The organism is Zobellia uliginosa (assembly GCF_900156625.1).
Taxonomy (GTDB): Bacteria; Bacteroidota; Bacteroidia; order Flavobacteriales; family Flavobacteriaceae; genus Zobellia; species Zobellia uliginosa.
On sequence record NZ_FTOB01000003.1, the window covers coordinates 57,672 to 519,044 of the forward strand.

Below are 461,373 nucleotides of genomic sequence, written 5' to 3' on the forward strand. Positions count from 1 at the left end.
ACTCTGTTCCTTTATGATCAAGTTTACCTTGGGGTATTTGTTGATAAAAGCTTTCAGAAACATGGGCAGCAAGGTCGGCATAATGGTAGGGATGATTCCCAAAGTATAATCACCCCCAATAAACCCTTTTTCTTGGTCGACTACATCTTTGATCCTACTGGCTTCGTTTACAATGTTTTTGGCCTGGGCCACTATTTTTTCCCCTACTTCCGTAATGGAAATCGGTTTTTTGCTCCTGTCAAAAATTAAGACGTCGAGTTCGTCTTCCAATTTTTGAACCTGCATGCTTAATGTCGGTTGGGTAACAAAGCTTTTTTCTGCTGCTAATGTGAAATTCTTGTACTCGGCAACGGCCAGTACGTATTGTAGTTGAGTAATTGTCATTTGCTATAAGTTCGAGTGATAAAAATATAAAAACTATCAATGATAACAATCATGATAAGGAGGCTATTATTCCGTACCTTTATACTATAATTAAAACAACAGAAACCATGAAACTAAATAGTATAGGATTAAGTGAAAAAGACTCAAAATCATTGAGCCAAGACTTGAACGAATTGTTGGCTAATTTTCAGCGTTATTACCAAAATTTAAGAGGTATCCATTGGAATATAAAAGGAAAACGCTTTTTTGAACTTCATCCAAAGTTCGAAGAGCTTTACAACGAGGCCAACCTTAATGTAGACGAAATTGCCGAGCGTATATTGACTCTAGGGGGAGTACCTTTGCATACCTTCGAGGATTATATTGAAAGTTCAAAAGTCCCGGTAGGAAAAAATATTACCAAGGATGAAGAAGCTATTCGTTTGATCGTAGATTCCCTAAAAGAACTTTTGGTCATTGAAAGACGCATTTTAGACGCTTCCGATAAATCTGGTGATGAAGGAACCAACTCTATGATGAGTGATTTTATCACAGGTCAAGAAAAGACGGTTTGGATGATGAAAGCCTGGTTGGCCGAAGAAATATAGTATAGGTATTTATAGCCTTGGAAATCCCCAATGGAACTAGGTTCCGCTGGGGATTTTTTTTCTTTTCCTCCTATGTGTAGGGGCTAAAAACGAGGTAAGTCTAGGTGCGGTATACAAGCCTTTCGTCCATTTTGTTTCCCGTGAATTCGGTTTTAAGTATAACCAGCTGTTATTTCACGTGTAAACTTTTAATTGAATATGCTTGCTTATGTTTATATTCGAACCACATTTAATCGATAGGGCAATGAAGATTTTATTTATTGGGGGAACGGGGAACATAAGCACGGCCTCGAGCCGTTTGGCGCTTGAAAAGGGGATAGATCTATATCATCTGAACCGAGGGACCAAGAAAGGTGGATTGGCGGGTGTTCAGACGATTTATGGCGATATAAACAAACCGGAAGAACTGTCTGAATTGCAAAAGCACAGTTGGGACGTGGTGGTGAATTGGATCGCTTTTACCCCAGAGGATATTGAACGTGACATTGCATTGTTTCATGGTAAAACGAAGCAATATATTTTCATTAGCTCTGCATCTTGTTACCAAACACCTTTGCAGTATCCGCTAATAACCGAATCTACACCGCTTTGCAATAACTTGTGGGATTACTCACAGAATAAGATCCGATGTGAAGACCGCCTGATGCAAGCCTATAGGGAGAAAGGATTTCCTGTAACCGTCGTACGCCCCTCTTTGACCTATGACACCGTAATCCCCATTGCTATCGGTGGTTTTAGGGAGTATACCACTGCCGACCGCATCATTAAGGGGAAGGAAATTATTGTTCACGGAGACGGTACGTCTTTATGGACAGTGACCCATGCCGACGATTTTGCCAAGGGCTTCGTAGGTCTGTTGGGCCTCACCACGGCCATAGGGCATGCCTTTCACATTACTTCCGACGAAATACTCAGTTGGAACATGATCTATAAGATTTTTGCCGATGCGCTTGGTTTTGAGGCTCGGGTAGTGCACATTGCTTCAGATTTTATCTGTAAGATAGAACCTTCGTTTACGGGAACTTTATTGGCGGATAAGGGGGAAAGCGTCATTTTTGACAATAGCAAGATCAAGACTTTTGTCCCTGGTTTTAAGGCGACCATTCCTTTTTCCGAAGGAATAAAAAGAACCCTAAAGTGGTTTGATGAAAACCCCGAACACAAAATTGTCAATGAAGACAAAAACCGTCAAATAGAACGGATACTCCAAGCCTATAAATCGCTTTAATCCGCTTTTTGCCCCTTCTTGATAGCCTTGGCAATGGCTATACTCATCGGGTTTTTGGTGTCTTCAAGCTCGGCAATGATTTTCGGGTGGTCTTGTTTGCGGTTGCGCGACAGTTTGTACTGTGCTTGAATATCGGTTATCTCGATCTCAAAGCCTACAACGCCTTTCACTTGTTTTAGTGTGTGGGGCGACATTTTCTTCAGGGAAATAGGCTCTTTCGAATGGGCTTCGTATTTGTCGACCAAGCGGTGCATGGAGGCCATGACTTCTTCTTCGCTCAATATGCTCAATTTCCCATAGACATGAACCGCTATATAGTCCCAAGTAGGTACTTCTTCATTCTTGTACCAAGATGAGGAAATATAGGAGTGCGGACCGTTAAAAATGCAGAGTACTTCTTCGTTTTTGTCAAACTCGTGCCATTGCGGGTTGGCTTTGGCAATGTGGGCCGTGAGTACTTCCTTCCCTTCTTTGTTTACCTCTAGTTCTAAGGGAATGTGTGTTGCCCATGGCTTGTTTTGATATTGGCTCACTAGAATACCGAAGCTGTTCGCTTTCAGGAAAGCCTTGATTTCCGAAAGGTCGTCGTTACGGTGATGGTCGGGTATGAACATAGGGTGATTTTGTTTTTTGTTGTTGTAAAATTGCACTTTAAGAAATTGTTAAAAGCGAATTTTTGGGCGAAATTTAATAGGAATGAAATGATATTTTTTGCGAACATTCCCGTAAATTTAAGTTCATTAAAAAAACTAAATATATGCCATTTATAACGAACAAAAAAGGAAAGGAAGCCGTAGATATTTTTTATGAAGATTACGGTGCGGGGCAGCCTGTAATACTTATCCATGGGTGGCCTTTGAGTCACAAGGCATGGGAAAGGCAAGTAACTAAAATCGTTGAAGAGGGCTATCGTTGTATAGCTTACGATAGAAGGGGGTTTGGGGCTTCGTCCGCTCCATGGGGCGAATATGATTATAGCGCATTGGCGAGCGATTTACACGCCCTTATCGAAACCTTGGGGCTAGCAAATGTAGTACTGGTCGGATTCTCTATGGGAGGAGGCGAAGTCGTGCGTTATTTCACCGATTACGGGGCCGATAAAATTGCGAAGGCGGCTTTGATAAGTTCAATAATACCCTTGGTCAAGAAGAAAGACGATAACCCCAATGGCGTACCCGAGGAAGCGCTGAACGGTATCGCGGAAGTACTGCGGAAAGATCGCGTTGGTTTCTTGAAGAATTTCCATAAAGGATTTTATAACTATGAGGACAATACGGATAAAATGAGTGAGGCACAGCTTGATTATGATTTTAGCATCGCGTCACATGCTTCCCCAAGGGCTACGATCCAAGCTGCCTTGTCGTGGATGCATACCGATTTTAGGGCTGAGTTGAAAAATGTTACGGTGCCCACGCTTATCGTACATGGAGATGCCGATGCAACGGTACCTCAGGCAACATCGGCGGATCAGGCCGCAAAAGGGATCAAGAATAACCAATACGAAGTTATCAAAGGTGGACCCCATGGTTTAAACCTGACCCATGCCAACGAGTTGAACGAAATTCTGGTTTCTTTCTTAAAGAAGTAAGGGAAGATTTTTAATGGAAAAAGCCCGAACCTGATGGGGGTCCGGGCTTTTTTTAGTGCGCTTGTACGGGCTATTTTTTAAGGCTTGCCATTATTGGCAGATGATCGGAAATGTGTTTGTTGTTTTCCATACGGTCGTCAATGTGAATGTACGATAGTACGGTGAGCCCTTCAGTAAAGATATAGTCGATTCGTCGGTCAAGTATGCGCGAATGGTCAAAGCCGCTAAAGGTTCCGGTAGGGCCATAAAACGGTTCAAGTGAGGCTTCTTGGCCGTCTGTCATTTCTTTTTTCAAAAACTGGATCGGTTTTGTATCAGGTTCTAAATTGAAATCGCCCGTAAGGACCACGGGGATTTTATCCGTATTGATTTCCTTGATTTTTTTAACGATAAGCGCGGCCGATTTTTCACGGGCCTCGGTACCGATGTGGTCAAAATGGGTGTTGAATACCCATAAGCGTTGTTTGTTCGCCTTGTTTTCGAACAATCCGTAGCTGCAGATCCGTTCCATGGCGGCATCCCATCCTACACTGATCTTATCGGGGCTGGGAGATAGCCAAAAGGTGTTGGATCGGATGAGTTTGAATTTTTTACTGTTGTAAAGAATAGGCGAAAATTCGCCTTTCTTCTTTCCGTCGTCCCGGCCTACCCCAATGGAATTGTAATCTTCCAAGGCGTCATCCAAATAAGTCAATTGGTGGTACAGTACCTCTTGCATACCGATAAATTCTGGGGCATAATGCTTTAAAAGCTTCACCATGTCCGCTTTGCGGTCGTTCCAATTGTTAAGGGTGTCGTTTACGTTGTCAAATTTAATGTTGTAGCTCATTACCTTGAGTTCTTGGGCTTGCGATGTGTGCAGGGCAAGAAAAAGAAACAAAAGGAAAATAGTTCTTAAGGCCATTTGATATAGTGGTATTGGTATATAAGGGCAATTTAAGTATTTCCCATTTTATATTTCTTAAGAAAAAGCTATTAAACGATTATTTTCTGGCTCCTGTGAAGCCTGGAAAAGAAGAACCGCAAGAAGAAAAAGACGCCTATTGGAATCGAGATCTTCTTGCGGTAATTCTAATGGTCCAAAATGATGAACGACGGTAGTTTAATCGTCTCTACGCGGTCTACTTGAATTGTTGCGATTGTTCGCACTCCTGTTGTTCGAGTTGCCCGAGCGATTTCTATTTCTGTTTCTATTTCTATTGTTGTTCCTTGAGCGGTTCGGGTTAGGTCTCTGCTGAGGTCTTTTTTTCTCTTCGGTCCTTGGTTCGTCATCCCCATCGATAAATTGGTGTTCCGGCATACGCGGCACCTGTTGTTTGATGAGTTTTTCGATATCTTTTAAATACGGACGCTCTTCCCTATCGCAAAATGAAAGGGCTATACCACTGGCGCTGGCCCTTCCTGTTCTTCCGATACGGTGTACGTAGGTTTCGGGTACGTTTGGTAGGTCGTAATTGATGACCAAGGAAAGGTCTTCCACATCTATTCCCCTTGCGGCAATATCCGTGGCGATCAATACGCGTAGTTTGCCGTCTTTAAAATCGCCTAAAGCCTTTTGTCTGGCGGTCTGTGATTTGTTGCCATGTATGGCGGCCGACTTGATATCGGCCTGCGATAGTTTTTTGACTATTTTATTGGCGCCGTGTTTGGTACGTGAAAATACCAGAACCGAATCCGAAGGTCTTTCGTTGATCAGATGGATCAATAATTTAGGTTTGTTCAACTTGCTTACAAAAAAGAGACCTTGGTCAACTTTCTCGGCAGTCGCCTGTTGCGGTTTTATGGTCACCCTTTCAAATGCGCCCAAAAGTGTTTTTGATAATTCCACGATGCTGGTCGGCATGGTAGCCGAAAAGAAAAGGGACTGTCTTTGCTTGGGAAGCTTCGCGATAATTTTTTTGATATCGTGAATAAAGCCCATGTCGAGCATTTGGTCGGCTTCGTCCAAAACTACAAACTCGATATCCCTTAGGGAGATGATGTTTTGGTTCATTAGGTCTAACAACCTTCCGGGGGTGGCAATAAGCGCATCAACACCGTTGCGTAGGGCATTGACCTGTCGCTGCTGTTTTACCCCGCCAAAAATGACTGTATTTTTAACATGTGTATACTTGCTGTATGCGGTAAAATTATCGGCTATTTGAATGGCAAGTTCCCTAGTCGGGGTTACAATGAGCGTTCGTATACGCCGCTTGCCTTTGGTCTGCCCTTGGTTGTTGTGCAAATGGTGTATGATCGGAATACTGAAGGCCGCTGTCTTTCCGGTTCCTGTCTGTGCTACGCCTAAAAGGTCTTTTTTGTTTAGTAAAATGGGAATGGCTTGTTCCTGAATGGGGGTTGGATTTGTATATCCTTGTTCCTCAATAGCTTTGAGTATAGGCAAAGCAATACCTAAATCTTTAAATGTCATGTATGTTTAATAAGTGGCAAAGATACGGCGAATGTTTGGATAACCGTATAGGCTGGTTATAGACCTGCTGTGGCGGCTTCCGCACAGCGTTCCCCGTCCATTGCGGCCGAAACGATGCCCCCTGCATAACCACCGCCTTCACCACAGGGAAATAGGCCTTCGATCTCGGGATGCTCCAATTTTTCATTTCTGGGGATGTTTACAGGTGACGAAGTACGCGATTCCACCCCTACGATATTGGCCTCGTTCGTATAATAGCCCTTCATTTTGGCACCAAAAGCCTTAAAACCTTGACGAAGCCTTCCGCCTATGAGTTTGGGCAGTAAGGAGTGGAGGGGGGCGGAATTCAATCCGGGTTGGTAGGAGGTAGGGTTGAGGTCCGTCGATAGCTTTCCTTCTACAAAATCGCTCAAACGCTGGGCGGGTGCGGTTTGCGTCCTCCCGCCTGCGGTAAAAGCCAATCGCTCTAGGTCTTTCTGGTATTCCAATCCTTTTAAGACCCCAAAATGTTCGTATTTATAAAGGTCTTCATCGGCATTGATTTCCACAACAATGCCCGAATTGGCAAATTTGTTGTTTCGTTTGGAGGGAGACATACCGTTTACGACCACTTCTCCCGGGGCGGTTGCCGCGGGAACGATAAATCCGCCGGGACACATACAGAAAGAATACACTCCACGGTTCTTCACTTGTTCTACTAGGCTATAGGCCGCTGCAGGAAGCAGTTCGTTGCGCTGTCCGGAACAATGGTATTGAATGGAATCGATGATTTGCTGTGGGTGCTCTACGCGAACCCCCATGGCGAAAGATTTGGCCTTAAGGCTGATTTTTTTGTCGTTCAACAAATAATAGATGTCACGGGCCGAATGTCCTGTGGCCAAAATCACCCGGTTTACCTTCATTTCATTTCCATTTTGTAGTTGAAGGCTTTCGATCTTATTGTCCTTTACGGTAAAATTGGTCAGTCTGGTGTTGAAATGTACTTCGCCGCCATGTTCGATTATGGTTTCTCGAATATTCTGTACGATTTTAGGAAGCTTATTGGTGCCGATATGTGGGTGCGCATCGATTAGAATTTGGTCGGTGGCCCCATGGTGTACCAAGCTTTCGAAAATTCGGCGTACGTCACCCCTCTTCAGGCTTCGGGTGTATAGCTTTCCGTCGGAATAGGTGCCGGCACCACCTTCGCCAAAACAATAGTTGGAATCTTCGTTTACCCTATGGTCTTGATTAATCGCCTTTAGGTCTCGCCGTCGGTCTTGAACGTTGTTTCCTCGTTCGAGAACAACAGGTTTGTATCCTAGCTCCAGGCAACGCAGTGCGGCCCACATACCTGCAGGACCGAAGCCTATGATATGCACTTCTTTGGCCTTGGAAACGTCTAGGTATTTGAATTCGTAGTCGGGCGTTTTTGAAGGTTTCTCGTTAATGTAGACCTCCATCTTGTAGTTGAAGTAAATAGACGGTTTTCGGGCGTCGATGGATTTTCGCAGCACTTTAATGGTGATGTTCTTCTCATCTTCGCTCAAATACTTGGCGGTTTTTTTTAAGAGGATGTTGGGCTGGCTTTCCTCTTTTAGCGATACCCGTAACTGAATTCTTCTGACCATGGTGCAAAGCTACTGCGCTTTATGATATAAAAAAATGCATCCCACGAATTGTAGGATGCATTCTTTGTAAAATCGACCGAAGCGGATTATGCCAAGACCGATTTTTTCTCTCGGCACTCCCTGGCTGCGGCCACCATTTCTATAAGGGCCTCCCTGGTCTCTGGCCAGTGCCTTGTTTTTAATCCGCAATCGGGATTGATCCAAAGTTGCTCCGTTGGAATCTGTTTGGCGGCTTTTTCCATCAAAGCGACCATCTCGGCACGTTCCGGAACCCGGGGTGAGTGGATGTCGTATACGCCAGGTCCGATCTCGTTCGGGTATTTAAAGGTCGCGAACACGTCCAATAGTTCCATTTGAGACCTCGAACACTCAATGGTGATCACGTCGGCGTCCATATCGGCTATGTTCGAGATGATATCGTTGAACTCGGAGTAGCACATGTGGGTGTGTATCTGCGTTTCGTCATTGACCCCGCTGGCGGAAATCCTAAAGGCTTTAATGGCCCAATCCAAATAGGTGTTCCAATCTTCTTTTCGCAACGGAAGTCCTTCGCGGATAGCAGGCTCATCGATTTGTATAACTTTCAGTCCGGCCTTTTCCAAATCTACTACTTCGTCCCGTATGGCCAAGGCAATCTGTGTACAGGTTTCGGAACGCGGTTGGTCGTTTCGGACAAAGGACCATTGTAAGATGGTAACAGGGCCGGTCAACATCCCTTTTACGGGCTTTTTGGTCAATGATTGTGCAAAAGCCGACCATTTAACGGTCATAGGGGCTTCCCTCGATACATCACCGTAAATGATGGGAGGTTTGACACATCTACTGCCATAACTCTGTACCCAGCCAAAGCTGGTAAAGGCAAAGCCGTTTAATTGCTCCCCAAAGTACTCTACCATGTCGTTTCGCTCGAATTCCCCGTGGACCAGTACGTCAAGGCCTGTACGCTCTTGGAATTCAATGGTCTCTTGGGTTTCTTTTTCAAGAAGGGTATTGTACTCTTCGGCAGAAAGGTTCCCTTTTTTAAAATTCGCCCTCCAACTACGCACCTCTTTGGTCTGGGGAAAGGAGCCGATGGTGGTTGTGGGGAAAAGCGGGAGGTCTAGGGCTTCTTTCTGAAGTCTTTGTCGAACCGGGAAAGGGCTTTTTCTTTGGTCGTCTTTCTGGGTCAAGGAGCTTACCCTTTGCTTTACTTTTTGGTTGTGGATAAGGCCTGCCGTTTTTTTGTAGGCATGTACCTCGCTATTTTTTCGGAGCTTTTCAAGGTTCTCGGAAAGGTTCTCCTTATTGGCCAGGGATTTGAGCGTGGCGACTTCCTCCAATTTTTGCTTGGCGAAGGCCAGCCATTGCTTGATTTCCCCGCTTAGATTCTCTTCCTTGGTCTCTAGGTCAAGGTCGCAAGGTGAATGCAACAATGAACATGAAGGCGCAATGAGGATACGGTCGCCTCCCAGGTGGTCAACCGCTTTTTGAATCAGTTTTAAAGATTCTTCAAAGTTGTTTTTCCAAACATTACGACCGTCGACTACCCCAAGGGATAAATGGGTGTAACTATTTAGTTTATTTGACTCTAGAATATCGTCGAGTTGTAGAGGGCAGCGTACAAGATCTAGGTGTAAGGTGTGCACGGGTAGGGCTAATGCAGTATCGATATTCGCTCCGAAACAATCAAAATAGTTAGCTACGGTTATTTTTAGATTAGGGAATTTCGATACGAAATTGGCGTACGTTTGATGTATGGCCCTTTGTTCTTTTTCCGAAAGATCAAGCGCTAGATAGGGCTCGTCAAATTGAACGTATTCGGCTTCAATGTCCGATAATTGCTGAAGTATGTTTTCGTAGGCCGGTAATAGGCGCTCTAGTAAATCTATTCGGTGAAAACCGTCCTCCTTTTCTTTTCCTAACAACAGAAAGGAAACAGGGCCTATCAATACGGGTTTCGTCTTGATGTCTAAGGATAAGGCTTCTTTGTATTCATTGATGATTTTACCTGCAGATACCTTGAAAACTTGCTCCTTGGTAAATTCGGGTACAATGTAGTGGTAGTTGGTATCGAACCATTTGGTCATTTCCATGGCGGTAATGTCAATGCCGTCTTTTTGAATTCCTCGCGCCATAGCGAAATAGAGGTCGTAACTTGAGAAAGAAGGGTTGTTGGCCAGGGCTTGGTAACGTTCGGGAATACATCCCAAGGTCGTGCTAAGGTCCAATACCTGATCGTAAAGAGAAAAGTCGTTGCTCGGGATAAGGTCTATGCCTTGTTCCTTCTGTAGGAGCCAATTTTCCTTTCTGATGGCTTTAGCGGTATCCAGTAGGGCTTCTATGGTGGTGTTTCCTGACCAATACTGCTCTAGGGCTTTTTTTAATTCTCTTTTACTTCCAATTCTGGGGTAACCGAGGTTGGTAGTTTTCATGCTATATTTTTTGAATTATTATCTGTGCAAAGCTATTGATTAGGGTAATTTATCCATAATTACATATTATATTTAGTGTATTTAACTGTAAATAGGTATTTTTAAAGATTAAATAAAAAGTGAAGCCTCGATATTGGGCTTTTAAAAGAGGATTTATCTATGGAAAATTTGGATCAGATCGATTTAGAGTTGTTAAAACAGCTTCAAAAAAACTCGAATATTACTACAAAAGAGTTGGCCGCCATGGTGAATTTGTCGCCAACACCTGTTTATGAGCGGGTGCGAAAACTGGAAAAGGAGGGCTATATCAAAAAGTATATGGCATTGCTCGATGAGGAAAAGCTGGGGAGGGGACTCATTGTTTTTTGTGATATTACCTTAAAACAGCATACCAAGGAGATCGGTAATAAGTTCGTAGAGGATATCCGTTCCATAAAGGAGGTAATGGAATGTTATAACATTTCAGGCGATTATGACTTTAAGCTCAAGGTGCTGGTCAGGGATATGAAAGATTATCAGGACTTCGTAATCAATACACTTGGTGCGGTCGAGAATATCGGTAGTGCCCATAGTACATTTGTTATCGGTACCATCAAACAAGAGTATGGTGTTCCGTTTTAGTGGGGCGAGATCGCAGTTTAGTGTGGTTTATCTACAATTGGGTAGTATTCATTTTAAAAATAGGGTGTAGCAAGGCATCTTTGTGTCAATATTGGCAAGACAGGTACTTTTTAGAAAACCATAAAAATGGAAGGTAACAGGATTTTAAAGGAGCTTTTTCGGGGTTTTATTATTGGGAATATCATCTTCTTTGGGTTTGGTGCGTATTACTATTTTACCGATGAACAAAGGTTTGACATGATCTTTCAAGACGTTTGGAGGGAGTATTTTACCAATCTCGTGTTTTCGGTAGTCTTGTACGTTGTAAATATGTATTGGTTCTATTTTCTTTTGAAAAAGTTCGAAAGAAATATATATACGGTCAAACGTATGCCTATTGGTGTGCTGGGTAATGCGATAATATCGTGTTTTGGGGTCTTTGTGGCTACTTTTATCGTTAGGGTAACACTTTATGATAAATCCGTTCAAGAGGCCTTATTGCATCATTCCATAGATAATTACCAGCGCTCCACGGCAATTGCCTTGGTGGTGGCTTTAGTCTTTTATGCAATCTACTATTACCGTTATAGGCAGGAAAACAAGGTCAAGGAGCAAAAAATAATAGCCAATACGGCATCGGCAAAATTCGACGCCTTAAAGAATCAATTAGACCCCCATTTTCTGTTTAACAGCTTAAATGTATTGTCTAGTTTAATAGAAGAAGATCCTTATCAGGCACAAAAGTTTACCTCTTCCCTTTCAAAGGTTTACCGGTATGTACTTGAACAAAAAAGTAAAGACTTGGTACTTGTGGATGAGGAGCTTCAGTTTGCAAAAACCTATGTTCGACTTTTGAAAATGCGGTTTGAAGATAGTATCGTTTTTGATATCCCTGAAGCGGCTTTGAATCCTGAATCGAAGATTGTTCCGCTTTCGCTTCAGTTGCTTTTGGAGAATGCGGTAAAGCACAATGTGGTGACCGCTGGTAGACCTTTGCACTTAAGGGTTTTTGAACAAGAGGGGGCGCTTGTTGTGGTGAACAACCTTCAAGAAAAGCAAGTGGTGAAGAAAAGTAGTGGTGTGGGCCTGCATAATATTCGCGAGAGATATGCGCTTCTGACCGATAGAAGGGTTCAAATCGATAAGACCGCTACCGAGTTCAGGGTGAGCCTACCTGTTCTTTTAAAACAAATTTCAAGCATGGAAATGCAGCAAGAGTATATTGATGATAAGCGCTACGAAAAAGCTAAAAAACGTGTGGAGGCTATTAAAGGCTTTTATGGAAACCTTATGGCATATTGTATTGTGGTGCCCTTCTTGGCTTTTTTGAATTATAGGACCACGAGTTTTCCGTGGGTGATATTTCCTATTTTCGGTTGGGGCTTTGGGGTGGCTATGCATGCCATGGAGGCCTTTGGGGCCAATCCGCTTTGGGGTAAGCGATGGGAGGAGAAAAAGATGCGGGAGTATATGGACGATGATAATTTTTAAACGGACTTTTATCGTCCTTTGTGAGGTTCAACTAAAGGTTTACAGTTCGGTCATAAAAAATTACAGTTCAGAAAGTAGTATTTTTAAAAGGAGGGTCTTTTGGCGAAATTTGAACTTGTAATCAATAACCAAAAAAATATAAATCATGGAAAGGGAAAGTAAGTATATCAGGGCAAAAGAAAGAGTGGAGCGAGAGAAAAAATTCTATAACGGGGTGATTTCTTACGTATTGACCATAAGCTTTTTGGCGGCTATAAATTACTACACCAATGGCTTTGCGTATGCTTGGTTTCTTTGGGCTGCCTTCGGTTGGGGGATAGGTATCGTTATTAGTGCGGTAAAGACCTTTGGTGGTAGTCCGTTTTTTGGACGTGATTGGGAGGAGCGCAAGATAAAACAATTCATGCAAGAGGACGAACAGGGAGGAAAGTGGCAATAATTTTTATTTCGGTTGGATTTAATATAAAAAAACACAAAAATGGAATCATCATCATTAGATAGGAGGAGTAAGCGAGTCAGGGCTAAAAAAAGAATAGAACAGCTAAAAGGGTTTTATATTCATTTGGCAGTTTTTGTAATCGTAAATATTATGGTTATAACGGGAGCTGTTGTAGGTAATATGGGCAATGGTGAAAGTTTTGTGGAAGCATTCTTTAATTTTGGAACCTTCTCTACTTTTTTCTTTTGGGGAATAGGGGTTGTTTTTCATGGGGTTAAGGTGTTTTCGTATAATCCTTTCTTCAGTAAGGCTTGGGAAGAACGTCAGATTCAAAAGTATATGGATGCGGATAGGGATGAAATGAAGAAGTACTCGTAATCCATTATTTTAATCAACCCACAACCAAATATGAAAACCATAGTTATAGAAGATGAAAAGCCGTCGGCAAGGCGATTATCACGTATGTTGTTTGATTTGAACGTAGAGGTTTCGCAGATGTTGCATTCTGTGGAGGAATCTGTTGAGTGGTTTCAAAACAACCCACATCCCGATTTGATTTTCCTGGATATTCAGCTTTCAGACGGACTCTCGTTTGAGATTTTTGATGCCGTGGAGGTGAAGAGTGCCATTATATTTACTACGGCTTACGATGAGTACGCTTTGCAGGCCTTTAAGCTGAATAGTATCGATTATTTGTTGAAGCCTATCGATGATGAGGAATTGGAGGCAGCCGTAAAAAAATACAGGTCTTTTAAACCTGAGGCGCGGCCTATGACGCTCAATTTTGATGATATAAAAAGTCTTTTGGTGAATCCGTTGGAGCGTGAATACAAAAAGAGATTTACGGCAAGGGTGGGGCAGCACCTTAAAATTATAAATGCGGATGAAGTGGAGGGTTTTTACAGTGAAAACAAAGGAACTTATGCCGCTACTTCAGATGGTAGAAACTACCTTTTGGATACCACTTTGGAAAATTTGGAAAACGAGTTGGAACCCAAAACTTTCTTTCGGGTGAGCCGTAAATTTTACATCAATATTAATCATATTAAAGACATCGTTTCGTACGCCAATTCACGTCTTCAAATCAAATTAAATCATTATAATGGGCAAGAAATTATAGTAAGTCGGGAACGTGTACGGGACTTTAAGCTGTGGTTGGAGTAAAGTAGTTTAATAACCTGATTTTAAGCGCAATTAAATCTGTTATAGATTTTTCTTATAGTGGCTTTTTGAGGTAATTTCCCCTATTTTTCTACCCGATTTTCATCAAAGGAAGAAGGGAGTAACTTCGGAATCAATTTTATGAAAATCGGTAGTAAAACGGCCCCGCCTGGGAGGATAAAAATAGCCAAGGAAGGAATGCTTTTGAAGATGTCGATAAGTTGGTTTTGAACTTTTTTCTTTTCTTCGTCACTAAGGTCCTTCACTGTAGATTTAGAAAGTAGGAATACCAATTCCTTGCTTTCGGCCAATTCCTTTTGTAGTCGTTTGCTATTTCGTAAAATAAGCTTGTTGACCATTTTTGACATGCTTTCATAAAACTGAAGCGCTAAATTCGTGTCTTTGAGAAAGGGAATGGTTTTAGCGTTTTTGCTAAAAAAGACCTTGATTTCGTCAAGGGCTTTTGCAATCTCGTCGGGTTCGAAACCAAGATCTTTTCCAAGGCCGAAAATGAATTCCGATTCTTGGTATTCCAGTGATTTGTCTTCCCATACGGTTAAGCATCCTACATCTAAGAAATACCTATTTTCCATGACCGAGCTATTGTTCAGGAGTTTTTCGCGATAGCTACCGTCAAAATTTTGCACGTCACTCTTGATAAAGGTCAGGGAAGAAGCAAAAAGTTGGGCAAGGCGTTCGTCGCTTTTGTTCATTTCCTTCGAGCTCAACGCGTGATAGGTAATGTTTATGGCGAGGTATTCGATGAGTTGGGCGTGTTGGCGTATATCTTCAGTATGGCTTAGGTATCGTTTGAAGAGCAGTACATCGATAAACAATAAGGAATTGGTGATGACCCTGTTGAAGGTCTTACTGATTAGGTTGTCTTCTAAAGAGACCCTCGAGTCCATGAGTTTTTCCAGCTGGGCGGAAGTCTTTGAGCCTGTTAGGATCTTGTTGAAGAAGGAAATGTGGTTCGCCTTTAAATCCGTGTAGAAATCAAAGACCTGTTTTAGAAAGGTATCGAAACCCTTATCGGTTTTCGTCTCTTCAAGAACGAAAGTGCCGTATAGGGCGTTCAGTAGGTTGATTTTGGCCTTTTCATCGTCGGAAAGTTGATGCTCCGCATCGATGAAAGAAGGAATTTCAATGTTTATACCATATACAAATCCTGTTTGTTTTAAACTTAAATAAAGTTCGTCAAAATCGGAATACAGTTCCTTATGGTCCTTTACAAGGGAGCCGAATTTATTGATCCAACCGGAAGCCGAGGGGTTCATAGTCTTATCGTTTCAAAACACCAAATTACATCAAAATGAGCAAATGAAAAGGGCATAGCAGGCTTAATTCTAAATGAAGGGGCAACTTTTAGTAGATGTTGAATTTATGGGGTTATACTTGTCAAATTGTTGATCATAAGTGGGTTATGGGCTTGTGCCGTGTTTCCTTTAGTGTAAATTATACGGTTAAAAATGAAAGGCGGGGGGCGGGGTGTAATTTATAATCTATTTTTCTGCGGGTAAAAGGCGCTAAAATGGGATGTTGTTCGTTCATGTAATTCAAATGACCGATTGGCAGTCGATGGTAAAATCAATTTGTTCTTGCTTGATGAACTTATTTCTATTTTATTCAGATTTTAAAAAAGCAAATTTTTGTGCTTTTTTTAACTTTAGCGTAGGAAATTACAAAATAAATAACTAAATTTATCTTCCAAATTATAACATATGCTATTCTATGATATGTTGGTATTGTAGAATTTAGAGTAATTTAACCTAAATAAATCCCCGAAAAACCCAAACCGTTATGGAATACATTCTCTTCTTTATTTGGCTTTCTTTTATGTCCATCTTATTATACAGAGTTATATCGGCTCGGAAAGCGCTAAGAAAATTACTTAAAGCGGAGAAATAAATATCTGCGATTACAATTGAATTACCTTCTGCGGTAAGCCTGTATTACCGTATCGTATCTTGCGCCATTCAGCAGTGTCGCTAATGATGCCCTGCCACGGCCCTGGTCGCCCTAAGCCCAACTTCTAAGCATGGCCATCAAACCTTGGATCAACGTCTTCATAAGTAGTCTGTGGGCTAATTGCTAAGTATTTGGGGAAATGTACTATAGCAGTGTATCCGTTGCGCTAAAGCCTTCTTTTGTCTGTGTGGTAAAAAAAATAGCCGCCTGTACTTGAATCTCCTTTCAAAACGGGAAAGGAATCGCAATAGATACTATCCGTTGATGATAGGGATCTTAGTACTGAAAGTCCCGACTCCCAATCACTTTATTATTTAAAAGCAATTGCCGTGCATTACTTTTTTAAGCCAGTAATTTATGCATATGGAACAGCGCTTGCGGTTTTCCGGGGCTAAATTGCCCTGTGTATAATCATTGCCGGCCAAGATCTATTTATAGCGGGCGATTTAAAGCGTATAATGGCCCATATCAACAAAATTTTAATGCTGGCACTGTGCCTTGTCCATAGCGGTCAATTAATGGCGCAAAAGCAAGCGCAAGGTAGTCAAGATTCCATTGTCAAAAACCTTAAGGTTTCCGCATTTCCCGTAGCGTTTTACACCCCCGAAACGGCATTTGGTTTTGGGGGAATCGGTATCGCCAATTTTTGGCTGAAGGGGGAACAAAGGGAAACCCGGCCTTCATCGGTACAACTGGGGTTGAGTTATACGACCAAAAGTCAGCTGTTGCTCTATATGCCCTTTGAATTCTATAAGAAAAATGAGCGCTGGCGTTTGTTGGGGGAACTGGGTTTTTATAAGTATTTCTACAATTTTTATGGGGTAGGGATAGATAGTAGGGAGGAAGATGAGGAAACCTATGAGGTTACTTTTCCCAGGGCACGCTTGGCGCTGATGCGTGATGTATGGCCAAATTTCTACGTCGGGATAGGCTATGAATTCGATAGCTTCAGTAGTTTGAAAATTGAGGAAGGTGGAATTTTGGAAGCCTCCGATGTGCCGGGAAAACGAGACGGAACCCTATCGAACATTGGTATTCGCGTTTTTTATGATACACGTGACAATGTATTCTTTCCGACGGAGGGGGTATATATTCAAGGTAATTTGTTTACCTCAAGCAAGATCTTGGGGGCAAGTTTTAAATATTCGAAGTTCGAGCTCGACAGTCGCTATTACCAAAAGGTCGGTAAAAAACAGGTTATAGCCGCTAACCTATTCTTGGGAGGCAGTAGTAAAAATACCCCATTTTACGATTTGTTCTATTTGGGGTCAAAACGGACACGTGGAATCAATAACCGTCGCTTTCAAGATACTTCGGAACTGAGTATGGTTTTGGAATATAGGTTTCCTATAGCAGGAAGGTTCGGGGGAGCCGTCTTTGGTTCTTCGGGTACTGTGACTCCTACTTTAAATGAGGCCTTCTCTTCAGCATATAAAAATGCCGGTGGTGTTGGAATACGGTATATAATCAACAAAAGGGATGGGGTGCGTATTCGCGCCGACTACGGTATGTCTGGCGAGGGCGGTAATTTTTACTTTACCATTAAGGAAGCTTTTTAAGAATATCGTCCCCTGTATAGGGTGTTTAAGGAATAAAAAAAGCCACTTTTACAGTGGCTTTTTTGATGGGGTATTACCTCGTTTATTTGGTGATTCCTGCACAAGCTATCCGTGAACCGGCATCGCCACTTGGTTGCGATGTAAAGTCATCTTGACCTTTGTGTACGATTACTGAGCGACCTATAATCTTCTTGTTGTCGTCGTTACAATCAATACACCACTCGTCCGTAGCAAAGGTAACGGTCGCCTGACCTTCCTGGTCGGCCGTAAAATTGCCTATATCACCTTTGTGGTAGCCTTTTTCAGAACCCCATTTGCCGTGGGCTTCCTTCGTAGGGTTCCAATGTCCGCCTGCCGACTTTCCGTCTTGCGATGAGCAATCGGCATTTTCGTGTAGGTGAATGGCGTGGGGGCCTTCGTCCAACCCGGTGAAGATGGCTTTCATTTTCACTTCACCGCCACTCTGTACAAATGAAATCGTACCGCTGACCCTACTGTTGCTTTTTGAGCTCATGTTGACCGTGAGGGTGTCGTTTACCTGGACCTTTGTTTTTACAAGCTTTTCTTCTGTTGTGTCTAGGCTTTTGCCCGAGTTGTCTGGGCTTCCGTTCGTATCTTTTTTGGCTTCTTTACAATTGAGCATGGTCAGGGCCATTACTATGGCCAAACTGAATTTTATATGTTTCATTGTGACTAAATTTTATGATTCCATCCGAAATTAACCAGAAAATAACCGTTTTTCGGCTGTGTATTCATATGCGGCATCATTCTTATCTATAGTGTCAAAAATGAAAAGGACATAAAAAAAATCCACTTTCCGTATAATCGGGAAAGTGGATTTTTTTAATCGTATTGCGTTAAGGGAGTTTGTTTTTCCCTCTAGGGCGTCTAGTTTTTTTGAAGTAACACTTCGGCGTGAACGGCTACTTCGCTCCAAGTTTTGCTAACCCCGTCTTTGCCGGTATGTAGGGCTTCGCAGGCTTTGTTGATAGAAGCTACGGCGTCAAGGGCGTCCCAGTTCTCAAGGTTCATAACGCCGTCAAAGGCCAAGGCGGTATCAGAAACGGCTTTATGTGTAAGGGCAATGTTTTCGGTCTTGCCGTTCAGGGTTACGTCAATAGAACACTTGTTATCGGCAGATACTTTAAAGACACCTGAAATAAGTTCGGTGTTTTCCATAGCGCCAAAGAAGAATTCCAAAATTTTAGGGTCACGGGTTCCAGTGGCATCATTAGTGAACAAGCTGCTCACCGGAATACTGAATTCAGTACCGTTTAAAGCTTCCAGGGCCGAAGCACCCTCACCGGCTTTAGTAATGTTTATTTTGGTGAACTTACCGCCAACAGGTAATTTTTCGGTAGTCTTATATGCCGTGAAGCTAACCTTTGTAGAGTCTTGTACTAGGTTATAGGTTTCCGTAGCGGCTTGTGCCTCGGTACTTTGTTCAGTGTTTTCCTTTTTGGCGTCTTTACAGCTAAAAGCACCAACTAACAATAGCCCAAGGGCTAAAAGTGTAATTTTTTTCATGTTCACTGTGAATTTTTAGGTTTGACATCAAAGTTAAACATTCTTACAGCTAAACCAAGGTGAGATCAAGACGATTTTAACACATAAGGGCCATTGTTCTTGTAGTTTGTTGGGGCGAAAGCTGAGATTTTTTAGTCAATAAGCTTGGTGATGACCTGTATTTGGCTGTGCAAAGTCTTGTGAACGGGACATTTGTCGGCAATTTGCAGAATACGCTTCTTTTGCTTTTCGTCTAGAGGGCCCGTTAACTTTATTTCCCGTTCAAAGGTGTCTATTTTAGAATCGTCCGATTCGCAATCCTGACAATCGGCCACATGGCTTCTGTTGTGGGAGGTGTGTACCTCTATATTGTCTATCACCCAAGCTTTTCTTTTAGCGTACATCTGAACGGTCATGGCCGTACAGGCCGAAAGACCGGCAGAAACAAGTTCGTACGGTGAGGGACCAAAATCATTTCCGCCGACATCTACGGGCTCGTCTGCGGTAAGGAAGTGATTGCCTACTTTCATTTGGGTCGAAAAACCATCGTCGTGGTCTAGGCTGGCCACAACCTGGTGTTTCGTCTTCGGTTCCTCTTTACGTGTCGTGTCGAGATCCAAATAACGTTTGGCCCATCCTGAAATGACCTCGCCCGCATAGAAAGAGTCCCTTTTGTTCGATAACAGGTGGTCGGCACCATCTAATGAAATAAAGCTTTTGGGGTGTCGTGCGGCCACATAGATTTCTTCGGCATTTTTAATTTCAACGGTGGTATCTTGTGGGGAATGCAATATCAGTATGGGTTTGCGGAGCTGTCCCAATGTTTGTGACAGCGGTTTGTGCTGCAGGTCGTCTAAAAATTGTTTTTTTATGGTGAAGTCCCTTCCGTTTAAGTTGACGACGGCTTTTCCGCTCTTTTCGATTTCGGGAATACCCTCTTGTAAAAGATGTTCTATATGGATAGGATTGGAAGGGGCACCTATGGTGGCCAAGGCTTTTATGGAGTCGATTCTATCGGCGGCAAATATTATGGCGGCCCCACCAAAGGAATGCCCGACCAATAGTGTTGGGGCTTGGTAATTTTTTTCAAGGTAATCGGAGGCGGCGATCAAATCTTCAACGTTTCCGGAAAAATTGGTGTTTTCAAAATCGCCGTCGCTTTCGCCTAAACCCGTAAAATCAAAACGAAGCACGCCAAAACCGTTTGACGTCAGGGCTTTACTGATATTGCGCACGGCCGTTAGGTTCTTGGTACAGGTAAAGCAGTGGGCGAATATGGCAAAATTATGTGGGTGTCTATTGGCGGGTAGTTCCAGTCTTCCTACTAAATCTTGCCCGTCCTTATTCTTAAAACGTACTTTTTGAAGGCTCATCTGTGCTTTTTTTTAGTGTGATTGGACCGCTAGCGATTCTTAGCTGCCACTATCGTTCTTTTTGAATATACCCCTTAAGTCGGGGTTGTAGGTCACACCTATCTGTAGCCTGTCGAAATTTGCGGTAGAAAAGTGGTTTTTTAAATATCCGGCCTGTACACTCAGGTTGTGGGTAACATTAATGCCAAGGGCCGCATACAAACGGTTTTGACCAAAAACTTCATCTTGTAGGTTCAAGAAAATCTCATCGTAAAAATTCAGGAAAAACACGTCGGTAAGGGGTAGTGTTACCTGTAGTCGGTACCTTGCCCGGTGCTGTGTATCAGTAGCGTCGCCAAAATCTAGAAAGCGTTGTTCAAGTCTATAGCGATGTTCGAACAAAAATTCCCAAACCTTATTTTTAAGGATCAATTGCTCAAAAATACGGTGCTCTTTAGTGTTGGTTTCATCGGGGAATTCCTCAAAACTGCCATCGGTGGTAATATAGCCATAGCCCATAGTGGCAATGGCGTTTGGGTTGAGGTGGTAATTGAGCCCGGTTCGGAGCAAAAGCTGATTAAAGTTGTCGGCCTGTTCAAAATAGCGCAATTGACCTTCGGTATGAATGCTAAATCGGTCGGAAATTTTATTGGTGCCAAAATACATATGCCATGTGCCGAGACTGTTTTCCCCGGTCTCTTGGGCATTGGCAAAAATTGAACATAGAAAAATAAGACTGAGTAGACTTCGCTTCATAAAAAATGAGGGATTTGGTTTAAAGAAAATAAGTTGGATCGTCAGTGACGAAAACCTTAAATATACCAAAAACTTTACATCATAATTCTTAAAAAGCTGTTAACCCATAGAGTTGAAAAAGACTTTACTGTTTTTAGTATGGGGAATAAAAAAAGTCCTGCTTTCGAATGACTATCAAACATTGAAAACAGGACTATGAAGAACAAAAATTAATCTATAAATTAATGTTCATGTAAACTGAAACCCTATTGCGGAGTTCAACCTTATCGTCGTTTAGGTTTTGGCTGATAGGCAACATACCCGTCAGGCCCAATGAATATCTGTTGTAACTGGCTTCAATGCTAAGTTTTCCTAAGAAAACATCACCTTTGGTATGTGCTACCTCAATGCCTAATTCCCTGTTACTGGCGTAAATTTCCTCGGAAACCCCAACTATGGGGGTTAGGGCAACATCGGAGATGTAATAGGTTTTAAAGGCGTTGATGCCTAAATTCAACTGGTTCCCAAATTGGTAGTCTTTTGGGTTCTTGGTTTTTATGGTGTAGTTGGCCATAGTGCTAATGCCCCAGTTCCTATAGGTGAAACCGTAATTCATGGCCAACACGTAATCCCAACTGCCGTTTCCCAATTGAAAACTTGGGTTTACACTACCTTCGTTATTGGCTTTGTCATATTTCCCGGTAGGCATTTTAATACCACCGCCCAGTTGAAAGTAGTGTTCGGGTTTTATGGAAACGATGCTGTCGGGTGTGGCCGCAATTAGATTGTAGAATCCGAGAACGCTAATATCGCCGAGGCCGCTGATGGTCTGTTCGGTATTGTCGGGTAGGCTTCTATTGTGAAATTGAAAGGGTACGATAACGTTCGCGATTATCCTTTTGCTAATCGGAAGGTTGGCCCAGGCCTGTATGGTGTTGAAGTTTTCGGTAATCCAAGGGGAATCGGCAAAAATTCCGTCACGTGATCGGTACTCTTGACCGATATAGCGCAGTCCGAAAAAATTATTGTTCAATCCCGTACCGTAGCCCATGCTTCCTCCGCTACTGCCACAGCCACAGGTGTCGCAGAAATCGAAATATTCACCATCATAATGAATGTGCGTAGCGCATCCGCTTGGGGTCGGGCCGTCAATGTTCGGCTTATCGTTGCCGTAAGAAAGGCCGGTGTAAAAGCCAATGCATACGAGCGTAAAAAAACGATACAGGTTTCTAGTATTCAGCAAATCGTTCGTCATTTATATAAGTTTCATCCGTTAATGTCCCTAAAAAGGCCAGCAGTACATTTTTTTCATTATCAGTTAAGGGAATGCCTAAACTACCCTCTTGTTTCAAAATGGGATCTAAAGTGGGGGAGTCTACGACCGACTCACTGTAAAAGTCAAGTACGGCTTCTAGTGAGCCGAACCTTCCATCGTGCATATAAGGGGCGGTAAGGGCCACGTTTCTTAAACTGGGTACTTTGAACTTGTATCGGTCGTCAGGGTAGCCGCTCACTTCTTCACGGCCTATGTCGTTGAGTGTTGGGTTGGGAGCTAATCCGTTATTTCTAAAAGCGTCATCGCTAAAAAGGTCAGTGGCATGGCAAGAGGCACATTTGTTCTGGAAAACGGAGAGTCCTTCAAGTTCTTCTTCGGTAAATGTTCCGCCTTCTTCTTGCCGTACGTACTTATCGTACTTCGAATCGGCCGAAATCATCATCACCATAAATTGGGAGAGGGCCTTGAAAAAGTTCTCGGTGTTCACTTCCTCATCTTCAAAGGCCAGGGCGAAGAGTTCTTGGTATTCGTCATCGCTCTTGATTTTAGCGATTACATTGCCTACCGTTTCGCCCATTTCAACCTCATTGGTAATGGGTATAATTGGAAATAGGTCTAAATGGCTTGTGGCGCCATCCCAGGTAAATTCTTTCATAAATGCCGCATTCTGTATTGCGGGAGTGTTTCTAACCCCTTCGAGGTCGTCTATACCGTGGCTGAATTGGTGGCCATGGTGTGTGAAAGCGGTACGTTGTTCATGGCAAAATCCGCATGAGATAAACCCATTGCTTGACAGTCGGCCATCGTAGAAGAGCTTTTTGCCCAGCTCAAAACCTACGGTAGTCGGAGGATTTGCCCCTAAGTCATAGATCGGCTCCGGAAAATTCGAGGGCACAGTAAATTCCAAGGGTTCGTTAACGGTCTGGTAGTCATCTGAGGACGAATCACAAGACCACAGCGCCAAGGTTACAAGTACTGCAAGTATACTGGATTTTTGCATCTTAACTTTAGTTGTGATAACCGGCCTTTATTGGGCCGGTTATCAATTACTGTACTTTTGGCTTAGTGTCCCCCTCCGTTATGAATGTGGTCTACTTCGAACATTTCTGAAGTATTCACGGCGATTTGAGGCGATTTTTCGGCATCGACCATAATCACCTGCTTTTCGGTAAGTGAAATACTGTTGGTGGCTCCTGCCAATATTTTTGAAGCGTCTATCTTTAAGTGGATATTCGAGTCGATTTCATCACTTACACGAACGTTCATCGGTAGTTGTAAAACGACTTCCTTGTAGTTGTCAAGTTCTGACCCGTGGCTACCCATATGAATCTTAAATTCCGTAGCTTCGGTAATGCTCTCCGATGTAAAGGTGCCTTCAAAGTTCAAGAATTTATAACCTGCTTGCCATGACCACATCATATTGTTCTCTTCGGCCTCGACGAGGAAATCGCCTTGTCCTTCAGAACCTTGAAGATATTTTTCTTGATCGACACCAACACCGAATTTCAAGGTTGTGTATTCACCGGCAGGGATATCGTCAAGTTCTATTTGGTCTTCCTCTTTTTCTTGGCTGATGATAAAATAACTACTGTCTTTGTCGTAAGTGTACTCTTCACCGTCTTTGTTAACAAACCTTACGTTGCTGATGATGTAGTTAAAACGGTTGATGGTGATCTTTTCACCATTGGCATTGGCCGCGTTTTCGACGCCTAACACTAGGTCGTTACCATTGTAACCGTTATCGAATTTTATAGAAATTTCACCGCTTCCTGTTAGGGCATCGTCATCGTTCATGTCGTCATCACTTGAACAAGAGGTCATAAAAAGGGCGAATAGGGCCGAAAGGGCCAATAAAGAATGTTTCATGGGTAAATATTTTTATGGGGAGGTAGACCTAGCAGCTTATGTTGATGCTATGTGTTCTAGGCATACCAGAACCCATCCGTATGTTATAATTTTATTTGAGCGACAAGGCTTTGTATCCTTAAAAAGGAAAAAACTGTCTATTTAATAAAGGGAAAATGCCCGCCCTGTTCGATTTAGGACACAGTTCGGCGTAGCTATCTTCTAAGGAAAGGTATTATGCGCACTCGGGAGGCTCCGACAGGTCGGATGTTAAAAGAAGCGAAATTAAATTCGAATCAATTTTGTAGTTTTTGATCGAAGGAATATCGGTATCCAAACCAAATTCTATTTGTAATAGGGATTGAAAGAAAACAACTGGCTGTATTTCTACTTTCGCCTGTTTTTCCCCAAAAGGGTTTTTACTATTTTCTTCGGATTCTTTGGCGAGTTGTTTGGCCAAGTAACATTTACCGTCACAATGAAGCATCGGTTTGTCACGGTTCTCGCAAAGTACGTTTTTGATATAGTCGTAGTTGGCGATATATTCCGCCACTGGCCAAAGTGGTTTGACCATCATTATAAACGCCACGAAAAGCACTACGTACTGTTTCATGCGGCAAAAATACTTTCTTTTTCCTTTAGACAAAATAGAATTCGCCAAAAAGAATCGTTTTTGTGGTTACGGTAATACCATATAGAGGCCTTCGTACGAGATATTTTACTTTTTTACAAAAATACCAAAGAGCTCCTTATCCGCTCTTGGGCCTATCGAGTTGTAGCATCGGGTAAAAGTAGTTGTCTTGAAGAAAGGGCTTAGGTAGGTAAGGTATAATTCTTTTGAGCCGCCAAAAGGACGTTTTTCCATATCTCCTGTCAGTGGAATATCGAACCAAAGGCCTACCAGCTTTCCCTTGGGTTTTAAAAGTTTGGCTATTTGTTGCGCATAGGCATTGCGGTTTTTGTCGGTAGGAGGGAAAGAACAGAAAAAGGTTTGCTCAAGAATAAGATCGTATTGCCCTTGGTGCTCAAAGAAGTTTTCCTGTAGCAATTGTGCTTTGGGGAAATCGGGATTTCTCTTGAGAAAATGTTCTAAAGGTATTTCCGAGACGTCCATCACAAAAACATTCCTAAAACCTTCTTTCCAAAGGTATTCGGCTTCATAGGCATTTCCGGCCCCGGGTATTAAAATAGAAAGGTTTTTGTCGGTAAGTTGGTCAACGTAGGCCTTTATGGGGGTAGAGGGGGAGCCGATATCCCATCCCGTATTGTGTTCTTTATACCGTTGCGTCCAATATTCATGTTGGTCGTCCATCGTAATTTTTGCTTTAAAAAGTAATCTGAATTTTCAAGTTAGTATAAAATCCCGGTCAAACTGTATTAATATTTTCCCAAAATTGTATTTCTAACACTTCCTTTTGGGCGATTAGAAAGCTAATCCTTACATTTAAAACTTGTTTCAAACTAAACCAAATAAGTCAAGCATTTCATTTATGAAGAAAACAGTATCCATTTTAGTCCTTATAGTAGGACTAATCCTTGCCGCTTGTGGTGATGGAAGCCAAAAAAGAGAGGGCAAACCCAAAGTTTTGGTTTTTTCAAAAACCTCGGGCTGGCACCACAAATCGATACCAGCCGGTATTGCCGCTATTCAAAAGTTGGGCGCAGAAAACGGCTTTCAGGTCGATACCACTATAAATTCGGAACTTTTTAATGAAGATAATTTAAAGCAGTATTCCGCAATTATCTTTTTGAGTACCACACTGAATGTGCTGGATGCCAAGCAAGAAGCTTCTTTTGAGCGTTATATACAGGCCGGTGGTGGTTTTGTAGGCATACACGCTGCAGCCGATACCGAGTACGACTGGGGCTGGTACACCAAACTGGTGGGGGCTCAATTTGCAAGTCACCCGAAAGGGACACCAGAGGCCGATTTTATCGTTACCGATAAAAACTTTGCGGCAACGGAATTTTTTACCGACTCTGTTTGGCATAGAAGCGATGAAATCTACAATTACAACAAGATCAATCCTGATGTGCACGTCGTAATGACCGTAGATGAATCTACCTATGAAGGTGGTACCAACGGCGATTACCATCCGTTCGCTTGGTACCATGAGTTTGATGGGGGACGGGCCTTTTATACAGGTGCGGGCCATACCGATGAAACTTTTTCAGAAGAACTTTTCTTGAAACATTTACTGGGAGGAATCAATTATGCCATCGGTGAAAACAAAGTATTGGACTATTCAAAGGCCACTACACAGATACCACCTGATGTAGACCGTTTTACAAAAAAACAATTGAGTGTTGGCGAGTTTTTTGAGCCTACTGAAATGGCCGTATTACCTAATAACGATGTGTTGATCGCGCAACGTCGCGGTCAGGTACTCCTGTATAACGATGCTACCCAAGAACTCAAGGAAGTGGCTTCGTTGGATGTCTACTATAAAACCTTGAACACCCCGGGGGTCAATGCGGAAGAAGGGTTAATGGGATTGCAGAAAGACCCTGATTTTGCTACGAACCATTGGATCTACCTTTATTATTCCCCTACGGGAGACAAGTGGGTGAACCGCCTGTCTCGTTTTCAATACAAAGACGGGGTTTTTGACCTGGCTTCGGAGCAGGTTATTTTGGAAGTGGATTCACAGCGTGAAATCTGCTGCCACACGGGAGGCTCCATCGCCTTTGGTCCTGATAAATTGCTCTACCTTTCAACGGGAGACAATTCTACTCCGTTCAACGAGAAAGGGGTAAAATATGTGAACAATGGTTATGCGCCTTTAAACGATATTCCGGGGCATGAGCAATATGATGCCCGTAGGTCTTCAGGTAACACTAACGACCTAAGAGGGAAAATCATTCGTATCAAAGTGAACGAAGACGGTAGTTATGATATTCCTGAAGGCAATTTGTTTGCTAAGGGAACAGAAAAAACAAGGCCTGAAATCTATACGATGGGGCATAGAAACCCATATCGTATTTCGGTAGACCAGAAAAACAGTACCTTGTACTGGGGCGAGGTCGGACCTGATGCGCGTAATGATCAGTTTGAAAAACGAGGGCCAAAGGGTTACGATGAAATGAACCGTGCAACGGAAGCCGGTAACTTTGGTTGGCCTTTGTTCGTTGCCGATAACAAACCTTATGTAGATTACGATTACGAAACCGGTGAAAGCGGCATTACTTTTGATCCCCAAAAACCTATTAACGATTCTAAGAACAATACGGGGCTCCGAGAGCTTCCTCCGGCAAAAGAGGCCTATATCTACTACCCTTATGTCGATTCCAAAGAATTTCCGGAAGTAGGGTCGGGAGGAAGAAATGCCATGGCCGGACCTACCTATTATTCCGATATGTATCCTAATGGAGGAGGACTCCCAAGTTATTTCGATGGAAAAACCATTATTTATGATTGGATGCGTGGATGGATGAAAGCTGTTACCTTCTTTGAAGACGGGACCTTATATAAAATGGAGCCTTTTGCTTCCGATATTAAGGTAAATAGCCTGATCGATATGGAAATGGGCCCGAATGGTAGGGTCTACTTGTTGGAATACGGTAGTGGTTGGTTTACCCAAAACGAGAATTCCGGTTTGAGTTATATCGAGTACAATGGTGGTAACCGTCCACCGATTATTGACCATATGGTCGTAGATCATACTTCGGGGAAATTACCGCTTACGATCAATGCCAAGGTAGAGGCAAGAGATCGTGAAGACGATGCTATTTCCTATGTGTGGGATTTTGGCAATGGTGAGAGCAAGGAAACTACTGAACCACAAATTAGCCACACCTACGACACGGCGGGTGATTATAGGATTTCCGTGGAAGTGAAAGACGATAAGGGCGATGCCGTAAAAAGCGATATGATTACCATAGTGGCCGGAAATTCAAGACCGGAAGTGACCATTGCTTTAGAAGGAAACGCCGAGTTTTTTGAGAAAGGGATTCCCGTGAAATATGAGGTGAAGGCCAAGGATGCCGATGGAGATACCATAGACCCCAAAAACATTTTTGTTTCAGTCGATTATTTGGAAAGTTTTGATGAGCAGAATATGTCACTAGGGCATCAGCAGGTTTCCGCAGCCGTAACAGGAAAGGCCCTTACACAGGGAATGGACTGTAAAACGTGCCATAAAGAGAACGGTCCGTCTATTGGCCCGAATTATAGGGCCGTGGCAGATAAGTATAAGAAGGACAAAAAAGCCAAGGCCTACCTGCAGAAAAAAATCGTCTCAGGCGGCGGCGGTGTTTGGGGTGAAGTAGTAATGCCTGCACATCCTAATATCACCAAAGATGAAACCCGACAGATCGTGGAGTACATCATGTCTTTGGCCGATACTTCGGTAAAGGAGAAGTCGCTTCCCGCTTCGGGTAGTATTGTACCGAAACCGACCAAAGATGACAAGGTGATGGTCATCACGGCAAGTTATACCGATAACGGCCAAGAAGGGGCCATACCGCTTACCGGTGTACAAACTGTAGTATTGAAAGAAAAGGAAGCAGCGGATACGTCTAAGTAAAACGTCTTTCCTTAAAAATAGAAAAGCGGCCTACATTTATGTGGGCCGCTTTTTTTATGGGGAGCAAGCAAATTACGCTAGGGTAAAACTTGCTGGTCTACGTAATAATTCCGGTCTACTTCTAATGTCGATAGGTCTCCATTCAGCTTTTGCTTTTTCCACTTTCCGGTAGGTTTGAGGATATGTGCCTTGCCATCAATCCAGATTTTTAAAGGCATATTAAATCCTGTGATGACGTTCGTATATCGGTATTTTATCTCGTTTCCATCTACCCCGTACTCGAACACGGGAATCTTTGCCGTACGTAAATATTGGTCGAACACCTTTGAAAGGTCCATTTTTGCGTGACGGGAAATATAATCTTCAATTTGATCGGTAGTTACCGTTTGATGGTAGAACTCACGGTTTAGCCCCCTAAGGGTCTCTCGCCATTTTTCATCGTCGTTTACTAGCTGTCTTATCGTATGTAGAAGGTTGGCCCCTTTATAGTACATATCTTTTGACCCCTCTACGTTTACGTTGTACGGGCCAATGATCGGTTTGTCGTTTTGAATGCTTGTACGGGTACCGATTACATAATCGGCAGCAGCCTCTTTTCCATAGTAAAAGTCGACGAACAAATTTTCCGAATAGGCGGTAAACCCTTCATGTACCCACATATCGGCCACATCTTTGTAGGTAATGTTGTTGGCGAACCACTCGTGTCCGGCTTCATGAATGATAATAAAATCGAATTTTAGCCCCCATCCGGTTCCTGAAAGGTCTCTTCCTAAATAACCTTTCATATATTGATTTCCATAGGTGACCGAACTTTGGTGTTCCATACCGAGGTAAGGTACTTCTACCAGTTTAAAACTGTCTTCGTAAAAAGGGTAGGGGCCGAACCAATGTTCAAAGGCCTTCATCATTTTTGGGGCGTCTTTAAAATGTTCCTTGGCCTTTTCAAGATTATCGCGTAGCACGTAATAATCCATGTCTAATATGCCTTTTTCCCCATTGTACTTTTCTCCAAAGTGTACATAGTCCCCTATATTGATATTTACGCCATAGTTGTTAATGGGGTTCGATACGAACCAGTGGTAGGTATTGGTGTCTTTGTCGACTTTTCTCAACCTGCCGTTGGAGACATCCATTAATCCTTTTGGGGCCTTTACGCTGATAAGCATACTGTCTACCTCGTCGTACATATGGTCTTTGTTGGGCCACCACACGCTGGCTCCCAGGCCTTGGTTCGAGGTGGCTACGAAGTCTTTGCCCTTATTGTCTTTTTTCCAAGAGAATCCGCCGTCCCAGGGGGCTCTTACCGCTTCTTTGGGGTGACCGGAATAGTATACCTTGATTTCATTGAAATCTCCCTTTTTCTGGTTCTTTTTCAGATGTACGAAATGGGCATTGCCATTATGGGCTACCTGTAGTTCTTGGCCGTCTTGGGTTACCTTTTCTATGGTCATGGGAGGTTGTAGGTCAACCTGCATGACTTGGTTTTTCTTTAAGACTTTATAGCGAATGGTATTGCTACCTGAAATGAACTTTTTGTCGGGGTCTACTGCCACGTCAAGATGGTAATAGTTAAGGTCCCACCATTCGCGTTCCGGGGTAATGCTTCCCCTCAGGCTGTCTTGTTCTGTAAATTGTTGGGCATAGGTTGCGGCGGCAACCATCATCATTGTTAAAATTGTTATCCGCTTCATTGGTATTGGGTATATGGAAATAGAAACAGGTGCAAGATAGCGGTTTCCCCTTTTAGGTTCCGCTCTTATGTAAAATCTAAAGAAAGGCATGCTTTGATAGAACGTTTTTCTTTAAAGAATGTATTACCTCTTTTTCCTGCTTTTTTTGTTTTGTATTTTGTCTCCTCGCTTTTGGGGTTTCTTGTATTTCTTTTTTAGTTTTCTCTCGTAGCTTTTTAGCTCCGGCTTTTTCTTGCGGTTCTTGGCCGATTTTTCATGAAAGGAGGCCCCGGCCTTGTGCGTTTGGTCATCGTCCAATTCATTGTTGGGGTCTATGGGCTTAACGTCTTCTTCGGGAGTGAGTTTTGAACTTATCTCCACTTCCTTTGGAAATTCATTGAAGGGGATGGCGTAATTCATCAACTCTTCAATGGCTTCTTTTAAAACCGTCTCTTTTTCATTATAAAGGAGGATAGATTTTCCCTTTTCCCCGGCCCTACCGGTCCTTCCTATACGGTGGATATAGTTTTCAGGATAATAAGGGGTGTCAAAACTGATTACGGTGCTAATTTTTTCTATATCGATTCCGCGGGATATAACATCGGTAGCAATTAGGATCCTGCTTTTACCGCTTTCGAATTTTTCTATAGACTTGGTACGATGGTTTTGCTCCTTACCTGAATGGATGACCGAGATTTCAGATTCAACATCGAGTACTTCAAATAACCTATCGGCATCGACCTTGCTTGCAACAAAAATCAAGACCTTGTTATATTCTTCACGGTCTTCCAACAAATGGTTCAACAGGTTGGCCTTGGTATAAAAATTAGGGGCCGCATAAGACTCTTGTTGTATGGTCTCTAAAGGTGTACCACTGATGGAGATGGTTTTTTTAACGGGGTTGATCAGAAAATCGTCCGTTAATTCGTCTACGTAGGTCGTCATGGTAGCCGAAAAAAGAATGTTCTGCCGTTTCCTAGGAAGGTATTCAAAGATGTTCTTTAACTGTGTTTTGTAGCCAAAGTCGAGCATAATGTCAACTTCATCGATTACTAGTTTTTTAACCGATTTGAGGCGTAAGACATTGGCCAGAACCAAGTCGTACAACCTTTGGGGTGTACCTACGATGATGTCTTGCCCCTCTGCAACGGCTCTTTTTTGACGGTTAATGTTGTTAGAGCCTCCGAAGACACCAAGGGTCCTTACGCTAAGGTAGGGTGTTAGCTTTTCTATTTCTTCTACGATTTGAATTACAAGTTCGCGGGTCGGTGCCAAAATGACCACCCGAGGATGTAATTGGTCCGAAAATTTCAAATCCTGTAAGATGGGCAGCAAGTATGCCATTGTTTTTCCGGTTCCGGTTTGTGCAATTCCCACAAAATCGGAGCCGCTAAGAATGGTTGAATACGACGCTTGTTGAATAGGGGTCGGCTTTTCAAACCCTAAATCAACAATGGCTTTTTTTAATTGTTTTTTAATCTTAAAATCATCGAAATTGTCCATTGTGTAAAAGTAATTAAGAAAAATCCTATTTGCGCGTGTATTTGTACTAATTATATGAATTATTGGGGAGATTGAAAGAATGGCGATATCGTTTTACCGATATGTTATCGAACACTCCTGTGCTTTCTTCCGAGCAAGCCCAAGAGTCCGATGAAAGGGCCCAAGGCCAAAAGGGTAAAGAGGTAGGTAATCTCAAAGGTTTCCGCTAGGGAGGAAAGCAGTTGTATGCTGAAAATGCTAATCGCAAAACCGATGCAATTCACGAGGGTCAATGCCGTACCCTTTAATTCGGGAGGAACCGAGGTAGCCACCAGGTTCGAAAATTGAGGGGAATCTGCGGTAACGGCCATTCCCCAAAAACACCATCCGGCCAAAAACAATCCCGTGGGAAGGGTAAAGAGTAGGGGAGAAAGCAGGCAAAAGAGGCCGGAAAAAAGTAGTGAAACCACCGCCACTTTTCGACTTCTACTACGCAAGGATAGCCATCCTCCAAATACGCAGGAAAATCCACCTAGGGCAATGATAATTCCTGTGGATAAGGGAACGGATAACTCCGAGGCCCACATTGTGTTATAGGTTTGAAGGGCAAGTGGGGTAAAGGCCCAAAAGGCGTAAAGTTCCCACATATGTCCAAAATAACCAAAAGCAGCCTGTCTAAAACCGTGCAATTTAAAAAGCAAGGGGCCCGCCCCTAGCGAAAGCTTGGAGCTGGGTTTACGGAAGGGTCCGTTGGGGACAAATGCCCATAGTACTATGCCTCCCGTAATGGCAAGGGCGGAGGTGATTTTTATGACCAAGGTAAAATCCTTGCCCAAAATAGTGCCGCTCACAAAATAGGGGAAGGCGGTTCCCAAGACAAGGGCGCCTACCAAATAGCCCAAGGCCTTTCCCAATCCTTTTTGGTAATAATCCGCCGCTATTTTCATGCCCACGGGATAGATGCCCGCAAGAAAAAATCCCGTGCCGAAACGGGCAAGGAGCAAGGTCCATTTCGATAAGGTTTCAGAGAGCAGTATAAAGTTGCAAAGCGCGGCTAAAAGGGAACAGATGAGAAACACTCGAGAGGGCGAAAATCGGTCGGAAATCATGAAAAGGCCAAAGACCAATGTGCCGATGATAAAGCCTAATTGTACCGAAGAGAGCACGTAGCCAATAATTTCAGGTCCTAATCCCGTTTTAAACGTTAGTTCATCTACAATGGCATTGCCGGCAAACCATAAAGAGGTACAGGCAAATTGCGAGAGGATGATAATGGGGAGTATGTGGGTGCGCGGCTTCAATCGGATTTATCGAAGAAAGGTAAGCTTGGCAATTTTGCCGTTTTCAACCTCGTAAATGGCAACGGCCCAAAAGGTTTTGCCGTTAGCGGTAACCTTCTCTTTGTCTATAATTTTATTGCCGATGATAATGCGATTCTTGATCTTGCAATGTAGGTCGGGGGTCGACTCAAAGAAAGCTTTGTACCGTTCCTTTAAAGCATCCTTGCCTACAAGGTTCGGTTCGTTCGGAAAATTGAATATTTGTATGTCTTCGGAATAGGTGTTCAAAAAGGCCTTTAAATTCCTGTCGTTATAGGCGTCCAATTGATTCTGTACAATGGCTTCGGGACTTTGTTCTACAACAAGGGACAAGTGGCTACCGTTGGGGCTTACGGCAATACGGCTAATGTTGTTCAATCCCTTTTTGTCCAACCGTAAAAAACGTTTCCATTCTTTGTTTTTCTCGGGGTCGATCTCCATCAAAGTCTTGTTGTCGGCCGCGATGATATGCCCGTTGGCAAGCCAACAGATATCATCGATATTCTTGAACATGGTGGTGATGGTCTTGATTTGGCCCGTTTTTGGGTTCAATGATTTTACTTTCCAAGGGTCACTGTTCTTACTGATAAAACTGATGAGGTTTTTGCCGGGAATTTTATGCAGCGAACGCCCCACGTTATGATAAAGGGTGTCATGGCTACTGTCCTTGACCTTCGAAACGACCAAACCTAGGCCTTCATTGCCCAGGGCAGCGGAAACGATGGTGGTCTCGTCGAACCAAACATGATAGCCTATTTTTAGGTCTTTGAGTATTTCGGTAGAAGAGCCGTCCCAAATGCTGTATTCATAGAGACGTTGGAGGCCCGTGGTATCCAAACGAATTGCCGAAAAGGAATTCTTTCCCGGAATTTTCAAGGGGGAGTATTCACTTCCTTGCGGCGTGTCGGAGATATAGGTGAGCGTATTTGTTTTTATGTCGTACTTGGCAATATCGGTCTGCCCCTTGCGGGTAGATGAGAACAATATCGTATTCTCGTTATAGAACGAAGGTTGGTTATCGTAGCCCTCATTGTTCGAAATGTTTCTGGGCTTGACCATTTCGGTCTTGCCGTTTACCGTTTTGATGTCCAACAGGTATACTTCCGTATTCTCTTGGGGCAGAACCTTGTTCAGGGAAAACAGCAAGACTAAAATGGAAAGGTATTTTATGCTCATTGGGTGGGGCGGCTTTTACAGTTGGGCAAATTTTTGCAGGAGGCCCCTAACTTTTTGGGTATTCTCTACATAATATTTGGCCGCTGTTTTTTGAATGCCCACTTTTACGGTGACCGTGCTTTCCGGTAATTCTTGAAACATAAACTCGTCCGTCCAGTCATCCCCGATGGCAAAGACAAAATCGTATTCGTCCTCACCTAGGATTCGGACCGAAGCCCGCCCCTTGTTTACGTTACTGCTCTTTACCTCCACCACTTTATTTCCGTTGAGGAGGCTAAGGTCGTCCGTGCCGATAAGGCTGGTCAAGGTTGTGGAAAGCTCCATGGCGCGTTTGCTACCAAAATCGGGATCGGTTTTTCTGTAGTGCCAGGCCAAGCTATAGTTCTTTTCTTCGATAAAGCTTCCCGGTGTACGGTCAACAAAGGATTCCAGTACGGGGCGTACTTTTTCCATCCAGTCGTTCTTGACGTTTTCCAGCATTCTAAAGGGTTCCCCATTTTGCGAGATCCATACGCCGTGCTCAACGATCATATTGTATTTTTTGGGCAAGAACCATTTGGTAAAGGTGTCTTTGTCCCTACCGCTTATTAAGTAAAGAACCGTATTGGGTTGCTCGTTCAATATATCCAACAGTTCGTATAATTGTTCGTCCGGACCTGCTTTTTGTGGATCGTTGTGAAAACCGGCGAGCGTTCCGTCATAATCGAGGAAGAGCAATCTCTTTTTCGCTTTGGAATATTTTACGGATATAGATTCCAATAACTTATCGGTCAGTTTACGCGAAACATTGGCGGCATCGCGTTCCTTTTGCGATTTCAGCGAGGTCATAAAGTCGTTGGCCCACTTTTCTACATTGTAGCGTGCCAATCTCTTTTGTAGTATTGCATTTCGGGCTTTTTGTTCTTCTAGCGGCATGTTTATCGCTTCGTGCAAGGCATCGGCCGTTTGCTCAAAGTTATTGGGGTTGACCAGTAGGGATTCGTTCATTTCGTTGGCCGATCCCGCCATTTCGCTGAGGATCAAAACACCGGTTTTGTCGGTTCTGGTAGCGATATACTCTTTGGCCACCAAATTCATACCGTCGCGTAGCGGCGTAAGCCAGGCAATATCACTGGAAGTATAAAGATCGATAAGGTTTTCAAAGGGCATGGATCGGTAGAAGTACCAGATGGGGGTCCAGCTTACGGTTGAAAACTCACCGTTAATACGGCCTACAAGCTCGTCTATCTCCCTCTTTAGCAATTGGTACTGTGGTACATTGGAACGTGAGGGGACGGCCAATATGATCAGCCTTACCTTTTCTTTATACTGTGGATACTTGTTTAGGAAGTACTCAAAGGCATTCAATCGTTTGGCAATTCCCTTACTGTAGTCCAAACGGTCTATGGATAAAAAGAACTTGGCTTCGGGGTCGGTCTTTTTATGTGTATTTAGACGTTGCTGTAATTCCGATTGTTCATCTTCGGCGCGGTTGTAGTGTATTTTGGCCGCATCGCTGAACTTCTTGTAATCGATACCCATAGGGAAGGAGTCTACTTTGATCAGACGGTCTCCCATAGAAATATCGTTAAAGCTCACTTCCAGCCCTAACAAACGCCTTACGGAGCTAAGAAAGTGCCTTTCGTAGTCGTAGGTATGGAAGCCGATAAGGTCAGAGCCTAAAACGCCTTCCAACAGTTCTTCACGCCAAGGTAGTGTCCTGAAAATCTCGAACGAAGGAAACGGGATGTGCAAAAAGAAGCCTATGGAAACATTGGGCCGTTCTTTGCGGACCATTTGCGGTACCAACATGAGTTGGTAGTCGTGTACCCAAATGGTATCGCCGTCTTCCGCTTTTGCCAAAATGGCGTCGGCAAATTTCTGGTTTACCTTCTTATAGGTATTCCAATAGTCCAGTTGAAACTCGGAGTACTCCAAAAAGTAGTGGAACAAAGGCCAGATAGTTCGGTTACTGAATCCGTAGTAAAAGCCGTCTACTTCTTTCTCGGTAAGCTTTACCTTGGAAGAACCATGTGCGGCAAGGGCCTCATCGATCTTAGGTTCCAACTCCGGTGCAATATCCTCTTCCGTGAGGCCACTCCACCCGATCCACAAGCTGTCTCCGCTCGAATGCACAGATTTCATACCTGTAGCTAAACCGCCAACACTCGGTATTGCGGTAATGGTTCCGTTGCTGATTTGCAACTGAACGGGTAGTCTATTTGAGATTATGATAGTTTTGCCCATAAATCGGATATTTTGCGGTGTTTTATATTTTATTTCTCTAAATTTCGTGAAAAAGAAGGGTAATTACAATACGAACCCTGATTGAATTAACAATTTTATCGAATGGATAGTTTAGACTACGGAATAATAGGAAATTGTCGAAGTGCAGCGTTAATATCGAAGACGGGTAGTGTTGATTGGTGCTGTTTGCCAGAATTTGATTCACCTTCGGTATTTGCGAAACTTTTGGACGAGGAAATCGGAGGGAGTTTTGAGTTTTTGGTCGATGAAAAATATACTATAGAACAACGATATGAACCACGTACCTGTATTTTAATAACTACGTTTACCGATGGTGATAATTGTTTTGAAGTCCATGATTTCATGCCACGTTATCATAAGGAAGACGGTAGTTATGTGGCTCCGCCCGAATTTATTAGATACATTAGATTGGTGGAAGGAAAGCCAAAGTTCAAGGTGCGTTACGACCCTAAATTGGAATATGCCCAAGGGGAGACCCAAAGTTTTATAAAAGAAGATTTTATTGCCAGCCTTACCCATGAGGTCAAGTTCGATACGGTTTTCCTCTATACATCCTTTGATAAGGAAGATGTACTTGAAGGAAGGGAACTGAGCTTGACGGAAGATGGCTTTTTCTTGATGGGATATAACGAAAAAATATTTCCTACCACAACGGCCAAGGCCTATTTAGAACTTGAAAGCACAAAGGTGTATTGGTTGAACTGGTCCGCCAGAACACCCACCTATAAGAAGTTCAACGATGAAATCTCAAGAAGTGCCCTAACCTTGAAACTGTTGAGTTACGACAAAACCGGGGCCGTATTGGCTGCCGCTACGACCTCTTTGCCCGAGACGATAGGCGAGGTAAGGAACTGGGATTACCGTTTTTGCTGGATTCGCGATGCTTCCATGGTAATAAAGGTAGTGTCTGAGTTGGGGCATAAGAACATAGCCAGGCGCTATTTGAAGTTTATTATCGACTTGATTCCCGATAAGGCGGAGAAACTGCAGATCATGTACGGGATCAACAAGGAGAAAAAATTGACCGAGGAAACCTTAGGGCATTTAAGCGGTTACAAGGGGTCAAAACCGGTACGTATCGGAAATGCCGCATATCACCAAAAACAGAACGATATTTATGGAATCCTTATGGATGTGATCTACGAGCAGATGGTAAAGTTTAGCGTAGATATCGAAAACGGTGAAGACTTGTGGTCGATTACCAAGGGAATCGTTTGGATCGTTGGAAACCACTGGCATGAGGCCGATAAGGGGATATGGGAATTCCGTACCGAAGACCGGCATTTTACCTTCTCGAAAGTACTGTGTTGGACGGCTTTGGATAGGGCCATAAAGGTGGCGGAAATGTTAGGAAAGCACCATAAAATAGAAAAATGGAAGCCCTTGAGGGAGGAAATCTGGAACGATATCTACGAAAATGCCTGGAACGAGGAAGTAGGTGCATACACCCAATCTTACGGATCCAAACATTTGGATGCCTCCGTGCTATTGATGGAATCTTACGGTTGCGTTGATGCCTCCGACGAGCGTTATAAGAGCACGGTAAGGGCCATTGGTAAGGAGTTGAGCAATGATGGATTGTTGTATCGTTACAAGAATGAGGACGATTTTGGACTGCCTTCATCTTCGTTTACGGTCTGTACTTTTTGGTACGTGAACAGCTTGTTCAAAATTGGGGAACACGACCAGGCGCTTGAGCTATTCGAAAAATTACTCGGGTATAGTAACCATTTGGGACTCTTCAGTGAAGATTTGGATTTTAAGACCAAAAGGTTGCTGGGAAACTTCCCGCAAGCTTATTCCCATTTGGCATTGATCGAATGTGCGGTTAACTTTTCAAAAAAGGACTCCAAAGAGGATATCAAGGAATCTATGCGTGCGTAAGTCCTTTTTTATCAAAGAAATCCTATAATAAAAAAACACCCCGATCGGGGTGTTTTTTATTTCTCATCCATTCATGAACACTAGTCGAAAGTGTACCCGTTATCAGCGGCGATTCGATCTGCGATCTGTGTACGCAAGGCGGTCACATTGGGATTGTTCGTGTATTTGGTGAAACGTTTCAAGCCCATAAGCATCATACGTTGCTCGTCACCTTCGGCAAAAGAGACAATGGCCTCTTTCCCTTTTTGGATTATGGTTTCGGTAGCATTGTATAGGTACAATTTAGACATGGCGATTTGGGTTTTTTGAGAATCTTCCCCAGAGCGTTTCGCGTTTTTCTCGGTTCTCAAGATGGTACTTTCGGCCATGTATACTTCAATCAATATATCGGCGGCGGCAAGCATCAATTGTTGGTGTTTTTCCAATTCAGGACCAAATTTTTGAACGGCACTTCCGGCAACCATTAAGAAGACCTTTTTCAATCTCTTGATCAAATCTTTTTCTTCGGCAAACAATTCTGAAAAATCGGGGGTTTCAAACGATGGGATTCCCATTAATTCTTCCCCTACAGCCGTAGCCGGACCTAATAGGTCTACATGGCCTTTCATTGCTTTTTTAACCAACATGCCAACGGCCAACATCCTGTTGATTTCGTTGGTTCCTTCATAAATACGGGCGATACGGGCATCTCTCCATGCCTTTTCCATTGGGGCATCGGCACTAAAGCCCATTCCTCCGAAGATCTGAATGCCTTCATCGGTGGTGTTTTGAACATCTTCGGAAACGGCTACCTTTAAGATAGAACATTCGATGGCGTATTCTTCAACACCCTTTAATTCGGCCTCTTGATGCGAATTGCCTTCGGCTTCACGAATGGCAATACGGTCTTCAATGTTCTTGGCGGCACGATAACTGGCCGATTCACCGGCGTAGGCATTGGTCGCCATATTGGCAATCTTGGCTTTGATCGCACCAAAATTGATGATCGGAGTCTTAAATTGAATGCGCTCATTGGCATAGGTCACCGCCTCTTTGATTACCCTTCTTTGGGCATCTAAGCAAGCTGCGGCCAATTTAATACGGCCTATGTTCAAGGCGTTCATCGCAATCTTGAACCCGTTGCCCCTTTCAGAGAGCATATTTTCTACCGGTACTTTGGTGTCGTTAAAGAACACCTGACGGGTAGAGGAGGAGTGAATCCCCAATTTCTTTTCTTCATCACCGAACGAGATACCGTTTTCAGGGTCGTTTTCAACAATGAAACCGGTAATGTTCTTATCGTCTTCTATACGGGCAAAAACAATGAACAGGTTACAGAAACCGGCATTCGAAATCCACATTTTCTGTCCGGTAATGCTATAGTATTTTCCATCCTCGGAAAGTACCGCTTTTGTTTTACCCGAATTGGCGTCAGATCCCGCGCCAGGTTCGGTCAAACAATAGGCGCCGAACCATTCGCCAGAGGCCAACTTCGGAACATATTTCTGTTTTTGCTCTTCGGTTCCGTAAAGGGTAATTGGCATAGTACCAATACCTGTATGTGCACCGAAAGCGGTACTAAAAGAACCTGTAGCCCCCGAAATATAGTCACAGACCAACATGGTAGAAACAAAGCCCATGCCCATTCCTCCATAAGATTCGGGTACGGCAACACTTAAGAGTCCGAGTTCGCCCGCCTTGCGCATACACGCTTCGGTGTAGGCGTAATCTTTCTTTTCAAAGCGTTCCCAATGCGCCCATAGCTCGCGGTCAACGAACTCCTTGGTGCTTTCTCGCATCATTTTCTGCTCTTCGTTCAAGTCTTCTAAAGTGAAGATGTCTTCGCAATTGGTCTCTTTTACCAAAAACTGACCACCACGTAGAATTTCTTTGCTCATAGTTTTTTGCTTAATGTTAGTTTTCTTGTGTTAGTTCAAAAATTCGTAGATACCGGCAGCGCCTTGACCTGTACCTACACACATGGTTACCATGCCGTACTTGCCTTGCATATTCCGTTTTCTCATCTCATCGAATAGTTGCACCGATAATTTGCCACCGGTACAGCCTAATGGGTGTCCTAGGGCAATAGCACCTCCGTTTACGTTTACGATGTCTTGGTTCAATCCGAGTTCGCGTATTACGGCAAGTGATTGTGAAGCGAAGGCCTCGTTCAACTCGATTAGCTCTATATCATCTTGTTTTAGGCCAGCCTGTTTTAAAGCTTTTGGAATGGCGGCAACAGGACCGATACCCATAATTCTCGGGGGCACACCGGCCGCGGCATAATTCACCAAACGGGCGATAGGCTCAAGATTAAGTTCCTTGACCATATCTTCGCTCATTACCAATACAAATGCGGCACCATCGCTCATCTGCGAAGAGTTACCTGCAGTAACGCTACCACCGGCCGCAAAAACGGGGCGTAATTTGTTCAGTACCTCTATTGAAGTTCCTTTTCTAGGGCCCTCATCTTTGGTCACGGTGTATTTTCTAGTGGCTTTTTTTCCATTTTCATCAATGTAGGTTTGCTCTACTTCAATAGGAACGATCTGATCTTGAAAACGGTCTTCCGCCTGGGCCTTTAAAGCCTTCATGTGCGAATTGTAAGCAAACTCATCTTGGTCTTCACGAGATACTTTGTACTCGTTGGCTACAGCTTCGGCAGTGTTTCCCATGCCCCAGTAGTAATCTTCGTGGCCTTCACTTACCAAATCGTAGTTCAATTCGGTTTTATATCCCGTCATGGGTACGGAACTCATACTTTCAGCCCCACCGGCTATAATACAATCGGCCATTCCCGCCTGGATTTTTGCAGTGGCAATACCTATGGTTTCTATGCCTGAAGAACAAAAACGGTTTACCGTAACCCCGGGAACATCAACAATGTCCAGTCCCATTAAAGAAATCAATCGGGCCATGTTCAGGCCTTGTGACCCTTCTGGCATGGCGTTACCAACGATGACGTCATCGATCCGTTTTTTATCAAAATCGGGCAATTCTTTCATCATGTATTCAATGGTCTCCGCGGCGAGCTCATCGGTTCGCTTAAACCTAAAAACACCTTTCGGAGCTTTTCCGACAGCCGTTCTGTATGCTTTAACTATATATGCAGTTTTCATGTGTTTAATTTCTTAAAGGTTTACCTGTCTTTAACATGTGTTGGATGCGCTCGAGCGTTTTACGTTCGGTACAAAGCGATAAGAAAGCCTCACGCTCTAAATCCAATAAATACTGTTCGTTTACCAAGGTAGGCTCCGATAGATCGCCACCGGCCATGACATAGGCCAATTTATTTGCGATTTTCTTGTCGTGCTCACTGATGTAGTGGCTAGCTTCCATAGAATCCGTGCCCACTAAGAACATACCCAAGGCTTGTTTGCCAAGTACTTTGATATCTTTTCGTTTTACGGGTTGTGTATATCCGGCTTCGGCCATCAGTTTGGCATGTGCCTTAGCTGTCGCAATCTGGCGGTCTTTGTTCACCACTACGATATCTTTTCCATGTTGAAGAATACCTAAATCATAGGCTTCGTAAGCCGAAGTAGAAACTTTGGCCATACCGATGGTCAAGAAATACTCTTGCAAAACGTTTAGTTCAACATCGTTCTTTTTGAAGGTATCCTGTGCTCTAACGGCAAACTCTTTTGAGCCACCGCCACCAGGGATAACACCAACACCAAATTCTACAAGACCGATATAGGTTTCGGCCGCGGCTACGACCTTATCGGCGTGAAGTGAAAGCTCACATCCACCACCAAGGGTCATGCCGTGTGGGGCAGAGACCGTAGGGATGGCCGAGTAGCGCATACGCATCATCGTATCTTGGAACATTTTAATAGCCATGTTAAGCTCGTCATATTCTTGCTCAACGGCCATCATAAAAATCATACCGATATTGGCACCTACGGAGAAGTTTGCCGCTTGGTTACCGACAACCAAACCTTGGAAATCTTTCTCGGCAAGGTCAATGGCCTTGTTCAGACCGGCGAGGACGTCACCGCCGATGGTGTTCATTTTCGACTGAAACTCGACATTTAGAATGCCATCGCCCAAATCTTCGATAACAACACCACTGTTTTTAAATACCTCTTTGGTCTTTCTGATATTATCTAAAATGATAAAGGCATCTTGTCCCGGAATCTTTTCCATGGACTTTTTAGGGATGTCATAGAAATAAGAAGCCCCATCTTTCACCGAATAGAATGAGTCGTGTCCGGAAGCTTTCATTTCTTTTACCCAAGCAGCAGCTTCCAGGCCCTCGGCTTGAACGAATTCCAATCCTTTATCCAAACCAACGGCATCCCAAATTTGGAAAGGTCCGTGTTCCCATCCGAAGCCGGCTTTCATGGCATCGTCAATCTTGTAAAGTTCATCGGTTATTTCAGGAATCCTGTGCGATACGTAAGCGAATAATTGACCGAAGCTCTTTCGGTAAAACTCGCCGGCCTTATCTTTTCCTCCAACTAATACGGCAAAACGGTCGACCACCTTATCAATGGTTTTGGTAAGCTCTAGCGTGGCGAACTTGGCGCTTTTCTTTGAACGGTAGTCCATTGTGTCCAAGTCCAAGGTCAAGATTTCCGTCTTTCCGTCTTTATCTTTTGATTTCTTGTAGAACCCTTGTCCGGTTTTGCTTCCCAACCATTTGTTTTCCATCATGGTGTCGATGAAGTCGGGGAGTTTAAAAAGTTCTAACCTTTCATCGTCTTTACAGTTTTCGTGAATACCGTTGGCCACGTGTACCAAGGTATCGAGTCCGACCACATCAACGGTTCTAAAGGTGGCCGACTTGGGTCTGCCGATAACGGGACCGGTAAGTTTGTCAACCTCTTCAATGGTCATGCCCATGTCTTTCACTGTGTGAAAAAGGCTTTGAATACTAAAAATCCCGATGCGGTTACCAATAAAGGCAGGGGTATCTTTGGCTACAACAGAAGTCTTTCCTAAGAATTTCTCCCCGTATCCGTTCAAAAAGTCAAGGACTTCTTGGGATGTTTTGGGACCCGGAATGATTTCAAAAAGTTTTAAGTACCGTGCCGGATTGAAGAAATGCGTTCCGCAGAAATGCTTTTGGAAGTCATCGCTACGGCCTTCAGACATGAATTTGATCGGGATGCCCGAAGTGTTAGAGGTAATCAAGGTGCCGGGAGTACGGTGTTTTTCGAGATTTTCGAAAACCTTTTTCTTGATATCAAGACGCTCGACCACAACTTCTATGATCCAGTCTACCTTACTCACCTTGGCAATATCGTCTTCAAGGTTTCCCGTGGTGATACGTGAGGCGAATTTTTGATGATAGATGGGTGAAGGTTTAGATTTCAAGGCTGCCGTTAATGAATCGTTTACCAATCGATTGCGTACGGCCTTGTCTTCAAGGGTTAATCCTTTTGCTTTTTCCTTATCGTTCAATTCTCTAGGAACGATATCGAGCAATAACACTTCTACTCCGATATTGGCGAAATGGCAAGCAATGCCACTCCCCATGATTCCGGATCCAATGACTGCTACTTTTTTAATATGCTTGTTCACGATGTAGTTATTGGGTTATTAATTAATCTGTTTTTGGATCAAGTGTACCTTGACCGCCTATTGGGTTATCGTTAGAATAAATTGTTTTTTCCGCTATGAGTTCATTTATGGTTTCCATAACTTCAAAAAAGGTATTTATCTTTTCTTCGGATAAACTGTTTCTGACCGATTCGTTAAATTTTAAGACCACGTTTTTTGAATCGTTTCTTTTTTCAAGACCGAAGTCCGTCAAATAGATAAGAACACCGCGCCCGTCATTAGGGTTGGGTTTTCGTTCAATAAGGCCTTGTTCTTCCATCCTCTTTAGAATACGCGATAAGCTCGTAGCCTCCATGCCCATTTTGGGCCCCAAGGCTGTGGAGGGAGTGCCGGTCTTTGGATCAACACTCAATAGGGTAAAACCCACGGCCATGGTAGAATCGAATTTTTTGGCTTCTTCATTGTACATACGGGCTACCGCTTGCCATGTGGCACGCAACGCGTAGTCTATTGTAATATCTTTCATACATAAGGTGGGTTGTCGGTTATCAAATATACAAAAATATATTATGCATGCATAATATATTTTTGATTTTTTAAACCAATTAAATAACCTTCCTACGAAGAAATTACCTTATTCGTAAAGGGATAGGGGCCTTTTTGGGAAAAGAATATTTTCGGGCGCAAATCTATAGCGCCCGAAGGGAGTGCCTATGAACGCCCATAGATGTCGTTATAGAGATCCATGTATTTTTCTTTTACAATTTTACGTCGGAGTTTTAGGGTAGGGGTAAGATGACCTTCATTAATACTCCAAACATCGGGGGTTAGGCGAAATTGCTTCACTTTCTCCCACTTGGCAAATTTTTCGTTAGCCAGGTCGACCTCTTGTTGGTAGCGTGCCAAGACCTGTTCGTTCTTAATAATCTCGGAATTGCTTGAAGCCGTTATGTTGTGTTTAGAGGCCCATTCGTGTAAAAAGTCGAAATCGGGCTGAATAAGGGCCGCTGGCATTTTTTCTCCCTCACCGACTACCATGATCTGTTCGATAAAACGAGATTGCTTAAAGCGGTTCTCTAAGAGTTGGGGCGCAACGTACTTGCCACCCGAAGTCTTGAACATTTCTTTTTTACGGTCGGTAATCTTTAAAAAGCCGTCACTATCCAACTCTCCGATATCGCCGGTGTGAAAATAGCCGTCTATAATCACCTCTTCGGTTTTTTGTGGGTCTTTGTAATAGCCCAACATGACCTGTGGGCCTTTTATACAGATTTCCCCGTCACTGGCAATCTTTACTTCGGTACGGTCTATAGGTTTTCCGACCGTTCCTATACGAAAACCTCCATCGCGCATGTCGTTTACCGAAATGACCGGTGATGTTTCTGAAAGGCCGTAACCTTCCATAAGTCCGAATTCAGCAGCGTTGAAGATACGTGATAAACGGGGCTGTAAGGCCGCACTTCCTGAAGCGATCAAGCTTAGGTTGCCGCCTAGGCCTTCCTTCCATTTGCTGAAAATTAATTTTCTGGCGAGGGACAATTGCTGTTCGTACCACCAACCGTTCTTGCCATAGGGCTCATATTTTAACCCTAGGTTTACCGCCCAAAAGAACAAGGCTTTTTTAAGGCCTGATAGTTCGGCGCCCTTGGCGTATATTTTATCGTACACTTTCTCTAGAAGCCTAGGTACGGCCGTCATTACATGAGGTTGTGTTTCTTTAAGGTTCTCACTGATCTTATCGAGTGACTCCGCATAGTATATGGTTACGCCCCTGAATTGGTACAAATAGATCAACATGCGCTCGTACACATGGCATAAAGGCAAGAAACTAAGGGCCTTGGTCTTACCGTCTTCTATGGGAAAACGTTTTGAGCTTTCCAGGGCGTTGCTGACCAGGTTATTATGTGATAACATCACCCCTTTGGGTTTTCCGGTGGTTCCCGAAGTATAGATAAGGGTAGCCAAATCGTCTGACTTGACCTGATTTTTTAATTGTTCTACTTCCTCCTGATTTGAGGTGTCGGCCCCGAGTTCAAGTACTTTCTTCCAATTATCGCATTCGCCGATTTCATCAAAGGAATAAATATGTTCAAGACTCGGTACTTGGTCTTTTACCGAACTCACCTTTTTGTAGACCTCTTCGCAAGACACAAAACAAAATTTAGCCTCCGAATGGTTCAAGACATAAGCATATTCTTCTTCCGAAATTGTGGGGTAAATAGGAACGTTTTGCGCACCTAGTTGAAGAATGCCGATATCCATGATATTCCATTCCGTTCGGTTCGTCATCGATATGACGGCAATTTTATCATTAGGACGTACCCCCATTCGCAGTAGGGCACGGCTCATGGCGTTGGCTTGGTCTATATATTCTTGGGTCGATGTGGAAACCCACTTGCCATCCTTTTTGGAGACGAGTGATTTTTCCAGATTGAATTTTTCCAACTGATAGTAGGGGAAATCAAAAAGTCGGCTAATTTCTTGCATAGTATATATCTAAAAGGTCCTTGCAAATTAGGGAAAGAACACGGGATTTTAAAACAGCTTTCATAAAATTGATATTGATTTTATGAGAAATCACTATTTCACTTACTAAGAACGTTCTTTTTGATCGATAATTTTATAAGACCGCAATAAAAAGAAAATGAAATAGTTATATCTTTTTACAAAGCCTTGAAGTAAGAAAAAACATACGCTTTTAAAATAATTCTTACTCCTTCCATTTTTATACTCAAAGTATGCCCTAAAACTACTTCTTATGAAATTCTTTTTACAAAAATTAACGTATCTGATGATATTATCGAGTGTCATAGGGCAATCACAGTCCACTCCGTTCGATTGTGATTTCAATGCGTATTTATTTCAATATAATGATATTTACGCACTAGACCTAGCTTCCGGTAGTTCATATTTGGTATCGGAAAATATTACGCCCGGGAATGTTAATGCGGTAGCCTATAATAGTACCGATGGTTATATCTGGGGGTATTTGTCAACCCCTTCACAATCTATTGTTCGCATAGGGAAGGATTTCAAGGTAGAGCAATATACGATTCCTGAATTGCCTACGGGGAACAAATATGTAGGCGATATTTCAACGGAAGGTATCTATTACTTTAAGGCGGGAGGCTCTTCTTATTATAAAATCGATTTAAACCCTGAATCTGAAACATACCTCGAATATTTAGGGCAGTTCTCCCTGAGCCAAGGTCTTTCAATAGCCGACTGGGCCTTTAATGCCCAAGATAGTAAGCTTTATACGGTAGAGCGGGGAACGAATGTACTGTACCGAATTTCAGCAGAAACGGGAGTAGTGGAACCTTTGGGGGAAGTCCCGATTTTAGAAGGACTGAATTATACCTTTGGTGCCGTTTATTTTGATGTAGATGGCAATTTTTATATTTCGGCCAACCAAACCGGGGCTGTTTATAAAATCGATAGGGTTCAAGACATTGTTTCCGGTGCCATCAAATCCAATATTTTTGCCTTTGGCCCTGCGGCCTCAAGTAATGATGGGGCAAGGTGCCCTACGGCCCCTGTACCCCAGGAAGATTGTATCAACGGGGTAGATGATGATGGGGACGGACTTGTAGATTGCGATGACCCTTCGTGTTCGGGAGTAGCTTCTTGTCCGACCATAAACCTTACGTCGGGAGCCAATGACGGGGGACTCGAAAGCAATGACCGGCTATCTTCCCTTATCGGAAAGCGGAATTACAACCGGGCCAAAACCAATTATAAGTTTGATAAGCTTAGCGCCAAAAGGGTGATGAAAGGTTCAACCTATGCCAAAACGGGAAAATTTGCGGCAGACGCTATTCCTTTGGAGCAATTGGTTCCCTTAGATGTGGTCGGTGAAACCAGTACCATAGAGTCTTCCCCGGCCGATCTTTTAGACCTTACGAATGCTTCCGATATCTACTCGGTAGATTATTTAAGGAAGGACGAGAATATAGGTGCATTGATGGTCATCAAGACCGATAACGAGGTGTACGAACACAGTAAGTTTATTTGTGATAGGTTCCTTGGGGCCCAATTGTTATCGGTTTCTACCATACAGTTAAGGGAGAAAGACTTTATTAAGTCGATCATCAAACAACCCGATGGAAATACCGAATTTGCATTGACCTTTTCGGTGCGATTGGATGCCAACGAGCAATTTGTGGTAGAATCGCATTGGAATATTGATGCCTATGCCGAGAACTCGGCCTATTATAATTTTCAGATATGGTCCAATACGGTAGATGATCTTTTATTGCTTGCAGATGAGATTTTGAACCTTTTGGAAGTACATAGTCCAATTTCTGAATTTAAGGCTTCTACACCACCACCGGTTTTTGTAAAATCGGCTAAGTATGCCAAAGGAGAGGTGGTGCTTAATTTGGTGAACAACAATAAAACGGAGAAAATACAATTGGAAGGAGGCCTTAAAAAGACGGAAACCAGTGATACGGAGAACATAACCCTAAGTGCGCCAATAGAAGGCTACTTAGATTCAGTGGCTTTAAGTACGGGGAATATTTTTGATTTCGGCTTTAGGGTAAGTATCGCCAATGGTACTCCCGATGACCTATTTGTGGCCGATGCCCCATGGGGGTTAGATGCTTCGTCGGAAGGTACTACGGTAGATAACTATGAAGTAAAACCTGTACATGCACCTTATATCGAAGATGGCTATCCGGTAGAACGAAATGTTGAGCTGAGTGGAAAAACATCTAGTTATATTGGGGTATATCGTGCATTGAGTCCACGGTTTACACCGGTAAATTTATCGGATTACGGCAAGTTGACATTTGACGCAAGTGGAACAGGGGTCTTGGAAGTAAAATTACTAAAAGGCGATGGGGCATCGTATGTGGCCCAAGTGAATTTAACGGCCGAGACCAAAACTTACGATGTGCTGTATACCGATTTTAAAAGTACCACCAATGCGACAACCGATTTCTCGAGTTTGAAAGTCATTAATTTTAATCTACTGTCCGAAGATGGAAGTCTGGAAAGCAAGCAAATGAGCCTATCGAATATTTCCTTTAATAACAATGAGGAAGAAAGAATTTTTATTTCCGAAGACACTTCGGAGTCTCTTGTGCTTCCCAACCCCATGCAAGCAGAATCCCATCTCTATTTTTACGAGGAAGATGCGGGAAGCTATACGTTGGAACTCTTCAATATGGCCGGTAAAAAGATCTCATCGCATGATATGGGCGGGGATACCAAGGCAGGACAGAATAGTATTGTCTTGAAAAGGGGGAATTTGACTTCGGGACTCTATTTTTATAAGATCACGAGCAGCAATGATAAAATATGGAGCAATAAATTGATGGTGAAATAAGACGTTTTAGGCTTTTACGGGGTTTTAGAGATGTAGTTTTATGCTCTTGTGACCAGTCAACCTAAATATATAAAACCACGATCCTTAGTTTTGGCTTCAAAGGCATTGTAATATTTTGGACTTTAGATATCCAACTAAACTATAAAAAAAGCAGCGTGCCCTTTTAAGTACACGCTGCCATAAGATTTGAATAAGTGTGTTTTAGAGGGCTATTTGTTTTCCAAAATCCATTTTCGTGCATTTACAAAAGCCTCTAACCATGGTGATACCATATCGGTAGAACCTTCTGGATAATACGCCCAGTTCCAAGGGAAGATAGAGCGTTCGATATGGGGCATGGTCACCAAATGGCGGCCAGTCGTATCACAAAGCATGGCCGTGTTGAAATCACTTCCGTTCGGATTGGCAGGATAGCCTTCGTAACCGTATTTGGCAACGATCTCATACTGATCCTCATTATGCGGAAGGCTGAATTTGCCTTCGCCATGTGAGATCCAAACGCCTAAGGTGCTTCCGGCCAGACTTGAAAGCATTACCGAGTTGTTCTCTTGTATTTTAACCGAAGTAAAATTACTCTCGTGCTTGTGCGAATCGTTATAGGTCATTCTGCCATGGGTCTCGTGTTCAGGATTGATCAAATCCAATTCCATAAACAACTGACAGCCGTTACAGATACCGATGGATAAGGTATCAGGCCTTGCAAAGAAGTTTTTAAGGGCGGCATTGGCCTTTTCGTTGTACTTAAAAGCACCTGCCCAACCCTTGGCGCTTCCCAAAACGTCGGAGTTGGAAAATCCACCAACGGCACCGATAAATTGAATGTCCTCAAGGGTTTCGCGGCCCGAGATCAGGTCGGTCATATGAACGTCCTTAACATCAAAACCGGCCAAATACATGGCATTGGCCATTTCGCGTTCAGAATTACTTCCCTTTTCGCGAAGGATGGCTGCTTTGGGTCGTTGTGCAGTCTTTGCAGGAAGCGTACTTAAATCAAGGTTTTCAGGGAATTTATACTGAAGCGGTTGGTTTTTATAGTTGTCATATCGGTCTTTGGCCAAATTGCCGGCCGTTTGCTTGCTGTCTAACAAATAGGAAGTCTTAAACCAAGTATCCCTTAACGATGCTATGTTCAAGCCCATTTCCATTCCTCCATTCTTGATTTTCAAAACGGTATCGGAAACTACGCTTCCTATTTTCTTGAAATCTATGTTGAGGTTCGCTAATTTTTCCTCTACCGAAGCATTTTTCGCTTGAAAAACAATTCCGGAGTTTTCGGAGAAAAGTAGTTTGATCGTATCTTCCTCACCTAAGCTTGAAAGGTCTAGTTCCGCGGCCAAATTATTGTCGGCGAAGCACATTTCCAATAAGGTAGTGATCAATCCGCCTGAAGCTACATCGTGTCCTGCAACGATTCCCCCTTCTTTTATCAGGTCTTGAATAGCGTTGAAAACGGTCTTAAAATAAGAAGCGTCCTTAATACTTGGGGCTTCGTTACCGATGGTATTGCGAATCTGGGCGAAGGATGAGCCTCCTAGTTTATACGAATCTTTAGATAGGTTGATGTAGTAGACCGAACCGCCATTTTTTTGGAATACGGGCTCTACTACTTGGGTGATATCATTACAATTTCCGGCTGCGGAAATAACGACCGTACCGGGCGCAATGACATCCCCATCTTTATATTTTTGCTTCATTGAAAGCGAGTCCTTTCCTGTAGGCACATTGATGCCCAAGGCGATGGTGAATTCGGAAACGGCTTCAACGGCCTTGTACAATCGGGCATCTTCGCCTTCGTTCTTACAGGGCCACATCCAGTTGGCGGATAGGGAAACGGATTTTAAATTGTCTTTTAACGGAGCCCAGACGATATTGGTCAAGGCTTCCGCAATACTGTTAAGGCTCCCTGCGGCCGGATCGATAAGTCCGGAAATAGGCGAGTGGCCGATACTGGTGGCAATTCCCTCTTTTCCTTTGAAGTCGAGGGCCATAACACCGCAATTGTTCATAGGGAGTTGTAAGGGGCCGGCACATTGTTGCTTGGCAACACGTCCACCAACACAACGGTCAACTTTGTTCGTTAGCCAGTCTTTACAGGCAACGGCTTCCAGTTGTAATAGTTGTTCCAAATAATCGTGGAAGAACTCTAAAGAGTACTCGGGATCGGTGTAGTTTCTTTGAACGGTAGTGTCGGTCAATACGGTCTTTGGGGAACTTCCGAACATATCCTCTAAATTCATATCCATAGGTTTTTCACCTGTGGTGGCCGATTCGAAAGTAAATTTATGGTCGCCGCTTACATCGCCAACCTCGTACATAGGTGAGCGCTCGCGTTCGGCGATACGATGTAATAAATCGACATCTTTTTGGCCGATGACCAAGCCCATACGTTCTTGGGATTCGTTACCGATGATTTCCTTGGCCGAGAGGGTAGGGTCTCCTACGGGAAGTTTGTCCAAATCGATTTTTCCACCCGTATCTTCTATCAATTCGGAAAGGCAGTTGAGGTGTCCGCCCGCACCGTGGTCATGAATTGAGACAATCGGATTCATATCATTTTCTACCATACCTCTGACAGCGTTTGAGGCCCTTTTCTGCATTTCGGGATTCGAACGTTGTATGGCGTTTAACTCGATAGCGGAGCTAAATGCACCGGTATCGGCACTTGAAACGGCTGCACCGCCCATACCGATACGGTAGTTATCGCCTCCTAAGATGACGATCTTGTCCCCTTCCTTCGGGGTGTCTTTTAGAGCTTGTTCCGCTTTTCCGTAACCAATACCACCGGCTTGCATAATTACCTTATCAAAACCTAGTTTTCTGCTATTCTTTGCGTTGCCGTCTTTCGATTCGTCATGTTCAAAAGTCAATACCGAACCTGTAATAAGGGGCTGGCCGAACTTATTTCCAAAGTCTGAAGCACCATTAGATGCTTTGATAAGGATGTCCATTGGAGTCTGGTAGAGCCATTCCCTTTCCGGAAAGGCTTTTTCCCATGGGCGGTCTTGTTCCAAACGCGAATAGGCGGTCATGTAGACGGCCGTACCGGCCAAGGGCAATGAACCTTTACCACCGGCCAAACGATCTCGGATTTCACCTCCGGAGCCTGTGGCGGCCCCGTTAAAGGGCTCTACGGTAGTCGGGAAGTTGTGTGTTTCCGCTTTTAGGGAAATTACCGAATCGAACTCCTTTTCTTGGTAAAAATCGGGTTTATCGGCACTTTTGGGGGCAAATTGGGTCACTTTTGGCCCTTTTACAAAAGCCACATTGTCTTTATAGGCCGAAACGATATCGTTCGGATGCTCTTGTGATGTTTTTTTGATCAGCTTAAAGAGCGAAACGGGTTTTTCCTCTCCGTCGATAACGAAGCTTCCGTTGAATATTTTGTGTCTACAGTGTTCTGAATTTACCTGACTGAAGCCGAAAACCTCGGAATCGGTCAATTTTCTATCGATTTTTTTCGAGAGGTTCTCTAGGTAGATCACTTCTTCATCACTAAGGGCCAAGCCTTCCTTTTGGTTGTATTCGGCAATATCGTCTATCTCTAGAATCGCTTCGGGAACCACATCGATTTGAAAGATGCTTTGTGAGAGTCTCTCATACTTTTCCGAAAGCATTGGGTCGAAATCGGTAAACTCTTCGCTAACCGCTTTGAACTCTTCTATCCTTATAATGCCCTCGATGCCCATGTTTTGGGTGATTTCGGTAGCATTGGTGCTCCAAGGCGTAATCATGGCCGCCCTAGGGCCAACAAAAAAGGCGTCGATAGACGCCGTGTTTATTTTAGGTAGGTTGCCGAACAACCATGTCAATTTATTTGTGTTTTCCTGCGAAAGTTCGTTTACCGTTTGAACGGCAAAGACTTTAGTGGCTGCATCCCCGAAGAAGTGAATCATTGAGCTTGTGAATTGATAGGTTTTGAGAAAAGGCAAATTTACAGCTTTTCGCGCAATGATTACACAAGAAAAGTTAACAGTATTTTCAGGAATTGTTGATTACTTCTTTTCTAGCAATGCCATGTAAAAACCATCAAACCCACTTTTGGAGGCATATATCTTTTTCTCCTTGACCAAACTGAAGTCTTTTCCTTCTTCCGAAGCTAGAAAAGATTGTACCTGGTCATTGTTTTCTTGAGGAAGGATAGAGCAGGTGGCATACACCATTTTTCCGCCCGGTTTAACGATTTTACTATAGTTGCGAATGATTTCGTACTGCGTTTTCGTAATCTTTTCAAGAAACTCGGGTTGCATTTTCCATTTGCTATCCGGATTTCTACGAAGCACGCCAAGACCGGTACAAGGGGCATCTATCAAAACGCGATCGGCACTGCCGTATAGTTTTTTATAGACCTTGGTAGAATCGATTTCACGGGTTTCGATATTATGGGCATTGTTTCTTCTGGCACGTCTTTTTAGTTCCTTGAGCTTGCTGCCATAGATGTCCAAAGAGATAAGTTGCCCCTTGTTTTCCATAAGGGCGGCCAAGTGAAGCGATTTCCCACCGGCACCGGCGCAGGTGTCGACCACACGTTGTCCTGGTTTTACATCCAAGAATGCGGCCACCAACTGAGAAGAGGCATCTTGTACCTCAAAATATCCTTTTTTGAACGACTCGGTAACGAAAACATTGGCGCGTTCGGGTAATCGTAGGGCATCGGCGTAGCCTTTGATAGGTTCGACAACGATACCTTCATCCAATAAGGCCTTGCGAAGGGGCTCTTTTTTGATCTTTAAGGTATTGGTCCTCAAAATTACTTCGGCCTGTTGGTTGAGTGCGGCACTTTCTTCGTTCCATAGCTTTTCCCCTAAAGCCTTAAGACAGATCTCATCGATCCAGTCAGGAAGGGACTCGCGGTATTTCCTGATTTTCGAAAGTTCGTCAAAACGTCCTTTGATACGACGTTCAGGTGTAGGTTCAAGTTGCTTCCAATCTGGAAGTTTTATTCCTTTTAAAACCGCCCATACGGCCCACATTCTAAAAAGGTCGGGTCTACTGAAGGGAGCCTTTACTTCGGCAATTTCGGTGTATAAACGTTTGTAGCGGACCATTTCATAAGTGGTCTCGGCAATAAAACCGCGATCCCGGGCACCCCAACGTTTATCGAACTTTAGTACTTTTTGTACCACCTTATCGGCATATTCCCCTTCGTTAAAAATCAAGTTCAAGGCATCGATTACCGCGAAAACCAAGTTTCTATGTAGCTTCATTACAAAAAATTAAGGCTGCAAAGGTATTGTTTTGCCATTGGATTACCTGTATTTTTGAGAAACTTTGTACGTATGCGCACTCTATTTCCTTTTTTACTTGTTGTTCTCTTGGTTTCATGTTCCGAAAAACAGAAGGCCCCGTCATTTACATCGGTCGATGTTCAAACGGTATATGAAGATTCAGTAAGTATCCGGGCCATAGAGCTTATGGGCAATAGCTTGGGCTATGCGGGGAATAACGGCGTATTTGGCAGTATAGATCTGGCTACGGGCAAGGTGATGGAAAGCGTTCAGGAATATCGAGATAGCCTACCCGAGTTTCGCTCTATAGCGCATACTTCCTCCGATTTTTTCATGCTTTCGATAGCGAATCCGGCCTTGCTGTACAAAACGGGCGATAAGGGGCGTATGCAATTGGTATACAAAGAAGAGGACGAAAACGTGTTTTACGATGCCATGAGTTTTTGGAACGACAAGGAGGGGATTGCCATTGGAGACAGTATGAACGGATGTCTGAGTATTCTGATCACAAGGGACGGGGGAAATACATGGAAAAAAATACCCTGTTCCGAATTACCGGAAGGAGTGGAAGGTGAAGGGGCCTTTGCGGCCAGCAATACGAATATTAAGGTTTTGGGGGATAAGGCGTGGGTAGCCACCACCAAGGGCCGCATTTATTTTTCAGCTGATAAGGGCAAGACATGGCAAATACAAAAGACCCCGATTAGTAGCGAAGCGCCGACCCAAGGTATTTTTTCCATTGATTTTTACAGTGAAAAGCTAGGGGTGGCTATTGGGGGCGATTTCACCCGGCCTGAAATCAACAAGGCGAACAAGGCCATTACCGAAGACGGTGGTAAAACCTGGCAGTTGATTGCCGACGGTCAAAACCCCCAATACAAAAGTTGTATACAATTTGTGCCGGGCTCAGAAGGCAATGGCCTTGTGGCTATCGGTTTTACCGGAATATCCTACTCGAACGATAGGGGGCTAACTTGGAAGTCGTTATCGGACGAACCCTTTTATACCCTCCGTTTTTTCGATTCCAATACAGCCTATGCTGCAGGTAAGCACAGAATCGCCAAACTCGTTTTTAAATAGGTTTAGAAAATTTAGGGTCTGTTTTTGTTGCTTTCACTGCGCTTTTGGTGGTACTTTCTGATCAGCTGTCTTTTAAACTCTTCTTCGGAACGTAAGAGTAAAAGGGTTTTCTTGGCCGTAATTACCCCTGCCGCTTTTTTGATGAAGTCCTTTCTAATGTCTTCCTCTTTTTGCTCGAATTCAAGAAACAGTTCAACAACGGCACTCGCCTCTTTTTCCGAAAGTTTTTCCGGGTTTTTTACTTTTGGGTAAACTTGGGTGTGCTCTTTCTCCCTGAGTTTTCCTCGATTGTTCTCGTACTCGTTATAAATGGGCCAAAAGGCTTGTGCTTCCTTACTGCTCAAGTTCAACCGTTCGGTCAGGAAAGCTATTTTCAACGATTTGATCTTGTCGTAATCATGTGGTTTCTGGGCGTAAAATTGCGCAGATACAAATAGGAGGAGCACGACTATTATGTATTTTAATCTATTCATCATATTCAAGATTTAATTCATCAATATAATCTGTATTTTCATCAAGGTAGTCGATCACGTAATCTTCGCTAAAACTACTCTCGAACATGTCGGTGATTTCTAGTTCGCTTATGGGCACGACCTCTGCTATTTCATAGCTGCTAAGGTCTAGTTCATTTTGGTCGAAATAGTATTCAATATCTGCTTGGGCCAGGTCATCAAAATCTACCTCGTTGGTTTTGTTCAGGTTCAGTACCAATGCTACGACCAAAACTGCGGCGGCGGCCGCTATGGCGTAATAGTATTTTTTATAGGATTTTAAAGGGGTGACCTTGCCTGATTCTTCTTCGTTTAATTTTTGCTGAAGCTTATTACCCAAAGTATCAAAGTAGCCCTCAGGAAGCTTAAAGCCTTCCGTTTCGGGTATGCCCGAGCGCTTTTCGGAAAGCTTTTCAAAAAGTCTTTCATCGAACTTTTCAAAATACCCTTCAGGGGTCTTAAACGGATTTTTTTTATCGAATGGCTTCATATGCTATGCTTCTAAAGATATTCTTTTTGTTCTTTTAGGTAAGCTTCTATCTTCTTGGTGGCCAAGTGGTAAGAAGCTTTTAGTCCCCCGACCGATGTTTCAAGTATCTCTGAAATCTCTTCGTATTTCAGTTCTTGAAAGTATTTCATGTTGAACACTAGTTTTTGTTTTTCGGGCAGTGTTGCAATGGCCCGTTGTAATTTTAATTGAATTTCTTCCCCTTCAAAATATACGTCTGCTTTCAGGTTTGCGACTAGGCGGTCTTGTAATTCGCTGTCACCGACACCCATCATTCTTGATTTATTCTTGAGAAAGGAGAGGGCTTCATTGGTCGCTATCCTGTACATCCAAGAATATAACTTACTATCGCCCTTAAAATTTGAAATGTTTTTGTAAACCTTGATAAAGGTATTCTGCAGAATATCATCGGTATCGTCGTGGTTCAACACAATTCTACGTATGTGCCAGTACAACCTTTCTTTGTAGGTATCTACAAGCACCCCAAAGGCGCTGGCCTGGGTTTCTGCTCGCTGTAACTGATTTACTAAGGTTTCCTCTGCAATCAAATGTTTCGGGCTTAAAATGTATAGTTAAGACTATAAATTTAAGAAAAGGTTTAATGGCCTAGCCCAAAGATTGCATTTGCACCAGTTTTTTATAGGTACCATCTTTTGCAAGAAGCTCGTCGTGTGAGCCTTGTTCCACGATTACGCCTTTTTGAAGAACGACGATGGTATTGGCGTTTTGAATGGTCGATAACCTATGGGCTATGACTATGGATGTTCTGTTGCGCATCATTTTTTCGAGTGCATCCTGTACCAAGCGTTCGCTCTCGGTATCGAGGGCCGAGGTGGCCTCGTCGAGTATCATGATGGGCGGATTCTTTAGTACGGCCCTGGCTATGGATAGACGCTGCTTTTGGCCGCCACTCAACTTGTTTCCGCTATCGCCTATATTGGTGTCGTAGCCATGGGGAAGCTCGACAATGAATTCGTGGGCATTGGCAATTTTTGCCGCTTCAATGATCTCTTCTTGGGTAGCGTTTTCCTTACCTAAGGCAATATTGTGGGCTACCGTATCATTAAATAAAATGGAATCTTGGGTAACGAGCCCCATAAGGCCACGCAATGATTTTTTAGAGATATCCTTGATATTGTGCCCATCGATTGAAATGGAACCTTCGTTCACGTCGTAGAAGCGGGTAATGAGATTGGCAATAGTACTTTTGCCACTTCCTGACTGTCCTACCAAGGCTACTGTGTCGCCTTTGGGAACGGAAAGGTTGAAGTTTTTTAGTACGTATTCATCTTCATATTTAAAGGAAATATCTTCAAGACTTATACCGCTGTCAAAACTAGGTTTGTTTACGGCATCGATTTTGTCTACAATTGGGTTCTCGGTCTCTAAAATCTCTAAGACCCTTTCGGCGGCAGCATTCCCTTTCTTTACGCCGTAGGAAGCTTTACTGATAGCTTTTGCGGGCGTCAAGATGTTATATGCCAGCCCCATATAGGCAATGAATGAAGAGGGGTCTAAGGTTTTGTCGACCAAGACCATTTTTCCACCGAACCATAGAAGTACGCCTATGACCAAAATACCCAAAAACTCACCGGTGGGCGAGGCTAGGTTTTGTCGGTTTAAAAGGGAATTCGAAAAGCGAAAGAACCTATTGGTCGATTTTTCAAAAACACGTGAAAAGTAAGATTCCGAGTTAAAAGCCTTTATAACACGGAGTCCGCCCAAGGTTTCCTCAACAATGGAAAGGAATTCGCCTTGTTCCTTTTGTACACGGTCCGATTTTTTTTTCAATGATTTACCAATCCTTGAAATGATGGTACCTGCAATAGGTATGAACACAAAAACAAAAATGGTCAGCTTGGTGCTGATACCGAACATGATAACGATGGTAAACAATATGGTCAGGGGTTCTCGTACGATCAGTTCCAAGACCGAAAGAAAGGAATGTTGAATCTCAAGAACGTCTGAGGTGATACGGGCAATAACGTCACCCTTTCTTTTTTCGGAATAAAAAGAGATGGGCAACTCAACAATTTTTTTGTACATCTTGTTGCGAATGTCCTTCAGTACGCCGTTCCTTAGAAAGGTAATGAAGTACATGGCCAAATAGTTGAAAAAATTCTTTAGAAGGAAAAGCACGAGTACCAGACCAATGACCAATATCAGTCCTTTCATCTCATCATCGCCCGAATATTCGTTAACCCTGAAATTGATGTAGGCCTGGAGATAATCCTTTAAACTGCCCATACCTGTATACACAGGTTCTTGCAAAACCCTGTTTTCAGGCTTGAACAAGACATCGAGCATTGGAATCAGTGCCGCAAACGAAAGGGCACTGAACAATGCGTAGAGGATGTTAAAAAAAATATTTAGATATCCGTATTTGCTATAAGGCTTTGCAAAACGAAGAATTTTTTTGAAATATTCCATTAACCGAGATTAAGCTCTGTAAGAATGTTTTGGATTTTATCATCCAATTCTTTTGAGACTTTTTTGAAATCTTCCGCTTTTTCCAACTTCGTATTCGTGCTGATGTAAAACTTTACCTTAGGTTCGGTTCCACTTGGCCTTGCGGCTATACGTGTGCCATCTTCGGTTTCGTAGATCAGTACGTTCGACTTTGGAATATCGATTGCCTTTTCTTCACCCGTAAGTACGTTCTTGGCAATGGAAGTGTTGTAATCTTCGATCCATTTTACCTTTGAACCGGCCACGGAAGAAACGGGGTTTTCCTTGAAATCCTTCAGCATTTGTTTGATTTCCTCGGCACCGCTCATCCCTTTTTTGGTAATGGAGATCAGTTTTTCCTTATAGAAACCATAATCGACATAACAACCGATTAATTCTTTGTAGAACGAACTACCATTGGCCTTGGCCTGGGCAGCAATCTCACATGCCAATAGGGTGGAGGTTACGGCATCTTTGTCACGTACAAAATCGCCTACCATATAACCAAAACTTTCTTCTCCGCCACCGATAAAATTCGACTCGGGGAAATCTTTTATCATCTTTCCGATCCATTTAAAACCGGTTAGGGCGGTCTTGAACTCTACGCCATATGCTTTGGCCATGGCTTCCATCATAGGGGTTGAAACAATGGTAGTAGCTATAAATTCATTACCCTTAAAGCCTTTTTGTTTTTGTTGTTCCAAAAGGAACTTGGTCATCAGGATCATGGCTTGGTTGCCGTTGACGATTTCCATTTTTCCGTCAAGGTTTCGAATTGCAATACCTAAACGGTCGCTATCGGGGTCTGTACCGACTACCATGTCCGCACCGATTTCTTCCGCTTTGGCAACGGCCATAGAGAGCGCTTCGGGCTCTTCTGGGTTCGGTGATTTTACGGTAGGGAAGTTTCCGTCGGGCTTGGCCTGTTCCTCTATAATGGTCACGTTCTTATAACCGGCCCTTTTTAAGACTTCGGGAATAGCGGTGATGGATGTACCGTGTAGCGAGGTGAAAACAATTTTAAAATCGTCTTTACCGGCAGCGTTAAAATTTCCGTTGGCAACGGACTCCTTAATGAAAGCCTCGTCTACGTCTTTATCTATAAGCTCAATGAGCGCATTGTTTGCCTCAAAATTGATGTCCTCAAAAGAAAGGGAATTGATTTCGGCAATTATCTCGCCGTCCTGTGGCGGTACAATTTGCCCCCCGTCGGTCCAATATACCTTGTATCCGTTGTATTCGGGCGGGTTGTGCGATGCGGTCAAAACGATACCCGCATGGCAGCCTAAATGCCTAACGGCAAAGGAAAGTTCGGGGGTCGTGCGAAGTTCCGAAAAAAGGAAGACCTTAATACCGTTTGCAGAAAGCACTTCGGCCACGGTTCTTGCCAAGGTGTCGCTATTGTGACGGCAATCGAAGGCAATAACCACTTTGATATCTTCGTCGGTATAGGTCTTTTTTAAGTAGTTGCTAAGGCCCTGGGTACTTTTGCCCAAGGTGTATTTGTTTATTCTGTTGGTTCCGACTCCCATAACTCCGCGCATGCCACCGGTTCCGAATTCCATATGCTTGTAAAAACGGTCTTTCAGTTCATCGGTATCGTTGTCGATTAGGTTTTGGACCTCTTTTTTTACTTCTGGGTCAAAAAAATCGGTCAACCAAGATTTGGCGGTATTGAGAATGGCGTCCATAGTAGTGTCTATATTAGGTATGTTAATTAGTGCATAAAATTACGAAGAATATTCATTTGCTTTTTGCTCTGGGTCTATTTCTTCGGAAATGGTATAACGAGTCTCGTTTTTTCGTGATCTTATTAAAATTTCGCCTAAAAATCCGGCCAAAAATAATTGGGTGCCAATTATCATTGCGGTAAGTGCAATAAAAAATTGGGGGCGATCGGTAATGAGTCGACCGTAGGGGTTGATAAAAAGTTTATCGATACCGAGATAAATGGCGAAGCCAAAACCGATTATGAACATAAGAACGCCCAAGGCCCCGAACAAATGCATGGGTTGGCGTCCGAATTTAGAGACGAACCATATGGTCAAGAGGTCTAAAAAACCGTTTATAAAGCGTTCCATGCCAAATTTGGTCTTGCCATATTTTCGGGCCTGATGCTTAACGATTTTTTCGCCTATGTTGCCATAACCTGCATTTTTGGCCAAAACGGGAATATAGCGGTGCATTTCGCCAGAAACCTCAATACTTTTGATGACTTTTTGGTCAAAAGCCTTTAAACCGCAATTGAAATCGTGCAATTTTACGCCTGAGGTCTGTCTAGCCGCCCAGTTGAACAGTTTGGAAGGCATATTCTTGAAAAGAACCGAATCGTATCGTTTTTTCTTCCAGCCCGAAACCAAATCGAACTTGTCTTCTTTTATCAATCGGTACAGTTCCGGAATTTCTTCGGGATTGTCTTGCAGGTCGGCATCCATGGTAATGACCACATTGCCTTTAGCTGCTTTAAAACCGGCGTGAAGCGCCTGTGATTTTCCGAAATTCGTATTGAACCGTATGCCCTTTATGTTAGGGTTCGAACGGGAGAGCTCCGTAATGGTCTTCCAAGATCCATCGGTACTGCCATCGTCGATAAAAAGAATCTCATAGGTGAATTGATTGGAGCGCATGACTTTTACGATCCAATCATGGAGTTCTTCTAAAGATTCTTCTTCGTTAAGTAAGGGTATAATTATGGATAGATCCATTCACAGTTTCTATAAATCAGACCAAAAATACAATTTTGATCTAGAAGTCATCCAAACTTTTCAGGTATAAGCCTTCTTTATCGTCCCTTAGTGGGGACATATATAGAATATCTAAAAATAAAAATAAGATAACTATCTGTATTTTAGTGTGCTATGTGTGTTTTTAGAGTTGTGGCTACATATTCTGAAAAGGCTGCCTAATACGTAGGTTTTTCTTTCCTTAGAATAAGACCCACCACAAGCCCTACGACCAAGCCGATGATAATGTTCATGATCAGAATGATAGGGTAGGTCATCCAAGCGAACTGTTTTTGCATCTCGATACCTTGGTTAAGCTGCTCTTCGGTCAGCTTCGGGTTGTTGTCCAAGGCCTGTTGTTTTCCGATCTCGTACATATGGTCCATAAAATCGGGCTCTACATAATTTGAAAAAACATAAAAATAGAGTAGTCCCATAATTGCAGCTATAAGGGCAACGCCGGCCCCTACCTTTAAAGCTTCCGAGATGGTTAGAAAGCCTGAATTGGCTTTTCTGAACTGATAGATGCCCAATACGATACCTGCCACCAAAATCAATGTTTGGGTACCTTGAACGGCAATGCCGCGCTCATAGTGCATATCCATAGTGTATAGCATAATACCGAAGGCTATGCCGATAACACCTACCATTAGACCGTGATTAAGGGCAAACTTTCCTGTTTTAGCTTGTATTTCTTCCATTTTAGTATATTTAGGTTGTTGTTGTTGTTGTTGTACGGTTATATATGTGATTTAAACCATCTTTTTGTTACATTGTAGGTGATTAAAATCTTAATTTGGATTGAAATATAGGGTTTTGAGTATTTTTGATAAAAGATGTAATCATCTTAAAAACAATTGTTTATGTGTTGTTCTCGACAAAGATAGGATAGAAAAGGAAAATGTTCCTTCTATTCCGTAAACAAAATGGGCATTTTCTTCAACGGTTCCCCCGACCGTAAATCTTCAATGTGTTATTCTGTAGCCCTAAATAGGGTAAAATGGAGCCGAATTCCGTGAAGGGCCCTTTTATGGGCGTCACTTCGCTATAAATCGCTCTATCGGCATTACTGTTCGAACAGTCTCTTTTGATGGGGCGGTACGGCCCGTAATACCAATAAAGACGAATGCCTTAACGAGACACCATAGGGCCGGCGATAGGCGTAGGGCATACCAAGCTTGGGGATGTCGCCGAACCGACCTGATAAGGGCAAAGGGAGTTGGGAAAGAGGTAGCGGTCTGCTTTTTTGTGGTACGGGTAGAAGAAAAATGAGTAAGAATTAGAGTTCAAATATGCATTAACGTTGTAAATTTTAAAAATGAAAACAAGATTATTATTCCCATTACTATTGATAATTATAAATATGGGGTGTATCCAAGACGATGGGGAAGAAGAACAATCGGAATGTGCCAAGGAATGGATCGAATACTTGGAAAATATGGAAGAAAGCTACGATCAACAAATTGCGGAAATCAGAAATCCCGACGGTACCTATTATACCTTGGAACAGTGTGAGGCCCAATTGCGACTTGCCAATGAGTTTTTGGCTCTCGCGGAAGGAAACGAAGAAGACTTTAACACCGATTCCCGTTGTAGGGATAAGGAAAAATTTGATATCAACAATATTTTTGAGAGGCTGATATTGGAATATGAGGCGGATGTGGCTATCACCTATGATTGTGGGTAAAGCGGAGGTTTTAAGCCATATTGGTTGTTTGTCTTGGGGTGGAGGCATCTTCGGTCCAAGGTTTGTTGGTGTTTTTGGGATTCGGAAGCGGTACAGTTGCTAAGCTGTTGGCGCAAACCCGTATACCTTGCCCTTTTTGTTATCGCAAAGGTCGGCGCGCCCTTATTTGGTGGCCTTAATTTTTTTTGGGTACTAATTGGTTCTTTTTTTAGCAATAAGATTGTAGATTAAGGAAAATTAATTAAATTTGCACCCTTAAAATGAGTGCCTGTTGGAATGGGTGCGTAAAATTTTAATTAGAATGAAAAAAGGAATACACCCAGAAAATTATAGATTAGTCGCTTTTAAAGACATGTCAAATGACGAGGTTTTTTTGACTAAATCTACAGCAAACACCAAAGAAACATTAGAAGTTGACGGTGTTGAATACCCTTTGGTAAAATTGGAAATCTCAAGAACATCTCACCCTTTCTATACTGGTAAGGCGAAATTCTTGGATACTGCCGGACGTATTGATAAGTTCAAAAGTAAATACGAAAAGTTCAAGAAGAAACCTGCTGCAGCCAAAGAAGAAAAAGCTGATAAAGAAGAAAAGTAATTTCTTGTACACGATATTTTTAGAAAAGCCTCCACAATTGTCGGAGGCTTTTTTTGTTTATAGCATAGGCCAATTACAATTGTGGTCTATCTGACGAGAGAAACAGAATGTCTATTTTTGCAGAAACATAACCAGCAATGAACTATATACTTTTTGATGGTACCGTAAGGGAAAACCTGCTGCCGTTCACTTTTACAAGGCCGGTTGCCGATATACGAATAGGGATATTGACCATACGTGAAAAATGGGAAAAGTACCTTGGTAATACCACTACCACGATTACTGAAGAGTATCTGTCGGAAAAGTACCCGATGGTCGAAATGGAAGAGAACGTATTGATAAATGCTTCTTTTTTGCCCAATGAAAAGTTGGTCGGCCTGATTCAAGACCTAAAGGAAAACGAAGCTATTTTTAAAGGGGAGGAAGTTATAGCTTTCTTTACCAGGGAAACACAGGAAGAGGTAGATTTTACCTCGTACCGACATATCGATTTTGAGGATGATGTTATGCAGGTGGTGAATACTTGGGATATCTTCTCAAAAAATGGGGAAGCCCTACAGGCCGATTTTGATTTGGTCACCGCAGGAAGAAAAAGTGCACCTATACCGAAGAGTAATACCCTGATCCATCCAGAGCGTATCTTTATGGAGGAAGGGGCGCAGGTAGAGCACAGTATTTTAAACGCCACTGACGGTCCCATTTATTTGGGCAAAGATTCACAGGTGTGGGAAGGCAACTTGATTCGGGGTGCCTTTGCGCTGTGTAATAATGCAGTGGTGAAAATGGGGGCCAAGATTTATGGCGCAACAACCATAGGTCCCTACGGGAAGGTGTGCGGCGAAATCAGCAACTCGGTAATATTTGGCTACTCAAGTAAAGGTCATGAAGGTTACTTGGGTAATGCGGTATTGGGGGAATGGTGTAATATTGGCGCCGATTCGAACAACTCGAATCTTAAGAACAATTACGCTAAGGTCCGTTTATGGAATTACGCCTCTGAAAGTTTTGAACAGACCGGATTGCAATTTTGCGGCCTAATGATGGGAGACCATAGTAAAACGGCCATAAACACAATGTTCAATACCGGTACGGTAATCGGGGTGAACTGTAACATTTACGTGCCGGGATTTCCTCGTAATTTCGTGCCAAGTTTTAGTTGGGGCGGGGCTTCGGGCTTTTCTACCTATAGCACGACCAAAGCTTTTGATGCGGCCAAAGTGATGATGGCGAGAAGAAATGTGGAGTTTGATGATAAGGAGGCCCGTATTTTGGAACATGTCTTTGAGCTGACTAAAAAATGGCGTAACTATTAGTTTGATTAAGGCTAGGTGTCTTTTAAAAGGATAGGGGATCGACCTCTTTGGGGAATGTTACGGGGTCGATTCAAGTTTGTATATTTGTGACCTTAAAAAAAGCGTCAATTGAATACGAATGCAGAAAGGGAAAAGGGTATGAAAAAGAAAGTTGCTTTTTATACATTGGGTTGTAAACTCAATTTTTCCGAAACTTCAACTATTGCCAGAGGGTTTCAGGATGAGGGTTTCGAACGTGTAGATTTTGCCGAATCGGCCGATATGTATGTGATAAATACCTGTTCGGTAACCGAAAACGCCGACAAAAGGTTCAAGACCATTGTAAAACAGGCCCAGAAAGTAAACCCTGATGCCTTTGTGGCGGCTATCGGCTGCTATGCACAGCTGAAACCGGAGGAATTGGCCGCTGTAGATGGCGTGGACTTGGTGTTGGGGGCAACCGAAAAATTTAAGATTACCGACTATATCAACGACCTTACCAAAAACGATTTTGGCGAAGTGCATTCCTGTGAGATCCACGAAGCCGATTTTTATGTGGGTAGCTATGCCATCGGAGACCGTACACGTGCTTTTTTAAAGGTACAGGACGGATGTGACTATAAGTGTACCTATTGCACGATTCCCTTGGCTAGGGGCATCTCTAGAAGCGATACCTTGCAGAACGTTTTGGACAATGCGGCTGAAATATCGGCAAAAGGCATTAAGGAAATTGTACTGACCGGTGTGAATATCGGTGATTACGGTAAAGGTGAGTTTGGGAACAAGAAGCACGAGCATACGTTTTTAGACTTGGTAAAGGCCTTGGATAGGGTAGAGGGCATACACCGTCTGCGGATATCTTCTATTGAGCCGAACCTGCTAAAGAACGAAACTATAGACTTTGTATCGCAGAGCGACTCCTTCGTTCCTCATTTTCATATTCCCTTACAGAGTGGGAGTGATGCTATTTTAAAGCTGATGCGTCGTAGGTATATGAGTGACCTATATGTAGATAGGGTCAGAAAGATCAAGGAGGTTATGCCGCATGCGTGTATCGGTGTCGATGTTATTGTCGGGTTTCCGGGGGAAACTGACGAACACTTTCTTGAAACTTACCATTTTTTAAACGAGCTCGATATATCGTATTTGCACGTTTTTACCTATTCTGAACGTGATAATACGGCTGCGGCAGATATGGCTGGTGTTGTACCGAAACAGGTTAGGAACAAGCGTAGTAAGATGTTACGTGGACTTTCGGTAAAGAAACGAAGGGCTTTTTATGAAAGTCAGTTGGGGCGTACACATCAGGTATTGTTCGAAGGCGAGAATAAAGAAGGATACATTCATGGTTTTACGGCCAACTACGTCAAGGTAAAATCGCCGTGGAACCCAGAATTGGTAAATACCCTTCACGAGGTAGTCTTGACCGATATAGATACCGATGGTCTAGTGCGTTTTGAATTCGCTAAAAGTACAGCGGAAGTATAAGGATAAAAAAAATCCCGCTTCGTGCGGGATTCATCTTCAAAAAAACTCTGAAATTCGATTAGATTCTAATACCTACGGGTAGCATCTCTTTGTATTGTCTGTTTTTACGTAAAAAACCGGCAATTTGAGGACTTGTAGGAACCACTCTCTGGTTTTGCTCTTGAATGTGGTGAAGAACGGATTTGATAAAATCTTCTTTGAAACCTTCTTTAGTGATTTCTTCAGGCACTACTAATTTTGTTAGAAATACTTTGCGTTCTTGCGAAGAATATTCGATCTTGGCTAAATGACCTTCAACCTTGGTTTCGAATTGGCGCAAGAAACTGTTGTCAATAATTTCTACTTCATTCATATAGTTTGATTTTAGATGACGGCAAGAGGTAAGAAAATTACGGTGTTCTCAAATCGCAATTTTATATACTTTTGCTCAGATTTGTATAAACAATGGATTAACCCCAAAGTCGACAGCAAAAGTAGTGAAAAAAATGTTAATTTCCTAACAATTCCTATGCTTATTCAAAATGCGCAGTACTAAGGTTCATGTCTATTTTATGCCGGGAATGGCGGCAAACCCTTCCATTTTCAAACATATCCGATTGCCCGAAGATACCTTTGAGCAACATCTGCTGGAGTGGTTCGTACCCGAACGGGATATGTCACTTTCCGACTATGCCAAAAAAATGAATGAATATGTATTTCATGACAATGCCGTTTTGGTCGGTGTATCATTTGGGGGAATGCTCGCACAGGAAATGGCGAGGTTCAAATCGTTTAGAAAGGTCGTGTTGGTATCAAGTGTAAAAGAGGCCTCAGAGCTACCGAAGCGCATGATATTCGCTAAGTATACAAAGGTGCATAAACTTTTGCCCACCGGGCTTGTCAACAATATTGAGCTTCTGGCGAAATACGCTTTCGGCGAGACGGTAACCAAGCGGTTGGCGCTTTATGAAGAATACCTTTCCATCCGTGATAAATACTATATCGACTGGTCTATTGATCAAATCGTCAATTGGAAGCCGGTCGAGCCCGTGCCCAACCTTGTTCATATTCATGGTGATAAAGATGCTGTTTTTCCTATTGAAAAAATAAAGCATTGCATTACGGTGAAAAGTGGCACGCATACGATGATCATTCACAGGGCTCGGTGGTTTAATGAGCATCTACCTACAATTATTTTGGAATAAACGAGTTGTAGTATTAGATTCATCTCTACCTGAAGATCTCCCGTTTGAATTTGATTATAAGCGTTGTTGTAATCACTGTCTTTTAGTGGGGTTATGGCAAAGCAAAAGTTAAACCTCAATAAGTAAGGGGTCAGGGTAGAAAAATTCAAAAAGAGTTTACTAACTTTGAATAAACCGAACAATACCAAAAAATGAAGATTTTAAAGAATGTATTGATGCTCTTGGGCGTCTTTTTTGTCGTAAGTACTTTGATATTTGCCGTACAAAATAATGTGGAACCGAGTAAAGGCGATGCCGATGTTGCCGAAAACGAGATTGAAGTAAACGATAAGAACGTTGCTGAATCGTATCGTATTTCGGCCATAGATATTCCTGAAGACTTGAACTTTGCAGGTGAAATGGTGCCTCAGGAAGATCCTGAGATCATGGAGCGTGTCGACCGTGAGTTTTTGGTGAACACCTATTGGCAGTCGAATGCCGTACTGTTGATCAAAAGGGCGAATAAATATTTTCCGATTATCGAGCCTATTTTGGCGAAAAACGGAATCCCCGACGATTTTAAATATTTGGCGGTTGCCGAAAGCGGATTGCAAAATGTGGTGTCACATGCCGGTGCTGCCGGTTTTTGGCAGATTATGAAGGCTACCGGAAGGGAATACGGCCTAGAGGTGAACAGTAACGTAGACGAACGCTATAACCTCGAAAAAGCTACGGAGGTGGCTTGTACCTACTTAAAAAGACATTACAATAAATACGGTAGCTGGACCTTGACTGCGGCTTCGTATAACGCTGGTGCCGGTGCTATAAACAAATACTTGGGCATTCAGCAGGTAAGTGATTATTACGATTTGTTACTTGGGCAGGAAACGGGAAGATATGTGTTCCGTATTATGGCCATAAAGGAAATATTGAGCCATCCTGAGAAATACGGCTTCGATATTGATGAGGAAGATATGTACAAGCCGGTTCCGACCTTTAAAGTTGAAATCGACGAGCCTGTATTGAGTTTTGCCGATTTTGCGCAGCAATATGAGATCAACTACAAAATTTTAAAGAGACACAATCCTTGGCTTAGAGAAGCGCATTTGAACAATAGTTCGCGTAAAAAATACACTATAGAAATACCGAACAAAGGGTACTATAGGGTAGGTAAGTAGGTAAACATCTTCGATGCGGTTATATTAAATAGGTTTAGAGCCTGTTTTATCGCACAACATAAACCATCTTTATGGAATAACGGGCCCGAATCGCCTTGATGGTTCGGGCCGTATTCAAAATGATGGATTCTATCCTTGCTTTTATAAATGAAAACCTATGGTTGGTGCTTTTAGCGGTCAACTACGGTCTCGTCATTGCCCTTTCCTTTTTTATTCTTTTAAAGAACAAGAATCCCGTTAAGACCCTTTCTTTCTTGTTCGCCCTTGCCGTACTCCCTTTTTTGGGCTTGGTGGTTTATTACTTATTCGGGCAAGACTATAGGAAATCTAAAATTTTCGAAAAAAAATACTTTCTCGACAATGAGCGGATCAAAGATTGGCGGGCCAATTTTAAATTGGACGAAGAGGAGCGTGACGATTTTGGGGAAACCTATGGCGAGGGCATCTTTAAGGTCTATAAGCTTTTGAAAAACAATCAGAAAGCGGTTCTAACCTTTGACAACGATGTAGAGTTGTTGATCAATGGGGAAGAAAAGTTCAAGCGATTGCGAGACGATTTGCGGAATGCAAGCGTGTGTATTCATATGGAATATTTTGTGTTGTTTTCCGATGTTTTGGGAAATGAAATCATGAATATCCTTATGAATAAAGCCCGTGAGGGCGTAAAGGTTAGGTTGGTGTACGACGATGTAGGAAGCAATATTGCCAATAGTATGAAGCGGAAAATGACCAAGGCAGGGGTGGAGCACTATGCTTTTATGCCGGTTCTGTTTTCGAACTCCACGGGAAAGCTAAATTATAGGGATCATAGGAAAATAATCGTCATAGACGGAATTATAGGGTATGTAGGGGGAATCAATATGGCGAAGCGTTATGACAATTCGTATGACAACCCAAGGTACTGGCGTGATACCCATTTAAGGCTGAGGGGCGGGGCCGTAGGCTCGCTACAATCGTCTTTTTTGTTGAATTGGAACTTTGCCTCGAACAATGAGATCGAAATTGAAAAGGCTTTCTTTCCGAAGGAAAAGCCACAAACCGAAAGACCGGTCGCGGTGCAGATTGCGGCAAGCGGACCCGATACCGATTGGGCCAATATTATGGAGGCTATTTTTTCGGCTATTAGTTCCGCTAAAGAACGCATCTATATCACTTCGCCTTATTTTATGCCTAACGACGCCATATTGACGGCCTTGGCTACAGGGGCAAGGAGTGGCCTCGATGTGCGTGTCATCATTCCGTACGAGTCGGATTCGTGGGCGGCACAATATGCTTCGGATTCGTATATCGCATACTGTCTTGAGTCGGGAATAAAAATCTACCGCTATCACAAGGGCTTTATACACGCAAAGACTATGGTCATAGATGATAGCTTCTCTACTGTGGGTACCGCCAATCTTGATTATCGCAGCTTCTCGATCAATTTTGAGATAAACGCCATGCTTTACAGCAAGGAAATCAATCGTCAGCTCACAGAGGTTTTCTTTGACGATTTGAAAGCGTGTGAAGGGGTTGATTTGGTACGCTGGAACAATCGCGGACTGGTGCGTAAACTGAAAGAATCGTTCAGTAGGCTATGGGCACCTTTACTTTAGTCGCAGTTTAAAAAAAGCCTTGGCCTTAAGTGTTTCCTTCGGCTAAATTTTCTTCATCTGCTGCTGCATCATCTTTATTTGCTCGGTAAGCATATTGCTCTTATCGAGTTTTTTGGCTTCTTGGAGCAGGGTAGTAGCTTCGCGTTTTCTCCGTTTTTGCATGGCGATACCTGCTAGGCTTAATTTGGCCATGGCGATATCGTAATCCATTGTGAGTCCTAATTTCAAGGCCTTTTTAAAGTACTTTTCGGCCTGTGTCAGGTTCTTTTGCGAGTGAATGATACCGTGTAGGTAATTGAAGTAACCTTGTTGTTTGGTGATTAGGGCCGCCTCTGGATTTTTGATTTTACTTAACCATTTTTCCGTACCCTCAAGGTCTTGCTTCCTCATTTTTAAAAAGGCCAAGAGAATGATTTCGTTTCTAAAATAGAGAAATATAAAAATGAGGGATAAAAGAATGAGAAAGATTCCGTTGCCAATGTTGCCCTCGATGAATTGATATACGGCGTATGCGATTATAAGTCCTGCTATGACCAGCTTAATGTTTTTGTTGAACATGTTTTAATTATTGATCGGTTCGTTTAAATTATCTATCAGTTCGTAGGTAATGGAAGATTGTATGGTCGTGGGGATTTCTTGGTCGCCCATTTGGGTCATGGTCGAAGACCCGTTTGAGAGTCCCTTCACGGTCATTTTCTTTACAAACCCAGTAGAGGTATCCGTAATTATCTGTGTTTTTTGTGAGCCGTCTAGCTTCATGGTCGTGGCCAATTCGGTAACGTCCATATGCACCTCGGCAATTCCGTCTATAGTGGTCGTGTCAGCGGTGAGTCCTTTTAGGGTCCATGTGTTTTGGCTCTCTAATTTTCCGGTGTACTTGTTTTTCCAGGTATCGCCTATACGCACTTTTTTCTTCGGGTAGATATAGGTCATCTGTTCGTAGCTTTTGGAAAGGGCTTCCGAGCCAAATTCTTTCTCCAAGGATTTTTTCATCATTTTCAATGAAAATTCGTCCGTAAGTCCTGAAGCCTCCGCCATTTTCACTACAAGGCTGTCTCCTCCCTTTACTTCGATGATATTGCCTGTTTTAGCCAAAAGAATGTTGACCGGTCTGTTGAGCAGACTGTTGAATATTTGCGATTGCATATCGTCGGGGTTGACTTCCTTGGCCCGTACGTTTAATAATTCCCCTTGTATACTCGATTTCATATTGAGGTTGAGATCTTTGAATTTCAAGGCGATTTTATAAGTGGAATCCCTTACTTCCAGTACTTTGAACTCAAGGATGCCGTTGATTTTATTGGTCATTACATGACTGGCCCCGTCGAGCTCTTGGGTGATGATCTGCTCGGCGTTTTGTTTTATGGTGAAGACGGCATTTTTCTCCAGTTTGTACTCGAGCTTTGTCTGGGCTAAGGAGATGGTACTTGACAGAACAATAAAAATAATGCCAAAAAAGTTTCTCATAGATTGATTTTAGTGCTAAAATCCGATTTTGGCAAAAGTAATAAAAACCTATCGCTAGGCGGCAGGCATTCAATAAAAATATTTTTCTAAATGTATTTGCTAGAGAGAAAACTCTTTGTATATTTGCGCCCAGTTTTAGCGAGCGGTTTCGCAAACTAGTATCACAAAACGAAAAGGATAATACAATGCCCGGACAGAAAAGAACATATCAGCCTTCGAAAAGAAAAAGAAGAAATAAACACGGATTTAGGGAGCGTATGGCGTCCGTAAACGGAAGAAAAGTTTTAGCTCGTAGAAGAGCTAAAGGAAGAAAAAAACTTTCTGTATCCTCTGAGCCGAGACATAAAAAATAATGATATTATTTTTTCAAGAAATATATAGGTGTTACTTTTTATAAGTAACACCTTTTTTTATGTCAGGTTTGTCCTGATATTTGTAACAATTTTTTGCCAAAGCCTTAAAGAATACAACTAATGCCCAAAAGAAAAGATTTAAAGTCAATACTACTGATCGGTTCCGGTCCCATTGTAATAGGTCAAGCCTGTGAGTTTGATTACTCAGGTTCACAAGCTTTGCGAAGTCTACGTGAAGATGGTATAGAGACCGTTTTGATAAATAGCAATCCTGCTACCATTATGACGGACCCCACTATGGCGGATCACGTTTATCTAAAGCCCTTAACCACCAAATCGATAGTTGAGATTTTAAAGGAACATCCTCAAATCGATGCGGTATTGCCGACTATGGGAGGGCAAACGGCCTTGAATTTGTGTATTGAAGCTGATGAAAAGGGTATTTGGAAAGATTTTGGCGTAGAGATCATAGGGGTCGATATCAACGCGATCAACATTACGGAAGACCGTGAGAAGTTTCGTGAACTGATGCTGAAAATCGGTGTTGGGATGGCGCCCCAAGCTACGGCGACCTCATTCCTGAAAGGGAAGGAGATTGCCCAAGAATTTGGTTTTCCATTGGTCATTAGGGCATCGTATACCTTGGGTGGAGCGGGAGCTTCAATAGTTTACAAACCTGAAGATTTTGATGAGCTCTTAAGTCGCGGACTCGAAATATCGCCCATTCATGAGGTAATGATCGATAAGGCCCTTATGGGGTGGAAAGAGTATGAGCTTGAGTTGCTGCGTGATAAAAACGATAACGTTGTCATTATATGTACCATTGAGAATATGGACCCTATGGGTATACATACCGGTGACTCCATAACCGTGGCACCCGCAATGACGCTTTCTGACCGGACTTTCCAAAAGATGCGGGATATGGCCATTCATATGATGCGCAGCATCGGTGACTTTGCAGGAGGTTGTAACGTTCAGTTTGCGGTTAGCCCAGATGAAGAAGAAGATATTATTGCCATAGAGATCAACCCAAGGGTTTCGCGTTCTTCGGCCTTGGCTTCAAAGGCAACGGGGTATCCTATTGCCAAGATAGCCTCTAAACTGGCTATAGGTTACAATTTGGACGAGTTGGACAACCAGATTACAAAATCTACATCGGCATTGTTCGAACCGACCCTCGATTATGTTATCGTAAAGATCCCGAGATGGAATTTTGATAAGTTTGAAGGTTCAGACCGTACATTAGGACTTCAAATGAAGTCGGTAGGTGAGGTAATGGGTATTGGGCGCTCTTTTCAAGAAGCCTTGCATAAGGCGACCCAATCCTTGGAAATAAAAAGAAACGGTCTAGGTGCCGATGGTAAAGGCTACACCAATTATGACCAGATCATTCAAAAATTGACGATTCCTAGTTGGGACCGGGTTTTCGTGATTTACGATGCCATTCAGTTGGGTATTCCATTGGGTAGGATACACGAGATTACCAAAATAGATATGTGGTTCTTGAAGCAGTACGAAGAACTTTACCTATTGGAAAAGGAAATATCTACCTACACCATTGCTACCTTGACCAAGGAATTGATGCTGGAAGCCAAGCAAAAAGGTTTTGCCGATAGGCAAATTGCCCATATGCTCGACTGCTACGAGAGCGAGGTGCATAAAAAGCGAACCGAGGAAATGAATATCAACAGGGTGTATAAATTGGTCGATACCTGTGCCGCCGAATTTAAGGCGATGACCCCATATTACTATTCTACTTTTGAAGAAGAAATAGAAAAGCCCGACGGAACCCGATACGTCGAGAACGACAGTATTGTTACCGATCGTAAGAAGATTGTGGTACTTGGTTCTGGTCCTAACCGAATAGGACAGGGTATAGAATTCGATTATTGTTGTGTTCACGGTGTACTTGCGGCTGCTGAATGTGGTTACGAGACCATCATGATCAATTGTAACCCCGAGACGGTTTCTACCGATTTTGATACGGCCGATAAACTTTACTTTGAGCCGGTGTTCTGGGAGCATATCTACGATATTATCCGTCATGAGAAGCCCGAAGGCGTTATTGTGCAGTTAGGGGGGCAGACCGCATTAAAACTTGCGGAGAAATTGGAGAAATACGGTATTAAGATTATCGGTACCAGTTTCAAGGCGTTGGACCTTGCGGAAGACCGCGGTAGTTTCTCCGAGCTTTTAAAAGCCAACGATATTCCGTTTCCACAGTTCGGGGTTGCCGAAACTGCCGACGAAGCCTTGGCCCTGGCCGATGAACTTAACTTTCCTTTATTGGTAAGACCTTCGTACGTTTTGGGTGGTCAAGGCATGAAAATTGTCATAAACAAGGAAGAGCTAGAGGAGCATGTAGTTGATCTTCTTAGAAAAATACCGAATAACAAATTGTTGTTAGACCATTATTTGGATGGTGCGATAGAGGCGGAGGCCGATGCCATTTGTGATGGGGAAGATGTCTATATTATTGGTATTATGGAGCATATTGAGCCCTGCGGTATTCACTCGGGCGACTCTAACGCAACACTGCCTCCGTTCAATCTGGGCGAGTTTGTTATGCAGCAGATAAAAGACCATACCAAGAAAATTGCCTTGGCCTTGAACACCGTAGGTTTGATCAATATCCAATTTGCCGTAAAAGACGACATGGTCTATATCATAGAAGCAAATCCACGTGCTTCTAGAACCGTTCCTTTTATCGCAAAAGCTTATAGGGAGCCTTATGTGAATTATGCTACCAAGGTCATGTTAGGGGATAAAAAGGTCAAGGACTTTGATTTTAACCCACAGCTTAAAGGTTTTGCCATTAAGCAACCGGTCTTTTCCTTTAATAAGTTCCCGAATGTAAACAAAAACCTAGGGCCTGAAATGAAGAGTACGGGCGAGAGCATTCTCTTTATCGACAGCCTTAAAGATGATCAATTCTACGATCTTTACGGTCGAAGAAAAATGTACTTGAGCAAGTAAAATTGCCTTAATAAAAATGTAAAAGGTCGTGGTAATTGTTTTGCTACGGCCTTTTTTATAATTTACCTTGGGCGTAACGTCTCCTGATTTCCTTTTTGTCGAATTTGCCCACGCTGGTCCTTGGTATTTGACCGATGAATAAATATTTTTCGGGGATTTGGTAATTGGCGAAGTCGCGACTTAAAAATTCTTTCAACTCGTAATTTGTTATCCTGTCGTTTCTATCTTGGAGGACGATAACGGCCAAGGGTCTTTCCGACCATTTTTCATCGGGTATGGCAATTACGGCCGCTTCCTTTATTTTCGGGTGGGCCATCAAGGTCGTTTCCAAAGCAACGCTAGAGATCCATTCGCCTCCACTTTTGATCAGGTCTTTTGTTCGGTCGGTAATATGCATATAACCATCTTGGTCGACAGTACTTACGTCCCCGGTTCTAAACCACCCATCATTGGTGAAGTTGTCTCGGTTCTTTGTTTTAAAATAAGAACTGATGACCCAAGCCCCCTTAACCTGTAGTTCGCCCATTGTTTTGCCGTCTCTTGGGGCGATGTTTCCGTTGTTGTCTACAATACGCATTTCAATACCGGGAAACTCTATACCCTGTTTGGCCCGAACGTTCACTTTTTTGTCTTCACTTAGGTCTTGATGATGGGGCTGTAGCCGACTTACGGTACCTAGGGGCGATGTTTCCGTCATTCCCCAGGCATGTACTCCTCTAATGCCAAAATCCTTCTCCATGGCCTTTATTAGGCTTGCAGGAAGCGCAGATCCCCCGACCAGATATTCTTCCAAATCTAATTTGGGCCGTGGGGGATTTTTCTTCATGCTCTCATAGATCCCCATCCAGATTGTGGGTACACCATTGGCCTTGGTGACCTTTTCCTTTTGTAAAATTTTGATCAATGCCTCGGGTTGTAGGTTTGATGAGGGTAAGACCATATCAGATCCCGTAAGAAGGCATAGGTATGGATATCCCCAGGCCATGACGTGAAATTGGGGAACAATGAGGAGTACAATATCGGAGTTGCTGTAGTTGGCGGCATTGGGCGTAGAGATGGTCAGGGCATGTAGGTAGGTAGACCTATGGGTGTAGAGTACACCTTTGGGCAGCCCTGTTGTTCCACTGGTATAGCACATGCCGCTCGCGTCGTTTTCGTTTAGGGTAGGCCATTGAAATTCTTCCAATTGTCCTGCTAACATATCCTCGTAATGCAAAACATCGGGCAATGTGGTGTTGAAGTTTTTTGGTGCGTTTAGAATAACAAAATGTTCTACGGTTTCCAGTTTGCCGGCAATTTTTTCAAGTAAGGGTACAAGTGTGGCATCTACAAAAATAACCTTGTCTTCCGCATGGTTAATTATGAATTCGGTCTGTTGTGACGAAAGCCTGATGTTGATGGTGTGGCAAATGGCCCCAATACCGGGTACGCCGTAGTATAGTTCCACATGTTGGTAATGGTTCCAGGCAAAGGTGCCGACCATATCGCCTTTTTTTATCCCAAGGGTATTGGTGAGTGCATTGGCCAATTGCATGCAGCGTTTGTGAAGGTCGCCAAAGGTGTATTCATGCCTGGAGGCGTCGGGCAAATGACTGATGATTTTTTTGTGCTTAAAAGCACTGTTCCCGTATTCAAGAATAGTAGTCGTGGTGAGCGGGTAGTCCATTATTAATCCTTCCATAGGCTATCGGGGTTAAATCGTTGGGTCGGTTTTCCTAAAGTTACTGATTTTTTGCTATGTAGGGAAAGAAGAAGGGGACGGGGGTCAATTGTACCAAACGGCATAACGTTTCCTACGCAGTTCAAGGGCCAGGCTTTCTTCCATTTTTAGGGCGGCCGCCCGTGTGGTCAATGGTTTGATATGGTTGTACAGGCTGGGCCTTAGGTAGGATCCGTATTTCCTTACGATGTTCGAGGCGAGGCGGTGTCCTTTTTTATTTACATAACCCGTTTTGTGCTGTAGGAAACGTTCTTTCGGGGTTTTGCTGGTCATTCCTACATATAAACATTCTAAAACCCCGTTGAATTGTGGATTGGCTTCGCGAAAGCGCCGATTTTCCGTGAACACCTTTTTTGAGAGTTCTATTACGTAAACATGATATTGGGGTCTGGCCATTTCGAACGAAATTTTATTGGGAAAGATTGATTTCTTCCTTCGGAAGGTGCTTAAAGATCGTCTCTAGGAATTCGGGAAGGTTGTAGGGTTTGTGAATAATGTCGTCAATACCTGAATTGAGTATTTCTTTTTTGCTCTCGTCCAACTCTACGGCGGTTAACGCAATTATCGGAATGTCTTTATCGAATTCGCGTATCAATTGGGTGGCTTCCATCCCGTTCATCTTCGGCATGTGTATGTCCATGAGTATCAAATCGTAGTCATTGGCTTTGCTCATGGCTACCGCTTGGGCGCCATCATCGGCCAGACTTGATTCGATATGGTGTTTTTCCAAGGTTTTTTGCGTTACTTTTTGGTTGATTCTATTGTCGTCGACAATAAGCACTTTATTGGTCCGTCTATTTTCCTTAGGGCGACTTCCTTTAGGTAAATTGACGATAGGGCTTTCAATTGCCTTTTGGCTCTCATTGTATTTTTTGAGTTTTAGGCGGAAACTGAATTGCGACCCTTTGCCCGGGGTGCTGTCTAGTTCGATTTTGCTTTGGTAGAGCTTCAATATTTTTTTAACGATGGTAAGGCCGAGCCCCGTACCCGTATAACTGAGGTTTTTGTTTTCGATTTGGGTGAATTCATTGAAAATGTCCTTTTGCATATCCAATGGAATTCCTAGGCCGTCATCCTTTATCACAAATTGGGTGTAGTAGGTCTCGTCATCTATGGCTTCGACAAGAATAAGCTTTAACCAAATGTTACCGTTTTCTGTAAACTTTATAGCGTTCCCTACTAAGTTTATGAGCACTTGTGATAACCTTATGGGGTCTCCAATAAGATGGTTCGGCAGTTTGTCGTCAATGTGTAAATGTAGGGTGTTGTTGTTTTGTTGCAGGCTAGATTCGAAGGAACGTACAATGTTTTTTATGAGCGTGTCTAGTTCGTAGGGTATTTTTGATAAGGTAATGGCTTCGGCATCCATCTTGCTTAATAAAAGCACATCGTTGATCAAGGCTAGGAGGTAATCGGCCGAGAATTTTAGGGAATCGAGATCGTCTGCATAATCTTTGAGCTTTTCGTCTTCTTTTAAAATTCTTGATATACCTATAACTCCGTATAAGGGGGTGCGAAGTTCGTGGCTGACCGTTGAAAGAAACTTGGTCTTGATCGTCGAAAGTTTCTCGGCCTTGGCATGGGCGATACTCAATTGTTTGTTCTTTGCTCGGAGGTTGTTGATGTATTTTCTTCGGGTCTTGAAAAATACGATAATGATGAGCAGGGTGATGATGAGGATAACAACGGCAATAATAAGTACAGTGGTCAGTGTTTTTGATTTTGAGATCAATTGTTCTGAGTATACTTTTTCCTTTAGGGCCGATTCAAGGTCTTTTTGGGCCTGTTCCAAATTGAATTTGGCCCTAGCCTTTTCGGTCTCCTCCACTTTTTTAAGGGTGTACGCCTTTTGCTTGAACTGGTTGTGTTTGTCTAGGTTGGTAAAGGCTTTTCGATAGTCGTCCGTTTCGCTGTAGAGTTTGGCCAAATTGTCGTAGGCCTCAATGGCCAAATCGGTATTGTTGTTCGCGTCGGCGGTAAGGGCGATGTTCTCTAGTTTTTGTGCGGCGGCGTCGTACTCTTTCTTTATTAGGTAATACTTGCCGTATAAAAGCTCTATGTATAGTTTGTCTAGGGAATCGACTTTCTTGGTTGAAAGGGCTTCCGCTTTTTGAAGATAGGTATGGGCCTCGTTTATTTGTTTGTTGTCGAGGTAGGTCCAGATGAGGTTTACATAAGTGAGGTAGACTTCATCGTAGTCTTGGTTCTTTTCGTTTATTTCAATGCTTTCCTTAAAGAAGCGGACCGCTTTTTCGTAGGTGGCCTTATTGTCGGAATATAAAATGCCTAAATTCAAGGTTCCCCATGCTATAAGACTATCGGCGTGTGTTGCCCGGGCCAGTTCCAGTGCCTTTTCGGAATAAATCCTTCCCTGCACGCTATCGTCCGTCTCGGAGTAGATTCCACCGAGTATATCATAGCCTAAAAACTCGTAGTATTTATAATTGAATTCCTTTCCTTTTTCTACTAGGGCCGAAGCGTATTTTATGGCTTCTTTATAGTTGTATTCGTCGTAGGCGTCATTCGATCGGTTGACATACAATTCTAGGGTATCTTTTTTCCAATCCGTGGCCTCTTGGGCTATTCCATTAGTATACAGCGCAAGGAAAAAAATGAATACTAGTGGTTTTGATATCCTCATGGTCACATTGGGGCCGGTATAGGGTTGTACGGTCGGCCTTTTCGGCAAGCTAAGATAAGAATTTGCTTTACAAATTATCGGCAAGCGGCCAATAGATCGATAGACGGTATGGGCGCCAAAAAAAATAGGGCGATTAAAAACGGCTTATTCGCTTTCCATGTTTACGCCTTCCGTGGTAAAGGAGAAAGCTTGCGCTCCCAGTCCGCCGACCATAACGGCTTGAAACAAGGGGTTGAGTGGGCGCTTGGCGTACCAATCGATAATAAAGTTGGCACCGCTGCCACCGGAATTGTCCTGTTGTTCTATAACGTAATCGATAGATTCCATAGGGCGAAGGTATATCGTTTGGTCTATATAGCTCCTTACAAGGTCGCCCCCGGTATTGTAGTAATCTATTTTTGAAATGAAGAGGCTGTCCTTAAGGCTGGTGTTCCTGATACTTAAGGTAGCGGTCAATAAGGTTCTGGAGTCTCTGGTCTGATTGTAGATATCAGAGTAAATGGGTACGTAAACCTGTTTTAAAAGAGGATCGACGGTGCTGCCGTCGACCCTTCTGTTTAATGTATGTTCATCGAGTACCGGTACCGGTTTTTCCTCCGCGGGTCGTTTGCACGATATGGACAACAAAACAAGAATAAGCACACCTGCAATTGATTTTAGACTGTTTTCAATAGCGTAAAAATATGTGCCGTAGCGGTATTTTCCTATCATTTCAGTATTCTAGTTTTGTGGTATCCATATTTTAGGAGGCCTTTTTAGGCTACTCCCATTCGGTATGGAAAATACCTTCCTGGTCAAGGCGTTCATAAGTGTGGGATCCGAAGAAATCACGTTGCGCCTGTATAAGGTTCAAAGGCAATCGACTTGAGGTATAGGCATCGAAATAGGTCAATGAGTTTGTCAGTCCCGGCATCGGGATACCGTTTTTGGCGGCATGTGCAACCAAGGTTCTGGCCGAAGTTACCGTACCCTTGATTTTCTCGACGAAATTCGGGGAAAGCAATAAATTCGGTAAGTCTTTATCGGCTTCAAATGCCTCGGTGATGTCGGCCAAAAGACCGGCTCGGATGATACAGCCCGCACGCCAGATTTTGGCAATGGTGGCAATATCTAGATTGTATTGGTATTCTCTTGAGGCATCGGCCAATTGGTGCAAGCCCTGGGCATAGGTGATGATGAAAGAGAAGTAAAGGGCCTCTTCGGCCAGCTTTGCCAATGCTTCTTTATCTAAAGTTTCTACTTCTGGGCGACCATATAGTTTTTCGGCTTCGGTTCTTTCAGATTTGAGTGCCGAAATTTCACGCATACTTACGGCAATGTCAATCGAAGGAACGGGTATACCTAAGTCCATCGCATTTTGACTCGTCCATTTCCCTGTTCCTTTTTGTTTCGCTTTGTCTAAAATCTGATCTACGAGATGACCTTTATCTGCGCCAAGTTCATCTTTTTGTTCCAGAATTTTAGAGGTGATTTCCACTAGAAAAGACTGCAAGCGACCTTGGTTCCATTCAGAGAAGGTATTGTGCATTTCTTCATTGGAAAAGTTCCCCGCTTTTTTAAGCAGGTCATAAACTTCGGAAGTGAGTTGCATCAATCCATATTCTATACCATTGTGAACCATTTTTACGTAGTTTCCCGATGATTTTGGACCTAAATAGGCTACACAAGGCTCTCCTTTATATTTTGCGGATACCGCTTCAAAAATAGGTTTAATGTGTTGGTAGGCCGATTTTGATCCGCCGGGCATGATGCTGGGGCCTAGTCGGGCACCTTTGGCACCACCTGAAACTCCCGCGCCAAAGAAATTGATGGCCCTGTCATGAAGGTAAGCTTCACGTCGGTCGGTATCGGTAAAGAAGGAATTCCCTCCATCGATAATGATATCACCTCGGTCTATATGCGGCAAGAGACTTTCGATGACCGAGTCTACGATTTTTCCGGCCGGAACCAAAAGCATGATTTTTCTGGGTTGTTTCAGGGCTTGAACGAAGGTCTTTATATCGGTGGATGCATTCACCTTGGCCTCGTGGCCGCCTTCCTCCTTTAATGCCGCTACTTTTTCCTGATCCAGGTCGTAGCCAAACGCAGAGAATCCGTTATCGGCAACGTTTAAAATGAAGTTACGTCCCATAACACCGAGACCTATCAATCCAAAATCATATTTTCCTTCCATTTTCTATATTTAAAATTACACGATCGGCCCTAAAATTGTCATATTCGGGCAATACGACCAAAATTAAGCGAAATAATTGAAATGTAAGATTTTCTTAGGGTAAACTCGTTGGTATTGCTGCATCTTTTCGATACTTTTAGCCTTTCAAATCGTATAAGGATACCATCTCATTATGAATAAAACAGAAAACCAGATTCTTGTGATATTTGGCGCCTCTGGCGACCTTACTGCAAGAAAACTCGTACCTGCACTTTTTAATCTTTATTTAGCGGGTCAACTTCCCGAAAATTTTGTGGTATTGGGTGCCAGTAGAAGTGATATGACCGATAACGCGTTTAGAAATAAAGTGGTTTTGGAAAGTACATATCTAAAGACAAAGATAAAAGAGCATAGCGACGACTATATAAAAGCATTCGCCAACAAATTTTTCTACGAAGATTTGGGTGGTAGCTATGATACGGATTATGGTCGCCTACGAAAAAGGGTAGAAGACCTTAAGAACAAGTATCAGACTTCGGGCAATATCATCTATTACCTTTCTACACCTCCGACCCTGTATGAAACAATAGCACAGCGCTTGGCAGATGCGGGAATGAGTACACAGAACAACGGTTGGAAACGTATGATCGTTGAAAAGCCTTTCGGGTATAGCCTTGAGACCGCAAAACAGCTGAACCAGGGGCTACAACAGTTCTTTGAAGAGCACCAGATTTACCGTATTGACCATTATTTGGGCAAAGAAACCGTTCAGAACCTATTGGTGACACGATTTGCCAATAGCATTTTTGAACCCCTCTGGAACCGTAACTATATCCACCACGTAGAAATTACCAATGCCGAGAGTGTCGGTGTTGAAAAACGGGGAGGGTATTACGACAAGTCGGGCGCGTTGCGTGACATGTTCCAGAACCATTTGCTCCAAATTGTTTCCTTGATCGTAATGGAGCCGCCGATCAGCGATGCTCCCGAAGATATTAGGAACGAAAAAGTAAAGGCGCTCAAGTCGCTTAGGGTCATGAAAGACGAAAAAGAGTTGTTCGATAATACCATAAGGGCGCAGTACACCAGTTCGGTTATTGACGGAGAACCCGTAAAAGGCTACCGTGAGGAAGAAGGGGTCGATAAAAATTCAACTACCGAAACCTATGCGGCCATCAAGTTTTTTGTAGATAACTGGAGATGGAAAGATACGCCTTTCTACGTGCGTACCGCCAAGAGAATGCCGACGAAGGTTACCGAAGTGGTCATACATTTTAAAACACCACATCATCAGGTGTTTCAAGAATCGGGATTGGACAACAAGGACAATAAACTGGTCATAAGAATACAGCCTGACGAAGGTATTTTAATAAAATTCGGGGTAAAAGTGCCCGGTCAAGGTTTTAAGGTCGAACGTGCCAACCTTGACTTCTACTATTCCAGTTTGGCGGAAACCCATGTGATGGAGGCTTATGAACGCCTGCTTCTAGATGCTATGCAGGGTGACGCTACCTTGTATGCCAGGGCCGATGAGGTTGAAGCGGCCTGGGAATTCGTAGATCCGATCTTAAAGTATTGGGAAAGTGGTAAAGATGTACGCATGTACGGTTATGCCGCAGGCGTCTGGGGACCCGAGAATTCAAATGAGCTGATAGACGGTATAGGCGAATGGAGAAACCCGGGAGCGAGTTTGACCGATGATCCGGGTTTTTGTGTCATATGCTAGGAAGAGCTTATGGTCATAGCCCCAAAGCTTTGCTTATAAATTGTAAAAAACAACTATGGATTTAAAGATATATCAAGATAAAAACGAGGTTGCCAAAGCCTTTTCGGCCTATTTTGCCGAGCAAGTGAACCAAAACGATATTTTTCATGTAGCCCTTTCGGGCGGAAGTACCCCAAAAATAGTTTTTGATGAACTGGCCGATAGGTTTGGTGGACAAATCGATTGGTCTAAGGTGCATTTGTACTGGGGAGACGAGCGTTGTGTGCCCCCGACCGACAATGAAAGCAATTATAAGATGACGGTAGAACACCTGTTGTCTAAAATTGAAATTCCTGAAGGAAACATCCATCGGGTTCATGGGGAAGATGAGCCCCAGGCCGAAGCGGAACGATATGCAAGGGAATTGAAGTCGGAGCTTCCGGCCAAAAATGGTTTCCCTCAATTTGATTTAGTGGTTTTAGGTATGGGCGATGATGGCCATACCGCTTCTATCTTCCCCCATGAAATAGAACTTTGGGATTCAGAACACCTATGTGAGGTGGCCGTACATCCTGAATCGGGACAAAGGCGGATCACTATAACGGGCAATCTGATCAATCACGCAAAGACGGTTGCCTTTTTGGTAACCGGAGAAGGAAAAAAGGAAAAAGTAGGCGAAATTCTCGGTACCGATGGTGGTTCCGTCACTTATCCGGCCCACTTGGTAGCCCCAACGTCTGGTAATCTATTGTGGTTCTTGGATCAAGCGGCGGCCGATAGGCTTACCTAAGGTCGAGCTTTACGTTTTCATTGGCCAAGAGGTCGAGGTGCTCCTCGATTTTAAATTGGGATGAATCGAATTGGGTATCCCTTGAGAAAGCCTCTTCTTTTCTTTGTTTGCTCCGGGCGAATCGTCTAACGCCCTGTTCGTTCTCTAGCAATAGACCGGGCACGGGTACGCTTTTTCCGTTTTCGTCCTTGGCTACCATGGTAAAGTATGAAGAGTTGCAATGGCGCTTGGTGCCGGAGGTGATGTTTTGCGATTCTACCCGAACCCCTACGACCATAGAGGTCTTCCCGGTATAGTTTATGGAAGCGCGCAAGGTTAAGAGCTCACCGACTTCTACCGGATGTAGGAAATCGACCCGATTGACCGATGCGGTCACACAATACCTTTGAGAGTGTTTTGAGGCACAGGCAAAGGCAATCTGGTCCATTAGGTTTAGAATGTGTCCACCGTGGACCTTCCCGCCAAAATTAGAGTGGGAGGGAAGCATTAGTTCGGTTATTGAAACTCTTGAATCGTTAGCGCTCTTGAATTTTTCCATTAGTTTCTAAAATGTGGTGATTGTTCTTTTTCTACCTTGGTTACAAAATATTTGCTATCTCCGAGCCAAAGAAAAGTGGCAAAGCGTTCAACATAATGCAACTTTACGTATTGTCCTTGGTACTGTTGAAGCTGTTCGATCACTTCTTTGTCTTTGTCCAATATGGAAAATGAAAAAATCTGGGCACCTGATATACCTTGACTGATCTCTCCTTCCCAAGTTTTGATGATAACGCCTTTGTGGCTGATTTTGATAAGCTCGCCCGAACGTATTCCGTTACTATAAGGTACGAAGTAAATAAATACGTACACAATGGCGAATAGAACAACAATAATGCCCAAGCTTATAAAGAGCGACTTTTTCATGTTTCTAGTTTTAGGTCGCTTTCAAAGTCATCTTCTTGAGCGCGTTTAAGTATGGGTTCGGGAATCGATTTTTTTGCTTTCGCTCCCATTTTTTTCAATTTTTCAATACTGATGACAATATTTCCACGGCCTTCGACCAGTTTGTTCATGGCGCCTTTGTACTCCGATTTGGCCTCGTCCATTTTCTTGCCCACCTTGGTCAGGTCGTTTACGAAACCTTCGAATTTATCATATAGGGCCCCGGCTTGTCGAGCTATTTCCAAGGCGTTACGCTGTTGTTTTTCATTGTTCCACATACTGTCAATGGTACGCAATGTAGCCAATAAGGTCGATGGGGTAACGATGACGATATTTTGTTCGAAGGCCTTGCTGTAAAGGGTACTGTCATTGTTGATGGCAATGGCAAAAGCGGGTTCTATGGGTACGAACATGAGTACGAAATCCGGACTCTCCATGGCGTAAAGGTCTTCGTATTTTTTGGAGGAAAGCTGGTCGACGTGCCTTTTTAGGGAATTGATATGGTCTTTTAGGAATTTATCGCGTAAATCGTCTTCGGCGTTTACAAACCGCTCGTAATCCGTTAATGATACTTTGGAGTCAACCACCATTTTCTTGCCATCGGGAAGGTGTATGATCACATCGGGAAGCACCCTCGAACCATCTTCCCTGGTAAAACTTTGTTGAACGGTATATTCGCGGTCTTTTTCCAATCCTGATTTTTCAAGCACGCGTTCCAGTACCAATTCGCCCCAATTACCTTGCATCTTACTGTCGCCTTTCAAGGCTTTGGTAAGGTTTTCGGCCTCTTGGGTGATTTTTAGGTTTTGGCTCTGAAGATTTAAAAGTTGTTCCTTTAATGCGGAATGTATGCTGATATTTTCTTTTTGGCTTTCTTCTACCTTCTTCTCAAAAAGCTGTATTTTCTCATTGAGGGGCGTCAAAATATCCTTAATGTTCTTCTCGTTGCGTTCGGTGAATTTCAGGCTTTTTTCCTCTAAAATTTTATTGGCGAGGTTCTCGAATTCTTTGGTGAATTTTTCCTGTAGTTTTTCAACCTCTTCTTTTTGCTCCCTGTTTTTCAGCTGAAGATTCTCCAGATCGGCCTGGTAGCGGACAATTTGGTTGCCTAATTGTTCCTTTTCATCCTGTAAACGGGTTTTGTGCGCTTCGCTATCTTTCAAACGCGCCTCCAATACATTGAGGTTGGCGTGCAGTTGTTGCTCCCGTTCTTCAAGGGCGCTCTGGCTCGACTTCGTCTTTAGGTTCTGAATATAATTTCCTAAAAAATAGCCTATGGCAAGGCATATTAATCCGATTAATAAGTAAATAAGGTAAACGTTCATTTCTCTAGTAAAATGTTCAGGGTAAAGATACAAGATTGGTGTTAAAAAGGAACACTGCCCTTGGGTTACTTTTTTATTCTAAAAGATCCCGTTTTGGGGTCGAAAACAACAGTGTCGGAAGGAAACAAAGATTCAAAGGCCTTTTGAGTGATAAGTTCGCAAGGTTGTCCGAAATGGTTCGACTTGCCGTCTAAGAGAAGCATTTTGTCGCAAAGTTGAATCGCCATCTCAATTTCATGAGTGGTAAAAACCACTGTTTTTTTGGTGGTGTGCGCTATGGTGCGCAGTAATTTTAATATTTGCACCTTATGGTAAAGGTCTAAATGGGTCGTAGGCTCGTCTAAGAGTATGATATCGGTGTCTTGGGCCAAGGCCCTGGCGATCATGGCCCTTTGCAACTGTCCGTCGCTTAGTTCAAAACATTTTTTGTCTTTTAAGTCGCTCAACTCTAGCGCTTCAAAGGCCTCGCTTATTTTATTTTTGTCGATATCGGTCAGTTTCCCCAGCCAATTGGTGTAGGGTTGCCTACCCAGTGCTACCAATTCTAGAACGGACAAATTTTTAGAGGCAATAGGCTCCGTTAAGACCATGCTTATTTCAGACGATAGCTCTAAGGGGGCATAGGCCTCCAAAGGTTTTTTTTTGATGATCAATTGTCCTGAAAGAAGGGGTTGGGCGTTGCCCAGGGTCCGTAACAAGGTAGACTTGCCAATACCGTTGATCCCCACGATGGCGGTTAACTCGCCCGGTACCAAGGCAAAGTTGATGCCTTTTGCTATTACATGGGTTCCGTAACCAATGGCAAGGTCTTTCGAGAGAAGCGTAGTATGTTTGGTTTTATAGGCGACGACAGTAGGTGTTAAAGTTGTTTCTTGATGTATTTGGGCAATTTAGAGATGTTTCTGATCTTGATGTTCTTGTAGTACACTTCGCAGGCCTCCGATTGAAATTGGATCTTTCCTTTGGTCAGTGCGCTTGCCACACCATCTTGGTCATATTCCTTTGCATTTTCGAGCACCATTACCACCTTTCCGTTAACAATATGGTAGGCCTTGTCGTTTATGCAGATAAGTTCTAGGCGGCTCCATTCGCCATGGGGGTTTTCAAAATTATCCATTCTCCTGCAGCGTCCGTTGGCCCCTGTCTTAAAAGTATGTACTTCTCCCTTAGGATCGTAGAACCAAAATTCTTTTCCGTTTTCCTTGCGTTTTGAAGCCTTGATATCCATACTTACACCTGCCAAAGGGAAAAAGTCGCCACAATCGGTTTCTTGTACCTGCATTTCCGGGGCCTTCATCCAAACGTTCCAGAATTGCCCGTGTGGTTCTTGGGCATGGTAAAGAACGCCACTGTCCCTTTTATCTTTAAGGCGGGGTTCGTATTTTTTGGTGCCCCATTTGATATCAAAGACCAAGTGGTAGTTTTCGTATTCTTTTTTGGTGCTTAAGCCCCCGTAGATCTGGCCGCTTACATTGAGAATGGTCTCCCCGTTTTCTTGGCTCGTGGTAAAGACATTCAAGGGATCGTTGTTGAGTCCGATCGGTGTTCCGTGCATTCCATCGCCTTTTTCGTAGCCTTCAAGGTCGAGCGATGTGTGCGGTACCCCTATAAAAACGTCCCAGTTCGATAGGTCTTTATCGAGAAGCGCCTCCCAACCTTTGTCATTTTTTTGCGCATTTAGGTGAATGGCAACACTGCTTAAAAGAAGAAAAAGAAAAGTCAATTTACTTTGCATAGGGTTGGCTTTAATATAAATAGTTTATAAAAAATAGGTTTAAAAATAATTGATGGACGTAAATCTATCTAATTGCACTTCTTTGGGGTATAACATATGGTCATATCTGTATAATTTAAAGTTTATTATGTTGTGTTTTGGGTTAAAACACCATTTTTCTTTTCCTTAACAACAACCAGATTACCACTGGGGCACCAAAAATACTGGTAATGGCATTTATGGGCAAAACATTGGCATTGTTCGGCAGTTGGGCTATAGTGTCGCAAACCAGCATTAAAATGGCACCATAGGCCAATACGGCGGGAACCAAGATGCGATGCTCCGTAGTATTGAAAACCTGACGGGTCAAATGGGGCACCGCCAAGCCGATAAATGCAATGGGCCCGGCAAAAGCGGTAATGCCACCGGCCAAGAGTCCGGTTGCTACAATGATCTTGAACCGAGAACTCACCAAATTGATACCAAGGCTACGGGCGTAATTTTCACCTAGCAAGAAGGCGTTTAAGGGTTTAATGGAAAGCACACTTAGAAATATGCCCAAACAGACCAGGGTAAGTAACAGCAGCAATTGGTGCCAAGAAAGGTTCCCTACGCTACCAAAAGACCAGTAGACGAATTGTTGTAGTTTTTCAGCTTGGGTAAAATAAGACAAGACACTTACAATGGCTGCGGTAATGCTACCGAACATAAGGCCTATGATCAAAAGGGCCATACTATCCTTTACCTTACGGGCAATAAGGAGAACACAGAACAGCACTAAAAAACTCCCCATGCTAGAGGCAAGGGCGAGCGAAACATCGTTGATAAGGGTAATGCCGAGCCACGAAGTAAAAGTGGCCGAGCCCATTATTAAGATAGCCGCACCCAAACTGGCGCCGGAACTGATACCTAGTACGAACGGGCCTGCCAAAGGGTTTCTGAACAAGGTTTGCATCAGCAATCCGCTCAAGGCGAGTCCGCTACCTACCAATAGGGCCGTAAAGGCCTTGGGGAGTCTATAGTTCCAAATGATGTACTCCCAGGCCGTGTTTTCCAAGCTTCCTCCAAAAATGGAATGTAAGGTTTTGGAAACGGGAATGGAAACCGATCCTAAACAGATGTTGGTAATAAAGGTAATTACCAAAACAAGCAGTAGGAGTAAAAAGGAAGTGCGATATGTTTTTTCGACTTGCACTTATTCAAGAGGTTTAAAAAAGAAAGGTTCGTAATCGGGAAGCAATTCCGGATGGAAAATATGGATAAGGTCTTTTAAGACCAAATCGGGTTTCATCGGTGCCATTTCGTAATATAGGAGTCCCCCTGTACTACCCTTTGCCAAGGTGTTCGAGAATATGGTTTTATTCTTAAAGGCCTTGAATTGGGTATAGTGGGCGTTGGCTTTTTCCATTTCAGAATAGGACGTGATCATAGAGGGGTTGAGCCAGTAGTCGGCCTGTTGTGATTTGGCCAAAACGGCTTCTAGGCTCAGTGAAATCCCTCCGGTTCCGGTGTCATCTTTGTAGAGGTAATCGGCTTTAGCATCTTCTAGAAATTGGGCCATCCAACTTTTTCCCCCTGCTACGTGCCAAACATCTTTATAGAGCCCCCCGGTAAGTACGGTAGGCTTCGTTTCGACCTGGGCTACAAGGGCCTTGGTTTTTTGATATGAACTTTCGATTGCGCTAAAAATACTGTCGGCCTTGGTCTCAAGTTGGAAAAAAGGCGCGAAAAATTTAATCCATTCCGCCTTTCCGAGAGGGGACTCCTCCGTCCAATCCCCGTTGAGGACCACGGGAATATTGGAATGGGCTATGGTTTCATAGGCCTTGTTCCTATTGTTCATGCCAAAGCCTATAACGACTTCAGGGTTAAGGCTGATGGTGATTTCGGTATTGATACTTTCGTTATTCCCCAATTCTTTTACGCTAGCATCCAATATCCGTTTACGGGTATATTCCGAAGAAATCAAATCCGTATTCGGAAAGCCCACCAGCCGGTCGGCCACCCCTAGGGCCTCAAGTGAGGGAATATGGGTCGTGGAGGTCACAACCAAACGTTCTATCGGAACGGCCACGATAGCATCGTATGCCTCGCTATTCAAGGTGAGGGAGGCCATCTTTTCTTTGTCGACCAAGGCGTATTTAAAGGTTTTTTCCGAACCGGGCCATGGCGATGATACGGCAATAACGGTAAACCCTTCGGCTGCTTTTTCAATGGAAAAGCCAGTAGCATGCGTAATCTTGGTTATGGTCGGTAAGCTAGTGGTAATCGGTGTGCTTTCTTTCTTTTCCCTTTTACAGGAAAGAACCAAGGCGCATAGGGCAATGAAAACAATTTTCTTCAATTTTTTTGTCTTATGGGTCTCAAGAATAGGTGAAATGTATCAATGGCCTAAAGGTACAGTCTTTCTTTTCCAAGAAAAAAAGACAAATGAAATTTTATTTGTTTTCTGTCTATCAATTGATTGTGGGGAACTAAAAGAGAAAGGGCCAGTTTATAAGGGAAATTCGTCTGGGCGGTGTCAATAGTTCGCTATATTTGACTTTCAAAAAAATGATATGAAAAAAATCTTATTGGTTTTGGTCTTGGCCGTATTCGCTTCCTGTAGTGACGATGAAAAAGTGGATTATGTAGCAAAAAATGAACAAGAAATCAAGGAATACGTTGAAGAGAACAATCTTGACGCCAAGAGAAGCGCTAGCGGTCTCTACTATGTGGTAGAAGAAGAGGGTACAGGTTTTCGGCCTACGGCAACCTCAAATGTCACCGTGGCTTATAAGGGCTACTTTACCGATAAGGAAGTTTTTGATGAAAGTGAAGCGGAAGGCATCACATTCAACCTATCACAGGTTATTGCCGGATGGACGGAAGGCATCACCTATTTCAAGGAAGGCGGTAACGGCCTGCTATTGGTGCCTGCGGCCTTGGGTTACGGAAATTCAGATAGAAGGGGTATACCCGGCGGGTCTGTACTTATTTTTGAAGTCAAGCTTATTGCCGTAGAGTAATTTCACAAAAAAAGGTTTTTCTTTTACAGCTTCAAAACCGAAACATTTTTCAGGTGCAATCTTTTCACAAATTATGTACCTTCGCCCCGAATTTAGGTTCGATAGGGTCGTTATGGTCCTGTTGATTAAAAGGGAATCCGGTGAAAATCCGGAACTGTTCCCGCAACTGTAAGTTCATGCCGAGCTACGCTTGGTGCCTCTTAAGAGGGTGTTGCTTTCTTCAAAACCACTGTCAGCCATAAAGATGGGAAGGTAAAACAACATTGAACAAGTCAGGAGACCTGCCGGATTCAAACAACTAATGTTAAACTTTCGGGATAAAGGTTTACGTATGGGTACAGACATACTATTCGCTCGAACAGAGATTACAAAATGAACAAAAATTTTTATGGAGTTTGTGCTGCCCTAGTGGCAAGCACCAGTATGATTGCGCAAAATGTAGAAGGCGATTCTACAAAAGTGAGACAACTAGATGAGGTTGTGGTCAGTGATTCTAAATTTGACTTGAAACGCGAAAATTCAGGTAAAACGGTGATAAAGATTACCGCAGAAGAATTAGAGCGTTACCAAGGTAAGAACATCACTGAAATTATCAATAACCAGAGCGGTATTGAAATATCGGGAAGCCGTAGCCCAGAAGGTTCTGTTTTTGGCGTTTATGCCCGAGGAGGAAGAGGGCGTCAAGTACTTGTTATAGTCGATGGGGTTCGAGTTCTAGATCCATCGTCCTTTTCCGAGGTGTACGATTTGCGTTTACTCTCTGCCGCTAGTGTAGAATCTATAGAGATCATTAAAGGTGCCTCTAGTACGCTTTATGGTACCAATGCCGCCACTGCAGTTATAAATATTATCACTAAAAAAGCTTCGGCAAAACCTATTTCCCTGAGTGTACAGTCAAGTGTAGGTACAAATCAAACCCAAGATGACCAAAATTACAATGTGTCGAGGTCGTCTAACAGTGCTCAAATAAGCGGTACATTGGATAAATTCAATTACTCAGGTAGTTTTTCGAACCGATATGCGGAAGGTATTTCAGCAAATATAACACCTGCGAATGAAGAAGATCCTTTTTCAAACATTTCAACAAATTTGCGTTTGGGCTATGATTTTTCCGAGAAACTGAAGATTTCGGTTTATGGGAACCAAACAAAGGTGAATACAAATTTTGATAACTCTTACGGTCCAACGGATGCGCCAAATCAGTTTATAAGTAAGCAGGAAAGAGCAGGGCTTGCGGCCACTTATGATTATGGTAGGGGTTCTTTACAGGCAAATGCAGGATATAGTAGTTATGATTCTGAAAATATAACGGATTTTCCGTCTACGTATAAGGGTAACAACTATGTGGTAGATGTGTATCATAAATACAATTTCAATGATCAATTTCACAGTGTTGTCGGTTTGAATTATTTAGCTGATGAAACCCATTTTTTAGCCAAGGAAAAATTTGAGATTACCGATCCATATGCGAACGTAGTCTATGTATCCGATTTTGGATTGAACGTGAATGCCGGTGCGCGTTTAAACAACCATACGGAGTACGGAACCAACTTTGTGTATAATATCAATCCATCTTTTACCTTTAAAATGGACGGCAGCTACCTTAAGGTCTTAACATCGTATGCTACTTCATATATTACTCCGAGTTTAACTCAACTATTCGGAATCTACGGGGCAAACCCTGATCTAGAACCCGAGGATGACCGAACGATCGAGGGAGGTTTGGAATTTGCCAGTGAAGGCAATTTTAGAGCGAGTGCCCTTTATTTTAATAGGAAAGAGGAGAACTTTGTGTTTTATGATTTCGCAACAAGTGGATACAAAAATGCCCTGAACACTATTGATGCACAAGGAGTGGAAATAGAGCTTAGTTGGAAGGCTACCGACAAATTAAATTTCGATGCCAATTATACATTTACGGAAAGAAAGGGAGACAATGCCATTCGTATTCCCAAACATAAGGTAAATGCGAATTTGGGCTATGCGTTTTCAGATAGAGCTTTTGCCTCGTTGAACTATAGCCTTACAGGAAGTAGAACAGATTCTGATTTTAATACTTTTCCATCTACTATTGTACCTTTGGACAGTTTTTCCTTGGTAGATTTATACCTCTCGCACGAATGTATAGAAAACCGGTTAAAGGTATTTTTAAACGTCAATAATATTTTAAATCAAGAATATACCGAAGCCCTTGGTTTTACGACCAAAGGAAGGAATGTTATGATCGGTTTTAGTCTCAATCTCTAAAAAAAGAAACGTGCTCAAAGTTTGTTCCTTTATGCCTGCCGTTACCCAAATGCTCTATGATATGGGGTTGCAAGAACACTTGCATGGTATTACGTTTGAATGCCCCCCTATGGCATTGCAAGAGAAAAAACCGATAGTGCGTTGCATTTTGGAAGGGAAGAACTATACAAGCCAAGAAATCGATACCTTTTTCTCGGAAAGCAAAAAGGAAGGGGAGAAGCTTTACTATGTAGACGAAAAGACCCTTGCCGAAATCGCTCCCGACATTATCTTTACACAAGACATGTGTGATGTTTGTCAGATCGATACGGAATGTACGGCCGCTGCTGTTGCAAACCTTGAGAAACAACCGGAACTTATTTCAATTAGTCCTTCTAGTTTTAATGATGTCTTCGAAAATGCCATTACCATTGCCCAGGCATTGAATAAAGAGGAGGTGGCCTATGAATATTTGGCCCAACTGAATGGGCGTATAGATCATATTGTAGATCAACTTAGGGCCGCTAAAGTACTTACGAAAAGAGTATTGTTGTTGGAATGGATAGAGCCTATTTATAATTGTGGACATTGGATTCCCCACCAAATCGGTTTTGCCGGTGGGGTAGACATGCTCTCTAATCCTTCGGGGAATAGTGGTGTGCTTTCATGGGATAAAATAAAGCAGTACGACCCAGAGGTAATTATAGTAGCGCCTTGTGGGTTCAGTATTAAAAGAACCTTAAAGGAGATGCATATATTGCTTTTAAAAGAAGGCTGGCCCAACTTAAAGGCAGTCAAAGACCAAAAAGTATATGTAGCCGATTTTGATTTGTTTACGCAATCATCCGCTGCCACCTTGGTCGATGGCATAGAGTTATTGGCAGGGTTGTTTCATCCGGAAGCAATATCTATTCCTTCGCGATTAAAGCGAAAGTGTCAAAAGTTTTACGAGTTCTGAGAAATTATAAATTCATAAAAAAAGCGGCCTGTTTATAAAACGGGCCGCTTTTTTTTGTTTGCATTGAATGTTTTTAGACTACCAAACTATAGGTGGGTCGCTAACGTACATGTTATCTTTTAAGGGCGAGAACATTTTTGAATTGATCATGGTCTCTATAGGAAGTTCAACGGTATGGCCGCCTTTGGCCGGGGATCCCGTTATCTGTTCTATGGCCTTGGCAAGCAGTGGTTCGTTCAGGTCGCCTAATACACCCAAATTTGCTAAATCTTCGGGTAAGACTATGTCGGGTACCAAGCCACTGGTGTAAGCTGAAAACCCTTTCGAGTTTTCATTTCTACCTAATAAGGGTTGTATGGCCCAGTTGTTTTTAGGGTTTATTTTGTTGGTTCGTTCTTGGTTATAGACGTAGTTGTTTCCTCTGTCGTCTACCATAGTTACCGAGAACTCGTTTTTTCCTCGGGTTTTGTCCCCAATTTGAACCACGTCGATATAAGGTGTCAGGCCGTTGATCACTAATTCGCTCGCCGAGGCTGTGCCAGTGGTGGTCAATATATAGACTTTGTTGAGGTTTAGGGTGTTTATGGCAGTGCCCTTGCTGGTTTTTTCCGCAAAAAAACGTCTTAGTTCGGTATCATTGTCGTCTAGTATTTTTTGATACTTTTCGTTATATCTCGCCTTTAGAAAGACTTCCTCGGTGTTGGTGCCATATATCATACTTGATAAAAGAACGGCGGTATTGACAGAGCCTCCAGGGTTATATCGAAGGTCAAGTATCAGTTCGTTTACCCCATTCGATTTAAACCGACCGAAGACTTGGTTCAATTCTTCGTCATATTCATTGGTAAACCCGGTATAGACCAGATAGCCGATTTTTTTGTCCTGTATTTCAATGATTTCGTCTAGAAGTATAGGGTTTTCGCGAAGGCCTACCTCTTTGGTCAATTGTATTTGCGTTCCGTTCGGTTCAGCATTTTCACCTTCAATATCGGCCATGTCCAAAGAATAGGTGTCACTATCCCCAAAGAGAAGGGTTTTGTAGTTTTGGTCGGTCAAGGTGGTGCCATTTACTCCCGTAAAGATATCTCCACGTTTGATATTTTTGGTTGACGCGTTTGAATTGGGAATAATATACTGCACATAGCCATAGATCTCACTACTGTTCTTCTTTTGCCTTACCAGTCCGAATATGACTCCGTTACTTTTAGAAATACCGGCCAATGATTGTACAAGTTCTACGTAATTATCTGAAAAAAAGCTAAAACGGTCTTCCGAAAACAATAGTTTATCGTCGAAAAACTTTCCAGGGTCCGATTCAGATGCAAGAAATTGGGTATAGGCTAGCGATCCCTCCTCTGTATTTGGAAATTTCGTATCGGATAGGTTTTCTACATCCGATTGCCAGAAATACCAAAAGTTCATGGCTTTCCACATAAAGTCTTGTACATGTACCCCTGCATTGGGATCGGGATCCACGGTATCGGGTATAGTGAAGTCGTCATCGGTTTTAGAGCAGGAAACGATAAGAAATACAGATAGGAGCAGTCCTAAATTCAATTTTTTCATCATAATAAGGCAACAAATAGTGTTTTACGGGCGAACGACCGCATTCACCCTTATATCACAACGTAAAATTAGTGTGCTTTATTTGTATTATTTTGATTTTAACGGTTTTATCAAACCATCCATCAGCATTTTGCCCGCGCCGGGCTTGAACATTTTTGAACTGGAAACGAAATCGACGGATATAAGAGGTTCGAAACTTCGTTTTGCGGTTTCTCCTGAAATCACCGATAGGGCAAGGGCCAGAAGGGGTTCATCGGCATTGCCTAAAACGCCTAGATTGCCTGCGTCCTCATCTAATTCATAGTCAGGAACCAGACCATTGGTGTAATCTAAAAAGCCATCGGCATTTTCATTGCGGCCCAATAACGGCTGTATACCCCATTGATTATCGGGGTTTATTCTATCTTCGAAATCTTCATTGTAGAAATAGTTGTTTTCGGGGTCATCGACGAAGGTATTCGAGAATTCGTTTTTTCCAACGGTGTTCTCTCCAATGTGGACCACGTCAACATAGGGTGCAAGTCCGTTCATTACCAATTCACTGGCCGAAGCCGTGGCTCTTGTTGCTATGACAAATACACGCTTTAAGTTTAGGGTGTTGAGTGGGGTTTTGCTGTCAAAGGTCGTGTCCACAAAATTTTCTTCTCCATCGCCAGGGTCGAATGTTTCCATAATCTTTTGGTTGTAACGGGCCTTGAGAAAAAGTTCATCGGTGTTGGTACCGTAAACGGCACTGGCAATTTGTATTGCCGATGTAACTCGTCCACCGGGATTATACCTGAAATCGAGGACAAGTTCATCTATATTCTCAGCTTTAAGGTTTCCGAAGACCTCGTTCAGTTCATCGTCATAACCGGCTATAAAGGAGTTGTACATAATGTAGCCGACTTTTACGCCATTATGTTCGATAACTGTAGATAAATAAATAGGGTTCTCTGTTAGGCCCTCTTCCTTGGTCAGGGTGACTTTTATATTGTTTGGCGTGATGGTCTTGTCCACAATATCTGCCATTCCCAAGGTGTAACTATCCTCGTTGAACAAGTGGAAGTTGTTGTCCGTTGCAGAGTTGTAAAAAAGTTGTTCTCCATCTATGGTAATAAAAATATCGCCTCTTTTCATGCCTTTTTTATCCGCATCTGAATCTTTTACAACATATTGTACATATCCAAAAACATCACTATTGTCACCAAAAAAAGAAAGACCGAATTCAAGGCCGTTGCTTTTTGATATCCCTTGAAAGCTATTTACCAAATCGTGATAGTCTTCCCTTAAGAAACTGAAACGATCATCTTCGAACAATAGGCCATTGAAAAAGGCTTCGGGGTCAGGTTCAGAAGCTAAAAAAGAAATATAATCCGGGTCATCAAGACTTTCAAATTTGCTGTCGGCCAGATTCGGAACATCTTCTTGCCAGAAGTAAAATGAATTCATTACTTGGTACATGAAATTTTGTACGGGGTAATCGTTTGCCGTTTTTTGGGTTTCATCTCCATTGTCATCGGGGAAAATATTGTCATCGTTTTTGCAACTGGTAAAGAATAGCCCTGCGGACAACAATAATAAGAGGTACTTTTTCATAGCTTTTTTGTTGTAAAGTAAAACTACCGAATCAATTACCGTTCCAAAAAAGGTATGATAATATAATGGGGGAGTTTATTTTAAATCGTTTAAGTTAGTATACGTAAACAGTTAGTAAAAAGTTGTAGTAATAGCTTACAAAGTGAAAATTAAAAAATATTTGTAACATAACCAGAAGTGTCTCGTCTTGATTATGAAGACCTCAATATAAAGTGTTCAATAGTAACCCGACCAAAACAATGCAACAGGCAGATTTTTTAAAGATTGTCGGTCCTTTTCAGGATAAGCTCTATCGTTTGGCAAAACGTTTGCTGGTTTCTAGGGAAGAGGCTGAGGACGCTACCCAGGAGATTCTGTTGAAGCTATGGGCGAAGAAAAAGAATATGGGGCAGTACAAGAACGTTGAGGCTTTTGCGGTGACCATGACAAAGAACTTCTGTTTAGACCGTCTAAAATCGAAACAGGCCGGAAACTTGAAACTGGTTCATACCAATTATAAGGAGGGCGGTAGTTCGTTACAGAAAAAAGTAGAGGCCAAAGATAGCGTCTCTTGGGTACAGAAAATTATGGAAGATTTACCGGAGCAGCAAAAAATGGTCTTGCAGTTGCGCGATGTTGAAGAATATGATTACGATGAAATTGCCGATATGTTAGAGATGAAGCCAACGGCAGTACGGGTGGCCCTATCTCGGGCGAGAAAGACCGTTAGGGAAAAATTAATGCAAAAACACAGTTATGGAATTGGATAACGTAAAAAAATTGCTCGAAAGATACTTTGAAGCCGATACCACGGTAGCCGAAGAAGAGTTATTGAGAGACTATTTCTCTAAAGAGAACATACCTGACGACCTAAAGCCATACGCTCCTTTGTTCGGTTTTATCGCCAAGGCCAAAAAAGAAAGGTTTGCAAAACCCCTTGATTTGGGCCCTGAAAAGAAACTAGGAGGGAGTAGCCTGTATAAATGGTTGTCGATAGCGGCGGCGGTAGTGCTGATGTTCGGTGTTTATTTTGGGAAAACCTATTATGATGAAAAGGAAGTGGAACAGCAACAGGCCCAATATGCCTATAACGAAACCAAAAAAGCCTTAGACCTATTGGCCCAAAATATGGAAAGGGGCACGGAGAAGATGGCCTATTTGAACGAATTCGTTGAGGCGAAAGATAAAATTTACAATAAGAATTAAAATAAAAACCCGAAAGATGAAAAAAATATTAATAGTACTAATAGTAGCAGTGTTGCCGATTATGGGCTTTTCACAGTCCCTGTTCGATAAGTATGAAGACTTGGACAAAGTCAGTGCCGTGGTCGTGAACCGAAGTATGTTCAACCTGTTGAGTAAAATAGACGTTGAGGTAGATGACCCCGAGGCAAAAGACTTTATGGATATAGCCAAAAGCCTTAATAACCTAAAAGTGTTCATTACCGAAGACAAGGCGATTTCTGCAGATATGAAACTATCGGTAGAGAAATACCTTAAATCGGCCAAGTTGGAAGAACTTATGCGGGTAAAGGATAAAGATGCCAACGTAAAGTTTTACATCCGTAGCGGTAAAGATGACGACCATGTGAGCGAGCTCTTGATGTTCGTGACCGGTATGAAGAACGATATAGATGTAAACGGAAGAAAATTCGAAACGGTATTGTTATCCCTTACCGGCGATATCGACTTGAACAAGATAGGTTCTTTGACGAAAAAAATGAACCTGCCCGAAGAATTGAACGAAGCGGGCAAAAACAGATAATAAATCAATCATCATCAATCAATCATCAAAAACGATCATTAATCTTAAAACGAACAATCATGAAAAAACTAAGTGTATTTCTAGTACTGGCGGTATTACCGTTTCTGGGCAGCTCTCAATCTATTTTCGATAAGTACGATAATATGAAAGATGTAGGCTCTGTCACCATAAACAAGGGTATGATTCGATTGGCGGGCAATATTGCCGCCTTTGACGAAAGCGACCAAGATGCCCAAGATTTTGCCGATATCGCCCAAGGCTTAGAGGGGATTAGGGTATTTATTACGGAAGATGCCCGGATCTCCGAAGATATGGGGAAAACCGTAAAAAAATACTTGAAATCATCTTCATTGGAGGAGTTGATGAAGGTGAGGGATAAAGATGCCACGGTCAAATTTTATATTAAACAAGGTAGGGACGAAGACCATGTAAGTGAGCTTTTATTGTTCGTATCCGATATCAATAGCGATGAACTGGGCATCGATCATAGAAAATTCGAAAGCGTTTTGGTATCAATGACAGGCGATATCGACCTGAACAAAATCGGGGCCCTGACCAAAAAGATGGATCTTCCGAAAGAACTAAACGAGGTAGGGGAAAAGTAGTCGGGAAGCATCTGCTAAGGGAATACCTAAATACAATTCAATATTCTAAAATATGTATATGAGAAAAATAACATGGGTCATGGCGGTACTGCTCCTGGGAATTACGAGTGCTTGCACTTCTACGCCTAGCCTGCAACAGTATTATGTTGCTAATTCGGAAAATCCCAATTTTTTGACCTTGGATCTACCGGTAGGCTTGTTGAACATTCAGAAAGCCCAATTGACCGAAGAACAAAAGGAGGGATTAGGTTCCTTAAAAAAGCTGAACGTACTGGCCTTTAAAAAAACCGATGCCAATGCGGCCGATTTTCAGAAAGAGAAGGCGGTGATAAAGTCCATCTTAAAAAATGAAGACTTTACCGAGCTTATGAAAATGAACACCGAATTCGGTAAGGCAACCATAAAATACCTTGGTGATGACGATGCCATTGATGAGGTGGTTATTTATGGGGATAATGAAGACAAAGGTTTTTTGGTCGTTCGCGTTTTGGGTAAAAATATGAACCCCGCTAGAATGGTCCAGTTCGTACAGGTCTTGGAAAAGTCTGATTATCAAGGGGGAGAACTTTCAAAGATAGCCGAATTTATGAAGTGAAAAAGCAAACAGATTCAACTAAAAAAAACAAACCAAAGTCCATGGTTTGTTTTTTTTTGACAAAATTTAAAATTTTAAGTGACTTTTAGAAAAATGGAGTGTCTTACAGAATATAGCACTAACCTAAGATAAAGAGAAACTATTATGGAACAAGCGGAAGTATGGATGAACAAAGGCATTGATTTTGCCGTCGAATACGGGCCAAAGGTATTGGGCGCAATATTAATTTACCTAATCGGCTCGTGGGTCATTAAGAAGATTATGGGAGTGCTGAGAAAAGGTATGGCCCGTAAAAGTTATGACGAGTCGTTGCAACAGTTTTTGTTGAGCTTGGTCCAATGGACCATGACTATTTTCTTGATCATCATGGTAATTTCCAAATTGGGAGTTGAAACCACCAGTTTTGCCGCTATTATAGCCGCTGCCGGTTTGGCCATAGGTCTTGCCTTGCAAGGCTCATTGTCGAATTTTGCGGGAGGGGTTTTGCTTATTATATTCAAACCTTATCGTATAGGGGATTTGATCGAGGCGCAAGGTTTATTGGGTGTTGTGAAAGAAATAGAAATTTTCACGACCAAAATAGTAACGCCTGACAATAAATTGGCCATTATACCCAACGGGGCAATGGCTAACGGAAATATCGTCAACTACACCGCAGAAGGTAAAATGAGGGTCGATACGACCATAGGGGTAGGTTACGGGGAAGATATAAAAATGGCAAAAGAGGTTTTACTCAATGTACTTACCTCAGACCCCAAGGTTTTAAAAGATCCGGCACCATCGGTGAACGTTTCGGAATTGGCCGACAGTTCGGTAAACTTTGCGGTACGTCCGTTCTGTAAGCCAGAAGATTACTGGGATGTATATTTCGGAACCTTGGAAAACTGTAAGCTTGCTCTTGATAAGGCTGGAATTGAAATTCCTTACCCACATCAGGTTGAAATACAAAGAAAAGGATAATCGCTACTTAAACACTAACCATTATCCCCCCAAAAAGGCCGCAATTTGCGGCCTTTTTTTGTTAGGGGATTTATTGAATTTTTAAATTCCGGTATAGTTGCTCGGTGTAATTACCTTAAGCTCTTGTTTGATTTCTTCAGAAACCTCAAGTGTATCGATAAAATCGGCAATGGAATTCTGGTCTATTTTGGCATTGGTACGGGTGAGCCCCTTTAATGCTTCGTAAGGGTTGGGGTAGCCTTCCCTTCGTAAGATCGTCTGAATAGCTTCGGCTACTACGGCCCAGTTGTTTTCAAGGTCTTGCTCGAATTTCTCTTTGTTCAACAAGAGTTTGTTCAATCCTTTTAATGTAGACTGAAATGCGATTACCGTATGGGCAAAGGGCATTCCGGCGTTCCTAAGAACCGTACTGTCGGTCAGGTCGCGTTGCAATCGAGATACCGGTAATTTGGCCGATAGGTGCTCAAAGAGGGCATTTGCTATACCTAAGTTACCTTCGGAATTTTCAAAATCTATGGGGTTTACCTTGTGCGGCATGGCCGATGATCCAACTTCACCTTTTTTGATGCGTTGTTTAAAATAATCCATTGAAACATAGGTCCAGAAATCCCGGTCTAAATCAAGAATTATGGTATTGATCCGTTTTAAGGTATCGAACAGGGCGGCCATATGGTCGTAGTGTTCAATTTGTGTGGTAGGGAAGGAGTGGTGCAGCCCTAGTTTTTCTTGTACAAACCGAGTTCCAAAAGCTTTCCAGTCAATGGAAGGATAGGCGACCTTGTGTGCGTTGTAATTTCCTGTAGCACCTCCAAATTTGGCGGCACAGGAGATATCGTTCAAGAGGTTGAACTGTTCTTTTAAGCGTACGGCAAAAACCTCTATTTCCTTACCGAGCCGGGTTGGTGATGCCGGTTGTCCGTGTGTTCGTGCCAACATGGGGATGTCGGCCCATTCTTTGGACAACTCCTCGATTTTGTTCAACAAGGCGGTGTATTCGGGTACGTATACTTCATTTGTAGCCTCTTTGATAGAGAGTGGAATGGCCGTGTTATTGATGTCTTGGGAGGTGAGTCCGAAGTGAATGAACTCTTTATGGGCCGATAGGCCTAATTTATCAAAAGCACTCTTGATAAAGTATTCCACCGCTTTTACGTCGTGATTGGTGGTTTTTTCTATTTCTTTGATTTCTTGTGCGTCGGCCGTATCAAAATTGATATAGATTTCGCGTAGCGCCTCAAATTTGCCGTGGTCGAACCCAGAAAGTTGGGGTAATGGAATTTCGCACAGGGCTATAAAATATTCGATTTCAACCCGTACTCTGTACTTGATTAGGGCTTCCTCCGAAAAAAATGGTGCCAATGGTTCTGTTTTACTTCTGTAGCGCCCATCTATAGGCGAAATAGCGTTCAAAGCGTTTAGCGACATAATGTTGTATAAGGTTGATTTTCGAAAAAAAGCAAAGATACCTTATGAGGGCTAGTTTTAAAAGGTTTTTAGGTGTCTTGTGCTAAAAAGTTGTAGTTAAAAAGTTAATAACTCGGTTTTTGGGCCGACAACTTCTTTAACTTGGCCAAAATTTCCCTCGCCCTGGCTTGATATGCGGCACTTCCCTCTGGGTAATTTTGTTCTAAGGTCATTTTCAGTTCGGGGTGGATCCACGGATATCTCTGGCCGAGTAGCCATAATGAGGTCATGGAATAGGCTTTGGCCGCTACTTTGTGCTCTCCTATCAACCAATCGAAACATGCTGCGGTTACGCGTTCAAGTTGCGTTTCGGTCATAATCGTCTGCAGTTCGTTTTTTTGTCTTGAAAAATAGGTTTTGGTCAAAAATTCACAAATTTTGGCAAGAGGCCGTACGGCGGACTCAAAATGTACCCTGCCAAGATTGGCGGTAAACATATCTAAATGGGGGTAAAGAAAGGGAAGGTTTTCTTTAGCCGTAAATTCCAAGACCCAGCAGGCCCTATTGGATATAGGGTCGTCTATCTCAAAGGCAATATTGAGCAAAGGCTTTACCAATTGCGGATTTGTAGTGACCAAAAGTGCCATTTCACCCCGTTTTTCGCGTGAGTGGTTTACGTAGTCTAGGGATCGATACAGCTCCTTTTCTGTCATTTGAGATTGTGGGTGTTAGTGTAATTAAATCGATTCGATAAGGTTGCGCACCAAATCGGGAACACCTTCTACCGCGGTTTTGGCTATAACGGTAAGATGGTTGTAGTGGTTTTCGGGAACACTGGGTCTTGGGTCGACAAAATAAATAGGAACATGCTCCTGTGCATAGTCGATAAGGCTCGCTGCAGGATATACTTGCATTGATGTACCGATAATGATAAGGATGTCGGCATTTTGGGTAGCAATGGCCGCTTGTTCCAAAAGGGGAACGGCTTCGCCGAACCAAACGATATGCGGTCGCAACTGATGACCTTTTTCACAGCGGTCCCCTAAATTGAGGTCCTTGGTCCAATCGAGGACGTGGTTTTCATTTCCGGTACTTCGTACTTTGAGTAATTCCCCGTGAAGGTGAATTATGTTTGAGCTGCCTGCCCTTTCGTGAAGATCATCTACGTTCTGGGTAACGATGGTAACATCGAATAGTTTTTCAAGATCGACCAAGGCCTTATGGGCCAGGTTGGGCTTTACCTGTTGAAGTTGTCGTCGCCTTTGGTTGTAGAAATTGAGAACGAGTTCCGGATTCTTGGCAAAACCCTGGGGCGAAGCGACTTCCATAACGTCGTGCCCTTCCCATAGTCCACCTGCATCCCTAAAGGTATTTATGCCGCTTTCCGCACTCATTCCGGCGCCGGTCAAAATCGTAATTCTTTTCTTCATCGTTATAAAAATAGAGTTTTTATTATATTCGATATATGGTTAAAGAAGAACTTCTCGAATATCTGGAAAATTTTATTTCAGAGGAACGAAAACAACGGTTTTTGGAAATATTGGAAGACCGTACAAAATTACTAACGGTAGCTATTGAAGATGTGTACCAATTGCACAATACCAGTGCCGTCATCCGCAGTTGTGAGGTGTTCGGCATTCAGGAGGCGCATGTAATAGAATCTAGGTACGGTAAGCGATTAGACGACAAAATCGCTATGGGCGCCCAGCAGTGGGTAGATGTACACAGGTATAAGAGCACGAACGAGTGTATACAAAAGCTGAAAGCGGACGGGTACAAGGTCATTGCGACTACCCCCCACAACGATTCCCATTTTTTAGAAGATTTTGAAATAGAGGGAAAGACGGCATTTTTGTTCGGTACGGAGCGCACAGGCTTGAGTCAAGAGGCTATGGAGCAGAGTGACGGTTTTTTAAAGATACCGATGTTGGGCTTTACCGAAAGTTTGAATATATCGGTTTCTGCGGCCATTATTTTACAGCACTTGGCCGTAAAGCTAAGGGCTACTGACCTCCCGTGGCAGTTGAGCGATGCGGAAAAATTGCAAAAACGACTTGACTGGACGAAAAAATCGATTAAAAGTATTGATGATATTTTGAAGCGGTACGAAGTGGAGGGATAGATAAATACATATAGTATGGGATGAGTTTTTCCTGGTTTGGGGGACAATAGTCTTTTTTTATATTGTTTTTTTGGTATATTATGTCTTATAACCAATGAATTATATGTGAGATGTATATCATGCTTTATATTGTTGTAGGTGTTGCTGTATTAATTTTGATATTGGCACTTGTAGCTCCCAAAACCTACGAAGTGAACAGAACCATTGAAATTGCCAAACCGCGACAAGAGGTTTTCGAGTATTTGAAATCTCTTAAAAAGATGGACGAATGGTCTCCTTGGGCCAAGAAAGACCCAAATATGGAGAAAAAATTTATGGGAAACGATGGAGAGGTAGGTTGTACCAATTATTGGAAGGGAAACAAAGAAGTAGGGGAAGGAGAGCAGGAAGTGGTCCGTATGGTTGATGGGGAACGAATAGAGTCTGAATTGCGCTTTTTAAAACCGTTTAAGTCTACTTCCGATTGTTATCTACAGCTCGATGATACCACTGATGGAAATACCTCGGTAACTTGGGGTTTTTCGGGGAATCACAAGTTTCCTATGAATATTATGATGATTTTTATGAGCATGGATAAAGCTGTGGGTAAAGATTTTGAAGAGGGCCTACAAAACATAAAGACCAATCTTGAAGCTTAGCTTCTTATATCACTCAGTTGTAAAAAAAAAGCCCCTGATCAAAGGGGCTTTTTTTATAAGGCTTATTCTTTGTGTTCTAAAAGTGCGATGTTATAGTCGTTTTCAAGAATCACCTTTCCGTTTTGTACCACGACTTCGGTATCGGAATAGGCGTCGTATAATTTGGTTCCATCTCCGAAAAAGCCTTTGACCCAAAGCGATTTTTTGCCTTTGGGGAGGTCGAGCCCGATAACCACTTTATCCTTTATATCGCCTTCGGCATAACTGCGGCTAAAAACATAAGGGCTTTTACCCAGTCTTTTATGAATGCCTGCCCCAACGGCCAAATGCTTCCTTCTGAACGTACCCAATTTCTTCCAATGTTCAAAGATTTCTTTGGTTTTGGGCAGAGTGTCGAGCTCTTCCCAATTCATGAACGAACGCAATGAAGCATCGCCTTGTACGGGATTGTCCTCGGTACCTGTTACGGTGAGGCTACGGGCGGTTTCGTCTCCGTAATAAATTTGGGAGGCCCCAGGTGTAAGCATTAAGATATTCGCGGCCCTGATAGGGTCTTTGCGTTCAATGTCGTATGGATGTCCATCATCATGGGAGGTCAGGTAGTTGACCACACTTTTTCCGTTTAGTTGTGAGCGTAGTATTTTGTCGTATTTGCGGAAAATCGATTCATAATCCTTCTTGGCATCTTCCTTCAGTTCAAAGTTGATAAGGCTTTTGAATCCATGGGCAAAGTAATCTACTTTTTTGTCTTTGAAATCGAATTCCCTTCCGTTGGAAATCCCGTAGTTATAAACTTCGCCTACCATATAGAAGGGCTGGTCGTCCAGCACTTTATCGGGATGCATTTTTTTCCAATTCTCAAAGGCAAAGGAAGCTTCTTTATAGAGTTCCGACCAAGCGTTTTCGTTTACGTGCTTTACGGTGTCTACCCTAAAACCGTCTATACCGAGGTGGTTTACGTAATCGGTGAGCCATTTGATGATGTAGTAACGGGGTGCCCTTGGGTATCCCGTACGTTCAAAGAAAAGTTGTAGTTCGTCTAGTTCTTGGCTAAGTCGGCCTTCTTCCTTCCATTTGGCCAAAAGGGCATCGGGGAGTTCGACCGCTTCGTTCGATTCGGTTCTAACATCGGGTAGATTTTCTACCAGTGTACACTCGACCGTGGTTTCATAAGAGGTAAAGTCACATGTGGGGGAGGTTCGTATCCATTCTTCGGGCCACGCCTCGTCTTCGTCGGTAACGGGGCCTGTATGGTTGAGTACCACATCCATCAACACACGAATACCGTGCTTATGGGCTGTTTTCACCATTTTTTCCAAATCTTTTCGCGTGCCGAAATTGGGGTCAAGGGCCGTCCAATCCTTGGTCCAGTAGCCATGATAGGCATAGGTGTTACCAGTGCCTTCATCGGTACTTCCGTGAACTTGTTCTACTACGGGCGTAAACCAAATGGCATTGATGCCAAGGTCGGAAAAATAACCTTCCTCTATTTTTTTGGTGATGCCTTGTATATCACCGCCCATAAACCCTCTTAAGGGTCCCGTAGGTTCCGTTCTGTCGTAGTTTAGGTCGTTTTCGGTAGTCCCGTTATTGAACCTGTCCGTCAATAAAAAATAGATATTGGCCGCTTCCCAGGTGAATGGAAGATTCTTTGTAGGTTCAACATGGGTAGCAATCGAATCGGTCTTAACGGGTACCTCTTCTATAATTTCTTTTCGCTCTTCCTTACAAGCGATAAAAATCGAAAGAACAACAACCGCGTAGAGCAGTCTTTTCATATGAAATCTATTTTCCCTAAAGCTATAAAATGCTATGGGAAATAGAAAATTTATTTTTTACGATTTAACACCTTGAATTCTTCGTAGCAGCTGCTTATTGCGTCAAGGATCTGTAGGTCGTTGGCCGTGGTGATAAACGATTTTGAATAGTTGCAGTTGTTGAGGATGTCTTGTATGTCAACCTTCTCTATTTGAAGGAGTTCGGTAAGGATTTCCCGGTCGAATTTCGAAGCCAAAAGATCACGGATTTGGTCATCTTCCTTCATTTTTCTCAACTTTCGCATTTGATTGGGCTGCTTTCCAAAGAGATTACGAAGTAAATCGGCGGGGTTTAAAATGGCTCCCAAGACCTTGGTCACGGCACTCGGATTCTTATTTCCGCCCTCGTAACCTACCGAAAGTCCCGAAATACTATATTGGTATGCGTTGTTTATAGGGGCGTTCTTGACATCGATTTCAAGGTAGCCGGTAAGCTGATAGGGCTTGACGATTACTTCCTCAAGAGCGTATGCCAGCTCGGTAAGGGCAATTTTTGTATTCTTGAACTTGTACATGTCATTGGTAACCCTGATTTTTTGGGACTTAAATCCGAGAAATGAAAAATAAAGGGTGTCGTTGACGGAAGCGGTAATGGTAAATTGACCTTCGCTATTGGTAATGGTACCCACCACCTTGTTAAGGTTTACAACGTGGACACTCTCCATGGGGGCGTCGGTTTGTGCGTTAACAACGATGGCTGTTATATCTCTTACTTCGGTTTCTTCGTCGTCTTGCGCAAAAATGGAAAGGGTTGAAAACAAGAAGAAAAAGAATACAATGGGTTTCATTACTTTAAGCATAGTTTAAATGTACTAAACAAAACAAAAAAATACGCCGAAGCGTATTTTTTAATATACAATTAACTTTAAATATAAGTTGTTAGGCGCCTAAAAGAAGTCGCTTCTGCTTTTTGAGCTTCTTCTTTTGCCCGAATGGCTAGGTTTTCTTTTAGAGGTACTTCTGTCCCTGCCTCTAGATCTACCACCTCGATCGTTATCGCGATCTCTTTTTCTGCCTCGGTCATTTCTTCCTCTGCCGCCGCTTCCACCGGGGTTTTTAGATACTTCAACGTTTATGAACCTGCCTTCTAATTTAAAGTCGGTAAAAAACTGAAGGATTTGCTCGGTGTGTTCCGCTTCGGTATTAAAGAAAGAAAAGGAGTCTTTCGTGTCAACTTTGTAAACATCTTCTTTACCTAGGTTCAAGGTGTCTCGAAGGAAGTCTTTTAATGACATCCAGTCGTAACCGTCTTTTTCACCTACATTGATAAAGTAACGTACCGAACCATTAGATGGGGCGTGCGTGTTTCTTTCGCCTCTTTCCCTTCTGCGATCGTCAGAACCAGATGAATTTAGGTCTTTGGTTTTGTTATAATAATTAGAGAAACGTGTGAACTCTACCGACACGATCTTTTTGATAAGCTCGTTGCGGTCAATTCCTTCTAGAACGTCGTTAATGGCCGGAAGGTAGTTCTCTACGTCTTTGTTTATCTTGGTTTCCTTTATTTTGTTCGCCAAGTGATAAAGTTGTATTTCACAAATCTCTATACCTGTTGGAATTTTCTTAGAGATAAAATCTTGTTGGATCTTTTTCTCTATGGCGTGGATCTTACGCATTTCACTTCGGGTTACGATAACCATTGAAATACCAGATTTACCGGCTCTGCCCGTACGGCCACTACGGTGGGTATAGGTCTCAATTTCGTCGGGAAGTTGATAGTTGATAACATGGGTAATGTCATCGACATCAATACCACGTGCCGCTACATCGGTAGCGACCAACATTTGTATTTGCTTCTTACGGAAGGAGTTCATTACCAAATCTCGTTGGTTTTGGCTTAAGTCGCCATGTAATGCTCCTGCATTGTACCCATCTTCGATTAACTTTTCGGCCACACGTTGTGTGTCTCTTTTCGTTCTACAGAAAACTACCGAGAAAATATCAGGGTTGGCATCTGCAAGTCGTTTAAGGGCGGGGTATCTATCTCTTCCGCCAACTACGTAATATTCGTGCTGTACGTTTGAGGTTCCTGCATTTTTGGCTCCTACCGTAATTTCAATAGGGCTATGCATGAATTTTTTGGCGATCGTTGCTACTTCCCTAGGCATAGTAGCTGAAAACAACCAGGTAGATTTATCTTTAGGAGTATTCGAAAGAATGTCCTTTATGTCTTCAAAAAAGCCCATGTTGAGCATTTCATCGGCCTCATCGAGAACACAGTAGTCGATTTTCGTAATATCGACTAGACCACGGCTGATCATATCTTTCATTCTGCCGGGAGTTGCCACAACGATCTGTGCGCCACGTTTGATTTGTCGGGCCTGATCGGTGATGCTGGCCCCACCATAAATGGCAACGGTGTTCAAACCTTTTACAAATTTAGAGTAAGCCTGAATCTCGTTGGTGATCTGCAAACAAAGTTCGCGGGTAGGGGAGAGTACCAACCCTTGGGTAGTTCTGCTGTTGCTGTCGAGTTTCTGGATTAAAGGAAAACCAAAGGCGGCCGTTTTACCGGTTCCTGTTTGTGCAAGCGCCACGAGGTCCGTTTCACTTTCCAATAAAATTGGGATTGCTTTTTCCTGTACTTCGGAAGGGCTTTCAAAACCCATGTCGTTCACAGCGTCCAATAGGGGCTGACTTAGCCCTAATGCTTCAAATTTTGTCATAAAAAAGGTATACTTAAATCGCTAATAGGTGTGTTGCATAGAGCGATTATCGTATATAACCTTTAGTACTCGGAGCAACACCTGCCATACCGGCGGCGTTAAAATTAAGGTGCAAAGGTACGTTTAATTATCGAGATAGCGATTATCGGAGGAAATCTAATAATTTTTGAATGGCTAGGCCCCTGTGGCTGATACGGTTTTTGGTTTCCAAGGGAATTTCGGCAAAGGTCTTTTGGTATCCCTTGGGTTGAAATATAGGGTCATAGCCAAAACCGCCATCCCCCGTTTTTTGCAGGGTTATATGGCCTTCTACTATGCCTTCGAACATGTATTTTTTTTCGTTTAGGTTTAGGGCTATTGCTGTTTTGAAGTGTGCCGCACGGTTAGGGTGGTCTTTTAACTTGGTCAAAAGTTTGTTCATGTTGTCGTCGGCATTTTTGCCTTCACCGGAATATCTTGCGGAGAAGACCCCGGGTTCACCGTTTAACGCGTCTACTAAAAGGCCGGTATCGTCTGCAAAGCACGGTAAGCCGTAATTTTCGGTAACGTAATCGGCTTTTAGTTGGGCGTTTTCCTCTAAAGTGCTTCCGGTTTCGGGTATTTCGTCAAAACAGCCGATATCGGTCAATGAAACCAGTTCGATATGTGGGGGTACGAGTGCCTTTACCTCGTCGAGTTTGTTCTTGTTGTGCGTTGCGAAAACCAGTTTCATGTAATATTGAAATTTGAGATTGTTTTTAGTAGGATGCTTTTAGTGGGGGCAAAAATAGTAATTTTGAAAAGCTATAAATAGGTTATTATGGAGTTGAAGATACCTCCCGCGGTTGTTTTTTTGGTTTTTGCCGGTTTAATGTATTTGCTGGCTTCATTTTTGCCTTTCGGGTATTTTGATTTTTTTGGACGATATTATCTGATGGGGGTATTGTTGTTCTTTGCTGCTATAGTTGCGGCTTGGGCCCTTTTTCAATTCTTTCGGCTGCGCACTACTGTAGATCCTACGGCGCCTTCAAAGGCAAGTCGGTTGGTTCAGGGAGGTATTTTTGCCTATTCTAGAAATCCGATGTACTTGGCTTTGTTGATGGTGTTACTGGGTTGGGGTATTTGGTTGGGGAATGCGTTCAATACCTTGTTGGCGGCCGGTTTTGTAGCCTATATGAACCGATTTCAGATCATTCCTGAAGAAACGGCCCTTTTAGAGAGCTTTGGTAAGGAGTACAGGCAGTATTGTCTCAATGTTCGGAGGTGGTTTTAATATATAAGCGATATGACTTATAATTAAAAATATTAGCTTTTTGACTAATATTTTAATATATTAGCGTTTTAGCTTATATAATTATGGTAGCGATAATTACTGGAGACATCATTAATTCAGAAAACCACAACTCGTCGGAGTGGTTGGGCATTCTCAAGGCTTACCTGTCGAGACTAGGTAGTTCGCCCGTCGATTGGGAGGTCTATAGGGGCGATGAGTTTCAGTTGAAAATAGCCAAGGAAGATGCCTTGCGTGCGGCTATACATATAAAGGCCTTGATAAAAACGGTTAAGGGCTTGGATGTTCGTATGGGCATTGGTCTGGGCAGTGAGACCTTTAAGGGAATCGGAGTGAGTGAGTCTAACGGTCCGGCCTATCATAGGTCGGGTAGAACTTTTGAGTCGCTTAAAGAAGAGAAGCTTAATTTGACCATTGCTACCGGAAATGGTTTTATTGACGAGACCTTAAATCTCATGTTAAAGTTGGCGCTGCATTTTATGGATGACTGGAGCCCCGTATCGGCAGAGATTATAGTGTTGGCTTTAGATTATCCTGATGCCTCGCAAAGTGAAATTGCCGAAAGGCTACATATTCAGCAGTCGGCGGTAAGCCAACGTCAAAAACGGGCTCGTCTGGATTTGGTGCAGGAATTACTTGAGTATTATTCAAAAACCTTAAAAGAATTAAGTTAGATGGTTCTGTTCACTAAACTTTTACTGGCCCACTTGATCGGCGATTTTTTGTTGCAACCGAGTCGCTGGGTAATTCATAAGGAAGCAAATAAGGAAAAGTCGAGATACCTTTACTTACATGTTTTGCTTCACTTTGCGTTGATCATGCTGTTGGTGTGGGATTTGCAATATTGGAAAATAGCCTTGGTCATTGCGACTTCACATTATGTTATCGACTTGGCCAAATTGTACGTTGCGCCCAGGTTCAGGCTTCAAAGTGTTCCGTTCTTTTTAGATCAGGTACTTCATATCTTGGTGCTGTATTGCTGTGTGTATTACGGAAATCTGACCGAACACACCATGGCTCTTTTTCAAGGGTTGGATTGGCCTTTGGTCACCGCGATCGTATTTGTCAGTTCTCCTGCCGCGATTATCATGGGGAAGTTGTTGGAGGCCATGTCGGACAAAATTGAATTGGATCATAAATCATTGCCTAACGCCGGAAAGTATATCGGCATAATAGAGCGGTTGTTCGTTCTTATGTTCATTATTATGGGAAGGTGGGAAGCTATAGGTCTTCTGATAGGGGCTAAATCGGTTTTCAGGTTCAATGATTTAAAGGAAAGCAATAACCGTAAACTTACCGAGTATATTTTGATAGGAACCTTGTTAAGTTTCGGACTTGCCATAATTACAGGAATCATTTATGTCAATGCGTAAATTAAGGATGCGACTGCTTCTGCCTTTCGTTTTTTTGTTGTCAATGGCCACGGCGCGGTGCCAGACTAAATTTTTTACTTCTTTTGACGATACAAAAATCGCTTATACCGATGAGGGTGAGGGAAAGGTGGTTTTGCTTATTCATGGCTTTATCAATACCAAGGAATCTTGGCAGGAAACCAAACTAAAGAAACAGTTGCTGCAAGAAGGGTTTAGGGTCGTTGCCCTCGATCTTCGGGGTAATGGGGAGTCGGATAAGCCCCAGGTCAAAGAAGCTTACGATTTTGATGCCGAGGTAATGGATGTTATGTTTCTTATGCAGCACTTGCGACAAAAAAAATATATGGCCATTGGGTACTCTCGGGGCAGTATTGTTTTGGCAAAACTTTTGTTGCGCGACAAGCGGGTGAAAAAGGCGGTTTTAGGAGGTATGGGTATCGATTTTACCGACTACATGTGGCCTAGGAAAATTAAATTTATGAAAGCCTTTGCCGGAAGGGTCACCGAAGAAACGAAAGAGGCCGTAGCCTATGCGAAATCGGTAGGTGCCGACTTTAGAAGTCTCTATCTGCAACAGCGTTACCAACCGTACACCAGAAAAAGCCATTTGGCCTATGTGAAGGCCAAAGTACTGGTTATTGCGGGGGATGAGGATGTTGATAATGGTAGTCCCGAAGAACTGCATAAGGCGATTCCCAAAAGTGAATTTGTCATTGTGGAAGGTGATCATAACGCCACCTATAAAACAAAGGCCTTTTCCGAAGCCGTGGTCTCATTTTTAGATTAAACCGGCTTTCTTGCTTGGTTTCGACCGTGTTTTTTCTTTCATGGGAACATGAAATTCCCTATCAAAAAAAGCTAGATTAGTTATAGGAGTAACTTTTAGGCATTTTAGTGGACTTCGGACAGAAATAATCTTTATTTTTGTCCCTTAATTTTTTAGCAAAGCCATGGTAGAGACAGGTAGGAAATACATATTCGATTTTGATAGTACCTTAACAAGGGTCGAAGCTTTAGATGTGCTGGCCGAAATGACCTTGGAAGGCAAGTCGGATCGAGACGAAATCGTTCGTCGTATTCAGGAGATTACAAATTTGGGAATTGATGGCGATATATCGTTTACCGAATCATTGGAGCAACGTATAAAGTTGTTGAACGCCCATAAAGACGATTTAGGCCCCCTAGTAGAAGAGCTACGTCATAAGATATCGAAGTCTATTGCTGCCAATAAAGATTTTTTCGAGAAATTTTCAGATGATATTTATGTGATTTCTTGTGGATTCAAAGAGTTTATCGATCCTATCGTTAAAGAGTACAATATTCCGTCAGAAAGGGTTTATGCCAATACCTTTGAATTTGATGAAGAAGGGAATATTGTAGGGTTTGATTCAAAAAACGTATTTTCGCAGCATAACGGAAAAATTGAATGTCTTAAGCAAATGAACCTTGAAGGTGAGGTTCAGGTTATTGGTGACGGCTATAGCGATTATGTGATGCGCGAAGCCGGAATTGCCGATAAATTCTTTGCTTATACCGAAAATGTACATCGCGAAAAAGCAGCCCAGAACGCTGACTATATAACTCCTAATATGGATGAATTTTTATTTGTGAACGATTTGCCACGTAATATATCATACCCAAAGAACAGAATCAAGATATTGCTTCTTGAAAATGTCCACCCAGCCGCTTTTAAGAATTTATCTGAAGAAGGATTTTCGGTAGAACTTGTTAAACACAGTATACCGGAAGACGAACTGATAGAGAGAATAAAGGGGGTGCATGTACTGGGTATTCGCTCTAAAACACAAGTGACCCAAAAGGTATTGGATGCGGCCGACAAACTTATGGTAGTCGGTGCGTTTTGTATCGGTACTACCCAGATAGATTTGCAGTACGCCAAGAAAAAGGGGGTGGTAGTGTTCAATGCGCCGTATAGCAACACCCGTTCCGTGGTCGAGTTGGCCATTGGTGAGATCATCATGTTAATGCGAAGTGTTTTTGCCAGAAGTAGTGAGATCCACAGCGGACAATGGCAAAAAACGGCCGAAGGGTCAAGGGAAGTACGCGGTAAGAATCTAGGAATTGTCGGCTATGGTAATATAGGGAAACAACTTTCTATTTTGGCGGAAGCCGTAGGTATGCGTGTTTATTATTACGACGTTGACGATAAACTGTCAATGGGTAATGCTAAGAAATGCAATACCTTAGAAGATTTATTGAATGTTTCCGATGTAGTTACCCTACATATCGATGATAACAAGGCCAATAAGAATTTTATCGGCGAGCGTGAAATAAGCCAGATGAGAAATGGTGCCATGCTCATTAACTTGTCAAGAGGCTTTGTTGTCGATATCGATGCCTTGGCCAATGCCTTGAAATCAGGTAAACTTGCCGGTGCCGCTATAGATGTATACCCAGAAGAGCCTCGTAGCAACGGTGAATTTTATACGCCGCTTCAAGGTTTGAAAAATGTAATACTTACGCCCCATGTTGGTGGTAGTACCGAAGAAGCGCAACGCGATATTGCCGATTTCGTTCCGAACAAGATTATGGATTATATCAATTCAGGTAATACTGTTGATGCAGTGAACTTCCCGAATATCCGTTTGCCAAAACAACGGAACGCACACCGTTTCTTGCATATACACAAGAATGTACCGGGTATCATGGCTAATATTAATGAGGTATTGGCTAAATACGGCTTGAATATCTCTGGTCAATATTTGTCAACGGATAGCGAGGTAGGCTACGTGATTACCGATTTGGATAAAGAATACAATAAAGATGTTATCAAAGCACTTAAAAAAGTAGAGAACACTATCAAGTTTAGGGTTTTATACTAGTCGACGATACAAATGTGATATAAAAAACGGCTCTCTTTTACGAGGGCCGTTTTTATTTTTTATTGGTGGTGGTAGGGTTCGTTCCGTAAAATGGTGAAGGCTCGATAGACTTGCTCGACCACGAACAGGCGTACCATCTGGTGAGAAAAAGTCATTTTAGACAGGCTTATTTTTCCCTTGGCCTTGGCGTAAACTTCAGGACTGAAGCCATAAGGACCACCGATTACGAATACGAGCTGTTTTAGGCCTGAATTCATTTTCTTTTGTAAATAGGTAGAAAATTCTATCGAAGAATATTGTTTTCCATTTTCGTCCAAAAGAATCAGCGCATCGGTCGGGCCGAGCTTTTTTAAGATCAGCTCGCCTTCTTTTTCTTTTTGTTGGGCTTCCGAGAGGTTTTTTGCGTTTTTTATGTCGGGTATGATATCAAGTTCAAATTTTACATAGTGCTTTAGTCTGTTCTCGTACTCCGATATGAGCTGTAATAGGGACTTACTATCCGTTTTTCCTATTGCTATAAGTTTTATGGTCATGGGGCAAATATAATTTGAAATAATAAATTTCAAGAATAGGATGTGTGGCAATACAAATAAATAAGCCTTGGGGCAAGGTCAATAAACCCCGAACAATTTACTAATTTAGCTTTAAGTAAAATTCCAAGCATGATTTCCGAAGAACAGTTTCAAAAAGAAATAGATAATATTATAGCAAATGCCATTCGAGAAGATGTGGGCGATGGTGACCATAGCTCCTTGGCCTGTATTCCCGATACGGCTACGGGGAAGGCGAAGTTGTTGGTGAAAGATGAAGGCATTATTGCGGGTGTGGATTTTGCCAAGCAGGTTTTTAAGTACGTAGATGCCGATATGGAGGTGGAAACACTGATAAATGATGGTTCGCCGGTGAAATATGGGGATATTGTCTTTTATGTTTCCGGAAGGTCCCAAAGTATTTTGAAAGCAGAGCGCTTGGTTTTGAACGCCATGCAGCGCATGAGTGCTATTGCCACCAAAACAAATTCCTTTGTTAAGTTATTGGAAGGTACGGGTACTAAAATTTTGGATACCCGAAAGACTACGCCGGGTATTCGTGCATTGGAGAAATGGGCCGTTAAGATAGGCGGGGGTGAAAACCATAGGTTTGCCCTTTACGATATGATTATGCTCAAGGATAACCATATTGATTTTGCCGGGGGAATTGCCAAGGCCATTCAAAAAACGAAAGACTATTTGCGGGAAACCGGCCGAGATCTAAAAATAATAGTAGAGGCACGCGATTTGGATGAAATAAAACAAATTCTAGAGGCCGGAGGGGTATATCGCATTCTTATCGATAACTTTAATTATGAAGATACACGCAAGGCCGTTGCTATGATAGGTGATAGCTGTTTGACCGAGTCGTCTGGAGGTATAAATGAAGATACCCTTCGTAAGTATGCCGAGTGTGGGGTAAACTATATTTCTTCTGGAGCGCTTACCCATTCGGTGTTTAATAAGGATTTAAGCTTAAAAGCGGTATAAATGTCGCAAGAGATAGAAGAGAAAATCGACAAAATCCCTATAATCAATTGGTTGGCGCTCTTTTTTAAGGGGGTCAAGCTACCTGGATTTGAAGGGCTATCTCTGTACGACTTATTGGAAATGTATATCCATGGCATCATTCAAGGTGCCATTTCAACACGGGCCAGTTCTATTGCATTTAGCCTGTTTTTGGCGTTATTTCCCTTGTTGATATTTCTAATTACCCTAATCCCTTTTATCTTGCCCTATGTGAGTGTGGGTAATGAAAATTTCGATTCCCAGTTCTTGCTCTTTTTGGAATCTTTTTTGCCCTCGGCTACGAGTGACTATTTTGGGGAGATTTACCAGCAGATCAAAGATCAAAAACAGGGAGGACTCTTATCTTCCGCTTTTTTCTTCTCCATTTTTTTAATGGCCAATGGGGTCAATGCCATCTTTGGGGGCTTTGAGAATTCATACCATGTAGAGTTGACACGAAATTTCTTCCGTCAGTATATCTATGCCCTTATGGTGGGGTTGATTTTGTCGATATTACTGATCGTTGGGGCTGTGGTCTATGGTTATTTCGAATTGTATATAATTGATTACCTTAGTGTATGGGCGGCTAAAACTAGGGGGTACGACCTCACCCAGAACGATATTGTCGGTGCGAAAATAGGTAAAGTGCTGTTTTTTGTTCTGTTGTCGTATTTTACCACGGCTATATTGTATTATTTCGGGACTACCGAGGGTAGGCACGCCCGATTTTTTTCGGTTGGGGCGCTTATGACCACTTTGTTGTTCATGTTGACCTCCTATCTATTTGGGGTTTATGTTGAAAAATTTGCCAGATACAACGAATTATATGGAGCTTTGGGAGGTTTGTTGATTCTTATGGTATATATCTGGTTAAATTCCAATATATTGCTGCTGGGGTTCGAGCTTAATGCTTCGTTGAACTCGTTAAGAAAAACATATACTAAGAAATGAGTACGAACGCAATTTTAAGTTTTTTTATATTTTTTATCATGCTATGCCCAATGGGGCGGTCACAAGGGGTTTTCGGTAAATGGAAGACTATTGATGACCGTACGGGCAAGCCAAAGGCGATCATAGAGATTTATGAAGAGGATGGGAAGATGCACGGAAAAGTGATTGAAATAGTGGAAGAGGGGAAGGAGAATTTTGTGTGTACCAAATGCGAAGGGGACCTAAAAGATAAGCCTGTATTGGGCATGACTATAATTGAAGGGGCGGAGCACCATGGAAACGGTGTCTATAAAGGGGATAGGTTATTTGACCCCCAGCAGGCCATGACCTTCAGATGTAAAATCTGGCTTAACCCCGATAATCCTGATGAACTCAAAGTAAGGGGCTACTTGGCCTTTATTTATCGCACCCAGACTTGGATTCGTGTCGACGAGTAGAATTCCAAATAGAGTATGCAGCATTTTATCGATGTAATCTTACCGATTCCTTTAGAGAAACTTTTTACCTATGCCGTTTCCGAAGAAGAGGCGGAATTTTTACGCCCCGGTATGCGGGTGGGGGTTCCCTTTGGTAAATCTAAAATTTATACGGGTTTAGTGCACCAGGTGCATACCGATGCACCAAAGCTTTATGAGGCGAAGGAAATCGATCGTATACTTGATGAGCATCCTATTGTAAATGCGGTTCAACTTAAACACTGGCAGTGGATCGCGGATTACTATATGTGTACTATTGGTGAGGTGTTCCGAAGTGCGGTGCCCGGTGCATTTTTATTGGAGAGCGAAACCCTTATTCTTCGCAATGATAAGGAAGAGGTAGATGAGTCTACTTTGCAGGATGATGAATTCTTGGTGTACGAGGCCTTGCAGCATCAATCGGTGTTAAAGGTGCAAGAGGTAAGTGCTATTGTCGACCGAAAGAATATCTTGCCCGTATTGAACCGGCTTATAGCAAAGAATGTCGTTCTTTTGAAAGAGGAAATGTACGAGCAGTACAAGCCTAAACTCGTACGGTACGTAAAGTTGGGGAAAGAATATCTCGAAGAAGCGAAATTGGAAGCCCTTTTGGCTGATCTGTCGCGGGCCCCTAAGCAAAGCCAGGTCGTGTTGTCCCTCTTTCAGTTGCAGGCTACCAGTAAGAAACCGATCAAGGTCACTGAACTCGAAAACGTAAGTGGGGGCTCAAAATCGGTTATAAAGTCGCTTGTCAACAAAGGTGTTTTAGAAGAGTATTTTATAAGGACTGACCGCGTTAACTATGAAGGGGGCGAGGGCGGTGAGCTCAAGGCTTTGAACGAATACCAGCAAAAGGCCTTTGATGATATTTCCCAAAGTTTTAAAGAGGATAAGGTTACCCTGTTGCACGGGGTTACATCTTCGGGGAAAACCGAGGTCTATGTACGGTTGATAGAGGAGTGTGTTCAAAGAGGGCAACAGGCCCTGTATCTCTTGCCGGAAATAGCGTTGACAACCCAGTTGATTTCACGTTTACAAGAATATTTTGGCGAACTGGTCTCGGTCTTTCATTCTAAGTATAGTGTTCAAGAGCGGGTGGAAGTGTATAATAATGTCCTGTTAAAGGAAAACAAGGCCCAGATTGTGATTGGGGCGCGTTCGGCGTTGTTCTTGCCTTTCTCCGATTTGGGCCTGATCATTGTAGATGAAGAGCACGAGAGTTCGTTCAAGCAGTTTGATCCCGCACCGAGATACCACGCAAGGGATGCGGCCGTAGTTCTGGCCAAACTGCACAAGTCCAATATTTTATTGGGGTCCGCTACGCCCAGTATAGAGAGTTTTTACAATGCGAAAATCGGGAAGTACGGCTATGCCGAGATCAGTCGGCGTTATGGCAATGTGCTTATGCCCGATATAGAATTGGTGGATTTAAAGGAGCAGAGCCGAAAACGCCGGATGAAGGGCCATTTTTCGGAGCGGTTGTTTCTCGGTATACAAGAAGCCCTTGAGGCTGGGGAGCAGGTTATACTGTTCCAGAACAGAAGAGGGTATGCGCCTATAGTGGAATGTACTACCTGTGGTCATTCCCCACAGTGTCCTAACTGTGATGTCAGCTTAACGTATCACCAGTATAAAAAGCAATTGAGGTGTCATTATTGCGGCTACCATATGGCACTCCAAGAGAGTTGTCAGGCGTGTGGAAGCCCTACGTTGGACACAAAGGGCTTTGGGACCGAACAGGTGGAGAAAGAGCTGGAAACCTTGTTCCCTGACGCCAAGACGTGGCGTATGGACTTAGATACGACCCGGGGCAAGCATGGTTATGAAAAAATCATTACTGCTTTTGAGCAGCGGGAAATGGATATTCTTGTAGGTACCCAAATGTTGACGAAGGGCTTGGATTTTAGAAACGTGAGCTTGGTGGGTATTATGAATGCCGACTCATTGTTGAATTTTCCAGATTACCGGGCTCATGAGCGTTGCTTTCAACTGTTGACCCAAGTGGCGGGTCGTGCAGGGCGAACCAAGAAAAGGGGCAAGGTTTTGATACAGAGTTATAATCCCTACCATCAGATACTTCAGCAAGTGTCTACCCATGATTATGGGACCATGTTCAAAGAACAGTTGTACGAACGTGAGCAATATAAATATCCGCCCAACAATCGGGTTATTCGCATTACTTTTAAACATAAGGAATACAATAGGCTGAACGAGGCCACCGAGTGGTTTGCCAAAGCGTTGCGAACCACATTGGGGGGTAATGTACTCGGTCCTGAATACCCACCGGTGGCACGGGTGCGCAATCTGTATTTGAAGAATGTGCTGATAAAGATACCGCATGCCCAATCGGCGGTAAAGACCAAGGCGGCTATCAAAAGAATTGAGAAGTCCTTTCATTCCGTCGGTCAATACCGCAGTGTACGGGTAATATACAATGTGGACCATATTTAATGGGATAGCAAAAAAAATCCCGAACATTGAAAACTGTTCGGGACTGATATTTTAAAAAGTAGAAGTGCTAGACATTGCTCAGTGCTTCTGCCAATTCGGTCTTCTTGTTCCTACTAAGAGGAATGGACCTTCCACTAACTTCAACGTTTTTACTGTTGAATTTTTCTATTTTCTCTAAATTCACAATATACGATTTGTGAATACGAAGGAATTTGTCTTCCGGTAATTGTTGCTCAAATGATTTCATGGTAGACAAAATAACGATGTTCGCTTCGTCGGTCACCAATTTTATATAGTCGCCAAGGGCTTCTATCCATTTGATATCGTTCAAGATTACCTTACGCTTCTTAAGGTTGCTTTTGACAAAAATATGTTCTTCGTCTTCCTGTACCTGGTTCATTTGCTCGTATTTGGCAACAGCTCTTTTTACGGAGGCATCAAATCGGGCAAGTGTAATAGGTTTGTGCGAATAATCGGTTACATCGTAATCGAATGCCTTTAGGGCGTAATCGGGTTTACCGGTGATCAAAATTACTTGCGGACTGTTTTCTAGCGATTCGAGTAGGTCGAATCCACTAATAATAGGCATTTCAACATCAAGAAAAATAAGATCGATCTCGTTGTTCTTAATACCATTTTTGGCTTCGATCGCATTACTGTATTCGGCCACCATAGCAAGGTTGGGATGGCTGTTTACCAGTTTCGCGACCGCCATTCGCTGCATGGACGAATCGTCTACGATAATACTTCTTAATTTCATAAATTGGGTCGATTTGTGGGGTTAAATCATCGACAAAATACTAAAAAATCGGTCGAAAATACAACATTGTTGTAAACTTGGCCTCCTTTTTTGTGTTATTTGCAATGACATTAGGTTAAGATTTGGTTATGTAAGATTTTAGGTTTATCAATCTATAACGAAGAAATTTCCATTTTCTTGTAAAGTCTCATAAATATTCTTATTTTTGCGATCCTAAAAAATATACATTTATGAACCATTACGAAACTGTTTTCATTTTGAATCCCGTGCTTTCTGATGATCAGATAGCGGAAACAGTTAAGAAATTTGAGGATTTCTTAATTAAGAATGGCGCCAAAATGGTCTCCAAAGAAAATTGGGGGCTTAAAAAATTGGCCTATGCCATACAGCACAAAAAGAGTGGGTTTTACCACTTGTTCGAATTTACCGCTCCTGGTGAAGTCATTACTCCTTACGAACAAGAGTTCAAAAGGGATGAGCGTATCATGCGCTTCTTGACGGTTAAACTGGACAAGCACGCTATTGAGTGGGCTGAGAAAAGAAGAACAAGGTTAAAAGCTAAAGCTTAAGGAATTATGGCAACATTACAACAACAGGCAAAAGGAAAAAAAGACGGTGAAATCCGTTATTTGACCCCATTGAACATTGAGACCAATACTAAAAAGAAGTATTGCCGTTTCAAGAAATCAGGTATTAAATATATCGATTACAAAGACGCGGACTTTTTAATGAAGTTGGTAAACGAGCAAGGTAAATTGTTACCTAGAAGACTTACCGGTACTTCTTTGAAATACCAACGCAAAGTGGCTCAAGCGGTCAAAAGAGCACGTCATTTGGCTTTGATGCCGTACGTAGGCGATCTATTAAAATAAATTTAAGGCAAGATGGAACTTATACTAAAACAAGACGTAGAGCATTTAGGCTTTAAAGATGATATCGTAGACGTAAAGAATGGCTACGGAAGAAATTACCTTATTCCAAGAGGTTTGGCTACTATGGCTACACCTTCTGCAAAAAAGGTATTGGAAGAGAACTTGAAACAAAGAGCTCACAAAGAGAAGAAAATTGTTGACGCGGCCACTAAAACTGCTGAAGCGCTTAAGGCTCTAGAGATGAAGATTTCTGCCAAGACTGGTGCAGCCGACAAATTGTTCGGTTCTGTTACTACCATTGATCTTGCTGAAGCCCTTGAAAAAGAAGGTCACAGTATTGATAAGAAATTTATCAGCATTCAAGGTGGTGCCGTTAAGCGTACTGGTCCTTATAATGCACAAATAAGATTGCACAGGGAAGTAATTGTAGATTTCCCTTTCGAGGTGGTTGCCGACAAGAAATAACGGTTAATAACACCATGATAACTTCAAAGAGCTATGCCTGCATAGCTCTTTTTTTTTGTCCTATTTTTGTAAGACTAACACAAACAGATGATTATGTCTTACAAACTTCATTTTAGCTTTTTGCTGCTCTTCTCGTTTTTTACGGCAGTGTCTCAGGTGACCACTTCGAATATGTCAGGTTCGGTAGTCGATGATCAAAATCAACCCTTACTGGGGGCCAATGTTGTAGCGGTGCATACCCCTACAGGCACCAAATACGGGGCAATTACCAATGAGGACGGCCTTTTTAAAATTTTGAACCTTAGGGTGGGTGGGCCCTATACGGTAACCGTTTCATACATAGGTTTTAAAGAACAGACCTTAAACGATATATTTTTAAGTCTAGGGAAAACCTTTACTTTAGATGTCAGCCTAATGACCGAAAGTCAAGCTTTGGACGAGGTTGTAGTCATCTCAGACCGCGGAGGTACCTTCGGAAGCGACCGTACCGGTTCGGAAACCAGTGTCGGTAGAAGGGAACTTACCAAATTACCCACCATTTCAAGGTCGGCAGAAGATTTTACACGATTGGAGCCCAGTGCATCGGGTACTCCGGGTACGGGAGGCTTGTCTTTTGGAGGTCGTAACGACCAGTACAACAACTTTTCCTTAGATGGGTCTTTTTTCGGAAACCCTTTTGGTCTTGATGCGCCCGGACCAGGTGGGCAAACCAGTTCACAGCCTATTTCCTTGGATGCCATCGATCAAATTCAAGTGTCTTTGGCTCCTTACGACGTTACCCAATCAGGTTTTACCGGGGCTACCGTCAATGCGGTGACCAAGAGTGGAACCAATGAGTTTCACGGCTCTGTTTACGGTTTCTTTAGAAACGAGAGTCTAACGGGAAGCAAAATCAGGGGGGAAGAAGTGGTGAAGCCCGACCTAAAACAAAACCAATATGGTGTAAGTATCGGCGGGCCCGTTATAAAGAACAAACTCTTTTTCTTTGCCAACTTTGAGCGCGATCAACGCGATGATTTAGGGACTAACGGTTGGGTACCCAATACGGGTTCGGGGGCCATTAACGAATCTAGGGTGCTTGAAAGTGATTTGATATCCGTACAATCTGCACTTGCAGGATTGGGGTATGATACCGGTAGATATGAAGGTTTTACTTATGGAGCCGAATCTACAAAGGGGATATTGAAATTAGATTGGAACATAAGCGAGGATCATCGCTTGGCGGTGATTTACAACTTTTTGAATTCTTCCAAAGAGAAACCTGCCCACCCTACTGCCTTAGGTGTTCGCGGACCTAGTGCCCAAGTGTTGCAGTTTGAAAATTCGGGCTATGAAATCAACAACAACCTTCAGTCTTTTCAGTTGGAGCTCAATTCCACTTTTGGGGATAATGCTACAAACAAACTTCAGGTAGGTTATTCGCATTTTGACGATTTTAGAAACCCGTTTTCTGCACCAATTCCTGCGATTACGATTCAAGATGGGGCGGGAAGCAATTATATTATTGCAGGACATGAACCCTTTTCTATAAACAATACGTTAGATCAAAAGGTATTTCAGCTTACGAACAACTTCAACTACTTTGTGGGAAACCATACCTTGACCGCAGGGGTTTCGTTCGAGAAATTTCAATTTGACAACTCATTTAACCTTGGGGCTTACGGATATGATGAAAACGGTGACTTTGTTCAAGAAGTAGGGGCTTTTGCATCCTACCCTAGTTTAGCTGCCTTTCAAACCGATATAACCGACGGTACCTTGGCTGCGGCTTTGGCCAATGCGCAGAATATCTTTACGAATAGCAATGCCGCAGGTGTTGGTAATGCGGGTGGTTGGGCCTTGGCCGAAACCAATGTGGGGCAATTGTCTTTTTATGTACAGGATGATTGGAGTATTACACCAGATTTTAAACTGACCTATGGTGTGCGTTTTGATAAGCCCTTGTATTTTGATACGGATGACAAGATCCAAGAGAATATTGCAAGGAAGCCTTTTACCTTTGATCCTACGATTTCATATTTTAATCCACAAACCGATCAAGAAACTTTATTGGACTCGGAGACATTGCCGAACAATGATTTCCTGATTTCTCCAAGAGTAGGTTTTAACTGGGATGTCAATGGAAGTCAAACCACCCAGATTCGAGGGGGTAGTGGGGTTTTTACCGGTCGTTTCCCATTCGTTTGGTTAGGAAACCAAGTTCAGGGATTGGATTCGTTTTTTTACCAGATTGTTGATCCTGATTTCAAATGGCCACAAGTATGGCGTACCAATATAGGTGCGGACCATAGGTTTGATAGTGGCCTAATTTTGACGGCTGATATTTCGTACACCAAAGACCTTAACGGAGCCCATGTTCAGAACTGGGGATTGCGAAACCCTTCCGCAACCTTAGACGCACCTGGCGATAACAGACCGGTTTATGCGGCTGCCGACAAAGGAAACAATGCCTATGTGTTCACCAATTCCGATAAAGGCAGAATCTGGAATGCCTCATTAAAGGCCCAGAAAACATGGGATAACGGACTTTTTGCGAGTGTTGCCTATAACTATCTGAACGCGCAAGATGTGAATTCCATAGAGGCTGAAATTACAGGCGATGCCTTTGATTTCAACCCTAACCTAGGCGATGCCAACCAAGATGTATTGTCTTATTCGAAGTACGGTGATACCCATAGGGTTATCGGTGCTGCGGCGAAGCAGTTTAATTATGGCGGCAATAACAAGTGGTCTACTACTATTTCTACTTTCTTTGAATATGCCCAAGGAGGTAGGTTCAATTATACCTATGCGGGTAACATCAATAATGATAGTTCGTTTCAGAACAATGACTTGATCTACATTCCAACGGCTGCCGAAGTACAACAAATGCAATTTTCCGGTGCCGGGCAAGCTGAGGCTTTTGAGCGTTTTATTCAACAAGATGATTACATGAGCGATAATAGAGGGCAGTATTTTGATCGTTATGCCGCCCTTGCTCCATGGCGAGGAAAGTGGGATGTGAAATTCTTGCAAGACTACCGTTTCAACGTATCTGAAGATAAAGTGCATACCATTCAGTTCAGTATAGATATCTTAAACTTCGGTAATTTGTTGAACAGTGATTGGGGTGTAATTCAGCAACCGAACAGTCTCAACCCGCTATCCGTATCGGTAGATGCCAACAACGTGCCTACATATACGTTCAATGAACAACTTACCGAGTCCTTTGGGTATGACTCAAGTTTGTTCTCTAGATGGCAGATGCAATTCGGTTTGCGTTATATTTTCTAAATAAGCTTAAGATTTATAAGATTTAGGCCGTACGTTTCGTACGGCCTTTTTATTTTTGCAGCATGAAATACATGAGGCTTACCAAGCAGCAATTAGAAGAGCTGCATCAAGAGTTTATCAACTTTTTGGCAACACAATCGATTACTGCCGATGAATGGCGAGATATTAAAACGAACCGACCCCAAGTGGCCGAGGATGAAATTGATGTCTTTAGCGATTTGGTCTGGGAAGGCGTGTTGACCAAAGTGGAGTATTTGGAGAATATTTCCGAAAAACAGATGCATCTTTTTCATTTGACGGAAAAGGAAATGAAACTACTGTCGGTCAAGGTCATGAACCCTGAAATCGATTTGACCACTAGTATCGGTTTTTCTTGGTTCAAGAAAAACTGGCAGTCCGATTTTGTGGAATACCTGACCGCATCAAAGGCCTATTCCGAAGATAGGAACTTAGATAAGTTCAAGCTGATACAGCAAGGGGCCGTTATTACCAAGGGGGAACTTTACCAATGGTTCGATAACATTATTGCCTCCTAGGTGAATGAACCAATTATTGAAGGAAGACAATTTTAAAGGAAAGGGCATTGCTATTATCCGCATAAAAGGACACTCCTCTTTCTAAAATTTTATATTTGCACCACAACTACATCCAATGGCACAAAAACCGAGCATACCTAAGGGAACAAGGGATTTTACCCCTTCCGAAGTCATCAAACGGAATTATATTTTTGACATCGTAAAAAAACATTTTCAGACCTTTGGTTTTCAGCCTATTGAAACGCCTTCTTTTGAAAATTCAGATACCCTTATGGGGAAATACGGCGATGAAGGGGATCGATTGATTTTCAAGATCCTGAATTCAGGGGATTATCTTAGTAAGGTCGATGATGTTACCTTTAGTTCTAAAAATTCAGGTACATTAACGCCCAAGATTTCTGAAAAAGCCCTTCGATACGACCTTACCGTACCTTTTGCCCGTTATGTAGTCATGCACCAGAATGAAATTGATTTTCCTTTTAAGCGGTACCAAATTCAGCCGGTCTGGCGTGCCGATAGGCCCCAAAAAGGCCGTTTTCGAGAGTTTTACCAATGCGATGCCGATGTGGTCGGGTCTGATTCCCTATTGCAGGAAATAGAACTGGTACAGCTGTACGATGCCGTTTTTACCGAATTGAAGTTAGAGGGGGTCAATATCAAATTGAACAATAGAAAAATTCTTTCGGGTATCGCCGAGGTAATCGGGGCTCAGCATCTTTTGATCGACTTTACCGTGGCTTTGGATAAGCTTGATAAAATAGGCGAAGAAGGCGTGAAGAAGGAAATGGCGGAAAGGGGACTCACTCCCGAGGCCATAGCCAAGGTAGAGCCACTTTTCTCGCTTTCAGGAAGTAACCTCGATCAACTTCAGGCCTTAAAAGAACTCTTGAAAGATTCGGATACCGGAAGCAAAGGGGTGGAAGAACTTACCTTTATTGTCCGAACTATTGAGGAAATGGGCTTGCAGTCGGCCCAACTTTCCATTGATGTAACCTTGGCACGCGGACTAAATTATTATACAGGCGCTATTTTTGAAGTGGGCGCCCCACAGGGTGTTCGTATGGGGTCTATTGGTGGCGGTGGCCGCTACGACGACCTTACCGGTATTTTTGGTTTAAAGAATGTGAGCGGCGTGGGTATTTCCTTTGGACTCGACCGTATTTATTTGGTTTTGGAGGAATTGGGACTTTTCCCCGAGAGCATCGACCGGTCGTTGCAGGTTCTTTGCTTGAATTTTGGGGACAAGGAAGCCCTGGCCGCATTAAAACTGGTATCCGCCCTACGAAAAAAAGGAGTGAAGGCCGATGTGTATCCATCCAAGGCAAAAATCCAGAAACAATTTAAATACGCCAATAACCGCAACGTACCCTATGTGATATTGATAGGTGAAAAAGAGCTGGAGGAAAATTCTTTTGTGGTCAAGCGTATGGAAAGCGGTGATCAGCAAACCTATGCCCTTGATGCCGTAGGTGATTTTATAGCGGCCCTATAAGCGCTTCTTGATTTCCTTGATAACGGTTTTGTAGTATTCAATGCCGTGGGGAACGTATTTGCCCAAGTTGGCAAGTCCCCAGGTTTCCTGTGAAAATTGGATCAAGGAAATCAGCTTGAGGTCTTCTACTTCGCTCTCTTGCTTCTTAAGATGGTGGAGGGGTTCTTTGAGTTCGCATAAAAACGTATGGTGAAACTCATGATCCATGAGCTCATCGGAAGGTTTTTGCATGGATTTAAATACACCTATTTTTTCGAGTGCTTCCGGTTGTACGGTAAGTCCGATTTCTTCTTGAATTTCCCGAATTGCCGAAACCTCAATAGCTTCACCTGCTCCTATATGGCCCGCGACGGAGACATCCCATAGCAAGGGGTGTATGTCCTTGGTTCTGGCCCGTTGTTGCAGGAGAAGGCGTCCGTTGGCGGTGTAGAGCCAAATATGAACGGTGGGGTGAAACCATCCTTTGCGATGGGCCTCCGATTTCATAGCCGTTTTGCCCGTAGGCTTTCCTTCGGAATCAAGAATATCTATTAATTCGTCCATAACCAAAAAAATAAACCCTCCTTGAAAAGGAGGGCTGTAGTTTGTTTAATCGAAATAGCTGAAAGTTTCCCCGTCTTTAATATTCAATAGGGTTTCGTAAATCAACCTAATTACGTTTTCGACATCGTCTTTGTGAACCATTTCTACCGTGGTGTGCATATAACGCAATGGCAAAGAGATCAAGGCCGAGGCTACGCCGCCGTTACTGTAGGCAAAAGCATCGGTATCGGTTCCGGTAGCCCTAGAGGCGGCCATACGTTGAAAAGGAATTTTGTTGGCTTCCGCGGTTTCCAAGATGCGTTCGCGCAATTTGTTCTGTACGGCAGGGGCGTAAGAAATAACGGGACCTGCGCCGATTTCGGTATGACCTTGGGTCTTTTTGTCGATCATCGGGGTAGTGGTGTCGTGGCAGACATCCGTAATGATAGCTACGTTCGGTTTTATGGTCTGCGTAATCATTTCTGCACCACGAAGGCCTATTTCTTCCTGAACGGCATTGGTAATGTAAAGGCCGAAAGGTAGTTTTTTCTTGTTCTCGTGAAGTAGGCGGGCCACTTCGGCGACCATAAAACCACCGGCACGGTTGTCGATGGCGCGGCAGACGAATTTGTCGCCATTAAGTATTTGGAATTCGTCAGGGTAGGTAATGACGCATCCTACATGAACGCCCATTTTTTCTACTTCCTCTTTGTCCTTGGCCCCTATGTCGATAAAGATATTATCTAGTTTCGGAGGGGTCTCCTTTCCTTTGTCGCGTGTGTGAATGGCAGGCCATCCGAAGACACCTTTGACCATTCCGTTCTTAGTGTGGATGTTTACCCATTTTGATGGGGCTATCTGATGGTCGCTTCCACCGTTTCTGATAACATAGAGCAAACCATTGTCGGTAATGTAGTTTACATACCAAGAGATTTCATCGGAATGCCCTTCGATGACCACCTTGAATTTAGCATCAGGATTGATGACGCCGACCGCCGTACCGTAAGTGTCGGTAATAAATGTGTCGACATAGGGTTTTAGGTAATCCATCCATAATTTTTGACCTTCCCATTCGTAGCCTGTAGGGGCCGCGTTATTCAGGTATTTTTCAAAAAAATCGAGTGATTTTTTGGTAAGTATTTTCTTTGTAGCCATTAAGTTTATATTTAAATACGAATTTACTAATATTCACTTTTAATTAATAATAAGCGGTCTTAATTATCGTTAATTTTGTAGGGCTTTTGTTTATAGCGTGCCATGAAAAATACGATTCTAACTTTATTTTTGATTAACCTCGTTTTTTTGGGGCATACCCAAGTGGAAGAACAGCCGTTAGACTCGGTTGCCGAAAAGATGATTATACTGGAAGGTGATTCTATTTTTCGGAATTCCATCGATCTTGATGAAGTATATCTGTTCGGGAAACTAAAATTCTCTTCTTATCAAGATAAACTGCGGTATTATATATTGCGGAGAAAAACCATAAAAGTATACCCGTACGCCAAATTGGCCGCCGAACGTTTGGTTGAACTTAACGATAGTATCACCAAAATCAAAAAAAGGAGACATCAGAAGCGGTACACCAAAGAAGTCCAGAAGTTTATTGAAGAGGAGTTTTCTGAAGAACTAAAAAAGCTCACCCGTACCGAAGGTCAAATCTTGGTCAAATTGATATACCGCCAAACCGGGGAAACGGCATTCGACTTGGTCAAGGAGCTGAGAAGCGGTTGGCGCGCATTTTGGTACAATACTACCGCTAGTATGTTCAGTATAAGCCTAAAGGAAAGGTTTCAACCCGATAAGGTACATGAAGATTATTTGATAGAAGATATCCTGCAGCGTGCCTTTTCCGATTTTAGGCTTGAACGGCAAGAATCGGTACTGGATTATGACTATGCTCAGCTGAGCAACAAATGGGGAAATGTGGGCAACAAGCATTAGGTGCTCATTTCTTCGTTTTCTTCCCGAAAAGCGATTCCATAATAAGTTTGAGGCTGTAAAAAGCCATGGCTATTGCGGCAATTGCAAAAATAAATCCTAATATAAGAACAGGCCAGTACAAAGGGTGTCCTTGGTTTTTAAATGCTTGGTATATAACACCGGGGGCCAGAAACATCAAAGCAATGGTGTAGGCGATGTGTTTAATGCCCTTTACTAGTAATTCTTTGTCCGTTCTCTTTTGAGACATGTTTAAGGGGGCTTCTTTAGGTTTTGTAAATTATTTTATTCAATAGTTATGGTATTGGTAAAGGTCTGGCATACGGCAAAGTAGCCCAGTGCAAAATTATCTTGGTCGACAATTGAGGCAAGGTCGTCCAGTTCTGAAAGGTCTTCAATTCCCGTGACGTTCACAATATTGCCGCGAACCGTGGCCGAAGGTGTTTGAAAAGGGCCTTGGTCACCGCCCGATTGAACGATCAATTGGTTCATATAATTGTAGAAGGACTGATCCACCCCCATAATGCTGACCTCTATATTCATACCTTCGGTTGCATTGTCATCATAAAAATAAGAGAATTCAAAGGTACGGCCAGGGTAAAAAGTGTCTTCCGTGACCAGATATTCGTTGAAATCAAAGTCGAATAGATAAAAATCGGTACGATCGGGCTGGTCTTTAAAAGCTACGATAATTTCGGTCTCGTCCCCTGAAAAAAGTGTGGCATCACCCTGTACCAGCTTGTCGATAGGTACTGTAGGGACGTAGGTGGTGCGCGCTGCATACTGTTGGCCTTGGTATTCCATATAAAGAATAAGTTCGCCCGAGGTCATAAAATCAACAGTGGTATCACCTTGGTAAATGCCACTGCCATTATACGTATTAAAAAGATTTATGGTTTCTCGGGTCTCTACATTGGTAAGGCTGATCAGGTCGAGTTCTATGGGCTCTATAGATTCAAAAAAATTGCTGGAGGCACTTACCCGTACTTCGGCCGTATAGGAGGTAGAGGCTTCTGTAGTATTGATACGCATTAGGGCGTCGACACTCAATCGGGCTTTGTCGGTGGGAAGATCTACTTCGATCACATCTTCACAGGCCGTGAAAAAAGGAAGCATACAAAGTATAAAAATCAGTTTTTTCATGGACTAAAATTTGAAATTATAGGTTACGGCAGGCACTACACCAAAGATAGAGGTACGTACGGCTTCATTGACGCCGGTATCTTGATTACGGCTAAAGCTTATGGAGGCTGCATTTCTTCGGTTGTACACGTTGTAAATGCTAAACACCCATTCGCCTTGCCATTTTCTGTTCTTGTTTTTTCGTGGGGTAAGGGTAGCGGAAACGTCCATACGGTTGTAAGAGGGTAATCTTTCTTCGTTCCTTGGTCCATAGTAAGGTATGGTCAGCCCTTGAAAGCTAAATTGGCCGATGGGGTAGTTGGTAGGTTGCCCCGTTTGAAATACAAAATTGGTGTTGAAGTTCCATTTATCATTCAGGTCATAACTGGCATAGACCGATATGTCGTGGGTTTTGTCATACGGGGTATTGTACCAGGCCCCGGAATTGATGCCCGATTCGGTAAAGGAAGTGCCGTCAGGCAACTGAACCGTCCTTCCAGGGGTTCTTTGTTCCGATTTCGATAGGGTATAGGCGAGCCAACCCTGAAACCTGCCTTCGTTCTTTCGGAGTAAAAACTCCAAACCATAGGCCCTTGCTTCCCCGTTAAGAATAACTTGCTCAATGGCATCGTTGGCAATTAAATTGGCCCCGTCGATATAATCGATTCGATTTTGTATATCCTTATAAAACAGTTCCGTTTCTACGGAATAATCACCTTCCTTTAAATTTTTAAAATAGCCTATGGCATATTGATCCAAAAGCTGGGGTTTTATAAATGGTCCGCTAGGGGTCCATACATCCAAGGGAGTAGGGGAGCTGGTATTTGAAAGAAGGTGTAGGTATTGGGCGAGGCGGGTGTAGCTTGCCTTGAAAGAACTGTTGTTGTTAAGGGTGTAAGCTAGTGAAATACGGGGTTCGAGGTTGTTGAAGGTAGCCAGGCTGCCACTTTTTTCAACACTGTAACTATCGATGGGCCGAGCTTCTTGGTACACGTTTAAAACCGGGTCGAAGTTGACCGGATTATCATTAAAGTATACGTTGACTTCATCTTGGCCCAAACGGACAAAATTACTGAACCGTAGGCCGTAGTTTAGGCTTAGGTTTTTGGTAAGGTCATGCTCAATATCGATATAGGCGGCAAACTCGTTGGCGTATTTTTGGGTAAGCTGTTCTTCTACAATACCCGAATCGGCATTACTAGGCTGTATTTTTCCGGGGTTAAATCGGTAATAAATATTGTTGATTCCGTAATTGACTTGAAATTTGTCGTTGACATAATGTTTCAAATCGTATTTAATATTAAAATTTTCTATACCTGAATTCCAATCGAACCCGACAAAATCGAGCTTTAGGCCGTAATAATAGTTAGAATAGATCAATGAAAGGTTAGAGAATAGTTTATCGGAAAACAAGTGGTTCCATCTGAAATTCCCCACGGCGTTTCCATAAGTATTTACAAAGCTATCGCTAATGCCGAACACATCGCGACCAAAATAACCCGAAAGGAAAATGCTGTTGTTGTCGTTGACGTTATAACTCAGTTTGGTGTTCAGGTCGTAGAAGTAGGCTGAATTGTCTACGTCAAAAAGTGGGAGGAAAAGGTGGGCGTAAGAAGCCCGGCCTCCTATGAGAAAGGCGGCCTTGTCCTTTGCGATAGGGCCTTCTACCAATAAGCGACTTGCCACGGCGCCTATACCTCCGTTGACTTTTATCTTTTTACTGTTGCCTTCTTTTTGGAAAATGTCAAGCACGGAAGAAAGCCTTCCTCCGTAGCGCGCGGGTATTCCCCCTTTGTAAAGCTTGATGTCTTTTATGGCATCGGGATTAAAGACGGAGAAGAACCCGAATAAATGCGATGAGTTAAAGATGGTGGCCTCGTCCAACAAAATTAAATTCTGGTCAACGGCGCCGCCACGGACATTAAAACCTGAGGCTCCTTCGCCGGCATTGGTGACACCCGGAAGCAATAGAATCGATTTAATGACATCGGCTTCGCCCAAGATAACGGGAATCTTTTTTATGGTACCTACCGATAATGAGTTTACGCTCATCTGGGGTTTGCGAATATCCATTTTTTCAACATCTTCGGTAACGATTACCTCTTGCAGTTGTTCGGCGCTTTCCTTTAAGGAAAAGTTCATTTTGCGGTCACTGTCGAGGGTAATGGTCTCCACTATATCCTGAAAGCCTAGATAGCTTACTTGTAACTTGTATTTACCTTCGGGCAATGTAATGGAATAAAAACCATATTCATTGGTGGTGACACCGGTCCGGAGCTCGGGAAAAACTACGGTAACCCCGATGAGGGTTTCGTTACTGGAAGCTTCCGAAATGGTTCCGCTTAAGGTGTATCGTTGTTGGGCGAAGGTTGAAAAGGAAAATAGTAATAAAACCGAGAAAACCACTTTGTTGAATGGGAGCATTTAAAGCACAATTTTTGATAAATGTAACCAGAAAAATAGCTGTAAGGAAAATGTTAACAGTATTTTAAAAAGAAAAGGCCCCTATTAACGTAGGGGCCTTTGTCAGATGCTATGCTATTGAAATTACACCGTTTCCAATATAGCATTAAAAGTTTTACTAGGCCTCATGGCTTCTTCTACAAGAATGTCATCAGGCTTGTAATAGCCCCCGATGTTTTGAGGACTTCCCTGTGCCTGCATCAACTCATCAATAATCTTGGATTCTTCCGCTTGGATGCTTTCGAACACTTTTTTGAAAGTTGCTTGCAATTCTGGGTCTTCCGATTGATTGGCCAAGGCTTCGGCCCAGTACATGGCTAAAAAGAAGTGGCTTCCCCTTGTATCGATTTCCTTGACCTTTCTTGAAGGCGATTTATCGTTAACCAAGAATTTTTCGGTGGCGCTATCTAGGGCATCACCTAAAATTCGGGCTTTTTTATTTTTGTTCTTTTCCCCGTAAAACTCTAGGGAAACTCCTAGTGCAAGGAATTCCCCGAGCGAATCCCATCGTAAATGGCCTTCTTCCAAAAATTGCTCTACGTGTTTTGGGGCAGATCCACCGGCACCGGTCTCAAAAAGTCCGCCACCGTTCATAAGTGGTACTATAGAAAGCATTTTGGCGCTGGTACCTACTTCCAATATAGGGAAAAGGTCGGTTAAGTAATCCCTAAGTACGTTTCCGGAAACGGAAATGGTATCCTTGCCTTCCTTCATGCGTGCCAAGGTAAACTCGGTAGCTTTTTTAGGTGAAAGAATGCGAATATCCAAACCGGTAGTATCGTGGTCGGGAAGGTAGGCTTTTACTTTTTTGATCAATTCTACATCATGGGCACGATTTTCATCTAACCAGAAAACGGCAGGGTCGTTAGTGGCTCGGGCCCTTGATACCGCCAACTTGATCCAATCTTGGATAGGGGCATCTTTCACTTGGCACATACGCCAGATGTCACCCTCTTCTACGGTGTGCTGTTCTAGAACTTCACCTGAATGGAGGTCTACAACATTCACCACACCTGAGGCGCCAATTTCAAAAGTTTTGTCGTGAGACCCGTATTCTTCGGCTTTTTGTGCCATTAGACCTACATTGGGCACAGTACCCATGGTAGTGGGGTCAAAAGCTCCGTGTTTCTTGCAAAAATCTATGGTTGCAGCGTATATTTCCGCATAGCTACTGTCAGGTATAACCGCTTTGGTGTCTTGCAGCTTGCCTTCGGCATTCCACATTTTCCCTGAATTACGGATCATGGCCGGCATAGAGGCATCGATGATAATATCGCTGGGAACGTGAAGGTTGGTAATGCCTTTATCGGAATTTACCATAGCTAGGTCGGGACCCTCGGTTATGGTTTTTTCTATATCTTTTTCAATGGCTTCCCTTTGGTCTTCAGGTAATTCATTAAGCTTAACGAACAAGTTTTCGAGTCCGTCATTGGCACTAACACCTAACGATTTAAAGGTGTCTTCGTATTTTTTGAACACATCGGCAAAGAAAACCTCTACGGCATGGCCAAAAATGACAGGGTCGGAGACTTTCATCATAGTGGCCTTCATGTGGAGCGAAAACAAAACACCTTTATCTTTGGCATCTTGGATTTGCTCTTTAAGGAAGGTAACCAAGGCTTTTTTGCTCATTATGGTAGCATCGATGATCTCACCTTCTAAAAGGCTTAGTTTATCTTTAAGGACAACCGTACCGCCATCGTTCTTTACCAATTCGATTCGTATATCGGTGGCTTTTGGAAGGGTCAATGATTTTTCATTGGCCTTAAAGTCCCCGTGTTCCATTGTGGCCACATGGGTTTTTGAATCAGGACTCCAAGCTCCCATGGAGTGGGGGTTCTGCTTGGCGTAGTTTTTCACGGCTCTTGGGGCCCTACGATCAGAGTTTCCTTCTCGGAGTACGGGGTTTACCGCACTACCTTTGATTTTGTCGTATCTCGACTTTATGTCTTTTTCAGTGTCGTTTGAAGGCTCGTCCGGATAATTTGGCAAGGCGTATCCTTTGTCTTGAAGTTCTTTGATAGCCTCGTTCAATTGAGGAACGGAAGCACTAATGTTAGGAAGTTTGATAATGTTCGCTTCCGGGCTTTTTGCTAGGGCTCCCAACTCTTCCAAGTCGTTCGCTATTCGTTGTTCTTCCTTTAAGAAATCGGGAAATGCCGCTATAATTCTTCCGGCCAAAGAAATATCTTTGGTCTCTATGCCAATATCGGCGGTTTTGGTAAAAGCTTTTACAATTGGAAGAAAAGATAGTGTAGCCAAAGCTGGCGCTTCGTCAGTTTTTGTGTAAAATATTTTGGACATGTAAGGAAAGGTTTAATTTAAAGCGGAGCAAATATACGATTTTATGTATTCTTGCGAGCAAAAGATAGGCGCTTGTTGTGGTCTGTACCTCTCTTAATTGTATTTTAACAAAAAGATTGAGAATTATGTAAGAAAAAGGCAAAACAAAAGCCATATCATTGTACGTGTACATTGATATGGCTTTTTAGAAATTGGTATTGCAAATTTTCTTCCCTGTTCTTTCGACAGATCGGCAACCATTGATTGCGTTCGCTTCACAATTTCAACGTTTGGGGGCTAATTGTACTACGGTATGCGACCAAGCTACAATTAAAACACCCTTCTTGTTATTTACTCGCATGCCATCCTAAGTTTGGATCAGTGTCTTCCCTTCTGGATTATTACGATCACATTATCCTTGGTCAAAAGGCGACAGCCCTTTGAAGATATGCTCGTTTTGCTTATTGAACGTCTTTCAGTCTACGCCGATCGAATGTTCAAATATTCACAAAACCTAAACAACAATATAAAGAACGCTAACTCTATAACAATTTTAAAACCTCTCATTCGACAGAGCTGCTTTATTATTGTTTTATAAATTTAGTAAAAAATATTGCTCTAGCCTAAACATTTAACATATTTAAAATCAACATGTTATGAACTTAAGCTATTAACAATTGTTCATAACGAAAAAATCCCGCTATTGCGGGATTTTCAAAACATATGTCTTTTGGTTTAAGAACGAATCTCTTTGATACGTGCTTTTTTACCGGTAAGGCCTCTAAAGTAGAAGATACGAGCTCTACGTACTTTACCTCTTTTGTTAACTTCAATCTTCTGTAAGGCCGGCATATTGATAGGGAAGATACGCTCAACACCTATAGTACCTGACATTTTACGGATTGTAAAGGTTTCGGTAGAACCAGAACCTCTTCTTTGAATTACGACGCCTCTAAAAAACTGCGTACGTGTTTTTTCACCTTCCTTAATTTCGTAGTATACCGTAATGGTATCACCAGCTGAAAATTCAGGAAATTCTTTTTTTGGAACAAACTCGTCTTCTACGAATTTTAATAATGCTTCCATGATATGGTTTTAATGATTATGTTATGGTCAACATTCACGATTTTCGTCAGAGGTTGATTTAACAGGCTGCAAAAATAGTCTATAAATTAGAATTTGCAATATATTTTACTGATTTTTTGTGGTGTAGGAAAGAATGGCCTTATTTCAGTAAATCGGGGCGTAGTTTCTCCGTTCTTTTTTGGGCCTGGTCTTCGCGCCATTTTTCTATTTTGGGAAAGTTGCCGCTCAGTAGGATGTCGGGTACTTTCATTCCTTTGTATTCCGATGGTCTGGTGTAAACCGGTGGCGCTAGAAGGTCGTCTTGAAAGGTATCGGTTAGGGCAGAGGTTTCGTTGTTGAGTACGCCAGGTATAAGCCGAATGACCGCATCGCAAAGTATGGCGGCCCCCAGTTCGCCCCCTGAAAGGACATAATCGCCTATTGAGATTTCCCGAGTGATAAAAGCGTCGCGTACCCTTTGGTCCACACCTTTATAATGGCCACATAAAATGATTACATTGTTCAATAGCGATAATCCGTTGGCCATACGCTGGTTTAAAGTCTCCCCATCTGGGGTCATATAAATAACCTCGTCATAATCTCTTTCCGACTTCAGTTGGGAAATGCACTTGTCTATAGGTTCGATCATAAGCACCATACCTGCTCCACCCCCAAATTGATAATCATCTACCTGGTTGTAACTCTTGTCGGTATAGTCCCTTAAATTGTGCATGTGTACTTCCACTAGGCCTTTTTCAACGGCCCGTTTCATAATGGATGCGGCAAAGGGACTTTCGAGTAATTCTGGTAAAACGGTTATGATGTCTATGCGCATTTTTATTTCTGAAATGAATTAGTGGGCAAAAGTAGTGAAAAGAGGGCGAATTTTTTTATCCAAACACCCTATGCCGTTTTTGAATCGGTTGACTCGAGCGATTCCCCAAGCTCGGTGTTTGGTGTCTTTAGTGGTGAAAGCTCAATAGGGCTTCCCACGGAAAAAGGCATTTCTTATTGACGGGGTAGTTGGAACTGCGCCCGCGAAAATCACTTGGTATATCCCATAAAAAAAGCTCCGTGAGGAGCTTTTTTTATTTCTGTTTTTTGTACTTGTTGATTTCGTCTTGCAGTTGCCTGCTTATTTTTTGTTCTCTTTCGAGAGCGCGACGTCTGTGGTCTTCGTATTCCGTTTCTAGCTCGGCCAAATTGGTCTTGGCTTCTTGGGTTAGGTAGTTGCTGTTCCTGAACTTATAGATAAAGAAAAGCAACAAGGCCAAAAGCGAAGCGATAACAGTCCAAAGAATACCGTTATAAGTACTTTTTGATACCATAATGCCTAAAAACGACATACTGTCTTTTTCTTCGGTTACCGCTGCAAGGTTATTGGTTGTCTCTTCCAATTTCTTGTTAAGTGAACCGATAGTAGATTCGTGCCCTGCAATGGTAGCTTTTAATTCAGCGGCCCGTTTATTGTAACCACTAAGGGTATCCAACACGTTTTGACGTAGTTTGTCTAAGGAAATGGTACGAACAACTTCGTATTTTTTTCCGTCAGCCCTATAATTGCCCGACTTTGTGAATATATATTCAAACTGACTGTCTATGGGGCCTTTTTCAAGCGACAGCTCATCTTTCGCCCCGGCTTCTTCTTCCTGGGCGAATTGTAGGTTGAACGCCATTAAAGCGGTAATAAGTAAAAGTATTCTAAAACCTTTCATGTTGAAGTGAATCTTTGAATTAATGATTTAGAGGCGACTAAAGTAATCCAATAATATCAATTAATAAAAAAAATCAAGGATAAGGTTGGTATTCATTGAGAAATACTCCGATAATTAGGTGAAACGATACCCTTGTAACTGTTTTAAAATCAATAATAGGTGTAGCGTCTGACCTTGGCTATATACTTGGCCAAGCGAATCACTTGATGTGAGTATCCATATTCGTTATCATACCACACATATAATATGATGTTTTTTCCGTTTGCACTTACGATGGTGGCGTTGCTGTCGTAAATCGAAGGGGCGTTGGTGCCGACCACATCCGATGAAACCAGTTCTTTGCTCAGGGAGTACTTGATCTGTTCTACCAAATCGCCTTCGAGGGCATATTTTTTTAGAATGGTATTAATGCCTTCAACCGAAGTCTTGTTCTTGACCTCAAGGTTCAATATGGCCAGGGAACCATTGGGAACCGGTACACGTATGGCATTTGAGGTTAATTTGCCCTTTAATTGGGGTAGGGCCTTTGCCACGGCTTGGCCGGCGCCTGTTTCCGTAATGACCATATTTAATGCCGCGGCTCTACCGCGTCGATGCTTTTTGTGCATATTGTCGACCAAGTTTTGGTCGTTGGTGTAAGCGTGTATGGTCTCTAAGTGTCCTTTTACGATGCCCAGACTGTCTTCGATGATGCTGAGTATGGGGGTGATGGCATTGGTTGTGCACGATGCCGCCGAAAAAATCTCTATAGCGTCGGGGTCGTACATTTTATGGTTGACACCGTGTACAATATTGGGGACTTCCTTGCCCGGTGCGGTCAACAATACTTGAGACGCCCCTTCGGCCTTTAAATGGCGAGAAAGTTCTTCTTTGTTCCTGAAGGCTCCCGTATTGTCAATGATTAGGGCGTTGTTGATGCCGTATTTCGTATAGTCTATTGATTCGGGACGGTCGGCCCTGATCATATATACCGTAGTGCCGTTGATGATAAGGGCCTTGTTTTTGGCGTCGACTTCAACGGTGCCTGAAAATTTACCATGGATCGAATCGATACGGAGCAAATTCGCCCTTTTTTCCAATAGGGCCTCGTCTTGGGCGTCGCGGGTGACAATGGCCCTAAGTCGTAGTTGGTTGCCTTGGCCTGTTTTGGCCATCAGTTCACGGGCCAAAATTCGGCCTATCCTACCAAAACCGTATAGCACAATGTCTTTGGGCTTAAAGGGAATGGCTTCGTCGGCATCTTTAAGCTTGTTGTAAACAAAGGCTTTGATGTCGTCAAAATCATTGTTGTCGGAATGGTACTCGTAAGTCAATTTGCCAATATCAAGTTTGGCAGGAGGGAGCTTGATGTCGTTTATGGCCCGCAAGATTTCCGTAGAGTCGAAAATCGAGATCGGTTTTTGCACAAACTCCCCGGCGTATTCGTGCAAATTGATAATGTCGCTCACATTTTTGTCGATGACCTGGTTTTTGAAAAGCACGATTTCTATGGTCTTGTCATACCAAAGGTCGCTGACAAGTTTAATGAATTCCGTAGTAGCCTTTCTTCTGTCCGCTTGAAAGGCCAATTCTTTTTCATAAGAGGCGTTTGATTTCATTTGTCGGGTTGAGTTATATTTTTGATGTAAAACTAGTTATTTTGTGTCATTTGGAACGAATTAAAACAAAAAAACGCCCTCAAAAAGGGCGTTTGTAAATTGAATATTCTAATGGATTATTGAAATATGAGGCGTTCCCTTTCTCCTTTTTCATTAACCATGGTAATACTTGTCCTTCCGTATCTCGAAATACTTCCAAATAGGGCGCGGGCTTCTTCGATATCGTTGATTTCATTGTCGTTTACCGATAATAGCACCTTGTTTTCAAGGCCGTTTCCTCTATAGGTTTCAGGTACACCGACTACTTTTACCCCTTTTTTGGTTTTGAATTTCTTCATGTCCTCCTTGGTCAAGTTTTTGACTTCAAGGCCCATGACGGGAACAATTACCGTTTGTCTTTTCTTAAGTACCACCGGTACCGTAAATATATCACCATCTCTGTCAATAGTAAGTTCTACGGTGTCTTCAGGACGTTTTGCGGATAGGTAACCTGTGAGGTCGGCAAATTTACGCACCTTGATTTCATCTATTTTTTTAATGATGTCTCCTTCTTGAAGTTCGGCTTCCTCGGCGCCGGTTCCTTCTTCTACGCCTGATACATAAACCCCTTCTATTTCGTTAAGACCGTTTTCGATGGCGTAAGGCGTATTTACGTTTAAGGCGGAAATACCTAGTATGCCTTTTTGAACGTTGCCGTATTCTAGAATATCGTCGACAACCTTTTTTGCAATATTGCTGGGTACCGCAAATGAATATCCAACATAACTTCCAGTTTGTGAGGTGATCGCGGTATTGATTCCAACAAGGTCCCCATTGGTGTTCACTAGGGCGCCCCCACTGTTACCTGGGTTTACTGCGGCATCGGTTTGAATAAACGATTGATTTCTTCCCAAGTCACGGGCCTTGGCGCTAACGATACCTGCGGTAACCGTAGATGTAAGGTTGAAGGGGTTGCCAACGGCCAAAACCCATTCCCCGATCTTTACATGGTCGGAATCCCCAAAAGCCAAGTAAGGCAGGTTTTTTCCGGCATCTATTTTGATCAGGGCAATGTCTGAATTAGGGTCGGTTCCCACTAGCTCGGCGTCGTAGGTCTTGTTGTTGTTCAGGGTCACCTGTAACTTGGTAGCTTTGCTAATAACGTGATTATTGGTTACGATATATCCGTCTTGAGAGATGATTACACCTGACCCCGTGCCTACTTGTGGTCTTTGGTTTCCTCCGCTCCCGTAGAAAAAATCCATAAAACTATGGGGAGTCCTGTCTATGGTTACGTTCTTGACGTGAACTACGGCGTTTACCGTGGTTTCGGCCGCTACCGTAAAATCGACTTCATTGATCCCGGAGCCCTTCGGCGAGGTAGGGGTTAAACTTGTATTGAAAACCGACTCCCCTTCATTTTGGGAAATAACGGCGTAATTGGTGTTCTCAAAAAATAGTTTGTAGCTGCCCAAGGTAATTGCTCCAGCAATCAGGGCGATAAAAAAGGTACTGGCAATTTTCTTCATTTTATTGTGTTTTAATCTTTTGATATGTTAAAATTAGTCGTTTTTAAAGAGTATTAAATTTGCTTTAACTACTTTTTAACTGCCAAATAAATCTTAATCCAAAGAAATACAGGCTTATAACTACTGCATTGTCCTGTTCATTTCAAAGACGATAAAACCCTATATTTGTGCCTTTAAATATACGTATGACACTCGAATTTTTCAAATATCAGGGCACAGGAAACGATTTTGTAATGATAGACAACCGACAGTTGTTATTTCCCAAAAATGATACCAAACTCGTAGCGCGTTTGTGTGATCGAAAGTTTGGCATAGGGGCGGACGGTCTTATCTTATTAGAGAATGACGAATTGACAGATTTCCGGATGGTCTACTATAATGCCGATGGAAACGAAGGAAGTCTTTGTGGTAACGGAGGTCGTTGTACGGTGGCTTTTGCGAAGTTTCTGGGGGTTATCGATAAAGAGACCTTGTTCAATGCGGCCGATGGTAAGCATCGGGCAACAGTTGAAGACGGTATCGTTAGCTTGCAAATGCAAGATGTTTCTGAAATAAAGGAAAAACCTGACTACGTCTTTTTAGATACCGGCTCACCGCATCACGTGCAGATGGTTGACGATATTAAGGATTTTCAGGTCTTTAAGGAAGGGAAGAAATTAAGGTATGGCCTTTACGGGCAAATCGGTAGCAATATCAATTTTGTAGAGGGGTTAAATGATGCCGGTTTTGCCGTAAGAACCTACGAACGGGGCGTTGAAGACGAGACCTTGTCGTGTGGTACGGGCGTTACCGCCGTGGCTATTGCCATGCATCGTGCGGGAAAGGTTTCTACCGATACCGTTAAGATACAGACACAAGGGGGCGAACTTCGGGTGAAGCTTGAAGAACGCAATGGAGTATATCAAAACATTCACTTGATCGGTCCTGCCGAGCAGGTGTTCAAAGGGGAGATAGAATGTTGAGTCTTGTAGGGAAACATGTGATTTTAAGGGCCCTAGAGCCGGGAGACCTTGATTTTCTGTACGAATTGGAGAATAATCCGGAAATTTGGGAAATCAGCGGAACGGTTACCCCGTACTCAAAACACGTCTTAAAACTTTATTTAGATAATGCCTATCGCGATATATACGACGTAAAACAGTTGCGTCTCTGTATCTGCAACCAAGACGACTTGGCCATAGGGTTTATAGACCTCTTCGATTTTGACCCCAAAAATGCCAGGGCCGGCGTAGGTATCGTCGTTCTGAATAAAGGGGATAGGGATAAGGGAGTAGGTTCAGAGGCCTTACAGTTGCTTTGTGACTATGCCTTCGGAACTTTGGCTCTGCATCAGTTGTACGCCAATGTAATGGAAGGGAACGATGCTAGTATCCATTTGTTCAAAAAAATGGGATTTGAAGAAGTAGGCCTGAAAAAAGATTGGATTTTTTCCGAAGGAGGATATAAAAATGAAATTTTGTTCCAAAAAATAAACGCTTAATGTATATCAGACGAATTCTTTTGATCATAGTACTTGCCGGTCTCGTTGGCGGGGGAGTTTTTGCATATAAGGTCTATAACGCCGTATTTAGCCCGAATACAAGCTTCAATAATGAAAAGGCTTATGTGTTCGTTCCGTCGGATGCCAGTTTTGATGATGTAAAGGGGTTGGTGGAGCCTCTTTTGAAAGATCCCGAATCATTTGAACAAATAGCTATCCGCAAAGGGTACGCGGCCAATGTAAAAGGGGGGAAGTATGCTATTGTAAAAGGAATGAACAACAATGACATCGTAAATTCCTTACGAAGCAAAAACGTTCCGGTAAGGGTAGCCTTTAACAATCAGGAAACCATTGCCGATTTGGCGGGAAGAATAGCCATGCAGATCGAGCCCGATAGTTTGACCTTGTTGAAAGCTTTTACGGATGAGGCGTTTTTAAAAGCGAACGGTTTTGAAGAAGCAACACGCCTGGCTATGTATATCCCTAACAGCTATGAGTTCTTTTGGAATTCTTCTGCAGAAGAATTTCGTGATCGTATGCTTAAGGAATATAGGCGCTTTTGGACGGAAGAACGCTTGGCCAAGGCCAAAAAAATGGGACTTTCGCCTGAAGAAGTCATAACATTGGCTTCGGTAGTACACAAGGAAACCGCAAAAGTAGACGAGCGACCCCGTGTGGCAGGGGTGTACCTGAACCGATTGCAAAGGGGAATTTTATTACAGGCCGATCCTACCGTAATATATGCGTTAAAAAAGCACACGGGTAATTTTAAGGCGGTTATCAAGAGGGTTTTGTATAAAGACCTTGAGTTGGATTCCCCTTACAATACCTATAAATATGCGGGTCTACCTCCCGGTCCCATTGCTATGCCCGATATTTCCGCCATCGATGCCGTACTCAATCCTGAAAAGCACGACTATCTGTATTTTGTAGCGAACGTAGAGAATTTCGGTTACCATAAGTTTGCAAAAACTCTGGCCCAACACAACCGAAATAAGGCGCAATATGTCCAGTGGATCAATTCACAAAAGATAAAAAGGTAGGTATTTTGTCCATTGTTTATGACTTGTTAACTAAATATATGTTTTTTTAACAAAGCCTTCTAGGTTCAAACTTTAATTCAGGCTTATCTTTGCCCTTCGAAATCTAAGCAGGTTATTTTTTTCGTAAGTCTTAGGAAATTTAATGTATGAGAAAGTGGCTAAGTTTTACAAGCCCCCTGATCATTACCTTTATTTTATTGAGTTTCGGTTTTGAACCTAAAGAGGTGAAAGTACCCGAAACCCTTAAAGTAACTCAACCTACTGAGGTTTTGTTCCCCAAAAACAAAACCGTTAATAGTTCGATATTATTGGCTCCGCCCTTTTTGGGGAGTTCGTATATCGGATTTAAAGAAGCTCTTGCGTTCAAAGAATCGCAAGGGAATTATTTTACAACGAATACTCTAGGGTATTTGGGAAAATACCAATTCGGTATCGGTACCTTACAGCTTATGGGTGTTTATAACGCAACACGTTTCTTGAACGATCCTGTGTTGCAAGAGCGGGCTTTTCACACAAATATAGCCCGTAACAAATGGATTCTGCGAAGAGATATCGCACGTTTCGTTGGAAAACGAATAGGTGGGGTAGAGATAACAGAATTGGGAATGTTGGCCGCGGCGCATTTGGCCGGAGCAGGAAACGTTAAGAAGTACTTGCGTTCTTGGGGGGCTTTTGACGTGTCGGACAGTTATGGTACGACCATAGCGGAATACATGAAAAAGTTTTCAGGCTATGATATTTCCCATGTTTCCCCTAAACGTAACCCTAAAGTATAACATCTTTTATATAAGATCTAATGTACATATGAAGATGAGCAGGCCCCAATAGTAATATTGGGGTTTGTTTTTTTATAGCTCATAGGTATGTGTTTTTTATAAAAGCGGCTTCCGGTGCCATGCTGTGCGTCGATGTTTGGGGGAAGTTGAACCTATAGGCCTGTATGGTAGTGAATCGATGTGGGGAACTTATTCTTCCGCTGCTTGCTTTGTTGTTTCAAGCTTTAATAGTTCGGTATAAGGATTTCCTTCTAGTCCCAAGAGTTCGGCGAATGCGGGTTCTGTTTTTAATCCCCCTGATTTGAGCCTTCTTATTTTGGCTCTAAATTCAGGGCCTTTTGAGTTTAAGATTTTGTCTTCAATTACCATATGTCGGTAGGCATTCTGTTTTGTGGTCGGTATGTTCTGTCCGAAAATCTCAATTTCAAAACTATCGGTCTTGAACTTTGCGGTTGTAGACAGAATTTGCTTCTCTTTGTGTGATTGCAACTCAAAATCGGTTTTCTTCCCAAATAGGGATAAAAGTTCTGCGGAAAATTCTCTATGGTCTTTGCATTCGCAAATAATGTCTAAATCGCTTTCGGGCAAGTCGATATCAATAGGGATCGTTCCTGTCAAGATGGGGTTGTACTTTTTAAGCTTTTCAAAAATATTCAGTTCCTTGAGTTCTTTGTAGGCTTGGTTTTGCCTTTTGTTGCCAAGTTTCAGGTATTCGATATTTTTAAAATTGTTCATTGATTAAGCGAGTATTGGCTCGTGGCCTACAATTGTAGAATGAATGCTAAGGGTGTTGTCTTTTTATTCAAATCTAAGAAATATTCCTCTCTATTATGGTATGGCGTATTGCCTTGGACTTCTGTGGTATTATTAAAAACAATACAGGAAGGAAGGCTTATCCTTGGATAATAAAAATAGCCGGCCGCTTGTGAAGGGATGCTACTTTAGTCCGTTTCCAGTCGGCCACGGGCTTGGTGAGGATGTATTCCGTAGGAAGGGTGACGTCACAAGCGATGCATAGTTTTGTATTGGGATGTAGTGTTTTGAGCAACTCGGCAAAAAGCTTGTCGTTTCTATAGGGAGTTTCTATAAATAGCTGTGATTGTCCGTGGTCTTTAGAGAGTTTTTCCAATCGTTTAATGGTGCTTTTGCGTTCTGGGGCATCTATGGGCAAATAACCGTTAAAGGCAAAGTTCTGACCGTTCATGCCACTGGCCATAAGGGCTAGTACGATAGATGAGGGGCCGACCAAGGGTACTACCTGAATATTTTTTTCGTGAGCGATCTTTACGACTTCCGCTCCCGGGTCAGCAATGCCGGGGCAGCCTGCTTCTGATAAGATTCCGGTATGGAAGCCATCTAGGCAGGGCTGTAAAAAGCTGGGTATTTCCTCAATCTGGGTGTATTTGTTCAATACGGATAAATGAAGACCTGGCTGTGATTTCCTAGGGCTGATCTTTTTAATGAATCGCCGGGCTGTTTTTTCGTTTTCAACAATGTAATGGTCAATTTGTTCGATTGCCTGTTTTATGGAAATAGGTAAGACCTCTAAGGGTTCGTTATCTCCAAGCGTAGTGGGTATTAGATATAACTTTCCCTGGTTCTCGATTCTGTTGGCCATAATTGTGATTGCATTAGAGTTTTTTGGCGATAGACGTACAAGCTTTGTCTATAAGGTGAAATACCTTGTCAAATCCATTGTCGTCCCAATATGGGTCGGGCACTTCAATGACGGGCAATTCTACTTCCGTAAGCAATAATTTCACTTTTTCGGCGTCCTCTTGGGTATCGGCCAAGTTTAAAATGTTATTGAGGTTGCTACGGTCCATAGCATAAATTACGTCAAATTTTTTAAAGTCCGATTTCTGGAATTGACGACAGCGCTGATTTTCGATGTTCAGTCCGTATTTTCGGGCAACCGCTATGGATCTAGGGTCGGGGGCGTTACCGATGTGGTAACCTCCGGTCCCTGCGGAATCGACAAAGACCTTTTCAGGGTCGACTTTGCTTTGAAGAATACCTTCGGCCAATGGCGACCTGCAAATATTGCCAAGGCAGACCATTAAAACTTTGGTTTCCATAAGGGATTAAGAGAATTTCTTGGTAAGGTCTTCGATGTATTTTCTGAACTGCTTGTCGGTTTCAGCCAAATTATCTACCGTTTTACAGGCATGTAGTACGGTAGCGTGGTCTCTTTTTCCGATTTGCGAGCCAATACTGGCCAATGAGGCTTTAGTGAATTTCTTTGCAAAGAACATGGCAAGCTGTCTTGCTTGTACGATATGGCGCTTTCGCGTTTTCGACTGAAGCGTGGCGACATCCATTTCGAAATAATCGGAAACTACTTTTTGAATGTAGTCTATGGATACTTCGCGCTTGGTGTTCTTTACAAACTTTTCGACTACCTGTTGAGCCAGTTCTAGGGTCACTTCCTTTTTGTTAAAAGAAGATTGGGCTATTAAGGATATAATGGCGCCTTCCAATTCGCGAATATTGCTCTTGATATGTTTGGCTACATAGTCGATAATATCATCGGGCATTTCAACACCGTCTCTATACAGTTTGTTCTTTAGTATGGAAATCCGTGTTTCGTAATCGGGATTCTGAAGCTCTGCCGATAGGCCCCACTTGAAACGGGACAATAGGCGTTGTTCAATATCCTGCATGTCTACGGGTGCCTTGTCGGAGGTTAGGATAACCTGCTTCCCGTTTTGGTGCAAATGGTTGAAAATATGGAAGAAAACATCTTGTGTTCCCGATTTTCCGCTCAAGAACTGAACGTCGTCGATAATAAGCACGTCTATCAATTGGTAGAAGTGGATAAAATCGTTTCGGGTATTCTTCTTTACCGATTCAATATATTGTTGTGTGAACTTTTCCGCTGAAATATACAGTACGGTACGCTCAGGGTATTTGTCTTTGATCTCAACTCCAATGGCATGGGCCAAGTGGGTTTTTCCTAAACCTACTCCACCGAAGACCAATAAGGGGTTAAAAGAGGTTCCTCCAGGTTTGTTGGCGACGGCCATACCGGCAGATCGGGCCAAACGGTTGGAGTCTCCTTCCAAAAAGTTGTCAAAATTATAGTTGGGGTTGAGCTGCGATTCAATTTTAATATTTCGAATCCCTGGAATTACAAAAGGGTTCTTTAGCTCTGGGTTTTTTGATTTTATCGGAACGTCCATTTCCTGAGGCGTCATGTTCGCCCTGTTGGAACTGGGTATCTTTTCGGTGAAAGGTTCCTTGTTGCCATAGGTGTTTTCCATTCTAATGATGTACACCAATTTTGCGGTCTCACCTAATTCTTTGGTAAGGGCAACTTTTAACAACTTGACATAGTGTTCTTCTAACCATTCGTAAAAGAATTTGCTAGGTACCTGAATGCTCAGTGCATTGTCAGATAACTTAACCGGTTTGATAGGTTCAAACCAAGTTTTGAATGCCTGCGGTTGAATGTTGTCTTTGATAAAGGTCAAACAATTGTTCCATACGGAAATAGCAGTAACACCCATTTTAAAGTTTATCTTATTTTTGTTGGTTAGTGATTTCGTAAGTCGGTAGAAAGTCTAGAGGATAATCCGTACTTTCTCGGTAGGCAAATATGTGAACAAAAAAACTAAAAAAAAAATCTAACCCTATTGAATTTACCCTTTTTTTTTTGCATGTTCAAAAGCAATAAATCGAAATCTTTTAAAGATATAATTTTTACATGATAATATATGTATTTTAACAAAATTTCTTTCCGAGTACGTTATGCGGAGACGGATCAAATGGGAGTGGTGTATCACGGGAATTACGCGCAATACTTGGAGATGGGAAGGGTCGAGTGGTTGCGGGATACTGGAATTTCCTACAAAAGAATGGAAGAAAACGGCATTATGTTGCCAGTTGTTTCTTTGTCATTGAACTACAGAAAATCGGCCTTTTATGATGAGCTGATCAGCGTTGAAACCAGGCTCAAAAAAACGCCCTCCGTCAAGATAGAATTTGACTATAAAATTTACAATGAGCAGCAGGAAATCCTTGTTGAGGCAAGTACTGTTTTGGCATTTATGGATATGCGAACGAAACGCCCTATTCGGTGTCCGAAATACCTCTTGGAACTCATAGAAAAAAGAGAGAAAAAGTAAGCTATTTTTTCTCGGTTTTGTAAAATTCCGGTGTGTCGAATTAACCGTTCGGTATGGGTGGGCCCTACTAAACAATGAGCTTGTAGTCTTATGTTAGTTCAACTCCGTAAATTCCTACAAAAATCTCTTTTACTTGTGCGACATCTTGCTTTCTGACCGAAAGGATCAGTTCGCATTGCATTTCCATTTGTTGGGAGACGATCTGCAGATTTTTTTGTTTTATGACCCTCATGACCATGTCCATTTGTGCGTATTCAAAGTTGAGTTTAAACTGTTCCTGCTCTATTTTTTCTATAATATCGGCGTTCTCCAATGCCATTTTTGCCGCTGTTCTATAGGCACTTATCAATCCGCCTACACCCAACTTGGTGCCTCCGAAAATACGGGCAACGGCGACCAAGGTATTGGTTACCTCAAAAGATTGTATTTGTCCGTATATGGGCATGCCGGCAGAATTATTGGGCTCTCCGTCATCATTGGCGCGATAGCTCAATTGTTCAACGCCTAATTGCCAGGCATAACAGACGTGGTTGGCCGTGTGATGCTTTTTCTTTAGGGATTCAATTATGGGCTTTACCTCTGCTTCGGTTTCTATGGGATAGGCATAAGCGTAAAACTTACTTTTCTTTTCTTTGAACATGACTTCCTCTGAGGGTTTGTCGAGGGTCTTGTATGTATCGTTTGTATTTTCCATTAGCCAAAAGCTACTAATATGATGCTGGTTATGGCCAAGGCAATACCGCTCCAGTTCTTGGGACTTATTTTTTCCTTGAACAAAATAATTCCCAAAAGGGTGGTGAACATGACTATGGCCACATTGTTTATTGTAAATATCGATGCACTGTTGAGTGTGTCGTTTTGTAAGGCTTTTAATAAAAAGAAAATTGAAAAATAATTGACGACCCCTAGGCTTATGCCGCCCAATAAGGTGTCCAGATTGAATTTAGAACGAAGGTCCGCCATCTTGTAAATGGTAACCAAAAGCCCTATGCAGGCTGCCGAACCGAAAACGGTCGCCGAAAAAAGGGGGTAGTCTTCTTCTTTTATATGTACTTCTTGAATGTATTTTAAACTGGTGTCGATAATGCCCGAACCCAAGAATACCAAAGCAGGAAGGAGTAGGGCTGTTTTTTTGAACTTTCTTACCGGTTCTTTTATAGAGGTAAAATAGACGGCGGCAAGGGCCAGTACTATTCCGACAACTTTAAGTGGCCCTAGTTCTTCGCCATAAACGAAAATGCCAAAGATTACGGGTAGTACAAAAGACATTTTAGTGGCTACTGAGGTAACGGAAACCCCTACTTTTTGAGAAGCGGCGGCCATTAGGTTAAAGACGGCTATAAATAGGATGCCTAAGATAAACGTGCCCAAGAACCAAGGTTTTTGTGGTATTTCAGATAGGTTGGTCTCACCGTGGTAGCGCGTAAGCCCCACTCCACAGGCTACAAAATAATTGATAATAATGGCAAATAGTGTATCGACCTTGAAGCGGGTGTATAGCTTAAAGATAATAAAGATGAGGCTTGAGGCCAGTATGCTCAGGGCAAGGGAGGTCATCTTAAAGTTTCGGTTTCAATTGTACGATATCTTCTTTTCCTACTTGAATGTTCCAGCAGTTAATCCCTATTTTTTCGGCGGCATCGGTATTTTCCTTGGTGTCGTCTATAAAAAAGGTCTCTTCGGCCTTAAGTCCGTTTTCGTCTAAGACGAACTGGTAAATCTCGGCATTCGGTTTTCTCAACTTGATTTCGTGGGATAGGTAAAACTGCTCAAAGGCATTTTTAAACCGGAGGTATCTGTCCGAACCCATTTTTTGCTCTACATGCGTAATGTGCAGGGCGTTGGTATTGCTCAATAGAAAAAGGCGGTATTCGCCTTCTTTGGCCAGTTGTTCTATAAATTCTAGGCGTTCTTCCGGAAAATCGAGTAACATCGAATTCCATATGTTCTTGATTTCCGAAGCACTTGCCTTGGGGTATTGGGCCTGAAGTTGGCCAATAAATTCGTCCGTAGATATGCCTCCGACCTCATACATATTGTTTAGCTCGACCATTTCAGGAGTCAGGTCTATGGATCCACCAAACCTTTCCATCTCGCGGAATACAATGCCCTTATCTAAATTGATGAATACATCGCCAAAGTCAAAAATAATGTTCTTAATCATTGCTGTATACTTTTAAGGTGTCGCTGTCGATGCGTTTTGTGTCGATAATTTTACCCATAAACTTAGGTGCAGGGAGCCCTGTTTTAAAATGCGTGTTGCCGATAAAGATGCGGGCCTCGTCCCATAAACCCGAATCGATAAAGGTCTGTAAGGTTTGGCTGCCGCCTTCTATTAAAACGCTAGTGATGTTTTCTAGGTAGAGGATGTGGCATATCTGTTCGACTATACTTCCGTTAAAATCAAGATGCCGATACTTTAGGTTTTCTTTCGATTCAATAGTTTTGGACCTATCGGTTAAAACCAAGGTGGGCGTACTTCCGTCCATTAGGTGAAAAGCCTTGTCGATTTTTAGGTTTCGGTCGATTACGATACGTATTGGATTTTTGCCTGTGTATGAACGGACGTCTAGTTTCGGATTGTCTTCCAAGGCTGTATTTGTTCCTACCAATATGCTTTGCTCTTCGCTTCGCCATTTATGGACCAGCTGGCGCGAATAGGGGTTTGTAATCCAATAGGGTTCGGGCTTGGTGTTGCGCGCTTCTTTTTTTGGGGCGATAAAACCATCGGCTGTCTGGGCCCATTTCAGTATAATATAAGGGCGTTTTTTTTCTTGAAAGCTCAGGAAGCGACGATGGTGTCTACGGCATTCTTTTTCCAAACACCCGCTAATGACGTCGATGCCTGCTTTTTTTAGTTTTTCTATACCCTTTCCGGCCACTTTCGAATGGGGGTCTATTAGTCCGATAACGACCTTTGGGATGCTGTGTTTAACGATCAGGTCGGCGCAGGGCGGGGTTTTTCCGTGATGTGAGCAGGGTTCAAGGGTCACGTAAATGGTAGCTTGCTTAAGAAGGGCTTTGTCCTTAACCGAATTTATGGCGTTTACTTCGGCATGTGGTCCTCCGTAGGGACTGGTATAGCCTTCGCCTATAATTTGACCCTTGTATACAACTACGGCGCCTACCATAGGGTTCGGTGCGGTCGTTCCCAGGCCGTTCTTCGCTATTTCCAAACAGCGGAGCATATAGCTTTCATCCTTTGAAAAAGTATTTTTTGCTAGGGGGGTGTTGTTTGACATGGGCTTTATTCGTGGAATTTTAGACACTTAACATACGCACATTTCTACGTATCTTCACGCTGTAAAAATAGAATTTTATTTATTGGTAATGGGGGCAGCGATTATTCGGAACATTAGAAAAGAGGACAACGAACAGGTGGCGGTATTGATTCGTAAGGTTTTAGTGGATTTAGGAGCTCCTAAGGTAGGTACGGCTTATGCCGATGTTACCTTGGATAGTATGTTTGAGAATTACGATCGCCCAAGGGCCGCGTATTTTGTGGTAGAGGAAAATGATAAGATATTAGGCTGTGCCGGGGTGGCCCAATTGGATAATTGTGACGATAATATCTGTGAACTTCAGAAAATGTACTTTTTAGAGGAGGCCCGAGGGCGCGGAATCGGTTCAGAAATGTTGCGGATTTGTTTGGAAAAGGCCCGGGAATTCAATTTTAAAAAAGTCTATCTTGAAACCATGCCCTATATGAAGGCGGCCCAAAAGCTTTACGAGAAAATGGGATTTGAATATATCGACAAACCCATGGGCGATACGGGGCATTATTCATGTCCTGTATATATGCTCGCTAAATTGTAATGTTGATGTAAGAAAGGAATGGTCTTAAAAGAAATAAAGCATATTTACCACAAAGAGTTGGACGGGCTATATCCCAAAGAGGAAGTAGATAGCTTCTTTTATTTGTTGATCGAACATTATCTTCAGTTGCAGCGCTTCGTCCTGGCCGTACAGCCGAATTTGACTTTGACAAAGGAAGAGGAGCAACCTCTTTTTGAAGCTTTGTCCGAACTCAGGCTGCAACGTCCGGTCCAATATATTATGGGAAAGACAAGTTTTATGGATCTCGATTTCGAGGTTGATGAAAACGTGCTTATTCCTAGGCCTGAAACCGAAGAATTGGTGCGTTGGGTCGTAGATGAGGCAAAACTGGGGCTGCCTAATGAAAAACGAAAACTACGGATTTTGGATATCGGAACGGGTAGCGGGTGTATAGCTGTTTCCTTGGCCAAACTATTGCCCGAAGCCGAGGTGTATGCCTTGGATGTTTCGGGGGAAGCCTTGGAGATAGCTAAACGGAATGCTAGGTCGAACTCGGTAGAGATCGGGTTTATCCATGCCGATATCTTGAATTATGACGGACGGCCCGGGGGATTTGATATTATAGTTTCTAATCCGCCCTATGTGAGGGAGCTTGAAAAAAAGGAGATGCACAAAAACGTTTTGGAGCACGAACCGGATCTGGCTTTATTTGTCTCCGATGAAAACCCGCTGGTTTTTTATAGTGCCATAAGCAAGTTTGCCCAACACAACCTTGTGGAAAAGGGGAAGCTTTTTTTTGAAATCAACCAATATTTGGCAAAAGAAACGGCAGCACTTTTGCGGCAGCATAATTTTTTGGAAATTGAGGTCCGAAAAGATATATTCGGAAACGACCGTATGGCAAAGGGAGTCTTGGGGTGATGGCGTCCCGAAAATCCTAGCAAAGCACAAATAAGATTATAGAAACACTGAGGTATACAATGCAGATAAAAGAACAAATAGAGGCCCTTCGGCAAGAATTGCGAGAGCATAACCACAATTATTATGTGCTTGATAATCCGACTATATCCGATTATGAGTTTGATACCAAATTAAAGGAGTTACAGGCGCTTGAGGCCCAACATCCCGAATTTTATGATGCAAGTTCACCGACCTTGCGCGTAGGGGGCGCGGTTACCAAAAATTTTGAGACCGTAGTACATAACGAGCGTATGTATTCGCTCGACAACTCTTATTCAAAGGAAGATCTTGAGGATTGGGAAAAGCGTATGCAGCGCATCTTGGGCGATACTCAAGTGGAATTTGTGTGTGAACTGAAGTACGACGGGGCATCTATAAGTATTACCTATGAGGAAGGTAAATTGGTGAGGGCGGTAACACGTGGCGATGGTTTTCAGGGCGATGATGTAACTACCAATGTAAAGACCATAAAGTCGGTACCGCTTCAATTAAAGGGCGATTACCCTTCCAAGTTCGATATTCGCGGAGAAATTGTTTTGCCTTTTGAAGGTTTCGCGCAAATGAATGCCGAACGTGTCGAGAATGGGGAAGACCCTTATATGAACCCAAGAAATACGGCTTCGGGAAGTTTGAAGCTACAAGATAGTGCAGTCGTCGCCCAAAGGCCTTTAGATTGCCTGTTGTACAGCATTGTAGGGCAAGACACCGGAATATCTTCGCAGTGGGAGATGCTCGAAAAAGCAAGGGAGTGGGGGTTTAAGGTTCCTGAAGTGGCCCAACTTTGCCGTTCAACGGATGAAGTGATGGCCTTTGTAAATCAATGGGATTCCCAGCGCCACGATCTGCCCTATGAAACCGATGGGGTAGTGGTGAAGGTCAATAGTATCCAGCATCAAGAAGAGTTGGGCTTTACCTCAAAATCCCCTCGTTGGGCCATGGCCTATAAATTTAAGGCCGAACAGGTTTCTACCCTATTGAACGAAATCACCTATCAGGTCGGCCGAACAGGCTCCATTACGCCTGTGGCCAATCTAGAGCCCGTACTTTTGGCGGGCACTACCGTAAAAAGGGCTTCGTTGCACAATGCCGACCAGATTGCCAAATTCGATATTCGGGAAGGGGATACGGTTTTTGTGGAAAAAGGTGGGGAAATCATCCCTAAGATCGTGGGGGTCGATTTTACCAAAAGACCACAAGATTCAAAACCAACGGAATATATTACCCATTGTCCCGAGTGTCATGAGAAGCTGGTGAGAACCGAAGGCGATGCCAAACACTACTGTGTAAACTACTATGGTTGCCCTCCTCAGATTACGGGGCGAATTCAACATTTTATTTCCCGAAAGGCCATGGATATTGAAGGGCTGGGGAGTGAAACGGTAGAACTGCTGTATAAGGAAGGTCTGATCGAAAATTATGCGGACTTGTATACCTTGACCAAAGAGCAGGTCTTGCCGTTGGAACGAATGGCCGAGAAATCTGCCGAGAATTTGGTCAAAGGTGTGGCCGATTCGGTAAAGATTCCCTTTGAACGCGTTCTTTTTGCCTTGGGGATTCGTTTTGTAGGGGAGACCGTGGCCAAGAAATTGGCAAGGGCGTATAAAAATATAGATGCCTTAATGGAAGCCTCTGTAGAAAGTTTGGTTTCCGTAGACGAGATCGGCGAACGTATCGCAAATTCAGTGGTGGAGTTTTTTAGTAATGAGGCCAACCGTGAAATTATAGACCGATTGAAGGCTTACGGATTGCAGTTTTCCCTTTCCGAAGAACAGTTGGAAAACCAGACGGATAAATTAAAAGGACTCACCATTGTGGTTTCCGGGGTGTTCGAGACGGTCAGTCGAGACGAACTTAAGAAGATAATTGAAGCTAATGGGGGCAAGGTCGGGTCGAGCATATCGTCAAAGACCGCTTATTTGGTCGCGGGCGACAAAATGGGGCCTAGTAAACGCACGAAAGCGGAATCTTTGAACGTGCCCATCGTTAGCGAAGGGGAGTTCTTGAATATGGTGCAATAGCTTTTGGTTTTCTTGCTCTTCCGTATTCCTTAGGAAACAATAGTTTGTTCTTTTGTGCCTAATGTTCGATAACTGCAGAAGTGAATCGTTAGAAGTAAAACCGTACCGAATATGTATTCGGCAAAATAAGTGTTGTTTCCCAGTCCCAGATACGGATAGTAGATAAAACAAAACGCAAAGTTGGCGGCCGTAACGCATGTGAACAGGAGAAGCGTCCGCCAATTTTTTAAAAATCCGACATAAGCATTTTTCATAAACAGAGGCTTGATGTCTTTGCCGAAAAGCTGCATGAACATGGGCCAAATAAAGAGGAGGGGTAAGGCGAATAGGCGTGATTCCCTTGCAAATGCCGTCAAAAAAACAATAGGTGTATTGATGGCGAGGGTCAAAAGAAAGGCGGAAACAAATTTGTTCTGCCAATGAAGCCTATCCTTTCTGTGTTGATAGAAATAGGTGAAATAAAGAAACGGCCCTAGGGTAATCAAAATAGATACGACCGATTCTACACTGTTTTGTACACTCTCTATATTTTCGAGAAAACACGAATACCGGCTCGCCATTTCAATGTGGGTGGCGTGGAGCAGCCTTTGTTGGTATATGAAAATAACGATATAGCAACCGTAGAGAAAAATGGGAAGCAATAGGTATAGGCCGTTTTTTTTGAATCGTTCGATTAAGGGTCGGGGCGGGGTATTTTCCGTTCCCGGGAAGAACAGCACAAGTGCGGGCCATAGCAAAATACTGGTTTCACGGGCGACAAGGGCTAAGGTGAACAGGGCTACGAATGCAAACCATTTACGGCGGACAAAAGCTATAATGGCTGTTAAAAGGAAGCAGTATTGTAAAGGTTCGTCATACGTGAAAACAGGGGGGAAAAAGGCGAACAAGACCGAAAACGATGCAAAAAACACCAGCATATTTATTATCCCCTGCTTTTTTGTGGCCTTAAGAATAAGGGAGAGTCTATAGGTCAAGGCACCACTAAGGCCTAGAAATAAAAAATTGACCAAAATAAATGCGTGACCGGCCTTGAACTTGAATATGGACTGAGCGGTTTCGATTAGCAAAGTAGTCAAAGGTCGTCGGGCAAAAGGTGCGATTTCTTTGTGGTAATTGATCTGTGAACGTAAAAAAACGTGTGAGATGCGGGTGTTGTTCTCGTTGAGCATACTGTCTACGTTAGGTAGCATATGAATGCCAAAAATGACTACCGCACAAAGTAGTGCCAATACGTAGGGCAGTGGTCTCCAGAGAACTAAGCTTCGTAATCGTTGAACCATTAAAGCGCTGGTTAATTTCAATCGAAAATAGGTATTTTTGTATAGGAATGAACAAATGATATCAAAAATTGATGGCGACACTTAAGAGTTACGAAGAATTTAAAAAAACATGGGGCGGTTCTAACCCGCCGTCCGATTTGTCGGAGGCATTGAAAGCTATGTGGTTTGCAGCGAACGACAACTGGGAGGCTTCCCATGATATTGCCCAAGAAATGTACAACGAAACGGGAAGTTGGATTCATGCGTACCTACATAGGGTGGAAGGTGATAAATTCAATGCGGGGTATTGGTATCGTAAAGCGGGAAGGTCTTATCCCCAAAGTTCCTTGGAGCAGGAGCATCAAGAAATAACCGAGTATTTGTTGGGACGCTAGTTAAACCAGATCCTTTTTAAAGCAGACGCTGTTTTCCATACCTATGTATTGACCATAATTGGGTATGGTTTTGTAATTGTTCTTGGTGTAAAGGGCGATGGCTTCCGGTTGACGTTTGCCCGTTTCTAGAATACAGCTTTTATACCCCAGTTCACTAGCCCATTTTTCCAATTCCTTTAAAAGCAAGGTGGCAAGACCCTGGCCCCGTGTTTTGGGGGAAACGTACATTCGTTTGACTTCCGCCGAATCGGTATCGAATTCTTTAATGGCCCCACATCCAACGGCCGTATTGTCTAAATAGGCTATAACGACTTGGTTTAGGTGTTCTATGCCATTGTATTGATGGTAAAAATCGTGTTCGTCACCGTCCGTATGGCTCAAATAGGTGTCCAATTGGGCAACTAGCCCTGAAAAGTGTTCGTTTTTGTGGGTGGTACGTTCTATTCTTAGCATGGTTAAACGGTAATGGATACGCCTGAGGCCTTGCTGTTTTTCTTACTGTCAAAATAAAAATCGATCCTCCCTAGGTTAATGCCAAAACAGCCGACTTGGTTGACCAGTACGTTTCGGCCCAATTTGTTCTGCACAACGCTAGGCTTATCTAAGAAGGTATGGGTGTGGCCGCCAATGATTAGATCGGTATGTTCAAGCGCTTTTGCCATGGCTAGGTCGTGCGGCTTTTGCTTGTTTTTGTATTTGTAGCCCAAATGTGATAGGCAGACGATAAGGTCGCAGTTTTCTTCGCTCTTTAAAGTGCGTTCCGTGTCTTGGGCGATTTCAATGGGGTTGAGATATTGGGTTTCTTTGTATAGTGCTTTGTTGACCAGGCCGTTCAGTTCTATCCCTAGTCCGTACACCCCGATTCTTATTCCGTCGACCGTATAGGTTTTATAAGGTTTGACGTAACCGTCCATTACAGTGTTTTTAAAATCGTAATTCGCGTTCACCATTTCAAAATCGGCATTTGGCATTTGGGCCAGTAAACCTTCGATGCCATTATCGAAGTCGTGGTTTCCAATGGTGGCGGCATCGTATTTGAGTATGCTCATAAGTTTGAACTCCAATTCCCCGCCATAAAAATTGAAATAGGGGGTACCTTGAAAAATATCGCCAGCATCAAAAAGTAGGGTGTTCGGATTTTCCTTCCTTATACTCTCGACCAAGGTGGCCCGCCTTGCCAAGCCCCCTAGGTTCGGAAATTCCGAATGATCGGAAGGGAAAGGGTCTATATGGCTGTGAACGTCGTTCGTATGTAAAATGGTGATGTGTTTTTTTACATCGCCAAGGCAAGAGCTTAAAGAAATGCCGCCCAGGCCTACAAGTGCACTGGAAGCCGTAGTGTTTTTAATGAATTTTCGTCTGTTCATAAGACTGTATCTTTTCAAAGGCAATATCCGATGGTACTGCGTATGTTTTTGTTCTGTTACTCGCTTAGTTTGATAAACCTGTCGTCGACCACGGGTCTAAGGGTGTCTACTTTTTTAAAGTAGTCGATCATGGCGTTTCGGATCAGGTAGTCGGTGTTCGTAATATTCAAGGCTTCCTTAAAAAAGAACATGCTGTCTCCTCCGTTTACTAAATAATTAGAGGTGGCAACGTAGTAGGTTTTGTTCGCGTCCAAGGGTTTTCCCTGTATGTTGATCGATTGTATTTCGTTTTGTGGATCAAGGGTCAGTTGAAGTCCTGATACAGGATGGGCGAGACCTGAATCCCTTAAGTACGAGGCTAATTTCAAGATGGAAGCGCCCTTGAGTTCGGCTACTACGATGGTATTCTCAAAAGGCATGACCTCATAAGCGGTTCGGGAAGAGACATTTCCTTTGGAAATCAAGGAACGAATACCCCCGTGGTTCAATAATACAAAATCGATAGGGTGTCCCTTTCGCGATTTAAATATAGGGTCGGCTTCCGATAATACAATGTCGGCCATAAGGTTTCCTGCCGTGGTGTTCAGTGTCCCGTCCGTTTTAGAGATGGGGTAAGGAGCATAGGCGAGGGTGCTGTCAAGTACTTGGTCAACCCGTTCGCGATAGGGTTTTACAAAAGACTCGATAGAGGCCTTGGAGGTCAGCGAACTGTCTATGGAAATCTGTTTTCCTTCAATACCTTTAAGTGTGGGATGTTGTTCGTTACAAGAGTGGAAAATCGAGAATGTTGCAAATACAACAAAATGTTTTATTTTTAAAACCATATTTCGTTTTATCTTAGCGCCATATTATGCGTGGAGATTCTTTACATTTGTAGAACCCATTCCAGATTTTGCATACCAGAATGGTTACAAAATGTAAAAGTACATGTTTAAGGGAATAAAAGATAAGTTCAAATACAAATCGGGCGTTAAATTTTTAAAACAGGAGTTGGCCAAAGACCCGCCTGTAATCGAAAGAAGTAAAGGTATTACTTCAGTAGGCTGTATCGTGGATCTCGACAGCTTCGATGATGCGAACCAGTTTTATGGCTTCGTTGAAGATTATAATTTACGGCCGAATGCGGTAAAGATTATTGGCTATAAAAGTTATTACGACAAGAATTCGCCATATGCTACACCAGTGTTTTCCGATAAGGATCTTGGGTGGGGCGGGGCCATAGAAAACAGCTATGCCCTTGAATTTTTGAGTAGGGAGTACGATTTGCTCGTAAACTATTATACCAGTGATAATTTATTGCTACAGTTGATGAGCGTAAAAACAAGGGCCCGATTCCGTGTAGGTTTTAAAGATGTGGATCTCATGTACAATGATTTGATAATGGATTCGCCATTGAAAGATTTTAAGACCTTTAAATCGGAGCTTAAAAAATACCTTGGCGTATTAAACGAAATTGAATAATGAAGCAATTGATTGGTACAGGTGTGGCGTTGATCACTCCGTTCAAAACAGATTTTTCGGTAGACGTTGATGCGTTACATCGTATCGTGAACTATTGTGTGGACGGTGGCGTTGACTATTTGGTGGTATTGGGTACCACCGGTGAATCGGTTACACTGACCAAAGAAGAAAAACAATTGGTAATCGATACCGTAACCATTGCCAACGCAGGCAGATTGCCTTTGGTGGTCGGTGTCGGGGGGAATAATACGGTTGCCGTAATCGAAGATTTACAGAAACTCGACCTCACCAATTTCGATGCCGTACTTTCGGTATCGCCGTATTACAATAGACCGACCCAAGAAGGCATATATCAACACTTCAAGGCAATTGCGCAAGCTTCCCCTAAGCCTATTATACTTTATAATGTGCCGGGCAGAACGGGTAGTAATGTGTTGCCGGAAACCGTTGCGCGCTTGGCCGATGTAGAAAACATTGTTGCGATCAAAGAGGCATCTGGAAATATGGTACAGGTGCAAGAATTGATCCAGGCCTGTCCTAAGGATTTTCATGTAATCTCGGGAGATGACTTTACCGCATTGGCGACAGTCTTGGCAGGTGGATCGGGCGTTATCTCGGTTTTGGGACAAGGGCTTCCTAGGGAGTTTTCGAACATGATACGCTCCGGATTGAACCGAAACGTTGATGAGGCCTACAGGCAACATTATGAACTTCAAGAAGGGATGGGATTGATTTTTCAAGAGGGAAATCCGGCCGGTATCAAAGCTATTTTTGAAGTATTGGGGCTTTCGGGCGCCAGTGTTCGTCTACCTTTGATAGAGGCTTCCGACGGTCTTAAAAAGAACATCGCCAACTTTGTAAAACCTTTTAAGGTTTTTGCCTAGCGGTGTTAAATCTTCCCCAAAAGCATTGGTACAAGGGTTTCAGAATGCTATTTTAGCTACTTTATTTTTTGTTTTTTATATCCATCGGGAATCCGTAATTTTGCAAAATGCTTTTTAAAATGAGGTTATTAGCCCCTATCTTATTACTTGCCTTGGTATTTCAATCTTGTAGCGAATACCAAAAGGTTCTTAAAAATGAAGAAGTAAAGCCCAAATATGATTTGGCTCAGAAGTTCTATGAGCAAGGTGATATGAAAAGGGCCAATCGTCTTTTTGAACAAATCGCACCTAAGTATGTGGGCAAGCCACAGGGGGAGCGGGTCATGTTCTTCTTGGCGGACACCTACTTTCAGAGAAAGGATTACAATATGGCGGGCTATCAGTTCGAACGGTTTGTAAAGTCTTATCCCAAAAGTGATAAGGTGGCCGAAGCTTCCTTTTTAGGGGCAAAGAGTTATTTTATGCTTTCACCAAGCTATTCCTTGGATCAAACGGATACCGATAAGGCCTTGGCCAAATTGCAGCTTTTTATCAACGCCTATCCCGATTCGGAATATTTTGCGGAAGCCAATGTTATGGCCAAGGAGCTGACCACGAAAAAGGAGCATAAGGCCTATGAAATAGCCAAGCAGTTCAATAAACTAGGGCAGTTCGATTATTCGTTTCTGACCCCTGCAGTAGCGGCCTTCGATAATTTTATCTCCGATTTTCCGGGGTCTATTTATAGGGAGGATGCCTTGTATTACCGATTTGAATCGGCTTCGCGTTATGCCTTAAATAGCTTTAGGAGATTCCAGGAAGAACGATTACGGGATGCCGTAGCGGACTACAATGCCTTGAAGAAGCATTTTCCTGATACAAAATACGGCGAAGAAGCCGATAAAATACTTGAAAAAGTAAATTCAGAATTAAAGGGTTTTTCCCAAGAGAAAGAAGCAAAATAAATTAGTTTGACTATGAATATGAACGATCTAAAAAATTCGAAAGCTCCCGTTTCTACGGTAACGATCAATAAAAATGAGTTTGATAAGCCGACGGGTAATATCTATGAGGCAATTTCGATTGCAGCTAAGAGAGCGGTACAGATCAATTCCGAAATCAAAAAGGAACTTCTAGAGAAATTGGAAGAGTTCGCTACCTATAGCGATAGTTTGGAAGAGGTTTTTGAGAATAAAGAACAGATAGAGGTGTCTAAATTCTACGAAAAACTACCAAAACCACATGCCTTGGCCGTTGAAGAGTGGTTGAACGACAAAATATATCACAGAAATACGGAGAAAGACCAGTAGTATATGCTAGGCGGAAAGAACATCCTTTTAGGCATTACCGGAGGGATTGCCGCTTATAAAACTACCTTTCTTGTACGTTTACTGATTAAAGCTGGCGCCAATGTCAAAGTTATTTTGACGGAGAGCGCCAGCTCTTTTGTTTCCCCACTTACCCTGGCAACGCTTTCCAAAAATCCGGTACTTTCCTCTTTTGTACACGAAGGTGAAGGGGAGACCGATTGGAACAACCATGTGGAACTCGGGCTGTGGGCGGACCTGATGCTGGTGGCGCCCGCTACGGCAAATACATTGTCGAAAATGGCTTCAGGTACTTGCGATAATTTGTTGTTGGCCTCGTACTTGTCGGCCAAATGCCCTGTGTTTTTTGCCCCGGCGATGGACTTGGATATGTACAGGCATCCGTCTACAAAAAACGCTTTTGAAAAATTACGGTCTTTCGGTAATATTATGATTCCCGCAACTTCGGGCGAATTGGCAAGCGGTCTTCATGGTGAAGGACGTATGGCCGAACCTGAAGATATTATAGGGTTCGTTAAGACCTATCTGCAAAAAGGGCTTCCGCTTAGCGGGAAAAAGGTCCTGATTACTGCCGGACCCACCTATGAAGCCATTGATCCCGTCCGTTTTATCGGAAATCATGCATCGGGACAAATGGGCTATGAGTTGGCAAAGGTGGCTGCAAATTTAGGGGCACACGTTATTTTGGTCTCTGGGCCATCCTATCTTTCCATTTCACACGAGCTTGTCGATTTAAAAAAAGTTACCTCTGCGGAAGAAATGTACAATGAGGTACATATGCATTACAAAGAAATGGATATTGCCATTTGTGCCGCTGCGGTAGCCGATTACAGGCCTAAAACGGTGGCAGGCCAGAAAATCAAGAAAAAGGAAACCGAATTTTCGGTAGAACTGGTCAAGACCAAAGATATCTTGCTGTCACTGGGTAACCAGAAGGAAAATCAGTTTTTGGTCGGTTTTGCTTTAGAGACGGAAAACGAGCTTGAAAACGCCAAGACCAAGCTTAAAAAGAAAAATTTAGACGCCATTGTTCTTAACTCTCTGAACGATAAGGGTGCCGGTTTTGGAAAACCTACGAACAAAATTACTTTCATAGATAAGAATTCTGGAATTAAGCCGTTTGAACTAAAGACAAAGGCAGAGGTGGCCAAAGACATTTTTGACGAAATCTTGAAAAGATACCATGCGTAATTTCTTATTTATACTTGCTTGTTCATTTGTGATGATGTCGGTCTCGGCACAAGAGATGAACTGTGTGGTGACCATAAACGCGGATCAGGTCTCCCAAACCAATCAGCAGGTCTTTAAAACGCTTGAGCGCTCGTTGAACGACTTTGTAAACAAAAACAAATGGACGAACCGAAAGTATAAGGAAAATGAGCGTGTGAGCGCCCAAATGTTCATTACGATCACTAAGTACGAGTCGAATCGCTTTGAAGGCAATATTCAGATTCAATCGTCCCGGCCTGTTTTTAATACCTCTTACGAAACTCCCGTTTTTAATTATAAAGACAATCAATTGAACTTTGAATACATAGAATTTCAACCTTTGGTGTTCAATGAAAATGTATTCGAATCTAATTTGGTAGGTGTGGTTTCGTATTATATCTACATTATTTTAGGCTTAGATGCCGATACTTTTTCTTTGGAAGGCGGTACCGAGTATTTTAGAAAGGCGCAGCAGATAACTACCCAGGCGCAAGGCAGTAGCTATGCGGGCTGGGATCAAAACAGTGATCGTAGCCGTTTTGAGCTGGTAGACAACCTTTTGTCCAATACCTATCGTGAATACCGTATCGCCATGTATAACTATCACCGTAAAGGACTTGATATTCTAGGGGATAACAATAGTACGGGGAAACAGGTGATTGCAGGTACCATGAAGCTTTTTGAGACCATGATCAAACGCAGGCCCAACGCCTTTTTGATACAGACCTTCTTTGATGCCAAGTCAGATGAGATCCAAAACATCTTTTCAGATGGTCCTAAAGTCGATATCGTTCAGTTGAAAGAGACTTTGAACAGAATTGCCCCTTTATATTCCAGTACTTGGAACGATATTAAATACTAGTTCTTTCGGTACGAAATTATCATTTATCTTTACGGCACAAATCGAATAAAAAACTGTGCTAGTACACCTTTCTATAAAAAATTACGCTTTAATAGATGACCTGAACGTGGCCTTTACCAAAGGGTTCACTTGTATTACTGGTGAAACCGGTGCCGGTAAGTCTATTTTGTTGGGTGGTTTGTCCTTGGTATTGGGCAAGCGCGCCGATTTATCCTCTTTGAGGAATAAGGAGAAAAAATGTGTTATCGAAGCTGAATTTCAAATCGATAAGTATAATTTGAAGTCCTTTTTTCAGGAGAATGATCTAGATTACGAGGAATTGACCATTATCAGAAGGGAAATCCAGCCTAGTGGGAAATCACGGGCCTTTATCAACGATTCTCCCGTTACTTTGGATGTTCTTACGCGATTGGGAAGCAACCTGATAGATGTGCATTCGCAACACCAGACCTTGCAATTGACCGATAACGACTTTCAATTGAAGGTTATCGATGCCCTTGCTGGAAACAAAGACTTGCTCGCTGATTATGGAGGGAAGCTCCGTTTGTTCAAATCGACCTCAAAGGAACTTTCCGAATTGATTGAATTTCAAAAAGAAGCGAATAAAGAGCACGATTACAATAGTTTTTTGCTGCAGGAACTTCAGGCCGCTCCCTTGAAGCCAGGGCTCCAAGAAGAACTGGAAGAGCAGTTTGAGCAATTGAACAACGTAGAGAACATTCTTGAGCTTATTGCTTCGGGCCATCAGTTGCTCAATGACGAACAAGTGGGTATCGTTAGTTTGCTTACCGAACTCAAACAGGTGATGAGTCGCCTTTCGGGCTATGGTAGTCAATATGCCGACCTGAACGAACGGGTGCAATCGGTTTTTATAGAGGTTGACGATATAGCCTCTGAACTTCAGAGCTATCAAGAAGATACCGAAGCCAACCCGCAATTACTCGAAGAAACGAACGCGAAGCTGCAACAGCTTTACGATTTACAGAAAAAACATGGGGTTCAAGAGGTTTCCGAATTGTTGAAAATTAGGGAAGGGCTCGCAGAGAAGGTCAGTGTTACCGAAAATCTTGAGGCGGACATAGAAAAGAAGGAAAAAGAGCTTGAGGTGCATAAAACGGCATTGCAAAAGGCGGCCAACGCACTGACGGCCAAACGGAAAAAGGTGATACCGGAGCTAAAAAAACAACTTGAAGATTCGCTCAAAGCCCTAGGTATGGCCAGCGCTACTTTTAAAATAGAACTTTTTAAGTCGAATGACTTTAAGTCAAATGGAGCGGACGGACTTACCTTTTTGTTCTCCGCGAACAAGGGGGGTGATTACGGGGAGCTGAAAAAAGTGGCCTCAGGGGGAGAGCTTTCCCGTATTATGCTTACCATTAAATCTATTTTGGCGAAATACGAAAACTTGCCCACCATTATGTTCGATGAGATCGATACTGGGGTTTCTGGTGAAATCTCTGGAAAAATGGGCGATATTATGCAAGAAATGAGCCGAAGCATGCAGGTGTTCTCCATTACGCATTTGCCACAGGTGGCCTCTAAGGGCGATCATCACTTTAAGGTGTACAAGCAAGAAGAGGGCGCGGTTACCAAAACCAATATGAAGGAATTGGACCAAGAAGAAAGGGTAGTGGAGCTGGCGGAAATGTTAGGGGGTAAAGAGCTTTCCGATTCGGCCATGGCCCATGCAAGACAACTTTTGAACTAGAATCCGATTTGGCGTATGCCTCCTAGGCTTCCTATTTCGATTCTTAGGTCGATTTTGTCCCTTTAAATGTTTTTTTCTTTACATGGCAACTATTTGTTGCCAACTTTTTAAATATCTTTGGGCCTTTAATAAGAACAACCAACAGAATCTAGCACAATGTCGTATAATTTACTAAAAGGTAAGAAAGGAATCATTTTTGGAGCTTTGGATGAAAATTCAATAGCGTGGAAAACTGCAGAGCGAATCCATGAAGAGGGAGGGACTTTTGTTCTGACCAATGCGCCGGTAGCTATGCGTTTGGGGCAGATCAAGGATTTGGCAGCAAAGACAGGTTCTGAGATTATCCCTGCCGATGCAACGAGTGAAGAGGACCTTGATAACCTGGTCACCAAGTCTATGGAGATTCTAGGTGGAAAAATCGATTTTGTATTGCACGCTATCGGGATGTCTATCAATGTTAGAAAAGGCCGTTCTTATACCGATGAAAAATATGACTTTACCACCAAGGGGTGGGATGTTTCGGCACTTTCGTTCCATAAGGTATTGCAAAGCCTGTATAAGGCTGACGCCATGAAGGAATGGGGAAGCATCGTAGCCTTGACCTATATGGCGGCACAACGCGTTTTTCCAGATTATAATGATATGGCCGACAATAAGGCTTACTTGGAATCGGTGGCACGTAGTTTTGGTTATTTCTTCGGAAAGGAAAAAAATGTCCGTGTAAATACCATATCGCAATCGCCAACTCCTACAACGGCCGGTCAAGGCGTTAAAGGTTTTGACGGTTTTATCAGTTACGCGGAAAAAATGTCTCCTTTGGGTAACGCCACCGCTTTGGAGTGTGCCGATTATACCGTAACCCTCTTTTCGGACCTAACCAGAAAAGTTACAATGCAAAACTTGTTTCACGATGGCGGTTTCTCGAACACGGGCGTAAGCCAAGAGGTTATCGAACGTTTTACAGAGTAGAAACAACGGTTCCGTTTCGTATATGATTGAATTCTGACGAGAATATTTGTTTTCGGCATATGTTTGGGCATTTTATATTATCGGTTAGGTAATGTAAATGTCTTAGGAATCCCGTATAAAAGCTCATGGATTTATCTTTCTCGTTTATAGTTCCTGTTTATAATAGACCCGATGAAATAGCGGAGTTATTGGAAAGCCTGACGCATCAGACCTATTCCGATGATTTTGAGGTGTTGATCGTAGAAGATGGGTCGACCCTTTCGTCGGAAGAGGTGATAGGGAGGTATATGGACAAGTTGTCCATTTCCTATTATAAGAAGCCCAATTCGGGGCCAGGGGATTCAAGAAATTACGGAATGGCCCGCGCCAAGGGCAATTATTTTCTTATCGTAGATTCTGATTGTATGATTCCACCGCAGTACTTGGAAGCGGTGCATATGGCCCTGAAGAAGGACTTTGTACATTGTTTCGGAGGGCCCGATGCGGCCCATGAATCGTTCGGGCTTTTGCAGAAGGCCATTAATTACGCCATGACCTCGGTACTTACTACCGGGGGAATCCGTGGAAATAAAAAGGCACTGGACAAGTTTCAGCCGCGTAGTTTTAATATGGGGATTTCTAAAATCGCCTTTGAAACTGTGGGCGGATTCGGAAAAATTCACCCTGGTGAAGATCCTGATTTTACCTTTCGGGTGTGGAACAAGGGCTTTGATACCCGATTGATTCCAGAAGCTTTTGTGTATCATAAGCGACGAATCGACTGGAACAAGTTTTTCGTTCAAGTAAAAAAATTCGGTAGTGTTCGTCCTATTTTAAACCAATGGCATCCGAAGACCTCGAAAATGACCTATTGGTTCCCTACGTTTTTCTGCTTGGGTTTTTTGGCATCACTTCTTTTGTTTGCAATGGGGATTCGTTTGCCCATCTATTTATATGTGGTTTATTTTTTGCTCATCTTTATAGATTCACTCTTGAAAAACAGAAACTTAGCGGTAGCTTTGCTTTCCTTGGTCGCCGTGAGTATCCAATTTATGGGGTACGGCTATGGTTTTTTAAAATCAAGCATCTTCCTTAACTTTAGCAAAAAGGAACCAGAGATATTATTTCCACATTTATTCTTTAAGTAATTGTTAGACCTAATAACAGATAAGATAAAAAAGGCCCTCAAGAAGAGGAAGGTAAAGATGTTTTTAATGTTTTTATTCTTCTCTACTTTGATATGGCTTATCAATAATCTTTCCCGTAGCTATGTGAGTACGGCCAAGTTTAATTTAGAGTACGTGAACCTGCCGGAAGGATACCTCTTTAGGGGGGCGACGGACAATGAGTTAAAGGTGAGGCTGAAAGCGGGTGGTTTTCAGTTCTTGGGTTTTAATTTTAGGAGGAGTACCATAGCTATTGACCTTTCAGAGGCCCAGCGTAAAGATTCGATGTTTTATGTGCCTCAAAGCGTGTATAAAAAACAGGTAGAGAGGCAATTAAGTGGTTCTATGTCATTGGTAGATATAGAGACCGATACCCTTTTTGTGGGAATGCTGGCCGTAATTTCAAAGAGGGTGCCCGTACGTCCGAACGTGGAAATGAATTTGGCCCGTAATTATCTCTTGGACGGAAAAATAGAAACAAAACCAGACTCTATAACCCTCGTTGGGCCTTCCGACGAGATAGATAGTATAAGGGTGGTCCGTACCAAGAAATTGACCCTGCCCGATGTAGATTCCGATTTTTCCGAATCGGTGGAAATCTATAAATCGGAAAAACTCAAGAATACCGAGTACTCCCATGGTGAAGTAGAGCTTACGGCCAAGATTGCGCGCTTCTCTGAAAAGGTATTCGAGGTACCGATAAAAATGGTGCATTTTCCCGATAATGTAGAGGTGAAGACATTTCCCGATAAGGTCTCGGTTTTGTGCAAGGCCAAACTGGAACGTTTGAAGAAACTCGAAGCCGATGATTTTGAGGTGATTGCCGATTATCGCCAGCTGGAAGAAGGTGAAGGTCATGGGCTAAAACTACAATTGCGAAAAAAGCCTAGTGGATTGCACAGTGTAAAACTACAAAAGGACACGGTTGAATACATATTGAACAAGAAATGAGAATTGTAGGTTTGACAGGAGGGATTGGTAGTGGTAAGACTACGGTCGCTAAAATGTTTGAAGAATTGGGGGTGCCGGTCTATAATTCAGATACCAGGGCCAAAGAGCTTATGCAAAGCTCCCAAGACTTGGTGGCAGCCATAAAGGAGCTTTTGGGTGAGGAAGCTTATCGAGAAGATGGGGCGTTGGATAGGGCCTTTATATCTAGTCGGGTTTTTGATAACCAAGAGTTGTTGAGTAAGCTGAACGCAATTGTTCATCCGGCGGTTCGAAAAGATTTCATACATTGGGCCGATGAACAAACCGCAGATTACGTCATTCAAGAAGCGGCCATCATATTTGAAATCGGAACCCAAGATTTCTATGATTGCATTATTCTAGTGGTCGCCCCTAAGGAAACCAGAATCGAAAGGGTTGTGCAACGCGATGCGGGCATTACCGTAAAAAGTGTAGAGGCCCGAATGAAAAACCAATGGGAAGACGATAGAAAAATAGAGGCTTCCGACTACATCATCGAAAACCTAAACATTGAACAAACCAAGGTCCAAGTATTGGATGTTCATCGCGATTTGCTCAATAAAATCTAGGCCTCACGCAGTTTTAACATTTTTGTTAAGGTTTGGTTAAACGTACTATCTGTGAGTTGTTAAATCTTTAATTTTACTTTTAAATGAATAAGAGGCTATTTATTCTTTTGGTGGCGCTGATGAGTCTCTCCCTGATTGGAATTATTTCCGTTCAGTTCTTGTGGATAAAACAGTCTGTCGAAGATAAGGAGGAACAATTCTCCAATACCGTTTCAGAAGTGCTGAACACGGTATCCGATAAAATTGCGGAAAGGGAAACCAAAGATTATTTTGAGCGTTACCTCAACATTAAGGATAGTGTGGGTGAGCCCAAAAGTTCTCATTTGAGAAATATCTTTTTTATAGATAGGGATATAAACTCCAACGAGATTCGGTTTTATTCCCATGGTATTTTAGAGGAGAATTACAATATAGCATCTACGTTCTTTGATAATGGTAATGCAAGTGATACGGCCACAATAAAGGGGTTTACCAGTAAACGTACCCAAACGATATTTAAAGAGGATTTTGGGCTTGATGGCAAGGGGTATAAACTCAATGCGAAACAGAAACTAGAAAAAATCGGAGGGCTTTCGTCAATAGAAAAGGCCCAGTTTGAAGACGTTTTTAGTGAATATGCCAAAAAGGTGCCGATTCATAAAAGGGTTTCCAAGCAAGAAATTCAACTGTTACTGGATCGGGAACTCAAAAATAGGAATCTTGATCTCGATTACGAGTATGGGGTATATAGTAGAGGGCTTCCTACAAAGGTGAAGTCGCGAAAATTCAAGTTCGCAAAGGACATGCTCTATGAAACACCTATTTTTAAAGATAGTGAGGGGGCTAGTAATTTCTCCTTGTTGATAGCATTTCCGAAGAAAAAGAAATTCTTGATACAGTCCATAATAAAGATGGCACTGCTATCCTTACTTTTTACTTTGGTAATCGTAATCGCATATTCGGGAGCTATTTACCAATTGATACGTCAAAAGCAGATATCCGAAATAAAATCGGATTTTATCAATAATATGACGCATGAGTTTAAAACACCCATTGCAACGATAAACTTGGCCGTGGAGGCTATTCGTAACCCAAAGATAATCGGGAATCCGGAAAAGGTGGACCGCTATCTGACCATGATCCGTGAAGAGAACAAACGAATGCATGCCCAAGTGGAAAATGTATTGCGTATCTCAAAATTGGAAAAGAACCAATTGGATATCAGTAAGGATAGGGTAGATGTTCACGACATAATACAAGATGCTATCGCCCATGTCGAGCTCATAGTGGCCGACCGTGGAGGCTATATCGAAACCCATCTAGATGCCACCCGTACAGAGGTATTGGCCAGTGAAATGCATTTTACCAACGTTATTGTCAATATTCTTGACAATGCAATTAAATATTCGACAGAGGCGCCTCGAATAGATATATATACCGAGGTGGCCAAGAATTTTATTGTGATAAAAGTAAAAGATCAAGGTGCCGGAATGAGCAAGGCAGTGGTCAAAAAGGTGTTTGAAAAATTTTACCGCGAACACACGGGCGATTTACATAATGTCAAGGGGCACGGCCTAGGTTTGGCATATGTTAAAAAAATCGTTGACGATCACCAAGGTGAAGTCTATGCGGAAAGTGAAAAAGGAAAGGGAAGTACATTTTATATAAAATTGCCTTTAATCTAACTCAACAAGTTATGGAAACAGTAAATAAGAAAATACTCTTAGTGGAGGATGATCCCAATTTCGGAATTGTGCTGAAGGACTATTTATCGATGAACGATTTTGATGTCACTTTGGCCAAAAATGGTATGGAGGGGTTTGAGAAGTTTAAAAAGGATAATTATGACATTTGTATTTTGGATGTGATGATGCCCTATAAGGATGGTTTTACCTTGGCCAAGGAGATTCGTGAAAAGAACGAAAATGTTCCTATCGTTTTTCTTACCGCTAAGACCATGAAGGAAGATGTTCTTAAAGGATATAAAGCCGGGGCCGATGATTATCTGAACAAGCCGTTCGATTCGGAAGTTCTTTTGATGAAAATCAGGGCCATACTTCAACGAAAGGCCTCTAATACCTTGGCGGATAGTAAGAAGTTTGAATTCACTATTGGTAATTTCCATTTGAATTCAAAATTGCGTTTCTTGAAATACAAGGATGAGGAAGCAATTAAACTTTCTCCGAAAGAAAATGAATTGCTTCGTCTTTTGGCCTTGCACGAAAATGATTTTATGCCCCGTGAATTGGCACTTACCAAAATATGGAGAGACGATAACTACTTTACATCAAGAAGTATGGACGTGTATATCGCCAAGCTTAGAAAATACCTTAAACGAGACGATACTGTTGAAATTTTGAACATTCACGGTGAAGGCTTCCGGTTGGTAGTCAAAGAAGGAGAATAAAATAGAAATACAATAATAGATATGAAAAGCCCTGCTATGATTATAGCGGGGCTTTTTTGTTGTTTAGCTGGGCGATGACCTCTTCCGTGATTTCGTCGGGTGTAAGCATTATAGATACCGTAATCGCGTCATCGGGCACCTCTAAGGTGTCGAATTGTGATTGTAGTAGTTCGGGAGGCATAAAATGGTTTTGACGCTGCTTGAGCCGTGCCATGATTTCGTCAAAGGAGCCTTTCAGGTAAACGAAATAAAGTTTCTTTTTCAAGCCCTTCTGTAGAATGGAACGGTATTTTGTTTTGAGGGCCGAACAGGCAATGATGGCACCTTTTTCACTGTTCTCAAGGGCCAATAGGTTGAGCCGTTCTAACCAGCCTTGACGGTCATTGTCGTCTAAGGGAATACCTTCGGCCATTTTCTTTACGTTTTCCTTGGGGTGAAAATCGTCCCCGTCAAAGAAATTGATACGGAGTTTCTCGGCCAATAGTAGGCCTATGGTGCTTTTGCCCGAGCCTGAAACGCCCATAACGAATATGATCGGATTTCTATCGTTCATCTAGTTTGTTTTTTAAGGTCGCTATAGCATCTTTGAACGCAGCGTCGTGTGATACCCAAAGGGTTTCTTCGTTTCGCTTGAACCAAGTAAGTTGGCGTTTGGCAAACCTGCGTGTATTTTTTTTGATTTCATCGAGGGCAAAGCTTAGGTCGTCGGTCGTAGCCTTCCCTTCGGCTTCTTTTTGAAAATAGGTGAAAAGTTCACGATAGCCTACAGTCTGCAAGGCGTTAAGGTGTCGATGCTCTATAAGTTGCCTGGCTTCTTCGATAAGGCCGTCGGCAACCATAAGGTCGACACGCTTGTTGATGCGTTCGTATATCAGTTTTCGGTCGGCTTCAATTCCAATGCTTAGGGTTTCGAACGGGCGTTTTTTCTTGTTCTGGGAAAGGAAGGAAGAGTAGGGGGTTTCTGTTCCAATACAAATTTCCAAAGCCCGAATGAGCCGATGTGGATTGTTAAGGTCTACCTTTTCGTAATAGTTCGGATCTCTTTTATGTAGTTCGGCCTGTAGGGATTCGATACCTTTTTCGCTCAATTCTCGATTTAGTTGCTCGCGTATTTTCGGGTCGACTTTAGGAAAGTCGTCGAGCCCTTCGGTCACGGCCTTGGTGTATAGTCCGCTTCCACCGACCATCACGACAATATCATGGGTTTTAAACAGGAGGTCGAGCAACTGCAGTGCGTCACGTTCAAAATCACCTACCGAATACGAATCGAAAATACTGATATGTTGAATAAAGTGATGTTGGGCTCCGGCCAGTTCTTCGGTGGTGGGTACGGCCGTGCCGATTTTCATTTCCTTAAAAAATTGTCTGGAATCGGCGGATATTATCTCGGTCTTAAAATGTTGGGCGAGGGCAATGGCAAGTTTGGTCTTGCCAATAGCGGTTGGGCCGACAACGGATAAAAGTATCTTTTTCATTAGAGCTCGCTTCCACAATTATAACAATGACTGGCATCGTCCCTATGCCCTTCTTTGGCGCAGTTTCTGCAGGCTTGGGTGTTGACGTGCACAAAATTGTTCTCTCCATTAGGTTGCTGACTTTTCGACCTTTTTCCAAATTCAACGGTTACGATTCCCGTGGGAACGGCAATCACGCCGTAACCGACGAGCATGATCAGGGTAGCTATAAACTGGCCCTGGGGCGTTATAGGGGCAATGTCGCCATAACCTACGGTGGTCAAGGTAACGATAGTCCAATAAATACTAGTTGGGATACTGGTGAAACCGGCCTCGTCACCTTCTATAAGATACATGACCGTGCCTAGAATGACCGATAAAATAAGTACGGCAAAAAGGAAAACCGTGATTTTGGCCCTGCTGGCCTTTAGGGCATTTTTAAGTTGGGAGGCTTCGCCAAGGAAGCGTACCAGTTTTAAGATTCTAAAAACCCTTAAAAGGCGCAAAGACCTGATGGCCAGAAGTACCTGCGAACCGGCAAAAATATAGGAAAGATATAAAGGTATGGTCGATAATAGGTCGATAATGCCGTAAAAACTAAAAATATATTGCTTGGGTTGTTTTATACTGACGATCCGGGCAATGTACTCGATGGTGAAGAGTACGGTAACGATCCATTCGAGTATAAAGAGTATTTTATGGTATTCGGCATCTATCCATTTAACACTTTCGAGCATGACCAAAAGCACGCTGATGATGATGAGTATGAACAACAAAATGTCGAACCCTTTTCCCAAAGGGGTGTCGGCTTCATAAATAATTTCATGAACCTTGTTTTTCCAGCCTTTATCGGGTTTTTGTTCTTTCAACTTTTATTTATCGCTTAGTTCTATGATTTTCAATCCGCGTTTTTTGCGAATATAGTTTTCAATGATATGTGCTGTGTTCTCGTTCCCCTCCATAGGGGCTATGATTGATTCTAAGATATGAATATTATTGATTTGATAATTAAGGTCGTAGTAACCAAAACCTTTGAAATCACCATTTTTGATTAATACCGCACTGTATTCGCCAATCTCCCTCCCCTTATCTATGATCACCACATTTTTGTGGTCTAGCGAGTATTTCTGTACGGCATCGTTTACCCTTTGATTGTATGTTTCTACCGCTTCTTTTTTGATGCAGGCTCCCAAACATTCGCCGGTATCGTAGTTCGAGCAATTCTTTTGGGCTTCGGAAATACCGTTTAGCTTATCGCATAGTTGATAATCTCGTGTAAGCTTATATATAAAATTGGCGGCACCCGCATGACTGTTGAATGTTGTGAACGCACCGTTTCTTTCGGTGGTTTTTTTAATTTTTAAGGTTAGGTAACCGGCCTCGTTCTTTTCGACATAGACACCATGGCTGAAAATTATAGGTTTGAGGCGTTGGTTGTATTTGGGACGGTTGCGTTTAAGCTCTTCGTTTTCTTTGAGCATGGCGACCAATTCATTTCCCGTTTTCTCGAACGACACTTTTTTTGTCGCCTTTTGCAGCTGTCGCGAACGACCGCCACTTTTGGTAAAGTGTTGATTGACCCGTTTTTTGATGTTAGAGCTTTTCCCCAAGAACAAAATTTCCCCGTCTTTATCGTGCATATAGTACACTCCCGTTTCAGAGGGCAGGGCATCTACGATGTCTAACTGTCTATCGGAAAGTTCGCCCTCCGTTTCTTTCCGGATGACACTCTTTAAAATGGTTTTATCAAGATCTTTTGAGAGTAACACCTTGAAGAGTTTTAGGGTGGCAAGGGCATCGCCATTGGCCCTGTGGCGATCGCTAACGGCTATTCCAAGTGATCTCACCAGTTTGCCTAGGCTATGCGATTCGGCTTCAGGAATGAGCTTTTTCGACAATTCTACCGTACAGAGTGTTTTACGCTCAAAGTTGTAGCCTAGCCTTCTGAATTCCGTTCGTAGTATTCTATAGTCGAATTGGGCATTGTGCGCTACCAAAACGGTGTCTTCCGTTATTTCAACAATGCGTTTGGCCACCTCATGGAATTTGGGCGCGGTCTGCAACATTTTGTTATTTATACCCGTGAGTTTGACCACAAAGGGCTGAATGTCTTTTTCGGGGTTTACCAAGCTGATAAACTTGTCTACCACCTTATGTCCGTCAAATTTGTGAATGGCAATTTCGGTGATGCCTTCTTCATTGTATTTTCCTCCAGTGGTCTCAATATCTAAAATGGTATACATCTATGCGTTTTTGTACGATGGCTTTGGCCTTATGTGGGTTGAAAATTGAAAAATCAGTAATTTCTCTTACCAAAGATACTACTTCCGATGCGTACCATGGTACTCCCTTCTTCGATGGCAATTTTATAATCGCCGCTCATGCCCATGGATAAGATTTTAATCTGTTCGTTTTCGGTCTGTATAGCGTCGAATATCGACTTCAAATGTTTGAATTCCCTTCTTATTTGGGTTTCGTTATCGGTGAAGGTCGCCATGCCCATTAAACCGACAACGTTTACGTGCTGTAATTGTCGGTATTTGTCCGACTTTAATAAGGTATTTAGCTCCTCTTCGTCAAGTCCGAATTTGGTATCCTCTTCGGCAATGTGGATCTGTAAAAGGCAATCGATACTTCGATTTAACTTTTCGGCCCTTTTGTTGATTTCGACCAGTAGCCTAAAGCTGTCGACCCCGTGCACCAAATCGACGAATTCGGCCATGTATTTGACCTTGTTGCGTTGCAAGTGTCCGATCATATGCCATTTAATGTCCTTGGGCAGGCGCTCCCACTTGCCGACCATTTCCTGTACCTTGTTTTCGCCAAAAATGCGCTGTCCGGCCTCATAGGCTTCTATCAAGTCCTCATCGGGTTTTGTCTTGGAAACGGCAACGAGGGTTACGTGGTCGGGTAATGTACTCTTAATTGCTAAAAGTTGATCTTTTATCATCTGTTCGTTGATGCTTTGTTGATTTTTATAAGATGCCAGTACAGGTGTCTTTATCGTAAAAACTGATCGGAAACCTTTTCGGCCTTCCGCGATTCACTATAGTCATAGAAGCCTTCGCCTGATTTTACGCCCAGTTTTTTGGCCGTCACCATATTCACCAAAAGGGGGCAGGGGGCGTATTTTGGGTTTTTAAAACCATCGTACATCACGTTTAAAATCGACAGACATACATCGAGACCTATGAAGTCGGCCAATTGGAGCGGCCCCATAGGATGGGCCATACCGAGTTTCATGACCGTGTCTATCTCGGCAACCCCCGCAACACCGTTGTAAAGTGTTTCTATAGCCTCGTTTATCATGGGCATTAAAATTCTATTGGCCACAAAACCGGGGTAGTCGTTGACTTCGGTCGGGGTCTTGCCCAGTTGGGTCGACAAGGTCATGATCTGTTCCGTGGTTTCATCGGAGGTGTTGTAGCCTCTAATTATTTCGACCAATTGCATAATGGGCACCGGGTTCATAAAGTGCATACCGATTACCTTGTCGGGCCTGCCGGTAGCAGCTGCAATCTGGGTTATCGATATAGAGGAAGTGTTCGTTGCCAAAATGGTGTTATCGGAACAAAGGGTATCTAGCTCCTTAAAGATGCTAAGTTTGGTGTCTAAATGTTCCGAAGCGGCCTCTATTACTACGTCTACTTTGGTTACCCCTTCTTTGATCGAGGTAAAGGTGGCGATGTTTTGTAGGGTGGACGCCTTGTCGCTTTGGGTTATTTTTTCCTTGGCCAACATGCGGTCCAAGTTCTTGGTAATGGTCTGTATTCCTTTATCAAGGGCCTTTTGGGAAATGTCTATAAGGTTTACTTTGTGGCCTTTCTGGGCAAATACATGGGCAATACCATTTCCCATGGTGCCGGCGCCTATAACAGCTATCTTTTGCATGCGTATGGGTTTAAAGTAATTAAAAGGAAGTGATAATTTGCAGGGCTACTTTTAGTGCTTGTGTGCCTTGTCTAAGACTTACAACAGGGGTGCTGTCGTTGACGATGGCATCGGCGAAACTTTCCAGTTCGTCCAATATGGCATTGTTCGTCCCCACTTCCGGGTTTTCAAAATAAATTTGTTTCTTTTCGCCTTCGGCATTTTGGAGTACCATATCAAAGTCGCCCACTTTTTCGGGAGCGTCTTTCATTTTAACGACCTCTACCTTTTTCTCAAGAAAATCTACGGAGATATAGGCATCTTTTTGAAAGAATCGGGATTTGCGCATATTCTTCAACGAAATTCTACTGGCCGTTAAATTGGCTACACATCCGTTCTCGAATTCTATTCGCGCATTGGCGATATCGGGAGACTTACTGATTACCGAAACCCCACTGGCATTGATCTGTTTTACTTCCGAATTGACCACACTGAGTATGGCATCAATATCGTGGATCATAAGATCGAGAACTACGGGTACGTCGGTCCCCCTGGGGTTGAACTCCGCCAAACGGTGGCTTTCAATGAACATAGGGGTGTTGATTTGGTGCTTTACGGCCGAAAAAGCGGGGTTAAAACGCTCTACATGGCCTACCTGGCCTTTTATCTGGTGCTTTTTCTCCAGTTCGAGCAGCTCGGCCGCTTCTTCGTAGGTATTGGTAATGGGTTTTTCTATAAAGATGTGCTTCCCTTTTTCAATAGCCTTTTTTGCACAATCAAAGTGGGATAAGGTAGGGGTTACGATATCCACAACATCTACGGCTTCTATAAGCTTGTTGATATTGTCAAAGTAGGTGTAACCGAACTCGTCGGCCACCTTTTTTCCGTTTATGGCATCTGCGTCGTAAAAACCGACCAATTCATATTTTGTCGATTCGTTTAACAGACGTAAATGTATTTTTCCTAAATGACCTGCGCCTAATACGCCAACTCTAAGCATAAATTTCAATTTGTTCAAAAATAAGGATAGTTTCGGAGTTTTTTCGATTTGACCCGTGAAGATTGAGCTTTAATACTTTAAAAAAACAAGGACTGACATTTAGTCGGTAGACTTGTGAATTGAAGTTTTACAAGTTAACTTTACCTTCCAAAACCAGACCATTGAAAGATACTTTAAAACATAGGGGAATGCGTAACAAGCTGGCCGATACATTGGTAGCTAAGGGCATTTCGAACAATAATGTGCTGAATGCCATACGTACCATTCCTAGGCATTTGTTTATGGATAGCAGTTTTGAAGGACATGCCTACCAAGACAAGGCTTTTCCCATTGCTGCCGACCAAACTATTTCGCAACCGTATACCGTGGCTTTTCAGTCGCAGTTGCTTGAGGTAAGACCAGATCAAAAGATTCTTGAAATCGGGACCGGAAGCGGATATCAAACCGCGGTACTGTTGCTTTTGAAGGCGAGGGTATATACCATCGAGCGTCAATTGGAGCTTTTTAAGAAAACCAAGATTTTCTTTGGAAAAATGGGCTATCGCCCTAAAAAGATGATTTTCGGTGATGGTTATAAAGGCTTGCCGGATCAGGCGCCTTACGATGGGATTATCGTAACCGCCGGTGCCCCGGAAGTGCCAAAAGCCCTTATGAGCCAATTGAAAATAGGAGGTAGGCTGGTGATACCCGTAGGAACCGACGAACAAATTATGACCCTTTTTGTGCGAAAGTCAGAAAAAGAATTTGAAAAGACGGAATACGGATCCTTCCGCTTTGTGCCGTTGCTGGAAGACAAGAACTAAGGCAATAGACTTTTAGCTGTTGAAGCTTTTCTTAATTCTTGAAAGGTTCCGTTGATTGTCACGGTCTTTCAAGGTTTCGCGCTTATCATAAAGTTTTTTACCCTTGGCCAATGCTATTTTTAATTTGGCCAAACCCCTGTCGTTAATAAAGAGGTTGGTAGGCACAATGGTAAAACCCGAGGTGGTTACTTCCTTACGTAGTTTTCTTAGCTCGCGCTTACCCATCAATAATTTGCGTTCGGCCTTCGGCTTATGGTTAAAGTGCGATGCATGGGAATATTCGTCAATTTGCATGTTGATGACGAAAAGTTCACCGCGCTCGTTGAACTCACAAAAACTTTGGGCAATTGAAGCCTTTCCTTCCCTAATGGATTTTATTTCCGTTCCGGCCAAAACAATTCCGGTTACATAGGTGTCTATGAACTCGTATTCAAACTTGGCCTTTTTATTCTTTATGTTGATGTTCTTTTGAACCATGGCACAAAAATAGTGAAGTTCCTTAAAATAACACCCAATTTATGGCCATAGAAACAAGATGTATACGGATTTAAGCTTGCGGCCGCCCGATCATTGTCGGTTCTAAAAGTGGTTACCGTTCTTTTGGGCAGTTGCAATTGATGTGGAGCCGTTGGGAAGTTGCTTGTCCGTTAACGAGTTGCACGATAAAAAGACTGCCGTTGTCACTGTCGTCCATTTCGTAATAAAGGTCTTCCCCAATCATCTTGTTTACAAATTCCGGGGTAGTATTACTGTGGCCGACCACTAAAACTTTTTTACCGAGGTTATCGGTCTTGAATTGTTCTATGTCAACATTCTGTGGTTCGTAGTAGGTGACATCGAGTTCTTTTTTTACCGAAGTGGGCGCCGCCGTCATTGAGGTTCGCTCGTAATCAGTGGTGTATATGGCGTCTAAATCTACGTCGTCGAGAATTTCGGCCCAGTGCATGGCCCTGCCGAGGCCTCGCTGGTTGAGTTCGGGATCTACATTTTCTGGGTCGGAACGGTCTTTTTCGGCATGCCGTATAAAATAAAATGTAGACACCACGTCTTTGGTGATGTTTTCTTGCGTAACTTTTTGCTCGTCTTTACAACTGGTAAAGATTAAAGGTATACATAGAATTATGTATAATGATTTGATCCATTGCATAGTTGGTAATCTATTTTGGTTGAAAACTCTTGCATTATTGTTAACTAAATTAATGCAAAAAAAGTATGTATGAATGCTTGATTTTGTTTTTTTGTAACTATGCTCAGACTTATACTCTCAATTCTTCTGTTTTCGTTCTTTTTGGTTCTTCAGGGGCAAGATGCACGTCTACCTGCCGACCTAAGGCAGCATAACCTTACCACGTATAATGCAAGTCTGTTCAATCCGGTGTTTTCACTAGATAGAAACAATGCCAATTCCTTGGCTTATTGGGTGCGTTGGCAGTGGCAGGCCATTGATGGAAACCCCACGACACAGTTTTTGAACTATACGCGAAAATTGAACAATAAGTCTACCGTAGGTGCAGCATTCTTTCAGCAAAACACGGGTATTTATTTTGATACGGGCGGGGTGGTCAACTATGCGCAGAGCTTTGACCTGAACGAATCGGTAAAACTGGGAGTGGGTGTCAATATTTTTGGCTTTCAACAATCCTTGGCCGACGATCGGTTTACGGTCGATCCTGATTTTCCCTTACCACAATCTTCTTCGTCCGCCGATGATTTTATCCTACAGGTGGCACCGGGCATCAGTCTTAGCGTAGAGCGACTGACTTTGGGGTTTGCCTCAGAAAACCTGATCGATTATAATTTTACGGAAAGGGAAGCGAACACGGAAAAAGAGGACAAAGTCTTTATGGGGCTTGTTTCTTACGATTTCCCTTTGACCTTGGGGACGGCTATGAATGCCTTTTTAAGACCGTCGATGTATTTGCGTACCATTCCGGGCGAACCTAACCAAATAGGATTTAATGCACTTTTGAATACGAATAAATATTGGGGCCAATTGGGCTACAATAATTTTTATGGATACGGAGTAGGGGTGGGTGCTACTTTTTTTAAGCATTTGTCATTAGGGGCCTTGGTTGAATTCGGTGCCGATTCATCTATAAGTTCCGAATCTTCCTTTGAGCTTATGGCCGCTTACTTTTTTGGTAAGCCCGAAGAGCGACATACAATGGTGGGTTATGTGGCTCCGGAAGAAAACGAATTGGAGCGAATAGAATCTGCCGAGGAAGCGGTTCAAGACGATGACGTGGAGGAAGAGGTGGAAGAGGCCGAAGAATTGGCCGAAATATCCAAGGCGGTCGAGAAAGAGGCCAAGCGGGAAGAAAAAAGACGCCGCAAGCTTGAGAAAATGGCGCAGGATTCCGTAATAAAAGCCGAAAAGGAAGCTGCATTGGCACTCAAGAAAGAGCAGAAACGCCTTAAGAAAGAAGTAGAGGAACAGATAGAGAAAGAAGAGGCCTTGGCGAAGGCAGGGGAAAAAGAGGAAAAGACCCAAGGAGGTAAGCGAGATGCAAAGGCCCAAGAGGCGGAACAAATTAGAAAACTGGACTCTATTAATCAGGCGAAGCGGGAAGCGGCAATTGCGGCCGCCCGGAAACTAGCGGAAGAAAAACGAAAAGCCGAAGCGGCAAAGGCAGCGAAGCAGAAAGCCGAAGAAGAGGCAAAACTGGCCCAGCAGAAAGAAGTAGTGACGCCACGAAAAGGTGAGAAGTATGAAGAGGTACAAACGGAAGAGGGATTGGCACCGGGCTATTATTTGATAGCAAATGTATTCGGGACCAAAAAGTACTTCGAGGCCTTTATGGCAGATATGAAAAGCAAAGGATTACAGCCTAAGTCTTTTGTGCGTAGCAAAAACAAATACAACTACGTATACCTAGGTCGTTATGATACCATGGGGCAAGCCAGACAGGCCAGGGATGGCAAGTTCGATGGTAAGTATACCGGTAATACATGGATTTTTAGGGTGGTAGGGGAGTAAGTGGCCCAAAATCACATCCTGCACGAAAAGATGTTTTTATACTATAGGCTTGGGTAGAATGATCGAGTCTGTGAAAGCGAAGCGGACTTAGTTTTTAAGCTCCTTTTTTATTAAGACCTCGAGGTAGGCGATGGTGTTGACCAGATATTTTTTGTCACCGGTCATAGTGGCCATGGCAATAGCTCCTTGTATCATAGTAAAAAGTTGCTTGGCAAATTGGAGAGGGGGCACTGGAAGCTTGATTTCGTTATTCTTGACCCCGTTCTCGAAAACCAGGGCAATTTTACCTTCCACCTCTTTAATGGCTTCCTTGTTCGCTGCGGCCAGTAGCCTATTGTTGTATTGGGCGTCTACGCCGGTATTCAGTATCGGGCAGCCTCCCATGCTCAAGGTAAACGAATCGTAATTTCTGTAGAAATCCGTTAGTTTGAATATTTTGTCCAAAGCCTTGCTTTCCGAAGCCAATACTTCGTCTATTTTGGAGAGTAACAAGTTGCTGTTGTACTGGAAAGCGGAAAGGGCCAAAGCCTCTTTGTTTTCAAAATTACCATATATGGCGCCCTTGGTCAATCCGGTAGCTTCCGTAAGGTCGCTCATGCTTGTGCCGATATAACCATGTTTGTTGAATACGGAGGCAACGGTCTTAATAATAAAGGCGGTGGTTCTTTCTGCTTTGGTCGACATGGTAGTTCTGTTTTATACGAAGATAAAAAAATTATATACTGCATGGTATATACCTTAAAAAAAAAGCATCCCTTTTACAGGATGCCTTTTTTAGTGGAATATGTATTGAAAAATCGGTAAAATTATTTCACCAATTCGTCTTGATTTCTAAAAACCAGTGCATCGTTAAATGAATCGATAAGCACGATACTGTCGGCTTTTATGGTGCCGCTCAAGAGTTCTTTGGAAAGGTTGTTCAGCACTTCCCGTTGTATTACCCTCTTGATCGGACGGGCTCCGTACTGTGGGTCGTAGCCCTTGTTGGCCAAGTAATTGATAGCCTCTTCCGTAGCATCGATGGTAATATGTTGCTTCGCAATGGTTTTCTTTAAACTGTTTAACTGTAGTCTAACAATTTTGGAAATATCCTCGCGACTAAGCGGTGAAAACATGATGATGTCATCGATACGGTTAAGGAACTCTGGGCGTATGGTTTTGCGTAAGAGTCCTAGTACCTCCACACGTGCGGCTTCCGCAGCGCTAAAGGGGTCTTTATTGTTCTCGTATTTTTCCTGAATAATACTGCTGCCCATATTACTGGTCATGATGATGATCGTATTCTTGAAATCGGCAACACGTCCTTTATTGTCCGTAAGCCTTCCTTCATCCAACACTTGTAATAAAATATTGAAGGTATCGGGATGGGCCTTTTCTATTTCATCGAGCAAAACCACGGAATACGGTCTTCTACGAACCGCTTCCGTAAGCTGGCCGCCTTCATCGTAGCCGACATATCCTGGAGGTGCACCGACCAATCTACTTACCGAGTGGCGTTCTTGATATTCGCTCATATCGATACGCGTCATGGCGCCTTCATCATCAAAAAGATAGGAAGCCAGGGTTTTGGCCAATTCGGTCTTACCGACCCCTGTCGTACCAAGGAACAGGAACGAACCGATAGGCTTGTTGGCATCTTGTAATCCGGCGCGACTTCTTCTAATGGCGTCGGATACGGCCATAATGGCTTCTTCTTGGCCTACGACCCTTTTGTGTAGTACATCTTCTAGTTTCAAGAGTTTTTCGCGTTCACTCTGTAGCATTTTGGTAACGGGTATACCGGTCCATTTGGCCACGACTTCCGCGATGTCTTCGTTCGTTACCTCTTCTTTGATCATGGTGTCGCCCAACTGTTGCTCATCGAGCGCTTTTTGGAGTTCTTCCAGTTTTTCTTGGGCTTCTTTGATCTTTCCGTACCTGAGTTCGGCTACTTTGCCGTAATCTCCGTTTCGTTCGGCGCGTTCGGCCTCATTTTTGAATTCCTCTATGTCTTGTTTCGTTTTTTGGATTTCATCAACGACCGATTTTTCACTTTCCCACTTGGCAAAGAGTTCGTTTCGGTCTTCCTTGAGGTTTGCCAAATCAACGTTCAATAATTTGAGTTTAGCCTTGTCGTTTTCCCTTTTAATGGCTTCGATCTCAATCTCCAATTGCATGATCTTACGGTCAAGAACATCTAGTTCTTCCGGTTTGGAGTTGATTTCCATCCGTAATTTAGATGCGGCCTCGTCCATGAGATCGATCGCTTTATCGGGAAGGAAGCGATTGGTGATATAGCGTTGCGAAAGCTCGACCGCGGCAATGACCGCTTCATCTTTGATACGGACCTTATGGTGGGCCTCGTATTTTTCCTTAATACCGCGCAGAATGGAAATGGCACTCTCGGTATCGGGCTCGTTTACCACTACTTTTTGAAAACGCCTTTCAAGGGCCTTGTCTTTTTCGAAATACTTTTGGTATTCATCAAGGGTCGTGGCTCCTATGGCCCGGAGTTCCCCACGGGCCAATGCCGGTTTTAAAATGTTGGCGGCATCCATGGCTCCTTGTCCGCCACCGGCTCCTACCAAGGTGTGTATCTCGTCAATGAACAATACGATATCGCCATCTGAGGAAGTAACTTCTTTGATGACCGATTTTAAACGTTCCTCAAACTCACCTTTGTATTTGGCCCCTGCAATAAGGGCTCCCATATCTAGGGAATAGATAATTTTATCTTTTAAATTTTCAGGAACATCGCCTTGAACGATCCTATGGGCCAAGCCTTCTGCGATGGCAGTTTTACCAGTACCCGGTTCGCCTACCAAAATAGGGTTGTTCTTTGTTCTTCTCGATAAGATCTGGAGTATACGTCGAATTTCTTCGTCACGTCCGATTACCGGGTCCAATTTACCGCTATCGGCCAATTCGTTAAGGTTTCGGGCATATTTATCAAGTGAGTTGTAGGTGTCTTCGGCACTTTGCGAGGTTACCTTTCCGCCTTTGCGCAACTCTTCTATTGCCGCTTTTAAGTCTTTCTCGGTGGCTCCTTGGTCTTTTAATATGCGCGAAATTTTACTGCTCGATTTTAGGATGGCCAATAATAGGTGTTCAATGGAAACGAATTCGTCATCCATCTTCTTGGCAATGATACTGGCTTCGTTCAGGGTTTTACCTGCTTCGCGCGACAACATAAGGTCGCCTCCCGAAACTTTTGGAAAACTCTCTAGCTCCTTTGCTAAAATTTGTTGAAGCAAGGCTATGTTAATGTTCAGTTTTTTTAAAATGAAGGGAAGTACATTTTCGTCGACTTCCCAAATGGCTTTGAACAAGTGTTCGTTTTCAATTTGTTGGTGGCCCAAACCCTGTGCAATCTGCTGGGCTTGCTGAATGGCCTCCTGTGATTTAGTGGTGTAATTATTAAAGTTCATCTTATATTGTTTTCTGTAGTTATTGTGTATTTTTGAGGTTGATAGGTCAACAATCCTACCAATACCGAGTAGCGGACAAAATGTCTTGTTTTACTCGAAAATACAGGACATTTAGACAGTTGTAAGTTTTCGGTCAATGCTAAGACTTACCATATAAAAATACGAAATGGGTCTCTTTAATTCGATATTTGGAAGTAAAAATGAAGGTGAAAAGAAGGAAGAAAGAAAAATCCCCTGGGTTCCCCTTAGTTCGGTGGATCAATTGAGTGAGATCGAGCAGAAATCCTTGAGAAGGCCACAGGTGATATTCAAGCATTCAACCACTTGCGGAATTAGCCGCATGGTCTTGAACATGTTTACCAAAAGCTACGCATTGGAAGACGGCCAAATGGATTTTTACTTTTTAGACCTGCATCGTCACCGTCAAGTTTCGGATGAAACGGGCTATAAGTTTCAGGTGATGCACCAATCCCCACAACTGTTGGTGATAAAGAACGGGGCCGTTGTAGCCCATGATTCGCATGGGTCGATCAATGACATCGATTTAGAAAAATACCTTTAAACCAAGTTCATATAGTGAATTGGCCTAAAGGCATTTTTTAGATGAGACTACTGTTTTTAGCCTTTCTTTTTGGTTTCGAACGGAGGTAAAAGTTTGGTCCTGACCTCTCCAAATCCTATACGTACTTTATTGTTGGAGCAATGCCCCCTCATTATAACGGTGTCGTTGTCTTGAATGAACTTACGCTCAGAACCGTCGTTGAGCTTTACGGGTCTGCTACCTTGCCATGATAGTTCGAGCATGGATCCGTATGAGTCGGGAGTCGGTCCCGATATGGTTCCGCTGCCCATCATGTCGCCACTGTTCACTTTGCATCCGTTTATGGTATGGTGGGCCAATTGTTGGGCCATTGTCCAATACATGTATTTAAAGTTCGAATTGGAAATGGTGGTTTCGCTACCATCTTCGGTGGCGATACCTACTTCCAAGTTGATATCATAACTATATCTTTCTTTTTGCTGTAAATAGGGGAGTGGCTCCGGGTTTTGTTTCGGACTTTCAACGCGAAAGGGTTGAAGCGCGTCTAAGGTAACGATCCACGGTGATATCGATGATGCGAAATTTTTCGATAGAAATGGGCCTAGGGGCACGTATTCCCATTTTTGGATGTCACGTGCACTCCAATCATTAAAGAGAACCATCCCGAAAATATATTCCTCGGCCTCATCTACGGAAACGGGTTCGCCCAAGGCGTTGGTATCGGTGGTAATAAAGGCCATTTCCAGTTCGAAATCTACGAGGCGCGAAGGCCCGAATACAGGGGTTTCTTCCCCTTTGGGGAGGGTTTGTCCCTGTGGCCTTCGAATTGGTGTTCCGCTCGGTACAATGGTCGAGCTTCTTCCGTGGTAACCTACGGGTATGTGTAGCCAATTCGGCATTAGGGCATTATCTGGGTCGCGGAACATGGTGCCTACATTGGTGGCGTGCTCCTTGCTTGAATAGAAATCGGTATAATCCCCTACCTGTACAGGTAACTGCATCTCAATCTCGTCCATGGAGAACAAGACGATTTTTTTATGTGCTTCATTGTTCTTTAGGGTTTCATTGTTGATATCGAATATTTCACTGATGCGGTTCCTTACTAAACGCCATGTTTTCTGTCCGTCGGATATAAAATCGTTCAGGGTGTCCTGTAGAAAAATATCGTCGGTCAAGGGGATGTTCTCAAAATATCCGAGTTGGTGCAAAGCGCCTAAATCTATGGCGTGGTCACCTATTCGGGTACCTATGGTAATGATATCGTCTCGCGTTAGAAAGACCCCGAACGGTATGTTCTGAATAGGGAAATCGGAATGTTCGGGCACTGGAAGCCAGGTTTGTCTTGATGGGTCGTTAGCATGTATAGGCATAGCGATTTTGTTAATTTATATTTAATAAATTCTTGATCAAATATATTATTTTATGAGTTTTAACAAGAGTCAATTCGTACTTTTGCATCTCATTTAACAGAATATTTGCTTATGCAACGCGACAATCGGATTTTTGAACTTATAGCAGAGGAAAAAGAACGCCAAATAAATGGTATTGAGTTGATAGCCTCTGAGAATTTTACCAGCCCTCAAGTTATGGAGGCCGCTGGATCTGTGCTTACCAATAAATACGCCGAGGGTTACCCCGGAAAACGTTATTATGGTGGGTGTGAAGTAGTTGATCAAATAGAGCAACTTGCTATCGACAGGGCCAAAGAATTATTTGGGGCCGCGTATGCAAATGTTCAGCCCCATTCGGGTTCACAGGCGAACGCATCGGTTTACCATGCCTGCTTGAAGCCTGGCGACACAATCTTAGGCTTTGATCTATCCCACGGTGGACATTTGACCCATGGTTCTCCGGTGAATTTTTCAGGAAGATTGTACAATCCTGTGTTTTACGGGGTCGATAAGGAAACCGGAACCCTTGATTACGATGTTATTCAAGAAATAGCAACAAGGGAAAAACCGAAAATGATTATTGCCGGGGCTTCTGCCTATTCCCGTGATATGGATTTTAAAAGATTCAGGGAAATAGCCGACAGTGTAGGCGCTTTATTGTTGGCTGATATTTCCCACCCTGCGGGTCTTATAGCCAAGGGCATATTGAGTGACCCTATTCCACACTGTCATATCGTTACGACAACGACCCACAAAACCTTAAGGGGCCCAAGGGGCGGTCTTATTTTGATGGGGGAAGATTTTGACAATCCTTTCGGTATTAAATTGAAGAACGGTAGTCTTAGAAAGATGTCGGCTCTTTTGGACTTGGCGGTTTTTCCAGGAAATCAAGGAGGTCCGTTGGAGCATATTATAGCTGCTAAAGCTATTGCTTTTGGCGAGGCACTTTCAGACGAGTTTTTGCAGTATATGATTCAAGTAAAGAAAAACGCTGCTGCAATGGCCGCCGCTTTCGTTGCTAAAGGTTACAATATTATTTCGGGGGGTACCGATAACCACATGATGCTTATCGACCTCAGAAATAAGGATATTACAGGTAAGGATGCTGAAAAAGTATTGGTGAAGGCCGATATTACCGCCAATAAAAACATGGTTCCTTTCGATGATAAATCACCGTTTGTAACATCGGGTATCCGATTTGGTACGGCAGCGATTACAACAAGAGGGTTGAAAGAAGCCGATATGGCTACCATCGTTGATTTGGTAGATGAAGTATTGACCAACGCCGAAGATGATGCCAAAATAGCCGCCGTTAAGAAAAAGGTAAATGCCTTGATGAACGGTAGGGAGCTTTTTAACGCTTAGTTTGGCGGGTTAATTTTCTAGAATAAAAAAATCTATATAATCCCATCCCCCATCTACGTAATTAAATTATGTAGCTATGGGGGAATTGATTATTGTGGGGAATGGGTGATTATATATATTGTTGTATATGGAAAAGACTTGTTCTTACTTAATGGTTGAGCATGAATAGGTCTCCGTTTTCTATGGTAGTGCTTTTTAAATCGTAGATGACCGCATCATCTTCTGAATCAAAATAAAGTCCCCAATACTTGAAATAGTCTTTCTTTGTATTGTTGTCCGTTTCAATATTCATAATTAGAATATCGTTCTGTTCATTGTGTTTTTCCTCGAAAACGGGAACGTAGATTTCGTAAGGTATTTCGGTTAGTCCCTTGCTGAAATGAACGTAATGTTTACAGATGGCCGCTATAACATCGTTTAGTTGCTCGGGGATGCTATTGTCGTAAATTTTGTTTATGACTATGGCCGTGTCATTTAAGAAAAAAGTAAATTCTTCTATGTCTACCTGAGTTCCGCTTTTGGTAATAAGTTCATTTATCAATTTGATAAACGAGGTTTTGCTTGGTTTGAAACTTCCCCATGTACCTCATATTGAAATGAAATAACATTTCGGCCAAGGAGATGTTGCAATTGAGTTCTATAGCCAAACTCGTCTTAAGATTTCTGTCGGTACAGTTTAGAATTGTAGCCTCGGCAAAGAAGAGTTTCTCCAAGCTATTTACAAAAGATTCCATCCCCTCAATTCGTGAATTGGGAGTATAACCGTTGGAATGGTCATTCCTAAAACTATCTAAATATAGTGGCATATGCGCGGGGTTCTTCAACTTCAAAAACAAAGATAGTTTTCAGTGAAGATTGGCATATAAAGAAAAACCCCATAAAAACTGGGGGATTTTTCAAAATCATTAAGGTTAGATATTGCACTCGGATTATTCCTACGAAACGGGGTCAATGTTTTTGGGGAATGTCATTAAATGAACCCGCGTTTTCGCGCTTCTTCAATAAGGGCAAAGTCATTGCCGTTTTCAACGTTGAAAATGATTTTCAACTGTCTTTTTCTGTTTTCAACGGTGGTACTGGAGGCAGCCACTAATGAAGAGATGTCCTTGGTCTTTGTTCCAATAGATAATTGATACAATATTTTTTTGTCACGTTCGTCAATTTGATCTTCGTTGGCCATTTTGCGACGTATGGCTTGCAGGGCGGCGGCGGTGTAATAGGGAGGTTTTTCGATAACCGTTTTTACCATATCCTGTAGGGTTTTCTCATCTACTTCCGACTTTACCATGTAGCCGTCGGGGTTGACCGTTTTTAAAACGTTGTTGATGTGATAACTATCGCTAAAGGAGGATAGGAATACGACCTTTGAGGTCGGTGATATCTTTTTGGCAAGGAGTCCTAAATCGATACCGCCCCTTTCTTCCTTGGCGCTCTCCGGGAACATTTGAATATCCAATAAGATAATATCGTAGGGCATGCGCGAGGCGGAACTTTCTATTTCGGCCTTGCCCTCTTCGTAACTGGGGGCAATGTTCACAACAACATTGTAGGCGTCAAATTCACAACCTTCAATGGTGTATTTGTAACCTAAGGCAATCATTTCATGGTCATCTACGGCAAGTACTCTAATTAAATCACTCATGGTATTTCTGGGTCAATTCTAATCTAAAGCGATGGGGTTGTTGCTTTTTCCTGTGGTTTGCTTTTGGGGCTGTTCGGTAAAGGAACTTCTAAAAGTACCGTCGTACCTTTGCCCGGGGCGCTTTTGATGTGATATGTTCCTTTAATCTTTTCTATTCTCGATGCAATATTTCGAAGACCGATTCCCTTTTTTCTCGAGTTGGTTTTAAAACCTTTTCCGTCGTCCTCGATACTCACTTTGAATCCGTCTTCCGTTCTACTAAGTTCTACAATTACATTTTTACATTGGGCATGTTTAACAGAATTTTGTAAACTTTCTTGAATCATTCGGTAAACGTTGATTTTTATATTGCCCGCTAGGCTGTCCCAGTCAAATGATTCGTTGTAGATAAACTTGTATTCGAATTTTCCTGTCTTTTGAACGGTTTTCAATAAGTCTTGTAGGGAATGGATAAAATTAGGGATGTTCAGGTAGGCTGCGTGATTAAGTTCGTGGGATATGGCGCGAATCTCTTTCTCTACATCCTGTAAGGCATCAATGGCTCTTTTTCGTTCCGTGGTGGCATGTTCGTCGTTCTTTTTGTTGAGTCCGGTAAGTACCATTCGGGCTCCAAGCATTTTGCCTAAAACGCCATCGTGGAGTTCTTCGGAAATACGTTTTTGTTCAATCTTTTTACCTTCTTCCAGTTTTTGTTTCTGGGCAAGCATTAAATTGAAAATTTCTTGGTTGGCCGCTTGCTGTTCTTGTTGGAATCTTAGTTTTTGGTTTTTTACCCTTTGAACTAAAATAATATATGACATAAGTCCTAGTAAAAGAATGGAAACCGCAACACCTGTCCATAGTTGTTTTTGGCGGGCAAGTAATTGGTTTTCAGCAATAAATTCGTCGGTTTCAAAGCGTATACGGGCAAATTTATTTCGGGCAAGGCGCTCTACCTGTTGTAGGCTATCGTTTAATGAAATGTACTTTTGGTTATAATAGCTTGCTTTTTGAGGTTCTAATTTTGCCAGTAATTGTAGGCTTTTTAAGAAGCGATCATTGCTGTGTGCGATCTGGGAGTAGCCAAGGGCCTTTTTGGCCTGTGATACCGCTTTGACCGTATCTTTAAGTTTGAGATAGTACTCTGCAAAATAGTAATGACTGCGTGAAACATCTTGAATGGCCCCTATACTGTCTTGTAGATGGATGACCGTTTCGAAGTCTTGTAAAACCTTGGTGTTAGGGTCGGTTTTAAACTTGCAATAGGCCAAATTATTGAGGGCTATGGCATATAGGGTAGGCCTGTCGTCAAGGAGGGTCGGGCTTTTTAAAACTTCTTGAAAAAAGGGTATGGCTTTTTCGTAATTCCCTTGCTCAAGATAGACTACACCGATATTGTTTTTTACGCTAAGATCGTAGTTGTTGTTCTCTTCTATTAGTTTTTGGTAGGCGAAGGCCGTATTGTAATAGTCTATGGCCCTGTCATAATCTTTCAGTTCTTTGGTGACGGAACCTAGGTTGTTGTAGCAGTTGTAAAGCCGTTTGTATTTTTTCATCGGCTTCAAGATTTCAATGGCTTTTATCGTGTTGATCTCACTACCGGTATAATCTTTTATATCGGCTTGGGTAACGGCCATATTGTAAAGCATTCGCGCCGATTCATAATCCATGTGAAGCGCATCATAGAGTTTTTGGGCTTCCAGAAAATGGTGGTATGCATTGTCGGCTTTGGCTTTTTTTCTGTAGAAATGGGCTAGGTCCCAATGTGCTTCGGCTAGTTTGAGACTGTCGTTTAACGCTTTGGCCAGGTCAAGGGTCTTTTGGTTGGTATTTATAAAGTTGGTAGAATCGAGAAGTTCTAAATAGCGAAGTGATATTCTCGAGTAGAGCTTGATCTTAAGGGAGTCGTTCTTTATCTGTGAGGCTCTTTTTTTTGCTTTATCGAGAAAAGTTTTTTGTTCTGTTTGGGAAAATTCTGAATTTGTCGAGTTGTCGATCAGGGCATCTATGGAATCGGCCTGCATGGAAATATCGATGCCGTCCGCGGGGTTCTTATTCTTGTTACAGGCAAGGAATAGGAGTGTCAACAGGCTAAAAGCCAGGGATTTAATATGTTTAAGCGGACTGTGTTTGATAGACAGCATGCGAATGGTAAATTCAGGTTAAAAAAAAAGCCTTAAAACTTAATTTAAGGCTAATATAATCTATTCTGATTTTATACTAAGAACCACGTCTGTCTGTCTCAACGTCGTCACCATCTGTAGATGCATCGATATGCAAGTCATAAAGGGCGTCTGTTTCGTCAACTTTTGTTTCTGATTCACATGAAGTGAATAATCCAACGCTCATTACTAATACTGCGAAAATACTTGCTACTTTTTTCATAATAAATCTAGTTTTAGGGGGTTATCTTTTTTCTATACAGCTAAACTAGTGTGGTTTATGGTTAAAATGATCGGGTTTTAAATTGTTGTAGTCAATGAAGGGTTTCTACGAGTAAATGAAGCTGTTTTAAGAGGATTTGATCAATTAAGGGTAGGAATGGTGTTTTTTGACAACAATTTCTTCAAGATATCTATGTTTTCGCGGTAAGATTTTGAGAAGGGCAGCTGTTTCTTGTTATGTTTTAATGTGCAATAAGATTTACCATAGCTGATACGCGAAATAAAATTGGTGTTTACTATAAAACTCTGATGGATTCTGACAAAGTTTTTAGGTAGTTGATTTTCAAAGGTCTTTAACGTTTTGTAGGCATTGTTTATTGTTCCGTCCTTCATGACGAACTCCGTGGAATTGTTGTCGGCCTGTAAGTAAAGAATGTCGTCGGTATTGATATATTGAAAATCGCGATAAGACTTAAGACAGAGTGTTTGGGGTTCTGTCTTGGCCGGCATCTGCTTCTTAAGGCGTAATAAGGATTTTCTAATGTCAAATTCGTTATAGGGAAGTATCCAGTAATCGAAGAAACCATTTTTAATGGCGTCGTAAGCGTGTTCCTTGCTTTTTGAGATACCTATTATAAGGGGAAGCTGGTTCATGTACTGATGAAGTTCCATAACCATATGAAACGATTCGGAAGCAGTATCATTAAGATTGATGAAAACGATGTCGGGGGAGTATTTTAAAATTACGTTTGTACCTTCTACACTATTTTGCGCCAATGCTGCACAGGTGAAATCACCATAGTCCTCCAAATAATGCTGTAGTTGCAAGTTTGAAGTGGCATCAGAATCTATTATGGCATAAGTATAGTCCAAGTCGCGTAATTTTAGTGCAAATTACTCATGGTAGGTCACATGGAGCTAAAGATATCCCCCATAATAATTGGGGTTTTTATTCGTAAATACTTGGTATTGAATATATTTGAAGGAAAAAACCTTCAATTTGTAGGTTGTTTTTGGTTAATTGTAGGTTGAATAATTTTTAATTGCTGATAACCAATGTGTTGTTTCTTTCGGTGCGGTTGAAAAGGAGCTTTGACATACGAAGGCCTACGTTCTTTTTTCTTATCGACAGGTGTTGCCGATTTATTGGTTAAACGCTATCTATATGAGGTAGTTAGGTTTATTGTGCCGTGTATTCGTAAGCCCCGATATCGGGAGTGGCTGTGCGGTCAGCCCCTAAAATATCCGTAGGTATTGAAAGGGCCGTTGTTTTGTCACCTTTGTCCAATGCTGGAGCGTTAGGTCCTAGTTGGAAATCGTTGTTTCCCGCATTTTCAAAAAGGATGGCTTGGGTCCATACCGTGTTTCGGTATGTTTCAGCATTCTTAAAATCGTAAAGCTCTTTGTTCTTGGTCGGAATTTGGTCTTCATTACCGTTGAAAAGGCAGCTGTTGAAGTAATAATTATAGGTGTATGAGTCGTTTTTGTCGAGCGAAAGTTCAAAATTCCCGTTGCCAGCTATGATGCAGTTTTCAAAATCCGCTTTAAAAAGATCCTTTCCCGTGGTATTCCCTTCCGCATCAAGTTCATAATTGTTGATAGTCAAGGCGGCACTGTTTCTGAATCCTTTCGTCCAGTAATTTGCTATAGTGGTGTGAATAAAGGTGTAGCTTCCTCCTAAACTACAATAGAGAGAACTATTTCCTGCACTGCCCAAAACCAGGTTTTTGCCGTTTATAGTGGCCGTCTTTCCCCAGAGATTCACCTGTAGGCTGTTGTAGATTTGGGTATTCTGTATATCTAGGGTGGGTGAGGGGAGCGCTGGTTTTCCTTCCACAAAAATGCCTATGGTCGCGTTTTTAAGGGTAAGGTACTTTATGGTATTGTTGTTACTGCCCTTGGTGATGCGTATGCCCGACCATTGTCCGCTTACATTTGAATATTCAGGTTCTAGGCGATCGCCTTCAAAAATCACTTCATTTTCCAGGTTTTCCAGATCGGAACTTAGGGAGCCATTAATAGCCAATGAAGCTTCCGCGGGTATAACCAAGCCTGAATTCTGATGAAAGTGTACTCTTGCACCGGCATCGATACTAAGTTGTTGGTCTTTCGGAACGGAGGCAAAGCCGTAGATGACATAAGGCTTTTCGTTGGTGAAGTTCAACTGGTCGTTTTGAAGTTCAAAGCCAGGGGCGCGTATTTCCGTTCCTTCCGCATCATAACCAATGGGCACGGTTTCGCTGCTTCCGTCGGAAAGGCTACGGGGAAATAGGAAAACGGCATCTTGAACAAGGGTGACCAAAGGAATTTTTTGGGCCTGGTCGTTTTTTCCAAATTGAAGTATGTCGGTATAGAGCAGTTGGCCGGTATTCTTTTCCTCGATTTTGGCGGTGGTTTCGATAAACACATAGAGGCTGTCTTTGGCCAAAAGGGGAATATCGCTAAAGGCCTTTCCGGCCACACCATCGACATTAAGCCTGTAGAAACTGGCATCGCCTTGTTCCAGTCCGATAAACGGAATGGAGATATCTTCCTTACTGCGGTTGTATACCTTTAAGCTATAAGTGCTACTCCCAATATTGGCAAAAACGGTGTCGAGAAATACGGTATCCTTTGAAAACCCAAGATTACCCGTGCTGCTGGTGTACTCAAAATCTTTCCGGCACGAGGCGAAAGAAACAAAGAGAATCAGCAATGCTATGATAATCGAATGTCTTCCCATGGTTATAAGGTAATGCATTTAAGGCGGTACAAAAAGAAGCCGTTAGAATATGAAATCGTTGGTTTTAGTTTGGTTCAGGGGAAAAGACTTCTTTTATTTTCTTTGATATCCGTGCCGGTTTTAGGGTGTCGGCATTTAAAAGGCACCATTCGGTACTTGACTTTAATAACAGCTCTCCGGTTTTCTTATTGTGCATTTCTACGATTCGAACGGAAATGGCCCCCCTACTTTTTTGGATGTAGGTTTCCATTTCAATGACATCGCCCAATACTGCGGCATTCTTATAGGTGATATGGTGTGTCATGACCACCCATATGATTCCTCTTCGCATTTCTTCGGGCGCAACGGTCATCCAGTGCTCTTTGGAAATATCTTGCATCCACTGTACGTAGCGTACGTTGTTGACGTGATTGAGTTCGTCGAGGTCGTCTTTTTGTACGGTTATGGTCTTTCGGTAACGCTGCATTTATTTCTTTTGGATTTTCACCTCGAACATCTTGTCCCATTCTTTTCCGGTAACAAAAAATGTTTTTCTCTCCGGGTGATAGGCGATACCGTTAAGCACATTGTCGGTATCGCTCCAAGTGGAATGGTGGCTTACCTTGCTGCTCAGTCCCCCAAAATTGATAACTCCCTCGATAGCCCCACTGGTGGCGTCGATGATCATTACACTGGGTTTTTGGTATACATTGGCGTATATTTTACCATCTACATATTCCAGTTCATTGGCACTGTCGTTTATAGATTTGTTGGTAACGGTTTCGATATGGCCTTCTTCGGCAAGGGTCTGAGGGTTCAAGAACCAAATTTTTTCGGTTCCATCACTTTTATATAGTTTTTTACCGTCGTTCGTTAATCCCCAACCTTCTTTGCTTTGTCCGAATTGAAAATTGTCGAGTTTGTCAAAAGTCTTTAGGTCGTAGATAAAGCCCACACCACTACGCCAGGTAAGCATGTAGATTTTATCGTTTAGAATGGTTATGCCTTCGCCAAAGTAAGTTTGGTCTAGGTCTACTTGTTGCAAGACTTCGCCCGTTTTAAAGTCTACCTTGCGTAGCGATGACCTTCCTTTTTTACCGGTACTTTCATAAAGGGTGTCGTTGTGAAATTCAAGCCCTTGGGTATACGCCTTGTTGTCGTGGGGGTATTCGGCAATAATTTCATAGGTGTATATTTCGGGCGACTTGGCGGCCAAAAGTTTAAAATTTTTGGTAATCTCAACAGAGGTGTCTTCGTAGGAGATAACCGCTTTTAGGGTCTTGTCGCCCAAATGGGGCATGGTAAGGGCGATCTTGCCATCGTTTATGGGCAATTCTTTGCCGTCTATGGAATAGCTTACTTTATCTATGGTTTTGTTTTTTTTGTTGTTGATGGCAACGGCTACGCGTTGGTTCTGTTGAAAGCTTTTGCTGTTTCCGTCAAGCTGTATTTCAAAAAGCGAAGCAGGGGATTTTTCGCCTCCGCAGGCCATAAAAAGCATTAAAAACAGGCAAAGGGGAAAAAACTTTAGACTCGTCATGGTGTGTTGAATTAGATTGTGTTCCTGTATATGTGTGAAATTCAGGGAACAAAAATAGCGAACTCAGAGCAAAATGTAGAAATTAAAATTAGAATGTAAAACGATTGCGAAAGAAACAAAAGGTTGTATATTTGCAGTCGGCAAGTCCTACACGACCAGCTCCTGTAGAATCCCCCAGGGTGGGAACGCAGCAAGGGTATACGGTCGTAGCGGTGCGATGTAGGTAGCTTGCCGTTTTTTTATGCCCTAAATTCAAGGTAGAATTAGCGGATTTGGCAGTTATACCTTCAGATTCTTTCCACAGATTTAGTTTCCTTCACACTATTATTATTTGTTATTTTGCATCCATTATGGAGCAAAAAGTAGTATTGATAACAGGAGGTTCTTCAGGTATAGGAAAGTCTATAGGGGTATACCTCAAATCAAAAGGGTTCAAAGTTTACGGAACCACAAGAAATTTAGCCAAGCATAAAAATTTTGAAGTGTTTGACCTGCTCGAACTTGACGTGTCCGACCAAAATAGTATTGTAGCGGCGGTAGACCATGTCACCTCAAAAGAGAATAGACTTGACGTATTGGTCAACAATGCCGGGGTGGGAATTACGGGACCCTTGGAAGAAACCCCCACCGAGGAAGTTCAAAAAGCTTTTGATACCAATGTTTACGGCCCTCTTCGTATGGTGCAGGCCGTATTGCCCCAAATGCGCAGACAAAAAGGGGGGACGATTATAAATATTACGTCTATAGCCGGTTATATGGGTTTACCTTATAGAGGTGTGTATTCCGCTACCAAAGCGGCACTTTCAATGCTTACGGAAGCCCTTCGGATGGAGACCAAGGCCTTTGGTATTAAGATAACAACCTTGGCCCCTGGTGATTTTGCTACGAATATTGCGGCAGGCCGCTACCATTCCCCACTTTTGGAAGACTCTCCTTATAAGGAGCCATACGGTAATACCCTGAAAATGATGAACGATGATGTGTCAAATGGGGGCGATCCGATAGCCGTAGCCAAGCAGGTCTATGAAATTGTGGAAAACTCCAAACCTAGGGTGCATTATAAAGTAGGGTCGCCACTGCAGAAATTTTCAGTGGTCTTAAAGAGCTTGTTGCCAGATAAAGTATACGAGAAACTCTTGCTAAACCATTATAAGTTGTAATTTCGTGGCTCGGAAGAAAAGCTTCCGAAAAGTAAAACGTTAGATTGAATTTTTTAAACCTAATAAACTCCAGCAGATGAAATTTTTTATAGACACGGCCAATTTGGATCAGATACGGGAAGCGCAAGAACTCGGTGTTCTTGATGGTGTAACTACCAACCCGTCGTTAATGGCCAAAGAAGGCATTACAGGAAGAAATAATATATTAAAACACTATGTAGACATCTGCAATATCGTTGATGGGGATGTATCTGCAGAGGTTATAGCCACAACTTTTGACGAGATGGTCAAAGAAGGTGAAGAATTGGCTGAACTACATGATCAGATCGTAGTAAAAATACCAATGATAAAAGACGGTGTTAAGGCATTAAAGTATTTTTCCGATAAAGGTATCAAGACGAACTGTACGTTGGTATTCTCTGCAGGACAGGCTTTGTTGGCCGCTAAAGCGGGGGCAACTTACGTTTCTCCATTTATCGGAAGGTTGGACGACATTTCTACCGATGGGCTTAACCTTATAGCGGAAATAAGACATATATACGATAACTATGCCTTTGAAACCCAAATTTTGGCGGCTTCTATCCGTCATACCATGCACGTGATTGATTGTGCAAAGGTTGGAGCGGATGTGATGACAAGTGGATTATCTTCGATTACAGGTCTTTTAAAACACCCATTGACAGATAGTGGTCTAGAGAAATTCTTAGCGGACTACAACAAAGGAAACTAGGGTCGAGCCTTCGTTTAAAACGATTGAAATAAAAAGAGGAATACCGAACGGGTATTCCTCTTTTTTTATGGGGTAAAGCTTGTATTAGAAGGAAGTGTAAACGTTGGCAAAGGCATCAACAATGACCTTGTCGTCGGTAATGATGCATTTGTTGAGCGGGTATACGATCAACGATTTCGTGAGTTCTTCAAAATCCGACGAGCGGTATTGTTTGGATTGGTCAAGCCCCGAGGTCTCCAAGATGCCTTTCCAGTTGCTCTCGTCAGTTTTTATGTTTATACCTACAAATGAGTATTTCGGTTTTTTTGCCGATAGTTGGGCTATCCTTCTTTTGATACTTTCAAAATGCATTCTATCGGTCGCCGACCAAAAGTAGAAAACGGTTTTTTTGTTCTGGGCCGCAATTTCTTGTAGGGTTACTACCCTTCCGTCGGTACTCGTCACCTCTACGTTCGGTATTTGTTTTTTAGGCTGAATGTTCTTGATGCCTTGATAAAGTGCATCAATTTCATCCATATGCCTGTTGTTCTGGCTCAGTTTCCTAAAATCGGAAATGAACTCGTCATTTTTCTCTTCTGAATCATGAACCTTTAAAAGGTAGTCAAAGGCAACATATCTGAACAGATTGTCCTTGAGTTCCTTTTCCTCCACGAGACTGTCGATAATTTGAAGTTTGTGCTTGTTGAAGTGGAGCTGATTTCGGACTACATTGTTTTTTATGCTACAGGCGTGTGAGCAGGACATAAAAGATAAGTTGCCCACATGGTTGATCATAAAGTTGTAGTAAGGCCTTAGATAGGTTAAATCTTTGTCGTTAAAGGTAAGTTCCTTTCTATAGGCGTAGAAGTTAGGGGGGAGATCTTTAAAAATATTTTCCCCGGTAAATTTCTTGTGCTTGAACGGATACTCCTCTTTATAAGTGTTGTAATTGTAGTTGACACTGGCATTGGCGATCTTCAGCTCTTTTTCCGAGAACTTGCTTTCGCTTTTCAACTCTTCCAGTACATCAAATTTAAGTTGCTTTAAAGAATCTATCTTTCTTTCAAAATCGATCGGGTTCAAACGGTACATTGAACGTACCGCCCGAGCTTCTTCCTCATGGGCGAGGAATACTTCGAGAAGAAAATTGTTAAGGGCTTCGCCGCTTCCGGAAAACACCAATGATTCGTCAAAATCGGTAGTGTTCAATCGCACCAAAAGGCTATCTCCCTTTTCGAGATATACGTATTGTAGTTCGGGGTCGTGATTGAAGTGATAGAGGCCTTCGCTAATTGAGTCTAGGGTAAATGCAAATCTGTTATCCTCGTCCAACTCCGCAGAGTCTATGACGACATCCCCTTTGAGCAATACAATGTAATTGCTCGTAGGATTAACGATTTCACCTGCAAAAAATATACTGGAGGAATTTTTCTCGGCACCACAACTAACTAAAACGAGAAGAAATAGATAGAGTAAATTTCTATTCATATAAGAGAGAACTTGGTGAGTAACACCCAAAATTAAGCAACACTTTGGCAGTTTGCTGTTAATAGCGAGTTAAAAATAAGTGCCTTGCGTTAATGTGAACGATGAAACCAATGCTTTTTAAGTTTATTGGTCTAGGCGATTAAAATTCTGTATTTTTGCACGAATTTTAAAAAGAAATCTATGCTGTCGGTATCAAATTTATCTGTACAATTCGGAAAAAGGGTCTTGTTCGATGAAGTGAATGTAAGCTTTACCCAAGGCAACTGTTATGGGGTAATCGGGGCAAATGGAGCGGGAAAATCTACCTTCCTTAAAATCTTGTCGGGACAGATAGACCCTACCTCGGGTCATGTACATTTAGAGCCTGGCAAACGTATGTCGATTTTGGAGCAAAACCACAACGCCTATGATGAGTTTACGGTTTTGGAGTCGGTGGTAATGGGGAACAAGCCACTTTTTCGCATTAAGCAAGAAATCGATGCCCTGTATGCGGATTATACCGATGAAAATGCCGACAAGATAGGGGAGTTGCAAGTTCAATTTGAAGAAATGAACGGATGGAACGCCGATAGCGATGCAGCGGCACTTCTATCGAACTTGGGAATCCCTGAAGAATTGCATTATACTTCAATGGCCGATATCGACTCCAAGCTTAAGGTAAGGGTTCTTTTGGCCCAGGCCCTCTTCGGTAACCCCGATGTCTTGATTATGGATGAGCCTACCAACGACCTTGATTATGAAACTATAAACTGGCTCGAGAATTTCTTGGCCGATTATGAGAATACGGTAATCGTTGTTTCTCACGATAGACACTTCTTAGACTCGGTCTGTACCAATATCGCCGATATCGACTTCGGGAAGTTGAACCTGTATTCGGGTAACTATACGTTCTGGTACGAAAGTAGCCAATTGGCAGCGCGCCAAAGGGCACAACAAAATAAGAAGGCAGAAGAAAAAGCCAAGGAACTTCAAGAGTTTATTGCACGCTTTAGTGCCAACGTTGCAAAAAGTAAGCAGGCCACTTCAAGAAAGAAAATGTTATCTAAACTTAAGGTGGAAGATATCAAGCCTTCAAGTAGAAGATACCCGGCCATTATTTTTGAAAGGGAACGGGAGGCCGGAGACCAAATATTAAATGTAGAGGGGCTTTCCGCTATGTCGGAAGACGGTGATCTACTTTTTGAGAATGTGAACCTAAATTTGGCAAAAGGGGATAAGGTGGCCATAATTTCCAGGGACTCTAGGGCAACTACCGCATTCTATGAAATTATCAATGGCAACAAGAAGGCGGAAAAAGGTGCGTTCCAATGGGGCGTCACCACTACACAGTCTTATTTACCTGCCGATAACTCAAGTTTTTTTAACGAAAATATTAGCCTAGTAGATTGGTTGCGTCAGTGGGCCAAGACCGAAGAAGAACGCGAAGAGGTATATATTCGCGGGTTCTTGGGGAAAATGCTTTTCAGCGGTGAAGAAGCCCTAAAACAATGTACCGTGCTCTCCGGAGGTGAAAAAGTACGTTGTATGCTCAGCCGAATGATGATGCTAAGGGCCAACGTCCTTATGTTGGACGAGCCTACCAATCACTTAGATTTAGAGAGTATTACCGCATTTAACAATTCATTGAAAAACTTCAAAGGGACCGTTCTGTTTACTACCCATGACCACCATTTTGCACAGACGGTTGCCGATAGAATTATAGAGTTGACTCCAAAAGGCAACATTGACAGATATTTGTCGTTTGATGAATATATGTCCGACAAGGCATTGCGGGAGCAACGTAACAAAATGTATGTTGAAACCGTATAATTTTTGTTAAACCTAATAGTCTAGAACGTAGTAGTGAGCGTTTTTAGGTTCAAGACCCAAACTTGAATCCTAAAGATGCTCGCTACGCTTGGTTGATATCTTGTCAACTAGAATCGGTCTAGGGTATTTAAAAATTGCAACAGATGAAAACCTACAATTTAATCTATGCCTGTATGGCGATGCTCGTCGTTATCGCTTGCTCTAAAACCGATAGTGATTCCCTCGGGGAGAAAGAAAAGGAGGAGGAAAAAAACATCCAATCCGATTACACATTACTAGTCAACAACAACGGAACGCTAGAGGCTACCTTGCTCAATCTTGAAGACAATGGGTTGGCCCTGAGCGGTAAAGAGAGTAAATTCAATTCGGTAAGCCAGCCTAATTTAAGTTATGAAAATGACCAGGTGCTTACCATGTATCATAAAAAGAGTGATTGCAGTGGTGAAATCACAGTTTATGATTTTAAGGACGATACCAGTGAAGCGTATGGGGTTTTTACCGACTTGGGCGCTTGTAGCCTTACGGCCAAGGCTGTTTCACGTAAGGGAAATACCATTTATATAGCTTATGAGTTGCATGTTTCACCTTCTGAGGAAGATGATGAATTTTATATTCGGGCCCTTGATGTTTCGGGGGCAACGCCTACACATGTCGATATAACTTTGGATAAAAGGCCTTTGCAATTGGCTTTAGCCCATAACCGTTTGTTCGTACTGACGCTAGATGAGGAGGTAACCGATGAGTATGCTATTTCGGTAGTGGATTCAAGTAGCAATACGGAAATATATGATACTTTGGTAGGTTTTGATGTACGGAGAATGTTCACAGGGCCAGATGATAATATTATTATTGGCTACGATGATCTTCATAGTACCATAAACAGTACTACCTTTGAAATAAAATATACAAATTATGGTCCAGGAAAAGAACCGAATTTCACAGGATCTTCTTCCTTGCACTTCGATAGTAGTGGTAAGATGTATTATGAAATGACCCCTACCGATCACAGTGATTTTCCCGTGATTCCTGCAGTTTATGATTTTAAGGAAAACCTTACGGTCATGTATGCCTTCGAAAATTTTATAACAGAGACCCAGTTGAACTTTGAGTATGAAATTGAAAAGACGACCATGGTAAGCTATGACGAAGAGAACAATGTGCTACTGATCGGATACAAAAAGAAGACTGGTGAAGACAAGGGAGGCTTGATGCGTTTAAACCCTGCTCCAAAACCTCAGGTGCTCAACAATATTGATGTTGACGGTATACCTACCAAGATCTTTATAAAATAGACGCTTTCGTCAATAAAAAAAAAGGGCATTTCGGTTAACCGAAATGCCCTTTTTTTATGCCACATATTATAGTTTATGGTCAGGCGTTAAAGTATTTACTGTTCCAAATGGCATGATTAAAATTTTTTCCAAGGGCAAATCCATAAAAAATTACAATGGCGGCTAAACACTTGAAAATGAAAAAGAAAATAATAAAAAATTGGGCGGTCGAACTATTTTTGGAAAACAATCCGTCCGGCACCAATAAAGCCACCAAGTAACTCAAGGTGACCACGAGCAAGGTCAAGTTTATTATATTTTTAAACGGCCACATGGCTATTTTTCGAAGCGGATGCAAATCTCCTCCCCAATGGTGTAAAAGATAGTAATAGTCGTTACCGATAGGGGCAAAAAGCAAGGGGTCATCTTTGTCGTCAAGTTTGAAGAGCTTAGATGGCGCTATAATTTTATAAGCTTTGAGCTCTATACCGTGTGCTTCTTCCAGTCTTTTGATCTTGGCAATGGCTTCGGCGGGAATTTCCCCTTTAAAAAAATCGGAGTTCAAAAAACGAAGCCTATAATCGATACATATCTTTTTGATGTCGGATAGATGATAAATCTTATCCGCGTCGAGTAAATCAATTTTAAAGGCATTGTTCGTTTTGGTTGTAATCTCAATGCTGAGATTATTGCTGATCCTTTCTCGCGAAGCTGCGTCTTTTTCGAGAATGCGGTAGAGCGCGGAAGCGTAATCGGTCGTGCCGTTTCGCTGTTTTTCCTCAATCAGCACGCTTTCAATATTGACTCTCTTGTTCAGCATATTTTATGGCAACTGCCTCAAATTTAGATAATTCGAACTCTAAAACACGATTTCAATACTTAAGTATTTGTTAATTTTTTGTTAAAAATATATCGGAAAGGGGGTAAAACGGATATGATAATTGTCATAAAGTTGTAACTTGTCGACGAATTTGAACCGTTAATCGACCGTTTTAACAACTCCCCAACTTTTTTATGAAATATCCTACGATTTTAGTTTGTCTGTTTTTTTCTGTTTGTTTTTCACTCTCGGCACAAGAAGCTACAACCACTAAAAAACCTTTGGTAGGATCTTCCAGTGAGTCGATTGTGAACTCTACGGCAAATTCAAAAAATCATCAAACCTTGTTGGCGGTAATGAGGGCTACCGATTTAGAGGAGTTATTAGATCAATCGGGACCTTTTACGGTTTTTGCCCCTTCCGACCGTGCGTTTGAAAATCTATCGGGTAAATCGGTCAAGGACCTTCTTGATCCCAAAAACAAAAAAGAACTTAAGGATTTATTGACTTACCATATTGTAGCCGGTTACATTTCGGCTTCTAAGATATTGAAGGCTATGTGTAGGGGGAAGGGCAAGGCTACTTTTACTACGGTGCAAGGAGATACGATTACGGCAACGATGAAAGGTATAGATATTGTCTTGACCGATAGCTTCGGAAACAAGGCGACTATAGTTGTGGCCGATTCCAATCAGAAAAATGGGGTGATACACGAAATCGATAGTGTGATATTACCCGGAAAAATATAAGACTTCCTTCTTCTTTTAAAAAAAATCTTTCTTAAATCCTTCCGGATAAATTGTTTTTGCTAGCGTAGTTCAGCTCCCAATTCGGTTTGATATCTTTTTTGCAATTTGCCCATAATGCGATCGATTTGTTTGTCGGTCAATGTACGCTGACTGTCTTGCAAGGTAAAGCTTACCGCATATGACTTTTTGCCTTTTGGAAGTTTGTCGCCTACATATACATCAAAGAGATTGATGTCTTTCAATAACTTCTTCTCGGTCTTTCTGCCTAAATCGTATACTTGTTTAAAGGAAACGGAGTCATCTAGCAATAGGGCAAAGTCGCGTTTTACCTCTGGGTATTTGGGTATTTCGCGGTAGGTGATGCTATTTTTTTGGGCCAGGGCGATTACGTTGTCCCAATTGAAGTCGGCATAAAGAACCTCTTGTTTGAGGTTCATCTTCTTAAGGATTGATTTTTTGATCAATCCGAAAGAAACGATTTCCTTGGTGTTGACGACCAAACTGAGTCCTTCTGAGAAGGCACTGTTCGATGTTGGCTCAGAGCTGGTATCGGTAATTCCCAAACGGGCCAAGATATTCAAGACTATCGATTTTAAATAAAAGAAATCGATGGCTTTTACTTCCCTTGACCAATTGCTCTCGTTGCGGTTGCCGGTCAGGTAAAGACAAAGGTGTTTGTCTTCTATATACTTGGTGTCTTGCTGTTCGTACGATTTTCCGAACTCAAAAAGTTTTAAGTTTTGTTTTTTTCTGTTGTTGTTATAAAGTACGGTCTCCAGACCGGTATATAACATTGAACGACGCATTACCGAAAGGTCGTTGCTCAACGGGTTTAGCATTTGAACACTTTTTTCATCTACCTCTGACTCATCAATAAGTTGAGCGTTGGCCGGTGCGGTCAAACTGTTCGTCATGATCTCATAGAAGCCCTTAGAGGCCAATAAATCACCTATAACGGTTTGTAGTCTATGGTCGTCGAATTTTGAAACGGGTGCCGTGGAAGCGTTTAACTTGGTGCCAAAATCTATATTGTTGTAACCGTAAACACGTAAAATTTCTTCAATAACATCTACTTCCCTTTGTACATCTACGCGGTATGAAGGTATTGAAAGTCCGAGTCCGGCTTCGGTAACACTTTTTACCTTGATGTCCAATGAGGTCAATATCGATTTGATCGTATCTTGTGGGATTTCCTGTCCGACCAAGGAATAGGTTTTTCTAAAGGTCAAGAAAACTTGATGTTCGTCGAAACGCTTTGGATAAAAATCGATAATGTCGGAAGTAATATCCCCTCCTGCAATTTCTTTAATCAATAATGCGGCACGTTTTAGGGCGTACTCTACATTCTCTATATCGATGCCTCTTTCGAACCTAAACGAAGCGTCGGTGTTCAAGCCGTGTCTTTTCGCGGTCTTGCGAATGGAAACAGGGTTGAAATAGGCACTTTCAAGAAATATGGAGTTTGTTTTTTCGGTAACACCAGTATTTATTCCTCCGAAAACTCCTGCTATACACATGGGTTTTTCAGAATCGCAGATCATCAGGTCGTCTTCGTGCAAGGTACGTTCTTCCCCGTCTAGGGTCATAAATTTAGTCCCTGCTGGTAAGGTTTTTACAATCACTTTTTTACCGTGAATACGATCGGCATCAAAAGCATGTAAGGGTTGACCGAGTTCGTGCAAGACATAATTGGTGGCATCGACCACATTGTTGGTGGGGTTGATACCGATGGCCTGTAGTCTGTTCTGTAGCCATTTTGGCGATGGCTTTATCGTGAGGTTGCTTAAGGTAATACCGGCATAACGGGGTACCAGTTTGCTATCTACCACATCAACTTGCAGTTTTAGCGAACGGTTGTCCACATTAAATTGGCTAATTGAAGGGGTAATCAATTCCTTATTGATCTCTTTTTGTATAAGTCCCGCTTTGAGGTCCCTTGCTACGCCATAATGGCTCATGGCGTCTGCACGGTTAGGGGTGAGGCCTATTTCAAAGACTTCGTCTTGTTCGATATCAAAGATTTCGGAGCAAGGGGTACCCGGTTTTAGTTTGCTGTCGAGTACAAGAATGCCTTCATGGCTAGAGCCTAGTCCGAGCTCGTCTTCGGCACATATCATACCATGGCTTTCTTCTCCCCTGATTTTTCCTTTGCCTATTTTCCACACTTTTCCTTCCGGGGTATATAATTTCGTTCCGACCGTGGCAACAGGTACTTTCTGGCCTTTGTCTACATTGTGCGCTCCACAAACGATTTGCACCGGAGATTCGGCACCTATGTCTACCGTGGTTACTTTTAATTTATCGGCATTGGGGTGTTTGGTACAGCTGAGGACATGCCCCACGACAATACCCTTAAGTCCGCCTTTTATGGATTCAAAAGGTGTAATTCCTTCAACTTCAAGGCCTAGGTCGGTTAGAAGCTCAGCTGTTTTTTGGGAATCCCAATCAAGTTTTAAAAATTGTTTTAACCAGTTATATGAAATCTGCATCGGCTAGTTTTAGAGCGGGTAAAGATAAAACAATGCATTAAGACATTCAATATGCATGGCAACTGAATTAATTATTTTTTTGTTGTAAGTTTTGGGCATATATAACGATTCTAACAGAAAAGACGAAAGAATGAAGAAATTGCTATGTATGGTTTCGCTTTTGAGCGCCCTTATTTCCTGTAAGGACGAAAGAAGACCTGAATTGTCGGAAGGGATATGGCAAGGAAAACTCAGCGTGATGGAGGGTGAAAAATTGCCTTTTAATTTTTTGGTAGAAAGGGAAGACGGTGCGTATAAGATGCAGATTTATAATGCCAGTGAAGTCATCGTTGTTGATGAGATCGAGCTTAAGGGCGATTCGATACGGATACATCCCCCTGTTTTTGAGGGATATATTTCGGGAAAGTTTACGCCAGGGCGAATTGAAGGCGATTTTAGAATTGAGAGTTTAGATAGGGTAGTGCCTTTTGAGGCTGATTTTGGGGAAACGGAACGTTTTTCTGCCGAAAAAAACGCGAACGTAAATGTTTCCGGTATTTGGGAAACGGAATTCACGCCTGAGGATCTTGAGGTGTATATGGGAAAAGGCATATTCGTCCAAGAAGGGAATAAAGTAAGCGGAACTTTTAGAACGACAACAGGTGATTATCGTTATTTGGAAGGTGTAGTAACTGGTGATTCCTTAAAGTTGTCGGCATTTGACGGGGCCCATGCCTTTTTGTTCACGGCCCGGGTAACCGATAGTACCTTGAACGGGGCGTTCTATTCGGGAAATCATTCCAAGGAAACTTTTGTGGGGAAGCGTAACGAGGGCTTTGAGCTGCCGCCTGCCGATTCGCTTACCTTTTTAAAGGAAGGGTATGATAAATTTTCATTTTCATTTCCCGATATCGATGGTACAATGGTGTCTTCCGAAGATGAACGATTTAAGAACAAGGTGGTAATGGTGCAAATTTTAGGCTCTTGGTGTCCAAACTGTTTGGACGAGACCAAATTTTACGTCAATTACTTAAGGGACCATAGCCCCAAAAACCTTGAAGTAGTAGGTTTGGCCTTTGAATACGCCAAGACGAAGGAAGGGGCCATCAAAAGTATTGAAAGGCTCAAGCAGCGTATAGGGGTAAATTATCCTATTCTATTGGCGCAGTACGGAAGCTCCGATAAAGATATGGCGCAGAAAAAACTACCGATGCTCAATCGGTTGTTGTCATATCCGACTACGATATTTATCGATAAGGAAGGTAAGGTACGCTATATACATACCGGGTTTAACGGACCCGCCACCGGTGAAAAATACATAGAGTTTCAAAAAGAGTTCGATGCACTTTTGCAAAAACTGCTAAGGGAATAAAGGTGTTTAGATAATCGTAGATTTCCCTAGGCCGATGTTCTCATCGTTAATGCTTGGGTTGTCGTCAGATTCAACAATGTTTTCCGAAATAAAATCGCCTACGTAGTCCGTACCATATTTGCTGCTTCCCAAAACATCGGTTGTCACCACTTTTTTGACAAAAGATTTATGTACGGCGGCCACGATGGCATTTGCTTCTTCGTCAAGTCCAAAGTGCTGTAACAACATGGCGGAGCTGAGAATTGAGGCAACCGGATTGGCGATGTTCTTTCCTTTGGCCTGGGGGTACGATCCGTGAAAAGGTTCGAACATGGCATTTTCCAAGCCTACCGAAGCGGAAGGAAGAAGGCCTACCGAGCCAAGGATGACACTTCCTTGGTCGGAAAGGATGTCACCGAACATATTGTCGGTCAGTATAACATCAAATTGACGCGGATTCAGCATCATTTGCACCGCGGCATTGTCGATAAACAGACATTCAAAGGATATATCAGGATAGCTCTGGGCTATATTGGTAACGGTTTTACGCCAAAGTCGCGATGACTCGAGTACGTTGGCCTTGTCGACAAGGGTTACTTTTTTACGTCTTTTTTTTGCTGCTTTAAAGGCTAAATGGGCAATTCGGCTTATCTCGCTTTCCGAATAGGAGCAGAGGTCAGAGGCCGTTGTCCCATCTTCGCTTAGTGTTTTTTTTCCAAAATAAATGCCCCCTGTAAGTTCCCGAAAAATAACGAGATCCGTATGATCCACAATATTTCGCTTGAGGGGTGAATTCTCTAAAAATGCAGGAAACATTTTAATGGGCCTGATACTGGCAAAAAGCCCTAGTTCTTTGCGCAACCTTAATAGTCCTTGTTCGGGCCTAACCTTGGCTTCTGGGTTATTGTCATAGTCCAAAGCACCGATGGCACCGAATAAAATGGCATCGGCCTCTTGGCAGAGGGCCAATGTTTCGTCTGGTAACGGTCTTCCAGACCCTGTCATGGCGATAGCGCCAAAGGGAGCTTCAACGAATTCAAACCTATGGTTAAAGGTTTCTTCGATTGCTTTTAGGCATTTTACCGATTGGGCCAATACTTCGGGGCCAATGCCATCGCCGCCAAGAAGGGCAATTTTTAGCTGCATCTAGAGATATTTTAAGTATACCAAGTTCATTTCCATTGAATTTGATTCAATAGCAGAAGGCTAAGATTAAAAATTTTAATGACATTACGGTCAAAAAAACGATTAAAATGAAAACGGTATAAAATCTCGAATATTCTCTAAGAAATACTGTTTAAGGAAATTTTGCTGGCCTCTATAATTTTCGGAATGTCTTGGTCAGAAATTTCCTTGTTTTTGTCGGCAAATTTTAAGAATTCTTGATACACCTCGTCAAGTTGAAGCTTCGTAAGCTCGAATCCGACCAATTTGGCCCTATAGGCCAAAGCGGCCCTACCGCTTCTGGCGGTAAGCACAATAGATGATTCGTTTACCCCAACATCCGCCGGATCGATAATCTCATAGGTTTCCCTATTCTTGATTACGCCGTCTTGGTGTATTCCGGAGCTATGGGCAAATGCGTTGGCACCAACAATGGCCTTGTTGGGCTGTACCATCATTCCCATTTTTTGGGAGACCATTTGGCTTGTGTCGAAAAGTAACTTACTGTTGATATTGGTATCAAGACCTAGGCTAGGGTGTTGCCTTAAGATCATGACAACCTCTTCTAATGACGTATTCCCGGCTCTTTCTCCAATACCGTTTATAGTACATTCGATTTGACGTGCGCCGTTGATGACACCCGCAATTGAATTTGCCGTGGCCAGACCGAGGTCGTTATGGCAATGACATGAAAGTACGGCCTTGTGGATTCCGGTTACGTTTTCCTTTAGGTATTTTATTTTGGCACCGTATTCTTCGGGCAAGCAATATCCCGTTGTATCAGGTATGTTGAGAACGGTGGCTCCAGCTTTTACTACGGCTTCGCACACCCTGGCCAAAAATTCGTTGTCCGTACGTCCCGCGTCTTCCGCATAGAACTCTACGTCTTCAACAAAGGTCTTGGCATAGCTTACCGCATCTATGGCCCGTTCGATGATGGCCTCTCGGTTCGAGTTGAACTTGAACTTGATATGTGAGTCAGAAGTTCCGATACCCGTATGTATACGTGCTTTTTTTGCTGGTTTCAAGGCTTCAGCCGCTACTTCTATATCTTTTCTTACCGCACGGGTCAATCCACATACCGTGGCATTTTTTACCAGTTCGGCTATTTGGGTAACAGATTTAAAATCTCCAGGACTCGATATAGGAAAACCGGCCTCAATAATATCTACTCCCAAATCGTCCAATCGTTCTGCGATGACCAACTTTTGTTCGGCGTCTAGTTTGCAGCCGGGCACTTGTTCCCCATCACGAAGCGTTGTGTCAAAAATCTGTACCTTATCTTTACTCATTATATTTGTGTAGTTTAGCTAACTTAGAAACTTTTTGCAACTTTGTTCGATGTACAAATATCATATTTTGTACCGTTATTTCAATATTTTTTGATAACCTTAGCCTTAATCTTTTGGGTAGGTCGTAAAACGAAAAGTGCTATTCAGTGCAATACGAATATATGACCAATAGTACAGACTGCCTAGTACCCATAAGAAATAGTACAACGTTAAGTCGGTTTTTAGTGTATGTAAGAACTTAACATAGAGCAAATTAAATAATATTTTTTACGATGACAAATGCGCACAGAGATGCCTTGTTCGTTCTGGTAAAGTCGCTTTCGAAATCAGAAAAGCGACAGTTTAAATTATATGTGGGTCGCTTGGGGGTGAATACCGATGCCAAATTTTTGGCACTGTTCAATCTCATGGATAAAATGAAGAAGTACGATGAGAAGACAATTTTAGAGAGTGGTATCGTTAAAAAAGCACAATTATCAAACTTAAAAGCACATCTTTATAAGCAGATTTTAGTGAGTCTAAGGCTTAACCCGGTGAACCAGAACATACGTGTTCAAATTCGGGAGCAATTGGACTTTGCTACGATTTTGTATCAAAAGGGACTATATAAGCAGAGCTTAAAAATTCTTGATAAGGCCAAATCTACGGCCATAGAGAACGAAGAGAAGAATATTGCCTATGAAATAGTGGAGCTTGAAAAAATAATCGAGACCCAATACATCACCCGCAGCATTCCCGATCGCGCCGATGAACTGGCCGTTCAGGCCAAGGAATTATCGGCACAGAATGTAATGACCAGTAAGTTGTCGAACCTCTCGTTGCAATTGTACGGTATTATGTTAAAGGTGGGATACGTTCGCAGCGATGAAGATTATGTGAAGGTAAACAAGTACTTTGAGACCCATTTGCCGAAATATAAATTGAAAGACCTTGGTTTTAGGGAAAAACTCTGGCTTTATAAGGCGCATCTTTGGCATAGTTTCTTGATTCAAGATTTTCTTTCGTCTTATAAGTATGCAAGTAAATGGGTAGACCTGTTCTATGAGCATGAAGAACAAATAAGGTTGAACCCCGTTTTTTTCTTGAAGGGAAACCACTATTTGTTGGAGTCTATTTTTTATGTGAAATACAGTTCGCACTTTAAGGAAGTCCTTGAGCGCTTGGAAGCGGTTGTAGAGAGCAAAAGCTTCCCGAAAAACGACAATATAGCGTCTTTGTCCTTTCTCTATATCAATGCGAATAAATTGAACCTTCATTTCTTGGAGGGTACGTTTAGCAAGGGCCTATATCTAGTGAAAATTGTAGAGTACGGTATAAATAAGCACAAAGACCGTATAGATGCCCACCATATTATGGTGTTGTACTATAAAATTGCGTGTCTGTATTTTGGAATAGGGGATAATAAGACCTGTATTCAATACCTCAAGAAAATTATCAATAACAAAAACCTGAAAATGCGTGAAGACCTTATGTGTTTTGCCAGGGTTTTAAGTCTGGTAGCGCATTATGAAGCGGGCATGGACTATCATCTTGAGGTGCAGTTAAAGAGTACCTATAAGTTTTTGTTGAAGATGGACGACCTTCATGCCGTTCAAAAGGAAATGATCAAATTTTTGAGGAACTTGGGTAATATTTTTCCCAGTGACCTCAGAAACGAATTTCAAAAATTACATACCGAGCTTAAGAAATACGAAGATCACCCCTACGAAAAAAGAGCGTTTTTGTATCTGGACATCATCTCGTGGTTAGAGAGCCATCTAGAGAACAGGCCCGTGGCAGATATTATTCGAGAAAAGGCCATGGCCGTAAAAAGGTAGCATTTGGCAGCAAGCTCGTCTTTTAGCATAAAGAATTTTTTAGAGATCAACTTGGCCATGCTGCTTCTGAGTACCTCGGGGCCTTTTGGTAAATTTATAGATTTGCCGGTTCCCGTGACCATTGGTATTCGGGCATTTATAACGCTTACTTTATTATTTCTCTACTGTCGGTTCAAGGGAATTTCATTCGGTCTTAGCAGTAAGGATAGAAGCCCTATAATTATAAGTGGTATTCTTATGGGAGGGCATTGGTTGGCCTACTTTGTGGCCTTGCAAATGTCCAACGTTGCCATAGGGATGTTGTCTTTGTTTACCTATCCCGTTATTACGGCTTTTTTAGAACCTTTGTTTCTAAAGACCCGATTTCAAAAAATGCATTTGGTGTTGGGGGGCTTGGTTCTATGTGGAATTTATTTTTTGGTGCCCGATTTCAGTTTTAGAAACAGCTATACCATAGCTATCGGTTTCGGGGTGTTTTCGGCACTTTGCTATGCTGTTCGCAATCTTATATTAAAGACGAAGGTCGATCGGTACCAAGGTTCTGTGCTGATGGTGTATCAGATGGTCATTATCTGTCTTATGCTGATTCCCGCCTTTTTTTACTACGATTTGGAAGCGGTGCCCGATCAGTGGGTCGGATTGCTGGGGCTGGCGGTAATAACTACCGTTTTCGGACATACGATGTTCATCAACTGTTTTAAATATTTCTCCATTACCACGATAAGTATTTTAAGCAGCGTTCAACCGGTCTATGGTATTCTGATCGGTGCCTTGGTGCTTTCTGAGATTCCGGCATGGTCTACACTTGCCGGCGGATGCTTGATATTGGCTTCGGTCATTGTAGAAAGTGTGCGGTCTTACCGTTAAAAATCGTCGTTTATCTTGCTATATTCCATAAGGTTTAGGGATAATGCAGTGGAATGCTTTGTCTGCTTGAAAATTTGTTAGTTTTTCTTGTTATTGGTTGCAAAAATCAACCTTTTTGGTAATTTTGGGAGTCAGTCTTTTCGAAAATTGCCTAGAAGCAACACACTCAAAACTGCCATTTGAAATATAATTAAGGGCTCTGGCTACGGAGCGGTTTAACAAAGTTTGTCTACCTACTGCATTGCCTGCCATGTCCTCTACCTAAAACCGTTATCGAATAACCTAAATACAACCACCGATGAAGAAAAAACGAATTCCTGTTTTTATTGTAATAGGAAGTTTACTCCTATTAAGTTTTCAAGTGATCAACAACCAACTACACTTATTGCAGTCTCCGGGAGCCGTAATCGAAGATTACGTGGAGCCTGATTACGAGCTGGGTTCGGGGCATATAGATTCTTTACTTCCCTTGCCGGAGGTGAAAGATGGTGAAAGGACGCCTTTTGACCTATGGCGGTATGGGGGGAAGGATAAAACTTCCTTTATGCAGCCCGACCTGCCAATGGAGTGGGAAGAATGGCTTGAATTCCATAAAAAACAAAAGCCCGAGCTTATGGCCGATATTAGGGATTATATGAATTCGCGCTATAATTTCACGAATGAATCCTACGAAGGGAAATTCATGTCCGGGGGAAGAAAACCTATTATGAAAGGTCCTGTATCAAGATTACCAAAAGGTATCGGGTCATTCGAAGAACTTGCCAAACTATCTCCGGAAGAAATTAAGGAAAGGGACTTGTTTCCTTTTAAGCCTTTGGCACATCCATTGGCTTCAACGGCCCACATGGTTTTTCCCGATGCTTGGAACAAGGTACACCCCGAACACGTGCGTATCGATTTAGACCACGATTATCCTGATGCGTATTTGCCCGAATTTCCCGCGCCGATGTTTTTGACCACCCATAAGGAACTGGGAGATGTAACCAATGGGCGCGAGGTTACCTTTGCCAATTATTACGAAATATTTAACGGACTCTTGACCCCGGAACAAATGGAGGGCTTAAAGGAACTGTTAAGACCTACCCCTACAGGTTGGTTCAATCATACGACCCACAGGGTTACCGCTGAGCCAAGTGCCGGTGTATCTTGTTTTTCATGCCACGTAAACGGTCATACCAATGGGGCTTTTGAATTGGCGCCAGACAGCAGGCCGCAATTGTCACGTCTTCGGGTAGGTACCCCTTCCATGCGTGGAAATTACAATATGATGCAATTTGCCTCAAAACGATCGATACGAAGCATGGACCATTTTGCGGAAGTAGAGGAATATTTTGATGGCGATCCCGGAATGATGCAACATATTGGTCCGCGTGCGCACCAAAAAGTAGTAGCAAATCGGATGGGGGATTTCAACGCCTTGTTAGATTTTCCACCTGCCCCAAAATTGGATGCCATGAACCGGTTGATTCCTGAAAAAGCGACCAAACAAGAACTTTTGGGCGAAAAATTGTTTCATGGAAAGGCCAAATGTGTGAGCTGCCATAGTGGTCCGGCCTTTGTAGATGATTATTTACACGATTTAAAGGTAGAGCGTTTTTACAAGGGACGACCTGAAGGTCCGATCAAAACATTCGCTTTAAGGGGGATAAAGGATTCGCCCCCATATTTGCACGACGACCGTCTTCCGACCTTGGACGATACGGTAGAGTTTTTTAATCTGGTTCTGGAACTTGACCTGAGTAAGGAAGAGAAGAAGGCGCTAACCGCATATATGATGTGTCTCTAAGCTCATACAATTGCCCCTGGGTACGTGTGGGGTTCTCCCTTACCTTTGCCTGTGAGGGGAAGCCATACGTATTTGGGAGCCTTGTCCCTTTCTTTAAAAGAATTGTAGCGGAGTCTTTATTTCTTTTCTTCCCGCGGGTTGATTCCTGGGGGTAAACTACCTCCTTGATATTGGTTGATGAGTCCTTCCCCCAGTTTTTGGAACTCTTCGTTCTGGGCCATTTGACGCACTTTTACAGGGTCGAAATCCCCATTGAAATATAAAAAGGAAGCGTTTTGGTTATTGTTGTTGTAAATCAATATTTCCTTTACGGCATTTCTTTTCTCCCGTATGCTCACCACGTTTCGTTTGAGTTCATCGTTCTTGCGGTAGACTTCGATAAAAGAATTGCCGGTAATGCCGTTCATCTGTTTGTTCAAGAATTCTGTTTTGGCCGCGGTCGTACTGGGAAATGACATATAGCGCAAATCTTTCGTAGTGCCTATAAGCGATTTCATCTCGGGAGAAATGCCACCAATAAGCGAAAGCATAAATCGGGGTACCCGCACGGCGGTAACATGGTCGTCTTCTTTATGGGCGTTGTAAAAACTGTCGATTGAATTGTAGGTGCTGCAAGATACGAGCAGTACAAGACTGCAAATAATTAGTGTTCTTTTGATCATGGTCTTGTGTTTATACAGTTAAATATACTGTTTCTAACAACAAGCGTTCCAAATCGGGTCTACTGGTGGTTTGGCCACGATTTCTACAGGTTCTTTTCGCACCGGGTGGATAAAGGAGAGTCGTCGTGCGTGCAGGTGTATGCTTGCGTCGGCATTGCTCCGGTCAAAGCCGTACTTTAGGTCTCCTTTTATGGGGCAGCCAATGGCGGCCAACTGCGCCCTTATTTGATGATGGCGGCCTGTGTGTAAGTCGATTTCAAGAAGGTAGTAGCGGTCTAGCTTTTTTATCACCTTATAGTCTAGAATGGCTTTTTTGCTATCCGGAACTTCTTTGATATGGGCGTAGGACTTATTCTGTTTATTGTTGCGTTTGAGGTAATGGGTAAGAGTGTCCTCGTTTTTTTTGGGTTTATTTTTGACAATGGCCCAATAGGTCTTTTTCGCCGCTTTTTCGGCAAAAAGTTTATTGAGGCGGGGTAGGGCCTTTGAGGTTTTTGCAAAAACCACTATACCGGAGGTGGGGCGGTCAAGCCTGTGGGCTACGCCTAGGTAGACGTTTCCCGGTTTGTCGTATTTTTCCTTGATGTATAGTTTAACGACCTCGCTTAACGGCATGTCTCCCGTTTTATCGCCCTGAACAATATCGCCCGGTCTTTTGTTGATGGCAACGATATGGTTGTCTTCAAACAATACCAAAAGGTTGTTTGGGTCGGAAAGGAGTTTACGGGCCACTAGAGCTATAAATTAAGGTTGGATAAATCCGGTATGGATACGGATGTTGGATAGCTATTAATACTGTTCTTCGTCGTTCGGGAAATCCCTGTTTTTTACGTCCTGTACATATTGTGAAATGGCACTGCCCATTTCTTCGTATAGGTTCATATAGCGCCGTAAGAACCTAGGGTTGAATTCATGGGTCATTCCCAATAGGTCATGAATGACCAAAACTTGTCCATCGGCATGCTTTCCCCCACCGATACCGATAGTGGGTATTGAAATACTCTCCGAGACTTTTTTGGTCAAGGCGGCCGGAATCTTTTCGAGCACGATGGCAAAACACCCGAGTTTTTCAAGAAGTTTGGCGTCTTCCATCAATTTTTCGGCCTCTGCCTCTTCCTTGGCACGGACGGTATAGGTTCCGAATTTATAGATAGATTGTGGGGTGAGTCCTAGGTGCCCCATTACCGGGATACCGGCTTTCAATATTTTTTTTACCGATTCCTTGATTTCGATTCCTCCTTCGAGTTTTACGGCATGGGCCCCACTTTCCTTCATAATACGGATGGCCGAACGGAGGGCTTCCTTAGGGTCGCTTTGATAGCTTCCGAAAGGAATGTCTACCACGACCAATGCCCTTTCCACGGCACGTATGACCGAGGTGGCATGATAGATCATTTGGTCAAGGGTTATAGGAAGGGTGGTTTCATGGCCGGCCATTACATTACTGGCAGAATCCCCTACCAGAATAACATCAACATTGGCAGAATCTACAATCTTGGCCATAGAGTAATCATATGCGGTAAGCATTGATATTTTTTCGTTGTGTTTTTTCATGTCTACAAGAGACTTGACCGTTACTCTTTTGTATTCTTTTTTTGCCGTTGACATATGTATTTTGTTTTGGAGGGATAAATGTAAGGAAAATGTTGGGTTTCCGAGATATGTAGGCCCCTTTGCTTATCGGTCGTTCAATCCGTAACGGGGTTAAAGTACTCGTGCTAAAGCGAATATTTATTAAATTTGATAAAATTGATACCAATGAAAAAACTACCCTCACTGCTTTTTTGCCTCCTTACCTTTGGGGGATATGCCCAGGAAAATGAAGAAATGGCTGTTAAAAATACGATCGAAGCTTTTTTTAAAGGGTTTCACCGTCAAGATTCGGTCCAAATAAAAAAGACGCTAGCCGGTAATGTGGTCATGCAAACCATTGCCAAGGATGAAATGGGAAATCCCGTAGTAAAGACACAGGCTTCTTCCGATTTCTTGAAGTCTATTGTCGCGATTCCCGAAACCACAAAATTTGAAGAGGTCATCAACAGTTATTCCATTCAGATAGATGGCCCAATGGCCCATGCCTGGACGCCTTATACCTTCAATTTAGATGGGTCGTTTCACCATTGCGGGGTGAATTCTTTTCAGTTGGTGAAAGATGCCGACAAGGGGTGGCAAATCGTTTACGTTATCGATACCCGACGAAAAGGGGGATGTAAATAGCTATTTAAAAAAGACGAATTGTATAAAACCCGTCTTTTTTAGTTTTTTAATTAAACCTTCCAACCGTCACGGTAGGTTCTACCAACAAATTGGTTGGCTTCTTCCAAATTGGTAATCCGCATGTTCTCGCCGTCCCATAATAATTTCTTTCTTGCGAAGAAATCCATATTACCCTTACTATCCTCTTTCCGCAACAAATAACTGCGAATGGCCAAATTTCCCATAAGAACGGTTTCCGTCATTGGGCCCGCATAATCGAACGAAGAGGTCAGGGCTTTATGTTCATCGCTGTTGAAGCCTGCTTTACACGCATCGACCCATTTTCGTTGGTGACCGTACTCGGGTTCTTCGTTTGTCTCGGTTTCAGGACCGAATTCGGTCGTGCCGTCGTTCAGGTATAGTTTCGGGGTGAGGGGGCTACTATCGTTGATGTTGGTGGAAATAATTCCTTTTTCACCAATGATGAGTACACCATTATAGCTTCCGGGGCCTCCAATGTCGTTGTTGGCCGGTATGATATCAGGATGCGAAGGTCTGATACCGCCGTCGCTCCAGGTCATTTCAATCGGCCTCTTTGTTTTTTCGGTGGCGCCAAAGTGAAGGGTTATAAAGGAGGAGGCAGGGCAACCTTCAGGGTGGTAATCGGCGTTCCACATTTGTGAATAGACCGAACCTATACTACATTCGGCATCTGTAGGGTATTTTAGGCCTAGGGTACGAAAGGGAATATCGATCAGGTGACACCCTACATCGCCAAGGGCTCCCGTTCCGTAATCCCACCAGCCCCTCCAGCTAAATGGGTGCAAGTTCGGGGTGTAGGGCCTTTCGGGTGCAGGTCCGAGCCAAAGGTTCCAATCCAAGCTGTCGGGTTTAAGACTGGGGTCTGGCGCTTGCATGGCGCTTCCTTGTGGCCATACGGGGCGGTTGGTCCATACCTGAACTTTCGAAACGGCGCCAATGGCGTCGTTATCGATCCATTTTTGAACCATGCCCAAAAGTGGGTTAGAGCCGCCCTGGTTTCCCATTTGGCTCACAATTTTATGGTCTCGGGCCATCTGTGTGAGTATGCGTGCCTCACGAATATTGTGGGTCATGGGTTTCTGTACATAGACATGTATGCCCCTTTCCATAGCATAGGCAGCTGCAGGGCCATGAACGTGGTCGGGAGTGGAAATGGTAACGGCATCGATACCTTTTTCCTTATCTAGCATTTCACGGTAATCGGCATATAATTTTGCCTTGGGAAAATTCTCTACGGACTTCTTGGCAGAGCCCATGAAATCTACATCGCATAGGGCCGTTACTTTTTCACGCCCGTTTACGGAAGCGTTGAAGATGTCACTGGAGCCTTTACCTCCGGCACCAATGGCAGCTAGGTTTAAGCGGTCACTGGGGGCTAGGTAGCCCGGGCCGCCCAAAACGTATCTGGGTACGATAAAGATAGAGGAAGCTATGGCCCCCTTTTTTAGAAAAGACCTTCTTGAGTTGGTTGGTGGCTTGTTTTTTTTGTGGGCCATTGGGTTTGGTTTTTAGTTGAATTTGTGAACGGTCTCTAAAGTTAATTAAATTTTAATGATAGCAATTAAAAGTTAGAATCGATATAGTATTATGATTCGCTAAATAAATCATGAACTAAATGTTAGGTATTTTCTATATTTATCGCTTTGAAAAATTTAACAATATGAAAATGGGATTGAAATTATTTGGGGCAACACTAGGCCTGTTGTTATCGGCGATTACAGTGGGCAATGCCCAAGAAGCAAAATCGTTGGAAGGCAAATGGGATATGGTTATAGAAAAAGATGGTAAGCAATTGCCTTCTTGGTTAGAGATAAGGCATTCGGGTACGAATACCTTGGTCGGTAGTTTTGTCTATGCCTTCGGTAGTGCAAGGCCTATTGCAGAGGTTAAGGTGAAAAATGACATTTTCAATTTTACCATACCAAAGCAATGGGAACCAGAAGGTACCGATATGGTGTTTACGGGGAGGCTGCAAGGAGAAGAACTTAAGGGAACGATGATTTATACTGATGGACAACCCTATAGTTGGTCTGCGGTAAGGGCCCCAAAATTGGAGTATGTTGAGAAAGCGAAATGGGGAAAACCAAAAGACCTTTTCAATGGAAAGGATTTAAGTGGTTGGACGGCCATGGGCGAAAACCAATGGATAGTTGAAAATGGGGTGCTGAGGAGTCCGAAATCGGGAGCGAACTTGGTGTCGAATGAAAAGTTCAAAGACTTTAAACTGCATGTGGAGTTTAAGGTGCCGCCTGGAAGCAATAGTGGAGTGTATCTAAGAGGTCGTTATGAAGTTCAGATTACCGATGATAAGGGTTCTGATCCGTCAAACGTATTGTTTGGGGGAATTTACGGCTTTTTAACACCGAACGAAATGGCGGCCAACGATGCGAGCGAATGGCAAACCTACGATATAACCTTGATCGGGCGTCGTGTAACCATAGTCGCTAATGGAAAAACCATAATCAACGATCAAAATATACCAGGTATTACCGGTGGGGCCTTAGACAGTAATGAAGGCGAACCGGGGCCGTTTTTGATTCAAGGGGATCACGGCCCAATTATGTTTCGAAAATTTGAAGTTACTCCAAGGGTAGAGAAGTAAGCTTGGTCATGTATTTTTACAAACGCCCACTGTTGTGTACAGCGGGCGTTTTTTTGTGGGATTACCAATGAATATCGGACGGGCGGTACAAAGGTTGACGCTCGGTTTGGGCAAAGGAGTTTATGTAGAATACACTAGCTTGGTGAATGGCTTCGTCAAAGGTAAAGTTACATTTGGCCTCTATTTCCGAAGGAGCGACTTCGTAGGTTTTGAACGCTTCTAGATCGAGAAAGGATAGTCGGGTCAAATCTTGGGTGAGTATAAACGATTTGGTCTTTAGTTGGCCGTTTTCTTCATAAAGAATGGTCTTGTAAAACTCGGTAGGAATTTTGTATCCCCTGTATTCTCGGTCGTCTTTATGAAAAATGCAACCGCCGATAATGCTGACACGTGATCGGTCCATTTCCGTTTGGTCGTATAAAGAGTTTTCCAACTCGCCCCAAACACCTCCTTTTCCACTTTGGTTAAAGTCATCCATCTGGGGAGCGATATTGGTAAAGACAAACGAATCGGAATTGGCTTTTTTGGCCTCCTCATGGTCACCCCATACCAAATCGACCCTTCTGGCAATATGGCCTCGGTCTAAAGGGTTATTCTTGTACAGGCGGTTGCCGGCCTGCGATTCTGAAGGAATTCTCGAATCTTCAAAAAATCCTGCTCCCTTTCGGGCGATACGTTTCAGGTTGCTTCCGTCGATATTCCATGCTACCCAAATAGCGAATTGGGTACGACTACTTAGTGCTAGAGAAAAGTGGGTGTAGTCGATGATTTCGCTCCCGTTCAGTTGGAAGGCGTCGCTTAATCGGTTCAATCGCGGAGCGTGTATGCTTGTACTTAAAAAATCGGTATCAAATGCCATAGGAAAATAGGGTTAGAAAAGTTTAGTGCCTCAAAAATGTAAAAGTTCGAGAAGAAAGTCTTGGTCAATAGGTTTAAGATAGGGTTATTTTTTAGTGGTTTAGGTTAATGCCTTTGTTGGTAATCTCTTCGCTAATGGCATCCCATAGTTGAATTCGTTTTGTTAGGGCTTCTTTTGCGACCTTAAGGGTTTCTTGCCATTTTCGTTGGTCGTTCCCACAAAGTTCGGCCACCATTTTAAGTGACAATGGCCCGTGTTCGTCGCCGTCGAGTTCAATGTGTCTTTCAAGATAGTAGACAAATTTGTTGTACCGTTTGTTATCGGCATCGGCGCTTTTTAAGACTTCCATGAACATATCGGGGATAACATCTTCTCGACCAAAGGTAAATGCGGCGGCTACCAAATGTGGCTTTCCACTAGCTATGGTGTCAAAGGAAAAGCGTACAAAGTCGGCTACTTTTTGGGGAATATCGATGGCCGTCAAAGCCGAATCTACGGTGGCTCCTTTTTCTAAAAGTGCGATAAAGCCATTGATACGGACGGTGTCGGCCCCGAGTTGACGCATGGCTTCGAGGTACATTTCAAAATGGCTTTTAGCTTCGTTCAGTTCGTTGATATCACTTTCTTCCCCATGTACGATTTCATTGATAAACCGCGCCAGAACCGGGTTTTTACTAGGTGTCCAGGGAATGGAAACTTTGGTCAGTGAAATCTGAAGGGATTTTAAGAGCGACATAAAATCCCAAACCGCAAAAACATGATTTTCTGTAAAAATCCTAATATCTTCTATTTGGTTTAAATTCGTGTAAAGCGGGTGGTTTTGAAGTCGATTTCTTAATTCCGCTATTTCGGTTTCTATCTTTACAATCTCTTTCATGGCTTTTGGGTCACTAAGAATAGGGTTGCGACCCCGTTCTTTAGTATTAATGGTTAGGTGTGTTATACTATAGAAACTGTAGTATAATATGACATTTTTTTGAAAACGAATAATTTATAGCTAAATTTTTGCGGAAGGACCGTTCTGCTATTCTAGTGAGAAACGTATTTTAAACCGATAATGGACCCGATAAGCGTAACAATGAAGAATATCCTCCAGAAATTGGCGGGGTCTTTAAAAAAAAAGATTCCGAGTAGTACGGTTCCGACCGCCCCGATGCCTGTCCATACGGCGTAGGCTGTGCCCAGAGGTAAGGTTTGAACGGCCTTTATTAAAAGGAGAAAGCTAATAGCGGAACATATAAGAAAACCACCGTACCAGAGGTACATATCGGTTCCTGTAGTTTCTTTTGCCTTAGATAGACAAAAGGCAAAGGCTACTTCAAACAATCCTGCAATAATTAAAACCAACCAGTTCATTTCTTTTGTTTTTATCGCTGCAAATATGGGCAAGGTAATCGGTATTATTTTTTACAAATGATAAAAACGACATCATTTTATTTCGGCACGTATTCTACTAAGGCTTACCTGGGTTATGCCGAGGTAGGAGGCAATGTGTCCCAATTGCACCCTCTGGATGAGATGGGGCGTGTTCTTTAATAGTTCGCGGTACCGTTGTTTGGCGGTTCTGAACTGGCTTGAAATCAAACGCTCTTCAGTGGTCTTTAGGTTTTGTTCGGCAAACTTTCTGCCCCAGTTGGCGATGTGTATATCCTGAAGGTATAACTGTTGCAGTTTTGTAGTTTGCAGGCGGTACAATTCACAGTCTTCCAAGAGTTCTATACTTTCGATCCCTCTTTTATTTTCTACATAGCTCTTCATTGAGATAATGGTTTCGCCGGCAGTTCCGAACCAAAAGGTAATATCGTTGCCTTCATGATTGACATAGGCGCGAACGATTCCTTTTTTTATAAAGTAGACCGATGTTTCAAGCGTATCGGCATGAATAAGGATGTGTCCCTTCGGATAGGTTACGGGTACGGTGTTTTCAATGATCTTTGTTCTTGAGGCTTCCGGAAGTTTACTTATGCTATCAATGATGCTTTCGATATCCATCTGCAATTATTTGTTGAACTCTATCGTTCGTAGGTAGTTGTTGTAAAATGGTTGGTTTTTTTTGTGCTAACAATCGCTCATGTTGATTCCAATGGCCAGGCCGCCTTCGGAGGTCTCTTTATATTTTGAGCTCATGTCTTTTGCCGTGGCCCACATGGTCTCTACCACTTTGTCGAGCGGGACTTTGGCGTCTTTAGGGTCGGAGCCCAAGGCCAGTTCTGCGGCATTGATTGCCTTTATAGCACCCATACTATTGCGTTCAATACAAGGTATTTGTACGAGTCCGCCTATGGGATCACAGGTGAGCCCCAAATGATGTTCCATGGCAATTTCTGCGGCCATCAATACCTGTTCGGGCGTACCGCCCAATAGTTCGGTAAGTGCGCCTGCCGCCATGGCGCTCGATACCCCAATTTCGGCTTGGCATCCGCCCATGGCGGCCGAGATGGTAGCTCCTTTTTTAAAGATACTCCCGATTTCGCCGGCAACGAAAAGAAATTTTTTAATGTGTTCAAAATCGGCTTCATGGTTTTCGATAACCATATAGTACATAAGCACGGCAGGTATAACCCCGGCACTACCATTGGTAGGGGCCGTCACTACACGACCCAGGGAGGCGTTTACTTCGTTTACGGCGAGGGCAAAACAACTGACCCATTGTAAGATCTGGCGGAATTTCACTTCGGTATTCCGTATAGTGGTCAGCCAAGTTTGGGGAGAGTTGTAATCTTTGGAGCCGCCGAGAAGATTTTTGTTGAGGTCAAAGGCCCGACGGGTTACATTGAGTCCTCCCGGTAACTTCCCTTGGGTGTGGCATCCTATATACATGCATTCGAGCATGGTGTCCCAAATATGTTTTAACTCTTTGTCTATTTCGGCGTCGTTGCGTAAAGAGCGTTCGTTCTCCAGTACTATGGCGGAAATGTTTTTGTGCTCCCTTCTGCAATAGTCGAGGAGCTCGGTTCCTTTTTGGATGGGAAATGGAAAGGTGCCGAAAGTGGCTATATTGCGTTTGGCGTTCTTTCGCTCTTTTACGACTACAAAACCACCGCCGATGGAGTAGTAGGTGTTCTTTTTGGACTTGTTCGATGTCAATAGCGCTTCGAACTGTAATCCATTGGCGTGAAACGGCAAAAACTTTTTATGGAATAAGATGTCGGTTTCAGGGTTGAAGCAGATCGGTTTGCTGCTTCCAAAGTTCAGTATATGTGTTTGCTGTATATCGGCTACGATCGAATGAATATCCTCTATAGGGATTTCTACCGGGTCGGTTCCCGAAAGGCCTAGCATCACGGCGAAGTCGGTGGCATGCCCCTTTCCGGTCAAGGAGAGCGAGCCGTACATGTGTACTTTAATGGCGGTGACCTCGTCGAAAAGTTTTGAAGCCTTGAGCTCTGCAATCCATCGTTCGGCCGCGCGCCACGGACCGAGGGTGTGAGAGCTAGAAGGTCCAACACCGATCTTAAGCATGTCGAAAATACTGATAGACTCCATAAGGCGTATTCATATTTTATGGTATAAAGATAGAGAAAGCCCGCTATAGGCAAAGTCAAAAAACCGGCCTATTTCGTTTTGGTGAGGAATAAGTTTTTTGGGGATAAGGCTTTTTGAAAAGTGTCGGCCTTGGGTTCGTTTTTACAAAGAGAATATGTCGCAATTTGTCTTGTTTTGGGCGATTATGGTCCTTATATGGCCGATTTTGTGAATGTCATAATAGTGAAAATGACATCATGTCATGTTGCGGTGGCTTGGCATATTGTTTGTCAATCAGTAATCGATTATAAAAATTAGCACTAATATTTAAAACATATAGCATGAGTAAAATTATAGGTATTGACTTGGGTACTACCAACTCCTGTGTTTCCGTAATGGAAGGTAGCGAACCGGTAGTGATTCCCAATGCTGAAGGAAAAAGAACAACCCCTTCTGTTATTGCGTTTGTAGATGGTGGGGAAATCAAGGTAGGGGATCCGGCAAAGCGACAGGCGGTAACCAACCCGAACAAAACCATATATTCCATTAAACGTTTTATGGGAAATAAATTTTCCGAATCTAGCAAAGAAGCGGAAAGAGTTCCTTATAAAGTAGTAAAAGGGGATAACGATACGCCACGTGTCGATATTGATGGCCGTATGTATACGCCACAAGAACTATCTGCCATGATTCTTCAGAAAATGAAGAAAACAGCGGAAGACTACCTAGGACAAGACGTTAGTCGTGCGGTAATTACAGTACCTGCATATTTTAACGATGCACAGCGTCAAGCTACAAAAGAAGCTGGCGAGATTGCAGGTCTTACCGTAGAAAGAATTATAAACGAGCCTACCGCAGCCTCTTTGGCGTATGGTATGGACAAGAAAGATACCGACCAAAAAATCGTTGTTTTTGATTTTGGTGGTGGTACACATGATGTTTCTATACTAGAATTGGGAGATGGTGTTTTTGAAGTGCTATCTACCGATGGGGATACCCACTTGGGTGGTGATGATGTCGATCAAAAAATAATCGATTGGTTGGCCGATGAATTCAATAAGGAAGAAAGCATCGATTTGCGTAAAGATGCCATGGCATTGCAAAGATTGCGTGAAGCTGCTGAAAAGGCAAAAATAGAATTGTCATCCTCGGCCCAGACTGAAATCAATTTGCCATATGTAACGGCTACCGCTACAGGTCCGAAACACTTGGTGCGTACTTTGACCAGGGCCAAGTTCGAACAATTGATAGAAGATTTGGTAAAACGTACCATTGCACCTTGTGAGAGTGCGTTAAAATCTGCCGGACTTTCTAAAAGTGATATCAATGAGATTATCTTGGTAGGTGGTTCTACAAGAATACCTGCCGTACAGGAAGCTGTTGAGAAATTCTTTGGAAAAAAACCTTCAAAAGGTGTGAACCCCGATGAGGTTGTAGCTATCGGTGCCGCTATCCAGGGTGGGGTACTTACCGGAGACGTTAAAGATGTATTGTTGTTAGACGTTACACCTTTGTCTTTGGGTATCGAAACCATGGGAAGTGTAATGACCAAGTTGATCGAGGCGAATACTACGATTCCAACCAAGAAATCGCAAGTGTTCTCCACCGCGGCAGACAACCAGCCTTCGGTAGAAATTCACGTATTGCAAGGTGAGCGCCCAATGGCAGCCGATAACAAGACCATAGGACGTTTTCACTTAGACGGTATTCCACCCGCACCAAGAGGTACACCTCAAATTGAAGTAACTTTCGATATTGATGCGAACGGAATCATTAAAGTTTCTGCAACGGATAAAGCCACGAACAAAACGCAAGATATTAGAATTGAAGCGTCTTCAGGTTTGACCGAAGAAGAAATCAAAAAGATGAAAGCCGAAGCTGAAGCTAATGCCGAAGCCGATAAAAAGGCAAAAGAGATAGCCGATAAGCTCAATGAGGCCGACGGTATGATCTTTCAGACAGAAAAGCAGTTGAAAGAGTTTGGTGATAAATTGTCAGATGACAAGAAAAAACCAATTGAAGATGCTTTGACCGAGTTGAAAGCGGCTTACGAATCTAAAGATTTGGCCGTAATAGCCCCTGCTTTGGATAAGATCAACGAAGCTTGGAAAGTAGCTTCCGAAGAAATGTACAAGGCTCAGGCCGAAGGACAACAAAACGGAGCAGCTCCTGAAGGTGATGCCGCTTCTGCAGAGGGAGCCAAAGAAGGCGACAACGTAGAAGACGTAGACTTCGAAGAAGTAAAATAAGTAAAGACGCTAGGCGTCGATAATTTTAAGCCCGTTCGGTACACTGTCGAACGGGCTTTTTACTTTTTGTCGATTTGGTATGGGTTTTATTTTTAGTTGACATAATATCAAGTAGTTTTGCAGTATGATTCAGAAAATCGCGACCTTGTTTTTTGCCTTGGTAATTTGTACGAATGGATTTGCCCAAGATATCGAGACTTTTAAAGTATCGGATTTTAATCTCAAGGGAAATGTAAAGTCGTGCGAAGTAATTACCGACTATGGCAAGGAGGAATATTATTTTGATAAGGAGGGCCGTTTGACCAAATCCATTACGCGGTATAACGATAGCGATTACGAAACAACCTACTATAAGTATGTTCATGATTTTCTAAAGGAAAGAAGGGTTGAAAACTACATGGACGGTAAGTTTGACAGAGCCACCTCCATAGCTAGCTTTTATGAAGTGGATACCTTGGAAAATCGACGACTTACGGAAAAAATCGTGTCTTACGATAAAGAATTGCTGGAAAAGAATGTCTATGTATACAATGCGGAAAATCGGCTCGTAAAGATCATCCGTACCAATACCCTTGGTATAGATGAGACCGATTTTGAATATCTACAAGAAAACGAAACAACTATAGTCAATCAAAGCGTAAACGGAAGGCCCTCAAAAACCAAGACCATATCTAAAATACGGGAACAGGGGCAGGAGTTGAAAAAAGTGGAAGAGCAAAATTATATAGAAGGACTTCCTACATCAAAAACAACCGACATCTACGATAGCAATGGTCGTTTGACGATGCATAAGGAAGCATTGTACGACGCTTCTACCGAAACCTGGATCGTGCAGGATGAAAAACACTATCAATACGGAGAAGATGGGGTTTTATCAACGGTAAAGACCAAAAAGCGCTTTGGGGACTCGACCGAAAATTATATCTATCAGTTTGATGGTACGACGGCCAATAATTGGGTCAAGGAAATCGTAACACCTCAAAATGTCTATACGACAAGACGCATCACCTACTATCAGGAACCGGTAGAACAACCGAAGACACCGGACTAGGGTAGTCCGGAGGAATGTTCTAGCAAGACGAATCCGCTACTATTTTCCATTCCCCATTTATTTTTTTGAAAATGATCATAAAAGTGCCATGGGCATCACCTGCTTCCCGGGTCAGAAAATATTCCCCCATAACATAGTAGGCCTCCTCGTTTATTTCGGTAACCTGTGCGATTCTAAACCGAAGTTCACCGGTATGGGCTTTTGTGGGATAGCCTTTTTTATAGTTGTCCAAGGTGGTTTGCCATCCTTTTGTAATTTTTCCTCCACTAAAATAGGTAAGGTCTTCCGATTTCCAATAGCCCTGCATAAAGCCTTCCAGGTCATGGGCCGACCAAGCTTCCTCCTGCTGCTTCATGATATCCTTAATGATATCGATATCGTTGTTCTGGGTATAAATGCCATTAAAGGCAAGGGTAAGGGCAAAGGTTAAAAATAGCGTGAATTTTTTCATGGTCGTAACGGTAATTGTTTTTCGGTGGAAAGATAGCATAAAAAAGGCCCCGACAAAATATCGGAGCCCTTCGCTTAAAAATATAAACACTATGGGTTAATCCCTAGAAAGAATGCTTAAGATATACCAGAACAATAACATAAGGCTGGCGAACAGGGCCAGTGATGCCGCTACGTGCTGGTTTGAACGATAGTTGTGAACGAGGTTCGAGGTCTGGTACAGGATCGAGCCAGAGGCCAAGACTACCATAGCTACGCTAAACCAAAGGCCAAGGTTAAAACCGAACAAGGTTCCGGCTATGATCAGACCTAGGGCAATGGCGAAGCCGACCGCCAAGATCGATTTGAGAAACGAAAAGTCCTTTTTCGTCAAAAAGACAATGGCCGAAAGGCCCGTAAACAAGGAAAGCGTCATAATCGCAGCTTGGTTGAGAATCGTCAATGCACCGTCTTCCGCAACCATAACGGCGATAAAGATCAAAGGTATGAATATAAAGGCTTCGGCAATTACATACAGTACCAAGCCTAGGTAGTGTATGTTCGTGTTCTCACTTTTTAGGGCCAAACGTTCCGCATAGTTGGTTATGAACATAAACGCCGCTAGCATGATCAACCAACTGTAGCCGCCGGTTAGTGAAAGGGCGAAATTCAATACAGGTGGTATTTGAAAGAACAGGGTTTCGACCAGAACGAAAAGAAGTACTGCGCCTGCTAAGTGCATATAGGTTTTTCTGTAAAAAGAAGCTCTTTCCACTTCGGTAAGCGTACTTACCACTTGGTTGTTTGGTGTAAGATGATTCTCCATAATTGTAAAGTTTTTTTGTCGGGATGACAAATAAAAAAATAAAAAGTTAAGCGGACTTCTTTTTTTGATGAACGGTCATTTTTATCGATTTTGTTAAAAACACTTAAAATTGTTGGCTAGACCTATGTAGAGTTATATCTCAAAACCGACAAATATTGTTAAACCCGAAGTAGTTGGTACATTTGACCTGATTTTACAGTCGGTTAATTTGAAGGAAACCTTAATTTTGTGGCTGTCAAAAAAATAACAACTATTTTCGTAAAATAAGAATCAAATAACCTAATTAGTTAAAATGAAAAAAGTAGTCACTTTCGGGGAAATCATGTTGCGTTTAGCCCCTCCAGGATTTTTAAGATTTTCACAAGCAAACAGCTTTGATGTTGTTTACGGAGGAGGAGAGAGCAATGTTGCCGTTTCTTTGGCCAATTATGGGGTTCCCGTAGATTTTGTTACACGTTTGCCAAAAAACGATATCGGTGAATGTGCTCTTATGGAAATGCGCAAACGCGGTGTTGGTACCGATAAGATAATTTATGGAGGTGACCGATTGGGGATATATTTTCTTGAGACCGGAGCTGTAAGCCGAGGAAGTAAAGTTGTTTATGACCGTGCCCATTCGGCCATCGCCGAAATCGAAAAGGGAATGATCGACTGGAATGCCGTTTTTGAAGGTGTAGAGTGGTTTCATTGGACGGGTATCACGCCTGCCATATCACAAGGCGCTGCCGATGTATGCTTGGAAGCTGTAAAAGCGGCGAGCGATAGGGGTATTACTATATCTACCGATTTAAATTACAGGGCCAAGCTTTGGAATTATGGTGGTGATAGAGAGGCCATCATGACCGAATTGACATCGTACTGTGATATCATCCTAGGGAATGAAGAAGATGCGGAAAAGCATTTTGGTATTCACCCGGAAGGATTGGATGTGCATAAAGATGGTGCCGATGTTAAGGCGGAGGCTTTCTTGTCGGTTTGTAAGCAAATGATGAAGAAATTTCCAAAAGCCAAAAAGGTTATTACCACTTTAAGAGGTTCTATTTCTGCATCGCACAATACTTGGGCGGGTGTATTATGGGATGGTTCCAAAATGTATGAAACCCGTCAATATCAAATTACCGATATTGTTGATAGAGTAGGTGGGGGAGATTCTTTTATGGGCGGATTGATCTACGGATTGTTGAAATACCCGGAAGATGATCAAAATGCATTGGATTTTGCCGTTGCCGCTTCTTGTTTAAAGCATACGATCAAAGGTGATGCCAACTTGGTAACCGTTGATGAGGTGGAAAAATTGATGGGCGGAGATGCTTCCGGCCGAGTTGCAAGATAAGAACATTAACTACAAACAATAAATATGGCTCAGTATTCAAGAATAGAGGTGGCTTCCGTAATGAAAGAAAACGGAATGGTGCCTTTGTTTTATCACCCCGATGTAGAGTTGGGTAAAAAAGTTTTAAAGGCATGTTATGACGGAGGTTCGCGTTTGATGGAGTTCACTGCTCGTGGCGATTTTGCTTATGAAGTCTTTTTAGAACTAAACAAATACGCAATAAAAGAACTTCCAGGTATGGTTATGGGTGTTGGTTCTATAACCGATGCAGCTGCTGCAAGTTTGTTTATGCAGATGGGGGCGAACTTTATTGTTACCCCTTCACTTCGTGAAGATATAGCTATAGCCTGTAACCGAAGAAAGGTACTTTGGTCTCCAGGTTGTGGATCCTTGGCCGAGATAAACCGTGCCGAGGAAATGGGGTGCGAGATAATCAAACTTTTCCCAGGTTCTACTTATGGTCCAGGATATGTAAAGGCGATAAAGGGGCCACAGCCATGGACTAGTGTTATGCCAACAGGAGGGGTTAGTACCGACGAGGCCAATTTAAAAGGTTGGTTCGATGCCGGCGTAACTTGCGTTGGTATGGGATCGCAATTGATCAGTAAAGATATTCTGGCCAACAAAGATTTTGCTGGCCTAGAAAATCGTGTAAGGGATACTTTGGCTTTGATCAAAAAGCTTAGAGGTTAGATATTATTCGAAAAACGCCTTTCGAATACCAAATTCCAATCCCCGTAATTCGGCCAATCCGCGCAAGCGACCTATAGCCGAATAACCGGGATTGGTTTTTTTATGGAGGTCATCGAGCATTTGGTGTCCGTGATCGGGTCTCACGGGAATAAGGAAATCTTCTCGTCCCGCTTCCTTTCTTCTCTTTTCTTCGGAAAGGATAAGCTTTACCAAGTCGTACATAGGTACGTTACCTTCTAAATGGTTGGCTTCGTAGAAATTACCCTTGCCGTCGCGTTGTGTGCTTCTCAAGTGAAGGAAATGGACACGGTCGGCGAACCTTTTGAACATTTGAGGAAGGTTGTTGTCGGCCCTCGCTCCGAGTGAACCCGTACAGAAAGTGATACCGTTGTTTATAGAATCTACCTTATCGAAGATATAGGCGTAATCTTCTTTCGTTCGCATGATACGCGGCAAGCCTAAAATAGAAAATGGAGGGTCATCGGGGTGGATGCACATTAATATTCCGTTTTCTTCAGCGGTCGACATTATGGCGTTCAAGAAATAAACGAGATTGTCGCGCATATCATCTTCACCCATGCCCTTATATGTGTCTAAGGTTGCCTGAAAAGGGCTGAGATCAAAACCCGTTTTGGGTATATGATAGTTTTCGGAAGATCCGGGTAAACCCGCAATAATGGTTTTTACCAGTTTATAGATGTCATCCTCCGACATTGCGTTGTAATAGGCTTTGGCAGCTTCGATTTGGGTTTCGGAAAAGTTGTTTTCCGCTCCAGGTCTTTTTAAGATAAAGAGGTCAAAAGCGGCAAGGGCCGTAGCATCGAACAACAAGGCTTTAGAGCCATCTTCTACTTCGTAGTCAAGGCTTGTTCTGGTCCAGTCAAGTACAGGCATGAAATTGTAGCATACTACCTTTATATTGCACTGGGCGAGGTTCTTTAGGCTTTGTTTGTAATTTTCGATAAGTTGTTCAAAGCCATCCTGTTGGGTCTTGATGCTTTCGTGAATGGGTAGTGATTCTACCACTGACCATACCAGGCCGTTTTCTTCGATAAGGTTCTTGCGTTCTTGGATATCATCCACCGACCATATTTCGCCGTTCGCAATGTGGTGAAGGGCGGTTACGATTCCTGTAGCTCCGGCTTGTTTTATGTCTTGAAGGCTAACAGGGTCGTTTGGCCCGTACCATCTCCATGTTTGTTCCATATATGTGAAGTTGATTTAGTGTAATTGAACTGTAACGAACTATTTGATTAAAAATCGAAAGGCTGGGCCTAAACCCCGCTAAAAGCACTAAAGCCACCGTCAACGGGAAGAACTATGCCTGTAATGAAGCGTGCGGCATCACTACATAAAAAGTGTATGGCGCCATTCAGTTCGTCTATTTCACCAAAGCGGCCCATAGGTGTGTTGTTGATTATGTTTTTTCCACGTTGGGTAAAAGACCCGTCTTCATTGGTGAGAAGTGCCTTGTTCTGTTTGCCTATAAAAAATCCGGGAGCAATCGCATTGACACGGAGGCCGTTGCCAAATTTGGTAGCCATTTCAACGGCCATCCACTTGGTAAAGTTTTCCATAGCCGCCTTAGAGGCCGAGTAACCGGCAACGCGGGTAATGACCCTATCTGCCGCCATGGAAGAGTAATTTATGATAACCCCTTGTTTTTGTTCAGACATGACCTTTCCAAATATTAAAGAGGGGATAAGGGTGCCGTTTAAGTTCAGTTCGGTCACTTTTTTAAAATCTTCAACGGAAATATCAAAGATGGTCTGGTCTGGGGCAACGGTAGCTCCGGGAAGATTGCCTCCGGCAATGTTCAAAAGAATATCTATTTTTCCGAAATCCGATAGAATTTCATTCTTGACCTTGTTTAGGCTGTCCTCGTTAAGGATATCTGCTTCGTAAGCCTTAACGTGTCCGCCCACGTTTTTGATTTCATCTAATAAAGATTGGACCGAAGATTTTTTTCTCGTCAACAGTGCCAAAGTTGCACCAGACCCTGCTAGGCTAGTGGCTATGCTGCCTGCCAAGGCTCCACTCGCTCCGGTAATAACCGCTACCTTATTCTCAATACCGAACATTTTACTCATTTTTTATGATTGAAGGCCCAAGATAAAACAATCTAAAGGAAAATAGCGCGAATAACATTCATTTGTCGTGAAAGACACCCGTTATTGTGTGATTAAGATGGGTATTCTTACGAATATAGATTCCTTATGGGTCTGTTAGACCCTTACTTTCTTTTTTTTGGAGGGACTGTGTGTTGTGCTAAAAAAAAGGATTCTAGTGTGGTATAATGGGAGTATAAGCCACTTTGTGTAAAAAGAACACTTATTTGGGCCTTCAGAACCATTTGTGATAGTTATCTGAACATTTGTTGCGTGCTAACGGCTTAATAAACATCACTTTTGATAAAACTTAAACAAATGTTAAATAACTCAATTAAACTTCATTACTTATGAATGGAACTCACTTAAAATTTAAGAACTGGCAACCCCATATTTATATGTCGGGATTGCTTTGGCTTTTGGTTATAGCCTTTGGTCATGCCCAAGAGATAAGTGTTAGCGGAACGGTTTCAGACGACTCAGGGCTGCCTTTGGCAGGAGCTAATGTTCTTGTAAAGGGAACCACTAGCGGTACTCAAACCGATTTTGACGGGAATTATACGATATCGGCTGAAAGTGGCGCTACCCTGGTATTTAGTTATATCGGTTTTACCACAAAGGAAGTAGCGATTGATGGGCAAAATGTTGTAAATGTTGTCCTTTCCGAAGATGCAAGTCAATTGGAAGAGGTCGTTGTTATCGGTTATGGTACTCAGAAAAAATCTGACCTTACAGGCTCTGTAAGTACGGTTGATAGCGAGGAAATAAACAAATTTACATATAATGACGCGGCTCAGGCCATACAAGGGCGTACAGCCGGTGTTCGAGTAGAGGCCAATGGAGGCTCGCCTGGGGCAAATGCTTTAGTTACCATTCGTGGTTCAAGCACATTGTCGGATGCAGGTCCTTTATATGTTATAGATGGAATGCTTACGGGCGATATGACATCTTTAAACCCGGGAGATATTGAGTCTATATCTGTATTGAAAGATGCTTCGGCGAGTGCTATTTACGGTTCAAGGGCCGCAAATGGTGTTATTATCGTGACTACCAAGAAGGGTACACGCGATGGTGGTATAAAAGTTGATTTAGACTACAGTTATGGTCTTCAATCTTCGGTTAAGAATATTGATTGGGCCAATGCTAGGGATTATGCAACTATTGTGAATAGGGCTAGGGATAATGATGGGAACGATAGGTTTCCTGCCAATGACACTCAGTTTAATCCTAATATTGATAGTGATATTCAAAAGGAATCTTTACGTACTGCGGGTGTGATGAATGCAAATGCAAGAATATATGGGGGTACGGAACATAGTACCTATAGTTTGTCGTTTAACCATTATGATCAAGAGGGGATCGTTAAACAATCCGATTATAAAAGAACTACTGCCCGCGTTAATGCAACGCTAAAGAAAGGAAGGTTTAAATTAGAGAATACCATTGGTTTAACCCGTTCAGTGGACAATCCAAACCCTTACTTTAATAAAGAAAGGGATTTAATACCTACTATAGCAATATATGATTCTGAAGGTAATTTCAGTGCAACTGACCAGCCTTTAGATGTTGCGGTAGGAGCGTTTTATGGTGTGGGAAATGTTAGTAATTCTTTAGGGTTGGCCACGGTTGAAGATAGAACGGTTACCAGAAACTCTGTTCTTGGAAATGTCGCTGGATCTTTTGAAATTTTTGATGGTCTTACTTATAAACTGAATTTAGGTTTGGATTATTATGCTGATAATAATTATAGATTTACACCAACTTATGTTTTTAATACAGCAACATTTGGAAACAACCAATTTGCTGAATTAGCAGAAACAAATACTAATTTTCTTTCAACATTAATAGAGCATACTTTAACCTATAGTAAAGAATTTAACAAACACAATGTTAATTTGGTTGGGGGTTATACCGATCAAGTTTCAAATACACGTTCCCTAGGGGCGTTGGCTAGAAAATTCCCTTCGAATGATGTTCGTGTAGCTTCGGCGGCAGAGGATAAGGTCAACTTTCCTTCCCAAGATTTAACAAAGACGATTCAGAGTTATTTTGGAAGGTTGAGTTATGCTTATGATAGTAGGTATTTGTTGACCGCTACTATTCGTAGAGATGGGTCATCATTATTTAAGAAGGACTTGAGATGGGGTACTTTTCCATCATTTGCAATAGGTTGGAATTTAGGTAATGAGAGCTTTATGGAAGACTTTACGGCTATTACCGATATTAAGATTAGGGCAAGTTATGGTGAAGTAGGTTCGGATAACGTTCCAATATATTCTTTAAGTCCAGAATTAAACCTTAACAGTGAGTATCCAATTGGTGATAGTCAAGAAAGAGCTACAGGTTATTCAATAACTAAAGGTATTAATGATGATATTACTTGGGAAACCAGTAAAACTACCGATATAGGTCTTGAATTCAGGGCTTTGGACCAAAAGTTGAGTATTACTATGGATTACTTTCAGAAAAAATCCGAAGATGTTCTCGTTGAGCTTGGTTTGCCACTTTACACTGGTTTTGGAAACAGGGTTCCTTTTAACACGGCAAGTATAGAAAATGAGGGGTTTGAGTTTTTAGCGAATTATTCAGATAGTTTAAGCGAGGATTTTTCATTCAGTATAAGTGGAAACTTTACAACCCTTAATAATGAAGTTACGGCTTTGGGTGATGCCACACCTATAATTGAAGGAGGTTTTACTTCCAATGGCTTAAAGGGCACTAAAACAGATGTGGGACAACCTGTTTCTTCATTTTTTGGATATGTCGTAGATGGAATTTATCAAACAGATGCCGAAGCTTTGGCAGCGAATGACAACAATAACCCACAGGCAGGTGATTTAAGATTTAAGGATATTGCTGGGCCTAATGGCTCAGGGCCTGATGGTATCATAGATGATAACGACCAGACGTTTTTGGGGAGTCCAGCACCTAATTTCGAATATGGGTTGAACATTTCCGCATCGTACAAAAATTTAGACCTAAGTCTTTTCTTTAATGGCGTTTCAGGAAATAAAATTTTGAACGGAAATATCTATAGAGGATATTTTGATACGGAAGGCCCTTACTTAACTGATGCGTTAAATGCATGGACACCGACTAATACAAATACTAACATTCCAAGAAATACACAGTCAGACCCAGGGTTTAATAGAAGACCTTCTGATTTTTACTTAGAAAACGGGGCTTATTTTAGATTAAAGAACATGCAAATAGGATATACAGTTCCATCTGAAATATCTGAGCGCATGATGATGACAAAGCTTAGGATATACGGTTCTGCTACTAACTTGTTCACGCTTACTGATTACACAGGGTATTATCCTGAAGTAGGGCGAAACACAAGATCTTCTAGAAGAATATTTAGTTCGGGTGTCGATGAAAGTGCATACCCAACGGCGAGAACCATTCAATTGGGTGTGCAAATTTCTTTCTAACTCCAAATAAAGAAAAAATGAAAAATAAAAATATATCAAAAAGTCTATTGGTAACGCTGGTATTGCTACTGGTTATATCATATAGTTGTCGAAAAGACATATTAGAACAAGAAAATCCGAATGCTGTAACACCACAATCTTTCTGGAAAACGGAAGATGATGCGGAAAAGGGAATCATTGGTGCATATAGCCCATTTACCCATATTTGGTATTATACCCGTTTTGAAATTTTCCTTTCGGATTATAGAGATGATGTTGTAAATGCATTTGCAACATCGGAACGTACTGCCGCAGGTTCTTTTAATGGAATTCCTCAAAGTAATGGGGCCTTTTGGGTGTGGAGTGCCATGTTCCAAGGGGTGACGCGTGCTAATGAAGTATTGGCAAATGTTCCAAATATAGAAATGGATGAAACTGCCAAAAGCAATATTTTGGGTGAAGCTTACTTCATTAGGGCATATAATTATTTCAATCTAGTGAACGGTTGGCTAAATGTTCCTTTGATCACAGAACCTATCTCGGACTTGGAAGCTCCTAACTCTGTTCCTCAAGCAGATCCTGCGGATGTTTGGGCTCAGATTGAGTCTGATTTAATAGAGGCTCAGAAAATGGCTCCAGAGTCATGGTCTTCTGATATGAAGGGGAGAATTACATCAGGAACTGCTACAGGTTTCTTAGGTAAGGTTTATTTATACCAAAAGAAATATGCCGAAGCTAAAGCAGAATTTGCCAAGATAATGGATGGTCGATACGAGCTAATGGATAATTATGCCGATAACTTTACAGAAGCTTCCGAGAACAATAAAGAGTCACTGTTCGAAATTCAGTTGGTAAATGACGGAAATACAGGCTGGGGCGGTGATGCGGCAGGTGCAGGTAAAGGAGCTGCCTTCCATCCTGATATTGCCCCAAAAGGGTTTACGGGTCAAGATGGTATGCGTATCAATAATTGGGTTCTTGATTTATTTTTAGATGAAAGAACGGTTAATGGTGAAATAGACCCAAGAACCTATACTACATTGTTCTTTAATACCGATGAATTTACTATTTATGAGGGAGACACATTGGTATCGCAAACCTATGGAAACAAGAGTTACCAAGAAGTGTTTCCAGGTTCAGATTTGGTATGGGGTAATAAATGGTTGGATATAGCCTTTGATGATAAGACCGGGTCTCAAGATAACGGATGGCATCAGTCAGGTAACAACTTAAGATTGTTGCGCTATGCGGATATACTCTTGATGTATGCTGAGGCCGAGTTTATGCTTAATGGCTCAACCACAGATGCACTAGATGCAATAAATGAAGTACGTGCCAGGGTAGATATGCCTCCGTTAGCAAGTATTACCATGCAAGATATAGAAGATGAAAGGGTGAAAGAACTATCTTTAGAACGTACTAGATATTTTGACATTCTCAGATGGGGCAAAGTTGAAGAGTATATAGTAAACAAACCGGAACTGAAATCAGAAAGTGCTGGAACAGGTTCTTATAGGCCGGGAAGGGAGTATATTGCAATTCCTCAAAACGAAATAGATGCCAATCCGGTTTTCAAACAAAACCCAGGATACTAAACTGTTTTAGTTTATTTTATAAAAGGAACCATTGTAAGATGGTTCCTTTTTAGTTAAATTGAATGATATAATTTATTCAGATTGAAAAAAATACTATTTATTTTAATCGTAGTCGTGCTCTCTTCTTGTAACGAACAAGAAAAAGAAATGGAACTGATTTCTCCTTCTGATTCGGGTATTACATTTGTCAATGCGATCGATGAAACCAAAGAACTGAATTATTTCAGCTTTCCTTATATCTACATAGGGGGCGGCGTAGGTGTTGGTGATTTTGACAATGACGGGTTCAATGATGTTTTTTTTGCGGGAAATCTGGTTTCTTCAAAAATATATAGAAACAAAGGGGAATTTGAATTTGAGGACCTCTCTGCCGATTCTGGTATAGAGGGGGATTATTGGGCAAATGGCGTTTCCGTCATAGATATAAACCAAGATGGGCTACTTGATATTTATGTTTCTGTTGGTGGCTTTGCCAAAGCGGATAAAAGAAAGAACAAACTTTTTGTAAACAACGGAAATTTCTCTTTTACCGAACAAGCGGCAGAATATGGTATTGCGGATTCAGGGTACACAACGCAATCGGCTTTTTTTGATTTTGATTTAGATGGAGATTTAGATCTTTATGTAATGACCCATGCTAACGAACCGCCTAAAGATATTGATAAGCTCTATACAAAAAAGGATGGCTCAGGCCCCAGTACAGACAGACTGTATGAAAATAAAGGAATAGGAAAGAATGGTCACCCGGTATTTGAAAATGTCTCAAAGAAGGCCGGAATCCAAATAGAAGGGTATGGGCTCGGCTTGGCTATATCCGATATCGACCAAGATGGTTGGCCAGATGTTTATGTGGCAAATGATTTTATCGCGAACGATCTATTGTATATCAATAATCAAGATGGCACCTTTACTAATAGATTACCTGAATATTTTCAACATACTTCAAGAAATGGCATGGGCGTTGACGTTTCCGATATAAACAATGACGGATTGCCCGATGTTTTGGTAATGGATATGCTTCCTGAAATTAACAAGAGGCAAAAGACTATGACGGCCAATATGAATCATGAATATTTCAAACAAACTTTGCGAGAGGGTTTTTCGCCGCAGTTCATTAGAAATACATTGCAGTTAAATAGAGGAAAAGACGAAAAAGGTAACCCTTCCTTTAGTGAAATAGGAAGATATGCAGGGTTGCATCAGACTGATTGGAGTTGGTCTCCCTTAATAGCGGACTTTGATAATGATGGACAGAAAGATGTTTTTATTACAAATGGTTTTAGAAGAGACATTACCAATCATGATTTTACCGAATACTCTAGTCAGGTAGATATATTTGGAAAGGGAACAGGTAAATTATCCGAAGATAGAATAATAGAAAGGTTAAAGGCTCTTGATAGTATTTTTTTACCTAACTATATGTTTTCCAACAGCGGAAAATTAAAGTTTGTTGATAAGACAAAGTCATGGGGAATGGCACAGGCCTCCTTGTCTAACGGAGCTGCTTGTGCAGATTTTGATAATGATGGCGACTTAGATTTGATAGTAAATAATATAAATGCACCGGCATTTCTGTATCGAAATAACGCGGGGAAGAATAACAAAAATCACTTCGTAAAAATTAGATTAAAGGGCCCAAAAGGAAATGTAAATGGAGTAGGAGCCAAGCTCACGGCATACATCGGCGGAAATAAAACACAATACTATGAATACAATCCGGTAAAAGGCTATATGTCTTCGGCGAACTCTAATATTCACTTCGGTCTAGGGGAAGCCTCGGCTATTGATTCGCTTAAGATTGAATGGTTAGGTGGTGCAAAACAAGTGCTCAGAGAGGTAAGGGTAGACTCCTTGTATACTTTTGACAGCAAACAAGCCAGCCTTGATGTAGAAAGTTCAGGTATATCCAATGTAAAATTTCCTTTCAAGGAAATATCCAAATCGGGTATGCTTGATTTTCGTCATGTTGAAAATGATAATAGCGATTTTAGGGGGGAACCTTTATTAATGCATTTATACGATTTTAACGGCCCGGGAATGGCTACGGGGGATATAAACGGTGATGGAAGAAAAGATGTATATGTAGGAGGGGGACGAAATCAACAAGGTGTGATTTTTTTACAACGAATGAACGGTGATTTCGATTCCGTACCTGTGCCAGGTTCAGAAAAATATGAAGATTTGGGGGCCTTGTTGTTTGATGCAGATGGTGATGATGATTTGGATCTGTATGTCGTTAGTGGAGGTAGTTCGGTGAAATATTTTGGAAAGGGGCATTACCAAGATCGTCTATATTTTAATAATGGCAATGGTGAATTTGTGCATAGGCCGGAAGCGCTTCCTGAAATTAAGGCGAGTGGTTCTTGTGTGGTTGCAGCAGATTATGACGCCGATGGCGACCTAGATTTATTCGTAGGTGGCATGATAGTACCCGGTAATTTTCCTTCTACACCCAATAGTTACTTGTTGGAGAATGATAAAGGGAAATTTACCGATGTCACGGAAAGTAAGGCAAAAGGGTTAGGTAAAGTGGGCTTGGTAAGTTCGGCGATTTGGACCGATTATGATGCCGATAACGACCTAGATTTAATGGTGGCCGGAGAGTGGATGCCGATTACTGTTTTTGAAAATCAACAGGATGGATTAAAGAAGGTGGAGGAAACCGGACTGGAGAAGTATTATGGCTTTTGGAATAGTTTGGTCGGAGGTGATTTTGACCATGATGGAGATATCGATTATATTGCCGGGAACCAAGGCGAGAATACGGCTTTTAAAGTTTCAGGCACGGAGCCGATGCGTGTCTATGCCAAGGATTTTGATTCTAATTCAAGTATAGACCCTATAATTACGCGCTATATTAGCGGAAAAGAGGTGCCACTGGCCCCTCGAGGAGAACTCGCCAAACAACTCGTAGCTATCAATAGAATCTTTCCGACTTATGATGAATATGCCGAAGCGGAAATTGGTGATTTGCTTCAAGCGCTTGATACTACGGGTATGAGTGTTATTAAGGTGAATTACCTTAGCTCTAGTTTTATAGAAAACCTTGGGGGGGTAAATTTTCAGTAAACCCATTGCCGCAGGAAGCACAATTTTCTCCATTGTTTGGAATCGATATAAGTGATTATGACGATGATGGATACAATGATGTTATAGGAGTGGGGAATTACTATCCCACTGAAGTGATTTCCGGGTGGTATGACGCGGGAAAAGGTGTAATTTTAAAATCTGACCGGAAAGGTGGGTTTATTTCCGTTCCGTATAGTGAATCAGGTTTTAAAGTAGAGAAAGATGCAAGGGCGTTGGTAAGTGTTGTTTTGAATGATTCCACCAAGCTTTGGGCCGCTACGGTAAATTCTGGGAAACTAAAAAGTTATATCCAAAAAAAGCATACACCTATTCTTGAGTTTGGCCCTTCCGAAGTAAGGGCGAAGATACACTATGATAACGGTGACGTTGCCACAAAGGAATATTATTTTGGATCGGGCTATTTGTCTCAGACTTCAAATGCAATTCAAGTTCATAAATCTATGCAAAAGGTTGTATTTTACGATAAGGAAGGTAATAGAAGGGAAGTGGTTTTCAATCCTAAGGAATAAGATGATGAAGGTATAGAATGATTAGAATGAGAGTGTTTTTTCGATATAGTATTGCCGTTGCGACTATGTTAGTCATGGTCTTGGGAAATGCCCAAAACCACATAAGCTTTAAGCATATAACAACTAGTGACGGTCTTTCGCAAAGCGATATTAATGCGGTTTATCAAGATAAACAGGGCTTTATGTGGTTCGCTACGCATGACGGACTCAATAAATACGACGGTTATAAATTCACCGTTTATAACCCCAGTCCTATTAAACCGAACAGCATCAGTAGCAACTTGATTTCGGCAATAAGCGGCGATGACGAAGGAAACCTCTGGGTGGGAACGACCGGAAGCGGACTTAATTTCTACAATGCTTCTACAGGCGATTTCACGACCTATACCCATAACGAAGAAGAAATATCAAGTATCATTGGTAATCATATTACCGCATTGTACAAAGACAGCAAAAATCGTTTGTGGATCGGAGAGAAGGATGGCCTTGATATGGTAGACCTTTCCGTTCCTACAGATCAACTCAAGTTCCAACACTATAATTCGGAACAAGACCCCTTTATTATCGGTTGGGACGGTAGCTCCATCTATTCAATTTATGAAGACAAGAACGGCCAGCTTTTGGTCGGTGGGGCCACAGGTCTGTTCAAACTGAAAAAAGATCCCAACGGTAATGATTATTTCGGAAAAATCAATGAATCTTTAGGGCTTCCGGATTGTATCGTAAGGGGTATCATGGAGGATAATTTGGGCCGGCTGATAATAGCGACAAACGTAGGCTTATTTTGCCAGATCAAAGGAAATGGAATGAAGTTGGCGAAAATACATGACGGCAATGTAAATAATATTTTAGTTGATAATAACAATCATCTTTGGGCGGGTTCCGATGAAGGGCTTTTTTATTTTGAAAATTCCTCACTCGAAAAATTGCCCTACTTTGTTAAGGGGTTTACCTATGACTCTAGGGATTCGGGCAGTATCAGTAAGAACATCATTAAATCCTTGTACCTTGATAAAACCGGCATCATTTGGATAGGAACCAATGGCGGGGGCATAAACATTTTTGATCCGGGAAGAAAACAATTTTTGCATGTAAGGAATACCCCCGATCCCCAAAGCCTGAGTTATGACAAGATCCGCGCCATGTATGAAGACAGTAATGGCACGGTATGGGTCGGTACGGAAGGCGGTGGCTTGAACATGTTACCTAAAAAAGATGATGATGGAAATTACGACAAGTTTAGGCACTTTAGCTCTAATTCAAGAACTTTTGCTATCACCGAGACCGTTCTCGACAACAAGAAGACCTTATTTATAGGGTCGGAAAATACTCCTGGACTGTATTTGTTGAATATTGATGACCCGAACCGTATTGAAGCAACTGACCTGCGTACCCAAGGCTTTCCGCATGGGGTGTTCAGCTTATTGAACGATTCCGATGAAAATATATGGATAGGCACCTATACTTCCGGAGTGCACCGATGGGTCAAAAGGGAAGATGGAAAGGGCTATGACAAGACTACCTTTAAAAGCTATCCAAAAAAAGCCTATGTTTTGCCCAGTAACATTGTCAGGTACATTTTAGAGGATAAGTTCGGTAATATTTGGTTTGCCACGGGCGATGGGTTAAGTGTCGTTAAGGCTATTGAACGGTATAAAAAACATCCTAAATTCGAAACCTATAAAAACAATTCTGAAGACCCCCAGTCCCTTAGTCACAACTATATTCTCTCGTTGTATGAAAGTACTGTGGGTGAATTGTGGATAGGAACCTTTGGTGGTGGTCTGAATAAATTTGTTCCCGGGCAAAATGGTGAGGCAGATAGTTTTGTTTCCTATTCCGTACAAGATGGACTTCCGAACGATGTAATCAAGGGAATTCTGGAAGACAGGGAAGGGAACCTATGGCTTTCGACCAATATGGGCTTGTCTAAATTCAATCCGGAAAAAGAAACTTTTAAAAACTATAATGAAAACGACGGCCTTCAGGATAATGAATTTCAAGAACTGGCTTGTGTAAAGCGATCCGATGGTGAGATGCTATTTGGTGGTATCAATGGCTTTAATGCCTTCTATCCCGAAGAGATCAGGGACAACGAACACTTGGCCGAAACCGTCATTACCGATATGCTGGTTTCAAACGAGTCCGTAAAAGTTGGGGCCGAACTTGATGGTAGGGTCATACTCGATAAAAGCATCAATAAGGTCAAAAATATAGAACTGAGCTATCGACAGAACAATTTTTCTTTTGAGTTTGCCGCATTGCACTATGCGGCACCTTCAAAAAACAAATTCGCCTATATGTTAGAGGGCTTTGATCCCGATTGGGTGCAGACTACTTCGAACAAGCGTTTCGCTACATATACCAACTTAGAGCCTGGTGACTACGTCTTTAAGGTCAAGGCTTCCAATAATGACGGTCTTTGGGATGAAACACCTTCGGAAATACAGATTACCATTACCCCGCCCATTTGGCAAACTTCAGCGGCCTATTTGTTTTATGGTGCATTGGTGTTGGGTATGTTATGGTTGTTTTGGAGGTACACTTTTATTAGAACGAGTGAAAAGCACCAATTGGAACTCGATCATTTGGAAAAGCAGAAATCGGAAGAAATGCAGCGGGTAAAACTCGAGTTTTTTACCAATATTTCCCATGAGTTCCGAACCCCCCTCACCTTGATCAAAGGCCCGTTGGAGTATTTGCGAAAAGATGGGGACAAAGTAAGCCAGACCAAGGTGCAGGAGCAGTACAATATTATGTACAAAAACACCAACTATTTATTAAAACTGGTCAATCAACTATTAGACTTTAGAAAGATAGACCAAGGCAAAATGCATTTGGTAGTCCGAAATAGCAATATTGTAGAGTTTATTCAAGAGGTAGGCCAACCATTTCAGTTTTTGGCCCATAAGCAAAATATCGAGTTTACGATTCAGGCGAACCAAGAATCACTTCAGACTTGGTTCGACCACGATGCCTTAGAGAAAATAATGAACAACCTACTTTCCAATGCGTTTAAATACACCCCTGATGGTGGCCGGATTACAGTGGAAATATCTACGGAAGGCGAAGCTAAGAATGACCAAGGTGAAAATGTAATTATAAAAGTACGCGATTCGGGTTATGGTATTGCCGAAAACAGGGTGAACACCATATTCGAACGCTTTAATACCCAAGATAAAAAAGACAGAAGAAACCTTCAGGGGGCGGGTATAGGCCTATCTTTCACCAAGAACCTGATCGAATTGCACCAAGGTTCAATTGTTGTTAAGAGCAAACCCAACAAGGGTACGGATTTTATTGTGAAGCTTCCCATTGACAAAGCGGTCTATATGAATATTCCCGAGGTAAGCATCAAAGAGGTTTCTGAAAGCGACTTTTTAGTGCGCTCTTCCGAGACCGAATCTTTCGCCATTGGTATCAATGATGAAATTCTAGATGCCGATGTGTCAAAGTCAAGGCCTAAGCAGCCTATTCTATTGGTGGTAGACGATAACGCCGATATACGAACCTTGGTAAAACAGGGGCTCGAGAGCGACTATGTTATCTATGAGGCGGAAAACGGCAAACAGGCGCTTAAAGTAGCCAAGAATATTATGCCTAATATTATCTTGACCGATATTTTAATGCCTATAATGGACGGTACGGAGTTTTGTAAATTACTGAAAAACAATAAGGAAACAAGTCATATTCCCGTGGTGATGTTAACGGCAAAGGCATCGCAAGAAAGCGAAATAGAAAACTTGAAGATTGGAGTGGAAGGCTATATCAGAAAACCTTTTGATATGGAGCTCCTTCAACTTACCCTAGGGAATATCTTGAAGCATCGTGAACAACTTCGCAAACAATTCACCCGTAATATAACCTTACAACCTACCGAAATTGCGGTAACCTCGGTCGATGAAACTTTTTTGCAAACGGCTATTGAAATTGTTGAGAAACACATGATGAATACAGATTTCAACGTAGAGATGCTAGTAAAGGAAATGGGGTACAGCCGCAGTAACCTCTACATGAAATTCAAAGAGATAACGGGCTTGTCTTCAAGTGAATTCATTCGTAACATACGTTTAAAACGTGCGGTTCAACTATTTGAACAAAGCGATCTTTCCGTAAAGGAAATTATGTATAAAACCGGGTTCAATACCGCCTCGTATTTTTCAAAATGCTTTAAAAAACAATTCGGTGTTATACCTAGTGAGTATGTAGCCCAACTCAAAAACAAAAAAAATACCACTTCTTAAAAACTTTAGTATGACCTATAGAATGTTTACACAGCTCTTGAGTTCCGTTTGTTTAATCTTGATGCTGTCTTGCGGGCAGAAAAAGAAATCCGATTCTGCTTCTGAAGCTACCAGATCCAAAGAAAAACCGAACGTCATTATTGTTTTTGCCGATGACCAAGGTTATGGCGATTTGGCCTCGCACGGAAATCCGTATATCAAAACCCCAAATCTCGATGCTTTTGCCAAAGAGTCCCTTGAATTGACCAACTTTCACGTGGGTACCACCTGTGCACCAAGTAGGGCGGGACTTATGACGGGTAGAAATGGCAATAGAAACAACGCCTGGCACACCATAGCGGGTTGTTCCATTTTACTGGAAGACGAAAAAACTATGGCAGAAGTCTTTAAGGAAGGTGGGTATAGTACCGCCATGTTCGGTAAGTGGCATTTGGGCGATAATTATCCTTTCCGTCCCCATGATAGAGGGTTTGAACACGCCTTGTATAATGGCGGCGGCGGGGTACAACAAACCTCGGATTATTGGAACAATACTTATTTTGACGATACCTATTTTAGAAATGGCAAGCCCGTAAAATTGGAAGGATATTGTACGGATGTCTGGTTTAACGAGGCCATCAAACATATACAGCGCACCGAAGATGAACCTTTCTTTCTATACCTTCCGTTGAATGCTGCCCATTCTCCCTTTAACGTACCCGAGTCGTACGCAAAAATGTATGAAAACGAACCCTTGGCCGATTACCAAAAACGGTTTTATGGAATGATTTCCAATATAGATGAGAACTTTGGTAAATTAGTAAGGTTTTTGAAGGATAGGAAACTATTCGATAATACTATTGTAATTTACACCACCGACAATGGTACGGCGGCCGGAATCAAAACCGATAAAGACGGAAATGTTACTGGCTACAATGCAGGCTTGAAGGGTACCAAGGGTAGCCATTATGACGGAGGGCATAAAGTGCCGTTTTTTATTAGTTGGCCTGACGGCAATATCAAAAAGGGCTCGGTGAACAACGAGTTGGTGGCGAATGTAGATTTATTGCCTACTTTGGCACATATGAGCGGTATTCCCTTTGAAGCCGATAAACCTTTGGATGGAGCCAATGTGGCCCCTGTTTTATTGGAGGGAAAAAAGGAAGCTGAACGAATGCTGGTCATAGACACCCAACGGGGCCAGTGGCCCATAAAGGGGAAAAATAGTTGCGTGATGACCACGGAATGGCGTTTGATAGATGGTAGCGAGCTCTATAATATTATTGAGGATCCCGGACAAAAAAACGACATAGCCGAGGAGCATCCCGAGGTAGTAAAGAAAATGAAGGCGTATTACGATCAATGGTGGTCGAGCATAGAACCGGAAATGCGTTATGCGGAGATTCCGTTGGGTGACCCGAAGGCTAATCCGGTTACGATTACGGTCCATGATATGCATACCGATGATAATATACCTTGGAACCAAGTTCAGATTCGCCAAGGGGAGTTCGCTCCTGATGGTTATTATAGCATAAAGGTGATGGAAGACGGACTTTACCAGTTTAAACTGTACCGATACGCACCGGAATCGAACTTGGCATTGAACGCTGCGGCAGATCGGATATCGCAATCGTATTCTATGGATGAGTTGCCTGCGGGGAGAAGTTTGCACTTTGAAAGTGCCGCGGTACAGCTTGGTGATTTTGAGGTTAAGGCAGATGTAGATATGGATGCTCCTTTTGTTTTGTTGGAAGGAAAGCTAGGGAAAGGCAGCTATAAACTACAAAGCAATTTCTTTACGGAAGAAGGCGCCAAAATGCCCGCTTATTATATTGAGATCAATAAAAAAAGTACTTTATGAAACCAGACCGAAACAGCAGTAAATCAAACTCAAGGCCTAAAGTACAATTATCGCGAAGGGCTTTTATTTCAAAGACGGCCTTGGTTGCCAGTGCCATCAGCATAGTGCCAAGGCACGTACTGGGAAAGGGCTTTGTTCCTCCGAGCGATAAGGTTAACCTAGGATATATAGGATTGGGGAAGCAGAGTATAACCTTGTCCAATGCCTTTATGGTACATACCGACCAAGCCCAGATCGTTGCCGGTTCTGATGTGTGGACAACCAAGAACAATTGGTTCAAGGCCCATGTAAGTAGCTTATATGCCGAAAAACGAAATCAAGGCCACTACAAGGGCATAACGACCACCGGCAATTACCTTGAAATTTTAGAGAGGGACGATATCGATGCCGTTATTGTCGCGACCCCTGACCACTGGCATGCGATTCAAGCTATAGGGGCCATGAAAGCCGGTAAGCATGTGTATTGTGAAAAACCATTGACCTTGAAGATCCAAGAGGGTATTGATATGGTGGAAACCGTAAAAAAGACCGGAAAGGTTTTGCAGACCGGAAGCATGCAACGCTCATGGGCCACTTTTCAAAAAGCGACCGAAATAGTGCAAAACGGTCACTTGGGCGATATTAAAAAAGTACTCGTAAACGTAGGGGATCCTGCGGTTCCTTTTAATATGTCACCAGAGCCTGTGCCTGCTGAAGTAGATTGGAACCAATGGTGTGGTCCAGCACCTTTGTTACCTTACAACCAAAGGTTGTCCCCTCCTGAAAGTAAAGCTTTTTTTCCCGATTGGCGCCTGTTCAATGAGACCGGCGGAGGAATTTTGACCGATTGGGGCGCCCATATGTTCGATATAGCGCAATGGGGATTGGGAATGGACCGTAGTGGTCCGGTAAAATTTGTACCTCCTGCCGATAAAAATGCCGTAAGAGGTATGCGAATGTTCTATGAAAATGGAATAGAAATGGTACATGAAGACTTCGGTAGGGGATGGGGCGTACGCTTTATAGGAAGCAAAGGCAATCTCGATATAAGTAGAAGCTACCTCGAAACCGATCCACCAAGTATTCTAAAATCGCAAACAAGCAAAAAAGAGGATATGAAATCAAGGGGAAACCACTATCAAAATTGGATAGATGCCATAAAAAACGGAACCCCGTTGATTGCCGATGTAGAAATTGGCCACCGCTCCGCAACCGTTGGCAATATCTGCAATATAGCCTATCAATTAGGTCGGACCCTTGAATGGAATCCTTCAAAGGAAAAATTCATAGGGGATAAGGAGGCCAATAAAATGAAAAGCCGAAAGAATAGAAAATACTAAGGACTAACTTCCGGGGCGTCTTTTTCGAAAGGCTCCGGGGGTAATCCCGTTCTTGGCCTTGAACATTCTTGATAGATATGAAACGGTGCCCATTCCCGTCTTTTCCGCTATCTCGGCCAAGGTGTTATTGGTGGTCAACAACAAGGTTTCCGACCGTTCTATACGAATGGTCTGGATATACTTGCTGGGCCTAATCCCGAATTTTTGCTGAAAGACCCGTGAAAAATGGTCGGAACTCAAATTACTGTGTTTGGCTATTTGGGCAACGGTAAGGGGTTCGTGTAGGTGTTCTTTAATGTAGTTCAGTACCTCATGAAAATCGTTTTTGATATTCAGCTTAGAGCTTTTGCTATTCTGTATGAAGGGAGAGAGCAAGAGTTGTAAAAGCGATTGGGTTTGAATAAACGATTTTGCCGACAACAGGTCGTTGAGCTTTTCCGTATCGGATACAAATTTGCGGTTGTCGTATATCTTAGGGTCGTCTTCTATCAAATACCGTTTAGGGTGTAGGGTCAAGAGCGTCTTAAAATAACCCAAATCTTGATCGCTGGCTTCAATTTCGTACCTGAAATCCTTTATGTCGTATATCGACAGGCGATCACCGACTTCCTCAAGAAAATGAATGTAGTACATCTCCAAATGGTCGTTACATCGATAGCGGCTATACGTAAAGCTCGGAATCAGGTAAAGGTGGCCCGATTTTAAGTCGAACTCTTCATAACTATGGAACATTTTTCCTGAACCTTTGGTAATATAATACAGTCGGGAAAAAGGACTTATGACATTGTCGTAATCCCACGACGTATCGAGTTTGGCGTATCCCCCATGTAGAAAAGTTAGTTTTAAAGACTGTAGGATTTTATTCATAGGCCAAATGCACTTTGTCGGATATTAAATACTATTTGTGGGATGATAAAGATAGCAATAATGCTTTTAATCACTGGTTTTAAGGTGTTTTGGTGAAAAATATAAGGTTTTGGTGGTTTTTGGCACCTTGAACGAAAAGTCGGAAATGTACAACTCATAGCCTGATTTATACAAGAATTCAGCATGGCAAATGATATAAATTTGGCAAAAACATAAATTTTGTCCTAAATAATGTTCAGATTAACAAATTATATCGTTTTTTCTTTAGCAATAATGCTATTTTCATGCGGAGGGCCTGATCTTCCTGAAGATGTAGAAGTTGCCCTTGAAAAGCTTCCGAAGAATATTGATTTCAACCAACATGTGAAACCGATCCTTTCGGACAAATGCTTTTTGTGCCATGGTCCCGACAAGGGAAAAATCAAGGGAGGCTTGCAGTTGCACGATCCTGAGTTGGCCTATGCCGAATCTACGAATACACCTGGGCTTTTTTCCATTGTACCCGGTAAACCGGGGAAAAGTGAGGTGGTAAGGCGTATTTTGACCGAAGATCCCGATTTGATTATGCCAGAGCTGTCATCGCATTTGTCCTTGACCGCATATGAGAAGGCTATGTTGATAAGATGGATAGATGAAGGTGCCGAGTACAAAGATCATTGGGCCTTTCTTAAGCCTGAGGTAAATGAAATACCCAAAGTGACCAAAACCGACTTTGTCCGTAATCCTATCGATAATTTCGTTCTGGCCACTTTAGAAGAAAAAAATATTTCCCCATCAAAACGGGCCGATAAGGAGGTTTTGTTGAGAAGGGCTTCCTTAGACCTGACAGGATTGCCACCTACTATAGAAGAAATAGAGGCTTTTATGAAGGATAGTTCCCCCGATGCCTTTGAAAAACAGATAGACCGCTTGTTGGCCTCTCCGCATTATGGGGAGAAAATGACCTTGGATTGGATGGATGTTGCCCGTTACGCCGATACCCATGGGTACAGTAACGATAGATATAGGGATACTTCCCCGTGGAGGGATTGGGTCATAAAGGCGTTCAATTCAAATATGCCTTATGATGAGTTTTTGACTTGGCAAATTGCTGGGGACCTTTTTCCGAATGCTACAAGGGAACAAAGGTTGGCGACTACCTTCAATAGATTGCATCCCCAAAACTTGGAAGGGGGAATCATCGATGAGGAGTTTAGGTCGGAATATGTGGCCGATAGAACGGCAACGGTCAGTCAGGGGGTGTTAGGACTGTCTTATGCTTGTGCCAAATGCCATGATCACAAATATGACCCTATTTCCCAAAGGGACTATTTTGAAATGTACAGTTTTTTCAACAATGTTGATGAAACAGGGCTAATACCTTGGGATTTGGCGACTCCGGTTCCGGCTATGTTATTGCCTACCAAAGAACAGGAAGGTGTACTGGCCTATTTAGAGAAAATTGTAGAAGAATCGGAAGAGAAGGTCGATAGTACCGTCAAGACCGAGAGCGATAAGTTCAAAGACTGGTTGGCGAGCAATGCCTTTCAAAAGATTCCGGTGCAGAACCGACCCAAGGGATTGATCGCCGCATTTGATTTTGATGATCAGCGGCTGGTCAACAAAATAGGGGGGAATGGAAAAAATAAAATTCGAATGCGCCAGCAATTTGTCGATAATGAAAAGCCCGTATATAAAGAAGGTGCTTCGGGCAAAGGGCTGTTTATGGATGGCGATACTTGGTTGGACCTTGATAAGATCGGAATATATAAGCGTAATGAGCCTTTTAGTGTCTCCATTAAGGTTTTTGTGCCGCAAGACCTCGAAGAAGGTGTAATCTTCCATAAGATGCAAGGCCCCGAACTGCACAGTTTTAGGGGCTACCACCTGAAGATCAAAGAGAATAGGTTAGAAGCCTTGTTCGCCCATGTCTGGCCCGATAATTCAATGGTCGTTGAATCGTTAAAAGAAATTCCAAAAGAGCAATGGGTACAACTTACCTTAACCTACGACGGATCAAGTAAGGCCAAAGGAATAGGTCTTTATATGGATGGTGAGAAATTGGAGACCAAGACCACTTTTGACAACCTGTACAAAGACATCGTTTTCAATAATATGAAAAACTATATCTATAAGGAAACCGTAGAACCCGGACTTAGGATCGGTGCGATATGGCGTGGAAAAGGTATAGGTAATGCCGTTGTCGATGATATCATGGTCTTTGATAGGGAGATAAGCGATATTGAAGTAATGCAGATCAGTTCTGGCGATAAGCTTAAAAACTTGGTAGCAAAGTCGAACGACCAACTTGGCGATAAGGAAAAAGAACAGCTTCAAGCGTATTATTTGTTCAATCATTCCTCGGGTTACAATCAAGTTTTGGCGGAATTGAAGAAAGACCGAGGTGCCTTGGTAGACAGTATTGAGCCGATAAAACAGATAATGGTCATGAAAGAGCGAAAAACGCCTAGACAGACCTATATCTTGGATCGGGGCAACTACGATTCGCCTACGGATTCGGTATTTCCAAATATGCCTGAAAAAATATTCCCAATGAACGATAGCCTACCTAAAAATAGATTGGGCCTGGCCAAATGGATTACCGATAAAAATAATCCCTTGACGGCAAGGGTAGCGGTTAACAGATACTGGCAAAACCTGTTCGGAAGAGGCTTGGTAAAGACTTCTGAAGATTTTGGTAACCAAGGGGAATTGCCCAGTCACCCTAAACTATTGGATTGGTTGGCCATTCAATTTATGGAGTCTGATTGGGATGTTAAAGCGCTTCATAAGACGATAATGCTGTCCGCTACCTATCAACAGAGTTCCGCCATTAGCGAAGAACTTGCAAAGGTAGATATGGAAAACCAATGGTTGGCCCGGGGGCCATCAGTACGGCTGTCCGGCGAAATGCTAAGGGATAATGCACTTTTCGCTTCCGGATTGTTGAACCGGACCATTGGAGGAAAAAGTGTTAAACCCTACCAGCCGGAAGGCCTCTGGAAAGTTAGCGGTGGCACTTATGTACAAGATGGGGAAGAAGGACTGTACAGGCGTAGTATGTATACCATTTGGAAACGAACGGTGCCAAACCCGACCATTTCGACCTTCGATGCCCCGACCCGTGATTTGTGTACCAGTAGAAGGCAGAAAACGAATACGCCATTACAGGCCCTCGTAATACTGAACGATCCTACCTACATAGAGGCGTCGCGCGTTCTAGGGAAGCAAATGGCCGAAGCCGACGATGTGAATGCAGGAATAGCCTTGGCCTTTAAAAAATTGACGGGAAGAAGTGTTACGGATAAGGAACTGGGCTTGCTCGCTTCCCTACAGAGTTCGGAGTACCGGAAATTCAGTGAAAACCCCAAAAAGACCAAAGGTTGGTTGCAAACCGGGGCGTTCAAGATATCGGAAGATGATGACCACGCTTTGGTAGCCGCCAACGCCGTGGTAGCCAGTACCATTATGAATTCCGATGCCACTATAACCAAAAGATAATTTAACAACACCTAATATAGAAGAGTATGTGTAGTAATCATCAACATAGCAAATTGACCTCTACCAATGAAGATTTAAAGACCATTGAAAGGCAGTTAGATCGACGGCACTTCTTGAAAAAGACATCCCTCGGTATCGGGGCAATGGCTTTGGGCAGTTTGTTGGGGACCGAAAAAATGTTCGGAAACCTGGGCAAGGACAGTTCTCCGGAAGAAGTCCTAAAGGCTTATAACAAGAACCGATTAGGCCTTCCGCACCATACCCCCAAGGCAAAGCGCATAATTTATTTGTTTCAAAGTGGGGGGCCTTCCCAAATGGACCTTTTCGACTATAAACCCAAATTGGTAGATATGTTCGGTAAAGAACTCCCGAAGTCGGTTATTGGAGGTCAGAGACTTACCGGAATGAGCGGTAGCCAGAGCACCCTGCCCATAGCACCCTCATCGTTTACGTTCAAGCAATACGGAGAGTCAAGGGCGTGGGTCAGTGATGCCATGCCGTACTTGTCGGAAGTGGTCGATGATTTGTGTTTTATAAAAAGTATGCAGACCGACCAAATCAATCATACGCCTGCCATTACCTTTATGCAAACCGGAAATCAATTACCGGGTAGACCGGCCATCGGTTCTTGGTTAAGCTATGGTTTGGGCTCCGATAACGAAAACCTACCGACCTTTATCGCCCTGGTTTCCAAGAATGGAAAAGGACAACCTTTGAAGGCCAGTCTGTGGGGCAATGGATTTTTGCCAACGGAACATCAAGGGGTTCAGTTTAGGTCGGGTAAAGATCCGGTTCTCTATTTGAGCGATCCTGAAAATTACGATGGTAACGATAGAAGGGAGATGCTCGATTACCTAAAACATTTGAACGAATTGCAGGGCGATGCTTATGGCGATCCCGAAATTCAATCGAGAATGACACAGTATGAAATGGCTTTCAAAATGCAGACCTCCATTCCCGAGGTGACCGACCTGTCGAAAGAACCGGAGTATATTTTTGATATGTACGGTGAAGATAGTAGGGATCCAGGTACCTATGCGGCCAACTGTTTGATGGCGCGAAAACTATTGGAAAAAGGAGTAAGGTTCGTGCAATTGTATCACCAAGGTTGGGATCAGCACAATTACTGCCCGGGCGGAGTAAAAAGCCAGTCTAAAAAAACGGATCAGGCCACGGCTGCCCTGATCAAAGATTTGAAACAACGGGGTATGTTCGAAGATACCCTAGTGGTATGGGGAGGTGAATTTGGTCGAACCGTTTACTCACAAGGCCAGCTCACAAGTACCAACTACGGACGAGACCATCACCCGAAGGCATTTACGATGTGGATGGCCGGGGCAGGGGTGAAACCGGGCTTTACTTATGGGGCTACCGATGATTTTAGCTACAATGTAACCGCAGACCCGGTACATGTCCACGATTTTCATGCTACATTGATGCATTTGTTCGGTATAGACCACGAAAGGCTGACCTTCAAGCATCAAGGTAGACGCTATCGCCTGACCGATGTACACGGTCATGTCGTCAAAGATTTATTGACATAGATTTTATTATATTTATTATAGTTTCAACATATAGACAACCTTATTTAACCACGCATTTTACATGAGCAATAGAAGGAGTTTCTTAAAAAAAACCGCTTTGGGCGCTACGGCCTTATCGACCACATCATCTTTCGGATTCAATATTTTAAAGAAAACGGTATTGGAAGATCAAATCATAGGTCATGGTGATTTTAAGTATAAAGTGGTAAAAGACTGGGCACAAATGTCAGTCGCCCATAATCCTATCTTGAACTGTCATGAAATGCAGATGGATAGTAAGGGGAGGTTGATCATGTTGGGAGACCATACGGATAATAATATTCTGGTCTTTGACAAATCGGGAAAACTTCTTGATTATTGGGGTACACGTTATCCCGGAGGACACGGGCTTACCCTTCACGATGAAGGGGGAGAGGACATGTTGTATATTGTAGACTGCGGATGGTTTGTAGACCGTTCTGGAAAATGGAGCAAACAGGCCGGTACGGTAAGTAAGACCACGGTAGATGGAAGGCTCTTGTTTACCTTGCCCGATCCACATACCATAGGGGCCTATACCCAAGAGCAAGAATACCTGCCCACGGAAACAGCGGTCGGACCCAATGGGGATATCTATGTGGCCGATGGTTATGGCTCCGATTTTATCCTTCAATATAACCATAAGGGTGAATTTATTAGAAAGTGGGGAGGTCACGATAATAAGGACAAAAATTATAACCTTCACAACGCACATGGCGTGGCGGTAGATTACCGAAACAAGAAAAATCCGGTATTGGTGGTTACTTCTAGGTCGGATAAGAGTTTTAAATTTTTCACTTTGGATGGCAAGTTTATAAAAACGGTAGAATTACCAGGAGCCTATGTCTGTCGACCGGTACTCGACGATGATAATATTTATGCGGGAGTTTGCTGGTCGGAAAATAAAGCGGGTAAGCGCTTTAGTAATTCTGGTTTTGTGACCATTATGGACGGCGAAAACAAAGTGGTTTCCAACCCGGGAGGTGATGCACCCGAGTATAAAAATGGCAAATTACAGCAAATGTACCAGTCTGAAAAGGCCGTGTTCAACCATGGTCACGATGTCTTTGTCGACGAAGACAAGAACTTATATGTATGCCAATGGAATGCCAATAGAACCCCACCTATAAAACTAGAAAGGGTCTAAACAAATATTCTACTTCGGTTTTCTCGGTAGACCATAAAACATTTGTAGTTGATAATTGATCATTTATTTTATCTTAGACCGCTAAATATGTGTAATTTTCGGATTGAAGTCTATGACTTTGATCAAACTCATATTAACATAACCAAAAAGTTAAATGCGCTGCAAAAAAAACAATGTGCTGTACGCCCTGTTACTGTTGATAGCGTTTTCTTCCTGTAAAGAGGAGAAGGCGGTAGTCACCGAAAAAAAACCGAATATTATCTACATTATGGCCGATGACCATACCACCCAAGGTTTTGGTATTTACGGTAGTCGATTGGCCAGTTTAAATCCTACGCCCACCTTGGATAAGATTGCCAAGGAAGGGATGATCTTTGACAATTGCTTTGTTAGCAATTCGATATGCACCCCTAGTCGCGCCGCCATTATGACCGGTCAGAATTCCCAATTGAACGGGGTTCTCGATTTAGATGGTCGTCTTGAGCCTGCCCGTCAATTTCTGCCTATTGAAATGAAGAAATTGGGCTACCAAACGGCAATCGTAGGGAAGTGGCATTTAAAGGAAGAGCCTGCTGCTTTTGACTATTATCAAGTTTTGCCAGGGCAAGGAAAGTATTTCGATCCTGAATTTAGGGTTAGAGGTGATAAGCCATGGCCCAATAACACGGTTAAAACAAAGGGACACTCGTCTGACATGGTCACCGATATTACCTTAGATTGGTTGAAGACCAAGAGAGATCCGAACAAACCCTTCTTTTTGGTGCATCAGTTTAAGGCTCCCCATGACGATTTTGAGAACGCTCCACGTTATGAAGAGTATTTGGCCGATACTTTTATTCCTGAACCGGAAAGTCTTTATGAAAGAGGTAACAATGGTTCTATAGCCACTCGTGGCAATAACGATTCCTTAACTCGAATAATAGGTTCGTCCGTATCCCATAGAAACTTGATCCGTAACCAGGCGATGAACATTTATGTAGATAGTTCTATTCACCGGGCTTACCGTGATGCCGATAAAATTCGTCCTGAAGAGTACGTAAAGTGGGAGATGGACGATGAAGAGCGAAAATATACCAGTAAGGTTTACCAAGATTATGTGAAGAAGTATTTGCGCTGCGTAAAAGGGGTTGATGATAACGTAAAACGTTTAATGGACTACTTGGAGGCTGAAGGACTTATGGACAATACTATTATCGTATATACGGGCGATCAAGGTTTTATGCTCGGGGAACATGATTTTATTGATAAAAGATGGATGTACGAAGAGTCTATGCGTATGCCTTTCTTTGTGAGATATCCTGAGAAGATTAAAGCAGGAAGCCGAACGGATGCCATTATCAACAATACCGATTTTGCACCGACCCTAATTGAATTGGCAGGGGGAAGTACGCCTGACTATATGCAGGGAAAAAGCTTTAAAACCATATTGGAAACAGGGAAAGAGCCCGAAGATTGGCAAAAGTCGACCTATTATCGGTACTGGATGCATATGGCCCACCGCCATCAGAACCCGGCCCACTTTGGGGTGCGTACCAAAGAGTACAAGTTGATATTCTTCTATGGAAAATACTATGTTGATACGAGTGACCCGAATGCCGAGTGGGACAGGAAAAACTGGGGCAACGATTTTGATACGGATACCCCCGCGGCATGGGAGTTTTACGACTTGAAGAAAGACCCTAAAGAGATGAACAACGCCTACAAAGACCCTGCTTATGCAGAGGTTATTGCAGACTTAAAGAAAGAATTGTTGAGGCTTCGTGAAGATTTGAACGAAACGGACGAGAAATATCCACATATTCAAAAAGTTATCGATGCCCATTGGAACGATTGATTAAGACTAGGGTTTAGATTAAAAAAGTCTGAGCGTAGCGGAAAATCCTATTTAGGTTTTCTACTACGCTCAGCTTGTTTTTATAAGGTTTCTGTTTAGAGTTTAAAGATACGCTCTAGTTCGATCCACTTTTCTCCATTTTTGGCCCATGGTAGGCTTTGTTGGTACTTCCACATCAACTGTTCCCATTCTTGTACGTCTGGGTTGTTGGCGTCCATTTCGGCTTTCCTTTGGGCATCGAAGGTTTCGTCGACCTCCATGATCATGAACATACGGTTACCGGTCAAGAAAATCTGCATATCGACAATACCGGCATCTTTAATACTCTTTGTAATGGCCGGCCGGGCATTGCCCTCGGCGTGGTATTCTTTGTATTCGGCAATAAGTTGAGGGTCGTCTTTGAGATCGCAAGAGTAACAATAACGTTTTGTTTTCATTTTAGGCAATTTTTGATTGGGTTACTTTAAAGGCATACATTCCGTAGAAGGCAACAAAAAGTAGGCATATCATTGGCAATAGGAAGGAAAAATGAATTTCGGTGATGTTTCCGGCTATTTTATCGCCAAAAACTTCTTGGCCGTTTACGGTATCCCCAAAATCCATTATACTAGCTTGAAGCTTTGGTAAAAAAGCCCCTCCTACAATCGCCATAATAAGTCCTGATGAGGCCAATTTGGCTTCTTCTCCCATATCTTTAAGTGCGAGACCGTAAATGGTAGGAAACATAATCGACATGAATACCGATACCAAAACCAAAAAGACCAAGCTTAGGATGCCTGTGGTCATAATAATACCTCCGCACATCAAGGCAGCGGCAACCCCAAAATAAGCCAACATCTTGGCAGGGTTTATTTTTTTCATCAAGGCCGTTCCGATAAAACGTGTGGTTACAAAAGAAACCATGGCGGTAATATTCCACCAAGTGGCGTCTACACCTAAATTTTGTGATTCGTTCAGGTATTCTACCAATTGGAAAATAGCCGTCCAACACATAATTTGGGCGCCTACATAGAACATTTGCGCTATTACCCCCAATAAAAAGGTCTTACTTTTAAAAATACGGTTTACCGATTCTTTAACGGATAGATGGTCGCCCATGACCATGGCGGGAATTTTGGTTTTCCAGATAACAAAAAAGACCAAGGCCACAAAGAGCCCTACGGCTATGTAGGGCCCACTAATGATATTTAGGTCAAAAGCTTTGATTTCCGCAGCTTTTTCTGCCCCTAAGGCAACAATTTCGGAACTATCGGCATAATCGGCCGAAAGAATGCGGTCGAGCACCACGAATTTGGCAATGAGCATTCCTGTCAACGAACCGATGGGGTTGAACGATTGGGCCAAATTTAATCTTTGGGTCGCCGTTTCCTTATCGCCCATGGAGAGTATCAAGGGGTTGGATGTGGTTTCCAAGAAGCCCAATCCACAAGTAATTACGAATAACGAGATCAGAAAGTAAGTGTATGATCCGTTTTCCGCCGCCGGATAGAATAAAATGGCACCAAGGGCATAAAGGGCCAAACCAAGCAGGAGGCCTGATTTGTAACTGAACCTTCGAATGAACAATGCGGCGGGAATAGCCATAACACCGTAACCGAAATAAAATGCAAATTGCACATTGTAGGCCTCTTCGTTAGAGAGGATCATTACCTTTTTAAAGGCGGCTACCATTGGATTCGTCAAATCGTTGGCAAAACCCCAAAGCGCAAAAATGGAGGTTGCCGCAATAAAGGGTACTAGCAAGTTTTTGGGAACTACAGGTATCTTGGTGTTTTTTGTCATGGTTGTATTTTTAAAGTTGGGTTGTTTAATCTTCGGTCAGTAAGGAACGGTCTAAATGCACATAGCCGCCATCTACAAAAATAAATTGGCCTGTGGTATGCGATGACCTGCTGGAAATGGTAAATAAGCAAGTATCGGCTATTTCATCGGTACTCGTCATTCGGTTTTCCAATGGGATTTTCTTGACGATAGACTGCAATTTTTCTTCACCATTGGGCAAGGTTTTTATCCAAGTATCGTATGAAGGGGTCCAGCTTTCTGCAATAATGATGGCGTTTGAACGAATTCCGTGTTTGACCAGGTCAACGGCCCATTCGCGTGTGAGTCCGAGTACCCCGCCTTTGGAAGCCGCGTAGCCAGAGGTTCTTCCTTGGCCGGTAAGGGCCACCTTGGAACCTATGTTCAGAATGTTTCCTTTCGATTTTATCAATAGGGGCAAGGCATGTTTGACAATAAGGAAATAGCTTACCATATTGAGCTTAAGCGAATCCATAAACTCTTCATAGCTGGCATCAAGGCCAACACCGTCGTTTACTCCCACATTGTTGATGACCGCATCGATACGACCATATTTTTGGGCGATAGTATTTACGGAATTTTCAATTTGTTGTGGGTCGGTAACATCGGTCTGGCAGAAAATGGCATCGATACCTTTGGCTTGAATTTTTTCTATATAACCGAAGCCTCTGGCATTACGGTCGATTACCGCAGGGATGGCGCCTTCTTCGGCCAAACGTTGTAATATGGTCTCACCAATACTGCCTTCCTTTCCAGCAGCTCCACTGATTACCACTACCTTTCCTTTTAAATTTAAATCCATTTGTTCTTTATTTTTTATTACTGCCGAGAATACATTTTATCGGGTCTTTAATAGTAGGTGTCCCGTTTGTACCGTTTGGGCAATGGGGTTTATAAGTTATAGAATGCCTCTGCGTTCGCACCCATGATCATTTGCTGGTCTTGTTCGCCAAGGGTTGAAATAAAATCGGTTACCACACCCTTTACTTGGCCGTAATTACCGGCGACCAGGCATACGGGCCAGTCAGACCCGAACATAACACGTTCGCTACCGAAGGCTTCAAGTACCAAATGCATATAGGGGTGCAGTTGCTCGGGAGTCCATGAGTTATAATCGGCTTCCGTAATCATGCCCGATAGTTTACAGCATACGTTTTCTTGTTTTCCTATTTCCTTCATCAATGAGGCCCAACCATCGTAAAAGCCGTCTTTGATGTAAGGCTTCGCGATATGGTCAATAACAAATCTCTGGTTCGGGAACTTTCTGACGAACTCCAATACGGCCCCTAATTGATGGGGGAATACCAGAATATCGTAAGTGTAATCGTATTTTTCCAACAATGAAATTCCCCTTATAAAATTAGGTCGGAGTAAAAAATTATGATCGGCCTCACCTTGTACCACATGCCTCCACCCTTTTAAGAATTTATCGGCACTGTACTTTTCCAAGACGGAATCGATATGCTCTGATCGAAGGTCTGCCCATCCGACAACCCCTTTGATAAAGTCGTTCTGCTTGGCCAGTTCCAATAAAAAATCGGTTTCTTCAAGGGTTTGGTCGGCCTGCACGGCAACGCAGCCATCAATTCCATTTTCCTGATATACCTTTTTTAGGTCGTCAGGAAGAAAATCTTTGCGAATAGACGACATTTCGTCATCGATCCAGGAGTGTTTGACCGGTTCGTAATTCCAAAAATGTTGGTGACTATCTATTGTCATTTTTCACTTTTTTTAAACAAGGTTCAGGTTATAGCTTTCTCAAGCAAGAAACAATTCCCTCGGCTTCTATATTTTGTATGTTCTCGGCAATACAGTTTGTCAAACCCTGTATTTGGGTTAGGTCTTCTCCCCAAATAGCATCGTTTTTAAGTACGGTTTCAACAAAATCGCTAAGGTTGGAAGTGCCGTCATCCACTTTTTTCCATGCCGAAGCGAAGAAAGCAAGAACCGCCTTATCGTCGTTAAGATTGATTGTTTCTCCCCTAAATTCCCCCTTGTAAAAACGGAGCAAAGCCGAAAGTCCGAATACGATACGCCTTGGCAATTGGCCTTGGGTATTGTAATAGTCCTTTAAGGTAGGTAAGAGGCGGGCAACGAACTTTGACGTACTGTTTAAGGAAATACTGATGAGCTGGTGTTTCAACAGTGGGTTTCTGAAACGATCGAGTACGTCGGCAACAAACTTGTTCTTTACCTCATTGGGAAAGTCAAGCGTTTGGGCAGCTTCCTCTAAAAGAAGGCTTTCCGTAAAATGGCTTACATCTTCGTCTTCCATAGCCTCTTTTACAAAACGGATACCGGCCAAGTAGCCTACTGGAACCATTGAGGTATGGGCACCGTTCAAGATGCGTACTTTCATCTCGCGATAGGGGGCGAGGTCTTTCACAAACTCTACATTGAGGTCGGTTTCGGCAAAGGGAAGTTCTTTTTGTACCGCTTCATCGGCCTGAATTACCCAACTGTGGTAATATTCCCCGGCCACCAAAAGTTCATCGTTATAGCCTAACTCTTTTTCAATTTCATCGGCGCGGTCCGTAGGGTAGCCCGAAACGATGCGGTCTACCAAGGTACTGCAGAAATGGTTGGCCGTATGGATCCAATTTTTAAAATCATTATCTAGGTTCCAATGGTCGGCATATTGCAGCACGGTCTTTTTTAAGGCGGTTCCGTTGTCTTCGATCAATTCGCAAGGTAGTAGAATACAGCCTTTATCTACGTCTCCCTTAAAATGTTTAAACCGATGGTAAAGCCAAACGGTCAACTTGGCGGGAAATTCCCTAGGAGGGTTGACATCGAATTTATCGTCGGCATTGAATTTGATTCCGGCTTCCGTGGTGTTTGAAACCACAAAGCGCAAATCTTCGTTTTCCGCTAGTTTTAAATAGCTGGCCCATTCGTTATAGGAATGGATTACACTTTGAACCTCGGTAACCAGTGTTTTCTCGGCCACCAGTTTTCCGTTCTTTATACCGTCTAGAACGACCGTAAAAAGGCCGTCTTGGTCATTTAATTCAGAATAATCGCCTCCAGCGGTAGGTTTTACGATGGCTATGTCGCCGTTGAAATCGGTTTCTTGGTTGAGGACGTGTACCATCCAATCAACGAAGGCCCGTAAAAAATTGCCACCCCCAAATTGCATGACCTTGATAGGACGTTGAATTCTGTTAGGTGTGGTCGTATGGTTTAAAATGTGCATTAATTAGCTTTTTGTTAAATTGGTGTTAGTTGCGATGATCAGAGAGAAATACCCCTTTTCCAAGGAATAAAGTCCTCTTGGCCCAATCGTACGGCGGCGGGAACAATTTCCCCACTCGCTACCTTGATGATATAGTTAAGCAGTTCTTCGCCTTTGGTTTCTATGGTATCCTCGCCCGTAATGACCGTTCCGGTATTAAAATCGATAATGTCTTTCATACGTTCGCTTAGGGCGTTGTTGCTCGACAATTTGATTACGGGGGCAATTGGGTTTCCTGTTGGGGTGCCTAGGCCTGTAGTAAAGCAAATGACATTACAGCCCGATCCCGCAAGGCCCGTGGTGCTTTCCACATCGTTCCCCGGTGTACATAGCAGGTTGAGTCCTTTTTTCTTTACGGGCTCGGTATAGTCAAGTACATCGGTTACGGGACTGGTCCCTCCTTTTTTCGCGGCACCGGCAGATTTCATGGCATCGGTAATGAGTCCGTCCTTTATATTTCCTGGCGAGGGATTGTTTTCGAATCCAGAACCAACCGATACGGCCTTTTCTGAATAAGCCCGCATTAATTTTGCGAACTTTTCTGCATTTTCCTCGGTTTGGCAGCGGTTGATCAATTCTTGTTCGACCCCGTTCAGTTCAGGAAATTCTGAAAGAACCGTAGTCGCGCCTAAGCCGACCAATAGGTCGGAGGCGTACCCCAAAGAGGGGTTTGCCGAGATGCCTGAAAAACCATCGGATCCGCCACATTCCAGGCCTAAGACCAGTTGGCTTACGGGAGCTGGTTTTCTCTTCGTTTTATTGGCTTCGATCAGGCCTAAAAAGGTCTTTTTTACGGCCTCTTCTATAAACTGTCGCTCGCCCTCACTTTTTTGCTGTTCTAGTACATAAAGCGGTTTTTTGAAATTGGGGTCGCGTTTGGCGATGGCCTCTTCAAGCAACTTAAATTGGGCATTCTGGCAACCAAGGCTTAAAATGGTTGCGCCCGCCGTGTTAGGGTGGGTGATGTAACCGGCCAAAAGGTTGCAAAGCGTTTCGGAATCTTGGCGTATGCCGCCGCATCCACCGTCATGGTTTAAAAACTTGATGCCGTCAACATTCGGGAAGGTTCGGTTTTGCTTAATTTCTTCCGGAGTCTTGATGATATCCGAAGCCAAGAGTTCGTTTTCGGAAGCCCCGTTTTTATATTGGTCGACAAGAATTTCGGTATCGACCACAAAATCGGTAGCCGTATGGTAGCCCAGTGATTTCAAAAGGGCGGATTTCATGACATCGACATTTCGGTTTTCACAAAAAACCAAGGGAATGACCAGCCAATGATTGGCCGTACCTACACTGCCATCGGCTCTGTGATATCCGTTGAAGGTAGCATCTTTCCATTTGCTGACATCCGGGGCCTTCCAGCTTAGTTTCTCTTGGCCCACTTCGTACTCCGAAGAGGCATGGACCACATTTTCGGTGGTTATGGTTTCGCCTTTGGCAATAGGTTTGGTGGCTTTGCCGACCAAGGAACCGTACATGAAAATGCTATCACCGGGGTTGAGGCTGCAAATGGTGAATTTATGTTTGGCCTTGACCTTGTCGGTCAATTGAAAGCGGTCGTTGTTATGTTCTATATCAGAACCTTTGGGAAGGTCCGTAAGTGCGGCCAGAACGTTATCTTCTGGGTGTATTTGCAAAAATTGCTTTGACATTGTTCTTTACTTTTGTCGGTGCTTAAATGCGATTCGTTTATTCGAAATCAACGGTAGCCTTGATCACTCCGTTCGCCGGGTCTAGCCAGCCATCGAAATTGGCGATCATTTCGGTGTAAGGAACATTGTGTGTAATAAAGGAATCGATGGGAAACTCACCTTTTTCCAAAACGGAAATTACATGTTCAAAGTCTTCCAAAGTGGCATTTCTACTGCACATAATGGTCGTTTCCTTAGCGTGGATCTTAGGGTGGGTAAATACCAATTCTCCCTTAGAGAGCCCTACCAATATATATCTTCCTCCATGCGACATGTAATCGGGACCGGCTTCAAGGGCTCCTTTATGGCCTGTGGCATCAAAAACCGCCGTGGCTAGATCGCCTTTGGTGATTTCCGAAACTTGGTCTACGGCATCTTTTCCTCCTAAAACCACATAATCGACACCGATATCGTTTTTAGCGTAATCTAGGCGTTGTTGGTTCATATCTATGGCAATTACTTTGGCCCCCGCAATTTGTGCGAGCTTCATGATGCCGATTCCTATAGGCCCACAACCCACTACAACTATGGTTTCGCCAGGTTTTATACCGGCACGTCGAATGGCGTGTGCCCCGATCGCCAAAGGTTCGACCACGGCCATTTGGTCGTCGGTCAACTGTTGTGCGGGGATTAGTAGGTGGGCAGGTACGGTAATTTTTTCTTGCATCCCTCCATCGGTGTGAACTCCCAAAACTTGGATATTCGTGCAACAGTTGGTCTTTCCGTTTCTGCAGGCGATACAGGTGCCGCAACTTACATAGGGCATGACGACCACGTTGTCGCCCGCTTTGATACCTTGAGGATTCTCATCTATTTCAACTACTTGCGTAGCCAATTCGTGACCTAGAATTCTCGGGTAGGTAAAAAATGCCTGGTTGCCCGCATAAGCATGTAGGTCGGTACCACAAATACCTACCTTTTTCACTTTCAATATGGCTTCGCCGGATTTTCTTATCGGTTCTTCTTTTTCTTTAAGAATGAACTCGCCCGGTTTTTCACATACAATGTACTTCATGTATTTAATCTGTTTTTGGTCACATTTATATTAAAACAATCTCTTTCCTTATAGTAGTATCCCGAAATAAGGGAAATACCCTATTCACTGTGGTGTATTACTGAAAAAGAGCGCACCGTGACTGGTGCGCTCCTAAAATTAAAAAAACTAACTCAACTAACTTCTTTATTACAGTGCTATAACGATATTTCCAGTACGTGTGCAAATTCTCCCGTCTTCGACCCTAGGTCCGAAATGTTGAGGCCATCGTCATTTACTTCAAACTCTATTTTGCTGTCGCTACCTAAGAGTTTTACACTTTTGATATTCAGATTTTTACCGTGTTCGCTGGATTTCCCCAATGATTCTATGTTGACTTTATTGCCTTCTGGCCATTCCATCATGATCGCATACAGTTTGTCGCCCTTCTTTGTAAAGCGAATATCCTGACCAGTAAATCCTTTGTTTTGTCCTTCGCTGTGATGGCCCTTTTTGACTTCTGTGGGGCCTTCGCCGAAAGTGCTCTAGTATTCCGTATCGTAAATCGCTTCACCGTTTACGTTTAACCAATCTCCGATTTGGAACAATATTTCTTTTTGGTCTTCTGGAATGGTACCGTCTGCTTTCGGACCTACATTAAGTAAAAGGTTTCCGTTCTTGGATACGATATCGACCAGGTCGTCAACAAGGCTGTTGGCCGTACGTGACTCCCAGTTGGTAACGTAACACCAAGAATTCTTTCCGATAGAGGTATCGGTCTGCCAAGGGAGCTTTCGAATACCGGGAAGCTTTCCGCGTTCCAAATCGTAGATTACGGTACCTTCAGGAAAGGCCTCATGATCAAAGTTCTTGTCATTTATTACCACTTCTTTGCCCCATTCCAATCCTTTGTTGTAATAGTATGCCGCAATTTTTGGACGGTATTCCTTGTAATCGGGAATATCGAGGTAGAAATCGAACCAAAGGATGTCCGGTTGATAGTTGTCGATAAGGTCGACCGTTCTGTCCCACCACATTTTCTTGAATTCTTCCGATACGGGCTCGGTCAGGTCTTTTCCTTTGGGGGAATAGAGGTCGGCGTATTCGGGGTCGGTGGTGTCAAATTTGTCTTTCTTATTATAAAATGACCAGTTGAAGGCATAGTGGGATGAAGCCCCCATAATCATACCCTGGGCGCGGCCTTCTTTAAAAAGCTCGCCTAAAACGTCTCGTTTAGGCCCCATGTCAACGGCATTCCATCGGGTTGTATTCGATTTGTACATGGCAAAACCATCATGATGGTCGGCAACGGGAATTACATATTTGGCCCCTGATTTCTTGAAAATATCGATCCATTCCTTGGCATCGAATTTTTCGGCCTTGAACATCGGTATAAAATCTTTGTAACCAAATTCTTTTTGGTCTCCGTATGTCTTTTTATGGTGTAGATATGTTGCGTTAGGTCCTTTTTTTCCCAATTTCAACTGGGCACTGAAGGTGGCGGTATCCATATACATCTGGCGTGGGTACCATTCCGATCCATAGGCAGGTACCGAATAGGCCCCCCAGTGAATGAAAATACCAAATTTGCTGTCGTTGAACCATTCGGGGTCTTTATAGTGTTTTTTAATAGATTCCCAATTCGGTTCAAATTTGACCGCAGTTTCTTGGGGAATGTCCCCTTCTTTTTTCTTTTCGGCTTTCGACCCACATGAGGTGAGTAGGATGCCCGTCATTAAAAGTGTAAAAATTCTATACATTAGAATACTTTAAAAGGTTGGTATACGCAATAAATAATTGATGCGATTAATGAGTGGCTAAATTGCAACTTAATGATAAAAATGATAGAGCGAATTGGTCAAATAAGTATAACAAATGGTTATTTAGTTGATTTGTAGTCTTTTTGTCAGATCAAAAAAACACGTTTTTTTTACTAGACTTTCGCATACTTTCGTTGATAGGCAAGGGGAGAGCAGCCCATAAACTTCTTGAACTGCCTGTGAAAGAAAGGTAATGATTCATAACCGCAGGCAAAAGCAATATGGGAGACCGAGTCATGGGTGTCAAGAAGCATCCTTGCGGAAATATTGATGCGGTATTCGTTTAAAAAGGTAAAGAAAGGACGCCCCATCATTTTGGTGAAAAATCTAGAAAACGATTGTTCCGACATATTGACCAGGTCGGCCAATTCCTTTAAATAGATTTTTCGGTTATAATGCATTCCTACAAAATCGTGGATATCCGCCATTCGGTTACCGTATTCCGAAGGTAGGTCGTCTATAAAGCTTGCGCTCGATAAGGTAGTGTAATCGCAATCGGCCAATTTTACCAATAATGTGAGCAATTGAATATATAGGTCGTGCCCTCCTAATTGGGGACATTGTTTTAATTGGGATATAAGCGGGGCGGTTGCCCCTTTGTCGAATAAAATTCCCTTGGAGGCGGTTCTTAATAATTGAAAGAGCTTGGCCAATTCGGGTACTTTAGGAAAAACGCCAAGGTTCCATTGGACCACTATCGATTTTGATAGTCCTGTTTGTTCGGTATTGTTTTTCCAGCAATGGGGAAGGTTTGAACGGAGTAGCACCAATTCACCAGGTTCATACGGACCTACGTAATCACCCACGAATTTTGTCCCTACACTTTCCTCTATATAGGTCAACTCATGTTGCGGATGAAAGTGCCAAGGAGTCTCAAAATTCTTTTTAGAATGATAAAAACTCGTAATGGTCCGTTGTTCGTCTAAATGTATGGGCTCTAATATGGGTTGCATCCAAAGAACTTTTACAAGGGCGAGATGCCGTTTGAAGTGATTTATTTTATCCTAAAATATGTAAAAATTGAATATGAATAACAAAATAAGGTACTTATTTGCTAAAAAAGGCAACTGATGATGAGTTTGGAATATTGATTTTTGTACCAATCCAGAAAGTCCATTATTAAACTAATACTGTTGGAATGAAAAAAAGTGAGCTTCCAGACCCGTTTGAAAAAGCGAGGGAATCAAAAGGTTACGGGGAAATGAACGATCAAGATGATCCTGTGACCATGCTTTTGAGACATAAAGACGTTCGTAAAAGTGCGCATAATTATAAAACGTTTCAATCTGGGGCGGTTCCGGGGCGAATCGTAATTCCTTCAGAAGTGAATATACGTGACACCCGCCAAATACCTTTTGAAGTCGATCCTCCGGTTCATGGAGTATACAGGGCTATTGTAGAGCCTTGGTTCAAAAGACCCTTACAAGCGGAATACCAAGAGCGATTAAGGTCTCAGATTTCGGAAATCGTAGAAGAGGCTTTACAAAAAGGGAGTGTAGAGGTCGTAACCGATTTTGCCCTACGCTTGCAGTCAAGGGCCTTGACCTTACTCTTAAATACACCGTTTTCGGAATCGGAGACCTGGATTTCTTGGGGAACCCATGTATTTCGAAGTGAAGGGGAGGCGCTAGACGGCGATAAAGCCAATATTCTTTACCATTATATAGATGAACAGATCGACCGGGCCAGTGAAGATCCTGGAGAAGACATGTATTCCGTACTTTTAAATTCTGAGTTCGAAGGTCGGAAATTGACCAAGGAAGAAGTAAAGGGGGTAATGGTGTTGACTTTTGCAGGAGGACGGGATACCGTCATCAATGCGGTTACCAATTCTATTGCGTACTTGGCCGAACATCCCGAAGCGTTGGAACGATTGCGAAAAGAACCTGAGATTACCGGTAGGGCGGTGGAGGAAATGATCCGTTATTTTTCGCCCCTTACACAAATGGGGCGCGTGGTAACCGAAGATGCCCATGTATGTGAACATGCGGTAAAGGCCGATAGTAGAATTTCGCTGTGTTGGGCTTCGGCCAACAGGGATGCCGCTGTTTTTGAGAATCCGAACGAAATCGTGCTGGATCGGAAGGTCAATCCACATGTAGGCTTCGGTTTTAGCCACCATAATTGTTTAGGGGCGACCCACGCTAGGCAGATATTGAAAATCTTGCTTCAGACCTTGGCACAAAAAGTAGCTTCGTTCGAAATATTGGACTACAAGGAAAATATAGAGGATTTAGACCACTTTCAGCGTAAAGTAGGTTTTCATAATATTCAAATAAAATTCAACCCTTTAACAAAATAAATTTATGGCAAAAATCACTTTTATCACCAGTGACGACGAAACGATAACTTTAGAAGGAACCTCGGGTTCGGTAATGGCCTTGGCCGTTGAGAACGGGGTGCCCGGAATAGATGGCGATTGCGGCGGGGTTTGTTCGTGTGCTACCTGTCATGTACACGTGACGCCCGAAGACATGGTGAAAACAGGGAGTGCCAGTGAGATAGAGACCGATATGCTTGAGCTAGATGACAATGCTGACGAGTACAGTAGGTTGTGTTGTCAAATAGAGATCAGTGATGCCATAGATGGCGTGGTCCTAAAAGTTGCCAAATAAAGAGGTGATGTCAGATATCCCGAATAATGAACCGAGTTGCGTAGTAATCGGTGCTAGTCATGCCGGAGTAAATTTTGCCTTTGCCTTACGGCGGGAAGGTTGGAACGGATCGATATGTTTGATAGACGCCGATTCCGTTTTGCCCTACCATCGGCCGCCCTTGTCTAAAGCTTATTTGACCAGCGATGAAGGTATAGAGAAAAACCTTCTAAAGTCAAAGGAAAGCTATATAAAGGACCGTATTGAGCTAAAGCTTGGGGTTTGGGTCGAAGCCATAGATCGAGAAAGCAAAACAATTATTCTGGCCGACGGAACAACGATGGCCTATGACAAACTTGTTTTAGCTACGGGGGCACGGCCGATTATGCCACCTATACCCGGTTTGGATACGGCAAAGAATCTTTTTCCGCTTCGATCTGCCGCCGACGTGGCCAATATCAAAAAGACGGTAGCCGAAAACGAATCGCTTCAAGTTGTTGTTATCGGTGGAGGGTATATTGGACTTGAGACGGCTGCGTCACTAAAAAAACTTGGTGCATCCGTTACCGTTTTGGAGCGCGAATCACGCATATTGGCCAGGGTTACCGCTCCGGAAATGTCCGCTTTTTTTCAAAAATTGCATCATGATAACCACGTTTCGGTCCTTACCGAAAAGAACGTAACTTCTATAGAACCGGCATCGACCGGGAATACCGTAGTTTGCTCCGATGGAAGTAGTTACCCAGCTGATATGGTCATAGTGGGGGTAGGGATACACGTAAATAAAGAATTGGCCGAAAAGGCAGGTTTGACCATTGAAAATGGCATTCGGGTCAATGAAATGGCACAGACTAGCGATGCATCTATCTATGCTATAGGTGATTGTACATTTCATTATAATCCACATTACGACCGCTATATAAGGTTGGAATCGGTACAAAATGCCGTTGATCAAGCGAAAATTGCGGCGGCGGCCATTGCGGGTAAAAAATGTTCTTACGATAGCCTACCTTGGTTTTGGTCTGATCAATACGATGTGAAGTTACAAATGGTAGGCCTGTCCGATGGTTATGATGAGGTAGTTGTGCGCGAAGAGGCGGATAGGCCAAATTGTTTTTCGGTCTGGTATTTTCAGGGAGACACCCTTTTGTCCGTTGATGCGGTAAACAATGCCAAAGCCTATGTTTATGGAACAAAGTTTATTAAAGGAGGGGAGAAAATTGATAAATCTAAATTGGGCGACCCAAGGGCCGAATTCAAACCGGCAAATCTAGTAGCTCAATAACAAAATATAAAAGTAGCTTAGAACTACGTAAAAAGAATAAGAAATGTCTATTCAATCAAAGAGTGCAGTAGCTAAAGGAGATGGTAGTTTTACCATTACCCATGTAACCGTTGCAGAGCCAAAGGCAGACGAGCTAATCGTAAAAATAAAGGCAGCCGGTCTTTGTCATACGGATTATGATTCCCTTAGCTGGGGAAAACCTATTGTTATGGGACACGAAGGGGCCGGGGTTGTAGAAAAGGTCGGTCCTGATATCAAAGATCTAAAAAAAGGAGACCAAGTTCTCTTGAATTGGGCAACACCCTGTATGCACTGTTTTCAATGTCAGGAAGGCAATCAGCATATATGCGAGAACAATTCTCCCGTAGTGGTCGGAGGAAACGGTCATACTCCGGGACATGCGCATTTGGAAGGAAGCCAATGGGAAGGAAAGCCTATAGAGCGATCCTTCAACCTAGGTACCTTAAGCGAGTACGCTTTGGTCAAAGAATCTGCCGTGGTAAAAATCGAGGAGGAAAACCTGAATTTTTCAGCAGCGAGTATTATCAGTTGTGGTGTAATGACAGGTTATGGTTCTGTGGTCAACTCGGCAAAATTGGCTGCAGGTAGCTCAGCTGTAATATTGGGTTGTGGTGGAGTCGGACTTAATGTGATCAATGCTTGTGAGATTTCAGGTGCAGGTAGGATCATTGCCGTGGATATCAATCCCAATAAACTTGAATTGGCGAAACAATTTGGGGCTACGGATATTATTTTGGCCGATAAAACCGATGTAGGTTTGGCGAATGTTGCCGAACGGGTAAAGGAAATGCTTGGCGGTAGTGGAGCTGATTATGCCTTTGAATGCACCGCTATTCCTGCTTTGGGAGCAGCGCCCTTGGCTATGGTGCGTAATGCCGGAACGGCCGTTCAGGTAAGTGGTATTGAAGAAGATATCACTATAGATATGCGCCTTTTTGAGTGGGATAAAATCTACATCAATCCCCTTTATGGAAAATGTAGGCCTCAAATAGATTTTCCAAAACTCATGCAATTGTATAAAAAGGGCGACCTTAAATTGGATGAAATGATTACCAAAGAATACAAATTAGACGATTTGCAACAGGCATTAGACGATATGTTGGCCGGTAAAAATGCAAAAGGAGTTGTAGTTTTTGATTAAAATAAAACATGTTTAGAACCACCGAAATTTCAGATGCCGCTTTCGAAAGTGCCAATCTTCGTTTTATTACCGTAAAAACCGAAAAACTAAGGGGGAGAGGGGATATTTGTGTTTTTGTACCTCCAATGGCCGACTTGGAAGATTTGCCGCTGGTTATTTTGTTACATGGGGTCTATGGCAGTGCCTGGGTCTGGTCTCAAAAAGCCGGGGTGCACATTTCCGCACTTCAAATGATGGAAAAGGGCGAGATTCCCCCCATGGTAATCGCCATGCCTTCAGACGGACTTTGGGGAGATGGTTCGGGGTATCTTCCGCATCATCAAAAAGATTTTGAAAGTTGGATCGTTGACGATGTGCCCAATGCCGTTATCGAGAATGTTCCATCCGTCAGTAAAAAATCGGAATTGTTTATTTCCGGACTCTCCATGGGCGGCTTCGGGGCCTTGCGGTTGGGAGTGAAATATCACGACAGGTTCAAGGCTATTTCGGCACATTCGTCCATTACCGATATTGCGCAAATGGAACTCTTTGTAGAAGAACCCCTCGATAGCTATGTGCAGGAAGACCTTTCCGAAAATACAGTCTGGGGGCTCATAGAAAAAAACAAGGCCTGGTTGCCCAACCTACGGTTCGATTGTGGCACCGAAGATGATCTTATCCCTTATAATAGGACGCTTCACAAAAACCTAGAGGCAAATCGTATTCCACATTTATACGAAGAGTTCAAAGGGGCACACGAGTGGACTTACTGGAGTGAGCACGTTAAGGACAGTCTTCGGTTTTTTTCAAGGTTCTGTTAGTTTTTTAACGAATCCATTCCATTTATTGACTTTTGCGCCGATTGAATCGGTCTATTTTATTATTTACTACCTTTCGGATACATCAAATTGAAAATTCCAACAGGTATGAAGCACGTGCTCTATTCCGTTATAGCCTTAAGTATATTGGTCTTTAGCGGTTGTAAAAACGAAGAAAAAAAAGTTGAAAAACCGCTAGGAACGCAGGTCGCTAAACCCAATGTACTCTTTATTTTGGCCGATGATTACGGTTATCATGACCTGAGTTTTACGGGTAGTAAATTTTATGAAACGCCCAATATTGATAGAATCGCCAAAGAGGGTATGGCCTTTACCAACGGATATGCGGCAAGTAGGGTGTGCAGTCCTTCCAGGGCGAGTATTATGTTAGGAACCTTTACGGCCCGACACGGAATAACCGATTGGATAGGGGCGAAGGCAGGAACGGAATGGCGCAAGACCGGCCGCTTTAATAAATTGCTGCCGGCGGATTATGAGCATAAGTTGCCGGCCGAGGTCGTCACTTTGCCAGAGGCTATGAAAGCGGCTGGATACAAAACGTTTTTTGCGGGAAAATGGCATTTGGGAGAAAAAGGCTCTTGGCCTGAAGATCACGGTTTTGATATCAATATAGGAGGATGGGATGCCGGAAGTCCGAAGGGGGGATATTTCTCGCCATACGATAATCCAAATCTCGAAAACCGAAAAGATGGCGAAAACCTGAGCATGCGTTTGGCCGAGGAGACCGTTACCTTTTTAAAGGAGAACGATCCGAACAAAACCGGAAAACCCGTCTTTGCCTATCTTTCCTTTTACGCCGTTCACGGACCTATACAGACAACAAAGAAAAAGTGGGCGAAATATAGAAAAAAAGCGGTAGGCAACGGGGTGGCGGACTCGGGCTATAAAATGGCGAAATATCTTCCGATACGTCAGGTGCAAGACAATCCTGTCTATGCCGGTTTGGTAGAGACAATGGATGACGCCGTAGGTAAGGTTTTGAATACCTTAGATTCACTTGGTTTGGATAAAAATACCTTGGTTGTTTTTACTTCCGATAACGGAGGGGTGTCCGCAGGAGATTCGTTTTCAACTTCCAACCTACCATTGAGAGGAGGAAAGGGCTATCAGTTTGAGGGAGGTATACGTGAGCCTTATTTTATAAAAGCACCTTGGTTGCTAAAGGGGGGGGCATCTACTTCAGAGCCCGTAACCGGTGCCGATTTATATCCGACCATACTCGATGTGGTGGGTGTCGACCTGAAACCGGAACAACATTTGGACGGAAAAAGTCTCTTACCTATTTTAAAGGGAGGTCATATGGAGGAAAGGGCACTGTTTTGGCACTATCCGCATTACGGAAACCAAGGAGGGGAGCCCTCCTCGATTATACGTAAGGGCGACTGGAAATTGATCCATTACTATGAAGATGGCCGGGAAGAACTGTACAATCTCAAAAACGACCTTCAAGAATTATCGGATGTTGCTTCGGAGAATCAAGATTTAACAAAGCGGTTGAGCGAGCAATTGTTTGCTTATTTAGATGATGTAGGGGCCCGATACCCCGAGAAGGATCCTGACTATGCTCCTAAAAAGGAAGAGGCCTATCTCAAAAAAATTGAAGAAGTAAAAATGCCCGCCCTTGAAAAACAAAGACGCGACTTTTTATCCGCTGATTTTGACCCTAAGGATAATTGGTGGGGGAGTAATCTGACAAAGGATTAGATAAAGATACTTTGTGGTTTTGTTTGTCAATAAATAAGCGAGTTAAAAAAAGGAGGTGAAATTCACCTCCTTTTTTTGTTTAAAATGAAACGAAATCGAGTATTGAAATTACCGCAATATATTGCCGTGAACATGATTCGGTTGACAAAGAGGAAAAGTGTCTTGTATCAGTTGAACCATAGGTATAACCCCGGCCGAAACAACTGAAATACAAAATCCAGTGCTTTCGGCTCGTCAATACCCTAATATTCAAAGAGTATCTTCGGAAAAATAAGACCGCCAAAATATAAGCCTTCCTAGAAAAATGCCGACCCTTGGTATTTCTTCTATGAACGAACAGAGCATTCTATTGATGTCATGCGTGCATTACGCGATGAGCTTAAGGAATCGGCTATGCTTAGGTGTACTACTCGGCTCTACGGGAACCATTTTGGAACAGGTTCCTTCTTCTTACCCTGTTAAACTCTTTGTTGAGCCCGGTACCCAATTCCATTTACATACTTCTGTGGGGGGTAAATGTATATAGGCTCATATACCTCTAGGGGAAGCTAAGATGGCTTTATAAGCGAATCCCTTGACCAAGTGCGAAAAACACGATAACTAAAAAACAGGTTTAAAAGTGTGTTAAAAAGTTAGAGAAGAGGGGAATGCCGCAGATAATAGTGAGGATATAGAAGGGATTAATTGTGTGCGGCACCAATATTTAATGAATATGCTTATCCGGTAGCCGCACTATAGATTGCGGTGCCATATGGCAATCTTCCGGTTTCAGAATCCGATAATAAGGAAAAGATCGTCTTTAACTATGTGATGAAAATTTCTATAAAACTTGGTTCTGTGACCCAGTCTCTATAAAACTATTTTCCGATTTGTAAAATACTTACACTGAACTTATTGTGCAAGTGTGTTCTCATTTAATATGCTTTAATGTCAAAAAAAACGATCATTTCTGTGGGGTAAAACCTTCATGTACCTTATAATCAAGTTTTTGAAAAAACTCCGAAATCGGTTTTTTATATAAGGGAAGTTAAAGAAATCTTAAAAAAATAGTAGCGAAATATATCGATATATCAAATATTTATATATTTTTGGTTCAAATATGAAACTAGTTTCGTATTTGAACCATTTGTTTTTTGGAATTATCATCCGAAGTTTTGGAAATAGATGTTCATACGGAAAGCTGATTTTGCTAATGGCCTTGAACTTAAAGGAAGGCAAGAAGGAACACTGGATTTAATTAGACCTAAAAAGAGTACTGTGTCGGTATAGATATAGTATAAGCTACGATAACTCAATTGACTTTGGGTGAAAACTAACACTCAATTAACTTAAATCAAACAAAAATGAAGCTTTTGAAATTTTTGAGAATGGGAGTTTTTTCTGCCATTTTTTTCTTGTTTTCGAGCCATATTCAGGCGCAAACAATGGTGACGGGAACCGTTTCCGATGAACAAGGCCCTATTCCCGGGGCCAACATTATGATTAAAGGGACCTCAAACGGGGTAACGACCGATTTTGATGGAAACTTTAGTATTGAAGCATCCCCAGAGGATGTACTTGTTATTTCTTATCTTGGTTATGGCACCCAAAACATTAAGGTGGGTAATCAAACCGCATTGAACATCACTCTACTTACCGATCAACAACAATTAGATGAAGTTGTGGTTATTGGTTATGGAACAAGAAGTAAGGATGCCCTTACCAGTGCAGTATCTACGGTTGATAAAAATTATCTTGAACAACAACCGGTTTCAAATGTAAGTAAAGCCCTTCAGGGTAGTGCTTCGGGGGTGACGACAATTAGTGCCTCTACTCCAGGAGGTGATGCCGAGGTACGAATACGGGGTATGGGGACTATAAATAATAACGGTCCACTATGGGTTGTTGATGGTGTTCAAGGTGCACAATCTCCTCCTCCAGGACAAATTGAATCAATTCAAATCTTAAAAGATGCATCCTCTACGGCTATTTATGGTGCAAGAGGAGCCAATGGTGTTATTTTGGTTACCACGAAAACCGGTAAGAAGAATCAAGCAGTGAAGCTGGATATCAGTGTGAAAACGGGCATGAGTTTTTCGGATGCTAAATATGATATCATGACGGATCCTCAATTGATAGGAGAGATGTTGTGGTTGGAGTTAAAGAACGATGGCCTGCCACAAACTAATGCCCATTTCGGAAATGGGGCAACACCGGTTCTTAATGAGTACTTATATCCAAACGGAGGGGTTTCAGGTGCGGCCAATGTTAATCCTGCCTTGTATGACCAAGTAAATTACCCCATTACCAAATCAAATCCGCAGGGAACGGATTGGTTAGATGAAATATATCAACACGGTTTGATTCAGAATTACGATTTGTCATTGATGGGGGGCTCTGAAAAAACCTCCTATTCCTTTCAGGCAGGTTTTCTTGAAGAGAATGGTATACTTAAGAATACGTCATTTAATAGAATTTCTTTCCGGTCCAACGTTGATTCAAATCCTTTTGAATGGTTAAATATTGGTCAGCGTTTAGGGGTTACTTACGGAGAAACCAAAGGCTGGGGCGGCAACAATTCACATAACAACTTATTTAATCAAATTTATTTGGCTAGTCCATTGGTTCCTGTGAAGGATATTGCAGGAAACTGGGCTGGTGGTGTTGTTGGTGGTGCTAATATTAATGACGGCCCTAATCCTGTAGGTTTTTTAGATAGACTTAAAGATAATAGTAATAAAAAATACAACATTACCGGAAATGTTTATGCAGCGATTGAACCTATTAAAAACGTAACAATCAAGACTTTGTTAGGTTATGATGTAGATTTGTTTAATAATTTCTCACCTTCTTTTGCTGCTTGGGAACAAGATACAGGTGCTAAATCTACTACTCTTACCGAAAGTAGCGCCAATGAAACACGTTGGAACTGGACCAATACATTTAACTATAAGAATACATTTGGAGAAGACCATAGCGTAGATTTTCTTTTTGGTATGGAATCTTCAAGAATAGCATATAGAAATATTTCTGCATCTAGACAGGAGTACCTTTCTAATGATATCAATTTTTTAGTCTTGGATGCAGGTGCTAGTAACCAGTTGAACAATGGTAGCGGATTTGCGTCTACATTATTTTCCTATTTCTCTAGAATTAATTACGACTATGCAAAAAAGTATATTTTAGACTTGACTGTACGGCGTGATGGTTCATCTCGTTTTGGTGCTGAAAATAGATATGGAATCTTTCCAGCTGCATCTTTAGGTTGGGTGGCGTCAAAAGAGAATTTTTTGAGTGGTACTGAAGACTGGCTGAGTTATTTAAAATTTAGAGCAAGTTGGGGGCAATCGGGTAATGATCAAATCGGGAATTACAATAGTTTCACTACATATGAGTCGGACCCTGGATCATCTTATTATGCTATTGGTGGGTCGGATAATACGATTACTCAAGGGTATCAGTCTTTGGCAATTGGTAATCCAAATGCTAAATGGGAAACTACCACCTCTACTAATATAGCTTTTGATGCCACTTTATTTAGAAAATTGGATTTGTCTGTGGATTTTTGGAAAAAGGATACTGAGGATATGTTGTTTGCCGTGGCAATTCCGCAAGTTGTGGGTGATGTTATTGAACCTTCGGTAAACGTAGGGGGTATGTCAAATAAGGGGGTAGATATATCGCTTTCGTACCGTACTTCAGCATTGGATGATTGGTTTACCCTTAATATGTCGACCACGTTTACGGCTTATAAAAATGAGGTCACCAAACTTTCTGATAATGGGAATGAGTTTATACAGGGGTTTCCAACACGTCAGCAAATCTATACTAGAACGGAAGTGGGAAGATCTTTTCCTGAGTATTATGGTTACGTAGTTGATGGTATTTTTCAAACGCAAAGTGAAGCGGATGCACATGCTACTAATGGTACTTATAATGAACCGGGTAATTTGAAAGTAAGAGATGTAAATGGCGATGGGGAGATTACTCCAGAAGATCGTACTTATATAGGTAACCCCCATCCGGATTTTACGGCAGGTTTCCGTTTAGGTATGGGATTTGGAAATATTGATGTTTCGGCAACACTTTATGCTAGTGTGGGGAATGATTTGGCGAATTACACAAGTAGATTTACCAAATACGGACTTTTTGAAGGGCCAAATAGTCCGGAAAGATTATATAATTCATGGGGTAGTCCTTACCTAGAGGATAATAATGATGCTACTTTACCTAAAGCATCTACTTCAACCGGATTTGAGCAAAATGCTTCAACGCTTTATATAGAGGATGGCTCTTTTTTACGTATTCAAAACCTACAGGTGGGGTATACCCTTCCTGATGAAATAATAGAAAAGCTGCACCTTAAACATATGAAATTGTATGTAATTGGCTCAAATTTATTCACCTTTACCAACTATTCAGGGCTAGATCCTGAAATTAGTGCTAAGAGAGAAAATGGCGTTCCACAAGAAATTGACCGAGGGGTTGATGTGGGTACTTGGCCAATATCTAAACAAATCATGTTGGGATTGAATATCTCATTGTAATTTTAAAAAAATAGAAAAGATGAAAAATAAATTTTTCGCAAATAGTTTTGCCATCTCAATTTTGGTTTTGATAACCTCTTGTAGTGATGATTTTCTTAATGAGGAGCCTGTGGGTACCGTAAACGAATTAACCCTCGCCAATGAGGAAGGGGTAAATGGATTGCTTATAGGTGCATATTCATTAATTGATGGATACTCTAGTAACGGTAGTCCAAATGGTGGTACAGGAGAAGCTTCTGGAACCAATTGGATTTGGGGAGACGTTCCTTCTGATGATATGCATAGAGGGGATACCAATGGAGGTTGGTCGCAAATTAATGATATCGAACGATATGAAGTGAGGTCTGATAATGAATGGTTAAGTGGTGCCTGGGGTATTAATTTTGATGGGGTAGCACGCTCTAATGATGTTCTTCGTGTTTTAGCAACGGCCGGAGAAGTAATATCGGCAGAAAAGGCTGACCAAATTGAAGCCGAAGCTAAATTCTTAAGAGCATGGTTTCATTTTCAACTAAGAATTAAATTTGAAAAAGTACCCTATATAACCGAGGATGTTGATCCAGCTTTGGTTAAAAACGATCGGGAGATTTGGGATGATATAGAGGATGATCTTCAATTTGGGATTGACCATCTAGATCCGGCACCATCAGAAGTTGGTAGGGCATCACAATGGGCGGCAAAGGCATTAAAAGCACGAGTTCATTTGTTTCAGAGCGAATTTGCGGAAGCAAAACCACTTCTAGATAACATTATTGAAGAGGGACCTTTTCAGTTAGAGCCTCATTTTTACAATAATTTTGATGAAGAACATCAAAATAATGGGGAGAGTATTTTTGAAATCCAATATTCTGTAAATGATGGGGCAGGTGTGCATAATAGCGGCGTTGATCACCAGACTTTGTATCCAAATGTTGATGGGCTGGGGTACTCTTATAGTGCACCAAGTTTTGATCTTTTCAATGCGTATAAGGTAGAAGATGATGGTCTTCCAATGTTAGATAGTTTTCAGGATGACCTTCTTTTGGAGGATTACCAAATTTCAGATACGGAAGAATTTACACCAACTAATCATTTATTAGATCCTAGGGTTGATTGGACTATTGGAAGAAGAGGTATCCCATTTTTAGATTGGGGGCCAATGAGTGGAAGCGATTGGATGTCTGATCAATTGAACATGGGACCTTTCATGAATAAGAAAAACATGTTCTATAAGCGTAATAAAGGTGTTATTTCAACTGAGTCCGGTTATTGGGCACGAGGTGTAAATGGTAACAATTTCAGGTTGCTAAGGCTTGGTCACGTACTACTATGGAGAGCAGAGGTCGCAGTAGAGGAAAACGATTTGCCTACAGCTCTTGCATTGGTAAATCAGATAAGACAGAGGGCAGCTGACGATATTGTAATGGGTAAAGTATCAAATACTACTTTTGAAGAAGGTAATCCTATCATAGTAGATTACTCCCAACCTGCCGCAAACTATAAGTTAGGGCTCTACGATTCTTTTCCTAGTGTAGAATATGCTCGGATGGCCGTAAGACACGAAATGAGATTAGAATTTGCACTCGAAGGAATGCGTTTCTATGATCTAGTGAGATGGGGAATAGCTGATAGTACTTTAAACAATTATTTGGCTAGCGAATTGAAGGACAATAAGCTACCATGGTTGTCTGGCAGTTCTTTTACTTCTGGTAAAAACAATTATTGGCCAATACCACAAGTACAATTAGACCTTCAGCCTGGGGTCCTGACACAAAATTCATCACTGTAATAAGTTTGAATATTAAATAGTAAATTTTTTGAGGAGTACTACTGAAAAAAGGAAATCTTGAGACAAAGTATTTCGGAAGTTTCTTCAATAAGTTCAGATAAACGGGAGGTTCTTTTAAGAGCCTCCCGTCTTATTGAGAAGAACATTTCAGACGATACCTATGGGTAGCTAATCTATCGTTCTATATGAATACGAGTCGCTCTACTTTTTTAAGAGGTTAAAAACAGTCACTAGATGTGTCCTTAAGGATTTTACTAAAAAAATAAGGCTTCAGAGGGCCAAGGAATTACGCTGTAGAGGAGAACTTCAGATAACCAAAGTGTGCTATAAGGTAAGTCAAATTGAAAAAGGAAAGGCAATTGACTGCTTCCTCACTCCATTTTATTGAAAATTGGGGTTTGTTTATTTAGTGAAAAAATCCATTTTTATAAAGCCCCGAAAATTTTACATGGACGAGTTTCTTAGGTCCATTTGGACAAGAATCAAATCGTATGTACGCTTGCCTATTTTTTAGATGAAATATGCTAATGAAACGGGTTTTCTTTATCTTGAAATGCAAGAGACTGCTCTAAACATAACTTTGATCAAAGGCGATATTCACTTTCTTATTTTCTTGCACTGGAGCTACACAATTGTCAGTTGTCTATTATTTGATATGAATTTATTTTACGTATTAAGTAGTTGATTTTTAGTTATTTGAGATTTAAATTTTAACATTTAAAATTAATGTTGTCTAGTTTTTGTCTAGGAACGATTGTGCAAAAAACTTACACATATTATATACATTCACCCTATGTTTTTTGGTGATTTAGCAAAAAAGGGGTGGTGATATTCCTAAGGTGATAATTTGGGGCCTATTGTTTTGTCATTAAAAGATTTAACTCAGAACTACACAATTAAAATGTAATCAATTATGAAAAACCGAATTTTAAACCTTTTAAAGGGAAGTGTTCTTATGGGGCTTTTCTTAACATTGCTGGGCTTTCAAGAAATACAGGCCCAACAAAGAATAACCGGTACGGTCAATGATGCCCTTGGTCCGGTTCCGGGAGCGAACATTGTTGTTCAGGGCACGACCAATGGGGTGACCACAGATTTCGATGGTAACTATAGCATTGAGGCATCTTCTGGAGATGTATTGGTATTTACCTATTTAGGATATGCAACCCAAACGATTACCGTGGGAAACCAAACCACTATAAACGTGACTCTAGTTGAAGATGCCAGTAAATTAGAGGAAGTGGTTGTTATAGGTTATGGAACGGCTAAAAAGAGTGATGTGGTCGGATCTGTATCCCAGGTGACATCAAAATCTTTTGAAAACCAGCCGTTGACAAGAACTGAAGACGCCTTGCAAGGTAGGGCATCAGGGGTTAAGGTAACCCGCAATTCAGGACAGCCTGGGGGGGAAATCAAAGTTCGTATTAGAGGTGTCAATTCCATTACGGGGAATAATAGTCCTTTGGTTGTTGTTGATGGGGTTATTGGAGGTGATTTAAGTTCAATAAACCCAAATGATATTGCATCTATGGAGGTGTTAAAAGATGCGTCTGCAACTGCAATTTACGGTTCGAGAGGTTCAAATGGTGTAATCTTGGTTTCTACGAAAAAAGGAAAAGGAAAAGGAAAAATTAGCGTAGATTATTTTATTTCAAGTGATCATGTACGTAAATACATCCCTACCCTTGGAGCCGCCGATTTTGCGAGAATAGAAAATTCTAGTAGAGCTAGGGTAAATTCCCCTGCTGTTTATACTAATGAGGAAATAGCTGCTTTAGAGGCAAATGGAGGGACAAACTATCAAAAGGAACTACTAGGGCAGAACGGATTGACACAAAACTTACAGCTTTCGGCTAGCGGGGCTTCCGAAGACGGTAAGATCAACTATTTTTTATCGGGTAACTATGTGAACCAAAAAGGGATGGTTATTGAAACAGGCTATGAAAAATACTCCGTACGTGCTAATGTAAACGCCGAAATAAACGATAGGTTAAACGTTGGGGTAAAAATATCAGCTGTTAGGGCCAAGACCGAAAACAATCTAGATCAATTCAACTTATTTGAAGGTAGGAAGATTTTTCAGGCATTGACTTGGGACCCCACCACTCCGATTTATAATGAAAATGGAGGCTACAATCTATATTCGACGAAAAGTGTTGCCAGTGGTACTTACAATCCTATCGCTGATATGTTGGAATCTGACTTGCAAAATGTAAATGATCGAATAGATGTTAATTTTAATACGGATTACAGCATAACAGATAAGCTTAAATATTCATTGATCGTAGGTGCAAATTCAATAAATACTGCCCAGCAAAACTATATTGTTAGCCAAACTTTGCCCGATGCAACTTACAGTGGGGCTAAAACTACTAGCTTTCAAGTCAGTAATATTTTAACTTGGGCCAATACCTATGGTAAGCACGATATCTCCGCAACTGGTTTATATGAGTTCTCTCAAAATGAATATAGTCAGAATGGATATAAATCAACGGACTATATTGTTCCCGGTAATTATTATTTGGCTGAATTAGGCCAGTCCTTTAATGCATGGAATAACTATAACAAGTCGGATATTCAATCGCTTATGGCTAGGGCGGCCTACGTTTATGATAAAAGCTTATTCCTTACTGCCACTGTTAGAATGGATCAATCTTCACGATTTAGAAAAGCTCAGAATACTGGCTATTTCCCATCTGTAGCTTTAAAGTATAGCTTTAAGCAAATGGATTTTCTTAGTAATGGTGATTTTTTAACGGATTTTGCCATCAGAGGGGGATGGGGACAAGTAGGGAACCAAAATATAGCTCCATATGCAACATATCCTAGCTCGCAAATTGGAGGGACTGATGCATCGTACCCCTACAGTGGAGGAACTCCTTCACCAGGGGCTATTCCTGACGGATACGGAAATGAAGATTTGACCTGGGAAACAACGACGCAAATTAACGCGGGACTTGATTTTGCTTTTTGGAACGGAAGAGCAAGTTTATCAATCGACGGATATAAAAAGAATACAACGGATTTGTTATTGGATGTTCCTGTTCCAGGTACCAATGGAGGAGGGGTAATTCCTCAAAATATTGGTGAAGTTGAAAATTACGGGGTAGACTTTTCTTTAGGGGGAGGTATCGTAAGTACCGATAATTTTAATTGGGATTCAAACTTTAATTTTTCCTACGTACAAAACAAAGTGGTTGATTTAGGAGGTGTAGACTTTATACAAGGTTCTTTTGAAGCAACCGATGGTACACAGCAATACTGGAACATTATAGAAAAAGGACGGTCTTTAGGGCAGTTCTTGGGAGCTACGTTTTTGGGAACATGGAAAACAGCTGAAGCTACTGAGGCTGCGGAGTTTGGTAGAGCCCCGGGCGACCCGAAATACTTAAGGGATGAATCTGGTGATATAGTATATAGACCTATCGGTAATGGTACGCCAACAACATTTTGGGGTTTCAACAATACATTTACTTATAAAAATTGGGACTTGAACTTGTTCATTCAAGGGGTTCATGGTTTTGATGTATACAATACAATGCGGGGTACCATTAACGGTCCTGCCAAGAGTTTTATGTCTCCTGATCAACTCAATCAATGGACGCCCGAAAATGAAACGGATATCCCGGCTGGTGGCCAAAGTATAATCGGTTCTTCCAGATTTGTTGAGGATGGAAGTTTTATACGTCTACAAAACTTGGCCATTGGGTATACCCTTCGCGATATCGGAGCGATTGAATCATTGAGAATTTATGCCAGTGGGCAGAATTTATTTTTGATTACCGATTATCAAGGTTATGATCCAGAACTTACATCTGTCGCGGCAGATCCTGCAGAGCGAGGCAATGGAGATGTTGCGGCCGGTATCGATGCAGGAGCCTTTCCAAACCCATTGACTATTTCCTTAGGTTTAAAATTCAATTTTTAATAAATCAAAATTGATCAAAATTATGTATACAAAAAATAAGTTGATAAAATATTTAAGTAGCGGTATTGGAATGGTATCGGTGGTTTTTGCTCTATCATTGCAAAGCTGCGCAAACTTAGAAGAGCACCCTTCGGATTCACAATTGGCACCTGGGCAATTTTCATCATTGGAAGATTTTGATTTGGCCGTGACAGGGGTCTATGGTAAATTACGGACGGCCGCCCAATGGACCACATTTAACGTTTTTGGTTGGGCCGGAGATGATATTACCACGCACAAGGCATTGAATAAAGCTCCATTTAGGGAGTATGACCAAATGAATGTTTCTGGAGACAATCCTCGATCATTGAGTAATTGGAACGATGTTTATTCTATGATTCGTGCCGTTAATGCGGTTATCGAGAGTGCAGAAGGTCTTAATGTAACAGATCAAGAGAGATATAACAGACTTTTGGGAGAAGCCCATTTTTTAAGAGGTACACTTTTCTTACATATGTCTAGAATTCACGGTAGAATTCCTTTGCCTCTAACATCGGCACCTGATTTTGAGATAGGATTGGCTACACAAGAAGAAGTATATCAGCAAGTTGAAAGTGATCTGTTATTAGCGGAAAGCTTGCTTCCGAACATGTACCCGGGCCTAGAGATACCCGAAGGTGCGGCTCGTCCCAATAAAGGAAGTGCACAAGCCATTTTATCGCGTCTTTATATGAATTGGGCCGGTTTTCCTTTAAAGGATAGCTCTAAGTATACCGATGCGGCCAATGTTGCAAAGAAAGTTATTGACAACCATTCTTCCTATGGTTTTGAGTTGCTAAATGACTTGAACGATTTATGGAAAGTAGCCAATAGGTTTAATAAAGAGTCTGTGTGGACAATAGTGTATAGTAATGCGGCAGGTTTGGGAAACAGAAAATATGGTATTTTAGGATACCCTGCCGATGTAGAGGGAGGTTGGTCGGAAACTTTTGCTGAAGTTCGATTCTTCGAAGACTTTCCGGAAGGACCAAGAAAAGAAGCAACGTATAGAACAGATTTAGATTGGAAGAACTTTACCGATCAGGTGCAACCGGTATTTACAAAAGTAGCCGGACCTTTAGGAGACCTTCCTAGTCAATGGTCAACGGATAGAAACGACTTTTATATGCGGTATGCAGAGGTACTTCTAAATTATGCCGAAGCTTCGGGTCGATCGGGCAATGCTACCGCCGATGCATGGGAAGCATTGAATATGATTCGAAGAAGAGCTGCCGGGAAACCATTTGATTCACCCGACCCTTCTGTAGATGTTACTTCTGGAGATTTAGCGGAATTGGCATTCACCGAGAGGAAGTGGGAATTTGCAGGGGAATATTTACGGTATAATGATTTGGTTAGAATGGAAAGGGTTGAAGAAGCGTTGAAAAATGAAGCCCGTACACCATTGGATTCAAATATCCCAATTGCGAACCCGGTTTTGGGCTCATTATCTCCTGATAATTATTATGCTCCTATTCCTCAGATAGAAATTGATTTAAACCCCAATCTGGCAAATTAAAAAGTTGAGTTAGTTGTTAAGTATGACGGTAAGGTTTTAAAAAAAAAGCCTTGCCGTTATCTTTGTTTAGAAGGGCTTCGTTAAATGGGCCTTGAGCGAACCTCAAGGTGTATATCGCTGAAAATCTTTGTACTTTAATACAATTAAAAATTAATACCGAAAACTTATGAGGTGTTATCCTAAGATGTGGGGGCTGGTAGTGGCGATACTGCTATGCTCTTGTAAGCAAACAGAAAAGAAATCTGCGGCAAATCAAGAAACTGTTGAAAAGTCGTCTAGGCTTTTTCGGGAAGTGCCGGCAGAACTTTCGGGTATCGAATTTGTAAATCGGCTCGAAGAGACCTTAGAATCCAATTATTATCAATACATGTATACCTATATCGGTGGTGGTGTAGCAGTCGGTGATGTAAATAACGACGGGTATGATGATATTTATTTTACCTCGAATTCATCCGATGATAGATTATACCTCAATAAGGGGGATCTGCAATTCGAAGATGTTACTAAGGCCGCTGGTATAGAACTAAGTCCCGGTTTCAATACAGGGGTCACCATGGTAGATGTAAATGGTGATGGACTCTTGGATATTTATGTTTCAAGGGGCGGATGGAAAGATGAGGATGGAAAATTCAAAAATTTATTATACATAAACAACGGGTCTTCGGAAGGCGGTGTTGTTACTTTTACGGAAAAGGCTGAAGAATTAGGGCTGGCCGACCCCAATAGAACCATTCAGGCCACTTTTTTCGATTTTGATAAGGACAATGACCTCGATGTCTATATTTCCAATACCCCTGATATAACTAGCCGATCAGAAATACTTGACCTGAATAAAGTTCAAAACGACCCTAAAAGTCTAGAGTTGAAGGGAAGTGACCGCCTATATGAAAATGATGGTACAGGCCATTTTAGCGATATATCAAAAAAGGCAGGGCTGCTTTATGATATCGGTTTCGGATTGAACCCCCAAGTGGGCGATCTTAATAATGACGGCTGGGACGATATTTATATATGTAACGACTTCAATGTGCCCGATTTGGTTTATGTCAACAATGGTGACGGCACTTTTACCGAATCGCGTGATAAGCTTTTTAAGCATATGTCTTTCAATAGCATGGGCAGCGATATGGCTGATATGAACAACGATGGCCTTCTCGATGTGATGACCTTGGATATGAATCCCCAAGATTACGTAAGGTCTAAAACAACAATGGCCATGACCTCTATATCCGATTTTGAAGGTATGGTCGAAAACGGGTACCACTATCAGTATATGCATAATATGCTACAGATCAATAACGGTAACGGAACCTTTAGCGAAATCGGTAATATGGCAGGTATGGCCAATACGGATTGGAGCTGGGCCTTATTGTCGGCCGATTTCGACCTAGATGGATTTAACGATATTTTTGTGACCAACGGTGTTTATCGCGACGTCATTGATCGCGACAAGAACAATGAAATCTTAGAAATCTTAAGGCGGAACAAAAGAAAACCTACGGATGAAGATTTTCTAAAGTTCGCAAAAATGCTTCCTCAGCAAAAGCTAAAAAATTTCTTTTTTCGAAATAAAGGAGACTTAACGTTCGAGGATACGAGTGAGACATGGGTAGATAGTGAACCTTCTTTCTCCAATGGTGCCGCGTACGCGGATTTTGACAATGACGGAGATTTGGACGTTGTGGTGAATAATATAAATGACACCGCTACATTACTCGAGAATAGGGCTGTTGACAACTCCCAAAAATACTATTTGGAACTGAATTTGGAAGCTGCCGGCAAGAACACATTTGGTATAGGGGCCGTTGTTCATCTCTACTTTGAGGATGGTACCAAACAAATGCGCCAGGTAATCCCTACTAGGGGATTTTTGTCTTCGGTGCCTAATTCGTTATACTTTGGCCTTGGGAATCATCAATCGGTTCAACGCATGGAAATTATATGGCCTGATCGAAAGGTTCAAGAACTCGAAGATGTTCAGGCAAATCAATCTATACGTGTTGATTATGGTATGGCCCAAGCTAGAAGCGAAGAGCAAGAGGAGGCGGAGACCTTGTTCTCTGAACTGGCCTTCGATGTGAGGCATACCGATCCTTATTACAATGACTATAAACTACAGATATTATTGCCCCATAAACTTTCGCAATTAGGGCCTGCCTTGGCAAAAGGTGATTTTAACGGAGATGGTCAAGACGATGTCTTCATAGGTGGGGGCAAGGGACAGCCTGGGCAACTGCTATTGGGGCAATCGACTTCTTTTAAGAAGATAAGTATTCCTGTTTTGGTGGAAGATAAGGGGTATGAAGATATTGGTGCTGCTTTTTTCGATGCCGATGGCGATGGGGATGAGGACCTTTATGTAGTAAGTGGAAGCTATGAATTTAACGAGAACCCGAGAATGTTGGTCGATAGACTTTATCTTAACGATGGAGGTGGCAATTTAACAAAAGGGCTAGATGCCATTCCTGAAGTAGGGATTTCGGGGTCTATAGTGCTTCCTTCCGATTATGATGGTGACGGAGATATCGATCTGTTCATAGGGGGCAGATTAATAACGGGTAAATATCCGTACCCTGCCAGTAGTTTGCTCTTGGTAAATGAGGCGGGTAAATTTAGTATACAAAACGATGACCTGGCACCTGAATTTCGAGGATTGGGACTCGTAACCGATGCGAAATGGATTGATATCGATAATGATAATGACACCGATTTGGTCTTGACAGGGGAGTGGATGGGTATTCAGGTATTTCTCAATACAAATAACAAACTCGAGCGCAGTGATGCCTATCCTCAATTAGCCGATGCCGTTGGCTGGTGGAATGAACTTTTGATCGAAGATATCGACGGGGACGGCGATAAGGATATTGTTGCGGGAAACTTGGGGCTCAATTCAAAGTTTCACGCTTCTTATGAAAAACCATTTGAAATCTATACCTCCGACTTTGATATGAACGGTTCCGAAGATGTTATTTTGGCAAAAGAGTATCAAGGGAAGCAGGTGCCGGTTAGGGGGAAAAGCTGTATGACACAGCAATTACCGCACCTAGCCCGAAAAATACCTACATATACAGACTTTGCCAATAAAGATTTGAAAGGTATCGTAGGCGAAGGCCTTCAGACGGCACTGCATTATAAGGCAACCGAGTTACGGTCGGGCATATTTGTGAACAATAGCGGTGTGTTTAGTTTTCAGCCCTTCGTAAATCGGGTACAAACGGCGCCGATTAACAGTATTTTGTTTGAAGATTTTGATGGAGATGGGATCGGTGACCTTGTCTTGGCAGGAAATAATTATCGATCTGAAGTTGAAACGACCCGCTCAGATGCTGGTATCGGAACCTTTCTGAAAGGAAATGGTAAAGGAACTTTTGTTTTGGTGTCTAATTTGCAATCGGGTTTCTTTGCGGACAAAGATGTTCGTAATATAGCCGCGTTGAACACAAAAAGCGGTAAATTTATTCTAGTTGCAAATAATGACGGTTATCACAACTTGTTTAAATTAAATCAGGATATAGAATAAACTATGGTTTTGCAGGTCAGACATTTGGTGTCTTTTATGATAGTTATCCTTTGTTCGGTTCCAATTAGTAGATTAGATGCGCAGCAACTATCTGATACCCTGAAAGGCTTGCAGGGCGAAGCGTTTTTTGAGAAAGCGAGAAAATTGAGACGTGACCATCCTGAAGAGGCATTGGTCCTGCTACAAGAAAAACATGAAGAATTCTTAAAAAAGGGGGATACGGTCAATGCGGTAAAGGCTCTTTTGGAGATGCCCTATATTTATGGGCAGCATGTTGACTACACAAAATCGTACGATACACTTTGGTACGCCCTTTTTTTGGCCGATAGAGCAGATGATGATGCATTAAAGGCTTCCGTTTATAATTGGCTAGGTAGACTCTACAGTTTCTTCAAACGAAAAGATGAGGCCCTAGAGTATTTGCAGACTTCCCTTGAGATCAATCGCAGGTTAATCGATAAGGGGAAACTGAAAAAAGCTAATTTGGTTGAAAATTACTACTTGATTAGCGCCACTCATAGGGTGTTGAATCAACCTCATTTGGCCAAGGTATACCTCGATAGCTGCTTCCTAAATTACGAGCCAATTGAGAGACAGCTTCCTATGGCCTATTTACATTTTGAAAAAGCCTATCAATTGTATTTGGATAATGAAAACGAAGAGGCATTACAGTTATTGGAAAACGTACAACCGTGGTTTGTAAAGAACAGGCCTTCTTATTTGGTGTTGGTGTATTCGGATATGGGCGATGTCTACGCCAATATGTCCAATTACAAGCAGAGCGAAGCCTATTATAAGAAAGCCTTGGCGATTTCTGCAGAATACAATAGTCATGTCGATTTTTCTTCCTTGGTACATGAGAAACTGGCCGATTTGTACGAGAGTCATGGCGAGTATGAAAATGCCTATAAGAATCAAAAAAAAGCAAAGGCTATTGATGCTCAGTTCTTTGACAGTAGAACGGTAATCAATCAGAGCTTGTTGGAAATAAAGGACGAGTTTCGGATTGAGAAGGAAAAGCAAGAAAGGCTTGTGCAAAAACAACGTTTGGAGAAATTGGAACAGGCCGATAAAATATCGATGTTGCAGCGTATTATTTTATTGGGCTCCTTGGTTTTTATGGCTATACTTGGTCTTATTTATTTCAGGTCGATTCGAACTAGGCATTTGACAGAAAAGCAAATGTTGCGGAGAAATAAGCAACTCGAAATTAAGAAGGGGAAGGAACTTCTTGACTTGAAGAATAAAGAGTTGGCCGTATCGGCGCTTCAAATGGTCGAAAAGGATGAGTTTTTGAAGGAAATAGCGGAAAGGTTAAAAGAAGCGGAAGGAATCTCCGATAAACCAGAGGTCAAACAGGTTTTAAAATCCATTTCCCATAATCGAAGCGATAATTGGGATGAATTCCGCCTTCGTTTTACTGCGGTAAACGAAGATTTTTACAATAAGATTACCACAATGTATCCTAGGCTAAGTCAAGCCGATCAAAAGTTGTGTGCCTTGATCAAACTGAACTTTTCAAGTAAGGAAATGGCTAGGCTTTTGGGGATTTCTGTAGAATCGGTGCATACCACGAGATACAGGTTGCGCAAAAAAATGAAATTAGATCGATCGGTCAATCTCGAAGAATATATTTCGTCCCTTTAGAAGATGTGTTGAAAGGGAGTCCTTCAATGGATGCGAGTGCAAATTTTTGCGAAAATATGCGTAAGATTGTTAAATTGCGCACTTAATATTTAAAAATGAAGAAACCGAAGGCTGAATTAAAGTCCACTTACAATGTTCCAAACTTAGAGAGGGGACTTTCTATTATTGAGTTGTTGGCTACTCGAACTAATGGTATGACCCTGGCCGAAATAACAGAAACCCTTTCCATTACAAAATCTAGCGCTTTTCGGATTGTCAGCACCCTGATATTCAAGAATTATCTTCAGAAAAACGAGACCACCAAAAAAATAACCCTTTCTAGAAAAATGTTGACCCTAGGCATTTCTTCTATGAACGAACAGAGCATTGTAGAGCATTCTATAGATGTTATGCGCGCACTGCGTGATGAGCTTAAGGAATCGGTCATGCTAGGTGTACTACTCGGCTCTACGGGAACTATTTTGGAGCAAGTGCCTTCGTCATATCCAGTTAAACTCTTCGTTGAACCCGGTACCCAGTTTGACCTGCATAGTTCGGTAGGGGGTAAATGTATACTGGCCTATATACCGAATGAAGAGGCCGATATGGCTTTGAACGGAAAACCCCTGACCAAGTTCACTGAAAATACCATTACATCAAGGAAACAGTTTAAAAAGGTGTTGAAAGAAGTTAGGGAAAAGGGCTATGCGGTAGATAATAGTGAAGATATTGAAGGGATCAATTGTGTGGGGGCCCCCATATTTAATGAGTACGGTTATCCCGTAGCGGCACTTTGGATTACGGCTCCTTACGGGCGACTTCCGGCATCGCAATTTGAAAGTAAAGGTAAGATTGTTGTGAAATACGCCCTTGAAATTTCTACCAAACTGGGGTATTTGAACCATTGAGTTTTTTAAAATGTAGAAAAAAGGGAGCAAATAAGATATCACCTTTGAGGTGAAAGATGAAAAGAGAGGCCCGTTTGGCGGGTCTTTTTTTGTGGTCTATAAATATCTATGGGCAAGACTCTGCTAATCGTCTGATATTTAGAAATCAGGGTTTTAATTTTTTTAGGGGGCATTGTGAGCTATATCTTAAAAAAAGATGGTCAAAATATGAGGATGTGTCAAATTTTTACATATTTTTGATTCAAATAAGAAACTAGTTTCATATTTGAATCAAAAAAACACCATATGGATGCGACAATTGTTATAGGGGAAGATGCTCCTGGTGACGTTGAGAGCCAGAATGGAGTATTGGAAAACAGTGAACGACACCTTAAAGTTGATTGCGATAAAGATGCGCGAGTGTACGATAGGGTCTTTGAAAAGGGATTGAACATGCCGGCTATTTTGCTAGATGTATTACATTCCTTGGGAGCAAAAATCAAGGAGCTTGAGTCTGATGCAGATCGAAATATTTCAAAACGCCTTAAAGTTTTAAAGGGGAAGGCAAGCGAAATAATTTCGACGGGTGATGTGGGTGACAAGGAGAAATTCGAGCACCCCAAACCAATGGTAGACCTCTCAGTGTTAAACGCTACGGATAGAGCGTTTGTTGAAAGGGTTATTGGTTTTGTTGAGGAAAATATTTCGGATAACACCTATTGGGTAGATGATCTTTCTTTCGACATGAATACCAGTCGTTCGACTTTTTTTAGGAAATTAAAAAAAATAACAGGCCATGCACCAAAGGATTTTATGAGAAATTTAAGGCTGATGAAGGCGGGAGAACTGCTTTCCAGTGAGGAATTCCGTATTGCCGAGGTCAGTTATCAAGTCGGTTTTAGTGATCCCAATTATTTTAGTAAGTGTTTTAGGAAGTTCTATGGAACTTCCCCATCCGATTATATAGAAATGAATCGGGCCAGTTAGTTTAGTAGTGTAGACATGTATATTTAAATTTTAGATCAAGTAATCCATAACCATGAACAAATACTCCCAATTTTTAATTTTTGCTGCGGTGCTGGTGTCGGCCTGCAATTCTCCCAAAACTACAAATGAAATGAAATCTACAGCTAATAGCGAAGAGAAGGTGACATTTACGGCTGAACAAATTGACCACCTCGGTATTACCGATACGAACCATTTGAGCGCTGCATCAAAAAGAGCCTTGAAATGGCCTACGGACTTAGGTAATGAGTGGTTTATTCAGTTTGGTCCCTTGCAGCCTTTAAAAGGGATTTGGCTTATGAGGAAGGTGTTGTGCGCCGTGATCCAAGTGCTATAATCAAAGAGAACGGAAAATATTACGTGTGGTATTCTAAAAGTACCGGGCCAACACAAGGTTTTGGTGGGGATATTGAAAAAGATAAAGTGTTTCCATGGGATCGATGTGATATTTGGTATGCCACCTCTGAAGATGGTTGGACGTGGAAAGAAGAAGGTCCGGCCGTAACAAGAGGTGAAAAAGGGGCTTATGATGATCGCTCCGTTTTTACCGTTGAGATCATGAAGTGGGAAGATAAGTATTACCTCTGCTATCAAACGGTAAAATCACCCTATAATGTCCGTGTTAAAAACCAAGTAGGTTTGGCTTGGGCAGATTCTCCCGATGGTCCATGGACTAAAAGTGAAGAACCCATTTTAAGTCCGGCCGATAACGGCGTGTGGAAGGGTGAAGAGCAAGATCGTTTTGCCGTGATTAAGAAGGGTGATTTTGATAGCCATAAGGTGCATGATCCATGTATTATACCTTATAAAGGAAAATTCTATCTCTATTACAAAGGAGAGCAGATGGGCGAAGAGATAACTTTCGGCGGAAGGCAGATACGTCATGGTGTTGCCATAGCGGATAATCCCAAAGGCCCTTACGTGAAATCTCCATATAACCCTATTAGCAATAGTGGTCATGAAATATGTGTTTGGCCTTATAACGGAGGTATTGCTTCGCTGATCACTACAGATGGTCCTGAGAAAAACACGATCCAATGGGCTCCCGACGGAATTAACTTTGAAATTAAATCGGTCATACCAGGGGTCAATGCCCATGCTATCGGACTGAACCGAACAGCGGATGTTGAAAAAGAACCGACCGAGATTTTACGGTGGGGGTTGACGCATATATACAATAATGGTGATTACCAGAGTATCATGCGTTTTTCTTCCGAAAGAAAAACACGTCATGTGGCTAAAGGAGTAAAAAAATAATAGGAAAATAAGTTTGATGAAAGCAACTGTTTACAAAGGAAACAAAACCTTTTCTGTAATCGAGAAGGAAATTGAAGCACCGGAAAAAGGTGATGTTAGAATTAAAGTGGCCTATTCAGGGGTGTGTGGCACCGATGTGCATATTTATCATGGTATGATGGACAAGCGGGTGGCTATGCCCCAGACCATTGGTCATGAAATGTCGGGAATCATCGACGCCGTTGGCGAAGGGGTTGAAGGCTATGCAGTTGGTGATAAGGTTGTAGTCCGTCCCTTGGACGACCGTTTGGTGAAGGCTTCCGATAAAGGTTTTAACCATATTTGTGAGGATTTAAAATTCATAGGTATCGATAGTCCGGGTTCCATGCAACAGTATTGGAACGTACCCGCCTTTGTCCTTCATAAACTAAAGGCGGAGACCGATTTAAAATTGGCTGCTTTGATCGAGCCCTTGTCGGTTGCTACCCACGATGTTCGTAGAAGTGGTTTGGTGGCTGGCGAGACGGCCGTGGTTTTGGGCGGTGGCCCTATAGGTCTTTTGGTGGCCATGGTAGCTAAGGAAGTAGGGGCGAATGTCATCGTTTCCGAAGTGAACGAAAAGCGTATAGCTAAGGCCCAGTCAATGGGGTTGCAGGCTGTAAACCCTACAAAGGTAGACTTGGTAGAGTATGTAAAGGAGCAAACCGATAACCGTCGTGCCGATGTGGTTTTTGAAGTAGCTGGGGTGCAGCCCGCTTTGGATATCATGTGTGAGGTTGCCGGTATTCGCGGGCGAATCTTGATGGTGGCCATTCATGGGGAAAAGAAACCGGTAGACCTTTTTAAGTTTTTCTGGAAAGAATTGAGCCTGATCGGGGCTAGGGTATACGAAAAAGAGGATTATGAAAAATCAATCGATTTGATTACCAAAAACGAACTGCCCTTCGAGGATATGATTACCGATGTACAGCCATTGACTAATATTCAGCAAGTATTTGAAAACATAGATAATAATCCTGATGGTATGAAAGTACTTATGGATTGTCAACAATAATTAAAGGGAAACAACGCATAGAAAATGAGCATATTGAATCAATTTAGCCTAAAAGGAAAAACAGCTTTGGTAACGGGTTGTAAAAGAGGTATAGGAAAGGCCATGGCGGTAGCATTGGCCGAAGCGGGAGCCGATATCATCGGGGTTAGCGCCTCTTTGGAGAAGCATGGTAGTATGGTGGGGCAGGAAGTTGAGGCCACGGGAAGAAAATTTAAGGCATACACTTGCGATTTTAGCAATAGGGAAGCTTTATATGAATTTATAAAGGAAGTGAAAAACGATTTTCCTAAAATCGATATCCTAGTGAATAATGCGGGTACCATTCTTAGGGCGCCTGCGGTCGAGCATTCCGATGAGTATTGGGATAAGGTAATCGAAATCAATCAAACGGCGCAATTTGTCCTTACCCGCGAAATCGGTAAGGAGATGGTGGCCCGAGGGGAAGGTAAAATTATTTTTACGGCTTCGTTGTTGACATTCCAAGGTGGTATTACAGTGCCCGGTTATGCGGCTAGTAAAGGGGCGATTGGCCAGATGACCATGGCTTTTGCCAATGAATGGGCCGCTAAGGGTGTGAACGTAAATGCCATAGCACCAGGTTATATCAGTACGGATAATACCGAGGCCTTAAGGAACGATCCCGAAAGATCGGCTTCTATTTTGTCTCGAATACCGGCTGGTAGATGGGGTAAACCCGAAGATTTTGCGGGACCTATAGTCTTTTTAAGTTCAGATGCAGCGGCTTATATGCACGGTGTTACCATGTTGGTAGACGGTGGCTGGATGGGAAGATAATGGTACCGGGAAGAATAATCCATAAAAAATACAGGAAAATGAAATTGCCAAGGCAGGTGCTCTTGTTCTTTGTGTCTTTCACTATGCTCTTTAGTGGCTGGGCCCAAGATAAACCGAACATTGTTTTTATATTATCCGACGACGCCGGTTATGCCGATTTCGGATTTCATGGGAGTAAAGAATTCAAGACGCCCGAACTGGACAAATTTGCCAAAAATGCCGTACGCTTTTCACAGGCCTATGTGTCTGCGGCTGTATGTGGTCCGTCAAGGGCGGGACTCCTAACCGGAAAGTATCAGCAGAAATTTGGATTTGAAGAGAACAACGTTCCTGGTTTGATGAGTAAAAACGGTCTTACGGGTGACGATATGGGCTTGCCCCTTGATCAAAAGACCATTGCCGACTACCTAAAGGAACAGGGGTATAAAACAGCTTTGTTCGGAAAGTGGCATCAGGGGAATGCAGATCGGTTTCACCCGACCAAACGTGGTTTTGACGAATTTTATGGTTTTCGCGGAGGTGCAAGAAGTTATATGCCCTACGGTGCCGATAACGAACTTAAGAGGAGCGAAGATAGGTTAGAACGTGGTTTTGAAGGTTTTCAAGAACACAAAGGCTACCTAACGGAGGAATTGGCCGATGAGGCCATTGCATTCATGGAGAGAAACCAGAAGAATCCGTTTTTTGTTTACTTGGCTTTCAACGCGGTACATACCCCAATGGAAGCAAAGGAAGAAGACCTTGAAAAGGTCAAAGGTTTAACCGGAAAAAGAAAGACGTTAGCGGCAATGACCATTGCCATGGATAGGGCTTGCGGTAAAGTTTTGGATCGAATCAAGGCATTGGGCCTCGATAAGAATACACTAATTGTTTTTACTAACGATAACGGTGGACCATCGGATGCGAACGAATCTTCGAACCTTCCTTTGAGCGGCACCAAGGCTAACCACTTAGAAGGGGGGATTCGAGTTCCTTTTCTAATGTCGTGGCCGGGTAAATTAAAGCCGAATACGGTTTATGAAAACCCGATTAGTACCTTAGACCTATTACCGACTTTTGTTACGGCCGCCGGTGGTAATATCAATGTTATCGACGGATTGGACGGGGTAGACCTCCTGCCTTACCTGCAAGGAAAAAAGCAGGGAAAGCCACATGAGACACTGTATTGGAAAAAAGAAGCTAGGGGTGCCATTAGGCATAACGACTGGAAGTTGGTACGATTTCCCGATCGCCCTGCGGAACTCTATAATATAAAGGAAGATATATCTGAAACGAATGATTTAGCTTTTAAATACCCTCAAAAAGTCCGTGAACTTTATCAAATGCTCTTCGATTGGGAACTTACCCTAGAGCGCCCTCTTTGGCAATTGGAAAGAAGGTTTGAAGGTCTTGCGGCCAAACGAATGGATGCATATAGAAAACACTAATTAATTAACGAAAAATGTCAGCAATTAAAGAATACCAACTATTTATCGACGGAAAATGGGTTACCTCTACCTCAGGTGAGACCATAGATATTGTAAACCCATCTACCGAAGAGGTGGTTGCAAGAGTTCAGAACGGTACGGTCGATGAGGCCCAACTAGCGCTACAGGCAGCGGACAAAGCCCAAAAGGAATGGAAAAAATTACCGGCCCGTTCGCGTGCCGAACTTTTATATAAATTGGCCGATGAGATTAAGGCCAATTCCGATTTCTTGGCCGAGCTCTTGGTCAAGGAGCAAGGGAAACTGCTAAAAGTGGCTAAGGGAGAAGTGGCGGTAACCGCTTCTTTTATTGAATACGCTTGTGAAGGGGCTAGAAGAATCGAGGGGGATATTGTGCCTTCCGACAACCCCAATGAGCAAATTTGGATCCAGAAAATACCTCGTGGCGTAGTGGTTGCCATTACCGCTTGGAACTTCCCGTTGGCATTGGCCGGTCGTAAATTAGGACCAGCCTTGGTTGCCGGTAATACCATTGTTATAAAACCGACTTCCGAAACGCCTTTGGCTACTTTGGAATTGGGTAATCTTGCGAAAAAAGTAGGTATCCCAGATGGGGTTATCAATATATTGACCGGTCCGGGTAGGGCCATGGGTAATGCACTTGTTGAAAGTCCTATTACCAAAATGGTAACAATGACGGGTTCTACGCCCGTTGGTCAGTCTATTGCCAGGGCTGCGGCACAAAACCTTACGCACGTTCAGTTGGAACTTGGAGGGAAAGCTCCTTTTATTGTTTTTGAAGACGCCGATATCGATGCCGCTGTAGACGCTGCCCTACATTCGCGTTTTGATAACTGTGGACAGGTGTGTACCTGTAATGAAAGAATGTACGTTCATGAAGGCATTTACGATGCCTTTATGGAAAAATTCATAGCCAAGACAAAGGCTATTAAGGTAGGTGATCCAATGTTGGAGGATACCGATATGGGACCTAAAGTGAATGCCGCCGAACTAAAGCATATGGAGCATTTGGTTGCCGTAAGCCTAGAAGAGGGAGCCACTTTGGCTACAGGGGGCAAAAAACCTGAAGGCAGTGCTTTTGAAAAAGGATTTTGGTTTGAGCCTACCGTTTTGACCAATGTAACCCAAAATATGACCATTGTTCATGAAGAATCTTTTGGACCTATTCTTCCCGTCTTGAAATTCAAGACTTTTGAAGAAGTGGTCGGTTATGCCAATGATTGTGAATACGGACTTGCGGCTATGGTCTTTACCAATGATATGAATACCATCATGAAGTGTAATGATGAGTTGGAGTATGGTGAAATTTACGTTAACCGTGGTCATGGTGAACAACACCAAGGGTTCCATAACGGATATAAGCTAAGTGGCTCGGGAGGTGAAGATGGTAAGTACGGCTTTGAGCAGTACATGGAGAAAAAGACGTTTTATATTAGACACAAGGCATAAATGGGGACAAGTATAAAATCGGTTGACTGTAAGTTGTTCAGGGTTCCCTTGCCGGAAGTTATGAACGATGCCAAACATGGTGACCATACGCATTTTGAACTGGTCACTTCTACTATCACTTTGGAAGACGGTAGTACGGGCACTGGATATACCTATACGGGAGGAAAAGGCGGGAATGCCATTAAGGCCATGGTCGATTACGATATAGCACCGGCCTTGATAGGTAAGGACGGTTCCGATATAGATGGGATTTACGATTTTCTTGAATGGCACATGCACTATGTAGGTAGGGGAGGTATAGTTTCCTTTGCCGTTTCTACGATAGATATTGCACTGTGGGATATTCGTTGTAAGAAGGCCGAAAAACCACTTTGGCAAATGGCCGGTGGTGCAGGTAATACCTGTAAAGCTTATTGTGGGGGAATTGATTTACAGTTTCCTATTCCAAAACTTTTGAAGAATATGGAGGGCTATTTGGCGGCGGGTTTCAACGCGGTCAAGATTAAGATCGGAAGGGAAAACCTCGATGAGGACATAGAGCGTATTAAAGCGGTACGTGAGTTCATCGGGCCCGATGTAACCTTCATGGTCGATGCCAACTACTCAATGACCGTTGATAAGGCTATTGAGGCGATTAACCGTTTTAGGGAATACGATATCACTTGGTTCGAAGAGCCTATTATTCCTGATAATTATATGGGTTTCTCACAAATTGCCGATGCTACAGGTTTTCCTTTGGCTATGGGCGAAAATCTGCATACCATCCATGAATTTGAATATGCCATGGATCAGGCAAAATTATCCTTTGTTCAGCCAGATGCTTCAAATTGTGGTGGAATCACAGGTTGGTTGGCCGCCGCACGGTTGGCCGATAAGTATAATATTCCAGCCTGTTCGCACGGAATGCAGGAACTACATGTGAGTTTGGTATCCGCCCAACCGAATTCAGGTTGGCTAGAGGTACATAGTTTTCCTATTGACCAATACACCAAAAGACCGTTGGTGGTAGAGAACCATCTTGCCGTAGCACCAGATACGCCAGGGGTAGGAGTGGAGTTCGATTGGGAAAAACTGTCAGCTTTTCAATCGAAATAAATAATTCTGACTAGAACATTCAAAAACGCTTACGATAATGAAAACGACACAGACAGATTTCGGTGTATTGAGCGGTGAAAACATTTACCGCTATACTTTAGAGAACGATAATGGGCTTAGTGTAAAGATTTCCAACTATGGGGCTACCATTACCTCTATTCTTATACCGCAAAAGACAGGGGAAACGGATGAAATCGTTTGTGGTTTTGATACGTTCGAGAGCTATTTCTCCGAGGCCTATCAAGTCAATGCCCCATATTTTGGGGGAACGGTTGGCCGCTATTGCTCCCAAATAAAAGATGCCCGATTTTCTTTGAACGGAAAGGAATACCAATTGGCAAAAATAGTTGGCGATAATAACCTGCACGGAGGAAAAATCGGTTTCGATAAAAAAATATGGAAGGTAAAGGCGTTTTCGCCTGAAGTTGCCAGTGTTCAAATGGAGCTTGAGAGCGAACATTTGGAAGAGGGCTTTCCGGGAAATGTTACGGTTCAGGTGACCTTCACATTGACCAATGACAACGAACTTAAAATACGGTATGGGGCTATCACCGACCAAGACACGCCTTTTACGATTACGAATCACACCTATTTTAATCTTTCGGGCTTTGCCGACAATGTTGAGGGTCACACCGTAATGGTAAATGCCGACACCAAACAGCTCTGGGATGAAACGGGAGCTGCCACAGGGGAAAATGTCTCTGTTGCGGGCAAGGTCGATGACCTGCGCTCTCCAATGACCATAAAGGAAGTACACGAAGCCATGGGCGATGGCTTTGAACATTTTTACCTCTTTGAGGATAAGGGGTTTGAATTGGATAAAGTGGCGGAAATAAGTGAACCTAAAAGTGGTCGTTCTATGGAAGTTTTCACTACGGAACCCGGAATGTTGCTCTACACCGGAAAATATACTTCTGATGAGCTCAAAAGAGAATCGGGATTGCAATACGGCAAATATCGGGGCTTTTGCTGTGAAACCCACCGCTACCCGAATGGCCCCAATATTTCAGACGCTCCGAAGACTATCTTAAAAGCGGGCGAGAATTACGATAGTACGACGATTTTTAAATTCAACTGGTAAACCAAACACGGCTTGGTATGCCCGACCTGGTATACTTGGCCCCAATTAAATATTAAAGTTATGACCGAAGGTGTATTATTGGCGATTTTCGCCGGATTGATGTTGGGCCTTTATGCCCTTCCCGAAAAATTTACAAAAGGTTTCAAGTATGAGAATACATGGAGTCTCTTCTTTCTTTTGACCATGTTCGTCGTACCGATTATTGCTTCGGTAACCCTTATTCAGGGTTTTGGGGAAATTTTCGGAAATATGCCGACCGATATTTGGGTGAAAATGGGCCTTACCAGTTTCCTTTGGGGAATTGGCGTTATGATGTGGAGTAAGGCTATTAACCATATTGGTCTCTCCCTTGGTTTTTCCATCTTTATCGGGACGATAATTTTGGTAGGTTCCTTATTGCCCTTTATTGAAGACGGACTTCCTCCCTCGAATGTATTGACCTTTATTTTACTCGGTATTCTAGTAGTATTGTTAGGGGTTATCTTAAATGGTAAAGCAGGACTTACCCGAGAAAAGGACGAAGCTAAAACAGCGGCCGAAGGTACGCCGGCCAAAGGTTCAATGGTGACCGGTATTATGATCGCCGTTGTTGGGGGGTTATTGGCCACGGGCTTTAGCTATGCCAATGCCGCTGGTCGGCCTTATTTGCACGAAGCCAGTGTGGCCCAGGGCAACGCCGATTGGATAACGGCCGTAGCGGTAATGTTCCCGATCTTTATTAGTGGGGGTATCGTTATGACCGCCTATTTTCTATGGCAATTGAACGCTAAAAACGCATGGGGGGAATTCAAGACTCCGGCTTTCGGAAAAAACCTGTTTTTGATATTGATCATGGCGGTTTTTCATTATGCCGCATCCGCCCTTTTTGCCTATGCGGCATTTAAGTTGGGGGCATCGGGGAATACGGTAGGATATGCCATTTTCAATACGGCTTCCGTAGCTACCGCCATCGTTAGTGGTATCGTGACAAAAGAATGGGTAAGTGCCTCGCCCAAGGCTAGAAATCTCCTGTACGGAGGTCTTGGTTGTATGGTGGTAGGGATTATAATTGTAGCATATGCCAATGGTCTAGGGTAATGATGGTTCCGTTTTTGACAAGTAAAAATATTGTTCTTTAGTAGTTGAGTCCGGTTGTTGTTCCTATTCAATCGGGCTTTTTTTTATTCGAAGCTTTAAAATAAAGATTTGACCTATGAAAAAACACTTTTTATACGTAGTAATTACAGCCGTGTTGCTCTCTTCATGTGGGCGCGAGCTGTCAAATGACTCGCAGTTTGATATTGTGACCGATTTTAATTTCGATTGGGAGTTTCGTTTGGTCGATTCAACGGGGCAAAACGATGATTGGAAAAATATTAGGCTTCCCCATGATTGGAGTGTAGAGGCTTCTTTTGATTCTATAAACGGGGAAGGGGCTACGGGATACCTTCCCGGAGGTGTGGGAATATATCGTAAAAAATTCCCGCTTCAACTGAAATCGGATGAAAAGGCCTATATCTTGTTCGATGGCGTTTATAACAATTCCGAGGTTTCCCTAAACGGTAAGGATGTAGGGGAGCACCCCTATGGATACTCTCCGTTTTATTACGATATCTCGCCTTATTTGAATTCGGAAAAAGATAGCAACCTGATAGAGGTAAAGGTAGATAGAACCCGTTATGTCGATAGTCGCTGGTACACCGGTTCGGGTATTTACCGAGATGTAAAGCTTTTGGTCAAGAACAAATTGCACATACCCATTTGGGGCGTATTCGTAACTACTCCTAAAATAGAGGAAAAACAAGCGGAAGTATCGGTGTCCGTTCAAATTCAGAATGATTTTTCTGAAGATAAAAAAGCGGAACTCCGAATGGAGATTTATAATAGGGACGGACAAAAGGTCAACGGTCATACGCAACCTATTGAAGTTAGTGGAAATGACCAAGGTCTTCAATTATATTCTGTATCCATTGAAAACCCGATTTTGTGGGATGTCGATAATCCTTACCTCTACAAAGTGGTAAGTTCTATTCTCTATGAAGGAAAGGTTATAGACCAACAAGAAACTGCCTTTGGTGTACGGTCTATCCGTTTTGACCCTGATCAAGGTTTTTTCCTTAACGGTAAAAATCGAAAAATAAAAGGGGTTTGTTTACACCACGATGGTGGACTGGTAGGGGCAGCCGTACCCGACGACGTCTGGAGAAGGCGTCTACAGAAGTTAAAAGAAGCGGGGTGTAACGCCATCAGAATCGCTCACAACCCTGGCTCACAAGCGCTTTTAGACCTGTGTGACGAAATGGGTTTTTTGGTGCAGGACGAATTCTTTGATGAATGGGACAATCCGAAGGATAAAAGAAAAAACATGAACGAGCAGAGTGTAGACTATATCACAAGAGGCTATACCGAGCATTTTCAAGAGTGGGCGGAAAAGGACTTAAAGAATACGGTTTTGGCCCATAGAAACCACCCGAGTATCATTCAATGGAGTATCGGGAACGAAATAGAATGGACCTATCCGCGGAATGCCGAAGCTACCGGTTTTTTCAATAATATGGAGTGGCAGGGCAATTACTTCTTTTCAGAACCGCCGTATTCGGTAGATCAAATAAAAGAGAAACTAAATACCTTGCCCAAGGAAAAATATGATATTGGGGAAACCGCTAAAAAATTAGCGAAATGGACCAGGGAATTGGATACTACGCGATATGTAACGGCCAATTGTATTCTGCCCTCCGCAAGTCATCTCTCAGGCTATGCCGATGTACTTGACGTAGTGGGCTATAGTTATCGTAGGGTGATTTATGATTATGGCCACAAGAATTATCCGAACAAAGTCATTATGGGCACTGAAAACCTACCGCAATGGCACGAATGGAAAGCGGTGATGGAGCGCCCGTTTATTTCTGGACTCTTCCTTTGGACGGGAATCGATTATATGGGGGAGTCTAATGGAGCTTGGCCCAAAAAGGGTACCCAAAGCGGCTTGTTGGATCAGGCCGGTTTTGAAAAGACTTCGTATCACATGATGAAAACCTTATGGAACGACGAACCCCATTTGCACCTAACCACACAGTCTCTAGACAAATCGATATATAAATTGAACGAGGCCGGAGACCCCGTGGAGAAGAAAGAGAACGGGTGGGAGAAGGCCTTGTGGTTTTGGCATGAAAGTAATGAATATTGGAATTACGATGCTAAGGAAGCGACCGTTGTAGAAGTCTATTCCAATTGCGACGAAGTGGAACTCTTTTTAAACGATGCTTCACTAGGAAGAAAAAAGCTTGCGGATTTTGATGACCGTATTTACAAATGGTCTGTACCATTTGTTGCCGGTGAACTTAGGGCAGAGGGGTATATCGACGGAAAAAAGGTAGATGCGGGTGCACAAATAAAAACGACCACAGCACCTTATGCCGTTCAACTTTCGGTAGATAAGGACCAATTATCGGCCAATGCCTATGATGTGGCCCATATAGTGGCCCAAATTGTAGATGAAGAAGGGAACCCCGTAAGACATAGCAACGCTGAAATTTCTTTCTCCATTACCGGTGATGTAAGATTATTGGGGGTCGATAATGGTTCGGCCAGGAATGTTCAAGATTATCGATCGACCAAGATCGTAACCGATAAGGGGCGTTGTCTGCTTATCGTACAATCAAATTTCAACGCAGGCGACGTAAGGATAGCGGCAGAATCCGAAGGGTTAAAAACAGGTGATTTGCTGTTGAAAATAAAGGCAATGGACTAGTAAGTGGAAATTATAGGAAAAGCCCGGTTTCTCAGGGAATTGGGCTTTTCTTGTTTTAGGCATTAGGTACTGATCAATTAAGGAGTCTCCATGAAGACCTTTCATGGGATTTCGATCTGTTGTCCTTTCTTTTTATAACGAATTCGTTAGTGGACAGTATGTTTTAAAACTAACTTATTTTACGCTAAATAGTATTAATTGTTATCTTGACACTTTTAAATTTGAGTGTCGGATTTTTAGACCGTTTGTTTCTGAACAAATAAAGAGAAGTACTTAAATATCAACCTAAAAAATACAACCGACTCAATGACCGATTTACACCTAACTGAAAAATCTTCACGGAAGCGCTACAATATACTGGCCATGGTTTTTATCACTGTGGTAATCAATTATTTAGATAGGAGTAATATCTCGGTAGCGGCTTTTGCCATGAAGGAAGATATTGGCCTGAGCAATGTGCAAATGGGCTATGTTTTTTCGGCCTTTGGCTGGACTTATGCTTGTCTTCAGATTCCAGGAGGCATTATCGCCGACAAGTTTCCCACACGCATATTGTACTCGTTAATAATGGCATTGTGGTCCGTAGCTACCTTGATTCAGGGTATGGTGAGTTCTTTTGCGGCCTTGATAGGTCTGCGGGCCAGTATTGGGGTGTTTGAAGCGCCTTCCTACCCAACGAACAATTTAGTGGTGACCAAATGGTTTCCTGAAAATGAAAGAGCCTCTGCAATAGCGGTATATACCTCTGGCCAATTTCTAGGTTTGGCCTTCTTGACCCCGGTACTTGTAGCCATACAGAGTTATTTTGGTTGGCGCGGACTTTTTATCATTTCGGGGATCATCGGTCTGGTATGGGCGGCAATCTGGTATTTTTTCTACCGAGACCCGAAAGACTACAAGTCTATCAGTAAAAAAGAACTTGAGTACATCGAAAAAGGTGGAGGTTTGATCGGTAAGAACGATGTAAAAAAAGAGGAGAGGAAAAAATTTGACTGGAACGATTTCAAACAGGCTTTTATCTATAGAAAACTCTGGGGGCTTTACATCGGTCAATTCTGCTTGGGAGCTACGACCATATTCTTTCTGACTTGGTTTCCGACCTATTTGGTGGAGTTTAGGGGATTGGACTTCTTAAAATCGGGATTCTTGGCTTCCATTCCTTTTTTAGCGGCATTCTTTGGGGTGCTCCTATCGGGTTTTACCTCTGATTATTTGATTAAAAAAGGCTATTCCGTAGAAATTTCACGAAAAACCCCGATCATCATAGGAATGTTGCTCTCTACCTGTATCATAGGCGCCAATTATACCGAGAGCACCTTCTTTATTATACTATTTTTGGCCATAGCGTTTTTCGGTAACGGATTGGCCAGTATTGCATGGGTTTTTATTTCGCTTATGGCTCCTAAAAAACTTATTGGGTTGACCGGTGGGGCCTTTAATTTTATCGGGGGACTCGCAGGTATAGTCGTACCCATTGTTATAGGATACTTGGTAGAGGATGGTGATTTTAGTCCTGCACTTTTCTTTATCGGGGGCATAGCGTTGCTCGGATTCATATCGTATACCTTTATCGTAGGTAAGGTAGAGCGTATCGTTCCAAAATCATACCAATAAGAATATAGTAAATCGCATTTTATGAAAATATCAGCAGTAAAAACATTTCCCATCAATGTCGGCTTTGGAAGTCAGTTGGTCGTTAAGGTTGAAACCGATTCTGGAATCTATGGTTGGGGCGCTTCCGGACTTTCAGGTAGGGAATTGGCCGTGGTCGGTGCAATCGATCATTTTAGGGGTTTTCTTATCGGGAAAGATGCTCGGAACATTGACGCTCTTTGGCAAGAAATGTACCGTGGTCAATATTTCGAAGGGGGAAGGGTACTTACAGCGGCCATTTCGGCTATTGATATTGCCCTTTACGATATTAAGGGAAAGGCTTTGGGCGTTCCGGTATATGAACTTTTGGGAGGCAAGCATCGCGATAATGTTGATTGCTTTGCTTCGATTCGGTTCAGGACAAAAGAAGAGCTTTTCGAGTATTCCAAGATATGTATCAAGGAAGGTTGGAAGATGCTACGATTGGCTCCAGCAGAATTTGAGGCTGAAGGGGATAAGGAACTTTTTGAGCCTTGCGAATCTATTGATACCCTTGCCGAATGGCTGACTGACCTTAGAAAAGAAGTAGGCACGGCAATCACTATCGGTATTGATTACCATACGAGGCTTACACCGCCACAGACCTATTCATTTATGAAACGGATGCCTCCTGGAACTTTGGATTTTATAGAAGAACCTATTCGCGATGAAAATCCCGAAGCTTATGAAAACCTAAGGAAAATGGTGGATATTCCCTTTGCTATTGGGGAAGAGTTCTCTAGCAAATGGCAGTTTTTGCCTTTTATAGAGCGAAACTTGACACAATATGCCCGTATAGATATTTGTAATGTAGGCGGAATTACCGAGGCCAAAAAAGTAGCGAGCATGGCCGAAGCCCATTATATTGACCTCATGCCCCACAATCCGTTAGGGCCAATCTGTACGGCAGCTACCATTCATTTAGCGGCCGCATGTCCTAATTTTGGATGGTTGGAGGAAGTCAATACCCCTGCACAATACATGGGTACCGATGCGCCTGAGTTTTATCCTGTACGGCCCATATTGGATGGTCCGAAATATCCGGTATTGGATACTCCGGGACTTGGGGTGGAGTTCAATGAAGCCTTGGCTTTGGAACGCACTTTTAAACCGGTTGATATCCCTAGGTTACACCGTAAGGACGGTTCGTTCACCAACTGGTAATAGAACGTACTATTCAACGAATTCCATTAGGCCAAAACGGTTGGCTTGATGTACATTTTTGGAAATGTCATAAATAGGAAAAATCGTTGAAGTAGACCGTCTGTTGCCCTTGGCGTCATTACGGTCTTGTCGAATAGCGAGGAAGGCCCATTTGTTTCCGGCTTCGATCGCAACCACTTTACCAAGCTCACCAAAGTTTGAATAGGGGATGGCCATTTCCATGGTCCATCCCTTATCGATATCGGAATTATCGTTTATTGTTCCATCATAGATGACCTCAACCTCAAAGTCGGGGTTGAAAGTTTTGTAAACCACATCTCTTCCCTCTACATAGTCATTAAAAAATATGAAGTCGTTTACGGCCTTGTTCAGATTTAGCTCATACCCAAAATGGGTATCTAAACTATCGGGTGCGGTAATAAAGAATATCTCGGCACAATCATCGAAATAGGGTTGACCGTCCCTTTTGGTTTCCCTAGCGGTGATGTACCGGTCTTCCATTTCAAAGAATACATAGAACTTATCTTTCCCCCAGAGCATCCTAAAGGTCGATTTTTGTTGGTCCGTTGGTTTGTCTATCCTATAAAAATAATCCAGCGTTCGAGCTTCGGTTTTAGACCAGGCCGCCTCATTCATTTTTCCATCGATTACCATGGTCTCCTTCACTTTTGAAACCTTAAAAATGGGTTGTTCCCCCAATGAAAGTTTCTTTTCATCCTGCGCAAATAATGAAGAGGATAGGAAAACTAGGACGATAAAAAATCGAGGGTTGCTGAAGGTATATTTTGATTGGTTCATATTAGTCTTGCATCATAATTTTGGCCCACAGATGGTTTGGGAAAATGTCTAGGGCTTTTTGCAATTCTTTTTTTGATTCATCGGTACGGCCAAGTCCTGCATTGCCCAATGCTTCCAAATAATAGGAGTTGGCAATGAATTTATTGTTCGTAGCTGAGGCCTCTTCTACAGCGACCAGGGTATTGCCCGTACCTCTTTCACGCATGGCATGTCCTTTTGTAATTAGGCTTTGGAACATTTTTTGGGCCCTTGACGAATCTCCCAACTTTTCTTGGGACTTTGCCTGAAAGAAGACCAAGTCGCTCATACCTCTTCCATTTTGGGCATTGGCACTTTTTTGATAGCTGGATTTTGCTTTTTTTGCATCGCCCAATTGTTCATAGGCTTCACCCATATAATAATATATCATGGCATTCTTTTCGTCATGGGTGGGTTTGCCCACTTCAAGGTTTTCGGGATAAAGCAGTGCGCGCTCTAAATGTGGGATGGCTTCTTGCGGCTTTTTCTTGGCAATCAATTGTTTTGCTTTTAAAGTATGTGCATCTACATAGTGCCAATAGGTTTCCCTACCGCCTTCCCAAGTCCTAAAATGATGGGAGTCAAGAAATGAAATGGCCTTATCGTAGTCACCTGCTAGATTAAGTAATTCCACATAGGTTTTTGGGGCGTCTACATCTTGTCTTACTATGTCAAGATTGTTTTCTAAAATTTCAAGGTTTTTTCTGAAATCGGCATCTGACTCATTGTAGTATTTGGAAAGTTCGGAATACCAAAGCGGGTTGGAGTTATCGAGTGAAATGGCCTTGGTCATGTAGTCAATAGCTTGCGAGGGATTCTTTTGATGATAGAATGCACCAAATGCTAGATTACGCCAAACCATCGGAATACTAATGTCTATACCTGCTGCCTTTTCCCAATAGATAAGGGCGTCATCCGGTCTTTTGTCATAAAGTAGATTGCCTAAAAGATAAAAGGTGGTGGCGTTATTGACATCAATCTTTAATGCGGTGTTTAGAACTGTTTCGGTTTCTGTGCGATACGGAAATGCATAATCTAGGGATGTATTTTTTGCTTGGACCAAGGCTTCTTTTGCTTTGCTAGAATCACCTGCTTCTGTATAAAACCAAGCTTTGTAATAGGGGACAAGGGGACTGGATATATCTTTTAAATCTGATAATAGGGAAATTCCATCTTCAATTAAACCTGCATTCATATAATGGGTGGCAATCTCTAAATAATTGTTTTCAGGGTCTTGCATGTTGTTTCTCCATGCCCTCATTGAGGTGTTTCCTTTTGCTAATTCCATCTCATAAAGGATTGAGAAATCAAGGGGGTCATAAGCAATCTGCTTCTCTAAGAGGTTTACAGCCTCGTTCTGGCGGTTTAGTTTACGGAGTAAAGCGGCCTTCAACACTACAATTCTGCCATCGCGGTTATTTGTTGAATAGGCTTCTTGGGCGTATTCCAGTGCTTTTACATAATTTTTTTTAGAGCTTTCTATTTGCGCCAATTTAAAATTAGCGGCCGAAAACCATTGATAATACCAAGTAGCCCTGGCAAAATTGGCATAGGCTTCTTCTTTATGGCCCAATGCCTGATGTGCTAGTCCTAGGTAATAGAAGATTTCACCTTCTTTGGGTTGATAGTATTTTACTTTTAATTTGTCCGCCGCAGTTTGTAGGAACGATAAGGCGTCTTCATATTTGCTTTGTGTTATTCTGCGTATGCCCAAAGCTATATTTGTACGGTAATCGGTTGGGGATTTTTCCAAAGCTGCCAAATAATAATCGTCGGGTTCGATACCCGGTCTTCTCAATTGCTCTACGAAACGTCCCGTCAGGTAAAGGTCTTCAACCGTTTTCAATTCCTTTGGCTTCTTTACTTTTTCTTGGGGCTCGGGTAATACAGGATTTTTAGCTTTATACGGTGAATAGGATATAAGTTCATTACCTTCCTTATCTTGAATAAGGGCGCTAAGTTGGTTTTCGTCTAAGGCTTTTCGGTTTTTGTAAGTGGATGTAAAAGGATGGGCCGGATCGATATCTATTGTTTTTTCCTCTAAAACAGCATCGCCATTTTTTAAGATTACTTTCGCTCCCTTAAATTCTTTCGTAGTGTTGAATCCGTAAAATACCGTTTTTAGATTTCGCATTTGAAGCGTAACGGAAGCATCGGTATTTGAATTTTTAACGACCTCTAGATCGCGAACGGGATACCAGTAATTTTTTGCGTCTTTAACGGAGTGGGGGAGAATCCAGTTATAATCGGGTTGATTGTTGGAAAACGTGCCCGTCATTAATTCAACATAGGCTTTTCCGTCATCGGTTAGTTTTCGTCTTGCATTTTGTCCTTGTAATCCTGGCCCAAATTGCCAAAGTTTTGAGGCATTGTTCTCAAAAGGGTCGCCAACGTGAACCGTTCCTGCTTTTTGTCCGTAATCATATCCTCCTATAAATCCTTCTTTTATGTCCCACATAAAAAACGAAACCGGGTTAGGATGGTTTTTCCACCAAGTAAGGTCTACACCTTCTTCATAACGGGTCCGGCCATAATCATCGGTTTTATTTGATAAAGGCCATTTGATAAAACTGCTGTTGTTGTGGTATACCCCGATTTCTTGACTTGGAGGCCAGAACGTGCGAAAATCATCATTTGCCGTAATGGCTACATTGGCCCAAAACAGAAAGGTAGTGGTAACATCACTGGTGTTATTGATTCTGTAATCAACCTCGATATACGAACGCCCAGGTCTTAAGGTCATGCCTACAACACCCCGCATGTCCCTGGTTTTTTCGGTTTCACCGACCCAAACTGTGGCGCTTCCATCTTCATTGTTTATCATTCTATAATCACTGGGAAGCATGGTAGTCGTACGGTGGTGATGTGGAAAACACCATTCAATACCTCCGGATACCCAAGCACCCAATGTGCCGATTAAATCGGGTTTGATGACGCTATTGGTGTGAAACAATTCGTGTCCGTTGGTTTTATCGATTGCCGAAAAAAGGCGGCCTCCAAAGGCAGGCAATACCTTTACACGGATGTATTCATTCTCTAGGTAAACCATGTCATAGGTGACGTCGACCAAAGAATCACCCAATTTGGTTTGTGAGGCGTACGGATAGACTTTGCCCTGAGCCCCTTGAACCCCTCTACCGGTATAGAAAATAGGACTTACCTCGTCGGTACCGATTTTATAGGTTGGAATGGTTTCTTGACCTTCGTAAACTTTTACTTGGCCCTGAAGTTGGAAAATGAGGGAAAAGAGTGCAAATGATAAAAGAAAACAATTTTGGTTTGGCATAATTTGTTTGTATAATAATGTTCTTCTTAAAAATAAGAAGTATTGTTATTATACAGTATAACAAATGGTCTGCGGAGTATAATAAAATGTAAAAAAGGGACTTAGTATATATTTTGTGTATTGATTCCTTCACTTTTTTTCTTGGTCCTAGCGGTTTTGACCGCTATTTTCTTCAGCATCCATTCCGGATAATCTGTGGCATCTTCGGCGTCGTAGATGCGTATATGTTGATCTTCGGGTGGCTTTTTGAGTTCGTCGGGATCACATTTCAGAATTTGTGCCGCGGTATCGACCCCTGAATGTGAGACCCCTGCCACGCCATGCGAAAGAATACTGGCGCCACATAAATAAAGGTTTTCTATTTCACTTTTTGCCTTGTAGGCAAAGGGACCAATATGTTTCAGGCTTTTCTCGGTCCCGTAAATATTGCCATCGGTGGTGTTGACGTAATATTTATTGGTCAAAGGGGTTCCCAAGTCTTTTTGAACGATGTGCTTACTGATACCCGGTATCGCCTTTTCTAAACCGTTGATCATTTTTTGCATCAACAATTCTTTAAAATCCAAGTAGGCTTGAGAGCGCTCTAGGCCTTCGTTTTTGAACTTTTCAAATGCTTTGAAATCGACCAAGGTGATGGCCTCTATACTATGGTGTTTTCCGTCATAACTTGAAGGGTCTTTTAAAGTGGTACAGCTAATGAACATGCCCTCAAAGGCATCACCTTTTGAGATGTCGGAGTCCAACATACTATCGTAAAAATCGTCGGTGTCCTTATTGGGCATCATCCAAATATTACCGGAGTCGAGGCCAGCTTTCCGCAAATCCATATCAACGATCAAAAACAGCATCAATGAGGTACTGGAGTATTTAGTGTTGGCCAGTTTTTTTTGAAATTTGGTGCTCAGGTTTTCCCTTCCGACCAAATCATTATAGGTAATACCTACATCTGCATTTGATACAATGGTATCGGCATAAAGTTCTTGGCCGTTTTCCAACCGTACCCCAACTGCCTTTTTACGCTTACTTCCTTCCAAGATGATTTTTTTGACGGCCGTACTCGTACGTAGTTCCCCACCATGTTTTTTAAGGGTGTTGGTCATGGCCTTTATAAGGGCACCACCTCCGCCCATAGGGTAGTAGCCGCCCTGAAAGTAGTGGTACATCAACGCACTGTGCATGACAAAGGGAACTTTTTTGGGTTGAACACCATGGTCACCGCATTGAATGTTTAAAATATTCCGTAATAGCGGATTTTTTATGTGCCATCCGATAACCCTTCTCACACTGAACATTCCGTATTTTCCAAAATGTTTGGTTTTGAACGGAATGGTGAGTTTTTGCCAGAACCCTTTAAAATAGGGGAGGGAGTAAAGCTCTTCACTTACTTTTCGGGTGAGGTGAAGGTAGTTGTAAATCTGTTTTTTTTCTTTTGGAAACCGAGCGGAAAGCCGCTTGATCAGTAAGTCGAGATTGGCAGGGAAATCGAATCGCTCTTCGCCGATACGCACATGTTCGTATGCATCGGGATTCATTTTAAAGAATACCAGCTCGTTGGCAATGCCCAAGCCCCTGTATAGATCGTTGGTAGCCTCACCTTCGGCCATGAGCCCAACATAATGGACGCCAGGGGTAAACCGGTGTCCGTTGAGGTAGAAACTGTGGCACCAGCCTCCAGGAACGTCGTGTTGTTCGAGAACGACCACCTTTTTTCCGGCCCTTGCCAAGCAAATGGCCGTTGCAAGTCCGCCCGCTCCGGAACCGATTATTATCGAATCGTAGGTATGCGAGGCATCTTTGGTTCGTGTTGCACTGGAATCCTTGGTTGTGTTTTGCATTGGCAAGTTTAAAGGGTGAAATTCAAAATAGAATGACATATCCTAAGATATGTATAAAAAACGAAAGCATTTTCACGCTTTAAACGGGCTTCGGACCCAGAAAATATGCCTTGCTATTTTTTCAAGGCCTGAGCTATGGCTTTTTCTACCATAGGTTCCATTACTTTGTAACCTTCCACGGTAGGGTGTACACCGTCATTGGCATACTTTTTTGGTAGGCCGTTGCGTTCATCTGCCATTGCGGAAAAATAGTCAAGATAGATATGTCCTTTTTCATCGGCATATGCCTTGATCATTTTGTTTAGGTCCACTATTTTTTGCGCAGGTTCCATTCCCGGTTTCCACGGATAATCGAAGGCGGGTAGGGTGGAAGACAGTATCACCTTGATATCATTGGCCGTGGCTATTTCGGCCATTGACTTTATGTTGTTCATGATCATGTCAAGGGTAGAAGGCCCCGTGTTTCCTGCAATATCATTGGTGCCGGCCAACAAGACCACTACTTTGGGCTGAAGGTCGATTACATCTTGTCTAAAACGAAGGAGCATCTGTGGCGTGGTCTGTCCGCTGATTCCTCGGTTCACATAAGGTTTGTTCGCAAAGAACTCCGGTCGCGAATTAATCCAACCTATGGTGATGGAGTTTCCCATAAAAACGACCCGGTTTTCATTTGGGGCCGGTTTGGCCAATTTGGCGTTTTCTGCTTGAAAATTGGCTAAATTCGGCCAATCTTGTCCTTTTATCCCATTGATTATTCCTAGTCCCATTAAAAAAGCAAGTAAAAGTGATTTTTGTTTCATTGTCTTCGGTAGGTTATTTTTTCTGATTGTTGAACTGCTTTTTGTCCTCTAAGCTCAAGGGCACCTCTTCGGTAAACTTTCTTTCTGAGGGTTTTTGCATATAGAGGTATACGACCAAGAAAATCGCGACGACCAAAAACAAGGCATTGCCACTTAGATTATAGGCAAATATGGAAAGAAAGGCCGGCCCTTCTAACAGGGCGTATTTTGTAATGGATGCGGACTGATATTTTCCGAGTTTTAAGGATAGGCTATCATTTTTGTCAATGTTCTGTAATTGCTTTTTAAACAAGAACTGGCTCAAGAAATACCCTAAGGCCCCAACTACGGGAACCACGTAAATGTATATATCGTTCGGGTCTGCATTGGCTATAAAACTACCGTTGTTGAGATAGGTTACCACGCCAAAGACGGCAATGCCGCCAACCAATGCAAGGTGAATAATAGATAGGGTTTTGAGGGATGCAGAAGGATTCGGGTCCATTAATGTAAGTTAAACTGCTTATAAAGGTAGCTAATCAACGGGAAAGATAAAAAATTAATTAGGCGGTCGCTACCCCACAATGAACCAATAGGTGTAATAAGGAATGCTAAAGTTGACCACTATAGATAGGGCATAGATAATGATTTCAATACTTTTATTGTTTTGGTGCTGTTCGTTAATTTTTTGCTTAAGCATCGCCCCTTCTTTATCACTTAGTTTTTTAAAATCGATCCCATTTTTGTAGACCTCCCCTAAATCTTTAAATTTTCGCTTTTTAAGAAGGGGCCTGTTTTGTTTTAAACTGCTTATGACTTGAGCCATGAACCTTCACTAGCCATAATTTGATTATAGGTATCCGTTCGAGTCCATAAGTAAGTAGATACTTCCTTGCTATTGAAGTTAGGTGATGGAATAGGGGGAACCTAATTTATATGTATTTTAGGAGAGGAAATTATAAAAGGGACACAAAATGAAAAAAATATCAAGAAGAAGTTTTAATACAAAGTTGTCGCAAGGCATTGCCGGAACCGCGATTTTAGGAAGTGTTGGATTGGGGTATGGGTTTTCGCCTAAAAAGGAAAAAAAGAAATTGGGCATTGCCTTGGTGGGGTTAGGAAGCTATAGTGGTGGACAGCTGGCTCCCGGCCTACAAGATGCGGAACATTGTTATTTGGCGGGTATTGTTACGGGAACCCCGGCAAAGGAAAAGGAATGGATGGCAAAGTACAACATTCCTAGAAAGAATGTGTACAACTATGAGAACTTCGATTCGATCGCCAAAAACCCCGATATTGATATCGTTTACGTAGTACTTCCCAACAGTATGCACGCAGAGTTCTGCATTCGTGCGGCAAAAGCGGGCAAGCACGTTATTTGCGAGAAACCCATGGCTGTTAGCGTAGCGGAATGTGATGCTATCATTAATGCGTGTAAGGAGGCAGGTGTAAAACTGTCCGTGGGCTACCGTATGCAGTCGGATCCCTACACCAATGAAATCAAGCGCTTGGTAAAGGAAAAACCTTATGGTAGCGTACGTTATGTGTCTTCGGATGCGGGCTATATTTCACGGGGCAATCCTGATCAATGGCGGTTGAACCACGCCCTTTCCGGTGGCGGTGCTTTAATGAATATGGGGGTCTACTCCATACAGAGCAATATTTACGGTACGGGGCAAAACCCTATTTCAGTGGCAGCACAGGAATTTAGTTCAAAACCGGAGTATTTTAAAGATACCGATGAAACCATTACGGCCCAGATGGAATTCCCGGAAGGGGTAGTGGGCAATTTGTTCACTTCGCATAATGCCAATGCCAACCGACTTTTCGTTTCGTTCGAAAAAGGATGGGCAGAACTAAACCCTTGCCACAGTTACGGACCTTTGAGCGGACGCACATCGGATGGTAAGGAAATAAAATATCCACACCAGAGCCAGCAAAAATTGCAGATGGACGATTTTGCAAAACACATAATGCTAGGGACGACCAACTACGCGCCAGGTGAAATGGGCAAGCGCGATATGATAATTGTAGAGGCCATTTATAAATCCATTAAAGAAGGCGGGAAAAAGATTCCTCTCGATTTGGGCGATATGGGTATCGTACGCCGATAAGTTTGCTTCTACACATAGAATTTGAAAGGGACGTTTTTGAAGACGTCCCTTTTTTTGATTGACTGTTTACCTCTAATCTGATTTTTTCTCCAAAATGACGCTGTTATTTAGAATTAAAATAGATGGTAACGTTAAGCTAACGATTTAACATAATGATGAACTTTAGTTTAAGGTAACACCATGGTCAGTTAACAATATTTGGGTTTTGCTAAGATATTTTTGTTCCAAATTATTGTAACAAATAACCAAAAGAACAAAATGAAAACAGTATCTAAAATGTTATTACTGGCAGGTTTGGTGGCAACCACTTCCTGTGAAAAACTTGAAAACTATCTCGGCCATGGCGATCAGGGCCAAGAAGAAGGGAGCATCTTCGAGAACAAATCCGAGCTTGAGCCTTTAGTGGCCATTAATTCTAACTTTAACTTTGTCAAGGCCTATTCTTTAATTAGCTCGACCGATGTTTTGGATGACGGTTTTCGATTGGTGGGAGCCCAAGATGGTGCCGGCTTCTTGAAAGACGGTGATGGGTACATGTATGTAGTGAATGCTGAGGATAACTATGCGGTGAGCCGTATTCACTTAGATAAAAACCTCAATCCGATGGGTGGGGATTGGTTATTGAACTCCGGCGTTGCCGATTTTGCCCGTCAATGTTCCGGTACCATGTGGGAAGCCGATATTCACGGTGGACCAAGGGATATATTCCTTTCCGCTTCAGAGAGCTTTCATTACGATGTTAAGGGAATAGATCCCCATGTTGCCGTTCCTACGCCGACCGCAGATTTTGGTCTCGATGCACTGGGCGAGTTCTCATGGGAGAATGCGGTGCCCTTACCAAGGGATACGTACAAAGGGAAAACGGTAATCATTGGTGGTGATGATGATTCATCGGGTTCGGAAGGACAGGTTACACTTTACTATTCTGAAAATGGCGATGCCGACTTCAATAACGGTAAAATTTACGTCTTGAAATTTAAGGAAGTAGCTTCTGGTTCTACCGATGCCAATGGAAACCCGATTGCTCCAATGGCAGTTGAAGAAGGTGTGATCTATAATGAAGGTCAGTTGGCTTTCGGGGAAACCTATGAAGTGGAATTTGTTGAAATCGAAAATGGTGCCGATTTGACCAAGAACGAAATGGAAGATGCTTGTGTTGCAGTAGGCGCTTCCGCTTTCATGCGTGTTGAAGATGTAGATTACCAAAAAGGCTCTGTAGACAACGCAAGAAACGTATTCTTTGCCGTAACAGGAAGAGGTCCGGGCAGGGGTACTTATAACGACTGGGGTACCGCTTACAGATTAGAGCTTGATGAAGATTCTCCTTTAACGGGTAAATTGACCCAAATCGTAAGTGGTAACACCGATACGAACAATATGGACGGAAACATTTCTAGACTTCAGAGTCCGGATAACATCACCGTTACCGAGAATTTCGTTTACCTTCAAGAAGACCCTAACTCTTTTGATAGGGGGCATGCCGCTGCAATCTACCAAACCGATTTAAACGGTAAAAATGCTAAAGTCGTATTGGAATTGGTGGTCAGAAATGACCTTGATCCCTCAGGAAGCACTGGTTTCAGTGGAGAGTTCGGTGCCTTGGTCGACATATCCGACAAGGTAGGAGTTGACGATACCTTCCTGTTGAACCTTCAGCCCCACTACTGGCAGAATGACGACTTCAAGAGTAAAGACGGCCACGATATGGAATCCGATAGACCTGATGCCATTGCCGCCGGTGCTAGGGAGGATAACCAGGGTGGACAAATCGTTATCTTAAAAGGTTTGCCTAGATAAGACCTTGTTATATGATCTTGAAAGACCTCCATGGATAGCATGGGGGTCTTTCCCTATTTATAATTTTCTTTCAATTTACTGAGTTATGTATAAATCGATTTTCCTTCTTGCATTGCTATTAGCTTCTTTCTCCTGTAAAAATCAAAATGAGCAATTGGCTACGGTTCTTAAGACCGATAATGTCGATTGGGGCCATGCCCAAAAATACTATCATAAAAATATGACCGAGGCCGTTGAGTTAATCGATGCCTTGAGTAAAGTGGATGCGGAGAGTGATGAGGCCAAACGAATCTTTACGGACCTCCGTATAGCCTTTAAAAAAGCGGAACCCTATGCTTCTTACCTCAACCCTGAAGTCGGACATCGTGCCAATGGCCCTGCCCTGCCTGTATTTGTAGAAGACACGGAACGCGTGCTAAACCCTATAGGGCTTCAAAAAATAGAGGAGTCTATTTACGAAGGAGGGGAAGACCCCGCAATTTTTGTGCGGGAGACCCATCTGACCAAAGGCCTATTGGTAAACCTGATGCAAAACGTGGGGGAACGGAAATTAAATGCCGAAAGATTTTTTATCGCTATACACCAACAACTCTTGCGGATCATAAGTATGGGTGTTTCTGGATTTGATACTCCCGTGAGTCAATTGGGACTTTCCGAAACCGTAGTGTCGCTCGAGAGTTTAAAAGAAGTGTACGAGCATAGTCTAGGTGAACTTATAAAAGGAAAAAATGCGGAATTGGATACGGAGTTCCAGCTTAACATAGCACGGGCGGTCGCTTTTATTGAAAAGAATGGCGATTTCAATGCCTTTGACCGCTATACCTTTATTCGAGAGTATATGAACCCTATTACCCGAAATTGGGTGGCTATACGAAAGGAGAGCGGACTATGGGAAGGGGTGAACAACAAACCTTTTAATTTTGATGCCCCCACCTTTTTTGAAAAAGACGCTTTTAACCTAGAATACTTCACTCCCCCGATCAATAGGAATCCGTCCGAAAAACAGATTGCCTTGGGCAAGAAATTGTTTTTAGACCCCAACCTTTCGCAGTCGGGCACGATGGCCTGTGTTACCTGCCATATGCCGAATCAGGCCTATACCGATGGAAAAACGGTCAGTATCGGGAATAATGGGAGTCCCTTGCAACGCAATGCCCCCACCTTGATCAATTCGGCCTTTCAAAAAAGCTTTTTTTGGGACGGACGTGCCGAGAATATTTTGGACCAAATATCATCGGTCTTTAATAATGAACAAGAATTCAATACCGGGGTACACGAGTTTTCCACCGATATTCTAAAAGATACCACCTACCACGTTTTGTTCGAAGATGCCTTTGGTAGAATTTCCAATAGAAATGCAGATATTATAAAGGCAATTTCATCGTACATCTCTACTTTGAACGGTTTTGATTCTAAGTTCGATAAAAACATGAGGGGCGAAGAAGATTCCTTTACTCCCGAGGAAAAGTTGGGTATGAACCTGTTTATGGGAAAGGCCCTTTGTGCTACTTGTCATTTTGTTCCCTTGACCAATGGTACGGTACCTCCCTTCTATGCAGAAACAGAAAAAGAGGTTATTGGGGTTCCGGAAACCAAAGCGAACACAACTTTAGACGATGATTTAGGTTTCTATTGGCGCTACAATAAAGAAGAACATTTGGGCATGTTCAAGACCCCAACGGTACGGAATACGGAATTTACCGCACCTTACATGCACAATGGGGCTTACGATACCCTAGAAGAGGTAATGGATTTCTATAACAAAGGCGGTGGCCGTGGCATGGGATTCGACTTACCGCACCAAACTTTGCCGTTTGATGAGCTGAACCTGACCGAAAAAGAGCAACAAGCACTCATTACATTTTTGAAAACCTTGTCCGATACGAATGTTGAGAAAGAGGAAATACCTCAATTGGCCAATGCTGCTTCCTAGGGGCTCGGGTCCGTCCCTAAAATTTAAACTTTAGCTAACCTAGAATTAAAGAAAAGCACGGATTGCAATTTATATAAAGAAGTACTTTGTAGCCCGGATACAAAACCGCATGAAAATGATGATTACAAGAGGATTTCTTAAAAAATTGGCGATGCTGCTCATGGGAATATCAATGGCCATAGGATGTTCAAAAGGAAATGATGTCGTCGAAGATGTTGAGAAGGAAATTAGCAAAGAGGAAGGGCAGGCCGATGGAGCCGAGGGGGAGACTCCTGGGGAAGAGGCAGCTGATGATGAAGCCTTAGTGAGTGCAGCCGAGTTTATTCAATCGGAAGATAGTTTGACCATTGCCGCCGAAGCCTTAAAAACGATAGATGATGCCCTTGTGGAAAAACTTTCGGATGAAAACGGAAAGCTTACGTTTTTTGTACCGAGCAATAAAGCCTTTACCGAATTTTTAGCTTCTTTAAAGGCGTATACCGATGTACTTGATTTTGACGAAGACCTGGAAAAGGAAATTCTGGCACAAGTGCTCAAGTACCATGCGGTTATAGACGGCGCTAATTTTTCTACCGAACTGTCCAACGGTTCCATCCTACAGACCTTACAATCCGAAGAAATTAAAATTACGGTGGATGGCGATGTGTACATTATTGATACGACAGAGATACACGCCCAAATCACTACGGCCGATATCGAAGTGGCAAACGGGGTCCTCCACATTATTGATAAGGTTTTGATTCCGGAGGCCGTGCTGGAGGCCTTGTTCCCGAAATCTTCCTTAATCGATTTGGTAAATGAAAGCGATGACTTGTCAATGTTCGCGAATGCCATTGCGGAAGCCGGATTGGAAACTAGGTTCAATGATGGCGATTACACCGTTTTCGCTCCAACAAATACTGCAATCGAGACCCTGTTCAAAGTGCTTGGGGATGACTATAACTCTTTTCAAGACTTTTCTAGTATTCTAGAAAAACAGGCTTTAAAAGAAATTATTCTAGGTCATGCGGTAGAGCAAGTAATAGTTCGTAATGATCTAAACGTAGGGGAGTTACCTACGCTGATTTCTGGTGATTCAATAGAGGTGGTAGAAGGGGCAGGTGGCATGGCGCTACAAGATGCTTCTGATGACCAAGCCCATTTTGTGGAGTTCGATATTGAAGCTTCCAACGGGATCATACATACCATAGACAAGATTCTTATTCCCCAAAAGGCATTATTGTTGCTCAATTAGGTTATTTTTCTCTTTGGGGAATAAAAAATACCTTGTAACTCGGAAACATCGGTTTACGGAAAAACGAGGGTGGCCTTGGTCAAAAAGGAGAAATTAAAGCGACAGTTTTTGTACGGGTTATCAGACTTTAGGCTCCTGGTTTAAACGAATCGTCTTAACTTAGCATATTCGATAAGGAAGAAAACCAAACGGCATTGAACAAGATCCCCAGTATAGCATTTGAAGGGCAAGAGCACATAAGGGACTTTGATGTTTTGAGCATGGCTGAACTGTGCGCTAAAATAGACAAAGGTTTAGACCATAATCCGTTGCAGCCGCACCGTATTACTTTCTTTGCCCTGCTGTTGGTGACCGAGGGGAGTGGTTACCATAAAATTGACCTTAAAACCTATCCGGTAAAAAAAGGGAGTGTCTTAAAAATAGCCAAAGGACAAGTACATGCCTTTCAGGAGGATATCGACTACCAAGGCGCCTTGGTTATCTTTACCGAAAATTTCATCTTAAAATATTTCTCAAAGTTCTCCATTGAGTATATTTCCCATCTCTACAACTACCACCTTTCCGAACCCTTGGTAGAAAACACTCGATCGGAACCCTTCCTAGAACAATTAGAGGAGGAATTCAAACGCGGGCCCAATGCGGCCCAACAGAACATTCTTGCCAAAATTCTTGAACTGTACTTGCTAAGACTGGAGCGCGATGATACCTCCACTTCCCTTGTAAGGCAAAATCAGCCTCATTACCCCCTGTTTCTTGAATTTAAGAATTTGGTGGAAAAACGGTATGTGAAGACGCGAAATGTAAAGGATTATGCAGAAATGTTGCACGTTTCTACCACACATTTGAATCAGGTCGTAAAAGAGTTTACCTTGAATACGGCCAAACATTTTATTGACGGATTTGTGATTCTCGAAACAAAAAGAGCCATTGCGAGTACCAATTCGAGCCTAAAAGAAATTGCTTATGCCATGGGTTTTGATGAGGTAACGAACTTTACCAAATTCTTTAAAAAGCACAGCGGCATTACCCCCAAACAGTTCAAGGCCGAATTTTAACGGCCCAATTCGCATATTTACCATTCTTTTCAGAATATTTACCTACCTGAAGATACCGTACTGTATCAATTTTGTACCCAACTTAAAATCTTGAAAAAATGAAAACAAAATTAGCTAGCTGTATTGGTCTTGCCTTGTTTAGTGTCGGACTTAGTTTTGGTCAGGATAAGGCCACGGGAGTAAACAACTATCAGTTCGGACAGCCAGAGCATTATTTGGACGGTTACTCCATGAACTTTCAGTATCAGAATGGGGCGGCCATACACATGGAATTTTATGATGGAATGGCCAAGTACGAATGGGTGGCCGGACCTTCAAAAGGAAACGGAAACAGAGATATTGCTTACAAGTCCCTTAAAATAGGCGATAACCTTTACTTGGTAAGCTGGCATGAAACAGGTTTAAAAGATTATTTGACCCTGGTATTCGACTTTGATAAAATGCTCATGCATAATTCAATTATTATCGGCTATCAGAACAAACCTGAAAGAAGGCTAAAAACAATTTCACAAAGTGGTATTATCGATCATTTGACGATAGCCGAATAAGTAGGTTATCATCATTATATTGTCATATTTACCATTTTTAGTTGTGGATTTACCTTTAACGGAGCTTCTTGTTTTTTGAATTTTGTAAAAGAAAAAGATACGATTATGAGTCAAGTAGCAATATGCCCTACATGTGGCAGCAAATCAAAGATAAAGGAAAAAGAAGGTGTTGTTACCTACCAGGCCGTACAAGACGAAGAGGCCTTCAAAAAGATCGGCCAGATGAAAAGGGCCATGGAAAAATTCAAGGCAAAAGCCGATAATCTAGAGAAAGAGCTAGAAGTGCTAAAAGCAAAATTGTAATTTAAAGCAAATACGACAATCATGACAATAGCAGTAACCTCCGCAAGTGGACAATTAGGGGCTTCGGTCGTGCGCCAGTTGATAAATGAGATTGGAAAAGAAAATGTAGTAGGAATTGCCCGAACTCCCGAAAAGGCCGCACATCTTGGTGTAGAAATCAGAAAAGGCGATTATAATAGCCGTCAAGATTTTGATGCCGCCTTAAAGGGTATCGATACGGTTCTACTGGTTTCTGGGATGGATGACCCCGAAAAAAGGATCCAACAACACAGAAATGTTATAGAGGCCGCCAAACAGAACGGAGTTCAAAAAATAGTCTATACGAGCATTGTGGGCGATGAAACGAACACGGCTTTTAGTCCGATAGTAAAAAGTAATCGCCAGACCGAAGTGGATATCAAGGAGTCAGGACTCGAATGGGCTATCGGTAGAAACGGCATTTATATAGAACCTGATTTAGAGTATATAGACCATTATGCGAAAGATGGCGAGATTCGTAACTGTGCCGGTGAAGGAAAGTGTGGCTATACCAGTAGGGGGGAATTAGGTTATGCCTATGCCCAAATGCTTTTGGGTAATGAGCACAACGGCCATGTCTATAACCTAGTGGGCGAGGCGATTACCCAGGCAACCTTGGCCGACCTCATTAACGAGGTATATGGCTTGAACCTAAAATTTAATTCCGTGTCCGTGGCGGAATATGCAGCGGAAAGAAAGAAAGCCTTAGGTGATTTTATGGGTACCATAATAGCAGGTATATATGAAGGAATCCGCAACGGGGTCAATGATGTTCCATCTCACTATGAAATGGCGGCAGGCAGACCACATAGGGCACATATAGATATTATAAGGGATTTTAAAAAAGCATAGGTTGCCCTAGTTTATTTAACGATGCCGAAATCGTATACGACAATTTCGGAATAGGTTTCGCCTGGTTTTAAGAGTGTGGATGGAAAATTGGGATGGTTCATGGCATCCGGGTGGTGCTGGGTCTCAAGACAGATGGCGGCATGTGGCTTGTAAGCAATGCCATATTTCCCGGTAATATGATCCAATCCGTTGCTGGCGTATAAGGTAATGCCCGGTTGTGTGGTGAAAACTTCCAATTTTCGTCCCGAATTGGGTTCTATGACCTCGGCGGCTTTTTTCATTTCCCCTTCCTTTTTATTCAATACATAGCAGTGGTGATAACCGTTAAGGGGAATGTCGTGAATTTTATCGCCTAATCGGGTCATGGTCTTGAGGTCCCAGGCCGTTCCTTTTAGCGAAGGTAATTTTCCGGTAGGGGTAATGTCTTCATCGAACTCCGTATAGGTGTCGGCATCGATCATCACCCTATGGTCGTATATCAAATCTTTGGCCCCGTTCAAGTTGAAATAGCTGTGGTTGGTCATATTGACATGGGTGTCTTTGTCAGTCTGCGCTTGAAAGTTTACGTAAATGGCATTGTCATCGTTTAAAAGATAAGTGGCATAAACATCAAGATTCCCAGGAAAACCGAAAGAACCGTCGGGGGAGAAATAATGGAAACGTATGCCTTCTCCATTCTCGTTCGATACGGTTTCCGCATCCCAAACGGCATCCCTAAACTCGTTTCCTCCATGTAGGGAGGTGCCATCTTCGTTGGCGGTAAGTTTATAAACGGAATCGTTCATGACGAATTGGGCATTTTTAATTCTATTGGCATAGCGGCCAACGGTAGTCCCAAAGCTCGGATGGCCCGCGAGATACGCCTCCAAATTATCAAAGCCTAGAACTACATCGTCTAGTTTTCCGTCTTTGTCCGGAACGAAGAGTGACGTAATGATGCACCCTAAGTTGGTAATCTGCATTTTCATACCATTGGAATTGGTAATGGTGTAGAGCGAAACTTCCTTGCCCTTGACCTCGCCCCAGTGTTCTTTTTGTATCGATTTCTTCTTCGTTGTGCAGTTCGTCATCATGAGCACGGCCAATAGGTAAAGTATCTTCTTCAAAATCTGAAATTTAAAATCGGATCAAATTACAAAAAAGAAAAAAGGGACATAAAGTAAAAACAGGTCAAACTTCAAGGGTCTGACCTGTTTTGTAAAGTAGAAATAGCTATGGCTTTATAAGCTACAGACTCAATATTTGACGTACCATTTGATTGGTAAACCCCCATTCGTTATCGTACCATGCCAATACTTTTAGTAAATCGCCGTCTACAACCTTGGTTAGCGATAGATCGGCTATGGATCCGTAGGGACTTTTGATAATATCGCTGGAAACCAAAGGCGCATAGGTGGTCTGCAATACTTTTTTATAACGGTCCGTTTGTGCTTCTTCCTCCAAAATTTTGTTTACCTCTTCAGCACTTACCGGTTTCTCCGTTACGATGGTAATGTCGGAAATCGATCCCACGGCAACGGGTACGCGAACCGCCATACCATCAAACTTACCGGCGTATTCGGGCAATGCCTTGGTCGTGGCAACGGCAGCCCCTGTTGTTGTGGGTATAAGGTTGTTGATGCCTGAACGCCCCATTCTAAAATTACCTTTGTTCGGCGAGTCGACCATGGCGTTAGAACTGGTATCGGCGTGAATCGTGGTCATAATCGCCTTTTTGATTCCGATACGCCTCCCTATGATCTCTATTATGGGGCTAATGTTGTTCGTGGTACAACTGGCGCACGAAAAGATGCTGGTTTTGCCGTCGTCGGAATTGACCCCGTGAACTACGGTAGGAATTTCGGGGCTCTTCGAAGGGCCCGACAAGACTACGGTTTTTGCCCCTGCTTCAATATGCCTGTCCGCATCCTTATACTTGGTGAAAATACCGGTACTTTCGATTACCACATCAATATCCAACTCCTTCCATGGTAGGTCTTCAGGATTTCTTTCGTTCAGGAAGCGAATGGCTTTTCCGTCTACGATTAACTGTCCTTCCTCAAAATCGACGGATTTCTCGAACTTTCCATGTACACTGTCGTATTCCAATAAATAGGCGATGTTTTCAATGGATGCAATATCGTTGACCGCAACTACTTCCAGCTCAGGGGTATCTAATATGACCTTTAATGCGGTTCGGCCTATTCGACCCATTCCGTTAATTGCTATTCTTTTCATAGTGTGATTTTTAAACTGATGGTTTTAGGTTATGTCAAAAAGCGACTTATTACAATTATCGTTTACTGCTTTCTTGGTCGTAGCCAAAAGGAGGAACCGACATTTGGTACGTTAAAATGCTGTTAAGGCATAAAGGAACGGTAGGCGATTTCAATACGCCTGCTATGATAAGGAAAGTGTTCCCATGTAAGTGGTCTTATCCAATATTTGGGGTGCTATATAGGTTGGGGGCTAGCTTTTGCAATCGAATCTGAACAATTTTCTCTTGTATCGGCCTATTATTTATTCCAGCGAAATATAGGTGTGTCTTCAATCTAGAAAATTGTCGCATGACCGAAACTAAAATTAAGAAGGGGTCACTGCTTTGTGAAAAAATCGAATTGGGAAAATAACAGGACATACTAGTAAGAATTAATAGGTGGCAAATTGGTTACTTCATCCGATTTTTTGGCTCTTAAACTAAGAAAAGTGCAGTTTGTCGATAATTTTAACATAAAAAAATCGCTTTTTGGGCAAAACCTATGAATTTTTACTAAGTGCAGATATAAGAGTTTTAGTGAACTTTGTCGAAGATATTAACCCCTAATCGAATTTATTATGAAAAATGCGCTATTTTACAATGTGCTTTTCGCCGGCTTCTTTTCGTGCTGCTGCAGTTCAGTTACTGCTCAGTATTCGACTAGAGACAATGCTGCCGAAACTCTCCAGGCTACCAACAAAAGGATGGAAAATTACCAATACCTTAGAAGTCAGGGTTACCAAGATAAAGAAATTTTTGAAGACTTGGGCAACGCTAACTTCTTGAATAAAAATTATGATACCGCCTTGTTTTGGTATGATAAATTAAAAGAAGTCAGTAAGTCTGGCAGCTTGAGTAAAAACTATCAAAAGCGTTATGACTACGCTTTGGCCAAATATCATAATATCGGTTCAGCTACCAGTTCCGATAACAATGACTGGGTCGCTCAAATTGCTTCGGATTATAAAGTAAAATCTAAAACATCTAAAAATATACTCGATCAGCCTTTGACCGAAAGGTATAGGGAGCTAGATTTTCAACGAAAGGATGGAAAATTCATTGTAGATGACCAAACCATAGTTGAAAACGAACTTAGGGCCTTTTTAGGAGACGGGAACGTAGACCACAATGGCTATAAGATGCCAGTGGCCGTTTCGCCCGATGGTAAGACCGCCTATTTTAGTAAAAAAGTAATGGTTAAGCCTTTGTACGGCCTGTTTTCCAAAGAAGAGGAAGTACACAAAATATTCAAGGCAGAAAAAGTACGTGGCAAATGGAAGAACATTCAGGAAGTGGCCGTTGCCCCGAAACACGCATCGGCAATGCACCCTTCCATATCTTCCGATGGTAAGCGTTTGTTTTTCGCCTCTAACATGCCAGGTACCTTTGGCGAGTACGATATATATGTATCGGCCATTCGTAAAGACGGAAGCATGGGCGTTGCCAAAAACCTTGGTCAAAAAGTAAATACAAAGAAAGATGACCTTTACCCAAATGTGGTCGGAACAAATACCTTGTTCTTTGCCTCCGAAGGAAGAAAAGGTCAGGGCGGACTCGATGTCTACATGACCCAAGTAGGTCAGAAGCATGTTGGCCTAGCGGTTAACCTAGGTAGCCCGATAAACAGTAGCGAAGATGATTTTGCTATATCGTTTACCTCTGAAAACGGAAAAGGATATGTGATGTCTAACCGAGGCAATCGTAATGCCGAGGTACAAAAAGTGGCCTTCACTTATGCCAATAAAAGACCGACTGAAGACAACAGCGACTATCGTACGCTCGAAGCCTTCAATACGGATTCAGAACTGCGCTTTACTTCAAATTTATTTGAAGAAGATTAATTAAAGGATGGGGTTTAAGATACACCGGCGATTACCGTCGCCGGTTTATAACCCAAATCCTAGGTAGTCTAAACATTCTTAGAATTTACGGGCATCTACCACTTGAGTCCCGTTTTTCGACCCAACAAGAATAGATAGTGTTACCCTTAGTTTACAATAATCCCAAATTTTCACTACCATGAGCTACAAAAAAAATAATATCCGCAAAATTTACCTGCTCCTTCTATTATGTGCCATCTTCGGTACAGCGTCTAACTACGGACAAGAAGCCGCGGTGACCGAGATCAACTCTAAGAGCACCTATCACAACCAGTTGTTCTTCAATAGATTTTTGATCAATCCTACCTTTTCTTTGGTAAGGGAAAACAAATCATATATCAATATTTTGCATAGAAACCAGTATGCTACGTTTGAAGACAATAACCAGAACTACTTCCTGGGCTTCAGTAATAGAATAAACGACCGTACTGCATTAGGAATCAGTGTTTATAGTCAATGGTCAGGTGTCGTTCAAGAATTTGGCTTTAATGCAAACTATGCAACGGCAGTAAAATTAGGTGAAGAGAGTAAATTGACTTTTGGTACCAATATTACCTATTACACCGAAGGTTTGGATCAAAACCGGGTGGTAGTGGCCGATACCGACAATAAAATTTCAGATGCCAAAAAAGAGAGCAAGGTAGCCGTTCAACCGGGCGTGACCCTATCTTTAGGAGGATTCGACTTTGGCCTTTATGCTACCGAACTTTTTAAATATAACCAGACCACCAATGAATTTTTAACGAACCTAAGTACCAAGAGCGTAAAGGCTTCGGTACAGTATACCCATCAATTTATGGCCAATAGGGGACTTTTTGCCCACGCACGTTTGATGCCAATGGTACAAGTCGGAAAGAACAAGGAAGGCGGATTGGGATACGTAGGTTCTATATTGTTAGACTTACCCGATTACGGTTGGTTCCAAACGAACTTTGACGATGATTACGGACTTTCTTTGGGCCTAGGCTTTAACTTGAGTAAGCGTATGTCATTGGGGTACTTGTTAGAAAAAGACTTGATGACCGATGATGCCGACCTAGGATGGAACCACGAAGTATCTTTGGCCTATACCTTTGATAACCATGGCTCTAGTATGGATGCATTTGCCGACAGCTCTGAAGATGCCAAAGTTGACCGCATCGTAAGAAACTACGAAGAACAGATTTTAAGATTGACTGCCGAGAACCAAAAAAGCCTGGCCCATAACAGTACTAGAGGGGAAAGGGAAGTGCAAAAAAGTTTCTCTCCCGAAATGGAAGGCGATATCAACAGTATGGCCTACGAGAACCGCTTGATCTTAGATGAGCTGATCATCAGACAAGACTCTATAGATGCCGCTCGTGATGCCGCATTTGAAAAGCAACTGAAGTCTTTGGTAGATGTGCTTAAGAAAGAAATAAAAGAAAGCTTGAACAACGATGTTGAAGAAAAGCCAAGAACACCGGTAAATACAGCAAATACGGCTTTGGCCAGCAATGTTAAAAAGACACGATACAATCCAAATGACGGAACGAAAATAGAAGAGCCCAAAAGGTTCAATAGCTTAGATAGCTATGTAGCCATGAAAGAGAACATGTCTACAGCTTCAGCCGGCACTAAGGAAAGCCTACGGACAAATACGGTAGAACAAGTTGCGGAAACTGAGGCACAACCCATTGTAGCCAAGGAGGAAAGTACAAAACAAGTGAAAGACTACGTAAAGCTTCCGATCAAGATTCTTAACCAGTCCGATATCGTTGGTGTAAAAGCAGGATACTATGTAATAGCCAATGTATATAAGAACGAAAAGTACTTGAACGCCTTTATGGAGACCTTAAAACAACAAGGTTTAGATGCCAGACAGTTTTACAACAAAGAGAACGGACTGCACTATGTATACCTGGCCGATTATAATTTCAAGGAAGAAGCCCAAATGGCATATGTATCTAACTTGAACGGAAAGTACCAAGATGAAAAATGGATTATGCAAGTAGATGATCACTCAGCTATAGTGAACAATATATACGAAGACTAATAACAATATTAACTTATGGTTAGTGGGACCTGATTTTTTGGTAGAAAATTAGGCTAAAACAGCGGGGGAGGCCCCGCTGTTTTATTTGTTTTATAAGGGTATTGTTAAAGGCATTTTATAGAATATCCGCATCATATTCTTCGATAACTGGTATTAAAAAGCGGATGTAATGCACCTGAATAGGGTGCTTAGTTGCATTTTGGCGAAAATGTGGGGGTGGGCAATATTCACGATGGAAATAATGCTTAAGTTTGAGTATAACCATACCAAATTAACCTATTTATTAACCCCAAATCCACAAGCCATGTACCATTATTACCTACGACATTATTACAAGAACAGCACACTTGAACCCTTCAACAAAGTGCATTGTCCCTGCCTCTGATAGAGACAAATTTTCAAAGCGATCATTTTAGGTTTTAAAGCTTTACCTACAGCGTTAAAACTTATCGATTCACCCAGCGTATAGCGCATTTATCCGTTTCGTTCCATAACCGAGACCCGGCAGAGTACTGCCTTAACCATAGGTTTTTGTTCAAAACAAAAAAACGGATATACAATCTCTTGATTTATGAATCAACGGGAAAGAGCCTTTCTACGCCGAATTTGAAAATAAAAATCGTTTTACCGAACGATAAATTAGTTAAGAGTAACCCCAAATTTAACCAGGTATTTTATTGATGTTCAATAAGATGCTAAAAATCCCACTACCATGGAAACTAACATTTTAAAAATTATCGTTATCGATAATGATTTATCATCGCATGAATCTTACCAGAAGTATTTTGAGTCTTATACCGAGTATTCCCTAAAGGGAATCTATGTTTCGGTCAAGGATGCCTTGGCGGAATATGACACCATTTCGCCCGACATTGTTTTTTCAGAAGTAGCACTTGACGAAATAGACGGTATAGAGGGTATTAAACTCTTTAGAAAAAAAGACCCGAAGGTGAAGATTATCATGCTCAGTGCCCAAAACAACTTTGACTTGGTCAAAAAAGCGTTCAAAAATACCGCAAACGGCTACCTATCCAAACCGGTGAGTGAACGTACGCTTTACAACGCCCTTGATTCGATCAAGTCAGATGGTGCGACGATGAGCAATGATATCATCAGACAGATTATTTCAAAGTTTCAGCGAAAATCGATCGAGATTTTCTCGGAAAGAGAAAACCAAGTAATCGATTACCTATCCCAAGGCGCGACTTATAAGACTATAGCCGAAAAACTTTTCGTTACGGCCAGTGCCATTAATTTTCACGTGCAGAATATCTATTTAAAATTAGATGTCAATTCAAAGTCGGAAGCACTTAGAAAACTGCAAGAGTTGGAATATGCCAACTCATTGGCCTAAGCGCTTAAAGATTGTTTGCTTTCCTGGAGGTTCTGTAGGTGGACCTCCATCCTCCGAAGAAAAGCTTTACGTTACGTAAAGCTTTTTTGTTTTTATACGAATGAAATCTATCGATTGAGTTTACTTTTGTGGCATGGGTGAATGGTATCACTATGCTTTGTTGATCGGGGTAGGTTTTGTAGTTGGCTTTATCAACACGGTAGCAGGTGGCGGCTCTTTGCTTGCACTTCCCGTTCTTATCTTCTTAGGCTTACCACCGGCCATAGCTAATGGTACGAATCGGGTGGCCGTTGTTGTACAGACCGCCTTGGCCACGGCAGGCTTTAAGAGCAAGGGCGTGTCTACCTATCCTTTTAACGCGTATTTGGGGCTGGCCGCATTTCTGGGTGCGATTATCGGGGCCTATATTGCCGTCGATATTAGGGGCGAAACCTTTAATCGGATCCTAGCGGCCATAATGTTGGTCGTAGTCTTGATCATTATTTTTAAACCTGATGTCCGTATAAGCGATTTTGAAGAGAAGCTTAGCGGAAAACCCTTTTATATTGCTATCATTGCCTTTTTCTTTTTTGGAATTTACGGTGGGTTCATTAATGCCGGGCTGGGTTTTATAATTATCCTATTTTTGCATTACGTAAACCATATGACCTTGGTCAGGGCAAATGCGACTAAAGTGGCGGTAGTGTTTATTTATACTTTATCTGCCTTGGCGGTTTTTGTATTGAACGATAAGGTCAATTGGAAAGTCGGGCTAATTTTGGCCATTGGTAATGGCTCCGGAGCATGGGTGGCCAGTAGGTTTTCCGTAAAAAGGGGCGATGGCTTTATCAAAGGCTTTTTGGTCGTTATGGTGGTGGCTATGTCTATTAAACTATGGTTTTTCAATTAAAGGATAACAAAGCATAATTTTTCACATCGGTGAAAACATAAATAAAGTGAGTTTGGATTCTATTAAAAATTTAGAATGGCGTTACGCCGTAAAGAAGTTCGATTCGGGAAAAATACTTCCGCAAGAAAAAATTGAACGGTTAAAACAGGCGTTCAACCTCACGGCAACTTCCTACGGTTTACAGCCCATTACTTTGGTGGTCATTCGCAATAAAGAACTACAGAAAGAATTGGTCGAGCACTCCTTTGGCCAACAACAAGTGGTACAGGCTTCGCATGTATTGGTTATTTGTATTCAAAGTGATATCGATGAGGCCTATATAAGTCGCTATTTTGAGCAGATCAAAAAAATCAGGGGTACAAGTCCAGATATTTTAGATCCCTTCAAAAAGGCCCTAGTGGCCGACTTTTCTAAAAAGGAAGTGCACGAAATAGAGCAATGGTCTAAAAATCAGGCCTACTTGGCCTTGGGCAATTTGTTGACTATTTGCGCCATGGAGAAAATAGACTCGTGCCCTATGGAAGGCTTCGTTCCCTCAGCCTACGATACGGTTTTGAATTTGAAGGAAAAAGGGCTCACCTCGGTTTTGGTGCTTCCGGTAGGCTATAGGGCCGATGACGATATGTTTTCCGAATTTAAAAAAGTCAGAAAAAATATAGAGGAAAGCATTATTGAAATAAACTGATATTTCACCTAACACCTAACACCTAACACCTAACACCTAACACCTAACACCTAACAACTAGAATAACATATGCCAGGATTTGAATTATTCGGAGACAAGGAACGCCAACAGCTAAACGACGTATTGGATTCAGGGGTACTGATGCGATACGGTTTTGACGGTATGCGCAATGGCCACTGGAAGGCCCTTGAGCTTGAAAAGGTACTTGCCCAAAAAATGCAGGTAAAACACGCCCAATTGGTAAGCAGCGGTACGGCAGCTTTAACGGTCGCCTTGGCCAGTGCCGGTGTAGGTGCGGGCGATGAGGTTATTATGCCCACATTTACCTTTGTGGCCAGTTTTGAGTCTATTTTAGCCATTGGCGCCGTGCCTATTTTGGTCGATGTCGACGATACCCTGGCCTTAGACCCACAAGCCGTGGAAAATGCCGTAACGGAGCGTACCAAGGTGGTCATGCCGGTGCACATGTGCGGTTCTATGGCCGACCTAAAGGCTTTAAAGGCCATTTGTGAAAAACACCGGCTCTTGTTGTTGGAAGATGCCTGTCAGGCCATAGGGGGTACGTTTGAAAACAAACCCTTGGGCAGTTATGGCGACTTGGGCTGTTTTTCCTTCGATTATGTAAAGACCGTTACCTGTGGTGAAGGTGGTGCGGTAATAACCAATAACGACCTTTATAAGACCAATGCCGACCATTATTCGGATCACGGACATGATCACGTTGGGAAGGATAGGGGAGCGGAGAGCCATCCTTTCTTAGGATATAATTTTAGAATATCGGAACTGCATGCTGCGGTAGGTCTGGCCCAAATTGCAAGGTTAGATGAGTTTTTGGCCATTCAGAAAAAAAATTACACCATTTTACGGGAGGCTATAAAAGATTTACCGAACGTAAGCTTTAGAAGGGTTCCTGAGGGAGGGGAAGAGAGTTATGCCTTTTTGAACTTCTTTATGCCCGATGCCGAAAAAGCTAAAAAAGCACATACCGAATTGGGTAAGGCCGGGGTCGATGCCTGTTTTTACTGGTACGACAATAATTGGCATTATTACCGTGAATGGGAGCACCTGATAGAAAAACGTTCCTTGGGTAGGCTGCCCAAAGAAGTCTATGAACAATTGCCAGACTACTCCAAATCTGATTTTTCGGCTAGCGATAAATGGGTGGGCCGTACGGTTTCTTGCCTTGTAAAATTAGGATGGTCGGAAAGCGAGTGCAAGGAGCGAGCGGCCAAAATGGTCAGCGTAATTTCTGGTATTTAGCAATTTTATTTCGATGATTTTGGTCGGTTATAGCTATATTTAGTTTTTTATAGAACTATACTGAATCAAAACAAAATGTAATCTCATTATGAATTCAAAATTATCACTAGTATGTGCTCTGGCCTGTTTGTTCTCCATACAGCTTTCGGCACAAAAGCACTCCAGTACCCCTCCCGAAGTTTCTCCTATGCCCATGAAGCCTCAGATGACCGAAATCTGGGAACCGGAAGTTCCGGTGGTAACCCCGGGTGAAAAGCTAGGGGATGCCCCTTCCGATGCCATTATTTTGTTTGATGGAAGCAATCTTGACCAGTGGGTAAGCCAAAAAGATAATACCAAGCCTGCCCCTTGGAAAATAGTGGACAATGACTACTTTGAAGTCGTACCGGGTACCGGGGGAATAAGCACAAAAATGAAATTTGGCGATTGCCAGTTGCATATAGAGTTCAGTGCTCCCGACAAGGTAGAGGGAGAAAGCCAAGGACGTGGCAATAGCGGTGTATTTTTACAGAACAGGTACGAACTCCAAATTTTGGATTCATATAACAACAGAACCTACCGTAACGGTCAGGCAGGAAGTATTTATAAAGACCATGCACCCTTGGTCAACGCCATGCGCAGCCCCTTGGAGTGGAATACCTATGACATAATCTACAGGGCTCCACGTTTTAAAAAAGATGGTAGGTTAGATTCTAAAGCTACGATTACCGTACTTCATAATGGGGTTCTAGTTCAAAACCACAGTGTTATCAATGGAAATACCTATTATATCGGTCTACATAATTATCCTTCCGCACATGGTGATGATGTTATTTCATTACAAGACCATGGCAATAAGACACAGTTTAGAAATATCTGGTTGAGAAAATTGTAAACCGCGTATTTCTTATTGATGCCCACTGAAGAATGGGCGTCGTTTTAAAACTTTAAGAACCTCTGGGATTCGTAAGAACCCAGAGGTTTTTTTGTTGTATTCAATTTGATTTTAAGGAGGGGGTAAGCGTCGTTAAGCCATCAATTTAAAAAAACAGGCTGAAATTGATTTGGCGGTTTTTAGAATAAAAAAAAGGGAATATCGGTGTTTTTGCCCTCTTTCTTTACGATATCTTAAATTAATTATTAGTATTTAACATACTTGGCAGCCCTTGTAAAATAGGGGGATGGGAAATCTATCCATGTTTTTGGAGAATATGTCCATAAGGATCGGTGGCAAGAGTCTTAGGTTTGGTATAATGTTCAACTAACTAAATTAAAATGAAAAAACTCAGACTTTTAATGGCATTCCTCCTTTTAGGGGTGACAACAGTTTCATGGGCGCAAACACAGATTTCCGGTGTTGTGGTCGATGAAGCTAATATACCTTTGCCAGGTGCCAGTGTTTTAGTAAAGGGTACGAACAATGGTGTTGTATCTGATTTTGACGGAAATTTTGTCATATCGGTCGGTGCTTCCGATAAAGCTTTAGTGGTTTCATATATAGGATATGAAGACAAGGAAGTTGCTTTGACGGGAACCTCGACCTATACCGTTCAACTGAGTGAATCCTCTATGGGACTTGATGAAGTTGTGGTAATTGGGTATGGTTCGGTAAAGAAGACCGATTTGACCGGTGCCGTTGCATCTATTGGAACGGAGCAATTGACGGAACAACGTAAAACCGATTTGGGACAGGCTGTACGGGGTACGGTAGCAGGTGTAGATGTAAGAAGGCTGAACTCAAAACCAGGGTCGCCCTTATCTATCCGGATTAGGGGTAATACGGTGATTACCAACAGCAACCAGGCGAATAAAGATGGTCAGAGCGACAATGTAACGGAAGATTTATCAAGGCCCTTATATGTAGTCGACGGTATTTTTCTAGATAACATTAACTTGCTTAACCCGGCCGATATCCAGCAAATGGATATCTTAAAGGATGCTTCTGCAACCGCCATTTATGGTTCAAGGGGAGCTAACGGGGTGGTAATTATTACCACAAAAAACGGAATAGAAGGTAAGACCCAATTTTCATACGATGCCTCATTCGGTATCAGTACGGCGACCAATCTTCCCGATACCATGTCGGGAAGCGAATATGTCGATTTTATCGACGATAGCTTGCGGGCTGAACAATGGAAAACAGATTGGTTGAATAACCCTTCGTCAAACCTTTCGGCCGCGGATTTCAATAATTATACCCTTAACCGGTCTACCGAGTTTTTTAATAACGGGGAAACCGACAACATAGCCAACGGAAGATATTTTGATTGGGTAGATTACATTACTAGGGCGGCAATGCAGACCAGCCATACCGTTTCTATGTCGGGAGGAGAGAATGGATTGGTGTACAGTGGATCCATTGGTTATTTAAAAGATGAGGGCGTAGTGGGTAATGATCAAGCTTATGAGCGCTATACCGCGTCAGTGTCTTTGTCAAAAAAAATAAACCGATTGACCATAGGTCTACGCGCTTATCTATCGTATTCGGAACAAGAATCAGGCAGTAGGGAGCTTTTTAGAAGTGCCTATAGATTGCCCGTTACCGTAGATCCTTATGATGATAATGGGGAATTGATATTGGTTCCCGACGATGAAGACCCAAGGTTTATGAACCCCTATTACGAGGTGAACGGGGCTTGGAAGGTCAACCAAAGGATATTGAACGTAATATCGAACTTCTACTTGCAATATGCGGCTAGCGATCAGGTAACCTTGAAAACAACTTTTTCTCCTAACTTATCTACTACAAGAAACGGGGAGCATAGGGGCTTGCTTACCAAAGCGGCAAGGAACGACCCTTCTAGAACAAGGGCTTACTTCGGAACGGATTGGAACAATTCTTATACTTGGGACAATACGGCGGACTTTAACTTCGATATAACCGATAAGCAAAAATTGAGTACTACCTTGATCGCTTCGGTCTATTATGATCAACTCGAAGGTAATAATATAGAGACGAGAAATGTTCCTGATTTCCACGGCTTCTATAATACAGGTTCAGGTACCGATATTCGTGAGAATAGCTCGTACTACCAAAAAGAGACCACGGCTTCATTTGCCGGTCGTTTAAACTATAACATTAACGACAAGTACTTGTTTACCTTTACCGGAAGATATGATGGGGCCTCTAAATTGGCCGAGGGCAACAAATGGAACTTCTTTCCATCTGCAGCATTCGCATGGCGGGCAAGTGAAGAGAAATTTCTACAGAGCGCCGATTGGCTGTCTAACCTAAAACTAAGGTTGAGTTATGGTAAATCGGGTAACTACAATACCGTAGGACCGTATCAGTCTTTTGCCTTCCTTGAAGGGGCCAATTACCTCTATGGTGATAATTTGACCAACGGGAATATCGTCAGCGGCTTCTCCAATAACAAGTTGACTTGGGAAGAGTCTGAAGAAATCAACTTCGGACTCGATTTTGGAATGCTCAACAATAGGGTCAATTTTTCATTGGAATTGTACGACAAAAAGACCGAAGGGGCTATTTTTTCTAGAGACCTCTTAATGTTGACCGGTTTTGATAGTGCGGTGGGGAACTTCGGTTCAATGAAAAACAGTGGGGTAGAGTTTACCTTGAACACCAAAAACATTCAAACCGAAAACTTTAGTTGGAACACCAGTTTGAACTTTGCCAAAAACAAAAACGAAATATTAAAACTGGAAGGGGATTTAGAATTACAGGTTTTTGGTACACATAGTGCCTTGATCGTAGGAGAACCTTCTGACGCCATTTATTCATATGAGAAATTGGGTATTTGGCAAATAGATGAAGCCGCAGAAGCCGCGACGTATGGAGCGGTACCCGGTGAGTACAAATTCAAGGACCAAAATAACGACGGGGCCATCGATGCCGTAAACGATAAGGTCGTTATTGGTACAACGGCTCCCGATTGGACAGGGGGTATGACCAATACCTTTAAATATAAAAACCTTGATATGTCGGTTATGATGTATACGAGACAGGGAGTTTTTGGTCATTCCGAATTTCACCAACATCACGATATAAACGCCAGTGAGACTGCATTTAATAAAATAAGTACTTCGTATTGGACCCCCGACAACCCCGATGCGGAAAACCCCTTGCCTGGTGTTACGCCAAATGTAGGTGAGTACTGGTTTGAAGATATGTCCTTTGTTAAGATAGGGAATATCGGAGTAGGATATAATTTTCCAAGTGAGCTATTGGATAGGTTAAAAATGTCAAGTGCAAGATTGTCGGTCGACGTTCAAAACCCTTTCACTTTTACCGATTATGAAGGGCCAGACCCTGAAACAGGCCTGCAAAACTCATACAACATGAGCTTTCAGACACGTACTACCTTGATAGGTTTAAAAGTTGCATTCTAAAGATAAAATTTTAAGAAAATGAATAGATATATAAAGAACATCGGAAGGTTGCTATTGGGTTTGGCCCTAAGCTTTACCACATATTCCTGTAACGACTACTTAGAGGAAGAGAACTACACCAACCTAACAGGTGAGGACTTTATTTCGGAAGATAACGCGGATAGATTGGTGGTTGGTATTTACGACGCCCTAAGACCGGTATACAAGGGGTATGATGTAGCTATGTTGGGAACGGATATTTTTACCACCCAAGGAAATGTCAGTACCGATTTAAGTTCGTTGAACGTTTATTTTAACCTCAACAGTAGTAGCGGTAGCTTTTCTTCCGAATGGGGTAGAAATTACAGTGTGATCAGTAAGGCCAATATAGTCGTCAACCGCTTTACCAATGAAATCTCTTGGGTCGACTCTAACCTATCTGTCCGTGATAATGGTATTGCCCAGGCAAAAGGTTTAAGGGCCTTGGCCTATTTCAATCTAGTGCAACAGTTTGGCGGAGTTGTAATTTCCTTGGAAGAAATTACGGAAATTAGTTCCGATTATACCCGTTCGACCGAAGAAGAGACCTATACCCAGATCATTACCGATCTAGAGGAGGCGATTCCTGATTTAGAGGCCTATCCTGAAACCGGTCGGTTTTCGAAAAGGGCGGCCCAGCATTTATTGGCAAAGGTATACCTGACAAGGGCTTATACCTCCTTTGCCGGTTCCGATGATTTTGAAAAAGCCGCGGCCTTGGCGGAAAGTGCGATTGATGGCTATGATATCAAGTCACAAACGTACGCCCAGGTATTCGACTATGACAACCAGGTAAATGATGAAGTGTTGTTTGCCATACAATACGGTGCAGGTGGTGATTACGAAGACCGTAACAACAACAAGCACTCCATATTAATGTACAGTGTAGACCAATTGCCGGGAATGAATAGGCAAAACCCATATGGTTTCAGGGATGGTAATGCAATGCCTACCGAGTTTTTCTATTCCTTGTTTGATGATAACGATACTAGGGAAGAAGCAACCATTCATAGGACCTTGTTCGCCAATGTCGTAGATTCTGTGGGTACCGATATAATTGCCGTGGGCGATACGGTAGCTTATTTTCCTAAGAATGCATTGACCGCCGATCAGTTGGCCGATAAGTTAGACCGATATTATGTCTATCAGCCCGATCAGTATTACTACAACGATGCTCCCGTAGATGTGCCAGGGGTCAACTACCTTTATACGAAAAATCAGAACACCACGAACTTCCCTATTTTTAAAAAATTCGACGATGTCGGCTTTGATGAGGCGGAAGGCGGTTATAGGGACACTTTTGTATTCAGGGTGGCCGAATCGCATTTGATTGCGGCTGAAGCCTACCTAGGTGCGGGTAATCCGGCTATGGCCGTTAACCATATGAACATCGTTAGGGAGCGTGCTACGGGCGTAGCGAATCACTATGCCTCCGTGACCATAGACGATATCTTGGATGAAAGGGCCTTGGAACTTGCCGGGGAAACCAATAGATGGAACGATTTAAAAAGAACGGGCAAACTAGAGGAGCGTATAAAGCTTTACAATCCCCATGTGATCGATCATGGTTCTTTTGACCCATCGGTGCATTTGTTGAGACCTATTCCTGCTACCGAAATTATTCTGTCCGATAACAATATTGAACAAAACCCTGGTTATTAATTGAAATTTTGAGTTGGTTAAATATGGACGGGAGTGGTATTCCTGTCCATATTTTTTGAAATGCCCCCTAATACTAAGACCAGTATATAATTCATAAAATGAAGACAACGTTACGATTTAGCCGAATCCTCATAGTACTTGCGGTTCTGGGTGTGCTCTTGTTTTATTCCTTCTCCAAAGAAAAGACAACTTCCTGTTTTTTAGTGATAGGTAAAGGGGCAAGTGAAACGGAACGCAATGCGGTTGACGATTTTAAACAAGATTTAGAGAAAACCGTATCGGCAAAAGTCCATATCGTTTCCGATGTCAACGACCTTACCGATAAGGGAACCGTAATCGTATTGGGAACTCCGGCTTCAAATGATCTTATTGCCGCGCTGAACGAGGAGGGTAAAATTAACATAACAAAGGAAACACCAGGTCCTAGGGGAGGTATATGGGCGAAAACAAGCTTACAGGGAGAAGAGGAGGTCATCGTTATTGCGGGGTCCGATGTACAGGGCCTTCAATATGCGGTTTACGACTATTCAAACGAAATGCTGGGTATCGATCCCTTGCAATATTGGACCGGTAAGGAAGTTACACCTAAATCGATAAATGACCTCTTTAATTTTACGGATAGAAAAATAGCACCTCCTAAAGTACCCTTGCTTTGCTACTTTGAAAACGATGTGGATGAGTTGGCCAATTATAGGGGGCAATTGTTACAATACGATTGGGAGAGCTATACCGAAATGATCAATTCACTGGTACGGCTAAGGTACAATGCCATCCAACTCTTTGATATGCTCGGGCGACCCGAATTTTTTATTCGTCCGGAATATAAAGAACTTACCGATTACAAGCTAGATATCGCCTATGTAGAAAAGATGATAGACTACGCACAGAAAAAAGGGATGAAGGTGGCCATAGATTTTGCCCTTGGTTATCAAATACACCCTATGTCGGCCGATAAAGCTACTTGTTGGGCCGATTATAAGGAAGACTGGTTGACCGCATGGCGTTATTATTTAGAGGAGACCCCATTGCGTAAAACCGATATTTTTATTTTACGCCCCAGACACCAAGTGTGGGATTGGGAGTACGAAAGTAGTTGCGGGGAAGATAAGGTAGCGGTGTTTAATGAGGTATATAAAGCGTTTGGTGATTTGGTCGATGCCTATAAACCCAATGCCGATAAGGTCTTGGTTTGTTATTCCGATGGAATGGAAATGTGGAATGATGGCTTCCGACCTCCTAAAGATTGGATCGTGGCATGGTCCGACCATGGGTTTGGCGATTTTGCATATTATCCCGATACCACCGATGGTTACGATTTCGGCACTTATATGCATGCGGGGTTTTGGCTGAACCATACCGTTCATAACCCTTATCCCGAAAAAGTGGAATCGGTAATGAATGAGATGTTCTCAGGATACGATGCCGATAAGTTTTGTTTGGTAAACGGACAGAATTTCAGACCCTTTCTGCTAAACATCGAAGCCTATGCCGAGGTGTGTAATTCCCCTAAAAGTTTTGAGGCCGATGCTTTTTACAAAGAATGGACAGAAGGCTATTTTGATGGTGAAAGTGCCGAACATGCAGTAGCATCGATGAAATATTTACACAGGGCACAAAAGGAAAGAATAGGCTATGTACAGCACCTTTGGGAAATAAGGGAGGCCATATCCTATTTATCCGATAGCCCTATACAACGTCCCGGAAAATCACCTGTAGGGCATGACTATAAAAGGGTCGAGAACGATTTGGAGCGTGTCAGGTTCATACGGCAAGAAATAAATAGGGCCGTTCAAGAAGCCGAAACAGGATTGAAGAAAGCCAAGAGGAACAAAAACTTCTACCACGACTATATCTATCTTCCTGCATGCCTTTATCAAGATTTAATCGATTTTGAACGCACCTTGCACGACATGTCCATCCTTAAAAAACAGTTCGAAGACACGGATGACGATAAGTTTTTGAACGATGTCCGGGCCTTGTTGCCAAAAGCAAAAGAACAACTGGAGGTCATTTATCATAACCGAAAAACCGGTGACAAAGAAGCAAAATGGAAGAATTGGTACAACCCTGAAATAAGAAGGCCGAACAATGGCTTCCCAACTTTTGAAATGTTAGACCAAATCACCTCAAACCTTAATACAAAAAGCTAAAGAAACTCTTTATATGAATTTATTTTCAAAAGTTTCCCTATACGGAATTTGCATCTCATTAGCGGTTGCACTCTCATCTTGTGGGGCTGAAAGCCAAGGCCCTCAAACAGTTGAAATAGTTGAGCCTGTAGATCTGGTCTACCCTCAGCTCGATACTGAAAATTCAAGATGGTTCTTCTTTTCGTCGGCGAGTAGGCCGTTCGGAATGGTCAACTTGAGTCCCGATACCGAAGTGGATGGTGCTTGGGGAAGTGGGTATAGGTACAAGGTAGACACCGTACAGGGGTTTAGCCATATCCATGCATGGCAACTTTCGGGTTTATCGGTTATGCCGGTAACCATAGATGATACAAATAGAAAGGCGATATTCACCGAGTTTCGATCTAAGTTTGACCATGACAAGGAAAAGGTCTCCCCGGGCTATCATTATCTGGAACTGGAAAAATACGATATCAATGTTGAGCTCACCAGTACAACACGTGTGGGATTGCATAAGTATGCCTTTCCTAAAAAAGGAAAAAGACGGGCCGTACTTTTTAATTTAAACAGAATGTTGGGCCCTAATAAAAACACTGATGGACGACTTGAAATTGCGGGGAACGGTTCCTTGGTAGGGGAATTGCTTATCAATGAAACAAGTAGAAGGCCCAAACCCGTAAAACTCTTTTTTGCCATAGACTTCAAGTCCGGGGTCGATTCATTGGAACGTGACGAAACCACGGGGAATTATTTGGTCTTTCTAAAGGATGATGTTGATGAAGTTCTTATGAAAGCCGGTATTTCGTATACCTCCATCGCCAATGCCAGGGCGAATATTGATGCCGAATTGCCGCATTGGGACTTCTATAAGGTTGTTCAAGACTCTAGAAAAGAATGGAATGGTCTACTGGGACGAATAGAAGTCGAAGGCAGTACCGAAACTGCCCGAAAAAGGTTTTACACGGATTTGTGGCATGGACTTCAGGGCCGAAGGATCATCAGCGATGTCAATGGGGCCTACCCCGATAATACAGGGGAGGAGTTTAGGGTAGGACAATTACCTCTCGATGTGAGAGGAAAGCCTAAATTCAATCATTACAATTCCGATTCCTTTTGGGGTGCGCAATGGACGATCAACACACTTTGGGGCTTGGTATATCCCGAAATCATGGAAGAATTTGTGCATTCGCTCCTACAATATTATAAAGATGGGGGAATGGTGCCAAGGGGGCCATCCGGAGGAAATTACACCTATGTAATGACGGGTGCTTCGTCTACACCGTTTATCGTAAGTGCCATCCAAAAAGGTCTGGTCACCGAAGATTTAGAAGGTATTTACCAGGCTTTAAAGAAAAACCATATGCTAGGTGGTATTATGGGCAAAGCAGGATATGAGCACCATACAACGATAGGTGGCGGACTCAAGTATTACTTAGAGAAGGGATATGTACCGCACCCTATTCCAGAGGGGAGATTCGGAGGCCACCAAGATGGGGCGAGCATGACCATGGAGTATGCCTATCAAGATTGGACCTTGGCCCAATTGGCGAAAAAGCTAGGGTACCTTGAGGACTATACCTATTTTATGAAGCGTTCCAATAACTATAAAAATGTATTCGACGCTTCCATAGGATGGATGCGACCTAAAGATGTTTCGGGCAAGTGGCGTGAAAATTACGATCCGTACGAGCATGAAAACGGGTTTATTGAATCGAACGGAGCGCAATCCACATGGTTCGTACCCCATGATCAAGAAGGACTTGCCTCCTTAATGGGAGGGAAGGAAGCTGCTGTTAAAAAATTGAATATGCAATTCGAACAGGCCGAGAAGTTAGGCTTTACGGCAGGCAGTTCACATTCGCAGGAACTGCATCCCGAATATCGCAATATCCCCATCAACTACGGGAACCAACCTTCCATACAAACGGCCTTTGTATTCAATAAGCTAGATAGGCCCGACCTGACCCAATACTGGTCAAGAAAGGTGGCACAAACCGTTTTTGGAGGATTGTCACCGGCTACCGGCTATAACGGGGATGAAGATCAAGGCCTGATGGGCAGTTTGGCCGTGCTCATGAAAATTGGGTTGTTTCAAATGAATGGGGGAACCGAGGAGAACCCGAAATATGAATTCGGGAGTCCTAGTTTCGATAAAGTGGTGATTAATCTTGCCAACGGTAATAAGCTGACTATAAATGCCAAAGGGGCCAGTTCGGGAAAGGTCTATGTAAACGGCATTCAACTGAACGGGGAAGAATACAATGCATACAGTGTTTCCCACGACCTCATCGAGAAAGGGGCCGTATTGGATTTTAACATGGTCGGGCATAGGCCCGAGCTAGATTAATGACATATGGGCTAGCAGTTCTTCTTTAATGTCATAAATTGTAGTCACAATTCAAATAAATAATGGGCTATCGATTAACATGTATCTTCTGGATTATAGTCTCGCTATGGGGGCTGCATGGGCAATCGTTAAAATTTGAACATTATAACGATGCTAGTGGTCTTTCCCATAATTCGGTTAGGCATATTGTTCAAGACAACAATGGGTTTTTATGGTTCGGTACCTTTTCCGGCCTGAACCGCTTTGATGGATATGAGTTTAAATCGTATACCAGTGCATCGCCATCGGAAAACACCATTCCGAATGACGATATTACGGCCTTGGAATTTGATCAAGAGGCAAACCAACTTTGGATCGGAACGCGAAACGGGCTCGCTCGATTTGATTTGAATACCTATAGGTTCAAAGTATTTTTGCCCGACCCTGCAAACGTAGGCTCGTTACAGGATAGGGAAATCAGGTCGGTTCATATCGATTCGTTCAAAAGGGTGTGGGTCGGAACCAAAGACCAAGGGCTTTTTCTATACGATTCCCATAATGAAAGCTTTAGCAAGGTGCCCCTGGACGGATTTACCTATATCAAGGAGGTGTTTGAAGACTCAAAAGGACATATATGGATAGGGAGTTATGGGGCCGTAGGCATCGCCAGGATTTCTTTGGACAACCTAGGCTCGATCGTTCAGGTGAAGCAATATTCCCTGTTACCGGAGAACTTAAAGGAATCCAACCCTTATATAAATTTCATTTATGAAGATCATAAGGCCGATCTTTTTGTAGGCAGTAGAAATGGCCTGTTTAAGCTGAACGCCAGCGAAGACCGTTTTGAAGACCTTCCTATAGAAGATATCGGGGTGCGTGACAAACTTGGGCCTTACTTTATTTCAATAGCCAAAGCCCCTAACGGGAAATACTGGCTCGGAACCTTAGGGGGGATTGTTCAAGTCGACGAATTGGAAGATTTGCGCAAGCAAAAGTACCAATGGTATTTTTCCGAGTTGTCAGATGATGATTCCCTAGTCGATAACTTGGTCTCCGCCTTGTATTTTGATGCTTCGGGAGTGCTTTGGGTCGGAACGGAAGAAGGCCTTGATAAATACGATCCTTACGAAAACCAGTTTACCTATAATACTTCGATCAGTCGTTATATCGATAATCAAGTTCCGCGCATACGTGATTTTTCAAAAACTTTTGACGGAAAAATAATCGTAGCTACACGTCATAATGGTCTCTTTGTTTCCGAAGGCAGTCGTTATATTCCGCTGTATCAAACCCCGAAAGATATTGCAAGTATGTTTTCTATAGATGGCAAAGTCTTTTACTGTGGTCTATGGGACGGGAAAATTCTTATTTATGATTACGTAAGAAAAACCAATAAGGTGGTCGATGTGGGCTTTGAACAAGCACCGGTTTTGGCTTTTGAGCCCTTGGGAGATCGGCATATGGTTATTGGGTCACATGGGGAAGGAGCCGTGGTCTTGGATGTAAAAACCAAACAGGTCGATACGTCTTTCGGTAATTTGCTGCCTGGCCTAGATATCAACGCCATCAAAGAGAGCGATGAAAAAATTTGGTTTGCGACCCAAATGGGGGCCTATTGTTATGAGAAGCCGTCTATGAAGGTCAAGGCGTTTGAGGCCCGGTCGGAAGACCATATCGGGGTACCCCATAATAATGTGAGCGATATAGCCATAGATGCTTCCGGTAAAGTTTGGGCGGCTACCCGAAAAGGACTTTGTTACTACGATACTTCCCTTGATGATTTTGTTCCCATTACCGATATCGATGGCCTAAAAGACCGTTGGATCACCAATTTTGTGGCCCAAAAAGATGGTTTTTTGTGGCTTAATATGAACAATAATAATTTGGGGAAGCTTGATATTGCCTCAAAGGAATTGAAATTGTACCATACCGAAAGTGGGAACCGACTTGATATATTCAGTACACGGGGTTTCTATTATGCCGATGAGACCCATATGTACCTAGGAGGGAAGGATGGCGTAATCACCTTTTCCCCAAAAGGACTTTCGGTGAACGAATACGCGCCCCAACCCATAATCTCAAGTATTCGGGTGCAAAACAAGGCGGTAGAGGTCGGTTCGGTAGTCAATGGCCAAGAAATACTAAAATCCGATATTAACTCAGACCGAAAGTTGGTGCTTGAAAATTCGAACAAAAATTTCTCGCTTACCTTTTCGAGCCCCTCTTACGTTAACGGAAGGCAAAACAGATACAGTTATATTCTCGAAGGCTTCGATGAAAATTGGAATACCGTAGATGTCAGGCAACGCACCGTTCAATATACCAATCTTTTTTCAGGAGATTATGTGTTCAAGTTAAAGGCCATGAACAGTCATGGGGTATGGAGCGATGTCTCTTCGTACCAGATTGAAATCCTTCCGCCATTTTGGTTTACGTATAAAGCATTTTTTCTGATGCTTTTGGTACTGGCCTTGGCCTTCTACCTTATCCGTAAACAGATAAGGGCACGAATAGTGCTCAAGCAACAATGGTTGATGGAGAGGGTAAAACGTGAACGCGATGAGAAACTCAACAATGAAAAGCTGCGTTTCTTTACGAATATATCGCATGAACTACGAACTCCGCTGACCTTGATTCTCGGTCCCGCAAAACAACTGATAGAAGAAGGAAAGGACTCGGGTAATTATTTTCAGCAGAGCCGGTATAACCTGATTCATCAAAACGCAAATCGATTACTGAATCTAGTGAACCAAGTGTTGGATTTTAGAAGGGCGCAGTCCGGTGAATTGCGCTTGAAGGTGACCAAGACCGATATTCTTCTTTATACCAAAAACACCTTTCGCTCTTTTGAGGAACTGGCGGACGACAAAAAAATAAACTTCAACCTTATCTGTGAACACCAAAGCATCGAGGGGTATATCGATAGGGACAAGTTTGATAAAATGCTTTACAACCTTTTGTCCAATGCCTTAAAATTCACCCAGAATTATGGGCATGTAGACCTTTTTATCGAAGTAAAGGAAGAAAAAGGCGGGGCGCACCTTCTGGTTGAAGTCAGTGATGACGGTATCGGCATCCCTAAAGAAAGCCAAAAGAAGGTTTTTTCTAGATTTTATCAAGCCCCGAACAGTACCAGCCTTAATACGGGATCGGGCATAGGCCTTTCTTTGGTAAAGGCCTTGGTAGAATTGCATAAGGGTGAAATAACGATTGAAAGTGAGCTTAACAAAGGCAGTGTGTTTACCTTAAATCTTCCTATAGACCGAAAGGCCTACGATGACGATGAAGTATTCGATTACGAAAAAAGCCAAGTCGTGGAAGAGTCGCCACAGCTTATCACCGCTAAAAAAATCATCCAAAGTACCCATTTAAAAGAGCGGATATTGATCATAGAGGACAATGCCGAATTGCGGAACTATTTGGTCGATTACCTGTCAGATTACTACAAGGTCTTTGAGGCGGAAAATGGGGAGAAGGGCTTAGAGGTGTGCTTAAACGTTAAGCCGGCCATTTGTATTGCCGATATTATGATGCCGGTCAAGAACGGACTCGAATTTTGTAAAGCCTTGAAGAACGATGCCGATATAAGCCATATTCCCGTCATTCTTCTAACGGCCCTGTCGGATAACGATGATAAGATCAAGGGGTATAGCTCGGGAGCCGATGGGTATTTGGTCAAGCCTTTTGACCCCTCACTTTTAAAGACGAGAATTGAAAACATCATCAATTCTAGAAAAGAATTGAAAAACAGGTTTTCCGAAGAAATCGAAAGTCAGGCGAATACCTTGACCCATTCGCCCATAGATCAATCTTTTATGGAAAAATTGACGGAGCTGATACAAGAGAATATGGGCAATAGTGACCTGAATACTTCCTTGCTTTGTCAGGCATTGGGTATGAGTTCGTCCAAATTGTATAGAAAGATCAAGGAACTTACCGATTTGGCCCCCAATGAGTTTATACGGACCATTCGACTGAAAAAATCGGCCCAATTGCTACGGACCAAAAAGTACAACGTATCGGAGGTCACCAATCTTATAGGCTTTAGCGACCCCCTATATTTTAGCCGCTGCTTTAAAAAGCAGTTTGGATATCCGCCCAGTCAGTTGATAAAATAAAACGAAGGAGAGGGGTTTCTAATACCCGACATATTCTACGATCTCAAGACCGTAGCCTACGATGCCCACACGTTTAGTTTGGGGCGAGTTCGATAAGATTCTCATTTTGGCGATGTCCAAATCGTGTAGAATTTGTGCGCCGATACCAAAGTCGCGGGCATCCATATCTATTTTTGGCGCTTTTCGAATTCCTTTTTTCTGTAGCTCTTTCAGTTCGGCCAATCGGGACAATAGGTTGAGCGATTCCGAATCTTGGTTTATAAATACAATGGCGCCCTTTCCTTCCTTATTGATGGCATTGAACATATCTTCGAGCTTGGCATCGGGATTATTTGTCAGCGTGCCCAAGATATCGTTGTTGACCAAGGTGGAGTTGATTCGGGTGAGTACCTTTTCATCTTTGTTCCAAGAGCCTTTGGTCAATGCAATATGTACGTGGTTGTTCGTAGTCTGTTGGTAGGCGCGTAATCGGAATTTTCCGAAACGGGTATCGATATCAAAATCTTCTTTTTTGGCGATGAGGCTATCATGTTCCATTCGGTAGGCCACCAAATCCTCAATGGAAACGATCTTCAGGTCGAACTTTTTGGCAACCTCCAAGAGTTGGGGTAGGCGGGCCATGCTTCCGTCTTCGTTCATGATCTCTACAATGTAACCCGCAGGTTTGAGTCCGGCCAGCCTTGCAAAGTCAATGGCAGCTTCCGTGTGCCCCGTTCTTCTTAGAACGCCCCCTTCCTTGGCCACAAGGGGAAAAATGTGTCCTGGGCGTGCCAGATCGTGTGGTTTGGTGTCTTCCTTGGTCAGGGCAAGGACCGTTTTGGCCCTGTCCGCTGCCGAAATACCCGTGGTAACTCCGCCACCGCGCAAATCTACTGACACCGTAAAGGCGGTTTCCATAGGGTCGGTATTGTTGTTGACCATCATATGTAGGCCTAACTCCTTGCACCTACCTTCGGTAAGCGGGGCACAAATCAGTCCCCTGCCGTGGGTTGCCATAAAATTCACCGTTTCGGGCGTTGCCAATTCCGCAGCGGCCAAAAAGTCACCTTCATTCTCCCTGTTTTCATCATCTACAACGATAATGACATTGCCTTTTCGAATTTCTTCAATGGCTTCCTCTATAGTGTTCAATTGACTTTTCTTATCCATGTCGGTACTTATTCTTCTTCTTCGGATTGGTCTTTTTTTGAAAAAAGACGTTTGATGCGATCAAAGGCATTTCCGAGATTCATCATACCCCTGTCCGCCGTTGCACGCTGTGTTAGATAAACTCCCAATGGAAGCATGATCATTGATGGTAACCAAGCTCCTATAATGGGATGAATATTTCCTTTATAACTATAGTTTTCGGCAAATACACCTAAAAAGTAATATACTAAGAACAGTAAAATGGCTACTACCATGGGTAGGCCGATACCCCCTTTTCGTATAATAGCACCCAATGGCGCACCTACGAAAAATAAGATAATACAGGAAAGGGCCAAGGCGTACTTATCGTGTAAGGAAAAAACATGTCGCCTATGTATTTCATAGCGCTTGTCGAGTTCCTGTTTTTTACCTTCGATAGAAGTCATGATATTCGACACTGAATTCTTTGCCGAATTCATCACTTGGATCTTTTGCCAATCTTTAAAGAAATCGATAATATTTACGGGAGGCTGCTCTTTTTCGGCCATTTCCGTAGTGGTTTCTAAATCGTCTTCTTTTACCTCTGGCCTTATGTTCGGGGTCGCTTTCTTTTGGGTAGTATCGCTAGCCGCTTGCTTTGGCTTCAAGAGTTTTTCCTTTTTGACAGCTATGGTATCTATCGGGCTAAGGGGAATAAAGGCCCCCATTCGGTAGACAATGTTTTTCGAAAAGGCCTGAACGATTCTTCGGTTATCGGTTTCCAATGAGTCCATATCCTTTAGCAATCGTGAAACGTTTTTCATCTTTTCTCGATTCGATACGCTTTCCTCTTCAAGGTCTTGTTCCATTTCAGGAATTTCGATATTCATTCGATAGACTTCGAAATTGGTTTTGGTAAAGGGATATTTTCTTTTTTCGGTGCTTTTGGTTTTATCCATGTCCCTGTAATCGTGACCGTCACGCAGTACCAATTGGATCAGTTCGGAATCTTGGCTACTGATAAGCTCGCCCGTTTTGGCCTTGATGACCGTTACGTTTACATTGGAGGCCGACTTTTCGTGGATAATTACGTTCTTCAGAAAACGGTCTTTTTCACCGTATTTTTCATCGACCTTGATGCTCATTCCCTCAAAATCGCTAAACACCCCTTTTTCAATAGCGGCAGCGGGCTTTACCTTGGCAATATTACGCCGCATATTGTAAATTTTCTGTTCGGAAGCCGGTATAACGCTATTGGCAAAATAGAAGGTGACCCCACCTAATATGGCCATAAAGATAATGAGGCTGAGCATGGAACGTTGAAGTGAAATACCCGAGGCCTTCATCGCGGCGAACTCGTAGTTCTCCGCCAAGGTTCCAAAAGTAAGTATAGAGGCCAAAAGAACGGTCAAGGGCAAAACCTTTTCCGTTAGGCTGGGCATCATGTAAAAGAAAAACTTGCCTATGATGGCAATATCTAGACCTTTTCCCGCAAAATCGTCAATGAACAACCATATCGTTTGAAATATGAAGATGAACATCAATATTACGAACGAACTCAAAAAATTATAAAGGAACCGCGATAAAATATATCGGTCTAGAATTCTCAATGTGGCAATATTAATTTCTTACTATGTAGTACCCGTCATTTTTGTACTTCGCCTCATCAAAAGTAAACAAGGTTTTTGACAAAGGCTGGTCCGTTTTGAAAGAATTAACGGTAAAGGTCGAGGTCGTTCCATTTTTACCGGTTTCTATCAGTTTGTAAATATGTTTTGTTTCGGCATCGATACCCAATAAAATAGTCTTTATTTCTGAATTGGTGTCGATAGGGGTAAGTTTTACATACTGTATTTTCCTGCCATTGACATTTTGTAAAATGTCCATTCCGTAATTGTGGCCTTCCCTGTAAAAGGTCAGCATTTTTGCCGGTGTCAGTGCATTTTCATCTTCGGATTTATCGTCAATGGTCACCTCTTCGTTCTCCGGTATAATGGTGTACACCTTAGAACCGTCGAACAATTGGGTGGTGCCAAAGATATTGGCAAGATATTTGTCGCCCTGTAGGGTTACCTCCCCACGTGTTTCTTGGTTGATGCCGGCTTCTGAATTGTTCAGTACGTATTTGAAATCTACGTATATATTGTCGTAACTTTTTACTTTGTTGTACACATCGTCCAATAGTGCCTTTGCTTTTTCCGAATTTTGGGCAAAGGTTAAATTTGATAGTAATACCAAGGCAAATAGCAAAAAAATCTTTTTCATTTTACGTTTTAAGTTAATCACTCGTGTTACGAGCGTTCGTTGCTTAATAATTGATCTAATGCGGTAAGGTCGGGCACCAAAACCTGTCGTGCCTTACTTCCTTCAAACGGACCTACAATGCCGGCTGCCTCTAACTGGTCTACGATACGGCCGGCGCGGTTATAACCCAATTTTAGTTTTCGTTGGATCAATGAGGCCGAACCCTGCTGTGCCGTTACGATGACCTCGGCAGCTTCGCGGAACATCGCGTCGCGGTCGGCAATATCATAATCAATACTTGTGCCAGAATCTTCCCCAGAGTACTCGGGTAATTCATGGGCGTTCGGGTAAGCTCTCTGAGCCCCTATGTATTCGGTAATCTTGGCCACTTCGGGTGTATCTACAAAAGCACATTGAATACGGGTAACATCGTTACCTTGGGTGTACAACATGTCACCACGACCGATCAACTGATCAGCACCTTGGGCATCCAATATCGTTCTTGAGTCGATTTTAGAGGTTACCCTAAAGGCTATACGGGCAGGGAAGTTTGCTTTGATAATACCCGTTATTACGTTGACCGAAGGTCTTTGGGTGGCAATAATAAGGTGTATACCGATGGCTCGGGCCAACTGTGCCAAGCGGGCAATAGGCGTTTCTACTTCCTTCCCGGCGGTCATGATCAAATCGGCGAATTCGTCAATGACCAAAACGATATAAGGCAAGTACTTATGTCCGTCGTTGGGGTTCAACTTACGGGCCTTGAACTTGGCGTTGTATTCCTTGAGGTTACGTACCATGGCAACTTTCAACAGTTCATACCTGTTGTCCATTTCGATACAAAGGGAATTCAAGGTATTGATTACCTTGGCGTTGTCGGTGATGATCGCCTCTTCCGAATCGGGTAACTTGGCCAAAAAGTGGCGCTCTATTTTGTTGTAGATGGAAAGTTCTACTTTTTTCGGATCCACCAATATAAACTTTACCTCGGCTGGATGCTTTTTGTACAGGAGGGACGTCAGTACGGCGTTTAAACCTACCGATTTACCTTGTCCCGTAGCACCGGCCATCAGCAAGTGGGGCATTTTTGCCAAGTCGACCACAAAGGTTTCGTTGCTAATGGTCTTACCGAAGGCTATAGGCAGTTCCATTTCAGCCTTTTGGAATTTGCTGGAAGCGATGACGGACCGCATGGAAACGATGGTCGCATTTTTGTTCGGGACTTCAATTCCGATGGTTCCTTTTCCGGGAATAGGCGCGATAATACGTATCCCTAGGGCAGCCAATGAAAGGGCTATGTCGTCTTCTAGGTTTTTAATTTTTGAAATTCGAACCCCGGCCTCGGGAACAATTTCGTAAAGTGTAACGGTAGGACCAATGGTAGCCTTGATCTGGGAGATTCCTATTTTGTAGTTTTTAAGGGTATCTACAATCTTGTTCTTGTTTTCTTCCAGTTCTTCTTGGTTGATGGTAATTCCGCCCGTAACCCCATGTTGGTCTAAGAGTTCTATGGTAGGGAACTTGTAATTGCCCAATTCTAGGGTGGGGTCGAACTCACCGAAATCTTCGACCAATTTATCGGCAATATTCGAGGTTTCTTCTTTTTCCTCCACAATTTTCTCGACTTCCATGGCGAGGTCTTCCTCGGTTTCTTCTTCTACGGGAACGGTCACTTCAAAATCGTCAATGGGCTCCACTTCGGTTTTTAGGGGAGGAATATCTTTCTTATGGGTATAGGTGTCGAGCACTATGGGCTCTTCTTTTTCCACTTTTGTTATCGGTTCCTTTGCAGGGGCGGGAGCAGTGGTCGGATCGGCCTCCCTAGTTGATTTTAATTCCGATTTTAAACTGGAGGTCTTTTTCCTAAAGGCACTGGCGACCCCTTCTGGCGTAAGTTTAAAGAAACGGACCAAAATAAAGATCAGCCCGAAGGTAAGGATGAGTACCACGCCTATCTTACCCGTGTAGTCTTGTAGGAAATCGTTCATTTCATACCCTATCAATCCCCCTAAAAGAGGTTTGGTCTCGGCAAAAAAGCCAAGGGCAATGGAAATCCATATCATAAAAATGAGTCCCCATATCCACTTTTTCAAAAGGCCTTTTCTGTCAAGGCTTAAAAAAAGGTAGAGACCCGTTATGCATAGCATTACGGTAAGTATCAATGAAGCGACGCCAAAACCTTTGTAAACAAAAAAGTGGCTTACGCTGGCCCCGAATTTGTTCAGCAGGTTCTTGGCCTGTTCGTTTCGGTTGGCAAATTCAGAAAGCAAACTTTGGTCGTCTTGCCAAGTAAAATAATAAGATACGAACGAGAAGAACAGGGCCATGCTGAACAGTATCAGAAGGCTTCCTAATATAATCTTGTTCTGTTTCGATAGCCCGAGGCTTACCTTTTTAGAACTTGTCTTCTTTTTTGTTGTCGTTGTTTTCTTTTTGGCCATTACTTTTTCTCCACTGGGTGCAAAAATACGTATTACGAAGTTTTCGACGTAAGGATTGCGAAAAGTCTTTTCGATTTTATAAAATGCCCGCTTGTTTAAAACCTATGGGTTATTCCTTTTCTGTACTGTTCTCGGCGTCTAAACGACCATCGAGGATGCGGTTCATGTAATCTTGAATAAACCCTTTGGTCATCTCTTCCATCTTTTTGGTCTTAAACGGGTTTTTCTTGGCAATGTTGTTTATAAGGCCTTTATCCTTTATATCGTAAAGCCCCAAAGTGTTTTCGTCGTTACGGACTACAATAAGGCTGTCTCTCATAAAAAGGAAATTGGTACTGGTGTTCGATAGGGCATAGGGTTTCTGGATCGTATCGGAAATCAAGCTTCGGCCCCAACTTCTAAACGGTTTTTGATAGCCGGTAAGTGATACTAGGGTAGGGTATATGTCTATTTGTTGTGCCAGATCGCGGTTTACGCCCTTGTATTTTCCGTTCGGGTCAAAGATTAGAATGGGTACGCCATAACGATTTACTATTTTTTGATACTCTTCATAATAGATCTGGTTGCCGTGATCGGCGGTTATCACAAAAATGGTATTCTTGTACCAAGCTTCGTTTTCTATTTTCTTGAAGAACTGTTTTAGTGCGTAATCGGTATATCCCACACATTTGTGTATGTCTAAAGTCCCTTCTGGAAACTTTCCGTTATATTTTTCGGGAATCTGATAAGGGGCGTGTGAAGAGACCGTAAAAATGGTAGAGAAAAAAGGCTCTTGTTTTTCTGAGAGTACATCTGCGGTATATTGAAGGAAGGGCTCGTCCCAAATTCCCCAGATACCATCGAAATCCTCATCGTTGTTGTATTCGGTCTTTCCGTAATAATGGTCGTAGCCAAGCACATTGCCAAAGCCTAGGAAGCCCATGGAGCCATTAGGGGCACCATGAAAGAAAGAGGTATCGTAGCCCATTTCGTTAACGGCCGAGATAATCGATTTTATTTCCCTATTGGCATATGGGGAAGAGGTATAGGCTATTTTAAACGAAGGGATGCCCGCAAGGATTGACGACATGGCGTGAATCGATTTTCTTCCGTTTGCAAAGGCATTGGGAAAAATCAGACTATGCTGTGCAAGCGAATCGATAAAAGGGGTATAGCCTACATAGTTTTCTATGTTCATATCCTTATTGAACGATCCTAAATATTCACGGCCAAAACTTTCCAATATAAAAAGAACGATATTGGGTTTGTTGGGAACGCTATCCTTATACTGTTTTATAGGGTGAAAGGTAGAATCGATAACGGCTTGGGGTACGCCCTCCATCTTCTTAAAGTCGGAAGATTTGATCGTTCTGATAAAGGCGAACGGTGTATTGAGAACAATATTGGCATGTTCGGGTGCCTTCACATGTCTACTGGCATCTACCATATTGATAGGTCTAGTGCTGTGTTTAAAGTCGCCACGTATGCCTCCTACAACAAGGGCGGCGGTAACCAAAAGGGCGACTGTTGAGCTTAAAAAGTAGGGCAGTTTTTTGGAAGGGACCGCTTCTCGAACCTTAACACCTTTGTACAGTTTGGTCCAGGCAAAGGCACATATAAAGAAAATGAGGAAGACGTGCCAGTAATCGGATAGGAAGGACATAAGTAGCTCTTCTTTGTTCTTTTCGTTCTCAAGCGATTCAAAAGAGGCGAATGTACTTCGGGTAAAGGTATAGTTATAATATATGAAGTCAACGAAATTGGTAGCAAAGGCTATCAGGTTGGTAGTCATATAGATCCATAGCAGCGTTTTTTGATACGTTTTGGAAGTGTTCACCCATAAGGGGAGAAGGCTAAGGGCAATGAACAGGAGGTTTACGTACAATATCGCGGTGGTATCGAACGCAATTCCCCAAAAACACAAGGCTAAAAAATCGCCAATGCCCCCTAGTTTAAATAGGTCTTGATTGTACAGGTAAAATAAAAGTCGTGCTACAAAATAAAATATGTAGGCCAGAAATATGCGATATAAGGTTACGGCATATTCGTTCAGTCGATATATGTTCTTAAAATCTAACAATTAAAATGTCTTTGTCTAGCGAATAACACCCTATATCATTTGACAGGGGGGCGACTAGAATATTTTCGGTATGTAAATAATGCAGCCTATGATAATGGCCCCAATGGAGACCAGCATTACTGCTCCTGCAGAGATATCTTTTATAAAACCTATTCTTTTATCAAAATCGGGGTGGATGAAGTCGCATATTTTTTCTATCGCGGTATTGGCTCCTTCAATTCCTACGACCAACGAAACCGCAAAGATTTGAAACATCCATTCCGTAGGGGATATATTAAAGTAAAATCCGGCAATGGTTACGGCAATGGCCAAGCATACCTGGATTTTTATACTTGCTTCGGTACGAATCAAAAGAAGGGCCCCGCGTAAAGCGAAACCCACACTTTTTATTCGGTTTACAACAAACGACTCTTCCTTAGGCATCTGCTAAAGCTTCAAGAGCCGCTTTGTAATTCGGTTCGTCTACGGTTTCACCGACCTGTTCGGTATAGATAACCTCGCCCGACTCGTCGATCACCACTACAGATCTTGAGAGCAGTGCCGCCAATGGGCCGTCTGAAAACGTAAGTCCATACGCCTGGCCAAAGCTGCCATCGCGAAAATCGGAGAGCATAATAACGTTGTCAATGCCTTCGGCACCACAAAAACGGGCTTGGGCAAATGGTAAATCTTTTGAGATACATAAAACTACGGTATTCTCAAGTTCTGCCGCTTCTTGGTTGAACTGTCGTACAGATTGCGCGCAAGTGCCTGTGTCGACACTTGGGAATATGTTTAAAACCACCTTCTTGCCCGTAAAGTCCGAAAGTGACGCGGAAGAAAGGTCATTTTTTGTCAAGGTAAAAACAGGGGCTTTGCTTCCGGTGGCGGGAAGGTTTCCCAATGTGTGTATTTCGTTTCCTTTTAAGGTTACTGTAGCCATGATATGTTCTGTTTATATTGGGCGTGAAATTAAAAAAATAATACCTAAATATAGAGGTGTACGAAAGAAATCTCCTTACAAAGAAGAAGAAGGGCGAAGCAAAAAAGTGAAACAACTATTTTGATTCTCTTGAAAATCAAAGGTTATTTCACTTTTTCGGTAAAAGGTAAAGCTGCTTTTTGCAGGGTCTATTTGTTGATAGCCCCCATAACACGCTGCATAAATTCATTGAGCGCCTCTTTTTTTGGTTTGCCTTCTTTTATGCTTTTGTGCACTTCGATGGCTCCGTACATGTTCGATATCAATTCGCCGATTACATCTAGTTCTTCGTCTTTGAGCGAAGGTACCTCGGTCAAGGCCTCTAGTGTTTCTATGGTCTCGATAACAAAATCTTCGTCGTTCTCTTCGATAAAGTTTGTCAAATGCTTAATTACTGGCAACTTCACTGATCAATTCTTTTAGAACATCGTATTTGTTCGTTTGTACTTGGTTTTTTAATTCCCCATCGGTAAAAGTAGCGAATGTAGGCAGGTTGTCTACGTTGGCCAGTTTTCGGCTTTCGGGAAATTTTTCAGCGTCAGCGATTACAAACGTCAAATCTTCGTGTGACGCCGCCTCTTTTTTGAATTTGGGCTTCATGATACGGCAATTACCGCACCAGCCGGCAGAATATTGTACTACTACGTTCTTTTTTTCCGCAATGATTTCTTGCAGATTGTCTTGTTCTAATTCTAGCACCATAATCCTAGGTTTTAAAATTCGTAAATGATTTAGACTTGTAATAAAACCGCTTGTACCTGTATACCGTCGATACAAGCGGTTTTCTTTAGGTTTGTAAGGCCTAGCTTAATTAGAGTGTGTAGAAAGGTATTCGGCAACACCTTTTCTGTCGGCGGTCATTGCGTCTTTACCTTCTTCCCAGTTGGCTGGGCAAACTTCACCTTTTTCCTGTACGTGGGTATAGGCATCGATAAGACGTAAATATTCGTTTACGTTTCGGCCCAACGGCATGTGGTTGATCCCTTCGTGGAACACGGTACCTTCCTCGTCGATAAGGTAAGTGGCACGGTAGGTTACGTTATCGCCTTCAACGGTAATAACACCTGTTTCTTCATCGTATTGCTCGTTGGTAATGTCAAGAATGCCCAAGGTAGAGGCAAGGTTACGGTTGCTGTCTGCCAATAACGGGTATGTAACCCCTTCGATACCACCATTGTCCTTACTTGTGCTCAACCAAGCAAAGTGCACTTCTGCAGTATCGCAAGAAGCACCGATTACCAGGGTGTTTCTTTTTTCGAACTCATCTAAAGCCGCTTGAAAAGCGTGCAATTCGGTAGGGCAAACAAATGTAAAGTCTTTAGGATACCAGAAAAGAACAACTTTTTTGTTGTTTTTTTGAGCTTCCTCTAGAACGTTCAATTTGAATGTGTCGCCTAGTTCGTTCATTGCGTTAACACTCAAGTTTGGAAATTTTTTACCTGCAAAAGCCATAGTCAAATATTTTTTTAGTTTCAATTTACTACAAAATTACAGGAATATCGCAGTGAAAAAAGCGGAAGGGCATCTAAAAAATCAATACTGTGATAGCTATTATGTATGCAGGGAAGGTACCTGGGCTTTTGGTGAGATTGTGATAATTTTAAAGCCTTTGAATTAATGAATTGGCAATAAGTGTGCGTATATTTTTTCGTTTTGTTAATTTTAAATATAATGGGAGGTCAAAGTTTTTTTGGAAAGCGGACTATTTTGTAACCAACTGTTTGATTTTGATATGGAAAGCGGCGAAAATCAAGGTTACAATGGGGCTTAACCAATTGAACATGGCGAATAGGGCGTATTCTGCCGTACCTACTCCCAAGACCCCGCTATGATATGCTCCACAAGTGTTCCAAGGAACCAATACGGAAGTTACCGTACCTGAATCTTCAAGGGTTCGACTTAGGTTTTCGGGGGCCAAATTTTTGTCGGCATAGGCCTTGCTGAACATTTTTCCGGGAACTACGATGGCAAGGTATTGATCGGATGCGGTAATATTCAGGGCTAGACAGCTTCCTACCGTACTGGCGAACAATCCGAAGGTCGTTTTGGCCATGTCCAAAAGTGATTTTGTAATACGGTCGAGGGCGCCTATGCCGTCCATTATCCCTCCAAAAACCATAGCGCATACGATCAGCCATATCGTGCCGAGCATACCTGCCATTCCTTTTGCGGAAAATAAGTCCTTGAGGGTTTCGTTATCGGTCGGAACCGAAGTTTCCACGGTAATGGCATTCATAATGCCTTTGTAGCCCGACTTGATGGTTAATTCTTTGGCTCCGGTAATGCCGGCTACAACTTCGGGTTGAAAAATCAAGGCGAAAAGTGCGCCCAAAAGTGAGCCGATCAAAAGGGCGGCAAGTGGCGGTGTTTTTTTTATGATCAACACAACTACTATAATCGGGACCAAAAAGAGCCAAGGACTAATATTGAACGATGAATCAATGGAAGTCAAGATAGAATCGATGTCGGCAGACCCTGTGGTTTCGGCGGTAAAGCCTAAAATAATAAAGAAGATCAAGGTTACGCTTATGGTGGGCACCGTAGTATATAACATGTATTTGATGTGTTCAAAAAGTTCCCCTCCTGCCATGGCCGGGGCCAGGTTGGTAGTGTCGCTCAAAGGCGAGAGTTTGTCTCCGAAATAGGCGCCTGATAGTACAGCGCCTGCGGTCATGCCCAGGGAAATGCCGAGGGCGTCCCCAATGCCGATCAGGGCTATACCTACGGTGGCCGAAGTGGTCCAGCTGCTTCCGGTGGCGACCGATATTATGGCACATATTACCACGCAGGCCGCTAAAAATATAGTGGGGTTCAAAATCTGGAGTCCGTAATAGATCATAGCGGGAATGATACCGCTTATCAACCATGAGCCGGCCAAGGCCCCTACCATAAGTAGAATGAGGAGGGCTCCGCTGGTAGACTTGAGGTTTTCGGCGACCTCTGCCATCATTTGTTTGTAAGAGACCTTGTTGAACACCCCCACGACGGCGGCTACGGCGCCACCAAGCAAAAGTATAAACTGATTGGAGCCACTTAGGGCATCGTCTCCGTAAACGTAAACGTTGTAGGCTAGCATTGCAACAAGGGCAAGTACAGGGGTTAAGGCTTCCCAGATGTTTAGTTCCTTATTTTTTACGATGTTTTCGTTTTCCCTGTGCTCTCCAGAATTTTGTTCTGTCATCAATTACGGTTTAGCTATGAGGTAATATTACGATTTTGGAGTCGTTTGTGCAACTTTTGTATTAATCGTCAAAGGATACCTCAAACCGGAAAATAGTGTTAATTTTGTATTTCAAACACAAAGAAAATTTTATGAGTTCATACGATGTGGCCATTATTGGCTCAGGACCAGGAGGGTATGTTGCTGCCATTCGTTGCGCGCAGTTGGGCATGAAAACCGCAATTATCGAAAAGTATAGCACGTTGGGCGGTACTTGCTTGAATGTAGGCTGTATACCGTCAAAAGCTTTGTTGGATTCTTCGCACCATTACGAAGATGCGATAAAGCATTTTGAAGAGCACGGTATAGATATACCCGGTGAGATAAAAGTTAACCTTGAGCAGATGATCGCAAGAAAGGCCGCCGTGGTAAAACAGACTTGCGATGGTGTGAAGTTCTTGATGGGCAAGAACAAAATCGATGTTTTTGAAGGATTTGGAAGCTTTAAGGACGCCACGCATATCAATATCAAGAAAAATGATGGCAGTACGGAAACTATCGAGGCCAAGAACACCATCATAGCCACCGGAAGCAAGCCTTCTACGCTTCCTTTTATCAAGATTGATAAAGAGCGTATCATAACCTCTACGGAGGCTTTGGAGTTGAAGGAAATCCCGAAACACTTAATCGTTATCGGTGGTGGGGTAATAGGTTTGGAACTTGGCCAAGTGTATAAGCGTTTGGGTGCCGAAGTTACCGTAGTGGAATATATGGATCGTATTATTCCGACCATGGATGCGGGACTTTCAAAAGAGCTAACCAAGGTTTTGAAAAAACAAAAAGTAAAACTCAATGTATCGCATAAAGTAAAATCGGTTGAAAGAAAAGGCGATGAGATCATCGTTAAGGCCGATGATAAAAAAGGACAAGAGGTAGAGTTAAAAGGCGATTATTGTCTGGTGTCGGTAGGGCGTAGGCCGTATACCGATGGACTGAATGCAGAAGCGGCGGGAGTTAAAATCGATGAACGTGGAAAAATTGAAGTAAACGACCACTTGCAAACCAGTACCTCTAATATTTACGCCATTGGCGATGTGATCAAAGGTGCGATGTTGGCGCATAAGGCCGAAGAGGAAGGAACCTTTGTTGCCGAACAATTGGCGGGGCAAAAACCTCATATCGATTACAATCTAATACCGGGTGTGGTCTATACTTGGCCCGAGGTTGCCTCTGTCGGAAAAACGGAAGAGCAATTGAAGGAAGCCGGCGTGGCGTATAAAACAGGTCAATTTCCAATGCGGGCCTTGGGACGTTCCCGTGCCAGTATGGATCTGGACGGATTTGTAAAAATCTTGGCCGATAAGGAAACCGATGAAGTTTTAGGTGTGCATATGATCGGGGCACGTGCTGCCGATTTGATTGCCGAAGCGGTTACGGCCATGGAGTTCAGGGCGTCTGCGGAAGATATCTCTAGAATGAGCCATGCGCATCCGACATTTGCGGAAGCTGTAAAAGAAGCGGCCCTTGCCGCTACCGATAACCGTGCCTTGCACGTTTAAATCTGGGTTCGATATATAAAAAGCCCCGGGTGAAAGTTCATCCGGGGCTTTTTTTATGTCTTTTTTTTAAGGGAATGTGGTCATGGTCAGTTCTTTGCCCAGCCGACCCGTCTAAGTAATCTAAAGAATAGGGTTTTGGCGGTCTGGAATCCGCTGGTCGCCAATACTTCGCCCTTTACCAAGGCAAACCTTAGCGATGTAGCTATTTTGAGCCGTATCACCTCTTTATTGGCTTCGTAGCGAAGTGCGGTAAAGGTGCATATGATCATAAAGCACAAGGCTCCTGAAATCGCTACGGCAGGTGTGAGCGAGTGGTGGAAAAACCGGTAGAGTCCCACTCCTGTTAAACTTCCGTAAAGGATAATAAAGTGAACAATGTATACCGATAAGGTGCTTTGTCCGATTTTGAGTAGGGTACTATTTTTAAGTATTCCGCGTATAAGCATAAAAATGCTAAAAACAACCAGAACATTACCGAGTCTTATGAATAAGTAATTATTGAAATAAATATCTGCAAATAGTTGTAATCCCGTTGCTTGTGAAAGTAATAAAAACAACTTGGATGAATACGAAACGAGGACCATGCCCACGGCGGCGAAAAGCGGTATGGCTACAAAATAGAGGTATTTAAAATCTTTGAACTTGGTGAATACGACCGATAGAAACGAACCGAAAACGGCGTAACCGAACCAAGGTATGATGGTGAAAACGGAACCGTTGCTCTTGGTTAAATAGTTGGCGAAGGCATCCGGTAGAAATGAAAAGCCCCACGTTTTGTATGTCGGTTCAAAAAGGAATAGCGTAAGGGTGATTCCTAGCAACACCGTTGGAAAGACAAATTTCTTTCTGTTCTGGGTGAGTAGGTATATGCCTATAATTCCTAATAAGGAAAGACCGATACAGTGCAATACGTCTACCAAATAAAACGAATCGTAAATCTTGCCTTGTAGAAGGCCAAAAAGGTTCATTCGCAGTAAATAGCCTATAAATAGGAGTTCGAGACCTCTCTTGACCCCTTTCTTGACCCTGGGGTTTTGGAGTCCGGTTTTATCTCCCTTGATGAGTAGGAAGGTGAATATAAAGCCTGAAACGGTGAAGAATACCGGAGCGGTTATGCCTCTGAAGTATTTCCAGATATTAAAAGCGACATTTGAAGTGTCCCTAAACATGGGGTCTAGCAAACCATCAATAAAATGCCCTTGTAGCATCATTAGAATGGCCCATGCCCGCATAGCATCTATAAAGTAGAGTCTTTTTGTCTTTTTATCCACGTTAAAACAATTTCACTAACACCTAAAACCTTCATTATAACTCAGAACTTCCGTTTTTAGTACAGTCGTTCTTTTTTGATATTTCTGGTCGAGCAAAAATCTTTGGTCTATATACTTGTAAAACAAGGGGTTTGGATGTTTTTGCAGCAAAATTAGATAAAATACTCGCAATTCAGTCGTATTTGCTATAATTTCGCCAAAACACCTTTTATTTAAAAATATGGCTCAAATACTGGCATTCGCGGGAAGCAATTCCTCTAAATCTATCAATTACGAATTGGTAAAGTATACGGCATCGCTCATAAAAGACCATGAGGTGCAATTGTTGAACATGGTAAACTTTCCTTTTCCGATGTTCAGTGAGGATTATGAAAGGGAGAACGGTTACTCGAATTCCCTAGTAGAGCTTAAGGAAGACCTGGTGAAGGCGGATGGGGTCATTATTTCGGTGAATGAGCACAATAGCGCCCCGTCGGCGTATTTTAAGAATCTTACCGATTGGTTGTCTCGGGTCGAACGTAAGTTTTTGGAGGATACCCCGGTTTTTTTGATGGCTACTTCCAATGGAAGAAGAGGGGGTATGAGCGCTTTGGAAACCACCAAAAATGTGTTGCCTCGTTTCGGGGCCGAAGTTGTTGCAAGCTTCTCATTGCCGTCGTTTGGGGAAACCTTCAGTAAGGAGGGGGGTATTGTTTCCGCTGATTTGGCAAAAGCACATCGCGAGGCTTTAAACCAATTTTTGGGTAAACTATAAAACCATTCTTTTGCGCACCAATAGCTCGTTTGTCGTTTCCGATATCGAAAGTTTTAAGGAGGGACTGTTGCTATGGGCCCAACAATATGACGATGTCATTTGGTTAGATGGCAACGGGCACAACAATCGTTATGGGGCTTTTGATGCGCTTCTGGCGGTAGATGCGCTCACTTTGCTTCAAACCGATAGTGAGGGGGCTTTTGAAAAGCTTAAGGAGTATCAGGTGTTGACCAATGACTATATTTTTGGGTACCTCTCCTATGATCTTAAGAATGATGTTGAGCGTTTGTCTTCAAAAAATGCGGATCAGTTGCATTTTCCTGAGCTGTATTTCTTTCAGCCTAAAAAAATTATCAAGATTATAGGGGATACCGTGAGTTTCGACTACCTCAAGATGGTCGATGATGAGATCCAATTGGATTTCAAGGCTATTTCCGAAGGTGATTGTCCCAATATAGAGGAAGGCTCCGAAACTAAGAACATACGTATCAAACTGCGTATTTTTAAGGACGAATACTTTCGTCAGGTACAGCGAATGTTGGCCCACATCCATAGAGGGGATATCTATGAAGCCAATTTTTGTCAAGAGTTCTATGCCGAAAACACCAAAATACATCCCTATAGAACTTATCAAAGACTAAATGCTATATCTAAGGCGCCGTTTGCGGCGTTTTTAAAAATGTACGATAAGTTCTTGCTGTCGGCCTCACCGGAACGCTATCTGCGTAAGGAGGGCGATAAAGTCATTTCCCAGCCCATTAAGGGTACGGCCAGGCGCTCGCAGCAAGATTCGACCGATGCCCAATTGGTCAATGAACTTCAAAACGACCCGAAGGAACGGGCCGAAAACATTATGATCGTAGATTTGGTCCGTAATGACCTCTCAAAGCACGCCATTAAGGGAAGTGTTCGGGTTGAGGAGTTGTGTAAGGTGTATACCTTTGAGCAGGTGCATCAGATGATATCTACCGTGGTGGCCGAAGTGGCCCCTGGGGCAAATCCCGTAGATTTGGTAAAAGGGACCTTTCCTATGGGAAGTATGACCGGGGCGCCAAAAGTCTCGGCCATGAAAATAATCGAGGAGCTAGAAGCTTTTAAGAGGGGCTTGTACAGTGGGGCCGTAGGATATTTTACCCCCGATGGCGATTTCGATTTTAATGTGGTGATCCGAAGTATACTGTACAATGCATCGGAGGAGTATGTTTCGTATTCGGTAGGAGGGGCGATAACGGCAAAGGCCGTGGCGGAAAAGGAGTATGAGGAATGCCTTTTAAAGGCGAAGGCCATGCGTGAAGTTTTAGAGAGTTGAAATCAACTTTCATAAAGCGTTTACATTTAAAAAGATTCTAATTGTTGCTTACCTTTGAACCGTGTTGGAAGAGTTTAAAAAACATATAGAAGGTCAATTTACGGAGTTGGTCGATAATCGCTTTTTATTGGCGTGTTCCGGGGGTGTTGATAGTGTGGTTCTTTTACATCTGTGTGCACGAGTGAATCTTGATTTTGCTGTGGCCCATTGCAATTTTAACCTGAGGGGGGCTGAAAGTGATGCCGATGAAGGTTTGGTAAGGGATTTAGCTAAAAAGTATAAGGTAAAAATTTATGTAAACCACTTCGATACAAAATCTTACTCGAGTCAAAATAAAGTATCTATTCAAATAGCTGCCCGAGAGCTTCGGTATCGTTGGTTTTCTGAAATTATGGATAGGGAAGGCATAAAGACTTTAGTGACGGCCCATCATGCCGATGACAGTTTGGAAACTTTTTTGATCAATCTTTCCCGGGGAACGGGCATAGATGGTTTGACCGGAATACCTGTAAAGTCCCATAATCTTTCCCGACCTTTACTGCATTTTACAAGGGAGTGGATTTTATCGTATGCCCGAGCAGAAAGTTTGGTCTGGCGAGAAGATGCCAGTAATGCCGATACCAAGTATTTAAGAAACAAGATCAGGCATGAGATAGTTCCCGCCCTAAAAGAATTGAATCCTGCCTTTTTGGCGAATTTCCAAAAAACCCAAAATTACCTTTCCCAGACAGCCCTTGTTTTGGAGCATCATATTTCCGATTTAAAATCACGGCTTTTTGAGGACGATGGTGGTGTAATACGTGTTTCCACGGTAAAGTTATCACGGCTGAGACCCGTTTCCACTTATCTGTACCTGCTTTTTAAACCCTATGGTTTTACGGAGTGGAACGATGTAGAAAATCTTTTATCGGCTATGAGCGGAAAGGAAGTACGGTCAAAAGACTATCGTTTGGTAAAAGATCGTGATTACCTTCGCTTGGTAGCCAAGGAAGCACCGGATGTTAATGAATTCCATATTGATGAAGGGGATGCCCTGATAAGCGAACCTGTTTCCCTAAAAATCGAAAAGGTAGATGAATATGTTAAGTCTGATCTAAATACACTTTACATAGATAAAAAAGCGTTAAAGTATCCGTTAACGATAAGGAAATGGAAAAAAGGCGACTACTTTTATCCTTTAGGAATGACAGGCAAGAAAAAGCTGTCGAAGTATTTTAAGGACGAAAAAGTAGATGTGGTTTCGAAAGAGGCACAGTGGCTTTTGTGTTCGGGCGATGCTATTGTTTGGGTTATCGGGCGTAGGGCCGATGAACGTTTTAAAGTGTCGGAACACACCAGTGATATTATAAAGATTACATTAAACCAATGAAGCATATAATTGTATTTATCTCCCTGTTTTTTAGTTTTTTGTCTTTATTCGGTCAAGATGACGACAACCCTGTAAAGTGGTCGCAAGAGGTACGCAAGATCAATGATACGGACTATGAGCTTGTTCTTAAGGGCGATATCTACGAGGGGTGGCATATTTATTCGCAATTTACTTCCGAAGGCGGTTCCTTACCGAGTGAGTTTACCTATAAAAAAGCCGGCGAAACCTATGAGCTTTTAGGGGAAACGACCGAAAGTGAAACCGTGGTGGAATACAGTGATATTTTTGAAGTCGATGAGACTTTCTTTAAGGAAAGCGCTGTTTTTACCCAGAAAATAAGATTGCTCGACCCCAGTGTCAACCAAATCGATATCAATTTCTTTTACCAAATCTGTAAAGAGGTATGTATACCTGTGGATGAGGATTTTAGTTTTGTCTTGGATGGAGGGGTTGCCGTAACGGAAAACAAAACAATAGATGAACGTAGTAAACAGCTTTCATCTGCGTTAAAGCTCGATTTGAAGAACAAGGATGCCCTGAAGGATGTCGAGGAAGATATTGGAACGGGTTCAAGTCTTTGGATGGTTTTTGGCCTTGGGTTTCTCGGAGGCTTGATCGCATTGTTGACGCCCTGTGTTTTTCCTATGATTCCCCTTACGGTTTCATTTTTTACCAAACATTCAAAACAAAAGTCGAAGGGAATCGTAAATGCCCTTTTGTATGGCTTTTTTATCGTACTGATATACTTTTTGCTCAGTCTGCCCTTTCATGTTTTCGATTCGGTAGACTCGCAAATTCTCAATACGATCGCAACGAATATTTGGTTGAACATAGCCTTCTTTTTGATTTTCGTGTTCTTTTCCTTCTCCTTTTTTGGGTATTATGAGTTGACCTTGCCGAGTTCTTGGGCGAACAAGATGGATGCTGCTTCTTCGCAAATTGGAGGGGTTATCGGTATTTTCTTTATGGCCGTTACCTTGGCTATAGTCTCCTTTTCATGTACGGGACCTATATTAGGGGGGCTCTTGGGGAGTACGGTTTTGGAGGAAGGTGATGTGGCTATGAACCTTTCCGCTGGTATGACCGGCTTTGGTGTGGCCCTGGCCTTGCCGTTTGCGCTCTTTGCCCTTTTTCCGGCATGGTTGAATTCCTTGCCAAAATCAGGAGGATGGATGACGACCGTAAAAGTGGTGTTGGGCTTCTTGGAATTGGCCTTGGCCCTTAAATTTCTTTCCAATGCGGATTTGGTCGGGAATTGGGGGATTCTAAAACGGGAAATTTTCTTGGCGATTTGGGTGGTACTGTTCGTTTTGCTTACGCTCTACCTCTTCGGTATTTTTAGGTTTCCGCACGACGGTCCTAAAACAAAACTCTCTATGGGTCGTAAGGCGGTGGGCTTAATGGCTATGGGGGTTTCCATTTATATTTTATTGGGACTCCTAGGGGTTTCCAACCTCAAGTTGTTAAGCGGTTTCCCCCCTCCTGCATTTTACAGCGTTTCGGAAACTGAAAGCGATTGCCCTTTGGGGATAAATTGTTTTAAGGACTTTGAAGAGGGCGTAGCTTATGCCAAGAAGGTAGATAAGCCTATACTGTTGGATTTTACGGGTTGGGCCTGTGTCAATTGCCGAAAGATGGAGGAGAATGTATGGGGCGAACCTGATATCTACTCTATTTTGAACGAAGACTATGTATTGATATCCCTCTATGTTGATGATCGAAAAGAACTTCCTGAGGCTGAAAAATTCGATTTTCAATATGATAGTGGACGAATCAAACACATTGAAACCGTAGGACAGAAGTGGGGTACTTTTCAAAGTGTCAATTTTAATGCAGCCTCACAGCCCTTTTACGTGTTGATGACCCCTGACCTGGAAATTCTGAACCATCCGGTGCAGTATACCGATTCGGAAACGTACCGTAAATGGCTCCAGTTCGGATTGGACCATTATAAGGAAAAATAAATAAGAGGCCCTATTTGTTACATGGGCAGTCGGGGCGATATTTCTTCACATCGTCCTTTGTCTACAATACCCTTTGGTGTCTAGGTCTAGCCTGTCAAAAGAACGATTTGAGTGTGAATTTGATGGGTAGATTTCTTTTAAGGAAGTTTTGTCGGAATTTTTTTATTCGTGGCTAATTTTTAAATTGGCGGCCAAAATCTTAATTTTTTAACAAGAAATGTTAAATTTAAAACAATTGTTGTAAGTGTTGACTGTATTTTTGTTGATGGTTTAAAAGGTGGGCTTAAGTATAACAGTTTTGAAGGCGCTGTTGTTTAGGAGGGTTTCGGGTCTTTGAAATATTTTTTCTCGCTTTTTATAATACGGAAGTGGTGTTGTGATTACCGGTAAAAACAGAAAAACCCTTCGGCGATCAATTTCAAGTGCCTTGTAAATAATTCTTATATTTCCTTAAAAAAATTGATTTTGAATGAAAATACTAAAACGGTTAGGAAGGGGGCTTCTTTTGATAATCGGCCTGCTGGCTGTGGTGCTAGGTCTATTCGCGTGGCAATTGACCCCAGATTATGATGGCGAAAAAGCACTAAAACATTTAACGGAAAACGTACAGGTCTACTACGACACTTTTGGTATACCCCATATTTATGGTGAAAATGAGATGGATGCGTTCAGGGCACTGGGCTATGTACATGCCCAAGACCGTTTGTGGCAAATGGAATTGTTGCGGCGAATTGCCAGTGGTAGGTTGGCCGAAGTTTTCGGGGAGGAATTGGTGAAGACCGACAAGTTTTTTTTGGCCCTTGGGGTAGATGATGTTTCCGCTAAGACGGTTTCTGAACTAAATCAAAATGAAATATCGGTTCAATTGTCCCAGGCCTACTTAGATGGGGTCAACGAGTTTATAGCGGAAGGGGCTACCCCAATTGAGTTTTATTTGACCGGAATAGATAAAGAGCCGTTCGAGCTCAAGGATGTTTACAATACTATGGGGTATATGGCCTTTAGTTTTGCCATGGCCCATAAAACGGATCCTTTATTGACCCAGATCAAGGATAGGTTGGGGTATGAATATATTAGGGACTTGCCGATCAATTCCGATTCCACTTCACTGCGAATTCAAAGTTCTCCCCTTGCTGCTGCCGATTCCGTTAAGCGAAATGTTGTGGATGGGGTAATGGCTTCGTTGGAAAGGCTTTCCATTCCCCTGTTTGAAGGGAGTAATAGCTGGGTACTTTCCCCGGAAAAGACCAAGAACGGCAAGGTTATTTTTGCAAATGACCCACATATTGGCTTTTCCCAACCCTCCGTTTGGTACGAAGCCCATGTGAGTACACCTGGTTACGAAAAATACGGATACCATTTGGCAGGGGTGCCTTTTCCCTTATTGGGGCACGACAGAACCTTGGCTTATGGTATGACCATGTTCGAGAACGACGATATCGATTTTTACTATGAGGAAACCCATGCTACGGATTACCAGAAGTATAGAAAAGGGAGTAGTTGGGTGAATTACGAAACGGTGTATAAGACCATCAAGGTAAAAGATGCCGAAGATGTACGGTTTTCGTATAAAAAAACACATCGTGGACCTATTCTGAACGGTTTGGCGGATCAAATAGCGGGAGACCGGCCGGTGTCTATGTGGTGGGTGTACACCGAGGCTAAAAATAAGGTTTTAAACGCCCTTTATGAGATGTCGCATGCGCGCGACCGTACCGAATTTGAAAACAGCTTAAAGGATATTCATGCCCCGGGCCTCAATATTATGTATGGTGATGTAGAAGGAAATGTAGCTTGGTGGGCCTCGGCAAAATTGTACCATATACCCGATAGTGTAAATACCAAATTCATTTTCGAGCCAAACGAAGGTTTGCCAACGCTAAAGCAATATCTCGATTTTAGTAATAATCCCCATGCGATCAATCCCGAATCGCATTATGTCTATTCGGCCAATAATCAACCCGATTCTATAGGGGGAAGGTTGTATCCCGGCTATTACCTTCCGGAAAATCGGGCCAGGCGAATTGTTCAGTTGCTGGATGCGAAAGATGATTGGGATATACGGTCGGTCAGTAAAATGATCAATGATGTAACTTCACCGGTAAATATCGAAATAGTAAAAAATCTTCTCGATAAGATCGATACGGAAGGTTTGAATGCCGAGCAACTCGAAATCGTTGGGAAGCTTAAGGAGTGGAAGGGGGATTATCCCTTGGATAGTATAGAGGCTACGGTGTATCACCGCTGGTTGTATTTGGTATTGCGCAACATTTTTCAAGATGAGTTGGGGAAGGCATTGTTCGATGCCATGCAAAACACCCATTTTTTAAAGCGGACCATAGCCCCGATTATTGTCAATGAAAATTCCATTTGGTGGGATAATATCTCTACTGAGGCCCGTGAAACCCCGTCAGACATCATTACGGAGGCGTTTAGACAGGCTTGGTTGGCCTTAAGCGTTTCGCTGGGCCAAGATAGTTCAAAATGGGAATGGCATAGGGTACACACCTTAGAGCATGCCCATCCTATAGGGCAACTCGAATCCCTTAGGCCATATTTCAATGTCGGACCCTTTCCGGTCAACGGAAGTCGCGAGGTTATAAACAATATGTATTTTCCCTACACCGAAGATGGAATTTACAAGGTCAGTTCAGGTCCATCCACAAGGCGGGTTATCGACTTTTCCGATGTGGAGAACTCCATTAGTATTCTACCTACCGGCCAAAGTGGAAATCCGTTTAGTCCTCACTACAAGGATCAGGCGGAAATGTATATCAAAGGGGAGTTTCGAAAGATGATGATGAACAAGGAGGAAATCGTGAAAACGTCTGAATCATTACTCATATTTAAACCAGCCGATATGGATTGAGGGGGAGAATATGGTTTAATCGATAAATAGTTACTCTAAACAACCAAAACAATGCTAACGAAAGTTTACGGAAGTTCGGTTTTTGGGGTTGATGCAACCACTATTACCGTTGAAGTCAATATAGACAAGGGGGTAGGTTACCACTTGGTAGGCCTTCCCGACAATGCCGTTAAAGAAAGTAATTACCGTATTGCCGCTGCCTTACTGAACAATGGGTATAAAATACCGGGCAAAAAAATCACCATAAATATGGCCCCGGCCGATTTAAGAAAGGAAGGTTCGGCTTATGACCTTACCTTGGCCATCGGTATTTTAACGGCTTCGAACCAAATAAAGTCCAATGACCTTGATAAGTATATCATTATGGGCGAACTATCGCTAGATGGGAGTCTGCAACCCATAAAGGGAGCTTTGCCCATTGCTATCAAGGCTAGGGAGGAAGGCTTTGAGGGATTTATCCTTCCCATGGAAAATGCCAAAGAAGCGGCTATAGAACCGGGGTTAAAGGTGTATGGGGTTACCAATATCAGTGAGGTCATTTCCTTCTTTGATAAAGGAACACCCTTAGAGCAAATCATAGTAGATACCAAAGAGGAGTTTTATAAGGCCTTGGATTTTCCCGAGTATGATTTTGCCGATGTCAAAGGGCAGGAAAGTATCAAGCGATGTATGGAGATTGCTGCAGCTGGAGGTCATAATATTATTTTAATAGGTCCCCCAGGAGCCGGAAAGACCATGTTGGCCAAACGTTTGCCGTCCATACTGCCGCCAATGACCTTGCATGAAGCTTTGGAAACAACAAAGATCCATAGTGTTGTGGGGAAAATAAAGAATATGGGCCTGATGAGCCAACGTCCTTTTAGGAGCCCGCATCATACGACCAGTCCTGCCGCATTAGTGGGTGGGGGAAGTTACCCGCAACCGGGTGAAATATCCTTATCGCATAATGGGGTTCTGTTTTTAGATGAACTTCCTGAGTTCGAACGTAGGGTGCTGGAGGTAATGCGTCAACCTATGGAGGATCGTGAGGTCACCATTTCACGGGCACGTTTTACCGTTACCTATCCCAGTAGCTTTATGCTGGTGGCAAGTATGAACCCGAGTCCCGGAGGGTATTTTAATGATCCCGATGCTCCCGTGACATCTTCTCCTGCTGAAATGCAACGGTATCTGGGGAAAATATCGGGCCCCTTGTTAGATCGTATCGATATCCATATCGAAGTGACCCCGGTTCCGTTTGAAAAACTATCGGAAGATAGAAAGGGGGAAAGCAGTGTAGAAATCAGAAAACGGGTGACGGCGGCCCGTGACATTCAAACCAAGCGGTTTGCCGAAATAGAAAATGTACACTACAATGCCCAGATGAATACCAAGCAAATACGGGAATTCTGTACCTTGGATGCGCCTTCCAAGGCATTGTTGAAAAATGCAATGGAGCGGCTCAATCTCTCGGCCCGGGCCTATGACAGAATTTTAAAAGTGGCGCGAACCATAGCTGATTTGGAAGGTGTGGAACAGGTAGGTGGTAACCATATTGGTGAAGCTATTCAGTATCGCAGTCTAGATAGGGAAGGTTGGCTGGGTTGATCGCTTGCCATCATATGGCCTTATAGGCTGTTAAAAGCAAGAGGCCGTAATTTTCAAATTACGGCCTCTTGCTTTTTTGATCTGTTCAAAACTTGTGTAAAAGCACTATCTTTTCATTAGTGAGATGGGGCAAGCATGTTCTGAAAATAGATGGTTAATTATTAAAATGGCTGGTTCTTATAAAGAAAAATGGCCATAACAATAATAAAAATTACATTGAATGCTACATAAACGTAAGTAAGTTTGTCTTTTGTTTTCATAAAATTGCTGGTGTTGTTCCGCAGCAAAAATATGAGTAAGTGATTGTAAAATATTAAAGAAAATCCCCACATTTTTTGGGTTATTTTATTTGTTATTTGGGATTTGAATTACATCGAGTTGTGTTAAAAGTGTCTTGTTTTATAATCGTTTGTATGTGAGTATTCTTTGAATTTTCGTATAACTTTTTGATTATCAGTAATTTTAGTGGGTACTAGCAAAGAATATCACATAAAGGGACCATAAGAAACAAAAAGCGCAAAAAATATAAACGAGGTAGTCGTTAAGGGTAGTTTTTTCCTTCATAGCAATTGTTTGATAGTAAAACGAAAACTTAAGGTTTTGTGTTTATACGGCTCGGGAAAGGGGGCTTATATTCGATGGGTGACCAAAAGATCGACAAAAGGTATGTGAGTTCTTTAAAAGGCAATGGTCGACTTATCCTTTTAACGGAATAAAGTGACTTTTGTCTCTCGGTTTATAGAGGTGAGAGCTGGGGGAGGGGGTAAAATAAAGGAGGAAATAATGCTCGAATGGCACCTTTTGTGAACACGAGAGAAATCGGTTTTTAAGAAAATCGGAAGAAAAAATTGGTGTAGCGTGCTTATAATTGATACTCCTCGTTGCCTTGGTCTTCTTTTTCGTTCTTGCTGGCGGCGAATACGTCTTTCAATATGTAGGCCACGATAATGGCTATTCCTACGGCCATAAGGGGTATGGCGTATGTTTCGTTCAATATCTTCAATAGACTTCCGGCAATAATGGCCAAGGCTCCTATGACCATGGCAAAATTCCATATGACGCGTGCCATACTGTTTTTGGCCCTGCGGTCTTCGTCCAAGAAATAAGCGGTTCCTTCCATAATAAACCATGTAATGAAAGAAATGGCAATGAGAATTTGAAAGAGTAGGGTAAAGGGAAGGTCTAATACCCTAAAAATACCGTTGAGGGTCCAGCTGACCACCATTATCAGTTTTACATAATCTATAAACTCTTTGGTTTGTTTTTTGTAAAAGCGAATTCCATATAGCACGAGAATGGCTATAAAGGCCGTTAATATGGCCTTGGGTGCGTGTGGCCAATGGAAGATACGAGACAACATGCCCAATAGCAAAATAGCAATCGAAATTCTTAAAGGAATCTTTAAGATCTTTGTAGTATGTGGCATGGTATTAAGGTTTTGGTTTATATCGCTTTGATATGTACGCGCAAGCCTTCCATTATCCCTAGAATATTAGTAACGGTTTCTTTAAGATAATATTTTATCAGGACATGGGGAATTCTTATGGTCGTAAAACCATTTTGAAAGGAATGCATGGCCTCTTCAAGGTCGTTGATGGCCTGTTCATGGGTCATCATATGGTATTCTGTGTCGATTTCTATATTGAGTTTGACCCTTGAAATGGCAATGTCGATAGACTTTTTACCGTCCCACCATTCAAGCATTGAGCTCACGCCCGCTTCTTTGAGTCCATAATACAGTTGTATGGCCTCTCGAGGGGTGTTGTTTGTCTCCATTAGTTTTTTCATCCTTGGTCGGTGTTCACTACAAAGTTCAACACCTAATTCGTCCATCGAATTTTTGTGGTCGGTGTAGCCAAGCTTTCTGTTACATTCTAAGCACTTCATTTCAGTAGGTCAATTTGGCCCCGATTAAAATGTGGGGGAGTTCGATTTGGGATAATAATAACCCGTAATTTTTTCGGATATTATACACTCTCGACATATGACACCCTAGTTTTAGATGAACTGCAATTTTTTAGATAAACGACATTAAAAAATGTTAAAACTGTTGTGAAATGAAGGGGGGAAAGGTAGTCGAATTTCTACTCTTGCCTTATTTTAGAAACCATTTTAAGGTTTTAGCCGTCTAAAAGATTATGAGTACTTTAGAAATTTCAAAGACGAAAAATGAAGCCAGGTTATATAGACTTAAATAGTGATGTGGGTGAAGGTGTAGGTCTTGAAAAAGATCTTTTGCCCTTGATCTCGTCGTGTAATGTGGCTTGTGGAGGGCATGCTGGTAATGCACAGAGTATTTCCGATATCCTAGGTCTTGCGCATATATATAATGTAAAAGTGGGGGCACATCCTTCCTATCCCGATAAATCTAATTTTGGTAGGGTTTCTATACAGATGCCCGATGTCGAGCTGATAGATAGTATCAGGGGGCAGGTATCCCTTTTGGAAGCAATGCTTCTTGAGAAGGGAAAGCCTATGCACCATATTAAGGCCCATGGGGCTTTGTATAACGATATCGCTAAAGATGTCGATTTGGCCCGTTTGTTTTTAAAGGCGGTGGAAAAATACAGGGAAACGACCTTTATATATGTACCCTATGGCTCCGAAGTGGCAAAGGAGGCCCTGCGTTTAGGGTTTATGGTGAAGTACGAGGCATTTGCCGACCGTAACTATAACGATGATTTGAGTTTGGTCTCCCGTCAGTTTGGAAACGGACTCATAACGTCTAAAGAAAAGGTTTTGGCGCACGTAGCCGAAATGGTAGTGGCCCAGCAGGTGGTTACGGTTACGGGAAGGAAGGTAAAGATACTTGCCGATACTTTTTGTGTTCATGGGGATACCCAAGGTGCATTACAAATAGTATTGTATCTTACTCAGGAATTGTCGCACCTAAATATATTGATAGAAAAGTGAAAAAGTATTCTATTTCTATACGGCCCTTTGGTAAACATGCCATTCTTCTGGAATGGCCAAGTAGGGTGGATCGTGATATATTGGAAGATATTCTTCAGTTTACCCAGTATTTGAGGGAGTGTTGCTTAAAGAGCGATCGTTGGGAGATTGTCCCGGCCTATAATTCCGTTACATTGATCTACCGGGAAGAGCCGATAGAGTTCGATGATTTTAAGGAGAAGCTTAAAAATTGGTATAACGAGGATATTAAAGTGGTCAATAGGCAGCGTGTGCTTTGGCGTTTGCCCGTATGCTATGATTTGGACTTCGGGATAGATCTAATTGAAATCGCCGAGAGGTCAGGAATGTCTATAGGTGAAATTGTAAGCTTGCATACCTCCCATGTTTATACGGTATTCGGTATAGGCTTTTTGCCGGGCTTTACGTATTTAGGGGGACTTCCCGAAATACTGGAGTTCGATAGAAGACCGCAGCCCCGTCCGAAGGTAGTGGCGGGATCCGTGGGTTTGGCCGGGAAGCAGACGGGGATATATCCTCAAGAATCGCCTGGGGGATGGAACATTATCGGAAACTGTCCGGTACCGATGTTCAACCCTAAGGAAGAAGAGCCTTGCTTTGTAAGTGTAGGTGACCAAGTGCAGTTCTATTCCGTAAGTAGGGCAGAATACGACTTGCATAAGATTGAAAGTGAAGTTGGTATTTACAAATTGGAAAAAATTCTGTTAGATGCTTAAAATACTTAAATCAGGACTTTTTACTACGTTACAGGATATGGGCCGATACGGATTTTTGGACAAAGGGGTGCCCGTTGCGGGGTGTATGGACAGTTTTTCGGCGAAAAAAATAAATCAGCTTTTAGAGAACGATAGTGCTGTGGCCGTATTGGAAATAACCATGACCGGCCCAACCTTGCTTTTTGAGGAAGCTACCTATGTCGCTATCGGGGGCGCATTATTGAGTGCTACCTTGAACAATGAACCTGTGGCCAATTATGAGGTAATCAAGGTTTCTGGGGGAGATATCCTTTCCTTTGGAAAACTTGAAAAAGGATTTCGTTGTTATTTGGCTATAAAAGGCGGTTTCAAAACACCCCTGGTGTTGGGTAGTCGTTCTTTATTTTCTTCCGTAACCAAAAAGAACCATCTTGTAGACGGTGAAGAGTTGCCTTATGGGGCCTCCCCTGATTTTAAGCCAAAGATCAGTAAATTGAAAGTTGACTCCTTTTTGGATGAACAGGTGTTGACCGTTTCAAAAGGGCCGGAGTACGACAGCCTTTCCGATAAGCAGTTGGAGATGTTGTTTTATAAGGCATTCTCCATAGCGAACGAAAACAATAGAATGGCCTATCAATTGGAGGAAAAGATTATAGGCATCAAGACTTCGATGATTACCTCGGCGACACTTCCCGGAACGGTGCAACTCACTCCTTCCGGTAAATTGATTATTTTGATGAAAGACGGGCAGACCACTGGTGGCTATCCGAGAGTTTTACAGCTTTCCGATAGGGCGATATCGGTTCTGGCCCAGAAAAAGTATGGAGATGAGGTGCGATTTCAATTGAATTAGTAAAAATAGGGGTGTATTTCTGCGGATTATTCATTGCCGTAAAACCTCATTTTGCGTAATATTGTTATGATGAAAATAAGCACACATACTATCGTGGTTGTGAGAGTCATTCCAAAAGAGGAATGATGCAGATTTTCATTGTTTGAAAAGGCCTGTATCATGTAAAATTGATACAGGCCTTTTTAATTTTAGTGGCCAGATGGGGTTTAACCCCGTGGTTATACGGTTGGTAAGGTTAATGGAAGACGAATTGAATATGATAAAAAATAATAGTTAAATGACTGTACTTTAGTGTATTGTGTAATTTTTTTAACTATTGGATTTAGATAGGGAAGCGCAATGGAAAATACTGAAATACAGAAAACGATACCTTTGAATATATAGAACATTTAGTGTAAACTGAACAATCAATTTTAAATCTCTCAATGGAACTTAACAAGTATAGCAAAAACGTAACTCAAGACCCAACTCAACCGGCTGCTCAGGCAATGTTATATGCCATCGGTTTTAAAGATGAAGACTTCAATAAACCCTTGGTCGGCATTGCCAGTACGGGCTATGAGGGCAACCCTTGTAATATGCACCTTAACGATTTGGCCAAGTTGGTCAAAGAAGGGGTCAATTCAAAAGAAACGGTCGGCCTTATCTTTAATACGATTGGAGTCAGTGATGGTATATCTATGGGTACGCCAGGGATGCGTTTTTCCTTGCCGTCAAGAGATTTGATTGCCGATTCTATGGAAACGGTGGTTCAGGGGATGTCTTATGATGGATTGGTGACCGTTGTTGGTTGTGATAAAAATATGCCAGGGGCGTTAATGGCGATGTTGCGGTTGAACCGTCCTGCTATTTTGGTCTACGGTGGAACCATTGCTTCAGGGTGCCATAATCATAAGAAACTGGACATTGTTTCGGCTTTTGAGGCATGGGGGGAGAAAGTTGCCGGAACCATGGAGGAGACCGAGTATAAATGTATTATCAAAAAATCCATTCCGGGCGCAGGTGCATGTGGTGGTATGTATACAGCCAACACTATGGCCTCGGCGATTGAAGCCCTAGGGATGTCCTTGCCTTATAACTCTTCAAACCCCGCGATAAGCGACGATAAGAAACAAGAGTGCATCGCTGCCGGTAAGCAAATGCGTGTATTGATCGAAAAGGATATCAAACCTTTGGATATCGTTACGCGAAAATCTTTGGAAAACGCTATTCGATTGGTCACTATTATGGGGGGGTCTACGAATGCGGTACTGCACTTTTTGGCTATCGCAAGAGCAGCGGATATAGAATTTACTTTACAAGATTTTCAACATATAAGTGATACTACACCTTTTATCGCCGACTTAAAACCCAGTGGTAAATTTTTAATGGAAGATGTTCACCGTGTAGGTGGTATACCTGCCGTATTGAAGTATTTATTGAAGAATGGTTTGTTGCATGGTGACTGTTTAACGGTTACTGGTAAAACCTTGGCGGAGAACCTTGAAAATGTTCCGGATTTAGAGGAAGGACAAGAAGTTATTATGCCGCTTGATAAGCCGATCAAGGCAACGGGCCATTTGCGTATGCTTTATGGAAACCTGGCCGAAAATGGTTCGGTGGCCAAGATTACGGGTAAAGAAGGCTTGTTGTTTAAAGGGACCGCTAAAGTGTTTGATAGTGAATATGCGGCCAACGATGGTATTCGTACCGGATTGGTGAAGAAAGGTGATGTAGTGGTCATACGTTACGAAGGACCTAAAGGAGGACCGGGAATGCCGGAAATGTTAAAGCCAACTGCAGCTATTATGGGTGCGGGTCTAGGTAAGGACGTAGCCCTGATTACCGATGGTCGCTTCTCAGGAGGGACGCACGGTTTTGTGGTAGGGCATATTTCCCCCGAAGCACAAGAAGGTGGAACCATAGCCTTGGTGCAAGATGGTGATATCATTACCATCGATGCCGAAACCAACTCGATAAATGTTGAAGTTTCCGATGAAGAATTGGCAAAACGCAAGGAATCTTGGGTAGCCCCTGAATTGAAGTTTAAAAAAGGAGTGTTGTACAAGTATGCCCGTTCGGTCTCATCGGCGGCGCAGGGTTGTGTAACGGATGAATTTTAATAACAAATAAGAACCTCTTGTTTTTGAGGGGTGTTTTGGCAGAGAGGTCTCTGCAGATTAGCTATTTAAGGATTAAAGGCCTATGGAAACAGTAAAAATAAAAACACAGGAAAACCCGAAGAAGGAAACTCTGAAGATCAGTGGGGCCGAAGCTATTATTCATTGTCTGCTGGCCGAAGGGGTCGATTTGCTTTATGGGTATCCTGGCGGGGCCATCATGCCGGTCTATGATGAGCTGTACAAGTTTCAGGACAAGCTTACCCATATTTTAACGCGACATGAACAGGGGGCGGCGCATGCGGCGCAGGGTTATGCCCGTGTTTCGGGTAAAGTGGGGGTGGCTATGGCTACTTCCGGACCGGGTGCGACCAACTTGGTGACAGGTTTGGCGGATGCCCAAATAGATTCTACACCCATGGTGTGTATTACAGGGCAGGTCACCCGTCATTTGCTGGGGTCCGATGCCTTTCAAGAAACTGATATCATCGGAATTTCTACTCCTGTGACCAAATGGAACTATCAGATTACCGAGGCTTCCGAAATTCCTGAAATCATGGCAAAGGCTTTCTATATTGCCAAATCGGGAAGACCAGGTCCGGTATTGGTGGATATCACTAAAAACGCCCAGATCGACGAGTTTGAATTTAGTTATGAAAAATGCACGGCGGTAAGAAGTTACGATGCAGTGCCTAAACCAAAGGTTGAAACAATTGAGGCGGCGGCCGAATTGATCAATAATGCAAAGAGACCATTTATAGTTTGGGGTCAGGGCGTTATTTTGGGAAGGGCCGAAGAGGAGCTTAAGGCCTTGGTCGAGAAATCGGGTATTCCTGCAGCTTGGACGATTATGGGGGCTTCGGCCTTAGATAGTGAGCACCCTTTGAATGTGGGTATGGTAGGGATGCACGGAAACTACGGGCCTAATATGTTGACCAACGAGTGTGATGTGCTTATAGCAATAGGTATGCGTTTTGATGATCGTGTTACGGGAAGTCTTGATACCTACGCCAAACAGGCTAAAGTCATTCACTTTGAAATAGATAAGGCGGAGATAAACAAGAATGTCCATGCCGATGTAGCGGTTTTGGGCAACTCTAAAGAGACTTTAGGGCTAATGCTTCCGTTGATCAAAGAGAATACACATGAAGCTTGGCATAACGAGTTCAAGGAAAAATATAAAATCGAATTTGATCAGATAATCAAGAACGATATTCACCCGACCAAAGAAGGTTTGACCATGGGTGAGGTAATCGAGGAGATAAACATCGCATCTGAGCAAAATGCGGTTATCGTTACCGATGTAGGTCAGCATCAAATGATAGGCTGTCGGTATGCGAAGTTCAAAAAGAGTAAAAGTAACATTACCTCCGGGGGATTGGGTACTATGGGATTTGCCCTTCCTGCGGCCATAGGGGCCAAAATGGGTGCCATGGACCGTGAAGTGGTGGCCATTATCGGAGACGGGGGCTACCAAATGACCATTCAAGAACTTGGGGTGATTTTCCAGCATAACGTTCCTGTTAAGATTGTGGTATTGAACAACGATCATTTGGGTATGGTACGTCAGTGGCAAGAGCTTTTCTTTGATAAGAGATATGCTTCTACTGTAATGGTAAACCCTGATTTTGTTAAGATTGCCGAAGGTTACAGCATCGAGGCGAAAAGGGTGGGCAAAAGGGAAGACCTTAAAACGGCCATTCAAGAAATGATCGCTTCTGATAAGCCTTATTTCCTAGAGGTTAAGGTGGAAAAGGAAGACAACGTGTTTCCGATGATTCCTTCCGGTGCCTCTGTTTCCGAAATACGATTGAAATAATAGGGGCTTGTCCTCATAGATTAGAGATATGCTCGACTCCCAAATAATGGATCAACCAAAAATCTATCAAGAGATTCAGCGAAAATCGAAGGAAGTTGGCTTTACCATGCCTTCCGATCTATATGTCGGTAGCTTGTTGAAAACATTGATGTTGTCAAAGCCCAATGGAAGATTTTTGGAAATGGGCACGGGCATTGGCTTGAGCCTATCATGGATGATAGATGGTATGGGGCCTGGTAGTCGTTTGGTTTCCGTAGACAGTGATAGTGATCTCATAGAGATCGTATCGGGCTATTTTGGGGCCGACAAACGGGTGGAGTTGGTTTGTCAAGATGGATCGGAGTGGATCCGTTCGTATGAAGGGGCGCATTTCGATTTGATTTTTGCCGATGCTTGGCCTGGAAAATACAGTGAAATAGATGAAATGCTTCGTCTTTTGACTATAGGAGGTTTTTATATTGTGGACGATATGACGGCCCAACCCAATTGGCCTGAAGGCCATGAAGATAACGTAGGGCGTTTGGTGGGGTATTTGGAAGGTCGGGATGATCTTGTTTTGACCAAGTTGAACTGGTCTACAGGCCTGATCGTTGCGGTAAAAACCAAATAGGTACAAGTCTTTGAAAAAAGTAAGGATAAGTCGGGTGGTTTATAATTGAAATGCCCAAGTTTACAACGATAAGCATGCTTTCGTATACGATTATAAAAAAGCCTTGCTAGGGATTTTAACACCAAAATCGCATAAAAAGACCCTTGATTTCGGCTGTGGTTCGAATAAGTTGACCTTAATATAGCAAAAGAAGAACGGTTTATAGGGAATAAGTGGTGTACCGATTACAAAGGTATTCGGATTATAGCGAATAAATAAAGAAGATAATAACCCTCGAGCGCAGTTGAGGGCGAATAAAATTGAATAATTTGGTTGTCGACTGCGCTCGATCAGATACTATTAAAATACGCAATGGAAAAACAATGGTTTACCATATCGGTATATTCCGAGAACAATGTAGGTTTGCTGAATAGAATTTCAGGGATTTTCTTAAAGAGACACATTAATATAGAAAGTTTAAATGTTTCTAAGTCAGAGATAGATGGCGTATCTAAATTTACCATTGTTGTGCATACCACCGAGCGATGGACGCACAATATCGTAGGTCAGATAGAAAAACAGATCGAGGTGATAAAGGCCTTTTATCATACCGACGACGAAACGATCTATCAAGAATCGGCCCTGTTTAAGATTGCATCGGACCTCTTGTTCGATGAAAGACAGATCCAAAATATCATAAAAGAGAACAACTCGCAGATCGTTACCGTGGCGCGTGACTTTTTTGTGATCGCAAAATCGGGACGTAGAAACGAAATCGATGAAATGTACGATCAGTTAAAGCCTTTCGGTATTATGCAATTTGTACGTTCGGGCCGTATTTCGGTATCTAAGGAGGAAATGCGGATTACCGCTTTGCTCAATGAATTTTATCAAGAAAAATAACAAAATTATATTCAATAATTAATTTAATAAAAAGTCTTGTTGATGTCTATGAAGTAAGATAGCTTTAGCGAGAATTTGAAAAACACGATTGAAAAATGGCAAATTACTTTAATACACTTTCTTTAAGAGATCAATTGGCCCAGTTGGGAAAATGTAGGTTTATGGAAGCTTCGGAATTCTCCGAAGGTGTATCGGCTTTAAAAGGAAAGAAAATAGTTATCGTTGGTTGTGGGGCCCAAGGTCTCAACCAAGGTCTCAACATGCGTGATTCGGGTCTTGATATTTCGTACGCGCTAAGGGATGCCGCAATTAAAGAAAAAAGACAATCGTTTTTGAACGCTACGGAAAACGGTTTTACCGTTGGTGCCTATGCGGATTTGATTCCTAGTGCCGATATGGTAATCAACCTTACTCCTGACAAACAGCATACTGCCGTTGTTGGTGCGGTAATGCCATTGATGAAAAAGGGAGCGACTTTATCGTATTCACATGGTTTCAACATTGTGGAAGAAGGTACTCAAGTACGCGAAGACCTTACTGTGATTATGGTAGCGCCCAAGAGTCCAGGTTCTGAGGTGCGTGAAGAATACAAAAGAGGTTTTGGTGTACCTACCTTGATCGCGGTTCACCCGGAGAACGATCCAGAAGGAAAGGGCTTGGAGCAGGCCAAGGCATACGCCGCTGCTACTGGAGGCCATAGGGCAGGTGTTTTGGAATCTTCCTTTGTTGCCGAGGTAAAGTCCGATTTAATGGGTGAGCAAACCATTCTTTGTGGATTGTTGCAAACAGGTAGTATTCTTTGTTTCGATAAAATGATCGAAAAGGGAATCGATTCCGGTTATGCTTCCAAATTGATCCAATACGGATGGGAGACCATTACCGAAGGAATGAAATACGGTGGTATCACCAATATGATGGATCGTTTGTCGAATCCTGCCAAAATCAAGGCTTTTGAACTTTCTGAAGAATTGAAAGACATCATGCGTCCGCTTTTCCAAAAGCATATGGATGATATTATGACCGGCCATTTCTCAAAAACCATGATGGAAGACTGGGCCAATGACGATAAAAATCTTTTGACTTGGCGTGCGGAAACCGGTGAAACGGCTTTTGAAAAAACTCCTGCAGGTGACGATAAAATATCTGAGCAAGAATTTTACGACAATGGGGTGTTAATGATCGCTATGGTAAGGGCCGGTGTTGAATTGGCTTATGAAAGCATGACGGAATCGGGTATTATCGGTGAGTCGGCTTACTATGAGTCATTGCACGAAACTCCGCTAATTGCAAACACCATTGCAAGAAAGAAATTGTTCGAGATGAATCGTGTTATTTCCGATACCGCTGAGTACGGTTGTTACCTGTTCGATCATGCCTGTAAGCCGCTATTGGCCGATTTTATGAAAAAAATCGATACCGACGTTATCGGTAAGGCTTATGGAGAAGGTAAAGACAACGGGGTTGACAATGCTAAACTCATAGCCGTGAACAAAGTACTTCGTGAGCATCCGGTCGAAATCGTAGGCGCAAGACTTCGCGCATCTATGACGGCCATGAAGCCGATTGTATAATTGATAAAACGACCCTGTCCGGTTTTTTTAGTCTTCCAAACTATAGGAAGTTAAAATTCTAGACAGGGTTTTTTAATATGACGTATTTTCCTAGTATACCGGATATCAAAAAGGCGGCTGCGACCATCGCCCAGGTGGCTTCGGAAACCCCTTTAATGCAAAGCATACGGCTGTCAAAGGCTTATGGTGCCAATGTTCTTCTTAAGCGAGAAGACCTGCATCGGGTGCGTTCCTATAAAATTCGAGGGGCATTCAATAAGATCAGTTCGCTTTCGGAAGAGGAAAGGGTAAAGGGAATTGTGTGCGCCAGTGCGGGAAACCATGCCCAAGGCGTAGCTTTTGCTTGTAATCATCTAAAAATTCAAGGTACGGTATATATGCCTTCGGTAACACCGAAGCAAAAAATAGAGCAGACCAAAATGTTCGGCGGTGAATGGGTCACCGTTGTGCTTGAAGGCGATACTTTTGACGACTCGTCTAAAAGTGCCAGGGCATTTTGTGAAAGCAGCGATAAGACCTATATCCATCCTTTTGACGACCCTAAGGTCATTGAAGGGCAGGCTACGGTAGGCTTGGAGCTCTTGGAACAGTTTAAGGAGCCTATAGATTACATTTTTGTGGCCGTGGGCGGAGGTGGACTCGCTTCGGGTTTAATAGGCGTCTTTAAAGAACTGTCGCCTAGCACCAAAATCATAGGTGTTGAGCCCGAAGGGGCGCCATCTATGAAGACTTCCATGGAAAATAACGTGAATACCGAGCTTTTAAAAATCGATAAGTTTATTGATGGTGCTGCGGTACAAAAAGTGGGGGATTTGACCTTTTCCATCTGTAAGGAAGGACTTTATGATATGGTAACCGTGCCGGAAGGTAAAGTGTGCCAGACCATTCTTGACCTGTACAATAGGGATGCCATTGTAGTCGAACCTGCCGGGGCATTGACCATAGCGGCTTTAGATGGCTTTGCTTCCGAAATAAGGGACAAGAGCGTTGTTTGCATTCTTAGTGGAAGCAATAACGATATCACCCGAACGGCGGAGATTAAGGAAAGAGCCCTTTTATACGGCCGCCTTAAACATTATTTTATTGTAAGGTTTCCACAAAGACCTGGTGCCTTAAAGGAGTTCGTAGCAGAGATTTTAGGCCCTGATGATGATATTACCCATTTTGAATATTCAAAAAAATCGAGTCGTGAAAACGCGCCGGCCATTGTTGGTATCGAGCTCAAAAGTCCTGAAGACCTAGAACCACTGGTACAGCGAATGAAGGCAAACAACTTTTATGGAGACTACCTGAATGACAAACCCGACTTGTTTCAGTATCTCGTGTAAAGGTTTCACGATTTTCGGTTGTTTTATGAAATTCGTGTAAGGGAGGCCTATTTTAGGTAACTTCGATTTTTATAATTATGTACTTTTGTAAGAATTGTACTCCTTAATTTTTTAAGTTAAAGAACTAACCTTTTTAAAATGACAACTATACCTGAAGCATATCAGATTAACAAGATAATAGACCAAAGAAAATACTTGGTAAACGGAGAGCTGAAAACGTGGGAAGGTAAGACCACAGAGGTCTTTTCTACCATATCTTCTACCGAAGCCTATAAACCCACATTATTGGGTAGTATTCCCGACATGGGCGAGCCTGAAGCCCTTGATGCCCTAGATTCCGCCATGAAGGCTTTTAATAGGGGGCAAGGCGTTTGGCCGACCATGCACGTAAAAGACCGTATTGAATGTATGGAGAACTTTGTACGGCAGATGAAGACCAAACGGGAGGAAATCGTAAAATTGCTGATGTGGGAAATCGGTAAATCGTTACCCGATAGCCAGAAAGAATTTGACCGTACCGTAGATTATATAAACGATACCATCGAGGAGTATAAGGATTTGGACCGCAATTCGGCCAAGTTTCAAAAACACGATGGTGTCTATGCCCATATTAAAAGGGGACCTGTAGGGGTTGTACTTTGTTTGGGGCCTTATAACTATCCGCTCAATGAAACCTTTGCATTGCTTATTCCTGCCATTATTATGGGGAATACCACTATTTTTAAGCCGGCAAAGCACGGGGTCTTATTGATTACGCCTTTGTTGGAGGCCTTTCAGACCAGTTTCCCTAAAGGTGTGGTAAACATCCTTTTTGGAAGGGGTAGGGCCGTTGCGGCACCCATTATGCAGACCGGTAAGGTAGATGTATTGGCCTTGATAGGAAACAGTAAATCGGCAAACGCCTTGCAAGAGCAACACCCTAAAAGCAACCGTTTGCGTTTGGTTTTAGGTTTGGAGGCTAAGAATCCGGCCATTATTCTTCCTGATGCCGACCTAGATCTGACCATCGATGAGTGTATTGCCGGAACCCTGTCTTTTAATGGTCAAAGATGTACGGCCTTAAAAGTAATCTATGTACATGAAGATATCAAGGGTGAGTTTTTGAAACGCTATTCCAAAAGGGTAGACGATTTAAAATTCGGAAATCCTTGGGAAGACGGGGTGAAATTGACACCTCTTCCAGAGCCGGGAAAACCGGCCTATATTCAAGAGTTGATTGATGACGCCCTTGAAAAAGGAGCAAAAATAAAGAACAAAAAAGGAGGTCAAAAATTCGATAATTACATCTGGCCTGCCGTGCTTTATCCGGTTAACAAGGATATGAGGGTATACCAAGAGGAACAGTTCGGACCTGTGGTACCTGTACTTTCATTCTCCGATATTGAAGAGCCCTTAAACGATATGGCGGAAAGTAATTACGGACAACAGGTGAGTTTGTTCGGAAAGGATGTATACGCACTTTCCCCCTTAATTGACTCCTTGGTTAACTTGGTGTGTAGGGTGAACTTGAACAGTTCTTGCCAACGTGGTCCCGATGTGTATCCGTTTACGGGAAGAAAAGATTCGGCCCAAGCCACTTTAAGCGTTCATGATGCTTTGCGATCCTTCTCTATTCGAACATTCGTCGCCTTTAAGGATAACGATTTGAACAATGAGACCATTCAGCAGTTATTGGAAGCCAAACTTTCGAATTTTGTCAGTACGGACTATATACTGTAATGTAGGCTTGAATTAGGGGAATGCAAGGAGTTTCATTGTATTCCTGCACATCTCTCAAGCTTTGTTAAGTTGGACTGAGAATAGGTCTAAAGTATAAGATATTACCCCTGCTTATAGGGGTAATTTTTTTTATGGGGTAATATAACATAGAAATTTGACAAAGGGGCATAGTTACGCTGTGTTTTCGTGCCCTACATTTGTAGTGTAAATAGAAGTTGTTTTTGTAATGTAAGTTTTGACGCCTTGCAAAGACAAATGTTGAATGAAAAAAATGATGTGATATGAAAGCAAACACAGCAAATAGGAGGGCGCTAATTTCTTTGGCGATAGGAGGTTTCGGTATTGGATTGACGGAGTTTGTGATTATGGGCATTCTTCCCGATGTGGCCAAAGGATTGAATATTAGTATTCCCGAAGCGGGCCATTCCATTGCCGCTTATGCCCTTGGTGTAGTGGTGGGGGCACCATTATTGGCCAAAATAGGCTCAAAATTGAATTCCAGGACCGTTTTGTTGTTATTGATGGGATGGTTTACCTTATTCAATACCTTATCCGGTTTTGCCGATAGTTATGGTACGTTGCTGGTGACCCGATTCTTATCTGGTTTGCCCCATGGTGCCTTTTTTGGTATCGGCGCCGTTGTAGCGGGTAAATTGGTCAAGGCGGGCAAGTCTGCTCAAGCAATTGCCGTAATGTTCTCAGGGTTGACGATAGCCAATGTAATCGGAGTGCCGACGGGAACCTATATCGGACACCATTATGATTGGAGCATTTCTTTCTTTATGGTAGGTGTAGTTGGGTTTTTGGCGATATCGAGTGTATTTTTCTGGATGCCTAAAATTGCCCCTGAATTGCCTAAACCGCGTTCAAAGGACAATAAGGGATTGAGAAATACGGAACTTTGGGCGCTAATCGCCCTTACAACTATCGGTACAGGAGGATTTTTTGCTTGGTACAGCTATATTGCCCCCTTGGTGACCGATGTTGCGGGTTGGGGTGAGAATATGGTGAGTTATGCCATGATATTGGCAGGGTTAGGTATGGTGGTGGGGAACTTTCTAGGGGCAAAGATGGCCGAGTGGTTCGTGCCGCTAAAAGCCGTGGCCATTAGTCTTGGTTTTATGGTAGCGCTATTGCTGGTCAATGCGGTAGTGGCAACAAACCCCAACGTCTTACTGGTTATGACCTTTTTGATAGGACTCGCATCTTTTACGGTTTCGACACCCATACAAATGGCAATAATCAACACCTCAAAAGGAAACGAAATGCTAGGGTCTTCAATGAACCAAAGTGCTTTTAATATGGGGAATGCATCTGGAGCCTATTTGGCCGGACTGCCAATTGCCTATGGTTATGGGGTGGTCTATTCGGGAGTCGTAGGTGCGGTACTGGCCGGTACCGGGGTGGCAATGGCCGTAGCCATACTCGTGTATAGAAGGCAAAGGGCCAATAAGTACCGAAAGTTGGCGTATAATAGCTAATTAAGGTAGCACGTAAAAAAATCACATTTTAAATTGAGATAAAAAAACTCCCAAGCGATTTCTTGGGAGTTTTTTTGTGGCCAATTATACCGTATTCCCTACAAGCGATACAATATATACGTTATAAATATCGGTTTTTTACTACTTTAGTGATAGTCAATACGTTAAATATGTATACTGCATACCCTCCACCCGAAGCATTGCTCCCTTTTGTTTCTTTCTTTTACGAAGTAAAATGGGAGCGAAAAGATTATGGGGAAAAGATAGAGGAATTTGTGCTTCCTAGTGGAATGGGCTTTATGGTGTTTCAATATTCAGGGAGCATTTATGGTTCTATAGGGGGTAAAAAGCCTTTTGTTCCCAAGTGTTATACTATAGGTCAACAAATTAACACCTACACGCTTACTTCAGATGACGATATTGTAGCGCTAATTGGTGTAGCCTTTAAGCCGGCAGGACTCCGTAAATTGTTTGGTTTTGATATGCATACCTTGGTAGATACTCCCTTGAGTACGGAAAGCCTTCTCAATGTGAATCTCACTGAGCTTTTACATCAGCTTGAACGGACTACAGACCCACGGGAAAGAATTTCAAGGGTAGAAAAATTATTGCTAAACAGGGTAAAAGGGGCGTGTAAAACTAGTCCTATGGTTGATTTGGGGGTAGAAATGATGTGCGAATCTTATGGGTGTATTCAAGTAAGGGAAGTAACGGACAAACTTAATGTGAGTATGCGTTATTTTCAAAAAAAATTTAAGGAGGTCGTCGGAATTCCCCCTTCGACCTTTAACCGTATCGTACGCTTTAATAATCTGTTTTCTGAAATTGATATGAATGCGCAGAACGATTATGCCAGCCTAGGTACATTGTATAATTATTATGATTTTTCACATTTTTATAAAGACTTTAAAAAGTACTGTGGCCATACACCGAACGAGTTTCATATAGAGCGATTTAAACTTATTCAAGAATTATTTGTCAGGGATTCACTTTTTATTAAAAATGCGCAAACGTATTGATGTTTTTGACTGACTTGTAGTTAGTTATATTCGTTGGAGGTCATTTAGAACGCATTTTTACATCCTTCCCTAAAACCTATTTCTTTTCTTCGTTGTCAAGTGTGAAAGACGATACAGCGTTGACAATTCCCTTGTATCACATCAATAGCAAAATGGGTCTGCAAAAGCCCTTTTGTTTTTGCCCTCTGTACGAAGGCCCTTTAGGGTTTTCGATGACATTCTAATTCAATTTTTGTAATATGGCTACGCGTGAATTTATTACTAAGGCGCCTTCCAAATTATTGGAACCTTACGTTTATTTCTATTTTCAACAAAAGATTAGTGGAGATAGGCAAAAGAATCCTCATTTGTATCGGCAGACCAGCTTACCCACAGGGTGCGTTTTTCTTGGGTTTAATTTTAATGGTTCATTGGTTTGTGACTTCAGGGATCAAGTTGGACTCATTGATTACCCCGTGTTTATAACTGGTCAACAAGACTGTATGTATGCAATGGAAATGCCTCAAGATAGCGATTTGTTTGGGGTGGTTTTAAAGCCGACGACGGCTTGTCGTTTAACGAAAATACCTATTAACGAATTACGGAATTTTGCCATTGAGGCCAACTACCACTTAGATAAAAGCCTAAAGGATCTCCATGGGAAAATGATGGGGAGCGATATTAATAGTCGTGTTTTACTTTTTGAACAATGGCTTGGTTCCCAGGTTCTAAAACAGAGACAAGATCCGGTATTCACCGATTGGGCGGTAGAGGAAATCATTAATCGGAAAGGGATCATTCATACCAATACCTTGGCCCAAACGCTAAAAGTAAGTGAACGTCATTTACAACGTGCATTTAAGGAACGTATCGGTCTTCGGCCCCATCAATATGCCACTATTGTTAAGATCAATCATATTGTAAACGATTTTAATCGTACCAAAGCCCCCTTGATCGATTTGTTATGTCAATATGAGTATTATGACAAATCACATTTTCGCAAACAATTTCGAGCGATAACACATACAACACTTTCTTCCTACATGGGCTTTCAGAATGAGGCCGCCCAGTCGTTTTTAAAGCAGATTGCATTTTAGTCGGTTTTTTACCCCCATAACAGTCTTTCTTCCAAGTATTTTGGCTTCATGAAAGCTTCAGCGGAGTAAATGACCCCGCAGATAGTATAAATGATTGTTTAATTTAAATCTATAAGCTATGCCTATTGTATCGGATTTTATTACGGTTATTGGTAATGACCATGTGTTAATTACAGATGTTGAACAGGACTTTCCTTTCGGAACAGGTGGGAGGGAAGGGAATCGGAATGCTGTTATTTTTATTATGGTTAGAAATTTAAGGGAGACCCTTCCTGTTAAAATCAATGGAAAGCATATTGGGGACTTGACTGCTTATGATCCTTCTTGGGATTTTCAAGATGCTTGGTTTACACAGATCCTAACTTTTCCTGGGTCTTATTTGAAAGTGCAAGGGAATAATGAACTTGAACTGGAATCGTCTACTACGGACAATTACTTTGTTAAAAACGTGCATTGTTTTTTTCATCAGAATGCTTAGGCCTTAGAACTTAAGGAAAACGAAATTCTTTAAAACGGGGTCTAAGCTCATCAAAACTCTTCGGAATCAGGATGAAGGTGCTTTTGTTACATTTTTTCTTGATTCCGATTAAAAAGTCTACGGTCTAAAACTTATAGGAACCAGGCAGATGGCAAATTCTACGCTTAGAAACCTTACGACCTAGCGCTGCCATTAACTAATCAAACAGAAGAGTATGAATAAAACTTGAATGGGATGAACTCAAGCCGTTTGCTAAGATTACAAATCACGAAATTAAATATAAACCTCTAAACACTATAAATTATGAAAACTACAATGAAATTTTACTTATCGATCTTTGCTCTAGGGCTATTTTTTGTTGCTTGCGATAAAAGCGATGATACTGAGGATAAAACAGATGGGGAAGATATAGAAGAAGTCACTATTGTTGAAATCTGGAAATCTACCGCTTCAATTATGGAAGAAGCTAGTGATTTTAATAATGACGGGACGAAGAATACAGATTTTAATAAAGAGGTAGAAGGTATCCCTCAGGGCACTATTACCCTTAAAAGTGACGGCACAGGAACGACATCTAGCCTAGGTGTTTTGTATATAGTGTATTCAGAAGAGGAGGATGCATACGAAACAATTTACGAGCCAGCAAAAGAATCAGAAGCTGAAGTTGAAATAGTTTGGACTAAAGATGGGGATAAAAGGATTTTAAAATATAATGCGGATACTGATCAGTCATACACACAAACTGGGGTTGTTTCCGGGACAACCCTTGAAATCTCGAGTGCATTACCAATTTTTATGCATAATACCGAAGAAGATGTATATGAGTTTTATGAGGAGAAACAAATTTCTTGGTTTTATGGAAAAGAAGATGTTCAGTAGTTTAAGATGTAACTATTGTACTCTTGACCGTCATTTTTATGATAGGAAATGGGTTTAAAGTATGGACGGCCGTGCGCAACGTATTAACAAAAAATGAGGCTAAGAAAAAAGAACTTTTAGTAATAGCCGAAAAAGAAAAATTGCATATCTCGGTTCTTAACTGGGTGTGACTAATGAAACATCGGTAGTAAAAGATGGATGCTTTGAAATTTTATAATGTAATGGAAGTTAATGTGTTAGTTCTGTTTTTTTAGAAATATTCATTTAAAACTTACTAGTGAAAAGAGTAGTGCAACTCACACCAATAATTATTGATTGAAATGTATCAAAAGAATAATTGCTTAGTTGATATCAGATCCAAGTAGCAATTCTTTTTCTTTTTTGCTTCTTATCAAAAAGGTATTAGAGACGATTTGCAATTATTAATAATAAAAACGAGAGATATGAAAAAAATAAATTTTTCACTTATATATTTTTTGATAGTGGTAAGCTATTCGTGTACCCCAAAATTTAGTATGACGATAAAGCCGACAACACTTTGCCCTAGAGAGGAATTTAAAATTGAGTGGGGGAGTAATGATATAAAAAAACTTAGGGTCGAAACAACTAGACCAACAGATCCACCGTTTTCTGGAGAGATAGCTAAGGAGGGGAAGGTTAACTTAACAGCTGAGGAATCAACAAGAATAACCATGTATGCACCAGATAATAGTAACCTAGGAGAAAAGATTATAGATGTTCAAATAATTGACGAAGATATAACTAGGACCTTAGACTTTTTATGGTCGGGTTGTGTGGTTGCCCAAGGACAAAGGGTCGGATATATCCCATTGTCTGATCTTAGTGTAAGTTCGGGAATTACAATAAAGGGAGTAGTTAATACTTCTGGAAGACATATTATTCTTAGTCATAGTGGTGTGAGTATACCGTTGGCACCAAATGAGGTGACAAATGGATTTAACTCTAATCCGTATAAAGGAGAGTGGAGCGTGAGATTGGATCCTAGACGGATACCTCCTCTTATTGATTCATTCACAATAGAGGGGTGTCCCTTGGGTGAAACCAACCCGGATCCAATAATAACCTATGTAGACCCTCCGTCTTTAACTGTGTCTATAACTATGGGGTGTTGATGAATCACCACAATCGTCCTCTTAGTTTTTTGAGTTATCGGTCAGATAAATAGAAAAGTGCTAAATCCTAAAACCTCCTTTAAAAAGGGGTGTCTAGGGATTTAGCACTTTTAAATATCAATTGTCCCGCGCTAGTCGTTGGGAAAATAGATCTACTTAAACGTTCTTGGCCAACCAATCACCAACTTCGCTTGTTTTGTACGATTTGGCGTCTTCGGAAAGGTCTTCGGTTACGATGCCTTCGGCTAAAGATTTGTTCACAACACGACGGATATCTTCGGCTTCTTCCTGTAGACCGAAATCTTCAAACATCATAGCTGCAGAAAGTACGGTAGCCAATGGGTTGGCAATGTCTTTTCCTGCGGCCTGTGGGTATGAACCGTGAATAGGTTCGTACAGTTTTGTTTTTTCGCCTACGGAAGCAGAAGGCATTAATCCCATAGAGCCTGAAATTACAGAGGCTTCATCGGTCAAAATATCTCCGAAAAGGTTTTCTGTGATGATAACGTCGTATCCTTTTGGCCATTGCACCAATCGCATGGCAACAGCATCAACAAATTCGTAAGAAACCTCAACCTCAGGATAGTCTTTTTCCATGGCCTGTACGGTTTCTCTCCATAAACGTGATGACTCTAAAACGTTGGCCTTGTCAACACAACAAAGGCGTTTAGAACGGTTCATGGCCATTTCAAAACCTTTTTTTGCCAAACGTTGAATCTCGGCGCGTGTGTAGGTCATGGTGTCAAAAGCCGTATTGCCATCGTCTTTTCTACCGCGCTCTCCAAAATATACACCACCGGTCAATTCCCTAAGGATAATCAAATCGGTACCTTCAATGCGCTCGCGCTTTAAGGGCGACTTATCGATTAAAGAAGGGAAGGTGAAAGTCGGGCGTACATTGGCAAAAAGACCCAGTTTTTGTCTCATTTTCAATAAACCTTGCTCAGGGCGAACTTTTGCGGAAGGGTCATTGTCAAACCTAGGGTGGCCTATGGCTCCAAAAAGAACGGCATCTGCACTGGCACAAACTTCATGGGTTTCATCCGGATAAGGTTCTCCAACGGCATCAATGGCCGCGGCGCCTGTCAACGCAGGTTTCCAGCTGATTTCATGCTTATATTTTGCTGCGATAGCATCGCAAACTTTTACGGCTTGGTCAATAACTTCGGGGCCGATTCCATCTCCGGCCAATAGTGCAATGTCTAGTTTCATTCTTTTTTAGCTTTACGCTACACGCCAATTACTTTGTGCTATGTATCTACTTTGGTGTGTAAGGTTAATTACATTTTATTTATCAAATTATTTAAACTTTTCCTGATCCTGTCAACGTTGTCATTAAGGTCCTCAAAAAATTGCCCTTCTATATATCCCAAATCCTTCGCTGAAACCGTAAAGTGTTCCAGTTCGTGGGCCGATAGCATAACTAAATGATATTGAGCATCTTTTCGGTCGCTTTGATCGCCGATACGGTTTGATCGGAATCCAGTCCCCGGGTAATCAATTCCTTATCGCCATTTTGCCAAGTGATTATAGTTTCACATAGGGCGTCTGAATTACTCCCCGGTGGAATCCTTACGGCATAGTCCGTTAGTTTCGGAAACTCCATGTTCTTTGAGGTGTAGAGTTTGCGAAGGGCATTCATAAATGCATCGTATTGTCCATCCCCTTGGGCATGGGCCTCTAAGAGCTCGCCATTGATTTCTAAGGAAACCGTAGTCGATGGACGTAGCCCCTTTGAATGGGTGAGTACGTAGGATCTTATGAATACTTTCTGTTGATGGTCGTCACCCTCGCCTAAAACATCGGAAATGATATAGGGCAGATCATCTTTGGTTACCCTCTCTTTTTTATCACCCAGTTCAATGATACGTTGGGTAACTTTTTTCAGCTCTTCATCGTTAAGAGTGAGTCCGAGTTCCTGTAAATTCTTCTGTATGTTGGCTTTTCCCGAGGTTTTGCCTAAGGCATATTTTCTTTTACGGCCAAAACGTTCGGGCAATAGGTCGTTAAAATACAAGTTCTTTTTACTATCCCCATCCGCATGTATTCCAGCGGTTTGTGTAAATACATTATCCCCTACAATAGGTTTGTTCGAGGGAATTCCGACCCCTGTAAAGGCCGAAACCAATTTACTGACTTTGTAGAGCGAAGACTCGTTGACCTGAATCTGAATGTTCGGTAAAAAATCGTTGATTACGGCAATGGCACTTGCCATTGGGGCATTACCGGCCCGTTCTCCCATACCGTTAACCGTTAGATGAAGACCATGGCAACCGGCTTTTACGGCTTCCATTACATTGGCGACCCCAAGGTCGTAATCGTTGTGCCCGTGGAAATCAAAATGGGCATCGGGGTAACGTGTTACGATTTCTGAAATATAGGCGTAGGTTTCCGAATAGGTGAGTACGCCCAAGGTATCGGGAAGCAAGACCCGTTTAATGGGTTGCTGTGTCAAAAAATCGAGGTATTGAAAAACGTACTCCTTTGAAGAGCGCATACCGTTACTCCAATCTTCTAAATAAACATTGGTGACAATACCGTTTTTTGAAGCCTGTTCTATAGATTTTGCAATATCGGAAAAATGTTCTTCAGGCGTTTTTTTAAGTTGATAGGTAAGGTGGTTCAACGAACCTTTGGTCAAGAGATTCTGTACTTTGGCCCCGGCCGTTTTCATCCAATCTATCGATACACCGCCATCAACGAAGGTGAGCACCTCCACTTTGTCGATACAATTCTTGTCAGAAGCCCATTGTGCGATTTGTTTGACGGCTTCGAGCTCCCCATCGGAAACCCGTGCCGAGGCAACTTCGATACGGTCAACTTTTAATTCTTCTAAAAGTAGTTTGGCCAAGGTCAGTTTCTCGGAAACGGAAAAGGATACACCAGAGGTTTGTTCGCCGTCTCGCAGCGTGGTATCCATAATTTCCAGTTTTCTTTTCATTTGCTCTAGGGTTTCTTTAGAACTGTATTAGGTTGATTTTCTAGCGATTGATGTAAAGGAAAAAACAACCTACCGAAACTCTGATGGTTCGGCAGATTGCGTTAATCTTTTAGGAGGTCTGCAACAGAAGCCTATAACGGTCTGTCAGCGGCAAATTCCTTGATTTCGTCCTGAATGTTCAAAAGGTAATCGATGTCGTCAAAACCGTTTAACATGTTCGCTTTTTTGTAAGCGTTGATGTCAAAACTTTCCGATTCCCCTGTGCTTTCAATGGTAATCGTCTGCTCAGGAAGGCTCACCTCAAAAGAGGCCTTAGGGTCGGCTTCGATGGCCTTAAAGATTTTATCTAAAAATTCGGCACTTACCTGTACGGGAAGAACACCGATGTTCAAACAGTTGTTTCTGAAAATATCGGCAAAGAAACTTGATACCACACAACGGAATCCGTAATCGTAAACGGCCCAAGCGGCGTGCTCACGGGAAGAGCCTGATCCGAAGTTTTTACCGCCGACCAAAATACGGCCGCTATAGGTTGGGTTGTTCAGTACAAAGTCTTTCTTTTCGGTACCGTCACTGTTATAACGCCAATCCCTAAAAAGGTTGTCTCCGAAACCCTTACGTTCGGTGGCTTTTAAGAATCTTGCAGGTATGATCTGATCGGTATCCACATTCTCTATGGGAAGTGGTACGGCCGATGATTTTAATATATTGAATTTATCGTATGCCATAATTTCAAATTGTAATTCTGAATTAAAAGTAAATTAGGATTAGGCGGTTTCAAGTTCCATTAAGTCCCTTGGATCGGTAACCTTTCCTGTTACTGCAGCCGCAGCGGCAACTAACGGACTGGCCAACAAAGTCCTTGAACCTGGGCCTTGTCTCCCTTCAAAGTTTCTGTTTGACGTGCTCACCGCATACTTTCCGGCAGGTACCTTGTCGTCGTTCATGGCCAAACAAGCCGAACAACCAGGCTCGCGAAGTTCAAAACCGGCTTCGTTCAAAATGGACAATAGACCTTCGTCTTTAATAGCTTTTTCTACCCTGTGTGAACCGGGAACCAACCAAGCGGTAACGTTAGGGGCTTTTTGACGGCCTTTTACCAAGGAGGTGAACAACCTGAAATCTTCAATTCTTCCGTTCGTACAGCTTCCCAAGAAAACAAAATCGATAGGTTTGCCCATCATGCTGTCTCCCTCACTGAAGTTCATGTACTGTAAGGACTTTTTGTATGTGGCAACGCCACCTTCAACAGCTTCCGCTTGCGGAATACCGTGTGTGATTCCGATGCCCATGCCAGGGTTGGTACCATAGGTAATCATCGGTTCTATGTCGGCAGCGTTGAAAGTAATCTCTTTATCAAATTCTGCGCCTTCTTCGGTAGGAAGGGATTTCCAATAGGCCATAGCCTTGTCCCATGCCTCACCGGTGGGCGTAAATTCCCTTCCTTTTACGTATTCGAATGTTTTTTCATCGGGGGCGATCATTCCTCCACGGGCACCCATTTCAATACTAAGGTTGCAGACCGTCATTCGGCCTTCCATGGTCATATCCCTGAAAACTTGTCCGGCATACTCCACAAAATAGCCTGTGGCACCTGATGTAGTCAATTGTGAAATGATGTACAAGGCCACATCTTTAGGGGTAACCCCTTTATTAAGGCTGCCCTCAACATTGATCCGCATACTCTTTGGCTTGGTCTGCATAATACACTGCGTAGCCAAAACCATTTCTACTTCCGATGTGCCGATACCAAAGGCGATGGCTCCGAAAGCTCCGTGAGTGGAGGTATGTGAATCACCACAAACGATGGTGGCGCCAGGTTGGGTGATGCCGTATTCCGGTCCTACAACGTGAACAATACCGTTTTTTTCATGCCCGAGACCCCAATATGAAATACCAAACTCATTGGAGTTCTCCTCTAACATACGCAATTGATTGGCGGAAAGCGGGTCTTCAACAGGTAGGTGTTGGTTGATGGTAGGGGTGTTATGGTCGGCCGTAGCAAACGTTTTTTCAGGATGCAGCACCTTGATGCCCCTATTTTTTATACCTAAAAAAGCAACGGGACTCGTTACTTCGTGCACCATGTGGCGGTCTATAAACAATACGTCAGGTCCGTTTTCAATGTGTTGTACCACATGCGAATCCCAAACTTTATCGAATAATGTTTTTTTTGTATTCATCTCATTTAAATTCTAAGCTCACAAATCTAACGAATGTGGGTGTTGTTAAGAAATTATTGTGGTTGAAAATTACGATGTTCAACTTATATAATTCCAGATATTTTTGTATTTCGCCAGCTGGGCGTACGTGTGTCTGATAGCCATATTTTCCGGTTTTTCAAGGCTGGGGTCGTCTTTTAATAATTGTATGGCATGGTACCTGGCCGTTTTAAGAATATCATTGTCTTTTACGATATCGGCAATCTTTAAATTCAGTACGCCACTTTGTTGGGTGCCCATGATGTCCCCAGGGCCACGTAGCTTTAGGTCGACCTCGGCAATTTCAAAGCCGTCGTTGGTATGTACCATGGTCTGTAATCGGGTTTTGGCTTCGGTAGATAATTTGTGCCCGGTCATGAGGATACAGAAACTCTGGTCGGCACCCCGGCCCACACGACCCCGCAACTGGTGGAGTTGCGATAGGCCGAATCGTTCGGCGCTCTCTATGATCATCACGGAGGCATTGGGGACGTTTACGCCTACTTCTATAACCGTAGTGGCGACCATGATCTGGGTTTCTCCCTTTACGAAGCGTTCCATTTCATAATCTTTGTCCGCCGGCTTCATTTGTCCGTGTACAATGGAAATCTGGTAATCGGGTAGGGGGAAGTCGCGCGCAATGCTTTCATACCCATCCATTAAATCTTTGTAATCTAAGGCTTCAGACTCTTGAATGAGGGGGTATACGATATAGACTTGACGCCCTTTTTTTATTTCGTCCCGTATAAATTGAAAAACCTTTAAGCGGTTGCTATCGTACCGGTGTACGGTTTTTATGGGTTTTCTTCCAGGAGGGAGCTCGTCGATTATGGAAACATCCAAGTCGCCATAAAGGCTCATGGCCAAGGTGCGGGGAATGGGCGTTGCCGTCATGATCAATATGTGGGGCGGAATCTGGTTCTTGCGCCAAAGCTTGGATCGTTGTGCAACACCGAACCTATGCTGTTCGTCTACAATGGCGAGTCCTAAATTTTTAAATTTCACCTTGTCTTCCAATAGGGCGTGGGTGCCTATTATAATGTTGAGTTCGCCGCTTTCCAGTTTTTCGTGGATCGGACGCCGGTGCGCCTGTTTTACCGAGCCCGTCAAAAGGGCACAGTTGATGCCTGTACCTTTAAGAAGGTCTACGATACCGGTATAGTGTTGGTTCGCCAAAATTTCAGTGGGGGCCATAAGGCAGGCCTGAAAACCGTTGTCAATGGCCAAAAGCATGGTCATTACGGCGACTATAGTCTTTCCGGAGCCTACATCGCCCTGTAAAAGGCGGTTCATTTGGGCATTACTTCCTAAATCGGCCCTGATTTCCTTGATGACCCGCTTTTGGGCACCCGTAAGCTCAAAAGGTAAGTGGTTTTTGTAAAAATCGTTAAAAAGAACACCCACTTGGTCAAAGTTAAAACCCTTTATTTTTTGCTTGTGCAACATGTTCTTGGCAATCAATTGAAGCTGAATGTAGAACAGCTCTTCGAACTTTAACCGGAATTGGGCCTTGGCCAATAGCTCTTGGTTCTTTGGAAAATGTATGTTGAACAGGGCTTCGCTCTTGGGGATAAGCTTTAGCCCGAACATCAATTTTTCCGAAAGGGTCTCGGTAAACCTCCCCTTGGTTTCAATGAATATTTGTTGAACCAGTTTGCTTATTACCCGGTTGGTAATTCCTTTGTTGCTAAGTTTTTCGGTTGATGGATACACGGGTTGCATCAACACCTTAAGGCCTTGCTCATGGTCTTTTAAAAGTTCCATTTCGGGGTGGGGCATAGAAAACTTGCCGTTGAACCAATTGCATTTTCCGAAAATCACATATGGGGTGTTCAGTTTTAAATTTTCCCTGATCCATTTTTGTCCCCTGAACCACACCAGTTCCATCTCGCCGGTCTCATCGACAAAATTGGCAACAAGGCGTTTGCCTTTTTTTTGCTCCACGGTTTTGATGTGTACTACCTTTCCGATAACCTGCACATCTGCATTGCTGCGCTGCAGTTGGTTTATCTTGTAGTAACGGGTTTTGTCAATATAACGGTTGGGAAAAAGATTCAGTAAATCTTGAAACGTATGTATACCCAATTCAGACTGTAAGGTTTGGGCCCGATTGGGGCCTACACCTTTTAGGTATACAATAGGTGTCTGAAGTGAATTAGCGTTCATGGGACTAAAATAGGTGATAGGTGCAATTGCGACAAACTAAAACATTAAATTTGGTCTACTATTTGTTTCTAAAAATTCATGAGATACTTTTTTTTACTTCTTTTTTTCGGTTTTGTTTCTTTTTCCTTTGGGCAGCATCAAGATAAGGTCGACTTTGTTCGTGCCGATGTATATATAGAACCCGTCCCTTTGAATAAAGAGGTCAAGGGGAGGGTGGTCTATCGATTTGACGTGCTTCAAAATGTAGACTCGGTTTTTCTCGATGCCAAGGATATGAGGTTTGAAAAAGTGGAGTTGAACGGCAAGCAGGTCGATTATATTACGACCGACAAGACGATTTCCATTCGTAAAAAGCTAAAAAAGGATACATCCCACAAGCTTACGATAGCCTATGTGGCCAAACCAAGGCAAACGGTTTACTTTTTGGGCTGGGGCGATAAAATAGAAGGGAACGAACAGGTGTGGACGCAAGGTCAGGGTAAGTACACCAGTCATTGGCTGCCTAGTTTTGACGATATGAACGAAAAGGTCGAGTTCGACTTGGCCGTTCAGGCAAATCACCCCTATGAGGTAATTGCTAACGGTAAATTGGTGTCGGTCTCTAAGGGCGACAATGGTAGGCCTGTGTGGCTTTTCGATATGGAAAACCCTATGAGTAGCTACCTCCTAGCCTTTGCCATCGGCCATTATAGCAAGCAAGAACTGAGGTCTTCAAGGGGTGTTCCCATTGTAAATTACTTCTATCCGAAGGATAGTGCAAGGGTTGGGCCTACTTATCGCCATACCCAGCGGATTTTTGATTTTTTAGAGAATGAAATAGGGGTTTCCTACCCTTGGCAGGATTACAAGCAGATTCCGGTAAGGGACTTCCTTTACGCGGGGATGGAAAATACGGGGGCTACTATTTTTTCCGATGGATATGTCATAGACGCTACGGCCTTTGTGGATAAGAACTACATCAATGTCAATGCCCACGAATTGGCGCACCAGTGGTTCGGTAATTTGGTTACTGAAAAAAACGGAAGCCATCATTGGTTGCAAGAGGGCTTTGCTACCTATTATGCCTATTTGGCCGAAAAGGAAATTTTTGGTGATGACCATTTCTATTGGAAATTATTCGACACGGCCAAGGAACTACGTGAAATGAGCGAAGGTGGTAAAGGTCAGGCCCTGGTCGACCCTAAAGCCAGTAGCGCCACTTTTTACGAAAAGGGGGCTTGGGCCTTGGTGATGCTCAGGGAGTTGGTAGGGGATAGGCCCTTTAAAAAAGGGGTTTCCGATTATTTGAACGCCCATCGATTCAAAAATGTAACAATCGACGATTTTTTAAAGGAGATGGAACAAGCGTCAACCATGAGCCTGGAGGGATTTAGGGTAAAATGGTTGGAGTCCTCCGAATTTCCATGGGATGAAGCCAAGACCTATCTCATGAATAAGAACGAAGCCCTTTCCGCCTTTCTTGGGTCGGGACACGAACTGAAGGATTTGGAAAAGGAACTACGGGCGGAAAGGCCGGTACAGTATAAAGTAGCCTTGGTAGATGAACTGGCCCAAGAGATTTTGGAACAAGATCGGTTCGCTCCTTTATTTGGGCATCCTCAGTTAAAAGTCCGCCAAAAAGCTATTCAGCTGGTCAACCAAATTTCAGATGTCCATAAGGAAAGTGCGGAAAAATTATTGGGCGATTCCAGTTATATAACCCGAGAGTTGGCCCTGTTCAAGCTTTGGTCGTCTTTTCCCGAGAGCCGTAAGGTCTATTTGGATGCGACGAAGGAAGTGGTCGGCCTGCCGAACAAGAATGTCCGCTTACTGTGGTTGTTCCTCGCCGTGGCTACCGAAGGATATGAGTCGGAAAACACCCGGAAATACTTTTCGGAATTAATCGCTTATACTTCGCCCGAATATGGTTGGGAAGTGCGTATCGGGGCTTTCCAGTATTTGCGGGAAATAGGTTTTACAGACGAGGGGCTGGCTAATCTTATAAATGCAACCAACCACCACTCTTGGCAATTTAAAAAGTATGCACGGGGCCTAATCGGGCAACTTTTGGAAGATCAAGAGTATAAAACCCGTATTGAAAAGTTGGAAGGGAAACTAAACCAAGAGGAAACGCGTTATATTAGCACCAAACTAAACTAAATCATGAGGGCATTGGTCATATCGGGCGGAGGTAGTAAAGGCGCTTTTGCAGGAGGCGTAGCGCAATACCTTATGGAGGAACTCCATCACAAGTACGACCTGTTTTTGGGAACGTCTACGGGCAGCTTGCTGATTTCGCACCTGGCCCTTCAGAAAATCGAAAAAATCAAGGAGGTGTATACCTCGGTGAACCAGCATAGTATTTTTAGCAATTGCCCCTTTACCATACAAAAGAAGCACGGGGTACACACGATCGGTATCGATCACTGGAACGTGCTGAAGAATTTTTATAAGGGAAGGAAAACCTTTGGGGAAAGCCGAAACCTTTTGAAACTGATTAAAAGGACCTTGACGGTAGAAGAGTTTGAAATTTTAAAGCAGGGGCCTAAGGAAATTATTGCTACGGTTTCCAATCTTTCCTTAAATCAAGTGGAGTATAAAAGTATAAACGACTACAGTTACGAAGAGTTCTGTGAGTGGATATGGATTTCGTGCAACTATACTCCATTTATGAGTTTGGTGCGCAAGAACGGCTGTGAATATGCCGATGGTGGCCTTGGGAATATGGTGCCGATAGAGGAAGCTATAAAACGAGGGGCCAAAGAGGTCGATGTTATTGTATTGCAGACCGAGGTGAGCCATTTGAACCGCTTGCCGTCACGTAATGCCTTTTCCTTGCTTACTACCATGTTCGAATATATGCTTGATCGTATCGAGCATCAAAATATAAGGATCGGCAAATATGTTGCCAGGCATAACGATGCCATTATCAATTTCTATTATACCCCGACCGTGCTCACCACGAATTCCCTTATTTTCGATAAGGAAAAAATGACGGTCTGGTGGGAGAGTGGCTATAATTTCGCAAAATACAAGAATACGGAACTCAACCAGATCGAACCGGAAAAAGGCGAGGTGCTCTAAAAAAAAAGACCACCGAACAAAAATATGCCCAGTGGTCTACTAGAATGAAAGGATTCTAATTGATTTATTCCCAAAGGTATTTGATCTCTTTTTTGATAAAAGAGAGTGCGGTACCTGAAGGGGATTGTTTTTCCATCGTTTCCGTTAAGATGTCTTCCCTTAGTTTGTCGGCCGATTCGGTTTCGCTCATGGCCGCTTTTCTGATCATTTGTACCGTAGCGCTTTTTGCCGCCTTGATAACGTTCCAACACTCGTCGGTCATGTAGATCTGTTGCGACAGATTGTGTTCGAACTCGGTCTCTATGCTTTTGATCAGCAAACTTTCGTAGGCATTTTTATCGGACGATTTTGGGGCCACGCGAACCACTAGGCTCGGTATGGCGATGCGCTCAAGAAAAAGGGCCATGCGTTCATAGGCTTGCAAGCGAACCGGAATAGTGCTCTTCTGCGAGTCTTTGTGCAAAAGAAAACGTCTACGTCCTTCTTCGTTCTTGGTGTGCATCTTAAAAAAGTAAAAGGCCACAACGCCAGTGACTACCGCCGGTAATAAAAAACCGAACATTTGTAAAATTCCTTCTCCAGACATGTTTTTGGTATTTGGTTAATTTGGGTATTAGAACGGAGGATTTTAGCAAAAAGTATATGACGTTTCGTATAACTTTTAGTTCTTCATGTGCTCTCTTACCATCAGGTAAAACTTGTCGAACTCAGGGTGGATGTTCACTTGTACCCCTTCTTTTAGATTTCCGTCCCGTCCAAGGGCCTTAATGCGCTCTGCGGGAATATTGAACTTACTTTGAAGCAATGTGGCCAATGCTACGGCTTGCTTGGCCGGGGTTTTAAGGTCTCCAGTCATACTAAGGCCTTCAATGGTCACCGCTGTAGTAGGGTTGGCATTTAAGATGTTCGCTATTTTTTCCACCCAAGCTTCGGCCTGTGGGGTCGGGGTCGTTCCTGTGTCGCTTCCAAAGAGGCTGGCGAGGTCAGACGAAATCACCACGGCGCCTTCCGAAACACCGATTTTGGCATTCTCGCCCATAGTCTGTTTTACGTTGGTAAGAACCACTATGGTGGTAGAATCGTTTGTGGCAATTGCATCCTTGATGGCCTTTAACTGTCTTTCCTTGGCTTCGAGGCTTTCCATGGCGCTGTTTACAATATTCGAATTTTTGTTCGATACCTCGGCAAAACTGTTTAGGTTTTTCATGAGGGTGTTGTTCGCGTCTTGAAGCTCGGTGACCTGCGATTCAAACGATTCGGCCTTGGCTACGGCTACTTTTTCGTTCTTTCTGGCGTCGAATATCTCGGCGTTAACAGAGTCTAACTGCGACTTTAATTGGTCGATTTCGGCTAAAAGATCACTTTTTCTCTGGGCTTGTAACGATATACAGGTACATGCGATAAGGCCAAGGGCAAGTAGGGATTTTTTCATGAATTACACTGATTAATTATTTTGTTAATATGATTTGGAAATACTAAATAACCGTTAACAAATGTATATTATTCTTTGGTGTTTTCACAATGCTTTCCACCTAAGTAAATACAATCGTATAGTTTTTGCATGTTCTCGAACGGTACTTTTGTCTTGTTATATCCATAGGCAGAAGCCAAACTACGACTTAGGTCGTTGTCGTCGACGTTTAGTTGGATGTCGTCCATAGTGTATTGACAAGGGTGTTCGTATCCCGAAGCATGGGTGATTTCCAAGAACTCTTTTCTAAAGGTCATAAAATATTGTGCCAGGCGGTCGGACTTTAACGGTATGTCAATGCCTTTTTGCAGCCACTTGTTCTGGGTGGCTACCCCTGCGGGGCAGCGGTTGGTGTGACACACTTGCGCCTGAATACAGCCAATGCTCATCATGGCTTCACGGGCCACGTTGATACAGTCTACGCCCATGGCAAAGGCCATGGCGGCCTTGGCGGGAAAACCGAGTTTTCCACTGCCGATAAATACGATGCGATCGGTGAGTTTGCGTTTGAGGAATACCTTGTAAAGGCTTGAAAATCCGTATACCCAAGGCAAGGATACATGGTCGGCGAATGATGGTGGAGCGGCGCCCGTTCCGCCTTCCCCGCCGTCAACGGTGATAAAGTCAGGACCTTTGCCTGTCTTTTCCATTAGATCGGCCAGTTCTTCCCATTGGTCCAATTTCCCGATGGCTCCCTTGATCCCTACGGGCAATCCGGTTTCTTCCGCGATGTCCTCAATAAGCTGTAAAAGCTCCGCTATGTTGTTGAACGCCTTATGGGTAGCGGGCGAGAGTACGTCCTTGCCGACTTCCACACCGCGTATATCGGCGAGTTCCTGAGTTATCTTGGCTCCGGGCAATACACCGCCTTTTCCAGGTTTGGCCCCCTGTGATAATTTGATTTCTATGGCTTTTATACTGGGGTTTTCCTCCACGAGTCTTTTCATTTTTTCCATGGAAAAATTGCCATCAGGCGTACGTACGCCAAAATAGCCCGTTCCAAAATGGAAAATGACATCGCCGCCCTGCTTGTGATACGATGAAAGTCCGCCTTCGCCGGTATTGTGATAGGCGCCAGACTTGGCCACCCCTTTGTTCATGGCTTCAATGGCCGCGGCCGATAATGATCCAAAACTCATTGCCGATACGTTGATGATGGATTTGGGCCGAAAAGGCTTCCGTCTGTTGTTGTAGGCACCCATGACCTTGGCGCAGGGAACAAAGGTTTTGTCGATGGCATTGATATGGCCTTCGGGTACCTTGTAGGCCATCATCTGGTTCTTTACGAAAATGTGCTGATGGGCATAGATATCGCGATCGGTACCAAAGCCTTCGTAATTGTTCTCTTTTTTGGCGGAAGCGTATATCCATCCTCTTTCGATACGGTTGAAAGGAAGTTCTTCGCGGTTATTGGCCACAAAATATTGACGCATTTCGGGCCCTATGCTTTCGAGCCAATAACGTAAATGTCCGACAATCGGAAAATTGTGTGAAATGGTGTGGGAACGTTGAAAAAAGATGTCGCGAATACTCACTAAAACAAGAATGATCAAAAGCCATCCCCACCAAGGAATGGCCTGTAAAGTGTCGAGAATTTGGCTCATAAGTAGTAACGGTATATTTAAATTGATGATTTAAGTTGAGTGTTTTAAGTTATTGCTTGTTAAGATAATCAATGCTTATTTCTGTCAAGGCTTTAACACCGAGGAGCAAACCACTATCATCAATGATGAAATCGGGGGTGTGGTGTGGAAACGATGCTGTATTTCCTGGGGTCATTCCTCCTAAAAAGAAAAAGAACCCGGGGACTTCCTTTTGGAAATATGAGAAATCTTCAGCTCCTGTAACGGCTTTTTGGGGCTGTACATTGTGTTCGCCCGCCACTCTGTTCAGGGTGGGGAGCATTTGTGTAACCAGGTCGGGGTCGTTGTAGGTGATTTCCGTTGCGTCTACAATTTCAATGGAGGCATCACCGCCATAGGCCTTGGCGATAGCGGGCACCATTTCTTCCATACGTTTGTTGATAAGGCTTTTCATGTCGTAATCAAGCGTACGTATGGTGCCGATCATTTCAGCGTCTTCCGGAATGATGTTGAAGCGAACACCGCTTGTGATCTTTCCTACCGTGATTACGGCCGCCTCGTTAGTGAGTTCGGCTTCGCGGCTGATTATGGTCTGTAGTCCGTCGATGATCTTGGCGCTGATCAATATGGGATCGACTCCCGACCAGGGGCGGGCGCCGTGGCTTTGTTTTCCTTTTACCCTGATGGTGAATTTTTGCGCTGCGGCCATGGTTCCTCCGGATTTATAACGGATGACGCCAACGGGCGTTTGGGAGTTGATGTGGAGTCCGAAAATGGCATCGACATCGGGATTTTTTAATACGCCTTCCTTGACCATGAGTAGGGCTCCGCCTTCTTCCCCAGGAGGGGGACCTTCTTCGGCAGGTTGGAAAATGAATTTTACGGTCCCCTTTATTTTGTCAGTATGTTTGGAAAGGATTTCTGCAACGCCCATGAGGATGGCCGTATGGGTATCGTGTCCGCAAGCGTGCATGACAGGGGCTTGCTCTCCTTTAAAATCGGCGGTTACGGTGGATTTAAAAGGGAGTTCGTTTCGTTCAAGAACGGGAAGGGCATCAATATCGGCCCGTAAGGCCACCACCTTGCCAGGTTTTTTTCCTCGCAGAATGCCGACAACCCCGGTATGGGCTACCCCGGTCTGCACTTCTAAGCCCAGGGCGGTCAGGTGTTCGGCTATTTTTTCGGCCGTTTTAAACTCGCGATTGGAGAGTTCGGGGTTTTGGTGGATTTCCCTTCGCCATTCGATGACCTTGCTTTCGATCGCTTTGTAGTCCTTCTCGAATTTTTGGGCCAAGGTCGGAAGGGTGAGCCCAAAATAGAACAATAGGCCTATGGATAGTTTTGTCATGCGATAAAGGGTTTGTCGATTTTATTTTTTTTCACTGTGATTTATTTTACGGAAGCTTTTTGTTATAAAAAGTCCGAAAGAGGCTATATTTCTGATTTTCTGTTTAAAATACCCCTTCTAAAGCGCAAAATTTGACATAATAAGTGAATATATCAACAAAATGGATAAATTCATTGTTAATTACTTTAACACTTTGGGGTTTTATCTTTTTAATTGTCGTATTATCTTTAGCGATACTTTAGTTCCAAACCCCTGATTTATGTCCGATAATTCCCAGTACACAGAAGACAATATCCGTTCACTCGATTGGAAAGAGCATATTCGACTGCGACCTGGTATGTATATCGGTAAGTTGGGCGATGGCTCATCTGCCGATGATGGTATATATATATTATTAAAGGAAACCATAGACAACTGTATCGATGAGTTTGTAATGGGGGCGGGTAAGACCGTAGAGATTTCCATTCAAGGTGAACGTGTAATCGTTCGCGATTACGGTCGCGGTATTCCTTTAGGTAAGGTGGTGGATGTGGTTTCAAAAATGAACACCGGTGGTAAGTACGACTCGCGTGCCTTTAAAAAGTCCGTTGGTTTGAACGGTGTAGGTACCAAGGCGGTAAATGCCCTTTCGAGTTATTTCCGTGTAGAAAGTACGAGGGACGGAAAATCAAAGTCCGCCGAATTTAAGACCGGGGAACTACAGAACGAGGAACTGCTAGAGGAAACCACTAGACGTAGGGGGACCAAGGTCACCTTTATTCCTGATGAGACCATATTCAAGAAATTCAAGTATAGAAACGAATACGTTGAGCGCATGCTCAAGAATTATGTCTATCTCAATCCGGGGTTGACCATAGTTTTCAATGGGGAAAAATTTCACTCCGAGAACGGTCTAAAGGATTTATTGGAAGACAATAACAACGCCGAAGACATTCTTTACCCGGTAATCCACCTTAAGGGGGAAGATATCGAAGTGGCCATTACGCACAGTAAGACCCAATATAGCGAGGAGTACCATTCTTTCGTAAACGGACAGCATACGACCCAGGGCGGTACGCACCAAGCGGCCTTCCGTGAGGCCTTGGTAAGGACGATTCGTGATTTTTACGGAAAGAATTACGATGCATCCGATGTTCGAAAATCGATTATTTCTGCGATTTCCATCAAGGTGATGGAGCCGGTTTTCGAAAGTCAGACCAAAACCAAGTTGGGGTCAACGGAAATGGGGGGTGATTTCCCGACCGTACGTACCTATATCAATGATTTTATAGGGACACATCTCGATAACTACCTGCATAAGAACCCTGAAACGGCCGATAAGCTTCAGCGTAAGATCATGATGGCCGAAAAGGAAAGAAAGGAACTTTCCGGTATTCGGAAGCTGGCGCGCGACCGGGCGAAAAAGGCTAGTTTGCACAATAAGAAGTTAAGGGATTGTCGCGTGCACTTGGGCGATATGAAAAACGATCGCCGTTTAGAGAGCACCTTGTTCATTACCGAGGGGGATTCCGCTTCGGGGTCCATTACCAAATCAAGGGACGTGAATACGCAGGCTGTATTCAGTCTACGAGGTAAGCCCTTGAACTCTTATGGCATGTCGAAAAAAATCGTTTATGAAAACGAGGAGTTCAATTTGTTGCAAGCGGCATTGAATATTGAGGAGTCGATGGAAGATTTGCGATATAACAATATTGTAATCGCTACGGATGCCGATGTGGATGGTATGCACATTCGCTTACTTTTGATTACCTTCTTCCTGCAATTTTTTCCAGAGTTGATAAAAGAAAATCATTTGTATATTTTGCAAACCCCATTGTTCCGTGTCAGGAACAAGAAGGAAACCATATATTGCTATAGTGAGGAAGAGCGAAAAAATGCAATTCAAAAATTGACCGGTAAAGCTGAAATAACACGCTTTAAAGGTTTGGGTGAAATATCGCCCGATGAGTTCAAGCATTTTATCGGGGGGGATATTCGCTTGGAACCCGTAATGCTCGACAAGGCTATGTCCATAGAGCAATTATTGAGTTTTTACATGGGCAAGAATACGCCCGACCGACAAGAATTCATCATAGAAAACCTTAAAGTAGAGGTTGACCTTGTGGAAGAAAATCAATTATAAACCAAAGAAATACGATTTTTTCTGAATGGAGGAAAATGACGAGCTGAACGAAGCTAACAATCAGAATTCGCCTGAAGGCCAATCGGAGCAATCCGCCGAAGAAGGCCAGGGGCAAGTCAATGATTCGGAGGTAACGGATGGAGAAGACCAGGGACAGGATGACGCGCTTACGCGGGTTACCGGAATGTACAAGGACTGGTTTTTGGATTATGCATCCTATGTAATCTTAGAGCGCGCGGTGCCGGCCATAGAAGATGGTTTTAAACCTGTGCAACGGCGTATCATGCATTCTTTAAAAGATCTTGATGATGGTCGTTACAATAAGGTGGCCAACGTGGTAGGGCATACGATGCAGTACCACCCGCATGGTGATGCCAGTATTGCCGACGCCATGGTGCAGATCGGGCAAAAAGACCTTTTGATAGATACCCAGGGTAACTGGGGGAATATTTTAACGGGTGACCGCGCAGCGGCCTCGCGATATATTGAAGCGCGATTGTCGAAATTTGCCTTAGAGGTGGTTTTTAGTCCGAAAATTACCGAATGGCAACTTTCATACGATGGTAGAAAAAAAGAACCGGTAAACCTTCCGGTAAAGTTTCCATTGCTTTTGGCGCAAGGGGCCGAAGGTATTGCAGTTGGACTTTCGACCAAGATATTGCCGCATAACTTTATCGAGTTGATAGATGCCTCTATTAAGCACTTAAAAGGTCAGCGCTTCAAGTTGTTTCCCGATTTCCCAACAGCAGGGATCATCGATGTATCCAATTACAACGACGGACTCCGTGGGGGGAAGATCCGGGTACGGGCCAAGATTGCCCAGCAATCGAAATCTACCTTGATTATAAGTGAGATACCCTATGGAACCAACACTTCTTCTTTAATCGATTCCATTCTCAAGGCAAATGAAAAAGGGAAGATAAAGGTCAAGAAAATTGAAGACAATACCGCTGCCGAGGTAGAGATATTGGTGCATCTGCCGCCAGGTATCTCGCCAGACAAAACTATTGATGCCCTATATGCCTTTACGGCTTGTGAATCTTCGATTTCTCCCTTGGGGTGTATTATTGAAGACAATAAACCCCTGTTTATAGGGGTGACCGAAATGCTGCGCCGTTCTACGGATGCTACGGTGGAATTGCTTCGACAGGAGCTAGAGATCCAACTTTCGGAACTGGAGGAGCAGTGGCATTTTGCCTCTCTGGAAAGAATATTTATAGAAAACCGTATTTACCGCGATATTGAAGAGGAAGAAACGTGGGAAGGGGTTATTTCGGCGATCGATAAGGGGCTTGCTCCGTATACAAAACATTTAAGGCGTGCGGTGACCGAGGAGGATATTGTTCGCTTGACTGAAATCCGTATTAAGCGTATTTCAAAATTTGATTTAGATAAGGCGCAGCAACACCTTGACAATCTGGAAGAAAGAATATCGGAAGTAAAACATCATTTAGAGCATCTGACGGATTATGCCATCGCTTATTTCCAAAAACTGAAGGATACCTATGGTGAGGGACGTGAGCGTAAATCCGAAATACGTCTTTTTGATGATATTGAAGCGACCAAGGTGGTCATTCGAAATACAAAACTATATGTAAACCGCGAGGAAGGCTTTGTCGGAACCTCGCTAAAGCGCGATGAGTACGTAACCGATTGTAGTGATATCGATGATATTATCGCTTTTACCCAAGATGGAAAGATGATGGTTTTTAAGGTCGATTCAAAGACCTTTGTGGGCAAGGGGATAATCTATGTTGCGGTATTTAAGAAAAAGGATAAGCGTACGGTGTACAATATGATCTATAGGGATGGCAAAGGTGGCCCTACCTATATTAAGCGCTTTAATGTGACCAGTATTACGCGGGACAAGCATTATGAGATGGGCAAGGGTAAGCCGGGTACTTTGGTACATTATTTTTCGGGCAACCCTAATGGGGAGGCCGAGGTGGTAACGGTGAACCTGCGTCATGTGGGGAGTATTAAAAAATTGAGATGGGATATTGATTTTGCCGATATCATGATCAAGGGGCGGGCCTCGAAAGGTAATATCGTAACCAAATACGCCGTAAAACGCATCGATTTAAAAGAAAAAGGACTTTCTACCCTAAAACCGCGAAAATTGTGGTTCGATGAAACGGTTCGGCGCTTGAATATGGATGAGCGCGGGGAATTCTTGGGGGAGTTCACTAGTGAGGATCGATTGTTGATCGTGAATCAGACCGGTCTTGTGAAAACCGTAATTCCTGAATTGACGCTCCATTTCGATGAAGATATCGTTGTTCTTGAGAAGTGGATTCCGAAAAAACCTTTATCGGTAGTGTACTGGGAAGGGGATAAGGGGTTGTATTATGTTAAGCGCTTTCTGATAGAGCATCCCGATAGGGAAGAAAATGTGTTGACCGATCACCCAAAATCGCATCTTGAGATATTCAGTACCGATTACAGGCCAATGATCGAGGTGATTTACGCGAAGAAGCGTGGTCAGGAAAGAAAAGAGAATTGGTCGGTGAGTCTAGAGGAGTTTATTTCCATTAAGGGTATAGGGGCCATGGGGAATCAGCTGACTAAGGAAAAGGTTTTGGAAATCAATGTTTTGGACCCTTTGCCGTATGAAGAGCCCGAGCCTCAAAAAACCGAGGATATCGAGGTGGTTGATGAGGAAAGTTTAGGAAGTAATGCCAGTACCAAGGCGGATGGGTCGACTGATCCGAAATCGGATAAAGGAGGCGATGATGATGATGTGCAGACCTCTTTGTTTGAGTAATTTTTGATGATGAAATCGTGTCAGGGAGAATTCGCTGGAATGAGGCGAGTTTTTTTGGAAAAAATAAAAAATCGAATAAATTGTTCAATATCGGCGCTTGAAAAAGCGTCGATAGAGCTTGAGCTTTTTATATTAAAATAAAATGATACTTCACGGAACCATATTTGTGTTGGCTATACTGTAATAGTCTTAAATGATGAACATAATGCAAATTAGGTCTTATTAATGTTATCTTTGGCCAAAATTGTTTGAAATATGGATTTGACGAACCCCCTAATTTATGGTGTGCCCTGCTTTATAGCATTTATTTTGCTAGAAATCACTTATAGCCACACGCACGGAGATAAAGACCTCTATGTGTGGAAAGATTTTATGGCCAGTGGTGCAATGGGTATCGGTTCGGCAATATTGGGCCCGCTTATCAAAGTGACCGTTCTTATTACGGTATTTACATATACCTATGAATTTTTTAACCCTGTAGTCGATGGGGTTCGTACCAATATAATGGGGTATGAGTCTTTCGGGTATTCATGGTATGTTTTCTTACTGTGTCAATTAGCCGATGATTTTACCTATTACTGGTTTCATCGGGCCAACCATGAAGTGAGGATATTGTGGGCCGCACATATCGTACACCATTCTTCTGATCATTTTAATTTAGGTACGGCTATTCGTAATGGGTGGTTTACGCTTTTGTACAAGCCGTTTTTCTATATGTGGATGCCGGCAATCGGTTTCCCTGTGGAGGTGGTGATTTTTGCCTTGGCCATCGAGTCTTTCTGGCAATTTCAATTGCATTCAAAGTATGTGCCTAAAATGGGGTGGGTCGAAAAGATTTTCAACACCCACACCATGCACCAGGTGCACCATTCCCAAAACGTGGAATATTTGGATAAGAATCACGGGGGATTTCTGAATATCTTTGATAAGATGTTCGGTACCTGGAAAGAGCTTGATGATGATGTGGAAGTGAAATTCGGTGTTATCCATGCGCCTAAAAGTTATAATCCCCTAGTAATCCTTACCCATGAGTTTAAGGATATATGGGCCGATGTTAAAAAGGCCAAGAAATTTTCGCATAAGCTAATGTATATTTTTGGACCTCCGGGATGGAGTCCTGACGGCAGTACGCTAACGGTAAAACAGCAGCAACGACTCTTTAAGGAGCATCGGAAAAAGAGTCCTGAAGTGGCTTATAGTCGACCGAATTAAGAAAGGCTTTATGATAAACAAAAAAACGACCCGTTTAGGTCGTTTTTTTTGTTTAAATACTCTATTGAAATTAGTTGCGTGTCACTTATTGAAGTTTTGGTTCAATCGTAAATCCGCCATGGGCAGTTGCTGTTTTGCAATGTTCGGTATTTCGATTTTGGACAATGAAGGTGTGGGGTGTCTGTCTTAAACCGGGTTTTTAAGCCTTTTTAAGGTTGTTTTTGTATCTAGGTAGGGTTGGTGTTGTTTCTTTTTTAAATCTACATGCAGAAGCCATGTGTGGAGGTGATAGGACTTTGGGAGCTTGTCTTGTGAGCTGAAATTGCTTGCGGGAAAAAGCTGCGAGTGCTTACTCTATTTTTATGGCGGTACCTCTGGAAGGTTGGCCTTGGCCTACGATATTGAATTCAAAAGTATACGAATCCTCTGTTGTGGATAGTATTTTCATGTGGATCGATTGCTCTTCCGATTTGTTTTTCGGATTCAGCTTTTTAACGATGTATTCGCAATCGTTGATCCATCGAACAGATGATGAATCCGCTTTTCCTTCGTAGTAATCGATTTCGAGGTCGCCGTAACGTTCGAACAGTGTTGTTTTTTCTTCGCCGTCAATAGTGGTGGTGAACGAGTATTTTCCGTCCTTGAAATCAGTGCAGTTTCTTTCGGGCTGGTAACACGACGCCGTTAGGAGCAGCGTAGCCATAATGGGGAGTATTTTCTGTATCATTCCTGCAAAATAAAGAAATAAAAGCCTATTTATTGTCATAAGCCTTAAAACTTCCATCGGAATAAAAGATGACGATTTTCTCAATGGTTTTTTCCGATTCGGCAACTACCTTTTGTACAATGCTTTGTGGTGGGGAAGAAGGGGTTTTGGGTTTGGGGCGGGGAGCTTCTTCCTGTTTAGGTTCTGGAGGGAAAGATCCCTTCCCGTTAAGTAGCCAATAGAGGTTTACCTCGGGAAAAGCCTTTACGACTTTTAAAACAAAATCGAGACTTGGTTTGTTTCTGCCGGATAACAGGTGTGATATGCTCGAGCGCTGTACATTGATTTTGTCCGCGAAACCCGAGGCGGACAAGCTGTAATAGCTTAAAAGATGCTCTAGGCGTTGAATGAAATCCGTCGTGTTTACCATTGTAACAATTATTAGGTTAAAAGTAGTGAATTTGATGCAAATACGGCTCCCTTTAACATTTAAACATGAAATTATGCAGGTGTGTTACTTTATATAATAGTATATAATTAACTGAATATAAGTTTGTTATGTTTTAAAATCATTTGTTGTGCAAAAAATAGGTGTTTTTCGTTTACAAATGTATAGATGAGCTAAAGCGCCCTTTAAAATGTAGTTTACAATTGTGTATTTTAATGGTTACATTTGTAAAATAATTAGGGCTTATTTTTGCGGTTAAAATATATAGGCCAAATGAGCATTACACCATCCCACTATAATACGATCAAGGAAAGTTCGGTTTACGGACGCTATGTTGTTAACGAGCAGATTTTAGATTTTTTAAGTAGCAATGAAGGTCGGCATCAAGTAAAAACTATAGGGAGTTCCGTGCAGGGTCGTCCGATAAAAAGTCTGCAAATGGGTGTGGGGCCCATAAAGGTTTTAATGTGGTCTCAGATGCACGGCAACGAATCGACCACAACGAAGGCGGTGTTGGACTTGGTCAACTTTTTGAATGAGGGGACTCCCATCGCTGAATCCATTTTAAAGAATTGTACGCTGTTGATCATTCCGATGTTGAATCCTGATGGGGCATCGGTATATACACGTGTAAATGCAAATCAGGTCGATTTGAATAGGGATGCGCAGGATAGGACGCAGCCCGAGAGTGTTGTTTTGCGAGGGGTTTTTGAAGCCTTTGGGCCAGATTACTGTTTGAATCTTCATGATCAGCGTACCATATTTAATGTGGGATTTACCGATAAGCCGGCAACGGTATCGTTTTTGGCTCCGGCCCACGACCCTGAACGCAGTATTTCAAAAACAAGGGGAGTGAGTATGCGGTTGATCGTAGCGATGAACCAACTTTTGCAAAAAATGATTCCTGGTCAGGTGGGACGATATGACGATGCCTTTAATGCGAATTGTATTGGTGATAGTTTTCAGATGTTGAACGTGCCGACCATTCTGTTCGAGTCCGGTCATTATCCGGGCGACTATGATCGAGAGCGTACAAGGGAGTATATTTTTTATGCTTTGTTGAAGGTGTTGGAGGTGATTTCGGAAAATACTATAGGTGCCTATCCGCAGCAAGACTACTTTAATATTCCTGAAAACGGAAAGTTGTTTTATGATATCCTTATTAAGAATGCCCAAGTTCTTGGAGAAAAATGGGGAGAGGGAGAGGCCATTGGTATTTTATATGTGGAAACTTTAAAAGGAAATACCTTGGAATTTGTACCTTCGCTCGCTAAATCTGGGAAACTAGACGGGTGCTTCGGCCATAAAACGTACGATTGTCTTAATGAAACCGATAGGGAGGAACTAAGGCAACAGTCTTTTTATCAGCTGATTAAAGCGTGAATTTTTTGAACATTATTTTTTAAAATCATTGAATCTTTACGTTTTTGTTAAAAAAATGCAAGTTTTAATGCGTATTATTCCTTAATTTTTTAATTTTGCCGAAAACACAACCACGATGGGAAAAGTAAAATTAGACGAAATTGATCACCAGATTCTAGACATGTTAATCGATAACACTAGAACTCCTTTTACTGATATAGCTAAAAAACTTTTGATTTCTGCAGGTACGGTACACGTACGTGTGAAGAAAATGGAAGAAGCAGGTATTATAAAAGGATCATCGCTAACCTTGGATTATGTAAAGCTAGGGTATGCCTTTATCGCTTATGTAGGAATCTTTTTGGAAAAAACGCATCAGACGAAATTCGTTCTAGAGCGATTGGAGCAAATTCCAAACGTAACTGTTGCACATATCACTACGGGTAAATTCAATATCTTTTGCAAGATTAGGGCGAAAGATACCAATCATGCCAAGAACATTATCTTTAGAATCGACGATATCGATGGAATCAGTCGTACGGAAACCATGATTTCCCTTGAAGAAAGCATAAATGATAAAAAGAGGTTGATGCATACGATTTTTAACGAATTGTAGAACTACCTATTGAGATAATCATAAATTCCCGGGTGGTCGAACTGCCCGGGAATTTTTATTTGTATCCTATGAGAACTACCGATATAGTACTGCCGAAACCGGCACCCTTTTACAAGGCTTATATTGATGTATTGGGCGATGTGGAACTTTTGGGTATGCTCGAGCGACAATTGGATAATTTTCCAAAATTTATCGAAAGCATTCCCGACGATAAAATGTCGTATGCCTATGGCCCGGATAAGTGGACGACTGCCCAAGTACTTTTGCATATCATCGATTCGGAACGCGTGTTTCAGTATCGTGCCCTTCGGTTTTCGAGAGGGGATCAAACTTCCTTACCGGGATTTGATCAAGATTTGTACGTACTCAATTCCGAAGTGGAAAAGCGTTCAAAAGAAAGTATCATAAAGGAGTATCGGACCGTGAGGGAAGCTACTATATCGCTCTATAGGAGTTTCGACCCGTCAATTCTAGGTCGTGAGGGCTTAGCCAGTAGCTTGCCGTGGAGCGTTGCTTTACTGGGCTTCGTTATCTGTGGGCATCAAAAACACCACCGTAATATTTTGCGGGAGCGTTATCTGCCATAAGTTTTCTTGAGGTAGACTTTAGTCAAGTTCTTCCGCTTCGTTTTCGGACGAATTTTCAAATTCAAAATCTCGATGTTCCGATTCGTTCAGAATGGGCGATTCCTTGTCTTCGAGTTCCTTTTCCATATTCTCTTCGAAATTGGCGATAAAATTAGAAAGGCTCTTGCTGATCTTTACGAGGTAAATAGTGTCGGAAGTCCTTATTTCTACGGCTTCAACAATCTCCCCTTTTAGGTTTTTGAAAATGATGATGTCATCGTCTCCATAGCCACTAGGGTATGTTTCAATGAGCAATGCGGCTAACTGATGGTCTAACTTTTGGTAATCTACTAATTTTCGTAACATGGTAGGTCGGTTTTTAGACCCGATGTTTTTGGGTCGATTAATTGATTTGGGTTATAAATCCGTACCTAAACTATGTAATTTTTTTAGTGAATTCGTGAAAGAGTTGTCAAAATCGAATATTAGTATATGTAGCTAGTGATCAGCGTAGTAAGCGAAGGCTCCTTCGTACAGTTCATCGGGAATGGTAATGTCTATTTCCGGTGTTCCGATGGCTGATAGAAGAACAAAATTAATGTTGCCATGTGAATTTTTCTTATCGAATTTCAAAAGTGAAAGAATCGTAGTGATGTCTTCTTTGCTGAAAACGACCTTGTCGTAATACGAAAGAAAAGTTGTCTTGATGTCCTTAAGCTCGTCTTCAGGAAAGCCGAGCAATTCTTTTGATAGGTAGGCTTCCAATATCATTCCGATGCCGATGGCCTCCCCATGTAAAAGTGTTTTGTGTGTCTTGCTTTCAAGAAAATACGATTCTATGGCGTGCCCTAGGGTGTGACCGTAGTTGAGTATTTTTCTAAGGTTTTGTTCGGTAGGGTCTTGTAGGACTACCTCGTTTTTAATGACTACGGAGTCATATATCAAATCGTCTATATGAATAAAGTCTTTTACTTTTTTAAGGGCTTCCCAGTATGTTTTGTTTTGAATAAGGCCATGCTTGAGCATTTCGGCAAAACCGCTACGTAGTTGTCTTTCTTCCAGGGTCTTTAAGAAGCTGGTGATAATCAAGACCATTTGCGGTTGGTTGATCACGCCGATTTGGTTTTTTAAGGGGCCTAGGTCGACCCCTGTTTTACCGCCCACGGAAGCGTCAACCATAGATAGTAGGGTAGTAGGTACATTTATGAAATCTATTCCTCTTTTAAAAGTCGATGCCACAAATCCCCCTAAATCAGTAAGTACCCCGCCGCCTAGGTTGATAACTAGGCTTTTTCGGTCCCCGTCGAGTTCCGATAAAGCGTTCCAAACGCCGACGCAGGTTTCGATGTTTTTGTTTTCTTCCCCAGATTCGATTTCTATAATCTCAAAATCATAATCGCCCCGTACCTGTGCTAAAAAATTGGGCAGACAATGTGTGTGCGTGTTTTCGTCTACCAAGATGAATATTTTGGAATAGGTTTTTTCCGACAAGTGGGTGTTCAGTGCGTCGTAAGCCCTTTGGTTGAAATGTACGGCGTAAGATGATGTTGTTATAGATTGCATTAAAGGTTGATTTTTTGCTTCCGCTATTGCGGTGATAATTTTAACGACCAATTCACAAAATAAAGCATATTTTTTCTCTAAAGAATACAATTTCTGTCTTTATATTTGGTCCCGCTAGAAATCATAATAAATGAAACGAATTTTTGAAGATACTGCAACGGCTTTTGCCTTGAAAACGGACTCCGAACTGGAGCGTGCCTATTTTTTGTTCCGGATGATCGCCAATGAGCCTTTGGTCAGGATCGGTACCGCAATGACGAATTTTGCGATTAAGGCCCATCTTCCTGTTGAAGGGTTGATACGGGCAACGGTTTTTGATCATTTCTGTGGAGGGGTCAGTGAAAAGGATTGTATGCCGGTAGTGGATAAGATGTACACTAAAAATGTATGTTCGGTTTTAGATTATTCGGTAGAGGGAAAGGATACGGAAGATCCTTTTGATGATGCTATGGATATGATCTTAAAAGTGTTGGACTTTGTAAAGGAAAAGGATGCTATTCCCTTTGCGGTTTTTAAGCCTACCGGATATGGTAGGTTCGCCCTTTTTCAAAAACTGTCGGAAGGAAAGTCGCTAAGCGATAAAGAGCAGGAAGAGTGGGAAAGGGTGGTGACCCGATTTGACAAGACCTGTAAAAAAGCCCATGATCTAGATGTTAGTCTGCTTATCGATGCCGAAGAAAGCTGGATGCAAGATGCCGCGGATCAGCTTGTAGAGGAAATGATGCGCAAGTACAATAAAGAAAAGGCGATAGTGTTCAATACCCTTCAGATGTATCGTTGGGATCGGTTGGACTACTTGAAGCAATTGGAAAAACGCGCCGGACAGGAAGGCTTTAAAATAGGGGTAAAAGTTGTGCGGGGCGCCTATATGGAAAAGGAGAATGAAAGGGCAGAGGAAAAAGGCTATAGGTCGCCTATCTGTCCCTCGAAAAAAGAAACCGATGAGAATTTTGATAATGCCGTCGCGTATATTGTAAACCATCTAGATGCGATTTCCATCTTTGCGGGAACGCATAATGAGGAAAGCTCGTATAAGTTGATGGCATTGATGGCTGAAAAAGGAATTACCCATAACGATAACCGTGTTTGGTTTGGGCAGTTATATGGTATGAGCGATCATATATCCTTCAACTTGGCCAATGCCGATTACAATGTGGCCAAGTACCTGCCATTTGGGCCCGTGCGCGATGTTATGCCTTATCTGATACGCCGTGCTGAAGAAAATACTTCGGTGGCCGGGCAGACGACTCGTGAGTTGTCCCTTCTAAAAAAGGAACGGCAACGAAGAAAAATATAGAGAATAAAAGACCCGGAAAGATAATTTTTTCGGGTTTTTTTATGGGTAAGAAATAGATTCTAAAAGTGCTTTTTCCTTGCAATTCCTAATTTTGAGGATGGCTTCCCTCTCTTTGATGGAACCTTCTATAATGTAGGTTTTGCATGGTGTGGTCTTGGTTTCGCTATTTGAAAAATCAACGTCGCCATTTCTTAAGATATTGAGGATGTCGAGGGTGTCGATTTTCTTTTCGGAAAACAGTCGGTTGACTTCCTCGGAATAGGACATAGGTTTCGAACGGATATCCTTTAGGGTCCTGCAATTCGGAAAATAGCAGAACTCCGTGCCAGTTTCCTCTGATTTTTTCTTTAGGAAAAAGGTTAAAAAAACTATTCCTATGGAAAGTCCTACTAGGTAAAAGCCCAAACGTTTTAAAAAATCCATTCTTTGCTGTTGCTGAAATTAGTGCCTTTGTCAATTCCTTGGTCAAATAGTTACTGTTGAAATCCGATGATCCAAAGCGAAGGCAAAAATAGCAATAAACCTTCTATCTATGACGGGCAAGTGCCATAGATGCGAAAATAAAGCTTTAAAAAATAAGGAAATTAATGTCACTGTACTGTAAATCAAACCATTCGCCTACCGATTTGTTTGTTAGTATACCGTGGTACATGTAAAGCCCGTTTCGCAATCCTTTGTCAAAGCGAAGCGAATTTTCGAGTCCTCCGTTTTCTCCCAGCTCCAATAAGTATGGGGTGAATATATTGCTGATCGATAAGGTGGCCGTTTTTGGGTATCTCGATGGGATGTTGGGTACCCCGTAGTGGATTACCCCGTACTTTTCAATGGTGGGTTTGTTGTGTGTGGTAAGTACGCTGGTTTCAAAGCAGCCACCCATATCGATGCTGACATCAATGATAACGGCTCCCTTTTTCATATGCTCTACCATACTGCTGGTAACCACGACGGGAGATCGGTCCTTTCCGCGGGTAGCGCCAATGGCGACATCACAACGTTTCAGCGACTTCAATAGGTTCTTGGGTTGAATGGTAGAGGTGTATACCGTTTGTCTAAGGTTTGATTGAATACTTCGCAGTTTGGAGATGGAATTGTCAAAAATCTTTACGTTGGCTCCAAGTCCTAAAGCTGAACGGGCGGCAAATTCACCGACGGTCCCTGCGCCGATAATGACGACCTCTACAGGGGGTACCCCGCTTATGTTTCCGAACATGAGTCCATTACCGTCGTTGGTAGCGGCCATGATCTCAGAAGCGATAAGAACCGAAGATATTCCGGCAATCTCGCTTAATGAGCGTACGGCAGGATATTTTCCGTCTTCGTCGCGTATGTATTCAAAGGCGATGGCGGTAATTCTTTTCTTGGCCATTTTTTCAAAATAGGCCTTACTCTGGGTTTTGATTTGCAGGGCGGAAATAATGGTCGCTTGCGGATTCATCATTTCGATTTCCAAGAGTGTAGGGGGCTCCACCTTCAGTAAGAGCGGGCAAGAAAAAACTTTCTTGGTATCTCGGGTTATTTCGCCTCCGGCATTCGTGTATTCTAAATCGGTGTAATTGGCGCCTTCCCCGGCTCCGGATTCGATAAGGACCCGGTGTCCGTTCGATGTAATGGCGTTAACGGCGTCAGGGGTCAGGCAAACGCGCTGTTCCTGATATTGGTTTTCTTTGGGAATGCCTATAAAAAGCTCTCCTTTTTGACGAAGAACTTCCAGAGTTTCCTCTTGTGGAAGCAGCTGTTGCTTGCTGAAAGGAGAAGGTGGTCGATCCATAGTTTTTCTTCTAATCGTATCTTAGTCGATCAGCAGTAAAAATACGATAATTTGTTGGATTTTTGGCAGTATTAGCCGATTCAACGACTTAAAAATGGGGTGATTTTAAAATTTAAATTGTAGCCAATTACTTATTTTATGCTGGGCTTGTTTTAAGGAATTGCCTTTCTCCGAATTGGGTTGTTCGACCTTATCGGTATCTGCGGTATTTTCGTCTTCATCGGCCTTATCCGCAGTTTCTGATGAGATGAATTTATCGAGCTTGGCATTTTCCTCGCGTGAGGCCTGCTTTTTCTTTAAGGCGGTAAGTTCGGCTTCCATGGCTTCTAAATCGATACCGTGTACATATTTGTCTACCAGTTTGATCCTGATGAAGTAAACTAGGGGAATTACGACCATACATACAGGCAAAAGCCAAATAATATTTTTGGTGTCTACGATGTTGTCTTCGGAATACAGTACTTCATATATCTGAAATGCGTACATGGTAGCCGGAATTAAGATAATATGGTACCACCAATGTTTGCAAGTTAGAAACCAAAGGATGAACAGATAGAAAGGGACGATTTTACTAAGTAAAAACCAGGCAAACGTATTTAGGTCTGCAAAACCATGATTGTTGATTTCCAGTCCTAGAATATTTATGGTAGCATTAGGTTCGCTTGGTAGATATTGGTGTAGTTTGAAAACAAAAGGAGAAAGTATGATAAGAAGGACCCCAATGGAGTCCATGAGGATTTTTTTACGCGCTTTTTTCCTAGTTTCTGGGTGTTCGTTTTGCATTGTTTTTCTCAAGAATGGCCATTGCTTAGTTCTTGAAACGAAAAAAAGGGTAATTTATTGATTACCCTTTGAAATATATTTATTTTTTTTTCAAGCCTGCTATTTTCTGGCTTGGGAAGGAATTTTTGTTTTGTCAACAAAGCTCTGTTTTTTGGCTTGGGAAGGGATTTTTGTTTTGTCTACAAAACTTTGCTTTTTGGCTTGTGAAGGGATTTTTGTTTTGTCCACAAAACCTTTGTTCGCTTGTGAAGGGATTTTTCTCTTATCCACTCCTTGTTCGTATACAGAATCTTCATCGGCGGTTGATGAATCACAAGATACGGCTAACAAGGTTACACATGCCAAAAGGCCAAACGCTAGTTTTTTCATTTTCAGGGGTTTTAAATTGTACATTAATTAGTTATTTCTCTCAAATGTAGGAAAAAAAATCTCTGATTGTACGTCTATAAATGTTAAAAAGAGCAATTTGTCCGATAAGATTGTATTTGGCCTAATTTAACAAGTTTTGCACAATAAATTTCAATATAGAACGATGTTTTTTGCTTTTTGTCCCTAAGCCTTACTCTTTTAGCTTAATTCGCCTTGTGTGTATGTCTATTATTTCTATCTCTATTTCGGAACTGTCTAAGGGGAGAAAGGACTCGATTTTTTCGGGCCATTCTATAAAGACATAGACGCCTTGGTTTAGGTAATCCTCCAGTCCCATGTCTAAAGCCTCGGTCTCATCGTTCAGGCGGTAAAAGTCAAAATGATAGGCTAGCAGTTGTCCGTTTTCGTTTTGGTATTCGTTCACAATGCCGAAAGTGGGACTATTGCCTGCGTCGCTTACCCCAAGGTTTTTGGCGATAGCCTTGATCAGGGTGGTTTTTCCTGCTCCCATAGGGGCGCGGAAGAGAAGGGTTTTGTTAGGGGCCTTGGCGATTACCGCTGCGGCAACCTTGTCGATTTCACTTTCCGTATAGATAGTCTCCATGATATATAAAGGTTATTTGGGGGATAAGACTATAAAGGGGATTATCATTTCTTCCAATGAGATTCCGCCATGTTGATAGGTGTTACGATAGTAGCTCACGTAATGGTTGTAGTTGTTGGGGTAGGCAAAAAACAAATCGTTTTTCGCGAATATAAACGAACTGCTCATATTGATACGCGGTAAATGGATTTCGGTCGGGTCTTTAGCGGCCAAAACGTCCTTTTCTTCGTAGGTAAGGCTTCTTCCGGTCTTATATCTAAGGTTGAGGCTCGTTTCCTTGTCTCCTATGACCTTTGAAGGTTGTTTTACGTTGATCGTTCCGTGGTCGGTGGTGATGATCAATTTCATGCCCATCTGTTGGGCCTGTTGTATTATCTCCAATAACGGAGAGTTCTTAAACCAACTCTGGGTAAGCGATCGGTAGGCTTTGTCGTTACTGGCCAGTTCTTTTATGACCTCCATTTCTGTTTTTGAATGCGAGATCATGTCCACAAAGTTGTATACGAGTACGCTTAGGTCGTTGTCTTTTTGCGATTTAAAATTTTGCGATAGGTTTTTACCTTGCTTAAGGGTGCTGATTTTATGGTACTCCCATTTTATGTCAAGTCCCAGTCGCTTGATTTGCGCTCCTAAGAAATCGGCTTCATACAGGTTTTTTCCGCCTTCTTCCGTATCGTTTTTCCACCAATCGGGGTGTTTTTTCTCCATGGCCAATGGGGTTAGGCCGGAAAAAATGGCGTTACGCGCATACTGGGTAGCGGTAGGCAAAATGCTGAAATAAGATTCTTCCTTGGTTTTCTTATAGAATGAACTTACGGTATCTTCAAAGGCGTACCACTGGTCGTAGCGTAGGTTGTCGATTACAAGGAGTAGGGTGGGGCCTTCTTTTAATTCGGGCTGGACGAGTTCCTTGAACAGACGGTGGGAGAGTACGGGGCCATCGCCGTCGAACCAGCTTTCGTAATTTCGCTCGACGAATTTTCCGAAATGGGTGTTGGCTTCGGCTTTTTGTGATTCGAGAATTTCGAACATACTGCTGTCTTCAATGTCTTCGAGTCGAAGTTCCCAATAGATCAGTCGCTTGTATAGGTCTACCCATTCTTCCACGCAATTTACCATGGAAAGGTCCATGGCAATTTTTCGGAACTCCTGTTGGTAGTTGGAGGTGGTTTTTTCTGACACCAGGCGCGAATGGTCCAAATTCTTCTTTAAGGACAAAAGAATTTGGTTCGGGTTGACGGGTTTTATAAGGTAATCGGCAATTTTGGAGCCGATGGCCTCTTCCATAATGAATTCTTCCTCGCTCTTGGTTATCATTACCACGGGAAGCGATAGATCTATTTTTTTTATCTCCGCCAAGGTTTCCAGCCCTGAGATACCGGGCATGTTTTCATCTAAAAAAACGATGTCTACTTGAGATTGCTGTAGCTCTTCCAAAGCTTCTTGGCCGCTCTGACAGGTTATGACATCGTAGTTTTTTCCTTGGAGAAATATTATATGTGGTTTGAGTAGATCGATTTCGTCATCTACCCATAATATGGTGATTTTATTCATTCAATTATAGTATTGCTTCGTTTCTTAAAGGCGAAATTTATGATTTTAAACCTGCTTATGCTATCAAAATATTAATTTACCGAGTTTATTACTTTCGCTTTTAACTAACTTTACCATCGTGAACATTGCAAAGCAACAGCCATTTTGATAAATTCTAGAAAGCTTAAAATTTTTAATGATCCAATTTACGGATTTATTACAATTCCTAACGGACTAATATTCGACTTGATCGGGCATCCTTACTTTCAGCGTTTGAGAAGGATTTCCCAAATGGGACTGTCGTATCTGGTTTATCCAGGGGCGCACCATACAAGGTTTCATCATGCCTTGGGCTCTATGCATCTTATGCAGAAGGCCTTACAGGTTTTGAAGTATAAAGGGGTCGATATTACCGAAGAAGAGGAGGAAGGCCTGTGTTGTGCCATCCTTTTGCACGACATCGGGCACGGACCTTTTTCCCATGCCATGGAACACAGTATAGTAGAGAGTACGGACCACGAGTATATTTCATTGCAGTTTATGCATGCCCTGAACGAAATCTTTGACGGTCGGCTTTCGATGGCCATTTCAATTTTTAAGGGGCAGTACGAAAAACGCTTTTTGAACCAATTGGTGTCGAGTCAACTGGATATGGATCGACTCGATTACTTGAAGCGTGACAGTTTTTATACCGGTGTAGCCGAAGGCAATATCAATTCGGAACGATTGATTACCATGCTCAACGTAGTTGGTGGCAACCTGGTAGTTGAGGAAAAAGGAATTTATTCCGTCGAGAAATTTCTGATGGCCCGTCGTTTCATGTATTGGCAGGTTTACTTACACAAAACAGGAATTGTGGCCGAACAGTTGTTGATCCGAATTCTCAAGCGGGCCAAGGAAATTATGGGGGAAGGACAGGTCATTGTATGTAGTGATGCCCTCCGTTTTTTTATGGAGCACCGAATCGAAAAGGAAAATTTTGATCTTAAAATATTGAATATTTTTTCAAAACTTGACGACGTTGATGTCTTGGGGGCTATAAAATCATGGCAAGATCACGATGATTTTATCCTTTCCAAGCTTTGTGAGATGTTAATAAATCGGTGGTTTCTCAAGGTGAAATTGAAGAATAGTCCTATAGCCGATACCGTTTTTCAAAAGCATACATCGCGTGTAAGGGAAAAATATACGCTTACGGAAAGTGAGGCGGCCTATTTTGTTTTTAAGGGGGTGATTGAAAACCGGGCCTACGACCGTCATCATCAGAACATCAATATTTTAAGAAAGAACAAGAAGCTTATTGATGTAGCAAAGGCTTCCGATCAGTTGAATCTGAAAGCGCTCTCAAAAACGGTTACCAAATATTATATCTGTTATCCCAAAGATTCTGTTTAACAATTTTTCTTACTTTTGTGCTCATGGTATTTACAGCAGGTCAAATTGCAGGTATTTTAGAAGGAGAACTACACGGAAACCCAGAGGTGACCGTTCATAAATTGGCCAAGATAGAAGAGGGCGAGGAAGGTGCATTGACCTTTTTGGCAAATCCGAAGTATACTTCACATATATATTCCACGAAGGCATCCGTCACTATAGTGAATAAGGATTTTGTCCCTGAGCACCCGCTCGAGACCATTCTTATTAAAGTGGATGATGCTTACGAGGCCTTTTCAAAAATTTTGGAGTTCTACAATCAGGTAAAGAATAACAAGACGGGAATAGAGGAACCGGTGTTTAAATCGGAGACGGCCAAATACGGTGCCGACTTCTACCTCGGTGCTTTTTCCTATCTCGGTAATAACGTTACCATTGGGGATAACGTAAAAATACACCCTAATGTATACGTTGGCGACAATGTAAGCATTGCCAACAACGTTACCATATTTGCCGGGGCCAAAATTTACTCCGAAACGGTTATAGGAAATAATTGTGTCATTAACAGTGGTGTCGTTATAGGTGCGGATGGCTTTGGATTTAGCCCGAATAAAGACGGTGAATTTCAAAAAGTGCCCCAGACCGGTAATGTTATCCTTGAAGATAACGTTGATATAGGGGCTGGTACCACAATAGATAGGGCTACTTTAGGTTCTACTATTTTGAGAAAGGGCGTCAAACTAGACAATCAGATTCAAATAGCACATAACGTAGAAATCGGTGAGCATACCGTTATTGCCGCGCAAACAGGCATTGCAGGGTCTACCAAGATAGGTAAGCATTGTATGATCGGTGGCCAGGTCGGTATCGTTGGCCATATTACGATAGGAGACAACGTTAAAATCCAGGCCCAATCGGGTATCGGTCGAAATATAAAGAGTAATGAGGTATTGCAGGGATCTCCTGCCTTGAATTACGGAGACTACAATAAGTCGTATGTTTACTTTAAGAATTTACCGAAGATTTTAAATAGAATTGACGAACTGGAAAAAAACTACAGCGATCAATACAAGAATGAAACAGAGAACCATTAAGAAAGAGGTTATTTTAAAAGGCGTGGGTCTTCACACCGGCGCAGAAGTAACCATGAAATTTGTTCCCGCAGCAGAGAATCACGGGTACGCATTCAAGAGGGTAGACCTAGAGGGTGAGCCTATTATTGAGGCCGATGCCAACTATGTGGTGAACACACAAAGAGGTACCAACTTGGAAAAGAGAGGGGTTAAAATACAGACTTCAGAGCATGTATTGGCCGCTTTGGTAGGTATGGAAATCGACAATGTACTCATTGAACTCGATGCTCCCGAACCTCCTATTATGGATGGTTCGTCAAAATTCTTTGTGGAAGCCTTGGAGGAAGCGGGTGTTGAAGAACAGAATGCGGAAAGGGAAGAATATATCGTAAAAGACGTTATCTCATACAAAGATGAGGCAACGGGTAGTGAAATTACCGTTATTCCGGCAGAGAATTACCAAGTGACTACCATGGTGGACTTTGGTACTAAAGTGCTGGGAACGCAGAATGCCACCTTGGAGCGATTGTCCGATTTTAAGGATGAAATCTCGGAGGCCCGTACCTTTAGCTTCCTTCATGAATTGGAGATGCTTTTGGAAAACGGACTTATAAAAGGTGGTGACCTGAACAATGCTATCGTATATGTTGACAAGGAAATTTCCGAGGAAACCATGCGCAAGCTTGAAAATGCTTTCAATAAAAAGAAGCTTTCGGTAAAGCCTAATGGAATATTGGATAACCTTACCTTGCATCAGCCCAATGAGGCCGCTAGGCATAAATTACTAGATGTGATCGGTGATTTGGCCTTGGCCGGTACCCGAATTCGCGGAAAGGTAATAGCGAACAAGCCAGGGCATCACGTGAATACCCAGTTCGCTAAAAAAATAGCGAAAATCATAAAACTTGAAAAGCGAAACAGCGTACCGAAGTACGACTTGGACAAGCAGCCTTTAATGGATATCCACCAGATTATGGATATGTTGCCACATAGGCCTCCATTTTTGTTGATCGACCGTATTTTGGAACTTTCCGATAGCCACGTTGTGGGGATGAAGAATGTTACCATGAATGAACCTTTCTTTGTAGGCCACTTTCCGGGAGCACCGGTGATGCCAGGGGTTCTTCAGGTTGAGGCTATGGCGCAGACGGGTGGTATTTTGGTGCTTAGTACGGTTCCGGATCCCGAGAATTATCTTACTTTGTTTATGAAGATAGACAATGTAAAGTTCAAACAAAAAGTATTACCTGGTGATACGCTTATTTTTCACTGTAGCTTGATTTCACCTATCCGTAGGGGTATTTGCCACATGCAGGCCTATGCCTATGCCAATGGAAAATTGGTTTGTGAAGCTGAAATGATGGCGCAAATCGTAAAAAAGAAATAGTATGAACCAACCCCTGGCCTATATTCACCCGGGCGCAAAAATTGCTAAAAACGTTGTGGTGGAGCCTTTTACCACAATTCATAATAATGTAACGATAGGTGATGGCACTTGGATCGGTTCTAATGTAACCATAATGGAAGGCGCACGTATTGGGAAGAATTGTAATATTTTTCCGGGAGCCGTGATTTCCGCTCCGCCCCAAGACTTAAAATATAACGGAGAAGATACCATTGTAACCATTGGGGACAACACCACCATTCGGGAGTGTGCCACCATTCATAAGGGTACCTCCGATAGACATAAGACCGTAATAGGTAAGAATTGCCTGATTATGGCATATTGCCATATAGCCCACGATTGCATTGTGGGAGATAATTGTATCTTTTCGAACAATTCAACCCTTGCCGGTCATGTTACCATCGGGGATAACGTTATTTTGGCGGGCTTGGTGGCCGTGCACCAATTTGTATCGGTAGGCCAGCATGCCTTCGTTACGGGCGGGTCATTGGTAAGAAAAGATGTGCCGCCCTTTGTGAAGGCGGCCCGTGAACCTTTATCCTACGTAGGAATCAATTCTGTAGGCTTGCGTAGACGTGGTTTTCCTTCGGAAAAAATCCGCGAAATTCAGAATATCTATCGTATTCTTTATCAAAAACACTACAACAATTCACAGGCAACTCAAATTATAGAGGCTGAAATGGAAGCAACACCCGAAAGGGACGAAATCCTTCAGTTTATAAGAGATTCCCAACGTGGAATCATGAAGGGGTATTTTAGCAATAATTAATCATAGAATTAAGACGGAAACCAAATCATCGTAGGATAAAAATGGCCTCCGTTAAGGATCGTTAATAAAACAGTAAATTAGAAATGGCATCAACATCAGATATTAGAAAAGGGCTTTGTATCCGTTATAATAACGATATATATAAAATCATTGATTTTTTACACGTAAAACCCGGGAAAGGACCGGCTTTTGTTCGTACAAAGTTGAAGAGCGTTTCGTCGGGAAAGGTATTGGACAATACTTTTTCTGCAGGCCATAAAATTGAAGATGTGCGAGTTGAGACCCGTACCTACCAATTTTTGTACGCCGAAGGTGAAACCTATCACTTTATGAATACCGATGATTATAACCAGATTACCCTTCAAGAAAGTGCGCTTGATGCTCCTGGGTTGTTAAAGGAAGGAGAAGTGGTAAAGATTCTTTTCAACACGGAGGACAGTATGCCGTTAGCGGTAGAGATGCCCGCCAGTGTTATTCTGGAAGTCACCTATACCGAACCGGGCGTAAAAGGAAATACGGCTACTAATGCCACAAAGCCCGCCAAAGTTGAAACAGGGGCAGAGGTCAACGTGCCATTGTTTATCAATGAAGGGGACAAAATCAAGATAGATACCGAAAAGGGTAGCTATATGGAGCGTGTCAAGGAGTAACGAATCTTGACAGCACGCTTTTATCAGACGCTTTTCTTTTAGTAATAACCGTATACTACCGTCAATTGAAATTTCCAAAGCCGCATTCCCTTAAAGCTGTTGCCACCCTGATTGATTGTGAATATGTGGGGGCAGATGATTTTCAAGTTTTGGGAATGAACGAAATCCACGTTGTCGAAAGCGGGGATATCGTTTTTGTAGATCATCCGAAATATTACGATAAGGCCTTGTCTTCGAAGGCTACGATAGTTCTTATCAATAAGAGAGTGGACTGCCCTGAAGGGAAGGCACTTTTGATCTCTGATGATCCTTTTCGTGATTTCAATAAACTTTCGCTTCACTTTAAACCTTTTGAGAGGGCTACGGCCCTTGTGTCGCCTTCTGCTGAAATTGGCGAACATACCGTAATTCAACCCAATGCATTTATTGGAAACAATGTCAAGATCGGAAGGAATTGTTTGATCCATGCCAATGTCTGTTTGTACGATAATTGTGTGATTGGTGATAATGTTATTATTCACTCGGGAACGGTTTTAGGGGGTGATGCCTTTTACTATAAAAACCGCCCTGAAGGGTTTGATAAACTGGTTTCCTGTGGTCGTGTCGTTATTGAAGACAATGTTGAAATCGGGGCACTTTGTACTATAGACAAGGGAGTTACGGGCGATACCACGATCAAGAGGGGGACGAAGTTGGACAATCAGGTCCATGTGGGGCACGATACCGTGATCGGTGAGAAATGTTTGATCGCTTCCCAGACCGGAATTGCGGGTTGTGTTATTATTGAGGATGAAGTGACTATTTGGGGGCAAGTAGGAACAAATAGTGGAATAACCATAGGAAAAAAAGCCGTAATCATGGGGCAGACCGGGGTTACAAAATCTGTCGTAGGAGGTAGGAGCTACTTTGGGACACCCATTGAAGAATCCCGCGAAAAGTTAAAGCAACTGGCCAATGTCAAAAAAATTCCGTCCATTCTCAAAAAATTAGAAGAATAATATGCGGTCTGAGTTCAGATTTCATTTGTAAACCTATATTTTTGTTACATTAAAATAAACTAGAGAGTATATGAGCGTTTTAGTCAATAAAGATTCCAAGATAATTGTTCAGGGCTTTACAGGTAGTGAAGGTACTTTTCATGCGGAACAAATGATCGAGTACGGTACCAATGTCGTAGGTGGTGTTACCCCTGGCAAAGGTGGTCAAGAACATTTAGGTAGACCGGTTTTTAACACGGTTGAAGAAGCCGTTGAAAAAGTAGGTGCGGATACAACCATTATTTTTGTGCCACCCGCTTTTGCTGCTGACGCTATTATGGAAGCTGCTAGTGCTGGTATTAAAGTCATTATAACCATTACCGAGGGTATACCCGTTGCCGACATGGTAAAGGCCTCTAATTACATCAAGCATATGGATTGCCGTTTGGTAGGTCCTAACTGTCCCGGTGTTATTACCCCAGGTGAAGCTAAAGTTGGTATTATGCCAGGTTTCGTTTTCAAAAAGGGAAATGTGGGTATCGTGTCTAAATCAGGTACGTTGACCTATGAAGCTGCCGATCAGGTAGTTCGTCAGGGCTTAGGTATTACTACGGCCATCGGAATAGGTGGTGACCCGATTATCGGAACCACTACAAAGGAAGCCGTTGAGCTTTTGATCAATGATCCCGAAACCGAATGTGTCGTTATGATCGGTGAGATAGGTGGACAATTGGAGGCTGATGCCGCCAAATGGTACAAAGAAAGTGGTAGCAAGAAGCCTGTAGTAGGTTTTATTGCCGGTGAAACTGCTCCCGCAGGAAGAACCATGGGCCATGCTGGTGCTATTGTAGGAGGAAGCGATGATACGGCTCAGGCTAAGAAGAAAATCATGAGGGAGCACGGAATTCACGTGGTGGATTCTCCTGCGGAAATCGGATTAAAAGTTAAGGAAGTTATGGGGTAATTCCCTTACGGATATAAGAATCCCGTTTTCGATTTCTCGGAAACGGGATTTTTTATAGCCGTTCTATAAAACAAAACTTATATTTGGAGTAGAACAAAGCAAATTTATTTAGAGCATGAAATTGTTAGAAGGAAAAAATGCGATTATCACAGGTGCGAGTAGGGGAATTGGTACCGGTATTGCCAGGGTTTTTGCCGAAAATGGGGCCAACGTAGCCTTTACGTACAGTTCAAGTGAAGGACCGGCCTTGGAACTTGAAAAAGAATTATCAGGTTTAGGGGTTAAGGTCAAGGCCTATAAAAGTAATGCGGCCAGTTTTGAGGCGGCCGAGCAACTAGTGGCTTCGGTTTTGGAAGATTTTGGTGGAATCGACATTTTGATCAACAATGCGGGTATCACTAAAGATAACTTGCTTATGCGTATGTCGGAAGCTGATTTTGATAGCGTTATAGAAATAAATTTAAAGTCCGTTTTCAATATGACCAAGGCGGTTCAGCGTACTATGTTGAAGCAAAGAAAAGGGAGTATTGTAAACATGAGTAGCGTGGTGGGTGTTAAAGGAAACGCTGGCCAGGCCAATTATGCCGCTTCAAAGGCAGGTATGATCGGTTTTACCAAATCCGTTGCTTTGGAGTTGGGCTCAAGAAATATTAGGTGCAATGCCATAGCGCCAGGTTTTATAGAAACCGAAATGACCGCTAAGCTCGATGAAAAAGTAGTTCAGGGCTGGCGAGAAGGTATTCCGCTTAAAAGGGGCGGTTCTCCTGAAGATATTGCAAATGCCTGTCTATTTTTTGCTTCAGACCTATCGGCATATGTTACGGGCCAGGTGCTGAACGTAGATGGTGGCATGCTGACATAGCTTATATGGTCCGGAGAGGCATCAATGCCCCTCCGGACATTTGGCTTTAAAAGAAACTTCTTTAATGGATACCCAGACGATTCTCTTTATGATCTTGGCCGCAATTGTTTCGCTGGCGCTGGTGTTATTTCAATATTTCTACAAAAATAAAGGTGGCGGAAAGCTTATAATAGCTTTGTCGTTTTTGCGTTTCATAGCTTTTTTTGGGTGCTTTTTATTACTTATAAATCCCAAGTTCACCCAAAATACCTATGCTATAGAGAAAGTAGACCTTGTAGTTTTGGTCGATAACTCTTCTTCAATGGCTTCCTCAAAGGAAACCGTGAATACTATTCTTGAAGCTATTGATGGCAATCAAGCCTTGGCCGAGAAGTTCAATATAGAAAAATACAGGTTCGACAGTAGATTGGGGGCTTTCGATAGTCTGGGTTTAGATGGGCAAAATACCAATATCTCTGGAGGGTTAAAAGGGCTACAGGAGATATATGCATCAAAAAAGGCCGCGGTAGTGTTGCTTTCGGACGGAAACCAGACCCTAGGCCAAGATTATGGCTTCTACGGGCAAAATACTGCTCTTCTCGTATATCCTGTCGCTATCGGCGATACCACAAAGTATGAGGATGTGTCCCTTACCCAGGTAAACGTCAATCGCTATGCGTTTTTAAAGAACAAGTATCCCATTGAGATTTATGTGTCGTATTTCGGGAAGGATGAAATAACGGTCCCGGTTACGGTTTCTGAGGGAGGAAAAAGGGTTTTTAGGGAAAATATTACCCTTTCGGGGACAAAGAACAGTGCGGTGGTCAAAACCCTTCTCGACGCAAATTCGGTCGGGGTAAAGAATCTTCAGTTAAGTGTGGGGAGCTTGGGGAATGAAAGGAATTTGGCCAACAACAAAAGGGAAACGGTCGTAGAGGTCATCGATGAGAAAACCAAGGTGGCCATTGTGTCTAGTTTGATGCATCCGGATATAGGAACACTGAAAAAATCCATTGAGAGCAACGGGCAACGTAATGTGGTCATTAAAAAACCTACGGACTCCATGAATTCGTGGGACGATGTAGATCTTTTTATCCTGTATCAGCCCAATGCCTCGTTTAAATCGGTATTTGAATACACCGAGAAGAAACGGGCGAGTAGACTGTTGGTTACCGGGCCACAGACTGATTTCAATTTCCTCAACCGCGTACAAAAGAGTTTTACAAAAAACAGTTATAATCAAGAGGAAGAGGTGTTTGCCGTACTTAACCCGGCATTCGCCTTGTTCGGTAGTGGTGGTTTTTCCTTGACCGATTTTCCGCCGCTTAAAAGTAGTTTGGGCGATGTTGTCTTGCACGGGAAAAACGATGTGTTGTTGACCCAGCGTATCAGGGGGATAGACACCGACCAACCCTTATTGGCTTTCTTTGAAACCGAACAGGCCCAGCGAGAGGCCGTGTTTTTCGGGGAGCATATATGGAAGTGGAGAATGCAGACCTTTAGGAATGATCGTAATTTTAAGAATTTCGATGATTTTATGGGGCTGGTGATACGGTATTTGGCCACCCAAAAATCAAGGGAAAGACTGACCTTGCTCTATGAAAACGTATATGAAAATGCCAGTGGAGCCAAGGTAGAGGCAACATATTTTGACAAGGCCTTTACTTTCGATGCAAACGCCCAATTGAACCTACGGTTAAAAAATAGCGATACGGGCCAAACCCTTTCTGTACCCATGCTTTTAAAAGGAATCTACTACGAGGCCGATTTGAGCAACTTAGATGCCGGAAAGTACAGTTTTACGGTTACCGTGGCCAACGAGAACATCTCTAAATCAGGTACCTTTACGGTGCTTGATTTTGATGTGGAGAAACAGTTCGTGGCTACTAACGATGAAAAACTCGCCCGTTTGGCAAAAAATACCGGTGCCCGACTTTTTTACCCAAGTCAGACCGATGATTTGCTAGGTCAACTCACTACCGATGACCGCTATTTACCAATGCAGAAAAACGAACAAAATGTCGTATCTTTGATAGATTACGAGGTGCTCTTGGCCATTATTGTTTTAGCCTTGACGGCCGATTGGTTTATAAGGAAATATAATGGATTAATTTAATTATACATAAATGGACAAGTTACCAAAAGTTGCATTACCGGCGATTTTCGCTTTTATTCTTATTATTATATTATTATCAAAATCGGCGGTCACCATTGGGTCCGGTCAGGCAGGTGTGCTTTATAAGACTTTTGGAGGTGGTGTCGTGACCGATGAACCTCCCTTGGGAGAGGGGTTTCATGTTGTAGCGCCGTGGAACAAGGTTTTTATTTATGAAGTACGGCAACAAGAGGTTCTTGAACAAATGAATGTATTGTCAAGCAATGGATTGGATATCAAACTAGAAGCATCTGCGTGGTTTGAACCTATACGGAGTGATTTGGGAAAATTGCACCAAGAAAAAGGAGAGGCTTATGTGCAAAGGGTTTTGTTGCCAACCATTAGGTCGGCCGCCCGTTCCGTGGTAGGGCGTTATACTCCCGAGCAATTGTATTCAAGTAAGAGGGATGCCATTCAGCAAGAGATTTTTGACGAGACCGAAAAAATTGTCTCGGGGCAATATATTCAGTTGAACGAAATTTTGGTTAGGGACGTTACTTTGCCACCAACGATCAAAGACGCCATTGAGCGTAAGTTAAAACAAGAGCAAGAGTCCTTGGAATATGAGTTTAGGTTGGTTACGGCTAAGAAGGAAGCGGAAAAAGTAACCATTGAAGCCCAAGGTAAGGCAGATGCCAACCGCATTCTAAGTGCTTCTTTGAATGATCAGATTTTGAAGGATAAAGGAATCGATGCTACGCTGAAATTATCGCAATCGGCAAATACAAAGGTGGTAATCGTAGGGGGTAGTGATGGTCTTCCCTTGATTTTAGGCAATAACTAATACACGGAGTTAATTATTTTTGTTTCATTTCAAACTTTTGTTTTGTGAAATGGAAAATACCTTTTACTTTTACCGCGTAATGAAAAATAGAAATACACATCATCATTTTTACACTGGCTCTCAGGCGAGGTAAAGATGTATTGTAGTATTACAAAATATTAAAAACCCGTTTGAGCAATCAAGCGGGTTTTATTTTTAGAACTCTTTTGGTCGCTTAAACCTAACAAAAGAAGAAAATGACAAAAATTAGAATTGCTATTCAGAAATCGGGTCGGTTGAACGAAGATTCCCTGCAGATTTTAAAAAATTGCGGTGTATCTATCGATAATGGTAAAGACCAGTTAAAGGCCTCGGCAAGAAATTTTCCGCTAGAAGCATTTTACCTTCGTAATGGTGATATTCCCCAATATTTAAGAGATGGGGTAGTAGATATTGCTATTATTGGCGAGAACGTACTTATTGAAAAGGGCGAGGATATAGGAATAGCCGAAAAACTTGGTTTTTCAAAATGTAAGGTGTCCTTGGCGGTACCCAAATCCGTTAAATACAAATCGGTTCAAGATTTTGAAGGTAAGCGTATTGCGACTTCCTACCCCAATACGGTCAAAAAGTATTTGAAGGAAAAAGGGGTAAATGCCGATTTGCACATTATTAACGGTTCTGTGGAGATTGCGCCTAACATCGGCCTTGCCGATGGTATCTGTGATATTGTTTCCAGTGGAAGTACGCTTTTTAAAAACAATTTAAAAGAAGTTGAAGTGATGTTGACGAGCGAAGCCGTTTTGGCGGTTTCCCCGAAAATATCGGAAGAAAGAAAAGAGATCTTAAGGAAACTTCAGTTTCGTATCAAGTCGGTTCTTCAGGCACGTCAATCGAAATATGTGCTTTTGAACGCTCCTAACGACAAGTTGGAAAAGGTATTGCAGCTCTTGCCGGGGATGCGTAGCCCTACCGTTTTGCCCTTGGCGGAAGAAGGGTGGAGTTCGGTTCATACGGTAATCAACAAAGATAAGTTCTGGGATGTGATCGATGAGCTGAAGCAGGCCGGGGCAGAGGGTATTTTGGTTTGCCCGATCGAAAAGATGGTGCTTTAACCGATTCAAGGATGGGCGATTTAAAACTAGGGTTGATTCCCTATGATAAAATGGAATCGATTCTACCCTTGATCTATAAACTGAATCAGGGGAAGTTTTCCGTAGAAGTGTTGAAAAGCCGTTTGCAGCCTATGTTGACCATGGGCGGCTATGAGTGTCTAGGGGTCTATGACCGTGATAAACTGATTGCTTGCTGTGGTATTTGGCTTTTGCAAAAGCTATACAAGGGAAAGCATATTGAACTTGATAATGTGTTCGTTGAAGAAGGGTACCGTAGTAGGGGAGTTGGGGCACTAATGATGAATTGGCTTGCCGAGTATGGAAAAAGTATAGATTGTGCCAGTTTGGAACTCAATTGCTATTTAGAAAATGAAAAGGGACTCAAGTTTTGGCAGCGCCATGGTTTTGAAGCCCTAGGATACCATATGATCAAGAATTTAGATTAAGAAAAATGAAAAAGATTTATAGTCCTGACAGGTCGGAGTGGAACCGTATATTGGAGCGCCCGACCCAGACCGTAGCCGATATAGAACAGACCGTAGAGGCTATTTTTAAGGAAGTAAGGGCGAATGGCGATGCCACTTTAAGGAAATACACCGAAAAGTTCGATGGTGTGGTACTCGAAAATATCGTGGTTTCGAAAGAGGAAATAGCAGCGGCCAACACCTTGGTTTCCGAAGATTTAAAATCGGCCATCCAGCTGGCCAAAAAAAATATAGAGGTATTCCATAGGGCCCAAAAAACTCAACGGGTGAGCGTAGAAACCGCCAATGGGGTACAGTGCTGGCAAGAAAAGAGGCCTATTCAAAAGGTAGGGCTTTATATTCCCGGGGGTACGGCGCCTTTGTTTTCAACAATTCTAATGCTTGCCGTACCAGCTACGATTGCGGGTTGTGAAGAATTGATTCTGTGTTCGCCCCCGAACAAAGAAGGGAAGATCAATCCTGCGATTCTCTATACGGCCAATTTATGTGGGGTGACGAAAATATTCAAGTCAGGGGGCATACAGGCGATTGCTTCCATGACCTTCGGTACGGAAAGCATTCCGCAGGTATATAAAATTTTTGGCCCGGGTAATCAATTCGTTACCGTGGCCAAGCAAATTGCTACCAAGCATGGGATTTCGATAGACATGCCGGCCGGGCCCAGTGAATTGTTGGTACTTGCCGATGATTCGGCCAAGGCCGCTTTTGTGGCTTCCGATTTATTGAGTCAGGCAGAGCATGGCGTGGACAGTCAGGTTATTTTGGTTTCCACTTCAAAAGATATGATCGATGCAGTTGAAAAGGAGGTTGAAAAACAACTTCAGAAGCTGCCGAGAAAAGAGATTGCCGAAAAGGCCATTGCCAATAGTAAGTTGATCTATGTGGAGGATGACCGAACGGCAAATGATTTGATCAATACCTATGGGCCAGAACATTACATCGTTTGTGTGGAAAACGAAGGTTTCTTTGTGGACAACATTAAGAATGCGGGTTCTGTCTTCATAGGAAATTATACACCGGAAAGTGCTGGTGATTACGCTTCGGGAACCAATCATACCTTGCCCACCAACGGCTATGCCAAGCAGTATAGTGGTGTGAATTTAGATAGTTTTATGAAGAGTATGACTTTTCAGAAAATCAGTGAGGCCGGAATTAAGGAAATTGGTGCCGCAATAGAGATTATGGCCGAGGCCGAAGGACTTCAGGCGCACAAAAATGCGGTTACTTTACGACTTAATAGCTTGAACAATGAATAAGGAGTTTAATATACAGAACTTGATAAGGGAGAATGTAAAAGGACTGAGTCCTTATAGTTCCGCCCGTGATGAATATGTCTCCGATGGCTCTCGGATGGTGTTTTTAGACGCTAACGAGAACCCGTTCGAGAATGGGGTGAATCGCTATCCCGACCCCCAACAACGCGGATTAAAGTCCGTTTTGGCCGAACAAAAAGGGATTACTGCCGAGAACATCCTTTTGGGAAACGGGAGTGACGAAGTATTGGATTTGATATTCAGGACTTTCTGTGAGCCTAAAATTGACAATATTATTTCCTTGCCCCCAACGTATGGGATGTATCAAGTATTGGCAGGTATCAATACTGTCGAAAACCGCGAAGTTCTTTTGACGGAAGATTTTCAACCTGATGTAGAAGCTATTTTGCAAAGGGTAGATGAACATTCGAAGCTTTTGTTTTTATGTTCGCCGAACAACCCTACGGGGAATGTTTTTAGTGAGGAAAAGATTGTTCGCTTGTTGAACGCTTTCAAGGGGCTGGTGGTTATCGATGAAGCCTATATCGATTTTGCAAAGAGCGAAAGTTGGGTTTCCCGTTTAGGGGAGTTTCCCAATCTGGTCATTACCCAAACGCTTTCAAAAGCCTATGGAATGGCAGGTATCCGTTTAGGGATTTGTATCGCATCCAAGGAAATAATAGCCGCGGTCAACAAAATAAAACCTCCCTATAACGTCAACGAACTCACACAGCAAAAAGCGCTGAAAAGGGTTCTTGATTTGGCTTCCGTAAAAAACGAAGTAACCAATATACTAAATGAAAGGGAGCGATTACTTGAAGTCTTGCGTGAAGTGTCGTTTGTAGAAAAAATATATGCTTCCGATGCCAATTTTGTACTGGCAAAAGTAGACGATGCCAATAAACGCTACAAGCAATTATTGGGAGAGGGCGTTGTGGTGCGCAACCGAACCACCCAACCGCTTTGCGAGAATACCTTGCGGTTTACGGTGGGTACGCCCGATGAGAACAAAAAATTAATAGAAGTGCTTAACAAGCTAACCTAAAGATCAAGATAGTAATACCATGGCCAAAAAAGTTTTATTTATAGATAGGGACGGTACCATAATTAAGGAGACCGTTGATGAACAGATCGATGCCTTCGAAAAGATGATTTTTTACCCTAAGGCATTTACCTTTTTAGGAAAAATAGCCAAGGAACTCGATTATGAATTGGTAATGATCACCAATCAAGATGGCTTGGGTACCGACGTCTTTCCCGAAGACACCTTTTGGCCTGTTCATAACTTTATATTGAAGTCTTTTGAAAACGAAGGTGTAGTTTTTGACAAGGTCTTTTTAGATCGCACGTTTCCGCATGAAAATGCAAACACTAGAAAGCCGGGTACCGGTTTGCTGACCGAGTATTTTTCAGAAGATTATGATCTAAGGAATTCTTTCGTTATCGGTGATCGGTTGACCGACATTGAATTGGCCAAAAATTTAGGGGCCAAGGGCATCTTTATTAATGATGATACCAATTTAGGAACGGGAGAGATCACGGTAAAACGAGATGAATTGAATTCTGTCATTGCCTTGGAAACCAATGATTGGGAGAAGATATATGAATTTTTGAAATTGGAAGCCCGGGTTTCCGAAACCCATAGAAAAACCAATGAGACCGATATATATATCCATCTAAACCTTGATGGTACCGGTAAGAGCGACATCAAAACCGGATTGGCATTCTTTGACCATATGCTGGATCAATTGGCCCGTCATGGTCAAATGGACTTGGAAATCAAGGTAGATGGTGACCTTGAGGTCGATGAGCACCATACGATAGAAGATACGGCCATTGCCCTAGGAGAGGTTTTTCATACGGCCCTAGGTTCTAAAATGGGAATTGAGCGCTATGGTTTTTGTCTTCCTATGGATGATTGCTTGGCTCAGGTCGCCATAGATTTTGGTGGTCGTAACTGGCTGGTGTGGGATGCGGAGTTCAAACGTGAAATGGTGGGAGATATGCCTACCGAAATGTTCTATCACTTCTTTAAATCCTTTACCGATGGGGCTAAAGCGAATTTGAACGTGAAAGCGGAAGGAATAAATGAACATCATAAAATAGAAGCGATTTTTAAAGCTTTTGCCAAGGCCATTAAAATGGCGGTAAAACGTGATGTGGAAAAAATGGTGCTGCCTAGTACAAAGGGGGTTCTTTAAAATGGGTAGTGGGTATAAAGTATTAAGTTTTTTAATATTCGCTTTGTACTCATTACTTGACATTCAATACGAAATAAATGAAAATAGTAATCATAAATTACGGGGCAGGGAATATTCAGAGCATCAAATTCGCTATTCAGCGTTTGGGCTACGAGGCCGTTCTCAGCCACGATGTTGCAGAAATACAATCTGCCGATAAGATAATCTTTCCAGGAGTGGGCGAGGCCAGTAGTGCCATGGCCAAACTGCGGGCAAGTGGGTTGGACAAACTCATTCCCGATTTAAAGCAGCCTGTTTTGGGCATCTGTTTGGGAATGCAGCTCATGTGTCACTCGTCAGAAGAGGGGAATACCAAAGGATTGGGTATTTTTGATGTGGATGTTGTCAAGTTTTCGAATGCGGTGAAAGTACCACAAATAGGTTGGAATCAAATCGCCAATGTAAAATCGGGACTATTTAAAGACATCGAGGAGAAAGAACACATCTATTTGGTTCATAGTTTTTATGCCCCATTGTGTGATGAAACCATAGCGGAATCGGAGTATGGTATAAAATACAGCGCCGCATTGGCCAAAGACAATTTTTATGGCACCCAGTTCCATCCGGAAAAGAGCAGTAGCGTAGGAGAGAAGATTCTTAAGAATTTTATCTGTGGTATGTAGTAAATAGGGTGAAGAGCTTAGTTGTTAAATTGTATCATATATGAATAGATGTGAAGATTTAAAAATTTGGAAAAAACGATGGACTTGGAGGAAGATGTTTATCTCTTGATAAAACAATTGCCGAATGACGAAAAATTTGCTTTGATTTCGCAAATTAAGAGAAGTAGTATTTCTATTCCGTCTAATATATCCAAGGGAGCAGGAAGAAACTCGAAAAAGGAAGTCAGGCTCTTTTTAGGTATAGCCAACGGTTCCACATCTGAATTGGAAACACAACCCATATTGGTACATCGATAAAAATTTGTAAAGAAGGACGGCGTAAAGCCCTTAATTAAAAAGTGTAATGAAATAATGAAAATGAACTATGCTTTACGGAAAAGCTTGAATTAATAAAATATAATCCCAGAACTAAACACTTCGTACTTAACACTAACCCCTAATAAATAGAATGAGAATAATCCCTGCAATAGATATTATAGACGGAAAATGTGTTCGCTTGTCAAAAGGCGATTACGATACCAAAAAAATATACAACGAGAACCCGCTGGAGGTAGCCAAGGAATTTGAGGCGCACGGAATTCAATACTTGCATTTGGTAGATTTAGACGGCGCAAAGAGCCATCATATCGTCAATCATAAAATTCTGGAGCAGATTGCATCGAAAACCTCTTTAAAAATCGATTTTGGAGGGGGGCTCAAATCGGACAAAGATTTGCAAATTGCTTTTGAGAGTGGGGCCGATCAGATTACCGGAGGAAGTATCGCCGTTAAGGATAAACACACTTTTTCGGGATGGATACAGACGTATGGGGCCGAAAAAATTATTCTGGGTGCCGATGCCAAGGATGAAAAAGTGGCCGTTTCAGGTTGGCAAGAAGAGTCTACGGAAGATTTGATTCCCTTTATAACATCCTACCAAGAAAAAGGAATCGCCTATGTTATCTGTACCGATATTTCCAAAGACGGTATGCTTGAAGGGCCTTCCTTTGATTTGTATGAGAAGATTTTAGGGCAATGCAAAGTGAGTATGAGTGATATAGGGGGAAAGGTGACCCAAGGATTGAAATTGATTGCCAGTGGTGGTATTTCTACCTTTGACGAGCTTCCCAGACTTGCGGAAATGGGTTGTGAAGGAACCATTATAGGAAAGGCCATCTATGAAAATCGGATCAGTTTAAAACAACTGGAAGATTTTATTTTAAAGATTGGCAATTAAGAATAAAGGCAATAACGATAATGAATGGAGAGGAGGGAATTTTTAAAATCCTTTTTTCAAGTTCTAATTTTAAAATATGTTAGCAAAACGAATCATCCCTTGTTTGGATATCAAGGACGGACGAACGGTAAAGGGCGTTAATTTTGTCGATTTAAGAGATGCGGGCGATCCCGTGGAGTTAGCGGAGATATACAGTAGGGAAGGAGCCGATGAGCTCGTTTTTTTAGATATTTCGGCTACCGAACAAAAAAGAAAGACCTTGGCCGAATTGGTATATCACGTAGCGGAAAAGGTGAACATTCCTTTTACCGTAGGAGGGGGTATTTCTTCAGTCGAAGATGTAGACATCCTATTGCAGAATGGTGCCGATAAGGTATCCATCAATTCTTCGGCGGTAAAAAATCCACAGTTGATCAATGACTTGGTGGCCAAGTTCGGTTCACAGTGTATTGTGGTGGCTATTGATGCCAAACAAATCGATGGGGAGTGGATAGTGCATTTGGTAGGGGGAAAAGTACCCACGGAACGTAAACTGTTCGAATGGGCCAAAGAGGTGGAAGAAAGGGGCGCCGGTGAAATCCTCTTTACTTCAATGGACCATGATGGTACCAAAGATGGTTTTGCTAACGAAGCCTTGAGTAAACTAAGCACGGAATTGAACATTCCGATAATTGCTTCGGGAGGAGCGGGCAATATGCAACATTTTACCGATACCTTTGTAGAAGGTAAGGCAGATGCGGCCCTTGCGGCCAGTGTTTTTCACTTTAAGGAAATCGGTATTAGAGATTTAAAAGAAGAATTAAAAGAACACGGTATTCCGGTACGGTTGTAGGTCTCGATTAGACCTGTTCATCAACCTTGACCCATCCGACAGATAAAAAAACATATAAAATGAAAATAGATTTCAACAAAAACGAAGACGGACTCGTACCTGCCATTATTCAAGATGCGGTTACCAAGAACGTCTTGATGCTGGGGTATATGAATCAAGAGGCTTTTGATATAACTCGAGAGACCAAGAAGGTGACCTTCTTCAGCCGTACTAAAAATAGATTGTGGACCAAAGGGGAAGAGAGTGGAAACTTTTTGATTTTGGTAGACATCAAAAACGATTGTGACAATGATACGCTCTTGGTTTCCGTGAAGCCTGAAGGGCCTACTTGTCATACAGGTACCGACACCTGCTGGAGCCAAGAGAACACGTCTAATTTCGGTTTTCTTTCACAACTGGAACAAGTTATAGAACAACGCCGTACGGCTTCCGATTCAAGCAAATCGTATGTGGCTTCCTTATTTGAAAAGGGAATCAATAAAATAGCCCAAAAAGTAGGGGAGGAAGCGGTGGAAACCGTAATAGAGGCCATGGATTCCAATGATGAGCTCTTCTTGTATGAAAGTGCCGATTTACTTTTCCACTACCTGATCCTACTTCAGGCCAAAGGATTTACCCTAAAAGATATAGAAGCGGAACTGGTAAAACGGCACAAATAGTCGTTTGCTAGTTTCTGTTTTTTAGTTGTGAGGCTCCCTTTAACCTTTTATGGTTGATGACCGCATCGCCTTTGTAGTTGAGGGTACTGGCGCCCGTGGCATCGATATCGATAGATTCGTTCGCCGTAAGGAAGGCTTCACTCGCACCCGAGAGTTCAATATTCAGGCGTTCGATTTCAAAATCGTAATTCCTAAGGTCACTGCTTCCTGAAAGGTCGGCATAGACCGATTGTACATTTCCGAAGATATCGGCCTTGGAGGCACCGTTCATATCGATCTCTAATTTGTCGGCTATAACTTCCCCGGTAAAGTGTGAGGCCCCAGATAGTTCAATCTCGCCTCTTTGAATGTCCCATGGCGTCTCTAAAGTAACGCTTGCGGCTCCCGAAAGGTCAAATTCGTGAATGTCTTTGGTAGTGATAAAAGCCTTTAGGGTAACATCTCCACGTACGGTAGTGTACTTTTTTAATTTTATGATGACCTTGTTACCTTCGCGGGCTACCACGATACGGTCGTGTAAATTGTCGTTTGCTTCTATACGGATGCGCTCTTCATCGTCTGAAAAGCTAACAAAAACATTAAAGGCATTTGAAACCTTTAATGCGTCGTAATCGGAAAGGGATAGATCTTTGGTGCTAACTTCATTGGAAGCCCTAACATGTTCGTAATCACAGGAAGTCAAAACTGCACAGGCCAAGGCCATGGCGACTATTGTTTTTCTTGTTCGCATTTTTTTTTGATTGATTTAGTACTTGCCTCTGGCAAGCGGGTTGATGAATTGTAATTGTTTAAACGTGGGTTAAACGTTCTTGCAACTGTACCACAGGAATCCACTGAAAGTTGATGGGCGACCATTCTTCTTCAGCTAAGGAATCGTTGCTGCAGTTGTTCTTCAGAAACACTTGGTTGTTTTCGCTGAACACATGCTGTGTTTCGATAACGTCATGGCAATGTGAGCAGATTCTTTTTTGAGTTGTTTTCATTGAATGTTCTTTTTGTAGCGGTTGCGGCCCATATTGAAGATGCCGACTTTGATTCCCAATCCGGCCGAGAAGCCATTGATACGGGTAGTGCGCGTTGGGGGAAGTTCTATTCTGCTTGAAAGGCGATATTTTACGCCCGCTTCCAATTGTAGATAGCGGGAGATGTTGAAGAGGGCACTTACGCCAGGTTCGGCAACGAAGACCACATCAAAATCGTCTTCGGTAAGTTCTTCCTCATAGTAATCGTCATCATAGAAGTTGTTTTCAATATAACCGACTCCCCCGGCCCCTAATAAAAGGGGGAAAGAAAGGTTTACACGTTTCTTGCTGAAGAAAATGGGTTCTAGATGAAGTCCACCATACACTCCGATCAAATCTTCGTTACGGGAAAGGCTATTGTTAAAGACATCTTGTTCAGAGTAAAGAAAAGTGGCTGCAAAACCAACCTCAAATTGTTGGTTGGCTACATAGGCGACTTTTAGTCCGCCAGTGTATGAGGGCTCGCCGTCTATTTCCCCAAGGCCAAGGTCGAGACCTAAATATACCCCGTGTACCACATTGTTACGGTCGTTGAATTCTAGGTATTCATCGGTTTCATCTTGACCAAAACTTGAAAAGGTAGCCCCTAAAGTTAATAGAAGGAGACTCATTTTAAGTGATTTCATTACTGTTCGTTTTTCGATTGATTTACCTAATAGACAACGGAAGCCCGAAAAAGTTGCATTTAAAATGGTTTTTTTTGAAAAAAAATAATTTTAGCACCCTTTCTAACCATATGTTATTGACCTTATTTCCTTTGTGAATGGTCTTTGGTGTCCCATTTATCTAAGCTCCTTAAAATACTTGCAAGTGATTCTCCCTTTCATTTGAATCGTATTCCACCCGTGGTGGCGCAACGGGAAAACTGAACGTTCAACAAGACTGTCTTTTGGCTGTTCACATACTTTTTTATGTTAAATACAATCTCGTTTGTGCTATAAAATAGAAGTTATGTACACGAATAATCATTGCCCTAAATCATTCTCATATATTGGAATTATCGCACCTAAAATAGAAGCAGCAGTTAAATTCTATTTTAACGTGATGGGGTGATATAGCATTATTCTCCTTTCCACATGGCGTAAAAGAAGTTCTACGGGCTTATTTCATTTTTGAATACCCGTGTTTGGTTTGAAGTAAAAAGTGCAAGGAGTCGGGTGTTGCATTTTAAGTGCTGAGCGCTCATTACTAATTACTCCATACTTTGTACTCATCGCTACCCACTTTGTACTGAATACTTGGTACTCATAATTCCTTCAACAAAACCACGCCTTTTTTACCTGTGATAGAAATACGTCCTTCTGGTTTCTTGCCGTAAACGGCCTTGATTTCCCGTAGCTTTTTTCCCTTATCCAGCATATGGGAGTTTACATCGTGGAATGATTTCGGCAGGCGTACCAAGCCTTCTTCGAGTACTGCTGTAAATTGATGGGGGAAGTCCGTGATGTTCAGGCTTACCTCCGATGATTCTTGCTCGATGGAGATATTGCCTTTAGGTGTTGCTATATGCTCTATGCTAAAATCCGATATTTTTAAAATAAGGTCTATGTCTTTGGTCATGTGACCTAAGCGAAGATTACTGAATCGGAGCATGCCGTATAGGGTGCTGACTTCCTCTATATCAACTTCGTCTTTATTCGAGTAGAACTCTAATGATTCCACGGAATGGATGTCGATTTCACTTCCGGCACTATTGAGTCGCATGCTTTTTGAATCATCCATATCCAATCCACCGTTTTTTAGGTCAAGGTTACCGTAATTGATGTTCTTGGCCCTGAGCTTTCCGTACTTCAAGTTGATGTCGGCCTTGTTCAGGTTGTCATTGATCCACATGTCGCCATGTTGTACATCCGCCTTTAAAACACCTATCCAATCTTCGATAAAGACGTCACCGAATTTGTTGGTGATTTCTACTTCGGCCTTTTCGGGCATATACACCTTATAGTCGATCTGCACATTGCTTCGGTCAAAATCGAAGGGATTGGCCTTGTCGAAAAGGGTCGAAAAGAACCCGGAGCTATTTTCCCCGATTTCATAGCCGACGGAAACAAAGTTCTCGCTATTGCGGAGTATAGGTCGTATGCGTTCTAAAAGCTCTTGTGCGTTGTCGTGTTTTTTATGGGTGACGGTAATGTTCACTGTAATCGACACCTCATTTTTTGTCCATCCGTAGATATTGATATTGCCGTATTTGTTGTCTAGATGTAGTTCACCGGCATTGGTGAGCCCGTAAGTCTTGGTCACCTTTTTAGATACCTTTTCCTGCGCCATGACCGGAAGGCCAAAGACCATCGCTGCAGCAAAAAGGAGCAGTTTTTTATAAAGTGTATCCATAATCATCATCTTTTAATTTTGATTCGTTGAGCTGGTGCAATAGCTTCTCAATAAGCTCTATGCGCTTTCTGTAGTTCGAAACAATGGCTTCGAGTACCAGTTCGTTATCGAGGTTGTTCTGCATTTCGAGCTTCAGTGTGTCGTATTCGGCATCGAGCTCGTCCATAAAGGATAGGAATTCGGCCTTGTCGGCCTCTGACAGTTGTTCGTTTTTATGCACCAATTGCACTTGGTAAGCGACCAATCCCTTATAGTGCATGTCAATGTCCTGTAGTTCTTTTGATACGAAGCTGTTTTCCTCGGTCGATCCGTTTAAGAACGAAAGGCCTATAAGTCCGGAAATCCCCAAGATAATCAGTACACTTGCGGCTATGCGAAGTATAGGCGATTTCCAAAGGGGAATTGTTTTTGGCTTTGATGGGGGCAATTCGGCCTCTATGTTCGCCCAGAGCTTGGCACGGTCTGCCTTATGGTCGTCGAAGGCGGCCCTGTTCTCCCTTATGTGTTTTTCAAAATTGTCCATTATAAAGTGTTTATAATTTCAACGAGTTTCTTTTTTGCCCTGTGGTATTGCGATTTTGAGGTCGAGATGGAAATGCCCAATACCTCGGCTATTTCCATATGGTCGTATCCCTCGAGCAAATACAGGTTAATAATTTGTTTATAGCCTAGGGGCAGGATATCAATTGCTTTTTTTACTTTTTGAATATCTACGGCCTCTACCGCTTCATTGTTCTCTTCTTCCGTTAAATGGTATTCGTGGTCGTCTATTGCTGTAACCGGTAAGCGTTTGACCTTTAAATGGTTAATGCTTTTGTTGATTACGATCCGTTTGAGCCAGGCCCCAAAAGTCGATTCATACTTAAACTTGTGCAGGTTTTTGAAAGCATCTACAAAACTGTCTTGCACAATGTCTTCCGCATCTTCCTTCACTCCCAAAAAACGCATGCCGATATTGTACATGGCATCCACGTAGAGCTCGTACAGTTGGTACTGTGAGTTTCTATCGCCCGACTTGCTGCTTTCAACAAGTGACCTATGCGTAAAACGGATTTCGGTTTCCAATTAATTTAAGAGGGTTGATTGAGCTCTAAATTCGGTTTCAATGATAAAGACAAGCAAATGGCTCTAAGGTTGCATTAGGGAGGGAATATTTTTTTGCTAAAGTATGAATAAACAAATCTACTTCTGTTTAGGTCCTAAAAAAACCTCTATAAACCTGGTATTTCAACGAATAATGAAAAATTGTGCAACCTTCTTGAAGTTTTCTTGTCCATTGGGGTGTTCATTAATCAAAATTAAAAGAAGTAAAATGAGAAGAAAAGTAAATTCTAGTGTTCGACAAAGGTGGTTAAATGCCTTGGGAGGTCTGTTGGTATTGCTGGTAACGACATCTGGTATAGCACAGGAAAACTTTACCATTAGTGGTAAGATAAGTGATAAGGAGGACGGAGAGACCCTTTTTGGGGCCTCTGTTTTTTTAGAGGGAACGACCATCGGTGTGGTTACCAATGAGTATGGATTCTATTCCATTACCGCTCCAAAGGGAAACTATCGATTGCTAATTTCCTATATGGGGTATTCGGAAATGTATCAAGAGGTAAGCTTGGACAAAAACCAAAAACTCGATTTTGAGATTTCTGAATATTCTACCGAGCTTGAAGAAGTGGTCGTCACTGCCGATGAACCGGAAATGGCAGTTTTGAGAAAACCCGAAATGAGCGTTTCAAAATTGAATATCGGAACCGTAAAACAGATGCCGGTGGTTTTGGGGGAAGTCGATATTTTAAAATCCTTGCAAATGCTTCCTGGGGTCACCAATAATGGTGAAGGTACGGGAGGTTTGCATGTCCGCGGGGGGGCGCAAGATCAGAACTTGGTACTTTTAGATGAGGCGATTATTTACAATACCTCGCACTTGTTCGGTTTTTTCTCGGTATTCAATGCCGATGCCATAAAGGATATCAAATTGTATAAGGGGGGCATACCCGCACGTTTCGGAGGTCGTGTATCATCGGTACTGGATGTCCGTCAAAAAGACGGGAACAATAAGAATTTCGCCTTGACCGGTGGAATCGGACTTATTTCGAGCCGACTGGCGGCAGAGGGGCCTATCTTCGGCGATAAAGGATCTTTTTTGGTAGCGGGCAGAACCTCTTATGCACACCTCTTGCTAAAGGCGGCAGGGGAAAAGAACAGTGCGAGTTTTTACGATCTGAACTTGAAGACCAACTACAGTCTGAACGATAAGAACAAATTGTATCTGTCGGGATATTTTGGTCGTGATGTGCTCAAATTCGGAAATATCTTTGATAGTAGCTATGGCAATACTTCGGGAAACTTGAGATGGAACCATATTTTTAATGACCGACTGTTTTCGAACATGTCGGCCATTATCAGTAAATATGACTACGACCTAGGGTTTACCATGGAAGATTTTGTGTGGGTGGCCTCGATTACCAATTACAATTTAAAGTATGATCTAAAATACTACTTCAGCGATAAGTTTAAACTCGATTTTGGGGCCAGTGGCCTATATTATGATTTTGACCCGGGGCAAATAAAGCCGACCAGTGATAGTTCCGATATAAACCCACTGTCATTAGACCGTAAGAAGGCCTTTGAAAGCGGACTCTATATAAACGCAGAACATAAGCTTTCAAAAAATCTAACGGCCCAATACGGATTAAGGTATAGTGCTTTCAATAGGCTAGGGGGGCAGCCCATAACCCACTACGCCAACGATTTACCCGTGGTTTACAATTCCGTTCTGGGGATTTATGAGAGTGGAAGTCCTATCGGGGAAACCTTTTATGATAAAGGCGAATCGATGAAAACTTTTGGAAATGTAGAACCGAGGGTCTCACTTGCCTATCAATTGAACGAGGCTTCGTCGGTAAAAGCGGGTTTCTCGCGTTCCGCACAATACGTCCACTTGTTGTCGAATACCGCGGCAGTGACCCCGGTAGATGTTTGGACGCCAAGCGGTGAGTATGTCGATCCCCAGCTTTCTAACCAATATGCACTGGGTTATTTTAGGAATTTTAAGGGACAGGCCTATTCCATGGAAGTGGAAACTTACTATAAGACGGTAGACAATCGTATTGATTATATCGATGGCTCCAACCTTATCGGACAGAATACGATCGAAACCGAAATTTTAAAAGGGGAAAGTAGGGCTTACGGATTGGAAGTGTTGCTCCGTAAAAACGAAGGCAAACTTACCGGATGGTTGGCGTACACCCTTTCCAAGTCGGAACAACGTACGCCTGGCGGAGCTGCAGGAGGCCTAGGCATCAACAATGGGGAGTGGTACAATACTTCCTATGATCGTACCCATGATGTTTCCGTGGCCGGGGCCTATCGGTTAAACGAAAAATGGAGTTTTGGAACCAATCTTGTTTTCCAGACCGGAAGGCCCGTAACCTATCCGAACGGCCAATATGAATACGAAGGGATTTCGGTGGCGAGTTATGCTGCTAGAAATTCAGACCGTTTGCCATCGTATCACCGTTTGGACGTTTCCGTAAACTATAAGCCGAACCGCAAACCTGAAAATCGTTGGAAAGGTGAATGGGTCCTCGGTATCTATAACGTGTACAACCGTAAGAATGCGGCTTCTGTTTCCTTTGGGCAGAACCGGGAAACCGGGGCCAATGAAGCTACCCGAACCGCCATTTTCGGTATTGTACCCTCAATTACGTATAATTTCAAATTCTAAAATATTATGAAAAAACACATAAAAATCATAAGCCTTTTATCTTTGGCGGTATTGGCCTTTTCCTGTACCGATGTCATCGATGTAGACGTACAATCGGCACCGACAAGGTTAACGGTCGAGGCTTCCCTTGATTGGGAAAAGGGGACTTTAGGAAATGAGCAGACCATACGGTTAAGAACTTCTACCGAATTTTTCGATACCACCTCCAATACGGAGGTCACAGGGGCGTCTGTAAAAGTGATAAATGATAGCAATGGGACCGAATTTATATTTGAGGACCAAAACGATGGTACATATACCACCAATGCCTTCGAGCCAATTGTGGGGCAATCGTATTCTTTGGAAATTATTTATAATGGGGAAACCTATTCGGCCCAAGAAACCCTGAACGCCGTACCCGACCTTACCATTCTAGGGCAATCGAGAGATGATGGTTTTAGTGAAGATGACCTAGAGGTCAACATGGTCTTTAAAGACCCGGAGGAAGAGGGGAATAGCTATTTTTTTAAGTTTCAAAAGCAAGATGAACTGTTGCCGGTTTTTGAAGAATTCGACGATGAGTTCGTAAACGGAAATGAAATTGACTGGTATTACGAGAGCGAGGAAGACGATGATACGGAAGAAACGGAGGCCTTTGAACCTGGTGATGTGCTTCATATAGAATTTTATGCCATTTCACAGGCCTATAGGAGCTACTTGCAAATTCTTGTCAATCAAATCGGGGGTATGGGTATGTTCGATGCTACACCTGTTGCCGTCAAAGGAAACTGTGTAAACCTTAGCAACCCCGAAAACTATGCCTATGGTTATTTTAGGGTGACCCAAGTAGTGAAGGTCGACTATACTTTCGAATAGGGTTTCCTGCCGTTTGCACGGCAAAGTTTGAAACTACAGGGCATAAAAAAACCGCAACCCTAGGGTTGCGGTTTTTATTTATACCGTTCAAACCAACTTAGTTGATCGCAGGGTCTTTCATACCCTCTTCGATCATACTGTAGAATTGATCGATTTTTGGAAGAACAACGATACGGGTTCTTCTGTTTTTCGATTTTTCGGTTTGTGAAACAGGAATGAACTCAGCTCTACCTGCTGCGGTCATACGCTTGGGATCAACATTGTAATCGTTCTGTAAAATTCGAACTACTGCAGTAGCACGTTTTACACTCAAATCCCAGTTGTCTAAAAGAACACCGCTTCTGTAAGGTACGTCATCGGTATGACCTTCTACCATGAATTCGAAATCAGGCTTGTTGTTCACTACTTGAGCAACTTTACCAAGAATTTCCTTAGCTCTTCTTGTTACGTTGTAGCTTCCGCTGCTGAAAAGCAATTTGTCGGAAATAGAAACGAAAACAACACCTTTTTCAACACTGATTTCAATGTCTTCGTCGTCTAGGTTACCCAACACTCCTTTTAAGCTCTGTACCAAAGAAAGGTTTACGGAGTCCCTTCTTGTAATGGCATCTTGAAGCTTGCGGATAGTAAGGTCTTTTTCCTTTAAACTTTCCAAAGACTTTTCAAGGTTCTCGGCACCCTTGGTAGTTAAGGTGGTCAAGTTACCCATATTGTTTATCAACTCTTGATTGTTCGCCTTCAAGAATGCATTTTGATCTTGTAGGGTTTTTAGTCTAGAACTGGCGGTTGCCTTTTCTTCTAAACAATCGTTCAATTTTACTGTGGCCGAATTCAACAGATCCTGCGCTTCTTTATGTTTTGCCTCCAAATCGGAATACTTCTTTTGAGATACACAAGAAGACAACAACATGGTCACTCCTAAACAGCCTAAAATTAATTTTTTCATAATGAGAGTTACTAAGTATTTAATGATTGTTATTTGATTTTTTTTGATAACCGTAATAAGGGACAAAATTATATAATCGCCAAATCTACCATTTGTAAAATTAGTTAATCTTTTACTAAATTGTTAAAATTACTTATATGATGTACGAAATGCTGCCATACAATGGATTTTATTAGGTAGTATTTTGGGATAAAATTAGCCTTTTCACGTTTTTTGTACATTTTTCTAAATTGGCGGTAAAAGCTGAGATGCGCTCTTAAAATGGCAAAACAGTGGTTGAATTTCAATTGAAATACAAAGCGTAAAGCCGCTACGGCATCTAGTAACAATCGTATAAAAATCAAAACGAAGGCCTGCTTTCTAGGTAGGTTTTTGGTAATGGAGAAGAGCGAGTTCCTAAAATTCAAGTAGGTTTTCTTGGGGTTCATGTTGCTCAGGGTCGACCCTCCTAAGTGATATACCTTAGCGGCGCCAACGTACAAGACTTTATGGCCTTGGTTCTTGGCCCGCCAACACAGGTCGACTTCTTCCTGATGGGCAAAGTAGCTTTCGTCAAAACCGTTTAGGTCCCAAAACACTTCTTTCTTGATGAACATACAGGCCCCTGTAGCCCAAAAAATTTCTATGGTATCGTCGTATTGGCCTTGGTCTTTTTCAAGTTCCTGAAAAATACGTCCCCTACAAAAAGGGTAGCCCAATTGGTCGATAAAACCACCTGCGGCACCGGCATACTCAAAATGGTCTTGACGCATGAGGTCTAGGATCTTGGGTTGTATGATGGCGACTTCTTGATGGTCGTTAAAGGCTTTTTCTATAGGGGCCAGCCAGCCTTCGGTAACCTCTACATCTGAGTTCAACAGGCAGTATACATCGGCGTCTATAGTTTTGAGGCCGTCGTTGTACCCTTTGGCAAATCCGCCGTTTTCGGTATTTTGAATCACCTTTACAGTGGGGTAGTTCTCGGCAATAAAGGCTACGGAAGCATCGGTAGAGGCATTGTCCACTACGTAAATATCGGCACCTTCCGAATATTGTATAACAGAGGGCAGGTATCTTTCAAGAAGCACCTCTCCGTTCCAATTAAGTATGACTATGGCTATACGCAAAACGATGGCAAATTAACGGCTAAAATCAGGAATATTCCTTAGAAACGTATATTTTTCTGATTCAAAATCCATTCTACAATAAAAATGGTCCAGTCCATTGGTCACCATAAGGTAATCGGCCTTGAGTTCAAGGTTGTATCGGGCAATCTGGTCAAAGGTGGTCTGGTCAATGGTAATTTCGGGAGCCTTGCATTCTACCAGGATACGGATACTTCCATCGGAGTTGAACACCACGACATCATATCGCTTTTTTATATTGTTTACAACCAATTGTTTTTCAACGTTTACCAAGCTCAATGGGTAGTTCTTTTCAAAGGTCAAAAAGTTCACCACGTGTTGCCTTACCCATTCCTCGGGTTGCAATACCACAAACTTTTTACGTATGCGGTCAAAAATGCGCACGTTATTTTCGCTATTTTTGAAGCGGAAATTATACTCTGGAAAATTAAGGGGTACCATTCCGCAAATTTGATGATTTTTTTTGGATGGATGAAGCAAAACGCATAGTTACCGATATTAAAAACGGCACCATTAAACCCATTTATTTTTTATTTGGGGAAGAGCCCTATTATATTGATGCCATTTCAAGTTATATTGAGAAAAACGTACTTGCCGACGAAGAAAAAGGCTTCAATCAGGTCGTGCTTTATGGAAAGGACGTGACCATAGACGATATTGTAGCCAATGCCAAACGCTACCCCATGATGGCCGAACGTCAGGTCGTGGTAGTCAAGGAGGCGCAGCATTTGGTCCGAACCATTGAAAATTTGACCACCTATGTTGAGAATCCGCAAATGACCACGGTCTTGGTCGTGTGTTACAAATACAAAAAGCTAGATAAACGAAAGAAACTCTACAAGGCCGTTCAAAAGGCCGGGGTGTTGTTTGAGAGCAAAAAACTCTATGAAAACCAGGTTTCGGATTGGATCAGGAAAAACCTGCACGGCAGGGGATATAGTATTTCCCACAAGGCCGCTATTTTGCTTACCGAATATTTGGGTACCGATTTGAGTCGCATCAACAACGAACTCCAGAAATTAGAATTGGTATTGCCTAAGGAGAGTGAGATTACCCCGGCAGATATTGAAGAGCATATCGGAATCAGTAAAGATTACAATAACTTTGAACTTAAAAAAGCCATTGGGGAAAGGAACATACTCAAGGCAACGCGTATTATCACCTATTTTGCCCAGAATCCGAAGGACAACCCTTTTGTGTTGACCATAACCTTATTGAATACGTTTTTCACCCAATTATTGCAGTATCATGGCCTAAAGGACCATTCGCCCAAGAGCGTTGCGAGTGCCCTACGTATCAACCCATATTTCGTGGGGGAATTTCAGACGGCCGCACGTAACTATCCTATGAAAAAAGTAAGTGCCGTAATCTCTGCTTTGCGCGAGATGGACATGCAGGGAAAGGGTGTTGGAGCCAACGTTCCGTCCCAAGCAGACTTACTTAAGGAG

At 42.6% G+C, this 461,373-nt stretch carries 386 protein-coding genes, 1 other RNA gene, 1 pseudogene and 1 riboswitch (2 of these 389 running past the window's edge); of the genes and pseudogenes, 205 read left to right on the forward strand and 183 right to left on the reverse strand.

The window, feature by feature from the left end; translation table 11 throughout:
• A protein-coding gene (locus BW980_RS08770) for a LysR substrate-binding domain-containing protein (RefSeq protein ID WP_076454877.1) crosses the window boundary here: on the reverse strand, window positions 1–384 show its start. 555 nt of this gene lie to the left of the window's left edge; 384 of the gene's 939 nt are visible here — the first part of the coding sequence; its start codon is at window positions 382–384; the stop codon falls past the left edge of the window.
• Between the two features lie 107 nt (window positions 385–491).
• On the opposite strand from BW980_RS08770, the gene BW980_RS08775 reads away from it, so the two are divergent.
• Together BW980_RS08775 and BW980_RS08780 are read left to right on the forward strand one after the other, a co-directional pair.
• Window positions 492–971, forward strand: a complete 480-nt coding sequence (locus BW980_RS08775) for a Dps family protein (protein WP_076455547.1) — start codon at window positions 492–494, stop codon at window positions 969–971.
• Between the two features lie 244 nt (window positions 972–1,215).
• The gene (locus BW980_RS08780; RefSeq protein ID WP_076455548.1) at window positions 1,216–2,199 is read left to right on the forward strand and encodes an NAD-dependent epimerase/dehydratase family protein; all 984 of its coding nucleotides are present in this window, start codon (window positions 1,216–1,218) and stop codon (window positions 2,197–2,199) included.
• On the opposite strand, the gene BW980_RS08785 is transcribed toward BW980_RS08780, so the two are convergent.
• A complete protein-coding gene (locus BW980_RS08785; protein ID WP_076454878.1) occupies window positions 2,196–2,813 on the reverse strand; it encodes an FMN-binding negative transcriptional regulator in 618 nt (205 codons plus the stop codon). The genes BW980_RS08780 and BW980_RS08785 overlap by 4 nt on opposite strands.
• 143 nt (window positions 2,814–2,956) lie before the next feature.
• On the opposite strand from BW980_RS08785, the gene BW980_RS08790 reads away from it, so the two are divergent.
• A complete protein-coding gene (locus tag BW980_RS08790; RefSeq protein WP_076454879.1) occupies window positions 2,957–3,787 on the forward strand; it encodes an alpha/beta fold hydrolase in 831 nt (276 codons plus the stop codon).
• Window positions 3,788–3,857: 70 nt separating this feature from the next.
• Here the strand turns inward: BW980_RS08790 and BW980_RS08795 are convergent, their stop codons facing one another.
• The 4 genes from BW980_RS08795 to metE all read right to left on the reverse strand — a co-directional run bounded on the left by BW980_RS08795 (window position 3,858) and on the right by metE (window position 10,218).
• Window positions 3,858–4,691 carry an endonuclease/exonuclease/phosphatase family protein gene (locus tag BW980_RS08795; protein WP_076454880.1) on the reverse strand — a complete coding sequence of 278 codons (834 nt, stop codon included), beginning with the start codon at window positions 4,689–4,691 and terminating at the stop codon, window positions 3,858–3,860.
• A 198-nt stretch (window positions 4,692–4,889) separates the two neighbouring features.
• Window positions 4,890–6,197, reverse strand: coding sequence for a DEAD/DEAH box helicase (locus BW980_RS08805; protein WP_076454882.1), 1,308 nt, complete (start codon window positions 6,195–6,197; stop codon window positions 4,890–4,892).
• 56 nt (window positions 6,198–6,253) lie between these two features.
• The gene (locus BW980_RS08810; protein WP_076454883.1) at window positions 6,254–7,807 is read right to left on the reverse strand and encodes an NAD(P)/FAD-dependent oxidoreductase; all 1,554 of its coding nucleotides are present in this window, start codon (window positions 7,805–7,807) and stop codon (window positions 6,254–6,256) included.
• Window positions 7,808–7,893: 86 nt separating this feature from the next.
• Window positions 7,894–10,218, reverse strand: coding sequence for a 5-methyltetrahydropteroyltriglutamate--homocysteine S-methyltransferase (gene metE / locus BW980_RS08815; protein ID WP_076454884.1), 2,325 nt, complete (start codon window positions 10,216–10,218; stop codon window positions 7,894–7,896).
• A gap of 159 nt (window positions 10,219–10,377) precedes the next feature.
• Between metE and BW980_RS08820 the strand changes: the two genes are divergently transcribed.
• The 5 genes from BW980_RS08820 to BW980_RS08840 all read left to right on the forward strand — a co-directional run bounded on the left by BW980_RS08820 (window position 10,378) and on the right by BW980_RS08840 (window position 13,912).
• Window positions 10,378–10,839, forward strand: a complete 462-nt coding sequence (locus BW980_RS08820) for an Lrp/AsnC family transcriptional regulator (RefSeq protein WP_076454885.1) — start codon at window positions 10,378–10,380, stop codon at window positions 10,837–10,839.
• Window positions 10,840–10,965: 126 nt separating this feature from the next.
• Window positions 10,966–12,309, forward strand: a complete 1,344-nt coding sequence (locus tag BW980_RS08825; protein ID WP_076454886.1) for a 2TM domain-containing protein — start codon at window positions 10,966–10,968, stop codon at window positions 12,307–12,309.
• 145 nt (window positions 12,310–12,454) lie between these two features.
• Window positions 12,455–12,748 carry a 2TM domain-containing protein gene (locus tag BW980_RS08830; RefSeq protein WP_076454887.1) on the forward strand — a complete coding sequence of 98 codons (294 nt, stop codon included), beginning with the start codon at window positions 12,455–12,457 and terminating at the stop codon, window positions 12,746–12,748.
• A 39-nt stretch (window positions 12,749–12,787) separates the two neighbouring features.
• Window positions 12,788–13,126 carry a 2TM domain-containing protein gene (locus BW980_RS08835; protein WP_076454888.1) on the forward strand — a complete coding sequence of 113 codons (339 nt, stop codon included), beginning with the start codon at window positions 12,788–12,790 and terminating at the stop codon, window positions 13,124–13,126.
• Window positions 13,127–13,156: 30 nt separating this feature from the next.
• On the forward strand, window positions 13,157–13,912 hold the full coding sequence (locus BW980_RS08840) for a LytR/AlgR family response regulator transcription factor (protein ID WP_076454889.1): 756 nt from the start codon (window positions 13,157–13,159) through the stop codon (window positions 13,910–13,912).
• Window positions 13,913–13,992: 80 nt separating this feature from the next.
• On the opposite strand, the gene BW980_RS08845 is transcribed toward BW980_RS08840, so the two are convergent.
• On the reverse strand, window positions 13,993–15,186 hold the full coding sequence (locus tag BW980_RS08845; protein ID WP_076454890.1) for an LETM1-related biofilm-associated protein: 1,194 nt from the start codon (window positions 15,184–15,186) through the stop codon (window positions 13,993–13,995).
• 1,149 nt (window positions 15,187–16,335) lie between these two features.
• Here BW980_RS08845 and BW980_RS08850 point away from each other — a divergent pair.
• Complete coding sequence (locus BW980_RS08850) at window positions 16,336–17,436, forward strand: BamA/TamA family outer membrane protein (RefSeq protein WP_076454891.1); 1,101 nt, start codon at window positions 16,336–16,338, stop codon at window positions 17,434–17,436.
• A gap of 82 nt (window positions 17,437–17,518) precedes the next feature.
• On the opposite strand, the gene BW980_RS08855 is transcribed toward BW980_RS08850, so the two are convergent.
• The 9 genes from BW980_RS08855 to BW980_RS08895 all read right to left on the reverse strand — a co-directional run bounded on the left by BW980_RS08855 (window position 17,519) and on the right by BW980_RS08895 (window position 25,462).
• Entirely contained in the window at window positions 17,519–18,124 is a 606-nt protein-coding gene (locus tag BW980_RS08855) for a superoxide dismutase family protein (protein WP_076454892.1), read from the reverse strand.
• Between the two features lie 200 nt (window positions 18,125–18,324).
• Window positions 18,325–18,963, reverse strand: a complete 639-nt coding sequence (locus tag BW980_RS08860) for a hypothetical protein (RefSeq protein WP_076454893.1) — start codon at window positions 18,961–18,963, stop codon at window positions 18,325–18,327.
• Window positions 18,964–19,094: 131 nt separating this feature from the next.
• The gene (locus tag BW980_RS08865) at window positions 19,095–20,315 is read right to left on the reverse strand and encodes a bifunctional alpha/beta hydrolase/OsmC family protein (RefSeq protein WP_076454894.1); all 1,221 of its coding nucleotides are present in this window, start codon (window positions 20,313–20,315) and stop codon (window positions 19,095–19,097) included.
• A 39-nt stretch (window positions 20,316–20,354) separates the two neighbouring features.
• Window positions 20,355–21,050, reverse strand: a complete 696-nt coding sequence (locus tag BW980_RS08870) for a DUF2490 domain-containing protein (RefSeq protein WP_076454895.1) — start codon at window positions 21,048–21,050, stop codon at window positions 20,355–20,357.
• A 214-nt stretch (window positions 21,051–21,264) separates the two neighbouring features.
• Window positions 21,265–22,284, reverse strand: coding sequence for a transporter family protein (locus tag BW980_RS08875; protein ID WP_076454896.1), 1,020 nt, complete (start codon window positions 22,282–22,284; stop codon window positions 21,265–21,267).
• On the reverse strand, window positions 22,259–23,305 hold the full coding sequence (locus BW980_RS08880; RefSeq protein ID WP_076454897.1) for a cytochrome-c peroxidase: 1,047 nt from the start codon (window positions 23,303–23,305) through the stop codon (window positions 22,259–22,261). Before BW980_RS08880 ends, BW980_RS08875 begins: the two co-directional genes overlap by 26 nt.
• 62 nt (window positions 23,306–23,367) lie before the next feature.
• On the reverse strand, window positions 23,368–24,171 hold the full coding sequence (locus tag BW980_RS08885) for an MbnP family protein (protein WP_076454898.1): 804 nt from the start codon (window positions 24,169–24,171) through the stop codon (window positions 23,368–23,370).
• A 214-nt stretch (window positions 24,172–24,385) separates the two neighbouring features.
• The gene (locus BW980_RS08890; protein WP_083690439.1) at window positions 24,386–24,763 is read right to left on the reverse strand and encodes a hypothetical protein; all 378 of its coding nucleotides are present in this window, start codon (window positions 24,761–24,763) and stop codon (window positions 24,386–24,388) included.
• 105 nt (window positions 24,764–24,868) lie between these two features.
• A complete protein-coding gene (locus BW980_RS08895; RefSeq protein WP_076454899.1) occupies window positions 24,869–25,462 on the reverse strand; it encodes a methyltransferase domain-containing protein in 594 nt (197 codons plus the stop codon).
• 178 nt (window positions 25,463–25,640) lie between these two features.
• Here BW980_RS08895 and BW980_RS08900 point away from each other — a divergent pair, with 178 nt between their 5' ends.
• Window positions 25,641–28,676: a ThuA domain-containing protein gene (locus tag BW980_RS08900; RefSeq protein ID WP_083690440.1), complete on the forward strand. Its 3,036-nt coding sequence runs from the start codon at window positions 25,641–25,643 to the stop codon at window positions 28,674–28,676.
• A 77-nt stretch (window positions 28,677–28,753) separates the two neighbouring features.
• Here BW980_RS08900 and BW980_RS08905 read toward each other — a convergent pair whose 3' ends face one another.
• From BW980_RS08905 to BW980_RS08925, 5 genes are all read right to left on the reverse strand, one after another.
• On the reverse strand, window positions 28,754–30,367 hold the full coding sequence (locus tag BW980_RS08905) for a M1 family metallopeptidase (RefSeq protein ID WP_076455550.1): 1,614 nt from the start codon (window positions 30,365–30,367) through the stop codon (window positions 28,754–28,756).
• 123 nt (window positions 30,368–30,490) lie between these two features.
• The gene (locus tag BW980_RS08910; RefSeq protein ID WP_076454900.1) at window positions 30,491–31,849 is read right to left on the reverse strand and encodes a DEAD/DEAH box helicase; all 1,359 of its coding nucleotides are present in this window, start codon (window positions 31,847–31,849) and stop codon (window positions 30,491–30,493) included.
• Window positions 31,850–31,953: 104 nt separating this feature from the next.
• Entirely contained in the window at window positions 31,954–33,129 is a 1,176-nt protein-coding gene (locus tag BW980_RS08915) for an MFS transporter (RefSeq protein WP_076454901.1), read from the reverse strand.
• Window positions 33,130–33,135: 6 nt separating this feature from the next.
• Entirely contained in the window at window positions 33,136–34,323 is a 1,188-nt protein-coding gene (locus BW980_RS22165) for a nuclear transport factor 2 family protein (RefSeq protein WP_083690441.1), read from the reverse strand.
• Between the two features lie 15 nt (window positions 34,324–34,338).
• Window positions 34,339–36,549 (reverse strand): bifunctional alpha,alpha-trehalose-phosphate synthase (UDP-forming)/trehalose-phosphatase, encoded by a 2,211-nt coding sequence (locus BW980_RS08925; RefSeq protein ID WP_076454902.1) that lies wholly within the window; start codon window positions 36,547–36,549, stop codon window positions 34,339–34,341.
• A gap of 102 nt (window positions 36,550–36,651) precedes the next feature.
• On the opposite strand from BW980_RS08925, the gene BW980_RS08930 reads away from it, so the two are divergent.
• Window positions 36,652–38,454, forward strand: a complete 1,803-nt coding sequence (locus BW980_RS08930; protein WP_076454903.1) for a glycoside hydrolase family 15 protein — start codon at window positions 36,652–36,654, stop codon at window positions 38,452–38,454.
• An 80-nt stretch (window positions 38,455–38,534) separates the two neighbouring features.
• Here BW980_RS08930 and BW980_RS08935 read toward each other — a convergent pair whose 3' ends face one another.
• From BW980_RS08935 to BW980_RS08955, 5 genes are all read right to left on the reverse strand, one after another.
• Entirely contained in the window at window positions 38,535–40,331 is a 1,797-nt protein-coding gene (locus tag BW980_RS08935) for an acyl-CoA dehydrogenase family protein (RefSeq protein WP_076454904.1), read from the reverse strand.
• A 30-nt stretch (window positions 40,332–40,361) separates the two neighbouring features.
• Complete coding sequence (locus tag BW980_RS08940) at window positions 40,362–41,552, reverse strand: acetyl-CoA C-acyltransferase (RefSeq protein ID WP_013991484.1); 1,191 nt, start codon at window positions 41,550–41,552, stop codon at window positions 40,362–40,364.
• A 4-nt stretch (window positions 41,553–41,556) separates the two neighbouring features.
• On the reverse strand, window positions 41,557–43,962 hold the full coding sequence (locus BW980_RS08945) for a 3-hydroxyacyl-CoA dehydrogenase/enoyl-CoA hydratase family protein (RefSeq protein WP_076454905.1): 2,406 nt from the start codon (window positions 43,960–43,962) through the stop codon (window positions 41,557–41,559).
• Between the two features lie 22 nt (window positions 43,963–43,984).
• On the reverse strand, window positions 43,985–44,467 hold the full coding sequence (locus BW980_RS08950) for a MarR family winged helix-turn-helix transcriptional regulator (RefSeq protein WP_076454906.1): 483 nt from the start codon (window positions 44,465–44,467) through the stop codon (window positions 43,985–43,987).
• A gap of 185 nt (window positions 44,468–44,652) precedes the next feature.
• A complete protein-coding gene (locus BW980_RS08955) occupies window positions 44,653–46,428 on the reverse strand; it encodes an AMP-dependent synthetase/ligase (RefSeq protein ID WP_076454907.1) in 1,776 nt (591 codons plus the stop codon).
• 271 nt (window positions 46,429–46,699) lie between these two features.
• Here BW980_RS08955 and BW980_RS08960 point away from each other — a divergent pair, with 271 nt between their 5' ends.
• A complete protein-coding gene (locus BW980_RS08960) occupies window positions 46,700–49,273 on the forward strand; it encodes a DUF6923 family protein (RefSeq protein WP_076454908.1) in 2,574 nt (857 codons plus the stop codon).
• Window positions 49,274–49,482: 209 nt separating this feature from the next.
• On the opposite strand, the gene purL is transcribed toward BW980_RS08960, so the two are convergent.
• Both purL and BW980_RS08970 read right to left on the reverse strand, forming a co-directional pair.
• Complete coding sequence (purL, locus tag BW980_RS08965) at window positions 49,483–53,166, reverse strand: phosphoribosylformylglycinamidine synthase (protein WP_076454909.1); 3,684 nt, start codon at window positions 53,164–53,166, stop codon at window positions 49,483–49,485.
• 99 nt (window positions 53,167–53,265) lie between these two features.
• Window positions 53,266–54,477 (reverse strand): RsmB/NOP family class I SAM-dependent RNA methyltransferase, encoded by a 1,212-nt coding sequence (locus tag BW980_RS08970; protein WP_076454910.1) that lies wholly within the window; start codon window positions 54,475–54,477, stop codon window positions 53,266–53,268.
• 72 nt (window positions 54,478–54,549) lie between these two features.
• Here BW980_RS08970 and BW980_RS08975 point away from each other — a divergent pair, with 72 nt between their 5' ends.
• Window positions 54,550–55,578 (forward strand): VPS10 domain-containing protein, encoded by a 1,029-nt coding sequence (locus BW980_RS08975; protein ID WP_076454911.1) that lies wholly within the window; start codon window positions 54,550–54,552, stop codon window positions 55,576–55,578.
• An 11-nt stretch (window positions 55,579–55,589) separates the two neighbouring features.
• On the opposite strand, the gene BW980_RS08980 is transcribed toward BW980_RS08975, so the two are convergent.
• The 7 genes from BW980_RS08980 to BW980_RS09010 form a co-directional block, all read right to left on the reverse strand.
• Complete coding sequence (locus tag BW980_RS08980; protein ID WP_076454912.1) at window positions 55,590–56,054, reverse strand: hypothetical protein; 465 nt, start codon at window positions 56,052–56,054, stop codon at window positions 55,590–55,592.
• Window positions 56,044–56,559: a hypothetical protein gene (locus BW980_RS08985; protein WP_076454913.1), complete on the reverse strand. Its 516-nt coding sequence runs from the start codon at window positions 56,557–56,559 to the stop codon at window positions 56,044–56,046. The genes BW980_RS08980 and BW980_RS08985 overlap by 11 nt, the downstream gene beginning before the upstream one ends.
• A gap of 11 nt (window positions 56,560–56,570) precedes the next feature.
• Entirely contained in the window at window positions 56,571–57,125 is a 555-nt protein-coding gene (locus tag BW980_RS08990; protein ID WP_076454914.1) for an RNA polymerase sigma factor, read from the reverse strand.
• Window positions 57,126–57,183: 58 nt separating this feature from the next.
• A complete protein-coding gene (locus tag BW980_RS08995; RefSeq protein ID WP_076454915.1) occupies window positions 57,184–59,007 on the reverse strand; it encodes an ABC transporter ATP-binding protein in 1,824 nt (607 codons plus the stop codon).
• A complete protein-coding gene (locus tag BW980_RS09000; RefSeq protein ID WP_076454916.1) occupies window positions 59,007–60,716 on the reverse strand; it encodes a phospho-sugar mutase in 1,710 nt (569 codons plus the stop codon). Before BW980_RS09000 ends, BW980_RS08995 begins: the two co-directional genes overlap by 1 nt.
• Before the next feature lie 39 nt (window positions 60,717–60,755).
• A complete protein-coding gene (locus tag BW980_RS09005) occupies window positions 60,756–61,730 on the reverse strand; it encodes a glycosyltransferase family 2 protein (protein ID WP_076454917.1) in 975 nt (324 codons plus the stop codon).
• 197 nt (window positions 61,731–61,927) lie between these two features.
• Window positions 61,928–62,449 carry a DUF4199 domain-containing protein gene (locus tag BW980_RS09010; RefSeq protein WP_076454918.1) on the reverse strand — a complete coding sequence of 174 codons (522 nt, stop codon included), beginning with the start codon at window positions 62,447–62,449 and terminating at the stop codon, window positions 61,928–61,930.
• 617 nt (window positions 62,450–63,066) lie between these two features.
• On the opposite strand from BW980_RS09010, the gene BW980_RS09015 reads away from it, so the two are divergent.
• The 4 genes from BW980_RS09015 (at window position 63,067) to mtaB (ending at window position 66,813) form a co-directional block, all read left to right on the forward strand.
• On the forward strand, window positions 63,067–63,435 hold the full coding sequence (locus BW980_RS09015; RefSeq protein WP_139327645.1) for a hypothetical protein: 369 nt from the start codon (window positions 63,067–63,069) through the stop codon (window positions 63,433–63,435).
• A 301-nt stretch (window positions 63,436–63,736) separates the two neighbouring features.
• On the forward strand, window positions 63,737–64,033 hold the full coding sequence (locus tag BW980_RS09020) for a type B 50S ribosomal protein L31 (RefSeq protein WP_013991467.1): 297 nt from the start codon (window positions 63,737–63,739) through the stop codon (window positions 64,031–64,033).
• 137 nt (window positions 64,034–64,170) lie between these two features.
• Window positions 64,171–65,346, forward strand: a complete 1,176-nt coding sequence (locus tag BW980_RS09025) for a GlmU family protein (protein WP_076454920.1) — start codon at window positions 64,171–64,173, stop codon at window positions 65,344–65,346.
• 138 nt (window positions 65,347–65,484) lie between these two features.
• Window positions 65,485–66,813, forward strand: a complete 1,329-nt coding sequence (mtaB, locus tag BW980_RS09030) for a tRNA (N(6)-L-threonylcarbamoyladenosine(37)-C(2))-methylthiotransferase MtaB (RefSeq protein WP_046287665.1) — start codon at window positions 65,485–65,487, stop codon at window positions 66,811–66,813.
• Between the two features lie 58 nt (window positions 66,814–66,871).
• On the opposite strand, the gene BW980_RS09035 is transcribed toward mtaB, so the two are convergent.
• A complete protein-coding gene (locus BW980_RS09035; RefSeq protein ID WP_013991464.1) occupies window positions 66,872–67,165 on the reverse strand; it encodes a GNAT family N-acetyltransferase in 294 nt (97 codons plus the stop codon).
• 169 nt (window positions 67,166–67,334) lie between these two features.
• Between BW980_RS09035 and BW980_RS09040 the strand changes: the two genes are divergently transcribed.
• The 3 genes from BW980_RS09040 (at window position 67,335) to cls (ending at window position 70,749) form a co-directional block, all read left to right on the forward strand.
• Entirely contained in the window at window positions 67,335–67,997 is a 663-nt protein-coding gene (locus BW980_RS09040; RefSeq protein WP_076454921.1) for an alpha/beta fold hydrolase, read from the forward strand.
• Window positions 67,998–68,188: 191 nt separating this feature from the next.
• Complete coding sequence (locus BW980_RS09045; RefSeq protein ID WP_076454922.1) at window positions 68,189–69,154, forward strand: lytic transglycosylase domain-containing protein; 966 nt, start codon at window positions 68,189–68,191, stop codon at window positions 69,152–69,154.
• A gap of 122 nt (window positions 69,155–69,276) precedes the next feature.
• Window positions 69,277–70,749 carry a cardiolipin synthase gene (gene cls / locus BW980_RS09050; RefSeq protein ID WP_083690467.1) on the forward strand — a complete coding sequence of 491 codons (1,473 nt, stop codon included), beginning with the start codon at window positions 69,277–69,279 and terminating at the stop codon, window positions 70,747–70,749.
• A gap of 42 nt (window positions 70,750–70,791) precedes the next feature.
• Here cls and BW980_RS09055 read toward each other — a convergent pair whose 3' ends face one another.
• On the reverse strand, window positions 70,792–71,307 hold the full coding sequence (locus BW980_RS09055; protein ID WP_076454923.1) for a hypothetical protein: 516 nt from the start codon (window positions 71,305–71,307) through the stop codon (window positions 70,792–70,794).
• Window positions 71,308–71,310: 3 nt separating this feature from the next.
• The gene (locus BW980_RS09060; protein WP_076454924.1) at window positions 71,311–72,216 is read right to left on the reverse strand and encodes a DUF6263 family protein; all 906 of its coding nucleotides are present in this window, start codon (window positions 72,214–72,216) and stop codon (window positions 71,311–71,313) included.
• Window positions 72,217–72,401: 185 nt separating this feature from the next.
• On the opposite strand from BW980_RS09060, the gene rpmH reads away from it, so the two are divergent.
• Both rpmH and carB read left to right on the forward strand, forming a co-directional pair.
• Window positions 72,402–72,569, forward strand: coding sequence for a 50S ribosomal protein L34 (rpmH, locus tag BW980_RS09065; protein WP_072991142.1), 168 nt, complete (start codon window positions 72,402–72,404; stop codon window positions 72,567–72,569).
• A gap of 120 nt (window positions 72,570–72,689) precedes the next feature.
• Window positions 72,690–75,545, forward strand: coding sequence for a carbamoyl-phosphate synthase large subunit (gene carB / locus BW980_RS09070; protein WP_076454925.1), 2,856 nt, complete (start codon window positions 72,690–72,692; stop codon window positions 75,543–75,545).
• A 55-nt stretch (window positions 75,546–75,600) separates the two neighbouring features.
• On the opposite strand, the gene BW980_RS09075 is transcribed toward carB, so the two are convergent.
• The 5 genes from BW980_RS09075 to gndA form a co-directional block, all read right to left on the reverse strand.
• A complete protein-coding gene (locus BW980_RS09075) occupies window positions 75,601–77,226 on the reverse strand; it encodes a long-chain fatty acid--CoA ligase (RefSeq protein ID WP_076454926.1) in 1,626 nt (541 codons plus the stop codon).
• An 84-nt stretch (window positions 77,227–77,310) separates the two neighbouring features.
• A complete protein-coding gene (locus BW980_RS09080; protein ID WP_076454927.1) occupies window positions 77,311–77,661 on the reverse strand; it encodes a ribose-5-phosphate isomerase in 351 nt (116 codons plus the stop codon).
• Between the two features lie 13 nt (window positions 77,662–77,674).
• Window positions 77,675–79,954, reverse strand: coding sequence for a tetratricopeptide repeat-containing hybrid sensor histidine kinase/response regulator (locus tag BW980_RS09085; protein ID WP_083690443.1), 2,280 nt, complete (start codon window positions 79,952–79,954; stop codon window positions 77,675–77,677).
• 96 nt (window positions 79,955–80,050) lie between these two features.
• Window positions 80,051–80,617 (reverse strand): DUF3124 domain-containing protein, encoded by a 567-nt coding sequence (locus tag BW980_RS09090; protein ID WP_083690444.1) that lies wholly within the window; start codon window positions 80,615–80,617, stop codon window positions 80,051–80,053.
• 49 nt (window positions 80,618–80,666) lie between these two features.
• Entirely contained in the window at window positions 80,667–82,079 is a 1,413-nt protein-coding gene (gndA, locus tag BW980_RS09095; RefSeq protein ID WP_076454928.1) for an NADP-dependent phosphogluconate dehydrogenase, read from the reverse strand.
• Window positions 82,080–82,251: 172 nt separating this feature from the next.
• Here gndA and zwf point away from each other — a divergent pair, with 172 nt between their 5' ends.
• Both zwf and pgl read left to right on the forward strand, forming a co-directional pair.
• On the forward strand, window positions 82,252–83,784 hold the full coding sequence (zwf, locus tag BW980_RS09100) for a glucose-6-phosphate dehydrogenase (RefSeq protein ID WP_076454929.1): 1,533 nt from the start codon (window positions 82,252–82,254) through the stop codon (window positions 83,782–83,784).
• 55 nt (window positions 83,785–83,839) lie between these two features.
• Window positions 83,840–84,553 (forward strand): 6-phosphogluconolactonase, encoded by a 714-nt coding sequence (pgl, locus tag BW980_RS09105; RefSeq protein ID WP_076454930.1) that lies wholly within the window; start codon window positions 83,840–83,842, stop codon window positions 84,551–84,553.
• On the opposite strand, the gene BW980_RS09110 is transcribed toward pgl, so the two are convergent.
• The 7 genes from BW980_RS09110 to BW980_RS09140 all read right to left on the reverse strand — a co-directional run bounded on the left by BW980_RS09110 (window position 84,546) and on the right by BW980_RS09140 (window position 90,857).
• A complete protein-coding gene (locus BW980_RS09110) occupies window positions 84,546–85,091 on the reverse strand; it encodes an acyl-CoA thioesterase (RefSeq protein ID WP_013991450.1) in 546 nt (181 codons plus the stop codon). The genes pgl and BW980_RS09110 overlap by 8 nt on opposite strands.
• Entirely contained in the window at window positions 85,091–85,456 is a 366-nt protein-coding gene (locus BW980_RS09115) for a 6-phosphogluconate dehydrogenase (protein ID WP_076454931.1), read from the reverse strand. The genes BW980_RS09110 and BW980_RS09115 overlap by 1 nt, the downstream gene beginning before the upstream one ends.
• On the reverse strand, window positions 85,453–86,799 hold the full coding sequence (gene rmuC / locus BW980_RS09120; RefSeq protein WP_076454932.1) for a DNA recombination protein RmuC: 1,347 nt from the start codon (window positions 86,797–86,799) through the stop codon (window positions 85,453–85,455). The genes BW980_RS09115 and rmuC overlap by 4 nt, the downstream gene beginning before the upstream one ends.
• A 65-nt stretch (window positions 86,800–86,864) precedes the next feature.
• Window positions 86,865–87,689 (reverse strand): ABC transporter ATP-binding protein, encoded by an 825-nt coding sequence (locus BW980_RS09125; RefSeq protein ID WP_394333496.1) that lies wholly within the window; start codon window positions 87,687–87,689, stop codon window positions 86,865–86,867.
• A complete protein-coding gene (locus tag BW980_RS09130; protein ID WP_076454934.1) occupies window positions 87,659–88,534 on the reverse strand; it encodes a 3-keto-disaccharide hydrolase in 876 nt (291 codons plus the stop codon). Before BW980_RS09130 ends, BW980_RS09125 begins: the two co-directional genes overlap by 31 nt.
• A gap of 142 nt (window positions 88,535–88,676) precedes the next feature.
• Window positions 88,677–89,708: a FecCD family ABC transporter permease gene (locus BW980_RS09135; protein WP_076454935.1), complete on the reverse strand. Its 1,032-nt coding sequence runs from the start codon at window positions 89,706–89,708 to the stop codon at window positions 88,677–88,679.
• Window positions 89,709–90,857 (reverse strand): ABC transporter substrate-binding protein, encoded by a 1,149-nt coding sequence (locus BW980_RS09140; RefSeq protein ID WP_076454936.1) that lies wholly within the window; start codon window positions 90,855–90,857, stop codon window positions 89,709–89,711.
• A gap of 214 nt (window positions 90,858–91,071) precedes the next feature.
• Between BW980_RS09140 and BW980_RS09145 the strand changes: the two genes are divergently transcribed.
• The 3 genes from BW980_RS09145 to BW980_RS09155 all read left to right on the forward strand — a co-directional run bounded on the left by BW980_RS09145 (window position 91,072) and on the right by BW980_RS09155 (window position 94,705).
• On the forward strand, window positions 91,072–91,521 hold the full coding sequence (locus BW980_RS09145; protein WP_076454937.1) for an FKBP-type peptidyl-prolyl cis-trans isomerase: 450 nt from the start codon (window positions 91,072–91,074) through the stop codon (window positions 91,519–91,521).
• An 87-nt stretch (window positions 91,522–91,608) separates the two neighbouring features.
• A riboswitch (cobalamin riboswitch) is annotated at window positions 91,609–91,824 on the forward strand.
• Between the two features lie 69 nt (window positions 91,825–91,893).
• Window positions 91,894–93,768 carry a TonB-dependent receptor plug domain-containing protein gene (locus BW980_RS09150; protein WP_076454938.1) on the forward strand — a complete coding sequence of 625 codons (1,875 nt, stop codon included), beginning with the start codon at window positions 91,894–91,896 and terminating at the stop codon, window positions 93,766–93,768.
• Between the two features lie 10 nt (window positions 93,769–93,778).
• Window positions 93,779–94,705, forward strand: coding sequence for an ABC transporter substrate-binding protein (locus BW980_RS09155; protein WP_245800018.1), 927 nt, complete (start codon window positions 93,779–93,781; stop codon window positions 94,703–94,705).
• 78 nt (window positions 94,706–94,783) lie between these two features.
• Here the strand turns inward: BW980_RS09155 and BW980_RS09160 are convergent, their stop codons facing one another.
• Both BW980_RS09160 and BW980_RS09165 read right to left on the reverse strand, forming a co-directional pair.
• Window positions 94,784–96,274 carry a S41 family peptidase gene (locus tag BW980_RS09160; RefSeq protein WP_139327646.1) on the reverse strand — a complete coding sequence of 497 codons (1,491 nt, stop codon included), beginning with the start codon at window positions 96,272–96,274 and terminating at the stop codon, window positions 94,784–94,786.
• 84 nt (window positions 96,275–96,358) lie between these two features.
• On the reverse strand, window positions 96,359–97,849 hold the full coding sequence (locus BW980_RS09165; RefSeq protein ID WP_076454941.1) for a S41 family peptidase: 1,491 nt from the start codon (window positions 97,847–97,849) through the stop codon (window positions 96,359–96,361).
• Window positions 97,850–98,088: 239 nt separating this feature from the next.
• Here BW980_RS09165 and BW980_RS09170 point away from each other — a divergent pair, with 239 nt between their 5' ends.
• The 6 genes from BW980_RS09170 (at window position 98,089) to BW980_RS09195 (ending at window position 101,753) form a co-directional block, all read left to right on the forward strand.
• Complete coding sequence (locus BW980_RS09170) at window positions 98,089–98,598, forward strand: RNA polymerase sigma factor (protein WP_076454942.1); 510 nt, start codon at window positions 98,089–98,091, stop codon at window positions 98,596–98,598.
• Window positions 98,585–99,034: a hypothetical protein gene (locus tag BW980_RS09175; protein WP_076454943.1), complete on the forward strand. Its 450-nt coding sequence runs from the start codon at window positions 98,585–98,587 to the stop codon at window positions 99,032–99,034. The genes BW980_RS09170 and BW980_RS09175 overlap by 14 nt, the downstream gene beginning before the upstream one ends.
• A gap of 16 nt (window positions 99,035–99,050) precedes the next feature.
• The gene (locus BW980_RS09180) at window positions 99,051–99,593 is read left to right on the forward strand and encodes a DUF4252 domain-containing protein (protein WP_076454944.1); all 543 of its coding nucleotides are present in this window, start codon (window positions 99,051–99,053) and stop codon (window positions 99,591–99,593) included.
• A gap of 59 nt (window positions 99,594–99,652) precedes the next feature.
• Window positions 99,653–100,198: a DUF4252 domain-containing protein gene (locus BW980_RS09185; protein WP_076454945.1), complete on the forward strand. Its 546-nt coding sequence runs from the start codon at window positions 99,653–99,655 to the stop codon at window positions 100,196–100,198.
• Window positions 100,199–100,256: 58 nt separating this feature from the next.
• Window positions 100,257–100,793: a DUF4252 domain-containing protein gene (locus BW980_RS09190; protein WP_076454946.1), complete on the forward strand. Its 537-nt coding sequence runs from the start codon at window positions 100,257–100,259 to the stop codon at window positions 100,791–100,793.
• A gap of 144 nt (window positions 100,794–100,937) precedes the next feature.
• The gene (locus BW980_RS09195; protein ID WP_076454947.1) at window positions 100,938–101,753 is read left to right on the forward strand and encodes a mechanosensitive ion channel family protein; all 816 of its coding nucleotides are present in this window, start codon (window positions 100,938–100,940) and stop codon (window positions 101,751–101,753) included.
• Between the two features lie 81 nt (window positions 101,754–101,834).
• Here BW980_RS09195 and purB read toward each other — a convergent pair whose 3' ends face one another.
• The 3 genes from purB to BW980_RS09210 form a co-directional block, all read right to left on the reverse strand.
• A complete protein-coding gene (gene purB / locus BW980_RS09200) occupies window positions 101,835–103,178 on the reverse strand; it encodes an adenylosuccinate lyase (RefSeq protein ID WP_076454948.1) in 1,344 nt (447 codons plus the stop codon).
• 104 nt (window positions 103,179–103,282) lie between these two features.
• A complete protein-coding gene (locus BW980_RS09205) occupies window positions 103,283–103,870 on the reverse strand; it encodes an adenylosuccinate lyase (protein ID WP_076454949.1) in 588 nt (195 codons plus the stop codon).
• Between the two features lie 24 nt (window positions 103,871–103,894).
• A complete protein-coding gene (locus BW980_RS09210) occupies window positions 103,895–104,587 on the reverse strand; it encodes an SIR2 family NAD-dependent protein deacylase (RefSeq protein WP_076454950.1) in 693 nt (230 codons plus the stop codon).
• Window positions 104,588–104,622: 35 nt separating this feature from the next.
• Here BW980_RS09210 and BW980_RS09215 point away from each other — a divergent pair, with 35 nt between their 5' ends.
• Window positions 104,623–105,279 carry a TrmH family RNA methyltransferase gene (locus BW980_RS09215; RefSeq protein WP_076454951.1) on the forward strand — a complete coding sequence of 219 codons (657 nt, stop codon included), beginning with the start codon at window positions 104,623–104,625 and terminating at the stop codon, window positions 105,277–105,279.
• 191 nt (window positions 105,280–105,470) lie between these two features.
• The gene (locus BW980_RS09220; RefSeq protein ID WP_317042191.1) at window positions 105,471–105,917 is read left to right on the forward strand and encodes an SRPBCC family protein; all 447 of its coding nucleotides are present in this window, start codon (window positions 105,471–105,473) and stop codon (window positions 105,915–105,917) included.
• 62 nt (window positions 105,918–105,979) lie between these two features.
• Here the strand turns inward: BW980_RS09220 and BW980_RS09225 are convergent, their stop codons facing one another.
• From BW980_RS09225 to BW980_RS09240, 4 genes are all read right to left on the reverse strand, one after another.
• Window positions 105,980–107,695 carry an alpha-amylase family glycosyl hydrolase gene (locus BW980_RS09225; RefSeq protein WP_076454953.1) on the reverse strand — a complete coding sequence of 572 codons (1,716 nt, stop codon included), beginning with the start codon at window positions 107,693–107,695 and terminating at the stop codon, window positions 105,980–105,982.
• A 50-nt stretch (window positions 107,696–107,745) separates the two neighbouring features.
• Entirely contained in the window at window positions 107,746–108,522 is a 777-nt protein-coding gene (locus tag BW980_RS09230; RefSeq protein WP_076455555.1) for a carboxypeptidase-like regulatory domain-containing protein, read from the reverse strand.
• Window positions 108,523–108,621: 99 nt separating this feature from the next.
• Complete coding sequence (locus tag BW980_RS09235) at window positions 108,622–110,400, reverse strand: DEAD/DEAH box helicase (RefSeq protein ID WP_076454954.1); 1,779 nt, start codon at window positions 110,398–110,400, stop codon at window positions 108,622–108,624.
• Window positions 110,401–110,542: 142 nt separating this feature from the next.
• Entirely contained in the window at window positions 110,543–111,112 is a 570-nt protein-coding gene (locus BW980_RS09240; protein ID WP_076454955.1) for a non-canonical purine NTP diphosphatase, read from the reverse strand.
• A gap of 87 nt (window positions 111,113–111,199) precedes the next feature.
• On the opposite strand from BW980_RS09240, the gene BW980_RS09245 reads away from it, so the two are divergent.
• The 5 genes from BW980_RS09245 to serA all read left to right on the forward strand — a co-directional run bounded on the left by BW980_RS09245 (window position 111,200) and on the right by serA (window position 115,886).
• Complete coding sequence (locus BW980_RS09245) at window positions 111,200–111,652, forward strand: methyltransferase family protein (RefSeq protein ID WP_076454956.1); 453 nt, start codon at window positions 111,200–111,202, stop codon at window positions 111,650–111,652.
• A gap of 83 nt (window positions 111,653–111,735) precedes the next feature.
• Window positions 111,736–112,344 (forward strand): SatD family protein, encoded by a 609-nt coding sequence (locus BW980_RS09250; protein ID WP_076454957.1) that lies wholly within the window; start codon window positions 111,736–111,738, stop codon window positions 112,342–112,344.
• Window positions 112,345–113,043 carry a DUF3307 domain-containing protein gene (locus BW980_RS09255; protein WP_076454958.1) on the forward strand — a complete coding sequence of 233 codons (699 nt, stop codon included), beginning with the start codon at window positions 112,345–112,347 and terminating at the stop codon, window positions 113,041–113,043. It begins immediately after the preceding gene.
• Complete coding sequence (locus BW980_RS09260) at window positions 113,030–113,830, forward strand: alpha/beta fold hydrolase (RefSeq protein ID WP_245800019.1); 801 nt, start codon at window positions 113,030–113,032, stop codon at window positions 113,828–113,830. Before BW980_RS09255 ends, BW980_RS09260 begins: the two co-directional genes overlap by 14 nt.
• A 163-nt stretch (window positions 113,831–113,993) precedes the next feature.
• The gene (gene serA / locus BW980_RS09265) at window positions 113,994–115,886 is read left to right on the forward strand and encodes a phosphoglycerate dehydrogenase (protein WP_076454960.1); all 1,893 of its coding nucleotides are present in this window, start codon (window positions 113,994–113,996) and stop codon (window positions 115,884–115,886) included.
• Window positions 115,887–115,945: 59 nt separating this feature from the next.
• Here serA and rlmH read toward each other — a convergent pair whose 3' ends face one another.
• The gene (gene rlmH / locus BW980_RS09270; protein WP_076454961.1) at window positions 115,946–116,419 is read right to left on the reverse strand and encodes a 23S rRNA (pseudouridine(1915)-N(3))-methyltransferase RlmH; all 474 of its coding nucleotides are present in this window, start codon (window positions 116,417–116,419) and stop codon (window positions 115,946–115,948) included.
• A 129-nt stretch (window positions 116,420–116,548) separates the two neighbouring features.
• On the opposite strand from rlmH, the gene nadC reads away from it, so the two are divergent.
• Genes nadC through priA form a run of 4 tightly spaced genes read left to right on the forward strand, consistent with a single transcriptional unit; the run spans window position 116,549 to window position 121,281 of the window.
• Window positions 116,549–117,406 (forward strand): carboxylating nicotinate-nucleotide diphosphorylase, encoded by an 858-nt coding sequence (gene nadC / locus BW980_RS09275; RefSeq protein WP_076454962.1) that lies wholly within the window; start codon window positions 116,549–116,551, stop codon window positions 117,404–117,406.
• Window positions 117,407–118,375 carry a YihY/virulence factor BrkB family protein gene (locus BW980_RS09280; RefSeq protein ID WP_076454963.1) on the forward strand — a complete coding sequence of 323 codons (969 nt, stop codon included), beginning with the start codon at window positions 117,407–117,409 and terminating at the stop codon, window positions 118,373–118,375.
• A complete protein-coding gene (locus BW980_RS09285) occupies window positions 118,372–118,812 on the forward strand; it encodes a DUF2147 domain-containing protein (protein ID WP_076454964.1) in 441 nt (146 codons plus the stop codon). The genes BW980_RS09280 and BW980_RS09285 overlap by 4 nt, the downstream gene beginning before the upstream one ends.
• Before the next feature lie 15 nt (window positions 118,813–118,827).
• Window positions 118,828–121,281, forward strand: a complete 2,454-nt coding sequence (gene priA, locus BW980_RS09290; protein ID WP_076454965.1) for a replication restart helicase PriA — start codon at window positions 118,828–118,830, stop codon at window positions 121,279–121,281.
• 67 nt (window positions 121,282–121,348) lie between these two features.
• On the opposite strand, the gene BW980_RS09295 is transcribed toward priA, so the two are convergent.
• The gene (locus BW980_RS09295; RefSeq protein WP_076454966.1) at window positions 121,349–122,041 is read right to left on the reverse strand and encodes a LytR/AlgR family response regulator transcription factor; all 693 of its coding nucleotides are present in this window, start codon (window positions 122,039–122,041) and stop codon (window positions 121,349–121,351) included.
• Window positions 122,042–122,271: 230 nt separating this feature from the next.
• Here BW980_RS09295 and rpsF point away from each other — a divergent pair, with 230 nt between their 5' ends.
• The 6 genes from rpsF (at window position 122,272) to hisS (ending at window position 128,679) form a co-directional block, all read left to right on the forward strand.
• Window positions 122,272–122,610 (forward strand): 30S ribosomal protein S6, encoded by a 339-nt coding sequence (rpsF, locus tag BW980_RS09300; protein WP_013991413.1) that lies wholly within the window; start codon window positions 122,272–122,274, stop codon window positions 122,608–122,610.
• A gap of 6 nt (window positions 122,611–122,616) precedes the next feature.
• Entirely contained in the window at window positions 122,617–122,913 is a 297-nt protein-coding gene (gene rpsR / locus BW980_RS09305) for a 30S ribosomal protein S18 (RefSeq protein ID WP_013991412.1), read from the forward strand.
• A 12-nt stretch (window positions 122,914–122,925) separates the two neighbouring features.
• Window positions 122,926–123,378 (forward strand): 50S ribosomal protein L9, encoded by a 453-nt coding sequence (gene rplI, locus BW980_RS09310; protein ID WP_076454967.1) that lies wholly within the window; start codon window positions 122,926–122,928, stop codon window positions 123,376–123,378.
• Window positions 123,379–123,471: 93 nt separating this feature from the next.
• The gene (locus tag BW980_RS09315) at window positions 123,472–126,651 is read left to right on the forward strand and encodes a TonB-dependent receptor (protein ID WP_076454968.1); all 3,180 of its coding nucleotides are present in this window, start codon (window positions 123,472–123,474) and stop codon (window positions 126,649–126,651) included.
• 62 nt (window positions 126,652–126,713) lie between these two features.
• Window positions 126,714–127,187 carry a DUF6495 family protein gene (locus BW980_RS09320; RefSeq protein ID WP_076454969.1) on the forward strand — a complete coding sequence of 158 codons (474 nt, stop codon included), beginning with the start codon at window positions 126,714–126,716 and terminating at the stop codon, window positions 127,185–127,187.
• A 115-nt stretch (window positions 127,188–127,302) separates the two neighbouring features.
• Entirely contained in the window at window positions 127,303–128,679 is a 1,377-nt protein-coding gene (hisS, locus tag BW980_RS09325; RefSeq protein ID WP_076454970.1) for a histidine--tRNA ligase, read from the forward strand.
• Here the strand turns inward: hisS and BW980_RS09330 are convergent.
• Window positions 128,674–129,222 carry an NUDIX hydrolase gene (locus BW980_RS09330; protein WP_076454971.1) on the reverse strand — a complete coding sequence of 183 codons (549 nt, stop codon included), beginning with the start codon at window positions 129,220–129,222 and terminating at the stop codon, window positions 128,674–128,676. The two genes, hisS and BW980_RS09330, sit on opposite strands and share 6 nt — an antisense overlap.
• 45 nt (window positions 129,223–129,267) lie before the next feature.
• Window positions 129,268–130,356, reverse strand: coding sequence for a M42 family metallopeptidase (locus tag BW980_RS09335; protein WP_076454972.1), 1,089 nt, complete (start codon window positions 130,354–130,356; stop codon window positions 129,268–129,270).
• A gap of 102 nt (window positions 130,357–130,458) precedes the next feature.
• On the opposite strand from BW980_RS09335, the gene BW980_RS09340 reads away from it, so the two are divergent.
• On the forward strand, window positions 130,459–131,142 hold the full coding sequence (locus tag BW980_RS09340) for a DUF4294 domain-containing protein (RefSeq protein WP_076454973.1): 684 nt from the start codon (window positions 130,459–130,461) through the stop codon (window positions 131,140–131,142).
• 4 nt (window positions 131,143–131,146) lie between these two features.
• Here the strand turns inward: BW980_RS09340 and BW980_RS22810 are convergent, their stop codons facing one another.
• The 9 genes from BW980_RS22810 to BW980_RS09385 form a co-directional block, all read right to left on the reverse strand.
• Window positions 131,147–131,389 (reverse strand): DUF6095 family protein, encoded by a 243-nt coding sequence (locus tag BW980_RS22810; RefSeq protein WP_076454974.1) that lies wholly within the window; start codon window positions 131,387–131,389, stop codon window positions 131,147–131,149.
• 35 nt (window positions 131,390–131,424) lie between these two features.
• A complete protein-coding gene (locus BW980_RS09350; protein WP_076454975.1) occupies window positions 131,425–132,282 on the reverse strand; it encodes a DUF4249 domain-containing protein in 858 nt (285 codons plus the stop codon).
• A 3-nt stretch (window positions 132,283–132,285) separates the two neighbouring features.
• Window positions 132,286–134,685, reverse strand: coding sequence for a TonB-dependent receptor (locus BW980_RS09355; protein WP_076454976.1), 2,400 nt, complete (start codon window positions 134,683–134,685; stop codon window positions 132,286–132,288).
• A 123-nt stretch (window positions 134,686–134,808) separates the two neighbouring features.
• A complete protein-coding gene (locus BW980_RS09360) occupies window positions 134,809–137,028 on the reverse strand; it encodes an NADP-dependent isocitrate dehydrogenase (protein ID WP_076454977.1) in 2,220 nt (739 codons plus the stop codon).
• A gap of 714 nt (window positions 137,029–137,742) precedes the next feature.
• Complete coding sequence (rplS, locus tag BW980_RS09365; protein ID WP_013991399.1) at window positions 137,743–138,093, reverse strand: 50S ribosomal protein L19; 351 nt, start codon at window positions 138,091–138,093, stop codon at window positions 137,743–137,745.
• A 139-nt stretch (window positions 138,094–138,232) separates the two neighbouring features.
• Window positions 138,233–138,907, reverse strand: coding sequence for a tRNA (guanosine(37)-N1)-methyltransferase TrmD (trmD, locus tag BW980_RS09370; RefSeq protein ID WP_076454978.1), 675 nt, complete (start codon window positions 138,905–138,907; stop codon window positions 138,233–138,235).
• A 253-nt stretch (window positions 138,908–139,160) separates the two neighbouring features.
• Window positions 139,161–139,787 carry a tRNA (guanine-N1)-methyltransferase gene (locus BW980_RS09375; RefSeq protein WP_076454979.1) on the reverse strand — a complete coding sequence of 209 codons (627 nt, stop codon included), beginning with the start codon at window positions 139,785–139,787 and terminating at the stop codon, window positions 139,161–139,163.
• 149 nt (window positions 139,788–139,936) lie between these two features.
• Window positions 139,937–141,385, reverse strand: coding sequence for a glyceraldehyde-3-phosphate dehydrogenase (locus BW980_RS09380; RefSeq protein ID WP_076454980.1), 1,449 nt, complete (start codon window positions 141,383–141,385; stop codon window positions 139,937–139,939).
• A gap of 116 nt (window positions 141,386–141,501) precedes the next feature.
• Window positions 141,502–142,893 carry a S1C family serine protease gene (locus BW980_RS09385; RefSeq protein WP_076454981.1) on the reverse strand — a complete coding sequence of 464 codons (1,392 nt, stop codon included), beginning with the start codon at window positions 142,891–142,893 and terminating at the stop codon, window positions 141,502–141,504.
• A 185-nt stretch (window positions 142,894–143,078) separates the two neighbouring features.
• Between BW980_RS09385 and dapF the strand changes: the two genes are divergently transcribed.
• The 4 genes from dapF to BW980_RS09405 all read left to right on the forward strand — a co-directional run bounded on the left by dapF (window position 143,079) and on the right by BW980_RS09405 (window position 146,192).
• Entirely contained in the window at window positions 143,079–143,855 is a 777-nt protein-coding gene (gene dapF / locus BW980_RS09390) for a diaminopimelate epimerase (protein ID WP_076454982.1), read from the forward strand.
• Window positions 143,849–144,373 carry a GNAT family N-acetyltransferase gene (locus BW980_RS09395; RefSeq protein ID WP_076454983.1) on the forward strand — a complete coding sequence of 175 codons (525 nt, stop codon included), beginning with the start codon at window positions 143,849–143,851 and terminating at the stop codon, window positions 144,371–144,373. Before dapF ends, BW980_RS09395 begins: the two co-directional genes overlap by 7 nt.
• Complete coding sequence (gene mltG / locus BW980_RS09400) at window positions 144,373–145,416, forward strand: endolytic transglycosylase MltG (RefSeq protein WP_076454984.1); 1,044 nt, start codon at window positions 144,373–144,375, stop codon at window positions 145,414–145,416. Before BW980_RS09395 ends, mltG begins: the two co-directional genes overlap by 1 nt.
• Before the next feature lie 146 nt (window positions 145,417–145,562).
• Complete coding sequence (locus BW980_RS09405; protein WP_076454985.1) at window positions 145,563–146,192, forward strand: hypothetical protein; 630 nt, start codon at window positions 145,563–145,565, stop codon at window positions 146,190–146,192.
• 189 nt (window positions 146,193–146,381) lie between these two features.
• Here BW980_RS09405 and BW980_RS09410 read toward each other — a convergent pair whose 3' ends face one another.
• From BW980_RS09410 to dnaA, 4 genes are all read right to left on the reverse strand, one after another.
• Window positions 146,382–146,927 (reverse strand): DUF4269 domain-containing protein, encoded by a 546-nt coding sequence (locus BW980_RS09410; protein ID WP_076454986.1) that lies wholly within the window; start codon window positions 146,925–146,927, stop codon window positions 146,382–146,384.
• A gap of 157 nt (window positions 146,928–147,084) precedes the next feature.
• On the reverse strand, window positions 147,085–147,810 hold the full coding sequence (locus BW980_RS09415; protein WP_076454987.1) for an SAM-dependent methyltransferase: 726 nt from the start codon (window positions 147,808–147,810) through the stop codon (window positions 147,085–147,087).
• 13 nt (window positions 147,811–147,823) lie between these two features.
• Window positions 147,824–148,270: a low molecular weight protein-tyrosine-phosphatase gene (locus BW980_RS09420; RefSeq protein WP_076454988.1), complete on the reverse strand. Its 447-nt coding sequence runs from the start codon at window positions 148,268–148,270 to the stop codon at window positions 147,824–147,826.
• Between the two features lie 6 nt (window positions 148,271–148,276).
• Entirely contained in the window at window positions 148,277–149,701 is a 1,425-nt protein-coding gene (gene dnaA, locus BW980_RS09425; protein WP_013991386.1) for a chromosomal replication initiator protein DnaA, read from the reverse strand.
• A 207-nt stretch (window positions 149,702–149,908) separates the two neighbouring features.
• Here dnaA and BW980_RS09430 point away from each other — a divergent pair, with 207 nt between their 5' ends.
• Window positions 149,909–150,319, forward strand: coding sequence for an acyl-CoA thioesterase (locus tag BW980_RS09430; RefSeq protein ID WP_076454989.1), 411 nt, complete (start codon window positions 149,909–149,911; stop codon window positions 150,317–150,319).
• An 88-nt stretch (window positions 150,320–150,407) separates the two neighbouring features.
• On the opposite strand, the gene BW980_RS09435 is transcribed toward BW980_RS09430, so the two are convergent.
• The 4 genes from BW980_RS09435 to ribD are packed head-to-tail and all read right to left on the reverse strand — an operon-like array spanning window position 150,408 to window position 153,561.
• Window positions 150,408–151,013 carry an IMPACT family protein gene (locus BW980_RS09435; RefSeq protein ID WP_076454990.1) on the reverse strand — a complete coding sequence of 202 codons (606 nt, stop codon included), beginning with the start codon at window positions 151,011–151,013 and terminating at the stop codon, window positions 150,408–150,410.
• Window positions 151,013–151,876, reverse strand: coding sequence for a DMT family transporter (locus BW980_RS09440; protein ID WP_076454991.1), 864 nt, complete (start codon window positions 151,874–151,876; stop codon window positions 151,013–151,015). Before BW980_RS09440 ends, BW980_RS09435 begins: the two co-directional genes overlap by 1 nt.
• A gap of 1 nt (window position 151,877) precedes the next feature.
• Entirely contained in the window at window positions 151,878–152,483 is a 606-nt protein-coding gene (locus tag BW980_RS09445; RefSeq protein ID WP_076454992.1) for an HAD family hydrolase, read from the reverse strand.
• Window positions 152,476–153,561 (reverse strand): bifunctional diaminohydroxyphosphoribosylaminopyrimidine deaminase/5-amino-6-(5-phosphoribosylamino)uracil reductase RibD, encoded by a 1,086-nt coding sequence (gene ribD / locus BW980_RS09450; RefSeq protein ID WP_245800020.1) that lies wholly within the window; start codon window positions 153,559–153,561, stop codon window positions 152,476–152,478. Before ribD ends, BW980_RS09445 begins: the two co-directional genes overlap by 8 nt.
• 88 nt (window positions 153,562–153,649) lie before the next feature.
• Here ribD and BW980_RS09455 point away from each other — a divergent pair, with 88 nt between their 5' ends.
• From BW980_RS09455 to ligA, 3 genes are read left to right on the forward strand one after another with little or no spacing between them, the layout of a single operon-like run.
• Window positions 153,650–154,135, forward strand: coding sequence for a GNAT family N-acetyltransferase (locus tag BW980_RS09455; RefSeq protein WP_076454993.1), 486 nt, complete (start codon window positions 153,650–153,652; stop codon window positions 154,133–154,135).
• Between the two features lie 18 nt (window positions 154,136–154,153).
• Window positions 154,154–155,017 (forward strand): peptide chain release factor N(5)-glutamine methyltransferase, encoded by an 864-nt coding sequence (prmC, locus tag BW980_RS09460; protein WP_076454994.1) that lies wholly within the window; start codon window positions 154,154–154,156, stop codon window positions 155,015–155,017.
• 59 nt (window positions 155,018–155,076) lie between these two features.
• Complete coding sequence (gene ligA / locus BW980_RS09465) at window positions 155,077–157,074, forward strand: NAD-dependent DNA ligase LigA (RefSeq protein WP_076454995.1); 1,998 nt, start codon at window positions 155,077–155,079, stop codon at window positions 157,072–157,074.
• A gap of 29 nt (window positions 157,075–157,103) precedes the next feature.
• On the opposite strand, the gene BW980_RS09470 is transcribed toward ligA, so the two are convergent.
• Complete coding sequence (locus BW980_RS09470) at window positions 157,104–158,354, reverse strand: hypothetical protein (RefSeq protein WP_139327647.1); 1,251 nt, start codon at window positions 158,352–158,354, stop codon at window positions 157,104–157,106.
• 71 nt (window positions 158,355–158,425) lie between these two features.
• On the opposite strand from BW980_RS09470, the gene BW980_RS09475 reads away from it, so the two are divergent.
• Window positions 158,426–158,728 (forward strand): hypothetical protein, encoded by a 303-nt coding sequence (locus tag BW980_RS09475; RefSeq protein WP_076454997.1) that lies wholly within the window; start codon window positions 158,426–158,428, stop codon window positions 158,726–158,728.
• Here the strand turns inward: BW980_RS09475 and BW980_RS09480 are convergent, their stop codons facing one another.
• The 3 genes from BW980_RS09480 to BW980_RS09490 are packed head-to-tail and all read right to left on the reverse strand — an operon-like array spanning window position 158,729 to window position 160,919.
• Window positions 158,729–159,181: a GNAT family N-acetyltransferase gene (locus tag BW980_RS09480; RefSeq protein WP_076454998.1), complete on the reverse strand. Its 453-nt coding sequence runs from the start codon at window positions 159,179–159,181 to the stop codon at window positions 158,729–158,731.
• Between the two features lie 2 nt (window positions 159,182–159,183).
• Window positions 159,184–160,095 (reverse strand): bifunctional metallophosphatase/5'-nucleotidase, encoded by a 912-nt coding sequence (locus BW980_RS09485; RefSeq protein WP_076454999.1) that lies wholly within the window; start codon window positions 160,093–160,095, stop codon window positions 159,184–159,186.
• A 56-nt stretch (window positions 160,096–160,151) separates the two neighbouring features.
• Window positions 160,152–160,919: a 5'-nucleotidase C-terminal domain-containing protein gene (locus BW980_RS09490; RefSeq protein ID WP_076455000.1), complete on the reverse strand. Its 768-nt coding sequence runs from the start codon at window positions 160,917–160,919 to the stop codon at window positions 160,152–160,154.
• A gap of 103 nt (window positions 160,920–161,022) precedes the next feature.
• Here BW980_RS09490 and BW980_RS09495 point away from each other — a divergent pair, with 103 nt between their 5' ends.
• From BW980_RS09495 to BW980_RS09555, 13 genes are all read left to right on the forward strand, one after another.
• Entirely contained in the window at window positions 161,023–161,556 is a 534-nt protein-coding gene (locus tag BW980_RS09495; RefSeq protein ID WP_076455001.1) for a DUF6913 domain-containing protein, read from the forward strand.
• Complete coding sequence (dapA, locus tag BW980_RS09500; RefSeq protein ID WP_076455002.1) at window positions 161,556–162,440, forward strand: 4-hydroxy-tetrahydrodipicolinate synthase; 885 nt, start codon at window positions 161,556–161,558, stop codon at window positions 162,438–162,440. The genes BW980_RS09495 and dapA overlap by 1 nt, the downstream gene beginning before the upstream one ends.
• A gap of 119 nt (window positions 162,441–162,559) precedes the next feature.
• Window positions 162,560–163,384: an outer membrane protein assembly factor BamD gene (locus BW980_RS09505; RefSeq protein WP_245800021.1), complete on the forward strand. Its 825-nt coding sequence runs from the start codon at window positions 162,560–162,562 to the stop codon at window positions 163,382–163,384.
• A 12-nt stretch (window positions 163,385–163,396) separates the two neighbouring features.
• The gene (locus tag BW980_RS09510) at window positions 163,397–163,729 is read left to right on the forward strand and encodes a DNA-directed RNA polymerase subunit omega (protein ID WP_175609873.1); all 333 of its coding nucleotides are present in this window, start codon (window positions 163,397–163,399) and stop codon (window positions 163,727–163,729) included.
• A gap of 3 nt (window positions 163,730–163,732) precedes the next feature.
• Window positions 163,733–164,938 carry a bifunctional phosphopantothenoylcysteine decarboxylase/phosphopantothenate--cysteine ligase CoaBC gene (gene coaBC, locus BW980_RS09515; protein WP_076455004.1) on the forward strand — a complete coding sequence of 402 codons (1,206 nt, stop codon included), beginning with the start codon at window positions 163,733–163,735 and terminating at the stop codon, window positions 164,936–164,938.
• The gene (gene porD / locus BW980_RS09520; protein ID WP_076455005.1) at window positions 164,931–165,818 is read left to right on the forward strand and encodes a type IX secretion system protein PorD; all 888 of its coding nucleotides are present in this window, start codon (window positions 164,931–164,933) and stop codon (window positions 165,816–165,818) included. The genes coaBC and porD overlap by 8 nt, the downstream gene beginning before the upstream one ends.
• Before the next feature lie 55 nt (window positions 165,819–165,873).
• Window positions 165,874–167,526, forward strand: coding sequence for a DNA repair protein RecN (recN, locus tag BW980_RS09525; protein ID WP_076455006.1), 1,653 nt, complete (start codon window positions 165,874–165,876; stop codon window positions 167,524–167,526).
• Between the two features lie 156 nt (window positions 167,527–167,682).
• Window positions 167,683–168,495, forward strand: a complete 813-nt coding sequence (locus tag BW980_RS09530; protein ID WP_076455007.1) for an enoyl-ACP reductase FabI — start codon at window positions 167,683–167,685, stop codon at window positions 168,493–168,495.
• A gap of 125 nt (window positions 168,496–168,620) precedes the next feature.
• A complete protein-coding gene (locus tag BW980_RS09535; protein WP_076455008.1) occupies window positions 168,621–169,622 on the forward strand; it encodes a glycosyltransferase family 2 protein in 1,002 nt (333 codons plus the stop codon).
• A 66-nt stretch (window positions 169,623–169,688) separates the two neighbouring features.
• Window positions 169,689–170,591: a CdaR family protein gene (locus BW980_RS09540; protein WP_175609874.1), complete on the forward strand. Its 903-nt coding sequence runs from the start codon at window positions 169,689–169,691 to the stop codon at window positions 170,589–170,591.
• Window positions 170,588–171,178, forward strand: coding sequence for a dephospho-CoA kinase (gene coaE, locus BW980_RS09545; protein WP_076455010.1), 591 nt, complete (start codon window positions 170,588–170,590; stop codon window positions 171,176–171,178). Before BW980_RS09540 ends, coaE begins: the two co-directional genes overlap by 4 nt.
• 83 nt (window positions 171,179–171,261) lie before the next feature.
• On the forward strand, window positions 171,262–172,842 hold the full coding sequence (locus BW980_RS09550; protein ID WP_013996081.1) for a sensor histidine kinase: 1,581 nt from the start codon (window positions 171,262–171,264) through the stop codon (window positions 172,840–172,842).
• Between the two features lie 11 nt (window positions 172,843–172,853).
• Window positions 172,854–173,564, forward strand: coding sequence for a response regulator transcription factor (locus tag BW980_RS09555; RefSeq protein WP_076455011.1), 711 nt, complete (start codon window positions 172,854–172,856; stop codon window positions 173,562–173,564).
• Window positions 173,565–173,604: 40 nt separating this feature from the next.
• On the opposite strand, the gene BW980_RS09560 is transcribed toward BW980_RS09555, so the two are convergent.
• From BW980_RS09560 to BW980_RS09590, 7 genes are read right to left on the reverse strand one after another with little or no spacing between them, the layout of a single operon-like run.
• Entirely contained in the window at window positions 173,605–174,117 is a 513-nt protein-coding gene (locus BW980_RS09560; protein WP_076455012.1) for a gluconokinase, read from the reverse strand.
• A complete protein-coding gene (miaA, locus tag BW980_RS09565; RefSeq protein WP_076455013.1) occupies window positions 174,107–175,039 on the reverse strand; it encodes a tRNA (adenosine(37)-N6)-dimethylallyltransferase MiaA in 933 nt (310 codons plus the stop codon). Before miaA ends, BW980_RS09560 begins: the two co-directional genes overlap by 11 nt.
• Window positions 175,039–175,887 (reverse strand): ion transporter, encoded by an 849-nt coding sequence (locus BW980_RS09570; RefSeq protein WP_076455014.1) that lies wholly within the window; start codon window positions 175,885–175,887, stop codon window positions 175,039–175,041. Before BW980_RS09570 ends, miaA begins: the two co-directional genes overlap by 1 nt.
• 3 nt (window positions 175,888–175,890) lie before the next feature.
• Window positions 175,891–177,261: an exonuclease domain-containing protein gene (locus BW980_RS09575; RefSeq protein ID WP_076455015.1), complete on the reverse strand. Its 1,371-nt coding sequence runs from the start codon at window positions 177,259–177,261 to the stop codon at window positions 175,891–175,893.
• A 53-nt stretch (window positions 177,262–177,314) separates the two neighbouring features.
• A complete protein-coding gene (locus BW980_RS09580; protein WP_076455016.1) occupies window positions 177,315–177,968 on the reverse strand; it encodes a YggS family pyridoxal phosphate-dependent enzyme in 654 nt (217 codons plus the stop codon).
• Window positions 177,969–178,018: 50 nt separating this feature from the next.
• Window positions 178,019–178,909 carry a 3-hydroxyacyl-CoA dehydrogenase family protein gene (locus BW980_RS09585; protein WP_076455017.1) on the reverse strand — a complete coding sequence of 297 codons (891 nt, stop codon included), beginning with the start codon at window positions 178,907–178,909 and terminating at the stop codon, window positions 178,019–178,021.
• Window positions 178,910–178,928: 19 nt separating this feature from the next.
• Entirely contained in the window at window positions 178,929–179,888 is a 960-nt protein-coding gene (locus BW980_RS09590) for a Gfo/Idh/MocA family protein (RefSeq protein ID WP_076455018.1), read from the reverse strand.
• A 161-nt stretch (window positions 179,889–180,049) separates the two neighbouring features.
• Here BW980_RS09590 and BW980_RS09595 point away from each other — a divergent pair, with 161 nt between their 5' ends.
• Window positions 180,050–180,691, forward strand: coding sequence for a protein-L-isoaspartate(D-aspartate) O-methyltransferase (locus tag BW980_RS09595; RefSeq protein ID WP_076455558.1), 642 nt, complete (start codon window positions 180,050–180,052; stop codon window positions 180,689–180,691).
• Between the two features lie 12 nt (window positions 180,692–180,703).
• On the opposite strand, the gene smpB is transcribed toward BW980_RS09595, so the two are convergent.
• Window positions 180,704–181,168 (reverse strand): SsrA-binding protein SmpB, encoded by a 465-nt coding sequence (gene smpB, locus BW980_RS09600; protein ID WP_076455019.1) that lies wholly within the window; start codon window positions 181,166–181,168, stop codon window positions 180,704–180,706.
• A gap of 112 nt (window positions 181,169–181,280) precedes the next feature.
• Window positions 181,281–181,838 (reverse strand): SixA phosphatase family protein, encoded by a 558-nt coding sequence (locus BW980_RS09605; protein WP_076455020.1) that lies wholly within the window; start codon window positions 181,836–181,838, stop codon window positions 181,281–181,283.
• 99 nt (window positions 181,839–181,937) lie between these two features.
• Here BW980_RS09605 and BW980_RS09610 point away from each other — a divergent pair, with 99 nt between their 5' ends.
• Window positions 181,938–183,668: a PorP/SprF family type IX secretion system membrane protein gene (locus BW980_RS09610; protein ID WP_076455021.1), complete on the forward strand. Its 1,731-nt coding sequence runs from the start codon at window positions 181,938–181,940 to the stop codon at window positions 183,666–183,668.
• Window positions 183,669–183,755: 87 nt separating this feature from the next.
• Here BW980_RS09610 and BW980_RS09615 read toward each other — a convergent pair whose 3' ends face one another.
• Entirely contained in the window at window positions 183,756–184,352 is a 597-nt protein-coding gene (locus BW980_RS09615) for a TetR/AcrR family transcriptional regulator (protein WP_076455022.1), read from the reverse strand.
• 122 nt (window positions 184,353–184,474) lie between these two features.
• Window positions 184,475–187,075 carry an ATP-dependent chaperone ClpB gene (gene clpB, locus BW980_RS09620; RefSeq protein WP_076455023.1) on the reverse strand — a complete coding sequence of 867 codons (2,601 nt, stop codon included), beginning with the start codon at window positions 187,073–187,075 and terminating at the stop codon, window positions 184,475–184,477.
• A 166-nt stretch (window positions 187,076–187,241) separates the two neighbouring features.
• On the opposite strand from clpB, the gene ytxJ reads away from it, so the two are divergent.
• Entirely contained in the window at window positions 187,242–187,637 is a 396-nt protein-coding gene (ytxJ, locus tag BW980_RS09625; RefSeq protein ID WP_076455024.1) for a bacillithiol system redox-active protein YtxJ, read from the forward strand.
• A gap of 56 nt (window positions 187,638–187,693) precedes the next feature.
• On the opposite strand, the gene fahA is transcribed toward ytxJ, so the two are convergent.
• Window positions 187,694–188,986, reverse strand: a complete 1,293-nt coding sequence (gene fahA / locus BW980_RS09630) for a fumarylacetoacetase (protein ID WP_076455025.1) — start codon at window positions 188,984–188,986, stop codon at window positions 187,694–187,696.
• Window positions 188,987–189,097: 111 nt separating this feature from the next.
• Here fahA and glyA point away from each other — a divergent pair, with 111 nt between their 5' ends.
• Window positions 189,098–190,372: a serine hydroxymethyltransferase gene (glyA, locus tag BW980_RS09635; RefSeq protein WP_076455026.1), complete on the forward strand. Its 1,275-nt coding sequence runs from the start codon at window positions 189,098–189,100 to the stop codon at window positions 190,370–190,372.
• Between the two features lie 148 nt (window positions 190,373–190,520).
• On the opposite strand, the gene BW980_RS09640 is transcribed toward glyA, so the two are convergent.
• The 9 genes from BW980_RS09640 to BW980_RS09675 all read right to left on the reverse strand — a co-directional run bounded on the left by BW980_RS09640 (window position 190,521) and on the right by BW980_RS09675 (window position 198,618).
• Window positions 190,521–190,913 carry a hypothetical protein gene (locus tag BW980_RS09640; protein ID WP_076455027.1) on the reverse strand — a complete coding sequence of 131 codons (393 nt, stop codon included), beginning with the start codon at window positions 190,911–190,913 and terminating at the stop codon, window positions 190,521–190,523.
• A complete protein-coding gene (locus BW980_RS09645; RefSeq protein WP_076455028.1) occupies window positions 190,903–191,178 on the reverse strand; it encodes a hypothetical protein in 276 nt (91 codons plus the stop codon). Before BW980_RS09645 ends, BW980_RS09640 begins: the two co-directional genes overlap by 11 nt.
• Window positions 191,179–191,342: 164 nt before the next feature.
• Window positions 191,343–192,014, reverse strand: coding sequence for a response regulator (locus BW980_RS09650; RefSeq protein ID WP_013996062.1), 672 nt, complete (start codon window positions 192,012–192,014; stop codon window positions 191,343–191,345).
• Window positions 192,015–192,037: 23 nt separating this feature from the next.
• The gene (locus BW980_RS09655; protein ID WP_076455029.1) at window positions 192,038–194,137 is read right to left on the reverse strand and encodes a tetratricopeptide repeat-containing sensor histidine kinase; all 2,100 of its coding nucleotides are present in this window, start codon (window positions 194,135–194,137) and stop codon (window positions 192,038–192,040) included.
• A 76-nt stretch (window positions 194,138–194,213) separates the two neighbouring features.
• A complete protein-coding gene (locus tag BW980_RS22565; protein ID WP_175609875.1) occupies window positions 194,214–194,378 on the reverse strand; it encodes a hypothetical protein in 165 nt (54 codons plus the stop codon).
• 140 nt (window positions 194,379–194,518) lie between these two features.
• A complete protein-coding gene (locus BW980_RS09660; protein WP_076455030.1) occupies window positions 194,519–195,250 on the reverse strand; it encodes a LytR/AlgR family response regulator transcription factor in 732 nt (243 codons plus the stop codon).
• A 307-nt stretch (window positions 195,251–195,557) separates the two neighbouring features.
• Complete coding sequence (locus BW980_RS09665; RefSeq protein ID WP_245800022.1) at window positions 195,558–197,117, reverse strand: choice-of-anchor Q domain-containing protein; 1,560 nt, start codon at window positions 197,115–197,117, stop codon at window positions 195,558–195,560.
• A gap of 46 nt (window positions 197,118–197,163) precedes the next feature.
• The gene (locus tag BW980_RS09670) at window positions 197,164–197,565 is read right to left on the reverse strand and encodes an acyl-CoA thioesterase (RefSeq protein ID WP_076455031.1); all 402 of its coding nucleotides are present in this window, start codon (window positions 197,563–197,565) and stop codon (window positions 197,164–197,166) included.
• Entirely contained in the window at window positions 197,566–198,618 is a 1,053-nt protein-coding gene (locus BW980_RS09675) for a glutaminyl-peptide cyclotransferase (RefSeq protein ID WP_076455032.1), read from the reverse strand.
• A gap of 138 nt (window positions 198,619–198,756) precedes the next feature.
• Here BW980_RS09675 and ffs point away from each other — a divergent pair.
• The 3 genes from ffs to fsa all read left to right on the forward strand — a co-directional run bounded on the left by ffs (window position 198,757) and on the right by fsa (window position 200,508).
• Window positions 198,757–198,855: signal recognition particle sRNA small type (ffs, locus tag BW980_RS09680), an RNA gene on the forward strand.
• 113 nt (window positions 198,856–198,968) lie between these two features.
• Window positions 198,969–199,778, forward strand: coding sequence for an SDR family oxidoreductase (locus tag BW980_RS09685; RefSeq protein ID WP_076455033.1), 810 nt, complete (start codon window positions 198,969–198,971; stop codon window positions 199,776–199,778).
• Window positions 199,779–199,854: 76 nt separating this feature from the next.
• The gene (fsa, locus tag BW980_RS09690; protein WP_013996054.1) at window positions 199,855–200,508 is read left to right on the forward strand and encodes a fructose-6-phosphate aldolase; all 654 of its coding nucleotides are present in this window, start codon (window positions 199,855–199,857) and stop codon (window positions 200,506–200,508) included.
• Between the two features lie 84 nt (window positions 200,509–200,592).
• Here fsa and BW980_RS09695 read toward each other — a convergent pair whose 3' ends face one another.
• A complete protein-coding gene (locus BW980_RS09695; protein ID WP_076455034.1) occupies window positions 200,593–201,975 on the reverse strand; it encodes a TlpA family protein disulfide reductase in 1,383 nt (460 codons plus the stop codon).
• A 180-nt stretch (window positions 201,976–202,155) separates the two neighbouring features.
• On the opposite strand from BW980_RS09695, the gene BW980_RS09700 reads away from it, so the two are divergent.
• Both BW980_RS09700 and BW980_RS09705 read left to right on the forward strand, forming a co-directional pair.
• Entirely contained in the window at window positions 202,156–203,784 is a 1,629-nt protein-coding gene (locus tag BW980_RS09700) for an ABC-F family ATP-binding cassette domain-containing protein (RefSeq protein ID WP_076455035.1), read from the forward strand.
• 143 nt (window positions 203,785–203,927) lie between these two features.
• Window positions 203,928–205,076: a hypothetical protein gene (locus BW980_RS09705; RefSeq protein ID WP_076455036.1), complete on the forward strand. Its 1,149-nt coding sequence runs from the start codon at window positions 203,928–203,930 to the stop codon at window positions 205,074–205,076.
• A 79-nt stretch (window positions 205,077–205,155) separates the two neighbouring features.
• On the opposite strand, the gene BW980_RS09710 is transcribed toward BW980_RS09705, so the two are convergent.
• Complete coding sequence (locus tag BW980_RS09710; RefSeq protein WP_076455037.1) at window positions 205,156–205,875, reverse strand: hypothetical protein; 720 nt, start codon at window positions 205,873–205,875, stop codon at window positions 205,156–205,158.
• Window positions 205,876–206,069: 194 nt separating this feature from the next.
• Here BW980_RS09710 and BW980_RS09715 point away from each other — a divergent pair, with 194 nt between their 5' ends.
• Window positions 206,070–206,624, forward strand: coding sequence for a fasciclin domain-containing protein (locus BW980_RS09715; RefSeq protein WP_076455038.1), 555 nt, complete (start codon window positions 206,070–206,072; stop codon window positions 206,622–206,624).
• A 59-nt stretch (window positions 206,625–206,683) separates the two neighbouring features.
• Here the strand turns inward: BW980_RS09715 and pheT are convergent, their stop codons facing one another.
• The gene (gene pheT / locus BW980_RS09720) at window positions 206,684–209,113 is read right to left on the reverse strand and encodes a phenylalanine--tRNA ligase subunit beta (protein WP_076455039.1); all 2,430 of its coding nucleotides are present in this window, start codon (window positions 209,111–209,113) and stop codon (window positions 206,684–206,686) included.
• Window positions 209,114–209,243: 130 nt separating this feature from the next.
• On the opposite strand from pheT, the gene BW980_RS09725 reads away from it, so the two are divergent.
• On the forward strand, window positions 209,244–210,464 hold the full coding sequence (locus tag BW980_RS09725) for a peroxiredoxin family protein (protein WP_076455560.1): 1,221 nt from the start codon (window positions 209,244–209,246) through the stop codon (window positions 210,462–210,464).
• A gap of 6 nt (window positions 210,465–210,470) precedes the next feature.
• Here BW980_RS09725 and leuB (BW980_RS09730) read toward each other — a convergent pair whose 3' ends face one another.
• Both leuB (BW980_RS09730) and BW980_RS09735 read right to left on the reverse strand, forming a co-directional pair.
• The gene (gene leuB, locus BW980_RS09730; RefSeq protein ID WP_076455040.1) at window positions 210,471–211,589 is read right to left on the reverse strand and encodes a 3-isopropylmalate dehydrogenase; all 1,119 of its coding nucleotides are present in this window, start codon (window positions 211,587–211,589) and stop codon (window positions 210,471–210,473) included.
• 137 nt (window positions 211,590–211,726) lie between these two features.
• Window positions 211,727–212,899 (reverse strand): 2-isopropylmalate synthase, encoded by a 1,173-nt coding sequence (locus BW980_RS09735; RefSeq protein WP_076455041.1) that lies wholly within the window; start codon window positions 212,897–212,899, stop codon window positions 211,727–211,729.
• A 272-nt stretch (window positions 212,900–213,171) separates the two neighbouring features.
• Here BW980_RS09735 and BW980_RS09740 point away from each other — a divergent pair, with 272 nt between their 5' ends.
• The 3 genes from BW980_RS09740 (at window position 213,172) to BW980_RS09750 (ending at window position 217,369) form a co-directional block, all read left to right on the forward strand.
• A complete protein-coding gene (locus BW980_RS09740; protein WP_076455042.1) occupies window positions 213,172–214,716 on the forward strand; it encodes a hypothetical protein in 1,545 nt (514 codons plus the stop codon).
• Between the two features lie 3 nt (window positions 214,717–214,719).
• Complete coding sequence (locus BW980_RS09745; RefSeq protein WP_245800023.1) at window positions 214,720–215,583, forward strand: DMT family transporter; 864 nt, start codon at window positions 214,720–214,722, stop codon at window positions 215,581–215,583.
• A gap of 298 nt (window positions 215,584–215,881) precedes the next feature.
• Window positions 215,882–217,369, forward strand: coding sequence for a cytochrome C (locus tag BW980_RS09750; RefSeq protein WP_076455044.1), 1,488 nt, complete (start codon window positions 215,882–215,884; stop codon window positions 217,367–217,369).
• A 116-nt stretch (window positions 217,370–217,485) separates the two neighbouring features.
• On the opposite strand, the gene BW980_RS09755 is transcribed toward BW980_RS09750, so the two are convergent.
• Genes BW980_RS09755 through panB form a run of 3 tightly spaced genes read right to left on the reverse strand, consistent with a single transcriptional unit; the run spans window position 217,486 to window position 219,639 of the window.
• Window positions 217,486–218,031 carry a DUF4252 domain-containing protein gene (locus BW980_RS09755; RefSeq protein WP_076455045.1) on the reverse strand — a complete coding sequence of 182 codons (546 nt, stop codon included), beginning with the start codon at window positions 218,029–218,031 and terminating at the stop codon, window positions 217,486–217,488.
• 33 nt (window positions 218,032–218,064) lie between these two features.
• On the reverse strand, window positions 218,065–218,763 hold the full coding sequence (locus BW980_RS09760) for an RluA family pseudouridine synthase (protein WP_076455046.1): 699 nt from the start codon (window positions 218,761–218,763) through the stop codon (window positions 218,065–218,067).
• A 57-nt stretch (window positions 218,764–218,820) separates the two neighbouring features.
• On the reverse strand, window positions 218,821–219,639 hold the full coding sequence (gene panB / locus BW980_RS09765) for a 3-methyl-2-oxobutanoate hydroxymethyltransferase (RefSeq protein ID WP_076455047.1): 819 nt from the start codon (window positions 219,637–219,639) through the stop codon (window positions 218,821–218,823).
• A gap of 150 nt (window positions 219,640–219,789) precedes the next feature.
• Between panB and BW980_RS09770 the strand changes: the two genes are divergently transcribed.
• Window positions 219,790–220,248, forward strand: a complete 459-nt coding sequence (locus tag BW980_RS09770; protein WP_076455048.1) for a 3-methyl-2-oxobutanoate hydroxymethyltransferase — start codon at window positions 219,790–219,792, stop codon at window positions 220,246–220,248.
• Between the two features lie 50 nt (window positions 220,249–220,298).
• On the opposite strand, the gene BW980_RS09775 is transcribed toward BW980_RS09770, so the two are convergent.
• Window positions 220,299–221,765 (reverse strand): Gfo/Idh/MocA family protein, encoded by a 1,467-nt coding sequence (locus BW980_RS09775; RefSeq protein WP_076455049.1) that lies wholly within the window; start codon window positions 221,763–221,765, stop codon window positions 220,299–220,301.
• A 170-nt stretch (window positions 221,766–221,935) separates the two neighbouring features.
• Between BW980_RS09775 and BW980_RS09780 the strand changes: the two genes are divergently transcribed.
• Complete coding sequence (locus BW980_RS09780) at window positions 221,936–222,871, forward strand: 3-keto-disaccharide hydrolase (RefSeq protein ID WP_076455561.1); 936 nt, start codon at window positions 221,936–221,938, stop codon at window positions 222,869–222,871.
• 61 nt (window positions 222,872–222,932) lie between these two features.
• Here BW980_RS09780 and BW980_RS09785 read toward each other — a convergent pair whose 3' ends face one another.
• The 5 genes from BW980_RS09785 to BW980_RS09805 form a co-directional block, all read right to left on the reverse strand.
• Complete coding sequence (locus BW980_RS09785) at window positions 222,933–223,730, reverse strand: DNA/RNA non-specific endonuclease (RefSeq protein WP_076455050.1); 798 nt, start codon at window positions 223,728–223,730, stop codon at window positions 222,933–222,935.
• Between the two features lie 91 nt (window positions 223,731–223,821).
• Window positions 223,822–224,607 carry a DUF3050 domain-containing protein gene (locus BW980_RS09790; protein WP_076455051.1) on the reverse strand — a complete coding sequence of 262 codons (786 nt, stop codon included), beginning with the start codon at window positions 224,605–224,607 and terminating at the stop codon, window positions 223,822–223,824.
• Window positions 224,608–224,759: 152 nt separating this feature from the next.
• Entirely contained in the window at window positions 224,760–225,086 is a 327-nt protein-coding gene (locus tag BW980_RS09795) for a DMT family transporter (RefSeq protein ID WP_076455052.1), read from the reverse strand.
• Between the two features lie 72 nt (window positions 225,087–225,158).
• The gene (locus BW980_RS09800) at window positions 225,159–225,722 is read right to left on the reverse strand and encodes a Crp/Fnr family transcriptional regulator (protein ID WP_076455053.1); all 564 of its coding nucleotides are present in this window, start codon (window positions 225,720–225,722) and stop codon (window positions 225,159–225,161) included.
• 66 nt (window positions 225,723–225,788) lie between these two features.
• Entirely contained in the window at window positions 225,789–227,216 is a 1,428-nt protein-coding gene (locus BW980_RS09805; RefSeq protein WP_076455054.1) for an L-serine ammonia-lyase, read from the reverse strand.
• Between the two features lie 320 nt (window positions 227,217–227,536).
• Here BW980_RS09805 and dnaK point away from each other — a divergent pair, with 320 nt between their 5' ends.
• Together dnaK and BW980_RS09815 are read left to right on the forward strand one after the other, a co-directional pair.
• Window positions 227,537–229,444, forward strand: a complete 1,908-nt coding sequence (dnaK, locus tag BW980_RS09810; RefSeq protein WP_076455055.1) for a molecular chaperone DnaK — start codon at window positions 227,537–227,539, stop codon at window positions 229,442–229,444.
• Between the two features lie 124 nt (window positions 229,445–229,568).
• Complete coding sequence (locus BW980_RS09815) at window positions 229,569–230,495, forward strand: hypothetical protein (protein ID WP_083690446.1); 927 nt, start codon at window positions 229,569–229,571, stop codon at window positions 230,493–230,495.
• 19 nt (window positions 230,496–230,514) lie between these two features.
• On the opposite strand, the gene BW980_RS09820 is transcribed toward BW980_RS09815, so the two are convergent.
• Together BW980_RS09820 and BW980_RS09825 are read right to left on the reverse strand one after the other, a co-directional pair.
• Complete coding sequence (locus BW980_RS09820; RefSeq protein WP_076455563.1) at window positions 230,515–230,946, reverse strand: YybH family protein; 432 nt, start codon at window positions 230,944–230,946, stop codon at window positions 230,515–230,517.
• Window positions 230,947–231,042: 96 nt separating this feature from the next.
• Window positions 231,043–231,750 (reverse strand): Bax inhibitor-1/YccA family protein, encoded by a 708-nt coding sequence (locus tag BW980_RS09825; protein ID WP_083690447.1) that lies wholly within the window; start codon window positions 231,748–231,750, stop codon window positions 231,043–231,045.
• Window positions 231,751–232,042: 292 nt separating this feature from the next.
• On the opposite strand from BW980_RS09825, the gene BW980_RS09830 reads away from it, so the two are divergent.
• Window positions 232,043–233,083, forward strand: a complete 1,041-nt coding sequence (locus BW980_RS09830) for a sugar kinase (protein ID WP_076455056.1) — start codon at window positions 232,043–232,045, stop codon at window positions 233,081–233,083.
• 24 nt (window positions 233,084–233,107) lie between these two features.
• Window positions 233,108–233,776 carry a bifunctional 4-hydroxy-2-oxoglutarate aldolase/2-dehydro-3-deoxy-phosphogluconate aldolase gene (locus BW980_RS09835; protein ID WP_076455057.1) on the forward strand — a complete coding sequence of 223 codons (669 nt, stop codon included), beginning with the start codon at window positions 233,108–233,110 and terminating at the stop codon, window positions 233,774–233,776.
• Between the two features lie 3 nt (window positions 233,777–233,779).
• Here the strand turns inward: BW980_RS09835 and uxuA are convergent, their stop codons facing one another.
• Entirely contained in the window at window positions 233,780–234,982 is a 1,203-nt protein-coding gene (gene uxuA / locus BW980_RS09840) for a mannonate dehydratase (protein ID WP_076455058.1), read from the reverse strand.
• Between the two features lie 68 nt (window positions 234,983–235,050).
• Window positions 235,051–235,866, reverse strand: coding sequence for an SDR family oxidoreductase (locus BW980_RS09845; RefSeq protein ID WP_076455059.1), 816 nt, complete (start codon window positions 235,864–235,866; stop codon window positions 235,051–235,053).
• A 368-nt stretch (window positions 235,867–236,234) separates the two neighbouring features.
• Here BW980_RS09845 and BW980_RS09850 point away from each other — a divergent pair, with 368 nt between their 5' ends.
• From BW980_RS09850 to BW980_RS09875, 7 genes are all read left to right on the forward strand, one after another.
• Window positions 236,235–239,318 carry a SusC/RagA family TonB-linked outer membrane protein gene (locus BW980_RS09850; RefSeq protein ID WP_083690448.1) on the forward strand — a complete coding sequence of 1,028 codons (3,084 nt, stop codon included), beginning with the start codon at window positions 236,235–236,237 and terminating at the stop codon, window positions 239,316–239,318.
• Between the two features lie 17 nt (window positions 239,319–239,335).
• On the forward strand, window positions 239,336–240,892 hold the full coding sequence (locus BW980_RS09855; protein WP_076455061.1) for a RagB/SusD family nutrient uptake outer membrane protein: 1,557 nt from the start codon (window positions 239,336–239,338) through the stop codon (window positions 240,890–240,892).
• 81 nt (window positions 240,893–240,973) lie between these two features.
• Window positions 240,974–243,961, forward strand: a complete 2,988-nt coding sequence (locus BW980_RS09860) for a VCBS repeat-containing protein (protein WP_245800024.1) — start codon at window positions 240,974–240,976, stop codon at window positions 243,959–243,961.
• Window positions 243,962–243,966: 5 nt separating this feature from the next.
• Complete coding sequence (locus tag BW980_RS22815) at window positions 243,967–244,491, forward strand: hypothetical protein (protein ID WP_245800026.1); 525 nt, start codon at window positions 243,967–243,969, stop codon at window positions 244,489–244,491.
• 26 nt (window positions 244,492–244,517) lie between these two features.
• Window positions 244,518–248,735, forward strand: coding sequence for a two-component regulator propeller domain-containing protein (locus BW980_RS09865; protein WP_245800028.1), 4,218 nt, complete (start codon window positions 244,518–244,520; stop codon window positions 248,733–248,735).
• A gap of 10 nt (window positions 248,736–248,745) precedes the next feature.
• Window positions 248,746–250,575, forward strand: a complete 1,830-nt coding sequence (locus BW980_RS09870) for an arylsulfatase (RefSeq protein WP_083690449.1) — start codon at window positions 248,746–248,748, stop codon at window positions 250,573–250,575.
• Window positions 250,572–251,894, forward strand: a complete 1,323-nt coding sequence (locus tag BW980_RS09875; RefSeq protein ID WP_076455063.1) for a Gfo/Idh/MocA family protein — start codon at window positions 250,572–250,574, stop codon at window positions 251,892–251,894. Before BW980_RS09870 ends, BW980_RS09875 begins: the two co-directional genes overlap by 4 nt.
• Before the next feature lie 3 nt (window positions 251,895–251,897).
• Here BW980_RS09875 and BW980_RS09880 read toward each other — a convergent pair whose 3' ends face one another.
• Window positions 251,898–252,761: an AraC family transcriptional regulator gene (locus BW980_RS09880; RefSeq protein WP_076455064.1), complete on the reverse strand. Its 864-nt coding sequence runs from the start codon at window positions 252,759–252,761 to the stop codon at window positions 251,898–251,900.
• A gap of 231 nt (window positions 252,762–252,992) precedes the next feature.
• On the opposite strand from BW980_RS09880, the gene BW980_RS09885 reads away from it, so the two are divergent.
• The 4 genes from BW980_RS09885 (at window position 252,993) to BW980_RS09900 (ending at window position 260,784) form a co-directional block, all read left to right on the forward strand.
• Window positions 252,993–256,241: a DUF1553 domain-containing protein gene (locus BW980_RS09885; RefSeq protein ID WP_076455065.1), complete on the forward strand. Its 3,249-nt coding sequence runs from the start codon at window positions 252,993–252,995 to the stop codon at window positions 256,239–256,241.
• A gap of 26 nt (window positions 256,242–256,267) precedes the next feature.
• The gene (locus BW980_RS09890; RefSeq protein WP_076455066.1) at window positions 256,268–257,785 is read left to right on the forward strand and encodes a DUF1501 domain-containing protein; all 1,518 of its coding nucleotides are present in this window, start codon (window positions 256,268–256,270) and stop codon (window positions 257,783–257,785) included.
• Window positions 257,786–257,846: 61 nt separating this feature from the next.
• A complete protein-coding gene (locus BW980_RS09895) occupies window positions 257,847–258,950 on the forward strand; it encodes an NHL repeat-containing protein (protein WP_076455067.1) in 1,104 nt (367 codons plus the stop codon).
• A 154-nt stretch (window positions 258,951–259,104) separates the two neighbouring features.
• Window positions 259,105–260,784, forward strand: a complete 1,680-nt coding sequence (locus BW980_RS09900) for a sulfatase family protein (protein ID WP_076455068.1) — start codon at window positions 259,105–259,107, stop codon at window positions 260,782–260,784.
• Window positions 260,785–260,879: 95 nt separating this feature from the next.
• On the opposite strand, the gene BW980_RS09905 is transcribed toward BW980_RS09900, so the two are convergent.
• The 9 genes and pseudogenes from BW980_RS09905 to BW980_RS09945 form a co-directional block, all read right to left on the reverse strand.
• Window positions 260,880–261,221: an L-rhamnose mutarotase gene (locus BW980_RS09905; RefSeq protein ID WP_013996008.1), complete on the reverse strand. Its 342-nt coding sequence runs from the start codon at window positions 261,219–261,221 to the stop codon at window positions 260,880–260,882.
• A 1-nt stretch (window position 261,222) separates the two neighbouring features.
• Window positions 261,223–262,566 (reverse strand): L-fucose:H+ symporter permease, encoded by a 1,344-nt coding sequence (fucP, locus tag BW980_RS09910; RefSeq protein WP_076455069.1) that lies wholly within the window; start codon window positions 262,564–262,566, stop codon window positions 261,223–261,225.
• Between the two features lie 25 nt (window positions 262,567–262,591).
• A complete protein-coding gene (locus BW980_RS09915) occupies window positions 262,592–263,386 on the reverse strand; it encodes an SDR family oxidoreductase (RefSeq protein ID WP_076455070.1) in 795 nt (264 codons plus the stop codon).
• Between the two features lie 89 nt (window positions 263,387–263,475).
• Window positions 263,476–264,303, reverse strand: a complete 828-nt coding sequence (locus BW980_RS09920) for an amidohydrolase family protein (RefSeq protein WP_076455071.1) — start codon at window positions 264,301–264,303, stop codon at window positions 263,476–263,478.
• A gap of 28 nt (window positions 264,304–264,331) precedes the next feature.
• Complete coding sequence (locus BW980_RS09925; RefSeq protein WP_076455072.1) at window positions 264,332–265,780, reverse strand: tagaturonate reductase; 1,449 nt, start codon at window positions 265,778–265,780, stop codon at window positions 264,332–264,334.
• A gap of 38 nt (window positions 265,781–265,818) precedes the next feature.
• Entirely contained in the window at window positions 265,819–267,471 is a 1,653-nt protein-coding gene (locus tag BW980_RS09930) for a UxaA family hydrolase (protein ID WP_076455073.1), read from the reverse strand.
• A 37-nt stretch (window positions 267,472–267,508) separates the two neighbouring features.
• Complete coding sequence (locus BW980_RS09935; RefSeq protein ID WP_076455074.1) at window positions 267,509–268,525, reverse strand: zinc-binding alcohol dehydrogenase family protein; 1,017 nt, start codon at window positions 268,523–268,525, stop codon at window positions 267,509–267,511.
• 176 nt (window positions 268,526–268,701) lie between these two features.
• A pseudogene (locus BW980_RS09940) lies at window positions 268,702–270,243 on the reverse strand (alpha-L-fucosidase).
• Between the two features lie 173 nt (window positions 270,244–270,416).
• Entirely contained in the window at window positions 270,417–271,256 is an 840-nt protein-coding gene (locus BW980_RS09945) for an AraC family transcriptional regulator (RefSeq protein ID WP_076455075.1), read from the reverse strand.
• Window positions 271,257–271,441: 185 nt separating this feature from the next.
• Here BW980_RS09945 and BW980_RS09950 point away from each other — a divergent pair, with 185 nt between their 5' ends.
• The 26 genes from BW980_RS09950 to BW980_RS10075 all read left to right on the forward strand — a co-directional run bounded on the left by BW980_RS09950 (window position 271,442) and on the right by BW980_RS10075 (window position 311,346).
• On the forward strand, window positions 271,442–272,605 hold the full coding sequence (locus tag BW980_RS09950) for a cytochrome P450 (protein ID WP_076455076.1): 1,164 nt from the start codon (window positions 271,442–271,444) through the stop codon (window positions 272,603–272,605).
• A 4-nt stretch (window positions 272,606–272,609) separates the two neighbouring features.
• Window positions 272,610–272,918, forward strand: a complete 309-nt coding sequence (locus BW980_RS09955) for a 2Fe-2S iron-sulfur cluster-binding protein (RefSeq protein WP_013995998.1) — start codon at window positions 272,610–272,612, stop codon at window positions 272,916–272,918.
• A 7-nt stretch (window positions 272,919–272,925) separates the two neighbouring features.
• Window positions 272,926–274,182, forward strand: coding sequence for an NAD(P)/FAD-dependent oxidoreductase (locus BW980_RS09960; RefSeq protein ID WP_076455077.1), 1,257 nt, complete (start codon window positions 272,926–272,928; stop codon window positions 274,180–274,182).
• A gap of 43 nt (window positions 274,183–274,225) precedes the next feature.
• Window positions 274,226–275,344, forward strand: a complete 1,119-nt coding sequence (locus tag BW980_RS09965) for a Zn-dependent alcohol dehydrogenase (protein WP_076455078.1) — start codon at window positions 274,226–274,228, stop codon at window positions 275,342–275,344.
• Between the two features lie 8 nt (window positions 275,345–275,352).
• Window positions 275,353–276,144: an alpha/beta hydrolase gene (locus tag BW980_RS09970; RefSeq protein ID WP_076455079.1), complete on the forward strand. Its 792-nt coding sequence runs from the start codon at window positions 275,353–275,355 to the stop codon at window positions 276,142–276,144.
• Window positions 276,145–276,249: 105 nt separating this feature from the next.
• Window positions 276,250–277,866, forward strand: a complete 1,617-nt coding sequence (locus BW980_RS09975) for a sulfatase (protein WP_076455080.1) — start codon at window positions 276,250–276,252, stop codon at window positions 277,864–277,866.
• Window positions 277,867–279,209: 1,343 nt separating this feature from the next.
• Window positions 279,210–282,392, forward strand: coding sequence for a SusC/RagA family TonB-linked outer membrane protein (locus BW980_RS09980; RefSeq protein WP_217694798.1), 3,183 nt, complete (start codon window positions 279,210–279,212; stop codon window positions 282,390–282,392).
• A gap of 19 nt (window positions 282,393–282,411) precedes the next feature.
• Window positions 282,412–284,160 carry a RagB/SusD family nutrient uptake outer membrane protein gene (locus tag BW980_RS09985; RefSeq protein ID WP_076455082.1) on the forward strand — a complete coding sequence of 583 codons (1,749 nt, stop codon included), beginning with the start codon at window positions 282,412–282,414 and terminating at the stop codon, window positions 284,158–284,160.
• 913 nt (window positions 284,161–285,073) lie between these two features.
• Complete coding sequence (locus BW980_RS09990; protein WP_076455083.1) at window positions 285,074–288,088, forward strand: SusC/RagA family TonB-linked outer membrane protein; 3,015 nt, start codon at window positions 285,074–285,076, stop codon at window positions 288,086–288,088.
• A 22-nt stretch (window positions 288,089–288,110) separates the two neighbouring features.
• Window positions 288,111–289,625 (forward strand): RagB/SusD family nutrient uptake outer membrane protein, encoded by a 1,515-nt coding sequence (locus BW980_RS09995; RefSeq protein ID WP_076455084.1) that lies wholly within the window; start codon window positions 288,111–288,113, stop codon window positions 289,623–289,625.
• A 166-nt stretch (window positions 289,626–289,791) separates the two neighbouring features.
• Entirely contained in the window at window positions 289,792–293,145 is a 3,354-nt protein-coding gene (locus BW980_RS10000; protein WP_076455085.1) for a VCBS repeat-containing protein, read from the forward strand.
• Window positions 293,146–293,181: 36 nt separating this feature from the next.
• The gene (locus tag BW980_RS10005) at window positions 293,182–294,792 is read left to right on the forward strand and encodes a tetratricopeptide repeat protein (protein ID WP_175609876.1); all 1,611 of its coding nucleotides are present in this window, start codon (window positions 293,182–293,184) and stop codon (window positions 294,790–294,792) included.
• A 95-nt stretch (window positions 294,793–294,887) separates the two neighbouring features.
• Window positions 294,888–295,679, forward strand: coding sequence for an IclR family transcriptional regulator (locus BW980_RS10010; RefSeq protein WP_076455087.1), 792 nt, complete (start codon window positions 294,888–294,890; stop codon window positions 295,677–295,679).
• Window positions 295,680–295,964: 285 nt separating this feature from the next.
• Window positions 295,965–296,645 carry a helix-turn-helix domain-containing protein gene (locus BW980_RS10020; RefSeq protein WP_076455089.1) on the forward strand — a complete coding sequence of 227 codons (681 nt, stop codon included), beginning with the start codon at window positions 295,965–295,967 and terminating at the stop codon, window positions 296,643–296,645.
• Between the two features lie 130 nt (window positions 296,646–296,775).
• Window positions 296,776–297,000: a hypothetical protein gene (locus BW980_RS22820; protein WP_245800030.1), complete on the forward strand. Its 225-nt coding sequence runs from the start codon at window positions 296,776–296,778 to the stop codon at window positions 296,998–297,000.
• On the forward strand, window positions 296,955–297,920 hold the full coding sequence (locus BW980_RS10025; protein WP_245800031.1) for a glycoside hydrolase family 117 protein: 966 nt from the start codon (window positions 296,955–296,957) through the stop codon (window positions 297,918–297,920). The genes BW980_RS22820 and BW980_RS10025 overlap by 46 nt, the downstream gene beginning before the upstream one ends.
• 16 nt (window positions 297,921–297,936) lie before the next feature.
• The gene (locus BW980_RS10030) at window positions 297,937–298,953 is read left to right on the forward strand and encodes a zinc-dependent alcohol dehydrogenase (RefSeq protein WP_076455090.1); all 1,017 of its coding nucleotides are present in this window, start codon (window positions 297,937–297,939) and stop codon (window positions 298,951–298,953) included.
• A gap of 30 nt (window positions 298,954–298,983) precedes the next feature.
• The gene (locus BW980_RS10035) at window positions 298,984–299,748 is read left to right on the forward strand and encodes an SDR family NAD(P)-dependent oxidoreductase (protein WP_173427297.1); all 765 of its coding nucleotides are present in this window, start codon (window positions 298,984–298,986) and stop codon (window positions 299,746–299,748) included.
• 38 nt (window positions 299,749–299,786) lie between these two features.
• Window positions 299,787–301,175 carry a sulfatase gene (locus tag BW980_RS10040; RefSeq protein WP_076455566.1) on the forward strand — a complete coding sequence of 463 codons (1,389 nt, stop codon included), beginning with the start codon at window positions 299,787–299,789 and terminating at the stop codon, window positions 301,173–301,175.
• A gap of 14 nt (window positions 301,176–301,189) precedes the next feature.
• Window positions 301,190–302,644 carry an aldehyde dehydrogenase gene (gene aldA, locus BW980_RS10045; protein ID WP_076455091.1) on the forward strand — a complete coding sequence of 485 codons (1,455 nt, stop codon included), beginning with the start codon at window positions 301,190–301,192 and terminating at the stop codon, window positions 302,642–302,644.
• A complete protein-coding gene (locus tag BW980_RS10050; RefSeq protein ID WP_076455092.1) occupies window positions 302,645–303,739 on the forward strand; it encodes a mandelate racemase/muconate lactonizing enzyme family protein in 1,095 nt (364 codons plus the stop codon).
• A gap of 37 nt (window positions 303,740–303,776) precedes the next feature.
• Window positions 303,777–304,820, forward strand: a complete 1,044-nt coding sequence (locus BW980_RS10055) for an aldose epimerase family protein (protein WP_076455093.1) — start codon at window positions 303,777–303,779, stop codon at window positions 304,818–304,820.
• A 60-nt stretch (window positions 304,821–304,880) separates the two neighbouring features.
• Window positions 304,881–305,897 (forward strand): L-rhamnose/proton symporter RhaT, encoded by a 1,017-nt coding sequence (locus BW980_RS10060; protein ID WP_076455094.1) that lies wholly within the window; start codon window positions 304,881–304,883, stop codon window positions 305,895–305,897.
• A gap of 115 nt (window positions 305,898–306,012) precedes the next feature.
• Entirely contained in the window at window positions 306,013–308,550 is a 2,538-nt protein-coding gene (locus BW980_RS10065) for a glycoside hydrolase family 2 (RefSeq protein WP_076455095.1), read from the forward strand.
• A 306-nt stretch (window positions 308,551–308,856) separates the two neighbouring features.
• The gene (locus BW980_RS10070) at window positions 308,857–310,164 is read left to right on the forward strand and encodes an MFS transporter (RefSeq protein WP_076455096.1); all 1,308 of its coding nucleotides are present in this window, start codon (window positions 308,857–308,859) and stop codon (window positions 310,162–310,164) included.
• 21 nt (window positions 310,165–310,185) lie between these two features.
• The gene (locus BW980_RS10075) at window positions 310,186–311,346 is read left to right on the forward strand and encodes a mandelate racemase/muconate lactonizing enzyme family protein (RefSeq protein ID WP_076455097.1); all 1,161 of its coding nucleotides are present in this window, start codon (window positions 310,186–310,188) and stop codon (window positions 311,344–311,346) included.
• 9 nt (window positions 311,347–311,355) lie between these two features.
• Here BW980_RS10075 and BW980_RS10080 read toward each other — a convergent pair whose 3' ends face one another.
• The 6 genes from BW980_RS10080 to BW980_RS10105 all read right to left on the reverse strand — a co-directional run bounded on the left by BW980_RS10080 (window position 311,356) and on the right by BW980_RS10105 (window position 318,888).
• On the reverse strand, window positions 311,356–312,144 hold the full coding sequence (locus tag BW980_RS10080) for a carbohydrate-binding family 9-like protein (protein WP_076455098.1): 789 nt from the start codon (window positions 312,142–312,144) through the stop codon (window positions 311,356–311,358).
• Between the two features lies 1 nt (window position 312,145).
• A complete protein-coding gene (locus tag BW980_RS10085) occupies window positions 312,146–315,448 on the reverse strand; it encodes a DUF5107 domain-containing protein (RefSeq protein WP_076455099.1) in 3,303 nt (1,100 codons plus the stop codon).
• Window positions 315,449–315,549: 101 nt separating this feature from the next.
• Window positions 315,550–317,283: a phytoene desaturase family protein gene (locus tag BW980_RS10090; protein ID WP_076455567.1), complete on the reverse strand. Its 1,734-nt coding sequence runs from the start codon at window positions 317,281–317,283 to the stop codon at window positions 315,550–315,552.
• A gap of 113 nt (window positions 317,284–317,396) precedes the next feature.
• On the reverse strand, window positions 317,397–318,050 hold the full coding sequence (locus tag BW980_RS10095) for an SGNH/GDSL hydrolase family protein (RefSeq protein ID WP_245800032.1): 654 nt from the start codon (window positions 318,048–318,050) through the stop codon (window positions 317,397–317,399).
• Window positions 318,051–318,096: 46 nt separating this feature from the next.
• The gene (locus BW980_RS10100) at window positions 318,097–318,567 is read right to left on the reverse strand and encodes a hypothetical protein (protein WP_076455101.1); all 471 of its coding nucleotides are present in this window, start codon (window positions 318,565–318,567) and stop codon (window positions 318,097–318,099) included.
• A 69-nt stretch (window positions 318,568–318,636) separates the two neighbouring features.
• On the reverse strand, window positions 318,637–318,888 hold the full coding sequence (locus BW980_RS10105; RefSeq protein ID WP_076455102.1) for a hypothetical protein: 252 nt from the start codon (window positions 318,886–318,888) through the stop codon (window positions 318,637–318,639).
• A gap of 148 nt (window positions 318,889–319,036) precedes the next feature.
• Between BW980_RS10105 and BW980_RS10110 the strand changes: the two genes are divergently transcribed.
• The 8 genes from BW980_RS10110 to BW980_RS10145 all read left to right on the forward strand — a co-directional run bounded on the left by BW980_RS10110 (window position 319,037) and on the right by BW980_RS10145 (window position 327,916).
• Window positions 319,037–320,176: a Gfo/Idh/MocA family protein gene (locus BW980_RS10110; RefSeq protein ID WP_076455103.1), complete on the forward strand. Its 1,140-nt coding sequence runs from the start codon at window positions 319,037–319,039 to the stop codon at window positions 320,174–320,176.
• Window positions 320,177–320,434: 258 nt separating this feature from the next.
• The gene (locus BW980_RS10115) at window positions 320,435–321,973 is read left to right on the forward strand and encodes a hypothetical protein (protein WP_076455568.1); all 1,539 of its coding nucleotides are present in this window, start codon (window positions 320,435–320,437) and stop codon (window positions 321,971–321,973) included.
• Between the two features lie 85 nt (window positions 321,974–322,058).
• The gene (locus BW980_RS10120) at window positions 322,059–323,906 is read left to right on the forward strand and encodes a cytochrome-c peroxidase (RefSeq protein WP_076455104.1); all 1,848 of its coding nucleotides are present in this window, start codon (window positions 322,059–322,061) and stop codon (window positions 323,904–323,906) included.
• 115 nt (window positions 323,907–324,021) lie between these two features.
• The gene (locus BW980_RS10125) at window positions 324,022–325,140 is read left to right on the forward strand and encodes a fasciclin domain-containing protein (RefSeq protein WP_175609877.1); all 1,119 of its coding nucleotides are present in this window, start codon (window positions 324,022–324,024) and stop codon (window positions 325,138–325,140) included.
• 194 nt (window positions 325,141–325,334) lie between these two features.
• Complete coding sequence (locus BW980_RS10130) at window positions 325,335–326,195, forward strand: helix-turn-helix domain-containing protein (protein ID WP_076455106.1); 861 nt, start codon at window positions 325,335–325,337, stop codon at window positions 326,193–326,195.
• A 98-nt stretch (window positions 326,196–326,293) separates the two neighbouring features.
• Complete coding sequence (locus BW980_RS10135) at window positions 326,294–326,743, forward strand: MoaF-related domain-containing protein (protein ID WP_076455107.1); 450 nt, start codon at window positions 326,294–326,296, stop codon at window positions 326,741–326,743.
• A gap of 105 nt (window positions 326,744–326,848) precedes the next feature.
• A complete protein-coding gene (locus BW980_RS10140) occupies window positions 326,849–327,046 on the forward strand; it encodes a hypothetical protein (RefSeq protein ID WP_139327651.1) in 198 nt (65 codons plus the stop codon).
• A 21-nt stretch (window positions 327,047–327,067) separates the two neighbouring features.
• A complete protein-coding gene (locus BW980_RS10145) occupies window positions 327,068–327,916 on the forward strand; it encodes an SDR family oxidoreductase (RefSeq protein WP_076455109.1) in 849 nt (282 codons plus the stop codon).
• Window positions 327,917–327,927: 11 nt separating this feature from the next.
• Here BW980_RS10145 and BW980_RS10150 read toward each other — a convergent pair whose 3' ends face one another.
• Both BW980_RS10150 and gap read right to left on the reverse strand, forming a co-directional pair.
• Window positions 327,928–329,022 (reverse strand): aldose epimerase family protein, encoded by a 1,095-nt coding sequence (locus tag BW980_RS10150; protein ID WP_076455110.1) that lies wholly within the window; start codon window positions 329,020–329,022, stop codon window positions 327,928–327,930.
• 121 nt (window positions 329,023–329,143) lie between these two features.
• On the reverse strand, window positions 329,144–330,133 hold the full coding sequence (gene gap / locus BW980_RS10155; RefSeq protein ID WP_076455111.1) for a type I glyceraldehyde-3-phosphate dehydrogenase: 990 nt from the start codon (window positions 330,131–330,133) through the stop codon (window positions 329,144–329,146).
• A 597-nt stretch (window positions 330,134–330,730) separates the two neighbouring features.
• On the opposite strand from gap, the gene BW980_RS10160 reads away from it, so the two are divergent.
• The 12 genes from BW980_RS10160 to BW980_RS10215 all read left to right on the forward strand — a co-directional run bounded on the left by BW980_RS10160 (window position 330,731) and on the right by BW980_RS10215 (window position 352,816).
• Window positions 330,731–331,993 (forward strand): TolB-like translocation protein, encoded by a 1,263-nt coding sequence (locus tag BW980_RS10160; RefSeq protein ID WP_076455112.1) that lies wholly within the window; start codon window positions 330,731–330,733, stop codon window positions 331,991–331,993.
• 178 nt (window positions 331,994–332,171) lie between these two features.
• The gene (locus BW980_RS10165; protein WP_076455113.1) at window positions 332,172–334,046 is read left to right on the forward strand and encodes a PorP/SprF family type IX secretion system membrane protein; all 1,875 of its coding nucleotides are present in this window, start codon (window positions 332,172–332,174) and stop codon (window positions 334,044–334,046) included.
• A 712-nt stretch (window positions 334,047–334,758) separates the two neighbouring features.
• The gene (locus BW980_RS10170; protein ID WP_013995955.1) at window positions 334,759–335,400 is read left to right on the forward strand and encodes a response regulator transcription factor; all 642 of its coding nucleotides are present in this window, start codon (window positions 334,759–334,761) and stop codon (window positions 335,398–335,400) included.
• A gap of 133 nt (window positions 335,401–335,533) precedes the next feature.
• Window positions 335,534–336,289: a sulfite exporter TauE/SafE family protein gene (locus BW980_RS10175; protein WP_076455114.1), complete on the forward strand. Its 756-nt coding sequence runs from the start codon at window positions 335,534–335,536 to the stop codon at window positions 336,287–336,289.
• Window positions 336,290–336,341: 52 nt separating this feature from the next.
• Window positions 336,342–336,974, forward strand: coding sequence for a nitroreductase family protein (locus tag BW980_RS10180; RefSeq protein WP_076455569.1), 633 nt, complete (start codon window positions 336,342–336,344; stop codon window positions 336,972–336,974).
• 69 nt (window positions 336,975–337,043) lie between these two features.
• A complete protein-coding gene (locus BW980_RS10185; protein WP_076455115.1) occupies window positions 337,044–338,234 on the forward strand; it encodes a DegT/DnrJ/EryC1/StrS family aminotransferase in 1,191 nt (396 codons plus the stop codon).
• 88 nt (window positions 338,235–338,322) lie between these two features.
• Window positions 338,323–339,108, forward strand: a complete 786-nt coding sequence (locus BW980_RS10190) for a 3-keto-disaccharide hydrolase (protein ID WP_076455116.1) — start codon at window positions 338,323–338,325, stop codon at window positions 339,106–339,108.
• Window positions 339,109–339,488: 380 nt separating this feature from the next.
• Complete coding sequence (locus BW980_RS10195; RefSeq protein ID WP_076455117.1) at window positions 339,489–342,563, forward strand: SusC/RagA family TonB-linked outer membrane protein; 3,075 nt, start codon at window positions 339,489–339,491, stop codon at window positions 342,561–342,563.
• A gap of 18 nt (window positions 342,564–342,581) precedes the next feature.
• Window positions 342,582–344,243: a RagB/SusD family nutrient uptake outer membrane protein gene (locus tag BW980_RS10200; RefSeq protein ID WP_076455118.1), complete on the forward strand. Its 1,662-nt coding sequence runs from the start codon at window positions 342,582–342,584 to the stop codon at window positions 344,241–344,243.
• 98 nt (window positions 344,244–344,341) lie between these two features.
• Window positions 344,342–346,393, forward strand: coding sequence for a glycosyl hydrolase 115 family protein (locus BW980_RS10205; RefSeq protein WP_083690450.1), 2,052 nt, complete (start codon window positions 344,342–344,344; stop codon window positions 346,391–346,393).
• A 13-nt stretch (window positions 346,394–346,406) separates the two neighbouring features.
• Window positions 346,407–348,719: a GH92 family glycosyl hydrolase gene (locus BW980_RS10210; protein ID WP_076455120.1), complete on the forward strand. Its 2,313-nt coding sequence runs from the start codon at window positions 346,407–346,409 to the stop codon at window positions 348,717–348,719.
• Between the two features lie 62 nt (window positions 348,720–348,781).
• Complete coding sequence (locus BW980_RS10215) at window positions 348,782–352,816, forward strand: two-component regulator propeller domain-containing protein (protein WP_076455121.1); 4,035 nt, start codon at window positions 348,782–348,784, stop codon at window positions 352,814–352,816.
• A gap of 18 nt (window positions 352,817–352,834) precedes the next feature.
• Here BW980_RS10215 and ribB read toward each other — a convergent pair whose 3' ends face one another.
• From ribB to nhaC, 11 genes are all read right to left on the reverse strand, one after another.
• On the reverse strand, window positions 352,835–353,965 hold the full coding sequence (gene ribB / locus BW980_RS10220; RefSeq protein ID WP_076455122.1) for a 3,4-dihydroxy-2-butanone-4-phosphate synthase: 1,131 nt from the start codon (window positions 353,963–353,965) through the stop codon (window positions 352,835–352,837).
• Window positions 353,966–353,973: 8 nt separating this feature from the next.
• The gene (locus BW980_RS10225) at window positions 353,974–355,464 is read right to left on the reverse strand and encodes an LptF/LptG family permease (protein WP_245800033.1); all 1,491 of its coding nucleotides are present in this window, start codon (window positions 355,462–355,464) and stop codon (window positions 353,974–353,976) included.
• Window positions 355,465–355,543: 79 nt separating this feature from the next.
• On the reverse strand, window positions 355,544–356,188 hold the full coding sequence (locus BW980_RS10230; RefSeq protein WP_076455123.1) for an outer membrane lipoprotein periplasmic chaperone LolA1: 645 nt from the start codon (window positions 356,186–356,188) through the stop codon (window positions 355,544–355,546).
• Window positions 356,189–356,214: 26 nt separating this feature from the next.
• Complete coding sequence (locus BW980_RS10235; protein WP_076455124.1) at window positions 356,215–358,608, reverse strand: FtsK/SpoIIIE family DNA translocase; 2,394 nt, start codon at window positions 358,606–358,608, stop codon at window positions 356,215–356,217.
• Window positions 358,609–358,717: 109 nt separating this feature from the next.
• A complete protein-coding gene (locus tag BW980_RS10240; protein WP_076455125.1) occupies window positions 358,718–360,667 on the reverse strand; it encodes an LTA synthase family protein in 1,950 nt (649 codons plus the stop codon).
• A 54-nt stretch (window positions 360,668–360,721) separates the two neighbouring features.
• Window positions 360,722–361,090, reverse strand: coding sequence for a diacylglycerol kinase family protein (locus BW980_RS10245; RefSeq protein ID WP_076455126.1), 369 nt, complete (start codon window positions 361,088–361,090; stop codon window positions 360,722–360,724).
• Window positions 361,083–361,589 carry a thiol peroxidase gene (tpx, locus tag BW980_RS10250; protein ID WP_076455127.1) on the reverse strand — a complete coding sequence of 169 codons (507 nt, stop codon included), beginning with the start codon at window positions 361,587–361,589 and terminating at the stop codon, window positions 361,083–361,085. Before tpx ends, BW980_RS10245 begins: the two co-directional genes overlap by 8 nt.
• 188 nt (window positions 361,590–361,777) lie before the next feature.
• Window positions 361,778–362,035 carry a DUF6952 family protein gene (locus BW980_RS10255; protein WP_076455128.1) on the reverse strand — a complete coding sequence of 86 codons (258 nt, stop codon included), beginning with the start codon at window positions 362,033–362,035 and terminating at the stop codon, window positions 361,778–361,780.
• Entirely contained in the window at window positions 362,016–362,330 is a 315-nt protein-coding gene (locus tag BW980_RS10260; protein WP_076455129.1) for a thioredoxin family protein, read from the reverse strand. The genes BW980_RS10255 and BW980_RS10260 overlap by 20 nt, the downstream gene beginning before the upstream one ends.
• 105 nt (window positions 362,331–362,435) lie before the next feature.
• Window positions 362,436–363,080, reverse strand: coding sequence for a peroxiredoxin (locus tag BW980_RS10265; RefSeq protein WP_076455571.1), 645 nt, complete (start codon window positions 363,078–363,080; stop codon window positions 362,436–362,438).
• Between the two features lie 250 nt (window positions 363,081–363,330).
• Window positions 363,331–364,809, reverse strand: a complete 1,479-nt coding sequence (gene nhaC / locus BW980_RS10270; protein WP_076455130.1) for a Na+/H+ antiporter NhaC — start codon at window positions 364,807–364,809, stop codon at window positions 363,331–363,333.
• Window positions 364,810–364,940: 131 nt separating this feature from the next.
• Here nhaC and lpdA point away from each other — a divergent pair, with 131 nt between their 5' ends.
• Window positions 364,941–366,347: a dihydrolipoyl dehydrogenase gene (gene lpdA / locus BW980_RS10275; RefSeq protein WP_076455131.1), complete on the forward strand. Its 1,407-nt coding sequence runs from the start codon at window positions 364,941–364,943 to the stop codon at window positions 366,345–366,347.
• An 86-nt stretch (window positions 366,348–366,433) separates the two neighbouring features.
• On the opposite strand, the gene BW980_RS10280 is transcribed toward lpdA, so the two are convergent.
• Window positions 366,434–367,618 (reverse strand): heparan-alpha-glucosaminide N-acetyltransferase domain-containing protein, encoded by a 1,185-nt coding sequence (locus tag BW980_RS10280; protein ID WP_076455132.1) that lies wholly within the window; start codon window positions 367,616–367,618, stop codon window positions 366,434–366,436.
• Window positions 367,619–367,838: 220 nt separating this feature from the next.
• Between BW980_RS10280 and BW980_RS10285 the strand changes: the two genes are divergently transcribed.
• The 6 genes from BW980_RS10285 (at window position 367,839) to BW980_RS10310 (ending at window position 377,470) form a co-directional block, all read left to right on the forward strand.
• On the forward strand, window positions 367,839–368,372 hold the full coding sequence (locus BW980_RS10285; RefSeq protein WP_076455133.1) for an NADPH-dependent FMN reductase: 534 nt from the start codon (window positions 367,839–367,841) through the stop codon (window positions 368,370–368,372).
• 10 nt (window positions 368,373–368,382) lie between these two features.
• Window positions 368,383–369,681, forward strand: coding sequence for an anthranilate synthase component I family protein (locus tag BW980_RS10290; RefSeq protein WP_076455134.1), 1,299 nt, complete (start codon window positions 368,383–368,385; stop codon window positions 369,679–369,681).
• Between the two features lie 61 nt (window positions 369,682–369,742).
• A complete protein-coding gene (gene tilS, locus BW980_RS10295) occupies window positions 369,743–371,050 on the forward strand; it encodes a tRNA lysidine(34) synthetase TilS (protein WP_076455135.1) in 1,308 nt (435 codons plus the stop codon).
• On the forward strand, window positions 371,047–373,014 hold the full coding sequence (locus BW980_RS10300) for a protein-disulfide reductase DsbD family protein (RefSeq protein WP_076455136.1): 1,968 nt from the start codon (window positions 371,047–371,049) through the stop codon (window positions 373,012–373,014). Before tilS ends, BW980_RS10300 begins: the two co-directional genes overlap by 4 nt.
• A 469-nt stretch (window positions 373,015–373,483) precedes the next feature.
• Complete coding sequence (locus BW980_RS10305) at window positions 373,484–375,883, forward strand: penicillin acylase family protein (RefSeq protein ID WP_076455137.1); 2,400 nt, start codon at window positions 373,484–373,486, stop codon at window positions 375,881–375,883.
• Between the two features lie 51 nt (window positions 375,884–375,934).
• Entirely contained in the window at window positions 375,935–377,470 is a 1,536-nt protein-coding gene (locus tag BW980_RS10310; RefSeq protein WP_076455138.1) for a YifB family Mg chelatase-like AAA ATPase, read from the forward strand.
• An 862-nt stretch (window positions 377,471–378,332) separates the two neighbouring features.
• On the opposite strand, the gene BW980_RS10315 is transcribed toward BW980_RS10310, so the two are convergent.
• Both BW980_RS10315 and BW980_RS10320 read right to left on the reverse strand, forming a co-directional pair.
• Window positions 378,333–378,896: a hypothetical protein gene (locus BW980_RS10315; RefSeq protein ID WP_139327652.1), complete on the reverse strand. Its 564-nt coding sequence runs from the start codon at window positions 378,894–378,896 to the stop codon at window positions 378,333–378,335.
• Window positions 378,897–378,913: 17 nt separating this feature from the next.
• Complete coding sequence (locus tag BW980_RS10320; RefSeq protein WP_076455140.1) at window positions 378,914–379,357, reverse strand: hypothetical protein; 444 nt, start codon at window positions 379,355–379,357, stop codon at window positions 378,914–378,916.
• 282 nt (window positions 379,358–379,639) lie between these two features.
• On the opposite strand from BW980_RS10320, the gene pxpA reads away from it, so the two are divergent.
• The 16 genes from pxpA to BW980_RS10400 all read left to right on the forward strand — a co-directional run bounded on the left by pxpA (window position 379,640) and on the right by BW980_RS10400 (window position 398,043).
• Window positions 379,640–380,383: a 5-oxoprolinase subunit PxpA gene (pxpA, locus tag BW980_RS10325; RefSeq protein ID WP_076455141.1), complete on the forward strand. Its 744-nt coding sequence runs from the start codon at window positions 379,640–379,642 to the stop codon at window positions 380,381–380,383.
• Window positions 380,380–381,117 (forward strand): 5-oxoprolinase subunit PxpB, encoded by a 738-nt coding sequence (gene pxpB / locus BW980_RS10330; protein WP_076455142.1) that lies wholly within the window; start codon window positions 380,380–380,382, stop codon window positions 381,115–381,117. The genes pxpA and pxpB overlap by 4 nt, the downstream gene beginning before the upstream one ends.
• Window positions 381,110–381,949, forward strand: a complete 840-nt coding sequence (locus BW980_RS10335) for a 5-oxoprolinase subunit C family protein (RefSeq protein WP_076455143.1) — start codon at window positions 381,110–381,112, stop codon at window positions 381,947–381,949. Before pxpB ends, BW980_RS10335 begins: the two co-directional genes overlap by 8 nt.
• 425 nt (window positions 381,950–382,374) lie before the next feature.
• On the forward strand, window positions 382,375–384,051 hold the full coding sequence (ilvD, locus tag BW980_RS10340; RefSeq protein WP_076455144.1) for a dihydroxy-acid dehydratase: 1,677 nt from the start codon (window positions 382,375–382,377) through the stop codon (window positions 384,049–384,051).
• Window positions 384,052–384,133: 82 nt separating this feature from the next.
• Window positions 384,134–385,867 (forward strand): biosynthetic-type acetolactate synthase large subunit, encoded by a 1,734-nt coding sequence (gene ilvB / locus BW980_RS10345; protein WP_076455145.1) that lies wholly within the window; start codon window positions 384,134–384,136, stop codon window positions 385,865–385,867.
• Between the two features lie 46 nt (window positions 385,868–385,913).
• Window positions 385,914–386,477: an O-methyltransferase gene (locus BW980_RS10350; RefSeq protein ID WP_245800034.1), complete on the forward strand. Its 564-nt coding sequence runs from the start codon at window positions 385,914–385,916 to the stop codon at window positions 386,475–386,477.
• A gap of 351 nt (window positions 386,478–386,828) precedes the next feature.
• Complete coding sequence (ilvN, locus tag BW980_RS10355; RefSeq protein WP_076455147.1) at window positions 386,829–387,359, forward strand: acetolactate synthase small subunit; 531 nt, start codon at window positions 386,829–386,831, stop codon at window positions 387,357–387,359.
• Window positions 387,360–387,454: 95 nt separating this feature from the next.
• Window positions 387,455–388,930 carry a ketol-acid reductoisomerase gene (gene ilvC, locus BW980_RS10360; protein ID WP_076455148.1) on the forward strand — a complete coding sequence of 492 codons (1,476 nt, stop codon included), beginning with the start codon at window positions 387,455–387,457 and terminating at the stop codon, window positions 388,928–388,930.
• Between the two features lie 77 nt (window positions 388,931–389,007).
• On the forward strand, window positions 389,008–390,258 hold the full coding sequence (gene ilvA, locus BW980_RS10365; protein WP_076455149.1) for a threonine ammonia-lyase: 1,251 nt from the start codon (window positions 389,008–389,010) through the stop codon (window positions 390,256–390,258).
• Window positions 390,259–390,396: 138 nt separating this feature from the next.
• On the forward strand, window positions 390,397–391,977 hold the full coding sequence (locus tag BW980_RS10370; RefSeq protein ID WP_076455150.1) for an NADP-dependent glyceraldehyde-3-phosphate dehydrogenase: 1,581 nt from the start codon (window positions 390,397–390,399) through the stop codon (window positions 391,975–391,977).
• Between the two features lie 281 nt (window positions 391,978–392,258).
• The gene (locus tag BW980_RS10375) at window positions 392,259–393,458 is read left to right on the forward strand and encodes an MFS transporter (protein WP_076455151.1); all 1,200 of its coding nucleotides are present in this window, start codon (window positions 392,259–392,261) and stop codon (window positions 393,456–393,458) included.
• A 170-nt stretch (window positions 393,459–393,628) separates the two neighbouring features.
• Window positions 393,629–394,477, forward strand: coding sequence for a helix-turn-helix domain-containing protein (locus BW980_RS10380; protein ID WP_076455152.1), 849 nt, complete (start codon window positions 393,629–393,631; stop codon window positions 394,475–394,477).
• Window positions 394,478–394,716: 239 nt separating this feature from the next.
• Complete coding sequence (locus BW980_RS10385; RefSeq protein ID WP_076455153.1) at window positions 394,717–395,553, forward strand: helix-turn-helix domain-containing protein; 837 nt, start codon at window positions 394,717–394,719, stop codon at window positions 395,551–395,553.
• Window positions 395,554–395,671: 118 nt separating this feature from the next.
• Complete coding sequence (locus BW980_RS10390; RefSeq protein WP_076455154.1) at window positions 395,672–396,031, forward strand: hypothetical protein; 360 nt, start codon at window positions 395,672–395,674, stop codon at window positions 396,029–396,031.
• A gap of 303 nt (window positions 396,032–396,334) precedes the next feature.
• On the forward strand, window positions 396,335–396,910 hold the full coding sequence (locus BW980_RS10395) for a hypothetical protein (RefSeq protein ID WP_076455155.1): 576 nt from the start codon (window positions 396,335–396,337) through the stop codon (window positions 396,908–396,910).
• 443 nt (window positions 396,911–397,353) lie between these two features.
• Complete coding sequence (locus tag BW980_RS10400; RefSeq protein WP_076455156.1) at window positions 397,354–398,043, forward strand: hypothetical protein; 690 nt, start codon at window positions 397,354–397,356, stop codon at window positions 398,041–398,043.
• A 156-nt stretch (window positions 398,044–398,199) separates the two neighbouring features.
• On the opposite strand, the gene leuB (BW980_RS10405) is transcribed toward BW980_RS10400, so the two are convergent.
• The 5 genes from leuB (BW980_RS10405) to recG form a co-directional block, all read right to left on the reverse strand.
• On the reverse strand, window positions 398,200–399,255 hold the full coding sequence (gene leuB, locus BW980_RS10405) for a 3-isopropylmalate dehydrogenase (protein ID WP_076455157.1): 1,056 nt from the start codon (window positions 399,253–399,255) through the stop codon (window positions 398,200–398,202).
• 211 nt (window positions 399,256–399,466) lie between these two features.
• On the reverse strand, window positions 399,467–400,984 hold the full coding sequence (locus tag BW980_RS10410) for an alpha-isopropylmalate synthase regulatory domain-containing protein (RefSeq protein WP_076455158.1): 1,518 nt from the start codon (window positions 400,982–400,984) through the stop codon (window positions 399,467–399,469).
• A gap of 131 nt (window positions 400,985–401,115) precedes the next feature.
• Window positions 401,116–401,712 (reverse strand): 3-isopropylmalate dehydratase small subunit, encoded by a 597-nt coding sequence (gene leuD, locus BW980_RS10415; RefSeq protein ID WP_013995879.1) that lies wholly within the window; start codon window positions 401,710–401,712, stop codon window positions 401,116–401,118.
• Window positions 401,713–401,751: 39 nt separating this feature from the next.
• Window positions 401,752–403,167, reverse strand: coding sequence for a 3-isopropylmalate dehydratase large subunit (gene leuC / locus BW980_RS10420; RefSeq protein ID WP_076455159.1), 1,416 nt, complete (start codon window positions 403,165–403,167; stop codon window positions 401,752–401,754).
• Window positions 403,168–403,245: 78 nt separating this feature from the next.
• Window positions 403,246–405,351 carry an ATP-dependent DNA helicase RecG gene (recG, locus tag BW980_RS10425; protein ID WP_076455160.1) on the reverse strand — a complete coding sequence of 702 codons (2,106 nt, stop codon included), beginning with the start codon at window positions 405,349–405,351 and terminating at the stop codon, window positions 403,246–403,248.
• 78 nt (window positions 405,352–405,429) lie between these two features.
• On the opposite strand from recG, the gene BW980_RS10430 reads away from it, so the two are divergent.
• Window positions 405,430–407,490, forward strand: coding sequence for a M1 family metallopeptidase (locus BW980_RS10430; protein ID WP_076455161.1), 2,061 nt, complete (start codon window positions 405,430–405,432; stop codon window positions 407,488–407,490).
• Between the two features lie 3 nt (window positions 407,491–407,493).
• Window positions 407,494–408,414, forward strand: coding sequence for a patatin-like phospholipase family protein (locus BW980_RS10435; protein ID WP_076455162.1), 921 nt, complete (start codon window positions 407,494–407,496; stop codon window positions 408,412–408,414).
• Window positions 408,415–408,478: 64 nt separating this feature from the next.
• Here the strand turns inward: BW980_RS10435 and BW980_RS10440 are convergent, their stop codons facing one another.
• From BW980_RS10440 to BW980_RS10455, 4 genes are all read right to left on the reverse strand, one after another.
• A complete protein-coding gene (locus BW980_RS10440; protein WP_076455163.1) occupies window positions 408,479–409,000 on the reverse strand; it encodes a DUF7935 family protein in 522 nt (173 codons plus the stop codon).
• 75 nt (window positions 409,001–409,075) lie between these two features.
• Window positions 409,076–409,846, reverse strand: a complete 771-nt coding sequence (locus BW980_RS10445; RefSeq protein WP_076455164.1) for an OmpA family protein — start codon at window positions 409,844–409,846, stop codon at window positions 409,076–409,078.
• Window positions 409,847–409,914: 68 nt separating this feature from the next.
• Window positions 409,915–411,489, reverse strand: a complete 1,575-nt coding sequence (locus BW980_RS10450; RefSeq protein WP_076455165.1) for an FMN-binding glutamate synthase family protein — start codon at window positions 411,487–411,489, stop codon at window positions 409,915–409,917.
• 49 nt (window positions 411,490–411,538) lie between these two features.
• Window positions 411,539–412,816 (reverse strand): amidohydrolase, encoded by a 1,278-nt coding sequence (locus BW980_RS10455; RefSeq protein WP_083690452.1) that lies wholly within the window; start codon window positions 412,814–412,816, stop codon window positions 411,539–411,541.
• Between the two features lie 259 nt (window positions 412,817–413,075).
• Here BW980_RS10455 and BW980_RS10460 point away from each other — a divergent pair, with 259 nt between their 5' ends.
• From BW980_RS10460 to BW980_RS10470, 3 genes are all read left to right on the forward strand, one after another.
• On the forward strand, window positions 413,076–414,938 hold the full coding sequence (locus BW980_RS10460; RefSeq protein ID WP_076455166.1) for a DNA topoisomerase IV subunit B: 1,863 nt from the start codon (window positions 413,076–413,078) through the stop codon (window positions 414,936–414,938).
• Between the two features lie 25 nt (window positions 414,939–414,963).
• Window positions 414,964–417,702, forward strand: a complete 2,739-nt coding sequence (locus tag BW980_RS10465; RefSeq protein WP_076455167.1) for a DNA gyrase/topoisomerase IV subunit A — start codon at window positions 414,964–414,966, stop codon at window positions 417,700–417,702.
• 255 nt (window positions 417,703–417,957) lie between these two features.
• Entirely contained in the window at window positions 417,958–418,914 is a 957-nt protein-coding gene (locus tag BW980_RS10470; RefSeq protein ID WP_076455168.1) for a sterol desaturase family protein, read from the forward strand.
• Between the two features lie 349 nt (window positions 418,915–419,263).
• Here BW980_RS10470 and BW980_RS10475 read toward each other — a convergent pair whose 3' ends face one another.
• Both BW980_RS10475 and BW980_RS10480 read right to left on the reverse strand, forming a co-directional pair.
• Window positions 419,264–419,641, reverse strand: a complete 378-nt coding sequence (locus BW980_RS10475; RefSeq protein ID WP_076455573.1) for a DNA topoisomerase IV — start codon at window positions 419,639–419,641, stop codon at window positions 419,264–419,266.
• Between the two features lie 25 nt (window positions 419,642–419,666).
• Window positions 419,667–420,050 carry a helix-turn-helix domain-containing protein gene (locus BW980_RS10480; RefSeq protein WP_076455169.1) on the reverse strand — a complete coding sequence of 128 codons (384 nt, stop codon included), beginning with the start codon at window positions 420,048–420,050 and terminating at the stop codon, window positions 419,667–419,669.
• A 291-nt stretch (window positions 420,051–420,341) separates the two neighbouring features.
• Here BW980_RS10480 and BW980_RS10485 point away from each other — a divergent pair, with 291 nt between their 5' ends.
• From BW980_RS10485 to BW980_RS10495, 3 genes are all read left to right on the forward strand, one after another.
• Window positions 420,342–421,451 (forward strand): M14 family metallopeptidase, encoded by a 1,110-nt coding sequence (locus tag BW980_RS10485; protein ID WP_076455170.1) that lies wholly within the window; start codon window positions 420,342–420,344, stop codon window positions 421,449–421,451.
• Between the two features lie 115 nt (window positions 421,452–421,566).
• On the forward strand, window positions 421,567–422,046 hold the full coding sequence (locus tag BW980_RS10490) for an Lrp/AsnC family transcriptional regulator (RefSeq protein WP_013995861.1): 480 nt from the start codon (window positions 421,567–421,569) through the stop codon (window positions 422,044–422,046).
• Window positions 422,047–422,114: 68 nt separating this feature from the next.
• Complete coding sequence (locus tag BW980_RS10495) at window positions 422,115–422,633, forward strand: DinB family protein (RefSeq protein WP_076455171.1); 519 nt, start codon at window positions 422,115–422,117, stop codon at window positions 422,631–422,633.
• Between the two features lie 18 nt (window positions 422,634–422,651).
• Here the strand turns inward: BW980_RS10495 and BW980_RS10500 are convergent, their stop codons facing one another.
• Window positions 422,652–422,978, reverse strand: a complete 327-nt coding sequence (locus tag BW980_RS10500; protein WP_076455172.1) for a hypothetical protein — start codon at window positions 422,976–422,978, stop codon at window positions 422,652–422,654.
• 132 nt (window positions 422,979–423,110) lie between these two features.
• On the reverse strand, window positions 423,111–424,175 hold the full coding sequence (gene aroB, locus BW980_RS10505) for a 3-dehydroquinate synthase (protein ID WP_076455574.1): 1,065 nt from the start codon (window positions 424,173–424,175) through the stop codon (window positions 423,111–423,113).
• A 130-nt stretch (window positions 424,176–424,305) separates the two neighbouring features.
• On the opposite strand from aroB, the gene BW980_RS10510 reads away from it, so the two are divergent.
• Window positions 424,306–425,472, forward strand: coding sequence for a proline dehydrogenase family protein (locus BW980_RS10510; RefSeq protein ID WP_076455173.1), 1,167 nt, complete (start codon window positions 424,306–424,308; stop codon window positions 425,470–425,472).
• A gap of 39 nt (window positions 425,473–425,511) precedes the next feature.
• On the opposite strand, the gene BW980_RS10515 is transcribed toward BW980_RS10510, so the two are convergent.
• The 6 genes from BW980_RS10515 to porX all read right to left on the reverse strand — a co-directional run bounded on the left by BW980_RS10515 (window position 425,512) and on the right by porX (window position 430,550).
• A complete protein-coding gene (locus BW980_RS10515) occupies window positions 425,512–425,895 on the reverse strand; it encodes a DUF4258 domain-containing protein (protein ID WP_076455174.1) in 384 nt (127 codons plus the stop codon).
• 145 nt (window positions 425,896–426,040) lie between these two features.
• Window positions 426,041–427,240, reverse strand: a complete 1,200-nt coding sequence (locus BW980_RS10520) for an alanine dehydrogenase (protein WP_076455175.1) — start codon at window positions 427,238–427,240, stop codon at window positions 426,041–426,043.
• A 105-nt stretch (window positions 427,241–427,345) separates the two neighbouring features.
• On the reverse strand, window positions 427,346–428,023 hold the full coding sequence (locus tag BW980_RS10525) for a hypothetical protein (RefSeq protein ID WP_076455176.1): 678 nt from the start codon (window positions 428,021–428,023) through the stop codon (window positions 427,346–427,348).
• Between the two features lie 99 nt (window positions 428,024–428,122).
• Window positions 428,123–428,392 (reverse strand): hypothetical protein, encoded by a 270-nt coding sequence (locus BW980_RS10530; RefSeq protein WP_139327653.1) that lies wholly within the window; start codon window positions 428,390–428,392, stop codon window positions 428,123–428,125.
• Between the two features lie 190 nt (window positions 428,393–428,582).
• Entirely contained in the window at window positions 428,583–428,996 is a 414-nt protein-coding gene (gene tsaE / locus BW980_RS10535) for a tRNA (adenosine(37)-N6)-threonylcarbamoyltransferase complex ATPase subunit type 1 TsaE (RefSeq protein ID WP_076455178.1), read from the reverse strand.
• 12 nt (window positions 428,997–429,008) lie between these two features.
• Complete coding sequence (porX, locus tag BW980_RS10540; RefSeq protein ID WP_076455179.1) at window positions 429,009–430,550, reverse strand: T9SS response regulator signal transducer PorX; 1,542 nt, start codon at window positions 430,548–430,550, stop codon at window positions 429,009–429,011.
• Window positions 430,551–430,694: 144 nt separating this feature from the next.
• Between porX and BW980_RS10545 the strand changes: the two genes are divergently transcribed.
• The 20 genes from BW980_RS10545 (at window position 430,695) to hisIE (ending at window position 449,923) form a co-directional block, all read left to right on the forward strand.
• A complete protein-coding gene (locus BW980_RS10545; RefSeq protein ID WP_076455180.1) occupies window positions 430,695–431,924 on the forward strand; it encodes an HD domain-containing protein in 1,230 nt (409 codons plus the stop codon).
• A gap of 23 nt (window positions 431,925–431,947) precedes the next feature.
• On the forward strand, window positions 431,948–432,997 hold the full coding sequence (lpxD, locus tag BW980_RS10550) for a UDP-3-O-(3-hydroxymyristoyl)glucosamine N-acyltransferase (RefSeq protein ID WP_076455181.1): 1,050 nt from the start codon (window positions 431,948–431,950) through the stop codon (window positions 432,995–432,997).
• Window positions 432,978–434,363, forward strand: coding sequence for a bifunctional UDP-3-O-[3-hydroxymyristoyl] N-acetylglucosamine deacetylase/3-hydroxyacyl-ACP dehydratase (locus tag BW980_RS10555; protein ID WP_013995848.1), 1,386 nt, complete (start codon window positions 432,978–432,980; stop codon window positions 434,361–434,363). Before lpxD ends, BW980_RS10555 begins: the two co-directional genes overlap by 20 nt.
• 1 nt (window position 434,364) lies before the next feature.
• The gene (lpxA, locus tag BW980_RS10560; RefSeq protein WP_013995847.1) at window positions 434,365–435,150 is read left to right on the forward strand and encodes an acyl-ACP--UDP-N-acetylglucosamine O-acyltransferase; all 786 of its coding nucleotides are present in this window, start codon (window positions 434,365–434,367) and stop codon (window positions 435,148–435,150) included.
• A gap of 83 nt (window positions 435,151–435,233) precedes the next feature.
• The gene (gene efp, locus BW980_RS10565) at window positions 435,234–435,800 is read left to right on the forward strand and encodes an elongation factor P (RefSeq protein WP_076455182.1); all 567 of its coding nucleotides are present in this window, start codon (window positions 435,234–435,236) and stop codon (window positions 435,798–435,800) included.
• Window positions 435,801–435,865: 65 nt separating this feature from the next.
• Window positions 435,866–436,798: a UDP-3-O-(3-hydroxymyristoyl)glucosamine N-acyltransferase gene (locus BW980_RS10570; RefSeq protein WP_076455183.1), complete on the forward strand. Its 933-nt coding sequence runs from the start codon at window positions 435,866–435,868 to the stop codon at window positions 436,796–436,798.
• Window positions 436,799–436,868: 70 nt separating this feature from the next.
• Window positions 436,869–437,741, forward strand: coding sequence for a succinate--CoA ligase subunit alpha (gene sucD / locus BW980_RS10575; protein ID WP_013995844.1), 873 nt, complete (start codon window positions 436,869–436,871; stop codon window positions 437,739–437,741).
• A gap of 115 nt (window positions 437,742–437,856) precedes the next feature.
• Window positions 437,857–438,603, forward strand: a complete 747-nt coding sequence (fabG, locus tag BW980_RS10580; protein WP_076455184.1) for a 3-oxoacyl-[acyl-carrier-protein] reductase — start codon at window positions 437,857–437,859, stop codon at window positions 438,601–438,603.
• 64 nt (window positions 438,604–438,667) lie between these two features.
• Window positions 438,668–440,698, forward strand: coding sequence for a vWA domain-containing protein (locus BW980_RS10585; protein WP_076455185.1), 2,031 nt, complete (start codon window positions 438,668–438,670; stop codon window positions 440,696–440,698).
• 10 nt (window positions 440,699–440,708) lie between these two features.
• Window positions 440,709–441,521 (forward strand): prohibitin family protein, encoded by an 813-nt coding sequence (locus BW980_RS10590; RefSeq protein WP_076455186.1) that lies wholly within the window; start codon window positions 440,709–440,711, stop codon window positions 441,519–441,521.
• A 236-nt stretch (window positions 441,522–441,757) separates the two neighbouring features.
• A complete protein-coding gene (gene hisG / locus BW980_RS10595) occupies window positions 441,758–442,615 on the forward strand; it encodes an ATP phosphoribosyltransferase (protein WP_076455187.1) in 858 nt (285 codons plus the stop codon).
• Between the two features lie 11 nt (window positions 442,616–442,626).
• A complete protein-coding gene (locus BW980_RS10600) occupies window positions 442,627–443,061 on the forward strand; it encodes a GNAT family N-acetyltransferase (protein ID WP_076455188.1) in 435 nt (144 codons plus the stop codon).
• A 5-nt stretch (window positions 443,062–443,066) separates the two neighbouring features.
• The gene (gene hisD / locus BW980_RS10605) at window positions 443,067–444,356 is read left to right on the forward strand and encodes a histidinol dehydrogenase (RefSeq protein WP_076455189.1); all 1,290 of its coding nucleotides are present in this window, start codon (window positions 443,067–443,069) and stop codon (window positions 444,354–444,356) included.
• Entirely contained in the window at window positions 444,349–445,398 is a 1,050-nt protein-coding gene (hisC, locus tag BW980_RS10610; RefSeq protein ID WP_076455190.1) for a histidinol-phosphate transaminase, read from the forward strand. Before hisD ends, hisC begins: the two co-directional genes overlap by 8 nt.
• Before the next feature lie 19 nt (window positions 445,399–445,417).
• Entirely contained in the window at window positions 445,418–446,554 is a 1,137-nt protein-coding gene (hisB, locus tag BW980_RS10615; protein ID WP_076455191.1) for a bifunctional histidinol-phosphatase/imidazoleglycerol-phosphate dehydratase HisB, read from the forward strand.
• 77 nt (window positions 446,555–446,631) lie between these two features.
• A complete protein-coding gene (gene hisH / locus BW980_RS10620) occupies window positions 446,632–447,216 on the forward strand; it encodes an imidazole glycerol phosphate synthase subunit HisH (RefSeq protein WP_076455192.1) in 585 nt (194 codons plus the stop codon).
• 78 nt (window positions 447,217–447,294) lie between these two features.
• Complete coding sequence (locus tag BW980_RS22825; protein ID WP_245800035.1) at window positions 447,295–447,513, forward strand: four helix bundle protein; 219 nt, start codon at window positions 447,295–447,297, stop codon at window positions 447,511–447,513.
• 151 nt (window positions 447,514–447,664) lie between these two features.
• On the forward strand, window positions 447,665–448,432 hold the full coding sequence (hisA, locus tag BW980_RS10630) for a 1-(5-phosphoribosyl)-5-[(5-phosphoribosylamino)methylideneamino]imidazole-4-carboxamide isomerase (RefSeq protein ID WP_076455193.1): 768 nt from the start codon (window positions 447,665–447,667) through the stop codon (window positions 448,430–448,432).
• Window positions 448,433–448,508: 76 nt separating this feature from the next.
• Window positions 448,509–449,264: an imidazole glycerol phosphate synthase subunit HisF gene (hisF, locus tag BW980_RS10635; protein WP_076455194.1), complete on the forward strand. Its 756-nt coding sequence runs from the start codon at window positions 448,509–448,511 to the stop codon at window positions 449,262–449,264.
• A 59-nt stretch (window positions 449,265–449,323) separates the two neighbouring features.
• Window positions 449,324–449,923, forward strand: coding sequence for a bifunctional phosphoribosyl-AMP cyclohydrolase/phosphoribosyl-ATP diphosphatase HisIE (gene hisIE / locus BW980_RS10640; protein WP_076455195.1), 600 nt, complete (start codon window positions 449,324–449,326; stop codon window positions 449,921–449,923).
• Window positions 449,924–449,930: 7 nt separating this feature from the next.
• Here the strand turns inward: hisIE and BW980_RS10645 are convergent, their stop codons facing one another.
• The 6 genes from BW980_RS10645 to BW980_RS10665 all read right to left on the reverse strand — a co-directional run bounded on the left by BW980_RS10645 (window position 449,931) and on the right by BW980_RS10665 (window position 454,344).
• On the reverse strand, window positions 449,931–450,653 hold the full coding sequence (locus tag BW980_RS10645) for a head GIN domain-containing protein (protein WP_083690453.1): 723 nt from the start codon (window positions 450,651–450,653) through the stop codon (window positions 449,931–449,933).
• Window positions 450,654–450,711: 58 nt separating this feature from the next.
• Entirely contained in the window at window positions 450,712–450,906 is a 195-nt protein-coding gene (locus tag BW980_RS22320; RefSeq protein WP_139327654.1) for a hypothetical protein, read from the reverse strand.
• Entirely contained in the window at window positions 450,903–451,571 is a 669-nt protein-coding gene (locus BW980_RS10650; protein ID WP_076455197.1) for a hypothetical protein, read from the reverse strand. The genes BW980_RS22320 and BW980_RS10650 overlap by 4 nt, the downstream gene beginning before the upstream one ends.
• A 619-nt stretch (window positions 451,572–452,190) precedes the next feature.
• Complete coding sequence (locus BW980_RS10655) at window positions 452,191–453,279, reverse strand: DUF4097 family beta strand repeat-containing protein (RefSeq protein WP_175609879.1); 1,089 nt, start codon at window positions 453,277–453,279, stop codon at window positions 452,191–452,193.
• Complete coding sequence (locus tag BW980_RS10660; protein ID WP_076455199.1) at window positions 453,263–453,802, reverse strand: hypothetical protein; 540 nt, start codon at window positions 453,800–453,802, stop codon at window positions 453,263–453,265. The genes BW980_RS10655 and BW980_RS10660 overlap by 17 nt, the downstream gene beginning before the upstream one ends.
• On the reverse strand, window positions 453,802–454,344 hold the full coding sequence (locus tag BW980_RS10665; protein ID WP_076455200.1) for an RNA polymerase sigma factor: 543 nt from the start codon (window positions 454,342–454,344) through the stop codon (window positions 453,802–453,804). Before BW980_RS10665 ends, BW980_RS10660 begins: the two co-directional genes overlap by 1 nt.
• A gap of 247 nt (window positions 454,345–454,591) precedes the next feature.
• On the opposite strand from BW980_RS10665, the gene BW980_RS10670 reads away from it, so the two are divergent.
• Both BW980_RS10670 and BW980_RS10675 read left to right on the forward strand, forming a co-directional pair.
• Window positions 454,592–457,000: a TonB-dependent receptor gene (locus tag BW980_RS10670; protein ID WP_076455575.1), complete on the forward strand. Its 2,409-nt coding sequence runs from the start codon at window positions 454,592–454,594 to the stop codon at window positions 456,998–457,000.
• Between the two features lie 6 nt (window positions 457,001–457,006).
• Window positions 457,007–457,855, forward strand: coding sequence for a DUF4249 domain-containing protein (locus tag BW980_RS10675; RefSeq protein WP_076455201.1), 849 nt, complete (start codon window positions 457,007–457,009; stop codon window positions 457,853–457,855).
• A gap of 97 nt (window positions 457,856–457,952) precedes the next feature.
• Here BW980_RS10675 and BW980_RS10680 read toward each other — a convergent pair whose 3' ends face one another.
• From BW980_RS10680 to BW980_RS10690, 3 genes are all read right to left on the reverse strand, one after another.
• Complete coding sequence (locus BW980_RS10680; protein ID WP_013995821.1) at window positions 457,953–458,801, reverse strand: OmpA/MotB family protein; 849 nt, start codon at window positions 458,799–458,801, stop codon at window positions 457,953–457,955.
• A 104-nt stretch (window positions 458,802–458,905) separates the two neighbouring features.
• Window positions 458,906–459,907: a glycosyltransferase family 2 protein gene (locus BW980_RS10685; protein WP_083690455.1), complete on the reverse strand. Its 1,002-nt coding sequence runs from the start codon at window positions 459,905–459,907 to the stop codon at window positions 458,906–458,908.
• A 12-nt stretch (window positions 459,908–459,919) separates the two neighbouring features.
• Complete coding sequence (locus BW980_RS10690) at window positions 459,920–460,366, reverse strand: type I restriction enzyme HsdR N-terminal domain-containing protein (protein WP_076455203.1); 447 nt, start codon at window positions 460,364–460,366, stop codon at window positions 459,920–459,922.
• A 26-nt stretch (window positions 460,367–460,392) separates the two neighbouring features.
• Here BW980_RS10690 and holA point away from each other — a divergent pair, with 26 nt between their 5' ends.
• Window positions 460,393–461,373 carry the 5' portion of a DNA polymerase III subunit delta gene (gene holA, locus BW980_RS10695; RefSeq protein WP_076455204.1) on the forward strand. 21 nt of this gene lie beyond the right edge of the window, so 981 of the gene's 1,002 nt are visible here — the first part of the coding sequence; it begins with the start codon at window positions 460,393–460,395; the stop codon falls past the right edge of the window.

Excerpts from the sequence above, each read along its gene's own strand:
- dnaK (WP_076455055.1), top strand. The coding sequence starts at position 227,537 with ATGAGTAAAATTATAGGTATTGACTTGGGTACTACCAACTCCTGTGTT.
- cls (WP_083690467.1), top strand. The coding sequence starts at position 69,277 with ATGGATTCTATCCTTGCTTTTATAAATGAAAACCTATGGTTGGTGCTT.
- BW980_RS08785 (WP_076454878.1), bottom strand. The coding sequence starts at position 2,813 with ATGTTCATACCCGACCATCACCGTAACGACGACCTTTCGGAAATCAAG.
- BW980_RS10645 (WP_083690453.1), bottom strand. The coding sequence starts at position 450,653 with ATGCGAACAAGAAAAACAATAGTCGCCATGGCCTTGGCCTGTGCAGTT.
- BW980_RS09175 (WP_076454943.1), top strand. The coding sequence starts at position 98,585 with ATGGAATTGGATAACGTAAAAAAATTGCTCGAAAGATACTTTGAAGCC.
- BW980_RS09250 (WP_076454957.1), top strand. The coding sequence starts at position 111,736 with ATGGTAGCGATAATTACTGGAGACATCATTAATTCAGAAAACCACAAC.
- BW980_RS10485 (WP_076455170.1), top strand. The coding sequence starts at position 420,342 with ATGAGCATTACACCATCCCACTATAATACGATCAAGGAAAGTTCGGTT.
- lpxD (WP_076455181.1), top strand. The coding sequence starts at position 431,948 with ATGGTATTTACAGCAGGTCAAATTGCAGGTATTTTAGAAGGAGAACTA.
- BW980_RS10085 (WP_076455099.1), bottom strand. The coding sequence starts at position 315,448 with ATGCCAAACCAAAATTGTTTTCTTTTATCATTTGCACTCTTTTCCCTC.
- BW980_RS10120 (WP_076455104.1), top strand. The coding sequence starts at position 322,059 with ATGTATAAATCGATTTTCCTTCTTGCATTGCTATTAGCTTCTTTCTCC.
- lpdA (WP_076455131.1), top strand. The coding sequence starts at position 364,941 with ATGAGTTCATACGATGTGGCCATTATTGGCTCAGGACCAGGAGGGTAT.
- BW980_RS10190 (WP_076455116.1), top strand. The coding sequence starts at position 338,323 with ATGAATTCAAAATTATCACTAGTATGTGCTCTGGCCTGTTTGTTCTCC.
- BW980_RS09560 (WP_076455012.1), bottom strand. The coding sequence starts at position 174,117 with ATGAACGATAGAAATCCGATCATATTCGTTATGGGCGTTTCAGGCTCG.
- BW980_RS09955 (WP_013995998.1), top strand. The coding sequence starts at position 272,610 with ATGGCAAAAATCACTTTTATCACCAGTGACGACGAAACGATAACTTTA.
- BW980_RS09980 (WP_217694798.1), top strand. The coding sequence starts at position 279,210 with ATGAAGCTTTTGAAATTTTTGAGAATGGGAGTTTTTTCTGCCATTTTT.
- BW980_RS10055 (WP_076455093.1), top strand. The coding sequence starts at position 303,777 with ATGAAAACGACACAGACAGATTTCGGTGTATTGAGCGGTGAAAACATT.
- BW980_RS10520 (WP_076455175.1), bottom strand. The coding sequence starts at position 427,240 with ATGGATCGACCACCTTCTCCTTTCAGCAAGCAACAGCTGCTTCCACAA.
- BW980_RS09225 (WP_076454953.1), bottom strand. The coding sequence starts at position 107,695 with ATGAAAAGACTGCTCTACGCGGTTGTTGTTCTTTCGATTTTTATCGCT.
- BW980_RS10260 (WP_076455129.1), bottom strand. The coding sequence starts at position 362,330 with ATGGTGCTAGAATTAGAACAAGACAATCTGCAAGAAATCATTGCGGAA.
- BW980_RS09485 (WP_076454999.1), bottom strand. The coding sequence starts at position 160,095 with ATGAACAGACGAAAATTCATTAAAAACACTACGGCTTCCAGTGCACTT.
- BW980_RS10440 (WP_076455163.1), bottom strand. The coding sequence starts at position 409,000 with ATGTCTGGAGAAGGAATTTTACAAATGTTCGGTTTTTTATTACCGGCG.
- fsa (WP_013996054.1), top strand. The coding sequence starts at position 199,855 with ATGAAATTTTTTATAGACACGGCCAATTTGGATCAGATACGGGAAGCG.
- BW980_RS09495 (WP_076455001.1), top strand. The coding sequence starts at position 161,023 with ATGTTTAAGGGAATAAAAGATAAGTTCAAATACAAATCGGGCGTTAAA.
- BW980_RS10050 (WP_076455092.1), top strand. The coding sequence starts at position 302,645 with ATGGGGACAAGTATAAAATCGGTTGACTGTAAGTTGTTCAGGGTTCCC.
- BW980_RS09920 (WP_076455071.1), bottom strand. The coding sequence starts at position 264,303 with ATGACAATAGATAGTCACCAACATTTTTGGAATTACGAACCGGTCAAA.
- BW980_RS10660 (WP_076455199.1), bottom strand. The coding sequence starts at position 453,802 with ATGGACAATTTTGAAAAACACATAAGGGAGAACAGGGCCGCCTTCGAC.
- BW980_RS10655 (WP_175609879.1), bottom strand. The coding sequence starts at position 453,279 with ATGGATACACTTTATAAAAAACTGCTCCTTTTTGCTGCAGCGATGGTC.
- BW980_RS08905 (WP_076455550.1), bottom strand. The coding sequence starts at position 30,367 with ATGAAGCGGATAACAATTTTAACAATGATGATGGTTGCCGCCGCAACC.
- BW980_RS09235 (WP_076454954.1), bottom strand. The coding sequence starts at position 110,400 with ATGACAAAATTTGAAGCATTAGGGCTAAGTCAGCCCCTATTGGACGCT.
- BW980_RS09230 (WP_076455555.1), bottom strand. The coding sequence starts at position 108,522 with ATGAAACCCATTGTATTCTTTTTCTTCTTGTTTTCAACCCTTTCCATT.
- BW980_RS08890 (WP_083690439.1), bottom strand. The coding sequence starts at position 24,763 with ATGAAACAGTACGTAGTGCTTTTCGTGGCGTTTATAATGATGGTCAAA.
- BW980_RS10675 (WP_076455201.1), top strand. The coding sequence starts at position 457,007 with ATGAAAAAACACATAAAAATCATAAGCCTTTTATCTTTGGCGGTATTG.
- BW980_RS10175 (WP_076455114.1), top strand. The coding sequence starts at position 335,534 with ATGGGTGAATGGTATCACTATGCTTTGTTGATCGGGGTAGGTTTTGTA.
- BW980_RS10075 (WP_076455097.1), top strand. The coding sequence starts at position 310,186 with ATGAAAATATCAGCAGTAAAAACATTTCCCATCAATGTCGGCTTTGGA.
- BW980_RS09475 (WP_076454997.1), top strand. The coding sequence starts at position 158,426 with ATGGCGACACTTAAGAGTTACGAAGAATTTAAAAAAACATGGGGCGGT.
- BW980_RS09935 (WP_076455074.1), bottom strand. The coding sequence starts at position 268,525 with ATGAAGTACATTGTATGTGAAAAACCGGGCGAGTTCATTCTTAAAGAA.
- BW980_RS09710 (WP_076455037.1), bottom strand. The coding sequence starts at position 205,875 with ATGCTGAACAAGAGAGTCAATATTGAAAGCGTGCTGATTGAGGAAAAA.
- BW980_RS09685 (WP_076455033.1), top strand. The coding sequence starts at position 198,969 with ATGGAGCAAAAAGTAGTATTGATAACAGGAGGTTCTTCAGGTATAGGA.
- hisS (WP_076454970.1), top strand. The coding sequence starts at position 127,303 with ATGGCACAAAAACCGAGCATACCTAAGGGAACAAGGGATTTTACCCCT.
- BW980_RS10465 (WP_076455167.1), top strand. The coding sequence starts at position 414,964 with ATGGAGGAAAATGACGAGCTGAACGAAGCTAACAATCAGAATTCGCCT.
- BW980_RS08960 (WP_076454908.1), top strand. The coding sequence starts at position 46,700 with ATGAAATTCTTTTTACAAAAATTAACGTATCTGATGATATTATCGAGT.
- BW980_RS09245 (WP_076454956.1), top strand. The coding sequence starts at position 111,200 with ATGGAGTTGAAGATACCTCCCGCGGTTGTTTTTTTGGTTTTTGCCGGT.
- BW980_RS10585 (WP_076455185.1), top strand. The coding sequence starts at position 438,668 with ATGGATACCCAGACGATTCTCTTTATGATCTTGGCCGCAATTGTTTCG.
- BW980_RS09800 (WP_076455053.1), bottom strand. The coding sequence starts at position 225,722 with ATGGATATCGAAAGCATCATTGATAGCATAAGTAAACTTCCGGAAGCC.
- BW980_RS09145 (WP_076454937.1), top strand. The coding sequence starts at position 91,072 with ATGAAAAAAATCTTATTGGTTTTGGTCTTGGCCGTATTCGCTTCCTGT.
- BW980_RS09665 (WP_245800022.1), bottom strand. The coding sequence starts at position 197,117 with ATGCATTACCTTATAACCATGGGAAGACATTCGATTATCATAGCATTG.
- BW980_RS10095 (WP_245800032.1), bottom strand. The coding sequence starts at position 318,050 with ATGGGACTAGGAATAATCAATGGGATAAAAGGACAAGATTGGCCGAAT.
- aroB (WP_076455574.1), bottom strand. The coding sequence starts at position 424,175 with ATGCAATCTATAACAACATCATCTTACGCCGTACATTTCAACCAAAGG.
- BW980_RS09965 (WP_076455078.1), top strand. The coding sequence starts at position 274,226 with ATGTCTATTCAATCAAAGAGTGCAGTAGCTAAAGGAGATGGTAGTTTT.
- ilvD (WP_076455144.1), top strand. The coding sequence starts at position 382,375 with ATGGAACTTAACAAGTATAGCAAAAACGTAACTCAAGACCCAACTCAA.
- BW980_RS10065 (WP_076455095.1), top strand. The coding sequence starts at position 306,013 with ATGAAAAAACACTTTTTATACGTAGTAATTACAGCCGTGTTGCTCTCT.
- hisIE (WP_076455195.1), top strand. The coding sequence starts at position 449,324 with ATGAAAATAGATTTCAACAAAAACGAAGACGGACTCGTACCTGCCATT.
- BW980_RS10690 (WP_076455203.1), bottom strand. The coding sequence starts at position 460,366 with ATGGTACCCCTTAATTTTCCAGAGTATAATTTCCGCTTCAAAAATAGC.
- BW980_RS09875 (WP_076455063.1), top strand. The coding sequence starts at position 250,572 with ATGAAACCAGACCGAAACAGCAGTAAATCAAACTCAAGGCCTAAAGTA.
- BW980_RS08995 (WP_076454915.1), bottom strand. The coding sequence starts at position 59,007 with ATGGAATATTTCAAAAAAATTCTTCGTTTTGCAAAGCCTTATAGCAAA.
- BW980_RS22825 (WP_245800035.1), top strand. The coding sequence starts at position 447,295 with ATGGACTTGGAGGAAGATGTTTATCTCTTGATAAAACAATTGCCGAAT.
- BW980_RS09590 (WP_076455018.1), bottom strand. The coding sequence starts at position 179,888 with ATGCTTAGAGTTGGCGTATTAGGCGCAGGTCATTTAGGAAAAATACAT.
- BW980_RS10370 (WP_076455150.1), top strand. The coding sequence starts at position 390,397 with ATGACAACTATACCTGAAGCATATCAGATTAACAAGATAATAGACCAA.
- BW980_RS09430 (WP_076454989.1), top strand. The coding sequence starts at position 149,909 with ATGTATTTTAACAAAATTTCTTTCCGAGTACGTTATGCGGAGACGGAT.
- BW980_RS09380 (WP_076454980.1), bottom strand. The coding sequence starts at position 141,385 with ATGAAATCAAACGCCTCTTATGAAAAAGAATTGGCCTTTCAAGCGGAC.
- BW980_RS09255 (WP_076454958.1), top strand. The coding sequence starts at position 112,345 with ATGGTTCTGTTCACTAAACTTTTACTGGCCCACTTGATCGGCGATTTT.
- BW980_RS10670 (WP_076455575.1), top strand. The coding sequence starts at position 454,592 with ATGAGAAGAAAAGTAAATTCTAGTGTTCGACAAAGGTGGTTAAATGCC.
- BW980_RS10680 (WP_013995821.1), bottom strand. The coding sequence starts at position 458,801 with ATGAAAAAATTAATTTTAGGCTGTTTAGGAGTGACCATGTTGTTGTCT.
- BW980_RS09780 (WP_076455561.1), top strand. The coding sequence starts at position 221,936 with ATGGGATTGAAATTATTTGGGGCAACACTAGGCCTGTTGTTATCGGCG.
- BW980_RS09785 (WP_076455050.1), bottom strand. The coding sequence starts at position 223,730 with ATGGCATTTGATACCGATTTTTTAAGTACAAGCATACACGCTCCGCGA.
- BW980_RS09505 (WP_245800021.1), top strand. The coding sequence starts at position 162,560 with ATGAGGTTATTAGCCCCTATCTTATTACTTGCCTTGGTATTTCAATCT.
- BW980_RS10515 (WP_076455174.1), bottom strand. The coding sequence starts at position 425,895 with ATGGATTTTTTAAAACGTTTGGGCTTTTACCTAGTAGGACTTTCCATA.
- BW980_RS10110 (WP_076455103.1), top strand. The coding sequence starts at position 319,037 with ATGAAAAAAATATCAAGAAGAAGTTTTAATACAAAGTTGTCGCAAGGC.
- BW980_RS09585 (WP_076455017.1), bottom strand. The coding sequence starts at position 178,909 with ATGCAAAAGATAGCTGTTATAGGCGCCGGCACCATGGGAAATGGTATT.
- BW980_RS08935 (WP_076454904.1), bottom strand. The coding sequence starts at position 40,331 with ATGAGCAAAGAAATTCTACGTGGTGGTCAGTTTTTGGTAAAAGAGACC.
- BW980_RS09555 (WP_076455011.1), top strand. The coding sequence starts at position 172,854 with ATGGAAACAGTAAATAAGAAAATACTCTTAGTGGAGGATGATCCCAAT.
- BW980_RS10285 (WP_076455133.1), top strand. The coding sequence starts at position 367,839 with ATGGCTCAAATACTGGCATTCGCGGGAAGCAATTCCTCTAAATCTATC.
- BW980_RS10140 (WP_139327651.1), top strand. The coding sequence starts at position 326,849 with ATGAGTCAAGTAGCAATATGCCCTACATGTGGCAGCAAATCAAAGATA.
- BW980_RS08950 (WP_076454906.1), bottom strand. The coding sequence starts at position 44,467 with ATGAAAGATATTACAATAGACTACGCGTTGCGTGCCACATGGCAAGCG.
- rmuC (WP_076454932.1), bottom strand. The coding sequence starts at position 86,799 with ATGAACGTTTACCTTATTTACTTATTAATCGGATTAATATGCCTTGCC.
- BW980_RS09340 (WP_076454973.1), top strand. The coding sequence starts at position 130,459 with ATGAAAAATACGATTCTAACTTTATTTTTGATTAACCTCGTTTTTTTG.
- dapF (WP_076454982.1), top strand. The coding sequence starts at position 143,079 with ATGACACTCGAATTTTTCAAATATCAGGGCACAGGAAACGATTTTGTA.
- panB (WP_076455047.1), bottom strand. The coding sequence starts at position 219,639 with ATGTCAACGGCAAAAAAAGAATACAAAAGAGTAACGGTCAAGTCTCTT.
- carB (WP_076454925.1), top strand. The coding sequence starts at position 72,690 with ATGCCCAAAAGAAAAGATTTAAAGTCAATACTACTGATCGGTTCCGGT.
- tsaE (WP_076455178.1), bottom strand. The coding sequence starts at position 428,996 with ATGGAGACTATCTATACGGAAAGTGAAATCGACAAGGTTGCCGCAGCG.
- BW980_RS09900 (WP_076455068.1), top strand. The coding sequence starts at position 259,105 with ATGCGCTGCAAAAAAAACAATGTGCTGTACGCCCTGTTACTGTTGATA.
- BW980_RS09285 (WP_076454964.1), top strand. The coding sequence starts at position 118,372 with ATGAGTACGAACGCAATTTTAAGTTTTTTTATATTTTTTATCATGCTA.
- BW980_RS09420 (WP_076454988.1), bottom strand. The coding sequence starts at position 148,270 with ATGGAAACCAAAGTTTTAATGGTCTGCCTTGGCAATATTTGCAGGTCG.
- BW980_RS08780 (WP_076455548.1), top strand. The coding sequence starts at position 1,216 with ATGAAGATTTTATTTATTGGGGGAACGGGGAACATAAGCACGGCCTCG.
- BW980_RS09930 (WP_076455073.1), bottom strand. The coding sequence starts at position 267,471 with ATGTCAAAGCAATTTTTGCAAATACACCCAGAAGATAACGTTCTGGCC.
- BW980_RS09605 (WP_076455020.1), bottom strand. The coding sequence starts at position 181,838 with ATGCAATGGATCAAATCATTATACATAATTCTATGTATACCTTTAATC.
- BW980_RS22320 (WP_139327654.1), bottom strand. The coding sequence starts at position 450,906 with ATGAAAACAACTCAAAAAAGAATCTGCTCACATTGCCATGACGTTATC.
- sucD (WP_013995844.1), top strand. The coding sequence starts at position 436,869 with ATGAGCGTTTTAGTCAATAAAGATTCCAAGATAATTGTTCAGGGCTTT.
- BW980_RS10450 (WP_076455165.1), bottom strand. The coding sequence starts at position 411,489 with ATGAGCCAAATTCTCGACACTTTACAGGCCATTCCTTGGTGGGGATGG.
- BW980_RS08930 (WP_076454903.1), top strand. The coding sequence starts at position 36,652 with ATGGATAGTTTAGACTACGGAATAATAGGAAATTGTCGAAGTGCAGCG.
- BW980_RS09945 (WP_076455075.1), bottom strand. The coding sequence starts at position 271,256 with ATGCAACCCATATTAGAGCCCATACATTTAGACGAACAACGGACCATT.
- BW980_RS09375 (WP_076454979.1), bottom strand. The coding sequence starts at position 139,787 with ATGAAAGGTTTTAGAATACTTTTACTTATTACCGCTTTAATGGCGTTC.
- BW980_RS08855 (WP_076454892.1), bottom strand. The coding sequence starts at position 18,124 with ATGAAACATATAAAATTCAGTTTGGCCATAGTAATGGCCCTGACCATG.
- porX (WP_076455179.1), bottom strand. The coding sequence starts at position 430,550 with ATGAATAAAATCACCATATTATGGGTAGATGACGAAATCGATCTACTC.
- BW980_RS10225 (WP_245800033.1), bottom strand. The coding sequence starts at position 355,464 with ATGTTCATCTTCATATTTCAAACGATATGGTTGTTCATTGACGATTTT.
- BW980_RS08810 (WP_076454883.1), bottom strand. The coding sequence starts at position 7,807 with ATGGTCAGAAGAATTCAGTTACGGGTATCGCTAAAAGAGGAAAGCCAG.
- BW980_RS09160 (WP_139327646.1), bottom strand. The coding sequence starts at position 96,274 with ATGATGAAAAAATTGAATTTAGGACTGCTCCTATCTGTATTTCTTATC.
- BW980_RS10590 (WP_076455186.1), top strand. The coding sequence starts at position 440,709 with ATGGACAAGTTACCAAAAGTTGCATTACCGGCGATTTTCGCTTTTATT.
- BW980_RS09985 (WP_076455082.1), top strand. The coding sequence starts at position 282,412 with ATGAAAAATAAATTTTTCGCAAATAGTTTTGCCATCTCAATTTTGGTT.
- BW980_RS10455 (WP_083690452.1), bottom strand. The coding sequence starts at position 412,816 with ATGACAAAACTATCCATAGGCCTATTGTTCTATTTTGGGCTCACCCTT.
- BW980_RS08860 (WP_076454893.1), bottom strand. The coding sequence starts at position 18,963 with ATGAAAAAAATTACACTTTTAGCCCTTGGGCTATTGTTAGTTGGTGCT.
- miaA (WP_076455013.1), bottom strand. The coding sequence starts at position 175,039 with ATGAAAAAGATACTTTTATCCGTTGTCGGCCCAACCGCTATTGGCAAG.
- lpxA (WP_013995847.1), top strand. The coding sequence starts at position 434,365 with ATGAACCAACCCCTGGCCTATATTCACCCGGGCGCAAAAATTGCTAAA.
- zwf (WP_076454929.1), top strand. The coding sequence starts at position 82,252 with ATGAATAAAACAGAAAACCAGATTCTTGTGATATTTGGCGCCTCTGGC.
- uxuA (WP_076455058.1), bottom strand. The coding sequence starts at position 234,982 with ATGGAACAAACATGGAGATGGTACGGGCCAAACGACCCTGTTAGCCTT.
- BW980_RS09185 (WP_076454945.1), top strand. The coding sequence starts at position 99,653 with ATGAAAAAACTAAGTGTATTTCTAGTACTGGCGGTATTACCGTTTCTG.
- clpB (WP_076455023.1), bottom strand. The coding sequence starts at position 187,075 with ATGAACTTTAATAATTACACCACTAAATCACAGGAGGCCATTCAGCAA.
- BW980_RS09110 (WP_013991450.1), bottom strand. The coding sequence starts at position 85,091 with ATGGAAAAATTCAAGAGCGCTAACGATTCAAGAGTTTCAATAACCGAA.
- BW980_RS08845 (WP_076454890.1), bottom strand. The coding sequence starts at position 15,186 with ATGAACCCCTCGGCTTCCGGTTGGATCAATAAATTCGGCTCCCTTGTA.
- prmC (WP_076454994.1), top strand. The coding sequence starts at position 154,154 with ATGGTCTTAAAAGAAATAAAGCATATTTACCACAAAGAGTTGGACGGG.
- BW980_RS09060 (WP_076454924.1), bottom strand. The coding sequence starts at position 72,216 with ATGAGAAACTTTTTTGGCATTATTTTTATTGTTCTGTCAAGTACCATC.
- BW980_RS09005 (WP_076454917.1), bottom strand. The coding sequence starts at position 61,730 with ATGGATCTATCCATAATTATACCCTTACTTAACGAAGAAGAATCTTTA.
- BW980_RS09575 (WP_076455015.1), bottom strand. The coding sequence starts at position 177,261 with ATGTATACCATTTTAGATATTGAGACCACTGGAGGAAAATACAATGAA.
- BW980_RS09705 (WP_076455036.1), top strand. The coding sequence starts at position 203,928 with ATGAAAACCTACAATTTAATCTATGCCTGTATGGCGATGCTCGTCGTT.
- BW980_RS08975 (WP_076454911.1), top strand. The coding sequence starts at position 54,550 with ATGCGCACTCTATTTCCTTTTTTACTTGTTGTTCTCTTGGTTTCATGT.
- BW980_RS09170 (WP_076454942.1), top strand. The coding sequence starts at position 98,089 with ATGCAACAGGCAGATTTTTTAAAGATTGTCGGTCCTTTTCAGGATAAG.
- BW980_RS09330 (WP_076454971.1), bottom strand. The coding sequence starts at position 129,222 with ATGGACGAATTAATAGATATTCTTGATTCCGAAGGAAAGCCTACGGGC.
- BW980_RS08955 (WP_076454907.1), bottom strand. The coding sequence starts at position 46,428 with ATGCAAGAAATTAGCCGACTTTTTGATTTCCCCTACTATCAGTTGGAA.
- BW980_RS09035 (WP_013991464.1), bottom strand. The coding sequence starts at position 67,165 with ATGAATGAAGTAGAAATTATTGACAACAGTTTCTTGCGCCAATTCGAA.
- BW980_RS09805 (WP_076455054.1), bottom strand. The coding sequence starts at position 227,216 with ATGGAGTCTATCAGTATTTTCGACATGCTTAAGATCGGTGTTGGACCT.
- BW980_RS10235 (WP_076455124.1), bottom strand. The coding sequence starts at position 358,608 with ATGGCCAAAAAGAAAACAACGACAACAAAAAAGAAGACAAGTTCTAAA.
- BW980_RS08865 (WP_076454894.1), bottom strand. The coding sequence starts at position 20,315 with ATGAGCCTTCAAAAAGTACGTTTTAAGAATAAGGACGGGCAAGATTTA.
- BW980_RS09435 (WP_076454990.1), bottom strand. The coding sequence starts at position 151,013 with ATGGAAAATACAAACGATACATACAAGACCCTCGACAAACCCTCAGAG.
- rpsF (WP_013991413.1), top strand. The coding sequence starts at position 122,272 with ATGAACCATTACGAAACTGTTTTCATTTTGAATCCCGTGCTTTCTGAT.
- BW980_RS09205 (WP_076454949.1), bottom strand. The coding sequence starts at position 103,870 with ATGACAGAAAAGGAGCTGTATCGATCCCTAGACTACGTAAACCACTCA.
- efp (WP_076455182.1), top strand. The coding sequence starts at position 435,234 with ATGGCATCAACATCAGATATTAGAAAAGGGCTTTGTATCCGTTATAAT.
- BW980_RS22565 (WP_175609875.1), bottom strand. The coding sequence starts at position 194,378 with ATGAAAAAAGTAGCAAGTATTTTCGCAGTATTAGTAATGAGCGTTGGA.
- BW980_RS09755 (WP_076455045.1), bottom strand. The coding sequence starts at position 218,031 with ATGATCAAAAGAACACTAATTATTTGCAGTCTTGTACTGCTCGTATCT.
- BW980_RS09335 (WP_076454972.1), bottom strand. The coding sequence starts at position 130,356 with ATGGCTACAAAGAAAATACTTACCAAAAAATCACTCGATTTTTTTGAA.
- BW980_RS09795 (WP_076455052.1), bottom strand. The coding sequence starts at position 225,086 with ATGAACTGGTTGGTTTTAATTATTGCAGGATTGTTTGAAGTAGCCTTT.
- purB (WP_076454948.1), bottom strand. The coding sequence starts at position 103,178 with ATGTCGCTAAACGCTTTGAACGCTATTTCGCCTATAGATGGGCGCTAC.
- rpsR (WP_013991412.1), top strand. The coding sequence starts at position 122,617 with ATGGCAACATTACAACAACAGGCAAAAGGAAAAAAAGACGGTGAAATC.
- BW980_RS09700 (WP_076455035.1), top strand. The coding sequence starts at position 202,156 with ATGCTGTCGGTATCAAATTTATCTGTACAATTCGGAAAAAGGGTCTTG.
- BW980_RS08840 (WP_076454889.1), top strand. The coding sequence starts at position 13,157 with ATGAAAACCATAGTTATAGAAGATGAAAAGCCGTCGGCAAGGCGATTA.
- glyA (WP_076455026.1), top strand. The coding sequence starts at position 189,098 with ATGCAACGCGACAATCGGATTTTTGAACTTATAGCAGAGGAAAAAGAA.
- BW980_RS08795 (WP_076454880.1), bottom strand. The coding sequence starts at position 4,691 with ATGGCCTTAAGAACTATTTTCCTTTTGTTTCTTTTTCTTGCCCTGCAC.
- BW980_RS09020 (WP_013991467.1), top strand. The coding sequence starts at position 63,737 with ATGAAAAAAGGAATACACCCAGAAAATTATAGATTAGTCGCTTTTAAA.
- BW980_RS10650 (WP_076455197.1), bottom strand. The coding sequence starts at position 451,571 with ATGAAATCACTTAAAATGAGTCTCCTTCTATTAACTTTAGGGGCTACC.
- BW980_RS10395 (WP_076455155.1), top strand. The coding sequence starts at position 396,335 with ATGAAAACTACAATGAAATTTTACTTATCGATCTTTGCTCTAGGGCTA.
- BW980_RS09715 (WP_076455038.1), top strand. The coding sequence starts at position 206,070 with ATGAAATATCCTACGATTTTAGTTTGTCTGTTTTTTTCTGTTTGTTTT.
- BW980_RS10305 (WP_076455137.1), top strand. The coding sequence starts at position 373,484 with ATGAAAATACTAAAACGGTTAGGAAGGGGGCTTCTTTTGATAATCGGC.
- BW980_RS09655 (WP_076455029.1), bottom strand. The coding sequence starts at position 194,137 with ATGCTGTCTATCAAACACAGTCCGCTTAAACATATTAAATCCCTGGCT.
- BW980_RS10475 (WP_076455573.1), bottom strand. The coding sequence starts at position 419,641 with ATGATACAGAAAATACTCCCCATTATGGCTACGCTGCTCCTAACGGCG.
- BW980_RS10195 (WP_076455117.1), top strand. The coding sequence starts at position 339,489 with ATGAAAAAACTCAGACTTTTAATGGCATTCCTCCTTTTAGGGGTGACA.
- BW980_RS09090 (WP_083690444.1), bottom strand. The coding sequence starts at position 80,617 with ATGATAGGAAAATACCGCTACGGCACATATTTTTACGCTATTGAAAAC.
- BW980_RS10460 (WP_076455166.1), top strand. The coding sequence starts at position 413,076 with ATGTCCGATAATTCCCAGTACACAGAAGACAATATCCGTTCACTCGAT.
- ribB (WP_076455122.1), bottom strand. The coding sequence starts at position 353,965 with ATGGATAAGAAAAGTCAATTGAACACTATAGAGGAAGCCATTGAAGAA.
- ilvN (WP_076455147.1), top strand. The coding sequence starts at position 386,829 with ATGGAAAAACAATGGTTTACCATATCGGTATATTCCGAGAACAATGTA.
- BW980_RS09550 (WP_013996081.1), top strand. The coding sequence starts at position 171,262 with ATGAATAAGAGGCTATTTATTCTTTTGGTGGCGCTGATGAGTCTCTCC.
- BW980_RS10200 (WP_076455118.1), top strand. The coding sequence starts at position 342,582 with ATGAATAGATATATAAAGAACATCGGAAGGTTGCTATTGGGTTTGGCC.
- BW980_RS09395 (WP_076454983.1), top strand. The coding sequence starts at position 143,849 with ATGTTGAGTCTTGTAGGGAAACATGTGATTTTAAGGGCCCTAGAGCCG.
- BW980_RS09740 (WP_076455042.1), top strand. The coding sequence starts at position 213,172 with ATGACAAATGCGCACAGAGATGCCTTGTTCGTTCTGGTAAAGTCGCTT.
- BW980_RS09115 (WP_076454931.1), bottom strand. The coding sequence starts at position 85,456 with ATGAAAAAGTCGCTCTTTATAAGCTTGGGCATTATTGTTGTTCTATTC.
- coaBC (WP_076455004.1), top strand. The coding sequence starts at position 163,733 with ATGCTAGGCGGAAAGAACATCCTTTTAGGCATTACCGGAGGGATTGCC.
- rpmH (WP_072991142.1), top strand. The coding sequence starts at position 72,402 with ATGCCCGGACAGAAAAGAACATATCAGCCTTCGAAAAGAAAAAGAAGA.
- BW980_RS09855 (WP_076455061.1), top strand. The coding sequence starts at position 239,336 with ATGAAAAATAAAAATATATCAAAAAGTCTATTGGTAACGCTGGTATTG.
- BW980_RS10315 (WP_139327652.1), bottom strand. The coding sequence starts at position 378,896 with ATGCCACATACTACAAAGATCTTAAAGATTCCTTTAAGAATTTCGATT.
- rplS (WP_013991399.1), bottom strand. The coding sequence starts at position 138,093 with ATGGAAGCATTATTAAAATTCGTAGAAGACGAGTTTGTTCCAAAAAAA.
- BW980_RS08980 (WP_076454912.1), bottom strand. The coding sequence starts at position 56,054 with ATGATGAATAGATTAAAATACATAATAGTCGTGCTCCTCCTATTTGTA.
- BW980_RS10265 (WP_076455571.1), bottom strand. The coding sequence starts at position 363,080 with ATGGCTTTTGCAGGTAAAAAATTTCCAAACTTGAGTGTTAACGCAATG.
- BW980_RS09480 (WP_076454998.1), bottom strand. The coding sequence starts at position 159,181 with ATGCTAAGAATAGAACGTACCACCCACAAAAACGAACACTTTTCAGGG.
- fabG (WP_076455184.1), top strand. The coding sequence starts at position 437,857 with ATGAAATTGTTAGAAGGAAAAAATGCGATTATCACAGGTGCGAGTAGG.
- BW980_RS09820 (WP_076455563.1), bottom strand. The coding sequence starts at position 230,946 with ATGAAAAAATTCACGCTATTTTTAACCTTTGCCCTTACCCTTGCCTTT.
- BW980_RS09885 (WP_076455065.1), top strand. The coding sequence starts at position 252,993 with ATGTTCAGATTAACAAATTATATCGTTTTTTCTTTAGCAATAATGCTA.
- tpx (WP_076455127.1), bottom strand. The coding sequence starts at position 361,589 with ATGGCTACAGTAACCTTAAAAGGAAACGAAATACACACATTGGGAAAC.
- BW980_RS09670 (WP_076455031.1), bottom strand. The coding sequence starts at position 197,565 with ATGCAGCGTTACCGAAAGACCATAACCGTACAAAAAGACGACCTCGAC.
- BW980_RS08900 (WP_083690440.1), top strand. The coding sequence starts at position 25,641 with ATGAAGAAAACAGTATCCATTTTAGTCCTTATAGTAGGACTAATCCTT.
- BW980_RS09455 (WP_076454993.1), top strand. The coding sequence starts at position 153,650 with ATGGGGGCAGCGATTATTCGGAACATTAGAAAAGAGGACAACGAACAG.
- BW980_RS09280 (WP_076454963.1), top strand. The coding sequence starts at position 117,407 with ATGTCGCAAGAGATAGAAGAGAAAATCGACAAAATCCCTATAATCAAT.
- recG (WP_076455160.1), bottom strand. The coding sequence starts at position 405,351 with ATGAACGCTAATTCACTTCAGACACCTATTGTATACCTAAAAGGTGTA.
- BW980_RS09040 (WP_076454921.1), top strand. The coding sequence starts at position 67,335 with ATGCGCAGTACTAAGGTTCATGTCTATTTTATGCCGGGAATGGCGGCA.
- ligA (WP_076454995.1), top strand. The coding sequence starts at position 155,077 with ATGCAGATAAAAGAACAAATAGAGGCCCTTCGGCAAGAATTGCGAGAG.
- BW980_RS08910 (WP_076454900.1), bottom strand. The coding sequence starts at position 31,849 with ATGGACAATTTCGATGATTTTAAGATTAAAAAACAATTAAAAAAAGCC.
- pxpA (WP_076455141.1), top strand. The coding sequence starts at position 379,640 with ATGAAGCCAGGTTATATAGACTTAAATAGTGATGTGGGTGAAGGTGTA.
- BW980_RS08880 (WP_076454897.1), bottom strand. The coding sequence starts at position 23,305 with ATGCAAAAATCCAGTATACTTGCAGTACTTGTAACCTTGGCGCTGTGG.
- BW980_RS09410 (WP_076454986.1), bottom strand. The coding sequence starts at position 146,927 with ATGAACAATTTTAAAAATATCGAATACCTGAAACTTGGCAACAAAAGG.
- BW980_RS09790 (WP_076455051.1), bottom strand. The coding sequence starts at position 224,607 with ATGAAAGAGATTGTAAAGATAGAAACCGAAATAGCGGAATTAAGAAAT.
- ribD (WP_245800020.1), bottom strand. The coding sequence starts at position 153,561 with ATGTCAAACAACACCCCCCTAGCAAAAAATACTTTTTCAAAGGATGAA.
- BW980_RS09025 (WP_076454920.1), top strand. The coding sequence starts at position 64,171 with ATGAACTATATACTTTTTGATGGTACCGTAAGGGAAAACCTGCTGCCG.
- BW980_RS10375 (WP_076455151.1), top strand. The coding sequence starts at position 392,259 with ATGAAAGCAAACACAGCAAATAGGAGGGCGCTAATTTCTTTGGCGATA.
- BW980_RS10165 (WP_076455113.1), top strand. The coding sequence starts at position 332,172 with ATGAGCTACAAAAAAAATAATATCCGCAAAATTTACCTGCTCCTTCTA.
- rlmH (WP_076454961.1), bottom strand. The coding sequence starts at position 116,419 with ATGACCATAAAACTTATAGCAATAGGAAAAACGGATAGTAAGTCCCTA.
- dapA (WP_076455002.1), top strand. The coding sequence starts at position 161,556 with ATGAAGCAATTGATTGGTACAGGTGTGGCGTTGATCACTCCGTTCAAA.
- BW980_RS09360 (WP_076454977.1), bottom strand. The coding sequence starts at position 137,028 with ATGTCCAAAATATTTTACACAAAAACTGACGAAGCGCCAGCTTTGGCT.
- BW980_RS10445 (WP_076455164.1), bottom strand. The coding sequence starts at position 409,846 with ATGAAAAAATCCCTACTTGCCCTTGGCCTTATCGCATGTACCTGTATA.
- BW980_RS09535 (WP_076455008.1), top strand. The coding sequence starts at position 168,621 with ATGGATTTATCTTTCTCGTTTATAGTTCCTGTTTATAATAGACCCGAT.
- BW980_RS10310 (WP_076455138.1), top strand. The coding sequence starts at position 375,935 with ATGCTAACGAAAGTTTACGGAAGTTCGGTTTTTGGGGTTGATGCAACC.
- BW980_RS09950 (WP_076455076.1), top strand. The coding sequence starts at position 271,442 with ATGAAAAAAAGTGAGCTTCCAGACCCGTTTGAAAAAGCGAGGGAATCA.
- BW980_RS10030 (WP_076455090.1), top strand. The coding sequence starts at position 297,937 with ATGAAAGCAACTGTTTACAAAGGAAACAAAACCTTTTCTGTAATCGAG.
- rplI (WP_076454967.1), top strand. The coding sequence starts at position 122,926 with ATGGAACTTATACTAAAACAAGACGTAGAGCATTTAGGCTTTAAAGAT.
- BW980_RS10320 (WP_076455140.1), bottom strand. The coding sequence starts at position 379,357 with ATGAAGTGCTTAGAATGTAACAGAAAGCTTGGCTACACCGACCACAAA.
- BW980_RS09240 (WP_076454955.1), bottom strand. The coding sequence starts at position 111,112 with ATGAAACTGGTTTTCGCAACGCACAACAAGAACAAACTCGACGAGGTA.
- BW980_RS08895 (WP_076454899.1), bottom strand. The coding sequence starts at position 25,462 with ATGGACGACCAACATGAATATTGGACGCAACGGTATAAAGAACACAAT.
- BW980_RS09845 (WP_076455059.1), bottom strand. The coding sequence starts at position 235,866 with ATGAGTAAAATGTTCGGTATTGAGAATAAGGTAGCGGTTATTACCGGA.
- BW980_RS10145 (WP_076455109.1), top strand. The coding sequence starts at position 327,068 with ATGACAATAGCAGTAACCTCCGCAAGTGGACAATTAGGGGCTTCGGTC.
- BW980_RS10005 (WP_175609876.1), top strand. The coding sequence starts at position 293,182 with ATGATAGTTATCCTTTGTTCGGTTCCAATTAGTAGATTAGATGCGCAG.
- BW980_RS10350 (WP_245800034.1), top strand. The coding sequence starts at position 385,914 with ATGGATCAACCAAAAATCTATCAAGAGATTCAGCGAAAATCGAAGGAA.
- BW980_RS10070 (WP_076455096.1), top strand. The coding sequence starts at position 308,857 with ATGACCGATTTACACCTAACTGAAAAATCTTCACGGAAGCGCTACAAT.
- fucP (WP_076455069.1), bottom strand. The coding sequence starts at position 262,566 with ATGACAAAAAACACCAAGATACCTGTAGTTCCCAAAAACTTGCTAGTA.
- BW980_RS10390 (WP_076455154.1), top strand. The coding sequence starts at position 395,672 with ATGCCTATTGTATCGGATTTTATTACGGTTATTGGTAATGACCATGTG.
- BW980_RS10530 (WP_139327653.1), bottom strand. The coding sequence starts at position 428,392 with ATGAAAAAACTAGCGTTTGGCCTTTTGGCATGTGTAACCTTGTTAGCC.
- BW980_RS09975 (WP_076455080.1), top strand. The coding sequence starts at position 276,250 with ATGAAGCACGTGCTCTATTCCGTTATAGCCTTAAGTATATTGGTCTTT.
- BW980_RS09735 (WP_076455041.1), bottom strand. The coding sequence starts at position 212,899 with ATGAGTAAAGATAAGGTACAGATTTTTGACACAACGCTTCGTGATGGG.
- BW980_RS10490 (WP_013995861.1), top strand. The coding sequence starts at position 421,567 with ATGGGAAAAGTAAAATTAGACGAAATTGATCACCAGATTCTAGACATG.
- BW980_RS08825 (WP_076454886.1), top strand. The coding sequence starts at position 10,966 with ATGGAAGGTAACAGGATTTTAAAGGAGCTTTTTCGGGGTTTTATTATT.
- BW980_RS08925 (WP_076454902.1), bottom strand. The coding sequence starts at position 36,549 with ATGGGCAAAACTATCATAATCTCAAATAGACTACCCGTTCAGTTGCAA.
- nhaC (WP_076455130.1), bottom strand. The coding sequence starts at position 364,809 with ATGACAGAACAAAATTCTGGAGAGCACAGGGAAAACGAAAACATCGTA.
- BW980_RS08875 (WP_076454896.1), bottom strand. The coding sequence starts at position 22,284 with ATGACGAACGATTTGCTGAATACTAGAAACCTGTATCGTTTTTTTACG.
- hisA (WP_076455193.1), top strand. The coding sequence starts at position 447,665 with ATGAGAATAATCCCTGCAATAGATATTATAGACGGAAAATGTGTTCGC.
- BW980_RS10410 (WP_076455158.1), bottom strand. The coding sequence starts at position 400,984 with ATGAAAAGAAAACTGGAAATTATGGATACCACGCTGCGAGACGGCGAA.
- BW980_RS22820 (WP_245800030.1), top strand. The coding sequence starts at position 296,776 with ATGAAATCTACAGCTAATAGCGAAGAGAAGGTGACATTTACGGCTGAA.
- BW980_RS09960 (WP_076455077.1), top strand. The coding sequence starts at position 272,926 with ATGTCAGATATCCCGAATAATGAACCGAGTTGCGTAGTAATCGGTGCT.
- BW980_RS09320 (WP_076454969.1), top strand. The coding sequence starts at position 126,714 with ATGAAATACATGAGGCTTACCAAGCAGCAATTAGAAGAGCTGCATCAA.
- BW980_RS08850 (WP_076454891.1), top strand. The coding sequence starts at position 16,336 with ATGGCCCATATCAACAAAATTTTAATGCTGGCACTGTGCCTTGTCCAT.
- trmD (WP_076454978.1), bottom strand. The coding sequence starts at position 138,907 with ATGCGCATAGACATCATAACCGTTTTACCAGAATTACTCGAAAGTCCC.
- BW980_RS09210 (WP_076454950.1), bottom strand. The coding sequence starts at position 104,587 with ATGAAGAAAAGAATTACGATTTTGACCGGCGCCGGAATGAGTGCGGAA.
- BW980_RS08885 (WP_076454898.1), bottom strand. The coding sequence starts at position 24,171 with ATGAAACATTCTTTATTGGCCCTTTCGGCCCTATTCGCCCTTTTTATG.
- pheT (WP_076455039.1), bottom strand. The coding sequence starts at position 209,113 with ATGCAGATTTCATATAACTGGTTAAAACAATTTTTAAAACTTGATTGG.
- BW980_RS09725 (WP_076455560.1), top strand. The coding sequence starts at position 209,244 with ATGAAGAAATTGCTATGTATGGTTTCGCTTTTGAGCGCCCTTATTTCC.
- BW980_RS10400 (WP_076455156.1), top strand. The coding sequence starts at position 397,354 with ATGAAAAAAATAAATTTTTCACTTATATATTTTTTGATAGTGGTAAGC.
- BW980_RS08830 (WP_076454887.1), top strand. The coding sequence starts at position 12,455 with ATGGAAAGGGAAAGTAAGTATATCAGGGCAAAAGAAAGAGTGGAGCGA.
- BW980_RS10185 (WP_076455115.1), top strand. The coding sequence starts at position 337,044 with ATGCCAGGATTTGAATTATTCGGAGACAAGGAACGCCAACAGCTAAAC.
- BW980_RS08985 (WP_076454913.1), bottom strand. The coding sequence starts at position 56,559 with ATGAAGCCATTCGATAAAAAAAATCCGTTTAAGACCCCTGAAGGGTAT.
- BW980_RS09150 (WP_076454938.1), top strand. The coding sequence starts at position 91,894 with ATGAACAAAAATTTTTATGGAGTTTGTGCTGCCCTAGTGGCAAGCACC.
- BW980_RS09870 (WP_083690449.1), top strand. The coding sequence starts at position 248,746 with ATGACCTATAGAATGTTTACACAGCTCTTGAGTTCCGTTTGTTTAATC.
- BW980_RS09130 (WP_076454934.1), bottom strand. The coding sequence starts at position 88,534 with ATGCAAAGTAAATTGACTTTTCTTTTTCTTCTTTTAAGCAGTGTTGCC.
- BW980_RS10380 (WP_076455152.1), top strand. The coding sequence starts at position 393,629 with ATGTATACTGCATACCCTCCACCCGAAGCATTGCTCCCTTTTGTTTCT.
- BW980_RS10300 (WP_076455136.1), top strand. The coding sequence starts at position 371,047 with ATGAAGCATATAATTGTATTTATCTCCCTGTTTTTTAGTTTTTTGTCT.
- BW980_RS08870 (WP_076454895.1), bottom strand. The coding sequence starts at position 21,050 with ATGAAGCGAAGTCTACTCAGTCTTATTTTTCTATGTTCAATTTTTGCC.
- BW980_RS09865 (WP_245800028.1), top strand. The coding sequence starts at position 244,518 with ATGAGAGTGTTTTTTCGATATAGTATTGCCGTTGCGACTATGTTAGTC.
- BW980_RS09045 (WP_076454922.1), top strand. The coding sequence starts at position 68,189 with ATGAAGATTTTAAAGAATGTATTGATGCTCTTGGGCGTCTTTTTTGTC.
- BW980_RS09195 (WP_076454947.1), top strand. The coding sequence starts at position 100,938 with ATGGAACAAGCGGAAGTATGGATGAACAAAGGCATTGATTTTGCCGTC.
- BW980_RS09835 (WP_076455057.1), top strand. The coding sequence starts at position 233,108 with ATGGCTCAGTATTCAAGAATAGAGGTGGCTTCCGTAATGAAAGAAAAC.
- BW980_RS09815 (WP_083690446.1), top strand. The coding sequence starts at position 229,569 with ATGATTCAGAAAATCGCGACCTTGTTTTTTGCCTTGGTAATTTGTACG.
- BW980_RS09000 (WP_076454916.1), bottom strand. The coding sequence starts at position 60,716 with ATGGACGCCATTCTCAATACCGCCAAATCTTGGTTGACCGATTTTTTT.
- BW980_RS09075 (WP_076454926.1), bottom strand. The coding sequence starts at position 77,226 with ATGGAAGGATTAATAATGGACTACCCGCTCACCACGACTACTATTCTT.
- BW980_RS10470 (WP_076455168.1), top strand. The coding sequence starts at position 417,958 with ATGGATTTGACGAACCCCCTAATTTATGGTGTGCCCTGCTTTATAGCA.
- BW980_RS10335 (WP_076455143.1), top strand. The coding sequence starts at position 381,110 with ATGCTTAAAATACTTAAATCAGGACTTTTTACTACGTTACAGGATATG.
- leuB (WP_076455040.1), bottom strand. The coding sequence starts at position 211,589 with ATGCAGCTAAAAATTGCCCTTCTTGGCGGCGATGGCATTGGCCCCGAA.
- BW980_RS09295 (WP_076454966.1), bottom strand. The coding sequence starts at position 122,041 with ATGAAATTAAGAAGTATTATCGTAGACGATTCGTCCATGCAGCGAATG.
- BW980_RS10060 (WP_076455094.1), top strand. The coding sequence starts at position 304,881 with ATGACCGAAGGTGTATTATTGGCGATTTTCGCCGGATTGATGTTGGGC.
- BW980_RS10010 (WP_076455087.1), top strand. The coding sequence starts at position 294,888 with ATGAAGAAACCGAAGGCTGAATTAAAGTCCACTTACAATGTTCCAAAC.
- BW980_RS09970 (WP_076455079.1), top strand. The coding sequence starts at position 275,353 with ATGTTTAGAACCACCGAAATTTCAGATGCCGCTTTCGAAAGTGCCAAT.
- BW980_RS10100 (WP_076455101.1), bottom strand. The coding sequence starts at position 318,567 with ATGGACCCGAATCCTTCTGCATCCCTCAAAACCCTATCTATTATTCAC.
- BW980_RS09440 (WP_076454991.1), bottom strand. The coding sequence starts at position 151,876 with ATGACCTCCCTTGCCCTGAGCATACTGGCCTCAAGCCTCATCTTTATT.
- BW980_RS09350 (WP_076454975.1), bottom strand. The coding sequence starts at position 132,282 with ATGAAAAAACTGATTTTTATACTTTGTATGCTTCCTTTTTTCACGGCC.
- BW980_RS10480 (WP_076455169.1), bottom strand. The coding sequence starts at position 420,050 with ATGGTAAACACGACGGATTTCATTCAACGCCTAGAGCATCTTTTAAGC.
- BW980_RS09830 (WP_076455056.1), top strand. The coding sequence starts at position 232,043 with ATGAAAAAAGTAGTCACTTTCGGGGAAATCATGTTGCGTTTAGCCCCT.
- BW980_RS22165 (WP_083690441.1), bottom strand. The coding sequence starts at position 34,323 with ATGAGCATAAAATACCTTTCCATTTTAGTCTTGCTGTTTTCCCTGAAC.
- BW980_RS09385 (WP_076454981.1), bottom strand. The coding sequence starts at position 142,893 with ATGAAGAAAATTGCCAGTACCTTTTTTATCGCCCTGATTGCTGGAGCA.
- ilvC (WP_076455148.1), top strand. The coding sequence starts at position 387,455 with ATGGCAAATTACTTTAATACACTTTCTTTAAGAGATCAATTGGCCCAG.
- BW980_RS10090 (WP_076455567.1), bottom strand. The coding sequence starts at position 317,283 with ATGCAAAACACAACCAAGGATTCCAGTGCAACACGAACCAAAGATGCC.
- BW980_RS09650 (WP_013996062.1), bottom strand. The coding sequence starts at position 192,014 with ATGAGTGATTTAATTAGAGTACTTGCCGTAGATGACCATGAAATGATT.
- BW980_RS10170 (WP_013995955.1), top strand. The coding sequence starts at position 334,759 with ATGGAAACTAACATTTTAAAAATTATCGTTATCGATAATGATTTATCA.
- BW980_RS09055 (WP_076454923.1), bottom strand. The coding sequence starts at position 71,307 with ATGTTCAACAAAAACATTAAGCTGGTCATAGCAGGACTTATAATCGCA.
- serA (WP_076454960.1), top strand. The coding sequence starts at position 113,994 with ATGGTAGAGACAGGTAGGAAATACATATTCGATTTTGATAGTACCTTA.
- priA (WP_076454965.1), top strand. The coding sequence starts at position 118,828 with ATGCAGCATTTTATCGATGTAATCTTACCGATTCCTTTAGAGAAACTT.
- BW980_RS09165 (WP_076454941.1), bottom strand. The coding sequence starts at position 97,849 with ATGAAAAAGTACCTCTTATTATTGTTGTCCGCAGGGCTATTCTTTACC.
- BW980_RS10000 (WP_076455085.1), top strand. The coding sequence starts at position 289,792 with ATGAGGTGTTATCCTAAGATGTGGGGGCTGGTAGTGGCGATACTGCTA.
- coaE (WP_076455010.1), top strand. The coding sequence starts at position 170,588 with ATGAGAATTGTAGGTTTGACAGGAGGGATTGGTAGTGGTAAGACTACG.
- BW980_RS10500 (WP_076455172.1), bottom strand. The coding sequence starts at position 422,978 with ATGTTACGAAAATTAGTAGATTACCAAAAGTTAGACCATCAGTTAGCC.
- hisH (WP_076455192.1), top strand. The coding sequence starts at position 446,632 with ATGAAAATAGTAATCATAAATTACGGGGCAGGGAATATTCAGAGCATC.
- BW980_RS09580 (WP_076455016.1), bottom strand. The coding sequence starts at position 177,968 with ATGATAAAAGATCAACTTTTAGCAATTAAGAGTACATTACCCGACCAC.
- BW980_RS09895 (WP_076455067.1), top strand. The coding sequence starts at position 257,847 with ATGAGCAATAGAAGGAGTTTCTTAAAAAAAACCGCTTTGGGCGCTACG.
- leuD (WP_013995879.1), bottom strand. The coding sequence starts at position 401,712 with ATGGCATACGATAAATTCAATATATTAAAATCATCGGCCGTACCACTT.
- mtaB (WP_046287665.1), top strand. The coding sequence starts at position 65,485 with ATGAAAAAGAAAGTTGCTTTTTATACATTGGGTTGTAAACTCAATTTT.
- BW980_RS09530 (WP_076455007.1), top strand. The coding sequence starts at position 167,683 with ATGTCGTATAATTTACTAAAAGGTAAGAAAGGAATCATTTTTGGAGCT.
- leuB (WP_076455157.1), bottom strand. The coding sequence starts at position 399,255 with ATGAAACTAGACATTGCACTATTGGCCGGAGATGGAATCGGCCCCGAA.
- hisG (WP_076455187.1), top strand. The coding sequence starts at position 441,758 with ATGACAAAAATTAGAATTGCTATTCAGAAATCGGGTCGGTTGAACGAA.
- BW980_RS10385 (WP_076455153.1), top strand. The coding sequence starts at position 394,717 with ATGGCTACGCGTGAATTTATTACTAAGGCGCCTTCCAAATTATTGGAA.
- aldA (WP_076455091.1), top strand. The coding sequence starts at position 301,190 with ATGTCAGCAATTAAAGAATACCAACTATTTATCGACGGAAAATGGGTT.
- BW980_RS10525 (WP_076455176.1), bottom strand. The coding sequence starts at position 428,023 with ATGCAAAACGAACACCCAGAAACTAGGAAAAAAGCGCGTAAAAAAATC.
- BW980_RS09015 (WP_139327645.1), top strand. The coding sequence starts at position 63,067 with ATGAAAACAAGATTATTATTCCCATTACTATTGATAATTATAAATATG.
- BW980_RS08835 (WP_076454888.1), top strand. The coding sequence starts at position 12,788 with ATGGAATCATCATCATTAGATAGGAGGAGTAAGCGAGTCAGGGCTAAA.
- BW980_RS09675 (WP_076455032.1), bottom strand. The coding sequence starts at position 198,618 with ATGACGAGTCTAAAGTTTTTTCCCCTTTGCCTGTTTTTAATGCTTTTT.
- BW980_RS09510 (WP_175609873.1), top strand. The coding sequence starts at position 163,397 with ATGAATATGAACGATCTAAAAAATTCGAAAGCTCCCGTTTCTACGGTA.
- ilvB (WP_076455145.1), top strand. The coding sequence starts at position 384,134 with ATGGAAACAGTAAAAATAAAAACACAGGAAAACCCGAAGAAGGAAACT.
- mltG (WP_076454984.1), top strand. The coding sequence starts at position 144,373 with ATGTATATCAGACGAATTCTTTTGATCATAGTACTTGCCGGTCTCGTT.
- ytxJ (WP_076455024.1), top strand. The coding sequence starts at position 187,242 with ATGGGTCTCTTTAATTCGATATTTGGAAGTAAAAATGAAGGTGAAAAG.
- BW980_RS10020 (WP_076455089.1), top strand. The coding sequence starts at position 295,965 with ATGGATGCGACAATTGTTATAGGGGAAGATGCTCCTGGTGACGTTGAG.
- BW980_RS09775 (WP_076455049.1), bottom strand. The coding sequence starts at position 221,765 with ATGGCCCACAAAAAAAACAAGCCACCAACCAACTCAAGAAGGTCTTTT.
- BW980_RS22810 (WP_076454974.1), bottom strand. The coding sequence starts at position 131,389 with ATGTCTCAAAAGAGAACGGACAAAGAATTACTAGTAAAGGGCATTAAA.
- BW980_RS09445 (WP_076454992.1), bottom strand. The coding sequence starts at position 152,483 with ATGATTAAGAACATTATTTTTGACTTTGGCGATGTATTCATCAATTTA.
- BW980_RS09995 (WP_076455084.1), top strand. The coding sequence starts at position 288,111 with ATGTATACAAAAAATAAGTTGATAAAATATTTAAGTAGCGGTATTGGA.
- BW980_RS10555 (WP_013995848.1), top strand. The coding sequence starts at position 432,978 with ATGAAACAGAGAACCATTAAGAAAGAGGTTATTTTAAAAGGCGTGGGT.
- BW980_RS08970 (WP_076454910.1), bottom strand. The coding sequence starts at position 54,477 with ATGAAGCTACATAGAAACTTGGTTTTCGCGGTAATCGATGCCTTGAAC.
- BW980_RS08805 (WP_076454882.1), bottom strand. The coding sequence starts at position 6,197 with ATGACATTTAAAGATTTAGGTATTGCTTTGCCTATACTCAAAGCTATT.
- BW980_RS10600 (WP_076455188.1), top strand. The coding sequence starts at position 442,627 with ATGGGCGATTTAAAACTAGGGTTGATTCCCTATGATAAAATGGAATCG.
- porD (WP_076455005.1), top strand. The coding sequence starts at position 164,931 with ATGCGTAATTTCTTATTTATACTTGCTTGTTCATTTGTGATGATGTCG.
- purL (WP_076454909.1), bottom strand. The coding sequence starts at position 53,166 with ATGATTCACTTCTTCGGGGATGCAGCCACTAAAGTCTTTGCCGTTCAA.
- BW980_RS08775 (WP_076455547.1), top strand. The coding sequence starts at position 492 with ATGAAACTAAATAGTATAGGATTAAGTGAAAAAGACTCAAAATCATTG.
- BW980_RS10430 (WP_076455161.1), top strand. The coding sequence starts at position 405,430 with ATGAGATACTTTTTTTTACTTCTTTTTTTCGGTTTTGTTTCTTTTTCC.
- ilvA (WP_076455149.1), top strand. The coding sequence starts at position 389,008 with ATGACGTATTTTCCTAGTATACCGGATATCAAAAAGGCGGCTGCGACC.
- BW980_RS09470 (WP_139327647.1), bottom strand. The coding sequence starts at position 158,354 with ATGGTTCAACGATTACGAAGCTTAGTTCTCTGGAGACCACTGCCCTAC.
- BW980_RS09260 (WP_245800019.1), top strand. The coding sequence starts at position 113,030 with ATGTCAATGCGTAAATTAAGGATGCGACTGCTTCTGCCTTTCGTTTTT.
- fahA (WP_076455025.1), bottom strand. The coding sequence starts at position 188,986 with ATGCCTATACATGCTAACGACCCATCAAGACAAACCTGGCTTCCAGTG.
- BW980_RS10105 (WP_076455102.1), bottom strand. The coding sequence starts at position 318,888 with ATGGCTCAAGTCATAAGCAGTTTAAAACAAAACAGGCCCCTTCTTAAA.
- BW980_RS10115 (WP_076455568.1), top strand. The coding sequence starts at position 320,435 with ATGAAAACAGTATCTAAAATGTTATTACTGGCAGGTTTGGTGGCAACC.
- BW980_RS10210 (WP_076455120.1), top strand. The coding sequence starts at position 346,407 with ATGAATTTATTTTCAAAAGTTTCCCTATACGGAATTTGCATCTCATTA.
- BW980_RS09355 (WP_076454976.1), bottom strand. The coding sequence starts at position 134,685 with ATGCTCCCATTCAACAAAGTGGTTTTCTCGGTTTTATTACTATTTTCC.
- BW980_RS09190 (WP_076454946.1), top strand. The coding sequence starts at position 100,257 with ATGAGAAAAATAACATGGGTCATGGCGGTACTGCTCCTGGGAATTACG.
- smpB (WP_076455019.1), bottom strand. The coding sequence starts at position 181,168 with ATGGTTCAAAAGAACATCAACATAAAGAATAAAAAGGCCAAGTTTGAA.
- BW980_RS09925 (WP_076455072.1), bottom strand. The coding sequence starts at position 265,780 with ATGCACATTTTAAACCATACGACCACACCTAACAGAATTCAACGTCCT.
- BW980_RS08820 (WP_076454885.1), top strand. The coding sequence starts at position 10,378 with ATGGAAAATTTGGATCAGATCGATTTAGAGTTGTTAAAACAGCTTCAA.
- BW980_RS10080 (WP_076455098.1), bottom strand. The coding sequence starts at position 312,144 with ATGAACCAATCAAAATATACCTTCAGCAACCCTCGATTTTTTATCGTC.
- BW980_RS09890 (WP_076455066.1), top strand. The coding sequence starts at position 256,268 with ATGTGTAGTAATCATCAACATAGCAAATTGACCTCTACCAATGAAGAT.
- BW980_RS09180 (WP_076454944.1), top strand. The coding sequence starts at position 99,051 with ATGAAAAAAATATTAATAGTACTAATAGTAGCAGTGTTGCCGATTATG.
- BW980_RS09770 (WP_076455048.1), top strand. The coding sequence starts at position 219,790 with ATGAAAAAACTACCCTCACTGCTTTTTTGCCTCCTTACCTTTGGGGGA.
- BW980_RS09080 (WP_076454927.1), bottom strand. The coding sequence starts at position 77,661 with ATGGCCAGACCCCAATATCATGTTTACGTAATAGAACTCTCAAAAAAG.
- pgl (WP_076454930.1), top strand. The coding sequence starts at position 83,840 with ATGGATTTAAAGATATATCAAGATAAAAACGAGGTTGCCAAAGCCTTT.
- BW980_RS09990 (WP_076455083.1), top strand. The coding sequence starts at position 285,074 with ATGAAAAACCGAATTTTAAACCTTTTAAAGGGAAGTGTTCTTATGGGG.
- BW980_RS09490 (WP_076455000.1), bottom strand. The coding sequence starts at position 160,919 with ATGGTTTTAAAAATAAAACATTTTGTTGTATTTGCAACATTCTCGATT.
- BW980_RS10435 (WP_076455162.1), top strand. The coding sequence starts at position 407,494 with ATGAGGGCATTGGTCATATCGGGCGGAGGTAGTAAAGGCGCTTTTGCA.
- BW980_RS10495 (WP_076455171.1), top strand. The coding sequence starts at position 422,115 with ATGAGAACTACCGATATAGTACTGCCGAAACCGGCACCCTTTTACAAG.
- BW980_RS09405 (WP_076454985.1), top strand. The coding sequence starts at position 145,563 with ATGAGAAAGTGGCTAAGTTTTACAAGCCCCCTGATCATTACCTTTATT.
- BW980_RS09610 (WP_076455021.1), top strand. The coding sequence starts at position 181,938 with ATGCTCAGACTTATACTCTCAATTCTTCTGTTTTCGTTCTTTTTGGTT.
- dnaA (WP_013991386.1), bottom strand. The coding sequence starts at position 149,701 with ATGGGTGTTACTGCTATTTCCGTATGGAACAATTGTTTGACCTTTATC.
- hisC (WP_076455190.1), top strand. The coding sequence starts at position 444,349 with ATGAATAAGGAGTTTAATATACAGAACTTGATAAGGGAGAATGTAAAA.
- BW980_RS10230 (WP_076455123.1), bottom strand. The coding sequence starts at position 356,188 with ATGAAAAAGATTTTTTTGCTATTTGCCTTGGTATTACTATCAAATTTA.
- BW980_RS09645 (WP_076455028.1), bottom strand. The coding sequence starts at position 191,178 with ATGCCACTATATTTAGATAGTTTTAGGAATGACCATTCCAACGGTTAT.
- BW980_RS09825 (WP_083690447.1), bottom strand. The coding sequence starts at position 231,750 with ATGGAGAATCATCTTACACCAAACAACCAAGTGGTAAGTACGCTTACC.
- hisB (WP_076455191.1), top strand. The coding sequence starts at position 445,418 with ATGGCCAAAAAAGTTTTATTTATAGATAGGGACGGTACCATAATTAAG.
- BW980_RS09905 (WP_013996008.1), bottom strand. The coding sequence starts at position 261,221 with ATGAAAACAAAACGTTATTGTTACTCTTGCGATCTCAAAGACGACCCT.
- BW980_RS10215 (WP_076455121.1), top strand. The coding sequence starts at position 348,782 with ATGGGCTATCGATTAACATGTATCTTCTGGATTATAGTCTCGCTATGG.
- BW980_RS09010 (WP_076454918.1), bottom strand. The coding sequence starts at position 62,449 with ATGGAAGAAATACAAGCTAAAACAGGAAAGTTTGCCCTTAATCACGGT.
- BW980_RS09315 (WP_076454968.1), top strand. The coding sequence starts at position 123,472 with ATGTCTTACAAACTTCATTTTAGCTTTTTGCTGCTCTTCTCGTTTTTT.
- hisD (WP_076455189.1), top strand. The coding sequence starts at position 443,067 with ATGAAAAAGATTTATAGTCCTGACAGGTCGGAGTGGAACCGTATATTG.
- BW980_RS10510 (WP_076455173.1), top strand. The coding sequence starts at position 424,306 with ATGAAACGAATTTTTGAAGATACTGCAACGGCTTTTGCCTTGAAAACG.
- BW980_RS10245 (WP_076455126.1), bottom strand. The coding sequence starts at position 361,090 with ATGCCTAAGGAAGAGTCGTTTGTTGTAAACCGAATAAAAAGTGTGGGT.
- leuC (WP_076455159.1), bottom strand. The coding sequence starts at position 403,167 with ATGAATACAAAAAAAACATTATTCGATAAAGTTTGGGATTCGCATGTG.
- BW980_RS09850 (WP_083690448.1), top strand. The coding sequence starts at position 236,235 with ATGAATGGAACTCACTTAAAATTTAAGAACTGGCAACCCCATATTTAT.
- BW980_RS10205 (WP_083690450.1), top strand. The coding sequence starts at position 344,342 with ATGAAGACAACGTTACGATTTAGCCGAATCCTCATAGTACTTGCGGTT.
- BW980_RS09695 (WP_076455034.1), bottom strand. The coding sequence starts at position 201,975 with ATGAATAGAAATTTACTCTATCTATTTCTTCTCGTTTTAGTTAGTTGT.
- BW980_RS08940 (WP_013991484.1), bottom strand. The coding sequence starts at position 41,552 with ATGAAAACTGCATATATAGTTAAAGCATACAGAACGGCTGTCGGAAAA.
- BW980_RS09540 (WP_175609874.1), top strand. The coding sequence starts at position 169,689 with ATGTTTTTATTCTTCTCTACTTTGATATGGCTTATCAATAATCTTTCC.
- BW980_RS10040 (WP_076455566.1), top strand. The coding sequence starts at position 299,787 with ATGAAATTGCCAAGGCAGGTGCTCTTGTTCTTTGTGTCTTTCACTATG.
- BW980_RS09915 (WP_076455070.1), bottom strand. The coding sequence starts at position 263,386 with ATGGATTTAAATTTAAAAGGAAAGGTAGTGGTAATCAGTGGAGCTGCT.
- gndA (WP_076454928.1), bottom strand. The coding sequence starts at position 82,079 with ATGGAAGGAAAATATGATTTTGGATTGATAGGTCTCGGTGTTATGGGA.
- BW980_RS08790 (WP_076454879.1), top strand. The coding sequence starts at position 2,957 with ATGCCATTTATAACGAACAAAAAAGGAAAGGAAGCCGTAGATATTTTT.
- gap (WP_076455111.1), bottom strand. The coding sequence starts at position 330,133 with ATGAAAAGAATAGCAATTAACGGAATGGGTCGAATAGGCCGAACCGCA.
- BW980_RS09415 (WP_076454987.1), bottom strand. The coding sequence starts at position 147,810 with ATGGCCAACAGAATCGAGAACCAGGGAAAGTTATATCTAATACCCACT.
- metE (WP_076454884.1), bottom strand. The coding sequence starts at position 10,218 with ATGAAAACTACCAACCTCGGTTACCCCAGAATTGGAAGTAAAAGAGAA.
- hisF (WP_076455194.1), top strand. The coding sequence starts at position 448,509 with ATGTTAGCAAAACGAATCATCCCTTGTTTGGATATCAAGGACGGACGA.
- BW980_RS10135 (WP_076455107.1), top strand. The coding sequence starts at position 326,294 with ATGAAAACAAAATTAGCTAGCTGTATTGGTCTTGCCTTGTTTAGTGTC.
- BW980_RS10160 (WP_076455112.1), top strand. The coding sequence starts at position 330,731 with ATGAAAAATGCGCTATTTTACAATGTGCTTTTCGCCGGCTTCTTTTCG.
- nadC (WP_076454962.1), top strand. The coding sequence starts at position 116,549 with ATGATTTCCGAAGAACAGTTTCAAAAAGAAATAGATAATATTATAGCA.
- BW980_RS09615 (WP_076455022.1), bottom strand. The coding sequence starts at position 184,352 with ATGTCGACCAAAGCAGAAAGAACCACCGCCTTTATTATTAAGACCGTT.
- BW980_RS09215 (WP_076454951.1), top strand. The coding sequence starts at position 104,623 with ATGGTTAAAGAAGAACTTCTCGAATATCTGGAAAATTTTATTTCAGAG.
- BW980_RS09880 (WP_076455064.1), bottom strand. The coding sequence starts at position 252,761 with ATGAATAAAATCCTACAGTCTTTAAAACTAACTTTTCTACATGGGGGA.
- BW980_RS10125 (WP_175609877.1), top strand. The coding sequence starts at position 324,022 with ATGATGATTACAAGAGGATTTCTTAAAAAATTGGCGATGCTGCTCATG.
- BW980_RS09750 (WP_076455044.1), top strand. The coding sequence starts at position 215,882 with ATGAAGAAAAAACGAATTCCTGTTTTTATTGTAATAGGAAGTTTACTC.